Here is a 452,972-nt window from a genome sequence, read left to right as displayed (position 1 = left end):
CGTTCGGACTGCACGTGCGGGACCAGGCTCTTGAGGCCGATGTCCAGTCGGGCCTGGCCGCTGTCGAGGCAGGGCTGCTCGAAGCCACCAAGAGCGATGTCCCCTTCATCACGGACGCCGCCCAGCACCTGGTGCGCGCGGGGGGCAAGAGGTTCCGTCCCTTGCTGGTCATGCTCGCGTCACAGTTCGGGGATCCCGACGCGCCGGGAGTCGTCCCCTCGGCCGTCGTCGTCGAGCTGACCCATCTGGCCACGCTCTACCACGACGACGTGATGGACGAGGCCGACGTCCGGCGCGGGGTGCCCAGCGCGAACACCCGCTGGGGCAACTCGGTCGCCGTCCTCACCGGCGACTTCCTCTTCGCCCGCGCCTCCCACATCCTGGCCGACCTCGGCCCCGAGGCCGTCCGCATCCAGGCCGAGGCCTTCGAGCGCCTCGTCACCGGACAGATCCTGGAGACCGCGGGCCCGCGGGACGGCCGCGACCCGGTCGACCACTACCTGGACGTGCTCAGCGGCAAGACCGGTTCGCTGGTCGCCGTCTCCGGCCGGTTCGGGGCGATGATGTCCGGCGCCGACGAGCGGACCGTGGACGTCCTCACCCAGTACGGGGAACGGCTCGGCATCGCCTTCCAGCTCGCCGACGACGTCCTCGACATCGCCTCCGACTCCCACGAGTCCGGCAAGACCCCCGGCACCGACCTGCGCGAGGGCATCCCCACGCTCCCGGTCCTGCGGCTGCGCGCCCAGGCGGCCGCCTACGGCAAGCCCGACGACCTGGAGCTCGTCGAACTGCTCGACGGTGACCTGAGCGGCGACGACGCCCTGGCCGAGGTGCTGCGCCGGCTGCGCGCCCACCCGGCGCTGGAGCAGGCCCGCCAGGACACCGTGCGCTACGCCCAGGAGGCGCGTGCCACGCTCGCCCCGCTGCCCGAGGGGTACGCGAAGGCCGCGCTGGAGGAGCTGTGCGACGCGGTGGTGCACCGCGCGGGCTGAGGCCTAGGGGGTGTCCGCCGCCGCTCGACGCGGTGTCACCGGGGGCCCCACCACGTGGTTTCACGGGGCGGCCCACCCCTACGGGATGGCGTACACGCCCCCTTCGGTTGTCATACCGGAGCAGTAGGCGGAGTTGATTCCCCGGGCTGACGCTTCGAACCGCCCGATTTGGTCAGATGGTTATCAACGGAAGCCGCCGACCACGGAGGTAGGGCACACCATGGCACCGAACGACAGCGCAGAGACCATCGGAGAGGCCACGAGCACTGTCGTGGGCCGCCGGAAGACGGCGCGCTACATCGTCCCCGTCGCGGTCGCGGGGGTGGCGGCCGCGACCATCGGACTCGTCCCGGCGCTCGCGAGCTCGGGCGACCCGGACCTGCCGAAGATCAGCGCACAGGAACTCATCGAGAAGATCGCCGCTTCCGATGAGGAGCAGCTCTCCGGCACGTTCAAGATCAGCACCGACCTGGGCCTGCCCCTGGACGGCCTCGCGGGCTCGCTCGTACCGGGCGGCGAGGGCAAGGACGGCGGCGCGGCGGCCCCGCAGGACAAGCTCATGGAGCTGACGTCCGGCACGCACACGCTGCGGGTGGCCGCCGACGGACCGGAGCGGCAGAAGCTCTCCGTCCTCGGGGACGCGTCCGAGTACAGCGTCATCCACAACCAGGGCGAGGTCTGGGCGTACGACAGCGCGTCCGACGAGGTCTACCACGCCGAGGCACCCGAGGGCCGGGATGCCGGGAAGCACGCGGAGAAGGCCCCGAAGGGGCCCGAGGGCGCTCCGGCCACCCCGAAGGACTTCGCCGAGCAGGCGCTCGCGGCGGCCGGGGACACCACCTCGGTGACCGTGGACGGCACGGCGCAGGTCGCCGGGCGCGACGCGTACCAGCTGCTGATCAAGCCGAAGCAGTCCGGCTCGACGATCGGCTCGGTCCGGATCGCCGTGGACGCCGAGAACGGCGTACCGCTGAAGTTCACCCTGTCCGCGGCGAGCGGCGGCAAGGCCGTCGTCGACGCCGGGTTCACCAAGGTCGACTTCTCCAAGCCCGCCGCGTCCACGTTCGCCTTCACGCCGCCCAAGGGCGCCAAGGTGACCGAGGCCGACGAGCTGGAGACCGGCAAGGACGAGCGCGGCGCGGCCCAGAAGGCGCTGCCCGGACAGCTGGCCGAGCTGGACGGCCTCGCGGGCGAGGGCGGCTTCAACGTCATCGGAGAGGGCTGGACCTCGATCGCCGAGATCAAGTCCCCCGGCGGCAAGGGCCTCCCCGAGGCGGGCTCGGACGACATGCCGGCCGAGGCGCAGGGCTTCCTCGACGCGCTCGGCGACAAGGTCACCGGGAAGTTCGGCTCGGGCACGGTCTTCAAGACGCGCCTGGTCAACGCCCTGCTGACGGACGACGGCTCGGTGTACGTCGGAGCGGTGACGAAGGACGCGCTGGTGCGTGCGGCCGACGCCGCCGCGAAGTAGAACCTTCCCAGGGGCACCTGGACACCCGGCCGCCGTGACCTCCGCGCACCCGCGTGGAGGTCACGGCGGCTCCGCGCTCGACGACCCCGTGCTCACGGAGAGGTGCGACCGCCATGACGGACACAGCGGCTGAGGCCAGGGACTCCGCGCCGGACGCGGCCGCCGGCGCCCCCGTCATCCGCACCCGTGGCCTGACCAAGCGTTACCGGGGCGGTCAGCTCGCCGTGGACGGCCTCGACCTGACCGTGCCCGCCGGCAGCGTCTTCGGCTTCCTCGGCCCCAACGGCTCCGGGAAGACCACCACGATCCGGATGCTGATGGGCCTCATCGACCCGACGTCCGGCACCGCCGAGGTGCTCGGCCGCCCGATGCCGGAGGCCGCCCGTACGGTGCTGCCGGAAGTCGGCGCGCTGATCGAGGGGCCCGCGCTGTACGGCTTCCTGAACGGCCGGGACAACCTCCTGCGGTACGACCGGGCCGACCCCACCGCCGACCCGCGCACCCGCCGGGCCCGCGTCGGTACGGCCCTGGAACGGGTCGGGCTCGCCGCCGCCTCCGGGAAGAAGGCCAAGGCGTACTCGCTCGGCATGAAGCAGCGCCTCGGCCTCGCCGCCGCCCTGCTCCGGCCGCGCCGGCTGCTGGTCCTGGACGAGCCGACCAACGGCCTCGACCCGCAGGGCATGCGCGAGATCCGGCTCCTGGTCCGGGAGCTGGCGGCCGAGGGCACCACGGTGTTCCTCTCCTCCCACCTGCTGGACGAGATCGAGCAGGTCTGCACGCACGCGGCGGTGATGGCCCGGGGCCGGCTGATCGTCCAGGGCCCGGTCGCCGACCTCGCCGCGCGCGCCCGGGGCCGGCTCGCCGTCACCACCCCCGACCCCGGGGAAGCCGCCCGCATCCTCAGGGAGCACGGGATCACCGGCCTGAGCACCGACGGCGACCGGCTGACCGCCGACGCCCCGCCCGCCGCCGTGGACCTCGCCGACCTCAACGCGGCGCTGGTGGGCGGCGGGGTGCGGGTGCGGTCCTTCGGCGTCGAGCGGGGTTCGCTGGAGGACGCCTTCGTCGCACTCACGGGAGAGGGATTCGATGTCGCAGGCTGAGAAGTCGCAGGCTGAACGGGCGCGTCTCAGCGATCCGCAGGGCTCTCGTCATCCGCTGTGGACCCTGGGTCTCCTCCGCTCCGAGATCACCACGCTGCTGCGCCGCCACCGCACCTACGCCCTGCTCGGCGTCCTCGCCGCCGTCCCCGTCCTCATCGGGATCGCGGTCCGGATCGAGACGGGCGGAGGCGGTGGTGGCGGGGAGGGCGGCCCGGACGGCGGGGCGGGCCCGGCCTTCCTCGCCCAGGTCACCAACAACGGCTATTTCCTGGTCTTCGCCGCCCTCGCCGCGACGCTGCCGGTGTTCCTGCCGATGGCCGTCGGTGTCGTCGCGGGCGACGCGGTCGCGGGCGAGGCGAACAGCGGCACCCTGCGCTATCTGCTGGTCGCCCCGGCGGGCCGCACCCGGCTGCTGCTCGTGAAGTACGCCTCCGTCCTCGTCTTCTGCCTGATCGCGACCCTGGTCGTGGCGGTGTCGGCGCTGGCGGCGGGCGCGCTGCTGTTCCCGGTGGGTGATGTCACCACGATCTCGGGGACCCGGATCGGCTTCGGTGAGGGGGTGGTGCGGGCGGCGCTGACCGCGCTGGTCGTCGCGGTGTCGCTGACCGGGTTCGCCGCGATCGGGCTGTTCGTCTCGACGCTGACCGGCAGTGGGATCGGGGCGATGGCGGCCACGGTCGGACTGCTGATCACGGTGCAGATCCTGGACAGCATTCCGCAGCTGAGCGGCGTGCACCCGTATCTGTTCGCGCACTACTGGATGTCGTTCGCCGACGTCCTGCGCGAACCGGTCCACTGGGACGACCTGAGCAAGAACTTCCAGCTCCAGGGGCTGTACGTCGCGGTGTTCGGCTCGGCGGCCTGGGCCCGCTTCACGGCCAAGGACATCACGGCGTGAGGGCCGTTCCGCGTGAGCGCAAGGGGGTCTGGCCTGATCGGATCGGCGGGGTCCGCACGCACCGTCGGCCGGGCGAGCCGTCCCCCGATCGGCTCGTCGCGGCACGAACGGCACGAACGGTGCGGGCAACCGGAACGACACGACACGGTACGTTCCGTTTCCGCCTGGGTATTGTTCGGTCTTTGGCGACGAGATGTCAACAAGAGATTGGCTGGAACCCCCCTATGCTCACCGAATGATCACACCGCCGAGCAGTGTGCGACGCAGCGAACGATCACGCCGCGCGATCCTGCGGTCCGCCCTGGACCTCTGTACGGAGCGGGGGTACGGGCACGTCACGATAGAGGCCATCGCGGCCGACGCCGGGGTCAGCAAGAAGACGATCTACCGCTGGTGGCCGTCAAAAGGGGCGGTCCTGCTGGAGGCGTTCACGGACGCCCTGATCGACGCGACTCCGTTCGTGGACACCGGCGACATCGGCGCCGACCTGCGCTCCCACGTCGCCGGCGCGGTGAAACTGCTCTCGGTCCCGCCCTTCGGCCCCGCCTACGCGGGCATCCTCTCCGAGCTCCACCACGACGACCGCCTGGCCCAGCAACTGCGCGAACAGCTGGTCGACCCGCGCGTCGAGGAGGCGATCGGCCGCCTCCGCAGCGCCCAGGACCAGGGCCAGATCCCGCCCGGCGCGGACCTCCCGCTGGCGGTGGAGATGCTGTACGGCCCCGTCTACTACCGCCATGTGCTGCGCAAGCCCGTCCAGGACGAGAAGACCATCGCCGCACTGGTGGACCACGTCCTGCGGTCGCTGCGGGCGCCGGGGTACTGAGGCCGGTCCCTGCCGCTACAGGAAGCACTCCAGGATCAGCGGCAGGTCCTGCAGCCACTCCTGGAGGCGGGACTTCCGGCGGGCGGCGATGACGCACGGGTGGGCCGTGCCGTGGTGCGGGTGGACGACGACCTGGAGGTGCTTGGGGCCCTCGGCCGCGTACGTCACGGTGCGGATCTCGGCCCAGGCGTATGGCGTCTCCGCGCCCTCCGGGCCCAGCGTGATGCCTGTCGCGTCGATCAGGAGGGAGCTGCCCGGGCCGACCGCCACGAACGAGAGGTCGGCGTCGTCGTCCGGAGCGCCGCCCGCCCCCATGGACCAGGCCGTCGCCCGGTGCTGCGGCGCGAAGCTGTGGGCCGGGGTCGGGTACGGGTGCGGTGGCTGGAAGCCGTTGTACGGGGCGTACGGCGGTGGCGGCGGAACCGCCGCGACCGTGGGGGCGTACGCCGCGCCGGGCGGAGAAGGCGCCGCGTCCGGGACGAACAGGTCCAGCAGGGCCGCCGGTGCGGGCCGCTCCGCCGGGGTCTTGGCCAGGCACGCCGCGAGGACCGGCCGCAGCCCCTCCGGCACGGCGGCCAGGTCCGGCGGCTCGTGCACCGACCGGTACATCAGGCCCATCGGCGTACCCGCCCCGAACGCGCTGCCGCCCGCCGCGGCGACGAGCACCGCGCCCAGCGCGAACACGTCGGCGGCCCCGTCGACCTCCTGCCCCTGGGCCTGCTCCGGCGCCAGGAACCCCGGGGTGCCGAAGGCCGTACCGGTGGCCGTCAGCCGGGTCGACTCCAGCGCCCGCGCGATGCCGAAGTCCAGGACCCGGGGGCCGTCCGCCGCCATGATGATGTTGCCGGGCTTCAGATCGCGGTGCACCAGGCCGCAGCCGTGGATCGCCGCCAGCGCCTCGGCGAGCGCCGCGCCAAGACCCCGCAGCCGCACCTCGTCCATCGGCCCCTCGGCCGCCAGGAGAGCGGAGAGGGTCGGCCCGGGAATGTACGCGGTGGCCAGCCAGGGTGCCGCCGCGTCCGGGTCCGCGTCCACCACGGGGGCCGTGTGGAAGCCGCCCACGCTGCGGGCGGCGGCGACCTCGGCGCGGAACCGCTCCCGGAAGTGCGGATCGCCCGCGAGCTCCGGGCGGGCCACCTTCACGGCCACCGACCGCCCGCCACGGGAGCGCGCCAGATAGACGGTGCCCATGCCGCCGGCACCCAACTCCCGCTCCACGTTGTAGCCACCGATACGTTCCGGCAGATTCACGCCGCCCCCCTGTGCTCCGGCGGATCAGTATGACGCAGACCCGGGGAAGGCACCGGCGGGAGTCTTTGCCGAACGGTCGACCCACCGCCTCCCCGCCCCGGATAGCGTCCTCGCATCCCTTCGATTCCGAGGCGCGGGCTCCCCACGGCATGCCGTGAAGAGCCCGCCGAGAGGTGTGTGCGATGAGCGTGGTCACGGTGTCGGAAACGGCGTCCGCCCTTCCCCGGGCGTGGAGTTCGACGGTGCTCGCCCGGGTGGGGACGGCGTCGGTGCGGGTCCTGCGCATGGACGCGCTGCCGGTCGAGGAGGAGCGGCACAGCGAGGCCGAGGTCCTGCTGGTGCTCGACGGCCGCCTCGAACTGTCCGTGGAGGGGCGCGAGGTGACGGTGGGACCGGGCGGGATGTACGTGGTGGGCGCGGGTGCCGCCCACGCGGTACGGCCCGGCAGCCGGGGCACGCTGGTCATCGTGGACCGGGACTGACCCCCGCCGCCCCCGGCAGCCGTGCCGTCACACCCCTGCCGTCCACCGGTGGCCCGGGCCGGTGCGGCGGGTGATGCTGGTGCGGCGCGGGCCGGAACCGGTACTCCGGCGTGCCGGAGCCGGAGGGCGGGTGGATCCGTGGCGGACAGTGAGACCCCGGCCGGGCCGGGGCGGGCCGCGAGGCCGGACGGCGGCTTCGACGAGGCGCTTCTCGCGGTGCTGTTCACCCAGTCCGCCGTCGGCCTGCTCGTGCTCGACCCGCGGCTCAGGCTCGTACGCGCCAACTCCCTCGTCGAGGGCGTGGTGACCGGGGAGTACGCCGGCCGCCCGTTCGCCGAGGTCTTCCGGCTCGACGACCCGGACGGCTCCGAGCAGCTCATGAAGCGGGTGCTGGCCGGTGAGGGCCCGGTGCGCGACCACCTCGTGCGGGGGCGGCTGCGCCGGATCCCCGGCGACCGGCAGTTCCTGACCTCCCTGTACCGCCTGCACGGCTCCGGCGGCCCCGACGCCCCCGCCCGCGGCCTGGTGGTCGCGGTCGTCGACGTCACCGAGCGGGAACGGGGCCGGGCCAGGGAGGCCGCGCTCACCGCCGTGCGGGACGCGGTCGGCGGCTTCCTCGACGTCTCCACCACCTGCCGTGCCTTCGCCGACGCCCTGGCGCCCGGCTTCGCCGATCTCGCCGTCGTGGAGGTGGTGGACGACGTCCTGCGGGGCGCCGAGCCGCCGGTGGGCCCGATGCCGCCCGGAACCCCGCTGCGCCGCGCCGCGAGCGGCCGGTGCGACTCCGTGCGGGGCGCGGTGGAGAGCGGGAACGGGGCCCGGGGGCGGGCGCCGGGCACGACCCGCCACCTTCCCGCCCGTACGCCGTACGCGCTCGCCGCCGCCGACCTGCGGGCCCGGCTCGTCCCGCTCGGCCCGGACACCCCGTGGCCGGACACCGACCAGGACGGGGCGCGCGCCGTCGCGGAGACCGGCGCGCACTCCCTGATCGTCGTGCCCCTCACGCTGCGGGGCGCGGTCCTCGGACTGGTCAGCCTCTACCGTTGCGGGGACTCCGAACCCTTCGACGAGGACGACGTCTCGCTGGCCGTCACGGCGGCCACCCGCGCGTCCCTGGCCATCGACAACGCCCGCCGCTACGAGCGCGAGCACGTCATCGCCTCGACGGTCCAGCGGCGGCTGCTCCCGCAGGCCGAGCGGCAGCAGGCCGCCGTCGACACCGCGCACGTCCTGCTGCCCGGCCGGGACAGCGGCTGCTGGTTCGACACCATCGCCCTGTCCGGCGCCCGTACCGCACTCGTCGTCGGCGGCGTCGCGGGCGAGGGCCTCCAGTCGGCCATCGCCATGGGCCAGTTGCGTACGGTCATCCAGGCGCTGGCGGGCCTCGACCTGGAGCCGGAGGAAGTCCTCGCCCGGCTCAAGGACACCGCCGACCGCCTCGCCGACGAACGCGCCTCGCTGCCGCCCGCCGACGGCCTCCACGGCGAACCCCTGAGCGCGGGCTGCGTCTACGGCGTGTACGACCCGTTCACCCGCACCTGCACCGTTGCCCGCGCCGGGCACCCCGCGCCGCTGATCGTCGGCCCCGACGGACGGGCGGTCCCCCTCGACGTACCGGAGGGGCCCGGGCTCTTCTCCGCCGACAGCGCCCTCTTCGCCCCCGCCGCCGTCACCCTGGAGGTGGGCAGTCTCCTCGCGTTCTGCACGGCCGAACTGCTCTCCGGCGACCGCGCCGCCGAACGCGTCACCCGGGCCCTCGCCCGGCCGGGCCGCAGCCTCCAGCAGCTCGGCGACGACATCGTGTACGCGCTGCCGGACGACACCCGCGCCGCCGGCGCCGCCCTGCTCCTGGCCCGTACGGGTACGGTCTCCGACCACCTGGTCGCCACCTGGGACCTCGCCGACGAGGCCACGACGCCCGCCACCGCCCGGGTGCTCGTCCGCGACCGGCTCCAGGGCTGGGGCCTGGACGAGGACACCGTGGACGCGACCGAGCTGATCGTCAGCGAGCTCGTCACCAACGCGGTCCGCTACGGCACCCCGCCGCTGCGGCTGCGCCTCCTGCTGGACTCCACGCTCACCTGCGAGGTCCACGACGGCTCCACGGCCGCCCCGCACCTGCGGCACGCCCGGACCGTCGACGAGGGCGGCCGGGGGCTGTTCATCGTCTCCCGCCTCGCCTCCCACTGGGGAGCCCGCCACGGGCCGGACGGCAAGGTGCTGTGGACCGAGCAGGAACTGCCGGACGGCCCGCCCGACCCGGTGGGCTGAATCCCGCCCACCCTGGTCGCTGCCGCCTGCCGCCTGCCGCCTGCCGCCTGGCGCCTGCCGCCTGCCGCCTGCCGATCGCGCGGAGCGGCCCGTATCGCGCACAGTGGTCGGTATGACGACCCCCGCGGAACTGCTCCGCTCCTTCGCCCGCACCCGCGCCTCCCTCGACGGCGAGGAGGTCACGTACTGGTGGTCCGGAGACGTCTATTCCTGGGCCCCCGACGAGCCCTACCAGCGGATCTTCGGCTTCGAGGGGCTCAATGTCGCCCGCCTGGTCCAGGACGTGGAAGCCGGGCCCGACGCGTACCAACTGCTCACCCGTGAGGCCGCGTTCTACCTGGATCCCGTCAGCCGCGAGATCCTGGAGACCTGGCAGGACCTGCCGGTGGTGCACGTCTGGAACGACCCGGCCAACCAGAAGTGGCGTCCCTTCCCGATCCCGACGACCGACCTCGGGGACCAGGTCTGCTTCAGCCTGGAGATCCCGCTCGCCTACCCGTCGCCGCTGCCGGTCGCCCAGTACCCGGTGCACTCGGCGGGGGACACCTACAAGGCCCTGGAACTCTTCCAGTTCTTCGCGGACCGCGCCGGCCTGGCGGGCCAGGCCCCCAGCGTCCCGGCCACGATGTCGTGGAGCCGGATGTCCCCGTGGCTGCCGTGGATGGCCCGGGGGCAGCGGCCCGGCGGTCTCACCTTCCACTGCCGGGGCCGCAAACTCGGCGCGTACACCGAGGTCCCCGAGCGCACCCGGGCCTACATCGCCGACCACCACCCGGAGTTCGCGCACGCCCCGGAGCGGTGGAGCGAGCCGAACGAGACGAGCTGGACCTACTTCCGCAAGCTCAACCCACCCCAGGTGTAAGGGGGTTCAGGGGAGTGTGATGTTCCGGCCCGGGCCGCCCTCGACCGTGTCCTTCCCCGAGCCGCCGACGAGCACATCGTCGCCCGCCTCGCCGTGCAGCATGTCGTCGCCGGAGCCGCCGAAGAGGATGTCGTCGCCCTCCCCTCCCATGACGTGGTCGTCGCCCGGGCCCGCGTACACGACGTCCTTGCCGTCGTACGCCTCGATCATGTCGTCGCCCCGGCCGCCCCACAGGAACTGGTCGCCGTCGACGGCCATCAGGTGGTCCATGCCGTCGCCGCCGTCGAGGACGACGCGCCCCATGACCATGTCGTCGCCCGCGTCGCCCCGCACGGTGTGCGCGGTGTGGGCGTGCAGCATGTCGTCACCGGGGCCGCCGCTGACGGTGGCGACGCCCGGGTCGCTGGTGGCGATCTCGTCGTCGCCGTCGCCGAGGAAGACGTCGATCCGGTCCGGCCGGGCGCTGTCCGTGGGCAGTTCGCAGACGACGTACGTCTCGACGCCCGGCTCCAGGTACGTGCAGTGGTCGCCGGGCTGGAGCGGAACCGAGTCCCGGAAGCCGATCCGCCGGACCCCGTCGCCCTGGTCCATCGGGACCACGTGCAGGTCGTTGACCTGCCCCGGGGCGGCGGTGAAGGTGACCGACTGCTTCGCCCAGTCGGCGCCGACGCGGGCCTTGCCCTCGGCGGCGTTGGGGGCCGCGACGGCCGGGGACACGGCGAGGCCGGTGGCGAGCAGGGTCACGACGGCCGACATCCTCTTGCGCTTCACGACAACTCCTCGGTGGGTCCGTGGGGGCCCGCCCGCCTGCCGTTACGGAGCAGGTGAGGGCAGGGGCATGTCAAGCGCCGCGCGTGGCGGTGGGGTCGCCACGCGGGCGACCGCAGCCTACCCGTCTTGGTCTAGACCAAACTAGAGGCCGGGGCTCTGCCCGTCACGGCCCCCGGTGCCGAACAGCCGCTCCAGGACCACCGCGACGCCGTCCTCCGCGTTCGACAGGGTCACCTCGTCGGCCGCCGCGCGCAGCTCCGGGTGGGCGTTGCCCATGGCCACCCGGAGGCCCGAACCGGCGAACATCGGCAGGTCGTTGGGCATGTCGCCGAACGCGACGGTCCGCTCGGCCCCGATGCCCAGCAGCTCGGCGGCCGCCGCGAGACCCGTGCCCTTGTCCACCCCGCGCGGAGCCAGCTCCACCGTGCCGGGCCCCGCCATGGTCACCGTCGCCAGATCGCCCACGGCCCCGCGTGCGACGGCGGCCAGCGCGTCGTCGCCCAGCTCCGGGTGGCGCACCAGCACCTTGATGACGGGCCGCGCCCACAACGCCTCGCGGGAGCCGACGCGTTGGGCGGGCAGGGTCGGATTCGGCATCCGGTAGCCGGCCTCGATCAGGGTCACCCCGTCCACGCCGTCCTGGTCCACGGCGGCGAACACGGCCCCCACCTCCGCCTCGATCTTGCCGAGCGCGGTGTCGGCGGCCTCCCGGTCCAGGGCGACGGAGCGCAGCAGCCGCCCGGCGTCCGCGTCGTAGAGCTGGGTGCCCTGCCCGCAGACGACGAGCCCGGTGTACGCGAGGTCCGCGAGCAGCGACCGTATCCCCGGGACGGGCCGCCCGGTCACGATCAGATGCCGGGCGCCCGAGGCGGCGGCGAGACCGAGCGCGGCACGGGACCGGGCGCTGACGGTGTCGTCGGGGCGCAGCAGGGTGCCGTCCAGGTCCGTGGCGACGAGGGCATATGCGGGGGGCGTGGGCATGGCCCCAGCCTAGGTCGTGTCCGGGAAGCCCCCGAACGGCCGCTTGCCCGCGAGGGCTGGACCGGATACGGGGCTTTCAGGCGGCTGTCCCTCCCGCGTTACGCACCAGCTGCCGCAGCACCTTCACGGTGGTGACGTAGTCCGCGTCGGGGATCCCCGCGTGGAGCGCGGCGCGGATCGCGGGAGCGTTGCGCTTGAGGTCCAGGCGCGCCTGCTCCCCCTCCTCCGTGATCCACAGCCGGTCCTCCGCGTCCCGCCGCAGCCGGCCCTTCCGTACGAGCGCCTCGGCCTCGACCGCGAGGTCGTCCTCGGGCCGGATGTACGAGGCCATGGCCCGCTGAAGCTCGGGGAGGGTCATTCCCGCGCCGTCGGGTGAGATGTCGGCGGCCGACAGATTGCGCAGCAGCCAGAACTGGGGCTGGGTGTACCCCTTCTCGGCCTGCCGCTCCCGGGTGTACGCGATCAGCGCCTCGTGGGCGACCCCGGTCCAGTAGGCGGCGGGCTGTGCGGCGAGTTCGGCGTCGCTGAGCTGCTGATCGGGCATGGCGGATGCTCCCTCGATGGCGTGGTGGCCGGGCCGGTCGTACGGGCCTCACGGCGACCGTAGGACCTCAAGCGCGGTTGAGGGCAAGGGGGTGAGGCCACGCCGGGGCACGCTCCTGACCAGCGGCGACCACGCGCCCGGAGCCGTCGCTTACACGCTCCGACAGCAGCGCGAAAGACGCCGGGGCTAGCTTCTCGCTCAGTCGGCCGCGGAGTTCGATGCACGCGGCACACCACGACGAGACAGCGAGAGCGGTGCACACGTCACCGGTCTCCCACGGGGAGGAGTGCCCGCGGATGACAGCGACGAGACATGACGTCGCCCGGCGTCCGGATTCCGCCGCCGGGCCGCGCCGGACCACCGGTGTTCCGCGCAGGCGCCACAGCGTGACCGATGTGAAGGGAGCAGGTCGATGACTCAGGTCGACGGTGAGCGGCGGCTGCGGTTCGACGCGCCGTTGGAGCGGTCGCTGGTGCACCGGCACGCGGCCGACGAGGTCTTCGTCACCGACCATGTCGCGCTGGACGACGGCCGCTTCGCCGTCGCGGCGCGGCTGCCGTCCGCCCACCGCTACTTCAACGACGACCCGGTGCCCTCGGCGTACGTCGACCCGATGCTGCTCCTGGAGTGCTCGCGACAGGCCGGAACCCTGGTGGCCCACCGTCACCTCGGGGTGCCGTCGGACACGGCGTTCCTCATCGCGGAGTGGTCCATCGCGCTCGACGGCGAACCGGCGCACCCGCAGCCCGGGACCGGCTCCGACGAGCTGACGATGGTCATCGAGGTCCGGGACCCGAAGCGGCGTGGAGAGTCCCTGCTCGGCGCGACGCTGGTGACCGAGCTGTACCTCGCCGGGCGCCGAGCGGCGAGCAGCACGGTGGTCGCCGGGTATCCGTCACGGGCCGGCTACGAGAGCTTCCGGACCCGGCGCCGCAGCTCGGTGGCGCCGCTGTCCGACACCATGCCGCCGCGCGTGGGCGGCACCCCCGCGGACGGCCGCCGGGCGGGGCGGGCGCTGGAGGAGAACGTCGTCCTGTCGACGGTGCGCCGCGCCGGCGGACGGACCGTGGCGGACCTCGATGTACCGGTCGCGCACCCGGTGTTCTACGACCACCCGCTCGACCACGTACCGGCGACCGCGCTGCTGGAAGCCGCCCGGCAGGCCGCCCTGTCGGCGATCGCGCCGGAGACGGTGGAGGAGGCCGGCGGGATGACCGGGCCCTGGCGGGTGAGCGCGCTGAGTGCCCGGTTCGGACGCTTCGTCGAGCTGGACAGCCCGACGGAGGTGTCCGCGCGGGTGGAGCAGGCCGGCCACAGCCGCTCGGTGCGCGTGCTGTTCGAGCAGGACGGGGCGACCGCCTGCGACTGCGAGGTCACGGTCCTTGAGCCGTCGGCGGCTCCCGTTTCCGCGGCCCCTGCCGGTGTCCTTTGATGCGGCTGAGCGGAACCTACGGGCTCGTGTGCGCGGCCTGGTACCCGTCGGAGAGGCAGACCGTCGAGGAGGCCCTGGCCGCCGGGGACGTGGACCGGCGCACCGCGGCCGACCTGGGATACACGGCGCTGCCGGTCAGCGCGGAGACCGCGCCGCCGGACATGGCCGTGGCCGCCGGGCAGCGCGTGCTGGAGCGGGGCGACTGCCCGGCACGGACGCTGTCGATGGTGCTGCACGCGAGCGTGCACCATCAGGGGCACGACGCGTGGTCGGCGTCCCACTACATCGCCGACCGGCTGAGCGCGCACCACGCGGTGCCGATCGGACTGCTGCAGCAGTGCAACGGGGGAGCCATCGGCATCGAGCTGGCCGTCTCCCGGCTCCAGGGCGACCCGCAGGCCGGGCCGGCCCTGGTGACCACCGGCGACCGGTTCCTCATGCCGAGCTGGCACCGCTGGCGCACCGACTACGGCATGGCCGCGGGCGACGCTGGCACGGCGGTGCTGGTGCACCGCGGTGACGAGCTGCCTTCGGACCTCACCCTGCACGCCCTGGCGACCACGGTGGCCTCCGAGCTGGAGGTCATGCACCGCGGCGAGGACGAGCTGAACGCGGACCCGCTCGGACACGGCCCGATGATCGACGTCCGGCGTCCCAAGCGCCACTTCGTCCGGTCCATCGGCGTCGACCACTTCACCAAGCTCGCGCACGACCGCATCCGGGAAGCCGTCCGCGAGGCGCTCGCCTCCTGCGGCCTCGCACCGGACGATCCGCGACTGCGTCACGCCGTGCTGCCGCGGCTGGGCGCCAAGGCGATGGCGGAGGCGTACGTACCGCCATTGACGGAGTCCGTCGCGGCGCCGCTGCTGGACCTCGGGCGGGCCACCGGCCACCTGGGAGCCGGCGACCTGAACGCCTCGCTCGCCGACCTCGCCATCGGCGACCGGCTGGAGCCGGGACAGTACGCCCTCGTGCTGAACGGCGGTGGCGGATTCACCTTCACCGCGGCCGTGGTCAGCCGCCCCGAACCGAAGAGACCTCCCGGGCGGAGAACCGCCCGGACGACCGACCCATCGACAGGAGAACCGACATGAACGACGTCCAGGACCGCTTCTACTCCCTGCTCGGCGCCAAGATCGGCGTGGAGACCGAGTCCCTCACCGAGGGCACCACGCTCGAATCCCTCGACCTCGACTCGCTCCTGATCGTCGAGATCAGCGTCGCCGTGGAGAAGGAGTTCGGCGTGGTGCTCGACGAGCTCCAGCTCGCGCCCGAGCGCACCGTCGGCGAGGTTGTCGGCACCCTCGACGGCCGGCTCAAGGCGGCTTCGTGACCGCCGTACGCCGTCGCCGGTTCGACGTGGCCGTCACCGGACTGGGACTCATCACGCCGGCTGGGACCGGGGTGAAGGCCAACGTGGCCCGGATCTGGGACGGCCTATCCACCGCGAGCAGAAGTCCCGGGCTGGAGGGCATGGCCGTCGACTTCTCCTGCCGGGTCGAAGACTTCGACCCGGCGGCGGAACTCGGCCGACGCACGGCGCTGCGGATGGACCGGGTCAGCCAGCTCGGCGTCACCGCCGCACGGCTGGCCGTCTCGGACGCCGGCCTCGACCCGCAGGTCTGGGACGGCGCACGGGTCGCCGTGGTGATCGGCACCTCGTTCGGCGGCTCCGCCAGTTTCGAGCGCGAGCACGAGACCTACCTGAGCAGCGGACCGACGGTGGTCTCGCCGCAGCTCATGGTGACGGCGCCGGTGAACATGACGGCCGGTCACATCGCCATGGACTGCCAGGCGCTGGGGCCGAACCAGGTGGTGTCGACCGCGTGCGCCTCCGGCACCACCGCCATCGGTATCGGCCGGATGCTGCTGGAGGCCGGACTCTGCGACGTGGTGCTGGCCGGCGGCTCGGAGGCGGCGCTCACCCGCACCGGCATGGCCAGCCTGCACAAGATGGGCGCGCTCTCCCGGCGTGCCGAGGACCCGGCGGCCGCGTCCCGCCCGTTCGACGCGCACCGCGACGGCTTCGTCGCCGGTGAGGGCGCCGGCGTTCTGGTGCTCGAACGGGAGGCCGACGCGCACGCCCGAGGGGCCAGGGTCCGCGCCAGGATCAGCGGCTTCGGAGCGTCGGCGGACGGCTTCCACGCCTCCGCCCCGCATCCGACGGGCGACGGGGCGGAGCGGGCGATGCGCGCGGCGCTGGCCGACGCCTGCCTCGACCCGGCGGAGGTGGCGCACGTCAACGCGCACGGCACGTCGACGCCGAAGAACGATGTCACCGAGGCCGCCGTCATCCGCCGGGTCATCGGCGACCACCCCCTGGTCACCTCGACCAAGGGAGTGATCGGCCACCTGATCGGCGCGGCCGGCGCCGTCGAGGCCGCGTACACGGTACTGGCGGTCGAGCAGGGTTCCGTACCGCCGACCGCGAACCTGGAGCGCGTCGATCCCCAGGTGGAGATCGATGTCGTCGCCGGGGCGCCGCGCACGGCGACGATCGGCGCGGCGATGTCGAACTCCTTCGGGTTCGGCGGGCAGAACGCCGCCGTGGTGGTGACGGCGGCATGACGCGCACCGGCCGCTCCGTCCTGGTCACCGGAGGCAACCGCGGCATCGGCCTCGCCATCGCCCGGGACCTGGCCGCGCAGGGCGACCGGGTGGCGGTCACCCACCACAGCAGCGGGGCGCCGCCCGGCCTGTACGGGGTGGCCTGCGACATCACCGATCCCGAGGCGGTGTCGCGGCTGTTCGAGAAGGTGGCCGCCGAGCAGGGGCCGGTGGAGGTGCTGGTGGCCAACGCCGGCATCACCCGGGACGCGCTCCTGCTGTCGATGGCCGACGACGACGTGGACGCGGTGCTCGACACCAACCTCCGTGCGGTGATCCGGCTGGCCAAGCACGCGTCCCGGGGCATGCTCGCCGAGCGCTGGGGACGGCTGGTGCTGGTCTCCTCGTCGGCCGCCTTCACGGGGTCGCCGGGCCAGACGAACTACGCGGCCGCCAAGGCCGGACTGGTCGGCATGGCCCGCTCGCTGGCCTGGGAGCTGGGGTCGCGCGGCATCACCGTCAACGTGGTGGCGCCCGGGCTGATCGACACCGACATGACACGCGACCTCAGCGACACCCGGCGCGAGCAGTTCCTGAGCCGGACACCGCTGGGACGGCCCGGCCGGGCCGAGGAAGTGGCCGCCGCCGTCCGCTTCCTGGCGAGTGCCGAGGCCGGCTACGTGACCGGCGTAGTGCTGCCGGTCGGTGGCGGACTCGGCATGGGCATATGACCACCCGTCAGACAGCAGGAAGAAGAGGCTGAATCCATGGCAATCGGCGTGATATCAGTCGGCGCCCACCTTCCCGAACGCATCGTGGACAACCGGGAGATCGCCGCCTGGGCGGGCGTCACCGAGGAGTGGGTCGCCGAACGGACCGGCATCCTCCAGCGGCGTTACGCGGCGGCCGGCGAGGCGACGTCCGACCTGGCGCTGCCCGCCGCCCGCGCGGCACTCGACGAGGCCGGACCGGAGGCCGGGGAACGGCTCGCCGCCCTGATCGTCGCCACCTGCACCCCCGACCACCCGCAGCCGTCGACGGCGGCGATCGTGCAGGCGGGCCTCGGCCTGCCGGCCCTGCCCGCCTTCGACGTCAACGCGGTGTGCAGCGGCTTCCTCTACGCGCTCACCGTCGCCAAGGCGCTGCTCGACGGGCAGCCCGGTCAGTACGCCCTGGTGGTCGGGGCGGACCTGTTCTCCACGCTCATGGACCGCGGTGACCGCAAGACCGTCAGCCTCTTCGGCGACGGCGCGGGCGCGGTCGTGCTCGGCACGGTGCCGGAGGGCTACGGAATCCACGGCGGCACCCTGCTGGCCAACGGCGAACTGCACGACTACGTGAAGGTCGAGGCCGGCGGCACCCGGACCCCGCTGGACGAGCGGGCCCGCGCTGCGGGCGAGCACCTCTTCCGGATGGACGGCCGGGCCGTACGGGAGTACGCGATGACCACGCTGCACAAGGTGGTCGGCCAGACCCTCGCGGACTGCGGTGCCCGGATCGAGGACGTGGACCGCTTCGTCTTCCACCAGGCCAACACTCGGCTGCTGGAGTCCTTCGCGGCCGAGGCCGGCATCGACCCGGACAAGGTCGCCCTCACGGCGCCGAGCCTGGGCAACACCGCGGCCGCCTCCGTACCGCTGACGCTCCACCACACCCACCACGACCGCCCCCTGGAGCGCGGCGAGCGCGTCCTGCTGGCCTCCATCGGCGGTGGCATGACCGCCGCCGCCACGCTCATGACCTGGTACTGAGGACGGAAGAGCAACCCATGAGACTCGACGGAACATCCGCCATCATCACGGGCGGCACGCGCGGCCTCGGCCGCACCATCGCGGAGAGCTTCCTCACCGAAGGCGCGAACGTCGTCTGCGCCGCCCGTAACCCGTACGACGTGAAGGAACTCATCGACCGGTATCCCGGCCGGGCCCTTTACCAGCGCACCGACGTCACGGACGAGGACTCGGTGGCGGAGCTGATGGAGGCGGCGGTGGCCGCCTTCGGCCGGATCGACGTGTTGGTCAACAACGCCGGAGTCAGCCGCGACGGCACGATCAGCCGGCTCTCGACGGCGGACTGGAACACCACCGTCGCCACCAACCTCAACGGGGTCTTCCTGTGCACCCGGGCGGCCATCCGCCCGATGCAGGCGCAGGGCGGCGGCCGGATCATCAACCTCTCGTCCTGCGTGGCCAGCCGCGCGGTGGCCGGTGCGGCCGCCTACAGCGCCAGCAAGGCCGCCGTGGAGATGTTCACCCGGGCGTCCGCTCTCGAACTGGCGCACAAGGGCATCACGGTGAACTGCCTGTCGCCCGGCTACATCGACGAGGGCATGGGCAAGCAGGTCGCCGCGGACGACCGGGTCTGGGAGAGCTACCGCAAGCGGCTGCTCTCCGGACGGCTGGGACGGCCGGAGGAGGTGGGGGCGGCCGCCGTGTTCCTCGCCGCCTCGGACAGCTCCTACGTGAACGGTCACGTGCTGGAGGTCAACGGGGGGCTGCAGTGGGCGGCGTGACGCCGTCGCCGGTGGTGGCCTTCTTCGACATCGACGAGACGCTGGTCGCGATGAAGAGCCCGTTCGCGATGCTGCGCCACCGGCTGCGCGAACAGGGCGACCTGGACGGCTCGGCGTACCGGGCCATGGCCGATCCGCTCCGCAGGTTCGCCGCCGAGGGCGGCGCCCCCGCGGAGGTGAGCGCGATGTTCTACCGCGGCGTCGCCGGCGTCGCGTGGGACGAGCTGCTGCACCAGGGCCGCGACTGGTACGCGCGGCTGCGCGGCCGGGGGGTCCCGTTCGTCGACGCCACGCTGCGCGAGCTGCGGCACCACCAGCGCCAGGGCCACCTCACCGTGGCCGTGTCCGGAGCGTGGGCCGCGAGCCTGCGGCCGATGACCGAGGACCTGGGCATCGACCTGGTGCTGTGCACCGAGCCCGAGGTGGACGCGGCCGGGCTGCTGACGGGACGGATCGCGCGGGCGATGTTCGGCCCGGCGAAGGGGGCCGCCGTACGCGACGTCCTCGCGGCGCGGGGCGCGTCGGCGGGGGAGTGCTTCGCCTACGCCGACGACCCGAGCGATCTCGACATGCTCCGGCTGGTGGGCCGGCCCACGGTCGTCGGCGACCACCCGGTGCTCGCCGGGATGGCGGCCGAGCACGGCTGGCGTGTGCTGTCCAACGCGCTCGTGCCCGGCACCGAGCGCATCCCCGTCTGACCGGCCGTCCCGCCCGCAGGGCGGCACGGCCGGCATCAGCTCAGCCTTTTCACTCAAAGTAAAGCTCGCATGAGTGCCAGGGTACTGATATAAACTAGTGTCCTTACACAAGGATTCTCTGCACGTCATCCACGGAGGGATTGCAGCTCACATGAGCACAGTGACCTCGGACCGCGCCACGGCACGGCCCACGATCGTCCTCGCCGCGGTGTGCGTGGCCGTCCTGATCCTGCCCGCGTCACTGACCGGCAGCTCGGTGGCCCTGCCCGACATCGCCTCCAACCTGCACGCCGACATCGTCCCGCTGCAGTGGGTGGTCAACGCCTACAACCTCGCGTTCGCCTCGTTCATGCTCGCCTGCGGTTCACTGGCCGACATCGTCGGCCGCCGACGCCTGTTCGCCGTCGGAACGACCGTGTTCGTTCTCGCCTCGGTGGCCAGCGGCCTGGCCGGCAACGTGCTGCTGCTCGATGTGATGCGCGGTCTGGCCGGGCTCGGCGCCGCCGCCGTCATGACCAGCGGCAGCGCGATCCTGGCCACCACCTTCCAAGGAGCCGCGCTCGGAAGGGCGTTCGCCATCCTCGGCTCGTCGGCGGGCGCCGGCCTGGCCCTCGGCCCGTCCGTGTCCGGCTTCCTCGTCGGCACGCTGGGCTGGCGGTGGGTGTTCTTCGTGCACGCCCTCGTCGCCGCCGTCGCCCTGCTGGCGCTGCCCTCGATCCGCGAGTCCCGCAACAGCGAGGGCGCCAGGATCGACTGGTGGGGCACCGTCACCTTCACCAGCAGCCTCTTCCTGCTGATGCTGGCCGTGGTCCAGGGACCGCAGACCGGCTGGGGCAGCACCGAGGTGATCGGCATGTTCGCCGGTGCGGCGCTCCTGATCGCCCTGTTCCTCGTCGCCGAGAGCCGTCAGACGCACCCCATGTTCGACCTCGCGCTCTTCCGGCAGTCCCGCTTCCTGGCCGTCTGCCTGCTGCCCGTGGCCATCGCCTTCGGCTTCGTCTGCCTGCTGGTGCTGCTGCCCTCGTGGTTCAGCGCGGCCAACGGAGCCTCCGCCGACGCCGCCGGCGCGACCATGATGCTCCTCACCCTGCCGGTGCTGGTGGTGCCGCTCGGCGTCAGCCGGCTGGTGAAGCTGGGCGTGTCGACCCGTGTCGTCCTCAGCCTCAGCCTCCTGCTGGTGGCGGTCGGCGGTGCCTGGCTCACCGTCCTGCGCCCCGGCATCTCCACGCTGGAGCTGGCCGGTCCGCTCCTGCTGATCGGCGTCGGCATGGGCCTCTCCGCGGGGCTGATCGACGGCGTGGCGATCACCTCGGTCGCCCCGGAACGCGCCGGCATGGCCGCGGGCATGTTCAACACCATGCGGCTCGCCGGTGAAGCGGTCGCCATCACGGTGATGAGCACCGTCCTGGTCTCCCTCCTGCAGAACCGGGTGGCCGACGGCCTGAGCGGCTACGGACTCCCCGCCGGCGACGCGGCCGGCGTGGCCAACAGCGTCGCCAGCGGCGACCTGGAGCGCGCCGGGCGGAGCGTCGAGCCCGGACTGCGCGACCGCTTCGGCGACTTCCTCGCGGACAGCTACACCGGCGCCATGCACTCCGTGCTGTGGCTGCTGGCCGCGGTCTGCGCCGTCGCCACCGTCGTCGTCTACCTGATGCTGCGCGAGCGCGCGGAGCCGGCCACCGCCGCTCCGGCCGCCGAGGACGCCACGGCCCAGGAGGCCACCGCCCAGGAGGCCACCCGCGTATGACGACTCCGCAGCAGCGTCCCGTCCTGGTGGTCGGAGCCGGCCCGTCCGGCCTCACCGCCGCCGTGGAACTGACCCGGCGCGGCGTCCCGGTGCTCTGCGTGGACCGCGCCGAAGGCCCGAGCACGTCCACGAAGGCCCTCGGCGTCTGGCCCCGCACCCTGGAACTGCTGCGCCGGATGGGAGCCGACGAGGAGATACGGCGGCGCGTCCTGCCGCAGCGGGCCATGCGGTACTACTCCGAGGGCCGGGTCATCGCCGACCTGCGCTTCCGGGACCCGGACGTGCAACCGGTCTGCCTTCCGCAGCCGGACGTCGAGGCCATGCTCCGGGACGCGCTGGCCGAGGCCGGCGGGCGGATCGCGTGGGGCACCGAACTGGTCGGATTCCAGCAGGACGGTCCGGCGGTCGAGGCGGTGCTCCGCGGCCCCGACGGAACGGAGCGGACGGAGGAGTTCTCCTGGGTGGTGGGTGCCGACGGGGCGCGCAGCCGCGTCCGGGAGCACCTGGACATCGGTTTCGAGGGCGCCACGCACGAACTGTCCTTCGTGGTGGCCGACATCGAGCTCGACGGACCGCTGGAGCCGGACGTCACCCACTATTTCTGCTCACCGCGCGGCATCCTGGTGACGTGTGGACTGCCCTCCGGCCGCTTCCGGGTCTTCACCTCGGCGCCGCCCGGCCTGCGGCGCGACGACGTGGACCTGGCGGCCGTCCAGAAGCTGGTCGACGAGCGGGGTCCCGGCGGCATCACCCTGCGCGACCCGGACTGGATCAGCGTGTTCGCGGTGCACTCCCGGCACGCGGACCGCACCCGTGAGGGGCGGGTCTTCCTGCTGGGCGACGCCGCGCACATCCACAGTCCGGCCGGCGGCCAGGGGCTGAACATCGGCATGGCCGACGCCCACAACCTGGCGTGGAAACTGGCCCTGTGCTGGCACGGCCGCTCCGGCACGGCGCTGCTGGAGAGCTTCGAACGCGAGCGTGCCCAGACGGCCCGGGCCGCCATCCGGCAGGCGGACGCCCAGACCAGGATCTGGCTGCTGAACAAACCGCACCAGGTGGCCCTGCGCGACAACGCGCTCCGGGTCGCCTCCGCCCTGCGCCTCTTCCACCTCGACTACCTGCCCTGGCTGGCGGGCCAGCGCACCGTGTGTACGCGCAGCCCGGCTCCCGGCGGCGTCTCGCCCTGCCCGCCGGACGGCCGTGGCCGGGGTCCGGAGGGTTCACCGAGGGCGGCCTCGTCCCGCAGCGACGGATCTGGGACACCACGAGCGCCCGGCGGGCACCGCTGCGCTCGGCACTCTCCGACCTGCGTCACACGCTCCTCCTGGTGGGCGACCCGGCCCACGGCAGCCCGACCGCCCGGCTGGCCGCCTGGGCCGGCGACCGGTGCGCCGGGGCGGTCGAGGTTCAGGTCCTGCGGACCCGCGCCGGAACCCTGCTGCCGTGGACGGCCGAACGGTCCGGGGCGCGGAGCGGCCCGGACACCGCCCGGATCGTCCTGGTCCGCCCGGACGGGATCGCCGACCTGGTCTGTCCCGCGCGCGAATCCTGGCGCGTACGCCGGCGGCTCGAAGAGCTCTTCGCGCCGCTGCTCACGCCCGCCGACACCACCGGGAGCCGCGCCGAAACGCTCCCGCATCCCTACGAAGCCGCCTGACGTCCACCGGAGAACACCATGTCGATCATTCCCGAGAGCCACCGCGACCTGCTGGAGCGCCCCCTCTTCGCGCACCTGGCCACCATCAGGCCGGACAGTACGCCGCAGGTGAACCCCATGTGGTTCGGCTGGGACGGTGAGTACCTGTACTTCACCAACACCACGACCCGGTACAAGTACCGCAACGTGACGCAGCATCCGGTCGTCTCGGTGTCCATCAACGACCCCGAGCAGCCCTACCGCTACCTGGAGATCCGCGGCTCCGTCGAGCGCATCGACCCGGACCCCGAGGGGGCCTTCTTCCTCCGGCTCGCCGACCGCTACGACCTGGAGTTCGACGGCCCGCCCGCCGACGCCGAGCACCGGGTGGTGTACGTGATCCGTCCGACCGGAACCAGCAAGCAGTGAGGAGACGGAACAGGCCCGGCGCCCTGCCGCGCGGCAGGACACCGGGCCCCCTGAGCCCCCCTCCGGGGTCAGCCCCGCACGGCGCCGTCCTCCGCGAGGACGGGGCCGGTGTCCTCGGCGGCGGTGAGGTCCGCATCGGCCGTCCCCCGGAACCGGAGGAAGAACACCGTGCTCGTCGCACAGAGCAGCACGACGTACCAGGGGTACCAGGCGGAGTGACCGAGTCCGGCGAGGTACTCGTTGAGATAGGGCGCCGTGCCGCCGAACAGCGCCACCGTCAGCGCGTACGGCAGCCCCACGCCGGTGGAGCGCAGCGCGGTGGGGAACATCGACAACGTCGCCGCCGGCGCGGCCGTCGCGTAGCAGCCGAACAGCAGCAGCGCCGCGGTCATCACCGCGAACAGCCGCACGGCCGAACCCGACATGACCGCGAACAGCACCGGCGTCAGACAGACGAATCCGCCGCCGAACACCAGCAGCATGGGCCGTGGCCCGAAGCGGTCGGTGGCGATCCCGAGCAGGGGCAGCGCGGCCATGAACACCACCTGCGCGGCGACGGACGCCCACAGCGCGGCGTTCGCCGGTACCCCGCCGTGCACCTGCGCGTACAGCGGCAGGTAGGTGGCGAAGGTGTAGTAGACGACGGTCGCGCCCAGCGAGAAGCCGGCCACCCGGACGACGCGGCGCGGATGCGCGCGCAGCACCTGCCAGGCGGGACGGCGCGCGTGCTGGCGCACCGCGTCGAAGGCCGGTGTCTCGCGCACCCCGCGGCGCATCCACCAGCCGTACGAAGCGAACAGGGCGCCGAGCGCGAAGGGAACCCGCCACCCCCAGTCGGCCAACTGGTCCGGTGTGAGCGTGTTGCGCAGCAGGAGCGCGAGGAAGGTGGCCGTGAGCGTGCCCAGCGTGGTGCTGATGTAGATGGCGCTGGAGTACAGCCCGCGCCGGCGCCTCGGCGCCGTCTCGGTCACGTAGGTGCTCATCGCCGTGCTCTCGCCGCCCGCGGACAGCCCCTGCAGGGCCCGGGCCGCCACCAGCAGCGCCGGGGACAGCACGCCGGCGGTCCGATGAGCCGGGGCGAGCGCGATCAGCAGACTGCCGCCCGCCATCAGCAACAGCGACAGCCGCAGCCCCGCGGCACGGCCGCGACGGTCGCAGTAGGCGCCGATGAGCAGCCCGCCGACCGGCCGGAACAGGAAACCCACGGCGAACACGGACAGGGTTTCGAGGACGTTCGTCGCGCCGTCGCCGGACGGGAAGAACTGCGGGCCGAGCACTGCGGCGAACGTCACGTACACGGTCCAGTCGAACCACTCCGCGGCGTTGCCGAGGGAGGCGAGCAGGATCTGGCGCAGGCGTCCGCGTTCCGGCGCGGTGGGCACGACGGCCCGGGGAACGGCGGTCTTCACGATGCCGTCCTCTCCTGGCCCGACGACGCGTCCAGCCGTGCGGGCGGACCCGCGTCCGCGAGGACGCCGATCTCGGTGAAGGTCGCCCACGCGCTGCTCCGGAGGGCGTGGGCCCGTGCGTGGTCGCCGCCGGAAGCGGCCACGACGCCCAGGACCTCCTCGGCCCGGGCGATGTTCAGCCGTTGCGCTCCCGGCTGCGACAGGCGCAGCACCTGGCGCGCGCACTCCTCGGCCCGGTCCGGCGCGCTCAGCGCCAGGTGGAGCCGGGCCAGGTCGAGCAGGATCTTGCTGCGGGCCATCCGGTTCGTGCTGGAGTCGGCCAGCGAGCGGGCCGCCTCCGCGTGTTCGGCGGCGTCACGGCCGAGGAGCCCGTCAGCGACGGCGAGCCGTGCCAGTGCGTACGCCTCGCCGTCCACGTAGCCGATCTGCCGGGCCCCGTCGAGTGCCGCGGCCGCGTACCGCGCCGACCGCCGCGGTGAGCCCAGACTCCCGCTGATGGCCGACAACAGGCACAGCGTCTCGACCTCGTAGGTGCGGTCGCCGCACTCCTGGAAGGAGCTCAGCGCCCGCTGCGCCGCCTCGCTCGCGCTGTCGTAGTGGCCGGTGTCCAGGTCGACGAGCGCGAGGCCGTACAGCGAGACACTGCGGTCGTACGAGGAGTCGATGGCCTCGGAGACCTCCAACGCCCGGCTGAAGTAGGAGCGCGCCTGGCCGAGTTCTCCGGTCGCCTGGTGCACCAGGCCCAGGTTGCGCAGGCTGTACGAGCTGATGTGGTGCAGCCCGAGGGCGCCGGCGGTGGCCAGGGAGGCGGTGAGGAACTCGGTCGCCCCCTCGATGTCCCCGCGCGTCCAGTGGATGAAGCCGAGGACTCCCTTGGCGGTGGCCTCCAGGCGCGACGAGAGGATGGTGTGCGCGATGTCGAGCGCCCGCTGCGCGGCCTCCTGGGCCCGCCCTCCGCGGCCGAGGCTGAGGTGGGCGAGACTCATGTTGTTGAGCGTGGCCGCGGCCTCCTCGGCCATGCCCAGCCGGTCGTGCACCGCCAGGCTCTTCTCCTGGTGCACGAGGGCCCACTCGTAGTCGCCGAGCGTGTTGGCGAGGTTGGCGAGGCTGCGGTGCATCGCCGCGATGCCCCGGTCGTCGGCGTGCGCCTCGGCGGCGGCGAGGGCGGTGCGGGTCGTCTCCCGCCATTCGGTCCGGTACTTGCCCGTCCAGAAGAAGCCGCGCAGGGCATCGGCGATGTGCCAGGAGAGGTAGTGCGGCCCATGGGCGGCGAAGTAGCGCACGCATGCCATCAGGTTGCGCCGCTCGGCCAGCAGCCAGGCCATCGAGTGGCTCTCGTCGTGATGGCTCGGCGCGTCGAACACCCCCGGTGGTGAAGGCGGTTCGGCGAGCCGGACGAATTCCGAGTGGAGGACGTCGGCTGCGGCGCAGACACCCGCGAGGTACCACCGGCCGAGCCGCTCCACCGCCTCGGCCCGCTCCCGCTCGGGGTGTTCCTCGGCGGCGCGGTCCCGGGCGTAGTCGCGCAGCAGGTCGTGGAACTGGTAGCGGCCGGGGGCGGGTTGCTGCAGCAGGCTCGCCATCTCCAGGCGGCCGAGGCCCGCCCGCGCCTGCGCCTCGCTGATGTCGGCGAGCACGGAGACGGCGACGGGGGAGAAGTCGGAGCCAGGGAAGAGTCCGGCGAGCCGGTAGATGGCGCGGTCGCCCGGCGTGAGGGCGTCGTAGGACAGGGCGATGGCGGTCGAGACGGCGGACGTCGTGTCGCCGTCGACGGACAGCGCGGCGAGGCGGTTGCCGCGCCGCAGGCACTCCAGATACGCCTCGGTCTGCCCGCCCGGAGCACCGATGAGGTTGGCCGCGGCGATCCGCAGGGCCAGCGGCAGATACGAGCACAGCGCGGTGATCTCGCGCACCGTTTCCGGCTCGATCGTCATCGCCGCCTGGCGCATCATGCCCGCGACCAGCTCCGCCGACTCGGGTGGAGCGAGCGTGCCGACCTGGATCAACTGGGCTCCGTGCGTGACGACGAGGGACCGCAGTTGCCGTCGGCTGGTGATCAGCACGGAGCAGCCGCCGTCGCCGGGTATGAGCGGGACCACCTGGTCGGCGCCGGCGGCGTTGTCCAGCACCACCAGCACCTTCTTGCCGGTCAGCTTCGACCGGTACAGGTTCGCCTGTTCCACGAGGTCGACCGGGATCTGCTTCGCCGGCACCCCGAGCGCGCGCAGGAACTGCGGGAGCACCTGCTCGGCCGGCAACGGCTCACGGGCCGCTCCCTGGTCGTAGCCGCTCAGGTCCACGTACAACTGGCCGTCCGGAAAGGCCGGCCGCACGCGTCTGCCGACGCACACCGCCAGCGCCGTCTTGCCCACTCCGGGCGGTCCGGACAGCACGACGACCGGGACGCTGGTGCGCCCGGACGCCGGCGGGAGCGCTGCCGCGATCCGGTCCATCACGGCGGTGCGCCCCACGAAACCGGCGCCGAGCGGCGGGAGTTGGGCGGGCACCGGGCCGGTCTCGCCGATGCCGGGGCCCGGGCCGTCCGGAGCCGCCAGCGCCGGGTCCGACTCCAGGATCCCGGTGTGCAGGGCGCGCAGCCGCTCGCCCGGCTCGATGCCGAGCTGCTCGACCAGGTTGCGCCGCGCCTGCTGGTAGACGTCCAGGGCCTCCGCCTGCCGGCCGGAGCGGTAGAGGGCGAGCATCAGCATGCTCCAGAAGTTCTCCCGCAGCGGGTTGTCCATGGCCTCGGCGCGCACCTCCCGCACCAGCTGCGCGTGCCTGCCGAGTTGGAGGTCGGTCTCGAAGTACGCCTCCAGCGCGTCCAGTCGCTCGTCCTCCATGGACCGGCACTCTTCCTGGTGCGGCAGGCTCGCCGGAACATCCTCCAGCGCCGACCCCCGCCAGGTGGCGAGCGCCGAGGCGAGCAGGCGGGCCCGCTCCTCCAGCGCCTCGGCCCGCTGGGCGTCCCGGACCAGCCGGCGGAAGCGCTGGAGGTCCAGCTCGTCCGCCGGGACATCGATCCGGTAGCCGCCCGCTGCCGTCTCCAGCGGGAGTGCGTCGCCGAGCAGCATGCGCAGGCGCCGTACGTAGGTGTGCAGCGTTCCGCGCGGGTTGGACGGCTGCCGTTCGTCCCAAAGCCATTCGGCGAGACGTTCGTTGCTGACGACCGTTCCACTTCGCACCAGCAGCGCTGCCAGCAGAATACGAAGTTTTGCGGATTCCAATGCCAATTCTTTACCTTGGACCGTAACGGAAAGCGGTCCGAGAATCCCGAAGTTGTTTCCGTAGCCGGATGTATCGGCCTTGCCCACCGTGATCGTGGTCGTTCCTGTCACACAGCTCACCTTCCCCCGTCGGCCTGTGTTGACTTGCTCGTGCCCGTTTTTATCCGCGCGCAGGTGTGCGGCTTCCTTGCCGGAATTGCGCGTTCCATGAGGGGACTTCACTCATGTGGATGCCACACTAGTAGACGTCATGTTTTGGCCAAAGGATTTCCTGGGGCAGGACGCCGGGGTGACGTTTCTCACCGCCGCCGGAATTCCGCCGCAGATGTCCGACGATCAGTGCGCCGATCGTCGACGACCAGTGCGGAGGGAAAATGTGTCCCATCCCGGGGATCCGGCGGAGCCGCGCGTCCGGAATCGCCCGGCGCAGCGCCTCGCCGTGCTCCACGGGGAAGACCCGGTCCTGCTCGCCGTGCACCACCAGTGTCGGCACGCGGAGTGCCGTGATGCGGTCGGTGAGCGCGGGCGTGCGCGCCATCGCCGTCACGTGGCGGGCGGAGGTGTCGGGTTCGCTGCTGTGTTCCGCCACGCGGGCGACCAGGTCCGACCAGTAGGCGCGGTCGAACGGCACGGCGGCCCCCACCAGTCCGCGCCAGCCCTCGACCGCCATGGCCCGGCGCTCCTCGGGCCCGGCCGCGGGCGGGCGCGCCTCCGGCTCGGACGCGTCCGAAGGCCCGGTCCGCGACCGCCGCGCACCGGCGTCGGTGCCGGGCGAACTGGACAGCAGCACCAGGGAGCGGACCAGGCCGGGACGGGTGAGGGCGAGCAGCAGGGAGACCGTGCCGCCCGCCGACTGGCCGACCACGTGGGCCGGGCCCGCGCCGAGCCCGGCGATCACCGCCGCGGCGTCCGCGGCCATCGTCGAAAGGTCGTACGCGGCAGGGGACTTGCCCGATCTCCCGGTGTCGCGGTGGTCGTAGCGCACCACGTAGTACCCCGCGGATGCGAGCAGTCGGCACAGTTCGTCCGGCCACACGATGCCCGGCGCGGTGGCGCCCATGACCAGCAGCACCGCGGGATCACGACGGTCGCCGAACGTCTCGGCCCACAGGAGCAGGCCGTCGTCGGCCGCAATCGTCCTCTCCACTGACCCGGTTTTCTCCTTGCTAGTGTGCCGTGGACGCTGTTCATCTTTTTCCGGGGGAACACTTCATGACCCGCGCGCACACGGCACTTGTCCTGGTCGATCTGCAACGGTGGATCGTCGACAGGCCCTGGCAGCCGGTGAGCGGCGCCGCCGTGGCGGACGCCTGCGGCAGGCTGCGCGAGCACTTCGCGGCGGCGGAGTCCGCAGCCGTCGTGCTCGTCCGGTACGTCCGTGCCGACGGCGCGAACGGAGGGCTCGCCGCGGCCCCCAACCAGTTCGTTCCCGCGTGCGCGGCCCGTGCCGGAGAGCACGTGGTGACCAAGCACGGCCTCGACGCGTTCGAGGGCACGGACCTCCACGACCACCTGCGGCAGACGGGGGTGACGAAGCTCGTGCTGGCCGGCCTGACCACCGCGCACGGCGTCGCGTCCACGGCGGCGACGGCGCTGCGTCTCGGTTACGAGGTGACCGTCGTCTCCGACGCCACCGCCAGTGAGAGCGACGCCCAGCACCGAGAGGCGCTGGACCGCCTGACCGCCCTCGGCGCGCGCACGAGCCCGGCCGGCTCCCTGGTGGCCTCCGAGACCGCCGGAGGCTGACACGGCGCCGGCCGCGTACGGTCGGGAGGCCTCATCGCTCACGGCTCGGCGCCGCTGCCGACGGGGACGGGCAGCGCACGGAGGTCCGCGAAGTCCTCGTCGGTCAGCCGCACTTCCGCCGCGGCCAGGTTCTCCCGCAGGTAGCGGGGGTTGCTCGTGCCGGGGATCGGCACGACCTGTTCGCCCTGGGCGAGGATCCAGGCGATGGCGACCTGTGCGGGGGTGACCGACCGGCGGTCGGCCACCTCTCTGATCACGTCGACGATGGCCAGGTTCGCCTCCATCGCGGTGCGGTGGAAGCGGGGGTCGGAGGTCCGGAGGTCGCCGCTGCGGAGCCCGCCGGCCCGCAACGTGCCGGTGAGGAAGCCCCGTCCCAGGGGCGCGGAGGCGATGAAGCTCGCTCCCACGCTCTCGCACCAGCCGACCATGCCGTCCGGCCCGCCGTCCAGCGCGTCGCGCGTCCACAGCGAGAGTTCGGACCGCACCGCCGTCACCGGGTGGATCGCATGCGCCTCGCGGGCCTGCGCCACGGTCGCCCCGGGGAGCCCCAGCCAGCGGACCTTGCCCTGCTGGACGAGTTCGGCCAGGGCGCCCCAGGTCTCCGCCAACGGCACCGCGGGGTCGATGCGGTGGAGGTGGTAGAGGTCGATGACGTCGATGTCCAGGCGTCGCAGACTCGCCTCCGCGGCCTCGCGCAGCTGGGCCGGTGAGCCGTCCCGACGGACGGCCCGCGGGCGGGGACCGTCCAGGACGACCCCCGACGTCGTCGCGACGACGGCCTCCTCCCGGCGTCCCGCGATGGCCTTGCCGAGCAGGGTTTCGTGGTGAACGGCGTCGTGGAGGCCGGCGGTGTCGAGGAGGTTTCCGCCGAGGTCCAAGGCCTCGTTGACGACCCGGACGGACCGCCCGTCGTCACGGGCGGTCCCCTCGTGCGGCCGGCTCATGACCAGGCAGCCGAGGCCGATGGCGCCGACCTTGGTTCCCGTGTCGCCCAGACTTCGCAGGCGCACCCTTCCCCCTCTTCTCCGCTGCCGCGGTCAGTAGCGCGTGCCCACCGCGGCCGGAACGTCCCTCAGCGCCGCCAGCGCGGCGTCGTCGAGCTCCACGGCGGCCGCGCCGGCGTTCTCCTCCAGATAGCGCAGGTTCTTCGTGCCCGGGATCACCACGACGTTCTCGCCCTGCGCGAGCACCCAGGCCAGCGCCACCTGCGCCGGAGTGGCACCCAGCCGGTCCGCGACCTGCCGGACCCGGTCGACGATGCCGAGGTTCGCGGCCAGCGCCTCGGACTGGAAGCGGGGCAGCCGACGGCGGCCGTCCATGGCCGGGAGGTCGTCGGCGGAGCTGATCCGGCCGGAGAGGAAGCCCCGGCCGAGCGGCGAGAAGGCGATGAGGGCGATGCCCTCGTCGCGGCAGAATTCGAGGACTCCCGACTCGACCGTGTCCCGGCTCCACAAGGACAGTTCGCTCTGCACGGAGGCCACGGGGTGCACGGCCTGGGCCCGCCGGATGTCCTCGACCGACGCCTCCGAGAGGCCGATGGCACGCACCTTGCCCTCCCGCACCAGTTCCGCGAGGGCGCCCCAGCTCTCCTCCACGGGCACGTCCGGGTCCACCCGGTGGAGTTGGTAGAGGTCGACGTGGTCGACGTCCAGGCGCTTCAGGCTCGCTTCGAAGGCGGCGCGCAGGTGTTCCGGGCGTCCGTCGCGGTGGCTGGCGTAGGTCGTGGGATCGTCCACCACCAGACCGCCCTTGGTCGCCAGCACCACCTCGTCCCGCCGGCCGCGCAGCGCCCGGCCGACGAGCTCCTCGTTGGTGAACGGGCCGTACATGTCCGCGGTGTCGATCAGCGTGCAGCCCAGCTCCACGGCACGTTGGACGACCGCCACGGAGGCCGCGTCGTCCCTGCCCAGCTCGTCGTACGCCCAGGACATGCCCATGCAGCCCAGACCCACGACGCCGACCTCCGGGCCGGACGTCCCCAGTGCGGTACCGCGCATGGCGGCCTCCCTCTCCTCGACAGGGCTGTAACAGTACACTTACGTGATCTCTGTAGCTACCATAAGACAGAACACATACACTCATGCGAGCTCGTACGATCATGGAGAGTCGAATGACGCAGTCGGCGGCGAGTCTGGGGCCGGTGCCGGTCCTCCCCAACTACCTGGACGAACAGCTCGTGACCCGCATGGGGATCGAGATCCTCCGCTGCGAACCGGACCTCGTCGTGGGCACCATGCCGGTGCGCGGGAACCGGCAGCCGATCGGGATCATGCACGGCGGCGCCAACGCGGTCCTGGCGGAGACCCTCGGCTCGCTCGCCGCCTGGGTGCACGCCGGTCCGGACCGGATCATCGTCGGCCAGGAACTCTCCTGCACCCACCACCACGCGGTGCGCTCCGGCCTCGTGACGGGCGTCTGCCGCCCCCTGCACGTGGGGCGCGGAGTCGCCACGTACGAGATCGTCATCTCCGACGAGCGGGAACGCCGGGTCTGTACCGCCCGGCTCACCTGTGCGCTTCCCCAGCCCCGGCGGCAGACGCGTCCCGCAAAGGATTCGTAGGCTCATTCATGGGAGACTCCTGATATGGCGGAAACCAGAACGACGAAGCAGGCCCAGGACCCGCGCGCGGCCGTGACGGCGGCGGTCGGGGACCGGCTCGGGAACACCATCAAGCGGGCCGAGCAGGCGTTGATCGCGCGCAAGACCCAGGCGATGCGCCAGTTCGACCTGACCGTGCCCCAGTACTCCGTGCTGCTGCTGCTCTCGCTCTTCCCGGGCGGGATGTCGGCCGCGCAGCTCGCCCGGGAGAGCATGGTGACGCCGCAGACGATGTCGACGGTCCTCGCCAACCTGGAGAAGCACGGCCTGATGGAGCGGGAGCCCTCCCCGCTGCACCAGAAGGTCATCGTCAACAAGCTGACCAGGGCCGGACGCGCCGTGCTGAAGAAGGCGGACAAGGAGGCCGTGCGCGTCGAGGACGGGCTGCGGGCCGAGTTCACCCCGGAGGAGTTCGAGCAGTTCGAGAACTACCTGGAGCGGGCCATCAAGAAGCTGAACGAGACGCGGTGAACCGGGTGGCTCCCCGGCGGGCCACCCGGTTCCGGGCGCCCCGGCGCCCTGCGGTCAGACGGCGCTCACCAGCAGGCACGACCAGGTGAACCCGGCCCCCGCGCTCACCACCAGGGCGTACTCACCCGGGGACAGGACGCGGCCCGCCCACAGCTCGGCCAGGCTGGCCGCAGCGTCCCCCGCGCCCAGGTGCCCCGTGTCCCCGCCCATCGTCCGGATCTCGGCCGGCAGCATCTTGCGCAGGGCCGGCGCATAGGCGAGGTCGATGGTCTTCGCGCCCAGCCGCGGCGGAACGACACAGCGCAGCAGCGGACTGTCGGCCGCCAGCCCGCCCTCGGCGAGGCAGCGCTCCACGACCGCCGTCAGGCTCTCCGCGCTGGCCCGGGTGAACGCCTCCATGCCCTCCCGTTCGAGGAAGGCCTTCTTCGTGCGGCGCATGTCCACCCGGTCGCTCACGGAGCGCGGCATCGCGCCGAACGCGTCCCGCCCCCGGTGCATCCCCTCCAGTTGCGGTGCGGCGACGGTGGTGACCGCGTGCAGCAGCAGGTCCGGGGGGCGCACGTCGAGCGGGTGCAGCAGCAGCGCGGTGGCGCCGTCCCCGTAGGCGATCCCGTAATCCCCGCGCCAGCGGTCGAAGCCGGGTGCCGCGAACCGGTCCGCTGTCGTGACCAGCACAGGGCCGAGACCGGGGTCGGCCAGCAGCCGGGCCGCGCCGACCTCGACCGCCGCCGCTCCGCCGTTGCAGACCTGCTGGATGCCCAGCGGCTCGGCCCGCCGGGCGCCGAGCTGATCGGCGATGTAGTGCGGGGGCGACCAGAGGTCGTGCCCCTGGTAGTACATCCAGGCGTGCAGCACCATGCCCAGCCCGGTCGGCGCGGTCCCGGTGCTCCGCAGGGCCGCGCGCGCCGCCAGCACCGCCATCTCGGGAGGGGCCTTGTCTGCCACGGGCAGTGCCTCGTAACCGAGTTCTTCGGCCGTGTCCGCCTCCACCAGGCCTTGTTCGACGGCGCCACGGGCGGTCTGGCGTGCTTCGGGTATCCATGTGCTCAGGCCGGACAGGCCCAGCGGCCTCGGAAGTCGCACAACAATGCTCCGCTCGTCATCAGGGGCTTCATGATAAGCAGGTCCCTAAAGGAAGTCAGTAGTCTGTCATATGGAGGTAGCAGGCATGGCCGGCAGTGCGACGGGCATTGAGATACGGACCGAGGGCGCGGTGCGGACGATCACCTTCGCCCGTCCCGAGCGCCGCAACGGCATGGATCTGGCCATGTTCGGCGCCTACTACGACGCCCTGGCCGAGGCCGACGCCGACGACGAGGTCCGCGCCGTAGTCGTCACGGGCGCGCGCAGCAGCTTCTGCTCCGGGGCGACCCCCGACCTGCTGGCCCAGCTCTCCGAACCGCAGGACCCGCAGCAGGAGGATCCGGACGCGTTCCTCGGACACCCGGCGCATCTTCCGCTGACGATGAGGACCCCGCTGATCGCGGCGATCAACGGCAGCGCGGCGGGCCTCGGTCTCGTGCACGCCCTGTACGCCGACGTCCGGTTCATGGCGGACGAGGCGCAGGTCTCGGCCGTCTTCAGCCGGTTCGGCCTGATCGCCGAGTACGGTGCGGCCTGGCTGCTGCCACGCCTGGTGGGCGTCGGCAACGCCACCGACCTGCTGCTGTCCTCCCGGGCCGTCGGCGCGCAGGAAGCGCTGCGGATGGGGCTGGTGCAGCACACCGCGCCGCGCGACACCCTGCTGGCGGCCGCCCAGGAGTACGCCCGCGGGCTCGCCGAGACCTGCTCCCCGACGTCCATGGCCGTCATCAAGGGTCAGATCCTGGACGGCCTGCGCATGCCCGCGGCCGAGGCCGTGGCCGAGTCCGTCTCGCTCATGCGGGAGTCCTTCACCCGGCCCGACTTCCCCGAGGCCATGGCCGCCGTCCGGGAGCGCCGCAAGCCCGGCTTCGCGCCGCGGTGACGTACGGCCCCGGGCCGAACGGCGAAGCCCCGCCGCGCGGGTCGGGCGCGGCGGGGCTTCGTCGTACGCGGTACGGCTCGCGCGGCTCAGGCCGTGCCGAGGTCTCCGGCCCGGACGCCCGCGACGAAGGCGCTGAACGCGGCGGCGGGGACGGTGAGGGCCGGGCCGCTCACGTTCTTGGAGTCGCGGACGGGGACGATGCCGTGCGGGGCGCCCCCGGGCGTCGCTTGCGGCTACTTCGGCTCGGTCCGGCCGCTGCCCTGCTTCGACTCGACCCGTCCGAACGCGTCCGGGCCCGACGCGTGCGTCTCGACGGCCGTCCGCCACGCGGCGTCGTCGCCGTACAGCACGCCGCGCAGGTAGGCCGCGGTGAGGTGGGCGACCGCGGTGACGCGTGCGGGGTTCTCGTCGGTCGTCTCGGCGACGTCGTAGCCGGAGATCCCGCCCAGGCCGTGCTCCGCCGCGAAGAGGGTGAGCAGGGTCTTGGGACCGGGGGCGAGGACGTACGGGTCGGCGTGCCAGTCCGGGCCCATGACCGTCAGATGGGCGGACTCGTCCTTCTCGCCCCTGACCACGAGTGCGGGCGTCGTCATCCGGGAGAAGTCCGTGGTGGTGAGGAAGGGCAGCGCCTCCGCCATGGGCGGGGTGATCGCGTCGCCGCCCCGGCCGGGTCCGGCCAGCACCACGCCCGCCCTGATCCGGGGGTCGGCCAGGTCCACCTCCGTACCGTCGTCGGGATCGGTGAGGCTCGCGCCCAGCAGGAGGCCCGCCGTGTGGGCGCCCATCGAGTGCCCGACGACGGCGATCCGGTCCCGGTCCAGGCGGCCGACGAGTCCGGGGACGCCCGCCTCGATCTCGTCGAACCGGTCGATGAGACGCGACATGTCCTCGGCGCGGGAGCGCCAGTACATGGGTGCGCCCGGGGTTTCGGGCGGCAGGCTCAGCGTCGTCGAGCTGAGGTGGGTCGGCTGGATCACGGCGAACCCGTGCGCCGCCCAGTAGGCGACGAGGGGGGCGTAGCCGTTGAGGGAGGAGAGGTTGTTCGAGTGGCCCTGGCCGTGCGAGAGCAGGATGACCGGCAGCCGGTCACCGTCCCCGGGCGCCTCGGTGCCGGTCGGGGGCAGCGGCAGGGAGACGCGGAGCTCCAGGTCCACGGCCCGGTCGGGGGTGGGGAGCACCAGCGGGGCGACGGACAGGACGGGGGAGGGTGTACGCATGGGGAAGCCCTTCCGGGAGGCCCCTGCCGCGGATCCGATGGAGGGCAGGGCAGGGGAGTGGAAGCGTCCGGCTTCGGCTAAAGTGAAGCGGAGCGTTGTTCCATTTACGATACGGAGCGCTGTTCCGTTTTGTCAACGGCGATGCCCGGTGACGGATTCCGGCGATGGATTCCCGTTCCCGGGCGGGGTCCCGTGACGGCGGAGCAGGTGAGGAGAGGGGTGCGCGGTGGCTGCCGCCGATGAAGCCCGAGGGGCGTCCGCACGGCCGAAGCGGGCCGATGCGGTACGCAATCAGCAGACGCTGCTCGCTGCCGCCGCCGAGGTGTTCGTGACCTCGGGGGTCGACGCGCCGATCCGCGAGATCGCCAAGCGGGCCGGGGTCGGGATGGGCACGATCTACCGGCACTTCCCGACCCGGGCGGACCTGGTGGTGGCCGTCTACCGCCACCAGGTCGAGGCCTGCGCCGAGGCGGGGCCGGCCCTGCTGGCCGAGGAGGAGTCCCCGTTCACCGCGCTGGAGCGGTGGGTGGACCTCTTCGTCGACTTCCTGGTCACGAAGCACGGGCTCGCCGACGCGCTGCGCTCGGACAGCGGCGGCTTCGAGGCGCTGCACGCCTACTTCCTCGACCGCCTGGTGCCCGTCTGCGGGCAGTTGCTCGACGCGGCGGCCGGTGCGGGGGAGGCCCGGCCCGGCGTCGAGCCCTATGAGCTGATGCGCGGGGTCGGGAATCTGTGCGTGGGGCGGGACGACGATCCGCGTTACGATCCGCGGCGGCTGGTGGACCTGCTGCTGCGGGGTCTGCGGGAGGTGCGTCCGTCGTCCTGAGGTGAGGGCGGCCGGGCCCGGCGGGTGAGGCGCCCGACCCGGCCCGGGTGCCCGACCTGGCCGGACCGGTGCTCAGTTCAGGCAGAACTCATTGCCCTCGGGGTCGGTCATCACGATCCAGCTTCCGCCCTGTTCGTCGACCGCGCGCAGGGCCCGCGCGCCCAGCGCCGTCAGCCGTTCCGCCTCCGCGTCGCGCTGCCCCGGGGCGGAGTGCACGTCGATGTGGACGCGGTTCTTCACCGTCTTCGGCTCCGGTACCCGCTGGAACAGCAGCCGCCGCCCCTGCCCCGTACCGCTGACCTCGTCGTACGGGTCGTCCGGGTGCCGGGCCGCCGCCAGGTCGAGCCAGGCGCGGCGGCCGTGGGCGTGGGTCGTGATGGCCTCGGGCACGGCTCCGGCCGCGAGCAGCTGCTTGACCAGCGGGCTGTTGTCCTCGACGACGTAGCCCAGGGCCTCCGCCCAGAACCCGGCCTGTGCGTGCGGGTCGGCGCTGTCGATCACGAGCTTCCAGGACAGTGGCTGTGTCGGTGTCTCCGTCATGGAAACCGTTTATAGTGGTTACATGAGCGGAAGGGCAACCAACACGCCGGGGCTGGTCCTGCGGCACCCGGACGGCAGTTCGTTCCGGTTCGATCCGGGCGCACTGTGCCTGGAGCTGCTGCCGACCGGCGGACCCGGCCCGCTGTCGTACTTCGAGGTGCTGCACGAGCCGGCCGACCTGGTCCGCTGGGCGGAGGAGAGCCGGCTGCCGGGCGGGCTCGGTGCCGGATCCGGTTCGCGCCCGGGCGGAGGGCTCGCCGTGAGTGCGGCGGAGGTGGCGGACGCGCGGGCGCTGCGCGATGCGCTCTGGCGGATCACGGAGAGCCGGGTGCGGGAGGAGCCTCCGGCCCCGGACGACCTCGCCACCCTCAACGACGCGGCGGCCCGGCCGTCGTTGACGTCCCGGCTGACCGTGGGCGGTGAGCGGTCATGGACACCGGGCGGCACCGGGACCGGGCTGCTGTCCACCGTCGCCCGCGATGCGATCGACCTGTTCACCGGGGCGTACGCCCACCGCATCCGCACCTGCGGCGCGCACGACTGCCGACTGCTGTTCGTGGACACCTCCCGCCCCGGCAAGCGCCGCTGGTGCTCGATGGAGCGCTGCGGCAACCGGCACAAGGTCCGCGCCCACCGCGCCCGGCTCACCGCCCCCGACGGGGAAGTCCCGGGCTGCACCGACTGACCAGAACCGACAGACGAAGGGGTATCCGTCATGCCGACCGGACTCACGCAGGACGCAGGCTGGGAGATCGGCGTCTCCCGGACCATCCACCGACCGCTGACCGCCGTGTGGGACTTCGTCGCCGGCCCGGAGGGCGCCGCGCTCTGGCTCGGCCTCGACGGCCCGCTGCCCACCGAGAAGGGGGCTCCGTACCGCACGGCGGACGGCACCGAGGGCGAGATCCGCAGCTACCGCCCCGGCGACCGGGTCCGCCTCACCCACGGGACCTCCACCGTCCAGGTGGCCGTGACGCCCGGCAGCTCCGAGGACCGGACCGTGCTGCGCTTCCACCAGGAGCGCCTGGCGAGCGCCGAGGAGCGCGAGGAGCGCCGTACGCACTGGAAGGGCGTGATGGACCGGATCGGGGCCGAGCTGACCTGAGCTCGTACGCCTGTACGCCCTTATGCCTCTATGCCGGGTCCGGGGGAGGGGCAGGCGGGGCACGTGTGCCCGTCGATCGCGGCCAGCAGACGCGTCGCCGCCGTGCGCAGTGCCTGCGCGGGGGAGGGGCCCCCGGACTCGGGTGTGTCGGGCGGTCCGGACACACGGCGTGCCCCGCGCGCGTCCGGCACCGCGGCGGCCAGCCGGACGGCCGTGCCACGCCCCTCCGCCACCGCCTCGTGCGCGGCGCGGGTCCACGCCGGGTGCTCGGGGTTCCCGGCGGCCAGGATCGTGGCGAGCAGGTCCAGCACGCCCGCCCGGTCCCGGACCGTGTCCGTCGCCGCCAGCTCCCAGAGGAACGGCACCGTCGCCGCCGTCGAGTCGAAGACGGGCGGGGTGCCGATCCACCGCTCCAGATCGTTCAGCGCCTCGCCCGAGGACGGCGCGTCGCCCCAGGCGATCCGCGACAGCACCCCGGGAACCTGCGACGCGGAGCCGTAGGCATGCTGCAGCTCGTGCCACCGCACGTTCCTCATGGCCCCCAGGACAGTCCCCATCCGGGCACTCAATCAGCCTTTACCGGCGGCGTCCACCAATGCCGGAGAACCGTTCCGCGGACCGGGCCGCTCCGTGGAGCCGGTGCAGATACGCGTGTACGGAGCGGGTGTCGGCCGCCGGGGCGGACAGGCCCAGGTGGTGGTCGGGGCGGACGACCACGACGGTGCTCGTACCCGTACCCGTACCGTCGGAGGCTCCCCTCCCGTACGCGGCGGCGGCGTGGCCCTCGTCGTCGACGACCGCCTCTCCCGGGGCGGACGCCGCCCGGTCCTCGTGCGCCGCGTACACGCGGCAGATCCGCACCCCGGCGTCCCCGTACGCGGCCGCCACCTCGCGCAGGGCCGCCGCACTGCCCGGGCCGAAGCCGAGGACTGTGGTGCGGGGGCCCGCGAAGACGCGGTGGAGGCGGGTGCGGGCCCCGGTGACGGCGTCCACGCACGGGGCGTCGGGGGCCCGGTCACCGGGCCGCGGAACGGGCCGTTCGCCGTCCCGCGCCGTCCGGACCTCGGCGTCCGGGGCCTCCGGCGAGCCGTCCCCGGCCTTCGGGGCCGCGGCGTGCCCCCGGGCCAGGGAGCTCCAGCGGTAGCCGACGCCCAGGCCGGTCGTGTCCGGGGTGATCGCCGCGTCCAGGCCGCCGCCGGGCCGGCGGATCGCCTCCAGCGTGGCCCGCAGCCGCTCCGAGGTGAGGTCCAGGGTCCGGGCGGCCACCGGAAGCCGCTCCTCCTCGTACGTGTCCAGCAGCTCCGGGCCCGCGTGACCGGCGAGCGCCAGACCCAGCTTCCAGCCCAGGTTGAACGCGTCCTGGATACCCGTGTTCATGCCGAGGCCGCCCGCGACGGCGTGGACGTGCGCCGCGTCGCCCGCGAGGAAGACCCGCCCGGCGCGGAACCGGTCCGCCATCCGCACGTTGACCCGGTACGTCGACAGCAGCTCGGCCCGCGTCAGGGCCCGGCCGGGCAGCCCGGTGTGGCGGGCGAGCAGCCGCCGGAACCCGTCGGCGGTGGGTGCGAGCGGCCGGCCCCGCCCGTCCCGCTCCGGCCCCGCCTGGAACCACCAGCCCGTGCGCGTACCGGGGATCGGGCAGAGCATGACCGTGCCGTCCTCGTCGAACCACTGGTGCCAGCGGGTACGGTCCAGGGCGCCGTCGGCCAGGTCGACATCGCCGCAGACCATCACCTGGTCCTCGGCGGTGGTCCCCTCGAACCCGATCCCGAGCAGTTTCCGTACGGAGCTGTGGGCGCCGTCGCACCCGACGACGTACCGCGCGCGTTCCGTCCGGCCCTCCGCGAACGTCACGTCCACGTGCCGCCCGCCGGGCCCCTCCGCCAGCCCCGTGACCTCGCGGCCCAGCTCGACGCGGACGCCGTACCCGGCAAGCCGGTCGCGGAGGATCTCCTCCAGCCGCCACTGGGCGATCAGCCGGCCGCGGTCGTAGGGGGCGTCCGGGGACGGAGCGGAGTCCGCCCACGGATCGGTCTCCGCGACCGGGAGGCGGTCGCGGTACTTCAGCATCGGCAGCGGGGCCGAACCGGCGGCGAGCACCTCCTCGGCCACCCCGAGGTCGTCCAGGATCTCCAGGGACCGGGCGTTGGGGCCCTTGGCGCGCGAGGTGCGCGGCGGCACGGGGGACCGGTCCACAATCCGTACGGCGGCCCCGCGCCGGGCCAGATCGCAGGCCAGCACCAGCCCGGTGGGTCCCGCTCCCACGATGAGTACGTCGGTCATGCCCATGCCTCTCCCTCGGTCACGCTTCCGGTGGTCCGGGACCAGATAAACGTAACCGAGTAAGAAAAGCAACTAGGTAATCTTTTGTTCTGCCGCGTCCGGGGTGGCGGTCGCGGCGGCACCCGGGGCGGCCGCCGCCGTCGCCAGCAGCTCCGCCGCGAGCACCCGGTTGCGCCGCGCGGTGCGCAGCGCGTCCCAGGTCAGCAGCGACAGGGCGAGCCACACGAGGGCGAACCCGGCCCACCGCTCGGGCGGCATCGCCTCGTGGAAGTAGAGGACGCCCAGACCGAACTGGAAGACCGGGGCCAGATACTGGAGGAGTCCCAGCGTGGACAGCGGCACCCGGATCGCCGCCGCGCCGAAGCAGATCAGCGGGAGCGCGGTGACGATGCCCGTCGCGGCGAGCAGGAAGCCGTGCCCCGTGCCCCCGGCCGTGAACGTCGACTCGCCGGTGGCGGCCAGCCAGAGCAGGAAGCCGAGCGCGGGCACGAAGAGCACGGCGGTCTCGGCAGCCAGGGACTCCAGGCCGCCCATGTTCACCTTCTTCTTGATCAGGCCGTACGTGGCGAACGAGAACGCCAGCACCAGCGAGACCCAGGGCGGCTTGCCGTACCCGATCGCCAGAACAAGGACGGCGGCCACGCTGATGGCCACCGCGGCCCACTGGGCGGGGCGCAGCCGTTCGCCCAGCAGCAGGACACCCAGGGCGATGGTGACCAGCGGATTGATGAAGTAGCCGAGCGAGGCCTCGACGACGTGCCCGTTGTTCACGGCCCAGATGTAGAGGCCCCAGTTGACGGAGATCGTCGTCGCCGCCACCGATATCAGCCCCAGCTTGCGCCGGTCGCGGAGCAGTTCGCCGATCCAGGCCCAGCGGCGTACGAACAGCAGGGCGACGGCGACGACGCCCAGCGACCAGACCATCCGGTGGGCGAGGATCTCGATCGCCCCGGACGGTTCGAGCAGCGGCCAGAACAGCGGGACCAGGCCCCACATCCCGTACGCGCCGATTCCGTACAGCAGGCCCGCCCGCTGCTCGTTCTTGCCCTCCACGTGTGCCCTCCCGGCCTGCCCGCGCGCGACGGCCGTATCCGGCCGACGGCACGACGGTAGCGCCGGAAAGGCTTCGTGTCATAGCCGTCTCACGGAAACACTCATGACAGTGCCGTGCGGGTCGGTTCGCGGGGGGCGCCTCGTGGCTCAGCCGGGGATTTCGTGGGGTGTGCGTCGCGGCTCAGGCGGCGGACAGGGCGGCGCGCACGGTCTCGGCGAGGGGCGTCGTCGGGCGGCCGATGAGCCGCGCGAGGTCGCCGCTCGTCCCCGCGAGGCGGCCGCGCCCGATCGCCTCGTCCACGTCGACGAGGATCGCCGCGAAGCCCTCGGGCAGCCCCGCGCCGACCAGGATCTCCTGGTGCGTGGCGGCCGGGACGTTGTTGTACGCGATCGTCTCGCCGGTCAGCCCGGAGATCACCGCGGCGTACTCGGCCAGCGACCAGGCGGTGTCGCCGCTCAGCTCGTAGGTGGTGTTCAGGTGGCCGTCCCCGGTGAGCACGGCGGCCGCGGCGGCGGCGAAGTCGGCCCGGGAGGCGGAGGCGATACGGCCCTCGCCCGCGTTGGCGACGACCGCGCGGTGCTCCAGGACCGGGGCCAGGTTGGCGGTGTAGTTCTCCGTGTACCAGCCGTTGCGCAGGAAGGTGTACGGCAGCCCGGAGTCGAGGATCAGCTGCTCGGTGGCCTTGTGCTCGTCGGCCAGCGCGAAGTCCGCGTCCGGTCCGCCGAGGATGCCGGTGTACGCGAGCTGGGCGACGCCCGCCGCCTTGGCCGCGTCGATGACCGCGGCGTGCTGCGCCACCCGCCGGCCCACCTCGCTGCCGGAGATCAGCAGCACCCGGTCGCCGGACCGGAAGGCTCCGGCGAGGGTCTCGGGGGCGCTGTAGTCCGCGATGCGCAGTTCTACGCCCCGGGCGGCCAGAGCGGCGGCCTTCTCCTTGTCGCGCACGACCGCTACGACCTCGCCGGCCGGGACGGTGGCCAGCAGGGCGTCGACGACGAGGCGGCCGAGTGCGCCAGTGGCTCCGGTGACAACGATGCTCATGGGGGGCTCCGATTTCGATCAGCTGGTGCGTTTCCGCGTTTCCACGTCTCCGCGTTTCGTTCACCACCCTAGGGGAAGCGCTAACCCTGAGAAAGTACCCACTTTGAAGTAAGGTACTGGTATGGCAGTAAGTGACGTGCGTGCGGCGCGCGGGGTCGGGGCCATCAAGCAGCCCATGTGCCCGTCCCGGATGATCCTGGAACATGTGACGAGCCGCTGGGGCGTGCTCGTTCTGGTGGCGCTGCTGGAGCGCTCGTACCGCTTCAGCGAACTGCGCCGCGAGGTGGGCGGCGTCAGCGAGAAGATGCTGGCCCAGACCCTTCAGACGCTGGAGCGCGACGGTTTCGTCCACCGGGACGCGAAGCCGGTGATCCCGCCGCGGGTGGACTACTCGCTCACCCCCCTCGGTATCGGGGCCGCCGAGCAGGTGTCGGCGCTCGGCCGCTGGATCGAACGCCAGGTGGACGCGGTGCAGGCGGCTCGCGAGGCGTACGACGAGGCCCGGGCCTGATCCTGCGGAGATCGGGCCCGGGCCTCGGGTGCTGTGCTGGGTGTGCTGGTGGTCGTACGGGACTCGCTTCGGCTCAGCCGATGACCGTCCAGGTGTCGTTGCCCGCGAGGAGCGAGGCGAGGTCGCCCTTGCCGTCGCGCTCGACGGCGGCGTCCAGCTGGTCCGACATCAAGGTGTCGTAGACGGGCCGCTCCACACTGCGCAGCACCCCGATCGGGGTGTGGTGCAGGGTGTCCGCGTCGGCGAGCCGGGACAGCGCGAACGCGGTCGTGGGCGATTCCGCGTGGGCGTCGTGGACGAGGACCTGTGAGCGGTTCTCCTCCGTGACGGCCACGATCTGGAGATCGCCGGTGGCCGGATCGCGGACGACACCCTTGGGCTCCTGGGAACCGAAGAGGATCGGCTGCCCGTGTTCGAGGCGGATGACGGCTTCGGCGGCCTGTTCCTTGTCCTTCAGGACCTCGAAGGCGCCGTCGTTGAAGATGTTGCAGTTCTGGTAGATCTCCACCAGCGCCGTGCCCGAGTGCTCGGCGGCCGCGCGCAGCACGCTCGTGAGGTGCTTGCGGTCGGAGTCGACCGTCCGCGCCACGAACGTGGCCTCCGCGCCGATGGCCAGCGACACCGGGTTGAAGGGGGCGTCGAGCGACCCCATCGGCGTCGACTTGGTGACCTTGCCCAGCTCGGATGTGGGGCTGTACTGGCCCTTCGTCAGCCCGTAGATCCGGTTGTTGAACAGCAGGATCTTGAGGTTGACGTTGCGGCGCAGGGCGTGGATGAGGTGGTTGCCGCCGATGGAGAGCGCGTCGCCGTCACCCGTGACCACCCACACCGACAGATCGCGGCGGGAGGTGGCGAGCCCGGTCGCGATGGACGGGGCCCGGCCGTGGATGGAGTGCATCCCGTAGGTGTTCATGTAGTACGGGAAGCGGGAGGAGCAGCCGATGCCGGAGACGAAGGTGATGTTCTCCTTCGCCAGCCCCAGCTCCGGCATGAAGCCCTGGACGGCCGCGAGGACCGCGTAGTCGCCGCAGCCGGGGCACCAGCGCACTTCCTGGTCCGACTTGAAGTCCTTCATGGACTGCTTCGCCTCGGCCTTCGGCACCAGCTGCAGCAGTTCGTTGTGCCGCAGTTCGTCGGTGTCAGGCATCGATGGCCTCCTTGAGAGCCGTGGCGAGCTGCTCGGCCTTGAACGGCATTCCGTTGACCTGGTTGTAGCTGTGGGCGTCCACCAGATACTTCGCCCGCAGCAGCATCGCGAGCTGGCCGAGGTTCATCTCCGGCACGACGACCTTGTCGTAGCGCTTCAGTACCTCGCCGAGATTCTTCGGGAAGGGGTTGAGATGGCGCAGGTGGGCCTGGGCGATGGGAGCCCCCGCGGCGCGCAGACGGCGAACGGCGGCGGTGATCGGCCCGTACGTCGACCCCCAGCCGAGCACCAGCGTCGCCGCCCCGGCCGGGTCGTCGACCTCGACGTCGGGAACCTCGATGCCGTCGACCTTGGCCTGGCGGGTGCGGACCATGAAGTCGTGGTTGGCCGGGTCGTAGGAGATGTTTCCGGTGCCGTCCTGCTTCTCGATCCCGCCGATGCGGTGCTCCAGGCCGGCCGTCCCGGGGACCGCCCAGGGGCGGGCCAGGGTCTGCGGGTCGCGCTTGTAGGGCCAGAAGACCTCGGTGCCGTCGGCCAGGGTGTGGTTCGGCCCGGTGGCGAACGGCGTCTTGAGGTCGGGCAGCGAGTCCGTCTCCGGGATGCGCCAGGGCTCGGAGCCGTTGGCCAGATAGCCGTCGGAGAGCAGGAAGACCGGCGTCCGGTACGTCAGGGCGATCCGGGCCGCGTCGATCGCGGCGTCGAAGCAGTCCGCCGGGGTCTGCGGGGCCACGATCGGAACCGGAGCCTCACCGTTCCTGCCGTACATCGCCTGGAGCAGGTCTGCCTGCTCGGTCTTCGTCGGCAGCCCGGTCGACGGGCCACCGCGCTGGATGTCGATGATCAACAGCGGCAGCTCCAGGGAGACCGCGAGCCCGATCGTCTCCGACTTCAGCGCCACACCGGGGCCGGACGTCGTGGTCACACCCAGCGCCCCGCCGAACGCGGCACCCAGCGCCGCCCCGATCCCGGCGATCTCGTCCTCGGCCTGGAAGGTCCGCACACCGAAGTTCTTGTGCCGGGACAGCTCGTGGAGGATGTCCGAGGCCGGGGTAATCGGATACGAGCCCAGGTAGAGCGGCAGGTCCGCCAGCTGCCCGGCGGCGATCAGGCCGTAGGACAGGGCGAGGTTCCCCGAGATGTTGCGGTAGGTGCCGGTGGGGAAGGCCTGCGACGCCGGGGCGACCTCGTAGGAGACCGCGAAGTCCTCGGTCGTCTCGCCGAAATTCCACCCGGCCCGGAAGGCCGCCACATTCGCCTCGGCGATCTCGGGTTTCTTCGCGAATTTGGCCCGCAGGAACGCCTCGGTCCCCTCGGTCGGCCGGTGGTACATCCACGACAGCAGCCCGAGCGCGAACATGTTCTTGGACCGCTCGGCCTCTTTGCGGGGGAGCCCGAACTCCTTCAGCGCCTCCAGCGTCAGCGTCGTCAGCGGCACCGGGTGGACGTTGTAGGCCTCCAGCGAACCGTCCTCCAGCGGACTGGTCGCATACCCCACCTTCGCCATCGGCCGTTTCGTGAACTCGTCGGTGTTCACAATGATTTCCGCGCCGCGCGGTACGTCGTCGATGTTCGCCTTCAACGCGGCGGGGTTCATCGCGACCAGGACGTTGGGGGCGTCGCCCGGAGTCAGAATGTCATGATCGGCAAAGTGGAGCTGAAAGGAAGAGACCCCCGGCAGCGTGCCTGCGGGGGCGCGGATCTCCGCCGGGAAGTTCGGCAGGGTGGAGAGATCGTTGCCGAAGGAAGCGGTCTCCGAGGTGAACCGGTCACCCGTGAGCTGCATACCGTCACCCGAGTCGCCCGCGAAACGGATGATCACCCGGTCCAGGCGGCGGACTTCCTTCCCGTCGCCGCCGGTGGTTCCCGTCGTACCTGACAGGGGGGCTCGCTGGCCCCCGAGGACGGCGTCGTTGGCCTCATCGGCCTTCTCTGCCGCGCTACTGACCTGGCTCGTCACTGAACTGGACCTCCCTTGGGGCGGCGGTTCGGAACCGTCCGGCGGCCGGCGGATCCCGGAGGCCACCCTACGTCTGCGTAGGTTGCCCTCCAGGGACCGATCATATGGTGGACGCTGTTTTGAGACACCCTTTTAGTAAGGCTTGTCACGTTATGCCGACCCCCGATCATGGAAGGAAGATGCCCGCGCCCTGCGCCTTTGGTCCTAGGCCCCCCTCGGTCAGAGGTGCCCGTCAGGGGTCCGCCGGACACCCCGGATCGGGCAGCGCCCCGGGCTCCCCGGGTCGCCCTCGGGTGCTCCTTCTGGTGCTCGACATCCAGTGCTCAATATCTGACAGGGTGTCAGATTCTCAGGAGTTCAGGTAGGTCAGCACGGCGAGGACGCGCCGGTGGTCGCCGTCGCTGGGTGAGAGCCCCAGCTTCAGGAAGATGTTGCTGACGTGCTTCTCGACCGCGCCGTCGCTCACCACGAGCTGCCGGGCGATGGCGGAGTTCGTCCGGCCCTCCGCCATCAGACCGAGGACCTCCCGCTCGCGCGGCGTCAGCCCGGCCAGCACGTCCTGCTTGCGGCTGCGGCCCAGCAGCTGCGCCACCACTTCGGGGTCCAGCGCCGTCCCGCCCTGCGCCACCCGGACGACCGCGTCCACGAACTCGCGCACCTCGGCCACCCGGTCTTTCAGCAGATACCCCACTCCGCGGCTGCTGCCCGCCAGCAGCTCCGTGGCGTACTGCTCCTCCACGTACTGGGAGAGGACCAGCACCCCGATGCCCGGGTAGTCCTTCCGCAGCCGCACCGCCGCGCGCACTCCCTCGTCCGTGTGCGTCGGCGGCATCCGCACGTCGGCGACCACCACATCGGGAAGCGCCTGCTCGGCGTCGAGCTCCGCCACGGTCTTGAGCAGCGCCTCCGCGTCCCCGACCCCCGCGACCACGTCGTGGCCGAGATCGGTGAGCAGCCGGGTGAGACCCTCCCGGAGCAGGACCGAATCCTCGGCGATGACCACGCGCACCCTGTTCTCCACGTTCTCCACGACTGCGAGTCCCCCACTTTTCGAATATGCCGCGTTCCCCGCGACCCCGCACGCCCCACGCCCGACCCACCGCGCGCCACGCCCCGACCGTCCCAGCATCCCAGGACCCGGACTCGGATGGGGGACCTGTGGATAACTCACGCGGACCGGCGAGGGGAGGGAAGAGGAAGCAAGCGAAAGAGAAGCGAAAGAGACGGGGGAGGCGGAGGGGCAGGGGAGCAGCGGGAGAGGGACCGGCCCCGGTGGGGAGAGGGGGACCGGCCCCGGCAAGGAACGGGGGCGAGGTTCGGGCGGGGCGGCTCGTCCGGGGCAGCCGCGCCAGGGCGACGGGTCTGGCTGGGGCGCAGCCGCCTCGCCAGCCTGTCCGGGTCAGCCGCGCCAGGGCAGCTCGGCTGTGACCGTTGTCGGGCCTCCGGTCGGGGAGTCGACCACCAGGACCCCGTCCACGGCGTCCAGCCGCTCCGCCAGTCCGGCCAGGCCGCCGCCCGAGGCCGGCGACGCCCCACCCCTGCCGTTGTCCGTGACCTGGAGCATCAGCCGGTCGCCCGCCCGCCACACATCGACCGTCGCGCGGGTCGCGTGGGCGTGCTTGCTGATGTTCTGGAGCAGCTCCGAGACGGTGAAATACGCGATCCCCTCGATCGCCTGCGCCGGACGCGAGTCCAGGTCCACCTCGACGGTCACGGGCACGGTGCAGCGGGAGGCTATCGCGGAGAGCGCGGCGTCCAGGCCCCGGTCGGTGAGGACGGCGGGGTGGATGCCGCGGGCCAGGTCGCGCAGCTCCTGCAGGGCCACCTTCACTTCACCATGCGCTTCGTCGACCATGCGGGCCGCGGCCTCGGGGTCGTCGGTGAGCTTCTCCTTCGCCAGGCCCAGATCCATCGCGAGGGCGACCAGGCGGGCCTGGGCGCCGTCGTGCAGGTCGCGTTCGATCCGGCGGAGGTCGGCGGCGGCGGTGTCCACGACCACGCCCCGGTCCGACTCCAGCTCCGAGACCCGGGTGGCCAGCCGGGACGGCCCCAGCAGACCGGTGACCATCAGCCGGTCCACCGTCAGCAGACCCCGCACGACCCAGGGCGCCGCCATCACCAGCACCAGACCCACCGCCCCGGTCACCGCCAGCTCGGCGGGCGAGTTCAGATACTCCTCGTGGGTGCGGTCCCCGTACAACTGGATGCCGTCCTGCCCGGCGAACATCGGGAAGATCCAGAACCACAGCGGGTACGTCAGCGCCATCAGACCGTACGTCCAGAACGAGATCGCGACGACGAACGTGAATATCGCCCACGGGAAGTGCAGCAGCGTGTACAGCAGGTGCCGCCAGGACGCCCCGCTCTTGAGCACCGCCCCCATCCAGGACATCGGGCCGCCGGTCTTCCCCCGCACCCGCTCCGGATCCGCCACCTCCACCCGCAGCAGCGCCCGTGCCCGGTGCCGCTCCAGCGTCCCGAAGCCCCGGCACACGGCGAGGCCGACGGCGAGGACCGGTATCCCGATGAAGGTGACCATCAGACCCGCGCTCAACGACGTCATGGTGACCGCGAAGACGAACATCGCCGTGCTGAGCGGGAAGCTCAGCAGCGCGTAGAGCAGCTCGCGCCAGGCACGGGCCTCCAGCGGCGCACGCAGCGGCGCGGGGAGGAAATGCCTCGTCCGGGTCTTCACCCCGAAGCCGGGGGCGGAACCCTCGTGCTCCCGGTCCCGCGTGTCCGGTCCGTATGCCGTGGCCATGAGTCCCGTCCGTTCCGTCTCTGTCTCAGTCTCTCAATGGGCTGTCCGTGGGGTGTGCGCCGCCGTGGCGCCGGAGGCGGGCCCGTGACGACGGGCCGCTCCTCCGCCGTTCTCCCTCAAGGGTGCTGGCCGGCGGCCGTCCGCACCATGAGGTCCCTCTCCGTATCCGACCGGGGGTTTTCCCTACCCCCGGCCGTGTGGGAGGCCAGGCGGTCATGCGGTTATGCCGTGCGTGCGGACGCAACCGTCCGGTCGCGCCACGGCAGCTCGGCGGTGACGGTCGTCGGCCCGCCCTCCGGCGAGTCCACGACGAACACCCCGTCGACCGCGTCGAGCCGCTCGGCGAGCCCCGCCAGCCCCGAGCCGCCGTCCAGCCGGGCCCCGCCCCCGCCGTCGTCCGTGACCTGGAGCAGGAGCCGGTCCCCCGAACGCCACACCTCGACCGAGGCCGACCGCGCACCGCTGTGCTTGCTGACGTTCTGAAGGAGCTCCGAGACGGTGAAATACGCGATCCCCTCGATCGCCTCGGCCGGACGCCCCCGAAGCCCCACCGACACCTTGACCGGGACCGTGCAGCGGGAGGCGATGGCGGAGAGTGCGGCGTCCAGGCCCCGGTCGGTGAGGACGGCGGGGTGGATGCCGCGGGCCAGGTCGCGCAGCTCCTGCAGGGCCACCTTGATCTCGCCGTGGGCCTCGTCGACCATGCGGGCAGCGGCCTCGGGGTCGTCGGTGAGCTTCTCCTTCGCCAGGCCGAGCCCCATGGCGAGGGCGACCAGGCGGGCCTGGGCGCCGTCGTGCAGGTCGCGTTCGATCCGGCGGAGGTCGGCGGCGGCGGTGTCCACGACCACGCCCCGGTCCGACTCCAGCTCGGCGATGCGCCGCTCCAACTCGTCCGACGGAGACAGCAGCCCGCGCACCATCGCCCGGTCCACCGTCGTCAGCCCCCGCGCGATGAACGGCAGCACCGGCCACAGGACGAACAGACTCACCAGCGTCACCGCGAACGTCAGCACGCCCCACGGCAGTCGGATGAACCCGTACAACAACGCCCGCCAGCCCACCGGGTCCTTCAGCCCCGCCCAGAGCCGGACGAAGAATCCCTGGTCCCGGTGGCCGCGCCCCAGCGGACTCGGCTCCTCCACCCGCACGCCGAGCATCCACCGCGCCCGCCGCCGCTCCAGCCCGCCCAGCAGCCGAGCGCCCTGGAGCCCGCCGACCAGCAGCGGCAGACCGATCACGGTGACGGACAGTCCGGCGCCCACACCGATCACCGCAACCGTGTAGACGAACCCGACGACGGCCACCGGCAGATTGGCGAGCAGATACGCGATCTCCCGCCAGGTCCACCGGTCGAGGGCGAAGCGGGCGGGCGGCAGCCGGTCGGGGTCCGGCAGGGAGGGGCTCATGGTCATACCCCCAGCCTGCCGGTCCGCACCCACGCACACCATGGGGCTCGTGGGTGGGGGTGAAGTAGGGATAACCCCACCCGATGTCCGACGCGGCTGCTTACGCTCCGTTTAGCAGGCCCTAGACTCCCGTGCGTACAGAACCCGTGTGTACACAACGGGCACGCGGGACAGAAGCGGGCGACGAGGGAGCGAGGGGCGGACGTGGCCGACGTTACGGACGTGACCGGCGTGGCGGACGCGGCGGGCATGACCGGGGTGTCCGGCGTTCCGGTGGACGGAGCCACCGCACTCGCCTCCGAGTACTTCCAGAGCTATTCGGTCATCGGCCTGCTCGCCCTGGTCGGCGTCCTGTTCGTCGCCGTGGCCTTCGGGGCCGGGCGACTGTTGCGCCCGATCGTGCCCACTCCGGAGAAGCTGCTCACCTACGAATGCGGCGTCGACCCGGTCGGCGAGGGCTGGGCGCACACCCAGGTGCGCTACTACGTCTACGCCTTCCTGTACGTGATCTTCGCGGTCGACTCCATCTTCCTGTTCCCGTGGGCCACGGTGTTCGCGGCGCCGGGATACGGCGCGACGACCCTCGTCGAAATGTTCATCTTCCTCGGCTTCCTGGCCGTGGGACTGCTCTACGCATGGAAGAAGGGCGTCCTCGCATGGGCCTGACGAGCCGGCCGAACCCCGCGTCGCAGCAGCCCGCATCCCCGCCCCCAGCCCCTGCCGATCCGGTCCTTCTCCCCGAGCCCAAGCGCCTCGGCGTGCTCTCCCGGCTGGCACCGGAGCCGATGAAGGTCGTCCTCAACTGGGGCCGCCGCTACAGCCTCTGGGTCTTCAACTTCGGACTCGCCTGCTGCGCCATCGAGTTCATCGCCGCGTCGATGGCCCGCCACGACTTCATCCGGCTCGGCGTGATCCCGTTCGCCCCCGGACCCCGACAGGCCGACCTCATGATCGTGTCCGGCACGGTGACGGACAAGATGGCCCCGGCCGTGAAGCGGCTGTACGAGCAGATGCCCGAACCGAAGTACGTCATCTCCTTCGGCGCCTGCTCCAACTGCGGCGGCCCCTACTGGGACTCGTACTCCGTGACCAAGGGCGTCGACCAGATCATCCCCGTCGATGTGTACGTACCCGGCTGCCCGCCCAGGCCCGAGGCACTGCTCCAGGGCATCCTCAAGCTCCAGGAGAAGATCGCGCGCGAATCCCTCGCCGAGCGGTACGCCTCCGTGGGCACGGGCGGCGGACCGTCCACCGAAGCTCTGCGCAGCGGCCTCGTCACCCCGCCGGCAGCGGCTCCGCCAGCGGCTTCGGAACCGGACGAGGAGGGGCGGCGATGAGTGGTCGCGACCAGCATGCGGAGTCCGCTGCCGGGGCCGGGGCCTACGACCGGCTGCCGGACGCGGTCACCGACGTGTTCGGCGCCGAAGCCACGGCGGAGTCGGCGTACGACCTGCTGACCGTCGACGTCCCCGCCGCCGACTGGCTCACCGCGCTGCGGACCGCCCGCGACGAACTCGGGTGCACCTACTTCGACTGGCTCAGCGCCGTGGACGAACCGGGCGTCGGCTTCCGCGTCTGCGCCCACGTCGCGTCCCTCGGCACGGGAACGGTGCGGCGGCTGATGGTCCGCACGACCGTGCCGCACGACGCGGCGGTGCTCCCCAGCGCCATCGACGTGTACGCGGGCGCGGCCTGGCACGAGCGCGAGACGCACGAGATGTTCGGCGTCGCGTTCGACGGCCACCCCCATCTCGTACCGCTGCTCCTGCCGGAAGGCTTCGAAGGCCATCCGCTGCGCAAGGACTTCGTCCTGGCCGCGCGCGTCGCGAAGGCCTGGCCCGGGGCGAAGGAGCCGGGGGAGCCGGCGGAGGGCCACACCGGTCCCAAGCGACGCGCGATGCTTCCGCCCGGGGTCCCCGACCCGAACGAATGGGGCCCGCTGAAGGGCCAACTCCCCCCGGCCGCCGCCCGCCCGACCCGGGCCGCCCGCCCTGCGGCCGACCGCCCGCCCCGCCGCACCCGCACGGCGGGCGCGGGCTCGGCGGCACAACGCGCCACGCCCCCCGGCCCGGAGACCACCACGCCACCTGGCCCGGAGGCCGTCACGCCCCCCGGCACGGCTGCCCCTGGGACGTCGGGCACGCAGGCGCCCAGGGCCACCGGCCCGGAGGCCCCCACGGCGGCCGATGAGCAGGCTGCCACCCCCGCGACACCGGAGACGCCTGCGGCGACCCGCCCGCGCCGTTCCCGCTCGGCGTCGGAGGGTTCTGCGAGTCAGCAGCCACCCGCCGATGGTCCTGCGGAGACCCCGCCCGCTCCGGCTCGCCGTTCCCGCTCGGCGTCTCAGGGTTCGGCCAGTCAGCAGCCGCCCGCCGACACCCCCGCAGAGACCCCATCCGCTCCGGCTCGCCGTTCCCGCTCGGCGTCTCAGGGTTCGGCCAGTCAGCGCCCGGAGCCGGACGAGCTGGAGGCCACCCCTGCCCGGCCCGCCCGCCGTGCCCGGTCGGCGTCCGACGGCTTGGCCAGTCAGCGTCCCGAGCCGGGCGCGTCGCCCGCGGCCGGTCCGCGCCGTTCCCGCTCCGCTTCGGAAGGCTCGGCCGGCCAGCGCTCGGCGTCGGACGCGCCCGAGGGCCCGCCGTCGCGTCCGCCCCGGGTGCGCAGCACGGATGCCCCGTGGCACGACGCGCAGCCGGCCTTCGACGAACCGGAGGGCCCGGAGGCCGAGTCTCCGGACGCGCCTTCCCAGCCCCTCCGGCGTTTGAGGAGCGGGGGCACGGGGGCGGAGCCCCCGGTTCGGGAAGGGGCGGGCAGGGGAGAAGCCCCGCGCAGCGGCCCCACCCCCGCGCCCAGCGACACCCCGGACCCCGGCAGCACCTCGGACCCGAGCGACACCTCGGACCCGAGCGACACCCCGGACCCCGGCGACAAGCCCACCCCCGACCAGCAACCCCCCGCCCCAGACAGCCCAGCTACAGATCACCCCGCCGGAGGCGATCCCGAGTGAACGACGTTCTCGACGTCGCCCTCCGTCTGGCCGTCGTCTTCGTCGTGTTCCTGGTCGCCCCCCTCCTCGTGGGCCAGACGGAACACAAGGTGATGGCCCACATGCAGGGCCGCCTGGGCCCCATGTACGCGGGTGGTTTCCACGGCTGGGCCCAGCTCGTCGCGGACGGCGTGAAGTTCGCGCAGAAGGAGGACGTGGTCCCGGCCGCCGCCGACCGCCGCGTCTTCCAGCTCGCCCCCGCCGTCGCCCTCCTCCCGTACCTCCTCGTCCTCGCCGTCATCCCCCTCGGCCCCGGCGACGGCGCGGTCGGCCAGGTCGTCGACGCGGGCATCTTCTTCGTGCTCGCCGTCATGGGCATCGGCGTCCTCGGCTCGCTCATGGCGGGCTGGGCGTCCGCCAACAAGTTCTCCCTGCTCGGCGGCCTCCGCACCGCCGCGCAACTCCTCTCCTACGAGCTGCCGATGCTCCTGGCCGCCGCCTCCGTGGCCATGGCGGCCGGTACGGTCTCGCTCACCGGCATCCTCGACGCCTTCGCGTGGTGGTGGCTGCCCTGGCAGATCGTCGGCGCCCTGGTCTTCTTCGTGGCCGGTCTCGCCGAACTCCAGCGACCGCCGTTCGACATGCCGGTGGCCGACTCCGAGATCATCTTCGGCGCGTACACCGAGTACACCGGTCTGCGCTTCGCCCTGTTCCTCCTCGCGGAGTACGCGGGCATCGTCATCCTGTGCGCCCTGACCACCGTCCTCTTCCTCGGCGGTTGGCACGGCCCGTTCGGCGCCGACGGACTCGGCTGGCTCTGGACCCTCCTCAAGACCGCCCTCCTCGCGTTCGTCGTCATCTGGCTGCGCGTCAGCTACCCGCGCCTGCGTGAGGACCAGTTGCAGAAGCTCGCCTGGACCACCCTCGTCCCGCTCGCCCTCGCGCAGATCGCGCTCACCGGCATCGTGAAGGTGGCGATCAACTGATGCCCCCGACCCCCGGATCCGGCCTGGCCAAAGGCCTTGCCGTCACCCTGCGCACGATGACGAAGAAGACCGTCACCGCGCAGTACCCGGACACCCAGCCCGAGCTCCCGCCCCGCTCCCGGGGGGTCATCGGGCTGTTCGAGGAGAACTGCACGGTCTGCATGCTCTGCGCCCGTGAGTGCCCCGACTGGTGCATCTACATCGACTCCCACAAGGAGACGTCGCCGCCCGCCGCCCCCGGCGGCCGTGAGCGCAGCCGGAACGTCCTCGACCGCTTCGCCATCGACTTCTCCCTCTGCATGTACTGCGGTATCTGCATCGAGGTGTGCCCCTTCGACGCGCTGTTCTGGTCACCCGAGTTCGAGTACGCGGAGACGGACATCCACGAACTCACCCACGAGCGGGACAAGCTCCGCGAGTGGATGTGGACCGTGCCGGAGCCGCCCGCCCTCGACCCCGGCGCGGAGGAGCCGAAGGAGATCGCCGCCGCCCGCAAGGCCGCCGACAAGCTCGCTGCCCAACGCGCACAGGAACAGCAGGAGCAGCAAGAGCCCCGGCAACAGCAGGACGAGAAGGGAGGAACCCCGTGATGCTGCACACCGCACCCCCTCTGCTCACCACTGCCGCAGGCGACCACCCCGGCTTCCTCTCCCCGTCCGGCGTCGAGATCGCGTTCCTCCTCGTCGGCCTCGTCACCCTCGGCGCTGCCGTCATCACCGTCACCACCAGGCAACTGGTGCACGCCGCGCTCTGGCTCGTCGTCGCGCTCGGCGGACTGGCCGTCGAGTACCTCCTGCTCACCGCGGAGTTCATCGCCTGGGTCCAGGTACTGATCTACGTCGGTTCCATCGTCGTCCTCCTCCTCTTCGGCCTGATGCTCACCCGGGCCCCCATCGGCCGCTCCCCGGACGCCGACTCGGGCAACCGGTGGGTGGCCCTCGGTGTGGCCCTCGCCTCGGCCGCCGCGCTCGTCTGGGTCGTCGTGGACGCCTTCCGTACGACCTGGATCGACCTCGACGGGCCGGCCCAGGGCTCCACCGCCGTCACCGGAGCCTTCCTCTTCCGGAACTGGGTCCTGCCCTTCGAGGCGCTCTCCGTCCTCCTCCTCGCCGCGCTCGTCGGCGCGATCGTCCTGTCCCGCAAACGCGACACAGACACGAGCACGGGCAGGGACACGAGCACGGGCAGGGACACGAGTACGAGCACGCGCACGGGCGCCACGCGCCGCTCCGGCCCGACCGGTACACCCGGCAAGGAGGAGCAGCGCTGATGCACCTCGCCTATCCCGCCGTCCTCGCCGCCCTCCTCTTTTGCGTCGGCCTCTACGGTGTCCTCGCCCGCCGCAACGCGATCCTGGTCCTGATGTCCGTCGAGCTGATGCTCAACGCCGTCAACCTCAACCTCGTCGCCTTCGACGTCTGGCTCCGCGACACCCTCCACTCCGGCCAGGCCCTCACGCTCTTCACCATCGCCATCGCCGCCGCCGAGATCGGCATCGGCCTCGCGATCGTCCTGGCCGTCTACCGCAACCGGGGCACCTCCGACATCGACCGGCTCCGCGACACCGCCGAGACGGACGAGGCCGAAACGCTCCCCGACGACGCAGAGACGGCCCCCGGCCAGGCGGACGGGCAAACAGGAAAGACCAAGAAGGCAGAGGCCACCACGTGACCACCACGACCCTCGCCGCCCTCGTCCCCCTCCTCCCGTTCCTCGGCGCCCTCGGCGGGCTCGCCGTCGGCCGTACCGCCCCCGGCTTCGTCCGCCCGCTGGCGATCCTCCCGACCCTCACCGCGGCCGTCCTCGCCGTGCTGGTCGCCGTCCGCCAGGGCGGCGGCCGGGCCATCGACGCCGCGACCCAGCTCACGCCCACCGGCTCGGTCCCGATCGACCTGGCGCTGCACCTCGACGGCTTCGCCGTGCTGGTCGCCGTCCTCGTCACGGTCGTCGCCACCTGCGTCCAGCTCTACTCCACGGCCTACCTCCGCGACGACGCCCGCTATCCCTCCTACGCGGCCCTCGTCTCCCTCTTCACCTCCGCGATGCTCCTGGTCGTCTACTCGGGCGATCTGATGGTGCTCCTGGTCGGCTGGGAGATCATGGGCATCTGCTCGTACTTCCTCGTCGGCCACTACTGGGAGACGCCCGAGGCCCGGGCCGCCTCTCTCAAGGCCTTCCTGGTCACCAAGCTCGGCGATGTCCCCTTCCTGATCGGCCTGTTCGCGCTCGCCGCCGACACCGGCAGCTTCCGGATCACCAAGATCCTCGCCGCCGTCGCCAACGGCGGTCTTGAACACCCCACGCTCATCGCCCTGCTGCTCCTCGCGGGCGTCGCGGGCAAGTCGGCGCAGTTCCCCCTGCACACCTGGCTGCCCGACGCGATGGCCGGCCCCACCCCCGTCTCCGCGCTCATCCACGCCGCGACGATGGTCGCCGCCGGCATCTACTTCGTGGCCCGCCTGCTGCCCGTCTTCGCGGCCTCCGGCGCAGCGCTCGTCGTCCTCGCCGTGATGGCCGCCGTCACGATGGTCGGGTCCGGGCTCGCCGCCCTCGCCCAGGACGACATCAAACGCGTCCTCGCCTACTCGACGATCGGTCAGCTCGGCTACATGTCGGGCGCCCTCGCTGTCGGCGACCGGGGCGCGGCCGTCTTCCACCTCATCTCGCACGGTGCGTTCAAAGCCGTCCTCTTCCTCGCCGCGGGCGTCGTCATCCACGCCGCGGGCACCAACTCGCTCGCCGCCATGTCCCGGATGAGCGGCCTCGCACGCCGTATCCCGGACGCCTACTGGACGATGACCGTCGCGCTCCTCGCGCTGGCCGCCATCCCGCCGTTCGCCGGCTTCTTCTCCAAGGAAGCCGTCCTCGTCGCCGCCGAGCACACCGCGCTGGGGGACCGGACCGCCGCCCCGGCCGCCGCGGGCTGGACGATCCTGATCGCCGGGCTCCTCGCCGCCGTCCTGACCGCCTCCTACGCCGTACGCCTCTGGCTCCTCGCCTTCCGCGGCCGCGGGGCCGAAGTCCCCGACCACGGCAGGCAGCCCCTCGCCATGACCTCCGTCCTGTGGATCCTGGCCGTCCCCACCATCGGCTTCGGCCTCACCGCCGGCATCCTCGGCGACTGGTTCGACGGGCACGCCCTCACGCCGTCCCTCACCACCGCCGTCCTCTCCACCGGCGTCACGCTCGTCGGCGGCCTCGTCACCTACGGCGCCTGGCGGCACACCACAGCCCTCGCCGCCCGCACCCCCATCGGAGCCGTGGCCGCCCACCCGGGCGCCGAACCCGCTCTCGTCGAAGCCGAGGCCATGACGTCCCACACCGCCGCCTACGGCACCATCGCGGACGCCCCCGACCCGGCCGACCCCGGCAGGCTCCTCCTGGGCCCGCTGCACCGCCACGCGGTCACCGGCTTCCACCTCGACGCCCTGTACACGGCGCTGTTCGTCCGGCCCGTCCGGGCAGCAGCCCGCCTCGTCCGCTTCCTGGACCGCGAGGTCGTCGACACCTACGTCAACGGAACGGGCGCCGTCACCCGCCTCCTCGGCACCGCTGTCCGCCGGGCCCAGACCGGCAACGTGCAGACCTACGTCAGCGCCCTGCTCGCCGGGTCCCTCGCCCTGGCGATCGCCGCCGTCGTCTTCGCCAACGTCAACGCGGGGTCGTGACCGTGATCGATATCAGCCCGTCCGTGATGCAGTTCCTTCTGGCGTTCATCGTCGTCGCCCCGCTCCTCGGCGCCCTCGCGGCCCTGCTCCCCGCCCCGCCCGGGCTCAAGGGGAAGAACCCCGACCAGGCCGTGCTCCGCCACGGCGTGACCGTCACCGGCGCCGTCCTCGTCGCCGCGATCGTCCTGGCCGCCGGCTTCGACCACGACCACCCCGCCACGATGCAGGCGACCACCGACATCAGCTGGATCCCGGCGCTCGACGTGCGCATCCACCTCGGCATCGACGGCATCTCGCTCCCCCTCCTGGTCCTGACCGCGCTGCTGACCTTCCTCTGCGCGCTGTACAGCTACTTCAAGCTGCCCGCGGGCCCCTCACCGAAGGCGTTGGTCGCCCTCGTCCTCGTCCTGGAATCCGGCACCCTGGCCACCTTCGCCGTCCTCGACCTGCTGCTCTTCTTCCTCGCCTTCGAGATGGTCCTCATCCCGATGTACTTCCTCATCGCTCGCTGGGGCGGCGACCAACGGCAGGCGGCCGCCTGGAAGTTCATCCTCTACACGCTGCTCGGCTCGGTCGTCATGCTGCTCGGCCTCCTCCTCATCGGGCTGAAGAGCGGCACATTCGACATGGTGGCACTCGCCACTGACAACGGCCGCGGCCTCACCACATCCGTGCAGGTCATCGCCGTACTCGCGATCGGTCTCGGGCTCGCCGTGAAGACCCCGATGTGGCCCCTGCACAGCTGGCTGCCCGACGCCCACACCGCCGCCCCGACCGTCGGATCCGTCCTCCTCGCGGGCGTCCTGCTGAAGATGGGGACGTACGGATTCGTCCGGATCCTGCTCCCCGTCGCGCCGGACGGCATGCGCACCTTCGCGCCCTACCTCGCCGCGTTCGCCGTCGTCGGCATCGTCTACGGGTCCCTCGCCTGCCTGGCCCTGGCCCGTACCGGCGCCAAGGGCGACCTCAAGCGGCTCATCGCGTACTCGTCCGTCGGCCACATGGGCTTCGTCCTGCTCGGCATCGCCACCATGACCCCCACCGGGGTCAACGGCGCGCTCTTCGCCAACATCGCCCACGGCCTCATCACCGGCCTGCTGTTCTTCCTGGTCGGCGCGATCAAGGACCGCTACGGCACCGCCGACCTCGACACCCTCGCCGGAGCGACCGGAGCCGCCCTCTACGGCCGGGCCCCCCGCCTCGGCGCGCTGCTCGCCTTCGCCGCCGTCGCCTCGCTCGGCCTGCCCGGACTCGCCGGATTCTGGGGCGAGATGCTCACCCTGTTCGGCGCCTACAGCCCGGCCGAAGGCCTCAGCCGCCCCGCGTTCCGCACCTTCATGGCCATCGGGGCGTTCGGCACCCTGCTCACCGCCGCGTACATGCTCATCGTCGTCCGCCGCGTCTGCATGGGCGAGCACGCGCCCCACTCCCGGCTGTCGCCCGAAGAGCAGGCCCCGCAGACGCCCGACGGTTCGGAGCCGTCCGGAGCCGCCGGTTCCCGGCCGTCCGGGAGCGCCGGCTCCCGTACGGCCACCACCCCGCAGCTCGCCGACATCCACCCGTACGAAGCCGCCGCCTGGACCCCGCTCGCCGCGCTCACCGTCGTCGCCGGCCTCTGGCCCGCCGTCCTCCTCGGCCTCACCGACCCCGCCGTGCAGCAGCTTCTCGCAGGAGGCAAGTCGTGAACGCGGACCTCAGCCCCACCGCCACAAGCCCCCTCGCGCACGCCCCGGCCACGACGGCACCCGGCACCGGCGACGCCGCCGGAAGCCTCCTCGCGGCCGACGCCCCCAGCGTCGTCCAGTCCATCGACTGGCTTGCCATCGCGCCCCCCACCCTCACCGCGCTGGCCGCCCTGGCCGTCCTCGTCGCCGACCTGTTCCTGCCCGCCCACCGCAAACGGCTCCTCGGGTACGCCACCCTCACCGCGCTCGCCGCCGCCCTGGCGTTCCTGATCCCCCTGCGCTCCGGTGACCGGTCCACCTTCTGCGTCACCTCCGGCGCCCAGGCGTGCAGCTACACCGCCGACCACTTCACCGTCGTCATCCAGGCACTCGTCCTCGGCGGCGCGTTCCTCACCGTCCTGCTCTCGCTCGACGACACCCGCGAGCTGCCGGCGGGGGAGTACTGGTTCCTGCTCCTGGCCTCCGCCTCGGGAGCGGCCTTGCTGCCCGCCTCCCGTGACCTCGCCACGCTCGTCGTCGCCCTCGAAGTCGCCTCCCTGCCCGCGTTCGCCCTCGTCGGCATCAAGCGCGGCGACCGGCGCTCCTCCGAGGCCGCGCTGAAGTTCTTCCTCTCCTCCGTCGTCGCCACCGCCGTCATGCTGCTCGGCGTCAGCTTCGTGTACGCGGCCACCGGCACCCTGCACCTCACCGAGATCGCCGACCGTCTCGACGACGTCTCCCCGGTCCTCGACACCCTCGCCAAGACCGGGGTGGCCCTGACGCTCGTCGGCTTCGCCTTCAAGACGGCCGCCGCGCCCTTCCACTTCTGGGTCCCCGACACCTATGTCGGCGCGCCCCTCCCGATCGCCGCGTATCTCTCCGTGGTGGGGAAGGCCGTAGGGTTTTCGGGCCTCATTCTGGTGACCGTCATCGCGTTCCCCTCCTATGCGGACGTCTGGGGGCCCGCCCTCGCCGTCCTCGCCGCGCTCACCATGACCGTCGGCAACGTCGCGGCCCTCCGCCAGAACGCCACCCGCGCCCGCAGCGCCGTCCGCCTCCTGGCCTGGTCCTCGGTCGCCCAGGCCGGCTACCTCCTGGTCCCGATCGCCGCCGCCGCGTACTCCAGCGACGAGCAGATCGGCTCCACGGTGGCGTACGCCCTCATGTACGCCGTCGTGAACCTGGGCGCGTTCGCGGTCGCCGCCCTCGTCGCCCGTACCCACCCCGGCAACCGGATCGCCGACTACCGGGGCCTGTACGCCACCCGTCCCCTGGCCGCCCTGGCCCTCGGGTTCTTCCTGCTCTGCCTGGCCGGACTGCCGCCCGGCATCATCGGGCTCTTCGCGAAGGTCACCGTCTTCTCCGCGGCGGTCGACGCGGGCCTCGGCTGGCTCGCCGTCGTGATGGCCGTCAACGTGGTGATCGCCCTCTACTACTACCTTCAGTGGACAGCGATCCTCTTCCGCACGCCGGACGGAGCCCCGGAGAAGACCGGGGCGGCCACCGGAGCCCCGGCCTCCGCCGCACCGCCCCGATTCCGGGCCCCCACCCCGCTCACCACGGCGATCGTCCTCACATCCGCCGCCGGAATCCTGCTTTCCGGAGTCCCGCAGGCCGTCCTGCGCTTCGCCGCCGTCAGCCTCTTCTGAGGGTTCCCGACCCCGCAAGATCGGTTTGCCCGCGGCCTTCGCCGCAGGGCATGGTCTTGGCTGTATACGTCACGTATTCGGCGTGGACACGTCGGGAAAACGAGGAGAGAGAGCAGTGCTGAACGGGTTCAAGGACTTCATCCTGCGCGGGAACGTCATCTCGATGGCGATCGGTCTCGCCATCGGTGCCGCCTTCACCGCGGTCGTCACCGGCTTCAGCAACGCCTTCATCACCCCGCTGATCGGCCTCGCCACCCGCGGCACCGGCGACTTCAGCAAGGCCCACTACACGGTCGACGGGGTCGACTTCCCCTACGGCCTCTTCGTCAGCGCCGCCATCGCCTTCATCATCACCGCCGCGGTCCTCTACTTCTGCGTCGTGGTCCCCATGGCCAAGGTCCAGAACCGCTTCGCGAAGGAAGAGGCCGTCGACATCAAGGCCGCCCTCCGCGACTGCCCGCGCTGCTTCAGCGAGATCCCCGCCGTCGCCTCCCGCTGCGGCCACTGCACCAGCGAGGTCGAGCCCGACGCCGAGGCCCTCTCCCTCGCCAAGCTCCCGGCACAGCAGCACTGACCCAGCACGGCAGTACCGCCCCACCGAGTCACCCCGCACCATCAGGACGGCCTGCCGCCACCCGTACGGCCCAGCGTCACTCCGTACGGGGCCGGGGGCCCGACCGGCGCGAACACGCGGCACAGCCCCCGCCCTCCAGCCGCACGCACAAGGGAACTAGCTCCTCTCGCCTGGCGTTGACCAGTACAGGAGGCTCCACTGGGGAGTGGAGCACCACCATGCAAAGGGTTCCCCTGCTGCACCACTTGGAGGGCGTACCGTGCACCGCCGGCACAACGGGCTCAAGACCGCCGTACTCCTCGGGGGACTGTCCGCACTCATCATCGTCATCGGCAGCTTCTTCGGACGTACGGGACTGATCGTCGCGCTCCTGGTCGCCGTCGGCACCAACGCGTACGCGTACTGGAACAGCGACAAACTGGCCCTGCGGGCCATGCGCGCCCGGCCCGTCAGCGAGTTCGAGGCGCCGCAGCTCTACCGCATCGTGCGCGAGCTCTCCACGGCCGCCCGTCAGCCCATGCCGCGCCTCTACATCTCCCCGACCCAGGCGCCCAACGCCTTCGCCACCGGGCGCAACCCGCGCAACGCCGCCGTCTGCTGCACCGAGGGCATCCTCCAGATCCTCGACGAACGCGAGCTGCGCGGCGTCCTCGGCCATGAGCTCAGCCATGTCTACAACCGTGACATCCTCATCTCGTCCGTCGCCGGAGCCCTCGCCTCCGTCGTGATGTTCCTGGTCAACTTCGCCTGGCTCATCCCGGTGGGCCGCTCCAACGATGACGAGGGGCCCGGCCTCCTCGGCATGCTCCTGATCATGATCCTGGGGCCGCTCGCCGCCTCCGTCATCCAGCTCGCCGTCAGCCGCTCCCGGGAGTACGAGGCCGACGCCTCCGGGGCCCAGCTCACCGGTGACCCACTGGCGCTCGCCAGCGCCCTGCGCAAGCTCGACGCCGGGACGAAACAGCTCCCGCTGCCGCCCGAGCCCAGGATCGAGACCGCGAGCCACATGATGATCGCGAACCCCTTCCGCCCCGGTCAGGGGATGGCGAAAATGTTCTCGACGCACCCGCCGATGGCGGAGCGCATCGCCCGACTCGAACAGATGGCAGGTCATCGCCCGTGAAAACCATCCTGAACATCATCTGGCTGATTCTCTGCGGATTCTGGATGTTCCTCGGCTACCTGCTCGCGGGCGTCCTGCTCTGCATCACCATCATCGGCATCCCCTTCGGTGTGGCCGCCTTCCGGATCGGCGTCTACGCCCTCTGGCCGTTCGGCTACACCGTCGTCGACCGCCGGGACGCGGGCTCGCCCTCCTGCGTGGGCAACGTCCTCTGGCTGGTCCTCGCCGGCTGGTGGCTCGCCCTCGGCCACATCACCACTGGCATCGCGCTGTGCATCACGATCATCGGGATCCCGCTGGGCATCGCCAACTTCAAGCTGATCCCTGTCTCCCTCATGCCCTTCGGCAAGGAGATCGTCCCCTCGGACCAGCCCTTCGCCACCCGCTGACCGGCCGAGTCCGGCGACCCCCGAGCAACCGAACACCTGCCCGCCGCGTCTGTGATTTCAAGACGAAGCAAGGGGTAGGGGCAGCGACATGGGCATCATCAGTTGGATCATTCTCGGCCTGCTCGCCGGACTCATAGCCAAGATCCTCCTCCCGGGACGCGACCCGGGCGGCATCATCGGCACCACCCTCATCGGCATCGCCGGGGCCTTCGTCGGCGGCTGGCTCTCCAGCCAGTTCCTCGACCGCCCCATCAGCAACGACTTCTACGACACCACGACCTGGATCGCCGCCATCGCCGGCTCCCTGGTCCTGCTGATCGCCTACCGGCTGCTGTTCGGCCACTCCCGCGACCGCCGCTGACCGCCGCCGACCGGGGGCGGGCCACGCTGTCCTACGCGTCCCCCGATGCCATCCCGGTCTCCCGCAACGTCAGATTCAACCGGCCGGCCCGCAGCCCCGCTGCCGGGTCGGCCGTTCCCGTGTACACCTTCGGGACGCCGTGGAACGCGAACCGCGACGGTCCGCCGAAGACGAACAGATCCCCGGACGCCAACTCCACATCCGTGTACGGCTGCCCGCGTCCCTCCGTGTTCCCGAAGCGGAACACACACCTCGCTCCGATGCTCAACGACACCACAGGAGCGTCCGACCGCTCCTCCTTGTCCTGGTGCATCCCCATCCGCGCGGCGTCGTCATAGAAGTTGATCAGTGCGGTGTCCGGCGCGAACGCCTGTGCCGCGTCCTCGTTCCCGTACGCCTCGGCCACCGCCGCCCGCCCCAGGTCGCCCAGCCAGTCCGGGAAAGCGGCCACCCGGGCGCCGTTCACATCGTCGGCCGTACGCGCGTACCGGTACGGCTGCCAGTGCCACCCCAGGCACACCGTCCGCACCGACATCACACCGCCGCCCGGCAGCAGGGTGTGCCGGAACGGGACCGGCCCCCGCGCCCACTGACGGCACGCCACCACCAACTCCGCCCGCTGCTCCGCCGAAAGCCACTCCGGCACATGGACGGCCCCCGGCGCCACGACCGTACGCGGCCGCCGGAACAGACCGTCGGAGGAGAAACCGTCGGAGGAAAGGCCGCCGGAGGAAGGGCCGTCGGAGGGCGGCGGGGGCGCGGGCGTCACGACTCCGACCGCCCCGCCCCACCCTCGATCCCCAGCAGCAGCTTCTTCCGCTCCAGCCCGCCCGCGTACCCCCGCAGCGCCCCGTCCGCCCCGATCACCCGGTGGCACGGCCGCACGACCAGCAGCGGATTGCGCCCGATCGCCGTGCCCACGGCCCGCACCCCCGCGCCCGAGGCGCCGACCCGCGCCGCGACCTCCCCGTACGACACCGTGCTGCCGTACGGAATCGACTCCAGCACCGCCCAGACCCGCCGCTGGAACTCCGTGCCCACACCCTCGGCCAGCGGCACGTCGAACCGCGTCGAACGACCCGCGAAGTACGCCTCCAACTGCCGCACTACGTCCGTGAACGCCTCGGGGGCGTACCGCCAGCCGTCCTGGACGGCCACGCCGCCCTTCTGGCCGGGCACGGACAGCGAACGCAGCCGGACACCACAGGACCCGCCCGCCGTCGCCTCGCCGACCAGCAGCAACTCGCCCAGCGGGCTCTCCACCCGCGCGTACACCGTCGTCGTCATGCCTTCTCACTTCCCCGGTCCGTACGGTCAGTCTGCGCCCGTCCGCCCCACCGTCACCGGCGGTATCCGGACATCGCATCCGCGCGCTTTGTACGTCCCGCACGGGCCGGAAACACGGAGAGGCACGCCGTCGAGGTCGGCCCCGGCGGTGTGCCCCCGCTGTGTACGGCAGTTGCCGTGACTACCGGTAGTTCACGAACTGGATCGCGAACTCGAAGTCCTTGCCCTTCAGCAGCGCCTGAACGGCCTGGAGGTCGTCCCGGCTCTTCGAGCTGACGCGCAGCTCGTCGCCCTGGACCTGCGCCTTGACGCCCTTCGGGCCCTCGTCGCGGATCGTCTTCGCCACCTTCTTGGCGTTCTCCTGGGAGATGCCTTCCTCGATCGTGGCGAAGATCTTGTACTCCTTGCCGGAGAGCTGCGGCTCACCGGCGTCCAGCGACTTCAGCGAGATGCCGCGCTTGATCAGCTTGGACTGGAAGATGTCGAGGATGGCCTTGACCCGCTCCTCGCCGTTCGCCTCCATCAGGATCTTCTCGCCCGACCACGAGATCGAGGCGCCCGTGCCCTTGAAGTCGTAACGCTGGGAGATCTCCTTGGCGGCCTGGTTGAGGGCGTTGTCGACCTCCTGCCGCTCGACCTTCGAGACGATGTCGAAACTGGAGTCGGCCATGACGTGTGGCTCCTTGCGTCGAATGTGCGTGGGGATACAGGCCAAAGCCTAGCCACCGCCGCACCCTCCGGGCGCTGATCAATGAGGTGGCGGAGCACCCCTGGCCATCGGGTATTGTTTACGTCGTCGCCAAGGAGCTCACCACGAGATCCAACGCGTCGTTCGAGGCGGTGTGGCTCAGCCTACCCAGGTTCGAACCCTGGCGCCGCCACGCGAACGAAGCCCCCGACCGGTTATCCGGTCGGGGGCTTCCTCGTTGTCCGGAGCATCCGGCGCAGCTGTCCGGAGCCCGTCGCGGGCGACCGGTCCGGCCGCCCGCGAGGCCTCAGTTGCCCGCGACGTCCTTCACGGCCACCGTCACCGGCACGTTCCCGGAGATCGCCTCCAGGGTGAGGCCCGCCGTCGCCGGGGTGTCCAGCAGTTCCAGCAGCGTGGCCGCCACGTCGTCGCGGGGGATCGGGCCACGGCCCGTCGATGCGGCCAGGAGGACCTGGCCGGTGCCCGCGTCATTCGTCAGCATGCCGGGGCGCAGGATCGTCCAGTCCAGCGCGGTACGGGAGCGTACGGCCGCGTCCGCGGCGCCCTTGGCCCGCAGATACACGTCGAAGACCTCGTCGCCGGGGTGGTCGGGGTCGGCGCCCATCGAGGAGACGACGAGGTAGCGGCGCACGCCCGCCGCCTCGGCCGCGTCGGCGAACAGCACGGCCGCGTCGCGGTCGACGGTGTCCTTGCGGGCGGTGCCGCTGTTCGGCCCGGCGCCCGCCGCGAAGACGGCCGCGTCCGCGCCGCGCAGCACCTGTGCGGTCTCCTCCACGGTGGCCGATTCGAGGTCCAGCACGACGGGTTCGGCGCCGGCGTCGGTGAGGTCCTGACTCTGTTGGGGGTTGCGGATGATCCCTACGGCTTCATCCCCGCGTGCGGCGAGCAGCCGCTCCAGCCGCAGTGCGATCTGTCCGTGTCCACCTGCGATGACAATGCGCATACCCCCGACCGTACGCCCGGGGACCGGGTCGCGCTCAGTTCCTCGGCCCGGCGCCGGGGTCGGGCCGGCCCTGGCGCGGCAGTCCGCCGAGGCCCGCGGCGGGGTCGGCGTCGGAGTCGCAGTACTCGCGTACGGCGCTGGTACGGGCCACGATCCGGCCGCGGTGGATGACGATGCGGCTGTACGCGAGGGAGAGCGCCGCGGAGAGCCGTTCGCCGCGTACGGCGAGGAGTTCGGCCGGGAAGCCCGCCTCGACGCGTACGTCGGGCAGGCCGAGTGCCGCACGGGCGCTCGTGGAGACCAGGGCGTACGCCTGCTCGGCGCGCAGCCCCGCCTGCGAGGCGAGGAGGTAGGCGGCTTCGAGCGGATCGCCGCGGCCGACCGGGTTGGCCGTGTCCCGCAGCGCGCCGCTGCCCGCCGTGACGTGCACGCCGGCGGAGCGCAGAAGGCGTACGGGGGCGGTCGTACGGCGCTCGGAACCGGCGCAGCCGCCCTGGGGCAGGCAGACCACGGTGATCCCGGCGGCGGCGAGCCGGTCGGCGGCGCGGGCCGCGGCGTCCAGGGGCAGGTGGGCCAGACCCGCGCAGGGGCCGAGGGCGACACCCGGGCGCAGCCCCGCGGCCATCGCGGCGAGCCGGGCCAGGCGGGCGGGGTCGTCGGCGTCGGTGTGCAGGTCCACGGGGCAGCCGTGCTCGGCGGCGATCTCCAGGACGGCTTCGGTGTAGCCCGTGGGGTCGGGGTCGAGGTCGGGGCAGCCGCCGACGACGGCCGCGCCCATCTTCACCGCGTCCCTGAGCATCGCGAGGCTGTCCGCTCCGGCGATGCCGGTGAGGAGCCGGGGGACCGCGACGGGCATCACATCGGCGAGGCCGCGCAGGGCGCGCCGGGTCTGCAGGACGGCTTCGAGCGGGGCGAGGCCCTGGACGTCGCCGACGCGGACGTGGGTGCGCAGGGCGGTGGCGCCGTGGCCGAGCTGGAGGAGGGCCGCCTCCGTGGCGCGGCGCTGGATGTCCTCGGCGCGGTGGGACGCGGGGCCCGGGCTGTCGGGGCCCAGGCTGTCCGCGGTGAGGGCGGTGTCGCTGTGGGCGTGGGGCTCGGCCGGGGCGGGGAGCAGCAGATAGCCGCGGAGGTCGATCCGGGGGCCGCGGGCGGTGAGGCTGCCCGCGGTGCCGACGGCCTCGATCCGGCTGCCGCTCAGGCGTACGTCCACGGCCCGGCCGTCGGCGAGGCGGGCGCCGCCGAGGACGAGGGCGGGGGTGTCGGCGGTGGTGGCTGCGTCTGCGCTGTCGGGCGCGTTGTCGTCGGGCCGCCGTGGCTGGCTGTCAGGCATCGCGCTCCTGGGAGGGGTGCAAGATCACACGGAGTGACCACACCCTAGGGGCGTGCGGGGGCGGCTTCCGGGAGGAGCGGAATAGTCGTACCGGTGCGCCTGCGCCGACCCCGGAGCGGGCCGGGTCCGCGGTCGGACGCGTCCTGGATCAAGGCCTGATCAGGGGGTGTGGGAGGCCCCGGACAGGGGGCCGGAGGGTGCGGCACAAACGGATTTGGGCAACCGGCCGAGGACCGTGTAATGTCTTCATCGCTCGCCCCAATAGCTCAGTCGGTAGAGCGTCTCCATGGTAAGGAGAAGGTCTGCGGTTCGATTCCGCATTGGGGCTCTGGTGATCGGGAAACCCCGCTTCGGCGGGGGGACTCATCATCAAAGCGGTGTAGCTCAGTCGGTAGAGCAAGCGGCTCATAATCGCTGTGTCACCGGTTCAAGTCCGGTCACCGCTACTAACGGTAGCCGATTGTTGGGTCGGTCCTTCGATCGGCTACCCTTTTATGCGTTCATCCGTCCAACGTCCGTCCAAGGAGCACTCACGTGGCTGCCACCGACGTCCGCCCGAAGATCACGCTGGCCTGCGTGGAGTGCAAGGAGCGGAACTACATCACCAAGAAGAACCGGCGTAACAACCCGGACCGTCTTGAGATGAAGAAGCACTGCCCGCGCTGCAACTCGCACACCGCGCACCGCGAAACGCGCTGAATCAGGCTCGTACACGAGGCCGTCCCCTCTGGGGGCGGCCTCGTGTCGTTGTATGAGGTCGCTCCCCGCACGGGGGCGGGCCCTTGTTCGTCTTTCACCAGGTTTCTCAGGAGGTAGCGAGCTCATGGCGCTCGACCAGTCCTTCGTGGGGCGGACCTATCCGCCCACTCCGGCGTACGAGGTCGGCCGGGAGAAGATCCGCGAGTTCGCCGAGGCGGTGGGTGACACCCACCCGGCGTACGTCGACCGGGAGGCCGCCCGTGCGCTCGGTCACGCCGATGTGATCGCGCCGCCCACGTTCGTCTTCTCGATCACCTACCGGGCCGCCGGAGTGGTGGTGCAGGACCCGCAGCTGGGCCTGGACTACAGCCGCGTGGTCCACGGGGACCAGAAGTTCCGTTACGTGCGCCCGGTGCGGGCGGGGGACCGGCTGACGGTCACGTCGACGATCGAGAGCATCAAGTCCCTGGCGGGCAACGACGTTCTCGACATTCGCGGGGATGTGCACGACGAGGCCGGCGAGCTGGTGGTCACGGCGGTCACGAAGCTGGTGGCGCGCGCCGCCGAGGAGGCGTGATGACGGCGAAGGTCTCTTACGGGTCGGTCGAGGTCGGCACGGAGCTGCCGGCGCAGTCGTTCCCGGTGACGCGGGCCACGCTCGTGCAGTACGCGGGCGCCTCGGGCGACTTCAACCCGATCCACTGGAACGAGAAGTTCGCGCGCGAGGTCGGACTGCCGGACGTGATCGCGCACGGCATGTTCACGATGGCCGAGGCGGTCCGGGTCGTCACGGACTGGGCCGGCGACCCGGGCGCGGTCGTCGACTACGGGGTGCGGTTCACCAAGCCGGTCGTCGTGCCCAACGACGACAAGGGTGCGCTGATCGAGGTCAGCGGCAAGGTCGCGGCGAAGCTGGACGACAACCTGGTCCGGGTGGACCTGGTCGCGATGTGCGACGGCAAGAAGGTGCTGGGGATGTCCCGGGCCGTGGTCCGGCTCGCCTGAGACGCGGCCGTCCGAGCCGCCGGACCCCGGCGTACGGTCCGTGGCCCCGCACGAGCGGCGGGGGCGCGGACCGTACTCTTGTCCCCGTGCAGGAACTCCACGACGCTCCCCTCGCCCCCCTGACCACCTTCCGGCTCGGCGGCCCCGCCGCCCGGCTGCTGACCGCCACGACCGACGCCGAGGTGATCGCGGCCGTCCGCGAGGCCGACGCGAGCGGCACCCCGCTGCTGATCGTCGGCGGCGGCTCCAACCTGGTCATCGGGGACAAGGGCTTCGACGGCACGGCGCTGCGCATCGCCACGAAGGGCTTCGAGCTCTCCGGTACGTCACTGGAGCTGGCGGCCGGAGAAGTGTGGACCGACGCCGTCGCCCGGACCGTCGAGGCGGGCCTCGCGGGCATCGAGTGCCTGGCTGGCATCCCCGGATCGGCGGGCGCGACACCCATTCAGAACGTCGGCGCGTACGGACAGGAGGTGTCCTCCACCATCACGGAGGTCGTCGCCTACGACCGGAGCACCCAGGAGACCGTGACGATTCCGAACACGGAGTGCGCGTTCTCGTACCGTCACAGCCGCTTCAAGGCCGAACCCGACCGCTTCGTGGTGCTGCGTGTCCGATTCGAGCTGGAAGAGGCGAACGGGCTTTCCGCGCCCCTGAAGTACCCCGAAACGGCCAGGGCCATGGGCGTCGAGCAGGGCGACCGCGTCCCGCTGCCGGACGCCCGTGAGACCGTCCTGCGGCTGCGTGCGGGCAAGGGCATGGTGCTGGACGCGGAGGATCACGACACCTGGTCCGCGGGGTCCTTCTTCACCAACCCGATCCTCGAACCGGCCGCGTTCCAGGAGTTCCTCGGCCGGGTCCATGACCGCCTCGGGCCGGACGTGACGCCCCCGGCGTTCCCCGCTGAGGACGGCCGTACCAAGACCTCGGCGGCCTGGCTGATCGACCGGGCCGGATTCACCAAGGGGTACGGCAGCGGCCCCGCCCGGATCTCCACCAAGCACACCCTCGCCCTCACCAACCGGGGCGCGGCCACCACCGAGGACCTGCTCGCCCTGGCCCGCGAGGTCGTCGCGGGGGTGCACGCGGCCTTCGGCGTCACCCTGGTCAACGAGCCGGTGACGGTCGGCGTCAGCCTCTAGGGGCGCGCGGGGCGTACGCGCTCAGTACGCGATGCCCACGCCCTGCTTCACGGCCGCCGGGTCGTCGATCAGCGCGAGCATCGCGTGCGCCACGTCGGCCCGGGAGACGGTCCGGCTGCTGCGCGGCGTGCCGCCCACGGCCTTCCGGTAGACACCCGTGCGCGGCCCGTCCGTCAGCCTCGGCGGGCGCACCGCGGTCCAGTCCGTCGCGCCGGCGGCAGCACCGCCTCCATCCGGGCGAGATCGGCGTACAGCTCCGCCAGAACCGCGCCGACCGCCTTGCGGGAGAGCCGGTCGATCAGCGGATCGCCCGGCGCCTGGGGGCCCACCGGAACCGCGCTCACCACCACCAGCCGCCGGGTGCCCTCGGCCTCCATCGCCGCCACGATCCGCCGGGTCAGCCGCTCGGCGACCCCGTTTGCCTTCCGGCCCGGGGATCCTCATAGCGCGCTCCGGGGTGGGTGAGTATTTACTAACCTCTAGAGTGGGTCCCCCCGCCCGGTCGTCAAGATCTCCGGGTCACGGCCTGTTGGAGTACGTATGGACCAGAAGCCCACCCGCGTCCGGATCGTCGACGCGGCGCACGAGCTGATGCTCTCCATCGGCCTCGCCCGGACCACCACCAAGGAGATCGCCAAGGCGGCCGGCTGCTCGGAGGCGGCGCTCTACAAATACTTCTCCGGCAAGGAGGACCTGTTCGTCACCGTCCTCGCGGAGCGGCTGCCCCGGCTCGGGGGTCTCCTCACCGAACTGACCGCCGGGCAGGGCGCCGTCGAGGGGAACCTGACCGAGATCGCCCGACAGGCCGCCCTGTTCTACGAGCAGACCTTCCCGATGGCCGCCTCCCTGTACGCCGAACCCCAGCTCAAGCGCCGCCATGAGCAGGGCGTAGGAGGGCTGGAAGCCGGGCCCCACCTGCCGATCCAGCAGCTCGACGCCTATCTGCGCGCCGAACAGGGCGCGGGCCGCGTCCGGGCCGACGCCGACACCTACGCGGCCGCCTCCCTGCTGCTGGGCGCCTGCGCCCAGCGGGCCTTCGCCTACGCGGCGCTTCCCGGCGGCGAACCCCCGCAGTCCCTGGACGACTTCGCCGCATCCCTCGCCCGCACCCTGCTGGGCGGAATCAGTTAGCCAGCCAGTCGTCGATCCCGGACAGCAGCTTCGCCTGTACGTCCACGGGGGCCGCCGATCCGCGCACCGACTGGCGGGCCAGCTCGGCCAGTTCCTCGTCGGTGAAGCCGTGGTGGCGGCGCACCAGCTCGTACTGGGCGGCGAGCCGCGAACCGAACAGCAGCGGATCGTCCGCTCCCAGCGCCATCGGCACGCCCGCGTCGAACAGAGTGCGCAAGGGGACATCGGCGGGCTTCTCGTAGACGCCGAGCGCCACATTGGACGACGGGCACACCTCGCAGGTGATCTGCCGCTCGGCGAGCCTGCGCAGCAGCCGGGGGTCCTCGGCGGCCCGCACACCGTGGCCGATCCGCGAGGCGTCCAGGTCGTCGAGGCAGTCGCGCACGCTGGAGGGCCCCGACAGCTCCCCGCCGTGCGGAGCGGCCAGCAGACCGCCGTCCCGGGCGATGGCGAAGGCCCGGTCGAAGTCGCGGGCCATCCCGCGCCGCTCGTCGTTGGAGAGCCCGAAGCCGACGACGCCCCGGTCGGCGTACCGCACGGCGAGCCGGGCCAGCGTGCGGGCGTCCAGCGGGTGCTTCATCCGGTTGGCGGCGATCACCACGCGCATGTCCAGGCCGGTGTCCCGGGAGGCGCTGTCCACGGCGTCCAGGATGATCTCGATGGCCGGGATGAGCCCGCCGAGCAGCGGGGCGTACGAGGTGGGGTCGACCTGGATCTCCAGCCAGCCGGAGCCGTCCGCGACGTCCTCCTGGGCGCTCTCGCGCACCAGGCGCTGGATGTCCTCGGGGGACCGCAGGCAGGACCGGGCGATGTCGTAGAGCCGCTGGAAACGGAACCAGCCGCGCTCGTCGGTCGCCCGCAGTTTCGGCGGCTCGCCGCCGGTCAGGGCGTCGGGGAGATGGACCCCGTACTTGTCGGCGAGTTCGAGCAGGGTGGTGGGCCGCATCGACCCGGTGAAGTGCAGGTGCAGGTGGGCCTTGGGCAACAGACGTACATCACGCTCCATCGGAAGATCCTGCCGCACGGGCGGGCCGGAGCGGTAGCCGCTTTCCCCTTCCGGGGGCTGCTCGAACAAAAAAAGCGCCCCCGGCCGGAGGGAATTCCACCGGCCGGGGGCACTGACGCGCGGGCTTCTCAGGCCTTGGCCTCGCCCAGCAGCTTCTGGATCCGCGAGACGCCCTCGATCAGGTCGTTGTCGCCCAGCGCGTAGGAAAGGCGCAGGTAGCCGGGGGTGCCGAAGGCCTCTCCGGGCACGACGGCGACCTCCGCCTCGTCCAGGATCAGAGCGGCCAGCTCGACCGTGGTGGCCGGGCGCTTGCCGCGGATCTCCTTGCCGAGCAGGTCCTTCACCGTCGGGTAGGCGTAGAACGCGCCCTCGGGCTCCGGGCAGAACACGCCGTCGATCTCGTTCAGCATCCGCACGATGAGGTTGCGGCGGCGGTCGAAGGCGGTACGCATCTCGGCGACGGCGTCCAGCGGGCCGGAGACGGCCGCGAGCGCGGCGACCTGGGCCACGTTGGAGACGTTGGAGGTGGCGTGCGACTGGAGGTTGGTCGCGGCCTTGACGACGTCCTTGGGGCCGATGATCCAGCCCACCCGCCAGCCGGTCATCGCGTACGTCTTGGCGACGCCGTTGACGACGATGCACTTGTCCCGCAGCTCCGGGACGATCGCCGGGAGCGAGGTGAAGGTCGCGTCGCCGTAGACGAGGTGCTCGTAGATCTCGTCGGTCAGGACCCACAGGCCGTGCTCGACGGCCCAGCGGCCGATCGCCTCGGCGTCGGCCTCGCTGTAGACCGCGCCGGTCGGGTTGGACGGCGAGACGAACAGGACGACCTTGGTCTTCTCGGTGCGCGCGGCCTCCAGCTGCTCGACGGAGACCCGGTAGCCGGTGGTCTCGTCCGCGACGACCTCGACCGGGACACCGCCGGCGAGCCGGATCGACTCGGGGTAGGTGGTCCAGTACGGGGCGGGGACGATGACCTCGTCGCCCGGGTCGAGGATCGCGGCGAAGGCCTCGTAGATGGCCTGCTTGCCGCCGTTGGTCACCAGGATCTGGCTGGCGTCGACCTCGTAGCCGGAGTCGCGCAGCGTCTTCTCCGCGATGGCGGCCTTGAGCTCGGGGAGCCCGCCCGCGGGGGTGTAGCGGTGGTACTTCGGGTTGCGGCAGGCCTCGACCGCGGCGTCGACGATGTAGTCGGGCGTCGGGAAGTCGGGTTCGCCGGCCCCGAAGCCGATCACCGGACGCCCGGCGGCCTTGAGGGCCTTGGCCTTGGCGTCGACGGCGAGGGTCGCGGACTCGGAGATCGCACCGATGCGGGCGGAAACCCGGCGCTCGGACGGTGAAGTTGCAGCGCTCATGGCCCCATGCTCGCAGACCGCGAAAGCCGTCGGCGCAGGGGTTTCAGGGACCGGACAGGACCTGGACAGCATCCGGACAGGACCGGTCGGTTGTTGTCTGTTCGACGCGGCGGCCCTGAGCACGTACACTCACCTGTCGTTGGCCTTCACCAGCCGCACCGTTCCTGCACCCGGTCACCGGGGAAGATGCGGTAGGTTGGTGGAAACCACCAAGGGTCGTAGCTCAATTGGTAGAGCACTGGTCTCCAAAACCAGCGGTTGGGGGTTCAAGTCCCTCCGGCCCTGCTACACACTCCTTCGCCAGGATGTGTGCGCATGTACGTACTTCATTGCACAGCCGTGCGGCTCCACCGGGCGCGGCACGGCCACGACCCGGAATCAGGTGAGTAGCGTGACGGACGCCGTGGGCTCCATCGACATGCCTGATGCCGATGATGAAGCTCCCGAGTCGAAGAAGAAGACTCGGAAGGGCGGCAAGCGCGGCAAGAAGGGCCCTCTGGGTCGGCTCGCGCTGTTCTACCGCCAGATCGTCGCCGAACTCCGTAAGGTTGTCTGGCCGACGCGTAGCCAGCTCACGACGTACACCTCCGTGGTGATCGTGTTCGTCGTCGTCATGATCGGTCTTGTTACCGTTCTCGACATGGGCTTCGCCCGGGTCGTCAAGTACGTCTTCGGCTGATCACGCGGAAGGCGTCGGACCCCGGCGCCCTTTTCGCACGTTCCACCCTTTGTATCCAGGAAGAAGCAGCCATCGTGTCTGACCCGAACCTGAACGACGCCGTCGAGCCCGAGGCCGGCGCCTCGGAGTCCGCCAAGGACGAGCTCGACATCGTTGAGGCTGCTGACTCCGTGGACCCGGACCAGGCCGAAGCCGCCGAGGGCGAGGACACGGCAGCCGAAGAGGCCGCCGAGGTCGTCGAGACCGCCGAGAACGTCGAGGAAGAGGCCGCCGACGAGGAGGAGGCCGAGCCGGCCGCCCCCGTCGACCCCATCGCCGCCCTGCGCGACGAGCTCCGCACCCTCCCCGGCGAGTGGTACGTCATCCACACGTACGCCGGTTACGAGAAGCGCGTGAAGGCCAACCTGGAGCAGCGCGCCGTCTCGCTGAACGTGGAGGAGTTCATCTATCAGGCCGAGGTGCCTGAAGAGGAAATCGTCCAGATCAAGAACGGCGAGCGCAAGAACGTCCGGCAGAACAAGCTCCCCGGCTACGTGCTGGTGCGCATGGACCTGACGAACGAGTCCTGGGGCGTCGTGCGCAACACGCCGGGCGTCACCGGCTTCGTGGGCAACGCCTACGACCCGTACCCGCTGACCCTGGACGAGATCGTCAAGATGCTCGCCCCGGAGGCCGAGGAGAAGGCCGCCCGCGAGGCCGCCGAGGCCGAGGGCAAGCCGGCTCCGGCCCGCAAGGTCGAGGTCCAGGTGCTGGACTTCGAGGTCGGCGACTCGGTCACCGTCACCGACGGCCCGTTCGCCACGCTGCAGGCCACGATCAACGAGATCAACGCCGACTCGAAGAAGGTCAAGGGCCTCGTCGAGATCTTCGGCCGCGAGACTCCGGTCGAGCTCAGTTTCGACCAGATCCAGAAGAACTAGGCGCTTCCCGCCGCTTTCTGGACACATGCCTACCCAGCAGGTCAGAGGGGCTCCACAGCCGCTCTGACCTGCTGGGTTTTTGGTCGCACAGCTATACCCGTTATCGTTGTGCGGTATGCCTCCATCCGGATGACCGGAATGGCGGCGAAACACTCTCACTAGGACCCGGAGAGAGCAATGCCTCCCAAGAAGAAGAAGGTCACGGGGCTTATCAAGCTCCAGATCAACGCCGGTGCGGCGAACCCGGCCCCGCCGGTCGGCCCCGCGCTCGGTCAGCACGGCGTCAACATCATGGAGTTCTGCAAGGCCTACAACGCCGCGACCGAGTCGCAGCGTGGCATGGTCGTGCCGGTGGAGATCACGGTCTACGAGGACCGCTCCTTCACCTTCATCACCAAGACTCCGCCGGCCGCCAAGCTGATCCTCAAGGCCGCGGGTGTGGACAAGGGCTCCGGCGAGCCGCACAAGACCAAGGTCGCCAAGCTGACGGCTGCCCAGGTCCGCGAGATCGCCACGACGAAGCTCCCCGACCTGAACGCCAATGACCTCGACGCCGCGTCGAAGATCATCGCCGGCACCGCCCGTTCCATGGGCATCACGGTCGAAGGCTGATTCAGCCCCGTAACCCCCAGTGGTAGGGCCAAGCGCTGGTCCGCACCACGACTCCACACTCTGAAACCACAGGAGCAGAAGTGAAGCGCAGCAAGAACCTCCGCGCTGCGGACGCCAAGATCGACCGGGAGCGCGTGTACGCCCCGCTCGAGGCCGTCCGTATCGCCAAGGACACCGCCACCACGAAGTTCGACGGCACCGTCGAGGTCGCCTTCCGCCTGGGTGTCGACCCGCGCAAGGCCGACCAGATGGTCCGCGGCACCGTGAACCTCCCGCACGGCACCGGCAAGACCGCCCGGGTCCTGGTCTTCGCGACCGGTGACCGTGCTGCGGCCGCGGAAGCCGCCGGAGCCGACATCGTCGGCGCCGACGAGCTCATCGACGAGGTGGCGAAGGGCCGTCTGGACTTCGACGCCGTCGTCGCCACCCCGGACCTCATGGGCAAGGTCGGCCGCCTGGGCCGCGTGCTCGGTCCGCGTGGTCTGATGCCGAACCCGAAGACCGGCACTGTCACCCCCGATGTCGTCAAGGCTGTCAACGACATCAAGGGCGGAAAGATCGAGTTCCGCGTCGACAAGCACTCCAACCTGCACTTCATCATCGGCAAGGTCTCGTTCGACGAGACCAAGCTGGTGGAGAACTACGCAGCAGCGCTGGAGGAAGTCCTCCGTCTGAAGCCGTCCGCCGCCAAGGGCCGCTACATCAAGAAGGCCGCTCTGACGACCACGATGGGCCCCGGCATCCCGCTGGACGCCAACCGCACCCGCAACCTCCTCGTCGAGGAGGACCCGGCCGCCGTCTGAGCCCTCGCGCTCACCCGGTAGCCGCGTCGTACGCGTGCACTGTGTGAACGGGCCCCGCAACCTTTCGAGGTGCGGGGCCCGTCCTCGTATCCGTAAGGCCCCACGCCTGTCAGTGCCCTGTGCCACTGTGGGCTGCTGGGGACGACGGACGATACGAGGGGTGGACCGACACCATGAGGACGAGCACGGCACGACGCATGGGTACGGCTCTCGCCGTCGCGGCGGCACTGACGTCGATGGCGGCCTGCAGTGGATCCGACGGCGCCGGCGGCTCCGGGAAGGGCAAGGCGGACGCCGTCGCCAAGGCGAGCCCCGTGGCCGCGCTGAAGCAGGTGCAGCAGAAGACCGGCGGCGCCCGGTCCGCGAAGGTCGAGGGCACCACCGAGATGGGCAGCGCGGTGTCCATGAAGCAGTCCGGGGCCATCGGCTGGGCCGACGGACTCTCGGGCGCGCTCACCATCACGTACACCGGCGGCACCATGGGCGAAGCCCTGAAGAAGGCCGGCGGCGACGGATCGGTCGAGGCGCGCTACTTCAAGGACGAGTACTACGCCAACCTGGGTGCCGGCATGGCGGCCAACACCGGCGGCAAGAACTGGATCCGGTACTCCTACAAGGACCTCGCCGAGCTGGGCGGTGCCTCCGGCGACGTCATGAAGGACCAGATCCAGAACAGCACGCCCGACCAGGGCGTGAAGGCGCTCCTGGCCTCCGGCGACGTCAAGAAGGTCGGCCAGGAGGACGTCCGCGGGGTCGCCGCGACGCACTACTCCGGCACGATCGACGTGGCCGAGCTGACCGCGAAGAACAGCGACCTGGACGCGCAGCAGCTGGCCGCGTTCAAGGAGCAGCTGGCGCTGGCCGGGGTGACCACCCAGACCGTCGACATCTGGGTCGACGAGAACGACCTGCTGGTGAAGAAGACCGAGCGCGGCGAGATGAAGACCGGCACGTTCAACTCCACGCTCTTCTACAGCGACTACGGCACCGAGGTCCCCTCGGACCGGCCGGAGGCCTCGGACACCGTGGACTTCAAGGAGCTGCTGAAGCAGGGCGGTACCCCGGGCGGCGCCTCCTGACACCTTCTCCACGGGGCGAACAGGGACGGATTTGCCCGTCGCCCGTCCGGTCGCGTACTCTCACCAGGAAGCCAAAGACCGCTGGTCGTCGCTGTGTCTCGAAAGAGGACGGTGACCGAAGGTTCCGCTAGATCGGACGACCTGCGCAGGTGACTGTGGAATCGCTCCCGGACTCTGTTCGGTCGAGCTGCGCCCTGGCACTTGTGCTGGGGCGTTTCGTCTTTCCCGGCCCCTTCTGAGCGGTCCTCATCACCCGGAAGGAGGCCGACGCTCATGGCAAGGCCCGACAAGGCTGCCGCGGTAGCCGAGCTCGCGGACCAGTTCCGCAGCTCGAATGCCGCCGTGCTGACCGAGTACCGGGGTCTCACCGTGGCGCAGCTCAAGACGCTGCGTCGTTCGCTCGGTGAGAACGCCCAGTACGCCGTGGTGAAGAACACGCTGACCAAGATTGCGGCCAACGAGGCCGGGATCGACGCGCTGGACGACCTGTTCTCGGGTCCGACGGCGGTTGCCTTCGTCACCGGTGACCCGGTGGAGTCGGCGAAGGGTCTTCGTGACTTCGCCAAGGACAACCCCAACCTCATCATCAAGGGCGGTGTCCTTGACGGTAAGGCGCTGTCCGCCGATGAGATCAAGAAGCTCGCGGACCTCGAGTCCCGCGAGGTTCTGCTCTCCAAGCTGGCCGGTGCTTTCAAGGGCAAGCAGACGCAGGCGGCGCAGGTCTTCCAGGCCCTGCCCTCCAAGTTCGTCCGCACCGCGGAAGCTCTTCGCGCCAAGAAGGAAGAGCAGGGCGGTGCCGGTACTCCGGCTCCCGCCGAGGCCGCCGAGTAATCACGCTCAGCGGTCCAGCGGGCTCCACGTACGCCCGCCGACATATACATCCGGCACCTGCCGAATAGTGGAAGGACGCCTGTCATGGCGAAGCTGTCCCAGGACGACCTGCTCGCGCAGTTCGAAGAGATGACCCTCATCGAGCTCTCCGAGTTCGTGAAGGCCTTCGAGGAGAAGTTCGACGTCACCGCCGCCGCGGCCGTCGCCGTCGCCGGTCCGGCCGGCCCGGGCGCCGTTGCCGAGGCCGCTGAGGAGCAGGACGAGTTCGACGTCATCCTCACCGGCGCCGGCGAGAAGAAGATCCAGGTCATCAAGGTCGTGCGTGAGCTGACCTCGCTGGGTCTGAAGGAGGCCAAGGACCTCGTCGACGGCACCCCGAAGCCGGTCCTCGAGAAGGTCGCCAAGGAGGCCGCCGAGAAGGCTGCCGAGTCCCTCAAGGCCGCCGGCGCTTCCGTCGAGGTCAAGTAACACCTCGGGAGTCCTCGGGACTCCCTGGGCACGTCACGTGCCCGCGCCAAGGGCGATCACCCATCCGGGTGGTCGCCCTTCGGCGTGCCCGGGGCGGGTGCCTTGCTCTTCCGCCGGTGACGAGTAGGGTGATCTTCGCCGTGCGCCTCCCGCGGGCCTCTCAGGGCGCCGCGCGAGGTTCCCGGGGGTGGCCGGTGAAGGCTCCTGGCGGGTCCGATCGGACCGGCGGGCCTTGACGAACCGGACGCGGCGCGCAATTCTCAGGACGCGTCATCACTTCGATCCGTATCCGAGGCATGGATCGAGAGTGAAGCGGGAAGTAAAGAAGCGCGCACCCCGCGCGAGGGCAAGACATAGGTGTTGAGAACAGCTGTTGAGAGCAACGTGGGTCTCTGAGAACCCCGACTGGACATCAGTGTGCCGCTTGGCTACACTGACCCTTTGCGCTGCCTGTTAGCTGCCTCCTGCCCGTCACCAGGGGCATGCCCACGCTGAAGCACCGATGACCGACCCCCTCCGACCTGGTCGTTTACGACCGATTCGGAACGGCCTGTCTTTGTGTCCAGGGTGGGACCGGTACGCGCGTAGTGAGTCCGAGCCCTCGGAAGGACCCCCTCTTGGCCGCCTCGCGCAACGCCTCGACCGCGAATACGAACAACGGTGCCAGCACCGCCCCGCTGCGCATCTCTTTTGCAAAGATCAAGGAGCCCCTCGAGGTTCCGAACCTCCTCGCGCTGCAGACCGAGAGCTTTGACTGGCTCCTCGGCAACGCCGCCTGGAAGGCTCGCGTCGAGGCTGCTCTGGACAGTGGACAAGACGTCCCCACCAAGTCCGGCCTGGAGGAGATCTTCGAGGAGATCTCACCGATCGAGGACTTCTCCGGGTCGATGTCGCTCACGTTCCGCGACCACCGTTTCGAGCCCCCGAAGAACTCGATCGACGAGTGCAAGGAGCGCGACTTCACGTTCGCCGCGCCGCTCTTCGTCACGGCCGAGTTCACCAACAACGAGACCGGCGAGATCAAGTCCCAGACGGTCTTCATGGGCGACTTCCCGCTCATGACCAACAAGGGCACCTTCGTCATCAACGGCACCGAGCGTGTCGTCGTGTCGCAGCTGGTCCGCTCGCCGGGTGTCTACTTCGACTCCTCCATCGACAAGACGTCCGACAAGGACATCTTCTCCGCCAAGATCATCCCCTCCCGGGGTGCCTGGCTGGAGATGGAGATCGACAAGCGCGACATGGTCGGTGTCCGCATCGACCGCAAGCGCAAGCAGTCCGTCACCGTCCTCCTGAAGGCTCTCGGCTGGACCACCGAGCAGATCCTGGAGGAGTTCGGCGAGTACGAGTCCATGCGCGCCACCCTGGAGAAGGACCACACCCAGGGCCAGGACGACGCACTGCTCGACATCTACCGCAAGCTGCGTCCGGGCGAGCCGCCGACCCGCGAGGCCGCTCAGACGCTGCTCGAGAACCTCTACTTCAACCCGAAGCGCTACGACCTCGCGAAGGTCGGCCGCTACAAGGTGAACAAGAAGCTCGGCGCCGATGAGCCGCTGGACGCCGGGGTGCTCACCACCGACGACGTCATCGCGACCATCAAGTACCTGGTCAAGCTGCACGCCGGCGAGACCGAGACGATCGGCGAGTCCGGCCGGGAGATCGTCGTCGAGACCGACGACATCGACCACTTCGGCAACCGTCGTCTGCGCAACGTCGGCGAGCTCATCCAGAACCAGGTCCGTACGGGCCTGGCGCGGATGGAGCGCGTCGTGCGCGAGCGCATGACCACCCAGGACGTCGAGGCGATCACGCCGCAGACCCTGATCAACATCCGGCCGGTCGTCGCCTCCATCAAGGAGTTCTTCGGCACCAGCCAGCTGTCGCAGTTCATGGACCAGAACAACCCGCTGTCGGGTCTCACCCACAAGCGCCGTCTGTCGGCTCTTGGCCCGGGTGGTCTCTCCCGTGAGCGGGCCGGCTTCGAGGTCCGAGACGTGCACCCGTCCCACTACGGACGCATGTGCCCGATCGAGACCCCCGAAGGCCCGAACATCGGTCTGATCGGTTCGCTCGCCTCGTACGGCCGCGTCAACGCGTTCGGCTTCATCGAGACGCCGTACCGCAAGGTCGTCGACGGCCAGGTCACCGACGACGTCGACTACATCACCGCCGACGAGGAGGACCGCTTCGTCATCGCCCAGGCGAACGCGACGCTCTCCGACGAGCTGCGCTTCACCGAGCCGCGCGTCCTGGTCCGCCGTCGTGGCGGAGAGGTCGACTACGTGCCCGGCACGGACGTCGACTACATGGACGTCTCGCCGCGCCAGATGGTGTCCGTCGCCACCGCGATGATCCCCTTCCTGGAGCACGACGACGCCAACCGTGCCCTCATGGGCGCGAACATGATGCGTCAGGCGGTGCCGCTGATTAAGTCGGAGGCCCCGCTCGTCGGCACTGGCATGGAGTACCGCTGCGCCACCGACGCCGGCGACGTCCTCAAGGCCGAGAAGGACGGTGTGGTCCAGGAGGTCTCCGCGGACTACATCACCGTCACGAACGACGACGGCACGTACACCACGTACCGCATCGCCAAGTTCATGCGCTCCAACCAGGGCACCTCGGTCAACCAGAAGGTCGTCGTCTCCGAGGGCGACCGGATCATCGCCGACCAGGTGCTCGCCGACGGACCGGCCACCGAGAACGGTGAGATGGCCCTCGGCAAGAACCTGCTCGTGGCGTTCATGCCGTGGGAGGGTCACAACTACGAGGACGCGATCATCCTGTCGCAGCGCCTCGTGCAGGACGACGTCCTCTCCTCGATCCACATCGAGGAGCACGAGGTCGACGCCCGTGACACCAAGCTCGGCCCGGAGGAGATCACCCGGGACATCCCGAACGTCTCCGAGGAGGTCCTCGCCGACCTCGACGAGCGCGGCATCATCCGTATCGGTGCCGAGGTCGTCGCCGGTGACATCCTCGTCGGCAAGGTCACGCCCAAGGGTGAGACCGAGCTGACCCCCGAGGAGCGCCTGCTCCGCGCGATCTTCGGTGAGAAGGCGCGCGAGGTGCGCGACACCTCGCTGAAGGTGCCGCACGGTGAGATCGGCAAGGTCATCGGCGTCCGCGTCTTCGACCGCGAAGAGGGCGACGAGCTGCCGCCGGGCGTGAACCAGCTGGTCCGCGTCTACGTCGCGCAGAAGCGCAAGATCACCGATGGTGACAAGCTCGCCGGCCGTCACGGCAACAAGGGCGTCATCTCCAAGATCCTGCCGATCGAGGACATGCCGTTCCTGGAGGACGGCACCCCGGTCGACATCATCCTCAACCCGCTGGGTGTCCCGTCCCGAATGAACCCGGGACAGGTCCTGGAGATCCACCTCGGCTGGCTCGCCAGCCGCGGCTGGGACGTCTCCGGCCTCGGTGACGAGTGGGCCCAGCGCCTGCAGGCCATCGGCGCCGACCAGGTCGCCCCCGGCACCAACGTCGCCACGCCCGTCTTCGACGGTGCGCGCGAGGACGAGATCTCCGGTCTCTTCGAGGCCACGATCCCCAACCGCGACGGCGACCGCCTGGTCCAGCCCTCCGGCAAGGCCCAGCTGTTCGACGGCCGCTCCGGCGAGCCGTTCCCGGACCCGGTCTCGGTCGGGTTCATGTACATCCTCAAGCTGCACCACCTGGTCGACGACAAGCTCCACGCGCGTTCGACCGGCCCGTACTCCATGATCACGCAGCAGCCGCTGGGTGGTAAGGCGCAGTTCGGTGGTCAGCGCTTCGGTGAGATGGAGGTGTGGGCCCTTGAGGCTTACGGCGCCGCGTACGCCCTCCAGGAGCTCCTGACGATCAAGTCCGACGACGTGACCGGCCGCGTGAAGGTCTACGAGGCCATCGTCAAGGGCGAGAACATCCCCGAGCCCGGCATTCCCGAGTCCTTCAAGGTGCTCATCAAGGAAATGCAGTCGCTCTGCCTCAACGTGGAGGTGCTGTCCTCGGACGGCATGTCCATCGAGATGCGCGACACGGACGAGGACGTCTTCCGCGCGGCGGAGGAACTCGGTATCGACCTGTCCCGGCGCGAGCCGAGCAGCGTCGAAGAGGTCTGACGGGCCGGCCGGCCGCCTCATCCCGAGGCGGCCGGCCCTCCCCGGACCCGTTCAGACCATTGATTGAGACGAGACCCCGAAAGAGGGATTGACGACAAGTGCTCGACGTCAACTTCTTCGACGAGCTGCGGATCGGCCTTGCCACCGCGGACGACATCCGGACCTGGTCGCACGGCGAAGTCAAGAAGCCGGAGACCATCAACTACCGCACGCTCAAGCCCGAAAAGGACGGACTCTTCTGCGAGAAGATCTTCGGTCCGACCCGGGACTGGGAGTGCTACTGCGGCAAGTACAAGCGTGTCCGCTTCAAGGGCATCATCTGCGAGCGCTGCGGCGTCGAGGTCACTCGCGCCAAGGTGCGTCGTGAGCGGATGGGCCACATCGAGCTTGCCGCTCCCGTCACCCACATCTGGTACTTCAAGGGCGTTCCCTCGCGCCTCGGATACCTGCTGGACCTCGCGCCGAAGGACCTGGAAAAGGTCATCTACTTCGCCGCGTACATGATCACGTTCGTGGACGAGGAGCGTCGTACCCGCGACCTGCCGTCCCTGGAGGCCCACGTCTCCGTCGAGCGTCAGCAGACCGAGAACCGCCGCGACGCCGACCTGGAGGCCCGGGCCAAGAAGCTCGAGACCGACCTGGCCGAGCTGGAGGCCGAGGGCGCCAAGGCCGACGTGCGCCGCAAGGTGCGCGAAGGCGCCGAGCGTGAGATGAAGCAGCTGCGCGACCGTGCGCAGCGCGAGATCGACCGCCTCGACGAGGTGTGGAGCCGCTTCAAGAACCTCAAGGTCCAGGACCTGGAGGGCGACGAGCTGCTCTACCGCGAGCTGCGTGACCGCTTCGGCACGTACTTCGACGGCTGCATGGGCGCCGCCGCGCTGCAGAAGCGCCTGGAGTCCTTCGACCTCGACGAGGAGGCCGAGCGCCTCCGCGAGATCATCCGTACCGGCAAGGGCCAGAAGAAGACCCGTGCGCTCAAGCGCCTCAAGGTCGTCTCCGCGTTCCTGCAGACCAGCAACAAGCCCAAGGGCATGGTGCTCGACTGCGTGCCGGTCATCCCGCCGGACCTGCGTCCGATGGTGCAGCTGGACGGTGGCCGCTTCGCGACCTCCGACCTGAACGACCTGTACCGCCGTGTGATCAACCGCAACAACCGCCTCAAGCGTCTCCTTGACCTCGGTGCCCCCGAGATCATCGTGAACAACGAGAAGCGGATGCTGCAGGAGGCCGTCGACACGCTGTTCGACAACGGCCGCCGCGGTCGCCCGGTCACCGGTCCCGGTAACCGCCCCCTGAAGTCCCTGAGCGACATGCTCAAGGGCAAGCAGGGCCGTTTCCGTCAGAACCTCCTCGGCAAGCGCGTGGACTACTCCGCGCGTTCCGTGATCGTCGTCGGTCCGCAGCTCAAGCTGCACCAGTGCGGTCTGCCGAAGGCGATGGCGCTGGAGCTCTTCAAGCCGTTCGTGATGAAGCGCCTGGTGGACCTGAACCACGCGCAGAACATCAAGTCGGCCAAGCGCATGGTCGAGCGTGGCCGCACCGTCGTGTACGACGTCCTCGAAGAGGTCATCGCCGAGCACCCGGTGCTGCTGAACCGTGCGCCCACCCTGCACCGCCTCGGCATCCAGGCCTTCGAGCCGCAGCTGGTCGAGGGCAAGGCCATCCAGATCCACCCGCTCGTCTGTACCGCGTTCAACGCGGACTTCGACGGTGACCAGATGGCCGTGCACCTGCCGCTCTCCGCGGAGGCGCAGGCCGAGGCCCGCATCCTGATGCTGTCCTCGAACAACATCCTGAAGCCGGCCGACGGTCGTCCCGTCACCATGCCGACCCAGGACATGGTGCTGGGCCTCTTCTTCCTCACCACGGACGACGAGGGCCGGAACGTCAAGGGCGCGGACCGCGCGTTCGGCTCCACGGCCGAGGCCACCATGGCCTTCGACGCCCGCGAGCTGTCGCTCCAGGCGAAGGTCGACATCCGCTTCCCGGTCGGCACCATGCCGCCGCGTGGCTGGGTGCCGCCGGTCGCCGAGGAGGGCGAGCCGGAGTACCAGCCCGGTGACACCTTCCGGCTGCGGACCACCCTGGGCCGTGCGCTCTTCAACGAGCTGCTGCCCGAGGACTACCCGTTCGTCGACTACTCGGTGGGCAAGAAGCAGCTCTCCGAGATCGTCAACGACCTGGCCGAGCGCTACCCCAAGGTCATCGTGGCGGCGACGCTCGACAACCTGAAGGCGGCGGGCTTCCACTGGGCGACCCGTTCGGGCGTCACCGTGGCCATCTCCGACGTCGTCGTGCCCGAGGCCAAGAAGGCCATCGTCAAGGGCTACGAGGAGCAGGACGAGAAGGTCCAGAAGCAGTACGAGCGCGGTCTGATCACCAAGGACGAGCGCACGCAGGAGCTCATCGCGATCTGGACCAAGGCGACCAACGAGGTTGCCGAGGCGATGAACGCGAACTTCCCGAAGACGAACCCCATCTTCATGATGGTCGACTCGGGTGCCCGAGGAAACATGATGCAGATGCGTCAGATCGCGGGTATGCGTGGTCTGGTGTCGAACGCCAAGAACGAGACGATTCCCCGTCCCATCAAGGCGTCCTTCCGCGAGGGCCTCACCGTTCTGGAGTACTTCATCTCCACGCACGGTGCCCGTAAGGGTCTGGCGGACACCGCCCTGCGTACCGCCGACTCGGGTTACCTGACCCGTCGTCTGGTGGACGTCTCGCAGGACGTGATCATCCGCGAGGAGGACTGCGGCACCGACCGCGGCCTGAAGCTGAAGATCGCGGTCAAGGGCGCCGACGGCGTGCTCCGCAAGACGGACGACGTCGAGACCTCGGTCTACGCCCGCATGCTCGCCGAGGACGTCGTGGTGGACGGCAAGGTCATCGCGCCTGCCAACGTCGACCTCGGTGACGTCCTGATCGACGCCCTGGTGGGCGCCGGCGTCGAGGAGGTCAAGACCCGCTCGGTCCTGACCTGTGAGTCCGCGGTCGGCACCTGTGCCTTCTGCTACGGACGCTCGCTCGCCACCGGCAAGCTGGTCGACATCGGTGAGGCGGTCGGCATCATCGCCGCCCAGTCCATCGGTGAGCCCGGTACCCAGCTGACGATGCGTACCTTCCACACCGGTGGTGTGGCCGGTGACGACATCACCCAGGGTCTGCCCCGTGTCGTCGAGCTCTTCGAGGCCCGTACGCCGAAGGGTGTCGCCCCGATCTCCGAGGCCAAGGGCCGCGTGCGGATCGAGGAGACCGAGAAGACCAAGAAGCTCGTCGTCACCCCGGACGACGGCAGCGACGAGACGGCGTTCCCGATCTCGAAGCGTGCCCGTCTCCTGGTGGGCGAGGGCGACGCGGTCGAGGTGGGCCAGAAGCTCACCGTCGGTGCGACCAACCCGCACGACGTGCTGCGCATCCTCGGCCAGCGTGCGGTCCAGGTCCACCTGGTCGGCGAAGTCCAGAAGGTCTACAACTCGCAGGGCGTGTCGATCCACGACAAGCACATCGAGATCATCATCCGGCAGATGCTCCGCCGCGTGACGATCATCGAGTCCGGCGACGCGGAGCTGCTTCCGGGCGAGCTGGTCGAGCGGTCGAAGTTCGAGACCGAGAACCGTCGTGTGGTCACCGAGGGCGGTCACCCCGCCTCCGGCCGTCCGCAGCTGATGGGTATCACCAAGGCCTCGCTCGCCACCGAGTCGTGGCTGTCGGCGGCGTCCTTCCAGGAGACGACCAGGGTCCTCACCGACGCGGCGATCAACGCCAAGTCGGACTCCCTGATCGGCCTCAAGGAGAACGTCATCATCGGTAAGCTCATCCCGGCCGGTACGGGCCTGTCCCGCTACCGCAACATCCGGGTCGAGCCGACCGAGGAGGCCAAGGCCGCGATGTACTCGGCCGTCGGCTACGACGACATCGACTACTCGCCGTTCGGCACGGGCTCCGGCCAGGCCGTTCCGCTGGAGGACTACGACTACGGTCCGTACAACCAGTAAGCGAGCTGTCGCTTGAACGCCTGAGGGCGGTCACCCCTGTACGTCAGGGGGTGGCCGCCCTTCGGCGTGTGCGGGCCGCTGGCCGCGGCCGGTTCCCGTATCGAGTTGCGAAGTCGGCCTCCATGGATCACAGTTGGGGCAGCGGCAGAGCTGCGCCCGGAACACCCGGGCGGCGGACCTGCCGCTCTGTGTTTTCCGCAGCACCGCGGCACAGGCCCCCTGAAGGGAGTGTCCATGTGAGTCCCCTCGCCTTTCCGGACGCGGAACGGCTCGTCGTCGATCACCTCAAGAACCGGCCGGAACTGGCCGGGGCGGTGGTCGACAACAGGCCCCCGCCCGGCTTCGACGGCACCCAGAAGGCCGTCCTCGTCTCCCGCGTCGGCGGTGCGTGGGTGGACGATCTCCACCTCGACCAGCCGCTGATCGACCTTGAGGTCTACGGGCCGGACAAGACGGCGGCGCACACCGTCGCGCTGGCGGCCCGTGCGGCTGTCCTGACCCTTTCCGGCACCACGTACGGCGGGGCAGCGGTCACCGATGTCGCCGAGGCGGACGGGCCGCGCTGGCTGCCTGACTACCACCGCCCCGCCGGCAACCGGTATCTCTCCACGGTCCGGGTCTCCGTACGGCCCGCCTGACCGCTTCACCGCTTCACCGAGCGTTTCTTTCTTGCAGGCCCCGCCACCGGCGGGGCCTTCGTCGTTTCCGCACACCGGCGCGGGCCGATCGCGGCCCCGCACCGCACTCTCACCGAGGAGCAGACATGGCAGGCAACAACGGCAGTCAGATCCGTGTGGCCGGCAGCGGCCGCATCCTGGTCGCCAAGGCCGGCGCGACCGGCCCGGCGTCGCCGGCCCACACCGGCGACACGTGGGCCGACGGCTGGACCGAGCTGGGCTACACCACCACCGACGGCATCAAGTTCAACAAGAAGGACAAGATCGACCCGGTCGACACCTGGCAGTCGGTGAGCCCGGCGCGGTTCATCTACTCCGACCGCGACCTAACGGTGAAGTTCCAGCTCCTCCAGCTGAACAAGGACACGCTGTCGTTCTTCATGGGCGGCGACACCGTCACGTCCGTGACCGGAACCGGCGTGAGCGACACCTACCAATACAAGCTGGCGTCCGAGCCGAAGCAGGACGAGCGTCAGCTCGGCATCGAGTTCAAGGACGGCGCCGACGTCACGTACCGCTTCATCATCCCGCGGGGCCAGGTCACCGAGACCGAGGAGATCGCGCTGACCCGTACGGGTTCGCTGAAGCTCGGGGTCACCTTCACCGCGCTGGCCGCGGAGAACAGCCCGACCCTGGCCACGTGGATCATGAAGGACAAGGCCTTCGGCGCCGCGTAGGCGCTCCGGTGGCGGTGGCGGGTCCCCGGTTCGACCGGGGTCCCGCCACCGCCGTTCCGCCGTACGCCCTCCCTTTCCCCCGCACTTTCGCCCTTCGTAGAGGAGCCCTTGTATGTCCGGCTTCAACGTCAACGCCGCCCGCGCCCAGCGCCTCGAAGCGCTCGGCCGCGCCTGGACCTTCGAACTCGACGGTGACGTCTTCGAGTTGCCGACCGAACTGACCCGGGCGACCGCCCGCAAGCTGCGCGACCTGGACGACAACGACGTCGACGGTCTGCTGCGGCTGCTGCTCGGTGAGAAGCAGTACGCGCGGTTCGACCAGCGCGAGATCACCATGCAGGACATCGCCGCGATCCTGGAGGCGTACGGCAAGGAGACCGGGCTCGGCCTGGGGGAAGACTGAGCCTCGGCGCGTTCGTCGACGAACACGCCGAGGCCCTTGAGGCGGACCTCCTCCGCCATTACGGCCTCGATCTGCTCGACTGGCACCGCGGCGAGCTGTCGTCCCGGCGGCTCTCGGTGCTGCTCCGGCATCTTCCCCGGGACAGCGCGGTGGCCCGTGAACTGCACGGGGAGGCGGCGGAGTGGTCGGTCTCCGACTATCTGCTGGCCACTGCGGTGGACCAACTCGCCGAAGCCAACTGGATGTTCGCCACGGTGAACCAGGACGAGGACGCGGAGGCGCTGGAGTATCCGGTACCCGTGTCCCGGCCGGGCGCGGAGCCCGCGGCTGATGAGTCGGCGGCGGAGCCGCAGCCGGCGGGACCCGGCCCTGCGCAGTTGGCATCGTTCTTCGGGTGACAGTGGCTCATCCGGTCACCCCCTCAGGTCCCGGGCGTCGTGAACTCCTCAGGGGCCGCGTGCTCAACCGATGCCCCTCGCGCCGGCCAGGAACACACAGAGTGCCTGAGCGACTGCCCAGGTGCCGGTACTGACCGGAGACCAGGGCAGCAGGCGCCGCAATTCGGTCTGCGTACGGGACACGCGCGGGAACGCGGGGTCGAAGACGACCGGGAGGGTCTCTCCCTCGTCCGCTGTCAGCCCGAAGTCATCCGACTTCGCTCTGCGGAAGTGCAGACCGCCCTTGTGGTCCTCGTACGAGTAGTGAAGGACAAAAGAACCTTTCGCAAAGTACGAGGAACGGCATGTCCCTGCCGCTTTGGTTCCTTTCGTCTTCAGGCGTAGGTGCGCGTAGAGGCGTGGCACGGCAATGGGCAATATAACCGCCGTCGGGGCGACGAGTATCACGTAGGAAACCCAGGTCGGAAAATCGAGATGTGTCATGCGAACCCCGGTGGTCATCGTCATGTCATGAGGAAAGGGAGGATTGGTGGCTACTCCGGCACCGACACCTGAGGCCAAGGAAGAGGCGTGGATTCGCCCCTTCTGGATCAACAAGAAGGACATCGAACACCAGAAGGAACTGTACCGCGACCTTCAGCACTCGGTCACGCTCATCAAGTACGAACTCGGCGGCCTTGCACTGGGATTGACGCTCGTCAAGGCGGACTTCACGATCCTCAAGGCGGACGAGAAGGGCATCACGCTGCGTGGTCGTCAGCTCGTCACCTTCCCTTGGGCGGATCCGAAGAAGTCCCTGCAGGAACGCATCGACCGGTTGCAGGCCAAGGTCCAGGAGGATCAGCAGTCCATAAACAACAAGGTCAGTCGTCTGGAAACGATGAAAAAGGACGCCGAAGGGGGGAGGGACAAGGCGCGTGATTTGCGGGAGGGGACCGGCTCGGGTGGCCGGGCGGACGCCGCACGGAAAGTGATGCAAATTCGCTTCGATATCGCCAATGACGTGCACCGTGCGACGGCCCTCGAGAAGAAGGTCGACCGGCAGGTGACGAAGATCGAAACGCGGGTACAGGCGCTCTCGAAACTCGATGCCCGCATGGAATTGATCAAGAAAAAGGAAGAGGAACTCAAAAAGGCCGGGGCCGAGGCGAACAAGAATGCCCAAGCCGCACAGACTTCCGTCAAGCAGCTCGGCACCAACCTGCGGGCCACACAGAGGCAGGTCGTGGACGTGTCCAGGGCGCTCAGCGGCTGATGGGAAACGTGTCCGGGTTCCGGACCTCCGAGGTCCGGAGAACTAGGGAAAGGCAGGAGAGGGTATGTCACTCGCCGGAAGTCTGAGAACAGCGGGCTCCGCCATGCAGGGCTTCAACCGGATCGTGGCCGGTGGAACGACGCCTCTGGCCCGTTTCAAGTCGGCGGCAGGCCAGGGAAACTCCGCCCTCAACACCATCCGCGGCGGCGCGGACCGGGCGGGCGCCGCCATCGGAAAGCTGCGCACCGCCACCACGCAGGGCGACACCGCGATCGGCAAGCTGCGTACGGGGCTGCGTACCGCCAACACCTCGTTGGGCACGGCCAAGGGCGGTACCGACAAGCTCAGGGGCGCGCTCGACAAGCTCAAGGGCTCCGCGGACAAGGCCAGGACCGCTCTGCGCGGGGTCAAGCAGCAGTCCGACGCGGTGGAGAAGTCCGTCGGGAAGGCCGGCAAGAACGCCGACAAGGCCGGCAAGACGATGGGCGGCGGGCTCACCAAGGGGCTCAAGGGGGCGAGCCTGGCGCAGAAGGGGCTCAACCTCGCCATGGCGGCCAGCCCGTTCGGGTTGATCATGACGCTGCTCGCGCCGCTCATCCTGCAGTTCGTGAAGGTCGACAAGATCGTCGCCGTCGTGCAGAAGGGGTTCAAGATCGGGATGGCCGCCATCCGGTCCGCGACCTCCTCCGCGATGAAGGCGATCGGCCCCGTCCTGCGGGGCATCGGCAACCTCCTGCTCGCCCCGTTCCGCGGCTTCGCCACCGCCGTCAACGTCGTCATCGGCGCCCTGAACAGGTTCAAGGTGAGCATCCCGGGCTGGGTGCCCAAGTTCGGCGGCCGGTCGTTCTCGATCAGCCTCCCGACCATCCCGGTCCCGCACCTCGCCAAGGGCGGTCTCGTGCCGGCCCGCAACGGCGGAACCCTGGCGCTGATCGGCGAGGCGGGTGAGTCCGAGGCCGTCATTCCCCTGAGCAAGCTCGACCGGATGATGAGCCCGGGCGCCGGCCGGGCCCAGATCGCCCGGCTCGCCGCCGCCGTCGAACGGCTGGCCGAGCGCCCCGTCCACGTACAGGTGGACTCCCAGACCATCGCCCGCGCCGTCCTCGTCGGGCAGCGCCAGCTCGCCCGGAGGTAGGCAGACATGGCAAGGAACCTCTGGATCGGCAAGCCCGGTCTGCTGCGGGAGACCTCGCAGGCGGCCAAGAGCTGGGACCGCAGCCCGGACCTCAACGTGAGCGAGTTCCGGTCGCTGGAGAGCCAGGTGACGCTGGTCGCCCCGCCCCGGTCCACCCGCCGGATGAAGCTCTCCTTCGAGTGGCTGGAGCCCGAGGACGCCCAGCACCTGGTGCGCCTCGCGCGCCGGATCAGCGGGCCGGGCATGCTCGGGCGCAATGTGTACGCCGGCGGCTCGGTCGTCGTCATCGACCCCGTCTCCGTCAACCTGCTCGACCCGCTCCAGGCGGCGGGGCAGAGCCGGCACGCGCGAGGCGGTGACCACTGGTTCACCGTCGTCGGCGACATCACGCTCCGGCCGTCCGTCGGTGACGTGTTCACCGGTGACTGCAAGGACGCGGCCAGCGCCGTCGGATGGGTGCACGGCACCTGGACCGGCTGGCCCGTGGCACCGGGCATGAACGTGTCCTGGATGGTCCCGCCGGGGTGGGACCCGGCGGTGTGCACCGCCCAGCTCGACTGGAAGGCCCTGGACGGCTCGTACCTCTCGACCACCTCGGTCACCGGAGCCGTCGTCTCCGGTACCGCCCCGGCGGAGGCCGCCTTCGTCACCCCGGTGGGACGGCCCGGCACGACCGGTGCGATCGCGCTGGCCGGGGCGTGCCTGACCATCGGGGAGACCCCGGTCGCGTACGCGCTCGGCGACGGCTGCCCGCCGATGGCGGTCACCGGCCTGACCGACGCCCCCGCGCCCCGCCTGCCCTACCGGAACATCGGAATCGACCTTGTGGAGGTGCGTGGTGCAGTCAACTGACGAGAACCTGGACGCCGCGCTCGCCGCCCCGGAACGGGTGCCCGTGCACGCGACCCGGCTCGGCGGCACGGAGCTCGGCGAGCAGGTGCAGTCCTGGAAGGTGGAGCGCGCGTACAACACCGACCTGCCGGAGGCGGTGCGGGCGGTGTCCGGCAGTTCGTCGGCCCAGCTGGAACTCCAGCTCGGCGGGGCCGGCGGCGAACACGCGCCGCGCCTCTACTCGGCGTGGGCCGACCGGTCCACCGGCGACGCGGTGCGCCCCGGCCAGTCCGTGGTCCACGCCGCCGGGGTGGCCGGCCGGACCCTGCCCGCCTTCCGGGGCACGGTCCGCTCCCGCTCGGCGGCCTCGGGCAGCGACACGGTCACCGTCCAGGCACTGGACGGCGCGGAGCGGCTGCGCGGTCCGGCCTCCCTGCCGCGTCCGTACCACGGCTTCTACTACGGCCGCCCGGTCGCCACCGCCACCTGGTGCGTGGACGAACTCCTGCGCCAGGGCGGCATCCACACCTGCCCGCCGCCGCGCGCCCCGCTCGCCGACACGGAGGACCTGGCGCCGTTCACGGTGCTGTACGCCTCCCTGCACGGCGGGTTCAACGCGACGTACGGGCAGCCGGAGGTGCTGCCCAGCAGTTCGTCGTACCGCTGGATCCGGGACGGCGCGCCGTTCGAGATGGCGCTGATGCCCGAACAGCCGGGGCTGCGCGCGTCCTGGATGCCGCGCTCGCGGTTCGCGCTGCCGGGCAAGGTCTTCCAGGTCGAGGCTTGGGTCAACACGGCGCTGGCGAAGGGCAGTACGGTCGAGATGAAGACCGTCTTCGACCGCAGCGGCGGCGCCGCCGGCTATCTGAGCGCGAAGTTCGACATCTCGACGGGGACCGTCCAGATCGCGTCGGGGACGGTCGACGGCGGCTACTGGTACTTCACCTGGACGTTCTCCAAGCTGGCCGCCCTGCGCGGCAGCTGGCACCTGGGGTTCATGGTCGACACCCGGAGCAACGGCACCACCGTGCTGCCGGTGGTCCAGCCCCGCCTCACCGCGCCGGACGGTTCGTACCACGTCGGGGGCATGGGGACCTACGTCGAGTCGGTGGCCGCCCATCCGCGCTCCGAGCTCCAGCAGATCGACCTGGTCACCGACATGGCCGTGGAGTGCCTCCAGGTCACCGACCGGGTATGGGCGGACACCGCGACCTATCCGCGTGAGGAGTGGGAGCAGAAGGACCTGTGGCGCAAGGGCGCGGAGCTGGACGAGGCGGCACTGCCGCTGTTCGACATCCCCGCCGTCTCCGGATCCCAGTGGGACGCCATCACGGAGATCGCCCGTGCGTCGATGTCCACGGCCGAATTCGACGAGCAGGGCGTCTTCCGCTGGCGCGGCCCGTCACGGTTCAGCCGGATGCCTGCCGCCCCGGACGCCACCGTCACCACGGTCCGGGACATCTCCGCCCTCACCGTCAGCGAGGAGATCGACGCCTGCCGCAACCACTGCGAGCAGCCCTACCAGGACTGGACGGGCATCACCCTGCTGCATGGCGAGCCGCAGGTGGACACCCGGATCAGGGAGCTCAAGCCCGGGATACCCCAGGAGGTCTCGTACGCGATCGCCGACGACGAGAGCGACATCGGCCCGCTGGTGATCGTGGACGACACCCCTGCCTCGACCGCCGGTCACCGGGTACGGTTCGGCAGTGCGGCGACGGGCGGTACGGCGGTGAAGGGCCAGGTCACCGTGAGTTCCCGGCGCGAGGGACCGGCCTACATCGTCCGGTTCACCAACACCGGGACGACGAGCGTGTGGACGGTCACCAAGGACGGCAAGCCCTCGGTGCAGATCTACCCGCTCAAACGGTCGGCCGACCCGAAGCAGCGCGTCTGGGCGCGCTGGAGCCCGGCGAGCCAGGAGTTCTACGGCAAGCAGCAGTACCTTGCGCCCGCCTCGGACTGGGTGCAGTCCGCGAGCGAGGCGTACACCCTGGCCCAGACCATGCTCGACGCGGGGCGGTATCCCGTGCCGGTGCTCGGTGAGGTCGAGGTGCTGCACGACCCCCGGCTCCAACTGGGCGATGTCGTCCGGGTGATGGACACGGCCGGGGCGAAGCTGGACACCCTCGCGTGGATCGTCGGCATGCGCACCACCTGCGCCGCGGGGGCCGCCCCCCAGCAGGTCCTCGTCCTGCGCGGGACCGGCTACAACGGTGTGCCGGCCGACGCGGGACTGATGCCGGACGCGCCGCTGGACCCGGGATACGGGCGGCTCCGTACGTACCAGATGGTGACGGCGCAGTACGGGCAGTTCGCCGACCTGACGGCGGAGCAGCTCACGTACCGGACGCTCGTGGAGACGCTGGGAGGTGTGGCATGAGTGCGGACCACCCGGTCGAAGCGGGCGCGGAACACCCGGCGGACGCAGACGCCGGCGCGGCGCTCGGTGCCGGCGGCCCGACCGCGGCGGACGGGGCCGGCGCGGGGGCGGACCTGCCCGCGGGCGCCCCCTGGGAGCCGCCGCCGGACGCCCCGGCGCCCGTTCCGGTGCCGATCGATGACCCGGCCACGCGGGAGGGGGACGGCGGAATGCCGCCGGACACTCTGCCCCCGCCCATCGGCGGCTGACCGCCGCACCCTTGTGACAGCAGGCCGGCGCCCCTCGGGGGGCGCCGGCCTTCTCCGTACCCGCCTTCCAGGAGGGCTCTCCCATGGTCCAGCTCACCCCGCTCAGCAACCTCCCCTACCCGCAGCCCACCGACGCCGCGAACGTGCCGCTGCACGTCCAGTCCCTCGCCCAGGCCCTCGACGGCCGGACGGTGCTGCGGCTGGCCACCACGGTCGCGCTCAACTCCGTGGCCTCGCCGGTGACGGGCATGCTCGCCTGGGTCACCAACCCCGGCCGGTACTACTTCTACACGGGTAGTTACTGGCACCCGGTGCTGCCCAGTCCGGTCCTGAAGCTGAACGCCGTCGCCGGTACGACGACGTCGGCCACGTACGCCGAGGCTCTGACGGGCTCCACGGGCGACACGATGGTCGCCGCGTTCACCGCGCCCCCGTCCGGCACGGTGATCATCACCGTCGGCGCGCGGGTCAGCTCCAGCGTCGCCACCGCGAGCGGCCTGATGTCGGTCGCGGTCAAGCAGGGCACGACGGTCACCTCGGCCACGGCCGACACCCGCGCCGCCATCTCCGTCGGGACCGCGCAGAACTCCGTGTCGACCGTGTTCCAGATCAGCGGTCTGACCGGTGGGGTCGCCTACACCGCCACCCCGGCCTACCGGTCCTCGGCGACCACCAGCACCGCGACGTTCGCCAATCGGTTCCTGCGGGTCGACCCGGTGCACTGAACCGGCGCGCTGAACCGGCACGCCGAACCGGCGCCGAACCGCCGGATGCCCGCCCGCCCGCTCCGGCTCCGGTTCCGTCCTGCCCGGTCCCGTTCCGTACCGCCCGGTCCCGCCCCGCCCCGGCCCGTCGTTCTCCGCGACGGGCCGGGGCGGTCGCGGTCGTACCGGCTCCGGACGCCGCCGGCGGATGCCGGACGTTCGACTCCGATTCCGGGCGATCGACGCCAATTCCGCGCCCCCCGGTCCGTGCCGACACCGGCCGGACCTGATCCGAAGAGGAGACCACCCATGGCGTCACCCCTGACCGCCGACGCCTTCGCCCGCGCCCTCCGCGCCGAAGGGGTCCGTATCACCGAACACGCCGGCTGGCACGGCCACAACCGCAACCACAAGGGCGCCTGGGGGCCGGTCCACGGTGTGATGCTCCATCACACGGCCGGCTCCAGCAGCGTCGGCTACTGCCGCCGGGGCGCGCCCGAGCTCCCCGGACCGCTGTGCGTCGGCGTCGTCACCAAGGACGGTGTGGTGCACCTGGTCGGCTACGGCCGCACCAACCACGCCGGCAGCGGCAGCTCTGCGGTCCTGGCCGCCGTACGCGAGGAGCTGCCGCTGCCCGCGCCCGGCCCGGACGCCGTCGACGGCAACGCCCGTTTCTACGGGTTCGAGATCGAGAACCTCGGCACCGGCCGCGACCCCTACCCGGCAGCCCAGCTCGACGCCGTGGAGCGGCTCTCGGCCGCGCTGTGCCGGGTGCACGGCTGGTCGGCGGCGAGCGTCATCGGCCACAAGGAGTGGACCCGGCGCAAGATCGACCCGTCGTTCTCCATGGCCGGGATGCGGAGCCGGATCGCCGGGCGGCTCGGCGGGCACCCCGTCACGGGCCCGCCTCCCGCGCCGGTGTACGCACCGTTCCCCGGCGGATCCTTCTTCGTCCCCGGCCACCGGGACCCGCTCTTCACCGCCGTGGGCAGACGACTCGTGGCGGAAGGCTGCGGCCGGTACTCCGTCGGTCCGGGCCCGGTCTGGGGCGCCGCCGACCGCAACTCCTACGCGGCCTGGCAGCGCAAGCTCGGCTACCGCGGTACGGACGCGGACGGCACGCCGGGGCGGGAAAGCTGGCAGCGGCTCCGCGTCCCCCGGTCCTGAAAGGGAGACCCAGGCACAGACGGAGGCTCAGATCCAGCCAGAGATGCCGACGGACATTCCGATAGAAATGCCAACAGAAATGCCAACAGAAATGCCAACAGAAATGCCAACAGAAATGCGGACAGAGATTCCGACCAAGATTCCGGCAGGGATTCCGGCAGGGACGAACAGGGGATGACCGATCCGACCCGCCGTGCGCTGCGCACGTTCGCCCAGGTCTGCTGCGCGCTGCTCGCGGTGGCTCCGCTGCTGGCCGGGGAACCGGCCGTACGGGACCTTCCCGTCCTTGCGGGTGCCGCCGCGCTCGCGGCCGCTCTCAGCCGTGCCATGTCGGCGCCGGCCGTGCAGCGGCTGCTGCCGCCGTGGCTGCGCCTGCCCGCCGGGCAGGCGCCGACGCCGGGGAGGCCGGCCGAGGAAGAGGGGGTCCACCCGTGATGCGGGAGCACGAGGAGAGGGGCGTGGCGGTGGAACTCGAGCGGCTGCGGCGCTCGGTGGACGTCGGGTTCGCCACCACGCGAGGCGATCTGGCGCTGCTGTTGCAGCGCGCGGACCAGACGGACAAGGTGCTCGGCGAGCACGAGGAGCGGCTGGACGCGCTGGAGCGCACCCGCTGGCCTCTGCCGTCGCTGGCCGCGCTCACCTCGTGCGTGGCACTGGTCCTGGCCTTGTGGCAGGCGGGTGCTCGCTGACCGCGGCGAGGACCCGAGCAGGCGATCGCGCGAGCACGCAACCAATATGGCGACATCCGGTGCTCGGGGCGCGTGGGGCTTGTGAGGCTCCGCGCTCTCCGGCGCCGCTGCGCTACGCTGCGATTTATCGAACGCATATTCGATGACGTGGCGGTTCTGGAGCGTGGACGCCTGACGGACGAAGGGGAGGTGCGATGGTCAGCGGTACGGGAGACCGGCTTACCGATGTGGTGGCCGCGGTCGTCGAGGTGGCGGCGGAGGCGGGGGAGGCGGGGACGTACACCGTGGAGATGGCCCGGGCGATGGCGGCGGTACTGAACAAGGTCGCTGTACGGGTGGTCATCGACGCGGAGGTGCGCGGCTTCTCCAGCGGCTGGCGCGAGGCCATGGAGCTGGTGACCGGCGACGGCACCGGTGCGGCCCCCGCGGCCCGGCTCCCCGGACCCGACGGCGACCTCGGCCCACGCCCCGGTCCGGGGGGCCGCTGAGCACCGCCCGGTACCGCCCGGAACGGCCACCCCCGCCGCCCCGGTCGCGTCGGCCCGTCGACACCGGCAGCGCCTGTACGCCCATCGATCCGCCCCGAGCCCCCTCGCGCCGACCTGGGTCCCGCACGCCGACCGCGGACGGACACCGGTCTGTCGCACCGACCGTGTACGAACGAGGCGGCCGCACCCTCCACGGGTGCGGCCGCCTCGTTTTCGTGCGTTCAGGGGCGCTCGCGCACGTCGCCCGTGCGCTCGGGGCGCCCCCGCGCACCGCGCTCGGCGGCGAAGACGTCCTCCAGCCGGAAGAGCTGGGCCCGGCCCTGCCGGCCGGCGGGCGTGAGACGGCCCAACTGGACCCACTTGCGGATTGTCGCCGGTGCCACGGCCGCCTCCTGGGCGGCGAGGGCGCCGGTGATCAGCGGACGCGTTCCCGTGCCGGTGCTCATCGGGCCCGGCCTTCCGGCGTGGTGGGCGCGCTCTCGTCGAGCGCCGCCCCGATCTCGCCGGGGTCGGCGCCGCCCGCACCGGCCAGCGCGGTCCAGGTGCCCTCGTACCAGACGTGCCGGAAGGCCGGATCCGTACGGCAGTCGCACTCCGCGGCCGTGCAGCGGCACCCCGGGTTGACGCACAGCACGGCCCGCCGGGCAGGGAAGGCGCGCAGCGATACGGAGTCGCACCAGGGGCACCGGCCGCTCACCCGGGCCATCGGCTCGGTGTCGCCGAGGGCGCGCCCGCAGCGCCGCGCCATCCGTCGCAGTTCGTCCCTGACATGGGCGGCGAGCAGGGGCTCCGCGGCGATCGGGCCGAGGAGCCGGCGGATACGGAGGAGGCGTTGCGGCACGGTCGCGCGGCGCGGCCGCCCCAGCCCCAGCTTGTCGTGGACGGCTTCGTCGAGCTCCAGGACGCCGTCGCCGATGTCGCGCAGCGCGTCGGAGACGTGCAGGCGCAGGGGCGCGGCCGTGTGGCCGGGAGCGGTGAGGCCGTGCGCCTGTTCGACGGCGAGCGCCTCGCGGCGCTCCTCGCGGATACGGGCGTCGCGGGCGGCCAGGTGGGCGGGGGTGGGCTCGGGCCGGTCGGCCGGGCGGCCGCGGGTGCCGGGGGCCAGCTCGACCAGGAGCTCCGGGAGCTGGCGGACCAGCAGGTCGAGCCAGAGGACGGTGTCGTCGGCCGGTGCGGACGTGGTGGGTGGCATCAGCGTTCCCCTCGGTGCTGGGCGGTGTGCGCGGCGCGGGTGGTGACAGGGCGTCCGTTGCGCCAGAGTCGGCCGGCGCTCACGCCGTCGAACCAGCTGTCGGCGGGCGCCACGGTCTCCTCGCAGCGGCGCAGAACAGGACAGCGTGCACAGGCGCGCAGCGCGGGCGCGGCGTCCCTCTCCCGGCGGGCGAAGACGATCTGCGGCGGCATTCCCGAGCAGGCGGCGGCCGAGCGCCACCACGAGGAGTCCGGCCCGTCCTCGTCGTCGGACTGCGGGGTTAATGAGGTCATGACGGCACCCTGGCATGTTGCGAGCGAGCGCGCAACGTACATTCCTGTCCACGGGTGGGTGGTGACGGCCGGGGTGATGGCCATGGCTGATGGCCGGTGGTGATGGCCGGAATGGCGGCCCGGATCCGAACAGAACCCACACATGGAGTTGCTTACGCGCACGTAATTCTGTGCGCGCAAGCGCGCTACGCTGTGGCTGCTTCGGAGGGAGGCGACGTCATGACGATGAGTGAGCTGGAGCGGTTCGCGCGCTGGGTCGAGGACCTGATCCGGCAGCGCGGCTACGACATCGACAGCCCGCGCGGCGGGGGCAAGTCGCGGCTCGCCGACGAGGCGGGCGTGCACCGCGCGGCCATCACCCGGTTGCTCCAGGGCCAGAGCATGCCGGACCTGGAGACGACCCGGCGGCTCGCGCACGTCCTGCGCGTCCCGGTGCGCGACATGCTGATCCGCTCGGGCCGGCTCTCCGAGGAGGACCTGCCGCTGCCGGACCTCGGGGGCGGCGGGCTCGACGCCGTCGCCCCGCCCCGTCGGCTGACCCTGGAGGAGGCCGCCGCGGGGCTCGGCGTCCCGCGCGAGCAGTGGGACATGTTCATCCGGGTCGCGGGACAGTTCCTGCCGGCGGACCCGGACTCCGCGCGGGGTGCGGCCGAGCACGGTTCGGCCGCCGCGGTGAAGGGCGCCGGCAAGGGCTGACGGAGGCGGAACCGGAACTCCCGGGGCCGGGGCCGCTCCCGCGTGCCGGTCCGCCAGGCGTCGGCCGGTCCGCCGGTCGTCGGCCGCACCGCGTTGCCCGGCAGTGGGGGAGGCGGCGGCGGTCCGCGGGTTCGCTGGGTCCGTGCCGCTCGACTGCTGGGTTCCGGCAACGGCCCGGGGCGTCGGCCGCCAGGCGTCGCGCCCCGTCCGCCGACCCCCGGCCCCGGTGCGCCGGGGGTGGACATCATTTGTTTTGACCCACGTCCGTGAGGTAGGTACGCTCAAGCCTTGTGCCTGGGGTGTGCCTGGGCTCGTGTGCGTGTCCTCAGCCGCAGCGCGAGTCCGTCAGTGGCCACCGCAATCTGCGCCCCTTCCGCCCCCAGGGCGGGAGTCCGCAGTATTCGACACACCCGACCGCGTGGGTCGGCGATGTTCCAGGTTAGTTTCACGAACGGCACACAGAAACCGGAGAAGTAGTGCCTACGATCCAGCAGCTGGTCCGGAAGGGCCGGCAGGACAAGGTCGAGAAGAACAAGACGCCCGCGCTCGAGGGTTCGCCCCAGCGTCGCGGTGTCTGCACGCGTGTGTTCACGACCACCCCGAAGAAGCCGAACTCGGCCCTCCGTAAGGTCGCGCGTGTGCGTCTGACCTCCGGCATCGAGGTCACGGCCTACATCCCGGGTGAGGGACATAACCTGCAGGAGCACTCCATCGTGCTCGTGCGTGGTGGCCGTGTGAAGGACCTGCCGGGTGTTCGTTACAAGATCATCCGCGGCTCCCTTGACACCCAGGGTGTCAAGAACCGCAAGCAGGCCCGCAGCCGCTACGGCGCCAAGAAGGAGAAGTAAGAATGCCTCGTAAGGGCCCCGCCCCGAAGCGCCCGGTCATCATCGACCCGGTCTACAGCTCTCCTCTTGTCACCTCGCTGATCAACAAGATCCTGCTCGACGGCAAGCGTTCCACCGCCGAGCGGATCGTGTACGGCGCCATGGAAGGCCTCCGCGAGAAGACCGGCAACGACCCGGTCATCACGCTGAAGCGCGCGCTTGAGAACGTCAAGCCCTCGCTCGAGGTCAAGTCCCGCCGTGTCGGTGGCGCCACCTACCAGGTGCCGATCGAGGTCAAGCCCGGTCGCGCCTCCACCCTCGCTCTGCGCTGGCTCGTCGGTTACTCCCGCGCCCGCCGCGAGAAGACCATGACCGAGCGCCTCATGAACGAACTGCTCGACGCCTCCAACGGCCTCGGCGCTTCGGTCAAGAAGCGTGAGGACACCCACAAGATGGCCGAGTCCAACAAGGCCTTCGCGCACTACCGCTGGTAGTCGCTACCCCCATCGAGACCGAGAGAAGACTGAGCCTTATGGCCACCACTTCGCTTGACCTGGCCAAGGTCCGCAACATTGGGATCATGGCCCACATCGACGCGGGCAAGACGACCACCACTGAGCGGATCCTCTTCTACACCGGTGTGAGCTACAAGATCGGTGAAGTCCACGACGGCGCTGCCACGATGGACTGGATGGAGCAGGAGCAGGAGCGCGGCATCACGATCACGTCCGCCGCGACGACCTGCCACTGGCCGCTCAACAATGTTGACCACACCATCAACATCATCGACACCCCGGGTCACGTCGACTTCACCGTCGAGGTGGAGCGTTCGCTCCGCGTCCTCGACGGCGCCGTCACCGTGTTCGACGGTGTCGCGGGCGTCGAGCCGCAGTCCGAGACTGTCTGGCGTCAGGCGGACCGCTACGGCGTGCCGCGTATCTGCTTCGTCAACAAGCTCGACCGCACCGGTGCGGACTTCTTCCGCTGCGTCGAGATGATCGTGGACCGCCTCGGCGCGACCCCGATCGTCATGCAGCTCCCCATCGGCGCCGAAGCGGACTTCACGGGCGTTGTCGACCTCGTGTCGATGAAGGCCTTCGTGTACCCCGAAGAGGCCGCCAAGGGCGAGATGTACAACGTCGTCGACATCCCGGACAACCTCCAGGAGTCCGCCGCCGAGTGGCGCGGCAAGCTCCTCGAGGCCGTGGCCGAGAACGACGACGCCATGATGGAGCTGTACCTGGAGGGCAACGAGCCCACCCAGGAGCAGCTGCACGAGGCCATCCGCCGCATCACGCTGGCGTCGAAGGGCAGTGCCGACTCCGTCACCGTCACCCCGGTGTTCTGTGGCACCGCGTTCAAGAACAAGGGCGTCCAGCCCCTGCTCGACGCGGTCGTGCGCTACCTGCCTTCCCCCCTGGACGTCGAGGCCATCGAGGGCCACGACGTCAAGGACCCGGAGAAGGTCATCGCGCGCAAGCCCTCGGACGACGAGCCGTTCTCCGGCCTGGCGTTCAAGATCGCGAGCGACCCGCACCTCGGCAAGCTCACCTTCGTCCGGATCTACTCCGGTCGCCTGGAGGCCGGCACCGCGGTGCTGAACTCCGTCAAGGGCAAGAAGGAGCGCATCGGCAAGATCTACCGCATGCACGCGAACAAGCGTGAGGAGATCGCATCGGTGGGCGCCGGCGACATCATCGCCGTCATGGGTCTGAAGCAGACCACCACCGGTGAGACGCTGTGCGACGACAAGAACCCGGTCATCCTGGAGTCCATGGACTTCCCGGCGCCGGTCATTCAGGTCGCCATCGAGCCCAAGTCCAAGGGTGACCAGGAGAAGCTGGGTGTCGCCATCCAGCGCCTCTCGGAGGAGGACCCCTCCTTCCAGGTGCACTCCGACGAGGAGACCGGCCAGACCATCATCGGTGGTATGGGCGAGCTTCACCTCGAGGTGCTCGTCGACCGCATGAAGCGCGAGTTCCGCGTCGAGGCGAACGTCGGCAAGCCCCAGGTCGCGTACCGCGAGACGATCCGCAAGGCCGTCGAGCGCATCGACTACACGCACAAGAAGCAGACTGGTGGTACCGGCCAGTTCGCGAAGGTGCAGATCGCCATCGAGCCCATCGAGGGCGGCGACGCGTCGTACGAGTTCGTCAACAAGGTCACCGGTGGCCGCATCCCCCGTGAGTACATTCCCTCGGTGGACGCGGGCGCTCAGGAAGCCATGCAGTTCGGCATCCTGGCCGGTTACGAGATGGTCGGCGTCCGCGTCACCCTTCTCGACGGTGGTTACCACGAGGTCGACTCCTCGGAGCTCGCCTTCAAGATCGCCGGTTCGCAGGCGTTCAAGGAGGGTGCCCGCAAGGCCTCTCCCGTGCTCCTCGAGCCGATGATGGCCGTCGAGGTCACCACGCCCGAGGACTACATGGGCGATGTCATCGGCGACCTCAACTCCCGCCGTGGCCAGATCCAGGCCATGGAGGAGCGCAGCGGCGCTCGCGTCGTGAAGGGCCTCGTGCCCCTCTCGGAGATGTTCGGCTACGTCGGAGACCTCCGCAGCAAGACCTCGGGTCGCGCAAGCTACTCGATGCAGTTCGACTCCTACGCCGAGGTTCCGCGGAACGTCGCCGAGGAGATCATCGCGAAGGCCAAGGGCGAGTAACTCTCCCGAGCTCACGCTTTAGGCTTGTCACCGGAGCCCGGTGGGCATGCGGCACAGCGCGTCAGCACTGTGCCGTATGCCCCCGGCGCCGGCACCCCAGCAAAGATCACCTGGCGCCGATGAAGCAAGGCGTACAGAACCACTCAGGAGGACCCCAGTGGCGAAGGCAAAGTTCGAGCGGACTAAGCCCCACGTCAACATCGGCACCATCGGTCACATCGACCACGGTAAGACGACCCTCACGGCCGCCATTACCAAGGTGCTGCACGACGCGTACCCCGACCTGAACGAGGCCTCGGCCTTCGACCAGATCGACAAGGCTCCCGAAGAGCGCCAGCGCGGTATCACCATCTCCATCGCGCACGTCGAGTACCAGACGGAGTCGCGTCACTACGCGCACGTCGACTGCCCGGGTCACGCGGACTACATCAAGAACATGATCACGGGTGCCGCGCAGATGGACGGCGCCATCCTCGTGGTCGCCGCCACCGACGGCCCGATGCCGCAGACCAAGGAGCACGTGCTCCTGGCCCGCCAGGTCGGCGTCCCCTACATCGTCGTCGCCCTGAACAAGGCCGACATGGTGGACGACGAGGAGATCCTGGAGCTCGTCGAGCTCGAGGTCCGTGAGCTCCTCTCCGAGTACGAGTTCCCGGGCGACGACGTTCCGGTCGTCAAGGTCTCGGCGCTCAAGGCGCTCGAGGGCGACAAGGAGTGGGGTGAGTCCGTCCTCAACCTGATGAAGGCTGTCGACGAGTCCATCCCGCAGCCCGAGCGTGACGTCGAGAAGCCGTTCCTCATGCCGATCGAGGACGTCTTCACGATCACCGGTCGCGGTACGGTCGTCACCGGCCGCATCGAGCGTGGTGTCCTGAAGGTCAACGAGACCGTCGACATCGTCGGTATCAAGACCGAGAAGACCACCACCACGGTCACCGGCATCGAGATGTTCCGCAAGCTGCTCGACGAGGGCCAGGCCGGTGAGAACGTCGGTCTGCTCCTCCGTGGCATCAAGCGCGAGGACGTCGAGCGCGGCCAGGTCATCATCAAGCCCGGCTCGGTCACCCCGCACACCGAGTTCCAGGCGCAGTCCTACATCCTGTCGAAGGACGAGGGTGGCCGTCACACCCCCTTCTTCAACAACTACCGCCCGCAGTTCTACTTCCGTACCACGGACGTGACGGGCGTTGTGACCCTTCCCGAGGGCACCGAGATGGTCATGCCGGGTGACAACACCCTCATGGACGTCGCGCTGATCCAGCCGGTCGCCATGGAAGAGGGCCTGAAGTTCGCCATCCGTGAGGGTGGCCGGACCGTGGGCGCCGGCCAGGTCACCAAGATCATCAAGTAGTTTCTGCTTGGTCCTTGGACCTGGTGGCTCACTGAGCTGCAAGAAGGGCCCCGCACCTCGGAAGAGGTGCGGGGCCCTTCGGCGTACGACGGGCTCCTCGGCGGGGCATGGCTGTAGGGCCCCGGTACCTCGGGCGGTGAGGTACGGGGGCCCTACGGTTCAGGGGGACGGCGGACCGGTCAGGTGCCCGCCGTCCCGGGTGGGGCGTCCGGTCAGACGCCCGCGATCGACTGGATCCAGGACCGGTACGCGGTGACGTTCGTGTACGCGGTCGTGGTCTGGCGGTCGCTGGTGGAGGCGACGCCGACCTGGATGCCGTTCGCCGTCATCGGGCCGCCGGAGTCGCCGCCGGCGGTGATGCCGTTGCCGCGGCGGGCGCAGATCGCCGAGCCGCCGTACGCGTCACCGCAGCCGCCGGTGACCGTCACGTTGGCGACCTTCAGGTAGCGCGACTGGCAGTTCGCCTCCGAGCCGCACTGCGAGGTCGCGCCCCAGCCCCAGACCTGGACGCTCTGGCCGACGCTCACCGAGCCGGGCGAGCCGAGGCGTGAGTAGGTCGCCTGCACGGAACGGTCGAGACGCACCAGCGCCAGGTCCGAGCTGTGGGTGTAGGTCTGGGCGCCGTTCGCGACGACACCGCCGCTGTGCTGGTCGAGGCTGCCGATGCGGAACGACAGGCCGCCGCCGGTGACGCAGTGCTTGGCGGTGAGGATCCAGGTCGGGGCGATGATCGTCGCCGAACAGGTCTCTCTGCCGTTCGAGAAGAGCCGGGCGGCCCAGGGGGCGTTGGTCGCCTGGCCGCCGCCGATGATCTGGGTGCTCGGCGGCGGGGCGTCCTGGAGCGGCGGCGCGGGTGCGGCCGTCGCGGACGGTGCGAAGAGCGAGAGGACGCAGGCCGCTGCTGCGGCGACAGCGGGCATGAGCCGGGATATGCGCATGATGCCTCGTTTCGCGCGACACGCTGGGTAGGCGTGTCCGTGGGGGATGGTGGGCAACAGGGTGCCGGAGCGCGACGAGGGCGGGGTACTAACGTTTGGCCATAACGCGGCGTTATGGGGCCGGAGTTGGGGTGCGCGGCCCCTTCTACGGGCGCCAGAGCCAGGGTGCCGCGTCCGGGCCGAACCCCACGACGACGGGCTGGCCGTCCGCCGCGCCCAGGTGGAGGGCGGCGCCGTCCAGGGCGACGGGGCCCCGGGACCGTACGGCCGTGGCCTCTGCGGTACGTATCTGTATCCGGCCCTCCGCGGACCGGCCGAGCAGGACCGGGCCGGCCGGTGACGCGGCGGCGGTCACCGGACCGTACCCCCCGAAGCGGGGTGCGGGCGCGGCTCCGGCGCGCACGGCGACGAGCCGCTCGCGCGCCGCGGGGCGGTAGTACAGCTCCACGGAACCGTCGGGCGCGGGGAATGCGCCGGGCGCGTGCGCGGGGACGGGGGAGCCGGTGAGCTGGGTGCGGGCGGTGACGTCGGTGTCCGGGGCGTCCTGGGTCCAGTGGTGCACGGCATGGTGCCCGGCCGCGTACACATGGACGCGCCCCGCCGTGTCCACGACCGTGGTCACCCCGTCCTGGATCTCGCCGCCGCCCATGTCCCGCCAGCCGCTCCAGCGGCCGGTGACCGCGTCACGCACCCGGGTGCTGAGCCCCTTCTCCGCGTTCCGTACGAAGAGGTGGACGCGGCCGTCCGGGGCGGTGACGGCGACCGGGGTTCCGATGCGGCGGCCGTGGTCGGGGCCCGTGGCGGGGTTGCCGAGACCCTGCCAGGCGAGGAACGGGCCGCCGGGGGAGCGTTGCTCCAGGAGCACGATCTCGCGTTCGTTGTCCGCGCCGTGCCCGCCGAGCGCCGCGAACCGCAGCCCGAACAGCAACTGCCGCCCGTCCGCCGTCGTCGCGGCGCCCAGCACGGGGGCGAGCGGGCCGCCGCCGAGGTCGTCCGGCGCGTCCCAGACACCGCTGCCGGGCGCGCTCTCACGCCACCGGACGGCACGCAGCCCGAGCACCCCGTAGGCGGTGAGCCGGCCGTCCGCCCCGGTGGCGACCTGGGCCCGGGGGCCGGGGTAGCGGTGGTGGGTGGAGCGCACCCAGCCCTTGCGGTTGGTGAGCGGCCGGTCGCCGCCCACGTTGTAGTCGCCGCAGCCGGAGGGGTTGCCGCACTCCCAGTCGGGGCCGCCGCCGTACGGGACGAGGTGGGCGGCCTTGCGCTCCAGCACCGCGGGCGGCAGGTTCTTGGGCCAGTGCCGGTTGTAGTACCCCCGGAACGAGGCGACGACGAACCCGGGCACCGGCTCCCCGCGCCCCGTCGCCCGCGCCACCCAGCGGATCAGGGCGGCCCAGGCGAAGCACCCGGCCGCGGTGTGGTCGGCGTGGTCGGAGTACCCGCGCTGCTCGCTGTCCCGGCGGCGTTCGTACTCGCTGCTGAACTGGAGGTCCGGGTCCGGGTCGAGGGTGTGCACGACGGTCGGCCGGTACTCCTCCAGCAGCCCGGTGAGGACGTCGATCAGCGACTCGTACGTGTACGAACCTGCGCGCTCCAGCGGGGAGTTGTCCGCGACGACGGTACGCAGCACGAGGCGGCGGTCCCGCCAGAGGCTGGGCAGCCCGGGGCGGCCGCGCCCGGTGTGCATCGCGGTGTTGAGGAAGACCAGCTCGACCCGGCGGACGCCGTCGGTCAGGACGTTCACCTCGGCCCGGTGGCCGCCGTGCAGGGCCGCGACCGATTTCTGCCAGGGCGTGAACCGGTCGAGCCCGAGCAGCTCGGCGTACGCCTGGCGCAGGCCCTGATGGCGGGAGGAGGAGTACGCGGCACGGTCGGGTGCCGGGCGGGGCGCGCCGGGGATCTTGTTGACGCCGTCCGCCTCGCCCGCGGTGAGATACACGCAGACCAGCGGGGTCCCGGCGTCCAGGGCCTCACGGGTGTCCGGGTTCATGAAGTACAGGTCGTCGTCCGGGTGGGCCAGCAGTTGCAGGACCAGGGCCCGACGGGTGCTCGCTATGGCCAGACCGGGCGCCGGGTCCGCCACCGGCCCGCGCCGCCGGGGAGCCGGCACGGCGCATCCGGCGGTGGCGGCAGCGCCGGCCGCTCCGGCCGCGAGGAGCAGGGTGCGCCGGGGCATCCGTATCCGGGACAGGACAGATCGATCCACCACGCCGCGCACCCCGTCCGCTCCCGCTTCCCCCGCAGCGGGCGAACGGCCGCCCTGTCCTGCGTCACTCCTGGCTCTCCACGCAGGTCAGCGGCGGTCGAGCCGCGCCTGCGGGGGAGTAGACGGACGGAGGGGCGGGCGGGTTGCCCGGTCAGGGTGTGGGTTTGCGCACCAGGAAGACGTCGACGGCGACCGACGGCGTCCGCCCGCTCCAGCGTGAATCCGTGCCGCTCGTAGAGCCGCCGGGCGGGGCTGCCCTGGAGCACGTCCAGGCGTACGGGAATCCGCTCGGCATCCGCGCGGTCCAGGACGCCCCGCAGGACGGCCGAGCCGATGCCGCACCCGGTGCTCGTCGTAGCGGCCCGCGCGGGGGAGCCCGGGGGCCCGCGACGGTTCCGGTGCCGCCGGATGCGCGCCCGCGTTTGATCACACGCTCGCTCGGGGTAGGATTCCCGACTCGATTGGCCAGGCCCGCGCCCCGTATGGCACACTGACCAGGTTGCTCGGTTGAGTGTCAATGCTGCGCGCCTCCCGCCGGGAGGACCGGAAGCGAGTCCCACAGTACTCGTCGGCCCTGTAGGGCCGGACGTACGGGAATCTTCCGGGAAGCAATGCAGGGCGTCGGCCAGGCACCCGGTGGGTGTTCCGCCCCCGGTTCCGCGGTCCTCGGGCCCGCACCCCCTTGGTTGGGATCTCTTTCGGGAGATTTTCGTAGAGGGGATGCGACACGCCCGACCGCGTGGGTCGGAGGGGGAGTCCAGAGAACCCCCGGGTTCCAGAGCGTTAAACAGAGAGACAGGACTACTAGTAGCCATGGCGGGACAGAAGATCCGCATCCGGCTCAAGGCCTACGACCACGAGGTCATCGACTCCTCGGCGAAGAAGATCGTCGAGACGGTGACCCGCACTGGTGCGTCGGTCGCGGGCCCGGTGCCGCTGCCCACTGAGAAGAACGTGTACTGCGTCATCAAGTCGCCGCACAAGTACAAGGACTCTCGCGAGCACTTCGAGATGCGCACCCACAAGCGCCTCATCGACATCCTCGACCCCACGCCGAAGACGGTTGACTCGCTGATGCGTCTCGACCTGCCGGCCGGCGTCGACATCGAGATCAAGCTCTGAGGGGACGGGCCGAGATGAGCAAGAACATCAAGGGCGTCCTGGGCGAGAAGCTCGGCATGACCCAGGTCTGGGACGAGAACAACCGGGTTGTCCCGGTGACCGTCGTCAAGGCCGGTCCGTGCGTCGTGACGCAGGTTCGCACCAACGACAGCGACGGCTACGAAGCGGTCCAGATCGCCTTCGGCGAGATCGACCCGCGCAAGGTGAACAAGCCCCTCAAGGGTCACTTCGCCAAGGCCGACGTCACCCCGCGCCGCCACCTGGTCGAGCTCCGCACCCCTGACGCCAGCGAGTACACGCTGGGCCAGGAGGTCACCGCCGCTGTGTTCGAGTCCGGCGTCAAGGTTGACGTCACGGGCAAGAGCAAGGGCAAGGGCTTCGCCGGTGTCATGAAGCGTCACAACTTCAAGGGCCTCGGCGCCGGGCACGGCACCCAGCGCAAGCACCGTTCCCCCGGTTCCATCGGTGGCTGCGCCACCCCTGGGCGTGTCTTCAAGGGCATGCGCATGGCGGGCCGCATGGGTAACGAGCGCGTCACCACCCAGAACCTGACCATCCACGCGGTTGACGCGGAGAAGGGTCTGCTCCTCATCAAGGGCGCGGTCCCCGGTCCGAACGGCGGCCTCGTCCTGGTCCGTACCGCGGCCAAGGGGGCTTGAGGTAATGAGCACCATTGACATCCTTTCGCCGGCAGGCGACAAGGCCGGTACCGTCGAGCTCCCCGCGGAGATCTTCGACGCGAAGACCAGCGTTCCGCTGATCCACCAGGTCGTTGTCGCTCAGCTGGCGGCTGCCCGTCAGGGCACGCACAAGACCAAGCGCCGCGGTGAAGTCCGCGGTGGTGGTAAGAAGCCTTACCGTCAGAAGGGCACCGGCCGCGCCCGTCAGGGTTCGACCCGCGCCCCGCAGTTCGCCGGTGGTGGCGTCGTCCACGGCCCGCAGCCGCGTGACTACTCGCAGCGGACCCCGAAGAAGATGAAGGCCGCCGCCCTGCGCGGTGCCCTCTCGGACCGGGCCCGTCACTCCCGTATCCACGTCGTCACCGGCGTGGTCGAGGGTGCCGCCTCCACGAAGGCCGCCAAGACGCTGCTCGGCAAGATCTCGGAGCGCCAGAACCTGCTCCTGGTCGTCGACCGCGCCGACGAGGCCGCGTGGCTGTCCGCGCGCAACCTGCCCCAGGTGCACATCCTGGAGCCGGGCCAGCTCAACACGTACGACGTGATCGTCTCTGACGACGTGGTCTTCACCCAGGCCGCTTTCGAGTCCTTCGTGTCTGGCCCCCAGACCGCTGAGACCGAAGGGAGCGCCGCCTGATGAGCGAGGCGACCGTTACCAGCAAGACGTACTCGGACCCGCGTGACGTTCTCGTCAAGCCCGTGGTCTCCGAGAAGAGCTACGCGCTGCTCGACGAGAACAAGTACACGTTCATCGTCGCGCCCGGCTCCAACAAGACCCAGATCAAGCAGGCCGTCGAGGCGGTCTTCTCGGTCAAGGTCACCGGGGTCAACACGATCAACCGGCAGGGCAAGCGCAAGCGCACCCGCACCGGTTTCGGCAAGCGCGCCGACACGAAGCGCGCCATCGTGACCCTCGCCGAGGGCGACCGTATCGACATCTTCGGCGGCCCGACCTCCTAACGGAGTTCGAGTCGTCCGGAATCGGACGAGGACTGAGAAATGGGTATCCGCAAGTACAAGCCGACGACCCCGGGCCGTCGTGGCTCCAGCGTCGCCGACTTTGTCGAGATCACGCGGTCCACGCCGGAGAAGTCGCTGGTCCGCCCCCTGCACAGCAAGGGCGGCCGTAACAACGCCGGTCGTGTGACCGTTCGCCACCAGGGTGGTGGCCACAAGCGCGCCTACCGCGTGATCGACTTCCGTCGTCACGACAAGGACGGCGTGCCGGCCAAGGTCGCGCACATCGAGTACGACCCGAACCGCACCGCGCGCATCGCGCTGCTGCACTACGCGGACGGCGAGAAGCGTTACATCGTCGCTCCCCGTGGCCTGTCGCAGGGTGACCGTGTCGAGAACGGTCCGACCGCCGACATCAAGCCCGGTAACAACCTGGCGCTGCGCAACATCCCGGTCGGTACGACCATCCACGCCATCGAGCTGCGGCCCGGCGGCGGCGCGAAGTTCGCCCGTTCCGCGGGTGCCTCCGTGCAGCTGCTGGCGAAGGAGGGCACCATGGCCCACCTTCGTATGCCGTCGGGTGAGATCCGCCTGGTCGACGCGCGCTGCCGCGCGACGATCGGTGAGGTCGGCAACGCCGAGCAGTCGAACATCAACTGGGGCAAGGCCGGCCGCATGCGCTGGAAGGGCGTCCGCCCGACCGTCCGCGGTGTCGCGATGAACCCGGTTGACCACCCGCACGGTGGTGGTGAAGGCAAGACCTCCGGTGGTCGTCACCCGGTCTCGCCGTGGGGTCAGAAGGAGGGTCGTACTCGTTCTCCCAAGAAGGCGAGCAACAAGTACATCGTCCGCCGCCGCAAGACGAACAAGAAGCGCTAGGAGCGGGTTTAGATGCCGCGCAGTCTCAAGAAGGGGCCCTTCGTCGACGGACACCTCATCAAGAAGGTGGACGTACAGAACGAGGCAGGCACCAAGAACGTCATCAAGACCTGGTCCCGTCGCTCGATGATCGTCCCGGCCATGCTGGGTCACACCATCGCGGTGCACAACGGCAAGATCCACGTCCCGGTGTTCGTCACCGAGTCGATGGTCGGCCACAAGCTCGGCGAGTTCTCGCCGACTCGCACCTTCCGCGGCCACGTCAAGGACGACCGGAAGTCGAAGCGCCGCTAAGCGCGGGGTGGAAACGACTATGACTTACACCGAAGGGACAACCATGGAAGCCAGGGCCCAGGCGCGGTACATCCGCGTCACGCCCATGAAGGCCCGCCGCGTGGTGGACCTCATCCGTGGCATGGATGCCACGGAGGCTCAGGCGGTCCTGCGTTTCGCCCCGCAGGCCGCGAGCGTGCCGGTTGGCAAGGTGCTGGACAGCGCCATCGCCAACGCTGCACACAACTACGACCACACCGACGCCTCTTCGCTGGTCATCAGCGAGGCGTACGTGGACGAGGGCCCGACCCTGAAGCGGTTCCGTCCGCGTGCTCAGGGCCGTGCCTACCGGATCCGTAAGCGGACCAGCCACATCACCGTGGTCGTCAGCAGCAAGGAAGGAACCCGGTAATGGGCCAGAAGGTAAACCCGCACGGGTTCCGGCTCGGCATCACCACGGACTTCAAGTCCCGCTGGTACGCCGACAAGCTGTACAAGGACTACGTCAAGGAAGACGTCGCCATTCGTCGCATGATGACGAAGGGCATGGAGCGGGCCGGCATCTCGAAGGTCGAGATCGAGCGCACCCGCGACCGCGTCCGCGTTGACATCCACACCGCCCGCCCGGGCATCGTCATCGGTCGCCGTGGCGCCGAGGCCGATCGCATCCGCGGCGAGCTGGAGAAGCTGACCGGCAAGCAGGTCCAGCTGAACATCCTCGAGGTCAAGAACCCCGAGGTGGACGCTCAGCTGGTGGCCCAGGCCGTCGCCGAGCAGCTCTCCTCCCGCGTCTCCTTCCGTCGGGCCATGCGTAAGAGCATGCAGTCCTCGATGAAGGCCGGCGCCAAGGGCATCAAGATCCAGTGCGGCGGTCGCCTCGGCGGCGCCGAGATGTCCCGCTCGGAGTTCTACCGCGAGGGCCGTGTGCCCCTGCACACGCTCCGTGCGAACGTCGACTACGGCTTCTTCGAGGCCAAGACGACCTTCGGCCGTATCGGCGTGAAGGTCTGGATCTACAAGGGCGACGTCAAGAACATCGCCGAGGTTCGCGCCGAGAACGCCGCGGCCCGCGCCGGCAACCGTCCGGCTCGTGGCGGCGCTGACCGCCCGGCCGGCCGCGGTGGCCGTGGTGGCGAGCGTGGCGGTCGCGGCCGTAAGCCGCAGCAGTCGCCGGCAGCCGAGGCCCCCAAGGCCGACGCTCCCGCCGCCGCTGCTCCGGCTGCTGAGAGCACCGGAACGGAGGCCTGACCGAAATGCTGATCCCCCGTAGGGTCAAGCACCGCAAGCAGCACCACCCGAAGCGCAGCGGTATGTCCAAGGGTGGCACGCAGGTTGCGTTCGGCGAGTACGGCATCCAGGCGCTGACCCCGGCGTACGTGACGAACCGTCAGATCGAGTCCGCTCGTATCGCGATGACCCGTCACATCAAGCGTGGCGGCAAGGTCTGGATCAACATCTACCCGGACCGTCCCCTGACGAAGAAGCCTGCCGAGACCCGCATGGGTTCCGGTAAGGGTTCTCCCGAGTGGTGGATCGCGAACGTCAAGCCCGGTCGGGTGATGTTCGAGCTGTCCTACCCGAACGAGAAGATTGCTCGTGAGGCGCTCACCCGCGCTGCTCACAAGCTTCCGATGAAGTGCCGGATCGTTCGGCGCGAGGCAGGTGAGTCGTGATGTCGGCCGGTACCAAGGCGTCCGAGCTGCGCGAGCTGGGCGACGAGGAGCTCCTCAACAAGCTCCGCGAAGCCAAGGAAGAGCTGTTCAACCTCCGCTTCCAGGCGGCGACGGGCCAGCTCGAGAACCACGGCCGGCTCAAGTCCGTCCGTAAGGACATCGCCCGGATCTACACCCTGATGCGTGAGCGCGAGCTGGGCATCGAGACGGTGGAGAGCGCCTGATGAGCGAGAAGACTGTGACTGAGACGAACACCGACCGCGGTTTCCGCAAGACCCGTGAGGGTCTGGTCGTCAGCGACAAGATGGACAAGACCGTCGTCGTCGCTGTCGAGGACCGTGTCAAGCACGCGCTGTACGGCAAGGTCATCCGCCGTACGAACAAGCTCAAGGCCCACGACGAGCAGAACTCCGCCGGCGTCGGCGACCGCGTCCTCATCATGGAGACGCGTCCGCTGTCCGCCTCGAAGCGCTGGCGCATCGTCGAGATCCTCGAGAAGGCCAAGTAATTCCTGAGGGGTTTCCCTCAGGTCAGTTCCGCCAGGCTCGGTGAGGGAGCCACGTAAGTCACTTACGTGGCTCCCCGCCGGGAACCGGCAGACGATCAGGAGATAGACGTGATCCAGCAGGAGTCGCGACTGCGCGTCGCCGACAACACGGGTGCGAAGGAAATTCTCACCATTCGTGTTCTCGGTGGCTCGGGTCGCCGCTACGCGGGTATCGGTGACGTCATCGTCGCCACCGTCAAGGACGCGATCCCCGGTGGCAACGTGAAGAAGGGTGACGTCGTCAAGGCCGTCATCGTTCGCACCGTCAAGGAGCGTCGTCGTCAGGATGGCTCGTACATCCGCTTCGACGAGAACGCCGCCGTCATTCTGAAGAACGACGGCGACCCCCGCGGCACCCGCATCTTCGGCCCCGTGGGCCGGGAGCTGCGCGAGAAGAAGTTCATGAAGATCATCTCGCTCGCGCCGGAGGTGCTGTAAGCATGAAGATCAAGAAGGGCGACCTGGTCCAGGTCATCACCGGTAAGGACAAGGGCAAGCAGGGCAAGGTCATCGTGGCCTACCCCGCTCAGGACCGCGTCCTCGTCGAGGGTGTCAACCGGGTCAAGAAGCACACCAAGGCCGGTCAGACGGCTCGCGGTTCGCAGACGGGTGGCATTGTGACCACCGAGGCCCCGATCCACGTCAGCAACGTTCAGCTGGTCGTGGAGAAGGACGGCAACAAGGTTGTCACTCGCGTCGGCTACCGCTTTGACGACGAGGGCAACAAGATCCGCGTTGCCAAGCGGACCGGTGAGGACATCTGATGACTGCCACCACTGCGCCGCGTCTCAAGACGCGCTACCGCGAGGAAATCGCCGGCAAGCTGCGTGAGGAGTTCTCGTACGAGAACGTCATGCAGGTTCCCGGTCTGGTCAAGATCGTGGTCAACATGGGTGTGGGCGACGCCGCCCGCGACTCCAAGCTGATCGACGGGGCCGTTCGCGACCTCACCACGATCACCGGCCAGAAGCCGGCCGTCACGAAGGCCCGCAAGTCCATCGCGCAGTTCAAGCTGCGCGAGGGCCAGCCGATCGGCTGCCACGTCACCCTCCGCGGTGACCGGATGTGGGAGTTCCTGGACCGTACGCTGTCGCTCGCGCTTCCGCGTATCCGTGACTTCCGTGGCCTGTCGCCGAAGCAGTTCGACGGCCGTGGCAACTACACCTTCGGTCTCACGGAGCAGGTCATGTTCCACGAGATCGACCAGGACAAGATCGACCGGGTCCGGGGCATGGACATCACCGTGGTCACCACGGCGACCAACGACGACGAGGGTCGTGCCCTGCTTCGTCACCTCGGCTTCCCGTTCAAGGAGAACTGACCGTGGCGAAGAAGGCTCTGATCGCTAAGGCCGCCCGTAAGCCGAAGTTCGGCGTTCGCGGGTACACCCGCTGCCAGCGCTGCGGCCGGCCCCACTCCGTCTACCGCAAGTTCGGCCTGTGCCGCGTGTGCCTTCGTGAGATGGCTCACCGTGGCGAGCTGCCGGGCGTGACCAAGAGCTCCTGGTAACTCTCCTTCGCCCCCTGGGCGTTGGAAGTTCCCGGAGACTCTCGGTAAGCATCTGGTCGGCAGGAGCCCCGCCTTTCATGCCGTAGGCTTGAAGGGTTGGGCGCCTGCCGCCCAAGACCGACTTACTACGCCGTAGGTCCCCGCACCGCACCCGTCCCGCCAGTGAGTGGGGAGAGGGATGGCGCATACAGGAAACCCCGGCGAGAGAGGCCGAAGGCCAATTCATGACCATGACTGATCCCATCGCAGACATGCTCACGCGTCTGCGTAACGCGAACTCGGCGTACCACGACTCCGTCGTGATGCCGCACAGCAAGATCAAGTCGCACATCGCGGAGATCCTCCAGCAGGAGGGCTTCATCACCGGCTGGAAGGTCGAGGACGCCGAGGTCGGCAAGAACCTCGTCCTGGAGCTGAAGTTCGGCCCGAACCGCGAGCGTTCGATCGCCGGCATCAAGCGCATCTCGAAGCCGGGTCTGCGTGTGTACGCAAAGTCCACCAACCTGCCGAAGGTCCTCGGCGGCCTGGGCGTGGCGATCATCTCCACGTCCCACGGTCTCCTGACCGGCCAGCAGGCAGGCAAGAAGGGCGTAGGTGGGGAAGTCCTCGCCTACGTCTGGTAGTCGGGAAAGGAAGGAAAGCTCATGTCGCGAATCGGCAAGCTCCCCATCCAGGTTCCCGCCGGTGTGGACGTCACCATCGATGGCCGTACGGTCGCGGTGAAGGGCCCCAAGGGTTCCCTCACGCACACCGTCGCCGCGCCGATCGAGGTCTCCAAGGGTGAGGACGGCGTTCTCAACGTCACCCGCCCGAACGACGAGCGTCAGAACAAGGCCCTCCACGGCCTGTCCCGCACGCTGGTGGCGAACATGATCACCGGCGTGACCGCGGGTTACTCCAAGGCGCTCGAGATCAGCGGTGTCGGTTACCGCGTCCAGGCGAAGGGCTCCAACCTGGAGTTCGCCCTGGGCTACAGCCACCCGATCCTCATCGAGGCACCGGAAGGCATCACCTTCAAGGTCGAGTCGCCCACGAAGCTCAGCGTCGAGGGCATCGACAAGCAGAAGGTCGGCGAAGTGGCCGCCAACATCCGCAAGCTGCGGAAGCCCGACCCGTACAAGGCCAAGGGCGTCAAGTACGCGGGCGAGGTCATCCGCCGCAAGGTCGGAAAGGCTGGTAAGTAGCCATGGCATACGGTGTGAAGATCGCCAAGGGCGACGCGTACAAGCGCGCTGCCCGCAAGCGGCGCCACATCCGCGTCCGCAAGCACATCTCCGGTTCGCCGGAGCGTCCCCGCTTGGTCGTGACGCGTTCCAACCGCCACATCGTGGCCCAGATCATCGACGACATCGCGGGCCACACGCTCGCGTCGGCGTCGACCCTGGACACCTCGATCCGTGGTGGCGAGGGCGACAAGAGCGCCCAGGCCAAGCAGGTCGGCGCCCTGGTCGCCGAGCGTGCCAAGGCTGCAGGCGTCGAGGCCGTCGTGTTTGACCGCGGTGGTAACCAGTACGCCGGGCGGATTGCCGCTCTGGCTGACGCCGCCCGTGAAGCCGGGCTGAAGTTCTAAGCCCCGGTTCCTACGCACAGCGGACGTAACAGAGAGAGGTAATTCCCATGGCTGGACCCCAGCGCCGCGGCAGCGGTGCCGGTGGCGGCGAGCGGCGGGACCGGAAGGGCCGTGACGGTGGCGCCAGCGCCGCCGAGAAGACCGCGTACGTCGAGCGCGTCGTCGCGATCAACCGCGTCGCCAAGGTTGTGAAGGGTGGTCGTCGCTTCAGCTTTACCGCGCTGGTCGTGGTGGGCGACGGTGACGGCACGGTCGGTGTCGGATACGGCAAGGCCAAGGAAGTTCCCGCGGCCATCGCCAAGGGTGTCGAAGAGGCCAAGAAGAACTTCTTCAAGGTCCCCCGCATCCAGGGCACCATCCCTCACCCGATCACGGGCGAGAAGGCAGCGGGCGTCGTCCTGCTCAAGCCGGCTTCCCCCGGTACCGGTGTTATCGCCGGTGGCCCGGTGCGTGCCGTGCTCGAGTGCGCCGGCGTTCACGACATCCTGTCGAAGTCGCTTGGCTCGTCCAACGCGATCAACATCGTGCACGCGACCGTGGAGGCCCTGAAGGGCCTGCAGCGTCCCGAGGAGATCGCGGCCCGCCGCGGTCTGCCCCTCGAGGACGTCGCCCCCGCGGCTCTGCTTCGTGCGCGTGCGGGAGCGGGTGCGTAATGGCTCGCCTCAAGATCACGCAGACGAAGTCGTACATCGGCAGCAAGCAGAACCACCGCGACACCCTGCGTTCGCTCGGGCTCAAGCGCCTGAACGACTCGGTTGTCAAGGAGGACCGCCCCGAGTTCCGCGGAATGGTGCAGACCGTCCGCCACCTCGTGACGGTTGAGGAGGTTGACTGACATGGCGGAGAACAGCCCGCTGAAGGCCCACAACCTCCGGCCTGCCCCGGGCGCCAAGACCGCCAAGACCCGTGTGGGTCGTGGTGAGGCGTCCAAGGGTAAGACCGCAGGCCGTGGTACCAAGGGTACGAAGGCTCGTTACCAGGTTCCGGAGCGCTTCGAGGGTGGCCAGATGCCCCTCCACATGCGTCTCCCGAAGCTCAAGGGCTTCAAGAACCCGTTCCGCACGGAGTACCAGGTCGTGAACCTGGACAAGCTCGCGACGCTCTACCCCGAGGGTGGAGAGGTCACGGTGGCCGACCTGGTCGCCAAGGGTGCCGTGCGCAACAACCACCTCGTCAAGGTCCTCGGACAGGGCGAGATCTCCGTGGCACTGCAGGTTTCGGTTGACGCCGTCTCCGGCTCCGCCAAGGAGAAGATCACCGCCGCCGGCGGTACGGTCACCGAGCTCGTCTGAGCCCCGGGACAGAACTGAGCCCGGCCGGCTGCCTCTTCGGAGGTGGCCGGCCGGGCTTTTTTCGTGCCCGGAACCATTTCGGTGCGATATACGGGAACCGTAAAGGCTCGGGAAAGGTTGAACGGGTGTCCACCGCACCGGCGGTGGGGGAGCGCAGGGACGTTCACGTCCCAAATGGTGTGGCTTGGCCGGTCTTTCGCGACGCGGGCCGGGAGGCGGGCCGTGCACCGGTGTGCGGTGCGTGTTTCCTGCTCAGTCCCGAGCCGGGTAGGGTAGCGCCGTTAATCTTTTGTGGCCTCCTTACGATGTAGGGCTGCCCTGTATCCGATCCCATCCAGACCCGTCGCCTCTGACGCACAGCGCGGGGGTCGCAGGAGGCACCGTGTTCACCGCGTTCGCCCGAGCGTTCAAGACGCCCGACCTGCGCAAGAAGCTGCTCTTCACGCTCGCCATGATCGTGATCTACCGGCTCGGGGCGCACATCCCGGCTCCCGGCGTCGACTACACGAAGGTGCAGCAGTGCATCGACCAGGCGGACTCGGGTGGTCTCCTCGGTCTGATGCAGATGTTCAGCGGTGGCGCCCTGCTGCAGATCACCATCTTCGCGCTCGGCATCATGCCGTACATCACGGCGAGCATCATTCTGCAGCTGCTGACCGTCGTGATCCCGCGCCTGGAAGCCCTGAAGAAGGAGGGGCAGTCCGGCACGGCGAAGATCACGCAGTACACGCGTTATCTGACGGTCGCGCTGGCCGTCCTCCAGGGCACCGGCCTCGTCGCCACCGCCCGCAGCGGTGCGCTCTTCCAGAACTGTTCCGTGGGCGACCAGATCGTCGCGGACAAGTCGGTCTTCACCACGGTCATCATGGTCATCACGATGACCGCCGGTACGGCCGCCGTCATGTGGCTCGGTGAGCTGATCACCGACCGCGGCATCGGCAACGGCATGTCGATCCTGATGTTCATCTCGATCGCCGCCACGTTCCCCGGCGCCCTGTGGTCCATCAAGGAGAGCGGCAAGCTGGCCGACGGCTGGATCGAGTTCGCTACCGTCATCCTCATCGGCTTCGTGATGGTCGGCCTCGTCGTCTTCGTCGAGCAGGCCCAGCGCCGCATCCCGGTGCAGTACGCGAAGCGCATGATCGGTCGCCGTTCCTACGGCGGTACGTCCACGTACATCCCGCTCAAGGTGAACCAGGCGGGTGTGATTCCCGTCATCTTCGCCTCGTCGCTGCTCTACATCCCGGCGCTGATCGTCCAGTTCTCCGGCTCCAACGCGGGCTGGGCGACCTGGATCACGGACAACTTCGTGCAGCAGAACGAGCCGTTCTACATGGTGGCGTACTTCCTGCTGATCGTCTTCTTCGCCTTCTTCTATGTGGCCATCTCGTTCAACCCCGACGAGGTCGCCGACAACATGAAGAAGTATGGTGGCTTCATCCCGGGTATCCGCGCAGGTCGTCCTACTGCCGAATACCTGAGCTACGTGCTCAACCGGATCACTTGGCCAGGCTCGCTGTACCTGGCCCTGATCGCTCTTGTGCCGACGATGGCGTTGGCGGGCTTCGGCGGTGCGAACGCGAACTTCCCGTTCGGCGGGACGAGCATCCTCATCATCGTGGGTGTGGGTCTGGAAACCGTGAAGCAGATCGAGAGTCAGCTCCAGCAGCGCAATTACGAAGGGTTCCTCCGCTGATGCGCATCGTCCTCGTCGGGCCTCCGGGTGCCGGCAAGGGAACGCAGGCTGCGTACCTTGCCCAAAACCTGTCGATTCCGCACATCTCCACGGGTGACCTCTTCCGCGCCAACATGAGCCAGGGCACCGACCTTGGCAAGCAGGCCCGCGCCTACATCGACGCGGGGCAGCTGGTGCCGGACGAAGTCACCATCGGGATGGCCAAGGACCGCATGTCCCAGTCGGACGCCGTGAACGGCTTCCTGCTGGACGGCTTCCCGCGGAACGTGGGCCAGGCCGAAGCCCTTGACGTGATGCTCAAGGACGAGGGCGTGAAGCTCGACGCGGTTCTCGACCTGGAGGTCCCCGAGGACGAGGTCGTGAAGCGGATCGCGGGCCGCCGCGTCTGCCGCAAGGACAGCGCGCACGTCTTCCACCTGTCATACAGCCCGCCGAAGACCGAGGGCGTCTGCGACGTCTGCGGCGGCGAGCTGTATCAGCGCCACGACGACAGCGAGGAGACGGTCCGTACCCGGCTGGAGGTCTACCACACGCAGACCGAGCCGATCATCGACTACTACCGGGCCCAGGGCCTGGTGGTGACCATCTCCGCGCTCGGCGAGGTCGCGGACGTGACCACCCGCGCCATGGACGCGCTGAAGCCCTCCGACGAGAGCTGAGCGTCACCCCGTACCACCCGCTGTGCAAGCCGGCCGCGGCGCCTCTGGGCGCCGCGGCCGACTGCTTGCCCCCGTATCGTTGAACACGCCGAGCCGTACCCGTCACCGTCGATGCAGAGAGGCGCCGAGCAATGGTGCAGATCAAGACCCCCGAGCAGATCGCGAAGATGCGCGAGGCGGGCCTGGTGGTCGCTGCCATTCACGCCGCCACCCGTGAGGCGGCCGTGCCCGGGGCCACCACGCACGACCTGGACCAGGTCGCTCGCAAGGTGATCGCCGACCACGGCGCGAAGTCGAACTTCCTCGGGTACGGCGGGTTCCCCGCGACCATCTGCACCTCGGTCAACGAGGTCGTCGTCCACGGCATCCCGGACGAGAAGACGGTCCTGAAGGACGGCGACATCATCTCGATCGACGCCGGCGCGATCGTGGACGGCTGGCACGGTGACGCGGCCTACACCGCCTTCGTGGGCACCGGTCACGCTCCGGAGCTGGTCGAGCTCTCCCGGGTGACCGAGGAGTCGATGTGGGCCGGGATCGCCGCGATGAAGGTGAACAACCGCCTCGTCGACGTCTCCCGGGCCATCGAGACCTACATCCGCCGGCAGCCCCGCCCGGCGACCGGGAAGTACGGGATCATCGAGGACTTCGGCGGCCACGGCATCGGCACCGAGATGCACATGGACCCGCATCTGCTGAACTACGTCTCCCGCAAGCGCGGGAAGGGCATCAAGCTGGTCCCCGGCGTCTGCCTGGCGATCGAGCCCATGGTCTCGCTGGGCACGGCGCGGACGGAGACCCTCGCCGACGACTGGACGGTCATCACGACGGACGGCACCTGGTCCTCGCACTGGGAGCACTCCATCGCGCTGACCGAGCAGGGCCCGCTGGTCCTGACCGCGCCGGACTGCGGGAAGGCGAAGCTCGCGGAGTACGGGATCGAGGCCGCGCCCGACCCTCTCGGGTGATGCGACCCTTCGGGTAGGTCTAAGGATCACCCCGGCTGGGCAAACTTGACGGATTCGTCTTTTGGAGTCCGCTGACGTAGACTGACTCGTCGGCTCTGGTGCATCCGTGTGTCCACATGCAATCGCATGACAGGCACGGGATCGCGGGAGCCGATCAAGGTAGCCGATTCGAAAGGCGAAGCGTGGCCAAGAAGCAAGGTGCCATCGAGATTGAGGGCACCGTGATCGAGTCCCTCCCGAACGCAATGTTCAAGGTGGAGCTCCAGAACGGTCACAAGGTCCTGGCGCACATCAGCGGCAAGATGCGGATGCACTACATCCGCATCCTCCCCGATGACCGGGTTGTGGTGGAGCTCTCTCCGTACGACCTGACGCGTGGCCGGATCGTCTACCGCTACAAGTAGATCTTGCCGGCACCCCGTTTCGGCGGGTGATGGCACTGACCCGGAGAACCTGACATCCCATGAAGGTCAAGCCGAGCGTCAAGAAGATCTGCGACAAGTGCAAGGTGATCCGCCGTCACGGTCGGGTCATGGTCATCTGCGACAACCTGCGCCACAAGCAGCGCCAGGGCTGACGCACGACCGCCTGCATCTCGCAGTTCTTCGCGCGACGCACGTAATACGTACATACGCAGTACCCGTCCAAGCCACGGCTGACGACACCTCCGGCGGGGGCCGGGGACCCGGACGTACCACTGCTCCTCGTGAGCGGTCGGCGGTCGGGAGTGGCACTGCGGAAGACCCCCGATCTAACAACTGGAGCCATTGAATGGCACGCGTTTCAGGTGTTGACATCCCGCGCGAAAAGCGCGTGGAGGTTGCCCTCACCTACGTCTTCGGTATCGGGCGCACCCGGTCCAAGGAGATCCTCGCCTCCACCGGCGTGAACCCGAACACCCGCGTTCGCGACCTGGCCGAGGAAGACCTCGTCAAGATCCGCGAGCACGTGGACGCCAACCTCCGCACCGAGGGTGACCTCCGCCGCGAGGTCCAGGCGAACATCCGCCGCAAGGTCGAGATCGGCTGCTACCAGGGCATCCGCCACCGTCGTGGCCTGCCCGTCCACGGTCAGCGCACCAGCACGAACGCGCGTACCCGCAAGGGCCCGCGTCGCGCCATCGCCGGTAAGAAGAAGCCGGGCAAGAAGTAGTCCTCAGCGGACGCACTGCGGACCTCCGGTTCTCCCGGGACCCGCAGCAACCAGCGGTCTTCGCTGTAGGACCGATCACCTCCCCTCTCCATCTGGAGTCAAGACATGCCCCCCAAGGGTCGTCAGGGCGCAGCCAAGAAGGTGCGTCGCAAGGAAAAGAAGAACGTCGCTCACGGCCACGCGCACATCAAGAGCACGTTCAACAACACCATCGTGTCGATCACGGACCCCTCGGGCAACGTGATCTCCTGGGCCTCCGCCGGCCACGTCGGCTTCAAGGGCTCGCGCAAGTCCACCCCCTTCGCCGCGCAGATGGCCGCCGAGTCGGCCGCCCGCCGCGCGCAGGAGCACGGCATGCGCAAGGTCGACGTCTTCGTCAAGGGTCCCGGCTCCGGCCGTGAGACCGCGATCCGTTCGCTCCAGGCCACCGGCCTGGAGGTCGGTTCGATCCAGGACGTCACCCCGACGCCGCACAACGGCTGCCGTCCGCCGAAGCGTCGTCGCGTCTGACCCGCTACGGCCGGTGACGGCCGTGCGTCAGTAGCGCCGGGTCCGGGCGGTACACCTCTTACGGGGCGTACCGCCCGTACCCTTGTTACATCTGTCGGGCATCAAATAGTGGGTGCCCACGACTGAAGGATCACCGCATGCTTATCGCTCAGCGTCCGTCGCTGACCGAAGAGGTCGTCGACGAGTTCCGCTCCCGGTTCGTGATCGAGCCGCTGGAGCCGGGCTTCGGTTACACCCTCGGCAACTCCCTCCGCCGTACGCTCCTCTCCTCGATCCCCGGTGCCGCTGTCACCAGCATCCGGATCGACGGTGTCCTGCACGAGTTCACCACCGTGCCGGGCGTCAAGGAGGACGTCACCGACCTCATCCTCAACATCAAGCAGCTGGTCGTCTCCTCGGAGCACGACGAGCCGGTCGTGATGTACCTGCGCAAGCAGGGCCCGGGTCTGGTCACCGCCGCCGACATCGCGCCCCCGGCCGGTGTCGAGGTGCACAACCCCGACCTCGTTCTCGCCACGCTCAACGGCAAGGGCAAGCTGGAGATGGAGCTGACCGTCGAGCGCGGTCGCGGCTACGTCTCCGCCGTCCAGAACAAGCAGGTCGGCCAGGAGATCGGCCGTATCCCGGTCGACTCCATCTACTCGCCGGTGCTCAAGGTCACGTACAAGGTCGAGGCGACCCGTGTCGAGCAGCGCACCGACTTCGACAAGCTGATCGTCGACGTCGAGACCAAGCAGGCCATGCGTCCCCGTGACGCCATGGCGTCGGCCGGTAAGACCCTGGTCGAGCTGTTCGGTCTGGCGCGCGAGCTCAACATCGACGCCGAGGGCATCGACATGGGCCCGTCCCCGACGGACGCCGCTCTCGCCGCCGATCTGGCTCTGCCGATCGAGGAGCTGGAGCTCACGGTCCGTTCGTACAACTGCCTCAAGCGCGAGGGCATCCACTCCGTGGGTGAGCTCGTGGCCCGTTCCGAGGCGGACCTGCTCGACATCCGCAACTTCGGTGCGAAGTCGATCGACGAGGTCAAGGCGAAGCTGGCCGGTATGGGCCTCGCGCTGAAGGACTCGCCTCCCGGCTTCGACCCGACGGCTGCGGCGGACGCCTTTGGCGCCGACGACGACGCGGATGCGGGTTTCGTGGAGACCGAGCAGTACTGATCGCCTCCCGGCTGGGGGTGCCCGGTTTTCAGGGTGCCCCCGTGCCGGGGCTGAGGCTTTGTCCTCAATCGCCGGACGGGCTGAATTTGGCCGATGTCCGGCGCGAAGGTCGGGCGGGCTTGAACGCCGTCCGGCAGCTATGACTTCCGTGAGGCGACCGCCTCGCGGGAACTGACACCGGTACCTGATACGGCCGGTGCAGCACACAAGGAGAATCACCATGCCGCGTCCCGCCAAGGGTGCCCGTCTGGGCGGCAGCGCCGCGCACGAGCGTCTGCTCCTCGCCAACCTGGCGAAGTCGCTGTTCGAGCACGGCCGCATCACGACGACCGAGGCCAAGGCTCGCCGCCTGCGCCCCGTCGCCGAGCGCCTCGTCACCAAGGCGAAGAAGGGCGACATCCACAACCGTCGCCTGGTGCTCCAGACGATCACGGACAAGAGCGTCGTCCACACGCTCTTCACCGAGATCGCTCCCCGGTACGAGAACCGCCCCGGTGGTTACACCCGTATCACCAAGATCGGCAACCGTCGTGGCGACAACGCCCCGATGGCGGTCATCGAGCTGGTCGAGGCGCTGACCGTGGCCCAGCAGGCCACCGGTGAGGCCGAGGCCGCCACGAAGCGCGCGGTCAAGGAAGACGCGGCCAAGAAGGACGAGGCCCCCGCGGCCGAGTCCGTCGAGGACGCCAAGCCGGCCGACGACGCCGAGTCGAAGGACGCCTGAGCGTTCTAGCGACCACGGGACGGGCCCGCATCACCCTTCGGGGCGGTGCGGGCCCGTTTCGCTGACCAGGGTGTGGAGAGGGAGACGCGGTGAGTGACCAGGCCGAGCCCGGTTTCGTACGGGTACGACTGGACCTGTCCTACGACGGCAGGGACTTCTCCGGCTGGGCGAAGCAGACCAGCCGGCGCACGGTGCAGGGCGAGATCGAGGACGCGCTGCGGACCGTGACCCGCTCGTCGGTGACGTACGACCTGACGGTGGCGGGCCGCACGGACGCCGGCGTGCACGCGCGCGGCCAGGTGGCCCATGTGGATCTGCCGGAGGCGGTCTGGGGCGAGCATGAAGAGAAGCTGCTGCGGCGGCTCGCGGGGCGGCTGCCGCTCGACGTGCGTATCTGGCGTGCGGCCCCCGCCCCGGCAGGGTTCAACGCCCGCTTCTCCGCGCTGTGGCGGCGGTACGCCTACCGCGTCGGCGACCGGCCCGGCGGGGTCGATCCGCTGACGCGTGGTCATGTGCTGTGGCACGACCGGCCGTTGGACCTGGACGCGATGAACGAGGCGGCCGCGCTGATGGTCGGCGAGCACGACTTCGCCGCGTACTGCAAGAAGCGCGAGGGGGCGACGACCATCCGTACGCTCCAGAAGCTGAGTTGGGTACGGGATGAGGAGTCCGGGGTCCTCACCGCGACCGTGCAGGCGGACGCGTTCTGCCACAACATGGTGCGGGCGCTGATCGGGGCGGCGCTGTTCGTCGGCGACGGGCGGCGGCCCGCCTCCTGGCCCGCCGAGGTACTGGCCGCGAAGGTGCGCGACCCCGGGGTGCACGTGGTGCGCCCGCACGGGCTGACGCTGGAGGAAGTGGCCTACCCGGCGGACGACTTGCTGGCGGCGCGGGCCGAAGAGGCCCGGAACGTACGGACGTTGCCGGGGGCGGGCTGCTGCTGATCCCCGCCCCCCCCGGGCGTCGGTCAGCCGTTGGGGTCGGCCACGGCCTGCGAGGCCTGGATCTGGCCCCGGCGGTGGATCTGACGGAAGGTGAAGTTGGTCAGGTCCTTGTTGACCGCGTAGACGTTCTCGTCGGCGGTGGTGACCCGCTTGCCGTTGAGGAAGCCGCCGATGGTGAAGTAGGCGTAACGGCCGTAGGAGTTGGACGTGCGCAGGCAGACCGTGCCGCCTCGGCAGAAGGTGTTGACGCCCCCGCCGCTGAGCGAGGCGAGACCGCCCGAGGCCTGGTCGACGGCCTTCTTCGCGCGGGCCTCCGTGTCGAAGACGGCGACGCCGACCGTGACGGCCACCCCGTCCTTGCGGTAGGTGGCCCGGATGAGCTGCTTGCAGCCGTTGTTCGTGAGGACGGAGCCGAGGGCGCCCTGGGTGCCCGTGGCGCACTTCGCGGAGCTGCTCGTCGCGCCCTTGAGGTGGACGCGGTCGCCCATCGTGAGCTTCTTGCCGGGGAAGAACCCGTCGACGGTGACCGGCGCCTTGTCCTTGTCGGCGCTGGATATGAAGTCCTTGGGGTCCGGCGGGGGCGGCGGTGCGACCGACGAGAACGAGGGCTGGGGCGCCGAGGTGTCCTCGGGGAGGTCGGCGGGGGCGGGGAGTTGGCTGGCGTTCTTGTCGCCCTTGCCGGTGCCGCCGCCGTTCGATGTGACCACGGCGGTGGTCACGATCGCGCCGATCGCGACGGTGGCCAGCGCCCCGCCGCCGATCATCAGCAGTCTCCTGCGGCGGGCCCGCGCCGCGGACTGATCCGCCAGCGCCGCCCAGTCCGGTGTCCCGTCGCCCCCGGGCCCCCAGGAGGCCCCCCCTTGCCCAAAGCTCATGCGCGCAGTTTAGGGGGTGAGGTAAACCGGTTGGGCCTGGAGTTCGCGGACCGTGACAATGCTCGGTATGGGACATCTCGAAGCGGGCCACCTTGAGTACTACCTTCCGGACGGGCGGGTGCTGCTCGGCGACGCCTCGTTCCGGGTGGCCGACGGAGCCGTCGTCGCGCTCGTCGGGGCGAACGGGGCGGGCAAGACGACCTTGCTGCGCCTCCTCGCCGGTGAGCTCCAGCCGCACGGCGGCACGGTCTCGGTGAGCGGCGGGCTCGGCGTGATGCCGCAGTTCGTGGGCTCGGTGCGGGACGAGCGGACCGTACGGGACCTGCTGGTGTCGGTGTCGCAGCCGAGGATCCGGGAGGCGGCGAAGGCGGTCGACGCGGCCGAGGAACGCATCCTCACCGTCGACGACGAGGCCGCGCAGATGGCGTACGCGCAGGCGCTGAGCGACTGGGCGGAGGCGCGCGGGTACGAGGCCGAGACGGTCTGGGACATGTGCACGACGGCCGCGCTGGGCGTTCCGTACGAGAAGGCGCAGTGGCGCGAGGTGCGCACGCTCAGCGGCGGTGAGCAGAAGCGGCTGGTGCTGGAGGCGCTGCTGCGCGGGCCCGACGAGGTCCTGCTGCTGGACGAGCCGGACAACTATCTGGACGTGCCGGGGAAGCGATGGCTGGAGGAGAAGCTGAAGGAGACCCGTAAGACGGTCCTCTTCGTCTCCCACGACCGGGAGCTGCTGTCCCGGGCCGCCGAGAAGATCGTCAGTGTCGAGCCGAGCCCGGCGGGCAGCGATGTATGGGTGCACGGTGGCGGCTTCGCCACGTACCACGACGCGCGCAAGGAGCGGTTCGCCCGCTTCGAGGAGCTGCTGCGGCGCTGGCAGGAGGAGCACGCCCGGCTGAAGGCGCTCGTCCTGCGGATGCGGCAGCAGGCGGCGAACAGCCCGGACATGGCGAACCGTTACCACGCGATGCAGACCCGCTTCAAGAAGTTCGAGGAGGCGGGACCGCCGCCGGAGCCGCCGCGCGAGCAGGACATCAAGATGCGGCTGCGCGGCGGGCGGACCGGGGTGCGGGCGGTCACCTGCAAGGGGCTGGAGCTGACCGGGTTGATGAAGCCGTTCGACCTGGAGATCTTCTACGGGGAGCGGGTCGCGGTCCTCGGCTCCAACGGGTCCGGCAAGTCGCACTTCCTGCGGCTGCTGGCGGGGGAGCCGGTGGCGCACACGGGGGAGTGGAAGCTCGGGGCGCGGGTGGTGCCCGGGCACTTCGCGCAGACGCACGCGCATCCGGAGCTGCTGGGGAAGACGCTGGTGGACATCCTCTGGTCCGAGCACGCCAAGGACCGGGGCGGGGCGATGGGGGTGCTGCGGCGGTACGAGCTGGAGCGGCAGGGGGACCAGGACTTCGAGCGGCTTTCGGGTGGGCAGCAGGCGCGGTTCCAGATCCTGCTGCTGGAGCTGGCGGGGACCACCGCGCTGCTGCTGGACGAGCCGACGGACAACCTGGACCTGGAGTCGGCGGAGGCGCTGCAGGACGGGCTCGAGGTGTACGACGGGACGGTGATGGCCGTGACGCACGACCGGTGGTTCGCGAAGTCCTTCGACCGGTATCTGGTGTTCGGGGCGGATGGGGTGGTGCGGGAGACGGCGGAGCCGGTGTGGGACGAGCGGAGGGTTGAGCGGTCGCGGTGAGGTGCCGTGCGGCGCCGTTGCGGGGGCGCTGCCCCCGGGCCCCCGCGCCCCAAACGCCGGCGGGGCTGGAAGGATCGCCTCAAGCGCCGGCGGGGCTGGAAAGGTTGCCTCGCGGGGGATGGGTGCCGCTGGGCCGGATGGGTGCCACGGGGGCGTTTTGACCCCCGTGGGGGGTCGACGGTAGGCTTCCCCTTTGTTATGCGTATCGGCCGCGCCCCCGTGGCGCTCAGGGCCCCTACGTAGGTTCTCTGGAGCAGTTACCAGTGGCTCGCATACGGGCATCGTCCCGGCACTGTGAGCCCCAGCTGCATGATCGCTTCAGGGGTGCCATGTGTTGTCTGGACCTCATCCACTAAGAAGCGAAGGCTACGAAGTGCGTACGTACAGCCCCAAGCCCGGCGATGTCACTCGCCAGTGGCACATCATCGACGCTCAGGACATCGTCCTGGGCCGTCTCGCCACCACGGCTGCGAACCTCCTCCGGGGTAAGCACAAGGCGATCTACGCCCCCCACATGGACATGGGCGACTTCGTCATCATCATCAACGCCGACAAGGTGCACCTGTCCGGCAACAAGAAGACCCAGAAGATGGCGTACCGCCACTCGGGCTTCCCGGGCGGTCTCCGTTCGGTGCGCTACGACGAGCTGCTGGCGAAGAACCCCGAGAAGGCCGTCGAGAAGGCCATCAAGGGCATGATCCCCAAGAACACCCTGGGCCGTCAGGTGCTCTCGAAGCTCAAGGTCTACGCGGGCGACCAGCACCCGCACGCTGCTCAGCAGCCGGTCCCGTTCGAGATCACCCAGGTCGCGCAGTAGTTCCGGCCACCCCCTAAGACGTACAGAAAGATCTGAGGAGAATCGTGGCCGAGACCACTGTTGAGAACCCCGTCGAGGGCACCGAGGGCGAGGAGACCTTCGCCGAGGTGACCACCTTCGAGTCCGAGGTTCCCGTCGAGGGCGAGTACACCAGCGAGTCCCTCGCGGGCCGCTTCGGTGACCCGCAGCCCGCCGCCGGCCTGGGCCGTCGCAAGAACGCCATCGCCCGCGTCCGGATCGTTCCGGGCACCGGCAAGTGGAAGATCAACGGTCGCACCCTTGAGGACTACTTCCCCAACAAGGTGCACCAGCAGGAAGTCAACGAGCCCTTCAAGGTGCTCGAGCTCGACGGCCGCTACGACGTCATCGCCCGCATCTCGGGTGGCGGCGTCTCCGGTCAGGCCGGCGCCCTGCGCCTCGGCGTGGCCCGCGCGCTGAACGAGGCGGACGTGGACAACAACCGCGCCACGCTGAAGAAGGCCGGCTTCCTCTCCCGCGACGACCGTGCGGTCGAGCGCAAGAAGGCCGGTCTCAAGAAGGCCCGTAAGGCCCCGCAGTACAGCAAGCGCTAAATATCGCCTGCTCGACTGTCACGTTCGCCCCGGCGGCACACTCCGTGCTTGCCGGGGCGTTCGTTTATCGACGCTCGCGGGCGTATAACGGCATGAGACGTTCATCGGCCCGGACGCACCAGGCCTGAGCGATGCCACCCGACGTGCCCTTTTGTGGTTTTTCGTCGCTTTCATCGTTTGTTTTTCTCAGTTTCGTTTGCTGTGCAGTAGTGGTTTGTGATTTCGGAGCACTTCGGAGGACACCAGTGGGACGACTCTTCGGTACGGATGGAGTACGGGGTGTCGCCAACGCCGACCTGACGGCTGAGCTGGCGCTCGGTCTCTCGGTCGCGGCGGCGCACGTACTCGCCGAGGCAGGCACCTTCGCGGGCCATCGCCCGACCGCCGTGGTCGGACGTGATCCGCGGGCATCCGGAGAGTTCCTGGAGGCCGCCGTCGTGGCGGGCCTGGCCAGCGCCGGGGTGGACGTGCTGCGCGTCGGCGTGCTGCCGACGCCCGCGGTCGCACACCTCACCGGCGTGCTCGACGCCGACCTCGGTGTGATGCTCTCCGCCAGCCACAACGCGATGCCCGACAACGGCATCAAGTTCTTCGCGCGCGGCGGCCACAAGCTCGCCGACGAGCTGGAGGACCGGATCGAGACGGTCTACGAGCAGCACCGCACCGGTGAGCCGTGGGACCGCCCGACCGGCGCGGGTGTCGGCCGGGTCAGCGATTACGCGGAGGGCTTCGACCGGTACGTCGCCCACCTCATCGGTGTCCTCCCCAACCGGCTCGACGGCCTGAAGGTCGTCCTGGACGAGGCGCACGGCGCCGCCGCCCGGGTCTCGCCCGCCGCGTTCGCCCGGGCCGGCGCCGAGGTCGTCACCATCGGGGCCGACCCGGACGGCCTGAACATCAACGACGGCTGCGGCTCCACCCATCTGGAGCTGCTGCGCGCCGCCGTCGTCGAGCACGGGGCCGACCTCGGCATCGCGCACGACGGTGACGCCGACCGCTGCCTGGCCGTGGACGGGGCGGGCGAGGAGGTCGACGGCGACCAGATCCTCGCCGTGCTGGCCCTCGCCATGCGGGAGGCCGGGCAGCTGCGCAAGGACACCGTGGTCGGCACGGTGATGTCGAACCTCGGCTTCAAGCTGGCCATGGAGCGCGAGGGCATCCAGCTCGTCCAGACGGCGGTCGGCGACCGGTACGTCCTGGAGTCGATGAAGGCCGAGGGCTTCGCGCTGGGCGGCGAGCAGTCCGGGCACGTCATCGTCCTGGACCACGCCACGACCGGCGACGGCACGCTGACCGGCCTGATGCTGGCGGCCCGCGTCGCCGCCACCGGCCGGAGCCTCACCGAGCTGGCCGGGGTCATGCAGCGCCTGCCCCAGGTCCTCGTCAACGTCCCCGACGTCGACAAGACCCGGGTGAACACCTCGGCCGAGCTGGCCGCCGCGGTCGTCGAGGCGGAGGCCGAGCTCGGCGAGAGCGGACGCGTGCTGCTGCGCCAGTCGGGTACGGAGCCGCTGGTGCGGGTCATGGTCGAGGCCGCCGACATCGAGCAGGCGCGCGCCGTCGCGGGCCGGCTGGCCGATGTGGTGAAGTCCGCGCTGGGGTGAAGCCCCGGCCCCGAGCCGTATGCGTACCGGCTTGAGCAGCCGTGCGCGTACGGCGGGCACGGCCCCGGGGCAGAGCCGTTGGCTCACGCTCGCGGCAGGGCGGGACGTTCCACGGCGACCATGGCGGCGTCGTCGTTCAGCCGTCCGCCGACGTAGTGCAGCAGGTCGCTCCGGAGGCGCTGGAGGAAGGCGTCGGGATCGCGCTCGCTCCATCCCGTGACGCGATCGGTGAGCGGGTAGAAGGCGCCGGTGGCGTCACGCGCCTCGGTGACCCCGTCCGTGTACAGCAGCAGAAGGTCCCCCGGTTCGAACGGGAAGCTGTCGACCTCGTAGCGGGGGTGTGCCAGGTCGCCCAGGCCCAGCGGAGGCGCCGGGTGCCCGACGTGCATCGTCGTCGGGCGGCCGTCGCGCAGGACGACGGGCGGCGGGTGTCCGCAGGAGATCATCCGGACCGGGCCGTTCTGGTCGGGGATGTCCATGATGGTGGCCGTGATGAACGTTTCTCCGAGGCGGCTCGTCTCGCCCGGTTCCATCAGGTCCCAGCACACGCTGCGGTCGAGGTAGGCGACCAGTTCGCCCAGGCCCGCCTCGCGGTGGGCGGCGACACGAAAGGCTCCGAGCAGCAGGGCGGCGTCGTTGACCGCGGTCAGCCCCTTGCCCCGGACGTCGCCGACGATCAGCCGGGTGCCGGAGGCGGTGCGTGCCGCCGCGTACAGGTCCCCGCCGATCCGGGCCTCGGCCTCCGCGGCGAGGTAGCGAGCGGAGGCCCGCAGGGGCCCGAGCCTCCCGGGCAGCGGGGGCAGGACCACGCGCTGGGCGGCTTCGGACACATGGCGGACCTGCGACAGCTCCTTCGCGCGGCGCTCCCGCACCACGCAGAAGACCACCAGACTCACGCCGACCAGCAGCAGGGCGATGATCTGCGCCTCGTGGTTGGCCGAGAGCAGGTCATCGGGGTCGCGGATGACTCCGATGAGGGTCTGCGCGGCCACCGCCAGTGCGGCCACCACGCCCACGGTCCTCGGTCCGCCGAACGACGGCGTGATCGCCGGGGCCGCGACGAGCAGCGGACCGAGGTGGATGTCCGGCGGCGCGAGCACGTCGACCACGGTCACCGCGACGATCCACAGGATCGGGATGGCGATCAGCCCCCGCCGAGGGCCGGGTCCTTCGGGGCGCTGCGGCATGTCTCCTCTCTACACCGCCCGCACCCGCTTCGCACCGGCTGCCCGGCGCCGCCCGATGCCATGGCCGTCACCGAGGCGCCCGGTCCGTCACGCCCCCACCGAAGCCCCCGGCGTGCTCGCCGGGGGCTTCTGCGTACGCCGGATCTTCCACAGGCCCTTCTGGAGCAGCAGCGTCAGCGTGCCCGCCAGGACGATCCCGCCGAGGTTGGCGAGGAGCTGCTGGCCCGAGCCGATCGTCTGCTGGTAGTCGGAGTAGCTGAACGCGACGGCCGCGTTGGCGGCGGCCGGGACCGTCGTCACGGAGATCGCCACGCCGATCAGGGCTCCGGACTTCGCCGAGGTGAGGGAGAGCGTCCCGGCGATGCCGGCCAGGAACGCCACGACGAACGACATCCAGTCCGGGTGCCAGATGAAGCCGGTGTTCGGCCGGGGCTTGTCGATCATGTCGTGGGTGAACAGGCCGAACGCGTCCATCAGCCAGGCGAACCCGGCCGTGATGATCATCGCGAGCGCGAAGCCGCCGATCAGCGCCCACAGCGAGCGGACCACCAGGCGCGGGGCGCGCTGCACGATGGCCGTGGAGATCCCGGCCAGCGGGCCGAACTCCGGCCCGACGGCCATCGCGCCCACGATCAGCACCGCGTTGTCGAGCATCACGCCGCAGGCGGCGAGCATCGTGGCGAGGGCGAGGAAGGAGACGTAGGTGACGGAGAAGGTCGACTCCTCGTGCGTCGCCTCCGTCAGCTCCTCCCACAGCACCGCGTCGGCGCCGTCGCCCGGGGCTTCGTCCTCCGCCCGGTCCGCATGGTCGGACAGGGTCAGCTCCATGTTCTCCATGGTGATCGACCCGGACTTCTCCAGACCGAGGCCCCGCAGATCCCGGATCAGTTCGTCGCCGGCCTCGCGCGCCACGTCGCACATCACCACGTCGCCCGCGGGGGAGCGGGCGGCGCCCGGCAGGACCACGAGGTGGGCGGTGCCGACGGTGGTCTCCAGCAGTGCGACCACCTCGTCGGTGGTGTCGGTGGGCACGATCAGTCGCAGGTGCAGCACGCGGCGGGCCCTCCCGGGCTGAGGGGTCAGAGCTTGCGCAGGGACAGCTTCTGGACCTTGTGGTCCGGGCCCTTGCGGAGCACCAGGGTGGCACGGCCGCGCGTCGGGGCCACGTTCTCCAGCAGATTCGGTTTGTTGATGGTCCGCCACATGGTGCGCGCGTAGTCCAGCGCCTCCTCCTCGGAGACCTGGGTGTACTTGCGGAAGTACGAGGACGGGTCCTGGAACGCCGTGGCGCGCAGCTTGCGGAAACGGTTCAGGTACCAGGTCTCGATGTCCTCGGCGCGCGCGTCGACGTACACGCTGAAGTCGAAGTAGTCGGCGAGCCCGACCCTCGTCCGGCCGTCGCTGCCGGGCAGGGCGGGCTGGAGGACGTTGAGGCCCTCGACGATGAGGATGTCGGGGCGGCGCACGGTGAGCCGTTCGCCGGGGACGATGTCGTAGATCAGGTGCGAGTAGACGGGTGCGGTCACCTCGTCCTTGCCCGCCTTGATGTCCGCGACGAACCGGGTCAGCGCCCGCCGGTCGTACGACTCCGGGAACCCTTTGCGCGAGGTCAGCCCGCGCGCCCGCAGCTCCTTCATCGGCAGCAGGAACCCGTCCGTGGTCACCAGCTCGACCCTCGGGTGCTCGGGCCAGCGGGCCAGGAGCGCCTGGAGGATACGGGCGCTGGTGGACTTGCCGACGGCGACACTGCCCGCGACCCCTATGACGAACGGGGTCCCGCGCTGCGCCCCGTGCCCGTTCCCGGCGTCCCCGAGGAAGGTGTTCAGCGCGCCCCGCAGCCCGGAGGTGGCCTGGACGTACAGGTTGAGCAGCCGGGAGAGCGGCAGATAGACGTCCCGCACCTCGTCCAGGTCGATGACGTCCCCGAGCCCCCGCAGCCGCTCCACCTCGTCGGCGGTCAGCGGCAGCGGCGTCTTGTCCCGCAGAGCGCTCCACTCGTCGCGCGAGAGGTCGACGTACGGGGTCGGCGCATGCTCGGTGCGGCGCTGGGGGCTCCGTGCGGGCGAAGTGATCACCCTTCATTGTTGCGGGAGTTTTAACGGAGTGGGGGGTGGGGTCGGTCACGTGGGTGGCGGGGTCGCCCGGCGGCCGCTGATGGCCGGAACGGGCGTGGGCCCGGTGTCCGCTCCCCTGTGGCGGAGACCGCGCCCACGCCCGAGCTCTGCGCGAGCCGTACGGTCAGGGCTTCTGGCCCTTGGCGTCGACCACGGCCGCCCTGGTCCTCGCGATATCGCTCAGGATGTCGCCGGGCTTGAGCACCGTCCGGTCGGGGCCGTCACTGTCGTCGGGGCCGTAGACGACGTGGGTCCTGATGACGACCTCCCGCCGGCCCGCGTAGCTGTAGTCGACGGGGTCCAGGAGGATCTCACGCTGGGTGTTCTGGTCATGCGCACGCGTGACGGCCATGACCTGGCGGCCGAACGCGTCCCGGACCAGGTGGTCCGTCACGCCGATGCCCTTGATCGTGGCCATCGCCCGGTACATCCGGGCCAGGGCGTCCGGCGGCAGCGGGTAGGACTCCAGCAGGGTGGTCAGGGCGCGGAAGCTGTGGGCGTCCTTGGTCTCCGGGACACTTTCGGGGCCGGTACCGGAGGGAAAGACCTTCCGCAGTTCCGCGAGGAGCGCCTCCGGGTCCTCCGGTAGTCCGGCGGCGATCCGGTAGGACTCGCGGGCGGTCCGGTAGTCGGTGTCGGAGGTGTCGTTCTCCGCGGCCTTGTCGTCGTACGGGACCCAGGAGGCGGGGCTGTAGGACCACCGCGTCCGATCCCGGATCTCGGCGGGGAGTTCCTTCCAGTACCTCTCCTGCTCGGGGCTCCCTTGCCGGAGGTAGATCCACTGGTCCGCCCGCGGCTCCGGAGGGACCTCCTGCCGCTCCAGGAAGTCGGCGGCCTGCCCCAGGGCGGCGGCCGGGCCGGACAGGTCGAGGTCGCCCGCCACCGTCGCCGGACCCGACTGCCGGGGGTCCGAGGTGTCGACGATCTGGGTGACGAAGAGCGCGGCCGCGGTGATCGCCACCACCGCGCCGAGCGAGGCGATCCGCCAGTCGGCCCGCAGCCGGAACGTGCGGCGGCTCCTGCCCTCGATGGCGTCGGTCAGCCGCCGGCGGCCGGGGGCCAGGTCGGCGCGGTCGGGCACGGGGGCGTCGGCGCGCAGCTCCCGTAGCCGGGTCATTTCGTCCATGACGGGCTCAGCTCCTGTCCGGCCGTGGCGGGCGATGCGTCGAGCGCGGAGGCGAACGCGGGGTCGGTGCTCAGCGCCTCGCGGACCTTGCGGCGGGCCCGGTTCAGCCGGGACCTCACCGTGCCCAGCGGGATCCGCAGCGCCTCGGCCACCTCCTGGTAGCCGAGGTCCGCCCAGGCGACCAGCAGCAGGACGTGCCGGTCACCGGGCGACAGCGTGGCCAGCGCCCCCGCCAGGGGTGCCTGGACGGCGATCCGGTCGTCGGAGCGGTCGCTCCACGACGCGGCGACCGGGTCGTGCCCGGTCCGGGCCAGCGCCTTCAGCGCGCGGACCTCGGTACGGCGGTGCTTGCCGATCAGGTTGGCCGCGATGCCGTACAGCCAGGGCCGGGCCAGCCGGTGGGCCGTGTCGTAGCGGGCCCGGGTGCGGAACGCGATGAGGAACGTCTCCGCCGTGATGTCGTCCGCCGCGCCCTCCCCGAGGCGGCGGGCGACGTAGCGGTGGATGTCCGGGGCGTGCCGGTCGTAGAGCCCGGCGAACAGTTCGGGCTCGTCGAGCGACTGGGCGATGACGTCGGCGTCGTCCCTGCCGTCGTCGTGTCTGCCGTCGCCCGCGATGCCGGGGCGGGCCGGAGGTGGTCCGGTCACTGCGCCTCCAGGGTGCGTCGGTCGGTGTGTCGGTCACCCCCTGTTGTCCGCGGCGGCCGGAAAGGTTCACGGGTTGCCCGTGGAGCGAGAGGGCCGGGCCCGCAGCGGGCTGCGGGCCCGGCTCCTCCCCGCCTCACGCGTCCTGGGGATACCAGCGCAGCTCGACCGTGTTGCCGTCCGGGTCGAGTACGTAGACGGAGGTGGCCGATCCCCGGGCCCCGAAGCGGGGTACCGGCCCCTCCTTCACCGTGAACACCCCGGAGTCGATGACCTGCTGCCAGTCGAGCGGGTCGACGACGAGGCAGATGTGGTCCACGTTCGACTCGCCGCGCGGACGGTCCAGCAGGTCGATGATCGTCGTCGGGCTGACCCGGACCGAGGGGAACGGGACCTTGCCCGCCCGCCACTCCTCGACGCGGACCGGCTCCAGGCCGAGTGGCCCGCAGTAGAACGCGAGGGCCTTTTCGACGTCTCCGACGTTGAGGACGAGGTGGTCGAAGTCCTTGATGCGGACGACCGGCGGTACGGACATGGCTCAGGCCTCCGACGCGTACGTGACGAAGTCCGCCCAGGCGGCCGAGGTGAAGCCGAGGTGGGGGCCGCCGGTGGGGAGTTGCTTCGAGTCGCGTACGTGGACGGTGGCGGGGGCGGTGGCGACCTCGACGCAGTCCGGACCGTCGTTGGTGCTGTAGCTGCTCTTGAACCACGTCAGCTCGGGGGTGCTCATGTCTCTCCCAGCAGTTTCTCGATGAATTCCCGCGACAGCCGGGGCGTGAGGGCCTGTGACCGGAGCAGGTTGTAGCGCATGTCCAGGATCTGCACCTGCCTCGGATCGGTGATCAGCCCGCTGATGAGCTGAACCTCGTTGTGCCCGGCGGTCTTTCCGTCCTTGAGCTTAAGGATGCGGTGCGAGCCGCCCAGCCCCGCGTGCTCCTCCGCCTCCGTCGGCATGACCTGGATCTCGACATGCCGCAACTGGCTCAGCTCAAGCAGATGTTCGAGCTGTCGTTGCTCCGCATCGAGGTCTCCGATGCACGGGGCGAGCGGCTGCCGGTCGTGGGGCAGCCGTCTCCCACGGCCGAGGGCGGGCGCGGGGTGCTGCTCGTCGAGGCGCTGTCGGTGCGGTGGGGTACGGAGCACGGTCCGTTCGCGCGCAAGACGGTCCGGGCCGAGGTCGCGCTCACCGGGTCGTGACAGCCGCGATCCGGTGGGGCGGGAGAGGTCACCGGGAGCGTGGGTCACCGGGTCGCGGTCCACCGCGACGTGGTGACCCACGACGCAAAAGCTTTTAAGTACCTGTCTTTGATCACGGGAGAAATGACCCAACCCAACCCCCCGAGTGGACCTCTGCGGGTCCCGGTCAGCTCGGGGGAGGCGCGATCACTCGCATGGGTGAAGTGTGCCAACCGGGCTGGATTTATGACCTGTTGGCGGGCATATGCTCACGCTGACCACCACACCAGACATGAGACGGCCCCCGGCCGGGACTGGCATCCCGACCGAAGGCCTGACCACCGAGGAAGTAGGAGCTTCCCGATGGATACCCAGCAGGTTAGCGCGCCCCCGCGCCCCGTCCGCCGGTGTCGTACACATCAACGTACGGCTCACGGACGGCTACACGATCATCTCCAACCGGCTCTCCCAGCACCGAGGTCTGTCCCTGTTGGCGATCGGCCTCGGCACCCACATCCAGTCGTTGCCCGACGGGTGGCGCGTCGGCATCACGGCGCTCGCCGCGATCTTCCCGGAGAGTGAGGCCCGTATCGCCACCGCGCTGCGGGAGTTGGAGCAGCACGGATTCCTGCGCCGCACCCGGGAGCGGGTCGGGGGCGGGAAGCTGGCCACGCGTACGGAGTCGTGCAACCACCCGGAGGCGGCGGCCCGGAGGCGGGCGCGGGTGGCTGCGGCTGCGCCTCTGCCTGCGACTGCTCATGTGGGTGCCCCGGTGGTTGCGGCTGCTGCCGCTGAGCCTGTTCGCGTACCTGCGCCGGAGCCTGAGCCCGTACGCGCCCTCGTGCTGGAACCTGAGTCCGTACGCGTCCCCGTGCCGGAGCCGGTGCCCGCGCCCACCCCCGTACCGGTCGAGCCCGTGCCCGGGCGTACGCCGACGAGCCCTGCCTGATCGGCGCGTGAGGCGGCCGGTCAGTGCTCCTGGCCCTCGCAGAGCTGCGCCGTCAAGGACGTGCAGGCCCATGCCTCCCAGGCGTCCGGGGACCAGCCCCGGTCGCGGGTGAAGGTCAGGTACAGCTCGGGGCTGAGCAGCCCGTACAGCAGGTCGGCGGCGCGGGCGGTGTCGACGTCGGGGCGGGCGTCGGGCTTGGAGGTCAGTACCTCCGCCGCGGCGTGCTGAACGGTGTAGCGCGGGTCGGGGCCGGCGGGCCACTGGGCGGCGATCTCCGGGTCCGTGGCGGCCGCGGCCGCGATCAGCGGGATGACCGGGGCGACCCGGCCGAGGATGTCGCGCACGCCCCGGACGTGGGCGCGCAGTTGTCCGGCCGCGGTCGGCTCCGCGCACGCCGCGCGGAACCACTCGCGGTCCATCGTGGCGACCGGTTCGACGTCGCCCGCGATGGCCGTGTCGACGACGTCCTTGAACAGCGTGCGCTTGTTCCGGAACACGAAGTACACGGTCTGGACGGCCACGCCCGCGCGATCCGCGACCTCCTGAAGGCTCGTCGCCCCGTACCCCTGCGCGACGAACAGTTCCAGCGCCGCCGCGACGATCTTCTCGCGGGTACGCCGCGAGCGCTCGTCCCTCTTGCCGGGGCGTTTGGCGTGCTGTCCGTCGGAACCCTTGACCGCGTCCATTGCAGGAGCTTATCTCTAGAGTCAAACACTAGAGTTGAACTCTAATCTTCTGGAGGGTCGCGATGAGTGAGCACGGGACTGCTGCCGAGATCGAGCAAGAGGCTTTCGTCCGAGGCGTGTTGGAGGGCTTCTACCGGGACGGCGAGCCGCCGTGGGACAGCGGCGTCACGCCGCCCGAGCTGGTGGCCCTGGTGGAGGGGCCCGGCTCGCTGACGCCGGGGCGGGCCTTCGAACTCGGCTGCGGCACCGGGACCAACGCGGTGTACCTGGCCCGGCACGGCTGGCGGGTGGCGGCCGTCGACCTGGTCGAGCTCGCGGTCCGGCAGGCCCGGGAGAAGGCCGACGCGGCCGGAGCGGACGTCACGGTGCTGTGCGGGGACGCCACCCGCCTCGACGAGGTGGGCGTGCCCGGCCCGTACGACCTGTTCTTCGACCTGAGCTGCTACTGCGGGATCCCGCCGCACCGCCGTGACGCCTACGCGGCCGGCCTCACCCGGCGTGCCGCGCCCGGTGCGCGCTTGCTGATGTTCGGGTACGGGCCCGGGGCGTTCGACGACTCGTGGTCCGGCGTGACGGCGGACGAACTCCGTGCCAGGTTCACCGGGTGGGAACTGGCCGACGTGACACCGGGGACGAATCCGGTCCCCACCTTCTGGTTCACGCTGCTGCGCGACTCCGCTCCTGCGTGACCTCGGGCTCACTGGGTCCGGGACACCGGCCCCGGCGCCGGTCAGCCCTGCTCGGCGCGGTGGTGGTCCACGAGGCGGGTCAGCAGGTCCGCCAGGGTCCGACGGTCGGCCGCGCCCAGCGGGGCGAGGAAGTCCTCCTGCGCGACGGCGAGCAGCCCGTCGAGGTGGGTGAGCTCCCGGCGGCCCGCCGCGGTGATGCTGATGATGTTGCGGCGGCGGTCCTCCGGGTCGGGGGCCCGGTCGAGAAGCCGCCGCTCGGCCAGGTCGTTGACGGTCGCCACCATGTCGCTGCGGTCGATGCCGGTACGGCGGCCCAGCGCGGCCTGACTGGACGGGCCGTACTCCTCCGACGCGGCGAGCAGCGCGTAGTGGTAGCGCCGGACGCCGGCCTCGGCGAGCGCCCGGTCCACGATCCGGTTGGCGGCCAGGGCCGCCTGGTTGGTCAGCCTGCTCGGCAGTGCGCGCAGCCGCTGCGGCGGCGTCCCCTCTTCGATGTCCACGGAACGCAATCTAGCAAGTCGTTGGCCGCACCCACGATCAGGAGTATGGTGGGCCGGGCCAACGTTGGCGTCACCAACGACAGGGAAGGCCGCCACCATGATCAAGCCGTTCCGCATCGACATCCCCCAGGCCGACCTCGACGACCTGAACGACCGGCTCTCCCGCACCCGCTGGCCCGACGAGATCGCCGGCGCCGGGTGGGACTACGGCTTCCCGCTCGCCCGGCTGAAGGAGCTGGCCGACCGCTGGCGCACCGGATACGACTGGCGGAGGCACGAGGCCGAGCTCAACGAACTGGCCCACTTCACCACCGAGATCGACGGCCAGAACGTGCACTTCGTCCATGTCCGCTCGCCGAAGCCGGACGCGCTCGCGCTGATCCTCACCCACGGCTGGCCCGGGTCCTTCCTGGAGTTCCTCGACGTGATCGAGCCGCTGGCCCGCGACTTCCACCTGGTGATCCCGTCCATCCCGGGCTACGGCTTCTCCGGGCCGACCCACGAGCGCGGCTGGGACGTCGGCCGGGTCGCGCGGGCCTGGGCCGAGCTGATGCGCCGTCTCGGGTACGAGCGGTACGGCGCGCAGGGCGGCGACTTCGGCTCGGGCATCTCGACGGCGCTCGGCGCGGTGGCCCCGGAACGGGTGGTCGGGGTGCACGTCAACTACCTGCCGACCCGGCCTGACCCGGACGCCGGGGTCGACCTGTCCGAGGAGGACCGGGCCCGGCTGGACACGGTCAGGCGGCTGATGGCGAACCGGCCGCCGTACCAGGCCCTGCAGGCCACCACCCCGCAGACCCTCGGCTACGCGCTGACGGACTCGCCCGTCGGCCAACTGGCCTGGATCGCCGAGCGTTTCGCCCAGTGGACGGATCCGCGTACGCCGGTCGGCGACGAACGCCTGCTCACCGACGTATCGCTGTACTGGCTGACCGCCACCGCGGCCTCCTCGGCGCGGCTGCACCGGGAGTCGACGCGGCGGAGCGAGCCGTGTCCCGTGCCGCTCGGCGTGGCGGTGTTCGCCCACGACATCACGCGGTCGGTGCGGCCGCTGGCCGAGCGGCTGTACGACATCAGGCACTGGTCGGAGTTCGACCGGGGCGGTCACTTCGCCGCGATGGAGGTGCCGGAGCTGCTCGCCGAGGACGTCCGGGACTTCTTCCTCAAGCTTCCCGGCGCTGTTGCCTAGGGGGCCCTGGGGGCGGGCGCGGCCGGATGGGGCGTCGTCAGCGGAAGGGGCGTCGTAAAAAAGATGCGGGCGGTGTGTCGATGGGGCCCGGTCCCGTTCGTCGTCATGGTGTAAGCCAGCCCCGAGGGCTGGGACCACGGGACCGGACCAGAGTCCCGACAGGCGACAGGAGCCGATCATGAAGTACATGCTGCTGATCCACAGCGGGGCCGTCGACGAGCGGGGCGGCGCGCCCGAATGCACCGTCGAGGACTGGATGGCCTACGACAAGGCCGTACGCGACGCCGGAATCCACGTCTCCGGGGAGTCGCTGGCCGACCTGGTGACCGCGACCACCGTGCGGGTCTCGCCCACGGGGGAGCGGACCGTGACGGACGGGCCGTTCGCCGAGACGCGGGAGCTGCTGGGCGGGTTCCTCGTGATCGACGTGCCCGACCTCGACGCCGCCCTCGACTGGGCCGCGCGCTGTCCCGGCTCGCGCGACGGCGGTGCGGTCGTCGTCCGGCCGGTCGCGGACTTCGGGGCCTGAGAGCGGTGGCGGGCGAGGACGCCTCGGCGGAGGAGGACCTTCCGGCGGCCGGCGGGGGCGCCTCGGCGGAGGACGCCCGGGCCGCCGGAGCCTTCGGGGCGGGGCCGCCCGGGGAGGGGTGCGGGGCCGCCGAAGCCGTCGAGGCGGTGTTCCGGGAGGAGCGCGGGCTGCTGCTGGCCTCCCTCACCCGCCGGTTCGGGGACCTCGACCTGGCCGAGGAGGTGACGTCCGAGGCGATCGAGGCGGCCCTGCGGCACTGGCCCGCCGAGGGTGTCCCCGCCCGCCCGGGGGCCTGGCTGCTGACGACCGCGCGGCGCAAGGCCGTGGACCGGCTGCGGCGCGACCGGGCGTACGCGGCCCGGCTCGCCGTCCTCCAGGCCGACGCGGAACGGGACGACGCCGTCGCGCCCGCTGCCGACGTCGCCGGGGTCGGTGAACTGCCGGACGAACGGCTCCAGTTGTTCTTCACCTGCACCCACCCGGCCCTCGCTGCCGAGGACCGTACCGCCCTCACCCTGCGCTGCCTCGCCGGCCTCACCACACCGGAGGTGGCCCGAGCCTTCCTCGTACCGACGGCGACCATGGCCCAGCGCATCGTGCGGGCTAAGAAGAAGATCCGCGAGGCCCGGATCCCGTTCCGGGTGCCCGGACCCGACGAACTGCCGGAGCGGCTGCCAGGGGTGCTCCAGGTCGTGTACTCGGTGTTCACGGAGGGGTACGCGGCCAGCTCCGGCCCCCGTCTCCAGCGGCTCGACCTGGCGGAGGAGGCGGTCCGCCTCGCCCGGATACTGCACCGCCTGCTGCCCGCCGAACGGGAGACCGCCGGGCTCCTCGCGCTGCTGCTCCTCGTCCACGCCCGGCGCGACGCGCGGACGGGCCCGGAGGGCGAGCCGGTGCTCCTGGAGGAGCAGGACCGGGGGCGCTGGGACCGGGCGATGATCGAGGAGGGCCGTGATCTGGTGGTCCGGGCGCTGACCGGCGGACCGGCCGGGCCCTACGGGGTGCAGGCGGCCATCGCCGCCCTGCACGACGAGGCGGCGGGCGTGGAGTCCACGGACTGGGCGCAGATCGTGGCCCTGTACGACGTGCTGCTCGCCCTCACGCCGTCCCCCGTGGTGGCGGTGAACCGCGCCGTGGCGGTGGCGATGCGGGACGGGCCGGGGGCCGGGCTCGCGCTGCTGGACGCGCTGGCGGGGGAGCCGAGGCTGCGCGCGTACCCGCCGTACGCGGTCGCCCGGGGCGATCTGCTGACCCGGCTGGGGCGGGAGGGGGAGGCGGCGGTGGCGTACCGGGAGGCGCTGGAGGCGGCGGGCACCGAGCCGGAGCGGGCGGCGCTGCGGCGGAAGCTGGGGGAGTAGGCGGGGCGGGCACGGAATCCCCGCCTCCCGGTCTCCCCGCGCCATTTTCCTGTCATTTCCCCTTCGGCCAAAAGGGGCGCGATGGCTGGAACCCTATTCTTGACCGGCTCATGACATGGATCCATCCTGTGCCCGTCGCACAGCTCCACCCCCCACCCCGACGGACCCAGGAGACGCCAGCATGCGACTTGTCACCCCACGGACCTCCCGGCCGAGAACCCGGCCGGCGAGGAACCGCCGCAACGCCGCCCTAGCCGTTCTGCTCGCCCTCGGCCTCGCGGCCCCCGCGACCGCCGTCGCCACGGCCGAGCCCTCCGCCCCGAACGCGGCCCTCGCCGCCGATGAGCGGGTGCTCCAGTACGAGATCACCGGGCGCACCACCCCCGCCGCCCGCACGGACATCGCCCGCGCGGGCGTCTCGATCGACGAGGTGCACGACCACGGCATCGTGATCACAGCGGACGCCGCCCAGGCCAAGAAGCTCCGGGCGCGTGGCCACACCCTGGAGGCCCTGCCCGCGCCCGACGCCCACGCGCATGACCATGCGGCGGACGGGGTCGGCGTGCAGGACTTCCCGCCCGCCGACTCCCGCTACCACAACTACGCCGAGATGACGGCGGCGATCGACGCCCGCATCGCCGCGAACCCCTCGATCATGAGCAAGCGGGTCATCGGCAAGACGTATCAGGGCCGGGACATCATCGCGGTCAAGGTCAGCGACAACGTGGGCACCGACGAGGCCGAACCCGAGGTCCTGTTCACCGCCCACCAGCACGCCCGTGAGCACCTCACCGTCGAGATGTCGCTCTACCTGCTCCGCGAGTTGACCGCCGGTTACGGCTCCGACTCCCGGATCACGCAGGCGGTCAACGGCCGTGAGCTGTGGATCGTGCCGGACATGAACCCGGACGGCGGCGAGTACGACATCGCCTCCGGCTCGTACCGCAGCTGGCGCAAGAACCGGCAGCCCAACTCCGGCTCCAGCGCGATCGGCACCGACCTCAACCGCAACTGGGCCTACAAGTGGGGCTGCTGCGGCGGCTCCTCCTCCAGCCCGTCGTCGGACACCTACCGCGGCCGGGCCGCCGAGTCCGCGCCCGAGACGAAGGTCGTGGCGGACTTCGTGCGCAGCAGGGTGGTCGGCGGGAAGCAGCAGATCACGGCGGCCATCGACTTCCACACGTACAGCGAACTGGTGCTGTGGCCCTTCGGCTACACGTACAACGACACCGCCCCCGGCATGACCGCAGACGACCGAAACGCGTTCGCGGCCGTCGGCCAGAAGATGGCGGCGAGCAACGGCTACACCGCCGAGCAGTCCAGCGACCTGTACATCACCGACGGATCGATCGACGACTGGCTGTGGGGCTCGCAGAAGATCTTCGGCTACACCTTCGAGATGTACCCGCGCTCGGCCTCCGGCGGCGGCTTCTACCCGCCCGACGAGGTCATCGAGCGCGAGACCTCCCGCAACCGGGACGCGGTGCTGCAGCTGATCGAGAACGCGGACTGCATGTACCGGTCGATCGGCAAGGAGGCGCAGTACTGCTCCTGACGGGGTGAGAACGGATCCACTCCGGTGCGGGATCCCCTGCGGTCCCGCACCGGAGCCTCAGGCCACGTCGTGGACGCTGTGTTCGCCCAGATCCGGGGCGTGCCGGGCGACCGTGCGGTAGTCAAGGTCGTCGTGAAGGACCGTCAGCCCGTGGTGGGCCGCTGTGGCGGCGATGATCAGGTCCACAGCGGAGGCGCTGCGGTGCTGTCCGGCGCGTGCCATGCGGTGCTGGACCGAGGTGATCCAGCGTCCCGCGCTCTTCGGCACGGAAACGTCCGGGTAGAGGTCGGTGAACATCTCCACGATCTCGTCGTACTCGCGCGCGTTCCGCGCGCCGTACAGGAACTCCACCCGCTGCGGATAGCAGGAAGCGACCGTTCCGGCCTCGATCGCATCCGACCACGCCGCTTGGAGGGCGGCGTCGGAGAGCAGTCGTACGAGGCCCGACGTGTCGAGCAGGTAGATCACTGCCCGTCCTTCTCCGCCCGGTGCCGCCGCTCGGCGTCCTCCACCGCACCCCACGTCCGCGCGCGATCGAAGTGTCGGCTGATGCGCGCCGCCCGCTCCTGCTGCTCGGCGTAGAAACGCAGGGCGATGTTGACGGTCTCCTTCTTCGTGCGGGCCTTGGACAGGGCCATCGCCCGCTCCAGAGCTTCATCGTCTATGTCGATCTGGGTCACTGACATGTCCGGTCCTCCCGTCGCGCGTCCTGCGCCGCCATGTGGAGCATGTACAAAGAATTGTATGTGACCAACATTCCTCCCGCGAGCCGCCTCCGGCCTTATGGTGCCGCTATGTGCGGAATCGTGGGTTATGTCGGTATGCAGTCGGCGCAGGACGTCGTCGTCGCGGGACTCAAGCGCCTCGAATACCGGGGCTACGACTCGGCGGGCGTCGCCGTTCTCGCGGACGGCGGGCTCGCCGCCGCGAAGAAGGCGGGCAAGCTCGTCAATCTGGAGAAGGAGCTGGGGCAGCGGCCGCTGCCGGCCGGGCGGACCGGGATCGGGCACACCCGGTGGGCGACGCACGGGGCGCCGACCGACGTCAACGCCCATCCGCATCTGGACAACGCGGGCCGGGTCGCCGTCGTGCACAACGGGATCATCGAGAACTTCGCGGCCCTGCGACGGGAGCTGACCGGGCGCGGGCACGCCCTGGAGTCGGAGACGGACACCGAGGTCGTAGGGCATCTGCTGGCCGAGGCGTTCTCGGCGGGCGGGGACCTCGCGGACGCCATGCGGGAGGTGTGCCGGCGGCTGGAGGGGGCCTTCACCCTCGTCGCCGTCCACGCGGACCAGCCGGACGTCGTCGTCGGCGCGCGGCGCAACTCGCCGCTCGTCGTGGGCGTCGGCCAGGACGAGTGGTTCCTCGCCTCCGACGTCGCCGCCTTCATCGCCCACACCCGCTCCGCGATCGAGCTGGGCCAGGACCAGGTCGTCGAGCTGAGCCCCGAGGGCGTCACCGTCACCGGGTTCGACGGGGAGGCGGCGGACGTGCGGGAGTACCACGTCGACTGGGACGCCTCCGCCGCCGAGAAGGGCGGCTACGCATCCTTCATGCTCAAGGAGATCGCCGACCAGCCCCAGGCCGTCGCCGACACCCTCCTCGGCCGGGTCGACGGCGAGGGATCGCTGACCCTGGACGAGGTGCGCATCCCCGACGCCGAACTCCGCGAGGTCGACAAGGTCGTCATCGTCGCCTGCGGGACCGCGTTCCACGCCGGGATGATCGCCAAGTACGCCATCGAGCACTGGACCCGGCTGCCCTGCGAGACCGAGCTGGCCAGCGAGTTCCGCTACCGGGACCCGATCCTCGACCAGCGCACCCTCGTCGTCGCCATCTCCCAGTCCGGCGAGACCATGGACACCCTGATGGCCCTGCGGCACGCCCGTGAACAGGGCGCGAAGGTGCTCGCCATCTGTAATACGAATGGGTCGACGATCCCGCGCGAATCCGATGCCGTGCTCTACACGCACGCCGGACCCGAGGTCGCCGTCGCCTCCACCAAGGCCTTCCTCACCCAGCTCGTCGCCTGCTACCTCGTCGCCCTGTACCTGGGCCAGGTGCGCGGCACGAAATGGGGCGACGAGATCCGTACGGTGGTGCGCCAGCTCTCCGCGATCTCCGCCGAGGTCGAGAGCGTCCTGTCGACCATGGAGCCCGTCCGCGAGCTGGCCCGCTCCCTCGCCCACCACGACACCGTCCTCTTCGTCGGCCGGCACGTCGGCTACCCGGTCGCCCTCGAAGGCGCGCTCAAGCTCAAGGAACTCGCCTACATGCACGCCGAGGGGTTCGCGGCGGGCGAGCTCAAGCACGGGCCCATCGCGCTCATCGAGGAGGGCCTCCCGGTCGTCGTCATCGTCCCCTCACCGCGCGGGCGTTCCGTCCTCCACGACAAGATCGTCTCCAACATCCAGGAGATCCGGGCCCGGGGCGCGCTCACGATCGTCGTCGCCGAGGAGGGCGACGACGCCGTCCTCCCGTACGCCGACCACCTCATCACCGTCCCCGCAACGCCTACGCTGCTTCAGCCGCTGGTCGCCACCGTGCCGCTCCAGGTCTTCGCCTGCGAGCTCGCGACGGCCCGCGGCAACGAAGTGGACCAGCCGCGCAATCTGGCGAAGTCCGTGACCGTGGAGTGAGCGAGTGACCAAGTGAGCGAACGAGGGTGGGGGCCGTGATCATTGGGGTCGGCATCGACGTGGCCGAGATCGAGCGCTTCGGCGCGGCGCTGGAGCGTACGCCCCAGCTGGCCGAACGGCTCTTCGTCGAGAGCGAGCTGACACTGCCGAGCGGCGAGCGGCGCGGGATCGCCTCGCTCGCCGCCCGGTTCGCCGCGAAGGAGGCCCTGGCCAAGGCGCTCGGCGCACCGGGCGGGCTGCTCTGGAGCGACGCGGAGGTCTGGGTCGAGGAGAGCGGGCAGCCCCGGCTGCGGGTCAGCGGCACGGTGGCGGCCCGCGCCGCCGAACTGGGCGTACGGGGCTGGCACGTCTCGCTCAGCCATGACGCGGGGGTGGCGTCGGCGGTGGTCATCGCGGAGGGGTGAGCGTTCGCCCGGGCGAACCCGCCACGGTGTGCGGCGCGGCGCGGATTCGGTGCCGTCGCCGAGTGGAGCCGCCACGGCCGTCGCCCTCGCCGACGGGTGAGCGCCCGCACCGATGAACCCCGCCACGCCCCACGGCGCTGGCGTCCGGCCCCGTGATCGCGGAGGGTTGGACCCATGCGACGTGCCTACAGCGTGGAGACCGTACGGGCCGCCGAGGCCGCCCTCATGCAACGCCTGCCCGAGGGCGCCCTGATGCAGCGCGCCGCCGCCGGGCTCGCCGCCGCCTGCGGCGATCTGCTGCGGCGCAACGGGCGGGTGTACGGGTCCCGGGTCCTGCTCCTCGTCGGCAGCGGCGACAACGGCGGCGACGCGCTGTACGCGGGTGCCCGCCTCGCCCGCCGGGGCGCGGGCGTTCGCGCCCTGCTGCTCGCCCCCGACCGGGCCCACCCCGGCGGGCTGGCCGCGTTCCGCGCCGCCGGGGGACAGGTCGTCGACGGGCCGGACGGGCTCGGCGTGCTCGATCTCGTCGTGGACGGCATCACCGGGATCGGCGGGCGCGGCGGACTGCGCGAGGACGCCACCGAGCTGGTGCACACCGTTACCCGCGACCGTACGCCGGTGATCTCCGTCGACCTGCCGAGCGGCGTGGAGGCCGACACCGGGGAGGTGCACGGCGAGGCCGTCCGGGCGGACGCCACCGTCACCCTCGGGACGTACAAGCCGGGCCTCCTGATCGACCCGGCCGCCGAACACGCGGGCGCCCTGCGGCTGGTGGACATCGGGCTCGGCCCGGAACTGCCCGAGCCGCCGGACCTGGAGGCGCTCCAGTACGCGGACGTGGCCGCGCTGCTGCCGGTGCCGGGCGCGGAGAGCGACAAGTACCGGCGCGGCGTCGTCGGCGTCGTCGCCGGGTCCGAGCGCTACCCGGGCGCCGCCGTCCTCGCCGTCGCGGGCGCGCTGCGCGGCGGGGCCGGGGCCGTGCGGTACGTCGGACCGGGCGCGGACGCGGTGATCGCCCGGTTCCCCGAGGCGCTGGTGCACGCCGGGCCGCCGTCGAAGGCCGGGCGGGTGCAGGCCTGGGTGGTCGGGCCGGGGCTGGGGGACGGGCGGCAGGCCGAGGCGGCCGTCGCCGATGTGCTCGCCGCCGACGTGCCCGTGCTCGTGGACGCGGACGGGCTGCGGCTGCTGGACGCCGAGACCGTACGGACCAGGACCGCCCCGACCGTCCTCACCCCGCACGCGGGGGAGGCCGCCGCGCTGCTCGGCACGGCCCGCGAGGAGGTCGAGTCCGGGCGGCTCACCGCCGTGCGCGAACTGGCCGCCCGCTACCGCGCCACCGTGCTCCTCAAGGGCTCCACCACCCTGATCGCGGAGGCCCGCGACACCCCTGTCCGGGTCAACCCGACCGGCACGGCCTACCTCGCCACGGCAGGCAGCGGCGACGTCCTCTCCGGCCTGACCGGGGCCCTGCTCGCGGCCGGGCTCGCCCCGCGTGACGCCGCGTCCGTGGGCGCCTATCTGCACGGGCTCGCCGCCCGGCACGCCTCCGACGGGGCACCGGTCTCCGCGCAGGACGTCGCCGACGGCATCCCGGCGGCCTGGCGCGACGTGCGGGCGGAATGAGCCGGGGCGATGGTGGGAGCGTGAGTGAACCCGTACGCGTGCGCAGGGCCTACGACCCGGTCGAGGACGGCGACGGCACCCGGGTGCTGGTCGACCGGCTCTGGCCCCGGGGCGTCTCCAAGGAGCGGGCCGCCGTCGACGTATGGCTCAAGGACCTCACGCCCTCGAACGAGCTGCGCTCCTGGTACCACCACGACCGCACCGGCCGGCACGAGGAGTTCGTGGAGCGCTACCGCGCCGAGCTGGACGACACCGCGCACACGGAGGCGGTCGAACGGCTGGTGGGGCTGGTACGGGACGGCGGGCCCGTCACCCTGGTCACCGCCGCCAAGGACGTCGCCGACAGCCATGTCCCGGTGCTGGTCGACCACCTCAAGCATGTGATGAAACGTACATAAGTCTGGATACCGGCGTGCGCTGCCGGGGACGCGGCCGACGCCTCTGAGACACTGGGCGCGATGAACGAGACAGCGTCCCTGAGAGCCCGTGCCGAGATCGACCTCGCCGCGCTGCGCGCCAATGTGCGCGTCCTGCGCGAGCGGGCGGCCGGTGCGCAGCTCATGGCCGTCGTGAAGTCCGACGGGTACGGGCACGGCGCGGTGCCCTGCGCGCGGGCCGCGCGGGCGGCCGGGGCGACCTGGCTCGGCACCGCCACCCCGCACGAGGCGCTCGCGCTGCGGGCGGCCGGACTCGACGGCCGGATCATGTGCTGGCTGTGGACGCCCGGCGGGCCCTGGCGCGAGGCGATCGAGGCCGACATCGACGTATCGGCCGGCGGCCTGTGGGCGCTGCGCGAGATCATCGCCGCCGCCGAGGCCGCCGGCCGCCCGGCCCGCGTCCAGCTCAAGGCCGACACCGGCCTCGGCCGGGGCGGCTGCCAGCCCGCCGACTGGCCCGAACTGGTCGGCGCGGCCCGCGATGCCGAACGGGCCGGACACCTCCGGATCACCGGACTCTGGTCCCACTTCGCCTGCGCCGACGAGCCCGGCCACCCCTCGATCGCCGCCCAGCTCGCCGTCTACCGCGACCTGGTGGCGTACGCCGAGAAGGAGGGCGTGGAGCCCGAGGTGCGGCACCTGGCCAACTCCCCGGCCACGCTGACGATCCCCGAGGCGCACTTCGACCTCGTGCGGACCGGCATCGCGATGTACGGCATCTCGCCCGCCCCCGAGCTGGGCACGTCCGCCGAGCTCGGGCTGCGCCCGGTGATGACGCTTGCCGCGGCCGTCGCCCTGGTCAAGGACGCCCCGGCCGGACACGGCGTCAGCTACGGCCACCACTACACGACTCCCGCCGACACGACCCTCGGCCTGATCCCCGTCGGCTACGCGGACGGCGTCCCGCGCCACGCCTCGGGCAGCGGGCCCGTCCTGGTCGGCGGGAAGGTGCGCACGGTCGCGGGCCGCGTCGCCATGGACCAGTTCGTCGTCGACCTGGAAGGCGACCGGCCCGAGGCGGGCGCGGAGGCGGTGCTGTTCGGGCCGGGCGACCGGGGCGAGCCGACCGCGCAGGACTGGGCGGAGGCCGCCGGCACCATCGCGTACGAGATCGTCACCCGCATCGGCGCGCGCGTGCCCCGGGTGTACGTGAACGAGACGGCCGACGAGGCGACCGGAGGCGTGCCGCGGTGAGCGAGAGCAGCGCGGAGGCCGTGGTGGCCGCGACCGCGAACGTGGCAGGAGCGGCCGGTGCGGCGAACTGGCGGCGGGCCGGGATCGCCGGCGCCGCGATAGGGGTGCTCGCCGCCGGTGCGGCGGCCGGGGTCGCCGTGGAGCGGCTCACCGTCGGGCGCGGCATGCGCAAGAAGGCCCGCCTCGCGCTGGACGCGACCGGGCCCTACGGCTCGCTCCGCGGCACCCCGGGCCGGGCCGTCGCCGACGACGGGACCGAGCTGTACTACGAGATCGACGAGGTGGAGGTGGCGCCGACGACCGCCGACGAGGGCGCGTCCGGCTCCCGCCGCCGCCGGCTCTTCGGGCGCAAGGCCCCCGCCCCGGTCACCGTCGTCTTCAGCCACGGCTACTGCCTCGGCCAGGACTCCTGGCACTTCCAGCGGGCCGCCCTGCGCGGCCTCGTCCGCGCCGTCTACTGGGACCAGCGCAGCCACGGCCGCTCCGGGCGCGGGCGGTCCCAGGCGGACGGGGTGCCGGTCGGCATCGACCAGCTCGGCCGCGATCTGAAGGCGGTCATCGACGCGGCAGCCCCCGAGGGCCCGGTGGTGCTGGCCGGGCACTCCATGGGCGGCATGACGATGATGGCGCTGGCCGACCAGTACCCGGCGCTGATCCGGGACCGGGTCGCCGCCGTCGCCCTGATCGGCACCTCCAGCGGCAAGCTCGGCGAGGTCAACTTCGGGCTGCCGGTGGCGGGCGTGAACGCGGTGCGCCGGGTGCTGCCGGGCGTGCTGAAGGCGCTCGGCTCGCAGGCGGAGCTGGTGGAGAAGGGGCGGCGGGCCACCGCGGACCTCTTCGCCGGGCTGATCAAGCGGTATTCGTTCGGCTCGAAGGACGTGGACCCGGCGGTCGCCCGGTTCGCGGAACGGCTGATCGAGGCCACCCCGATCGATGTGGTCGCCGAGTTCTACCCGGCGTTCACCGAGCACGACAAGAGCGGCGCGCTGCCCGGGTTCCGGGACGTGCCGGTGCTGATCCTGGCCGGGGACAAGGACCTGGTGACGCCCAGCTCGCACAGCGAGGCCATCGCGGACGTCCTGCCCGACGCCGAGCTGGTGATCGTGCCGGACGCCGGGCACCTGGTGATGCTGGAGCACCCGGAGACCGTCACGGACCGGCTGGCCGACCTGCTCGTCCGCAGCGGCACGGTGCCGGCCGCTAACGTTGGCGGACATGGAAGCACCGCACAACAGCCCGGCCGCTGAGACCGTTCCCGAGCCCGCCGGGGCGGCCGATACCGACCCCGTGGGGGCCGTGCCCGAGGCCGTCACCGTGACGCTCACCGTCACCTCCCCCGAACAGATGCAGGACCTGGGCCGCCGCCTCGCCCGGGTGCTGGCCCCCGGCGACCTCGTGATGCTCACGGGCGAGCTGGGCGCCGGGAAGACCACCCTGACCCGGGGCCTCGGTGAAGGCCTCGGCGTGCGCGGCGCAGTCACCTCGCCCACCTTCGTCATCGCCCGCGTCCACCCCTCGCTGGTCCAGGGCCCCGCCCTGGTCCACGTCGACGCGTACCGCCTGGGCGGCGGGCTCGACGAGATGGAGGACCTGGACCTGGACGTGTCGCTGCCCGAGTCGGTGGTGGTCGTGGAGTGGGGCGACGGCAAGGTCGAGGAGCTCTCGGAGGACCGGCTGCGGGTCCTCATCGACCGCGCTACCGGCGACACCGACGACGAGCGGCGCGAAGTAACCCTGGTGGGCATCGGGGCGCGCTGGGCGGGGCTGCGGGAGGCGCTGGCGTAACGCCCGGGGGTGGCCTTCCCGACAGGGCGTCGGTAAATTGTTGCGCGGGAGACCGTGGTCATGGTCACATGGGTACGAGGTGTGGTTAGGCTTACCTAACCGCGCCCTCCACCGGAGCCCCCAGGAGGCATCCATGCCGACGCCCGAGCGCGCAGCGCGACCGACTCCGTCCGCCCTGTCGATGAAAGACCTGCTGGCCTCGTGCGCCGCGGCCACCGCGGTCTCCACCCCGCCGAGCGACACCCCGGAGGCCTGCGAAGCCTCCGGCGCGGCGGACCGGGACGGGGGCGGCGGCCACACGGACGCCGTCCGGCGCCACGCGGCCTAGAGGGCGCCCGGCGGCTACGGGACGACGACGACCTTCGCGCCGACCGTCGCGAAGGTCCACACCGCGTTGCCGTCCGCGCGCTTCATCCGCACGCCGCCGGTCTTCGACGTCGGGTCCGGGCTGGCCATCGAGCCGTCCTGCGCGGCGCTGAAGCCGATCGCCACCTCGTCCACGTTCGCGAAGCGGACCACGTGCTCGATCGGGACGCCGTCCGAGCCCTGGACCGTGCCGGAGCGCGAGGTGACCTTGTGGACCCCGGGCGGCGGGCTGATCGGGCTCGGCATGACCGTGAAGGTCCGGATCGACTTCCCGTCCTCGTTGACCAGCCACACCCGGCGGTCCTTCAGCGCGTACACCACGCGCTCACCCGTGCCGGACGCCGCCGGGATCGCCAGCGGGTCGGCCGGCTTCGGCTTGGCGGAGGGCTTGGCCGGGGCCGTGGCGGAGGCCTTGGGACCGGGGGAGGAGGCCACCGAGCCGGGGGCGTTCGCCGAGGCCTGGTAAGCGAGGAAGGCGACCCCGGCGACCGCCGCGGCGGTGAGCCCGGCCACGATTCCCGAGCTGCTCCTTGCCACCTGAACTCCCCTTTCGGCGGCCGTCTGCCGCATGTCGTACAAGCGTTTACGTCGTACCCCCCGGATACCCGGTGACGGTAGCAGCAGCACGGGTGCGGGCCGGGACGCCGTACGGGCGCCGTAACGCCGTCGGCGGAGCCGTAGGCTATTTGCTGTGCTCTTGCTCGCCATGGATACCGCCACCCCCGCCGTCACCGTCGCCCTGCACGACGGCACGTCCGTCATCGCCTCCTCCGGACAGGTCGACGCCCGCAGGCACGGGGAGCTGTTGCTCCCCGCCGTCGACCGGGTCCTCGCCGAGGCCGGGACGAAGCTCGACGCCGTGACGGGCGTGGTCGTCGGTGTCGGCCCCGGCCCGTACACCGGTCTGCGCGTCGGCCTTGTCACCGCCGCCACCTTCGGCTCCGCCCTCTCCGTACCGGTCCACGGTGTGTGCACCCTGGACGGGATCGCGTACGCCGCGGGGCAGGACGGCCTGGAGGGCCCCTTCGTCGTGGCGACGGACGCCCGCCGCAAGGAGGTGTACTGGGCGCGGTACGAGAACGCCCGCACCCGTACGGGCGAACCCGCCGTCGACCGGCCCGCCGACATCGCCGAAGCCGTCGCGGGGCTCCCCGTCGTCGGCGCGGGCGCGGTGCTCTACCCGGAGTCCTTCCCGGACCGGCGCGGCCCCGAGCACGTGGCCGCCGGGGCGCTCGCCGCGCTCGCCGCCGAGCGTCTCGCCGCCGGGCAGGAGCTGCCGGCGCCGCAGCCGCTCTATCTGCGCCGGCCCGACGCCCAGGTCCCGAAGAACTACAAGGTGGTCACCCCCAAGTGAGCGCCGCCGCCACCGCCGTCCTGCGCGAGATGCGCTGGTGGGACATCGAACCGGTGCTGGAGCTCGAACACGCGCTGTTCCCGGACGACGCCTGGTCGCCCGGCATGTTCTGGTCCGAGCTGGCCCACGCCCGCGGCCCCGGCGCCACCCGCCACTACGTCGTCGCCGAGGAGCCCGCCACCGGGCGTATCGTCGGATACGCGGGGCTCGCCGCCCTCGGCGACCTCTCCGACGTCCAGACCATCGCGGTCAGCCGCGAGGCCTGGGGCACCGGACTCGGCTCCGAACTCCTCAGCGACCTGCTGAAGGCCGCGACCGCCTTCGAATGCGCCACCGTGCTGCTGGAGGTCCGGGTCGACAACACCCGCGCGCAGAAGCTGTACGAGCGCTTCGGCTTCGAGCCCATCGGCTTCCGGCGCGGCTACTACCAGCCGGGGAACATCGACGCCCTGGTCATGCGCCTCACCCTGCACGAACACGCGACGGACAACGCACCAGAGACCGGGACTGAATGATGGCTGCCGACGAACCCCTCGTACTCGGCATCGAGACCTCCTGCGACGAGACCGGCGTCGGCATCGTGCGCGGCACGACCCTGCTCGCCGACGCCGTCGCCTCCAGCGTCGACACCCACGCCCGCTTCGGCGGCGTCGTCCCGGAGATCGCCTCCCGCGCCCACCTGGAGGCGATGGTCCCCACCATCGAGCGCGCCCTGAAGGAGGCGGGCGTCAGCGCCCGCGACCTCGACGGCATCGCCGTCACCTCAGGACCCGGGCTCGCCGGAGCCCTGCTCGTCGGCGTCTCGGCCGCCAAGGCGTACGCGTACGCCCTCGGCAAGCCGCTCTACGGCGTCAACCACCTCGCCTCGCACATCTGCGTCGACCAGCTGGAGCACGGGCCGCTGCCCGAGCCGACGATGGCCCTGCTGGTCAGCGGCGGCCACTCGTCCCTGCTCCTGGCCCCCGACATCACCGCCGACGTCCGCCCGCTGGGCGCGACGATCGACGACGCGGCGGGCGAGGCGTTCGACAAGATCGCCCGGGTGCTGAATCTGGGCTTCCCCGGCGGGCCCGTGATCGACCGGCTCGCGAAGGAGGGCGACCCGAAGGCCATCGCGTTCCCGCGCGGTCTGACCGGCCCGCGCGACGCCCCGTACGACTTCTCCTTCTCCGGGCTGAAGACGTCGGTCGCACGCTGGATCGAGGCGAAGCGCGCGGCGGGCGAGGAGGTGCCCGTACGGGATGTGGCGGCGTCCTTCCAGGAGGCCGTGGTGGACGTGCTCACCCGAAAGGCCGTGCGGGCCTGCAAGGACGAGGGCGTCGACCACCTGATGATCGGCGGCGGTGTCGCGGCCAACTCCCGGCTGCGCGCCCTGGCCCAGGAGCGGTGCGAACGGGCCGGGATCCGGCTGCGGGTGCCCCGCCCGAAGCTCTGCACCGACAACGGCGCGATGGTCGCGGCGCTCGGCGCGGAGATGGTCGCCCGCAACCGGCTCCCCTCCGACCTGGAGCTGTCGGCCGACTCCTCGCTGCCGGTCACGGAGCCGCACGTGCCGGGGACCGCGCACGCCCACGCGCACTCCCACGACCACGATCACGTGCACGAGATCAGCAAGGACAACCTGTACTCATGAGCGGCGACGCGACCATCGTCCTGATGTGGGAGGCCCGGGCCGTGGAGGGCCGGGGCGGCGAGCTTCTGGAGTGGGCCCGCGCCCGGTCCGCCGAGCTGTCCCGTGAGCCCGCCCGCCGCGAACTGCTGCGCGCTCCGCAGGACCGGGTGCTCGTGATGACCTGGTGGCCGGACGCCTCGTACGGGGACGACCTCCCCGAACTCCCCGAGCCCGACGCCGCCCTGATCACCCGGGCCGTGCACCGGTGGCGGTTCGAAGCAGTGGGGTGAGGCGCGGGGGTCCCGTCGCGTGTCCGATGAGTTCCGGCGGCGGCCCCGGTCTACCTTCCACGACGTCCGGACCGCCCGGCCCGGAGGTGTGGACGGCCCGAAGAGGTGAAGGTCATGCAGAAGATCACCCCGTGTCTCTGGTTCGACGGTCAGGCCGAGGAGGCGGCCGAGCACTACGTCGCGATCTTCGGCGGTGACTCCCGGATCGGGGACATCACCTACTACGGCGACGAGGCCCCCGGCCGGAAGGGCTCGGTGCTCACCGTCGGCTTCCGGCTCGCCGGGCAGGACTACATGGGGCTCAACGGCGGCCCGCAGTTCCCCTTCACCGAGGCGATCTCGCTCTCCGTCGACTGCGCCGACCAGGCCGAGGTGGACCGGTTCTGGGCCGCGCTCTCCGAGGGCGGCGAGGAGGGCCAGTGCGGCTGGCTCAAGGACAAGTTCGGGGTGTCCTGGCAGATCGTGCCCAACGAGCTGCCGCGCCTGCTGGCCGACCCGGACCCGGCGAAGGCGGGCCGGGCGATGAAGGCGATGCTCGGCATGGGCAAGCTGAACCTCCAGGCCCTGCGCGACGCCTGACCGGCAGTCCGGCCCCTGCGACCGGATCGGTAGTGTTCTGCGCATGCCACGCCGTGCCCCGCTGCCTCCCCCTCCGCCGCCCGTCGAGATCCGGTCCTGGCCCGACCGCGAGGCGATGCTCGCCGACCGGGCCGTGGTCCTGGGCGAGCTGGTGAAGATGCACGTGGGGCCGGGGCGGCTCGGGCTGCTGTGGATGTGGGCGGCGCTCGCCGCGACCGGCTGGAGCGTGGTGGGCTCGGGGCTCGTCTTCATCGAGCAGGGGTCCGACTTCTTCAGCGGCATCGCCGGAGTCTTCAGTCTGGTCGTCGGCGCGGCGGCCCTGATTCCGGCCGTCGTCTTCGCCTGCCTGGGCATCTCCCGGGACCGCGAGGTCCGTTCGCTGCTCGACGCGTGGGGCGCGCTGGACCGCGACCCGGAGCGCGACCGGCGGCTGCGGATGCCCGGGATGAGCCTCACCTGGCTGCTGCTGTCGTTCGTCCTGGGCGCGGTGGGGCTCGCCCTCTGCGTCATCGGACCGGCGAGCGCACGGCCGGGCCGTGAGACCTACGGGCTGGTCGCCCTGGTGATGGGCGTCGGCATGGTCGCCTGGCTGACCGCGCTGGTCGGCGGGGTGACGGCCCTGGCCCACCGCCGCTGGGTGGTGCGCGTGCTGAGGGGGAGCGGCGGTACGGGCGCCGGGGCCGTCCCGGTCAGCCCAGCGGATGGCCGATCAGCATCGTCGGGGCCCCCGCCACCCGGGTCAGGAACACGGTCGCCGAGCCCGGACCGCTCAGCTTCATCCGGCGCCGCAGCTCCTCCGGTTCGACCGCCGAACCCCGCTTCTTGACGGTCAGCACGCCGATCTGACGCTCCCGCAGCAGCGCCTTCAGCCGCTTCATGCTGAACGGCAGCTCGTCGGTGATCTCGTACCCGGCGACGTACGGCGAGGAGTACGGCTCGTCGCTCGTGATGTACGCGATCGTCTCGTCCACCAGCCGCCCGCCGCACCGCTCCACGAGGTCCGCCACCAGATGGGCCCGGATCACCGCGCCGTCCGGCTCGTACAGATAGCGCCCGACCGGGCCCACCGGCGGGGCCGGCAGCGGGGCCGGGGCGCTCAGGGTCGCCCCGGACGGCAGCAGCGTGGCCCGGAACGCGCCGGGCGCGAAGCCCTCCCCGTACCAGAGCACCGCCTCCTTCACGTCCCCGCCGTCCGAGATCCACTCGGCCTCCGCCTCCCGGCCGATCGCCTCGTGCGGGATGCCCGGGGCGATCTTCAGCGCCGCCCTGGGGGCCTTCAGCGCGGCGGCCGTGGCCCAGGAGAGCGGCGGTGAGTAGGCCTCCGGGTCGAAGATCCTGCCGCGTCCGCCGCGCCGGGCCGGGTCGACGAAGACCGCGTCGTACGGGGCGGTGTCGATCTCCGTGACGTCGGCGCACCGCACCTCGATCAGGTCCGCGAGCCCCAGCGCCTCGGCGTTGGCGCGGGCCACCTCGGCCGTCAGCGGGTCGCGGTCCACGGCGAGCACGGAGATCCCGGCGCGGGCCAGGGCGATGGCGTCGCCGCCGATGCCGCAGCACAGGTCGGCCACGCTCCGCACGCCGAGCCCGGCGAACCGGGCGGCGCGGTGGGCGGCGACCGAGGTGCGGGTGGCCTGCTCGACCCCGTTGGGCGTGAAGTACATCCGGTAGGCGTCCTCGGCCCCGAACTTGACGGCCGCCCGCTGCCGCAGCCGGGCCTGGCCCAGGGCCGCCGACACCAGCTCCGCCGGGTGCGCGCGGCGCAGCCGGGTCGCGGTGGCCAGCTCGTCGGCGGGGTCGTGGTCGCGCAGCTCGGCCAGCAGCTGCGCGCCCTCGGGAGTCCGCAGCGCGGCGAAGGCGGCACGGGCGGGGTCGTCGGCCGAGGAGGCGGAGGGGGTCGTTGCGTTCACCCGGTCCATTGTGACCGGTGCGCCGGTGGAGGTCCCTGTGGGCCGCCCGGGGGACGGCGCCGGTCCGCTCGCGGTGTCGGAAAGGGCGCACGGGGTGGCGGCTGGCAGGATGCGGCGCCATGCAGCTAGTACGACAAAACGAAAAGTCAGGCGGAAAGCGGTACGGGTCGGGCGTCGTCGTGCTGGCGGCCCTGCTGGCCGCCGCCGTCGCCTCCGGATGCGCGGCGGAGACGGGTGGCGGTGGCACGGGGGCTCCCGGCGCGCCCGCGAAGCCCACCGTCGGCCGGTCGGGCGACGCGGCCCCGCAGGCCGGGCCCGCCCGGGCCCAGGACACGTACGCCGAGACGGTCAGGAAGAAGCAGGCCGTGCGGGCCGTCGCCGCGAAGAAGTGGGGGCTCGCCAAGGTCCCGCTCGCTGCCCCCGAGCCGCCGAAGGTGAAGCCGCGCATCACCACCCGCAAGGGGTTCGAGGTCCGGAACGACAAGGGGCTGCCGCCGGTCTTCACCACCGTCCCGACCAAGGAGAGGATCGTCTTCCTGACGATGGACGACGGGGCCGAGAAGGACCCCGAACTGCTGCGGATGATGACCGAGTTGGACATCCCCTACAGCGCGTTCGTCAGCGACTACGTCATCAACGACGACTACGGCTACTTCAAGAAGATGCAGCAGCGCGGGGTGACCATCAGCAACCACACCCTCAACCACCGCTATCTGCCCGGCCTCTCCCACGCCGAGCAGAAGCGGGAGATCTGCGGCCAGCAGGAGAAGATCCTCAAGCACTACGGCAAGCGCCCCACGCTCTTCCGCCCGCCCTACGGCAACTACAACCGCGACACCCTCGTCGTCGCCAAGTCCTGCGGGATCACCGCCGTACCGCTGTGGTCGTCCGAGGCCTTCCCCGACCGCATGGAATGGCGCGAGTGGGACCAGGACCTGCACCCCGGCGACATCGTGCTCACCCACTTCCGGGGCAAGGAGGACTGGAAGGGCTCGATGCCCGACATGGTCCGCCGCGTCATGAAGACCATCACGGACAAGGGATACGCGGTGGCGAAGCTGGAGGACTACGTCTGACCCGTCCCCCCCCCCGTAACCGGCCCCGAGTGCGCGCTCAGCCCCCGCTGCGCGCGCACTCGTCACTGTCGCCCCCGCTGAGGCAGGGCGGGGAGTTCCAGGTGGGGGCCGGGTCCGGGGGTTCCTGACCGCCGCCCTCGACCAGGAAGGACAGGACGCCTACGCCCAGGGTCAATGCGACCACCACCTGCATCCCGCCGGACCAGTACCAGCCGCCGCGCAGCAGCCCCAGGGCGACGCAGGCGACCAGGAGGGCGAGGGCGGCGGCCACGACGACCGGCGTCCAGTCCGTGCCCGGGTCCGCGGGCGGAGGTGCGGACACCTTCCCCTCGGTCGCCTCACGCGACCGCGTCAGGCCCCGCACCGCCAGCCACAGCACCAGCAGTGCCCCGCCCGCCGCCTCCGCGACCACCAGCAGCACGCCCATCAGCGGGTCCGCGCAGCCGCCGGGGCTCGACGACGGCTGCCGCGATACGGCTCTCTCGTCCGGTCGTCCCGGCAGGCGGCTCCCCGAGTGCGTCATCTCCGTACCGTCCTACGGAACGTGAAGCTCCGCCCCCGCGTTGTCCGGACGGTGATCCGACGGAGCCCCGATCGAGACGGCGCGCGGGTGGTGAATTGGCACTCCGCTTGACCGAGTGCTAATCACGGTCATAGTCTCGGGTCTGGCACTCCCCCCTGGAGAGTGCCAGCACCACTCTGCGCGACAGGGCAGGTCCGGCACCCGCGACGACGGATCGGTCCGATCGCCACCCACAGACTGTTAAACCCCGTGAGATCTCCGAAGGGGGAGACCGGATCGTGTCGACCACCAGCTCCAAGGTTGCGATCAAGCCGCTCGAGGACCGCATTGTGGTCCAGCCGCTCGACGCCGAGCAGACCACGGCTTCCGGCCTGGTCATTCCGGACACCGCGAAGGAGAAGCCCCAGGAGGGCGTCGTCCTCGCCGTGGGCCCGGGCCGCTTCGAGAACGGCGAGCGGCTTCCGCTCGACGTCAAGACCGGCGACGTCGTCCTGTACAGCAAGTACGGCGGCACCGAGGTGAAGTACAACGGCGAGGAGTACCTCGTCCTCTCGGCCCGCGACGTCCTCGCGATCGTCGAGAAGTAATTCACCCACGTTTGCTTGTGTTCTGCGCCCCTGGCCCCCTGCGTAACAACTAGCCGGGCGGCGAGGGGCGCAGTTCATTTTGAGAGGGATACAGCCCATGGCGAAGATTCTGAAGTTCGACGAGGACGCCCGTCGCGCCCTTGAGCGCGGCGTCAACAAGCTTGCCGACACGGTCAAGGTGACGATCGGCCCCAAGGGCCGCAACGTCGTCATCGACAAGAAGTTCGGCGCTCCCACCATCACCAACGACGGTGTCACCATCGCGCGCGAGGTCGAGCTCGACGACCCGTACGAGAACCTGGGTGCCCAGCTCGTCAAGGAGGTGGCGACCAAGACCAACGACGTAGCGGGTGACGGCACCACCACCGCGACCGTCCTGGCCCAGGCGCTCGTCCGCGAGGGTCTGCGCAACGTCGCCGCCGGCGCCTCCCCGGCCGCCCTGAAGAAGGGCATCGACGCCGCCGTCAAGGCCGTCTCCGAGGAGCTCCTCGCGACCGCCCGCCCGATCGACGACAAGGCCGACATCGCCGCCGTCGCCGCGCTCTCCGCGCAGGACCCGCAGGTCGGCGAGCTCATCGCGGACGCGATGGACAAGGTCGGCAAGGACGGTGTCATCACCGTCGAGGAGTCCAACACCTTCGGTCTGGACCTGGAGTTCACCGAGGGCATGGCCTTCGACAAGGGCTACCTGTCCCCGTACATGGTGACCGACCAGGAGCGTATGGAGGCCGTCCTCGACGACCCGTACATCCTGATCCACCAGGGCAAGATCGGCTCCATCCAGGAGCTGCTCCCGCTCCTGGAGAAGGTCATCCAGTCCGGTGGCTCCAAGCCGCTCCTGATCATCGCCGAGGACGTCGAGGGCGAGGCGCTCTCCACCCTCGTCGTCAACAAGATCCGCGGCACGTTCAACGCCGTCGCGGTGAAGGCCCCGGGCTTCGGCGACCGCCGCAAGGCCATGCTCGGCGACATCGCCACCCTCACCGGTGCGACCGTCATCGCCGAGGAGGTCGGCCTCAAGCTCGACCAGGCCGGTCTGGACGTGCTGGGCACCGCCCGCCGCGTCACCGTCTCCAAGGACGACACGACCATCGTCGACGGCGGTGGCAACACCGAGGACGTCAAGGGCCGCGTCAACCAGATCAAGGCCGAGATCGAGTCCACGGACTCCGACTGGGACCGCGAGAAGCTCCAGGAGCGCCTCGCGAAGCTGGCCGGCGGCGTGTGTGTCATCCGTGTCGGCGCCGCCACCGAGGTGGAGCTGAAGGAGAAGAAGCACCGCCTCGAGGACGCCATCTCCGCCACCCGCGCCGCGGTCGAGGAGGGCATCGTCTCCGGCGGTGGCTCCTCCCTCGTCCACGCCGTGAAGGTCCTGGAGGGCAACCTCGGCAAGACCGGCGACGAGGCCACCGGTGTCGCGGTCGTCCGCCGCGCCGCCGTCGAGCCGCTGCGCTGGATCGCCGAGAACGCCGGCCTGGAGGGTTACGTCATCACCTCCAAGGTCGCCGACCTCGACAAGGGCCAGGGCTTCAACGCCGCCACCGGCGAGTACGGCGACCTGGTCAAGGCCGGCGTCATCGACCCGGTCAAGGTCACCCGCTCCGCCCTGGAGAACGCCGCGTCCATCGCGTCGCTGCTGCTCACGACCGAGACCCTGGTCGTCGAGAAGCCGGCCGAGGAAGAGGCCGACGCCGGTCACGGCGGCCACGGCCACTCCCACTAGTACCTGCCGGTACGCCATCGAGGCCCGGTGCCCCCGTCGCGGGGGCACCGGGCCTCGGTGCGTTCTTCAGGCCATGCGCGTCAGGTCGTCCGGGGTGACCGGGTCGGCGAACGGCAACCCCTGTGCGTAACGCGCGATCTCCTCCAGCGCGAAGTCCGCCAGGCGGTGGATCTCGTCGCCCAGTGAACCCGCCACATGCGGGGTCAGCAGCACGTTCGGCAGGTCGTACAGCGGCGATCCGGCGGACGGGACCTCCGGCTCCGTCACGTCCAGCACCGCGTTCAGCCGCCCCGACACCAGCTCCGGCAGCAGCGCGTCGCCGTCGATCAGCGACCCCCGCGAGGTGTTGATCAGCGTCGCGCCGTCCGCCATCGCCGCGAGCTGGGCTGCGCCGATCAGATGCCGGGTCGCGGGCAGTTCCGGCGCGTGGACGGAGACGACCCGGCTGCGGACGCACAGCTCATCGAGCCCCACCTTCTCCGCGCCCAGCCGCGCCGCCGCCCCCGCGTCCACGTACGGGTCGAAGAGCAGCACGTCCAGATCGAACGGGCGCAGCAGCTCGATCACCCGGCGGCCGATCCGCGAGGCGCCCACGATGCCCACGCACCGCCGGTAGTTGCCGTGCCCCGTCAGCTCGGCGCGCCAGTCGTGCGGGACGCGCAGCTCCCGGTAACGGCGGGCGGCGGGCAGCACGTTCTTCCCCGCGAACAGGATCGCGGCCAGCGTGTACTCCGCGACCGGCAGCGCGTTCGCCCCGGCCGCCGAGGTGACCTGGAGGCCGCGCTCCCAACAGGCCGGGGTGATGTGGTGCTTGACGCTCCCGGCCGCGTGCACCACGGCCCGCAGCCGGGGCGCGGCGGCGAGGACGTCGGCGGTGAGCGGGGGCGCGCCCCAGCAGGTGATGAGCAGCTCGGCCCCGGCGAGCGCCCGGGCCACCTCGGGCGTCGGGCCGGTCAGCCGGTGGGCGACCAGGGCGGGGTCGGTGTCGACGAGCGCGGTGAGGCGTGCCCGTTGTACGGGGGTGAAGAGGCGGTCCGCGATGCCGGGGCCCATGGCGAGGAGGGCGGTGGGGGTGGGTGTCATTTGACGCTTCCTGCGGTGAGGCCGGCCTTCCAGTGCCGCTGGAGGGTGACGAAGGCGATGATCAGCGGGGTGACGGCGAGGAGGGAGCCGGTGACGACCATCGGGTAGAAGGACGGGTCGGCGTTGGCGTTGCTGTGCCAGTTGTACAGACCGAGGCTGAGCGGATAGAGGTCCTTGTCCGAGAGCATGACCAGGGGCAGGAAGAAGTTGTTCCAGATCGCGGTGAACTGGAACAGGAACACCGTCACGAACCCCGGCATGACCATCCGCAGCCCGACCGACCAGAAGGTCCGCAGCTCACCGGCCCCGTCGATCCGGGCGGCCTCCAGGACCTCGTCGGGGATGTAGCCCGCGCTGAAGATCCGGGAGAGGTACACGCCGAACGGGTTGACCAGCGCCGGGATCAGCACCGCCCAGTAGGTGTTGACGGTGCCGGTCTCGACCGCCAGCAGGTACAGCGGCAGGGAGAGGGCGGTGGAGGGCAGCAGGACGCCCAGCAGCACCAGGGCGAACAGCTTCTCCTTGCCCCGGAAGCGGTACTTGTCGAAGGCGTACCCGGCGGCGACGCTGACCAGCGAGCAGCCGAGCGCCCCGGCCCCCGCGTACAGCAGCGAGTTGCCGTACCAGCGGAAGTAGATGCCGTCCTGGTAGGCCGTCAGCTCGGAGAGGTTGTGCGCGAGGTCGAAGCCCTGGAGGGAGAAGACGTCGCCGCCCAGCAGGTTGCCCGCGTCCTTGGTGGCCGCCGAGACCAGCCAGATCAGCGGGAAGAGCGTGTAGACGGCGGCGATCAGCAGGACGACGTTGACCGCGGACTTCGAGAGCCATCGGTTGCCGGAGATCACGGGCGGGCCTCCTTCCGGCGGTTGGTGAAGCGTGTGACGACGAACGAGAGCGCGGCGGCGGCCAGGGCGATCAGGACGGACGCGGCGGCGGCGAGACCGTAGTCGTTGCGTTCGAAGGCGGCGCTGTAGGCGTACATGTTGGGGGTCCAGGTGCTGGTCACCGCCGAGCCCGAGCCACGGCTGAGGATCAGGGGTTCGGTGAACAGCTGGAGCGACCCGATGACCGTGAAGAGCAGCACCATCACCAGGGACGAGCGGATCAGGGGGAGCTTGACGGAGAACGCGATCCGCCAGTTCCCCGCCCCGTCGACGGTCGCCGCCTCCAGCAGCGAGCGGTCCACGGCCTGGAGGGCGGCGTAGAAGATCACCACGTTGTAGCCGAGCCACTGCCACAGCGCGATGTTCACGATGGAGGGCAGGGTGCCCTCGGACGAGAAGAAGTCGAAGCCGATACCACCGGCCTCCATGGCGGCGACGACCGGGCTGAGCTGCGGTGTGTAGAGGTAGATCCAGATCAGTGCGGCGATCAGACCCGGGATGGCGTGCGGCAGGAACAGGGCCAGCTGGAAGAAGCGGCGGGCCCGGGCCAGCGCGGTGTCCAGCAGCAGCGCCAGCACGATCGCGCCGCCGATCATCAGCGGGAGGTAGAGCGCACAGTAGCCGAGCAGCACCCAGAAGCCGTCGCGGAACGCCTGGTCGCCCAGGGCCGTCGCGTAGTTGCCGAGCCCGTCGAAGACCGTACGGGGGCCGTCGAAGCCGAGACCGGACTGCTTCTCGGTGAAGAGGCTCAGCCAGAGCGCGTAGCCGACCGGGACGATCATCGCCACGGTGAACAGGACGAAGAAGGGGGTGAGGAGGGTGCCCGCCGCCAGCCGGGTGCGGGTGCGGGAGCTGAGGGCCGTGGAGCGGCGCGGGGCGCGGCCTCTGCCGAGGGTGCTCATGACCGCTCCTCCACCTTCAGGCCCCGCTTCCGCAGGTCGGCGACGGTGGCCTCGTGGGCCTTCCTGAGCGCGCGCGGCAGCGTCGAGCCGCCGCCGACGACCTCGCCCAGCTCGTCGCCCAGCGCGGCGTTGGTCGCGCCGGGGCTCGGGCCCCACACCCACTGGGGTCCGATGGACCGGCCCGCCTCCTCGAACAGCCCGTACAGGTCCTGGCCGCCGTAGAAGCCCGTGTCGAACGCCCGCTTCGCGATCGGCACCATGGCGGGCGACGCGGGCAGGGCGCTCGACGTGCTCGCCCCGATCCGGGCCTTGATCGCGTCCTCGTGCGTGGCCATCCACAGCGCGAACTCGACGGCGGCCGCGGTCCTGGTGCTGCCCTTGCTGACGGCGAACGTGGAGCCGCCGAGCATCCCGCTGGCCGGCCGGTCCGCCTCCTGGCTCGGCAGCCGCACCGCCGCCCACTTGCCCTTCTGCTCGGGCACGATGCCCGCGAGGACGCCCGCGCCCCAGGACGCGCCGAGATAGCCGACGGTGGTGCCCTGCTTGAGGGAGCCGGTCCACTCGGGGCTGAACGAGGAGGCGGTGGAGACGAGCCGGTCGTCGATCAGGCCCTGCCAGTAGGCGGCCGTACGCTCCGAGGCAGGGTCCGTGGTGTCGATCCACCACGCGTCCGTCCCGGCCCGGAACCACTGCGCGCCCGCCTGCCACGCCATGGCCTGGAAGAACGTCGGGTCATCGGGGAAGAACGTGGCGATCCGGGTCCTGGGGGCGGCCTTCCGCACCCGCTCCGCCGCGTCCCGGAACTCGCCCCAGGTGGCGGGCGGTTCGATGGAGTGCTCGGCGAAGAAGTCCTTGCGGTAGTAGAAGACCTGGGGCGCGGCGTCGAAGGGGACGGCCCAGTTCCGGCCGCCGAGCGTCGTCATCTCGATCGTCTGCGGCAGGAACTTCTTCTTGATGTCCTCGGTCAGATAGGGGCTGATGTCCTGGAGCGACCCCTGGCTGACGAACGCGGACAGCTGCGGATACTCGATGGAGAGCAGATCGGGGGCGATGCCCGCCTTCACCGCGTTGGCGATCTTGGGGTAGCCGCCGAGACCGCCCGAGGGTATCTCCTCGAACGTCACCTGGATCGTGTCGTGGGTCGCGTTGAACGCGTCCACGACCTCCTGGGACCCCTTCGTCCATGCCCAGAAGGACACGGTCACCGGGTCGTCGGCGGTACCTCGGGCGCGGGAGTCGTCGGCGCCGCCGCACGCCGTGACGACGGCGAGAGCGGTGGCGGCGCCGACCAGCGCTTGGACGGAACGGGACCAACTGCGGCTCACGGCATGGCTCCTGTACGAGCGGGGCGGCCGGGGTTCCGGCCGGTGCCGCGATATTTCGATTCCTCCTGAGCGAAGTCAAGAGCGAAAGATTGAATGATCGAATAATGATCGATTCAGGGAGGGGGGAAGGGGTCAGACCGTCGCAAAGCGTTCGGCGTCGTCCGCCCCCGGCCGCCCGCAGGACTCCCGCACACGCAACGTCGGCAGCAGCGCCACATGCCGCCGGGGCGGCCGCCCGTCCCCGCCCGGATACCGGGGCCCCGACAGCCGCTCCACCAGCAGCTCCGCCGCACCGCGCCCCACGTCCCGCTTGGGCGGGGCCACCGCGCTCAGCGGGGTGTCGGCGAGCGCCGCCACCTCGTCGTCGTACGTGATCAGCGCCAGGTCCTCCGGGACCCGCACGCCCAGCTCCGCCAGCCGGCGCACCAGCCGGATGGCGTCCTCGTCGTTGTGAACGAGCACCGAACTCGCCCGCCCCTCGCGCACCGCGTCACGCACCGCCAGCGCCGACCGTTCGAAGAGGGCCGGATCGCGGTCGGCGGAGAGCGTCGCGACCAGCGGCTCCGTCCCGGCCAGCCCCAGCACGTCCAGCGCCCGCGTGAACCCGGCGCGCACCGCCTGCGCCGTCGGGCTGTCCGAGCGGGCCACTAGCATCGGCGTCCCGTGGCCCAGCCGCACCAGATGCCGTACGGCGAGGAGCACCCCGTGCGCGTGGTCGGAGACCACCCGGTCCAGGCCCTCCAGCGGACCGCCCGGCACCCCCTCGCGCTCCACCAACACCTTCTCGCCGGGCAGCCGCGCTATCCACTCGCCGTACCGCTCGGGGTGGTCCGGCGCCGTCCAGCTCGGCGCCAGCAGCAGCCCCTGCGCCCCGGCCGCCAGCAGCCCGGCCGCGTGCGCCGCGTCGTCCTCGGGGCGGTAGTCGGTGACCCGCAGGATCAGCCGCGCGCCGAGCCGGGCGGCCGCCTCGTGGGCACCCCGGATCACCTCGGCGAAGTAGTAGGCGGCGGCCGGGGCCAGCATCCCGATCACGGGGCCGCCGCCCACCGGCGTACCGGCCGGGCCCCGTTCGGCGGGCCAGGACACCGAACCGTGCGCCCGCTCCAGCAGCCCCCGGGAGGCCAGCGCCTCGACGTCGCGCCGGGCGGTGACGGTGGCGACGCCGAGCCGGTCCGCCAGGTCGGAGACCCGTACGGTGCCCCGCTCGCGCACCAGGTTCAGCAACCGGTCATGACGTTCAGCAGCACCTTCGCGCATGGAGGCAGCCCCCTGGAGCAGAAATGATCGAACCCTGAGCAACGGGCGATCATTCGATCACAGGGCGGCCGGACGCGGGAGGGGTCGGGACCCGCCCGTACGGCGTACCGGGGCGGCCGGACGCGGGAGGGCCGAGCACCTCCCGTACGGCTCCCGGTACCGCGCACCGAGGCGGACAGGCCGCCTACTGCGGACCGTACTTGCGTCCCGTCCGCGAGGTGACCCCGCCGAGCAGCCCCCGGGGCGCGACCTTGACCAACCCCATCAGCGCCTTGTAGCGCGGGTCCGGGATCGACACCGTCTTCCCCCGGGTCAGATCCGTCAGCGCGGACGCCACCAGCTTGTCCGCGTCGAGCCACATCCAGTTCGGGATGTTGTCCGTACCCATCCCGGCCCGCTCGTGGAACTCCGTGCGCACGAACCCGGGGCACAGCGCCATCAGCCGCACCCCCGACCCGGCCAGGTCCCGCGCCGCACCCTGGGTGAACTGCACGACCCAGGACTTCGACGCCCCGTACGTACCGCGCGGCACGAACGCCGCGACGGACGCCACGTTGACGACTCCGCCCCGGCCGCGCTCCTTCATCCCGGGGACGGCCGCCGAGGTCAGCCGCAGGACCGCCTCGCAGTGCACCTTCAGCATCGTCAGCTCATCGGCCATGGACACCTCCAGGAATCGCCCCTTGTTGCCGAACCCGGCGTTGTTGACCAGCAGGTCGATCGGGTGCCTGCGGTCCGCGAGCCGCTTCTCGACCGCCTCGATACCGCCGTCCGTGGACAGATCGGCGCTCAGCACCTCGGCCTCGATGCCGTGCCGGTCGTGCAGTTCCGTGGCCTGTTCGCGCAGCCGCGCGGTGTCCCGCGCCACCAGCACCAGATTGTGCCCCTGGGCCGCGAGCCGCCGCGCGAAGGCGGCCCCGATACCCGCCGTCGCGCCTGTGATCAGTGCAGTCGTCATACGCGGCACGTTAGTGCCCCGCATGGTCCGGGACCTCACCCGCCCGCTGCCCCTTCTCCACCACCACGAACCGGCCCATCATCCCGTCGTCCTCGTGGGACAGCAGATGACGGGTCAGGGCGAGGCGGCGAAGGACAGCATGCGGGCCTCGCGGACGGGCTTGTGGTTCTCGTCCCCGCTCACGCTCGTCGGAGTCAGGACGAGCCGTCCGTCGACGTAGGCCGTGTGCCCCGAGAACATCTCGTACTCCCACGGGGCGGTCGCCGCCGGGTGCTTCACGACCTCGGTCTCCGTGCCGGCGCCGCGCGGGCCCATGAGGAAGGTCCGGCCCGGGGTGCTCGGGCCGGCGGCCTCGTAGATGCGCATCGATGTGCCGGCCTCCGCGCGCAGGGCATAGAGCGTCCGGAGCCGGTTGTCCTTGATCCCCCACAGGAACTTCCCGGTCTTCACGTCGTACGCGCCGGCCCGGTCCTGGCCGCCCAGCATGATGAGGCCCTGGTCGACCGAGGCGCCCCGGCAGGGCTGGATGTCCCCGCCGGCCCCGGTTCCGGCGCACTGCTCGAACCCCTTGTCCCGGGCGTCGAAGGTGACGCGGTGCTTGCCCTTGGGGTCCAGGACCGTGATCCGCCAGTCGGACACGATGTCCTTGTCGTTGTAGATGGTGAAGACGACCGGGTCCATGGAGATCAGACCGCCGAATATCCAGCCGGTCTTCATCCGGTAACGCCACAGCACCTTGCCGGTGCGCGGGTCGAGTTCGCGCACCTGGCCGTAGTTCTTGCCCCGCTCGACGGCGACCATGCACTCGGAGCTCACCAGGAGCCGGGAGGCGCCGCCCGCCACATCGTCGGGGACGCACTTCCCCTTGTTCTCCCGGGGGATCTCGTACAGCTTGCTCCCGTCGCTCATCCGGTAGGTGATGGCCACCATGCCCCGGGCGACGGAGAGGACGTCGCCGCTGATGGCGCTGTAGACGATGAACGTGCTGTCGTCACCGGGCTCGTCGAGCTTCTTGTGCCAGCCCTGCTTCCCGGTCTTCAGATCGATCATCTGCATCTGGTTGCACAGATTGTTCCGCTCGTTGTCGGGCCTCTCGTTGCGGAAGACCACGACCTTGCCGTCGGGTGTCGGGTTGGCCGGTGTCTCGCACACGGCGGAGGGGAGCGTCACGCTCCAGACCTCGGCGCCGTCCGAGAGCCGGTAGGCCGTGACCTTCCGGTACAGCGCCTGGACGGCGGTGTCGCCGACGATCCACAGGTCATGGACCTTGTTGCTCTGCTTGGGTATATCGGTCGTGTCGTCGGCGATCCACGCCGACGCCTCGCCCGGCTTCCGCGCGGCCGCGACCTCTTTCGTCGTCGGAATGTGACTCAGCTTCGGGGCGCCGGCCGCGGGCGTACCGGACGGGGACGCCGAACCGGAAGGGCCGGGCGACTTCTTCGCCACGGGCTTCGTGGGCTCGTCCCGTCCCCAGTCGGTGAGGCCGTACACCCCGCCCGCCACGATGACGAGCACCAGCGCGACGACCGCGGCGACGACCGGCCCCCGGCCGAAGCGGCGGCGCGGGGCCGGAGGCGGGGGCGTCGGCGGCCCGAACCCGGGTGTCCCGAAGCCCTGTTGCGCGCCGCCCCCGGAGGCGTACGGGTTACCGGGAACGGGCTGCTGCGGCGGGCCCGGGGTGTACCAGGGCTGCTGCGGATCGGGCATGGTCTTCCCCTCAAGACGTGCCAGTCGGCGCGAAGCCCGATTCCCGGGCGCAGGTCACTGGTGGTGGACGCGTCGCCGGACGATCCAGTTCCCGCTGATGGCCCCCGATCCGGGGGTGGGTGACGCCGTGTCACCCATCGCCCCTCCGAAGGCGTCCCGCCCGGTCCTCAGCCCTGCTGTGCCGCGTACTCCCGGGCCTTGCGCAGCGCCTCGGAGTGCAGCGCCTCCCCGGCGGCCAGCAGCGAGGGCAGCAGGGTGCGTTCGGTCGTCGACGCCCGGAACTGCAGGGCGGCGGTGATCTCGTGGTCCGGCCGGTGCACGATCTCGACGGGGTCCCCGGCGCGGACCGCGCCCGGTTCGATCACCCGCAGATACGCGCCGGTCACGCCCCGCTGGGTGAAGCGCCTGACCCACCCCTTCTCCTGGACGTGCTCGGCGAAGGTCCGGCACGGGATCCGCCCCGAGGTCACCTCCAGCACCAGGTCCGCCCCCACCCGCCAGCGCTCGCCGATCAGCGCACCGCTGACGTCGAGACCCAGGGTCGTGAAGTTCTCGCCGAACACCCCGTTGGCCAGCTTCCGGCCGCCCAGCTCCCGCTCCCAGTCGTCCAGATCCTCGCGGGCGAAGGCGTACACCGCCTGGTCGCTGCCGCCGTGGTGGCGCAGATCGCCCACCGCGTCCCCGGAAAGACCGCTGCCGCCGACGCCCTTGGGGCCCGGGTCGCGCACCTCCACGAGGCCCTCCACCGGGCGCTTGTCGATCCCGGAGAGGCCGTTGGGGCCGTCCGTCCGGGCGTTGGGGCGGAGGCGGCCGATGTTCACGGTGAGCAGCTTCATGCAGGTACGCTAACCGCCTCTGACCCAAAGAAGCACATCATTAATTCGCCTCCCCTCCAAGAATTTCTTATGATGGAGGGGTGATCGAAGCTCGCCACCTCCGTGTCCTGCGCGCCGTGTCCACCACCGGCTCGTTCTCCGCCGCCGCCCGCGAACTGGGCTGCACCCAGCCCGCCGTCAGCCAGCAGATGAAGGCCCTGGAGGCCTCCGCCGGCACCACGCTGCTGATCCGCACCGGACGCGAGATGCGCCTCACCCAGGCCGGCGAGGCGCTGGTGCGGCACGCCTCCGGCATCCTCGCGGGGCTGACCGCCGCCGAGGAGGAGGTCGCCGCCATCGCCGGACTGCGGGCCGGCCGGGTCCGGCTGGTCTCCTTCCCCAGCGGCAGCTCCACCCTGGTCCCGGGGGCGCTGGCCGCCCTGCGCGCCGACCACCCCGGCACCCGCGTCTCGCTCGTCGAGGCCGAGCCGCCGCGCTCGGTGGACCTGCTGCGCGAGGGCGACTGCGACATCGCGCTGGCGTTCCGTTACGGGGCGACCGGCGGCGAATGGGACGACCTGGTGGTCCGGCCGCTGCTCACCGACCGGCTGATCGGCCTCCTCCCGGAGGGGCACCGGCTGGCGGAGGCGCCGAGCGTGTCCATCGGCGAGCTGGCCGACGAGTCCTGGATCGCGGGCTGCCCGCGCTGCCGCCGCCAGCTGGTCGAGGTCTGCGAGGAGGCCGGCTTCGCCCCGCGCATCGACTTCGCCACCGACGACTACCCGGCGGTGATGGGCCTCGTCGGAGCCGGGCTCGGTGTGGCGGTGCTGCCGGAGCTGGCCGTCGAGTCGGTACGCCCCAAGGGGGCCAGGGCCGTGCCGGTCGAGCCCGCGATCGAGCGGGAGATCGTCGCGCTGACCCTGCCGGATCTGGCCCGGGTCCCGGCGGTGGCGGCCACCCTGGACCAGCTGGCGCGGACCGCCGCCCGCTGAGACCGCGCGGGGCGCGACGCGCACGTCCTGCGGGGCGCGCGACGCGCACGAGCACGCCCGTCGCGGCCGGTCGCGGGCCGGATGGCTGAAGGTGTCGAAGAAACGTTTCTGCGCCGCGTTGGGGCGTACGGGTGTCAGGTGGTGCCGGAGCCCGGTCCCGCGGCGGGGACCCCGGGGGGCGCCGCGCTGATCAGCCGGGTTCTGGCCCGGCCCATCAGCTCCTCGCGCTCGTCCTCCGTCAGGCCGCCCCACACGCCGTAGGGCTCCCGAACGGCCAGGGCGTGCGCCGCGCACTCGGCCCGTACCGGGCAGCGCATGCACACCTCCTTCGCGGAGGTCTCGCGGGCGCTCCGCGCCGCGCCGCGCTCACCCTCCGGGTGGAAGAACAGGGAACTGTCCACGCCTCGGCAGGCGGCGAGCAGCTGCCAGTCCCACAGGTCTGCGTTGGGTCCGGGAAGGCGGGAGAAATCTGCCATTGCTTGTCCCCTCGGAGCTGTGCTGCGTCGGAAGCGGCATCCTCGACCGTCTGTGATCGACGGCCTGCTGTGTTCGGACCGTCTCTGATCGGTGTGACCGAAGTCTCGACCGTACATCTACGGTGCTAGTAGATGTAAATATGACTGATTGCGAATCTAGACACAGACACCCTCGAAAGGGAAGAAAAGCTGCCAAATAGGGCATGCCAGAGAGTGAAGATTCGGTTGACGGGTGAATCAACCGCGCCGTTCTCCTCCGTATTCGGGCGTTCACGTAGAGTGCCGAACCCGGTCGCGCGACCCGTAACTCTTTCGAGTGACCGTCGTTAAGGGAACGGATGCGGTTGACGGATATCCGGCTCGGGCACATGTCCGAGGGGGTCAACCGCACAGGTGACGACTTGTATCAGCCTGGAGGCTCAAGGTGACGCGCATCAGCTGCGGAGGACGGTCATGACATCCGTCCTCGTCTGCGACGACTCCCCGCTTGCCCGAGAAGCGCTCCGTCGCGCGGTGGCCACCGTGCCCGGCGTCGAGCGCGTGACGACCGCGGCCAACGGCGAGGAAGTCCTCCGCCGCTGGGGTGCCGATCGTTCGGATCTGATTCTGATGGACGTACGCATGCCCGGTCTGGGAGGTGTGGAGACCGTCCGTCGACTGCTCTCCGCCGACCCCGGCGCCCGGATCATCATGCTGACCGTCGCCGAGGACCTGGACGGTGTCGCGCTCGCGGTCGCCGCCGGGGCCCGCGGCTATCTGCACAAGGACGCCTCGCGCGCCGAGCTGCGGGCCACCGTCACCCAGGCGCTGGCCGACCCGACGTGGCGGCTCGCCCCGCGCCGGCTGCGGTCCGCCGAGATGGGGGCGGCCCCCACGCTCACCGCGCGGGAGATCCAGGTGCTCGAAGGCATGAGCCACGGCCGCTCCAACGCGGAGATCGGCCGGGAGCTGTTCCTCTCCGAGGACACGGTCAAGACCCACGCCCGCCGCCTGTTCAAGAAGCTCGGGGCCTCGGACCGCGCCCACGCGGTGGCCCTCGGATTCCGCTGGGGCCTGGTCCGCTGAGGACGCGGCCCGGACCGCGCCCCGTCCGCGAACCGGCGGACGGGGGACGGAGCGGGCCACCGGCTCCACACCCCGTAACCGGGCGCCCGCCCAGCGGTGCCATGTGACGCTTCCCGGCCGATGACGCATCCTTGAGTCGTGGAGTTCCTCAGGAACGATTCGGTCGAGCGGAAGGGGAGGGCGCAGGACATGACATCCGGCGCACCCGCTCATAACGCTTCGGTGCACAACTCCGGAGGCGGTGCAGCGGACCGAGTGGCATCAGGGCACCATGGTCCGATGCGCGATGACGAAACCACGGTGATCGGTGCCCTGGTGCATCGCGCCGTCGACGGAGACGCGCAGGCCACCCATGATCTGCTGGCCCACGTCCACCCCCTCGCCCTGCGCTACTGCCGCTCCCGGCTGAACCGTCTCCCCGGTGATGCTCGCCACTTCGTGGAGGACCTCGCGCAGGAGGTCTGCGTCGCGGTGCTGATGGCGCTGCCGCGCTACAAGGACACCGGCAGGCCCTTCGAAGCCTTCGTCTTCGCCATCGCCGGACACAAGGTCGCCGACCTCCAGCGCGCCGCGATGCGTCACCCGGGGTCGACCGCCGTCCCCTCCGACGAGATGCCGGAGCGCCCCGACGACTCCCTCGGCCCGGAGGAGCGCGCCCTGCTCAGCAGCGACGCCGCCTGGGCGAAGAAGCTCCTCGCCAACCTCCCGGAGAGCCAGCGCGAGCTGCTGGTCCTGCGGGTCGCGGTGGGGCTGACCGCCGAGGAGACCGGACGGATGCTCGGGATGTCACCGGGTGCGGTCCGGGTCGCCCAGCACCGCGCGCTCAGCAGGCTCCGGGCCCTCGCCGAGCAGTAACGGCACGGCGGGGCCCGCCGCCGACCGCTTCGTGCGAAGCTCCAGAACTGCCCAGTGATCTTGATCGTGGAATGAGACACCTCCCGGGGCCGTTAGCATGGACATCCGCACCGATCAAGGCCATTTGGGGAAGGTGTCATGACTGCAAACGTCGACGGAGTGCCCGAGAAATTCGCGACGCTCGGGTTGACCTACGACGACGTGCTGCTGTTGCCCGGCGCGTCCGAAGTCCTGCCCAACGCGGTCGACACCTCGACCCTCATCTCGCGCAACGTACGGGTGAACATCCCCCTGCTGTCGGCCGCCATGGACAAGGTGACCGAGGCGCGCATGGCCATCGCCATGGCCCGTCAGGGCGGCGTCGGCGTGCTGCACCGCAACCTCTCCATCGAGGACCAGGTGAACCAGGTCGACCTGGTCAAGCGGTCCGAGTCCGGCATGGTCACCGACCCGATCACCGTGCACCCCGACGCCACGCTCGGCGAGGCGGACGCGCTCTGCGCGAAGTTCCGCATCAGCGGTGTGCCGGTCACCGACGGCGCGGGCAAGCTGCTCGGCATCGTCACCAACCGCGACATGGCCTTCGAGTCGGACCGTACGCGCCAGGTGCGCGAGGTCATGACGCCGATGCCGCTCGTCACCGGCAAGGTCGGCATCTCCGGCGTCGAGGCCATGGAGCTGCTGCGCCGCCACAAGATCGAGAAGCTGCCGCTGGTCGACGAGGCGGGTCTCCTCAAGGGCCTCATCACGGTCAAGGACTTCAAGAAGGCCGAGCAGTACCCGAACGCCGCCAAGGACGCCGAGGGCCGCCTGCTGGTCGGCGCGGCCGTCGGCGCCAGCCCCGAGGCGCTGGAGCGCGCGCAGGCCCTCGCCTCCGCCGGAGCCGACTTCCTCATCGTCGACACCTCGCACGGCCACAACAGCAACGCCCTCGCCTGGATGGCGAAGATCAAGTCGAGCGTCGGCGTCGACGTCATCGGCGGCAACGTCGCCACCCGCGACGGCGCCCAGGCCCTGATCGACGCCGGTGTCGACGGCGTCAAGGTCGGCGTCGGACCCGGCTCGATCTGTACGACCCGTGTGGTCGCCGGTATCGGCGTCCCGCAGGTCACCGCGATCTACGAGGCGGCGCTCGCCGCCCGTGCCGCGGGTGTCCCGGTGATCGGCGACGGCGGCCTCCAGTACAGCGGCGACATCGGCAAGGCGCTCGCCGCGGGCGCGGACAGCGTGATGCTGGGCAGCCTGCTCGCGGGCTGCGAGGAGTCGCCGGGCGAGCTGATGTTCATCAACGGCAAGCAGTTCAAGTCGTACCGCGGCATGGGCTCGCTGGGCGCGATGCAGTCCCGCGGCCAGGGCCGGTCCTACTCCAAGGACCGCTACTTCCAGGCCGAGGTCTCCTCGGACGACAAGCTCGTCCCCGAGGGCATCGAGGGCCAGGTGCCCTACCGCGGCCCGCTGGCCAACGTCCTCCACCAGCTCGTCGGCGGCCTCCGCCAGACCATGGGCTACGTCGGCGCCGCGTCCGTCGACCAGATGGAGAGCAAGGGCCGCTTCGTCCGGATCACCTCGGCGGGCCTCAAGGAGAGCCACCCGCACGACATCCAGATGACGGTGGAAGCGCCGAACTACAGCAGGAAGTAACGCATCACCGCAGGTGAGGGGCGGACCGGAGTTCCCGGTACCGCCCCTCAGGCACGTGTCGGGGATACTGGTCAGCGCAGACGTAGAGGGAAAGGCCACACATCGTGACTGAGATCGAGATCGGGCGCGGCAAGCGCGGCCGCCGGGCTTACGCATTCGACGACATCGCTGTCGTTCCGAGCCGCCGCACCCGGGACCCGAAGGAGGTCTCGATCGCCTGGCAGATCGACGCCTACCGCTTCGAGCTGCCGTTCCTGGCCGCTCCTATGGACTCCGTGGTCTCCCCGCAGACCGCCATCCGCATCGGCGAGATGGGCGGCCTGGGCGTCCTCAACCTGGAAGGGCTCTGGACCCGGCACGCCGACCCGCAGCCGCTGCTCGACGAGATCGCCGAGATGCCGGTCGAGTCCGCGACCCGCAGGCTCCAGGAGATCTACTCCGCGCCGATCCAGGAAGAGCTGATCGGGCAGCGCATCAAGGAGGTGCGCGACTCCGGTGTCGTCACCGCCGCCGCGCTCTCCCCGCAGCGCACCGCCCAGTTCTCCAAGGCGGTCGTCGACGCGGGCGTCGACATCTTCGTCATCCGCGGTACGACGGTCTCCGCCGAGCACGTCTCCGGCGCCGCCGAGCCGCTCAACCTGAAGCAGTTCATCTACGAGCTGGACGTCCCGGTCATCGTCGGCGGCTGCGCCACGTACACCGCCGCCCTGCACCTGATGCGGACCGGCGCGGCCGGTGTCCTCGTCGGCTTCGGCGGCGGCGCCGCGCACACCACGCGCAACGTCTTCGGCATCCAGGTCCCGATGGCCACCGCCGTCGCGGACGTCGCCGGCGCCCGCCGCGACTACATGGACGAGTCCGGCGGCCGGTACGTGCACGTCATCGCCGACGGCGGTGTCGGCTGGTCCGGCGACCTGCCGAAGGCCATCGCCTGCGGTGCGGACGCCGTGATGATGGGCTCCCCGCTGGCCCGCGCCACCGACGCCCCGGGCCGTGGCCGCCACTGGGGCATGGAGGCCGTCCACGAGGACGTGCCGCGCGGCAAGCTGGTCGACCTCGGCTCGGTCGGGACGACGGAGGAGGTCCTCACCGGCCCCTCGCACACCCCGGACGGTTCGATGAACATCTTCGGCGCCCTGCGCCGAGCGATGGCCACCACCGGCTACAGCGACCTCAAGGAGTTCCAGCGCGTCGAGGTGACGGTGGCGGACTCGCAGCACCGCCGCTGACACCCCCGTACCGGAAGGGCCCGGACCGCTCAGCGGTCCGGGCCCTTCCGTATGTCCCGCTGGGTGTCAGCCGGCCTTCTTCGCACCACCGACGGCGGCGACCGCGCCGAGACCGAGGAAGAGGTACGTCATGAAGTCGGCCTCTTCCGACCATGCCTTGGTCACCGTGTCGAAGTGGTCGCCGACGACCTCGGAGAACGGGATCTGCGCCAGGTCGGCGAGGATCATCGAGATGCCGATGAGCTGGCCGACGTAGACGGCGCCGATCGAGAAGACGGCCGAGGCGGCGATGACCGCCGGGTTGGAGCCGCCGACCTTGCTCGCCGCGAAGCCGACCAGGAAGCCGACGCCGACCGCCGCGTAGCCGACCTCGCGCTCGATGGAGCCCGCGATCACGCCGTAGAGGATGCCCGCGACGATCGCCGCGCCGAGCGCGACGGCCACGCCGAGCAGGACGTTGTTCCGTGCCGGGGGAGCCGGGGTGAACGGCGCGCCGCCGCCGAACGGGGCGCCCTGGCCCGGCTGCTGGCCCGCGAACGGGTTGCCGGTCGGGGCCGGGGGCTGCTGGCCGTACGGGTTGCCGGTGGGAGCGGCGGGGGCGCCCTGGCCCGGCCCGCCCGCGTACGGGTTGCCGTCGACGGGCTGACCGCCGAAGGGCTGCTGGGGCTGGTTCGGCGGCTGCACGGGCTGACTCACGGTGGGACTCCCCCTGGGGCGGCTGCGCACTGCTGCGCGGAATACGCACGTGTGTGCGCTCTGTGACGCCGCAGAGTAGCAGCACCCCTTGCTTTCGGTCACTGACTATCTTTCGACGGTCCGTCACCTGGTGAGCGTCCGCGTTCAGAGCCGGTGTGCGGCCCCCGCCGGAGTGGCCCCCCGGGTGTCCAGGAGCAGTTGGGCCTTGACCGCGAGGCCCTGGAGGTCGTAGGTGCGGTGCTGCTGGAGCAGTACGGTCAGGTCGGCGGCGGCCGCCGCCTCGTACAGCGAGTCGGCGCGTGGGACGGGGCGTTCGCGGACCCGCCAGTCCAGGACGTGCGGGTCGTGGTAGCCGATCTGGGCGCCCATGTCCATCAGCCGGGTGGCGATCTCCCGGGCGGGCGCGGCCTCCTGGTCCGCGGTGTCCGGTTTGTAGGTGACGCCGAGCAGCAGGACGCGGGCGCCCCGGACGGACTTGCCGTGCTCGTTCAGGAGGGTGGCGCAGCGCTGGATGACGTAGCTCGGCATCCGGTCGTTGATCTCCTGTGCCAGCGAGACCATCCGCAGCGGGTGTCCCGAGGCGCGGCCGCCGTGGGGCGGGCAGCCCGGGTCGACCGGGACGCCGTGCCCGCCGACGCCGGGGCCCGGGCGGAAGGGCTGGAAGCCGAACGGCTTGGTCTCGGCGCATCTGATGACGTCCCAGAAGTCGACGCCGAGATCGTGGCAGAGCACCGCCATCTCGTTGACCAGCGCGATGTTGACGTGCCGGAAGTTGGTCTCCAGGACCTTCGTCATCTCCGCCTCGCGCGGTCCGCGGGCCCGTACGACCTTGTCGGTGAGCCGTCCGTAGAAGGCGGCTGCCGACTCGGTGCAGGCGGGGGTGAGGCCGCCGATGACCTTCGGTGTGTTGCCCAGGGTGCGGGTGCGGTTGCCGGGGTCGAGCCGGCCGGGGGAGCAGGCGAGGTGGAAGTCCCGTCCGGCGACGAGCCCGGAGCCCTCTTCGAGCAGGGGGCGCAGGAAGGTCTCGGTGGTGCCCGGCGGCACGGCGGACTCCAGCAGCACGGTGGTGTGCGGGCGCAGCCGGGAGGCCAGGGCGCGGGCGGCGTCGCCGAGCGCGGTCAGGTCGACGGTGCGGTCGGGGCCGAGCGGGGTGGGGGAGCAGATCACGGCGGTACGGACCCGGCCCAGCTCGGCGGCGTCGGTGGTGGGCCGGAAGCCGCCCGAGAGCATACGGCGGACCTCGGAGGCGGTGAGAGCGCCCTCGACGGGGCTCCGGCCGGCTCTCAGCTCCGCGTACGGGCGGGGATCGGGGTCGTAGCCGACGGTGTCGATTCCGGCGGTGACGGCGGCCTGGGCGAGCGGCAGGCCGAGGTGACCGAGTCCGATGACGGCGAGGTCTGCGGGCATACAGGAAGACCCCCTAAGTGCGGAGAGCGAAGATCGCAACTGCTGTGGACAGCGCAATGTCAGACTAGGCGTAAATATGACCTATATGTAGCATTGTGCCGCTCCGGTCACCGGGGTGTTGTCCACAGGCGGTGGCTGAACTCGGGGAGCGCGGACAGAATCGAGAGGTGGACACGGGCGGCCGGCCCCTCGGCCGGGTGGCACTCCCGTGTCCGACCACCCCGATCCACCGGGAGGCAGCAGTGAGGACAGCGACACTGGGACCCGCCGAGCGCACCCTCGCGCTCGCCGCCATGGCCGAGCGCGAACTGGACGTGCTGGTCGTGGGGGCGGGCGTGGTCGGTGCGGGCACGGCGCTGGACGCCGCCACCAGAGGCCTGACGACCGGCCTGGTCGAGGCGCGCGACTGGGCGTCCGGCACATCGAGCAGGTCGAGCAAGCTGATCCACGGCGGCCTGCGCTATCTGGAGATGCTGGACTTCGCCCTGGTCCGGGAGGCGCTCAAGGAGCGCGGGCTGCTCCTGGAGCGGCTCGCCCCGCATCTGGTGAAGCCCGTGCCCTTCCTCTACCCCTTGCAGCACAAGGGGTGGGAGCGCCTCTACGCCGGCTCCGGCGTCGCGCTGTACGACGCGATGTCGGTCTCCTCCGGCCACGGACGCGGCCTCCCCGTCCACCGCCACCTCTCCCGCAAGCACGCCCTGCGGGTCGCCCCCGCGCTGAAGAAGGACGCCCTGGTCGGCGCCCTCCAGTACTACGACGCCCAGATGGACGACGCCCGCTTCGTCACCGAGCTGGTGCGCACCGCCGCGTCCTACGGCGCCCACGTGGCCAACCAGGCCCGGGTCGTCGGCTTCCTCCGCGAGGGCGAGCGGGTCGTCGGCGCGCTCGTCAAGGACGTCGAGAGCGGCACGGAGTACGAGATCCGGGCCAAGCAGGTGGTCAACGCCACCGGTGTGTGGACCGACGACACCCAGGGGCTCATCGGCGAGCGCGGACAGTTCCACGTCCGGGCCTCCAAGGGCATTCACCTGGTCGTCCCCAAGGACCGCATCCACTCCTCCACCGGCCTCATCCTGCGCACGGAGAAGTCCGTCCTCTTCGTCATCCCCTGGGGCCGGCACTGGATCATCGGGACCACGGACACCGACTGGGACCTGGACAAGGCCCACCCGGCCGCCTCCAGCGCCGATATCGACTATCTCCTCCAGCACGTCAACTCCGTCCTGAACACCCCGCTGACCAGGGACGACGTCCAGGGCGTCTACGCCGGGCTGCGCCCGCTGCTGGCCGGCGAGTCGGACGCCACCAGCAAGCTGTCGCGCGAGCACACGGTGGCCCACCCCGCCCCCGGCCTGGTCGTCGTGGCGGGCGGCAAGTACACGACGTACCGGGTCATGGCCAAGGACGCGGTGGACGAGGCGGTGCACGGGCTCGACCAGCGGGTCGCGGCCTGCGTCACCGAGGACACCCCGCTGCTGGGGGCCGAGGGGTACAAGGCCCTGTGGAACGCGCGCGCCCGGATCGCGGCCCGGACCGGACTCCATGTCGCCCGGGTGGAGCATCTGCTCAACCGGTACGGCTCAATGACCGAGGAAATTCTGGAACTGATCCTCGCCGACCCCACCCTGGGCGAACCGCTGCCCGCCGCCGACGACTATCTGCGCGCCGAGATCGTCTACGCGGCCTCCCACGAGGGCGCCCGCCATCTGGACGACGTGCTGACCCGGCGCACCCGGATCTCCATCGAGACCTTCGACCGGGGCACCCGCAGCGCCCGGCTCTGCGCGGAGCTGATCGCGCCGGTGCTGGGCTGGGACCAGGGCCGGATCGACCGGGAGGTCGAGCACTACGAGAAGCGGGTGGAGGCCGAGCGGGAGTCCCAGCGGCAGCCCGACGACCTCACGGCCGACGCGGCCCGGCTCGGCGCACCGGACATCGTGTCCACCTGAGGAAGGTCCCGCGGAGCCCCGGACGGCGGCCACCGCCTGTTGCCTCCGGGGCAGTTGGGGCCCGTCAGCCTCGTGGGGCGGGGAGGCGGGCCGGACCGGCCTGGACGGGGAGGCCCGGTTGGTAGGAGGCTGTGGGAGATTCCCTCCGTGGGCCGCGGTGCGGCGGACCCGGACCCGGCACCAGGACCGGTCCCGGGGTGAGGGACAATGAACGCTCTGCCAGGGCGGGTTGATCGCAGAGGGGACGCATGTCGGAGGCGGAGCAGGCACGGGAGCCCCAACGGGACAAGAACGGTCGTCTCCTCGCGGGGCGCTACCGGCTCGGTGAGGTGCTCGGCCGGGGCGGCATGGGTACGGTCTGGCGCGCCGACGACGAGACGCTCGGCCGCACGGTCGCCGTGAAGGAACTGCGGTTCCCCTCGGCGATCGACGAGGACGAGAAGCGCCGGCTGATCACGCGCACCCTGCGCGAGGCCAAGGCGATCGCACGGATCCGCAACAACAGCGCGGTGACCGTCTACGACGTGGTCGACGAGGACGACCGCCCGTGGATCGTCATGGAGCTGATCGAGGGCAAGTCGCTCGCCGAGGCGATCCGCGAGGACGGCACGCTGACGCCGAAGCGGGCCGCCGAGGTCGGGCTCGCCATCCTCGACGTCCTGCGCTCGGCGCACCGCGAGGGCATCCTGCACCGAGATGTGAAGCCGTCCAACGTGCTGATCGCCGAGGACGGGCGCGTCGTGCTCACCGACTTCGGCATCGCCCAGGTCGAGGGCGACCCCTCGGTCACCTCCACCGGGATGCTCGTCGGCGCCCCTTCGTACATCTCGCCGGAGCGGGCCCGCGGCCACAAGCCCGGTCCGCCCGCCGACCTGTGGTCGCTCGGCGGACTGCTGTACGCGAGCGTCGAGGGCTGCCCGCCGTACGACAAGGGCTCGGCCATCGCCACGCTCACGGCCGTGATGACCGAACCGCTCGACCCGCCGAAGAACGCCGGTCCGCTCACCGAGGTCATCTACGGGCTGCTCGCCCGCGACCCCGAACAGCGTCTCGACGACGCCGGGGCACGGGCGTTGCTCAACGACGTCATCAACGCCCCCGACGTCCCCGCGCCCGCCCCCGCGGACTCCACCCAGATCATGGCGCTGCCGCCGACGCCCGCCGCCGACCCCCTCGTCAAGCGGACACCCAAGCAGCCCAAGGCCCCGAAGCCGCCGAAGCAGTCCACCGGAACGGGCGAGTCCGGCGAAGGCGCCCGCGACCGGCTGCGCGGAGCCCTGCGGTCCGTGCGCAACGCCAAGACCCCGGCGGTGGCCGCCGGGGCCGCCGCGGGCGCGGCAGCGTCGACAGGCTCTCCCGCCGCCGCGGCCACCGGCTCGCCCGTCGCCCCGCCCAAGCCCCCGTCCCCGCCCGGGACTCCCGCCCCGGCCACGAAGGCCGGAGCGGCGGCCGGATCCGCCTCCACCGGAGCGCAGGGAGCCGTCACCGCACCCGCCGCCCCGAAGTCCGCGGTGACGGCGAACGCTTCCGTGCCCGGACAGCGCCCGCCGTCCTCGGCCGCCTCCACGCGTGCCTCGATCACCGACGTGGTGCCCCGCCGCACCCTCGCGGTCATCGCTGCCGTCGTCGCGCTGGCCATCCTCGGCACGGTCCTCGCGCTCGCCCTCGGCGGCGACGACGGGGACAAGAGCGGCAAGGGCGACACCGCCGCGTCGGCCGGGGCCGCGACCGGTGGCGCCGACGACAAGGGCGATGACACGGGCGGCGGTTCGTCCGGCGGTAAGGGCGATGGCCAGAAGGAGGGCCAGGGAACGGACGACGGCCGGGCCTCCGAGGACCCGTCCGGCGAGGGCTCCGACGCCCCGAAGACCGACGACCCCAAGGGTGACGAGGGCGACGGCGGCGACAAGCCGGCGGGCGACTCCCTGCCCGCCGGGTACAAGGAGGTCTCCGACACCCGGTTCCACTTCACCATGGGGATGCCCGAGGGCTTCCGGCGCACCGCCATCGCGGGCACCAACTCCGGAGGCATCTACAACGCCGGGCAGGGCAGCTTCCCCCGGGTCCAGGTCGACTTCAACAGCTCGCCCAAGGACGACGCCGCGGCGGCCTGGCGCGGGGCCGTCGCCAGCGCCAAGGTCCTCAGCGACGGCTACCAGCACGGCAGCATAAAGAAGGTCGAGTACAACGGATATCCGACCGTCGCCGACTGGACGTTCGAGCGCAGCCACAACGGCGTCCGGGTCAAGGTGCTCAACCGCGGCTTCAAGGTGGACGCCAAGCGTGGCTACTCCATCATGATCAGCTGCAAGGCGGACGAGTGGGACGGCGCCGAGTGCCGGACGCTGCGCGAGACGGCGTTCGCCACCTTCACGCCCACGAAGTGACCGCCGGGCGCGCCCGATCCGGGCCGGTGTGAAACGTTTGTGCGGGCCGGGTTGGCACGACCCGGCCCGTCGGCCCGCGTTGCCACGTATCGTAAGAGGCCGGAGACCGTACGCAGCCGGAACGGCGGGTCAATTGCCCGTCGGACGACCGTAACTGACGGACTCGTGCAGCTCTGATGGCCGGGGGAACAGCGCGCTCTGGGGAGGCGTCGTGGACGACTACGCGGGTCGGGTGCTTGCCGACCGCTACCGCCTTCCGCTGCCCCCGTCCGACGGGTACGAACTGGCCGAGACCCGGGCGTTCGACACCTACAGCGGCCAGGAAGTCCTGGTCCGCCAGGTGCCGTTGCCGGAGATCGTGGACGCTGAGGTGCTCGACGCCGACGGGCGGCCCCCGATGTCCGGGCGGTCCGGCGGGCGGGCGGTCCGCCGCAGTACGGACCCCGCGGTCCGACGGGCGATCGAGGCCGCGCAGGCCGCCGCCCAGGTGCCCGACCACCCCCGCCTCGACCAGGTCTTCGACGTCTTCGCCGAAGCGGATTCGCTCTGGATAGTCAGCGAGCTCGTCGCGGCCCGGCCGCTCGCCGCGCTCCTCGCCGAGCGCCCCCTCACCCCCTACCGGGCCGCCGAGATCGGCTCCGACGTGCTCACCGCCCTGCGGGTGCTGCACGCCCACGGCTGGACCCACCGCAACATCACCGTGCGCACGGTCCTGGTCTGCGACGACGGCCGCGTCATGCTCACCGGCCTCGCGGCGGGCGCCGCCGAGGAGGCCCTCTGCGGGTACGCCCCCGAACCGCTGCCCGACGCCGATCCGGTGGCCGGTCCGGCGGCGTCCGGTCCGACGACGTACGGCATCCCGGCCCCCGATCCCGCCCCGCCGAGGGAGCTCGGCGGCGGCGCCTATGCGCTCCCGGCGGCCAGGAGCGACGCGGATGTCCAGGAGTACGCCGACGTTCAGGATCACGCGAACGAGTACGCCGATTACGGCAGCCGCGAGGGCCGGGAGCTGCCCGTTCCGCCGCTGCCGCAGGGGTACGCGCCGCGCCGGGACGACGACGGTTACGCCCCGTACGACCTGCCGCCGGGCCGCGAGGCCGACCCCGTCCCGGAGCAGCGGGCCGACGGGCAGGAGATCGTTCCGCGACCCGCCGCCCCCGCCGTTCCCTACACCGCCGTACCGCCTCCCGCCGAGCCGGGCGCCGCGAGCGCCGCCCAGTTGCGGGCCGCCCGGGCCGGGGCGATCGCCGCGTACCGTGCGGGCGCGCGGGCCGCCGCCCGGGTCACCGAGGACCGCCAGCAGGCCGACCGCGCCCCGGCCGACCTCACGAAGCCGCAGGACGGACGCGAAGCGGCCCCGGACGCCGGAACCGCAGGTACCGCCGAAGCCGCCGGTGACGCCACGGACCCAGGTACCCCCGGCGCTTCCGGAACCCCCGGTTCCGGCACCGGAGCCCCCGGCACCCCCGTCGCCCCCCGGCTGACCGCCCCCTGGGGCACCCCCGGCGAAGACCCCTACGACGACGAGGACGACGAGGACGACGAAGAGGGCCCCCGGCCGCCGGGCCGCCGCGTCCATCTCGCCGGGACCTGGGACGACGGGCCCGGCGCCGGGCGGTCCGTCCCCGCTGGCGGATCGGGCGCGGACGCCCTGCGCGCCGACTCCCGGCGGCCGGGCGTATCCGGCGTACCGGGCTCCGCCGCGAGGGAGCCGGCCCGCACCGCGCCGCTCCCGGCCGCGCGGACCACCACCCGGGCCTGGGAGGACGCCGTCGCGGGCGGCGGTGAACCGGCCGTCTACCGCGGTCCCGCCACCCCGCTCGCCGCCGAACGCGCCCGCCAGGCACGGATCGCCGTCGTCGGAGCCGTCACCGAGCGCTGGGCCCCCGAGCAGGCGGGCCCGGTCCACGAGAACTGGCAGCTCGCGCCGCCGATCGGCCCCTCCACCGACCTGTGGGCGCTCGGTGCGCTGCTCTACCGCGCCGTCCAGGGCCACGCCCCCTACCCCGAGGAGAACGCCGCCGAGCTCGTCCAGATGGTGTGCGGCGAGCCGCCCGCCTTCGCGGAGGAGTGCGGTCCGCTGCGGCCCGTCGTCGAGTCGCTGCTGCGCCAGGACCCCACCGAGCGGCCGGACTTCGAGGAGCTGCGCGGCTGGCTGCGCTCGCTGGTGCGCTCCGCGCCGGAGCCCGAGGCGGGCACGGACGTCGTACCGCTGCCCGCGCCCGACGCCACCCGGCTCCCCGTCGTACGCCGCCGGGGTGAGCTGGTCCGGCGGCGCCGGGGCCGGCTCGGTGGCGCCGGGGCCGGCAGGCACCGGCAGGGGAAGCGTCAGCAGCCGCCGAAGCAGCGCGGCAAGCAGCACGACCGCCATGAGTCGCTGCTGCCGCCCGACCGTTCCGTGCGCAGGCCCGTGGAGACCTGGGAGGACGAGCGCCCGGCCCGCGCGCCGCGTGCCCCCAAGGGCCCCCGGGTGCTGCGGGAACCCCCGCGCCGGGGCGAGGGATCCCCGCGCAAACTGGGCCGGCTGCTGCTCGTCCTGATCCTCCTGCTGATGGCCGCCGCCATCGCGTACGCCGTGATGTTCATGCCGAAGACGGACCCGGGCCAGGACAACGGGGCGCCCGCGCCCACCGGTTCCGCCGCCCCGCCCGCCGCTTCCTCAGAGCCCGAGCCCTCCGGTTCGGCGGACGGATCCGGCGAGCCCGGCTCCCAGCAGCCGCAGACCAGCCGGTCCGCCGCCGCCCTCGCCCCCGGCTACACGCTCCGCGAGGACGCGGAGGGCTTCGAGGTCGGCGTACCGAAGGACTGGCAGCGCAGCCCCGCCAACGCGGACCGTCAGATCCGTTACGGGAGCGACGGGTTCACCCTGCTCGTGGTGCCCGGCCGGGACACCGTGAAGTCGGGCGGCAGCGATCCGCTGGACTACCAGCGGGACAAGGAGCCCGAACTCCAGCCGTTCCGGGACTCCAGCTGGTCCTCCTCGTCCGGACTCCGCCGGGTCGACGTCGGCCGGCAGGCCATGGCCGAGGGGCAGTTCACCTGGCAGGAGAGCGGAGGGCGCGAGGTGTTCGTCCGTAACCTCGCCATGATCGTCGACGGCCGGTACCACGTCATCCAGGTCATCGGCCCCGAGAGCGACCGGGACAGGGTCACCGAGATCTACGAGCAGGCCATCGCCTCGTACCGGGTCGCCGGCTGACCCCACGTCATCGGCACCGGCTCACCGCGGGCGTTGTGCGGTGCCGACAACCATCACAGTGCGGTCTCGTGGGCGATCCCCCGTATCCCCGCCGCGCCCCGCCTCCGTAATCTGGCCATCCGAGGAACGGGGCGGGGACTTCACGTGGATCGATCACAGGGCACGGACGCGGGACTGGTGCTGGCGGGGCGCTACCGGCTGGGCGACGTCCTCGGCCGGGGCGGCATGGGCAAGGTCTGGCGCGCCCACGACGAGGTGCTGCACCGCACGGTCGCCGTCAAGGAGTTGACCGCCGGGCTGTACGTCGCCGAGGCCGACCGGCTCGTCCTGCACGCCCGGACGCAGAAGGAGGCCCGGGCGGCGGCGCGCATCACGCATCCCGGCGTCGTCACCGTCCACGACGTGATCGAGTACGACAACCGCCCCTGGATCGTCATGCAGTACGTCGACGGGCCCTCGCTCGCCGACCAGGCGAAGGAGAGCGGCGAGGTCGCCCCGCGCGAGGCGGCCCGGATCGGGCTGCACGTGCTGAGCGCCCTGCGCGCCGCCCACGGCGCCGGGGTCCTCCACCGGGACGTCAAGCCCGGCAACGTCCTGCTGGCCCGCGACGGGCAGGTGCTCCTGACCGACTTCGGGATCGCCGCGATCGAGGGCGACTCCACCATCACCCGCACTGGCGAACTGGTCGGCTCCATCGACTACCTGGCCCCCGAACGGGTACGCGGCGGCGACCCGGGACCCGCCTCCGACCTCTGGTCGCTGGGGGCGACGCTGTACACGGCGGTCGAGGGGACCTCCCCGTTCCGCCGTACGTCCCCGATCTCCACCATGCAGGCCGTCGTCACCGAGGAGCCGCCCGCCCCGGTCAACGCCGGTCCGCTCGGGGCCGTCATCACCGCGCTGCTCCGCAAGGACCCGGCCGAGCGGCCCACGGCCGCGCAGACCGAGCAGATGCTGCTGGACGCCATGGAGGGCCGCGAACCCCGGGCCGCCCAGGCGCATGTGCCGACCCAGCGCTTCCCCGAGGAGTCCCGCTACGGCTACGGGGACGGCAGCGGCTCCGGCACTCCGGCCGGTCCGCCCCGCTCCGACGGCGCCACCGCCCGGCTGCCCGGAGCGACCATCCCCTCCGCCTCGACCGCCTCGGACCGTCCCGCCCCGGACCCCGGGCCCGCCTCCGCCCCGGTGACCCGGCGCGCCCGATCCCGGTGGCGCACGGTGCTCGTCGTGGTCGTCGCCGCGGCCGTCCTCGGCGGCGCGGCCGGACTGATCGCGATGAAGTACGGGGAGGGCTCGGGCACCCCGCCCGGCGCGAGCGGCGGTACGGCCGCCGGAAGCACGCCGTCCGCGCCCGGGACCACCCCGGAGCCCACCATCCCCGCATCGGAGGTACCCGACGGCTGGCACCGGGTCGACGACCCGGCCGGCTTCAGCCTCGTCGTGCCCAAGGGCTGGGAGCGCCAGGTGAACGAGGGCCAGATCGACTACACCCCGGACGACGGGGCCCACCGGATACGCATCAGCGTCGACCCCGACCCGGACTTCGACCATCCGTATCTGCACATGGAGAACATGGAGGAGCAGCTCTCCACGCGGCTGCCGGGCTACCAGCGGATCGGGATGGAGAAGAACACCTTCCGCGACCGGCCGGGAGCCCTCTGGGAGTTCACCTGGAACGAGACCAAGGATCACGCGGGACCCCGGCACGGGATCGACCAGATGTACTACGGCGGTCCCGGCGGCCCCGAGTACGCGCTATATCTGACCGCCCCGCAGGAGGGCTGGGAGGCCAGCCGGGAGAAGTTCGACATCATGCTCCGCAGCTGGCGCGCCCCGCAGCCGCAGCAGTGAGGACGGGCGTCCCGACAGGCCCGTGCCCCGCGCGGGTTGCTGTACGGTCACGGCTCCGTACCCGGTGACCTACCCCGGTGGTGCCGCGCCCCGGACGTGAACCAGGATGGTGCGCATGACAGATCACGGGGGACGGGCCGACGAGCCCACCAGCTACGGACTCCAGCCACCGCACGCTCCGGGCGGCTTCGGCGCACCGCACCCCGCGCCCCCGGCGCACATCCCCTCCCCGGCCCCTCCGGCGACCGCGCCGGACCAGGCGGCGAACCGGCTGATCGGCGGGCGCTACCGGCTGATCGCGCGGCTCGGGCACGGCGGGATGGGCACGGTGTGGCGGGCCCGTGACGAGGTCGTCGACCGCGAGGTGGCCGTCAAGGAGCCGCGCGTACCGGACCATCTCGGCGAGCGTGAACACACCACCGTGCACCAGCGCATGCAGCGCGAGGCACGGGCCGCCGCACGGATCGACCACCCCTCCGTCGTCACCGTCCACGACGTGGTGATCGAGGACGGCAAGCCGTGGATCGTCATGGAGCTGGTGCGCGGCCCGTCGCTCGGCGACCGCCTCCAGGAAGGCACCCTCGACCCGCGCGAGGCGGCCAGGATCGGCCTCGCGGTCCTCGACGCGCTCAACGCCGCCCACGCGATCGGCATCCTGCACCGGGACGTCAAGCCGGACAACGTCATGCTCGGCACCGGCGACCGGGTCGTCCTCACGGACTTCGGGATCGCGCAGATCGAGGGCGAGCAGCGGCTCACCGAGACCGGCGCGTTCATCGGCTCACCGGAGTACATCGCGCCGGAGCGGGTCCTCGGACAGCGCCCCGGACCGGAGTCGGACCTGTGGTCGCTGGGCGTCGTGCTGTACGCGGCGGTCGAGGGGATGTCCCCGTACCGCCGTTCGCACACCCCGGCCACCCTCCAGGCCGTGCTGTCCGCCGAACCGCAGACGCCCGCCCGGGGCACCGGCGCGTTCGGCACGCTCGTCATGCAGTTGCTCCGCAAGGACCCCGCCGCGCGCCCGCCGGCCGCCGAGGTCCGCCGGACGCTCCAGCAACTGGCCGTTCCGGCCCCGGCCCCGGCGACCTCCCCGTACGGCGCGTTCGCCACGGGCAGCGGCGGCGGCAGCAAGTGGGTGCCGCCGGTGCTGCACCGCAACCGGGCCGCCCAGTTCGCCCTCGGCGGCGGGGCGCTGGCGGTGGTGGTCGCGCTCGTGCTGGTGCTGCTGAACCCGTTCGCGGGCGACGGACCGCCGGAGAACTGGCAGATCCGGCCCGAGAACGAGGTCCTGTCGGCGGACGTGGCGGTGCCCGAGGAGTACAAGCGGGTCCAGGACGACGACGGCGAACTGGTCTGGTACGCCGACCCCAGCGGTGTCTTCGAGATCGACTTCTGGCACCGCGCCCCGAAGAGCGACGCCGACTCCATGGACGACAACCCGGGCGCCGACCCGGAGGCCCGCAAGGCGTACTACGAGAAGGGCGGGACGAGCGGCACCCAGATGGAGGAGGCCTCCGTCACGTACAAGGACACCACCCACCAGGGGCGCAAGGCGATCGAGATGACCACCGAGTACATCCCCTACGCCTCGTCCGACGACGATCCGGTGCGCCTGCGCTTCCGGGAGCTGCTGATCCCCGGCGAGAAGAAGAGCGACCCCTACTGGCATGTGCGGGTGAGGACGCCCGCGAAGGGGGAGGCGGCGAAGGACGGGGATGCGATCTTCGCCGAGGTGACCGAGGGGCTGAAAATTCACGCTTCCTGAGGGTCGCGGGCCGACCGCCGTCGGTCGGTCGGCCGCAACGCCACTGATCAGCGGTTATGTCGCCAGCGATCACTGGCTCGTTCGAGGGTGGTGCCGCACAGGGGTGGCGGGTCCTGTGAAAAACTGTTACCGACGGGTACCCAAAGGCTCCGGCTGGACATACTCTCGGCCCCATGACGGACTCGCAGGCCCCTGACGCCCCTCTCGGTACGAACCCCGTGGCGGTCGCCCCCGCCGGGGTGCGCACGGCCGCCGACGTGGTCACCCCCGAGGTGATCGCCCAGCTGATCCGCGGGGTCGTCGGGTCGGGCCGAACGGCCAACCACACCCCCTTCACCGGGGAGAAGCTGGCCGACCTGCCCGAGTCCACCCCCGAGGACGTGGCCACCGCCTTCGACCGGGCCCGCGCCGCCCAGCCCGTCTGGGCCGCCGTCCCCGTACGGCAGCGGGCCGCCGTCCTGCTGCGCTTCCACGACCTCGTCCTGAGCCGCCAGTCCGAGGTCCTCGACCTCATCCAGCTGGAGACCGGCAAGGCCCGGCTGCACGCCCACGAGGAGGTGCAGGCCGTCGCCGTCGCCGCCCGCCACTACGGGCGCAAGGCCGCCTCCTACCTCAAGCCCCGCCGCCACACCGGCGTCGTCCCGACCCTCACCAAGGTCACCGAACTGCGCCAGCCGCGCGGCGTCGTCGGCCAGATCGCCCCCTGGAACTACCCGCTCGAACTCTCCGTGGGCGACGCGCTGCCCGCGTTCGTCTCCGGCAACGCCGTCGTGATGAAGCCCGACACCGAGACCGCGCTCACCGCCCTGTGGGCCCGCGACCTGCTGATCGAGGCCGGACTGCCCGCCGAGGTCTTCCAGGTCGTCCTCGGCGAGGGCCCGGTCGTCGGCCCCGAGGTCGTCAGCCGGGCCGACTACGTCTCCTTCACCGGCTCCACCCGCACCGGCCGCGAGGTCGCCGTCGGCGCCGCCTCCCGCCTGGTCGGCGTCTCGCTGGAGCTCGGCGGCAAGAACGCGATGCTCGTCCTCAAGGACGCCGACGTCGAGAAGGCCGCCGCCGGAGCCGTCCGCGCCTGCTTCTCCTCCGCCGGACAGCTCTGCATCTCCATCGAGCGGCTGTACGTCCACGAGTCGATCGCCGACGACTTCGTACAGCGCTTCGCCACCCGGACGAAGGCCATGCGGCTCGGCAGTTCCCTCGCGTACGGGGCCGACATGGGCTCCCTCGTCGGCGAACGCCAGCTGGAGACCGTCGCGCGCCATGTCGAGGAGGCCGTCGAGAAGGGCGCGACCCTCGTCGCCGGCGGCGTCGCCCGCCCCGACATCGGCCCGCTGTTCTACGAGCCGACCATCCTCGACGGTGTGGAGGCCCCCATGGCCGTCTGCGGCGAGGAGACGTTCGGGCCGGTCGTCGCGATCTACCGCTTCAGCGACGAGGACGAGGTGATCGCGCTGGCCAACGCCACCCCGTACGGTCTCAACTCCAGCGTCTGGACCACCGACTCCAAGCGCGGTCACGAGGTCGCCGCCCGGCTGCGCACCGGCACCGTCAACATCAACGAGGGGTACGCCCCCGCCTACGGCAGCGTCCAGTCCCCGATGGGCGGCATGAAGGACTCCGGCCTCGGCCGGCGGCACGGCTCCGAGGGCATCCTCAAGTACACCGAGGCCCAGACCGTGGCCCAGCAGCGGCTGATCCCGCTCGCGCCCGCCTTCGGGATGGACGACGAGAAGTACGCCGCGTTCATGACGAGCAGCCTCAAGGTGATGAAGGCGTTCCGGCTGCGCTGAGCCACCGCAGCACGCCCCTTTCGTACCGATTCCGTTCCGAGGAGTGCCATGTCCCAGGACAGCCCTGCCCAGAAACAGGCCGTGAGCCATGTCCCGGCCGAGGACGACGCCGCGTACGACTACGACGTCCTGGTCGTCGGCTCGGGCTTCGGGGGCGCGGTGTCGGCGCTCCGCCTCTCCGAGAAGGGCTACCGCGTCGGTGTCCTGGAGGCGGGCCGCCGCTTCACCCCCGGCACGCTCCCCAAGACCTCCTGGGACCTGAAGAACTACCTCTGGGCCCCGGCCCTCGGCCTCTTCGGCCTCCAGCGCATCCACCTCCTCGGCAACGTCATGGTGCTCGCCGGGGCCGGAGTCGGCGGCGGGTCGCTCAACTACGCCAACACCCTGTACGTGCCGCCCGCCCCGTTCTTCGAGGACCGCCAGTGGGCCTCGATCACCGACTGGCAGGACGAGCTGAAGCCGTACTACGACCAGGCGCGCCGGATGCTCGGGGTCCGCCTCAACCCGACCATGACCCCGTCCGACATCCACCTCAAGGCCGTCGCCCAGACCATGGGCGTCGGCGACACCTTCCACATGACCCCGGTCGGCGTCTTCTTCGGCGACGGCAAGGACGCCGACGGCACCGCGCGGGCCAAGCCCGGCGGCACCGTCCCCGACCCGTACTTCGGCGGCGCGGGCCCCGACCGCAAGGCCTGCACCGAGTGCGGCGAGTGCATGACGGGCTGCCGCCACGGGGCGAAGAACACCCTCAACGAGAACTACCTCTACCTGGCCGAGCAGGCCGGGGCGGTCATCCACCCGATGACCTCCGTCGTCGCCGTCACCGAGGACCCCGAGGGCGGCCACCGGGTCCTGACCGTCCCCACCGACCGCCGCCGCCGGGCGAAGCCCACGAAGCTGCGCGCCCGCAAGGTCGTCATCGCCGCCGGGACGTACGGCACCCAGACCCTCCTGCACACCATGAGGGACCGGGGGCTGCTGCCCCGGCTCTCCGCGAAGCTCGGCGAGCTGACCCGGACCAACTCCGAGGGTCTGGTGGGCGCCCAGACCAGCGACCGCCGCTACCGCAGGAAGCACGGCACCGCCAAGGCCGACTTCACCCGGGGCGTCGCGATCACCTCGTCGATCCACCCCGACGACAACACCCACATCGAGCCCGTCCGCTACGGCCGGGGCTCCAACGCCATGGGCGCGATGACGATCCTCCAGGTCCCCTACGGGGCCCACCGGGTGCGCGGCTGGATCGCCAACATGATCAAGCACCCCATGCTCGCCGCCCGTTCGCTCTCCAACCGCCGCTGGTCCGAGCGCACCATCATCGGCCTGGTGATGCAGTCGCTGGACAACTCCCTGACCACGTACCGCAAACCGGGCGGCGTCGGGAAGGGCCTGCTCACCGCCCGCCAGGGCCACGGCGCACCCAACCCGACGCAGATCCCGGAGGCGACTCTCGGTGCCACCCTGCTCGCCGAGGAGATCAACGGCTTCGCCGGGTCCAACGTCGGCGAGCTGATGGGCACGCCGCTCACCGCCCACTTCCTCGGCGGCTGCCCGATCGGCGCGAGCGCCGAGGAAGGCGTCATCGACCCGTACCACCGCCTCTACGGCCACCCCGGCATCAGCGTCGTCGACGGCTCCGCCGTCTCCGCCAACCTCGGCGTCAACCCGTCGCTGACCATCACCGCCCAGGCCGAGCGCGCGATGTCGCTCTGGCCCAACAAGGGCGAGGCGGACCCGCGCCCGGAGCAGGAAGCGGCCTACGAGCGGCTCGCCCCGGTCGCACCGCGCACGCCCGCCGTGCCCAAGGAGGCGTTCGGCGCGCTGAAGCTGCCGTTCCTGGGGATCCCCGTGGTGCCGCCGAAGGACACGGCGGAGGCCGGCGCGGACGTGAAGGGCGTCGGGAACACCCCCGTACCCAATCCGTGATCTTGGGGAGGGCAACTGTTCGGGGAACTGTGCGGTCCAACCCGTACCGCGTCACCTGCCACAGCAGCCCCACAGCTCCCGCCGACTCTCCGAGGTCCCCGATGACACGCTGTTCCCCGAGAACCGTGCTGCACCGCGCAGCCGGCTCGCTCGCCGCCGCAGGCCTGCTGGCCGCGGCCTCGCTCGCCGGGGCGGCCGCCCCGGCGCAGGCCGTGGACACGCCGGTGTTCACGTTCGGCGGCCCGGCCGAGACGGCCCTGCACCCGTACCCGGAGAGCGGTAAGCCGAAGTCCTCCAGGGTCGGGATCACCCTGGACAACCCGTCCGAGGACGAGGAGAACGGCGGCTTCGACGGCGACTTCACCCTCACCTTCGACCTCAGCGGCGTCGCGGGCGTCGCCGACGTGAAGATCGACGGTGAGGCGAGCCCGGACTGCGAGATCACCGGCACCAAGGCCGTCTGCGAGGACTGGGGCATCCGGCCCGGCTCCCAGTCGGCCGCCGACTTCGTCGTCACCGCCGCCGACGGCAGCGAGAACGGCGACACCGGCACGATCACGGTGACCGGCCGGGCGGACGGCGCCACCTTCACGCCGTTCACCACCCGGCTCACGGTCGGCGGCCCCGACCTGGTGATGGAGCGGCTGCCGTTCAGGACGGAGCTGACCCCGGGGGAGAAGCAGCAGGCCCCGATCACCTTCGCCAACCGCGGCACCCGGGACGCCGACGGCGTCCTGCTCACCCTGCGGTACTCGCGCGGCCTGGACATCCCGCAGCGGTACTCCAACTGCGAGTACAGCGTGGACGACCCGGACCTGCCCGACTTCGGCTGGACCACGGCGCTCTGCTCCGTCGAGGGAGCCTTCGAGGCGGGTGCGACGTACACGCTGGCGACCCCGCTGACGCTGGAGGCCACCGAGCGCGCCTACTACGACACCTTCCTCTACGGCATCCACGAGAACAGCGCCGCCCAGCGCACCGCCCTGCGTGCGGGCGCCCCCTCCGAGCGGGGCAGCGGCGGCGTGCTGAAGGCGGTCCCGGCGAAGAAGGGCGCCGCGGCGAGGAGCACGGACCTCACCCCGGGCGACAACCAGCAGGAGGCCGACTTCCGTACGGAGAACACGGCCGACTTCGTGGCGTACGGCGACGATGTGGCCGGACCCGAGGGCTCCACCGTCAAGGCCGACATCGGCTTCCGCAACGAGGGCCCGGCGTGGATCGGCCACATCCGCTCCGGCGAGGACGTCGCCACCGTCGACTTCACCGTCCCCCAGGGCGCGTCGGTCACGTCGAAGCCGGAGCGCTGCCGCGCGGTGACGGCCGACGGAAAGTACCGCGAGGACCAGAAGAGCCCCGCGCCGCGCTACTTCTGCAACACCTCGATGACCGTGCGGGACGGGGCGGGCCTCGACCTGCCCTTCGAGCTGCGGGTGGACAAGGCCATGGTCGGCGCGAGCGGCGCGGTGACCGTACGCGGCACCTTCCTGAAGAACCCGAAGCTGCCGTTCGACCCGGAGCCGGCCAACAACACGGCGTACCTGATCCTGAACGGTGAGGGCGACGGCTCCGACTCCGGCGGTGCGACGGAGGGCGGCGACGGCGGCTCCGGCGAGCCGTCCACCCCGCCGACCTCGGCCCCGGACCCGGAGGAGAGCCCGTCCGGCACCTCCGGCTCCAGCAGCTCCGGCGGCTCCTCGGCGGGCACGGCCGGAGGCTCCGGCGGCGGACTCGCCTCGACGGGCTCGGTCGCCCTGATCGCCTCGGGCACGGCGGCCGCGGCGCTGGCGGCGGGCCTGGTGCTGTTCACGGCGGCACGGCGACGGGCCGCGCGCCACAGCTGAGAAGCAGAGAGCGGCGGAGGAGGGAGCGGGCCTCCGCCAGGAGGCGTATCCGATGCGGCCGACCCGGGCGTCCCCGGGATCGGCCGCATATGGGGTGACCGGGCTGCTGTCCCCTGCGGACCGGTCACATACGCCGGGTCGTGGTCCCACGACGCACCTGCAGTACGTCACACTCCCCGGCGGAGCCACGCGTGGTTTCCTACCGATGCCGCCCCTGGTTGGCACGGACATCAGGACCAACGAAGGCACCGCGCTCCTGGTCACGCGCCGTACGGGTGAGACGGGCCCCGAACGCAGATACGGCCCGTGCGGCGCGGGCGGAGAACCGTTCCGTCCGCGCGTTGCCCGCCGGACCTCAGACCCGCCCGCGGCACAGCTCCAGGAGCGTCATCGCCAGCGCGGTGCCCGGCTTGCCCAGCGCGTCCCTGTAGTGGCCGAGCACGGCCGTCTCACGGGAGAGGTTGACCCGGCGGCCGCCCGAGGTGATCCGGGCCTCCTGGATCACCGCCGAGACGGCCATCCGTTCCTGGACGAGGCCGATGATCCGGTCGTCGAGGGCGTCGATACGCTCCCGGGCCCCGCCGATCAGGGCGGCGGCCTCGTCGGTGTGGGCGCCGGTGGCCGTGGTGGTGTCCGTGGTGCTGATGCTGCTCATGGTGGTGACTCCTGATGATCGGAGGCCACCCGGGGCGAACGGGCCCGGATACGCAGAACGCCCCGGGCCTGCTGGCCCGGGGCGCCTGGAACGTTGCTTGTCAGTAGCTCAAGCAGCACGACCATGGCAGCCGGCGGGCCGGATGCCATAGGTAAAGACGAAGGTCGTGTGCTGACGCATGGCGGACAGTATGGCCCTGATTCCGCCGCCCCGACAAAACGGGGCCCGGATCGTGAGACGCGACAGGGCGCGACCGGTGGCGGGGGCACCCCGCCACCGGCCCGGCGGAGGGTCCGCGCACGGCCGGTAGAATCGGAAGAACCGACCCTCATCACCACCGCCGGAAGGCCGCCCCGTGCCAGCAGCACCCCCCGCCGCCCCCGACGCCACGGCCGACGTGGTCCTCGTCGTCGACTTCGGCGCGCAGTACGCCCAGCTCATCGCCCGCCGCGTCCGTGAGGCCCGGGTCTACAGCGAGATCGTCCCGTCCACCATGCCGGTGGCCGAGATGCTGGCCAAGAACCCCCGCGCGATCATCCTCTCCGGCGGTCCTTCGTCGGTGTACGCGGAGGGCGCTCCGTCCCTGGACCGCTCGCTGTTCGAGGCCGGGGTGCCGGTCTTCGGCATGTGCTACGGCTTCCAGCTGATGGCGACGACGCTCGGTGGCACGGTCGACGACAACGGGGCCCGTGAGTACGGCCGTACCCCGCTGCACGTCACGAAGGCGGGCTCGACGCTCTTCGAGGGCACGCCCACCGAGCAGCCGGTGTGGATGTCGCACGGCGACGCCTGCTCGGCCGCCCCCGAGGGCTTCACGGTCACCGCCTCCACCGACGTGGTCCCGGTCGCCGCCTTCGAGAACGACGAGAAGAAGCTCTACGGCGTCCAGTACCACCCCGAGGTCCTGCACTCCACCCACGGCCAGCAGGTCCTGGAGCACTTCCTCTACCGCGGTGCGGGCATCGAGCCGAACTGGACCACCACCAACGTGGTCGAGGAGCAGGTCGCCCTCATCCGCGAGCAGGTCGGCGACAAGCGCGCCATCTGCGGTCTCTCCGGCGGTGTCGACTCCGCCGTCGCCGCCGCGCTCGTCCAGAAGGCCATCGGCTCCCAGCTCACCTGCGTCTACGTCGACCACGGCCTGATGCGCAAGGGCGAGACCGAGCAGGTCGAGAAGGACTTCGTCGCCGCGACCGGCGCGAAGCTGAAGGTCGTCGACGCGGAGAAGCGCTTCCTCGACGCCCTCGCCGGGGTCTCCGACCCCGAGGAGAAGCGGAAGATCATCGGCCGCGAGTTCATCCGCGTCTTCGAGCAGGCCCAGCTGGAGATCCTCCAGGAGGAGGGCCCCGAGGTCGCCTTCCTCGTCCAGGGCACGCTCTACCCGGACGTCGTGGAGTCCGGCGGCGGCACCGGCACCGCCAACATCAAGTCCCACCACAACGTCGGCGGTCTCCCCGACGACATCGAGTTCCAGCTCGTCGAGCCGCTGCGCCAGCTGTTCAAGGACGAGGTCCGCATGGTCGGCCAGGAGCTCGGCCTCCCCGAGGAGATCGTCCAGCGCCAGCCGTTCCCCGGCCCCGGCCTCGGCATCCGCATCGTCGGCGAGGTCACCAAGCACCGCCTGGACCTGCTCCGCGAGGCCGACGCCATCGCCCGCGAGGAGCTGACGGCGGCCGGCCTGGACCGTGACATCTGGCAGTGCCCGGTGGTCCTCCTCGCCGACGTCCGCTCGGTCGGCGTCCAGGGCGACGGCCGCACCTACGGCCACCCGATCGTGCTGCGCCCGGTCTCCTCCGAGGACGCCATGACGGCCGACTGGTCGCGCCTGCCGTACGACACGCTGGCGAAGATCTCCACCCGCATCACCAACGAGGTCGCCGACGTCAACCGCGTCGTCCTCGACGTGACGAGCAAGCCGCCGGGGACCATCGAGTGGGAGTGACCCCTCCCGGGCTCGGCTGAGCCCCCAGGTCAACGCCGATGCCGTCGCTCATTCGTTTGGGCGGCGGCATTGTCGTATCGGATGGGTACGCTGAGTGAAGAGACGAGACTTCGGCGTATGGGAGCAACTATGAGCGCCGCACCCGAGGACAGGCTTGAGCAGGAGCCGAACCGGTGGCCGGTCCCGCCGGAGGGCGGCTGGACGGCGGACGACCTCGACCGGATTCCGGGCCTCCCGCCCCACACCGAGCTGATCGACGGGAGTCTCGTCTTCATGAGTCCGCAGCGGAAGTTCCACACACGAGCCATGTGGCTGCTGGAATCCGCCCTTCTCGCCCACGTCCCCGCGGATCTGGACGTCGACCGGGAGATGACCATCAGGCTGGACACCAGCAACCGCCCGGAGCCCGACCTGCTGGTGTACCGCGCGGAGGCGGACACCGGGCCGGACCAGACCTGGTACGCACCGGAGGACGTCGTCCTCGCCGTTGAGGTCGTGTCCCCCGATTCTCTGGAGCGGGACCGAGGAGTCAAACCGCGCAAGTACGCCGAGGCCGGGGTCAAGCACTTCTGGCGGGTCGAGCAGGGCGACGACGATCTGCCCGTCGTCTACGTCTACGAGCTCGACCCGGCGACCCACACCTACACGCCCACCGGAATCCACCACCAGAAGATGAACCTGTCCGTTCCCTTCCCGATCGACGTGGACCTCAGCGAGATCCACCGCCGGGGCCGCCGGTAATTCCCTGGCACGGGCCTCCCCGCCCGTGCCAGGCTCCTCCACCATGTCCGCCGAAGAAGTCCGCGCCATCGTCGCCGCCCCCGGGAACGACCGCCTCATCTGGAACACCCCGCTCTCCGAGGAACACGCGGCCCGGCTGATCGCGGCCTGCGACCCCGCCCCCGGCGCGCGGATCGCGGACCTCGGCTCCGGCTGGGGCGAACTGCTCATGCGGCTCGTGGAGTCCGCGCCCGGGGCCACCGGGGACGGCGTCGAGACCGACCCGGACGCCGTGGCGCGCGGGCGGAAGCTCGCCGGGGAGCGGGGGCTCGCGGACCGGGTGCGGTTCCACCCGACGCCCGCCGCCGAGTGGACCGAGGCAGGCTACGACCTCGCCGTCTCCATCGGCTCCTCGCACGCCTGGCCCGGCGCCACCGCCCGGGAGTCGACCGTGAACGCGCTCACCGCCCTCGCCGCCGCCGTACGCCCCGGCGGACGGGTGCTGTTCGGCGAGGGGATCTGGCAGCGGGAGCCCACGCCCGCCGCGCTGGAGGGCATCGGCGCCGAGCCCGGGGACTTCGGCTCGCTGCTGGAGCTGATCCGGCTGGCGGAGTCCGTCGGGCTGCGCGCCCTCCAGGTCACCGTCGCCGACGAGCGCGAATGGGACCTCTTCGAGTCCGAGGGCCCGATCGGCCGCGGGCAGCGCTGGGCCCTGGCCAACCCGGACCATCCGCTGCACGCCGAGGTGACGGCCGAGATCGACGCCCGCCGCACCGGCTACTACGGCGGCTACCGCTCCTCGTTCACCCTCGCCTATCTGGTGCTCGGCACCTGACCCGGGCCCACCCCTTCTCACCGACCCCACCCGGCGGTAACTTCCGGTCCTGTACGCCTCTGGGAACGTGAGGAGCCGCCATGTCCGAGCAGATCGCCGTGTCCGACCCCGCCCCGATCCCCGTCGAGCAGCTCCAGTTCGCGATGCCGCCCGTGCACGCCTCACCGGCCGAGGAACGCACGTACCGCAGGGAACGGCTGGCGGGCGCGCTGCGGCTGTTCGGGCAGCTCGGGTACGAGGACGGGGTCTCCGGGCACATCACCGTGCGCGACCCCGAGCTGGCGGACTGCTTCTGGGTCAACCCGTTCGGCGCGCCCTTCGCCGACATCGCCCCCGGCGACCTGATCCTCGTCAACGGCGACGGCCAGGTCGTCCAGGGCCGCTTCCACGTCAACCAGGCCGCGTTCGCCGTGCACGCGGCGGTGCACCGGGCCCGCCCCGACACCGTGGCCGTCGCGCACACCCACTCCACGCACGGGCGGGCGCTCGCCGCGCTCGGGGAGCCGATCGAGCCGATCACCCAGGAGTCCTGCGCCTTCTACGAGGACCACGCGCTGTACGACCACTACTCCGGGGTCGTCGTGGACGAGGACGAGGGCCGGCGGATCGCCGCAGCCCTCGGGCCGCACAAGGCGTTGATCCTGCGCAACCACGGGCTGCTGACCGTGGGCGACTCGGTGGACGCGGCGGCCTGGTGGTTCCTCACGCTGGAACGCGCCTGCCAGGTGCAGCTGCTGGCGCGGGCCGCCGGGAAGCCCGTGCTCATCTCGCACCGGGACGCCCTCACCACCCGCGACCACCTCGGCAGCGACCTGGTGGCCTGGATCAACTACCAGCCGCTGTGGCAGCGGATCGGTCGAACGTTCTGACGACACCCGCCCCCGGCCCGCCCCGATGCGGGACCCGGCCGTTCGGTACGGCACAATTCGCTGATATCGCAAGTGAGTTGGCTGTACCGGGGCGGGAAAGGGCGTAATCCTCCGTGGCGTTGGACGAAACCAGGACGAGCGGCACGCACAGCGGCGGCTGTACCTGCGGCGACTGCCCGCACGGAGCGCGCCGCGGACACCGGAACGCGGTCGCCGCGTTCCTCGCCAAACGCGACGAACTCGCGGCGGGCAACGGGCTGCCCGCCGGGGTCGCCCAGTCTCCCTCCGCCTCCCGGCAGTGGGTCTCCGACGAGCTGACCGGGTCCGCCCGCGCCGTCGCCGAACGGGCCCGGGAGGCCGGGGACGTCTGGCCGCACCAGGTCTGGCGGTCCACCCTGTTCACCGTCTGGGGTGCGGCCGGGGCGCTCCTCGTCGGGGTCTGCGTCACCGCGATCGGGGCCGGCTGGTCCACCGCCCGCACCGCCGCCCTGCTCGCCGCCCTCGTCACCGCCGGGCTGCTCACCGTCGCTGCTCGCTTCCACCGTGCCCGGGGCGGCCTCCTCGCCCCGCTGATCGGTGAGGACAACCGGCTCTCCACCTCCCGGACGGTCGCCGCCTCCTGGGTCCTGCTCGCCGTCTTCGCCGTCCTCGTCCTCGCGCTGCAACTGGCCGGGGCCTCCGACCCGGACGACCGGGACGCGCTGATCGAGGGGCTCGACCTCGTGCGCTCCGCCGGGGTCGTGGCCGTGCTGGCCCTGGTCTGCGCGGTCGCCGTCGTCGTGCGCCGCGTCGTGACCGTACGGGTGCTGGGCCGGCGGCTCCAGAAGCTCCGCGCGGACCGGCCGCGCGCCGCCGACCTGCTCACCGACGACTCCGGGCGCGGGTCGTTCACCGATGTGCAGTACGTGCTGGTCAGCGCCGTCGCCGTGCTGTTCGCCGCGGTCCGCCTCGCCCGCCGCCCCGAGCAGCTGCCCGACCTGCCGTGGGGGCTCGCGCTGCTGGTGGCCGTCTCGGCGGCGACCTACTTCGCCGGGAAGTACGCGGAGGGCGGCCGGCCCGTCGTGCTGTCCGTCGTCAGGGCCCGGGAGGCCGGAGACCTGGACGCCCCGATCCGGACCGGCGACGACATCGAGATCCGGGGCGCGGGCTTCGTACCGCCCGGCGCGGGCACCCCCGACCGGCTGGCCCGGCTCGTCGTGCGGATAGGGACCGTCCACGTCCACGTCCCGCTGGTCCCGGTCGCCGGGGGCTTCGCCAACCCCACCGACACCGTTCTCACCGTGCCCGTCCCGGTCGAGGTCGAGCCGGGGACCGTGGACGTCCAGGTCGTCACCGCCGCCGGGGTGGAGACCGACCGGGTCCCGATCGACGTCACCGACTGACCGCCGCCCGCTTTCACCGATCTGCCCCGCAACCCTGGTGAGCGGCGCGCCGAAGGCGTACGTATGGTCGAAGTGACGGGACATCGGGAAGTGGGGCAGCGGTCATGAACGGTTACGGCGAGCGGGGTTCGTACGGACTGGGCGAGCGCAGGACACTGAAGGAACAGGCGGGCGTCTACGCCCTGCTGCCGCTGCGGATCTTCCTCGGCGTCACCTTCGTCTACGCGGGCCTCGACAAACTCACCGACAGCGCGTTCCTGTCCGCGACCGGCAACGGGTCCATCGGCGAGATGATGCGCGGCGTGCGCGACTCCTCCGCGATCCCCGCCCTCGTCGACCTGGCCCTGAAGAGCCCCGAGGGCTTCGGTTACGCCATCGCGATCGGCGAACTCCTCGTCGGCCTCGGCACCCTCGTCGGCCTCTGGGCCCGGCTCGCGGCGCTCGGCGGCGCGCTGATCTCGCTGAGCCTCTGGCTGACCGTGAGCTGGCAGGCCACCCCCTACTACTACGGCAACGACCTGCCCTACCTGATGGCGTGGCTGCCGCTGGTGCTCGCGGGCGCCCCGCTGTTCTCCGCCGACGCCTTCCTCGCCGCGCGCCGCCGCCGCAGCATGTAGGCAGCCCAGGTCACCGTCGCGGCCAGCCACAGCCCGCCGAAGAACAGCGGCAGGAAGAACGTCCACGGGACCTCCCAGGCCCCGGCCGCGTCCGCCGCGTACCCGGCGGCCAGGCCCAGCATCACCAGACCGGCCACGGCCCTGCCGGGCCGGAATTCATGACGCAGCACGGGTGACCTCCACCTGTCCGATGCCGACTTCCACATCCAGTTCGACCGTCCCGGCGGGCTTCGTGCCCTTCGGAGGCGGCAGCGTGCGCTCGGTCGACTCGCCGTTGTTGATCCGGACCTGGACCCGCTGCCCCTCCTCCAGACGGACCTCCCCGAGACCCGCCTCGGCGCGCACCTTCACTGTCACGTCCGCCGGGACGACCACGGCCGCCCGCCCCGCCGCCACGTCGACCTCCGTGCGCACGGTCTCGCCCTGGGGGACCTTCAGGCCGGACAGGTCCAGCCGGGCGTCGCCCGTGCTCAGTTCGTAGCGCGGCTGGACGGCGGTCACCGTCGCGGGCCGCCACTCCTGGCGGGCCCACGAGGTGTCGATGTCCTTCGGCAGCACCGCCGCGCCCGCCAGCAGGCCAGCCGTGACCATCGCCATGAAGACCGTGCCGAAGCCGGTCCGCCCCAGCAGCGACGCGATCAGCAGGCCGAGCCCGAAGACGGCGAGAGCCGCGACCAGACCGATCTGCAGGGCGGTCCCCAGCGGCTGGTGCTCCCAGCTCAGCCCGGTGCCCAGACCGCCCGCCACCAGCGCCGTCAGGAAGACCGGGCCGCCGATCGAGCGCGGTCCGCGCGGCTCGGGCGAGGGCTGCGGTGTCCGGAACGGGGCGTCCGGAGTGGGCCGCCGGGCCTTCGCCCCGGCCCGCGCCGCCTCCGCGTCGGTGTCCGGCGGTCCCCACAGATAGCCGGAGCCGACCGGCCCGGTGGTGCCGTCCTTGACGATCGGGTCCCGCCACCACGACGGGCTGCCCGGCTTCGGCGGGGCCTTCACCTCCGGCGGCGGCGTGCCGAGCCCGCCGGTGTGCGCGGGTCCCGGAGGAGCGGCCGGTGCGCCGGGCGGGGCCGCCGGCGCCTCCGGGTCCGCCGTCCGCCGGGACTGCGTCCACACGGCGAAGCCGACGACGGCCACCGTCAGCAGCGCGGCGAACGACAGCATGCCCCGGTTGTGCAGCATCGACAGGAAGAGACCGCAGCCGATCAGCGCCAGCAGCAGCGCCACCAGGGACGCCCCGTCGACCCGGCCCGAGAGCAGCTTGCGCGCCTCGTTCTCGTCCTCGCCCTCGGCGGGCAGCAGCAGCCAGGCGAAGCCGTAGAAGATCAGCCCGATGCCCCCGGTCACCGACAGCACGCCGACCACGATCCGGAAGATCACCGGGTCCACGTCGCAGTACCGGCCGAGCCCGCCGCACACCCCGGCGATGACCTTCTGCCGTGGGGTGCGCCGCAGCGTCGGCTTCGGCGCTTCGGGGGGCGCGACGCCGGGAGCGGTGTTGGAGGGAGCGGTCATGCCTCCATGGTGACGGGCCGGACCGCCCGCCGGGACCCGCCCCGACCCTGGACGGTCCCTGATATTGCCCGCGTACGCCCCTGAAGGGCGCGGCAGGGGAGAGATGCCGGCACCAGGCGTGGCCGGGAAGGGGCGCCGGCACCAGGCGTGGCCGGGGAGAGGGGCCGGCACCAGACCGCACCCGGGGGACAGCATCAGGGTCAGTTCGGGGGCTGACCCTGATGCCGCCCCGCGCCCGCGCGTGTGACGATCGGGGTATGCCCGCCGCCACCGCCCGAGCCGCCAGCTCCCTCTCCGCCGACCCGGAGGAGCCGCCGCTGCGCAAGCTCTACCGCAGCGCCGACGGCCGGCTGCTCGGCGGCGTCGCGCGCGGGCTCGCCGGACACCTCGGACTGCCGGTCGCCTGGGTGCGGCTCGTCTTCCTCGGACTGTTCGTCACCGACGGCCTCGGCGCCCTGCTCTACGCGGTGTTCTGGATCGTCGTCCCGCTCGGCGTCGGCGGCGTCGAGCCCTCCCGCTCCGTCTTCGAGACCGTCGCGGACGGCCGCCGCAGGCTCCGCAAGCCGGACAAGGGCCAGGTCTTCGCCCTGGTCGCCCTGACGATCGGGGCCGTCGCGTATTTCGTCAACGTCGACATGGGCGGTGAGACCGGCCGCTACATCTGGCCCACCCTCCTCATCGGCGCCGGCTCCGTCCTGGTCTGGCGGCAGGCGGACAACGCCCGGCGGGCCCGCTGGATGGAGGTCAGCCGCAACCGCAGGCTGCTCCACGTGGCCCGCGGCCTCGCCGGGGTCGCCCTGGTCGGCCTGGGCCTCGCCGTCTTCCTCGTCGTCCGTGGCTCCGCCGCCCAGCTCGGCAATCTGCTGACCGCCGTCATCGCCGTGCTGACCGGCATCTTCCTGCTCGCCGGCCCCTACCTCGTGCGGCTGACCCAGGACCTCTCCGAGGAGCGCCTGATGCGCATCCGCGCCCAGGAGCGGGCCGAGGTCGCCGCCCACGTCCACGACTCCGTGCTGCACACCCTCACCCTGATCCAGCGCAACGCGGACGACGCGGGCGAGGTCAGACGCCTCGCCCGCGCCCAGGAACGCGAGCTGCGCAACTGGCTCTACAACCCCGAGGGCACCGGCAAGGACGAGGACGACGAACCGGAGACCCTGGCCGAGGCGGTCAAACGGGCCGCCGCCGAGGTGGAGGACAAGCACGGCGTGCCCCTGGAGGTCGTCGTGGTCGGCGACTGCCCCCTCGACGAGAAGCTGTCCGCGCAGATGCAGGCCGCGCGCGAGGCGATGGTCAACGCCGCCAAGTACGGTGGCGAGGGCGGGGCGGTCCAGGTCTTCGCGGAGGTCGAGGGCCGCACGGTCTTCGTGTCCGTACGGGACCGGGGGCCGGGTTTCGACCTGGACGAGGTTCCCGGGGACCGCATGGGCGTACGAGAATCAATCATCGGCCGGATGCAGCGCAACGGCGGGAGTGCCCGGCTGCGTTCGGTGCCCGGCGGGGGCACCGAGGTCGAGCTGGAGATGGAGAGGGCGAGCGAATGACCGAGAACACCGAAGCCACCGGGGGCCCGGAGCGACGGGTACGGGTCGTGCTCGTCGACGACCACCGGATGTTCCGCACCGGGGTGCAGGCCGAGATCGGCCGCACCGAGGAGACCGGCGTCGAGGTGGTCGGCGAGGCCGCCGACGTCGACCAGGCGGTCACCGTCATCACCGCGACCCGTCCCGAGGTCGTCCTCCTCGACGTCCACCTCCCGGGCGGCGGCGGCGTCGAGGTGCTGCGCCGCTGCGCCCCCCTGATGGGCGCGGTGGAGAACCCGGTCCGCTTCCTCGCGCTGTCCGTGTCGGACGCCGCGGAGGACGTCATCGGCGTGATCCGGGGCGGTGCCCGCGGCTACGTCACCAAGACGATCACCGGCACCGACCTCGTCGACTCGATCTTCCGGGTCCAGGAGGGCGACGCGGTCTTCTCGCCCCGCCTGGCCGGCTTCGTCCTCGACGCCTTCGCCTCCACGGACGCCCCGCCGGTCGACGAGGACCTGGACCGCCTCACCCAGCGCGAGCGCGAGGTCCTGCGGCTGATCGCCCGCGGCTATGCCTACAAGGAGATCGCCAAGCAGCTGTTCATCTCGGTGAAGACGGTCGAGTCGCACGTCTCGGCGGTGCTCAGGAAGCTCCAGCTCTCCAACCGGCATGAACTGACCCGCTGGGCGACGGCGCGACGGCTGGTCTGAGGCCGGGGCGCGCTGACCGGACCTACGCCACCCGGGTCGCGCCCGCGAACGGCATCTGGTCGATCGGCGCGATGCGCACCGGTGCTCCCGGCCGCGGGGCGTGGATCATCTGGCCGCCGCCGATGTAGAGGCCGACGTGGCTGATCCCGGAGTAGAAGAACACCAGGTCGCCGGGGGCCAGTTGCGAGCGCGGGATGCGCTGTCCGGCGTTGATCTGGGTGTAGGTGGTGCGGGGCAGGCTCACGCCCGCCGCCTTCCAGGCCGCCTGGGTGAGACCGGAGCAGTCGAAGGCGTTCGGGCCGGTCGCGCCCCAGACGTACGGCTTGCCGATCGCGCCGTGGGCGAAGGCGATGGCCTGCCCGGCGCGGGAGTCGGGCGCCGACACCGGGGTACTGCGGGAGGTGGAGCGGTCGGCGTGGGCCGAGCCGCCGCCGTGCCGGGCGTCGGCGGAGCGTTCGAAGTCGGCGCGCTCGTCGGCCGTCAGGGTGTCCAGCAGTTTCCGGGCGTCGGCCAGCTTCGCGCGGATCGCGGTGCGGTGCTCGCGCAGTTCGGTGCGGCGGGCGGCGAGGCGTTCGGTCTCCTCGTCGGCGCGGGCCTTGACCTGGGCGATCCGGGAGACCTGCCGCTTGATGTTCCGCAGCAGCCCGGTCTGCCGGTCGCCCGCCCGGTCGAGGTACGAGGCGCGTTCCAGATAGGCGTCGGGGTCGGAGGAGAGCGCCAGTTGCAGGGCCGGGTCCAGGGTGCCGGAACGGTACTGCGCGGTGGCCAGCGAACCGAGCGCGTGCCGGGCGGTGTTGAGGCGGTCGGTGCGGCGGGCGGCCTCGTCGGTCAGGGCGTCGACGGTGCGGGTGGCGGCATCCGCCTTCTCCTTCGCCCCGTTGTACTTCTCGGTGGCGACCTCGGCGTCGTGGTACAGCCGGTCGACCTTCGCCTTGACCTGCGCCGCGGTGGGGGCCGGTTCGGCGGGAGCCGCGCCCGCCCCGGTGACCGAGCCGGCGGTGGCGGCCCCGGCGAGCGCCAGGGTGGCGGCGGTGCGGGCAGCAGGGCCGGTGAGCGGGCGCTGCTTGGGTTTTCGATGAGCTGACCTGCGGTGCGCTGCCACGGGGGCGGCATCCTTCCTCTCGGCTGTCCGCCGGGATGGCGGCGGGTCCGGGATGGACGCTAATCCCGGCGCGGAGAAAAGAGTCGCCATGACAGCTATTGCCCTGATGTGACGTTTCGCCGGTCACGGATGATCGAAGCGATCGAGGAAGGCTTGCCTCACTGAAAGGTAAAACGTTGGCCATGGCTAGGCTCCCGAGCCATGGACGTACTCATCAATGTCTTCGTCGCCCTGCACATCATCGGCATCGCCTCCCTGCTGGGCGGCTTCCTGACGCAGATGAAGGCCATGGGGGCGGGCACCGCCCGGTTCACCCCCGCGATGCTGCACGGCGCGCTGACCATGCTGGTCACCGGCGTGGCCCTGGTCGGCCTCAACCAGGCCGACGACCAGACCGTGAACAACGTCAAGATCGGCATCAAGCTGGCCCTGCTGGTCGTGATCCTCGCCCTGGTCTACGTCAAGCGCGACGAGGAGAAGGTCGACAAGGGTGCGTTCATCGCGGTCGGCGCTCTGACGACCGTCAACATCTTCATCGCCACGGTCTGGACCTGAGGCCGGACCTGCACTCTTCGGGGGCGGCCGCTCACCGGCCGCCCCCGCCGCCGTGTCACGCCGGGCGTACGCTCCCGTAGATCGGCATGTAGTAGATCGACTCCTCGCGCACGTTCGCACCCGGCTTCGGGGCGTGGATCATCATCCCGTCGCCCTTGTAGATACCGACGTGGCTGATGTCGTCGTAGAAGAAGACCAGGTCCCCGGGCTGGAGGTCGGACGTGGCGACCCGCGTGCCGACCTTCACCTGGTCCCAGGTGGTCCGGGGCAGGGTCACGCCCGCCTCCCGCCAGGCCGCCTGGGTCAGCCCCGAGCAGTCGTAACTGGAGGGGCCCGTCGCCCCCCACACGTACGGCTTCCCGATCTGGGCGCGGGCGAAGGCCAGCACCTTCTCCGCCTTGGCGGCGTAACCGCTGCCCGTGCCGGAGCCGGACCCCGGACCCGTGCCCGTACCGGCGCCCGATCCGGATCCCGAACCGCCGCCGGACTCCTTCGCGGCCTCCTCGCGGGCCTTCTCCTCGGCCTCGGCCTTCTCCTTCGCCTCGGCGGCCTGGCGGGCGGCCAGCTTCGCCGCCTTCTCCTTCGCCTCGGCCTCCTTCTTGCGTTCCAGCTCCGCCAGCCGCGCCTTCTCCTCGGCGGTCAGCCGGGACAGCAGCCCGCGCGCCTCGGTCAGCTTGGTCTGCACGTCCTTCTTGCTGGAGGCGAGTGTGGCCTGCGTCCCGGTCAGGGTCTCCAGGCTCTTCACGGCCTCCGCGCGCTTCTTCGCCGCCGACGCCTGCTGCGAACGGAAGTCGCTCACGGCCTTCTGCTGCCGCTCCGTCGCCCGGTCCATCAGCCGGCTCTGGTCGAAGTACCCCTGCGGATCGTCCGCGAGGAAGAACGTCGCCGTGGGCGCGATGCCGCCGTCGCGGTACTGGGCCGCCGCGTAGGAGCCCAGCGCCCGGCGCGCCTCGTTGATCCTCTCGGTCCGCTTCGCCACGTCCGCGAGCAGCGTGTCGACCTTCTTCTGCTGCGAGGAGGAGGCGGCCTTGGCCCGGTTGTACTCCTGGGTCGCCGAGCCCGCCTGCCGGTACAGGGCGTCGACCTTCTTCTGCACGTCCTCGATCGCGGGCTTCGGCTCCGCGGGCGCCGCCGTGGCGCTCTGCGTGGAGAGCAACGTCACCGAGGCCAGCGCGGCCGTCGTCAGCCCGACGGCGGGGGTGGTGGTGCGCACCTTCGTGCGCGGCTTGCGATGCGATGCCAAGACCGGCATCTCCTTCCGTGGACCGCCTACCGGGTTAGCTGTCGGGTTCGGACGGAACGGAAGGCTGTCCTACGGTCCGCATGCGAGGGCACGGACCGATTCACCCCGGTTCTGCGTGTGGGTCCCCGGTTCCGAACTGCCTGGAGGGCAGGACGAATTCGGCAGAGGTGTCCGTTAGGCGCGGTTCGCCTCAGGGAGGTACGGATCACCTGACCGAGCACGCTAGCCAAAGCGCCCCACCGCTGGGAAGGACGATGAGCGATATGCCCGATACATTTTCGTGACCTTTCCGGATCGGGGCTCCGACACCCCCTCCGACCGGGTGCTCCTTCACGGAACGTGGACGTCCGTTCTCCCTGCGTACGGGTGAGGGGCGGGCGATTCCCCGGTTCCGGCGGCCGCTTCCGACCGCTTCCCGGCTTCGGCCGAACGTTGTCAGTCCGGCCGCCTAGACTCGGGAGGCGATGAGCAGCCTCTTTGACGACAGTTTCCTGACCGGCCTCCAGCCCGCGGAGGACGGTCCCCCGCCGCCCCCCGAGGACCACGCGCCCGAAGCGGTGCCGGAGGGACTCTTCGAGGGCGTCTACGACGCGCCCCCGCCGCCCCGGGACGGGTACTACCGGGACGGCCACCCGCGCCCGGCGATCGACTCCGCCGCGCTGCTCGACGGGCTCAACACCGAGCAGCGCGCCGCCGTGGTGCACGCCGGGTCCCCGCTGCTCATCGTCGCCGGGGCCGGCTCCGGCAAGACCCGGGTGCTCACCCACCGCATCGCCCACCTGCTGGCCGAGCGCGGCACGCACCCCGGGCAGATCCTCGCGATCACCTTCACCAACAAGGCCGCGGGCGAGATGAAGGAGCGCGTCGAGCAGCTCGTGGGCCCGCGCGCCAACGCCATGTGGGTCATGACCTTCCACAGCGCGTGCGTCCGCATCCTGCGCCGCGAGTCGAAGAAGCTCGGCTTCACCTCGTCGTTCTCGATCTACGACGCCGCCGACTCCAAGCGCCTGATGGCCCTGGTCTGCCGCGATCTCGACCTCGACCCCAAGCGCTACCCGCCGAAGTCCTTCACCGCCAAGGTCTCCAACCTCAAGAACGAGCTCATCGACGAGGAGACCTTCGCCGGACAGGCCGCCGACGGCTTCGAGAAGACCCTGGCCCAGGCGTACGCGCTCTACCAGGCCCGCCTGCGCGAGGCCAACGCCCTGGACTTCGACGACATCATCATGACGACGGTCCACCTCCTCCAGGCCTTCCCGGACGTCGCCGAGCACTACCGCCGCCGCTTCCGCCACGTCCTCGTCGACGAGTACCAGGACACCAACCACGCCCAGTACACGCTGGTACGTGAGCTGGTCGGCCCGGTCGGGGAGAGCGACGCCCCCGCCGAGCTGTGCGTGGTCGGTGACGCGGACCAGTCGATCTACGCCTTCCGGGGCGCGACCATCCGCAACATCCTCCAGTTCGAGGAGGACTACCCGAGCGCGACGACGATCCTGCTGGAGCAGAACTACCGCTCCACGCAGACGATCCTCTCCGCGGCCAACGCCGTCATCGAGCGCAACGAGAGCCGCCGCCCGAAGAACCTCTGGACCAACGCCGGCTCCGGCGCCCGCATCACCGGCTATGTCGCCGACACCGAGCACGACGAGGCGCAGTTCGTCGCCGACGAGATCGACCGGCTCACCGACGCGGGCGACGCCAAGGCCGGCGACGTCGCCGTCTTCTACCGGACCAACGCCCAGTCCCGTGTCTTCGAAGAGATCTTCATCCGCGTCGGCCTGCCCTACAAGGTCGTCGGCGGCGTGCGCTTCTACGAGCGCAAGGAGGTCCGGGACGTCCTGGCGTACCTTCGCGTCCTCGCCAACCCCGAGGACACCGTCCCGCTGCGCCGCATCCTCAACGTCCCCAAGCGCGGCATCGGCGACCGCGCCGAAGCCATGATCGACGCCCTGTCGCTGCGCGAGAAGATCTCCTTCCCGCAGGCGCTGCGCCGCGTCGACGAGGCCTACGGCATGGCCGCCCGCTCCTCCAACGCCGTCAAGCGCTTCAACACGCTGATGGAGGAGCTCCGCACGATCGTCGAGTCCGGCGCCGGACCCGCCGTCGTGCTGGAAGCCGTCCTGGAGCGCACGGGCTATCTCGCCGAGCTCCAGGCCTCCACCGACCCGCAGGACGAGACCCGCATCGAGAACCTCCAGGAACTCGCCGCCGTCGCCCTCGAATTCGAGCAGGAGCGCGGCGAGGAGGAGGGCGCGGGCACGCTCGCGGAGTTCCTGGAGAAGGTCGCGCTGGTCGCCGACTCCGACCAGATCCCCGACGAGGACGAGGACGGCTCCGGCGTCATCACGCTGATGACCCTGCACACGGCGAAGGGCCTGGAGTTCCCCGTCGTCTTCCTCACCGGCCTGGAGGACGGCGTCTTCCCGCACATGCGGGCCCTCGGCCAGACCAAGGAGCTGGAGGAGGAGCGCCGCCTCGCGTACGTCGGCATCACCCGCGCCCGCGAACGGCTCTACCTCACCCGGGCGGCGATGCGCAGCGCCTGGGGCCAGCCCTCGTACAACCCGCCCTCGCGCTTCCTGGAGGAGATCCCGGAAGCGCACCTGGAGTGGAAGCGCAAGGGCCCGATGGCCGCCCCCGCCGGGCCCACCTCCGGGATCACGTCCTCGCTGTCCTCCTCCCGCTCCCGCTCCGGCCCCTCGGGCTTCGCGACCCGGCGCTCCTCGGACAAGCCGACGGTCTCCCTGGCCGTTGGGGACCGGGTCACGCACGACCAGTTCGGCCTGGGCACGGTGACGGCCGTCGAGGGCCACGGCGACCAGGCCAAGGCGACGGTCGACTTCGGCGACGAGCGCCCGAAGAAGCTGCTCCTGCGGTACGCGCCGGTCGAGAAGCTGTAGGACATGAGTGAGGGGGAAGGGCCTCGGCCCTTCCCCCTCACTCCCGTGCTCGCTCTTCCGCCGTTCGGTCAGGCCGGGTTGAGACCCTTGCTGCGCAGCCACACCAGCGGGTCGATCGCCGCGCCGCCGCCGGGCCGGACCTCGAAGTGCAGGTGCGGGCCGGTGGAGTTGCCCGAGTTCCCGGAGTACGCGATGACGTCACCGGCCTTCACCGGGCCCGAGCGGATCTTGGTGCTGCTGAGGTGGCAGTACCAGGTCTCGGTGCCGTCCGCGGCGGTCACGATCGCCATGACGCCGTAGGCGCTGTTCAGCTGGGTGCGTACGGTGCCGTCGGTCGCGGCCATCACCGGAGTGCCGTACGAGACGGGGAAGTCGATGCCCGAGTGCACGGACATCCAGTTGACGCCCGCCTGGCCGTAGTAGGCGGAGAGCCCGTGCTGCTTGACCGGCAGGACGAACTTGGGGCGCAGCGCCTCACGGCGTGCGGCCTCCTCCTCGCGCTTCTTCTTCTCCGCCGCCTGCCGCTCCCGCAGGTCGATGCGCTCCTGGGTGCGGCTCGCCCGCTCGCGGAAGTCGTCGCTGCCCTCGGAGAGCTGCGCCAGCTGGCTGTCCAGCCGGTTGTTCGCGGCGACCGGCTTGACCGTGCTGGGGTCGGCGACCGCCAGGGACGTGGTCGTCTCCTCCGGCTTCTCCTCGCCGCCGGGCATTCCGCCGACCGAGGCGGCCGCGATGCCCGCGACGCTCATCACGCAGGCGGAGGGCACCGCGACGGTCAGCAGGGCGGAGCGCTTGGCGGGGGTGCGGCGGCGGGCCCGGTTGCGCGGGGCGGGGGGACGGGCCGCGGTGCGGTTCACGGAGTACGGGTCGGGGAAGCCGTCCCCGGCGTCCTGCTCCGGCGTGACGTCCGGCGCGGCGTCCGGTGCGAAGTCGTGGGAGAGGGCGTCGAACTGAGCGGTGGCGGACGCGTCGGCCACCGTTTCACCGGCCGTGCCGTCCGCCTCGGCCGGCCTCTCGGGTGCCGTCATGTCGGCCTGCTGCTGTTCGTACAGCGAGTGCGACGTCTGTTCGGGTTCGTACGCGGCGTCCCCGGGCGTGGCGCCGGAGTTCCAGGCGGTCGCGTCGTAGGCGCCGGTGTCGTACGCGACCGCGCCGTACACGCCGGTCTCGTAGACCCCGGTGTCGTAGGCGTCGGCGGTGAAGGCGGTGGTGGCGTACGCCCCGGTCTCGTAGGCGTCAGCCCCGTAGGCGCCGCCGGTTCCGTACGCGGTGTCCGCCGGGTACGTACCGGTCTCGTACGCGGCCGTCCCGTACGCCCCGGTGCCGTACGTCCCGGTCTCGTACGCCTCCGCCCCGTACGCGGCGTCGGTGCCGTACGGGGCGGAGGGGAAGCCGGTGGTGGGGAAGGCGCCGGTGTCGGCGGTCGCCCACTGGCCGGTCAGGTCCTGGTCGTCGACCTGCTGCCAGGCCCCGGAGGTGTCCCACTGCTGCGTGGCGTGGGCCTGCTGGGTGTGGTCCTGCAGGTGCTCCTGGACAGCGTAACCGTCGTGGGCCGGCGTCTGCTGGGCGCCGGTGCTCCACGCGGAGGCGTCGTACTGGCCGCTGTGGTCCGGCTGTCCGGTCGCGTACGCGGTGGCGAATCCGGCGCCGTAGGTGTCCGGGGCGTACGTGGTGTCGCCGTATCCGGCGGCGGGGTGACCGACGTCGTAGCCGGTGTCGTGGCCGCCGGGGAGCGAGCCGAAGAGCGGGTCGGTGTCGAAGCTGCCGGTCGGTCGGTCGTCGTACCCGACGTGCCCGGCGTGGGGGTGCTGGTCGTTCACCAACGTCTCTCTCGCCTCGGCAGCAGGACTGTTCTGGGTCCCGGTCAGGGGTGTCCCAGGGGGAAGCAGTGGCCGCGACTGTACCCGGCGGTATGTGAGGACGACAATCTTCGACGGGTTTTGAGTCCGCAGGAAACGGGCAATCGAGCGTCTTTCGGCGGGCGGCAGACGCAGCCTTGGCCCTACGTTCGAGTGATGTTCTATTTTCAGGCCGCGGACGTCGCCCCGGCGGCGGTGGCGTCGTCCTCTCCGGCCTCCGGCGCTTCAAGAGCCTCACGGACCGCGGCGGCCACCGTGGGGTGCACGGGCAGCGCGAGGTGTCCGATGCCGGTGACGCGTACGTTCACCGCGTCGAGATCCGGGTGGTCGACGCACGCCGTCTCGACGGGGACCATCACCTGGTCCAGCTCGCTCCAGAAGCTCACGAACCGGGTCCGGCAGCCGGGGGCGGGACCGCGCAGCTCCTCGATCACCGAGGAACCGCCGCGCATCTGCCGCACGATGGGGTGAACGCCCGCCCCGGGGGCGACGGCGGTGCCGCCGTGCGGGGTCCCGAGCGTCACCAGGGTCCGCACACGCCGGTCACCGCCGAGCCGCTGTACGTAATAGCGGGCGATCAGGCCGCCGAGGCTGTGCCCGACGATGTCGACCCGGCCGTGCCCGGTGCGTGCGCAGACCTCCTCCACATGCCGGCCGAGCAGCTCGGCGGCGGTGCGGACGTCGCGCGTCAGCGGCGAGTAGTTGAGGGATGCCAGGTGGCGGCCGTGCCGGGTCAGCGCGCGGCGCAGGACGACGAACGCGGAGCGGTTGTCGATGAAGCCGTGCAGCAGGACGACGGGCGGCGTCGCGGCGGGCGTGGCCGGCAGGGCGGCGGTCACGGTCGTGGCCGTGGTCGGCGGATCGGTCGCGGCCGGAGGCCCGGTCCCGGCGGGCCCGGCCCCGCCCCGCTCGGGGGTGAGCCCGAAGGGGTAGACGATCAGGCGCCCGGTGAGGACGAACAGCTCCAGCGCGGTGGCGCCGAGCAGCGCGGACGACAGCCGGGGCCCCGGTAGCCGGGGGAGAGCCGGGAGGCGGCTGAGATGGGTGAAGCAGGTCAGCGGGGAGAGGGGTGGGGGGAGCTTCACGGCCTGCCTCCTGCACCGGCGTACGGAGGAGGCGGCCCCGTCCCCGTACGTTGTGGGTGGCGGGACGAGGAGTGCTGCTGGCCGGGCGGCCGGGGTCGTGGAGCCGTACCACCGTGCCGTGCGGCTGGCGGCGCGGTGGTACGGCGACCTCGTAGCGGCTCTCCTAGGGGGTGTCTTGCCGGTCAGGCCGGGCTCGGCCTGACCGGCAAGACACCCCCAGGCGCCGGGCCCCGCGCGGTCGGAACTCCGCGTGTTGCCGGGGACGACGCCTGGCGAACATGTCCCACGTGTGATTTCCCCCTCCCCGGCTGCCGCGAAACTGTGGCTTGCGGGATGCTGTGGATAACGTTCGTTCACATCCCCGTCCCTTCAGACGCGGGAGACCAGGTGGAGGCAGTGATGGGTGTGACCGGTCCGATCCGTGTGGTGGTGGCCAAGCCGGGCCTCGACGGCCACGACCGCGGGGCCAAAGTCATCGCGCGGGCGTTGCGGGACGCCGGTATGGAGGTGATCTACACCGGGCTCCACCAGACGCCCGAGCAGATCGTCGACACGGCGATCCAGGAGGACGCCGACGCCATCGGCCTCTCGATCCTCTCCGGGGCGCACAACACGCTGTTCGCCAAGGTGATCGAGCTGCTGAAGGCCCGCGAGGCGGAGGACATCAAGGTGTTCGGCGGCGGGATCATTCCCGAGGACGACATCGCCCCGCTGAAGAAGCTGGGCGTCGCGGAGCTGTTCACCCCGGGGGCGACGACGACCGAGATCGTCACGTGGGTCAACGCCAACGTCCGCCAGGCCGCCCAGACCTGAACGCCGGACCCGGGCCTGGGTGCCGTACCCAGGCCTGAACGCCGTACTCAGGCCTCGACGCCGTACCCGGGACGGGCCCGCCGTGCACGGGCCCGTCTCCGCCTCGGGACGTCCGCGCCTCCTTCGTCGCCGTCAGGCCATCAGCTCCGCCTCCATCGCGGCGCGCAGCCGCAGGGTGGAGACCAGGCGCTGGAAGGCCTCGGACCAGTAGCCGCCGGCACCCGGTGACGCGTCCTCCTGTTCGTCCTGCGCGGCCGTCAGGACCTCCAGCCGGTCGGCCTCGGCCGGATCCAGACAGCGTTCCGCGAGACCCATCACCCCGCTGAAGCTCCACGGATAGCTCCCGCCGTCCCGCGCGATGTCGAGTGCGTCGACCACCGCACGCCCGAGCGGCCCGGCCCAGGGGACCGTGCACACCCCGAGCAGCTGGAACGCCTCCGACAGGCCGTGCGCCGCGATGAACTCGGCGACCCAGGAGGCACGTTCTCCCTCGTCCAGAATGGCCAGGAGCTTCGAGCGCTCGGCGATCGAGGCCGTCCCGGGGCCGCTCGCCACCGGCTCCGACGGACGCCCGAGCAGGGCCCGGGACCACCGAGGATTCCGCTGCCGGACCGCCGCCCGGCACCAGGCGGTGTGCAGTTCGTCGGCCCAGTCGTCGGCGACGGGCAGGGCCACGATCTCGTCGGCCGCACGCCCGCCGAACCGCTCCTCCCAGACGCCGAGCGGGGTGGCCTCCACCAACTGCCCCAGCCACCACGACCGTTCGCCCCGGCCCGTCGGCGGGACCGCCGTGACGCCGTCGCGCTGCATGTCCGCGTCGCATTCGTGCGGTGCCTCCACGGCGATGGAGGTGACGGCCCCCGTACGGTCCGGATGCACACAGGAGAGCGCGCGGGCCGCCATCCGTCCGGCGAGTGCCGACTCGGGCAGGGCGGAGAGCAGTTCGGCGGCGGTGGCGCGGACATTGCGGCTGCGGTCGGACAGGGCCTGCTCCAGGAACGGCTCGTCGGCGCCGCTCAGCCCCGACCGCAGGGAGTCCAGGAACATCAGCCGGTCCTCGGCCCGTTCGGTCGGCCAGGTGGTGGCGAGCAGGGTGAGCGCGGCGGGCGGATCCTGTGCCCGTACGGCGTCGAGCAGCGCGACCCGCTCCGCGAACAGCCCCTCCTCCCACAGCCGGGCCACCGCGTCCGGGTCCGTGAGGCCGGGCTGCGGCGTACCGCTCGCGGAGCCCCGCAGGGCGAACTTCCAGTCGGGGTTCAGTCCGGCCAGCCACATCCCGCGCGGCCCGGCGAACGCGAGCGCCTGCGGGCGCAGGTCCGTCCGCGCGCGGGCGGCGTCCAGCAGCGCGGGCAGCAGGGCCGCCGGGGCACGGAAGCCCCGCCGGTTGGCGATGGCCAGCCACTGCGGGATGAGCTCGGTGAGGTCGGGCGCGGTCCCGCGCCGCCCGCCGCCCGAGGGGGCGGAGCGGTCGGCCAGCAGATGGGCGAGCCGGTGCCGGGCGGCCTCGGGGAGCGCCGGGCGCGGATCCGGGGCGGCGGGCTCGGGCCGGGCCTCCGGCACGGCGGGCAGCAGCCCGGCCCGCCGCCGCACGGTGTGCAGCGCGGCGGCGTCCAGCAGGGCCGCGGGGGCATCGGCCGGGACAGGGCCGCCGCGTGGTGCCGGCGGACGGCGGTCGGTGCCGAGGAGAGCGGAGGTGACCAGCTCCTCCCAGGGGAGGGAGCCGACAGATGCGGAAGTGGATGCGGTTGTCGTGGTGCCGGTGGTGGTTGCTGTGGAGCTGGTCGTGTGAGGCATCTGTTTCCCCTCCCGTGGCAGGGATGCGCGGATGTCGGACAGGAGCAGCGGACAGGGCGGTGCTGCGTGCGGGGCGGGGCGTGGGCCCGGTCCGTCGGCCGGCCCACTGGCCCGGGTCAGACCAGTTGGACGACCGGCCCGCCCGTGGTGCCTGCGCCTTCCTCCTCCTCGCCCGGGTCCCAGGCCGCGAAGGGTTCGAAGCCGCGGTGGCCGATCTCGCCGAACACGGTGACCGGGCCGCCGCCGGACAGGGCGACGAGCTTCCACAGGCCCGGCCGGGACAGCGCGGCCGGGGCGATCGGCAGCGCGGATCCGGTGCGGGTGCCTCCGTGGGTCTCGGCATGGGCGTCGGTACGGGCGACCGCGTGGGCGTCGGCCAGCTGCCAGCCGTCCTTGGACGGCACGGGTATGACATCGCGCAGGGTGGCCGGCCAGGCGTCCAGCCAGGGGTCGTCCCGCAGGGCGTTCCCGTAGACGGCCGGTGCGGCCGCCGCGGCGATCCCGGGCGGGGGACCGGCCGAGGTCGTGGCCCCGAACTGCTCGCCCAGCTCCGCCCGGAGCTGCCCGCCGCCCGGATACGGCGTCAGCTCGGCGTCGATGGTTGCCCCGACCGGCAGTGCCTGCGCCGGGGACCGGCCCGCCGCACCGAACGAGAGCAGCAGAGCGGTGCGGCCCGACCCCCGCCCGTACAGCCAGATCCGGCGGGCGACGATCTTGCCGTCGGGTGTGTCGTACTGCGCGAGGACCAGCCACTGGTCGCGGACCGGGGGGCCTTCGGCGGACACGGGCAGCCCCACTCTCGTCCGTACGGTCGCGGCCAGTGGATCCGGCAGCCGGTCCCGGCCGAGCCAGGCCGTGTCCAGCAGATGGAGCAGGCCGCACTCCTCCAGCAACCGGACCGGCCAGCCCGGTCCGGACCCGGTGATCGCGCCCAACTCCCGCACCCGGGCGGCGAGGCCGGGGGCCTGGGCGTCGACCATGCGGGCCGCGGTCTCCTCCCACAGGCCGTACCCCGAGCGGTCGGTCGCGGCCAGTCCGCCGCGCAGCAGGTCGGCCAGGCGCTGTTCCAGCTCCTGGGCACCGCCCGTGACCCGCTCCGCCCGGCGCTCCGCCCGCCTTCTGGCGGCGGCCGGGTCGGCGGGGCCCCGCGCGCTGTCGCCGCCCGCCGCAGGACCGCTCTCCCGCGCCGCGCGTGCGCGTCGGCCCGCGAGCCACTCCTCGGCCCAGTCGGCGGGCTCGGCGGGCCGGAACGCGCCGTCGTCCGACGCCCTGAGCAGCAACAGCCCCAGCGCGTGCTTGCACGGGAACTTCCGGCTCGGGCAACTGCACGCGTAGGCAGGCCCCGTGGTGTCGACCACCGTGCGATACGGCGTGCTTCCGCTTCCCTTGCACAGGCCCCACACCGCCCCCGACGCGTCGGACCCCGTGCCGGACCACGGACCCGCCGCGCCGAGGCGCGTGCCCGCCTTGCGTGATGCCGCGTCAGGAGCCAGGGCCAGCACCTGTTCCACCGACCAGCGCGCCACCGGGGCACCGGTGGGCGAGGACTCTCCCCCGTGAGATAGCTGCATGTCTCCGACGGTAGGGGGCGCCACTGACAATCCCCTCCGACCTGCTCCGATCCTGCTCCGACCTGCGAAGCCGCGGTCCGAGGAGAGATTTGACTTTGCCCTGCCTTTGCGTTTCTCTGCGGTCTCCGCGTACGGAACGGATCCGTGCCCGGGCCGATCCAGGGGGGATCCCAGATGAACCGCACCACCCGCACCACCCGCGCCCTCGCGGTGGCCGTCCTCGTGCTCGGACTCGGGGCCTGCTCGGCCGAGTCCGTGGACGAGGCGGTCGGCAAGGCGGTCGACAAGACCGTGGACGAGACCTACGAGGTCACGTACGAGGTCACCGGCACGGGCGTCGACGAGATCACGTACCACGGGGGTGGCGGCGAGGCGATGGAGCCCAAGCTGGAGACCGTCACCAAGCCGGCCCTGCCGTGGAAGAAGACGGTCGAACTGCGCGGCATCATGCCGCCCGCCGTCTCGCCGATCGCCCTGGACGCGGGCGGCGCCGACGTCACCTGCTCCATCACCTACAAGGGCAAGGTCATCAAGGAGGCGAAGGGCGAGGGCATGCTCACGGCAGGCGGCTGCGTCGCCGTGTCGCCGATCGTGGGCTGACCGGGCCGATCCGCCCTGGTCGGCCGACCCGGCCGACGGGCCTCCGGGGGAGGGGGCGACCGCTCGCCAACGGGCTCTGACCTGCGGTCAGGGCCCGTTGTCAGTGGCATGGTGCACGGTGGTAACCAGATCAGGTCGACCGATCTGGAGGGGGAGCCATGACCGTGTCCAACACCACCGATGCCGTCGAGCCGGAGGCCGGCGCCCAGGTGCTGCGCCCGCACGCGGAGGACGCGTTCGCCGACGAGCTGAAGGCGCTCGCGGCCGCCGACGACCGTCCCAGGCCCGCCCGTTGGCGGCTGTCGCCGTGGGCCGTCGCCACCTATCTGCAGGGCGGGACCCTGCCGGACGGGACGGTGATCACCCCGAAGTACGTGGGCCCGCGCCGCCTGGTCGAGGTGGCCGTGACCACGCTCGCCACCGACCGGGCGCTGCTCCTGCTCGGCGTCCCCGGCACGGCCAAGACCTGGGTGTCCGAGCACCTCGCCGCCGCCGTCAGCGGTGACTCGACGCTGCTCGTGCAGGGCACCGCGGGCACGCCCGAGGAAGCCGTCCGCTACGGGTGGAACTACGCGCAGCTGCTGGCCCACGGCCCCAGCCGCGACGCCCTGGTGCCCAGCCCGCTGATGCGGGCCATGTCCGAGGGCATGACCGCCCGGGTCGAGGAGCTGACCCGTATCCCCGCCGATGTGCAGGACTCGCTCATCACGATCCTGTCCGAGAAGACGCTCCCCGTCCCCGAGCTGGGGCAGGAGGTCCAGGCCGTCCGCGGGTTCAACCTCATCGCCACGGCCAACGACCGGGACCGCGGCGTCAACGAGCTGTCCAGCGCCCTGCGCCGCCGGTTCAACACCGTGGTGCTGCCCCTGCCCGAGACCCCGGAAGCCGAGGTCGACATCGTGTCCCGGCGCGTCGACCAGATCGGCCGCTCGCTCGACCTGCCCGCCGCCCCGGAAGGCCTGACCGAGATCCGGCGTGTGGTGACGGTCTTCCGCGAACTGCGCGACGGGGTGACCACCGACGGGCGCACCAAGCTCAAGTCGCCCTCCGGCACGCTCTCCACCGCCGAGGCGATCTCCGTCGTCACGAACGGCCTCGCGCTCGCCGCCCACTTCGGCGACGGCGTCCTGCGCCCCGGCGACGTCGCGGCCGGCATCCTCGGCGCGGTCGTCCGTGACCCCGCGGCGGACCGGGTGGTCTGGCAGGAGTATCTGGAGACCGTGGTCCGCGAGCGGGACGGCTGGAAGGACTTCTACCGCGCCTGCCGCGAGGTGTCCGCATGAGCGGCGCGGCGATGGCCGCCGCCGCGCCGCAGGACCGCACCGCGACCGGACCGGCCGCCGGGCCTTGGCTCCTGGGGGTGCGGCATCACGGCCCCGGGTCGGCCCGTGCGGTCCTCGCCGCGCTCCGGTCGGCCCGCCCGGCCGCCGTCCTCATCGAGGGGCCGCCCGAGGGCGACGCGCTGCTGCCCCTCGCCGCCGACCCGCACATGCGTCCGCCCGTCGCGCTGCTCGCGCACGCCGTGGACGATCCGGGGCGGGCCTCGTTCTGGCCGATGGCCGCGTTCTCGCCCGAGTGGGTGGCCATCCGCTGGGCCCTCGACCACGACGTCCCGGTCCGCTTCATCGACCTGCCCGCCGCCCACTCCCTCGCGCTCAAGGAAACCGCGCCCGAGGAGCCGGTGGAGGGACCGGAGCGCGCAGCGGAAGAGGAGGAGATCACGCCGGTCGTCGACCCGATCCGGGTGCTCGCCGAGACCGCCGGATACGACGACCCCGAGCGCTGGTGGGAGGACGTCGTCGAACACCGCTCGCCCACCGGAGAGGCCAGCGGCGGTGCAACACCCTCCGAGGGCGCGCCCGGCGACGCCCTCGCCCCGTTCGGCGCGCTGGCGGAGGCCATGGGCGCGCTCCGCGAGGCGTACGGCGACGGCGGGCAGCCGCGTGACGCGGTGCGCGAGGCGTACATGCGGATCCAGCTGCGTACCGCGCGCAAGGAGTTCGGGGACGGCGTCGCCGTCGTCTGCGGCGCCTGGCACGTTCCCGCTCTCTCCGCGCGCACCACCCTCGCCGCCGACCGTGCCCTGCTCAAGGGCCTGCCGAAGGTCAAAACGGATCTGACCTGGGTGCCGTGGACCCACCGCCGCCTCGCCCGGCGGAGCGGATACGGGGCCGGGATCGACTCGCCCGGCTGGTACGGGCACCTCTTCGAGGCGGCCGACCGGCCGATCGAGCGCTGGATGACCAAGGTCGCCGGACTGCTGCGCGGCGAGGACCGGTTCGTCTCGACCGCCCATGTCATCGAGGCCGTCCGGCTCGCCGAGACCCTCGCCGCCCTCCGGGGCCGCCCGCTGGCCGGCCTGGGCGAGACGACCGACGCCGTGCGGGCCGTCATGTGCGAGGGGTCCGACGTCCCGCTCGCCCTCGTCCGGGACCGGCTGATCGTCGGCGAGAGCCTCGGTGAGGTGCCGGACACCGCCCCGGCCGTCCCGCTGCAACGGGACCTGACCCGCAGCCAGCGCACCCTGCGGCTCAAGCCGGAGGCGTCGGAACGTGAGCTGGACCTCGACCTGCGCAAGGAGACCGACGCCGCCCGCAGCCGCCTCCTGCACCGGCTGCGCCTCCTCGACGTCGGCTGGGGCGACCCGGTCGCGGGGCGGGGCAGCACCGGCACCTTCCGGGAGAGCTGGCGGCTTCGCTGGGAACCGGAACTGCACGTCCGGGTCGCGGAGGCAGGCGTATGGGGCACGACCGTGCTCACCGCCGCCACCGCGAAGGCCGCGTCGCAGGCCGTGGCGGCGACCGCCCTGGCCGAAGCCACGGCACTCGCCGAGCACTGCCTCCTGGCCGAACTGCCCGACGCGCTGCCCGTCGTGATGAAGGCCCTCGCCGACCGGGCCGCACTCGACGCCGACGTCGGCCACCTCGCGGACGCGCTGCCCGCCCTGGCCCGCTCCCTGCGGTACGGGGACGTGCGCTCCACGGACACGGCGGCGCTCGCGGAGGTCGCCGCCGGACTCGCCGAGCGGATCTGCGTCGGCCTGCCGCCCGCCTGCACCGGCCTCGACCCGGACGGCGCCGAGGCGCTGCGCGGTCAGGTGGAGGCGGTGCACGGGGCGATCGGCCTGCTGGACACGGGGGCGGAGCCGGGCACGGGGCTGCGGGAGCGCTGGGACGCCGTCCTGCACAAGCTGGCGGCCCGGGACGCGGTCGCCGGAGCCATCAGAGGCCGGGCCACCCGGCTGCTCCTGGACGAAGGGCGGTTGGCGGAGGACGAGGCGGCCCGGCTGATGGGTCTCGCGCTCTCGCCCGGAACCCCGCCCGCCGACGCCGCCGCCTGGATCGAGGGGTTCGTCGGCGGCGCGTCGGGCGGCGGCATGCTGCTCGTCCACGACGAGCGGCTGCTCGGCCTCGTCGACGCCTGGCTGACCGGTGTCCCCGCCGACCAGTTCACGGATGTGCTGCCGCTGCTGCGCCGCACGTTCTCCGCGTACGAACCGGGCGTGCGGCGCACCCTCGGCGAGCTGGTCCGGCGCGGCCCCGTTCCCGAGGGCGCCCGCCGCGACGATGCCACCCCGGCGACCGGAGGCTTCGGCCCCGGTCTCGACCGGGCCCGGGCCGACGCGGTCGAACCGGTGCTGCGCCTGCTGCTCGGCCACCCGCCCGAGCCCGTGGAGGCGGCCGTATGACGACGACCAGGACGACCACGAGGACGGACCCGATGAGCCAGACGGCGGGGGAGACCGCGGAGCGGACGACGGAACGGACGGCCACGGCCTCGGACACCCCGCCCGACGCCGAACGGCTGCGGCGCTGGCGGATGGTGCTCGGGGCCGACAGCGCCGACAGCACGGGACGCACCCTCACCGGCCAGGACGCGGCGATGGACGGTGCGTTGGACGCGCTGTACGGCGGGGGCGCCGGGAAGAAGCCCAACGGCCGCGGCACCGGCGGCCGTTCGGCGGGGCTCGGCGCGTCGGCGCCCTCCGTCGCCCGCTGGCTCGGCGACATCCGGACCTACTTCCCCAGCTCCGTGGTCCAGGTCATGCAGCGCGACGCGATCGACCGGCTCGGCCTGTCGGCCCTGCTGCTGGAGCCGGAGATGCTGGAGGCGGTCGAGCCGGACGTCCATCTCGTCGGCACCCTGCTCTCCCTCAACAAGGCGATGCCCGAGACGACGAAGGAGACCGCACGCGCCGTCGTCCGCAAGGTCGTCGAGGACCTGGAGAGGAGGCTGGAGAGCCGCACCAGAGCCACCCTGACCGGGGCCCTGGACCGCTCGGCGCGGATCAGCCGGCCCCGCCACCGGGACATCGACTGGGACCGCACCATCCGGGCCAACCTCAAGAACTACCTGACGCTCCCGGCACCGGACGCCGCGACGACGGCCGGGGAGACAGGGGCGACGCCTACGGGCACGGTCGTGCCGGAGCGCCTCATCGGCTACGGCCGCTCCTCCCGGTCCGCCAAGAAGGACATCGTTCTGTGCGTCGACCAGTCGGGCTCGATGGCCGCGTCCGTCGTTTACGCCTCGGTCTTCGGGGCGGTGCTCGCCTCCATGCGCACGCTCTCGACCCGGCTCGTCGTCTTCGACACGGCGGTCGTCGACCTCACGGACCAGCTCGACGACCCGGTCGACGTCCTCTTCGGTACCCAGCTCGGCGGCGGCACCGACATCAACCGGGCGCTCGCCTACTGCCAGTCGAGGATCACCCGCCCCGCGGACACCGTCGTCGTCCTCATCAGCGACCTCTACGAGGGCGGCATACGCGACGAGATGCTCAAGCGGGTCGCCGCGATGAAGGAGTCCGGCGTGCAGTTCGTGACGCTGCTCGCCCTTTCCGACGAGGGAGCACCGGCGTACGACCACGAGCACGCGGCGGCGCTCGGCGCGCTGGGCGCACCCGCGTTCGCCTGTACGCCGGATCTCTTCCCGGACGTCATGGCGGCGGCGATCGAGAAGAGACCACTGCCCATACCGGACAAGGAGTACCAACCGTAGCCAGGGACTTGCGTGACCCCCACGGGCTCGTGCAAGCATCGACACCGTCGTTCGCGGAGGGGCGCATTCCGCCGCCCTCCGCCTCCACCCGCCTGCGTACCAGGAGCCCACCCGAGGTGACCGCAACCGCCGCTGCCCGCGCAGCCGTCGATCCGCGCCCGGCGCGCGGCACGGCGGGGCGTCGCGCGGTACAGGTGGTGCTGTTCCTCGGCGGGCTGCTGGCCCTGGGGCTTCTCGCGGGCGGCCGCGCGGAGGCCCAGGAGCGTCCGGAACCGGGCGGGCTCACCGCCTCCGTGGCGGACGTCGTGCCGAAGGACGCGGTTCGGGAGAGTGCGGTTCGAGAGGGCGCGGTTCCCGAGGACCTCGACCGCACGGCAGTCGAGCCCCCGGTCCGCCGGGTCGCCGACAAGGGTGTGGACCCGGTCGCGGACGAAGCGGACCAGGTCGTGGACAGAGCCGACCAGGTCGTGGACAAGAGTGTGGACTCGGTCGCCGATCAGGTCGTCGAGCAGGTGGCCGACCGGGCCGCGCAGCACCGGCCCGTACAGGACGGGCCGACGCAGCACCGCCCCGCGCAGCCCGAGACCGTACGGAAGGCGAGCGTGGCCCTTTCCGCGGAACCGGCCACGGAACCCGTCGACTCCGTAGCCCCCGTGGTCGGGGGAGCGGGCGACGCCGTCGACCGGATCGCCGAGGAGGTGCGGCCGCTGGTGGCGTCCCTGCCGGGGCTCCCTCCGCTCCTCTCCGCGCTGCCGGAGCTGACCGTGCCCGGCGGTGACCCGGACGCACCGGGTGCGCCGGCACCGTCCGTTCCGGGCGCCGGCCGTGATGCCGAGGGCTCCACCACACCGGGCGACACCGGCGCGGACGCCTCGGCCGAGCACTTGGCCGGCCAGGACCCGAGCGCCGGGGCACCGAGCCTCGCCCCGGCCGTGCCGGACCGGTCCGGCACGCTGGACGCCGGGCACGCGCAGCTCTCCGCGCCCACGCCGACGCTCCCGCCCACGCGGGACCGTGCGCCGTTCGCCCCCTGCGGCGACCTCGTGCGCACGGTTGTGGCCGATGCGCAGGGGCCGCGCGGCGGCGACCTGCACGCGGCCCCCGTCCCGGGCGGCCCGTACGCCGCGCTCGTCCGGGGAGCCGGGCTCCCCGCGACCGCCGCCCCGATCACCGACAGATCCGGCGAGATCCTCGAATTCCCCGGCTAGGGCAGGCCGTTCCCCCGCCTCGACCTGCCGCGCGGGGGCGGAACAGGTCTGCCCGCGTCCGGATGAATCCTCCGGACAGCCGAACATCTTCGAAGGATCTGACACACCCATGCACAAGAACATGCGCCGATCCATAGCCGTCGCCGCCACCGCCACCGGTATGTGGGCGCTCGGCACCGCCGCGGCGAGCGCGGCCGAGCTGCCCGTGTCCGTACCGCTGTCCACCCCGGACCTGGGGGCCGAGACCCCCGACGCGACGGACGTCGTCGAGGACGTCACCGACGCCGAGGTGGTCAAGGAAGCCAAGGCCGTCACCGACGCGAAGGCCGTCGACCGTGCCGGCGACGTCAAGGACACCCTGACGAAGGCCGGGAACAAGGCGACCGAGGCGGTCGAGGGCGCCGGTGCGGCCGACGTGCGGGACAGCCTCCCGTCGCAGGTGCGCGCGCCGCAGGCCCCGGGGTTCCCGCAGACCGCCGAGGTCCCGGAGCTCGGTGACGTACAGCAGGTGCCCGGAGCAGGTCACCTCCCCGACGCGCAGCTCCCGGACACGCAGATCCCCGACGCTCAGTTCCCCGACGCGGGCATTCCCGACGCCCGGTTCCCCGACGTGCGGGTCCCGGCGGCACCGGTCGACGAGATCGACTACCTCTTCGGGCCGATCGAGCAGATCCCCGGCTACGCGCAGAGCCAGGTGCCGACCGCCGTCCAGGGTGCGCTGGCCGAGGCCGGGCCCGTCGTCGAGCAGACGTCCGACTCCGTGCTGCCGCCGCTCGCCGCAGGTGCGGTCGGTGTCGCCGTCCCGGTCGTCGGGCAGGCGGTCGGCGACGTCGGCGCGCTCGGGCAGGGCGTCGTCGGCGAGGTCGGGCCGTTCGCCCAGGGAGTCGTCGGCGACGCCGCGGCCCCCTTCGTGCAGGGCGTCACGACCGAGGTCCAGCCGCTGGCGTACGGCGTCACCGGTGCGGCCGTGCCGTTCGCCGAGGGCGTCGCGTCCGAGGTGCAGCCGCTCGCCCAGGGGCTGACCGGCGACGCGGTCGCGCCGTTCGCCCAGGGGGTCACCACCCGGGTGCAGCCGCTGGCCGAGGGCGTTGGGGCGCAGGCCCGGCCGTTCGCAGGCGGTCTGACGGACACGGTCCGCGAGGACGCCCGTCCCGCCGTCGCCGACGCGGCCACCGGCGCCCAGGGCCTCACCTCGGTCACCCCGTCCTTCGTCACGGACGTGGCGCCCGGGCGGTAACCGGACGAGCGGGGCGCTCACGGCGCACGCGCCGTAGCGATTCACTGCACCGGAGTACACCGGCCCCAGGGGACCCGGGCCGGGTGCTCCGGTGCCCCGACAGCCCTTCCCGACCTCCGGCGAGCCCCGTCCGGGGCCGGGAAGGGCCACCCTCTGTGACCGTTATCACCGCTCAGGTGTGATCTGCGATTTAGGGTCACGCGGAGCGCGGGGATAACCTGCCGGATGGACATGCCGCGTACGCGGACACCGTGTATGCCTCCCTAGTGACAGCGCAGTCACGTTGCCCTTCGCGGCACGCCCACGCAGAAGAACGAACCGCGAGACCACTAAAAGGGACGGACGCGCGTGGACCTGTTCGAGTACCAGGCGAGGGACCTCTTCGCCAAGCACGGTGTACCGGTGCTGGCCGGTGAAGTCATCGACACGCCTGAGGCAGCCCGCGAGGCGACCGAAAAGCTGGGCGGCAAGTCTGTCGTCAAGGCGCAGGTGAAGGTCGGCGGCCGCGGCAAGGCCGGCGGCGTCAAGCTGGCCGGCGACGCCGACGAGGCCGTCGCCCGGGCGACGGACATTCTCGGTATGGACATCAAGGGCCACACGGTCCACAAGGTGATGATCGCCGAGCTGTCCCCGGAGATCGAGGCGGAGTACTACGTCTCGTACCTCCTCGACCGCACCAACCGCACCTTCCTGGCCATGGCCTCGGTGCAGGGCGGCATGGACATCGAGGAGGTCGCGGAGAAGACCCCCGAGGCCCTCGCGAAGGTCCCGGTCGACTCCAACTCCGGCGTGGACATCGTCAAGGCCCGCGAGATCGTGGCCCAGGCGAAGTTCCCGGCCGACGTGGCCGAGGGTGTCGCCGAGGCCCTGGTGACCCTGTGGGAGACCTTCGTCGCCGAGGACGCGCTCCTCGTCGAGGTCAACCCGCTGGTGAAGACCAAGGACGGCCGCATCCTGGCGCTGGACGGCAAGGTCTCGCTCGACGAGAACGCCGACTTCCGCCAGCCGGAGCACGAGGCTCTGGAGGACAAGGACGCAGCCAACCCGCTCGAGGCTGCCGCCAAGGCCAAGAACCTCAACTACGTCAAGCTCGACGGCGAGGTCGGCATCATCGGCAACGGCGCCGGCCTGGTCATGTCGACCCTGGACGTCGTCGCGTACGCCGGTGAGAACCACGGCAGCGTGAAGCCCGCCAACTTCCTCGACATCGGTGGCGGCGCCTCCGCCGAGGTCATGGCGAACGGCCTGGAGATCATCCTCGGCGACCCGGACGTCAAGTCCGTCTTCGTCAACGTCTTCGGTGGCATCACCGCCTGCGACGAGGTCGCCAACGGCATCGTGCAGGCGCTCGCGCTGCTCGAGTCCAAGGGCGAGAAGGTCGAGAAGCCGCTGGTCGTGCGTCTCGACGGCAACAACGCGGAGCTGGGTCGCAAGATCCTCTCCGACGCCAACCACCCGCTCGTGCAGCGCGTGGACACCATGGACGGCGCGGCCGACAAGGCCGCCGAGCTCGCCGCGGCTGCGAAGTAAGGGACGAGGGACTCCAACACCATGGCTATCTTCCTCACCAAGGACAGCAAGGTCATCGTCCAGGGGATGACCGGCGCCACGGGCATGAAGCACACCAAGCTCATGCTCGGTGACGGCACCAACATCGTCGGTGGCGTCAACCCGCGCAAGGCCGGTACGTCCGTCGACTTCGACGGCACCGAGGTCCCGGTCTTCGGCTCCGTCAAGGAAGCGATGGAGAAGACCGGCGCGAACGTGTCCGTCCTCTTCGTCCCGCCGGCCTTCTCCAAGGCCGCCGTCGTCGAGGCGATCGACGCCGAGATCCCGCTCGCGGTCGTCATCACCGAGGGCATCGCCGTTCACGACTCCGCCGCCTTCTGGGCGTACGCGAACGAGAAGGGCAACAAGACCCGGATCATCGGCCCGAACTGCCCCGGTCTCATCACCCCGGGCCAGTCCAACGCCGGCATCATCCCGGGCGACATCACCAAGCCCGGCCGCATCGGTCTCGTGTCCAAGTCCGGCACGCTGACCTACCAGATGATGTACGAGCTCCGTGACATCGGCTTCTCGTCCGCCGTCGGCATCGGTGGCGACCCGGTCATCGGTACGACGCACATCGACGCCCTCGCGGCGTTCGAGGCCGACCCCGACACCGACCTCATCGTGATGATCGGCGAGATCGGCGGCGACGCCGAGGAGCGTGCCGCCGACTTCATCAAGGCGAACGTCACCAAGCCGGTCGTCGGCTACGTCGCGGGCTTCACCGCCCCGGAGGGCAAGACCATGGGCCACGCCGGCGCCATCGTCTCCGGCTCCTCGGGCACTGCCCAGGCGAAGAAGGAGGCCCTGGAGGCCGCCGGCGTCAAGGTCGGCAAGACGCCGACCGAGACCGCCAAGCTGGCGCGCGAGATCCTCGGCGCCTGACGCAGGCCGCAGGGACACGCGTACACGGCGCGGGCCCGCACCCCCTTTCGATCAGGGGTGCGGGCCCGCGCCGTTCGTGTACGTACCGGCCGTCCGGCTCACTCCAGCCGCGGGACCAGCCGTTCCGGGCCGTGCGCCAGTTGCTCGCTCAGCGACTTCTGCAGCTTCAGATCCTGCGCGGTGAGCTTCTGCGGACCACCGCGCGGCGGTACGCCCCCGACCCGTTCGGGCGGCGAGATCGGCTGCTCGTAGTGGGTGGGCGCGGTGTGCAGGGTCAGCCCGGTCACGGCGATGAGCAGCGCGACGCCCGCGACGGCGGCCCGGGTCCACAGCCTGGCCTTGTTCTCGCTGCCGGTGCGCACGGCACGGGCCGGCCGCGGTACGGGGACGTGCTCGGCGCGGGCCAGGCCGCCGATCCGGTCGTGCAGCAGCGCCGACTGCTCGGCGGGCGCGGCGTCCGCCAGCTCGGGGAGCCGCTCGGCGACGGCGGCCCGGGCGGTCATCAGCCGGCCCGCCGCCGCCGGGGTGCTGGCCTCCGTCTCGGCCGCGGTCTCCGGAAGGTCCAGGCCGACCCCGTCGTACAGGAGCAGCGTGCGCCGGTAGGCCGGGGGCAGGTCGAGCAGCGCGTCGAACAGCGCCCGCTTGCCCGGCTCCGTGGGCGGCGCGTCGGGCTGCCGGTGTGTGCGGCGGAGCCGGTGCCAGGGCGACATCGCGTACTCGTACGCCGCCGCGCGCACCCAGCCGGCCGGGTCCCGGTCGACGGCCACCTCGGGCCAGCGCTGCCAGGCCAGTTCGAAGGCGCGCTCGACGGACTCGCGGGCCAGGGCGCGGCGGCCGGTCAGCAGATAGGTCTGCCGGACGAGGCCGGGGGCGGTGCGGGCGTACAACTCGTCGAACGCCTCGGCGGGGGAGACGCGCCGCTCGGCGGGCGCCTCCGCGCCGGAGCGCGTGTCCGAATTCGGTGCCGGTGCCGGGGCCGGGGGCGGATCGGCGGGTGGCGCTGCGGGCGGGGCCTCGGGCACGGGCGGGGCAACCGGCAGGTCGGGCGCCGCCGGGACCGCCGCCTCCGGGACGGCTGCCGCTGCCGCTTCCGGGGTCACAGCCGGAGGCTTCGCCACCGAGGGCTTCACCGCCGGTTCGGGGGCGATGAGCTTGGCGTACAGCGCGCGCTTGCGGCCGCGCGGGCTCGTGCGCCCCGTCTCCCAGGAGCGCACGGTGGCGCGCGTGACGCCGACGGCCGCCGCCACCTCCTCCTCGCTCAACGATTTCGCCTCGCGCAGTCTGCGGCGCTCCTTGGGGGAGGGCAGCGGCGGCACGGCGGCCTCGTCGGTCGTGCTCCGGGTCATGGACGACCCCCGGCAGCACCGCGCTGGGTGAAAAAGTACATAAACGTATATTGAGCGACACGGCGGCTGTTCGCGCGTTACGCGAAATAAGCGCGTGTCGTTGGCAGCATGGGCCGCGTGACCCAAATGACGCAACGCACCCCGAAGGTGACGGTGCGACGGAACCGCACCCTCGCCCTGGTCTCCGCCCTGGTGAAGGGCGTCGTCGCCGCCGGGCTCGGCCTCGGGTCGCTGACGGTGCTGGTCATGGTGGTGTGGATCAGCTCCCCCTACCCGGACAGCGGACCGGGCGGAGCGCTGCGCGCGGCGGCCGGCGTCTGGCTGCTCGCGCACGGCGCCGGGCTCGTGCGGCCCGACACCCTGAGCGGTGTCCCCGCGCCCGTCGGCATGGTCCCGTTGCTGCTCGTGCTGGGCCCGGTCTGGCTGGCGCACCGAGCGGCCCGCGATGCGGCGGAGTCGCAGGAAGAGCCGCGGGAGGGAGTGCACGAGGGGGCGCGGGACGGGTCGGCCGGGCCTTCGCGGGCGGGCGCGTTCTGCGCGGTGACGGCGGGATACCTGCTGGTCGTCGCGGGCGCGGCGGCCTACGCGCGGGGCGGCCCGCTGTACGCGGACCCGGACACCCTGGCGTTCCCCGTGGCGCTGGTGGTGGCCGGTGCGGCGGCCGCCGGGGTGTGGACGGCGGCCGGGCGGCCGTTCGGGCCCGCGCCGTCCTGGTCGCCCCTGGCGGTGCAGGAAGCCGTCGCGCGAACGCTCTTCCGCCGTAGGGCCGAGGCGGCTTTCCGGTCGGCGGCGGCGGGCCTGACGGTGCTGCTCGGGGGCGGTGCGTTGCTGGTCGCGGTGGCCCTCGGCCGGAACGCGGGGGCCACCCAGGACGCGTTCCTCGGGCTCGCGGGCGACTGGTCGGGGCGGATCGCCGTCCTCCTGCTGGCCGCCGCGCTCGTGCCGAACGCCGCGCTGTGGGGAGCGGCGTACGGGCTCGGCCCCGGCTTCTCGCTCGGTACGGGAGCCACCGCCACCCCGCTGGGCCTCGACGGAACCCCCGCGCTGCCCCGCTTCCCCCTGCTGGCGGCGGTACCGAACCAGGGGCCGGGCGCCCTGCCGAACTGGGCGGCCCTCGCGGTGCCGGTGGCGGCGGCGCTGGCGGTCGCCTGGTTCGCCGTACGCAGGGCCGCGCCCGCCGACGCGCCCCGCGCCCGGGCCTGGAGCCCGCGCGAGACGGTGCTGGTGACGCTGCTCGCCGCGCTCGCGTGCGGTGCGGGGACGGCGCTGCTCACGGCGGTGGCCGGCGGGCCGATCGGCAGTGGGGCGCTGAGCGCGTTCGGCCCGGTGTGGTGGCTGACCGGCCCGGCGGCGCTGGTGTGGACGGCCGTCATCGGTGTACCGGCGGCCCTCCTGATGCGCCTGTGGCGGCTGCGTACCCCGGGCTGGGCCTGGCGCAGGGACGTAACGGAGGCGGACGAGGCCCCGCCGGCCGAGGTGGACGTGGAAGAAGAGGGGGAGGGCGAGGAGGAGGGCGACGACGCCGGGCGTCCGCGCCGGTGGTGGGCGCCCTGGCGGGGGCGGCGCGCGGCGGGCGAGGACGGCGAAGCGGGGCCGGGCGGTCCGGCGTCACCGGCCGCCTCCTCCGTACCGTCCCCGGGACCGGCCCCCGAAGCGGCCTCCGGCTTCGAGCCGTACGACTTCCTGCCGACCGACCCGTGGCACGAGAAGGGCGGCCCCTGGCACGGGAAAGAGACCAGGGAGGCCCGTTGGGCCTCCCTGAAGCAGGGCTCCGGCGGCCTGATGGCCGACTTCCCCGCCGAGCGCACGGCCGACCGCGCAGGTCCGACCGACCGAGCGGATCGCGCCGATCCCGTCCCGGACCGCCGTGCGGCGGATCCGGACGGGCCGGGAGCTACTCCTTGACGCCGAAGAACGGCTCCAGCGGCTTCGGCAGCTTGTCGTTGCAGGCCACCGAGGCGGACTTGGTCAGGGCGTCGTCCACGCACGTGTAGTAGTCGCGGTAGACCAGCTGCACGGTGTACGACGTCGCCACGATGAGCAGCGCCAGCAGCGCGGTCACCAGGCCGCCGACCGCCGCCGTGGTCTGCTGCCTGCTGCTGACGTTCGACGGCGGGGCGGGGGCGGCGGGGTTCGCGGATGCGCCGGGCGCGGCCGGGTTCGCGGGCGTACCCGCCGAGCCGCCGTCCACCGCCGTACGGTCCGTGGCGGAGGCGTTCTTCAGCGGGGTGCGGAGCGCGCTGATCGCCCAGTACGTCGCGAGCGCGCCCAGCAGCAGGGCGATCTCCGGGAAGTCGAAGAGGGCGAAGAAGAAGGCCCACATACCGCCGAGCACCGCGTAACGGGCGCGCCGCTGGGCGGGGTCGGTGGGGTCCCAGCGCAGTCCGCCCGGGCCGCGGTCGTTGCCGCCCTTGCCTCCCGGGCCGCCCGCTCCGTTCCCGCCGGGGCGGCCTCCGAAGCCGCCGCTGCCCCGGCCGGGCTGCCGGTCGCTCCACTGGCTGCCCCAGGCCGGGCGGTCCCCGCCGGAGCCGGAGCCGTTGTCGTCCTGCTCGTCCGAACCCTGGCCCTGGGACCCGGAGGGACGGCGCGGCTGCCACGGCTGGTCCGGCCGGTCGGCGGGCGGCGCGGCGAAGGGGTTCTCCTCCTCCTGCGGTTTCCCGGCGGACCCGGAGTCCGGCGACTTTCCGGCGGACCCGGAGTCCGGCGACGAGGACTGGCGTTCCCGCATCAGCAGAGCGGACCGCTCCGGACGGGGGAAGCGGAAGGCGGTGCGACGGCGTCGGTCCGGCATGTGGTGAACGTCTTCCCCATCTCGTCATGTCCGCCCGAAGGACGGTTCGTCCGCCCGGTGGACGGCTCGCTGTCCCCTGACGCTACCTCCCGGTCACGCCCCCGTCCCGTGGGGGCCGTCGGGTGTGCCGGTATCGTTGCTGACGGTCGGCCCGTTCGTAGGGTTCCCCGTATCGGGCGAGGCGATTCATTCGTACGACCCTACAAAGAGCATGCCGCACCTGCGTCATCACGCGGTCATCACGTGAGAAAGGGCCCCGACGTGGCCTCCCCGCCCACCCCCGCCTCTCCCGCCCGGCTGGTCGTGCTGGTCTCCGGATCCGGTACGAATCTCCAGGCGCTCCTCGACGCCATCGGCGACGACCCCGAGGGGTACGGGGCGCGGATCGTCGCGGTCGGCGCGGACCGCTTCGGGACCGGAGGGCTGGAGCGTGCGGAGCGGGCCGGAATCCCCACGTTCGTGTGCCGGGTCAAGGACCACGCGAGCCGCGCCGAGTGGGACGAGGCTCTCGCCGCACAGGTCGCCGCGCACCGTCCCGACCTCGTCGTCTCCGCCGGTTTCATGAAGATCGTCGGCCCGGCGTTCCTCGCCGCCTTCGGCGGCCGGACCGTCAACACCCACCCCGCCCTGCTGCCCAGCTTCCCCGGCGCCCACGGAGTGCGTGACGCACTCGCGTACGGCGTCAAGGTCACGGGCTGCACCGTCCACTTCGTCGACGACGGTGTCGACACCGGTCCGATCATCGCGCAGGGCGTGGTCGAGGTGACCGAGGAGGACACCCCGGAGGGCGAAGCCGCCCTCCACGAACGCATCAAGGAAGTCGAGCGCTCGCTGCTCGTCGAGGCCGTGGGGCGGATCGCCCGTGACGGCCATCGCATTGAGGGACGAAAGGTTCATCTCGGTCATGTCGGTGAATAAGCCCATCCGTCGCGCCCTGGTCAGTGTCTACGACAAGACGGGGCTCGAAGACCTCGCCCGCGGTCTGCACGAGGCGGGCGTCGAGCTCGTCTCCACCGGCTCCACCGCCGGGAAGATCGCCGCCGCCGGAGTCCCGGTCACCAAGGTCGAGGAGCTCACCGGCTTCCCCGAGTGCCTGGACGGCCGCGTCAAGACGCTGCACCCCCGCGTCCACGCCGGCATCCTCGCCGACCTGCGCCTCGACGCCCACCGCGAGCAGCTCGCCGAGCTGGGTGTCGAGCCCTTCGACCTGGTCGTGGTGAACCTCTACCCGTTCAAGGCGACGGTCGCCTCGGGCGCCTCCGACGACGAGTGCGTCGAGCAGATCGACATCGGCGGCCCCTCGATGGTCCGCGCCGCCGCCAAGAACCACCCCTCCGTGGCCGTGGTCACGAGCCCCGAGCGGTACGCGGACGTCCTCGCGGCCGTCAAGGCGGGCGGCTTCGACCTGACCGCCCGCAAGCGGCTGGCCGCCGAGGCGTTCCAGCACACCGCCGCCTACGACGTGGCCGTCGCCTCCTGGTTCGCGGACGACTACGCGGCCGCCGACGACTCGGGCCTCCCGGAGTTCCTGGGCGACACCTTCGCCCGCAAGAACGTCCTGCGCTACGGCGAGAACCCGCACCAGCCCGCCGCGCTCTACACCTCCGGCGCCGGCGGCCTCGCCGAGGCCGAGCAGCTGCACGGCAAGGAGATGTCCTACAACAACTACACGGACACCGACGCCGCCCGCCGCGCCGCGTACGACCACGCCGAGCCCTGCGTCGCGATCATCAAGCACGCCAACCCGTGTGGCATCGCGGTCGGCGCCGACGTCGCCGAGGCGCACCGCAAGGCGCACGCCTGCGACCCGCTCTCCGCGTTCGGCGGCGTCATCGCCGTCAACCGCCCGGTGACGGTCGAGCTGGCCGAGCAGGTCGCGGAGATCTTCACCGAGGTCATCGTCGCCCCGGCCTACGAGGACGGCGCCGTGGAGGTGCTGGCCCGCAAGAAGAACATCCGCGTGCTGCGTGCCCCCGAGGCCCCCACCGCCGCGTTCGAGGTCAAGCCGATCGACGGCGGGGCGCTGCTCCAGGTCGCCGACCGCCTCCAGGCCGACGGCGACGACCCGGCCAACTGGACGCTCGCCACCGGCGAGGCGCTGACCGAGGCCGAGCTGAAGGAGCTGGCCTTCGCCTGGAAGGCGTCCCGCGCGGTCAAGTCCAACGCGATCCTGCTCGCCAAGGACGGCGCGTCGGTCGGCGTCGGCATGGGCCAGGTCAACCGGGTCGACTCCGCCAAGCTCGCCGTCGAGCGGGCGGGCGCCGAGCGGGCCGCCGGTTCGTACGCCGCCTCCGACGCGTTCTTCCCCTTCCCCGACGGCCTGGAGATCCTCACGGCCGCCGGGATCAAGGCCGTCGTCCAGCCCGGCGGATCCGTCCGCGACGAGCTGGTGATCGAGGCCGCGCAGAAGGCGGGCGTGACCATGTACTTCACGGGCACGCGCCACTTCTTCCACTGATCGCTCCAGCGTCCGACGGCGGCCGCGCCCCTTCCCGGGGGTGCGGCCGCCGCCGTGTCCGCCATACGGAATCCGCTCGCCGCTCTGTTCTAATGACACGGCCGTAGCAATCCCCAGCAGGGACAGTCACCGTGCTTGAGCTGAACAAGAGTGGAACGGACCGGTCGGAGCCGGGACGCCTGCCCGCCCAGGACCCGGGGCCCGACGCCGCCCCGGACACCCGCCCGGCAGGCGACTCCCCGAGCTCGGGCCCGGACGCGGCCGCCGATCGCGTACCCCTGCGCCCGTACCTCATCGCCGGCGCGATCCTGTGCGCGCTCTACTTCCTCTACTCCTACTTCCAGTACGCCCGCTTCGGCTCGCCCTCCTGGGACCTGGGGATCTTCGAGCAGGAGGTCCGGGCGTACGCCGGGTTCGACGCGCCGGTCGTCGACATCAAGGGCCCCGGCTATCTGATCCTCGGCGACCACTTCTCCCCGATCGTGGCGCTGCTCGCCCCGCTGTACTGGATCTGGCCGTCCGCCGAGTCCCTGCTGTTCGCCCAGGCCGCGCTGTTCGCCCTGGGCGCGGTCATCGTCGGCCGCACCACCCAGCAGATCCTCGGCGGGCGCTCCGGGCTCTGCGTCACCGTCGCCTACGGACTCTCCTGGGGCATCCAGGAGGCGGTGAAGGCCGACTTCCACGAGATCGCGTTCGCCGTACCGCTGCTGGCCCTCGTCTGCCGGGCCCTGCTCCTCAAGCGGTACACGGCCGCCCTGCTCTGGTCGCTCCCGCTCGTCCTGGTCAAGGAGGACCTCGGCGCGACCGTCGCCGTCGTCGGCTTCCTGCTCTTCGTGTACGGCCGCCGCCTCCAGGGCGCGCTGCTCGCCGCGTTCGGGGTCGCCGCCTTCGTCGTCACGCTCGTCGTCCTCATCCCGGCGGCCAGCAGCGCCGGCCGCTACGACTACTGGACGAAGATCGACAAGAACGGTGAGCAGGACGTCTCGATGCTGGACTCCGTCCTCGGCGTCCTCGACTCCTCCGTCAAGATCGAGATGCTGGTCTTCCTGATCGGCATCACCGCGTTCATGGCGCTGCGCTCACCGCTGACGCTGCTGATCCTCCCGACGCTCGGCTGGCGGCTGCTCTCCCAGGACAGCAACCACTGGGGGATGGTCTGGCACTACAGCGCGATCCTCATGCCGGTGCTCTTCCTCGCACTGGCCGACGGCGTCCGCCGCAGCCGCGGATCGCACCGCCCCTGGCTCGCCTCGTACGCGAAGGTCGCCGTGCCCGTCGCCGCCGCGATCGCCGTCGCGATGACCCAGCACCTGCCGCTGCGCGATCTGCTGCGCCCGGACACCTACCGGACCGACGACGCCCGCAGCCAGGCGGCCCGGGCGGCGCTGGCCGCCATCCCGGCCGGGTCGCGGGTCGAGACGGACATCACGCTGATGGCCCACCTCACCTCCGACCGCACCGTCTACTGGGTCGGCGGAGCCCCGGGCACCGCACCCGACATCGTCGCCATCAACCTGGACTTCGGCTGGTCCCGCCCGATCCAGGACCCGGTGGCGTACGCCGAGCAGCTGCACCCCGAGGCGCGCTACCGGCTCAAGCACCGGGGCGGCAGCTTCGTGGTGATGGAGCGCACGACACCGGAGCCGGCGACGATCCCGGGCGTACGGGGCGACTGACCGGGCTGCCGTCGCCCGACATGCCGCGAGGGCCGCACCCCGTGATCGGGTGCGGCCCTCGCGGTAGGTCCGGAAGGGTCCGGGAAGGAGCGTCAGTTGGCCTTGACGACCACGGACGAGCAGACCTTGTCCGCGAACGTCTGCTTCTTCTCGTCCCACAGCGGCCACAGCCAGCCGATGTAGCAGGCGAGGCTGTCCAGGAAGTGGGCCAGGCGGCGGACGAAGGCCATGCCGAAGCCGAGCGGACGGCCGTCGGCCTCGCGCAGCAGGCGGATGCCCACGGCCTTCTTGCCGATCGTCTGACCGGTGGTGCCCTCCTGGTACAGCTGCCAGATGGCGAGACCGATCAGCGCCACGAAGCCGAGCAGGGCGAAGATCGCACCCCCGGAGTCGCCCATGGCCCCGCCGATGCCGCCGAGGATGAGGTAGGGGACACCGACGACGAGGCCGTCGATGATCATCCCGCCCACGCGCAGACCCCAGTGGGCCAGCTCCGGCATGCCGCCGCCGTAACCGGGCTGCTGGCCGCCGTAACCCGGCTGCTGCGGGTAGGCCCCGTACGGCTGGCCGGGCTGCTGCTGCGGATAACCGGGCTGCTGCTGCGGGTAGCCGTAGCCCTGCTGCGGGACGCCCTGCGGAGCCTGCTGCGGGTAGCCGTAACCGGGCTGTCCCTGCGGCGGGCCCTGGGGAGGCTGGCCGGGCTGCTGCCCGTACGGGTTGTTCGGGTCGCCGAAGCTCATAAGGGGTGTTCCTTCAACAGACGTGTGGGGACGAGATGGCCACACGGAGGAAGGACATCGATCAGCGGCCCGCCCCCCGTACAACCGCGGCCTTCATCGTTATAAGCGGGAGCCTTGTTTGTCCAGTCCGGGGCCCGGGACGTTGTGCAAGTGCAATGTCCCGTACGGGCGTGGCACCGGCAATTGGTATGCGGGCGGGGTCATCCGCGAGGATGGGCCCATGACTGCCCAGATTCTCGATGGCAAGGCCACCGCTGCCGCGATCAAATCCGATCTGACCGTCCGTGTGGCGGCCCTCAAGGCCCAGGGGATCACTCCCGGCCTCGGAACCCTGCTCGTCGGGGACGACCCGGGCAGCCGGTGGTACGTCAACGGCAAGCACCGTGACTGCGCCCAGGTCGGCATCGGCTCCATCCAGCGCGAACTCCCCGATACCGCCACCCAGGAGGAGATCGAGGACGTCGTCCGGGAGCTGAACGCCAACCCGGAGTGCACCGGCTACATCGTCCAGCTGCCGCTGCCCAAGGGCATCGACACCAACCGGGTCCTGGAGCTGATGGACCCGGCGAAGGACGCCGACGGGCTGCACCCGATGAGCCTCGGCCGCCTCGTCCTCAACGAGACCGGCCCGCTGCCCTGCACACCGCAGGGCGTCGTCCAGCTGCTGCGCGCGCACGGTGTCGAGATCAACGGGGCGCACGTCGTGGTCGTCGGACGCGGCGTCACCATCGGCCGGTCGATCCCGCTGCTGCTGACCCGTAAGTCGGAGAACGCCACGGTGACCCAGTGCCACACCGGCACCCGGGACCTCTCCTCCCACCTGCGCCAGGCCGACATCATCGTCGCCGCCGCCGGGGTGCAGCACCTGATCAGGCCCGAGGACGTGAAGCCGGGCGCGGCCGTGCTCGACGTCGGCGTCAGCCGGGACGCGGACGGCAAGATCGTCGGCGATGTGCACCCGGGGGTCCGCGAGGTGGCCGCCTGGGTCGCCCCGAACCCCGGAGGCGTCGGCCCGATGACCCGTGCGCAGTTGCTGGTCAACGTGGTCGAGGCGGCCGAGCGGGCCGCCGCCGAGGCCGCCGACGCCGCCGCCGCGGGCTGACGGCCGGATCCGGAGGGAGCCCCCATGGGTGCTGGTAGGAGTCCGGCCGACCCCGCCCCGGCGGGCGAGACCGACGGGCAGAGCGGCCGCGACGAGGGCGCTTCCGAAGCCCCTGCTTCCGGCGAGGCCGCCGACGGGCAGGGCGGTTCGGGCGATTCCGGTGGCTCGGGCGGATCCGGTGGCTCAGCCGGGCAGGGCGACGCCGCGCCGGCGGATGGCCCTGCGCCGGCCGATGGCCCCGCGTCGACCGGGCGGCCCCGCAGGTCGCGGCGGTTCCCCCGGTTCACCCGGGACACCGCCCGGCCCGAGGGCGGCGGCCGGGCGGCGTCCGGCGACGCGCCCGCCCCGGCCCGGCAGTGGCCGCTGCTCACCGTGCTCTGCGCGGCGGGCCTCGGCCTGCTGATCGTGGTCCTGGACCCGTTCGACCAGGCGTTCCGCATCGGCACCATCCTGATCGGCTGCGCGCTGATCACCGGTGCCGTGCTGCGCTGGGTGGTGCCCTCGGTCGGGATGCTGGCGGTACGGTCCCGCTTCACCGACCTCGTCACGTACGGGGTGATGGGCACACTGATCGTGCTCCTCGCCCTGGTCGCCCAGCCCCAGCCGTGGCTCGACGTCCCGATCCTGGAAGACGCGGTCCGCTTCACGATCCGCTAGCCCTCCAGGGCGTGCCCGTGGTGGCCGTCCCCACCCCCGAGGGGGGACGGACACCACGGCGGAACGGGGCCCACCGGGCAACAAGCCCCGGTATGCGGCGAGATGGGCGGCCTTGCCCCGTCCCGACTCCAGCGTCATGGACATGAAAGACGGGAACAAGCGCTCACTGTGGCCTGTGGCACGGAAGTGACCATTCCGGCACGCTGTGATCGCCGCGCAACGATGGCAGACTGTCACGGCACACCGAGCGGCACGGAGCGGCAGAGCAGCGGCCGGGCAAGGACCGGCGCAGTGTTCGAGGCGCGTGAAGATGCGTACCCCGTCCCGAATGCTCCCGTGCGCCCCCTCGTCAGGAACTGACACCCTGGATTCGCGCATCCTCGTGGGTAGTCCGGTTGACGGTCCGGAAGGGAACGGACCGACGGCGGACGGACCGGGGGATGCGCGGGGCCGGAGGACCGGTCGCAGCGGGGTACAGCAAGCACGTCCGGGGGACATGAGGGGGGAAGGGAAACGCCATGCCTCGTTGGAAGGCACTGCCCGAAGAGCTCGACCCGCAGATCAGGGAGTTCGCCAGCCAGTTGCGCCGGCTCGTCGACCGCAGCGGACTGAACATCAACGCCGTGGCCGACCGCACGGGTTACAGCAAGACGTCCTGGGAGCGGTATCTGAACGGGCGGCTGCTCGCCCCGCGCGGGGCCGTCGTGGCGCTCGCCGAGGTGACGGGCACCCCGCAGCACCACCTCACGACGATGTGGGAACTGGCGGAACGGGCCTGGAGCCGGGCCGAGATGCGCCATGACATGACGATGGAGGCCATCCGCATCACGCAGGCCCGTGCCGCGCTCGGCGAACTCGGCACGACGGCCCCCGGCGCTCCGGCGGCCGGCCGGTCCTCCCCCGGCTCCGGCGGCGGCCGGCGTGGCACGTCCGGTTCCGGCGCGCCCGGTTCCGGTGCGCGGGTCCCCACAGCCGCGGGTCCGGCCGGCACGGACGCCCCGCCCCGCGACGCCCAGGGCCATGGCCCGTACGGCGGCGGGGCCTACGAGCCCGGCGACGACGACACGCGCCAGCTCATCGTCCCCGCCCAGCGCGGCACCGCACCGGCCCCCTCCCACCACCAGGACCGGCCGTACGACGGCGTGCCGCACCAGGGCGGGCGGCGACCGGAGCCGAACACGGCGGAGAACGCCGACGGCGGCTCCGGCCCCGGCCGCAACGCGGGCGCTACCGGACCGGGCAAGGCCCCCGGAGGCCGCCAGAAGGGCCTCATGCTCGCCGTCGGGGCCGTCGGCGCGCTGATCGTCGTGGTCGGAGCCGTGCTGCTCGCGCCGGGCGGCGACGACGCGGCCAAGGCGACCCCGCCCCCGTCGGCGGCCCCCACCACGAAGGCTCCCGAGCTGCCCGTGGGCGTCGAGTGCAGCGGTGCGGACTGCGCCGGACAGGACCCCGAGGCGATGGGCTGCGGCGGCGAGTTCGCCCGTACGGTCGCCAGCGCCGTGGTCGGCGGCAGCAAGGTCGAGGTCCGCTACAGCAAGGTCTGCTCCGCCGCCTGGGCCCGCCTCACCGAGGCGGCGATCGGCGACACCGTGCAGATCACCGGCGGCGCCGACCCCCAGAACGGCGAGGTCATGGGGGACACCGACGCGTACACCCCGATGGTCGCGGTGAAGAAGGCCTCCGACGCGAAGGCCTGCGCCACCCTCACCTCGGGCATGAAGGGCTGCACCGACCCGGGCGCGTGACACCGGTGCGGCGGGGCCGGGACGCCCCGCCGCACGCGCGAGCACGTACGCACCACACGTACGCACCGCGCGCGTGCGGTGCGTGACCGGTTGTGTGCGGTGCCACAGGGGGGCGGGCGGTCCGGCCCGGCCGGGTCCGATAGCCTGACCGCTGGAAATCTCTTCACGTCAAGATTGGTCGTCAGGCCGGGCCGGGCGGAGGAGATCTCCAGCACCAGGGTCCGGCACCAGGGACGACAGGCCCTGCGGGCCGGGACCCCCACCGCCAGCTGTCTAACGGAGACCGCCATGACCCGCACTCCCGTGAATGTCACCGTGACCGGCGCAGCCGGCCAGATCGGCTACGCGCTGCTCTTCCGCATCGCCTCCGGCCACCTGCTCGGCCCGGACGTGCCGGTCAACCTGCGCCTCCTGGAGATCCCGCAGGGCCTCAAGGCCGCCGAGGGCACCGCCATGGAGCTCGACGACTGCGCCTTCCCGCTGCTGCGCGGCATCGAGATCACCGACGACCCGAACGTCGGCTTCGCCGGTGCGAACGTCGCCCTGCTCGTCGGCGCCCGCCCGCGCACCAAGGGCATGGAGCGCGGCGACCTGCTCGCCGCCAACGGCGGCATCTTCAAGCCGCAGGGCAAGGCCATCAACGACCACGCCGCGGACGACATCAAGGTCCTCGTCGTCGGCAACCCGGCCAACACCAACGCGCTCATCGCGCAGGCCGCCGCCCCGGACGTACCGGCCGAGCGCTTCACCGCGATGACCCGCCTGGACCACAACCGCGCGATCTCGCAGCTGGCCGCCAAGACCGGCGCCGCCGTCTCCGACATCAAGAAGCTGACGATCTGGGGCAACCACTCGGCCACCCAGTACCCGGACATCTTCCACGCGGAGATCGCCGGCAAGAACGCCGCCGAGGTCGTCAACGACGAGGTGTGGCTGGCCGACACCTTCATCCCGACCGTCGCCAAGCGCGGCGCCGCGATCATCGAGGCCCGGGGCGCGTCCTCCGCCGCCTCGGCCGCCAACGCCGCCATCGACCACGTCCACACCTGGGTCAACGGCACCGCCGAGGGCGACTGGACCTCGATGGGCATCCCGTCGGACGGCTCCTACGGCGTCCCCGAGGGCATCATCTCCTCCTTCCCGGTCACCACGAAGGACGGGAAGTACGAGATCGTCCAGGGCCTGGACATCAACGAGTTCTCCCGCAAGCGCATCGACGCCTCCGTCCAGGAGCTCACCGAGGAGCGCGACGCGGTCCGCGAGCTCGGCCTCATCTGAGCCGCACCCGCACCCGTAGTACGCCGAGCGCCCCCGGCAGCAGCCGCTGCCGGGGGCGCTCGCGCGTGGGAGTTGGCCGACAATCGCCTCGCCTGTGGGCTCCCTCCTCACTTACATTGGCCCCTTTCGATCTTCAGGGGGATGAGGAGCCGGTGACCGACAGCGCCGTGCCGCGGCCGTCGCAGGCCCAGGACGATCTGCTCGGGAAGCCGCCCGTGCACCCCGCCGCGAGCGAGGCGAGCCGACTGCTGTGCGCCGGGGCCCATCTGCACGACGGCTACCGGGACGCGGTGATCGAGCAGCTGTACGTCCAGGAGCAGCGCATCGTCGCCCCGTCGGCGGGCTTCGACGCCGCCCGGGTCCTCGCCCACGCCCTGCGCGCCCGCCGTGCCCAGCTGGGGTGGGCCGCGGGCATCCTGGCGGCCTGGCTGCTCGGCGCCGTCCTCTCCCGGGGCATCGTCGCCACCCTGTTCTTCCCCGGGGTGCTGCTGGCCCTGGCACCCTGGGTCCGGGGCCCGTCGGGCGAACCCCCGGTCTACCGGCGGGTGCTCGCCTACCTGATGCGCTGGTACGGGCGGATCTCGCTGGTCCTCATCGGGCTGCTGGTGCTCGGCAGCGCGGTTTTCGGCCTGTTCGAGGACGATCCCGAACCGGACGGCTACTCCGGCGGCTCCACGTCGTACGACCCCTACGGCACCGGGTCCTCCGGTTCCGACGGGTTCGGCGACAGCCTGCCGGACGCCTCCGACGTGGGTGTCTCGCTGCTCACGGGCAGTGTCTCCGACGGGTCCGGCGCGGGCTCCGCCTGGGTGGCGCTCTTCTTCCTCGCCGTCATCGCGAGCCTGGTCGGGCTCCAGCGGGGGCAGTTCGCCCGGCTGATGACCCAGGAGCTGTCCCGGAAGAGCTTCCCCGACCTCGCGGCCGACCCGGCCGAACGCGGTCCGGGCGAGCGCTTCCGGCGGCTCCAGCGGCGCATCCGGCTGGAGCAGCACGCCCCGCTCATCATGTACGCGGAGGAGAACCCGTTCTGCGGCGCGGGTACGCCCTACCGCCCCTGGAACCTCGCCGTGGAGCTCCGGCCCCGCGAGGGAGCCCCCACCGAGCCGCTCGACAACGCCCGGATCCTGCGCCGGATCGTGCCCCTGCTGGAGGCGCTGCGGGTGCCTTCCCCGCACGGCTCCCCCGAGGGAGCGGCCGCCGTCCGGGACCGGCTGCGCGAGCTGGTGGTCGACGAGTGCGTCTTCCTGCCGGCGGCGGGCCTGCCCCGGCGGTCGGACGCCCCCTACGGCCCCGACGCGTTCGCGCAGCACCGGGGCCGCGCCGTCGAGGAGGGCGGCGAGGGCCGACGGCACTTCCTGCGCATCCGGGTCGGCGGCTGGAGCGAGCAGGTCGTCGTCACCGTCTTCGTCCGGGTGCACACCCAAGGCGGGATGCTGATGCTGGAGGTCGCCCCGCACGTCCTGAAGCCGGTGCACACGCTGTTCCGTGACGCCGACCGGGCCGCCCACCGGCACCGCAACAACAACGCGTTCGGCAAGGCGGTCTGGGCGCTGACCCGCACCCCCGCCTCGGCCGTCCACGCGCTGGTCGTCCTGGGCCGGGGCGCGGCGAGCGCCTGGAAGCTGCTCACGGCCGGGAACGCCGGTGCCCTGGCCGAGGGTCCCGCGTTCTCCGTCCGGGAACTGGGGGCCGACGACGAGGCGTCGCTCTTCCAGGACATGGACGTCGACCGGTATCTCAAGAGCATCGAGGACCGGGTGAACGGCGGCGTCCAGCTCGCCCTGCGCGAAGCCGGCTACGAGACCGACGAGTTCGAGCAGAAGATCGTCCACATCGGTGCGGGCGGTGTGTTCATCGAGTCCGCGAAGGACAGCGCGATCGGCATCGGCGACCACAACGACATCCGGCGCTCCGGTCCGGCCGCACCTGCCGGTCCCGGTACGGGGAACAGCCCCGGCTCGGGGCGGAGTCCGGGCGCAGCCCCGGAGCGGAAGCCGAGAACAGGAGAGAAATGACCCCCGGACCCACCCCGGCCCCCACCCCCGGTCCGGCCCCCGACGAGCGGCCCGGGCCCACTGTGCACATCGGCTCGGTGACCGGCAGCGCCTTCGCCGTCGGCGACCACAACACCGTCACCCAGCACCAGCACGCCGGGCCCGCCGACGAGACCCAGGCCGAACTGCTGCGGGCCGTGCGGGAACTGCGCGCCGACCTCGCCCGGTTCGTGACCACCGACACCACGGAGGTCCTGGACGCGGAGCTGGTCTCGGTGGCGGACGAGATCGAGACGGCGGGTGCCGCGGAGCCGGGCCGCCTGGGCCGCCTCCAGCGGGCGCTCGACGCCGCCGGTGCCCTCACCGGAACTCTGGCGTCCGGCGTCGCCGTGGCCGAGGCACTGTCCGCACTGCTGGGAGGCTGACCGATGGCCGGGGGAGGGGTGCGCTGGAACGACGAGTCCCAGAGCTGGGAGACGGACGAGCCGCGCGCCTACGGACCGCCGCCGCCCGGCACCGCTCCGGTGGTGCCGCCCGTGCCCTCGGTGCCGCCGACGGACCCGGTGCCGCCGGGGGCCCGGGACCCGTACACGAAGAACACCGCCCCCGGCCCGTACACGGAGAACACCGCCACCGGCCCGAACCCGGACCTGTACGCGCAGAGCGGCGCCGACGCCCCGGGCCCGTACAACAACCTCACCGGCGTCCACGGGCCCCCGCCCGCCGCCCGGACGCCGCGGCAGCGGCTCGTCCCGGTGGCCGCCGGGCTCGCGGTGGCCGTGCTCGCCGCCGGTGCGGCGGCGCTGTGGTCCACCCTGGCGGACGGGGACGACGGTGGCCGGGACGGCGCACAGGGGCAGTCGGCGAGTGCTCCGGCCGACGAGGTCACGGACCCGGCGGCTCCGGAGCCGGGCACCGAAGGCGCCGACGTCTCCGACGCCACCGCTGAAGCCCCGTCCGGCGAAGCCGCCACCCCGGACGGCTCACCGCCCCCCGGGTACGTCGCCCTGGACGACGCGGAGGGCTTCCGGATCGCGGTCCCCGAGGAGTGGGGAGAGCGCTCGGCGGAGACCGGCGGGGTGTTCTACCGGACCACCGGCGGCGCCGAGCTGATCCAGGTGTTCCGGGTGGCCGAGCCCGGAGCCACCGCTCTGGGCTCGGTCCGCCGGGCCTCCGAAGAGCGCAGCGGCGCCGCCGGTTTCGAGGAGGTAGCCGTCGGACCCGTCGACAACCCCCTGGGCGGCGAGGCGGCCGAGCTGGTGTACGCGTACGACCACGAGGAGTCCGGCGGCCGCCGCCGGGTCGTCGAGCGGGTCTTCACCGCGTCGGACGACCGCCTCTACGCGGTGCTGGTCGCCGCCCCCGAGAGCCAGTGGCCGCGCCACGAGGAGATCCTCGACGTCGCCGTGACGCACTTCGAGCCGTACGACAGCCCGTTCTGACGGCCGTCCGGCCGCCCCGTGGTCAGCTCTTGAAGTCGCCCGGCGTGTAGTGGCCGGGGGTCAGCCGGCCGGTGACGCCGAAGCGGTTCCAGGCGTTGATCACGGTGATCGCCGCGATCAGCTGGGCCAGCTCGGTCTCCTCGAAGTGCCGGGACGCCTCCGCGTACACCTCGTCCGGGACGAAGCCGTCGGTGAGCACGGTGACCGCCTCGGTCAGCGCGAGCGCCGCCAGCTCCTTCTCCGTGTAGTAGTGCCGCGACTCCCGCCAGGCGCTGAGCTGGATGATCCGCTCGGCGGACTCGCCCGCCGCGAGCGCGTCCTTGCTGTGCATGTCCAGGCAGAACGCGCACTGGTTGAGCTGCGAGGCGCGGATCTTCACCAGCTCGACCAGGACGGGGTCCAGGCCCTGGCGGGCGGCGATGTCGAGCCGGACCATCGCCTTGTAGACGTCCGGGAGCAGCTGGGAGACGGAGATCCGCTGCGGCTCCTCGGGGGCGAGGTCGGCGGGGGCGTGGTGGTGTGCGTGCGTGGTGGTCATGAGGACGACGTTACGTTCCCGATGGCCCCCCGGTATGGTCCATTGGTATGACGGATTCCTGGGCCACTTTCGGCGCGGACCTGCATCTGGAGCCGGTCGGCCAGGGGCTGCGCAGCGGGCTGATGGAGGCGCTGCGGGATGCGGTGCGCACCGGCCGCCTCGCCCCCGGCACCCGGCTGCCGTCCTCCCGGGCGCTCGCCGCCGACCTGGGTGTCGCCCGCAACACGGTCGCCGACGCCTACGCCGAACTGGTCGCCGAGGGCTGGCTCACCGCCCGCCAGGGCTCGGGGACCCGGGTCGCCCAGCGGTCCGCGCCGCGCCGCACGGACCCGGCGGCGGCCCCCGCCCGGCCGGCCAGGACCGGCGCCGGGTACGACCTGAAGCCCGGCACGCCCGACCTGTCCGGCTTCCCGCGCACCGCCTGGCTCAAGGCCGCCCGCAAGGCGCTCACCGCCGCACCCGACGAGGTCTTCGGCTACGGCGACCCGCAGGGCCGCGCCGAACTGCGCACCGTGCTCGCCGAGTACCTGGCGCGGGCCCGCGGCGTGTACGCCGACCCGGAGCGCATCGTGATCTGCGCCGGCTTCGCCCACGGTGTCGCGCTGCTGGGCCGGGTGCTGCGCCGCCGCCGGGTCCGGGAGGTCGCCGTCGAGTCGTACGGCCTCGACCTCCACACGAACCTCCTCACCGACGCCGGGCTGCGCATCCCGTGCCTGCCCCTGGACGAGCACGGCTCCCGGACCGGCGACCTGGCCGGGCTGCGCGGGGCCGGGGCGGTCCTGCTGACCCCGGCGCACCAGTTCCCCACCGGCGTACCCCTGCACCCCGACCGGCGGGCCGCCGCCGTCGACTGGGCCCGGTCCACCGGCGGGCTGATCCTGGAGGACGACTACGACGGGGAGTTCCGGTACGACCGGCAGCCGGTGGGCGCGCTCCAGGGCCTCGACCCGGAAAGGGTGGTCTACCTCGGCACCGCCAGCAAGTCGCTGGCCCCGGGGCTGCGCCTGGGCTGGATGGTGCTGCCCCGGCACCTGGTCGGCGAGGTGATGGCGGCGAAGGGCATGGCCGACCGGGTCTCCGGCTCGCCCGACCAGCTGACCCTCGCGGAGTTCATCGCCTCGGGGGCGTACGACCGGCACGTGCGCTCCATGCGGCTGCGCTACCGCCGCCGCCGCGACCAGCTCGTCGCGGCGCTCGCGGACCGCGCGCCGGGCATCGAGGTCAGCGGGATCGCGGCCGGGCTGCACGCGGTCCTCGAACTCCCCGCGGGCGCCGAGCGCTCCGTGATCCAGGCGGCGGCCTTCCAGGGCCTGGCGCTGGAGGGCCTGTCCCGCTACCGCCACCCGGACGCCCCGGCCACCCGCGACGCCCTGGTGATCGGCTACGGCTCGCCCTCCGAGAGCGCCTGGGCGGGTGCCCTGGACGCCCTGTGCCGGGTGCTGCCGTAGGGCCGTGGCGAACCCTTGACGAAACGCAGGTTTCGAATCGGCCATCCGTCGAACTAGTCTGACAAGAGGTCCGGTTGCGCTGATGCGGCCGGGACCGGAGCACGCATCACGGGGGAGAACCGAACATGGCCGGACGAAGGCTGAGGTCGAGCACGGTCGTGCTCGGCGGCATGGGGCTGCTCGCCCTGACCATCACATCCTGCGGCTCGGAGCCGGACAAGCGCTGCGCCGACCGCACGACCCAGAAGACCCTGCCCAGCTCCGAGTGCCGCAGCGGCGGCAGCGGCTCGTACTACTACGGCGGCAAGAGCGACAGCGGCAAGGTGCAGGGCGGCAGCTTCGACAAGTCCGCGGTCGACCGCGGCGGTTTCGGCTGCTCCGGCTCCGGCGGCGGCTGACCGCCGTGGAACGCCGCACGATCGAGCCGCGCCCCGGCTGGCAGGAGACCGTCGAGGCGCAGGGCGTCGTCTACCCGCTCACCCGCTACCCCGACGGTTCGCTGCGCCCGTACTGGGACGAGAGCGCCTACTACGTCTTCTCGCTGCCCGAGGTCGAGGCGCTGGAGGAGGTCGTCGAGGAACTGCACACGATGAGCCTGGCCGCCGCCGCGCACATCGTCGAGCACGACCGGTTCGCCGACCTCGGCATCACCGACCCGCGGCTGGCCGGGCTCGTCGCCGAGTCCTGGCGCCGCCGTGCCGAACTGCCCTCCGTGTACGGGCGGTTCGACCTGCGCTACGACGGGAGCGGTCCGGCGAAGCTGCTGGAGTACAACGCCGACACCCCGACCTCGCTGGTGGAGGCGGCGAGCGCGCAGTGGTTCTGGATGGAGGACCGGTTCCCCGGGGCCGACCAGTGGAACTCCCTGCACGAGCGGCTCGTCGACGCCTGGAAGCGGCAGGCGCCCCTGCTGCCGCCGGGTCCTCTGCACTTCGTCCACTCGGACGGCGACGAGATCGGCGAGGACCTGATGACGGTCGCGTATCTGCGCGAGACCGCCGACCAGGCCGGTCTGGAGACGCACGCGCTGTCCGTCGAGGAGATCGGCTGGGACCGGCTGTCGGGCCGGTTCGTCGACGACCGGCTGCGCTTCATCCGCAGCTGTTTCAAGCTCTACCCCTGGGAGTGGCTGGCCACGGACCGCTTCGGCCCGCAGGTGCTGGACACCCTCGACAACGGGGGCGGCTCCGGCACCACCTGCTGGATCGAGCCCGCCTGGAAGATGCTCCTCTCCAACAAGGCGCTGCTGGCGATCCTCTGGGAGCTGTACCCCGGCCACCCGAACCTGCTGCCCGCCTATCTCGACGGACCGCGCGAGCTGGCCGGACCCGGCGGGGCGGGGTACGTCTCCAAGCCGCTGCTCGGCCGCGAGGGCGCCGGGGTCGACCTCCACGGCCCCGGCTCCCCGCCGGTCCTGCGCGACGAGCTGTGCTGCTACCAGGAGCTGGCCCAGCTGCCCGAGATCGACGGCAACCGGGTGGTGCTCGGCGCGTGGACCGTCGAGGGCGCGGCGGCGGGGCTCGGCATCCGGGAGTCGGCGGGGCCGGTCACGGACGAGTACGCCCGCTTCCTGCCCCACGTCATCCTCTGAACCCTCTGGTGGGACCCGCGTCCTACCGGGCGCTCAGCACCGTACGCAGCCGGTCCAGGCCCCAGTCCAGGTCCTCCTTGGAGATCACCAGCGGCGGGGCGATCCGGATCGTCGAGCCGTGGGTGTCCTTCACCAGCACCCCCTCCTCCATCAGCTTCTCGGAGATCTCCCGGCCGGTGCCCAACGCCGGAGCGATGTCCACACCCGCCCACAGCCCCCGGCCGCGCACCGCCTCCACCGCGCCGCCGCCCGTCAACAGGCCCAGCTCCCGGTGCAGATGATCGCCCAGCTCGGCCGCCCGCTGTTGGTACTCGCCGGTCCGCAGCATCGCGACCACCTCCAGCGCCACCGCGCACGCCAGCGGGTTCCCGCCGAACGTGGAGCCGTGCTCGCCGGGCCGGAACACCCCCAGCACGTCCGCCGACGAGACCACCGCGGAGACCGGCACGACCCCGCCGCCCAGCGCCTTGCCGAGCACGTACATGTCCGGCACCACCCCCTCGTGGTCCAGCGCGAACGTCTTCCCGGTCCGGCCCAGGCCCGACTGGATCTCGTCCGCGATGAACAGCACGTTCCGCTCGCGGGTCAGCTCCCGTACGCCGGGGAGATAGCCGGCCGGCGGCACCAGCACCCCCGCCTCGCCCTGGATCGGCTCGATCAGCACCGCCACGGTGTTCTCGGTCATCGCCTCCCGCATCGCGGTGAGATCCCCGTACGGCACGATCTCGAAGCCCGGGGTGTACGGGCCGAAGTCGGCGCGCGCCTCCGGGTCGGTGGAGAAACTGACGATCGTCGTCGTACGGCCGTGGAAGTTGTCCGAGGCCACGATGATCTTTGCCATGCCGTCCGGCACGCCCTTGACCCGGTAGCCCCACTTGCGGGCGGTCTTCACCGCGGTCTCCACGGCCTCCGCCCCGGTGTTCATCGGCAGCACCGTCTCCATGCCGCAGAGCGCCGCCAGCTCCGTACAGAACTCGGCGAACCGGTCGTGGTAGAAGGCCCGGGACGTCAGCGTGACGCGGTCCAGCTGGGCCTTGGCCGCGTCGATGAGACGGCGGTTGCCATGGCCGAAATTGAGCGCCGAGTATCCGGCGAGCATGTCGAGGTACCGGCGGCCCTCGACATCGGTCATCCAGGCGCCCTCGGCCGAGGCCACGACGACCGGCAGCGGGTGGTAGTTGTGCGCGCTGTGCGCCTCGGCGGAGGCGATGGCGGTTTCCGTGGTCGACACGGGATCTCCGTTCGTCGTGCGGCTGGGCGGAGGGTGGTGCCCACTTTGTATCGTCGGCCGGGACCCGCGCCGGGAAACCTTCCTCCGGCGGCGCGCCCGCCGCCGTACGCGGGGCGCGCCGGAATGTGGGGTTCGTCTCAGCCGTGCGCTCCCGTGCTCCGGGACCGTGCGGTGACGCGCCCTTCCCGCCCCGCACCGGCTGCCGGAGATGCCCCGGGTACCTGAGACAATGGGGCCATGGCCTCTGATCGCCCTTCGCTCCCCACCGACCAGCCGCAGACGGGCCGCACCGGTGCGGCCGCCCGTCCGCGCGTGCTCTCCGGGATCCAGCCCACCGCAGGCTCGTTCCACCTCGGCAACTACCTGGGCGCGGTGCGCCAGTGGGTGGCGCTGCAGGAGAGCCACGACGCCTTCTACATGGTCGTCGACCTCCACGCGATCACGGTCCCGCAGGACCCCGCCGAGCTGCGGGCCAACACCCGGCTCGCGGTGGCCCAGCTGCTGGCGGCCGGCCTGGACCCGGAGCGCTGCACGCTCTTCGTCCAGAGCCATGTGCCCGAGCACGCCCAGCTCGGCTGGGTGATGAACTGCCTCACCGGCTTCGGCGAGGCCTCCCGTATGACGCAGTTCAAGGACAAGTCCGCCAAGCAGGGCGCCGACCGCGCCACCGTCGGCCTCTTCACCTACCCGGTGCTCCAGGTCGCCGACATCCTGCTCTACCAGGCGAACCAGGTCCCGGTGGGCGAGGACCAGCGCCAGCACATCGAGCTGACCCGCGACCTCGCCGAGCGGTTCAACGGCCGGTACGGACAGACGTTCACCGTCCCCGCGCCGTACATCCTCAAGGAGACGGCGAAGATCTTCGACCTCCAGGACCCGGCGGTGAAGATGAGCAAGTCGGCCTCCACGCCGAAGGGCCTCGTCAACCTGCTCGACGACCCGAAGGTCACCGCGAAGAAGGTGAAGAGCGCGGTCACCGACACCGACACGGTGATCCGCTTCGACGAGGAGAAGAAGCCGGGCGTCAGCAACCTGCTCACGATCCTCTCCACCCTCTCGGGCAGCTCGGTGGACGATCTGGAACGCAGTTACGAGGGCAAGGGCTACGGCGCGCTGAAGACCGACCTGGCCGAAGCCATGGTGGAATTCGTCACTCCCTTCCGGGCCCGCACCCAGGAATATCTGGACGACCCGGAGACGCTGGACTCCATCCTGGCCAAGGGAGCGGAGAAGGCCAGGGCCGTCGCCGCGGAGACGCTGGCGCAGACGTACGACCGGATGGGCTTCCTGCCCGCGAAGCACTGAGTCCAAGGACCCTGGCGAGATCATGGCCGCAGGGGTCACACTTGCGGCGGAACGCGCGGGCCGGACACCCGGCCCGCGCGGCATGACCGAAAACCGACCACCGACGACGGAGGAGAACGACGTGGGGACCGTAACGCTCGGCGTTTCGATCGCGGTCCCGGAGCCCTACGGCAGCCTGCTCCAGGAACGCCGCGCGAGCTTCGGGGACCCTGCCGCCTTCGGCATTCCCACCCACGTCACCCTGCTCCCGCCGACGGAGGCGGACGCGGCGGACCTGCCCGCGATCGAGGCGCATCTGGAGACGATCGCCACGGCCGGCCGCCCGTTCCCGATGCGGCTCTCCGGCACCGGCACCTTCCGGCCGCTCTCCCCGGTCGTCTTCGTCCAGGTCGTCGCGGGCGCCTCGGCCTGCTCCTGGCTCCAGAAGCGGGTCCGGGACGCCTCCGGGCCCCTGGTCCGCGAGCTCCAGTTCCCGTACCACCCGCACGTCACCGTGGCCCACGGCATCTCCGAGGAGGCCATGGACCGGGCCTACGCGGAGCTCGCCGACTACGAGGCCGCCTGGACCTGCGGTTCCTTCGCGCTGTACGAGCAGGGCCCGGACGCCGTCTGGCGCAAGCTCCGCGACTTCCCCTTCGGCGGAGGCGGCGGCGCGCCCGCCGTCCCCGCCCAGGGCGGCTACACCATCGAAGCCTCTTCGTCGGCCCCGTCGCTGCGGCCCTGAGCGGTCCGGCGTAGCCCGAGGGACCGGATCTGGCGGCTCAGACCGGCAGCCGTCGGAACAGCGGGCGCGGCACATGCCGCAGCGCCGCCATCACCACCCGCAGCGAACCGGGCACCCACACGGTCTCCGAGCGCCGCCGCAGCCCCGTGACGATCGCCTCCGCGACCTCCTCGGGCCCGGTCGCGAGCGGCTGCTCCGGCAGCCCCGCCGTGGCCCGCGTCCGGACGAACCCCGGCCGGACCACCATCACCTGCACCCCGGTCCCCTGGAGCGCGTCGCCGAGCCCCTGGGCGAACGCGTCGAGCCCCGCCTTGCTGGAGCCGTAGATGAAGTCCGCGCGCCGGGCGCGCTCCCCGGCCACCGAGGACAGCACCACCAGGGAACCGTGCCCCTGCGCCTGCAGTGCGCCGGCGCACACCAGCCCGGCGGAGACCGCCCCCGTGTAGTTGGTCTGGGCGACCCGGACCGCGGCCATCGGCTCCTCCTCGTCCCGCGCCTGATCGCCGAGGACCCCGAACGCCATCAGCACCACGTCGATGTCGCCCTCCGCGAAGACCTTGCCGAGGGTGACCTCGTGGGAGGCGGAGTCCAGCGCGTCGAAGTCGACGGTACGGACGTCGGCCCCGCGCCCCCGCAGTTCGGCGGCGGCCGCGTCCAGAGCGGGGGAGGGGCGCCCGGCCAGCCAGACGCGGCGGGTGCGCAGGGCGATCAGCCGGCGCGCGGTGGCCAGGGCGATCTCGGATGTGCCGCCGAGGACGAGCAGGGACTGCGGGGCGCCGAAGGCATCCTTCACGGAAAGCTCCTGGTCAGGTGGGGTGGGATTCTTTGGGGCTGATCAGAGTCCGAGCCGGCGCGACAGGTCCGAGCGGAACGCTCCCGCCGGGTCGAGACGGGCCCGCAGCTCCCGGAACTCCGCCAGCCGCGGGTACATCGCGGCCGCCGTCTCCGGCCGCATCCGGGAGTCCTGCGCCAGGCAGACCCGGCCCCCGGCGGCGGCCACCTCCTCGTCGACCCCGTCGAGGAAGCGGCCCAGGCCGGGCAGGGCCGCGGGCAGATCCAGCTCCAGGGACCAGCCGGGCGCGGCGAACGACAGCAGGCCGGGGTCCGCCGCCCCGAACCGCTGGAGGACGGCCCGCACGGCCGGGCTCCGGCGCGCCGCGATCCGGCGCACCACCCGGTGCAGGGTCTCCTCCTGGCCGTATCCGACGGTGAACCGGTAGCGCACCAGACCGCCCCGGCCGTGCAGCGGGCGTACGTCGGGGAGGGAGTCCGACGCGTGGAAGAAGGCGGGGACCGGGCGCAGCTCACCGGTCCGCGCGCGGGGTGAGCTGCGGTAGCGGACCTCGTTGCACAGGGCGGCGGCCGCCGGGCCCAGCAGCCCGCCCGGCAGGGGCGGGAGACCGGGGAAGGGGGATCTCCCCGGTGCCGCTCCGGAGCGCGGGAAGAGTCGAGTGCGCCCCGCGTGCGCCGGGCGCATGTCCGGGGTCGCGTGCTCCCCCCGGGTGAGGATCCCGCGCCCGGTCGCCCGGCCCCGGGCCGTCAGGTCGACCCAGGCGGAGGCGTACGGCAGCCGGTCGCCGCCCGCGGTGAAGCGGGCCAGCAGATCGTCCAGGTCCCCGGCGCGCTCGGTGGAGACCGCCATCAGCCCCGTGCTGACGCGCCGGAGGCGGAGCGTGGCGCCCAGGACCACCCCGGTCAGCCCGAGGCCCCCGGCGGTCGCGTCGAAGAGGGCGGTGCCCGGCAGCACCGTACGCACCTCGCCGTCGGCGGTGAGCAGCTCCAGGGCGCTCACGTGCCGGGCGAAGGAACCCGCCCGCCGGTGGTCGAGCCCGGGCAGATCGGAGCCGATCGCCCCGCCGACCGTCACCCTGCCGGTCCCGGGCAGGACCGGAGGCAGCCAGCCCAGCGGCAGCAGGACCCGCAGCAGCCGCTCCAGGCTCACCCCGGCGTCGCAGCGCACCACCCCGGCGGCGGCGTCCACCCCGCCGATCCGGGCCAGGCCCGACAGGTCGAGCACCGATCCGCCCGCGTTCTGCGCCGCGTCCCCGGGCGACCGCCCCAGTCCGCGCGCGATGACGCCCCGGGGCCCGCGCCCCCGGACGACGGCGGCCGCCTCCTCGTAACCACGGGGGCGGAACCGCACGGCGGTCGTCGGGGCGGTGCGGCCCCAGCCGGTCAAGGACACGGTGTCGACGGACATGAGGGTGACCGTATCGTCCGGGAAATACCCTTTGCGGCATTGGTGAATTCGCTCACCGGAACGGGTGATGGAGTGAGTGTCAGCGCATGGTGACGGAGATCCGCCGGGCGTGTCCGGGAGAGTCCGGGGCGGGCCGCTGGTGTTCCGGGCTCAGGAGGGTACGCGTGACGTCATGGACTGGCTCAAGAAACTCCCGGTGATCGGGCCCCTGGTCGCCCGGCTGATGGAGACGCACGCCTGGCGTTCCTACGAGCGGCTGGACCGGGTCCACTGGGCCAGGCTCGCGGCGGCGATCACCTTCATCAGCTTTCTCGCCCTCTTCCCGCTGATCGCGGTCGGCGCGGCGGTTGCCGCCGCCCTGCTGAGCGACAAGCAGCTCGACACGATCAAGGACAAGCTCGCCGACCAGGTGCCCGGCATCTCCGACCAGCTCGGCATCGACGGTCTGGTCGCCAACGCGGGCACGGTCGGCCTGGTCGCCGGTGCGCTGCTGCTGTTCACCGGCGTCGGCTGGGTCGGCTCGCTGCGCGAGTGCCTGCGCGCGGTCTGGGACCTGGACGACGTCCAGGAGGCCAACCCCGTCGTCGCCAAGGTGAAGGACGCCGTGCTGCTGGTCGGCCTCGGCGGCGCGGCGCTCGCGACCCTGGCGGTCTCCACCGTCGGTTCGACGGCGGTCGGCTGGACGGCCGACCAGATCGGTATCCCCGAGAACGGGGCCGGCGGCATCCTGCTCCGGGTGGCCGCGCTGGCGGTCGCGGTCGTCGCCGACTTCCTGCTGCTGCTCTATCTGCTGTCCCTGCTGCCCGGTGTGGAGCCGCCCCGGCGGCGGCTGGTGGTCGCGGCGCTGCTCGGGGCGGTCGGCTTCGAACTGCTCAAGCTGCTGCTCGGCAGCTATATGAGGGACGTGGCGGGCAAGAGCATGTACGGCGCGTTCGGCGTCCCGATCGCCCTGCTCCTGTGGATCAACTTCACCGCGAAGCTGCTGCTGTTCTGCGCCGCCTGGACGGCGACCGGGAGCAAGGAGGAGGAGGGCGTGGGACAGCCGGAGGAGGAGTCCGGGGCGGGGAAGGAAGCTGGGGCGGAGACGGAAGGCGGGACGGAACAGAAGGCCGCCGGGGCCGAGGCGCCCGGCGGCTCGACCCGCGCCTAGGCCTTGTCGGCGGGCCCGTCGGCGGGCTTCGCGGCGGAGGCGACCGGTTCGGCCGTCTCCGCTGCCTCCGAGGCCTTCGTCCCGTCCGCGTCCTTCGTCTCGGGTGCGTCCGGTGCGTCCGGTGCGTCCGTCGCCGGCGCGGTGCGGCCGCCCAGGCCCGGCAGCGGCCAGCGGCGGTTCACGAGGTACGCCGCGGCGGCCACGACCACCAGCAGGCCGCCGATGATCGCCAGGGCGACCGCGACCCCGCTGGAACCCTTCGCCGCAGAGGCGTGCGTGGCCTCCTCCTGGCCCCCCGTGCCCTGGTCCGCGCCGGCGGCGGGCGTCGACCCCTTGCCGCCGGTGGTGGTTCCGGTGTCGATGGACTTCGGCGGCACCAGCTGGCCGACCGGGGTCACCTTGCCGCTCGCGGCGAAGCCCCAGTCGAGCAGGTGGGCGGCCTCCTTGTAGACGGCGTGGCTCTCCTCCGCCGACGGGTTCATCACCGTGACCAGGAGGACCTTGCCGTTGCGTTCGGCGACGCCGGTGAAGGTGTTGCCCGCGTGGGTGGTGTAGCCGTTCTTGACGCCCGCGATGCCCTTGTACGGGTCCACGCCGATGTCCCCGGTGATCAGCCGGTTGGTGTTCGAGATCTCGAACGACTCGCGCTTCTTCCCCTTCTTCTTCTCGCCGGGGAAGTCGGCCGACGCGGTCGCCGCGTACTCGCGGAAGTCCTTCTTCTGCATCCCGCTGCGGGCGATCAGCGTCAGGTCGTAGGCGCTGGAGACCTGGCGCGGCGCGTCGTACCCGTCGGGCGAGACCACCACGGTGTCCAGGGCCTGGAGCTCCTCCGCGTGCTTCTGCATCGCGGCCACCGTCTGCGGGACACCGCCGTACATCTCGGAGAGGACGTGCACCGCGTCGTTGCCCGACCGCAGGAACACCCCGAGCCACAGGTCGTGGACCGTGTAGGTGTGGTCCTCCTTGATCCCGACCAGGCTGCTGCCCTCGCCGACCCCCGCCAGCTCGCTCTCCGACACCTTGTGGGTCTGCGTGGGCTGGAGCGCGGGCAGCACCGTGTCCGCGAAGAGCATCTTCAGGGTGGAGGCGGGCGGCAGCCGCCAGTGCGCGTTGTGCGCCGCCAGGACGTCCCCGCTCTCCGCGTCCGCGACGATCCACGACCGGCCCGACAGCTTCTTCGGCAGCACCGGCGCCCCCGCGCCCAGGTTGACCTGGGTGCCGGCCTTGCCGAGCTGCTCCCCGCCGAGGCTGGACATCGTGCTCGGCGGCTTCGGCTGTTTGTCGTCGCTCTTGTCCTTGTCGGCCGCCACGGCCGGACTGAGGACGAAACCGGACAACAAGGCGGCGGATGTGACCGTGAGGGCGATCTTTTTCAGAGCAGGCACGGTCGGAAACGTACAGGGCGAAGTTGGGGATGCGGACCCGGACCGGCTGACCCGCCGCAGGGAACGCCAGGACGGCCCCGTTCGGACGCCACCCCGGAGGAGGACGCCACCCCGGAGGAGGGGGCCCGGGGACGACGGCGATACTGGACCCATGAAGCTCAGCCGCCGCGTGTCCTGGTTCCTGCTCGCGTTCGGGGTGTGGAGCTGGTTCATCTGGATCACTTTCGTCAAGAACCTGTGGCAGGACGGCAGCGGGCTCGCCTTCGACGACGCGGGCGAACCGACCGGGTACTTCTGGGTGCACCTGCTGCTCGCCATCACGTCCTTTCTTCTGGGGACGGCGGTCGGCGTGATCGGGTTGCGCGGAGTCCGGGCTTCGCGCGACACACGCGCATGACGACGGGAACATGGGGAAGCTCGGATGGCTGCAGTGATCTTCGCCCTGGTGGGGCTCGTGGTGCTGGCGCTGCTCGGCGCCGTGCACCGGTATGTGTGGCGGCGCTTCGTCGGTGACACGACGGCGCCCGGCAGCCGGCTGCGCCGGGCGGGCACCGTCGCCGCCTTCGTCCTGCCCCTGCTGAGCGTCGGCGCCATGACGTCCGGCCGGGTGGGCGCCCCCTTCTGGCTCCAGCAGGTGCTGGCCTGGCCGGGCTTCCTGTGGCTGGCCTGCCTGCTCTACCTGACGCTGGCGCTGCTCGTGGGCGAGGGCGTACGCCCGGTGCTCCTGCGGGTCCTCGCCCGGCGCGACGCGGCGCGGACCGGGGCGGAAAGCGGAACGGCTTCCGGAACCCCCGCGGAGACTTCCGGAACCCCCACAGACGTCCCGGACGAGACCCGTCCCCGTACCGAAGAGCTGGTGACATCCGGTTCCGCCGGGGTCTCCGCCTCCTCGGAAGCGATGGCGCGTACGGCATCCGAGGGTTCCGGCCCCGTGGCGGAACCGGAAACGGAACCCGCAGCAAGCACCTCCGCGCCCGCCCTCGCCCCCCACCCCTCCCGCCGGCTCTTCGTCTCCCGGGTCGTCGGCGGCGCCGCGGCCGCCGCCGGGCTCGCGACCGTCGGGTACGGCACGTACGGCGTGCTGCGCGGGCCCAGCGTCCAGCGGATCACCGTCCCGCTGGCCAAACTGCCCCGCGCCGCCCACGGCTTCCGGATCGCCGTGGTCAGCGACATCCACATCGGCCCGATCCTCGGCCGCGCCCACACCCGCCGGATCGTCGACACGATCAACGCGACCTCGCCCGACCTGGTCGCCGTCGTCGGCGACCTCGTCGACGGGTCCGTCGCGGACCTCGGCTCCGCCGCCGAACCGCTGGCCGCCCTGCGCGCCCGGCACGGCAGCTACTTCGTCACCGGCAACCACGAGTACTTCTCCGGCGCCGAGCAGTGGGTCGATCACGTCCGCGAACTCGGTCTCGTCCCGCTGGAGAACGCCCGGGTCGAGATCGAGGGCTTCGACCTCGCCGGCGTCAACGACATCGCGGGCGAGACCGAGGGGCAGGGGCCCGACTTCGGCCGCGCGCTGGGCGACCGGGACCGGGGCCGCGCCGCGGTCCTGATGGCGCACCAGCCGGTCGTCATCCACGACGCCGTCGAGCACGGAGTCGACCTGCAGCTCTCCGGCCACACCCACGGCGGTCAGCTCTGGCCCGGGAACTACCTCGCCGAGCTGGCCAACCCCACGGTCGCCGGCCTCGAACGCTACGGCGACACCCAGCTCTTCGTCTCGCGCGGCGCGGGCGCCTGGGGCCCGCCCGTCCGGGTGGGCGCCCCGTCCGACATCACGGTCGTGGAGCTGGCCTCCCGTCAGGCGTAGCCCCGTTGCGGGTGCGACGGTCCGGAACGCTCCGGCCCGCCATCATGAAATCCACACCGAAGCGTCACCGTCAGCTACGGAAACCCGCAGGTGGAAGGCAGGAAACAGCCTTTTCGGACAGGGGTTCCCGCACGTGTCCAATAAAAGGCTGTGAGTGCCCCATTTACTCTTCCAGATGTGAAAATCGTGTGATTGGGTAAGCGCGAACATGCGGCGACGTACGCGTCACAAACGCGACCGCCGAGGTGGGGCTGGTAAGGGAGAGCACGGCAATGCGGTCGGTCCGGGTACGGATTCTCGCGATTCTCGCGGTATTGGTCATAGCGGGCGTCGGTGCCTGGCAACTGCTCCCGTCGGGGGAGGCGAAGACCGACGCGATCACGGTCGGGACGTCGGACGTCGTCACCTCGCTCGACCCGGCCGGCGCCTACGACGCCGGCTCCTGGGCGATCTACAGCAACATCTACCAGTCGCTGCTGACGTTCAAGCCGAACGCCGTCACACCGGAACCGGACGCCGCCGAGAGCTGCGGGTTCGTCGGGCAGAAGCTCCAGACGTACCAGTGCAAGCTCCGTGACGACCTGACCTTCTCCAACGGCCGCAAGATCACCGCCGAGGACGTCAAGCACTCCTTCGACCGGATCTTCCGCATCAAGTCGGAGGTCGGCCCCGCGGGTCTCTTCCCGACCCTCAAGTCGGTGAAGACCGAGGGCCGCACGATCACGTTCAACCTGTCCGGCCGGGACGCGACCTTCCCGCAGAAGATCGCGACCGGAGCCGGGGCGATCGTCGACCCCACCAAGTACCCCGGGGACAAGCTCCGTGTGGGCAACCAGGTCGACGGCTCCGGCCCGTACGTCCTCAAGGTGTACGAGCCCGGGAAGAGCGCCGAGCTGGTGCCGAACCTGAAGTACCGGGGTGCGCTCAAGAAGACCGGCGAAGCGGTCAACATCCGCTACTTCAAGACCTCCGAGGAACTGCAGACGTCCTGGGACAACGACGAGGTGGACATCGCCCACCGCCAGCTGCCGTCCGAGACGCTCGCCGACCTCAACGTCAACGACCCGGACGTGCGGGTGACCGAGGCGGCCAGCGCCGAGATCCGCAACATCATCTTCAACTCCCGCGAGAACTCGCCGTTCGGGCAGAAGAAGGTCCGCCAGGCCGTCGCCGCGCTCCTCGACCGGGGCCCGCTGGTCCGGAAGGTCTACCAGGGCACCGTCGACCCGCTGTACTCGCTGATCCCCACCGGCTACATCGGGCACAGCACCCCGTTCTTCGACGCCTACCCCTCCTCCGACCCGGCGCGCGCCAAGCAGCTGCTGGAGCAGGCCGGGGCGCAGACGCCGGTCGCCGTCAACTTCGCGTACCGCGAGGGCGACATGTACACCAAGGAGACCGCCGAGCTGCGCCGTCAGCTGGAGAAGGACGGGCTGTTCAAGGTCTCGGTCCAGGCCGTGGAGTGGACGAAGTACCAGAAGGAGTACGCGGCCGGTAAGTACGACATGTACACCGTCGGCTGGTTCCCCGACTTCCCGGACCCCGACACCTTCAGCCAGCCGCTCGTCGGCACCGGCAACGTCCTGCACAGCGGCTACTCCAGCAAGAAGATGGACCAGCTGATCGCCGCCACGCAGCAGTTCAGCGACCGCAGCCGCACCTCGGGCGACTTCAAGGAGATGCAGGCGCTGGTCGGCGAGGACGTCCCGCTGCTGCCGCTGTGGCAGAAGAAGGACTACGTCGTCGCCAAGTCCGAGGTCGCGGGATCCCAGTACCTCTCCGACGGCACCGGCACCTGGCGCCTGTGGGAACTGGCCTGGATCTGACGGGTCCGCCCCCGGCCGCCGGCCGGGGGGCGCCGCTTCCGCCGGACTCCGGTCCGGCGTCAGTCCGACGGCCGGGGCCCCGCCCCGGCCGTCGTCGTACCCGCGTCGGCACCCGGCAGGAACTCCACCAGCAGCCCGTGGATCTGCCGCACCAGCGGGCGCAGCACCCGGAACCGGGAGAGCGCGATGGCCCGGGCGGCGATCGGCGCGGTGCGTTCGACGAGCCGGCGGCTGCGTTCGGCGCCCTCGCTGCGGTCGTACACCCAGAAGAGCACCAGACCCATCTGCATCAGCCACATCAACTGCGGCAGCAGCGGGGCCAGTTCCGGGTCGCTCTTGACGTCCGCCCCGGCGATGCAGCGCTCGTGGATGGAGATCGCCGCGTCGCGGGCGGCCACCGAGTCCTCCGAGAACGGGGAGAGCGGGCTGTCCGGATCGGCCGCGTTCTTGAAGAACTGGGCGGCGAAGCGGTGGTACGGCTCCGCCACGTCCAGCCAGCCGAGCAGCACGCCCCTGATGCGTACGGTCAGATCCCGGTCGCCCTCCAGCACCGGCCGGACCGCCGTCGCGTGTTCGTCGGCGATCCGGTCGTAGAAGCCCTGGACCAGGTGCTCCTTCGAGGAGAAGTAGTAGTAGGCGTTCCCGACCGAGACGCCCGCCTCCTGGGCGATGGCCCGCATGGTCGTCCGGTCGTAGCCCCGCTCCGCGAAGAGCCGGAGCGCCGTCTCGAGAATCAGCGTGCGGGTCTGCTCGCTCTTCGCGGCCTTGGCCGGCCTTTTCTCCTGCACGTTCTTCTCTTCCTTCACCACGGGCCCAAGGTTATCGGGGACCCCACCCGCCACCGGGCGGGGCGGCGCACTCTCGGGCCCCGGGCGCGCAGGGCGGGACCGCCATCGAGCGGTAGCGGGCGGCCGCCAGCACGGTGCCCCGCGCGAAGGGCCGCCCGGCCGGGGTGGTCAGCCAGTGCGCGCGGGAGCGGTACTTGGCCAGCGCCCACAGGCAGACGATCCAGGCGGCCGTCTCCCGGTAGACCTGCCCCAGGTCGCCGACCACGGTGATCTCCTGGAGCGTCGCCGCATGGTCCAGCTCCGGGAACCGCCGCCGCGCCTCGGCCGATCCGGCCGGGACGAGATCCAGCGGCACGAACTGCCGCTGCCGCTCCAGCCAGCCCCGCAGATGGACGCAGAGCGGGCACCCGGCGTCGTACAGCACGGTCAGCCGCCGTACGGGACCGGGCCAGGCGACGGCGTGGGGCGCGGGCCCGGGCCCGGGCGAGGCCGTGGGCCCGGGCGCCCGGCCCGATGGCTCGGTGGGCACCGCCTCGGCCACCGGGCTCACCGGCCGGCCGCGGGGGCGGTCCACGGGCCCTGGGCCGCCGGCGGGGTCCAGCTCTGCGGCGGGACCGGCGGGGTCTGCTCGCGCTCCAGGGCGCTGCGGCGGCGGATCCGGCTGAGCACCCACACATTGCCCAGGTGCATCACGCCGAGCACCAGCAGGACGACGCCGACCTTCACCGAGAGGGCCTCGAACAGCTCGCGGGCGTCGGCCACCCCGTCGGCGTTCTTCAGGTACAGCGTGACGAACCCGAGGTTCACCAGATAGAAGCCGACCACCAGCAGGTGGTTGACGGCGTCGGCGAGCTTCTCGTTCCCGTGCAGCACATCGGCGAGGAAGATCCGCCCGTTGCGGCTGAGCGTGCGGGCGACCCAGACGGTGAGCGCCACGCTGATCAGCAGGTAGATGACGTACGCGACAACAGTGAGGTCCATGCCCCACCCTCCCTTGAACGCGTTCAAAATTGCTCTTGGGCGTGACTGTAGCCCCCTTCTTGAACATGTTCAAGAAGGGAGCTACAGGGGTGGGATCAGAGGGCGGCGGACCCGTCCGGATCCGTCAGCGCGTCCGCGATCTCCGCGCGCAACGCCTCGCCGTGCAACGGCGTCAGCTCCGCGAGCGCCCTGTTCCACTCCGCGGCCGCGCTCTCCGCCGCCTCCCGCAGGCCCCGCTCCAGCGGGCCCCGGGCGAAGAACAGGACCACCGCGCCCACCGGCCGTAGCAGCCACCGCCCGCGCACGCTCAGCGCGACGGTGATCCGCCAGGAACCGTCCTCGGCCGGGCGCGGGGTGAGGGTGAGACGGGCCTTGGCCAGCCGGTGCACGGCCCGTCCGGAGGCCGGGGGCCGGGCGGCCGGGGGAGCGGTGGGAAGCCGGTCCACGGCCGCCCACCAGGCCGCCAGATCGGCCTTGCCGCGCCCCGAGAAGCGGTACAGCGAGCCGCCCCCGGGCTGATGCCCCGCCAGGGAGAGCTCCACCGCCCGGGGCCTGCGGGGCTCGCTCAGCCGCAGCCCCGCCTTCAGGGACATGCCGTCCTCCACGACGAGGCTCTCCGCCTCGACGGAGTGCGACGGCCGCCAGGCGCGCAGGACGACGGACGAGGGCGTCACGGGGGAGTCACCCGCCCCGGACACGAGCGCCGCCGGGCCGTCGGCCGCCTCCGCGGCCGTACCGGCCTTCCCGGCCCCCTCGCGGGCCGCCGGGACCTCCCCGTACCGCGCCCCCGGCCGCAGATGACGCCCCTTCAGCAGCCGCAGGCCCTCCACCGCCCGCCCGTCGGCCAGCACGACCGTTCCGCCCGGGCCCTCCCGGGAGGCGTCGAGGAGGTCCACCAGCGCGCCGGCGGCCTCCTCGAACCAGCCCCGGTCCAGGGCCGCGACGGCGACCGTGTGCGCGAAACGGGCCATGAGCGGGACCCGTGGCTCAGATGCTCATGGAGCGGGCCTGGTTGAGCTGGCCCATGATCGCCGGGAAGGTGTGCGGGCCCATCGCCGGGATCATCGTCGAGTGGTGCCGGCCGCCGCTGGTGACCGTGACCTGTACGAAGCCGGTGGTCCGCTTCTCCTTCATCAGCAGGAACAGCAGCCCGATCAGGCAGAAGAGCGCGAAGATGATCGCCAGCACGATCGCGTGCGCCGGGATCTTCTCCTCCGTACGCGACATGTCCGTCGCCGTCCAGACCGCGCCCTTGAGCGGCATCGACCCGGACGGGGTGACGATCGCGTCGTTCATCACGGTGATGTCGCCGATCGACAGCACCGGCACCCCGCCCTGGCCCGGCGCGCCCTGCGGCACCGGGAGGTACTGGCCGGGCATCGTCGGCTGACCGTGCTGCGGGTACCCGTAACCCGGCCCCGGCTGGGTCGCGGACTCCGGCAGCGGCTGCGGATAGCCGTACGCCGGAGCGCCGCCCGGGTTCGGATAGCCGTACGCCTGGCCGTCCGCGACGGTGGGCTGGTGGCCCGGCTGCTGGGGCGGGCCCCACTTGTACGCGTCGTCCGCGTACGGATTCGGCTCGCTCACGACGATCCCCGTTCCTTCTCGGTCTTCAGCTCCGCTGAACCGTACCGCCCGCACGGGCACCCGTGCAGCAACAGGCCCCGCCCCCGGCAGCGGTGAGGCTGCGGGGACGGGGCCCGTCGGCGTAACCGGAGTTACGGGAAGGTCAGAAGCGACGCGTGATGAGCGCGCGCTTCACCTCCTGGATCGCCTTGGTGACCTCGATGCCACGCGGGCAGGCGTCCGTGCAGTTGAACGTGGTGCGGCAACGCCACACGCCGTCACGGTCGTTGAGGATCTCCAGACGCTGCTCGCCGGCCTCGTCGCGCGAGTCGAAGATGAAGCGGTGCGCGTTGACGATCGCCGCCGGGCCGAAGTACTGGCCGTCGTTCCAGAACACCGGGCACGAGGACGTGCACGCGGCGCACAGGATGCACTTGGTGGTGTCGTCGAACCGCTCGCGGTCCTCGGGGGACTGCAGACGCTCGCGGGTCGGCTCGTTCCCCTTGGTGATGAGGAAGGGCATGACGTCGTGGTACGCCTGGAAGAACGGGTCCATGTCGACCACGAGGTCCTTGAGGACCGTGAGGCCCTTGATGGCCTCCACCGTGATCGGCTTGTCCGGGTTGATGTCCTTGATCAGCGTCTTGCAGGCGAGCCTGTTCTTGCCGTTGATCCGCATCGCGTCGGAGCCGCAGATCCCGTGGGCGCAGGAACGGCGGAACGTCAGGGTTCCGTCGATCTCCCACTTGATCTTGTGAAGGGCGTCGAGGACACGCTCCTTCGGGTCGATCTCGATCTGGAAGTCCTGCCACTGGACCTCGTCCGACACCTCGGGGTTGAAGCGGCGGATCCGGAACGTGGCCGTGATGAACGGCGAGTCGGCGAAGCCGGCCTCGGCGTTGTCGGTCTTGTCCAGGGTCGGGGTAGCCATCAGTACTTACGCTCCATCGGCTGGTAGCGGGTCGTCACGACCGGCTTGTAGTCGAGCCGGATCGACTCGGCGCCGTCGGCGGCCACCTCGCGGTACGCCATGGTGTGGCGCATGAAGTTGACGTCGTCGCGGTTGGGGTAGTCCTCGCGGTAGTGACCGCCGCGGGACTCCTTGCGGGCGAGCGCGGAGGTCGCCATGACCTCGGCCAGGTCGAGCAGGTTGCCCAGCTCGATGGCCTCCAGCAGGTCGGTGTTGAACCGCTTGCCCTTGTCCTGGATGGACACGTTCAGGTAGCGCTCGCGCAGCTCGGCGATCTTGGCGACCGCCGTCTTGATGGTCTGCTCGGTGCGGAACACCATCACGTTGGCGTCCATGCACTCCTGCAGCTCCGTGCGCAGGTCGGCGACCCGCTCGGTGCCCGTCGAGTTGCGCAGCCGCTCGACCTGGTCCTGGACCAGCTGGGCCGGGTTCTCGGGAAGCTCGACGAAGTCGCTCTTCGCCGCGTACTCGGCGGCCGCGATGCCGGAGCGCTTGCCGAAGACGTTGATGTCGAGCAGCGAGTTGGTGCCGAGGCGGTTGGCGCCGTGCACGGAGACACAGGCGACCTCGCCGGCGGCGTACAGGCCCGGGACGACGGTGGTGTTGTCGGCCAGCACCTCGCCCTCGACGTTGGTCGGGATGCCGCCCATGGCGTAGTGCGCGGTCGGCTGGATCGGGATCGGGTCCGTGTAGGGCTCGATGCCGAGGTACGTCCGCGCGAACTCCGTGATGTCCGGGAGCTTGGCGTCCAGCTGCTCCGGCGGCAGGTGCGTCAGGTCCAGGTACACGTGGTCACCGGCGGGACCGCAGCCGCGGCCCTCACGGATCTCCGTGTAGATGGAGCGCGAGACGACGTCACGGGACGCGAGGTCCTTCATGACCGGCGCGTACTTCTCCATGAAGCGCTCGCCGTCCTTGTTGCGGAGGATGCCGCCCTCACCGCGGGCGCCCTCCGTCAGCAGGATGCCCATGCGCCAGATGCCCGTCGGGTGGAACTGGAAGAACTCCATGTCCTCCAGCGGCAGACCGCGCCGGTAGCAGGCGGCCTGGCCGTCACCGGTCAGGGTGTGGGCGTTGGACGTCACCTTGAAGAACTTGCCGGTGCCGCCGGAGGCGTAGATGACCGACTTCGCCTGGAAGACGTGGATCTCGCCGGTCGCCAGCTCGTACGCGACGACGCCGGCGGACTTCTTGACCCCGTCGACCTCGGTGATCAGCTGGTCCAGGACGTAGAACTCGTTGAAGAACTCCACGCCCTCCTTGACGCAGTTCTGGTACAGCGTCTGGAGGATCATGTGGCCGGTGCGGTCGCCCGAGTAGCAGGCACGACGGACCGGGGCCTCGCCGTGGCTGCGGGTGTGACCACCGAAGCGGCGCTGGTCGATCCTGCCCTCGGGCGTGCGGCCGAACGGCAGGCCCATCTTCTCCAGGTCGAGGACGGCGTCGATGGCCTCCTTCGCCAGGATCTCGGCGGCGTCCTGGTCGACCAGGTAGTCACCGCCCTTGATCGTGTCGAAGGTGTGCCACTCCCAGTTGTCCTCCTCCACGTTGGCCAGCGCGGCGGCCATGCCGCCCTGCGCGGCGCCCGTGTGGGAGCGGGTGGGGTAGAGCTTCGTGAGCACGGCGGTACGGCTGCGCTTGGTGGCCTCGATGGCCGCGCGCATGCCGGCGCCGCCGGCGCCGACGATGACGGTGTCGTACTTGTGGATCTGCATGGTTTTCCTCTGGTCCCTCTGTCCCGGCGCCTAGCGGATGTTCGGGTCGAAGGTGAAGATCACCAGCGTGCCCAGCAGGACGGTGAACACCGTGGCGGTGTACAGGAGCATCTTCAGCCAGAAGCGGGTGTTGTCCCGTTCGGCGTAGTCGTTGATGACCGTGCGCAGGCCGTTGCCGCCGTGGAGCATGGCGAGCCACAGCATGATCAGGTCCCAGGCCTGCCAGAACGGCGAGGCCCAGCGGCCCGCCACGAAGGCGAAGCCGATCTTGGAGACGCCGCCGTCGAGCACCAGCTGGATCAGCAGGTGGCCGATGACGAGGACGGTCAGGAGGATGCCCGACAGGCGCATGAAGAGCCAGGCGTACATCTCGAAGTTGCCGCGCGAAGCCTTGGGCGTCTTGGCCGTCCGCTTGCGCGGGGGCTCGATCACGGGCGCCGGGTTGTCGACGTCGTAGAGGCTCACGCCCTCGACATCGCCGATCGCGGCCGCGGAAGAAGTCTCGCTGGACATGGGCCTCAGCTCCCGAAGACGTCGCGTACGGCGTGACCGAGGACGGGGTACAGGGCCCCGACCATCAGCACGATCCAGATGCCCAGCACGGTCCAGAGCATCTGCTTCTGGAAGCGCGGGCCCTTGGCCCAGAAGTCCACGGCGATGATCCGGAGACCGTTCAGCGCGTGGAAGAGAATCGCGGCCACCAGGCCGTATTCGAGGAGCGCGACGATCGGCGTCTTGTACGTGGCCACGACGTCGTCGTAGGCCTCGGGGGAGACGCGGACGAGAGCGGTGTCCAGGACATGTACGAACAGGAAGAAGAAAATGAGGACACCGGTGACTCGATGAGCCACCCACGACCACATGCCTTCCCGGCCGCGGTACAGCGTTCCAGCCGGCACGGAAGAACCCTCCGGGAGCGGGGATTGGGGTCGGCCGGCTTGACTGTCGGTCTGACCCGGCCGGGTACGGTCCACCGGCCCCGGCCATCGTAGCGACGCTTTGTCGGTTCGTTCGCGCCGGGGCCTCTGGTGTGATCAAAGTGGCAATCAAACAGGCACGTACGGGCTAGAGCGCACCTTCTCGGTCAGGCCCCGGAGGGAGCGCTCGCCCTTACTGCCCGGGGCCCGCGGTCATCAGCTCGACGATCCGGCTCCGGGCGAGTCGGCGCAGCTCCTCGGCGGTGACCGCCCGCTCCTCGTCCACCTCGTGCTCCATCCGGACCCGGATCCCGGCCAGCACCTGGTCCACGTGCTGGGCGGGCGTGTAGGCGTCCAGGCAGATCACGAAGGCGTGGCCGAACCGGCTCTCGTACGCCGCGTGCGCCGCCCGCAGCGCCAGATGGGCCGCGCGGGGCGCGTCGTGGTGCAGGCAGGGGGCCGGTTCCGCGGCCAGGGCCTCGGCGATGTCACTGGGCGCGAGGTCGTAGCCCGCCTCGTCGGAGGCGGCCAGTAGAGCGCCGAGATCGGGGTAGGGGCGGTGGGCGGCCATCCGGTGGGCCCAGCGCAGACTGCCGCAGCACTCCAGGAAGGCCGCCTCGGCGGCGGCGAAGGGGAGGCTGTTGAAGTGGGCCAGGCCGACGGCATGATCGGCCGGCGACCCGTCGGCGGGCGGCACCGCCGGGGCTTCGGCCGGGTCCGGGTGGCGCGGCTGCACGGGCACGGCCGACCGGCCGGCCGGGGGCGCTGATCGCTTCGGCAGGCCGGCGGGGGATTCGCTGGACCTGGACAGCGTGGACTCCTCGTATCAATGACAGCGGTGACCCGGTGGGGCCCTGTGATCCCGCGAGGGCCCGCAGGGGTACGCGAAGGTCTTCCGTCCCTGAAAGACAGGCGGGAGCGCAAGGAGGTTGCGCGAGGTGGGAGTGAAGAGGGAGACGAATGTGCCGCAACGCTAACGAGACCGGTCGGCGGCCGTCCGACGGACCGCAGAAGAATCACCCGAACGGGAGAGTTTCGGAACGTGTGATGGACGTCTGACCTGCGTCGGCCGGGGTTCCGTCCGGTCGCCCGCCCTCCTCGATGGGCGAGGCCGTGGCAAAAATGCCAGCCTTGCACCCTATTCACTCGTTTCACTCGTCCTTGACCCCTCAACGGAGGAATCTGCCCGATGTCGCCCTCGCGTGGTGCCCTTGTCACCGGCGCGGCTGTCACGGCCGCAGCCGCCGTCGCCCTCACCGTCGTCGTCTGGCCGGACGGATCCGGCAGCGGATCGTCCGGTGACACGGCGTCGCCCTCCGGAACCTCCGCCGAGGCCGCCGCCCCGTCGCCCTCCCGCAGCTACCCGATGTCCAGCACCCCGAGCACGATCCCCGCGGTGCGCGAGCACACCGCGGCCCGGGGGCCCGGCTGGCAGCCGGGCGAGGACAGCACCGTCGTCATCGCCAAGGGCAGCCAGGTGCTCGCCGACGAGGCGCAGCTGATCGCCAAGGAGCTGAAGATCCGCTACCGGGGCGCCGAGCCGGCCCGTACGGGAGACGTCGAGCTGGCGCTCGGCGCCAAGGACTCGGGCCCCGCCGAGTCGTACACGCTCACCGTGCGCGACCGGAAGGTGAAGATCACCGGCCCCGACGAGTCGGGCGTCTTCTACGGCACCCGGACGCTCAAGCAGTCGCTCACGGCGGACGGCACGGTCCCCGAGGGCGTCGTCAACGACCGGCCGGACCGGCCGCAGCGCGGGCTCAACCTCGACATCGCGCGCAAGCACTACAGCGCGGAGTGGATAGAGGACCGCATACGCGAGATGGGCGACCTCAAGCTCAACCAGCTCGGCCTGCACTTCTCCGACGACCAGGCCTTCCGGATCGAGTCGAAGTCCCACCCCGAGGTGGTCTCCGACGAGGCCCTCACCCAGGACGAGGTCCGCCGCATCGTCGGCCTCGCCAACAGCCGGCACATCGAGGTCGTCCCCGAGATCGACTCGCCCGGACACCTCGGCGCGGTGCTGGCCGCCCACCCCGACCTCCAGCTGCGCAACACCGCGGGCGTCGAGTCGAAGGGCTCCATCGACATCTCCAAGCCGGCCGCGGCCAAGCTCATCGACGAACTCCTGGAGGAGTACACCGAGCTGTTCCCGGGCCGCTTCTGGCACCTCGGCGCGGACGAGTACCAGGCGCTGACCGTCCAGAACCCCGCCGCCTCCTACCCCCAGCTCCAGCGGGCCGCCGAGGAGAAGCACGGCGCCGACGCCACCATCGAGGATCTGGCCACCAGCTGGCTGAACGACCGCGCGGACGTCGTCGTGCCCAAGGGCCGGACCGCGAAGGCCTGGAACGACGGGCTCTTCCGGGGCACGAAGGTCAAGGCCGACGAGAACATCGAGATCGAGTACTGGACCGGCAAGGAGATCGGCGCCCGCCCGCCGCAGGAGTACCTCGCCGAGGGCTACAAGATGCTGAACCTCAACGACGAGTTCCTGTACTACGTGCTCGGCGAGCCCAACGAGTTCGTCTACCCGACCGGCGAGCGGATCTACGAGCAGTGGACCCCGCTGGTCCTGCGCGGCACCGAACCCGTGGCCGAGCGCTACTCGAAGCAGATCCTCGGCGGCCGGTTCGCCGTCTGGGGCGACCTGCCGAACGCGCAGACCACCGAGCAGGTGGCCGACGGCATCAGGATGCCGCTCGTGGCGACCTCGCAGAAGCTGTGGGACCCGCGGAAGCCCGCGCTCAGCTGGGCGCAGTTCCAGGAGCTGGCGAAGCGGACCGGCAGCGCGGGGTGAGGGCGAGGGTGAGCGCGGGCCGCCGCTGAAAGGGCTGTCCCTCCCCGCCCCCACCTGCGAAGATGCGGGACGGACAGCCCGGCAGCCGCCGGCCTGCGCAGCGTCGGCCGCGCGCTCCTGGGGAGGGACGCGCGGCCGTGCACCCACATCGCGTCCCGGGGGGACTTCTCCGTGCTCTGCACCCGTTGCCGTATCAGAACGGCCGTCACCGACGACGGCCTGTGCACCTTCTGCTCGGGCACCCGGCCCCCGCTGCCCGGCGGTCTGATGACCCCGGTCCCCGGGCCCGGGGGCTGGGGCGTGGCCACCTGGCCGCGTTCGCCCGTCGGCCTCGCCCGGGCGGTGACGGCCCTGCTCGGCGTGGTGATCGCCGCCGATCTGTTCGCCATCGCCACGGGCCTGCATCTGCGCGGCCTCTGGCAGCAGGTGGAGGCGGACGGCGCCCTGAACGTCTACGTCGGGGACGGCCGCACGGCCGAGACGCTGTACGGCATCGCGGCCCTCTCCCAGGGTGTGGCGCTGCTGGCCACCGGTGTCGTCTTCATCATCTGGTTCCACCGGACCCGCCGGAACGCCGAGGTCTTCGACCCGTCCGTGCAGCGCATGGGCCCGGGCTGGGCGGTGGGAGGCTGGTTCGTCCCGATCGCCAACTTCTGGTTCCCCTACCGCGTCGCGAGCGGGGTGTGGGAGGCGAGCGCGCATACCCGCCCGGACGGGGGCCGGCGCACGGTTCCCCGGACCCCGCTCAACCTCTGGTGGGGCGCGTGGGTCGTGAGCCTCCTCTTCACCCGGGTGACCGAGCGTCTGTGGGACCGGGCCGTGGACGCGGAGGAGGTCGTGCGGGCCGCGGGCCTGGTGGCGGCCTCCGACGCGGTGGACATCGTCGCCGCCGTCCTCGCCGTCCTCTATGTCCGCGCCGTGACCGGGATGCAGGTCGAACGGGCCCTGCACGGGCGGGCGCCTGACGGCCCGGCACCGGCCCCGGTTCCGGGAGCACACAGGTGACACCGGCTCCAAAGTGACGATTTTCGGCCATTCGGCGCAGTATCCGGTAGACCGAGGGAGACGTCGATGAGTCTGCTGGAACTGATCGGACGGGCCGACGAGCGCACGCTGGCCGCCGGTGCCGTGGCCTGCCTGGAACGCTGCCTGCCGCTGCTCGCGGGGCCGGAGGCGGAGCCCTTGCGCCCGCTCTGGGCGAGCTGCGAGAACGGACAGGATTGGGCCATCCGGCTCGCGGCGGTGCGTACGGAGATGGAACAGGCGTCGGTCTCCGACGGCCCGGCCGCGCTCGTCCGGGCCATGCTCGGCGCGGCCCCCTCCGACTTCGCCGCCGTACCGCTGCGGGAGTGGGCCGACGCCTGCTCGCTGGTCGCGCTCCGGGTCCACGGCCGGTTCGACGCCCCGGACGGGGAGGTGCCGGCGGACGAGGAGGACCTGCTCAAGGCGGCCCGCAGCGGTGAGCCCGCCGCCGTGGGCCCGCTGGTCGCGGGGGAGCTGGAACGGCAGGTCCGGATCCTGGAGATCCTCGCGGAGACCACCGGCACGGCGGGCAGCGGCGCCGGCCTCCGCAAGGCGCTGGACCTGTCCACGGAGGGCCGCCGGGTCCTGCGCGCGGTGATGTCACGGCGGGCCAGGGGCCGGGGCTGAGGGGCACGGCAGGGTCTTTACGCCCTGGTGCGCGGACAGTGAGCAGGTCACCCTGACGGTCCGGGACACGGGAGATCACCTGCGAAGGCCGAAAGACACCCGGTCACCGTTTACGCGCCCTGGGCAGGTGCGACAGGGACCAGGGGGCGTTGTGCAGCGCGGCGAGTTCGGCTTCGAGGGGGTTCGGGGGGACCGCGAGCACGGGGCAGTGGGCGTGGGCCAGGCAGTAGCGGGTCACCGAAGGTCTCAGCCGGGGGAGCCGTCGGCCGCGGGGGCCCGAGCCGACGACCAGGAGGTCGGCGGCCGAACCGGCCGCCTCGACCAGCACCGCCCCGGGCTCGCCGCGCACGGTCAGCCCGGACAGGGGGACGCCCGGCCGCTCCACGGCGAACGCGCTGTCGAGGATGGTGCGGAGGTCGTCGACGGCGGCTTCCCGGCACTCCCGGAGCACGGCCGGGCCGTAGGTGGTCCGGCCGCCCAGTCCGCCGCCGGGCAGCTGCCAGGCCAGCACGACGTGCAGGTCCGCATGGCGTTCCCGCGCCTCGGTGGCGGCCCGGTGCAGGGCTGCCAGGCTCCCCGGGGAGCCGTCCACGCCGACCACGATTCTCTGCCGCACTGCCTGGGCCTCCCGCCTCGTCCTGTTCCGGAATCCCCCATCAGTTCCGTTCCGGAATGCCATTGAAGGGCGGGCGGGGAGGGGATGGGCGTCAGCGATCCGTATGGACTGGGCGGTGGCTGTCAAAGTCGCGTCAGGCGGCAGGGCCGGGCGGTCCGGGGCGGGCATAGCTTCGACGTCACGCGGCCCGGCGAGGGCCGGTCGCGACCGACCCGGAGGAATCCCATGTGTCTCTTCTCGTACGCCGAGGACCCCGACCCCGATGAACAGGCCCCGGCCGGGCTGCTGTTCGTGCCCGTCCGGCCGGAAGCGGCGGGCCCCGTGCTGCGGGTGTTCCGTACGCCGCTGGGGGAGCGCACCGCTGTCGGCTTCAGCCGCCGGGATCTGCTGACCGCGACGCTGGGCGCCGGTCAGCCCGCGATCCCGCTCGCCGAACCGGCTCTGCGCGCGCTCACGGAACCCCTCGGCATCGACCGGCTCGTCGTCGACCCGGTCCTGACGGCCCCGGCCGTCATCACGAAGCCGGTGTACGCGGCCGACGTGCCCGCCCGCGCGCTGTGACCGCGCTCCTTGCCCACGCCTCCCGAGGAGACGCCCCCATGTCCGCACCCCTGCTCACCGAACTGCCCGCCGGGCCGGACGACCTGACGGTATGGCCGGCTTCCACCGCCCGTCTGCCGCAGGGACATCTGAGCGTCGGCGGAGTCTCCCTCGCCGAGCTGGCCGACCGCTTCGGCACCCCCGCCTACGTCCTGGACGAGGACGAGATACGCGCCCGGTGCCGGACGTACCGGGCGGCCTTCCCGCAGGCCGACGTGGTCTACGCGGCCAAGGCGTTCCTGTCCCGGGCGATGGTGCGGTGGATCGAGGAGGAGGGGCTCGGGCTGGACGTCTGCTCCGCCGGGGAACTCGAACTCGCCCACGCCGCCGGGTTCCCGCCGGAGCGGATGGTGCTGCACGGCAACGCGAAGTCCCCGCGCGACATCGAACTGGCCCTGCGGGTCGGAGTCGGGCGGATCGTCGTCGACAGCCCCTCGGAGATCGCCCGGATCGCCGCGCTGACCGGCCCGGCCGGCCGGCAGAAGGTCATGGTGCGGGTCGTGCCCGGGGTGTCGGCCGGGGGCCACGAGAAGATCCGTACCGGCACGGACGGCCAGAAGTTCGGCCTGTCCCTCACCGACGGGTCCGCCCAGCACGCCATCGCCCGGGTGCTCGGCCAGCCGCAGCTCGAACTGACCGGACTGCACTGCCACATCGGCTCCCAGATCACCGACGTCAAGCCGTACCTGGTGGCCGTACGGCGCATGGTCGGACTGATGGCCCGGATCAAGGAGAGCCACGGCGTCACCCTCCCCGAACTCGACCTCGGCGGCGGGCACGGCGTCGCCTACCGGCCGGGGGAGCCCGCGCTCGACCTGACCGCTCTCGCCCGCCGCCTGACCGCGGAACTCACCGTGAGCTGCGCGGCCGCGAGACTGCCCGTGCCGAGGCTGGCCATCGAACCCGGGCGGGCGATCGCGGCTCCGGCGGGAGTGGCGCTGTACCGGGTCCTCGCCGTCAAGCACTCCGGCCCGACGCTGTTCGTCGCCGTCGACGGCGGCATGAGCGACAACCCCCGGCCCGCCCTGTACGGGGCCCGGTACGCACCCCGCCCGATCGGCCGCGCCAGCACGGCCGGACCGGTCCCGGCCTCGGTGGTGGGCCGGCACTGCGAGGCCGGAGACGTCATCGCGAGCGATGTCCTCCTGCCCGCTGACGTACGCCCGGGCGACCTCATCGCGGTGCCGGTGGCGGGCGCGTACCAGGCGTCCATGGCCTCCGCCTACAACCTCGTCGGCAGGCCGCCGGTCATCGCGGTGCACCGCGGCACGGCACGGCTGCTGATCCGACGCGAGACGCAGGAGGACCTCAGCCGGCGGGACGTCGGCGCGTAGGGGGCTCCGGGGCTCCGGGGACCCAGGGCCCCAGAAGCCCCGGATCCCCGGGGTCCGGAAGTCGAGACGGGCGGTGCCTTCGGCCCGGTCGACGTGCTGCCCGCCGTCCTGTGTATCGGCTGTATCGGCGTCTTCCGCTCGACGGCGGTCGATCCCGGACTCGACGCGGTGATGCACCGCTCCGCCCTCGTCGTCGCGTGGTTCCAGGACACCGCGTCGTGCCGTCGGGCGAGGACGCCGACCCCGCGCTGCGCGGGATCGACTGGGACGCGCTGGCCCTGGACCACGAGCTGTAGCGACACGGCCGCCCGCCCGGCGGCGTAAGGCGCGCGTCAAGCGGACGTCAGACAGTCGTCAAGGGCGGCGCCGCATTCATATGGACCCCGTCAAGGCGGCTTATCCCCGGGGTGAAGTCGAGGTTTGCTCGTATCGGCCGAACGGCTGATTCTCTTCCTCGCATCCTCAGGAGTCCACGATGGCCGACCTGGCCTTCGTCGCCACCACGATCGCGGTATTCGCGCTGGTGGCTCTCATCGCCCGGGCGGTGACCAGACCATGACCGCCGAAAACATCGTCGGCCTTGTCGTGGCCGTGTCCCTGCTCGGATATCTCGTCCTGGCTCTCCTGTATCCGGAGAGGTTCTGAGCACCGACATGAGCCCCCAGGCCGCTGGACTTCTCCAGCTCACAGCTCTGATAGCCGCCCTCGCCCTGGCCTACCGCCCGCTGGGCGACTACATGGCCAAGGTCTACTCCTCCGAGAAGAACTACGCACCGGAGAAGTGGATATACAAGGTCATCGGCGCCAATCCGGCCGCCGAAATGCGCTGGCCCGCCTATCTGCGCGCCGTGCTCGCCTTTTCGGCGGTGAGCGTTCTCTTTCTCTATCTGCTGCAACGGATACAGGGTTCGCTGCCCGGTTCGCTCGGCTTTTCCTCGATCGACCCGGACCAGGCGTTCAACACCGCCGCTTCCTTCGTCGCCAATACCAACTGGCAGTCGTACTACGGCGAACAGGCCATGGGCCACGTCGTACAGACCGGCGGCCTCGCGGTCCAGAACTTCCTGTCCGCGGCGGTCGGCATGGCCGTGGCGGTGGCCCTCGTACGGGGCTTCGCCCGCTCCCGTACCGGTGAACTCGGCAACTTCTGGGCCGACCTCGTCCGCGGCACCGTCCGTATCCTCGTCCCGATCTCGGTGATCGGCGCGATCGTCCTGGTCGCCTGCGGGGCGATCCAGAACTTCTCGGGCATCCACCAGGTCGGCCAGTTCATGGGCGGCACGCAGGAGTGGAACGGCGGCGCGGTCGCCTCCCAGGAGGCCATCAAGGAGCTGGGCACCAACGGCGGCGGCTACTTCAACGCCAACTCCGCCCACCCCTTCGAGAACCCGAACCCCCTTTCCAACCTCTTCGAGATCTTCCTCATCCTGCTGATCCCGTTCGCGCTGACGCGGACCTTCGGCCGCATGGTCGGCTCGCTGCGGCAGGGGTACGCGATCCTCGGCGCGATGGCCGTCATCTGGATCGGCTTCACCGCTCTGATGATGTGGACCGAGTTCGCCCACCGGGGCCCGGCGTTCGAGATCGCGGGCGGGGCCATGGAGGGCAAGGAGACGCGCTTCGGCATCGCCGGCTCGTCGATCTTCGCGGTCGCCACGACGCTGACCTCGACCGGCGCGGTGAACTCCTTCCACTCCTCGTACACCGGCTTCGGCGGCGGCATCACGATGCTCGGCATGCAGCTCGGCGAGATCGCGCCAGGCGGCGTCGGCTCCGGCCTGTACGGCATGCTGATCATGGCGGTCATCGCGGTGTTCCTCGCCGGGCTGATGGTCGGACGCACCCCGGAGTACCTCGGCAAGAAGATCGGCACCCGCCAGATCAAGCTCGCCGCCTGCTACATCCTCGTCACCCCGGCGCTCGTGCTCGGCTTCACCGCGGTCGCGCTGGCCCTGCCGACCCCCGCCGACTCGATGACCAACTCCGGCGCGCACGGCTTCTCCGAGATCCTGTACGCCTACACCTCCGGCGCCAACAACAACGGCTCCGCCTTCGCCGGGCTCAACGCCGACACCCAGTGGTTCAACACGACCATCGGCATCGCGATGCTGCTCGGCCGGTTCGTGCCGATGGTGTTCGTCCTCGCCCTGGCCGGTTCGCTCGCCGAGCAGAAGCCCGTACCGGAGACCGCGGGCACGCTGCGCACCGACAAACCCCTCTACGCGGGGCTGCTCGTCGGCACGATCCTCATCATCACCGGACTCACCTACTTCCCGGCCCTGGCGCTGGGTCCGCTCGCCGAAGGGCTCGCCTCATGAGCACCGTCACCCCCACCCCCACGCGCGCTCCGCACGGAGACCTGCCGCCGGCCGGCGGCCAGGCGACCGGCAACCGGGTCGGCAGCGGGCTCTTCGACCCGCAGCAGCTCCTGAAGTCGTTCCCGGACGCGCTGCGCAAGCTCGACCCGCGCGTGATGGTGAAGTCCCCGGTGATGTTCGTCGTGCTGGTCGGCTCGGTGGTCACCACCGCGCTCGCGCTCACCGACCCGACCGACTGGTTCGGCTGGGCGATCACTGCCTGGCTCTGGCTGACCACCATCTTCGCCAACCTCGCCGAGGCGGTCGCCGAGGGCCGGGGCAAGGCGCAGGCCGACACCTTGCGCAAGGCCAAGACCGACACCGTCGCCCGCCGCCTCGTCGGAGGAAAGCTCGCCGGAGGCCAGGAGGAACGGGTCGCCGGAACGGACCTGCGTATCGGCGACCTGGTGGTCTGCGAGGCCGGTGACGTCGTCCCCGGCGACGGGGACGTGGTCGAAGGCGTCGCCTCGGTCGACGAGTCCGCGATCACCGGCGAATCGGCGCCGGTCATCCGGGAGTCCGGCGGCGACCGCTCGGCCGTCACCGGCGGTACGAAGGTGCTGTCCGACCGCGTCGTCATCAGGATCACCACCAAGCCGGGCGAGACCTTCATCGACCGGATGATCGGCCTGGTCGAGGGTGCCGCCCGGCAGAAGACGCCCAACGAGATCGCCCTGAACATCCTGCTGGCGTCCCTCACGATCGTCTTCCTGCTGGCCGTGGTCACCCTGAAGCCGTTCGCGATCTACGCGGGCGCCGACGACCAGACCTCACTGATCGTGCTGGCTGCCCTGCTCGTCTGCCTGATCCCCACCACGATCGGGGCGCTGCTGTCCGCGATCGGGATCGCCGGGATGGACCGGCTCGTCCAGCGCAACGTCCTGGCCATGTCGGGCCGCGCGGTCGAGGCGGCGGGCGACGTCTCCACCCTGCTGCTCGACAAGACCGGCACGATCACCCTCGGCAACCGCCAGGCGGCCGCGTTCGTCCCGGTCGAGGGCGTGACGGAAGCGGACCTCGCCGACGCCGCCCAGCTCTCCTCGCTCGCCGACGAGACCCCGGAGGGCCGGTCGATCGTGGTGCTCGCCAAGGAGACGTACGGGCTGCGGGAGCGGAACCAGGGCGAGCTGACGGGCGCCGCGTGGGTGGAGTTCACCGCGCAGACCCGGATGTCGGGCGTCGACCTGGACGGCCGGAAGGTCCGCAAGGGCGCGACCGGTTCGGTCCTCGCCTGGGTGAAGGAGCGGGGCGGCCGGGTCCCCGAGGACGCGGCGGCGCTCACGGACGGGATCGCCCAGGCCGGCGGCACACCGCTGCTGGTGGCCGCGGAGGACACGGCCGGCGCCCGGGTCCTCGGAGTCATCCACCTCAAGGACGTGGTGAAGGAGGGCATGCGGGAGCGGTTCGAGGAACTGCGCCGGATGGGCATCCGTACGGTCATGATCACGGGCGACAACCCGCTGACCGCGAAGGCGATCGCCGAGGAGGCGGGGGTCGACGACTTCCTGGCCGAGGCGACGCCCGAGGACAAGATGGCCCTCATCAAGCGGGAACAGGCCGGCGGCAAGCTCGTCGCGATGACCGGCGACGGCACGAACGACGCCCCCGCCCTGGCCCAGGCCGACGTCGGCGTCGCGATGAACACCGGAACCTCGGCCGCCAAGGAGGCCGGGAACATGGTGGACCTCGACTCCAACCCCACCAAACTCATCGAGATCGTCGAGATCGGGAAACAGCTCCTCATCACCCGGGGAGCCCTCACCACCTTCTCCATCGCCAACGACGTCGCGAAGTACTTCGCGATCATCCCCGCCATGTTCGCCGTGGCGTACCCGTCGCTGGACAAGCTGAACATCATGGGCCTGACCTCGCCCGAGTCCGCGATCCTCTCCGCCGTCATCTTCAACGCGCTGATCATCGTCGCCCTGGTACCGCTCGCCCTCAAGGGCGTGCGCTACCGCCCCGCGAGCGCCGACCGGATGCTGCGCCGCAACCTCGGCCTGTACGGACTCGGCGGCCTCGTCGCCCCGTTCATCGGCATCAAGCTCATCGACCTGCTCCTGACCCTCATCCCCGGAATCGGCTGATCCGCCATGACCAACAACACCGTCAGCAGCACCGCCCGCGTCCTCGGCGCAGGCCTGCGAGCCCTGCTCGTCCTCACCCTGGTGTGCGGGGTCATCTACCCCCTGGCCGTCACCGGCGCCGCCCAGGCCCTGTTCAGCGACCAGGCCAACGGCTCCGAGACCAAGGACGTGAATGGGCAGGTCGTGGGCTCCTCACTGATCGGCCAGCGGTACGACCTCCCGCCGAAGAAGGGCGAAACGTCACCGACCCCCGACCTGAGGTGGTTCCAGCCCCGCCCCTCCAACGGCCTCGGCACCAACAGCGTCAACACCCAGTACTCCCTGCTCCTCTCCGGCGCCACCAACCGCTCCGGCGACAACGAGGAACTGGTCCAGTGGGTGAAGGACGCCAAGGCAGCCGTGGTGAAGGACAACTCGACCGCGACGCACAAGGTGAACCCCGCCGACGTCCCGCCCGACGCCGTCACCTCCTCCGGCTCCGGCCTGGACCCGCACATCTCACCGGCGTACGCCGAACTCCAGGCCCACCGGGTCGCCGAGAAGAACGGCCTCGACGTGAAGAAGGTCGAGAGCCTGGTCGCGGACCACACGACGGACCGGCTGCTCGGCTTCATGGGCGAGCCCCGGGTGAACGTCCTGGAGCTGAACACGGCGCTCAGGGATCTGACCCGCTAGGGGATCCGGGCCGGGGGCGGACTCGGGAGTGACTCACATCACCGTTCACTGTCGCGAGGCCTGTGCCTGCCGCACAGGCGCAGTGCCTGGCCGGAACGGCTGTGAAGAGGAGCGACGACCGGGGCCGCCACCCCCCACAGGAGAGGCCCCGGCCGTCTTCCACGGGGTCGCAGCACGACCCCGTACTCATCTCAGCGCCATGACTGCGTTTTCTGTCACACCGGAAGCACGGCCGTCGAATTGTTGCGAGTTGTACAAGTCATGGACGTGGCCCCCACCGAGCACGTAGCGTGCTGGTTCGCGCAGGGTTGCGCAGCAGTTGACCAGCTGCGATTCAGGACGGCAGGGCGGGTTGAGGGAGTGCTGGGGGACGACGCGGAGCTGACTGCCGCGGTGCTCGCGGCACAGGACGGGGACGAGGACGCCTTCCGTGCTGTGTACCGCGCGGTGCACCCACGGTTGTTGGGCTACATACGGACGCTGGTCGGAGAGCCGGACGCCGAGGACGTGGCGTCCGAGGCGTGGCTCCAGATAGCGCGCGACCTCGACCGGTTCAGCGGTGACGCCGACCGGTTCCGGGGGTGGGCCGCGCGGATCGCGCGCAACCGCTCTCTGGACCATCTGCGGATGCGCAGCCGCCGTCCCGCCATCGGCGGCGACGAGACCGAGCTGACCACGCGCGCCGCCGAGTCCGACACCGCGGGCGACGCCATCGAGGCCCTGGACACCGACCGCACCATGTCCCTCATCGCCCAGCTGCCGCAGGACCAGGCCGAGGCCGTCGTGCTGCGGGTGGTCGTCGGGCTCGACGCGAAGAGCGCGGCGCAGACCCTGGGCAAGCGGCCCGGCGCCGTCCGTACCGCCGCGCACCGCGGCCTCAAGCGACTGGCCGAACTCCTCGGCGCCGACGGGCAGCTCCCGGCGCCCCGGGCCGACGGGGACGGAGCGTTCGACCCGGACGGCACCGCGGACCGGCCCCCGGCCCAGGACGGCGGGAACGATGCGGGTGGCGGCACCGGGCTCGGGGCCGTGCCCTCCCAGCGGCCCGGACGAGGCGGTCCGGCGGCACCCGCCGTGGTCACTCCCGGTGTGACGCATTCGCGACCGTGGACGCAGAAGGACATGTGATGGCCGACGAGCACTACGAGTGGCTTGACAAGGACGCGGCGGAGAGACTTCTCCGCGGCGAACCTGTCGTCCCCGTCGGCGACAAGGCCCGGACCGACGCCCTCCGCCTCGCCGAAGCGCTCGGCGCGGCGCGCGAGGGGCTGCGGTCCCCGGCAGGCGAACTCCCCGGCGAGGACGCCGTCCTCGCCGCGTTCCGGCAGGCCCGCCACGGCAGCGGCGTGGACCGGCTCGCCGGCCGTGCCGCCGGTGCCGCCGTTCCCGGCCGCCCCGGCCAGCTGCACGCCGTCCAGCTCGGCTCCGCCCCCGACACCCCGGCCCGCCGCCCGCGCTGGAGCCGGCCGGTCCGCTTCGGCCTGGTCGCCTCGCTCGCGGGCTGCGCGCTCGGCGGGGTGGCGGTCGCCGCCGGTACGGGCGTGTTCACCGGAACCTTCGGCGGGCAGGGCTCGCCCGCGCCGGCCAGCTCCGTATCGGCCGCCGTGACCCCGGGCCCGTTGATGTCCAGCGGCTCCGTCGACGACCCGTCGGCCCCGGCGGACCCGTCCTCGCCCGCCGAGCCGGAGTCCGCCTCCTCGCCCACGGCCCGCGAGTCCGGCGGGCCCGAGGAGCCCGACGGCGCGCGGACCGGCGACACCGGCCGGGAGTCCGGCACGGGCCGCCCGGACACCCCGGACCGGCCCGGCGGCAACGGCCGGGAGGAGCCCACCGGGGGCGGCACCGGGCAGGACGACCGGCCCGGCGGTCCCGGCGGTGACACGGGCTCGGGGAACTGGTACGAGAAGTCCGTCAAGGCCTGCAAGGCCTTCCGCGCGGGCACGCTGGACGAGCGCAGCCGACGCCAGCTGATCGAGTTCGCCAAGGGCGAGAAGAACCTGGAGCGCTTCTGCGACCGCCTCCTCGACGGGAACGGCGGGAACGGCGGCAGCGGCGGGAACGGCGGCTCCGGTGGTTCCGGCGGCGGGGACGGCGACGACGATGACGACGGCGGTCAGAACGGTCCGGGTGGCGGCGGCTCGCTGCCGCCCGTCTCCTTCCACCCCGTACCGCGTTCCGCCGCGGCCCCGGAGGCCGGCGCCGGCGCAGGGGCGGACGCCGAGGTCCCGCCCCTCCCGAAGAGCAGCGGTGCGGCCACCGTACAGACCCGCTGACCTGCGCTTTCCGATCCCGTCCGACAGCCCGCGCGACCAGGTGTGACGTTTTTGGAGGGCCGGGCGCAGTACAGAGTGAGCCGACTGGTCATCGGCCGCGCGACGAGCCGGGGTTCCCCCCGTACCTTCGGCTCTGCGCATCGGCGCGGGCGGGACACGTTCCCCCGGTCCCGCCCGCGCCCTCTCCCTTCGTCCGTACCGGCCGAGCAGCTGGTCACCAGTAGACGACGACCTTGTCGCCGGTCCTCACCTGGTCGAACAGCGCCGCGACCTTCTTCTTGTCCCGTACGTTGACGCAGCCGTGCGAGGCGCCGCCGTAGCCGTTGGCCGCGAAGTCCGCGGAGTAGTGCACCGCCTGGCCGCCGCTGAAGAACAGGGCGTACGGCATCGGGGTGTCGTACAGCGTCGACACATGGTCCCGGGACTTCCAGAACACCTCGAACACGCCCTCGCGGGTGGGCGTGTACTCCGAGCCGAAGCGCACGTCCATCGCCGAGACGACCTTGCCGTCGATCATCCATGCCAGGGTCCGGCTGTTCTTGCTGATGCACAGGACCCGGCCCTTCAGGCACCGTTCGTCCGGCGCGGCCACCGGCCGCTCGGTCGGCGGCCGCAGTTCGGCGGCCTTCGGCACCCGGGTCATCGCCAGCAGCCGCTGCCACGTCACCTCGTCGGTGGAGCCCGTGACCGGCAGGCTCCGCTTGGCCTGGAACGACCGTACGGCGTCGGCGGTGACGGAGCCGTAGTAGCCGGTGGGGTTGCGCCCGAAGTGGCCGATCTGGCGCAGCCGGGCCTGGAGTTCACGCACCCGGTCGCTCTCGGACCCGGTCCGCATCAGGACGCGCGGCGGCGGTGCGGTGCTCGGTTCCGGGGCCGGGCGGGCGGTCGTCGGGGCCGGGGCGGGGGCAGGCGGGGCGGTGGACGCCGAGGGGCTGGGCGGTGGTGGTGCGGTACGCGGTTTCGCGTCGTCGGTCACGGGGGCGGTGCGGGTGGGGGAGGGGGCGGCGGCCTGCGTGGGCCGCACCGGAGGCGACGCGTCCTGCGCCCCCGTGGCCGTACCCGGTCCGCACCCCGTCGCGAGGGCGGCCAGTGCGACGAGGGACACTGCGGCGGCGCGACGGCCCGGTAGGGCGGTGCGACGGTCCGGGGCGGCGACTCGGCTGTCCGGTAGGGCGACTCGGCGGTCCGGGACGGCGACTCGGAGGTTCGGTATCGCGTCGGCCGCCTGCGCGCCGCGCGTGTCCCGCGCCCCGCGTTGGCCTCTCCCGCCCCGGCCGTCCCACCCGCTGTCCGTGTCCACCATGTTCGATCCCCCTGGGTCACCTGTCGGCCCGGTGCCTCCTGCATGGATGCTGTACGGATTCCCGTCCGGCCCGGTCAGCGAATCCTCCGCCGGACGGCGGCCGCGCGTCCAGACCCCCCGGGGTGCCGCCCGGTCGATCATGGCCGGTCCGGGCCGTCGGGACCGGCCCTCTTCCGCGCGGCCGCCGACGGCCCATATCGCCAGGTGAAACCCCCTGGACGGCGACCCGTACCGGCGTGCGACACTCCGTTCATGCTGGGTGTCACCGATCTTCCGACCTATCTCGCCGGCCTGGCGCTGATCGTCCTTCTGCCGGGTCCGAACTCGCTCTACGTGCTCTCCGTCGCCGCCCGACGCGGCGTACGCACCGGGTACAAAGCCGCCGCGGGCGTCTGGACCGGGGACACCGTCCTGATGACGCTCGCCGCACTGGGCGCCGCGTCCCTGCTGACGACCACGCCCCTGCTCTTCGCGATCGTCAAGTACGCGGGTGCGGCCTATCTGACCTGGATGGCCATCGGGATGCTGCGGGCCGCTGTGGCCCTGTGGCGCGAGCGGCACCGGCGTACCGCCGAACTCGTCGAGACGGTCGAGGCGGAGGGGGCCGCCGAGGCTTCCGGAGCGGCGGCGGGGCCCGTGGAGCGGCCCTACCGCCGGGCGCTCGTGGTCAGCCTGATCAACCCGAAGGCGATCCTGTTCCTGATCTCCTTCTTCGTCCAGTTCGTCGACCCCGGCTACGCCTACCCGGCGCTGTCGTTCCTGGTGCTGGGCACCCTGCTCCAGCTCGCCAGCTTCGCCTACCTCTCGGTGCTGATCTTCGGCGGCACCCGGCTGGCCGCCGTCTTCCGCCGGCGCAAGCGGCTGTCGGCGGGAGCCACTTCGGCGGCCGGTGTGCTGTTCCTCGGGTTCGCCGCGAAGCTCTCGCTCAGCAGCGTGTAGCCCGGGGGCCGCCCGCCTCAGTGGTGCCAGGCCTTCCCCCCGACGTTGTGGATCATCCGCTGCAGCACCTTCAGCGCGGCGACGAACTCCGCCTCGGGGATGCCCTCGTGGATCTCCGCGCTCGCCCGGGTCACCCGGGCGAGCGCCTTCTCGCGCAGCTCCCGTCCTTCGGGGGTCAGCCGCAGCCGGGACCCCGAGTCCTCGGTGGCCAGCCTCCGCTCCAGTACGGCGTCCACGGCCTCCTCCATGCCGTCGGTCCCGGTGTCGAGATAGCCGCTGAGCATGGTGACCAGCTCGGCCCGGTCCCGTCCCGCCTCGCCCGCCTCCTCCAGTTGGTTGAGCACCCACCAAGGGGGCTGGGTGAGTCCGTGCTCGGCCAGCGCGGAGCGGATGTGGGTGACCGTTGCCTCGTGGGCGGCCCAGCTCCAGTAGCCGATCGGCTGGCGGGCGAGTCCTGCGTCGTCGTGTGAGTAGTCCATGCCTCGAAACGTAGGACCGCAAGCGAAGTTGAGGTCAAGCCCTTGCGCGATGTTCCCCGTTTCCCGTCCCCCGATGCGTGCCCGGCCATCGGGCGGACGCGCAGAGTTCACCCGCTGTCGTGGCGGGTGTCACCCGATCCTTCCGCGGTCTCACTACGTTGTCGGGACCATGATCGAAGGTGAGGGCGCGCGTGCCGAAACTGTCCGTTGTCGTACCGCTCCACAATGTCGCGGCCTACGCCCCGACCACGCTGGGGAGTCTGGCCCGCAACGCGGACCCGGACATCGAGTTCCTGCTGGTCGATGACGCGTCCGGCGACGGCACGCAGGACATCGTCGACCACTGGGCCGAGCGGCTGCCGCGCGCCCGGGTGATCAGACACGGTACGAACGTCGGCATCGCGGCCGCCCGCAACAGCGGCATCGACGCCGCCGAGGGTGACTACCTCACCTTCCTCGACGGCGACGACTGGTACGCCCCCGGCCACCTGGGCCGGCTGCTGCGCGCCGCCCAGGACCTCGACTGCGACTTCGCCCGCACCGACCACGTCCAGTCCACCGGCACCACCCGCGTCGTGCGGCGTGCCCCCGCCCCGCTGCGGGACACCCTGCTCGACCCCCGCGACGGCATCGGGGTGCCCGAGCGCGAGACCATGGTCGACTACCCGTTCGTCTGGGCCGGGATCTACCACCGGCGGCTCTTCGCGGACGGCGCCCAGCGCTTCGCCACCGAACTGCGCACCGCCGAGGACCGGCTGTGGATCTGGCAGCTCCATCTGCGCGCCCGCACCTACGCCGCGCTCGGTCTGTACGGCATCTTCTACCGGCGCGGGGTCACCACCTCCCTGACCCAGATCAAGGACGCCCGCCAGCTCGACTTCTTCGCCTCCTACGACACGCTGCTCGACCAGCTGCGCGCCGACCGGGACGCGGACACCCTGCTGCCGAAGGCCGTCCGTACCTACTGCGCGATGATCGCCTTCCACAACGAGAAGGCCGACGACTACGAGCCCGCCACCGCCCGGAAGCTGCGCGCCGAGTCCACCGCCGCGCTGGGCCGGATGCCGCAGGACGTGCTCGACCGCACCCTGACGATGATCGACGACAAGCGCGGCACGCTGCTCAGCCGTCTGCGCACCAAGCAGAAGGCCGCCTGACCCGATGACCGCCACCCCCGCAGCCACGCCCGTACGTACGCCCCCGCGCACCCAGATCTTCCAGGTCTCCACCCTGTACGGCGCGGCCACCCTCGCCGCCGCGCTCGACGCCGGACAGTTCGGCCGCGCCCTCGACAGCCACCGCATCCTGCTGGTCTCCAACAACGCGGCCGTCCCCGAAACCGCCCTGCGCCTGGAGGAGATGCGCGGTTACGGCTCCCTCGCCGCCCGCTTCGACGCCGTCGTCGACTGGAACGAGGCCATCAGCCCGCACCACCCCAGCGGCTGGGGCCCCCGCTCCGAGGAGACCGTCCTGTGGCAGCGGGCCTTCCGCCTCGCCTGGGACATCGACCCCGACGCCCCCGTCGACCTCGCCGTCGAGTCCATCCAGGTCAACCCGGCCCGCGCGCTCGCCGCGATCTTCTCCGAGAGCGCCGTCCACGTCTACGCCGACGGCCTGATGAGCTACGGCCCCACCCGCAACCGGATGCCCCAGTCCATCGCCTGCCGTATCCGGCGCGTCCTCCACCTCGACCTGGTCACCGGGCTGCGCCCGCTCCTCCTCGCCGAGGCCGGCGTCGACCCCGAACTCGTCCCCGACGACGCCTTCCGCGCGGTCCTCTCCGAGATCGCCGCGGCGGCCGAGGGGGACCAGGGGCTCGCCGCCGCCGAGGCCGCCGCCCCCACCGCGATGCTGCTGGGCCAGTACCTCGCCGCCCTCACCATCCTCACCCCGGAGGAGGAAGAGGAGCTGCACATCCGGATGCTGCGCGGAGCCGCCCGCGCCGGGCACACCTCCATCCTCTTCAAGCCGCACCCCACCGCCCCGGCCCGCTACTCCCGCGCCCTGGACGAGGCCGCCGCCGAACTCGGCGTACGGCTCACCACGCTGGACAGCCCGCTGCTCGCCGAGACGCTGTACGAGCGGTGCGCGCCGACCCTCGTCGTCGGCTGCTTCTCCACCGCGATGTTCACGGCCGCCGCCTACTACGGCATCCCCGTCGCCCGCGTCGGCACCCGGCTGGTCCTCGACCGGATCACCCCGTACGAGAACAGCAACCGCATCCCGCTGACGATCACCGACCACCTCGTGCCCGACCTGGACGCGCAGGGCCCCGAAGCCGTTCCCCCGCTGCCGCGCACCGCGCCGGACACCCTCGCCCCGCTGGTGCGGACCGTCGGCTACTGCATGCAGGCCAAGCTCAACCCCGGGCTGCGCCCCGAGGCCGAGGCCTGGCTGCGGGAGCACCTCGACCCCACCACCCAGCACTACTTCAAGCGCCGCCGCCTCCAGAGCCTCACCCTGCCCGGCGGCGGCCCCCGGGGCGCGGCGGTCCGGCTGCGCCGCACCGTACGGCGCACCCGCAGCACCCTGGGCCTCTGACCCGGGGCCGGGACCGGGGCCCGAACCCGGTGCCGGCGTCCGACTCACAGAACGGCGGAACGAGCATGGGCCAGACCCTCACCGGGCTGCTCACGTCAGTACGTGCGATAGCGGGACGGCCGGGAACGCCGCCCCGGGCCCGCCCCGGCGGCGGACCGGACCCGGAACTCCTGGCCGCCCTGCGGCACTGCGGCGACCACCTCGCCGCCCTCGCCGCCTCCGGCCCCCTCACCGACGCCCGCCGCACCCGGCTCATCGCGTCGATCGGGGCCCTGACCACCGCGTGCTCCACCCCGGGCGCCGACGCGTTCGACGCGCTGCTGAGGACCGGGCAGCAGGCCCTGGACAGCGGCGGCGACGCCGGGGCCCGCCTCGCCCTGGCCCTCGCCGACGAGGCGACCGTACTGCGCGCCCGCTCCAAGGGCGCCTGGCGGCTGCGCGGCAACGCCCTGGACGCCCTCGGCCGGAGCGAGGAGGCGATCACCGCGTACGAACGCCACCTCGCGCTCCAGCAGAACGCCGCGGCCTCGCGTGACGTCGAACGCCGGATCGCCACCCTCCGCGCGGCTGGCGACCGCATCGACGAGGCGCTGGCGCTGGTCGGGGGCGGGAGCGATGGCGGGGAAGGAGCCACCGGTGCCGGAGTCGGTGCCGGTGCTGTCCGTCTCTCCCGCCACCTGCCCGCCGCCGACGCCCTCGCCGCCTTCACCGAACTCGTCCGGCTCCGCACCGCCGAACGCGGCGCCGCCGACCCCGCCGTACGGCGTCTCGCCGCGCTCTACGCCGAGCACCGCCGGCTCGCGGACCGCGACCCGATGGCCGACCCGCTGCTCGGCGGCGCCGAACCCATCGGCGTCCCCGGTCTGCGCCGGTTCCTCGCGGGCCGGACGGTGTGCCTGGTCGCCGACACCCCGCACACCGCCGAGCAGGAGCAGCGGCCCGGCAGTTCGCTGGCCGCGCTGATCGGCGGTTACGACCTCGTCGTGCGCTGCGACGCCGTACGCCACGCCGCCCCCACCGCCCGAACCGATCTGCACGCCGTCACCCTGCGCGGCGACTCCCCGTGGAAGGGCCCCCGGTGGGACCGCCGGGCCACCGCCCGGCTGGTCTTCGGGGACCCGCTCCCGCACTGGCGGCTCGCCCTGCGCAGCCGGCTCGTCCCCGGCGCCCAGGACCGCATCGGCGACGCGACGCTGCGCCGCCCGCTGCACGATCCGGCGCTGCTCGCCGAGGCGGCGGCGGACGCGGACGAACCCGCGAGCACCGCGTTCACCGTGCTGCGGCTCCTCGACTTCCTGGGCACCCCCGCCCGGGTGGACCTCATCGGGTTCGAAGGACCGGCGGCCCTGCCCCCGCGCGAGCGGGAGTGGATCGGGGCGCGGACCGGGAGAACGGACGACACCGCAGTGAGGATCACGCTCAGATGACGACGCACGACTCCACCCCCGTGACCGGGTCCGCATCCGACGCCGCAGCCGACACCGCGTTCGCCTCCGCCTCCGCCGACGACCGTCGCGCCGTCACCGGGAAGCGTCGGATCGCCTTCGCCGTGTACGTCGCCGACGTGAGCCGACTGCCCGGACTCCAGGCCCTCCTGCGCAGCCTCGCGCTGACCAACCCCGCTCTCTGCGAGGACGTCGTCGTCCTGCACCCCGGCCTCCCGGACGCCGCCTTCGACGCCGCCCACCGGCTGCACCCCCGGCTGATCCCGCGCACGGCCGCCGGACGCCACGACGTGTTCCGCCTCGACGACTACGACACCGTCATCGCGCTCACCCCCGCCTCGGTCGTCCTCGGCAGGATCGACGACCTGCTGCGCCTCCGTACGGGCGTGGCCGCCGTGCCGTGCCCCGGCCCGGACGGCGTCCCCGACGACGGGCTGCTGGTGATCCAGCGCCAGGACCTCGGCCATCCCGTACCGCACGCCGCCGCGCCGGACATCCCGGAGAGCCTCCTCGTACCCCTGGACTCCCGGTACGACTTCCGTGCCCTGCGGCTCGGCGATGACTTGGCGGTCCCCGACGGCGTCGTAGTCCTGAACTTCGCGGGTACGCAGACCACTTGTACCGGTCCCGCCCACGAAGTCCGGGCGCGCCACGACCTGGACGACGAGGCGTTCCGCGCCGCCTACCTCGCCCTCCCCGGCGCGAAACACCCCGACCTGCTGCTCCACCTCGCGCTCCCGTTCCCCGACGGATCCCGGCCGCCGATCGACCTGGTCCGGCAGCTCGCCGAGATCCACCGGGGGCGCGGACACCACGACCTGGCCGTCGCCCTGCTGGGCGAGGCCGTCGCGGGACGCCCCGATCTGCCGCGCTGCCACGAGACGCTCGGGGTCTGCCTGATGGCGCTGTCCCGGTACGAGGAGGCCGAGACGCACCTCCTCCTGGCGACGGCTTCCCCGGACTTCGCCCCACGCGTGTACGGCCAACTCGCCCGGCTGGCCTGGCTGCTGAGTCGCACCGAGGACGCCCGGGGATATGCGCTCGCCGGTCTGGAGTCCGACCCCACCGACGCCAACTGCCGTGCCTGGTACGCCCGTACGTCCGAGATGGCCGCGGCCGGTGCCACCGCTCCGGACACCTCGCCCGGCGAACAGCTCGCCCATGTCGCCCTGTTCGCCGACGGCGACGAGAACGCGGGCGACAAGGTGCTGCCCGAAGCGGTCCGCAGCTGCTTCACCGCCGACACCGGGCCCGGCCGCTGGCACCGGCAGCACGCGCACCTGCTGGTCGACGAGGACGGCCTCGAACGCCTCAACGCCCGACGGGCCGTAATCGTCGGCGGTGGCGGGCTCTTCCTCCCCGACACCGCGCCCAACGGCAACAGCGGCTGGCAGTGGAACATCCCCGACGACGTGCTCGCCCGGATCACCGCCCCCCTGGCGGTCTTCGCCGTCGGCTACAACGTCTTCGACGGCCAGCGCTACCGGCGCGAGCGGTTCGCGGCCTCCCTGCGGGCCCTGGTCGAGCGGTCCGCGTTCTTCGGGCTGCGCAACCACGGCTCCGTCGCCCGGGTCCGGGAGCTGCTACCCGCCTCCCTCGGCGAGAAGGTGCGCTACCAGCCCTGCCCCACCACGGTCGCCCGCCACCTCGACGCCCGCCTCGCCGAACCGGCCGTACGCGAGGACACCGTCCTCATCAACTGCGCCTACGACCGGGCCGGGCTCCGCTTCGGCCACGACTACGGGCACTTCCTCGCGGAGATGGCCGCAGCGATCCGGGCCATGTCCGGTGCTGCGGAGGTCCGTTACGCCGCGCACATGCCCGCCGACGAACGCTTCGTCGACGACCTGCGCCGCGAACACGGCCTCACCCTCCCCGTGGAGCCGCTGTACCTGCTCTCCAACGACGCGATCCGCGACCTCTACCGGCGCACCCGGCTGGTGATCGGGATGCGCGGGCACGCCGGGATGATCCCCTTCGGCTGCGGCACCCCGGTCATCAGCCTGGTCTCGCACCCCAAACTGGCCTACTTCCTGGCCGACATCGACCGGCCCGACTGGGGCGTCTCCGTCCACGAGCGGGCCCTCGGCGCCCGGCTCGCGGAGCGGGCCCTCGCCGTGCTGGCCGACCATCCGGCGGCGGTGGCCGACGTCCACGACCGGCAGCGGGCGTTGTGGTCGGTGACCCGGGAGAACCTCGCGCTGCTGCGTGAACTCACCCGTCTGCCCGACCCGTTCGGCAATCCGGGCCCGGGCGCCGGCCCCGTGGTCCCCGCGCCCCGGTCCGCCACCGACGAGGACCGCGCCGCCCCCTCCCTCCGCACTGCCCCGCCCACCCCCTGAGGACCATGTCCACCACACCCCCCGCCTCGGCCCCCGCCCCCGCTCCCGCCACGAAGGCCCCGGAGACGCCGCGCCCCGGCCGGGCCGGGCACCGCTACGACATCGACCTCATCCGGCTGCTCTGCTCCATCGCCGTCATCGGCCTCCACACCGGCTCGGCGTTCGTGAACACCGTGGGCCGTACGGCGGCGGAGGGGCCCGGCGCCTACTGGGCCGGGCTGACCGCCGACTCCGCCGGGCGCTTCGCCGTACCGCTCTTCTTCGCCATCGCCGGCTGGGTGGTCCTGGTCGGGGCCCCGCCCAAGGACGGTGCCCGGCTGCGGCGGCGCATCGTGCGGATCGTCGTGCCGCTCGCCGTCTGGACCGCGCTCTACCTCGCCTGGGGAAAGCTGCGCGACACCAACGACGGCCCGGTCCGCCAACTCGCCCTGGACTCCGCGTTCGCCTCGGTCCGCCCCGCCTACCACCTCTGGTACCTGTACGCCTACCTCCCCGTGATCATGGTCCTGGGGCTGGTCGTCCTCGTCCGGGCGGGCAAGCGGCCATGGGGCCTCGGCGCGGTCCTGCTCGTCCTGGCGTCCGCCCCGTCGCTCCTCGGCGACCTGGCCGAGGTGACCGGCCGCGAACTGCCGCGCTTCGGCTGGGCGTTCGCCCCGTACCAGCTGATCTACGCGGTGCTCGGGGCGCTGCTGCTCGCCGCCCCGGCCGGGGCGTTCGGCAGGCGGCGGTGGCCCTGGCTGCTGCTCGCGGCGGCCGGACTCGCCGGGGTGATCGCGTACCAGCACGAGGTGCACTACGCGATCCCGTACGCGCACGTCCTGGTGGCCCTGTTCAGCTGCGGGGTCCTGGTGTCCCTGCACGGCGTACGGGTCCCGGAGCGGATGCGCCCCACGCTGGCCCGGCTGTCCGAGGCGTCGTTCGGGGCCTACCTGGTGCACGTCCTCGTGCTCGGCGTCCTCACCGACGCCTTCGTGGGGGCGGACCTGGGCGGCCCGGCCGCCGTGGCGCTCGTGGCCGGGATCACGGTGGCCACGACGGCCCTGTCGTTCGGTGCGGCCCTGCTGTGGGGGCGGGCGGGGGCGAGCAAGGTGCTGGGCTGAGCGCCCCGGGAGGGTCCTGGGGCCTCAGCCCCTCCCGCCCCGCAGCGCCCGCGCCCGCCGGACCACCCGGCGCAGCGCCGGGTTCGAGCGCAGGAACGCCAGCCGGGCCGGGACCACGCCGGGCAGCGCGAGCGACGCCAGGCGGCGGCGCTTGAAATAGCGCCAGGTGCGGCCGTCCAGGTGCGCGGCGAGGTAGCGCTCGGCGGCCGGGCGCAGATCGGGACGCACCTTCGGCCGCATCGCGAAGGCGACGGCGGCCAGCAGACCGTCCAGCTCCGCAGCCGACCCCACCCCCGACTCCGCCCTCGACACCGCCTCCGTGTCACCCAGCCCCGGCAGCACCGCGTCCGCGAGCGTCGCAGCCGTCCGCTCGGGGTTCTCGTACGGGGTCAGGCGCTCCAGCAGCAGCCCCGTGCCGACGGCCGCCACCGGCAGACCGTGGAACCGGGCCGCCCCGAACAGCGCCGCCGAGGTGCAGCCCACCACCAGGGCGGGCCGCAGCCGCTGCATCAGCACGTCGGCCGGAACCGGCAACGGGCTGTCCAGAACGGTCAGTTCGACGCCCAGCCGGTCCGCCTCCGCGCGCAGTGGGGCCGGGTTCTCCCACGGGGCGTACGGATCCGGCGCGTACACCAGCCGGGTGTGACCGAGCGCCGCCGCCCCGCGCACCATCTCCAGGCGGATCCCCGCCTCATCGGCCGCCGGGATCAGCCCGGACCCCGCGAGATCCTGCCCGAGCAGCAACGCCGGCTCCTCGACGGCGGGCAACGCCACCTCTCCGTCCGCCAGTTCGGCGACGACCTTGGTGATCGCCTCCGCCGGAACGGTCCGCGGCTCCACTCCGTACTCGCCGAGCAGCAGCGGGCGCACCCCGGCGACCAGGTCCGGGTGGAGCAGCCGCCGCACCCGGGCCCCGGTCAGCGGCGGGATCTTCTCCCCGGTCGGGCCGTACGCGCCGGGCCCCGCCGCGTACACATCGACCGGGGTGCCCGCGAACACCTGGGTCAGCGCCCGGGCCGGGCCGGCGTGCGGGGAGTCCACGACGAGCTCCAGCTCCTCCTCGCCGAGACCCCAAGCCCGCCGGAAGTGGCGTTCCCACAAAGGGGCGTCGTCCGCCCGGGGGTGCCAGCCGTCCGGGTGGAAGGGGGCGATCGCGTCGTTCCACGAGAGCACCGCGTCGAACCGGGTGCGCAGCCGCTCGAACCCGACGCTCGTAGAGACGTCGGCGACGGTCTCCGGGGCAGGACCCGTCCGGGACAGCAGCAGGATCCGGCGGTCGGGCTCGGTGAAGCAGCCCGCGTCGATGGCCGCGGCGAGCAGCACCGCCGCCCCGGGCGAGGAGGCGTGGAAGATCCGGATGGTCATGCGGCCGAGGCCCCCTTCGTGGCGGCCGGACGGCGGCGCAGCCTGCGCACCCGGGTCGCCCGTGTCACGTCCATGGCGTCGAGCGCCTCGTCCAGCAGCCGCTGCGGCAGGCGTCCCAGGGCCGCTGCGCCGCGCGACTTCAGTTCACGGGCCACGGCCGGTTCGAATTTGTCCAGGTCACCCAGATGGTGGGCGATGATCGCGCAGTACGTGCGTACGGCCTTCGGCAGAAAGACCTCCGCCTCGCGGTCGGCGGCGGTCTCCGCGATCACCTGGTCGAATGCGCGCAGGAAATCGAGCTGGCGCACATCGCCGATCTGCGTCAAAGACGTTGCCACCCCGCGCCGGTAGAAGTGGCTGAGCAGGCCCAGGGCGGCGAAGGATTCCGCCTCCCGGTGCAGTCGCCAGATCCACGGCCGGTCCTCCGCCGTGCGCAGCCCGTCGGTGAAGTGCAGCAGCCCCCGGTCCAGCAGCCGCCGGTGGTACAGGCCCGCCCAGGCGAACGCGTAGTCCACCGACGTGGTCCGGTGGGCGGGCAGGATCGCGGCCCGGGGATCGCTCACCACACCGTGCGGCCCGTGCGGAACCCGGCGCACGGTGCGGGTCTTGCCGTTCACCTGGACGTGGTCCGTGCGCACGAAGTCGCAGCCCAGCGCCTCGGTCCCGGCCACCAGCCGCTCGTAGTGGCCGGGGGCCAGCCAGTCGTCGCCGTCCAGGAAGGCGATGTACTCGCCGCGGGCGGCGTCCAGGCCGGTGTTGCGCGCGGTCGCCAGACCGCCGTTCACCTCGTGCCGCAGCAGGACGGCCCCGGGGATCTCGTCCGCGGCCCGGCGCAGCAGCGGAAGCGTTCCGTCGGTCGAACAGTCGTCGACGAGAAGGAACTCGAAGTCCTCGCGGGCGTTGGCCCGCAGGCTTCTCAGGGTGTCGGGCGCGTAGGTCTGCACGTTGAAGAACGGCACGATGACGGAGAGCTTAACCACGCGCATCACGTTAGGTGCGGCTCTGGCCCTTTCCTTTTCCGCAATGCGCCCAGCAGGTGAACAACGACCGACGCTCAGGTGAATCGCCTTTTCCGGAACGGGAATTGGGGGCCTATTCGGGGCGGTCACCCAATCGTCGGCTCGCTGTTAACCATCTGTTGCCATCGCGTTGGGCCGCTCATCGAAATGCCTTCCTAACTTCTTGGACGTGCCCCCACGTACCAGCCATGAGGCCGAACCGGCCGAGATCCCCGCCGCCCGACCGGCGCTCCGGGTCGCCGTCCTCGCCGACTCCGACACCCGGTGGAAATGGGGCGCGCTCACCGCGCGCCGCCTGACCGCCGAGGCCGCCGGGGACGGACAGGACGCGCGCCCCGTCGAGATCAGCGGGCTGCTGCTGCGCGGCCGGGCCACCCCGACGCCCCGCCAGCTCGCGGAGGTCGGCGAGGTCGGCATCGACGCCGAGCGGGTCCGCGAGGTCACCGCCGTCGAGTTCCTGCACACCGTGCGCGACGAAGGCTTCGACCTCGTCGTCCTCGCCCTCGTCGGCGGTGGCGTCCAGGCCATGCTGCACGGCATCGCCGCCCTCGGCCTGCCGCGCCGGCCCGTCGTCGTCACCGGATACGTCGGCGTCGTCTACGAGAAGCTCGCCGACGGCCTGCTGCTACGCCACGGGGCCGACGTCGTCCTCGCCAACTCGGCGCACGACGCGGAACGCTTCCGCGCGGTGTACGAGGGAGTGGGCGCCGACGCGTCGGCCGTCACCGAGGCCGCTCTGCCCTTCCTGGGCGGAGCCCCGTACCGGCCCGAAGAGGGCCGCGACACCGTGGTGTTCGCCGCCCAGCCCTCCGTACCGGCCACCCGCGCCGACCGCACCTACCTGCTCCGCCGGCTCGTCGAGCACGCCCGGCTGCACCCGCGCCGCGAGGTCCTGCTGAAGCTGCGCTCCAAGCCCGGCGAGCACACCACCCACATCGAGGAACTGCCCTACCAGAAGCTCGCGCAGAAGCTGCCCGGCGGTCTGCCGCCCAACTTCCGCCTGGTGTACGGGCACATGGGCGAGGTCCTGGACCGCACCGACCTCCTGGTCACCGTCTCCTCGACCGCAGCGCTGGAGTCCCTGCACCGCCGCATCCCGACCGCGATCCTCACCGACCTCGGCGTCCGCGAGATGCTCGGCAACCACCACTTCGTCGGCTCCGGGCTCCTCACCTCCTGGGACCGGCTCGACGGCGGAACCCGGCCCCGGCCGGACGCGGAGTGGGTGGCAGGGCAGGGCGTCGCCGCCGACGGCTCGTACGGCACCGCCTACGACACCGCCCGCGCCAAGGTCACCGCCCTCCTCGATGCCGGTCAACTCCCGCCGCTCGCGCCCTACTACACACCCGCCAGCGCCCCCGGCTACCTCCCGGGCATCCTCGGCCGCCACCACCTGGCCCCCGACGGCACGCCTCTGTCCGGCGCGGCCGCGCCGCAGGAGCCCGGCCGGGTCCGGGGTGCCGTCCGCGAGACCGTCCGCAACGCGGCCCGCGGCGCCTACCGCCACGGCGTCCAGCGCGTCGCGCCGGTGATCCGCCGGATGGGGGAGCTGTGACCACTACTTCAGGAGCTTCGATGACCCCGACCGTCCTCGCCGTGATCCCCGCCCGCGGCGGATCCAAGGGCGTCCCCGCGAAGAACCTCGCCGAGGTCGGCGGCATCCCGCTGGTCGCCCGTGCCGTCCGCGCCGCGCTCGGCGCCCCCGAGGTCACCGACGTCGTCGTCACCACCGACGACGGGGCGATCGCCGAGGCCGCCCGCACTGCCGCCGCCGACCTGCGCGCCGCCCACCGGCTGCACTGCGTGGAGCGCCCCGCCGCCATCGCGGGCGACACCGCGACCAGCGAAGCGGCCGTGCTGCACGCCCTGGACGTCTACGAGGCCGAGCGGGCCCGCACCGTCGACGTGGTCCTCCTCGTCCAGTGCACCAGCCCGTTCGTCTCCCGCGAGGACATCGACGGCGTGGCCAGGGCGGTGGCCCACGAGGGCGCGGACACGGCCGTCACGGTCGCCCCGTTCCACGGCTTCGTCTGGCGCGACGGGCACGCGGTCGAGGAGAGCACGTACGGCGTCAACCACGACAAGTCCGTACGCCCCCGCCGCCAGGACCGCCCCCAGGACTATCTGGAGACCGGCGCCGCCTACGCCATGGACGCGGCGGGCTTCCGTACCCACCGCCACCGCTTCTTCGGCCACACCGCCCTGGTCCCCACCGACCCGGCGCGGGTGCTGGAGATCGACGACCCGCACGACCTGGCCCGCGCCCGGGTGCTCGCCCCGCTCCTGGACCCCTCCCCGCTGCCCTCCCTCGCGGACGTGGACGCGGTCGTCCTGGACTTCGACGGCACCCAGACCGACGACCGGGTCATGGTCGACTCCGAGGGCCGCGAGACCGTCGCCGTCCACCGGGGCGACGGACTCGGGATCGCCGCGCTGCGCAAGGCGGGCGTCCCCCTGCTGATCCTCTCCACCGAGCAGAACCCGGTCGTCGCGGCCCGGGCCCGGAAGCTGCAGATCCCCGTCCTGCACGGCATCGACCGCAAGGACGAGGCGCTGAAGCGCTGGTGCGACGAGCACTCCATCGCCCCCGACCGGGTGCTCTACGTCGGCAACGACGTCAACGACCTCCCCTGCTTCTCCCTCGCCGGCTGGCCCGTCGCGGTCGCCAGCGCCCATGACTCGGTACGCGCCGCGGCGCGCGCCGTCACGACCACCCCCGGGGGCTACGGCGCCATCCGCGAGATCGCGGCCTGGCTGCTGGGCCCCACGTTGACCACCACCCCTGCCCCCACTGTCCCCACCACGTAAGGAAGCACCACCATGACCAGCACCTCCCGCCTGCGCACCTTCGGCACCCGCACCGCCGGCCCCGGCAACCCCGTCTACATCACGGGTGAGATCGGCATCAACCACAACGGCGACCTCGACAACGCCATCGCGCTGATCGACGCCGCCGCCGAAGCCGGCTGCGACGCCGTCAAGTTCCAGAAGCGCACCCCGGAGATCTGCACCCCGCGCGACCAGTGGGACATCGAGCGCGACACCCCCTGGGGCCGGATGACGTACATCGACTACCGCCACCGCGTCGAGTTCGGCGAGGCCGAGTACACCGCCATCGCCGAGCACTGCGCCAAGCGCGGCATCGACTGGTTCGCCTCCCCGTGGGACACCGAGGCCGTCGCCTTCCTGGAGAAGTTCGACGTCCCCGCCCACAAGGTGGCCTCCGCCTCGCTCACCGACGACGAGCTGCTGCGCGCCCTGCGCGCCACCGGCCGCACGATCATCCTCTCCACGGGCATGTCCACCCCGAAGCAGATCCGCCACGCGGTCGAGGTCCTCGGCTCGGACAACATCCTGCTCTGCCACGCCACGTCGACGTACCCGGCGAAGGCCGAGGAGCTGAACCTCCGGGTCATCAACACCCTCCAGCAGGAGTACCCGAACGTCCCGATCGGCTACTCCGGCCACGAGACCGGCCTGCAGACCACGCTGGCCGCCGTCGCGCTCGGCGCCACGTTCGTCGAGCGCCACATCACCCTCGACCGCGCCATGTGGGGCTCCGACCAGGCCGCCTCCGTCGAGCCGCAGGGCCTGACCCGCCTGGTCCGTGACATCCGCACCATCGAGCAGTCGCTCGGCGACGGCGTCAAGAAGGTGTACGAGTCCGAGCTCGGCCCGATGAAGAAGCTCCGCCGCGTCGCGGGCGTCGTCGCCGAGACCGAGAACGCGCCGGCCCCCGAGCCGGTCGCGGTCTGAGCGCCGACCGGTGAACCTCGCCTTCGTCGAGAGCCCGGTCCAGCTCCTGAACGTCCTGGAGTGGGTTCACACCCAGGGGGGAGACGATCCGGCCGCCACCACGGTCGTCGTCCTCCCCCCGGTCGACCCGATGTCGCGCGGTCAGCTGCGCCGGATGGCGGAGCTGGCCCGCGACGAGGGCATCGCGGTCCGCTGGCAGGAGGCGCGCGGCGAGTCCGGCGCGCCCCTGAAGGCCCTGCGCGCGCTGGCCGGCCTGGTCCGGCGCGCGGACCACATAGTGATCGGCGACCCGTTCTCGCGCTATGTCCAGCTCCTGCTGACCCTGGTCCGCGCCGACCGCCTCACGGTGGTCGACGACGGCACGGCCACCATGGAGTTCGTGGCCCAGCTGGCCCGGGGCGAGCGCCTGACCCGCTGGCACCGCCGGGGCCGTACGGGACCACGCGAACTGGTCCTGGCCCCGGTCACCGCCACGGCCCGCCGCCGCTTCACCCCGACGGCACGCCACACGGTCGAGGTGTTCACCGCGATGCCGGTCGAGGCTCCGCCCGGCGTCACGGTCACCCCGAACACCTTCGCCTGGACCCGGGCCCGCTTCGGCCCGCCCAGCATCGGCAAGGGCGCCGACCTCGTCGGCACCTCCCTGGTCGAGACGGGCGTCGTCGACCCCGTCCCGTACCAGGAGGCGGTGGCCTCCCTGGCCCGCACCCACGGCGCCACCCGCTACTTCGCCCACCGCCGCGAGTCCGCCGAGAAACTCCACGCCCTGGAAGCCGCCACCGGCCTGGAGATCGTCCGCCCGGACCTCCCCCTGGAACTGATCGCCCGCCGCGGCCCCATCGGCCGCACGATCGTCAGCTTCCCCTCCACGGTCGTCCACACCCTCCCGTTGGCCCTGGCCGGCACGGGCGTGAACGTCGCGGTCTGCGACATCGCCCCGGAATGGCTCCGCGCCACGGCCTCACCGCGCGCCCAGGGCTTCCTGAGCGGGGTCACGGAGACGGCGCGGGGGGTGCAGCGGCTGACCTCGACGGCTCACGCGTAGGGGTGCGGCCCCGCCCCGAGAAGGGGTTCCGGTATACCCGCAACCACCCTGCGTCACACGTCCTCACCCGAACTTTGTTCGCCTGCACGGCTGAAATTTCCTAGATCCATGGCCAGTTGAGGGGGCAAGGGGCCTACGCTTCATAAGGTGAACCAGTTGAAGTCCCGCGCCTCCCGCCCCGACAGCCTGGCCGACCAGCCCGGGGGAGGTGCGCTGCCCGGCCGGCTCGGTGAGGAACTCCGTGCCGAGCTGATCGCCTTCCGCCGGGATCTGCACATGCACCCCGAGCTCGGCAACCAGGAGTTCCGGACCACGGCCGCCATCAAGGACCGGCTGGAGAAGGCCGGGCTGAAGCCACAGGTCCTGGCCGTCGGGACCGGGCTCATGTGTGACGTGGGGGAGTGGGACGGGGTCACGCCCATGCTGGCGTTGCGGGCGGACATCGACGCGCTGCCGATCCCGGACACCAAGGCCGGCGTGCCCTACCGGTCCACCGTTCCCGACCGGGCGCACGCCTGCGGGCACGACGTGCACACCACCACCGTCCTGGGCGCGGGCCTCGTCCTCGCCGATCTCGACCGGCAGGGGCTGCTGCCCAACGCCGTGCGGCTGATCTTCCAGCCCGCCGAGGAGGTCCTGCCCGGCGGCGCGGTCGACGCGATCGAGTCCGGGGTGCTGGAGGGCGTCGGCCGGATCATCGGCGTCCACTGCGACCCGAAGGTGGACGTCGGGCGGATCGGGCTGCGGATCGGGGCCATCACCTCGGCCTGCGACCGGCTGGAGATCACCCTCGACGGGCCCGGCGGCCACACCGCCCGCCCCCACCTGACCACTGACCTGGTCACCGCCGCCGCCCGGATCGCCGTCGACGTGCCCGCGCTGCTCGCCCGCCGCGTCGACGCCCGCGCCGGGCTCGCGCTGACCTGGGGCCGCCTGGAGACCGGGCACGCCCCCAACGTCATCCCGCAGCACGCCGAGCTGTCCGGCACCGTCCGCTGCCTGAATCTGGACGCCTGGCGCGACGCCCCCGACCTGGTCCACGCAGCCGTCGACGAGGTGGCCGGAATGCATCGGGCCAAGACCGTCATCAACTACGTGCGCGGCGTGCCGCCCGTCGTGAACGACGCCGAGTCCATCGGCCTGCTGGACGCCGCGATGACCGAGCGCCGCGGATCGTATGCGATCGAGGACACCGAGCAGAGCCTCGGCGGCGAGGACTTCTCCTGGTATCTGGAGCAGGTGCCCGGCGCGATGGCCCGCCTCGGCGTCCGGACCCCGGGCGACACGCGCGGCCTCGACCTGCACCGCGGCAACTTCGACGTGGACGAAGAGGCCATCACCGTGGGGGTCGAGCTGTTCACGGCCGCCGCCCTGCTCGACGGCGGCCGTTCGTGAAGCGTTGACACAGTCTTCGTAGGCCGTTCGTGGACTCCTGTCCCGCCGTGTGGGTGGGTTCTGTTCGCGACGATCCGATAACGGCTTCCGTACGTGCTCTTATCTGACATCTACGCGCGTTACGATCGCGGCGAAACCAGCGCCGGAAGAGGCGCTTCGGTCAGGTTTGAAGGAGCCTCCCCTTGCGCCGGATCACCAGGATCACCACCGTGGGCATCGCGTCCGCGGCACTCGCACTCAGCGTCACCGCGTGTGGCGGAAACTCGTCGGACGCCGGTTCCGGCTCCGACGGCGACAAGGCCGCCATCGCGTACGACATCGGCGGCCGCGGCGACCAGTCGTTCAACGACGCCGCCTACGCCGGACTCGCCAAGGCCGAGAAGGACCTCGACATCCAGGGCTCCGAGGCCGAGCCCTCCGACGGCGAGGGAGACGCGGACAAGGTCCAGCGCCTCACCGAGCTGGCCCGCTCCGGCAACAACCCGGTGATCGGCGTCGGCTTCGCCTACGCGCCCGCCATCAAGAAGGTCGCGCCGAAGTTCCCGAAGACCACCTTCGGCATCATCGACGACGCCTCGGTGACCGGCGAGAACATCGCCAACATCGTCTTCAACGAGGAGCAGGGCTCCTACCTCGCCGGCGTCGCCGCCGCCAAGGTCAGCAAGTCGAAGACGGTCGGCTTCATCGGCGGTGTCGAGACCCCGCTGATCAAGAAGTTCGAGGCGGGCTTCGTCCAGGGCGTCAAGGACACCGACGCCTCGGTCAACGTGCTGCCGCAGTACCTGACGCAGCCGCCGGACTTCGGTGGCTTCTCCAAGCCCGACCTCGGCAAGGCCGCCGCCCAGGGCCAGCTCGACAAGAAGGCCGACGTGATCTACTCGGCCGCCGGTCTGGCCGGCTCCGGTGCCATCGAGGCCGTCTCCAAGGCGGGCAAGTGGAACATCGGCGTCGACTCCGACCAGTACCAGCAGAAGGGGCTCGCGCCCTACAAGGCGTCCATCCTGACCTCGGTCACGAAGGACATCGAGGACGCGGTGTTCAACCTGATCAAGTCGGTCAAGGACGGCAAGCCGGAGACCGGTGAGATCCGCTACGGCCTGGACAAGAACGGTGTCGCCCTGTCGATGTCCAACCCGGCCTTCGCCGACATGAAGGACGTCATCGCGGCCGTCGACAAGGCCAAGCAGGAGATCATCGACGGCAAGATCACCGTCAAGACCGCTCCGTAAGGACGGTCCTGAGTCCGACGGCCCCTCCCGGGCCGTCGGGCCCCGACGGCCCCCGTGCCGTCGGCCCGGCTGGTTTCCCAGGCCCTGTCCGTACGCCGCGCGGCTCCCGCCGCCGGTGACGGGCAGGGCCGCGGGCCAGCCGACCGCCCGAGCCGTACAGGAGCTTCACCGAAGACCCGTACACGGGCTTCACCGAAGACCCGCGGCACCCGCGGCACCCGCAGTCCGCAACCCTCCGTACGACCGAAGAAGATCCGCCTCCCGCAGTGCTCTCCCGCCCACCCTGGACCCGCGTCCGGGGTGTGACGTGCACCCCGTGTTTCACGATTCGGCAGCGCTACGCGTGTAGACAGCCCTCCGGCGCGATAACTTCACCCCCGCCCCCCAGGGCCCCCGAGCCCCCCGAGCCCCTCCGCCCCCGCTCCTGTCCGGCCAAGGAGAGTGCGTCATCAACGCGTCCAGCAGCCCCCCTGCCGTAGAACTGCACGGCATCACCAAGCGCTTCCCCGGCGTCGTCGCCAACCACGACATCGACATCACCATCGGCAAGGGCACCGTGCACGCCCTCGTCGGGGAGAACGGCGCCGGCAAGTCCACCCTGATGAAGATCCTCTACGGCATGCAGAAGCCGGACGAGGGCACCATCGCGATCAACGGCGAGCAGGTCTCGTTCTCCAACCCGGGTGACGCCATCGAGCGCGGCATCGGCATGGTGCACCAGCACTTCATGCTCGCCGACAACTTCACCGTCCTGGAGAACGTCGTCCTCGGCGGCGAGAAGCTGTACGGCATCGGCTCCGGCGCCCGGAAGAAGATCAAGGAGATCTCCGACGCGTACGGCCTGGGCATCCGGCCCGACGCGCTCGTGGAGGACCTCGGGGTCGCCGACCGGCAGCGCGTGGAGATCCTCAAGGTCCTCTACCGGGGCGCCCGCATCCTCATCCTGGACGAGCCGACCGCGGTCCTCGTGCCGCAGGAGGTCGACGCGCTCTTCGCCAACCTGCGCGAGCTCAAGGCCGAGGGCCTGACCGTCATCTTCATCTCGCACAAGCTGGGCGAGGTGCTCTCGGTCGCCGACGACATCACCGTCATCCGCCGCGGCACGACCGTGGGCACCGCCGACCCGGCCTCCACCACGACCAAGCAGCTCGCCGAGCTGATGGTCGGCAGCGAGCTGCCCTCGCCGGAGACCCGCGAGTCCACCGTCACCGACGTACCGATGCTGCGGGTCCAGGATCTGAAGCTCACCGTCACCGACCCCGACGGCACCGTCCGCGACGTGCTCGCCGGCATCGACTTCACCATCCACCAGGGCGAGGTCCTGGGGATCGCGGGCGTCGAGGGCAACGGCCAGACCGAGCTCATCGAGGCCCTCATGGGCATGCGCGACCCGGACGCCGGGGTCATCACCCTCGGCACCGACGACATCTCGCACGCCCCGACCCGCAAGCGCCGCGAGTCCGGCATCGGCTACATCCCCGAGGACCGCCACCGCCACGGCGTCCTGCTGAACGCCCCGCTGTGGGAGAACCGCATCCTCGGCCACGTCACCGAGAAGCCCAACAGCCGCGGCTGGCTGCTGGACAACAAGGCGGCCCGGACCGACACCGAGCGCATCGTGCGCGAGTACGACGTCCGCACCCCCGGTATCGACGTCACCGCGGCCTCCCTCTCCGGCGGCAACCAGCAGAAGCTGATCGTCGGCCGCGAGATGAGCCACGCGCCCAAGTTCCTGATCGCCGCCCACCCCACCCGCGGGGTGGACGTCGGCGCGCAGGCCCAGATCTGGGACCAGATCCGCGAGGCCCGCCGCGAAGGGCTCGCCGTGCTGCTGATCTCGGCCGACCTGGACGAGCTGATCGGGCTCTCCGACACGCTGCGCGTCATGTACCGCGGCCGGCTGGTCGCCGACGCCGACCCGGCCACCATCACCCCGGAGGAACTGGGCTCGGCCATGACCGGCGCCGCCACCGGTCACCTCGAAGGCTCGGAGGACGAGGCCCGATGAAGAAATTCGACAAGGACCGGCTGATCCTGGGCTTCGCCGGCCCGGTGCTCGCCCTGGTCGTCGCCCTCGCGCTGACGACCGTGGTGCTGCTCGCCTCCGGGCAGAACCCCTTCGAGCCGTACCGGATCATGTTCGACTCGGCCTCCTACGCCGACGTGCAGGTCCTGATCATCAACCAGGCCGGTACGTACTACCTCGCCGCGCTCGCGGTGGCCGTCGGCTTCCGGATGAACCTCTTCAACATCGGGGTCGACGGGCAGTACCGCCTCGCCGCGATGATGGCCGCGCTGGTCGGCGCGAGCGTCGAGCTGCCGGGGCCGCTGCACATCGCGCTCATCGTGATCGTCGCGATGCTCGTGGGCGCGTTCTGGTCCGGTATCGCGGGCTTCCTCAAGACCACCCGCGGGGTGAGCGAGGTCGTCTCGACGATCATGCTCAACTCGATCGCCACCGCGCTCGTCGCCTGGCTGATCCTGCCGAAGAACTTCGGTGAGCAGCCCGCCGGCTCCAACAACCTGACCACCGGCGAGATCGCGGAGTCCGGCTGGTTCCCGGGGCTGCCGATGGCGGACGGGGCCGGGGAGATCTACGGCTTCACCTTCGTCGCCGCGGGCTGCGGCGTCCTCTACTGGTTCGCCCTCAACCGCACCCGGTTCGGCTTCGACCTGCGCGCCACCGGCGCCAGTGAGAGCGCCGCCCAGGCCTCCGGTGTGGACGCCAAGAAGATGGTCCTCACCTCGATGCTGATCTCCGGCGCGGTCGCGGGCCTCGCCGGCATGCCGACCCTGCTCGGCGACACGCACACCTACAGCCTCGACTTCCCCACGGGCATCGGCTTCACCGGCATCACCATCGCGCTGCTGGGCCGGAACAACCCGCTCGGCATCGCCCTCAGCGCCCTGCTGATCGCGTTCCTGGACAAGTCCTCGGCCTCGCTCGACCAGTACGGGTACGAGAAGGAGATCGCCACGATCATGCAGGGCCTGATCGTGATCTCGGTCGTCGTCTCCTACGAGCTGGTCCGCCGTTACGGCATCCGCCGCCAGCAGCAGAAGGTCGGCGAGGAGCTCGCCGCCGGACACGCCCTCACGACCGAGAAGGAGGCGGCCCTGTGAGCACCAGCAAAACCACCGCCGCACGCCCCGCCCCCCAGAAGGGCAACGGCCGCCGCAAGCTCACCCTGCCCGTCGTCCTGCTGATCGTCGCGGGCGGACTCGCCCTGATCTCGCTGGTCCGCCTCATCAGCGGCGCCGAGGACATCACCTCGGTCGGCCAGGTCGCCGGCGCCCTGGAACTCGCCGTGCCGATCGGCCTCGCCGGACTCGGCGGTCTGTGGGCCGAGCGCGCGGGCGTCATCAACATCGGCCTCGAAGGCATGATGATCCTCGGCACCTGGTTCGGCGCCTGGGCCGGGTTCCAGTGGGGCCCGTGGATGGGTGTCCTCTTCGGGATCCTCGGCGGCTGCATCGGCGGTCTGCTGCACGCGGTCATCACCGTCACCTTCGGCGTGAACCACATCGTCTCCGGTGTGGCCATCAACATCCTCGCCGTCGGCGTCACCCGCTACCTGTCCAACTTCGCCTTCGACGGCATCCAGGGCGGCTCCTCCAAGCAGTCCCCGCGCATCGACCCGATCGACAAGATCACCATTCCGGGGCTCTCGGACTGGCTCGCGGACCTCCAGCAGCACCACTGGTTCCTGATCTCCGACATCGCGGGCATCATCGGCGGCCTCATCACCGGCCTGTCCCTGCTCACCGTCGTCGCCCTGCTGCTGATCCCCGCCACCTGGTGGATCCTGTGGCGCACCCCGTTCGGGCTGCGGCTGCGCTCCTGCGGCGAGTCCCCGGTGGCCGCCGAGACCCTCGGCGTGAACGTGTACAAGTACAAGTACATCGCCGTCACGGTCTCCGGCGGTCTGGCGGGCCTCGGCGGCGCGTTCCTCGCGATCGTCGCCACCGGCATCTACCAGGAGGGCCAGACCGGCGGCCGCGGCTACATCGGTCTCGCCGCGATGATCTTCGGCAACTGGATGCCGGGCGGTATGGCGCTGGGCGCGGGCCTCTTCGGCTTCACCGACAGCCTCAAGCTGCGCGGCGGCGCCGAGAACGTCCACGCGATGCTGCTCCTGCTGGCGATCCTGCTGGTCATCGCGGTGTTCTGGCAGCTGTACAAGAAGAAGTACGTCTCCGCCGCGGTCGCCGCGGTCGTCTCCGCGCTGCTGTTCACCTGGTACTTCCTGACCGACCAGGTGCCGAGCCAGTTCGTCGACGCCGCGCCGTACGTCACCACGCTGCTGGTCCTCTCACTCTCCGCGCAACGCCTGCGGATGCCGAAGGCCAACGGTGTGCCGTACCGCAAGGGCGAGGGCAAGTGACACCCCCGCCCGCCCCGGCCTTCGGCGAGGCCGACTGGGACGCCCTGCGGGAGGCCGCCCGGGACGCCATGTCCCGGGCGTACGCCCCCTACTCGGGCTTCCCGGTCGGTGTCGCCGCCCGGGTGGACGACGGCCGCACCATCACCGGCTGCAACGTGGAGAACGCCAGCTACGGCCTCTCGCTCTGCGCCGAGTGCGGTCTGGTCTCCACGCTCCACGCCACCGGCGGCGGCCGGCTGACCCACTTCAGCTGCGTGGACGGCACCGGGGCGATCCTGGTGCCGTGCGGCCGGTGCCGGCAGCTCCTGTACGAGTTCGGCGGCCCGGAGCTCCTCCTGGAAACGCCGGACGGCATCCGTACGCTCGACGAGATGCTGCCGCAGTCGTTCGGCCCGCAGCACCTCGGCTGAGGCCGGCAGTACCTCGGCTGAACCCCGTATCTCCCGGCGGTGGCCCTTCCCTTCCCGGAAGGGCCACCGCTCTTCCCCCTCTCTATGCGCGTAGAGTCAACGAGGACTCTTACGCACGCACCGGCCGGAAGGACTCCCATGGACGCCATCTCCGTCATCCGCACCAAGCGGGACCGAGGCGAGCTGACCCCCGAGCAGATCGACTGGGTCATCGACGCCTACACCCGCGGCGAGGTCGCCGACGAGCAGATGTCCGCCCTCGCCATGGCGATCCTGCTCAACGGCATGAACCGGACCGAGATCGCCCGCTGGACCGCCGCGATGATCGCCTCGGGCGAGCGGATGAACTTCGACGCGCTCTCCCGCCCCACCACCGACAAGCACTCCACCGGTGGCGTCGGCGACAAGATCACCCTGCCGCTCGCCCCGCTGGTCGCCGCCTGCGGCGCGGCCGTGCCGCAGCTCAGCGGCCGGGGCCTCGGCCACACCGGCGGCACCCTGGACAAGCTGGAGTCCATCCCCGGCTGGCGGGCGCACCTCTCCAACGCGGAGATGCTGAACGTCCTCGACACCACCGGCGCGGTCATCTGCGCCGCCGGTGACGGCCTCGCCCCCGCCGACAAGAAGCTGTACGCGCTGCGCGATGTCACCGGCACCGTCGAGGCCATCCCGCTGATCGCCAGCTCGATCATGTCCAAGAAGATCGCCGAGGGCACCGGCGCGCTCGTCCTGGACGTCAAGGTCGGCTCCGGCGCCTTCATGAAGACCATCGAGGACGCCCGCGAACTGGCCTCCACCATGGTCGCGCTCGGCACCGACAGCGGCGTGCGCACGGTCGCCCTGCTCACCGACATGTCGACCCCGCTCGGCCTCACCGCGGGCAACGCCCTGGAGGTCCGCGAGTCCGTCGAGGTCCTCGCCGGCGGCGGCCCCCAGGACGTCATCGACCTGACCCTCGCCCTCGCCCGCGAGATGCTGGACGCGGCGGGCCTCAAGGACGCCGACCCCGAGAAGGCCCTGGCCGACGGCTCCGCGATGGACGTCTGGCGCCGCATGATCTCCGCCCAGGGCGGCGACCCGGACGCCACGCTCCCCACCGCCCGCGAACAGCACGTGATCACCGCCCCCGCCTCCGGCGTCCTCACCCGCCTGGACGCCTACGACGTCGGCGTCGCCGCCTGGCGCCTCGGCGCGGGCCGCGCCCGCAAGGAGGACCCGGTGCAGGCGGGCGCGGGCGTCGAACTGCACGCCAAGCCCGGCGACACGGTCACCGAGGGCCAGCCGCTGATGACGCTGCACACGGACACCCCGGAGAAGTTCGACTACGCGCTGAAGGCCCTGCCGGAGTCGTACGACATCGCCCCGGCCGGCACGTCGTTCTCTCCGCTGCCGGTGGTGCGGGAACGTATCGCCTGACGGCTCAGGACACACAGGCGGCCCGCCGCACGGATGCTCTCCGTGCGGCGGGCCGCCGTCGTGCGTGGGGTGAACTACCCGCGAGCGCCCGTCACTTGCCCAGGTAAGCGCTGTAGATCTTCACCGACGAGGTGTTGCCCTTCTTGTCGGTGACCTTGGCGGCGAAGGAGATCGCCTTGTTCTTCGCCGGGTTCTTGACGGTGATCTTCCCCTTCTTCACCGTGACCTTCTTCCAGGTCTTGCCGCCGTTGTAACTGACGTACGTCTTCAGCGACTTCAGGTTCTTGCCCGCGGCCGCGCCGTGCACCTTCACCGGCACCGAGACGGTCTTGCCCGCCTTGGCCCGGCCGTCGGTGCCGATGGCCGGGGTGAACCGGACCGTGGAGACCGGGAGCATCGTGAACTCGGCCTTCTTCGACGAGAACGTCCAGGACGCGTCCACCCGGGTGGAGAGCGGGCTGATCTTCGCGCTGTGCTTGACCGAGGTCGACAGCTTGTAGGCCGCGGATCCGGCCGGGACCTTGAAGCCCTCGCCGCCGCTCAGCGGGTCGTTGTTCTGGCCGAACTTCTTGCCGTTGCGGTACAGGACCGTCTTGGCCGACGAGAGCTCCATGGAGCCCGCGTTGCCCTGGCCGTCCGCCAGGAGCGGGAGGTAACCCCTGATCTCGTTGCCCTCACGGGTGACGCCGAAGTCGTCGTTCACCAGCGGCTGGAACACCCCGGTGTTCACGGACTTGCTGTAGGACTTGCCCGCCTTGTACGCCGCTTCGGGGCCGACGAAGTAGTTCGCCTCGTACGTCGGGAAGCCGTCCGCGTCGACCGGGCCCATCTGGCTGAAGTCGAAGGACCAGGTCACCTTGTCGGCGGTGGAGAGGTACAGCGTCCGGGTGCCGGGCAGCTTCTGCTCGATCGAGGCGGCCACGCCGCCGTTCGCCGAGGGCAGGAAGCCCCAGGCGGCGAGCGCGCCCTTCTTCTTCGGGGCGGCCGCGCCCATCGTGAACTTCACCTTGGCCAGCTGGCCGGTGGTGAACTTCCGGTCGTAGCCGGTCGCGAGCTGCTTGACCTTGCCGCCGACCGCGATGTCGTACTCGGTCGACGCACCCTTGGTCCACATGCCCGACCAGTGCTGGGCGAGCGAGCCGTCCGTGATCTGCGGACCCACGTGGAGCGTGCGGAAGTAGGCCGGGGAGTCCATCATCCAGCCGAAGGAGACCGCGTCGCTCTTCGATTCCACCGAGTAGTCCGGCGCGAACAGCTGGCCCTTCGCCTTGGCGTCCGGCAGCGTGATCTTCACCGGCTTCGCCTTGCGGGCGTCGAACGTCAGCGAGATGTTCTTGGTGACCGCGACCTTCGGCTGGGCGATCCAGTCGGCGCCCTTGGTGAAGTCCTCCGGGTCGCCGTAGACCGTGGAGTTGACCACGTACGTGCCCTTCGGCACCCGGATCTTCGCCGTCCCGTTCACGACCTGCGGGCTCAGGAACGAGCCGCCGACCTTGTCGTTGAAGCCGTAGAGCGTGCTGTCCGCGTAGGCCGCCGGGAGGCCCTTCCGGTCCAGGTGCTTGACGGTGAGGTCGTAGCTCTCGACCTCCCGCTCGACGGCTGCTGCCGTGCGCACGGTCTGTCCGCCGCCCGTCGCCACCACGTACGCGGAGTAGGTGCCGTCCGCCGTGCCGCCGATGCGGGTGTCGGCGGTCAGCGTCGCCTCGGCGGTGCCGCCCGCGGGAACGGTGATCTTGTCCGCGCCGAGCGTGAAGAAGCCCGCCGGGGCCGGCTTGCCCGCCGGGCCCGTGCCGGTCACCTTCAGGTCGAGGGTGACATCGGTCGTACCGAGGTTGCGGTACGTCACCTTCTTGCCGACCGGTACGTCATCGGTGTGCGGCCACTGCTGCACGCCGAAGCTCACCGAGACCGGCTCCGCCACGACGCTCTGGGCGATCGCGCGGTCCACCTGGATCCGGCCGGAGCCCTGCTGGAACGGGTTGTACGCCCCGGGCTTCGTGGACGCGGTCAGCGCGCCCTTCAGCTCGCCGTACTTCCAGTCGGGGTGCTGCTGCTTGAGCAGCGCGGCCGCGCCCGCGACATGCGGGGTGGCCATCGACGTACCCGAGATGGTGGCGTAACCGGCGGGCTTCTCGCCCACCTCCTGGGCGATCAGCGAACCGGGCGGGATGGCCGCCGTGGTGTCCACGCCGGGAGCCGTCACATCCGGCTTGATCGCACCGTCGCCGATCCGCGGGCCGCGGCTGGAGAAGTCCGCCAGCAGGTCCTTGTCGTCGACCGCGCCCACGGTCAGCGCAGCGTCCGCGCTGCCCGGCGAACCGACCGTGCCCGCGTCGTCGCCCTCGTTGCCCGCGGCGATCGCGAACAGCACGCCCTTGTCGGCCGACAGCTTGTCGACCGCCGCCTCCAGCGGGTCCACCTCGGGGCTGTCGGGCCCGCCGAGGCTCAGGTTGACGATGTCGGCGCCCTGGGCGACCGCCCACTCCATACCGGCCAGGATGCCGGAGTCATCGCCGTAGCCCTCGTCGTCCAGCACCTTGCCCGAGAGCAGCTTGGCGTCCGGGGCCACGCCCTTGAGCTTGCCGCCCGACTTCGCACCGGTGCCCGCCGCGATCGAGGCGACGTGCGTCCCGTGGCCGACCCGGTCCTTCGTGTCCTTCGCGGCGCTGAAGTTCTTCTCCGCGAGGATCTGGCCCTTGAGGTCGGGGTGGGTGGAGTCCGTCCCGGTGTCCAGGACCGCGATCTTGACGCCCTTGCCGGTGAACCCGGCCTTCCAGGCCGCCGGGGCGCCGATCTGCGGGACGCTCTTGTCGAGGCTCGCCTTCCGTACGCCGTCCAGCCAGACCCGGTCGATACCGGCGGCGGTGGTCACCCGGTCGCCCCCGGCGCGACGCTCGGTGAGCGCCTTCCAGATCTCCGGTGCGTCGGTCGTCGGCGTCGTCACCGACTCGGCGTTCAGCGACCTCAGGCTCCGGCCGACCTCGGTGCCGCCCGCGTCGCGGACCTGCGCCTTCGCGGTGGCGGCCTGCTTGCCCCGGTAGCCGACGATCAGCTTCAGACCGTCCCGCTGGGCCCGGAGGTTCTCCGGCCGGCTCAGTTCGGTGACGTCGAACAGCCGCCGGTCGAGCTTGCCGGAGACGATCAGCCGGTGGGCGTCGGCCGGAATGACGAGGGTGTGCCCCTGGTCGCTCATCCGCTGGACCGGGATGTGCTCCCGGCCCTTCGCGGGCCGGAAGGCGACCGGCTTGCCCTGGGCGTCCACGGTGACCCGGTCACCGGTGACGAGGGTCAGCTGACGCGTCTCCCGGTCCTGCGCCTGCGCCCGGGTGCCGGCCGCCCCCTTCGGGTCCGGCTGGGCGACGGCGGGGCTGACCATGCCGGCCGCCAGCGCCACTGCGGCCGCTGTGGCGACCGCGGGTATGCACGCGTTTCTCACGTGTCTGCGCAACTCTCCCCCTGGAGAACTCGATGGTTCCTCAACCCGTCGGCCCGCAGATACGCAGAAGAGACGGCTGCGGCCGTCGGTTCACCCGACTAGAGGGGACACCGGGGAGATTGGTTCACAGGAGGGACACAAGAAGTCATGGGTTGACGCGAAAAGGCTCCTCCGCGGCGCGATGACACCCAGGGGGCCGATGAATTTCGCCCGCCGGTCCGGTCTGCCTGGTGTGGATGCCGAAAATCCGATCACCCTGACCGTGACCGGCCGGGTCAGCCGTGCCGTCGTCCCCGACCTCTGCGCCGAGCTGGAGCGCGCCCTCGCCGGTCCCCGCGGCGCCGCCCTCACCCCGGGCGCGGCGGTGGACTGCGATGTGGGCGGCATGATCCGGCCGGATCTGACCGCCGTCGAGGCGGTGGCCCGGCTGGGCCTCGTCGCCCGCCGGGCCGGACACACCCTGCGGCTGCGGCGGGTGCCCCCCGAACTCCGGGCGCTGCTGGACCTGGTGGGGCTGGCCGATGTGGTGACCCTGGAAGAGGGCCCGGAGGAACGCGTGCCGGGGCTGTACTGACGGACGCGGGGTGGGTCTGACGTACGCGGGTGGGGAGGCAGGCGCCGTACGCGTCTGCCTCCCCACCCGTCCGTCTACGCCCCTACGCGTCCGCCGGGAGCCGGTCCGGCAGCCCGAACAGCGGGAACCAGCGCGGGACATCCAGGAAGCAGTGCATCCCGGTGATCGCCCCGTCCTGGACGTCGATGACCTGGACCGCCCACGGCACGAACCCGGACCCGTCCTCGGCGGGCTTGTAGTGCGCGAAGGCGGGGGAGCCGTTGGCCGACACGGGCACCAGCTTGGAGCCCGCGCAGGCCGCGCCGATGGAGGTCATGAAGCCCGTGATGTCCCCGGTGCCCTGGAGCCACAGGTCGAACGGCGGCATCGTCATCACCGCGTCCTCGTGGAGCAGCGCGGTCAGGGCGGCCATGTCGTATCCCTCGAACGCCTTCACATAGCGCTCCAGGAGCTTCTGCTGCTCCTCGTCGAGCGGGTCCGCCGCATCGCCCGCCAGGCCCTCCGTCTCGGTCAGCGTGGCGCGGGCCCGCTGCAGGGCGCTGTTGACCGAGGCCACGGAGGTCTCCAGCAGCTCGGCGACCTCGGCGGCCTTCCAGGCGAGGACCTCGCGCAGGATCAGCACGGCCCGCTGCTTCGGCGGCAGGTGCTGGAGGGCGGCGACGAACGCCAGGCGCACCGACTCGCGCGCCACGGCCGCCTCCGCCGGGTCCTGGACCGACGGCAGGATCCGGCCGTCGGGCATCGGCTCCAGCCAGACGTTCTCCGGGCGGGGGCTCAGCGCGGCCTGGGCGAGCGGGGTCGGGCCGGTCAGATCGACCGGGCGGGCCCGCTTGTTGCCCGCGTTCAGCATGTCCAGGCAGACGTTGGTGGCGATCCGGTAGAGCCAGGAGCGCAGCGAGGAGCGGCCCTCGAACTTGTCGAAGTTGCGCCAGGCCCGGACCAGGGTGTCCTGCACCGCGTCCTCGGCCTCGAAGGCGGATCCGAGCATCCGGTAGCAGTACCCCGTCAGCTCGACCCGGTGCCCTTCCAGACGGCTGTCGATCCCGGCGGCATCCGGCTTCCCGGCGTCCGCCGCCGCTCCCGCGGCCGTCGTCGTGGTCAGATCGCTCATCGCTCCACCCCTGTCGCGCGCCCTCGCGCTGTGGCATCCGTCACCCGGTACGTCGGAAGCTACCGCAGGCCACTGACAGTCGGGGCCGGAAAACGAACAAGGGGTACCGGAGGCCGTGGCTCCGGCCACGATCCGTCCGGCACCCCTCAGGAGATCCGTCCGGCACCCCTCAAGGATGCGCCCAGCGCCTCGCTCAGGTCCCGGGCTTGCGCCCGTACACGTACACGTCGTCGCCGTTCTTCAGCAGTTTCCAGTATGCCTTCGCGTCGGCGGGCCGCATGTTGACGCAGCCGCCGGAGCCCGGCGGGTTGTACATGGACTTGGTGACCGAGTGGAACGCCTGGCCGCCGTCGAAGAACTGGGAGTACGGCATCCACACCTTGTAGATCGTCGACCAGTGCTTGATGCTCCGCCAGTAGACCTTCTTGGCCCCGGTCCGGGTCTCCGCGCCGTCCCGGCCGGTCCGCACCGGCACCGGACCGTACTTCAGCTTCTTGCCGTCCTGGATCCAGCTCAGTTGCCGGGTCAGGTCGACACAGGCGATGCGCCCCTTGTTGGTGGGGCACTTCCCCGCCTTGTTGGGGTTCTTCCCGGCCGCCTTCTGGGCGAGCATCGTGTTCATCGTGCGCCAGGTCAGCGGACCGGCGTAGCCGATGGTGGGGGTGATGCCGTGGGCCTTCTGGAACTTCTGGATCGCCTTGCAGTCGGCCGTCGACTGCTTGCCGTCCACGGGCCGCTTGAGGAACTTCTCGACCTGCTTCTGGTGGGGCCCCACCGACTTCGTGCAGGACGCCGCGTGGGCGGCGGTGCCGCTGCCCAGGACCAGGGCCGGAGCGGCCACCAGCCCGGCGACGGACAGCGCCACCCCGCGTCGCAGCCGTCTGCCGGATGTCTTCGCCATGTCTCCCATGCGGCAACTCCCCTTCGCCCACAGTGGTTTTGTGGTTACGCCTGGTAGACGTGCGAGGGGGAGCGGTGGTTGCGCGCGGGTATGTCTCGGTTGCGTCCCGGTCCGGCATAGCCGGGATGACGGCCTCCGGTCCTGCGGATGCGCCCGGGGCCGCTCAGCGGGTCGCCGGAACCAGCGCCCGCCGCTCCGCCCGCGCCACCCGGGTCCCGTACAGGGTGATCGAGACGACGCCGAGGACCGCGAGCAGGCCCAGTGCCACCGTCGCCGCCCAGCCCCCGGCGTGGAAGGCGACCGCGCCCAGCGTGCCGCCCGCGCTGGAGCCCAGGTAGTACGCCGACTGGTAGAGCGCCGACGCCTGCGCCCGGCCCTCCGTCGCCGTCCGGCTCACCGAGGACGAGGCGACCGCGTGCCCGGCGAAGAAGCCGGCCGTGATCAGCACCAGGCCCAGCAGCACGGCGGCCAGCTGGTCCGCGAGCGACAGCAGCAGCCCGGCGGCCGTGGTGGACACCGCCAGGTAGAGCGCGCCCCGGCGGCCGAGACGGGCCACCAGACGTCCGGCGGCGGCGGAGGAGACCGTCCCCACCAGGTAGACGAGGAAGATCGAGCCGATGACGCCCTGCGGCAGGCTGAACGGCTCCTCGACCAGCCGGTAGCCGATCACCGTGTAGACCGCGCCGAACACCGTCATGAACAGCGCGCCGATCGCGTACAGCCGGACCAGCAGCGGGTTGCCCAGGTGGGTGACGACGGTCTTCGCCAGGGCCTTCGGGTTCAGCGAACCGGGGCGGAAGTTCTTCGCCTTCGGGATGAGGAAGTGGAAGGCGACGGCGCACGCCAGCGCGAGCAGGCCGACCGCCGCGAGCGCGGCGCGCCAGCCCCAGGCCTGGGCGACCCAGCCGGTGAGGATGCGGCCGCTCATCCCGCCGATGCTGTTGCCCGCCACGAACAGCCCGATCGCCGCGATCAGCGCCTTGGGCCGCACCTCCTCCGCGAGGTACGCCATCGCGGATGCCGGAAGTCCGGCCAGCGCCGCACCCTGGACGGCGCGCAGCGCGATCAGCGCGCCCATCGACGGGGCGAACGGCACCAGCAGCCCGACCAGGACCGCGACGGCCAGCGACGCCGTCATCATCTGCCGCCGCCCGAACCGCTCGGAGAGCGCGCTCAGCGGCAGCACGAACAGGGCCAGCGCCCCGGTCGCCGCCGAGACCGTCCAGCTCGCCTGTCCGGCGGTGGCGTCGAACGACGCGGAGACGGCGGGCAGCAGGGCCTGGGTGGAGTAGAGGAGGGCGAACGCCGCGACACCGGCGGCGAAGAGGGCGAAGCTCATCCGGCGGTAGCCGGGGCGGCCGGGCTCCAGGCGCTCATGGGTGGAGGCCGGTGCGGCGGTGGTGGTGACGGGGGACGACGGGGCAGAGGCACCCACCACGACGGTGGATGCCCCGGTATCGGCGGGAGGCATACGTCGAAAGTAGACCCGCAGGTTTCATGCGTCCAATGCACGAAACTGCCATAATCAATCCCATGGTGCATGAACCCAGCTCAGGGCCTCGGCTGTCACCAAGCAGTTACGAAGAAGACATCCGGGCCGTGCTCGCGCCCCGCCTCGCGTACTTCGAGGCGGTCGCCCGCCACGAGCATGTGACCCGCGCCGCACACGAGCTGGGCGTGCCGCAGTCCACGCTCTCGCGGGCCATGGTCCGCCTCGAAGCGGACCTGGGCGTCGCCCTGTTCGCCCGCAAGGGCCGCACGGTCTCGCTCACCCCGGCGGGCCGCACCTTCCTCGGCTCGGCCGAACGCGCCCTGGCCGAGGTGGAGAAGGCCGCCGACTCGGTCCGGGCGGACGCCGACCCGACGGCGGGCCGGGTCTCCTTCGGCTTCCTGCACACCATGGGCTCCGAGACCGTGCCCGCCCTGATCCGCGCCTTCCGGGTCGACCACCCGAAGGTCCGCTTCCAGCTCGTGCAGAACTACGGCGAGGCCATGATCGAACGGCTCCGCGCGGGCGGCCTCGACCTCTGCCTCACCTCGCCCGTGCCCGACGCCCCCGACCTGGTCACCCGCCGCCTCGACGAACAGCGGCTGCGCCTGGTGGTCCCCGACGACCACCGCCTCGCCTCCCGCCGCCGGATCCGCCTCGCGGAGGCCGCCGACGAGACGTTCGTGACGCTGGAGCCGGGGTACGGGCTCCGCCGGATCACCGACGACCTGTGCGCCGAGGCGGGCTTCACCCCGCGCGTCGCCTTCGAGGGCGAGGAGGCGGAGACCCTGCGCGGGCTGGTCGCGGCCGGTCTCGGGGTGGCGCTGCTGCCGCCGCCCGCCGTCGCCCGCCCCGGGGTCGTCGAACTGACGGTGACGGCCCCGCGCGCGGCCCGCGAGATCGGCGTCGCCTGGCTGGACGGACACCCCGACACCCCGCCGGTCGCCGCCTTCAAACGCTTCCTGCTCTCGCGGCGGGGGAACCTGCTGCCGGACTGAGGGGGAAGGGCGAGGCCGAGGGGAACGGGTGCCGGAAGCGGATGAGGGGAACGGGCGAGCGAGAATGGCCCGGTGCACCAGTCCCCCTCTCCCTGGCCTCAGCAGCAGCCGCCCGGGCTCCCGAGTCTCAAGGGCGTCATCTTCGCGTCCGTCGTCGGCTCGGTGCTGGTGCTCGCCGCCGCCGTCCTGTTCGCGCTGCTGCCCGGGGCGCTCTCCGAGGCCGCCGACTTCCGGGCCGCGCGACCGTGCTCGGAGGTCTCCGCGCCCGAGAACGGCGACTGCCTCTCCGAGTGGCCCGCCACCGTCGTCTCCACCGGGACCGGCCGGTCGAACAAGGCCGTCACCCACTGGGTCACGGTCGATCTCAGCCCCGAGGAACCGTCGTTCCGGATGCGGATGCGGGGCGACGGTCCGGTGTGGAGGGAACTCGCGCCCGGCGACCGGGTCACCGTGTTCGCCTGGCGCGACCTGGTGTGGCAGCTGGGCAGCGGCGAGCTGCGCCAGGACACCACCCGGACGCCGGACCGCGAGCCCACCGTCCTACTGGCCGTGGGGCTCACCCTGTTGGTGGTCGGGGCCGTCTTCCTGCGGGGAGCGGGGTGGCTGCACCGTCGCCGCGCGACGCGCGCCACGGACACCCCCACGGCACAGGTCGTCGTGGTGATGGCGGCGACCCTGGTGGCGGCCGCCGGCGCCGCCATCGCCGCCACCGTCACGGACACCGTGTGGCTCGTCCTGCTGCTGGCCGCCGCTGGATGCGCGGCTGTGTGGGCGGCCACCGTGTTGCTGCTCCGGGTGCTCACACGGCGGCGGATGGCCTGACGCCAGCTCCGGCCTGGCGCTCGCCTCAGTGCCGCAACGACCGCCCGAACCCGGCGGCCAGCGGCATCCGCAGCCCCAGCGGCGGCGGTGCGGCGAGCGCGTCCGCGACCGGGCGGGCGTAGGACCGGGCGAAGAGCGAGCCGCGGACGAAGTCGGCGGACAGCGCGACCACTTCGGAGCGGTGCTGGCGCAACGCGTGCCCGTCGGAGTGGACTTCGAAGCGGCAGGTGTCCCGGTTGGCCTTCTTCGCCCGCTCGGCCAGCCGGTAGGACAGCTCCGGGTCGGTGCGCTCGTCGTTGGTGCCGTGCACGATCAGCACCCGCCGCCCCATCAACTGCTTCACCGGCTCCGGTTCGGCCGCCGTCCGCTCCGGCAGCCAGGGGGCCATCGCCAGGACGGAGGTGACCGCACCGTGTCCGGCGGCCCGCAACGCGGCCCGCCCGCCCACCCCGTGGCCGACCAGGCATACCGGGACGTCGCCGTAGAGCCGCTGGACCTCGTCGGCCGCCCACGCGGCGTCCTCGGCGGGATGCGCGTCGTCCGCGTTCCAGCCCCGGCAGCGGTAGCGCAGCACGTGCACCGCGAGCCCGTCGCCCTCCCCGGCGCGGGCCAGGGCGCGGGCGAACGGCAGTTGTATCGCGTACGAGAGGGCGGAGGGACGGCGGTGCGAGTCGGCCTCGCCGTCCGGGAGCAGCAGAACCACGCCGCTGACCTCGTCGGTTGCTCCGGCCGTCCGAACGGCCCGTCCCAGCCTGGCTGCGGGCAGGGGGAGTGCGCGCTGTCCCATGACAGAACAGTCTCAGAAGAGCAGGTGTACTCCACCCGACTTTCCGGTCACTGTTACGCATCGACAACCGGCGCTCTACGCGCGTAGGCGCTAGAGTGCGAAGATGACGAGCCAGACCCCGAATGTCCCTGATTCCGACCAGATCCGGCGCGCCCCCAAGGTGCTGCTCCACGACCACCTCGACGGCGGCCTGCGGCCGGGCACCATCGTCGAGCTGGCCCGCGCGCAGGGTTACGACTCCCTCCCCGAGACCGAGCCCGACAAGCTCGGCATCTGGTTCCGCGAGGCCGCCGACTCCGGCTCGCTGCCCCGGTATCTGGAGACCTTCGCCCACACCTGCGCCGTCATGCAGACCCGTGACGCGCTGTTCCGGGTGGCCGCCGAGTGCGCCGAGGACCTCGCCGAGGACGGTGTCGTCTACGCCGAGATCCGCTACGCCCCCGAGCAGCACCTGGAGGGCGGTCTGACCCTCGAAGAGGTCGTCGAGGCCGTCAACGAGGGCTTCCGCGAGGGTGAGCGCATCGCCCGCTCCAACGGCCACCGCATCCGCGTCGGCGCCCTCCTGACCGCGATGCGGCACGCCGCCCGCGCCCTGGAGATCGCCGAGCTGGCCAACAGCTACCGCGACCAGGGCGTCGTCGGCTTCGACATCGCGGGCGCCGAGGCCGGCTTCCCGCCCACCCGCCACCTCGACGCGTTCGAGTACCTCAAGCGCGAGAACAACCACTTCACGATCCACGCGGGCGAGGCCTTCGGCCTGCCGTCGATCTGGCAGGCCCTCCAGTGGTGCGGCGCCGACCGGCTCGGCCACGGGGTGCGGATCATCGACGACATCGAGGTCGCCGAGGACGGCTCGGTCTCCCTCGGCCGCCTCGCCTCCTACGTGCGGGACAAGCGCATCCCGCTGGAGATGTGCCCGACCTCCAACCTCCAGACCGGCGCCGCCGACTCGTACGCCGGGCACCCCATCGGACTGCTGCGCAAGCTGCACTTCCGCATCACGGTGAACACGGACAACCGGCTGATGAGCGGGACCAGCATGAGCCAGGAATTCGAGCATCTGACCGAGACCTTCGGATACACGCTCGACGACATGCAGTGGTTCACAGTCAATGCGATGAAATCAGCTTTCATTCCTTTCGACGAACGTCTCGCGATGATCAGTGACGTCATCAAGCCCGGATACGCCGAGCTGAAGTCGGAGTGGCTTTTCCGTCAGACCGCTGTGACCAGCAGTTCTATGGTCTCCGGGAGCTGAGGGGCGCATCAGGTGAAAGGGTCGGGAAGCAGCTTCCCGGCCCTTTTTCCGCGTGTCGGGATGTTTGCGGATCGGGCGGCGGGCTGGCTAGTTTGCAGAGCCGCTCACATCCCCTTCCCCAAGGATGAATTCTCCATGAAGAAGTCTGCCAAGACTCTCGGTGTCGCCGCTCTCGGTGCCGCTTTCGCCGCTGCTGCCGCCGGCAGCGCCTCCGCCGCTCCCGCGCTGCCGCTGGACGCCGCGGCCGGGGCGCTCCCCGTCTCGACGATGGCGCTGGACACCGTCGCGCAGTCGGTCCAGAACGCGCCGGTCCAGGACACCGTCGGCAAGGTCCTCGGCGGCCAGGCCACCGACGCGGCCGCCCCGGTCACCGGTCTGCTCGGCGGACTGCCCACCCAGGGCCTCACCGCCAACGGGATCCCGCTCGGCGGCTGATTCCCACCCGCGCGCCGGGATCCGGCGCGCACCCGCACATGCCGGTGGGGCGCACACCCTGGTCCAGGGTGTGCGCCCCACGGCGCGTTCTCGTCCGGCTTCTCGCTCCCCGTGGTCCGGCGCGTCACCAGGCCGTCGCGGAAGAGGCGGACTTCTCCGAGGGCAGCAGCGCCCACAGCGCCAGGTAGAGCAGGAACTGCGGACCGGGCAGCAGGCAGGACACGACGAAGATCACGCGCATCGTGCTCGCCGACGTACCGAAGCGCCGGGCGAGGCCCGCGCACACTCCGCCGATCATGCGGCCTTCGCGGGGGCGGACAAGTGCGGCCATGGTGGGCTCCTTCGCGAACCGTAGCGGGAGGAGCAGCTTTCTCTGCTCCCCGATGTATCCATGGTGCCGCCGCGAAGGGGGACAAAGCATCGCTCTACGGGGCGAGACCGACCCCGGTAATCGTCGGGGTCGATCCCTGAGGGGCCTCGTCCCTGAGTCGGGCCTCGTGGCGGTGGCGGGGCAGGTCCCGCACCCCCGGCAGCCCCCGGCGGCGCAGCCGCGCCCGGCAGACCGGCACGACCAGCAGATGGGCCAGGACCACCCCGGTGGTGTTCAGCAGCAGCGAGTCGATGTCGACGACCTGCCCCGGCACCCCGGTCTGCCCCAGCTCGATGGCCAGCGAGATCAGCGCCCCGGCGGCGACGGTACGCAGCAGCGAGACCCAGGGGGAGACGAAGATCCGGCCCCCGGCCATCGGCAGCAGCACCCCGAGCGGGGCCAGCAGCACCAGCGCCCCGCCGATCCGGCGGGCCGCCTCGGCCGGTCCCAGCGCGAGGTCCGCCCTGATCCCGGCGAGCGGCTCGAAATTCGCCGCAGTGATCCAGGGGACGTCCAGCGGGCGCAGCGTCAGCCACCCGACGAACAGGAGATGTGCGATCAGGAGGGTGATGCCCGCCGCGCGGAAGTGGATGACGGTCTGGCCGTCCGAACTGTGACGCACGCCCACCAAGACGCCACGACCGGCAGGATCGGTTCCGTACGGTCGAGGCCGGCTGCGGACGGACGCTCACCGCCCCGCCCGGCGGGACCCGCGTCAGTCCAGCCGGAGCGCGTCCGGCGTGGCCAGATCCCCCGGCCGGGACTTCGTCTGCGAGGTGCACAGGTAGCCGCGCGGCGGGTAGTCCCCGGGCCCGCCCAGTACCACCGAACCGTCCCGGACCAGCGACTCGCTCTCCGCGTACGTGCACACCAGCTGGGCCAGCGCCTCCTCCGACAGGTCCTCCGGCTGGCTGCTCAGCCGCAGGGTGCCCGCCGGATCGCCGCTCCGGGACGGATCCACCCGCAGCCCCGCCGGAACCGCCGTGGTGAACCCGGCCCTCCGCTCGCCCGCGGACGGCGCCTGCTGGATCTCGTTCAGCAGAGCGCGGGCCACCTCCACCGGCTCGGCGCCGACCGCGTCCGCCGGCATCGGGCGGTCCACGGTGACCAGCTGCGAGGCGCACACCAGATACACCTCGGCGCTCACACTGTCCTGCGACCGGGTGGCCATGTCGGAGGCGGAGAGCCGGCACGGCACCCGGGAGGGCGCGGCCCCCGCGTCCACCGGCACCGACGTCGTCCGGATCCCGCACCCGGAGACCAGCGCCGCGACCGCCAGCAGGCCCGCCAGGGAGACCGCCGAACGCCCCCGCAGCGCGCTCCGCCTCCGGTACGTGACATCGCCGCGCTTCACGTCGCCCCGTCCTCGCCCGGTGCGCCCGCGCCCGGTTCGTCGTTCCGTACGATCCTCTCGGCGTCACGCGGCAGCCGCAGCGTGAACACGGCGCCGCCGTCCGGGGAGTTCGCCGCCGAGATGTCACCGCCGTGGATGTGCGCGTTCTCCATGGCGATGGAGAGGCCGAGCCCGCTGCCCTCCGACCGCGGGCGGGAGGCGCTCGCCTTGTAGAACCGGTCGAAGACATGCGGCAGCACGTCCTCGGGGATGCCCGGACCGTGGTCCCGTACCTCGATGACCAGCTCCTCGCCCTCGGTCCGCACCCGTACGCCCACCGGCGAACCGCCGTGCTTGAGGGCGTTGCCGATCAGGTTGGCCAGGATCACGTCCAGCCGGCGCGGATCGAGCCGGGCCATCATGCCGCGCTCCGCGTCCAGGTGCACCGCGTCCAGCCACGCCCGCGCGTCGATGCACGCGGTCACCTGGTCGGCCACGTCGACGTCGTCCAGGACGAGCCGGGCCGTGCCCGCGTCGAAGCGGGTCACCTCCATCAGGTTCTCCACCAGGTCGTTGAGCCGCCGGGTCTCGCTGACCACCAGATGCACGGCGGGCGCGATCATCGGATCGAGGGTGTCCGCCTCGTCCTCCAGCACTTCGGCCACCGCGGTGATCGCGGTCAGCGGCGTGCGCAGCTCGTGCGACATGTCGGCGACGAACCGGCGGCTCGCCTCCTCCCGCGCGCTCATGTCCGCGACCTTCTTCTCCAGCGAGCTCGCCGTCCGGTTGAACGTACGGGAGAGATCGGCCAGTTCGTCCGTGCCGGAGACCACGAGCCGGGTGTCGAGCTTGCCCTCGCCGAGCTTGCGGGCCGCGTCACCGAGCCGCTGCACCGGGCGCAGCACCGTCGTCGCGGCCGCCTGTGCGAGCAGCGCCGAGCCGACCAGCGCGAGGGCGGTGGCGATCCCCAGCGACCAGGCCAGCGAGTTGAGGTCCTGCCGCTCCTGGTCGAGGGACTTGAGCATGTAACCGGTCGGGCCGCCGCCGATGATCCGCGTACCGGCGACGAGATACGGGGTCCCCGCGATGCTCGTACGCTGCCAGAACAGGTGGTACTCGTGCTCGTTGCTCGACGTCAGCGGCTGCTTGCGGGCCACCTGCTGCTGCAGCGAGTCCGGCACGTGGGCGCGGGTGAAGGTGTCCAGGTCGGAGTAGCCCACGATCGGCTTGCCGCGCTCGCGCTCGGCCTCCAGCAGCACGCTGTAGCCCGGGCTGCTGGACGCCATCTCCCCGGCCGCCCGCTGGAGGTCGTCCTTGGTGGGCCGCGTCGGCAGCGCCGCCGCCGTCTCCTGCATCTGCCGCCGGAAGTCGTCGAGCGCGGTGTCCTGCGTACGGGTCAGCACGGCCTCGCGGTTGAGCCAGTACGCGATGCCCGAGGCGGACGCCGCGGCCACCAGCGCCACCAGCGCGAACACCACGACGAGCCGCATGCGCAGACTGGTCCAGCGCAGCCCCGCACGCAGGGACCGCTTGGCGGTCTCGGTCACTGAGGCGAGTCCAGCCGGTAGCCCACGCCCCGCACCGTACGGATCAGGGTCGGCGAGGACGGCACGTCCTCCACCTTCGCGCGCAGCCGCTGCACACAGGCGTCCACCAGACGGGAGTCGCCCAGGTAGTCGTGCTCCCACACCAGCCGCAGCAACTGCTGCCGGGACAGAGCCTGTCCGGGCCGGCGGCTCAGCTCCAGCAGGAGCCGCAGCTCGGTCGGCGTGAGCTGCAGATCCTCCCCGTCCTTGGTGACGGTCATGGCGGAGCGGTCGATCACCACGTTGCCGAAGGTCGCCGAGTCGGTCGACTCGCGTTCCCCGCGGCGCAGCACCGCCCGGATCCGGGCGTCCAGCACCCGGCCCTGGACGGGTTTCACCACATAGTCGTCCGCGCCGGACTCCAGTCCCACCACGACGTCGATGTCGTCGCTGCGCGCGGTCAGCAGAATGATCGGCAGCTGGTCGGTGCGGCGGATCCGCCGGCACACCTCGAAACCGTCGATCCCGGGCAGCATCACATCCAGCACGACCAGGTCGGGCCGCTGCTCGCGCAGCAGCTCCAGGCCGTCCTCTCCCGTCGCCGCGGTGGCCACACGGTGGCCCTGGCGTGACAGCGAGAGTTCGAGGGCCGTGCGGATGGCGTCGTCGTCCTCGATCAGCAACAGGAAAGGCACGAGCGTCATTCTGGCCCATGGTGGCGCTTCAGTTCGACCTGTGGTCCCGTCCGATTGTCCGGGCACGGCCGCAACTGCCCCTGTGACAGGCCTGTGACAGTCGGGGGACAGCGCCATGAAACTGCCCCGGCAAGCTCTTGGGCAGCAAGGAACGAACGGACTCCACCGATAGGGGGCGCGAGATGAACGCACTGCACAGCACCAGCTCAAGCGCAGTTGTCACGCGCCTCCACGACATCGGCCGGGGCAGCGAGAAGTCCGGTGTGACGAACGTACGGGGGTGTGTTCGGAGCGCCGGGCGTCAGCATCTGCCGTCGCAGTCGACCGCGGAGCAGCCGCGTTCGATGTACATGACGGTGGTTGACGCACCCACGGGGGATGTGGGGGGCAACGGGGGAAGCGCGTACGGGAAGGCCACGGGGGATCGCACCACGGGGGCGGAGAACGCGGACGCCGAAGCGGCGTTCACGGCCTACGTCCAGGAGCGACGGGCCTCCCTGTACGCGACCGCCTACCACCTGACCGGTGACCGGTTCGAGGCCGAGGACCTGCTGCAGAGCGCCCTCTTCTCGACGTACCGGGCCTGGGACCGGATCAGCGACAAGGCGGCCGTCGGCGGCTATCTGCGCCGCACCATGACCAACCTGCACATCAGCGCCTGGCGCAGGCGCAAGCTCAACGAATACCCGACCGAGGAGCTGCCGGAGACGGTGGGCGACACGGACGCGATGCGCGGCACGGAGCTGCGAGCGGTGCTGTGGCAGGCGCTCGCCCGGCTGCCCGAGCTCCAGCGCACGATGCTGGTCCTGCGGTACTACGAGGGCCGCACCGACCCGGAGATCGCGTCCATCCTCGACATCAGTGTCGGCACGGTGAAGTCGAGCATCTGGCGCTCCCTGCGCCGGCTGCGCGAGGACGAGGTCCTCAGCTTCGGACGTGACGAGCAGGAGTCCTTCGGCGAGCTGGTGGCCTGAGGCAGGGCCCTCCGCTTCGGGGGAGGCGGGGGCCACGGGGGTACGGGGGAACACGGGGGAGCAGGAAAACGGGGACCGAGGGGACCCGGGGGAGTACGGGGAAAGGCCCATCGCTTCGGGGGAGGCGCGGGCCACGGGGGAAACGGGAAAAGCAGCGGGGTCGTACGGGCCGGGGGGTCCTGTACGGCCCCGCTGTCATGCCGGGCTGCGCTTTCAGCCCCTCATTCAGCCCCTCCGGCGTTGAGGAGCGGGGTCCGGGGCGGAGCCCCGGCCTACACCGTCCGCCCCGCCGGCGCACCCCGGTGGCACCGCCCCGCCGCCGCGGCGGCGAACCGCCCCAGCGCCTCCTCCTTGCCGCACGGATACGCCCCCAGCGCCGTCTGACGGGCCACGATGCGCCGCTCGGCCCGCATCAGCCGCCAGCCGCGCCGCAGCAGGAACGGGACCGACTTGCGGCCCTCGCGCAGGTCCCGCAGCAGGCGGCGGCGGAAGGTCGTGGTCGGGCGGCCGCGCAGGCAGAGCGCGTCCGCGAGCAGGCCTGTTTCCTGGCAGCGTTCCACGATGTCCGCCGCGAAGATGCCCTCCGCCACGAACAGCGGCGAGCGCTCGATGTGGAAGGTCTCGTGTCCCGTACGGGAGCTGGTCGCGATGTCGTACACCGGAACGTCCGTACGGCCTCGCCGGCACAGCTCGGCGATCGCGGCCACCGCCGCGTCCGCGTCCCAGGACCCGGCGGAGTCCCAGTCGATGTCCGTCGAGCCGGGGACCCGGGGCAGCGTCGGGTCGTCGTACTCCTTGTAGAAGTCGTCGAGGCGCAGCACCGGAAGGCCGGTGCGGGCGGCGAGGACGGACTTGCCGGAGCCGGAGGGGCCCGCGAGCAGCACGACGCGGGTCGGGATCGGTTGGGAACTCACAGAACAGAAGTGTGAGGCATTGACCCGCGCAGGGGACCCCTCGGGCCTCCTGTTGGTATCCAGCATCACACCTCAACTACTCTGCGCGTACGGACGATTACCCGACCAGGCTCGATCAGGTGGAAAAACATGGCACTTCATGCACGTAAGCCCGAACGTCGCGTCCTGCTGCGCGCCGGTCTGACCTTCACCGCGCTGGGGGCCGCGCTGGGGGCCGGTGCGGGCTCCGCACAGGCCGCCCCCCAGCTGCCTCCGGTCGCGGAGATCCCCGAGCAGGGCGTCGCCGCCGTCGAGGCGGTCACCGAGACGGCCGGACCTGCGGTGACCAGCGCGCTCGGCACCTCGGTGGCCAGCAGCCTGGCCCCGATCACCGACCTTCAGCTGCACCCGCTGGCCAACACCGGCGTGGACCCGCTGGACAACGCCGTGGGCACCCAGATCGCCGACTTCAAGCCGGTGACCACCGCCATCGTCACCGACCCGATCACCAGCGGCGGTTCGCTGAGCGACCTGCCCGTGGTGGGTTCGGTGACCAAGCTCGTCACCGGCTGACGCACGCGGACACGGACACGGCGAACGGGGCCGCCCCGGGGTGGGAGGGCGGCCCCGTTCGGGTACCTGGCGGGCGGTCCCTGCTCAGTACGAGGAGCCCGCGGCTCCCAGTGCGCCCGTCGGGTGCCAGACCGTCTTGGTCTCCAGGAACGCCGTCAGGCGGTGCGTGCCGGGGGAGGCCGACCAGTCCTCGGAGTCCGATGCGCCGTCCGCGTCCACAGGAGACGAAGCTGTGGCGCTCTGCGCCTCGTTTGAGGGGCGGCGGCGGGTGACGGGTGGGCGGAGGACGCGCTTCAGGTTGTCCGCCGCCGCGATCTCCAGCTCCTTCGCCAGCGCGGCGTCCGCGCCGGTCAGGTCGATCGCGTTGACGTCCTGGTGGGCGGCGAGCGGCGCGGCGATCTCCGCCGTGGCGCCCGACAGGATGTTGACCACGCCGCCGGGGACGTCCGAGGTGGCCAGCACCTCGCCCAGCGACAGCGCGGGCAGCGGGGCGTCCGCCGAGGCGACGACGACCGCCGTGTTGCCGGTCGCGATCACCGGGGCGATCACCGAGACCAGCCCGAGGAACGACGACTTCTGCGGTGCCAGGACCGCGACGACGCCCGTCGGCTCCGGGGTGGAGAGGTTGAGATACGGCCCCGCGACCGGGTTGGCCCCGCCCGCGATCTGGCCGATCTTGTCGGTCCAGCCCGCGTACCAGACCCAGCGGTCGATCGCCGCGTCCACCGCGGCCGCCGCCTTGGACTTCGACAGCCCCTCGGATGCGGCCACCTCGCGGACGAACTGCTCCTTGCGGCCCTCCAGCATCTCCGCGACGCGGTAGAGGACCTGGCCCCTGTTGTACGCGGTCGCGCCCGACCAGCCGCCGAACGCCTTGCGCGCGGCCACGACCGCGTCGCGCGCGTCCTTGCGGGAGGACTGCGGCGCGTTGGCGAGCCACTGGCCCTTGGAGTCCGTCACCTCGTACACCCGGCCGCTCTCGGAGCGGGGGAACTTGCCCCCGACGTACAGCTTGTAGGTCTTGAAGACGCCAAGACGGTTCTGATCAGACATCGAGGTACGCCTCCAGGCCGTGGCGGCCGCCCTCGCGGCCGAAGCCCGACTCCTTGTAGCCGCCGAACGGCGACGTCGGGTCGAACTTGTTGAACGTGTTGGCCCAGACGACGCCCGCGCGGAGCTTGTCGGCCACCGCGAGGATGCGGGAGCCCTTCTCCGTCCAGATGCCGGCCGAGAGGCCGTACTGACTGTTGTTGGCCTTGGCGACCGCCTCGTCCGGGGTGCGGAACGAGAGCACGGAGAGGACCGGGCCGAAGATCTCGTCCCGGGCCACCGTGTGCGCCTGGGTGACGTTCGTGAAGAGCGTCGGGGCGAACCAGTAACCGGAGGAGGGCAGTTCGCAGGGGGCGCTCCAGCGCTCCGCGCCCTCCGCCTCGCCCGTCTCGACCAGGGAGGTGATCCGGGCGAGCTGCTCGGCGGAGTTGATCGCGCCGATGTCGGTGTTCTTGTCCAGCGGGTCGCCGAGGCGGAGGGTCGAGAGACGGCGCTTGAGCGCGTCCAGCACCTCGTCCTGGACCGACTCCTGGACCAGCAGCCGGGAGCCCGCGCAGCAGACCTGGCCCTGGTTGAAGAAGATCCCGGTGACGATGCCCTCGACGGCCTGGTCGATCGGGGCGTCGTCGAACACGATGTTCGCGCCCTTGCCGCCCAGCTCCAGGGTGACCTTCTTGTCCGTGCCCGCGACCGAGCGCGCGATGGCCTTGCCGACGGCCGTCGAACCGGTGAAGGCGACCTTGTTCACGTCCGGGTGCGTGACGAGCGCCTCGCCCGCGTCCCCGTAGCCGGTGAGGATGTTGACGACGCCCTTGGGGAGTCCCGCCTGGCGGCAGATGTCCGCGAAGAACAGCGCGCTCAGCGGGGTCGTCTCGGCGGGCTTCAGGACCACCGTGTTGCCCGTGGCCAGCGCCGGGGCGATCTTCCACGCGAGCATCAGCAGCGGGAAGTTCCACGGGATGACCTGACCGGCCACACCCAGCGGCCGGGGGTTCGCCCCGTACCCCGCGTGGTCCAGCTTGTCGGCCCAGCCCGCGTAGTAGAAGAAGTGCGCGGCGACCAGCGGGAGGTCCGCGTCGCGGGTCTCCTTGATCGGCTTGCCGTTGTCGAGCGTCTCCAGGACGGCCAGCTCGCGGCTGCGCTCCTGGATGATCCGGGCGATCCGGAACAGGTACTTGGCGCGCTCGGAGCCGGGCAGCGCCGACCACTTCTCGAACGCCTTGCGTGCCGCCTTCACGGCCCGGTCCACGTCCGCCGCGCCCGCCTGCGCGACCTCGGAGAGGACCTCCTCGCTGCTCGGCGAGACGGTCTTGAAGACCTTGCCGTCGGCGGCCTCGGTGAACTCGCCGTCGATGAACAGCCCGTACGACGGGGCGATGTCGACGACGGAACGGGACTCCGGCGCCGGTGCGTACTCGAATGCGGATGCCATGGCTATCAGTCCACCGTCACGTAATCGGGGCCGGAGTAACGGCCGGTGCTGAGCTTCTGGCGCTGCATCAGCAGGTCGTTGAGCAGGCTGGACGCGCCGAACCGGAACCAGTGCGGGTCCAGCCAGTCCTCGCCCGCGGTCTCGTTCACCAGGACCAGGAACTTCACCGCGTCCTTGGTCGTGCGGATGCCGCCGGCCGGCTTCACACCGATCTGCACGCCGGTGGCCGCCCGGAAGTCGCGCACCGCCTCCAGCATGAGGAGGGTGTTCGCGGGGGTGGCGTTGGTGGCCACCTTGCCGGTCGAGGTCTTGATGAAGTCCGCGCCCGCCAGCATCCCGATCCAGGAGGCCCGGCGGATGTTGTCGTACGTGGACAGCTCGCCGGTCTCGAAGATCACCTTGAGGCGGGCGGGGCCGCACTCCGCCTTCACGGCGAGGATCTCCTCGTACACCTTCAGGAACCGGCCGGAGAGGAACGCCCCCCGGTCGATCACCATGTCGATCTCGTCGGCCCCGGCCGCCACGGCGTCGCGGACGTCCGCGAGCTTGACGTCCAGCGCGGCACGGCCCGCCGGGAAGGCGGTCGCCACGGACGCCACCTTCACCCCGGAACCGGCCAGCGCGGCGGCGGCGGTGGAGGCCATGTCGGGGTAGACGCAGACGGCCGCGGTGCGCGGGGTCGTGCGGTCGGTCGGGTCGGGGTTGACGGCCTTGGCGGCGAGAGCCCGGACCTTGCCCGGGGTGTCCGCGCCTTCCAGCGTCGTCAGGTCGATCATCGAGATGGCGAGATCGATGGCGTACGCCTTGGCCGTCGTCTTGATCGAACGGGTTCCGAGGGAGGCGGCGCGCGCTTCGAGGCCGACGGCGTCGACGCCGGGCAACCCGAAGAGGAAGCGGCGCAGTGCACTGTCGGACGCCGTCGCGTCGGCAAATGCGGGAGCAGTGGTGGGCATGGTCACCAGGTGAGCATATCTACGCGCGTAGCGACCTGTACAGGGGGCCGGGCGATCCGTGCGTTCCTGCCCGGGGGCGCGAGCGCGGGCGGGCGCTCCGCCGGGCCGGACGCCCATCGGGCAGAATCGGCCCCATGACGAGCCCCACACCTCCCGCAGAGCCGCCCCACGCCGACCGGACCTACCGTTCCGTGGCCGCGCTGGTCTGCGGGTCGCTGCTGCTCCTGCTGATCGCCTGGATGGCCGGGGACGCCATGATCCGGGGCGAGGGGCGGACGCCGTGGCTCGCGCTGGCCGCGCTGCTCCTCGTGGTGCCGCTGGTCGTGGCGTTCACCCTGCGGCCCGCCGTCTTCGCGAACGACGAGCGCATCCGGGTCCGCAACCCGTTCCGGACGATCCTGCTGCCCTGGACCGAAGTCGCCGACGTGCGGGCCTCGTACTCCTCCGAGCTGCTCGCCCAGGACGGCACGAAGTACCAGCTGTGGGCGATCCCCGTCTCCCTGCGCGCCCGCAAGCGCGCGGCGCGCAGCGCGGCCCGGGCGGCGCACGACGACCCCTACGGCCGTACGTCGGTCAGCGCCGACGTCCGCGACTCCGCCGGGCGCACGGGCTCGGCCGACCAGACCGTCCGCGATCTGCGGGACATCGCCGAGCGGGCCGGTGACACGACCCCGGAGGGCGCGGACCGGGGCTCGGTGCGCTGGGCGTACGAGGTGATCGCCCCGGCCGTCGCGGGGGCCGTCGTGCTGGTGGTGCTGGTGGCGGTGGGCTGAGGCCGACGCGATGGAACGCCGAAGGGCCGGTACCCGGGTGGGTGCCGGCCCTTCGGCGTGTGGGGAAGTGGTCCGTCAGATGCCTGCCGCCGTCGCCAGGTCCCGCTTGATCCCGGCGAGCAGTTCGGCTCCCCGGGCCCGCGCGGCGGGCAGCCCGGCCGCGTCCGCCACCGGGACGACGACCTCCAGGTAGCACTTCAGCTTCGGTTCGGTGCCGCTCGGGCGGACGATCACCCGGGCCCCCTCCAGCTGGTAGCGCAGCCCGTCGGTGGGCGGCAGCCGGTCCGTGCCTCGCGACAGGTCCTCGGCCGAGGTGACCGCGAGGCCGGCCAGGGCGGTCGGGGGCTGCTCGCGGAGCCGGGCCATGGCGTCCGCGATGACCGACAGGTCCTCCACCCGCACCGAGAGCTGGTCGGTGGCGTGCAGGCCGTGCGCGAGCGCCAGGTCGTCCAGCAGGTCCAGCAGCGTACGGCCCTGCTCCTTGAGTACGGAGGCGAGCTCGGCGACGAGCAGGGCGGCGGTGATGCCGTCCTTGTCGCGGACGCCCTCGGGGTCGACGCAGTAGCCGAGCGCCTCCTCGTAGCCGTACCGCAGGCCGTCCACCCGGGCGATCCACTTGAAGCCCGTCAGCGTCTCCTCGTACCCGAGGCCCGCCTTCTCGGCGATCCGGCCGAGCAGCGACGACGACACGATCGACTCGGCGAAGACGCCGGTGGCGCCCCGCTCCACCAGGTGTGCGGCGAGCAGCGCGCCCACCTCGTCGCCGCGCAGCATCCGCCAGCCGCCCTCGACGGAGGTGTCGGGCACGGCGACGGCGCAACGGTCCGCGTCCGGGTCGTTGGCGATGATCAGGTCCGGGGCCGCCCGGCGTGCGGTGGCGAACGCGAGATCCATCGCGCCGGGCTCTTCCGGGTTGGGGAAGGCGACGGTGGGGAACGCGGGGTCGGGCTCGGCCTGCTCGGTGACGAGGACCGGCTCCGGGAACCCGGCGCGGGCGAACGCCGCCGTCAGCACGGAGGTGCCGACGCCGTGCATCGCTGTGTAGACCGTGCGCGCGGTACGGGGGCTGTCGGCGCCCAGGACCGCGTCCGTACGGGCGAGGTAGGCGTCCAGGACCTCGTCGCCGAGGGTCTCCCAGCCGTCCTCGGGGCGTACGACGCCCGCCAGCGGGCCGACCGCGGCGATGGCGGCCGCGATCTCGCCGTCGGCGGGAGGCACGATCTGCGAGCCGTCGCCGAGGTAGACCTTGTAGCCGTTGTCGCGGGGCGGGTTGTGGCTGGCGGTGACCTCGACGCCGGCGACGGCGCCCAGGTGCCTTATGGCGTACGCCAGTACGGGGGTGGGGAGCGGGCGGGGCAGCACGGCGGCGCGGAGTCCGGCGCCGGTCATCACGGCGGCGGTGTCGCGCGCGAAGTCCGCCGACTTGTAGCGGGCGTCGTAGCCGATGACGACGAGCCCGCCCTCCTGCCCCTGGGCCTTCAGGTAGGCGGCGAGGCCCGCCGCCGCCCGGATCACCACGGACCGGTTCATCCGCATCGGGCCGGCCCCGAGCTCGCCGCGCAGTCCGGCGGTGCCGAACTGGAGCGTGCCGGCGAAACGGGCGGCGAGCTCGTCGGTGTCGCCCGCATCGATGAGGGCGGCGAGCTCGTCGCGGGTCTCGGGGTCGGGGTCCTCGGCCAGCCAGGTCCTGGCCTGCGCGATGAGGTCGTGCTGCACGGGGGCCGCCTTTCGGGGGTGTGCGGGGTGGTGGTGGGGCGGTGCGGGTGGGTGGACGCCGGGGCTCCGCCCCGGACCCCGCTCCTCGAACGCCGGAGGGGCTGGATATGGGCCCGGTCCTCCCGTGCGGGGAGGGGCGGAAGCGGCCGGGTCCTCCCGCGGGAGGGCGGGAGGTGCGGGAGGTGCCAGGCCGACTGGAACGGCCCGCTCCTCAAACGCCGGAGAGGCGGCAAAGGCGGCCCGGAAAGCCGGGCTCGGCCCTAGATGCGCTCCAGCACCCTGGCCAGCAGCGCGCCCATCCGGGTCGCCGAGTCGCGGCCGGCCTGGAGGACCTCCTCGTGGTTGAGGGGTTCTCCGGACAGGCCCGCCGCCAGGTTGGTCACCAGGGAGAGGCCGAGCACCTCGGCGCCCGCCTCGCGGGCCGCGATGGCCTCCAGGACCGTGGACATGCCGACCAGGTCGCCGCCCATGACCCGGACCATGTTGATCTCGGCCGGGGTCTCGTAGTGCGGGCCGGGGAACTGGACGTACACGCCCTCTTCGAGGGTGTCGTCGATCTCCTTGCACAGCGCGCGCAGCCGCGGGGAGTACAGGTCGGTCAGGTCGACGAAGTTGGCGCCGATGATCGGGGAGGCGGCCGTCAGGTTGATGTGGTCGCTGATCAGGACCGGCTGGCCCGGGCGCATGCCCTCGCGCAGACCGCCGCAGCCGTTCGTCAGGACGACGGTCTTGCAGCCCGCGGCCACTGCCGTACGGACCCCGTGGGCGACGGCGGCGACGCCCCGGCCCTCGTAGAAGTGCGTGCGGCCGAGGAAGACCAGGGCACGCTTCTCGCCGATCTTGTACGAGCGGACCGTGCCGCCGTGGCCCTCGACGGCGGGCGCCGGGAAGCCGGGCAGCTCGGTCACGGGGAACTCGGCCTCCGGGACGCCGAGTGCTTCGCCCGCGGGCGCCCAGCCGGAGCCCATGACCAGGGCGACGTCATGGGTCTCGGCGCCGGTCAGCTCGCGCAGGCGGGCGGCGGCCCCGGCGGCGGCTGCCTGCGGGTCGCCCTGGATGTTGTCCGGAATAACAGATGCGTTCACGCCGACGAGCGTAACCGCTGAATCCCTACGCGCGTAGATGCACTGGCGCAAAGACGCGCACGAGGCGTTCGTGCTTTTGTACGAAGAGGGGCCGGGCGGGGCGTCGTCCGCCCTGGTCAGCAGGGGCGCTTGCGCAGTTCCATCACATAGTCGTGCGGGGCGCCCGCGGACTCGGCCGCGTCGGCGATCTCGCCCAGATAGCGCGCCGAGGGCAGCCCGCCCTCGTACCCGTTGAGCACATAGATCCAGGCCGGCTCCTCGCCGTCCAGGGTGTGCACCCGGATGCGCATCCGGCGGTAGATGTCGAGGCCGACACCCTCCCAGCGGTCCATGGAGTCCTCGTCCATGGGCGCCAGGTCGTACAGCGCGACGAAGACCTGGGAGCGTGGCGCCTCCACCACGGTGGCCAGCGCCCCCTCCCAGCCCATCTGCTCCCCGCCGAAGGTCAGCCGCCAGCCGTTGAGCCAGCCGGTGCTGCGCATCGGGGAATGCGGGGCGCGGCGGGTCATCAGCCGCGCGTCGAGGTTGCCGGCGTACGCGGCGTAGAGCGACATGGGTCCGAGGGTACGGGAGGTGGCGGCGGGAGCGGCGGTTCCTGTGACGAAGGCCCCGGTCGGGGGAGCGGGGGCGGGGCGTGAGGGGTGGAGCGGTGGGGGGAGCCAGGGGTGGGCGTGGCGCCCCGTCCCGGGGGCTCGTTCCCGTATGGAGGGCCCCGGGGCGAAGCACCTTGGCGCGTGCGGGACAATGGAGTACGTACTGCATTCCCCCGGGGCGATCCCCCGGACCCCCGGCCGGGGCGGCAGGCGGCCGCGGGTTACACAACGCGAGGCGGACTTTTCGTGACCCGGATCGTGATCATCGGCGGCGGCCCCGGCGGCTACGAGGCGGCCCTGGTGGGCGCCCAGCTCGGCGCGGAGGTGACCGTCGTCGACTGCGACGGTCTCGGCGGGGCCTCGGTCCTCACCGACTGCGTGCCCTCGAAGACCCTGATCGCGACGGCCGAGGTGATGACCACCTTCGACTCCTCGTACGAGGAACTGGGCATCATCGTCGCCGACGACACCCCGCACCACGAGCAGGCCGCCCGGGTCGTCGGCGTGGACCTCGGCAAGGTCAACCGCCGGGTCAAGCGCCTCGCGCTCGCGCAGTCCCACGACATCACCGCCTCCGTGACCCGGGCCGGCGCCCGCGTGATGCGCGGCCGGGGCCGGCTCGACGGGCTCCAGGCCGCCGACGGCTCCCGGCAGGTCGTCGTCACCGCCGCCGACGGCACCGAGGAGCGGCTGACCGCCGACGCGGTGCTGATCGCGACCGGCGGTCACCCCCGGGAGATCCCGGACGCGCAGCCCGACGGCGAACGCATCCTGAACTGGACCCAGGTCTACGACCTCGACGAGCTGCCCGAGGAGCTCATCGTCGTCGGATCCGGTGTCACCGGCGCCGAGTTCGCCGGGGCGTACCAGGCGCTCGGCTCCCGCGTCACCCTCGTCTCCTCCCGTGACCGGGTGCTGCCGGGCGAGGACCCGGACGCCGCCGCCGTCCTGGAGGACGTCTTCCGCCGCCGCGGGATGAACGTCATGGCCCGCTCCCGCGCCCAGTCCGCCAAGCGGGTCGGCGACCGGGTCGAGGTGACGCTCGCCGACGGCCGGGTCATCACCGGATCGCACTGCCTGATGGCGGTCGGCGCGATCCCGAACACCGCGAACATGGGCCTGGAGGAGGCCGGCGTACGGCTCAAGGAGTCCGGGCACATCCTCACCGACCGGGTCTCGCGTACGAGTGCCCCCGGCGTCTACGCGGCCGGTGACGTCACCGGCATCTTCGCGCTGGCCTCGGTCGCCGCGATGCAGGGCCGGATCGCGATGTACCACTTCCTCGGTGACGCGGTCGCCCCGCTGAACCTCAAGGCCGTCTCCGCCAACGTCTTCACCGACCCGGAGATCGCCACCGTCGGCTACAGCCAGGCCGACGTCGACGCGGGCAAGATCGAGGCCCGGGTCGTCAAGCTGCCGCTGCTGCGCAACCCGCGCGCGAAGATGCAGGGCATCCGCGACGGCTTCGTCAAGATCTTCTGCCGTCCCGGTACGGGCATCGTGGTCGGTGGCTGCGTGGTCGCGCCGCGTGCCAGCGAGCTGATCCACCCGATCTCGATCGCGGTCGACAACAACCTGACGGTGGAGCAGATCGCAAACGCTTTCACCGTGTACCCGTCCCTGTCCGGATCGATCGCCGAAGTGGCCCGGCAGTTGCACACCCGCAAGCTCACCGGCGAGGGCTGAGGGCCCGGAAAGCCGGGCAAATCCCGCCAGACGCCTGCAGGTCGGGCGGTGCCGTGACCGCTTCGCGATCAACCCCGAACAACGAAGGGGCCTCCTATACCACTTGGAGGCCCCTTTGAAGTACAACTTCTGTTATTCGGCGCAAACTGCTGAAAACTCACCGGCGGCCAGGTTACTGTCAGTTTCGTGTTCGCTGCAGAACGTCGTCAATTGATCCTCGAAATGGTGCGCGCCAACGGGGCGGTATCGCTCCGTGAGCTCGCCCGCGTCGTCCAGACCTCCGAAGTGACCGTACGGCGGGACGTGCGGGCACTGGAGGCAGAAGGACTCCTCGACCGCCGGCACGGCGGTGCGGTCTTGCCGGGCGGTTTTACGCGGGAGTCCGGCTTTCCGCAGAAATCCCATCTCTCCACCGCGGAGAAGACCGCGATCGCCGACCTGGCCGCCGGCCTCGTCGGCGAGGGCGAGGCCATCGTGGTCGGCGCCGGAACGACCACGCAGGAGCTGGCCCGCCGGCTCGCGCGGGTCCCCGGTCTGACCGTCGTCACCAACTCCCTGCTGGTGGCGCAGGCGTTGGCCCATGCCAACCGGGTCGAAGTCGTCATGACCGGCGGCACCCTGCGCGGGAGCAACTACGCGCTGGTGGGCAGCGGGGCCGAGCAGTCCCTCCAGGGGCTGCGGGTCTCCCGGGCCTTCCTCTCCGGGAGCGGCCTCACGGCGGAGCGTGGCCTGTCCACCTCCAACATGCTCTCGGCCAGCGTCGACCGCGCTCTCGTGCACGCCGCCGCGGAGGTGGTCGTCCTGGCGGACCACACCAAGCTCGGCTCGGACACCATGTTCCAGACGGTGCCCACCGAACTGATCACCCGCCTGGTGACCGACGAGCCCCCGCTCCACGACGAGCGGGCCGCCGCCGAGCTCCAGTCCCTGGCCGACCAGGGCGTGGAGGTCACGGTGACCGGTCCGGACGCGGACGCGCCGGGCGGGGACGCTCCCCCTCCGGGGAGCCGGCCCCGGAGGGACATGCCCCTGCCCGGCCAGCGGCGCACGCAGAACGGCGGCCTCGGGCCGCAATTGCGCAGCGCCTCCGCCCTGGCGGACGTGCCGGCTGAGCGGGGAGCGCGCGTGGCGGATCTGCGGCGGCGGTAGGGGCGGTTCGGGGGCGCTGCCCCCGAACCCCCGCTCCGGCGTTCGCATTTCAGCCCCTCCGGCGATTGAGGAGCGGGGTCCGGGGCGGAGCCCCGGAAGGCACGGTTACTTCAGCCCGCGCAGCGTCAGTCGCAGCAGCCGGTCCGCCAACTCCGGATCGTCCGGCGACTGTTCGGCCGCCAGCGCGATCGCGTTCGTCAGCTGGAGCAGGTCGTCGATGGAGACGTCGTCCCGTACGGACCCGCTCTCCTGGGCCCGCCGCAGCAGCCCCGCGCCCGCTTCCCGGAGCGGCAGATGGCACTGCACCAGGGCCGACGTCTCGTCGCGCGAGGCGGACATCAGGGAGTGGGCCAGGCCGCGGTACTCACCCGCATGAGTGATGATCGCGCCCAGCCAGTCCACCAGCGCCCGGCACGGGGCCTCCGCCGCCGCCAGTTCCCGGGAGCGGTCCAGGAGTGAGCACAGGGCGTCCTGGAAGACCGCGTTCATCAGGGCGTCCCGGTTCGGGAAGTGCCGGTAGAGGGTGCCGATGCCCACGCCCGCCCGCCGGGCGATGTCCTCCAGCGAGGCGTCCGTACCGTGCTCGGCGAAGGACCTGCGCGCCTCGCCCACCAGCCGGTCGTGGTTCCGGCGCGCGTCCGCGCGCATCGGCCGGGCCTGCGGCTGTGCCGTGCTCGCGTCCATCGGGATCGCCCCTGCCATGGCTTTCGCCCCTCCCTCGGTCCTCGGGACCTTCGTGGGTTCCAGGATGCCACTGCGACGAAGGGGCCCGGTCCCCGTCTTCACGACGTGGACCGGGCCCCTTCGGAGCGTGCGGGCGGTCAGTCCTTGATCTCGCAGATCAGGGCGCCGGAGGAGATGGAGGCACCGACCTCGGCGGTGAGGCCCTTGATGGTGCCGGAGCGGTGCGCGTTCAGCGGCTGCTCCATCTTCATGGCCTCCAGGACGACGACGAGGTCGCCCTCCTTGACCTCCTGGCCCTCCTCCACCGCGATCTTGACGATGGTGCCCTGCATGGGCGAGGCGAGGGAGTCGCCGGAGGCGGCGGAGCCGGCCTTCTTGGCCGCGCGGCGCTTCGGCTTGGCGCCGGCCGCGAGGCCCGTACGCGCCAGGCTCATGCCCAGCGAGGACGGCAGCGAGACCTCCAGGCGCTTGCCGCCGACCTCGACGACGACGGTCTCGCGACCGGCCTCGTCCTCCGCGTCCGCGTCGGCGGGCGCGGCGAAGGGCTTGATCTCGTTGACGAACTCGGTCTCGATCCACCGGGTGTGCACGGTGAAGGGGTCCGCGGTGAAGGCGGGGTCGGTGACGACGGCCCGGTGGAACGGGATCGCCGTGGCCATGCCCTCGACCTGGAACTCCGCCAGCGCGCGGGCGGCCCGCTGGAGCGCCTGCTCGCGGGTGGCGCCGGTGATGACCAGCTTGGCCAGGAGCGAGTCCCACGCCGGGCCGATGACCGAGCCGGACTCGACGCCCGCGTCCAGGCGGACACCGGGGCCGGTCGGCGGGGCGAACAGCGTCACCGTGCCGGGGGCGGGGAGGAAGTTGCGGCCCGGGTCCTCGCCGTTGATCCGGAACTCGAAGGAGTGGCCGCGCACCGCCGGGTCGCCGTAGCCGAGCTCCTCGCCGTCGGCGATGCGGAACATCTCGCGTACGAGGTCGATGCCGGTGACCTCTTCGGTGACCGGGTGCTCGACCTGGAGGCGGGTGTTGACCTCCAGGAAGGAGATCGTGCCGTCGACGCCGACGAGGAACTCGACCGTGCCCGCGCCGACGTAGCCGGCTTCCTTCAGGATCGCCTTGGACGCCGCGTACAGCTCGTCGTTCTGCGCCTGGGTCAGGAACGGGGCCGGGGCCTCCTCCACCAGCTTCTGGTGGCGGCGCTGCAGCGAGCAGTCACGGGTGGAGACGACGACCACGTTGCCGTGCTGGTCGGCCAGGCACTGGGTCTCCACGTGGCGCGGCTTGTCGAGGTAGCGCTCGACGAAGCATTCGCCCCGGCCGAACGCCGCGACGGCCTCGCGGACCGCGGAGTCGTACAGCTCCGGGATCTCCTCCAGCGTGCGGGCCACCTTCAGGCCGCGCCCGCCACCGCCGAAGGCAGCCTTGATCGCGATCGGGAGGCCGTTCTGCTCGGCGAACGCGACGACCTCGTCGGAGCCGGAGACCGGGTCCGGGGTGCCCGCCACGAGCGGGGCGCCCGCGCGCTGCGCGATGTGCCGGGCGGCGACCTTGTCGCCGAGGTCGCGGATGGCGGCCGGCGGCGGGCCGATCCAGGTCAGCCCGGCGTCCAGGACGGCCTGGGCGAACTCCGCGTTCTCCGACAGGAATCCGTACCCCGGGTGGATCGCGTCCGCCCCGGAGTCCGTGGCGGCCTGCAGCACCTTGGCCATGTCCAGATAGCTGGCGGCCGGGGTGTCACCGCCCAGGGCGAACGCCTCGTCAGCGGCCCGGACATGCAACGCGTCCCGGTCCGGCTCGGCGTAGACCGCGACACTCGCGATCCCCGCGTCCCGGCACGCCCGAGCAACGCGGACAGCGATTTCGCCACGGTTGGCGATGAGCACCTTGCGCACGATGACTCCCTCCTCGAAACAAGCTGAGTTTAGGGACTACCGACACGGCCGTACGACCTGTCCCCAATGGTGAGCTTGCCCACACGGAGTGTGATCCGAGGCTTGCCCCAGTAGTGAAATCCCTTGTGGCACCACGGTACGCCGGGATCCTCAACCGCACAGTAACCAGCCGGTGTGGTCCAGGTCTCTGTCATGGCAGTCAAGTCCGTACGGCGTTTCTTTGTGGACTCCCTACGAACGGTCGGTGGATTCTTTGCCCGGCGCCCGGGCCCGTCCGACCCCTTGTCCGGAGGAATACCCGCGAGTAGCGTCCGCGCTACGCACGTACCAGAGGTAACAGGGGTGGGACGCTGATGCGCAGACCGGTGGCGATCGTGACCGCGCTCGTGCTGTTCGGGGAGGCGGTGGGCATCGTGCTCATCAACGCCGTCCTGGCCACGGTCGCCGAAAACCAGAACATGTCGCTCGCCGGCCTGGACCCGGACGCCATGTCCGCCGGGACCTGGGTGATGGGCGGCGTTTCCGGGCTGCTGCTCGTCCTGTGCGGGCTGACAGCCCTGATCACCGGGATACGCGACCGCGCCCCCGGCCGCGTCGGACGGATCGTCCTGATCGGCTGCGCGGTCGTGCACGGCGTCCTCGGCGCGGTCACCGTGGGCCTGGTGGGCTGGGCCGCCTTCGCGTTCATGATGGTCGTGCTGGCCCTGCTGGTGCTCACCCTGCTGTCGTACGGGCCCGAGACCCGGCCTCAGGCCCAGCGCCCCGAGCTCACGCCCACAGCTCCGTGACCGACACGTCCAGCTCGCCCAGCAGCCGGCGCAGCAGCGGCAGCGAGAGGCCGATGACATTGCCGTGGTCGCCCTCGATCGAGTCGACGAACGGGGCCGACCTGCCGTCCAGCGTGAACGCCCCCGCCACGTGCAGCGGCTCGCCCGTCGCCACGTAGGCGGCGACCTCGGCGTCGCTCGGCTCGCCGAACCGTACGACCGTGGACGCCGTCGCCGACGCCGTACGGCCGGAGGCGGTGTCGATCACGCTGTGCCCGGTCTGCAGGACGCCCGCCCGGCCGCGCATCGCCTTCCAGCGGGCGGTGGCCTCCTCGGCGTCGGCGGGCTTGCCGAGCGCCTCGCCGTCCAGCTCCAGCACCGAGTCGCAGCCGATGACCAGGGCACCCGCAGCCTCGGGACGCTCCGCGACCGCCGCCGCCTTGGCCCGGGCCAGGACGAGCGCCAGCTCGGCGGGGGTCGGGGCGCTCAGCGCGTCCTCGTCCACCCCGCTGACGATCACCTCGGGGGCGAAACCGGCCTGGCGCAGCAGACCGAGACGGGCGGGAGAGGCGGAGGCGAGCACAAGACGGCGCTGATCAGTCATGCACGCCATCGTAGAAGGGCCACCGGGCCCCACGGCAGCGGATGCCGGGGGCGGGGATCCCAGGGCGCCGGATCAGCGGATGCCGAGCACGAACATCGCCACCAGCATCGCCAGCGCCAGCAGCACGCCGGCTCTGCGCATCATCGCCTGGGCGTCGCGCAGTTCCTTCGGCGGCTTGTTCTCGGGATCGGACCACAGCATGGTTCCGATCCTGCTGCCCCGGGCGCCGCCGCGCCTGAGTACGGGTACTCAAGAGGCGGCGACGCCCGGTTCCGGCTCAGGCCGGCCAGTACGTCCGGGCCCAGGCCCGGGGCCCCGGCTGCGGGCGGCCGGTGCGGGCGATACGGCCGGGGTCGGACCACTGCTCGGGCGGCAGCGGGGCGCCGGACGACACGGCGGACGCGGCGGCGGCACGCGCCTGGACCACCGCCACGGCGGCGGCCAGCTCCTCCGGGGTGGGGTTGCCCCGTACGACCTTGATCATGGGCAGACCTCTCTGTGAACGGGTGAGCGGGTGGGCCGACGGCTACAGCGGGATGTTGCCGTGCTTCTTCGGGGGAAGGGATTCCCGCTTCGTACGGAGTTGACGCAGGCCCTTGACGACGTGGGCCCGGGTGTCGGACGGCATGATCACCGCGTCGACGTAACCGCGCTCGGCCGCCACGTACGGGTTGAGCAGCGCGTCCTCGTAGTCCGCCATCAGCTCGGCGCGGGTCGCGTCCGGGTCCTCGGCGGCGGCGATGGTCCGGCGGTGCAGGATGTTCACCGCGCCCTGCGCGCCCATGACGGCGACCTGCGCGGTCGGCCAGGCGAGGTTGAGGTCGGCCCCCAGGTGCTTGGAGCCCATCACGTCGTACGCGCCGCCGAAGGCCTTGCGGGTGATGACGGTGATCAGCGGGACCGTCGCCTCCGCGTAGGCGTAGATCAGCTTCGCGCCGCGCCGGATGATGCCGCCGTACTCCTGGTCCACGCCCGGCAGGAAGCCCGGCACGTCCACGAAGGTGATGACGGGGACGTTGAACGCGTCGCAGGTGCGGACGAAGCGGGCCGCCTTCTCGCTCGCGTTGATGTCCAGGCAACCGGCGAACTGCATCGGCTGGTTGGCGACGATCCCGACCGGGTGGCCCTCGACCCGGCCGAAGCCGGTGATGATGTTCGGCGCGAACAGGGCCTGGGTCTCCAGGAATTCGGCGTCGTCCAGGACGTGCTCGATCGCGGTGTGCATGTCGTACGGCTGGTTCGCCGAGTCCGGGATCAGCGTGTCCAGCTCGCGGTCCTCGTCCGTGGTGGCGAGGTCCGCCTCCTCCGGGAAGGCCGGGGCCTCGGAGAGGTTGTTCGACGGCAGGTACGACAGCAGGGACTTGACGTATTCGATGGCGTCCTTCTCGTCGCCCGCCATGTGGTGCGCCACCCCGGAGGTGGTGTTGTGCGTACGGGCGCCGCCCAGCTCCTCGAAGCCGACGTCCTCACCGGTGACCGTCTTGATGACGTCGGGCCCGGTGATGAACATGTGCGAGGTCTGGTCGACCATCACCGTGAAGTCGGTGATCGCGGGGGAGTAGACCGCACCGCCCGCGCAGGGGCCGACGATCAGCGAGATCTGCGGGATCACGCCGGAGGCGTGCACGTTGCGGCGGAAGATCTCGGCGAAGAGACCGAGGGCCACGACGCCTTCCTGGATGCGCGCGCCGCCGCCGTCGTTGATGCCGATGACCGGGCAGCCGGTCTTCAGCGCGAAGTCCATGACCTTGACGATCTTCTCGCCGTAGACCTCGCCGAGCGAGCCGCCGAAGATCGTGAAGTCCTGCGAGTAGACGCAGACCGGGCGGCCGTCGACCGTGCCGTAACCGGTGACGACCCCGTCCCCGTACGGGCGGTTCTTCTCGATGCCGAAGTTGGTGGAACGGTGCCGGGCGAACTCGTCGAGCTCCACGAAGGAGCCCTCGTCCAGGAGCAGCTCGACCCGCTCACGGGCCGTCAGCTTGCCCTTGGCGTGCTGCTTCTCGACCGCGCGGGCCGACCCGGCGTGCGTCGCTTCGTCGATGCGGCGCGTCAGGTCCGCGAGCTTGCCGGCGGTGGTGTGGATGTCGCTTTGCGGCTCGGACATCGGGGGAGGCTCCCTGCCTGGTCACGGGGACGGCGACCGGATGGTGGTCACGGGGGGACGGGCGGTCGTCCGTCCGGCTCTGCGGCTACTGACTCGTCACGCGGATTCCGGGATCCGCGCTGGTGCTGTGTACGGGCTCTGCTCTGGCGCTCTGTTCGTAACTCTGCGGTTACTGCCTCGTAGGGTATCGGCGCGCCTCCGGAAAGGCAGTGCGTCCTTTGCCACACCTAGGCTGGGTTGCATGACACCACCGGATGCGTCACACAACCGCTGGTCGGACCTCGACCGGCCCCCTCTCAACGCCACCGCGCTGCGCCGCGGGCTGCTGCGGCCGGACGCGCTGTGGACGTCGCTGGAGGTCGTGGAGTCCACCGGGTCCACCAACACCGACCTCGCCGAGCGGGCCCGCGCCGGGGCGGCGGCCGAGGGCACGGTGCTGGTCGCCGAGGAGCAGACCGCGGGGCGCGGGCGGCTGGAGCGGAGCTGGACCGCACCGCCCCGCTCCGGTCTCTTCTTCTCGGTCTACCTGGAGCCGGGCGACATCCCGGTGGAGCGGTGGGGGTGGGTGCCGCTGCTGGCCGGGGTCGCCGCCGCGACCGGGCTCGCCAAGTCGGCCGGTGTCGACATGTCGCTGAAGTGGCCCAACGACCTTCTCGTCTCGGTGGAGGGCGAGGAGCGCAAGACCGGCGGCATCCTCGGGGAGTTCGCCGGCGACGGCATCGTCGTCGGCCTCGGCATCAACGTCTCCCTGCGCGCCGAGGAACTGCCCGCCCCCACCGCGGGCTCCCTCGCCCTCGCCGGGGCGGTCTCCACCGACCGGGAGACCCTGCTGCGGGCCGTCCTGCGCTCGGTGGAGCACTGGTACGGCGCATGGAAGGCGGCCGACGGCGACGCGGCCGCGAGCGGGCTCCAGGCCGCCTACGCGGCGGGCTGCGCGACGCTCGACCGGAGGGTGCGGGCCGAACTGCCGGGGGGTGCGTCCCTGGTCGGCGAGGCGGTCGCGATCGACGGGGACGGCCGGCTGGTCCTCTCCACCGAGGACGGGCTCCAGCAGCCGGTGTCGGCCGGGGACATCGTCCACCTGCGCGGCGCGGCGGGCGGCCTGACCTGAGGCGGCCCTCGGCCCTCGACGGCGTACGGACCCGAGGTGGCCGCCCCCTCCGACGGCGTACGGACCCCAGGTGGCCGCCGCCCCGACGGCGTACGGACGTGAGAGCGCTTCCCCCGCAGTTGTCACGCGCGACGCACCCAGAACGGGCGACCAAGGACGTGAGCCAGAGCACACCTGCCGTATTGTTGAGGCGATCCAGCGACAGATCACTGTTGGGGCGATCAGCGACAGATCGGCAGGCAGTGCGCAGGGAACGGGCAGGAGGCGGCTGGTGACCGTCGGCGACACGTCGTCCGGCGCGGGTGAGGAGCCCGGGGCGGACTCCTCGGTCCACGCCACACCCCACCACGAGGTCGACCACACGGTGGAACCGACCGACGACCCCCTCGCCATCCGCCTCGAAGCGCTGATCCTGGGCGCCGACCGGCGCTACACGCCCTTCCAGGCGGCCCGGACCGCCGGGGTCTCGATGGATCTGGCCTCCCGGTTCTGGCGGGCCATGGGCTTCGCCGACATCGGCCAGGCCAAGGCGCTCACCGAGGCCGACGTGCTCGCCCTGCGGCGGCTCGCCGGTCTCGTCGAGGCGGGGCTGCTCAGCGAGCCGATGGCGATCCAGGTCGCCCGCTCCACCGGGCAGACCACCGCCCGGCTGGCCGAATGGCAGATCGACTCGTTCCTGGAGGGCCTGACCGAGCCGCCCGAGCCCGGCATGACCCGCACCGAGGTCACCTATCCGCTGGTCGAGCTGTTGCTCCCGGAGCTCCAGGAGTTCCTCGTCTACGTGTGGCGGCGCCAGCTGGCCGCCGCCACCGGCCGGGTCGTGCAGGCGGCGGACGACGAGGAGATGGTCGACCGGCGGCTCGCGGTCGGCTTCGCGGACCTCGTCGGCTTCACCCGGCTGACCCGGCGCCTGGAGGAGGAGGAGCTCGGCGAGCTGGTCGAGTCCTTCGAGACGACCGCGGCCGACCTGGTCGCCGCGCACGGCGGCCGGCTCATCAAGACCCTCGGCGACGAGGTCCTGTTCGCCGCCGACGACGCGGGCACGGCCGCCGAGATAGCGCTCCGGCTGATCGAGGCGATGTCCCAGGACGAGACGATGCCCGCCCTGCGCGTCGGCATCGCCTTCGGCACGGTCACCACCCGGATGGGCGATGTCTTCGGCACCACGGTGAACCTCGCCAGCCGGCTCACCTCGATAGCTCCGAAGGACGCCGTCCTGGTCGACGGGGCGTTCGCCAAGGAGCTCGTCCGCCACGGCGACGCCCCGGAGTCCGAGGCGCAGGCCGCCGAGGCCGTCGCGGCCGCCGCCGAGCGGGCCCGGCTCGCCGAGAAGGAGGGCCGCGAGCCCGACGACGAGCCGCCGCTGCCGACGTACCGCTTCGGGCTCCAGCCGATGTGGCAGCGCCCGGTGCGCGGGCTCGGCGTGGTGGAGCCGTGGCTGCTGGCCCGGCGCGGTAAGACCGGCTCCTGAGCCGTTACGGCTTCGCCCTGTCGGCGGTCCGGTGGTCCTGCATAGGATTCCTGCCGGGTAACGCTCGTTAACGGGCGCAGTCGACCGACAGGGGTGCAGCCATGACCGTCACGTCCGAGCAGCGGTTCGGGGAGTTCGTCGTCGTACGGCGGCACGAGGGGCAGGACCATGTCGCCGAGCTGGTCCTCGACCGCCCCAAGGCCATGAACGCCGTCTCCACCGACATGGCCCGCTCGATCGCCGCCGCCTGCGACGCGCTCGGCGCCGACCGGGACGTCCGGGCCACCGTCCTGACCTCCAGCCATGAGCGGGCCTTCTGCGTGGGCGCGGACCTGAAGGAGCGCAACTCCTTCTCCGACGCCGACCTCGTCCGCCAGCGGCCCACCGCTCGCGCCGCCTACACCGGGGTCCTGGAGCTGCCGATGCCGGTGATCGCCGCCGTGCACGGCTTCGCCCTCGGCGGCGGCTTCGAACTCGCCCTCGCCTGCGATGTGATCGTCGCCGACGCCACCGCCGTGGTCGGGCTGCCCGAGGTGTCCGTGGGCGTCATCCCGGGCGGCGGCGGTACGCAGTTGCTGCCGCGCCGGGTGGGTGCGGCCCGCGCCGCCGAGCTGGTGTTCAGCGCCCGCCGCGTCGAGGCCGCCGAGGCGCGCGAACTGGGGCTGGTGGACGAGCTGGTCGAGGCGGGCCGGGACCGCGAGGAGGCCCTCGCGCTGGGCGCCCGGATCGCCGCCAACTCGCCGGTCGGGCTGCGGGCGGCCAAGAAGGCGCTCCGGCTGGGACAGGGGCTCGATCTCCGGGCGGGCCTGGAGGTCGAGGACGCGGCCTGGCGGTCGGTGGCCTTCTCCGGCGACCGGGCGGAGGGCGTGGCCGCGTTCAACGAGAAGCGGCGCCCGGACTGGCCCGGCGAGTGACGACGCGCGTGCGTGACGCAGGGTGACGCACCGGTCGGAAATAGTTGAAATTAGTTACGCACCAAACTGATCAAAAGGGGACAAATCTACATAGGCTGTAGAAATGGGTGGTGACGACGAACGGCTCCGGGCCGTGGTTTCGCTGGCGCAGACCATGGCCGCGGCCTACACGCCGCGCGAATCGTGGCGGGCGGCGGCGCTGGGCGCCTGCGAGGCGTTGAGCGGGAGCTTCGCCGCGCTCTCCGTGTGGGAGCGGGACCGGGGCAGGCTGCGGGTGCTGGTGAACGCGGGGCAACGGGCCGAGGGGGAGGAGGAGTTCCCCGAGGAGGAGGCCTACCCGGTCCATGAGTTCCCGGAGATCACCGAGTTCCTGCACGAGCGCTGGGCCGGCGGCGGCGAACCCGACGCCTGGGTGGAGACCGCCGACGGGCTGGCCGGAGCCGGCGGTCCGGCGCGCGGCGCCCGCCCGTACTGCCACCAGCGGGTCGCCGCGCTGCGGCGGCGCGGCCGGGGCTGCTGCGTGGTCGCGCCGATCGTGCTGCACGGCCGGGCGTGGGGCGAGCTGTATGTGGCGCGGCCGGCCGGGCAGCCCGTCTTCGACCGGGCCGACGCCGACTTCGCGACCGTGCTCGCCGCCGTCGTGGCCTCCGGGATCGCCCAGACCGAACGCCTGGAGGAGGTCCGCAAGCTGGCCTTCACCGACCCGCTGACCGGCCTCGCCAACCGCCGCGCGGTCGACATCCAGCTCGACGAGGCCGTCGAGCGGCACCGGGTCGACGACACGGTCGTGAGCCTCGTCGTCTGCGACCTGAACGGCCTCAAGGCGGTGAACGACACCCACGGCCACGCCGTCGGCGACCGTCTGCTGGAACGTTTCGGCTCGGTGCTTTCGCTGTGCGGGGCGATGCTGCCGGAAGCGCTGGCCGCCCGGCTCGGCGGCGATGAGTTCTGCCTGCTCGCGGCGGGCCCGCCGGCCGACGCGGTGGTCGGGGTCGCCACCGAGCTCTGCGACCGGGCGGCGGTGATCGAGCTGGGCGACGGGGTCGCCTGCGGGGTCGCGTCGACCGGTGACCCGATCGGTCCTGTGCGCTCGGCGCGGCGGCTGTTCCGGCTCGCGGACGCCGCCCAGTACCGGGCCAAGGCCGCCCGCTCCAAGGGGCCTGTGGTGGCCGGGCGGGACGGCGAGGTCATCCGGCTCGCGGACTCCCCGCCGAAGTCCCCGCACGACCGGCGCAGGCTGCGCGGCAACCGGCCGTGAGCCCGCCGGTGCCGTAAGGGGCCCTGTACGGCAGCACTAGTGACATGGAGGGTTTCAGTCCGTACGCTGCTGAATATGGATATGCACACTGTCGTGGTGGGGACGTCCGGAACCACCGCCGAGGACGTCGTCGCCGTGGCCCGCCACGGCGCCCGGGTCGAGCTCTCCGCCGCCGCCGTGGACGCGCTCGCCGCCGCCCGTCTCATCGTGGACGCGCTCGCCGCCAAGCCCGAGCCGGTCTACGGCGTCTCCACCGGCTTCGGCGCCCTCGCCAGCCGTCACATCAGCCACGAGCTGAGGGCCCAGCTCCAGCGCAACATCGTCCGCTCGCACGCGGCCGGCATGGGCCCGCGCGTCGAGCGCGAGGTCGTCCGCGCGCTGATGTTCCTCCGGCTCAAGACGGTCGCCTCCGGCCACACCGGCGTACGCCCCGAGGTCGCGCAGACCATGGCGGACCTGCTGAACGCGGGCATCACGCCCGTCGTCCACGAGTACGGCTCGCTCGGCTGCTCCGGCGACCTCGCGCCCCTCTCGCACTGCGCGCTCACCCTGATGGGCGAGGGCGACGCGGAGGGCCCCGACGGCACGGTCCGCCCGGCCGGCGAACTGCTCGCCGCCCACGGCATCGCCCCGGTGGAGCTGGCCGAGAAGGAGGGCCTCGCCCTCCTCAACGGCACCGACGGCATGCTCGGCATGCTGGTCATGGCCCTCGCCGACCTGAAGAACCTCTACACCTCCGCCGACATCACCGCCGCCCTCTCCCTGGAGGCGCTGCTCGGCACGGACAAGGTCCTCGCCCCTGAGCTGCACGCCATCCGCCCGCACCCCGGTCAGGGCGTCAGCGCGGACAACATGCTGCGGGTGCTGGCCGGTTCGGGCCTGACGGGCCATCACCAGGACGACGCGCCCCGGGTCCAGGACGCCTACTCCGTACGCTGCGCCCCCCAGGTCAACGGCGCGGGCCGCGACACCCTCGACTACGCGGCCGTCGTCGCGGGCCGCGAACTGGCCTCCTCCGTCGACAACCCGGTGGTGCTCCCCGACGGCCGGGTCGAGTCCAACGGCAACTTCCACGGGGCGCCCGTCGCGTACGTCCTGGACTTCCTCGCGATCGTCGCCGCCGACCTCGGCTCCATCTGCGAACGCCGCACCGACCGGCTGCTCGACAAGAACCGCTCGCACGGCCTGCCGCCGTTCCTCGCGGACGACGCCGGGGTCGACTCGGGCCTGATGATCGCGCAGTACACCCAGGCCGCCCTGGTCAGCGAGATGAAGCGGCTCGCGGTCCCCGCGTCCGCCGACTCCATCCCGTCCTCCGCGATGCAGGAGGACCACGTCTCCATGGGCTGGTCCGCCGCGCGCAAGCTCCGTACCGCCGTGGACAACCTGGCCCGGATCGTCGCCGTCGAACTGTACGCGGCGACCCGCGCCGTCGAACTGCGCGCCGCCGAGGGCCTCGTCCCCGCCCCCGCCTCGCAGGCCGCCGTGGCCGCGCTGCGGGCCGCCGGAGCCGAGGGCCCGGGCCCGGACCGCTTCCTCGCGCCGGACCTGGCCGCCGCCGACACGTTCGTACGGGAAGGACGCCTGGTAGCGGCCGTGGAGCCGGTCACCGGGCCGCTGGCCTGATCCGGGTCCCGTACGCGTACGGAGGAGGGTCCCCGCGCCGGGGGGTGCGGGGACCCTCCTCGTATGCCTGCGCGTACCGGGTCAGTAGGCCGAGCGCGTCCCGGAGTGGCGCACCGAGTACGTGACGAAGCCCGCGCCGATGCCCAACAGGGCGGTACCGCCGATGAGATACGGGGTGGTGTCCAGACCCGGACCGGTGTCGGCGAGGCGCGCCCCGGAGGCGTCGTCGGCCTTCCCGGCGGTCCGGTCGGATGTGGCGGCCGGGCCGCCCTGCTGCTCGGCGTTCTCACCGGTCGCGTTGGCCGACGGGACGAACCAGAGAGCGGCCAGCAGTGTGCCTGCGGCGGTGGCGGTCAGCAGTGTGCGACGAGCGACGGACACAGATTCGATCCCCTTGCGACAACCATGAGTTAGCCCCGTGGGCCGATGCTAAGCAAAGCAGCGGGTCGGTGGAAAGTCGTGGCCCCGCCGGGCCGTACGCTCCGGCCATGAGCACAGATGAGACATCCAGGTTTGTTCGACTTCGGGTCGAGATGGTGCTGGAGGTCACCGACCTCGACGCCCTGACCGGTACCGCCCTCGAATCGATCGCCGCCGAGTACGGGGAGCCCGTCGCCGGCGTCGGCGGGAGCGAGTCCGCCGAGGAGCGGATGCATGCCGAGGCCACGGTCCGGGCAGACGGTGCAGAGGCCCTCGCTTCACTGGTCGACCCCTTCGACCTGGTCAGCGAGGTGCCGGGGGTCGAGCTCGCGCAGGCCTCCTGGAGCAGCGAGTCCATCGAGTACGACCCCGACGCGGAGGGCTGGGACGACGCGGACGACGGCGAGGAGGGTCTCTTCCTGCCGCGGGACGCGGACGACGAGGAGGGGTACGGCGACACGGTCGCGCACAATGGGAAGAACGACGGCGAGGACGGTGACCCCGCGCAGCGGGTGTGACGTGTGAGAACACCGGCCCCGGCCCCGCTCTGCTGCGGACCGGGGCCGCGCCGTGCGGCGGAGGAAACCGGGGCCCTGCAACGGGAACCATGACCGCCGGGGCGGCGTCGATGAGTGGTGTTCCCCACATCTGTCGAGGATGCGGAACGGACCGCCCTTTCCGGGTGTTCTTGGAACATTGACGGGGAATGCCGCCTGGCGGTCCCGTCCGGGGATTTTGGGGAAATCGGCAACGATGGAGAAGCGTGTGATGACGGACAGCAAGCGGCGCAAGGGCCTCGTGGCCGTGTCCGCACTGCTCGGCGGCGTGCTGGTGCTTTCGGCCTGTACCGACGACGGCGACAAGGGTGGCAAGGCGAACACCGGCACCTCGGAGTCCTCGCAGCAGGACGTCGACAAGGCGGCAGCCGCGGACGCCTCCGAGGCGCAGATAGCGATCAAGCCGAAGAACGGCGCCACCAACGCCAGCATCAACAACGCGGCCCAGGTCACCGTCACCAAGGGCAAGCTGACCAAGGTCGTCATGACGACGCAGGACGGCGCCCCGGTCGAGGGCACGCTGGCGGCCGACGGCTCCAGCTGGAAGCCCACGGACCAGCTGGAGCGCTCCACCACGTACAAGATCGACGCGACGGCGGCCGACTCGAAGGGCCGCGAGGCCCACGAGAACAGCTCCTTCACCACCGTCTCGCCCGACAACAGCTTCATCGGGAACTTCACCCCCGAGGACGGCTCCACGGTCGGCGTCGGGATGCCCGTCTCGATCAACTTCAACAAGGCGATCACGGACAAGAAGGCCGTCCAGGACGGCATCACCGTGACCTCCAGCAGCGGCCAGGAGGTCGTGGGCCACTGGTTCAACGGCCAGCGCCTGGACTTCCGCCCGCAGGACTACTGGCAGGGCGGCTCCACCGTCACCCTGAAGCTGGCGCTCGACGGCGTCGAGGGCGCGGACGGCGTCTTCGGCGTCCAGCAGAAGACCGTCACCTTCAAGATCGGCCGCAACCAGGTCTCCACCGTCGACGCGAAGACCAAGCAGATGACGGTCACCCGCGACGGCAAGACGATCAAGACGATCCCGATCTCCGCGGGCTCCCCCGACAACCCCACGTACAACGGTCAGATGGTGATCTCCGAGAAGCACAAGGAGACCCGGATGAACGGCGCCACCGTCGGCTTCACCGATGACGACGGCAAGGGCGAGTACGACATCAAGGACGTGCCGCACGCCATGCGCCTGTCCACGTCGGGGACCTTCATCCACGGCAACTACTGGGGCAAGGGCATCTTCGGCAACGCCAACACCAGCCACGGCTGCGTGGGCCTCGCCGACGTGAAGGGCGCGAACGACCCCAACGCCCCCGGCGCCTGGTTCTACGACAACTCGATGGTCGGCGACGTGGTCATCGTCAAGAACTCCCCGGACAAGACGATCACCCCGGACAACGGCCTCAACGGCTGGAACATGAGCTGGGCGGAGTGGACGGCCGGCTCCCAGGCCTGATCCACCCCACCGGCTCCCCTCCCGGTCCGCCGGTCCCCCTTCTCCGCACCACCCCGTCCCCGCCCGAAGGCGGCGGCCCCGGAAACCCCGGGACCGCCGCCTTCGGCGTGTCCGGGCCCGGCCGGGCCCGTCGCGCATGACCTCCGCATGACCTCCGAGGTAATCGACGGTCTCCGCCCCGCCCGGCAGCATCGAGGGTGTCCAGGGGAGCCACCCCGACCATCCTTCCGGAGGGCCCGATCATGACCGCGTACGCCATCGTTCACCTGCACCCCGCCGACGGCCCCGTCGAGGACGAGGTGCTGAACTACATCGAGCGGGTCCAGGCCACCTTCGAGCCCTACGGAGGCCGCTTCCTGGTGCACGGCGCCGAGGTGGAGGTGGTGGAGGGGGCCTGGCCGGGCGCGGTGGTCATGGTGGGCTTTCCCGGGGTGGCGGAGGCCCGCGCCTGGTACGCGTCCCCGGCCTACCAGGAGATCCTGCCGCTGCGCACCCGGCATCTGGCCGGTGACATGGTGATCGTTCCCGGCGTCGGCCCGGAGTACGACGCGCCGGCCACGGCGGCGGCGATGCGGGCGGCGCGGGACCGTACGGCGCAGGGGGTCTGAGACCAGGATCGGCCCGCGGCTCCCGCTCCTGGGCTGCCCACCCAGGTCGCGAGGGGGACAATGGAGCAGCCGGGAGACCGGTGTCGGCACATGGTCCGCACCGGCGGACGACAGCCGGAACGGGGGGCTGGGAGGAGCCTGGGCCATGGGTGCCACCGAGCGTTTCCCGGGCGATCCCGGCTCTTCGGCCGTGGCGCCGTCGGACCCCGGTGGTCTGCTGGATGTGCTGAACGTGGCCGCTGTCCTCCTGAACGCCGAAGGCAGGATCGACCTCTGGAGCCCCCAGGCCGAGATCCTTTTCGGCTACAGCGCCGAGGAGGCCCTGGGCAAGTACGCGGGCCATCTGCTGATCGACAAGGAACACCTCGACACGGTGCTGGCGCTGTTCTCCCAGGTCATGGACGACGGCGAGAGCTGGGCGGGCGTCTTTCCCGTCCGGCGCAAGGACGGCAGCACGCGGGTGGTCGAGTTCCGCAACATGCGGCTGCAGGACGACCAGCGCGAATACTGGGCCCTGGGTCTTGCCACCGACCGGACGACGCTGCGGCGGGTGGAGCGAAACCTGGCCCTGTCCGCCCAGCTGGTGTCCCAGGCACCGATCGGGCTGGCCATGCTGGACACCGACCTCCGGTACATCTCCGTCAACCCCGCGGAGGAACGGATGAACGGTGTGCCTGCCGCCGAGCACGTCGGCCGGCACGTCCGTGAGGTGCTGCCCTTCCTCGACGCGGCCTTCGAAGGTGCCATGCGCGAGGTCCTGGCCACCGGGACACCGATCGTGGACCAGTACACCGTGGGCCGTACGCCGGCCGACCCGGACCATGACCACGCCTGGTCGATCTCGTTCTACCGGCTCGAATCCTCCGACGGGAGAGTCCTCGGGGTCGCCACCTCCAGCGTCGATGTCACCGATCGGCATCACGCCGTGGAGGAACAGCGCCAAACCGCCCTCACCCTCCAGCGCAGCCTGCTGCCCCACCCGCCCGCACAGCGGCCGGGGCTGGAGGTCGCCTTCCGCTACCGCCCCGCCCAGGCGACGATCGAGATCGGCGGGGACTGGTTCGACGTCATTCCCCTGGCCGGCGACAAGACCGCCCTCGTCGTCGGCGACGTCATGGGCAGCGGTGTGACAGCCGCCGCCACCATGGGACAGCTGCGCACCGCCACGAGAACCCTGGCCGATCTCGATCTGCCCCCGGCCCGGGTCCTGCACCACCTCGACCACATCACGGACGGCCTCGACACCATCGCGACCTGCGTCTACGCCGTCTTCGATCCCCGCACCGAGCGATGCGACCTGTCCGTTGCCGGGCACCTGCCGCCCGTCCTCCTGCGCCCGGACGGCAGACGCGAGCTGCTCGACCTGCCCACCGGCGCGCCCTTGGGAGGCTGCGGCGTCTCCTTCGAATCCACCTCCATCGATTTCGAGCGGGGAGACCAGCTCGTCCTCTACACCGACGGCCTCGTCGAGACGCGCGACCAGCCGATCGACGCACGCCTGAACGCTCTCCTCGACGTTCTCGACGACCCCCACCGTTCGCTGGACGCCACCTGCGACCTGCTTCTGCACACCCTGCGGCACAGCGGAGAGCGCGACGACGTGGCTCTGCTCATCGCCCGGGCCGGTCCCGGCCGCGCAGGGCGAGGCGAGGGGCAGGATCAGTCCGTACGCCCCCGCACCGCCGCCCGGTAGGACCGCAGATCGCTGCGTCGCACCTGGCGTACCCCCGCGAGGTCCTCGTACGGCTCCACAGGGCGTCCCGCGGGGCGCTCGGGGCCGCCGCCGGCCGCCGCCGGGCCGCGGAGCCGGCGCCAGGGCTGGAGCGGCAGCCAGAAGAGCCCGTACAGCCAGCGCAGCACCAGCCTGCGGAAGCCCGGCCGGCCCGCGTCGGGCAGCCGGATCACCCGGACGCCCATGATCAGTTTTCCGGCGCTCGCCCGGACGGCCATGGTCAGCAGCACCTGGTTGGCGAACGACAACACGATCAGCTGGACGACCAGCAGGGCGATCGCGCGCCCCGTCCCGCCGGAGGCCAGGCAGGACCGCACGAGCAGCCCGACAGCCAGCAGGCACAGATAGGCGTCGAGCCCGACCGCCAGGTACCGGCGCATGTCCGCCGTGCCCTTGGGCAGGCGCGGCTGCCTGCGGGGCCCCGGGGCGGGATGGGAGGAGGGGCGGGCGTAGGCCGGATACGCCGCTCGCGCGGGCGCCTGCACGGGGGGCGGCGGGGGAGGCGCCGGACGGGACCTCGGCGGGCCGTTCCCGGCCCGGTGCGCCCCGCGCGACGCCCGTAACTCGTCAGGAGGCTGCCCTCTCCGACGCCCCCGTGGCTTGGTCATGGGGGCATCATGACTGATCGTCAGGCGGGGTGTCCCCGTTCCTGACGGGTAACAAGCACGCCGGCCCCTGGTTTCACCGGACCCCCACGGTCCACTCGACGGGGCCTCGCCGCGGTTACGGGTCCGGAAGCGGGGGAAACGCCTGATCATGGCCACTATGTGGATGGCCCTCGAAGATCATCGGACAGCGTTGGACAATCGGACCGGTGGCGCCCTCCGGGACGGGGGCGCCGACGCGCACGAGCCGACCACGGAAGGTCTTGATCAGATGCCGGTCATCCCCGACTCGCCCGACTCCGCCCGCACGCAGGACGCCGCAGCCCGTGTCATCGAGCCGCTCTACGCGGAGATCCTCCGCCGCAACCAGGGTGAGCAGGAGTTCCACCAGGCGGTCCGAGAAGTCCTGGAGACGCTCGGTCCGGTGCTGACGCAGCGCCCCGAGTTCGTCGACGCCCGCATCATCGAGCGCATATGCGAGCCGGAGCGCCAGCTGATCTTCCGGGTGCCGTGGTCGGACGACTCCGGCGACATCCACGTCAACCGCGGCTTCCGGGTGGAGTTCTCCAGCTCGCTCGGCCCCTACAAGGGCGGCCTGCGCTTCCACCCCTCGGTCAACCTCGGCATCGTGAAGTTCCTCGGCTTCGAGCAGATCTTCAAGAACGCCCTCACCGGCATGCCCATCGGCGGCGGCAAGGGCGGCGCGGACTTCGACCCCAAGGGCCGGTCCGACGCCGAGATCATGCGGTTCTGTCAGTCCTTCATGACCGAACTCCACCGCCACCTGGGCGAGTACACGGACGTGCCCGCCGGCGACATCGGCGTCGGCGGCCGGGAGATCGGCTACCTCTTCGGCCAGTACAAGCGCATCACCAACCGCTACGAGTCCGGCGTCCTCACCGGCAAGGGCCTCGGCTGGGGCGGCGCCCAGGCCCGTACGGAGGCCACCGGCTACGGCACGGTCCTGTTCACCGCCGAGATGCTGCGCAGCCGGGGCGAGTCCCTGGAGGGCCAGACCGTCGCGGTCTCCGGCTCGGGCAACGTGGCCATCTACGCCGTCGAGAAGGCCCAGCAGCTCGGCGCGACCGTCATCACCTGCTCGGACTCCGGCGGTTACGTCGTCGACGAGAAGGGCATCGACCTCGCCCTCCTCAAGGAGATCAAGGAGGCCGGCCGGGGCCGGGTCTCCGAGTACGCCGAACGGCGCGGCTCCCACGCCCGGTTCGTGCCCGGTACGGGCGTGTGGTCGGTCCCCGTGGACGTGGCCCTGCCCTGCGCCACGCAGAACGAACTCCACGAGGCCGACGCGCTGAACCTCGTACGCAACGGGGTCAAGGCGGTCGCGGAGGGCGCCAACATGCCCACCACGCCGGAGGCGGTCCGCATCCTCCAGGAAGCGGGCGTCGCCTTCGCCCCGGGCAAGGCGGCCAACGCGGGCGGGGTCGCGACGAGCGCGCTGGAGATGCAGCAGAACGCGTCGCGCGACTCGTGGACCTTCGCCCACACCGAGGAGCGCCTCGCCGAGATCATGCGGCACATCCACGACTCCTGCTACACGACGGCGGAGCGCTACGGCAGCCCCGGCAACTACGTGGTCGGCGCGAACATCGCCGGCTTCGAGCTGGTCGCGGACGCGATGCTGGCCCAGGGGCTGATCTGACGGACGCGGGGGGCGATGCGGGCCGGGGAGGGGCCGGCGCCTCCCCTGTCCGCCCGCTCCTCGGACACAGCCGCCTGTCACGGAACTTCGCCGACAGCAGATCCGCCCGCAGCGCAACGCCCGCCCCGTGCCGAGGGGGCGCCGCGCTCCTAATCTGGGACGGTGACCATCCGAGCGACGAACCAGGCCGACGTGATCCCCCTGCGCCCGCTCCCGACGGCGGCGGACCCGGCACCCCAGGCCCCGCCCCGGGAGCCGCTCTGGCGCGACCTCGTCGGGGAGGTGCTGCGCCGCGAACGCCGGGCGCAGGGAAGGACGTTGAAGGACGTGTCCGAGGCGTCCCGGATCTCCATGGCGTACCTCTCCGAGGTGGAGCGCGGCCGCAAGGAGGCCTCCTCGGAGGTACTGGCCGCCGCCGCCCAGGCGCTGGCCGGTGAGCGGCTGGTGAGCCTTACGGCGGCCCGCACCCGGAGCCGGTCCCGGGCGCTGGGGACCGCGGGCAGTCACCGGTCGGTACGGACGACAGGACCGGTCGGCGCGACCGGCCCTGCGGGTCCGATGGGCGGCGTGCTGCTGGCGGCCTGAGCGACGGGCGGCGGCGTGCTGTCGGCTGCCGCCGGGACGCGAGGCCCTGGCTCAGCCCTCGGCCGGGGCCACGCCGATCGGGCAGGAGACGCCCGTGCCGCCGATGCCGCAGTAGCCGCCCGGGTTCTTGTCCAGGTACTGCTGGTGGTACGCCTCCGCCGGCCAGAACGGGCGGCCCTCGGCCGGGAGGATCTCCGTGGTGATCTCCTTGTGGCCCGAGGCCGTCAGGACCTTCTGGTACGCCTCACGGGAGGCGTCGGCCGCCGCTGCCTGGGCGGGGGAGTGGGTGTAGACCGCGGAGCGGTACTGGGTGCCCACGTCGTTGCCCTGGCGGAAGCCCTGGGTCGGGTTGTGCGACTCCCAGAACAGCTTCAGCAGCTCTTCGTACGACACGACGGCCGGGTCGAAGACGACGCGTACCGCCTCCGTGTGCCCGGTCAGGCCCGAGCAGGCCTCCTCGTAGGTGGGGTTCTCCGTGTAGCCGCCCTGGTAGCCGACCAGCGTCGTCCACACGCCCTCCGTCTGCCAGAACTTCCGCTCCGCGCCCCAGAAACAGCCCAGCGCGAAGTCCGCCACCTCCAGGCCCTCCGGATACGGGCCCACCAGCGGGTTGCCGAGGACCGTGTGGCGGGAGGGGACGGTGAATTCGGGGACGGGGCGGCCGCGCAGGGCCTGCTCCGGGGTGGGGAGCACGGGGGTGCGGCGGTTCAGGAACATGCGGGGCTCCTCCGGGGGGTCGGTGTTCGGTACGTACAACAAGGGAGCAGCCGCCGGGATTCCGGGGCCCGCCACTCAACCAGTGGCCTCGGCGACGTCTGCCAGGGCCCGGGCGAAGCCCCGCGTCCGGGCCGTCTCGTGGTTCCGGTGCCACACCAGCGCGAGGGAGGACTCCGGGAGGCCGGTCACCGGGACGAAGGTCACCGCGTGGCTGCCGTAGTAGTCGGCCGTCGGGTCGCACAGCAGCATCCCGCCCCGGCCCGCCCGCACCAGGGCGAGACCCTCCTGCAGGCTTCCCACCGCCGGCCCCGCCGGGATCGCGCGGCCACCGGGCGTGACGACCGGCGCCTGGGCCAGCCGCCAGTACTCCGGGGCCGCCCCGGAGACGCCGATGAGCGGGCAGCCCGCCAGGTCCTCGGCGTCGATGCCGGGGCGGCGCGCGTACGGATGCCGGTCGGAGACGGCCAGGGCCAGCGGCCGGGCGGAGAATACCGGGCCGAGCACCAGCGCGTCGTCCCGGACCGGCATCAGCACCACCGCCGCGTCCACCTCGCCCCGGTGCACCGCGCCGAACGGATCGGAGAGAGGTATCTCCACGATCTCGGCGGCGCAGTCGGGATGCCCGCCCCGGAACGCCGTGACCGCCCGCATGAACGGGTCGTTCGCCGTCCCCTGGAAGCCGATGCGGAACACCCCGCCCACGCCGCGCGCCGCCTCCCGGACCTCCTCGATCGTCTCCACGATCGCGTCGAAAGCCGGCCGCACCCCCGCGTGCAGCCGCTCGCCGAGCGGGGTGAGCCGGACCCGACGGCTCGTGCGGTCGACCAGCCGTCCGCCGATCCTGCTCTCCAGCGCCCGCAGCAGCTGGCTGATCCGGCTCTGCGAGAGATAGAGGCGCTCCCCGGCCCGGCCGAAGTGGAGCTCGTCGGCCAACGCCAGGAAGGCCTCCAGCTCCCGGATCTCCGGATTGCTCATCCGTTCCCCGCCTCCCTGGTCCGGATCGATGAGTCCAGCTCATAGAAGGATGAGCAGTCGGCCGTTGTTCCCGGTCTCCGGCCCCGATTGGCTGGGGACATGACGCAGGTTCAGGAATCCTCAGGCGGCCGGGCCGCCCGCCCGGCACCCCGGCGCGACGGCTGGCCCGGTGTGGCCGCCCTCGCGCTCGGCACGTTCACCGTGGTCACCTCCGAGATGCTGCCCGTCGGGCTGCTCACACCGATGGGCCGCTCGCTAGGCGTCCCCGAGGGCGTGGCCGGACTGACGCTGACCATCACGGGCCTCGTCGCGGCGCTCTCGGCTCCCGCCCTCGTCCCGCTGCTCGGCCGCGCCGACCGGCGTACGGCTCTGTGCGTGCTGGTCGCCGTACTGGTCGTCGGGAACCTCGGTGCGGCCTGGGCGCCCGACTTCGCGACCATGGTCGTCGCCCGTGTCCTGGTCGGCGTCGGCATGGGCGGCGTCTGGGCCGTCGCGGCCGGACTCGCGGTCCGCCTGGTCCCGGCGAAGTCCGCGGGCACGGCCACGTCCCTCGTCTTCAGCGGTATCGCCGTCGCGTCCGTGCTCGGCGTTCCGGCCGGAACGTACCTCGGGGACCTCGCCGGCTGGCGGGCCGCGTTCCTGGCGGCCGCCGGTCTCGGGGCCGTGGTGCTGGTCGCCGCGGCGCTCCTGCTGCCCCGGCTGCCCGCGGAGCGCACCGTCCCCTTCGGGGGTGCGCTGTGGTTGGCCCGCGACCCCCGGCTGCGTACGGGACTCCTCGTCGTCGGCTTCCTCGTCACCGGGCACTTCGCGGCGTACACGTACATCAGGCCGGTCCTGGAGGACGTCTCGGGCGTCGGCGCGGGCACGATCGGTGTCCTGCTCCTGGTGTACGGGATCGCCGGCGTGGCCGGGAACTTCCTCGCCGGGGCCGGGGCGGCCCGCTCCCCGCGCACCACGCTGCTGGTGATCGGCACGGTCCTGGCGCTCACCGTGGCCGCGCTGCCGTGGCTGGGCGGTTCCCCCGCCCTCGCGGCCGTCCTGATGGTGCTCTGGGGCCTGGGCTACGGCGGTGTCTCGGTGAGCACGCAGACCTGGGTGCTGCTCGCCGCCCCCGACGCCCGCGAGGCCGCCTCCTCGCTGTTCGTCGGGGTGTTCAACGCGGCCATCGCGCTCGGGGCGCTGGCCGGCGGGCTGGTGGCGGACGGCGTCGGCGTCACGGCGGTCACGGTGACGGGCGCGGCGCTCGTGGCGGGTGCGCTGGTGACCACGGCGGCGGGCCGGGCCCCCGTGCCCGAGGCGCCCGCCGTACCCGGGAAGGCCTGACCCCGCCGCGACGGCCCCGGCCCCGCCCCCGCCAGGCCATGAAGCCGTACGGAGATCAGTGCGGCAGCGTCGCCGGGCTGCCGCCGTTCGCCTCGTACCCCGCGACCGCCAGCGCCCGGTAGACCGTGTACTGCGCGGCCGGGTCCGGCTCCGCCGTCCACGGCAGGGCGCCCACGTGGCCGTCGATCCGGATCAGCTGGTGCATCGCCTCCGACCAGCGCTCCATGTGCACCAGGAACAGCACCAGGAGGTGGCGGACATGGGCCAGCATCGGGTCGTCCTGGCGTGCCGCGTGCACCGCGAACATCGCGCCCTCGACCGCCTTCGTCACCACCTGGCTGCGGTAGAAGCCCTGCACCAGGTTGACCTCCGGCAGGTGCTCGTACACCGCGAACAGCGGCAGCGCCGCCAGCAGCGAACCCTGCGGGGCGCGGGCGGCGGCGGCCGTGGCGAAGGCCTCGGCGTCCTTGCGCGAACCGTGCCACCGCTCGGAGTGGAAGTGCAGCGCCGCGATGTGCGCGCCCATGTGCGCCGGGGCCCGGTCGATGATCTTCGCCCACAGTTGGTCGAACTGCTCGGGGGTGTAGCCCAGGCCCCGGGCCACCGCCAGCTCCACGATGTACGGCACGGGGTCGCCCGGCGCGAGCAGCGCCGCCTCGCCGCAGACCGTACGGGCCTCCTCCAGGATGATCCGGAAGTCGTCGCTGCCCGCGGCCGATGACCGCCACGCCTGCTGCACCAGGAACTCCGCGTGCACCGCCGCGCCGCCCGCGTCCTTCGGCGACTCCGCGCGCCAGGCCCGCAGCCACGAGCCGCCCTTGCCCGGCTGCTGCGCCAGCTCCAGCGAGGCCGCGCCCGCGAAGGCCTGGATCCGCTGCCAGCGCACCTCGCCCTCCTTCGGCGTCCCGGCCAGCAGTTGGGAGGCCGCCTGCCACTGCTGGGTGCCCTGGACGACGTCGAGCACGTCCAGGAGGTCCTGGTCGGGGCCCGGCATCCGGACGTCCAGCTCCTCCTGGCGGGCGAAGCCGTACGTGTCCGGGTCGGCGGCGTCCGGCGAACCGGGGGCGACCTGGCGGATACCGCCCCGGCGGCGCATCAGCCAGGGGCCGATGACCGCCGCGAGCATGCACATCGCGAGCAGGAACAACAGAATCTCCATGGCTCCATTGTCACCGGAGCGGCGAGTGGCCGGTAAGGGCCTCCGCCAGGAACTACGCTCGGGCCTCATGAGCGACCAGCACAGCTTCGAAACCCTCGCCATCCACGCGGGGAACACCGCCGACCCCCTCACCGGCGCGGTGGTTCCGCCGATCTACCAGGTCTCCACGTACAAGCAGGACGGCGTGGGCGGACTGCGCGGCGGATACGAGTACAGCCGCAGCGCCAACCCGACCCGTACGGCCCTGGAGGAGAACCTCGCGGCCCTCGAAGGCGGCCGCCGCGGTCTCGCCTTCGCCTCCGGTCTCGCCGCCGAGGACTGCCTCCTGCGTACGCTGCTGACCCCCGGCGACCACGTGGTCATCCCGAACGACGCCTACGGCGGCACGTTCCGGCTGTTCGCGAAGGTCGCCGCGCGGTGGGGCGTGGAGTTCTCGGTGGCCGACACCTCGGACGTGGCCGCCGTACGGGCCGCGATCACCCCGCGCACCAAGGCGGTCTGGGTGGAGACCCCGTCCAACCCGCTGCTCGGCATCACCGACATCGCCGCCGTCGCCCAGGTCGCGCACCAGGCCGGGGCGCGCCTCGTCGTCGACAACACCTTCGCCTCGCCGTACCTCCAGCAGCCGCTGGCGCTCGGCGCGGACGTCATCGTGCACTCCACGACCAAGTACATGGGCGGCCACTCCGACGTCGTCGGCGGCGCGCTCGTCGTCAGCGACCCGGAGCTCGCCGAGGAACTGGCCTTCCACCAGAACGCCATGGGCGCGGTCGCCGGTCCCTTCGACGCCTGGCTCGTGCTGCGCGGCATCAAGACGCTCGCCGTCCGCATGGACCGGCACACCGAGAACGCCACGAAGGTCGCCGACCTGCTGACCCGGCACCCCAAGGTCTCCCAGGTCCTCTACCCGGGCCTGCCCGAGCACCCCGGGCACGAGGTCGCCGCCAAGCAGATGAAGGCCTTCGGCGGCATGGTGTCCTTCCGTGTCGCGGCCGGTGAGGAGGCGGCGGTCGAGGTCTGCAACCGCGCGAAGCTCTTCACGCTCGGCGAGTCCCTCGGCGGCGTGGAGTCGCTGATCGAGCACCCGGGCCGGATGACGCACGCCTCCGTCGCGGGCTCCCTGCTGGAGGTCCCGGCCGACCTGGTCCGGATCTCCGTCGGCATCGAGAACGGCGACGACCTGCTCGCCGACCTCACGCAGGCACTGGGCTGATCCAGCACCCGTCATCACAGGGGCGCCCGCCGGTGACGGTGGGCGCCCCTGTCGTTCCGGTGTTCAGGCGCTCACCTTCTCGTCCGCGTCCTCCAGCATGCCCCTGATCTGCTCGCGCAGTTCGGGGGTGTTCTCGTGTCCGTGGACCGACGCCGCGTGCTCGCTCGCGGCCCGGACGACCTCGTCCTCCTCACCGGTGAGGGTGAGGGTGCAGTTCGTCTCGCTCGGATACTTGCGGCAGTCCGCGGTCTTCCTCGTCATCACGACCTCCTCGGCTCGTACGACAGCCGGTTTCTCCAGCGTAGGCCTTTCCCACCGGGACCCCAACGGCTCACCAGCCCTCCAACGGCGGAGTGACCTGGGCGGGCTCGGTCGCCCACGGCTGCTCGACGCCGATCCAGATCAGGAACGCCACGAGCACCAGGGCCAGCAGCCAGCCCGCCGTCCGCTGCACCGCCCGGCGCAGCCGCAGGCGGCGTCCGCCGTGCCGGACCGCCTGCGCGGCCAGATCGGGCGGCAGGACGGGATGCGGGCCGTCCAGCATCCGCCGGACCTGCTCCTCGCGCGGGTCCCGCCGGTCCGCGCTCACGGCGTCCTCCGGGGGGCCGGGGCCGCCCCGGTCCCGCGTCCGGCCACCCCGCGTCGGGGCCCGGCCGCCCGCAGCGTCGCCACCGCCCGCGCGCACACCGCGCGGATCCGGTCGGCCGGCAGCCCGAGCAGCGCCGCCGTCTGTTCCTCGCCGACCTCCTCGTACGTCCGCAGGACCAGGACCAGCCGCTCGATCGGGGTCAGCCGGTCCAGCACACCGCCGCGCGGCCGCTGATGGCGCCGGGCCTCCCGGGCGAAGCGGAGGGCCAGCTCCCGGCGGGCCCGGTCGTACGGGTCGCCGCCGTGCAGCCGGTCCCAGTCGGCGTACGTCCGGGCGAGCGCCGCGCGCAGCAGCGCCTCGGCCCGGTCGTACGCGCCCGGCGGCTGGGACGGTTCGCCGGTGAGCAGGGTCGCGGTGTGCAGCAGGCGTCCGCCCGCGCCCGCCACGAAGGCCTCGAACTCCAGGGCGCGGAGCCGGTCCCGGTGGGTCGCCCGCTCTGCCATGCACCACATACGAGCCCCGCGGCCCGGGTGCGGTCAAGGGTGTGGGCACGGTGGGATCGGCTGGTGCGTCGCTATGCCGAGTGCCGGTCCTCGTGCAGATGCAGCGCGAGGAGCGCGATGTCGTCCTCCTTGCCCTCACCGAACGTGTCCAGGAGGTGGTCGCAGAGGGGTTCGAGCTCGCGCGGGCCGGCCGCCGCCGCGTCGAGGAACGCGCCCAGGCTGTGGTCGAGGTCCTGGTTGCGGACCTCGACCAGGCCGTCGGTGATCAGCAGCAGTCGGGATCCCGGTGCGGTGGTACGGACATGGGCGGGAGGGTGGGGAAGCCGCAGGCCCAGCAGCGGACCGTGCTCGGACAGATAGGCCGCGCCGCCGTCAGGGGCGAGGAGCAGCGGCGGTATGTGGCCGGCGTTGGCTATGTGGATTCGGCTGCCGTCCGGCTCGACCAAGACCAGGCAGAGCGTCACGGTGAGACCGGGCCGGGTATGGGAGAGGAGGGCGTCGAGCCGCTCCAGAACGTGGTGGGGCGGGTGGCCTTCCAGGGCGTAGGCGCGCAGTGCGTGCCTGATCTCGCCCATGACGGTCGCCGCGACGAGCGAGTGTCCGGCCACGTCGCCGATGGCCAGGAGCAACCCGGCCGGGGTCTGGAGCGCCTCGTAGAAGTCGCCGCCGATCTCGGCGTGGTCGGAGGCCGGGCGGTAGCGCACGGCAAGACTCGTGCCGGGAGTGTCCGGGAGCCGGTCCGGCAGAAAGGTGCGCTGGAGGGCCAGCGCCAGGGAGTGCTCCTCGTTGAAGGTGCGCAGGGCCTCCAGCGCCAAGGCGCTGGCGTTCACCAGCTGCTGGAGGAGCTCGCGCTCGTCGGTGGTGCGGGCCGCGGCGGCCGGGACGGCGATGGCGACGGGCGGCCGGTTGCGTTTGGTGCGCGCCACGACGAGCGACACGTCGCCCTCGATCGGGTCGAGCGGCAGCAGCGCTTTCCACCGGCTCCTGGGAATCGTCACGACCTCGATGCCGGTGCCGCCTCCCAGGACCGGGGAGGCCAGCCCGTCGAGCAGCTCGGCCATCGCGGGCAGGGTGACCGGAGCGGCGTCCGGACCAGTCGCATGGCTGTGCACGGTCAAGCCCTGCGGACTGAGGAAGATCGAGGTGGCGGGGCCGGACATGAGGGAGGCCGCACCACGGGTCGCCGCCGCGCTGAAGGCGGGAAAACCTACCGTCCGGTACACGTCCAGCGTGGCCCGGTTCAGCGCGGCCAGCCGCAGTGTCAGGTGCTCCGCGCGCCGCCGGGCCCGAGCGTAGCGGAGGGCCGCCGTCACGGTGGCCAGGAACTCGTTCGGATCGATCGGCTGGTCGAGATAGGCGTCCGCGCCCCGGCTGAGTCCCTCGGTGTGGTCCTCCGTGTTGACGGCGACCGCTGACACGTGGACGACCGGCAGAGATCCGGTGCGCGGATCGGCCTTGATCCGCTCGCACACCTCGAAGCCGCTCATGTCCGGGAGCTGTACGTCGATGACGGCCACCTCGGGCAGAGCGTCGCCCGTCTCGGCCAGCAGGTGGAGGCCCGCCGTCCCGTCGGCCGCGCCGAGCACCGTGTGCCCGGCGCGGGTGAGCCAGCTGGTGAGGATGTAGCGGTTGGTCTCGTCGTCGTCTATCACCAGGACGGTTCCTGGGGCGGCGTCGCGCCGCGCGGTCTCGGTCACGGGATGTTCTCCGGGGAGGGTGCGGGCGTCGGGGGCGCGGGCGTGAAAGGCAGCTCGACCTCCGCCCGGGTGCCCGCTCCGGGGGTGCTCGACAAGCGCAGTGTTCCGCCGAGGAGCTCGGTGAGGGTTCGGGCGTAGGGGAGACCGAGTCCGGTACCCCGGTGGACCCGCTGGAGGGGGCCGCGTACCTGGTAGAACTCCTCGAACACGCGGGACAGCTCGGCCTCCGGGATGCCCACCCCGGTGTCCGTGACCGTGAAGAACATCCGCGGCGGTTCCACCCGGACGTCCAGCCTCACCTCGCCCCTCTCGGTGAACTTCAGGGCGTTGGACAACAGGTTGCGCAGGATGCGTGTGAGCAGGGCCTCATCGGTCACCGACACGGGCAGCTCCGAGGACGGCGGCATCAGCAGCGTCACGTCGGACGGGCCGGTGTTCCGCATCACCGCGCCCAACTGCGCCAGCAGCGCCCGCAGATCGGTCGGCGCCGCGTTGACCTCCAGCTGGCCCGCCTCGGCCTTGGCCACGTCCAGCAGATCGCCCACCAGCGCGAGCAGCGACTGCCCCGAGGCGTCGATCAAGGAGACCTGTCGGCGCTGCTCGTCGGTGAGCGGGGAGGAGCCGGGGGCCAGCAGCAGCCGGGTCAGCGCCACCACCGCGTTCACCGGGGTGCGGAGCTCATGGCTGATGTTGCGCCAGAACCTCGTCTTGGCCTCGCTCGTCTCGCGCAGCCGAGCGGACTTCTCCTCCAGTTCGGCGTGGAGGGCCACGACCCCGCTGTTCGTCTCCTCCAGTTCCTGCGACAGCTCGGTGTAGAGGGCGAGTACCCCGCGGTTGGTCTCCTCCAGCTCCTCGTTGAGCCGCCGCATCTCCTCTCGTTGCGCCCGGGTCTCCTCCAGAGCGGAAATCAGGTCGCGGGTCTGGGCCCGCAGGTCGTCGGCGAGGGACGGGGTCGCGTGGCGCCGGAGAGCCGCGACGACGGCGCTCCGGGCATCCGGGCTGTCCGTCCAGCTCGCCGGAAGGAGATGCTCCGCGACGATCCGGTGCCGGGCGGCGCCGGCTTCGTGGCGGACCCGGTTCAGCAGCCGGGAGGCCGGTTCCAGGTCGGGGCCCGCCTTCGTGCCGCCCGCCCACGCGAAGACGACGGTGAGCACCCGCTCCGCGTCCACCGGGAGCGCGAAGGTCACGGTCAGTTCCTCGCAGCCCAGGCGGTCGCGACCGAGCTCGCTCAGTGCGGTGGCGAAGCGCACCTGGTCCTGACGGTCCATGCCGAGCGCCTCCGCAGCGCTCTGCCCGGTGCGCCGCAGGGCGAACACGTCCTGCGGCGTCCTGAGGCTGTACGAGGCGAGGACGTCCGGGTCCGGTGCGCCGCCCGTCACCAGGCCCCCTTGACGACCACGATCCCCGCGTCGTCGTGGCGGACGCCTGCTTCGCGCAGCAGCTGCCCCGCCATCACGGCCGGGGTGTGCCGGAGGAGGCCGGGCAACTCGTCGGCCTTCCAGCGGTCGGTCAGCCCGTCGGAGTGCATGACCAGGGCCCCGCCCGGCGGCAGCGGCAGCTCGAACGTCCGCAGGCCGCGCATCTGCTGCCCGACGATGCCCGGGGCCGAGAGCAGGCCCTTGCGGGAGTCCGGGCCCAGCAGGACCCCGTTCACGTTGCCGATGCCGCAGTAGAGCACCCGTTCCCGGGCCGGCTCGATCCTGGCCACGGCGACCGCGCCACCCCGCGTGCCCCGCAGCGCCACGTGGATGCGGCGCAGCAGACCTTCAGGGTGCCGGTCCGTACTCCGCCGGAACTCCGTCACCGCCGCGCCGGCGGCGCGTGCGGCGAGCGGCCCGTGGCCCAGCCCGTCGCAGAGCATGACCAGCACCGCGGGCTCCGACGCGGGGACGGAGCGGCCGAAGGCGGAACGCGGTCCGATCGCGTCCTCCGTCCCCCCGCCTTCGTCGACCCTCACGGCCCAGGCGTCACCGCAGCTGGTCTCCCCGCTGATGGGCCGCGTCAGCCCCGAGGAGACCGACGCCATCCCGCCGGTGGGCCCGCTCCCGGCCGGGCGGTCCCAGAACTGCGCGGCCAGGACGGTGCCCCGGCCCGGCAGGGAATGGACGTCGAACGCGTCTGCGAGCCGGACCACCGCTCCCAGCCCGATCCCGAGGGTGCCGCCGGAGGACGTTCCGTCCGCCAGCGCCGCCTCGACGTCGGCCATGCCGGGGCCGGTGTCCACGGTGAGGAACTCGACCCCCGCCCGGTCCGACGTGCGCAGGACCCGCAGCAGCAGAGCGCCGTCGCGCGCGTGCCGCTGGAGGTTGGTCGCGGCCTCAGTGACCGCGAGGGCGACCTCGGAGGCCCGGTAGCCGTCGAGCCCGATGCGCCGCGCAAGCGTGGCGGCAGCACCCCGGGCGGCCGAGGGCATCTCGGCGGCGTCGCGAAACCATTCCACGTCCTCGCAGTCGAGCACGGCCGGGCCGGTCATCGGGCCCACTTGACGATGGTGACGGTGGTGCCGCGGTCCACCTCGGTGTCCAGGAAGAACTCGTCGACGAGCCGCCGGGCCCCGCTGAGGCCGAGGCCCAGCCCGCCACCGGAGGTCCAGCCGTCCGTGAGGGCCAGTTCGATGTCGGGGATGCCAGGGCCCGAGTCCTCGAAGACCGCCGCGACGCCGCGCCGGCCCTGCCGCTCCACCAGCCCGGCCCGCATCGCCCCGCCCCCGCCGTAGACCAGGGTATTGCGGGCGAGCTCGCTGGCGGCCGTGATGAACTTCGTCTGGTCGACCAGGGACAGTTTGCACTGCTGCGCGAACGCGCGGACATGCTGGCGGGAGCGGACGACGTCGTCGTTCCCGATGATCGGCTGTGTCTGCGGCGGGGCTTCGGAAGCCCACGGGACGGTCATGGCAGTTCCGCGCCGGTCGCAGACCGGCGCAGCAGCGCGAGTCCCTTCTCCAGGTCGAGTGCCGTACGCACGCCGCCCAGGGAGAGGCCCAGTTCGACCAGGGTGATGGCCACGGCCGGACGCATGCCCACGACCACGGTCTCGGCGTCCAGCAGCCGGGATATGGAGGCGATCGTGGCCAGCATGCGGCCGACGAAGGAGTCGACGATCTCGACCGCCGTGATGTCGATGACGACCCCTCGGGCCGCCCGGGCGACGATCTGCTCGGCCAGATCCTCCTGGAGGTCCAGAACCGTCTGGTCCTCCAGGTCGACCTGGATGGAGACCAGCAGGATGTCACCGATCCGCAGGACCGGAACGCGTTCGGTCATCGCCGTGCGTCCTGGTGCGTGACGAGGTCGACGCCGGACTTGCGCAGCGCGTGCTGGAGGGCGTCGGCAAGGGTGGCCTTGGTGACGATGTCGCCGAACTCGATGCCGAGGGCCACGATGGTCTGCGCGATCTGCGGGCGGATCCCCGAGACCGTGCACTCAGCGCCCATCAGCCGGGCCGCCACCACCGTCTTGAGCAGGTGCTGGGCGACCTGCGTGTCGACCGCGGGGACTCCGGTGATGTCGATGATGGCCTGCTCGGAGCCGGTGTCGACCAGGGCCTGGAGCAGCTTCTCCATCACCACCTGGGTGCGCGCCGAGTCCAGGGTGCCCACGAGGGGTACGGCGATCACCCCTTCCCACAGCTTGACCACGGGGGTCGACAGCTCCATGAGCTGCGCGGCCTGCGAGCTGATGATCTCCTCCCGGGTACGGGTGTACACCTCGACGGTGTAGAGGGCCAGATCGTCCAGGGCGCGCCCCAGCCGGAGGTACGCGGTGGTCTCTTCGGCGGAGTCGTTGCGCAGCACGGGCTCCAGGGCCTGCTTGAGCGCCAATACGCTGATTGCCGTCTCGCTCGGGGTGAACCCCTGCCGGGCCCGGTTGCGCGACAGCTCGGTCAGCAGAGCCCGCACCTCGGAGAAGCCATCCCCGCGGGTTTCCTCGCCACCCGCCCGCAGGCCCTGCACGAGAGCCTCGTACAGTTCCCGGAGCTCCCGGTCGACCTCGGCCTTGCTGATGCGGCCCTGGAGCGAGCTGGTGACCCCGTCGATCCACTCGGAAGTGATCTTCTCGCGGTCGGTGGAGAGCAGCTCCACCGGACCTCTCGGGCTTTCCTGCTTTGCCACGTCCCGCCCCTTTACTTCTAAAAAGTATCCTTCGGGAAACTCTTCAGGAAGCGTACGGCAGGGCGCCGCCGCTCGGGGCAGGGGCCTTCACGGGTGCGGCGCGGGGCGGGCGGCACGGAGAGGGAGGCGGGACCGGGAGAAGCGGGTCAGTCCGGCTGCGGCGGCTGGTACGCGGCCTGCCGGGCGGCCAGCGAGCCGTTGAAACGGGTGAGCAGGGCGCAGAACGTGTCCCGCTCCTCCTCCGTCCACCCGTCCGTCACCTGCGACATCAGCTCACGCCGCGAGGCGCGGACCTCCTCCAGGCGGGCCTGACCGCGCGGGGAGAGCTGGAGCACCACGGCCCGGCCGTCCTCCGGGTGCGAGGTGCGCTTGACCAGACCGGTGTCGACGAGCGGCGCGACCTGCCGCGTCACCGTCGACGAGTCGATCCCCATCCCGGCCGCCAGCGCCTTGACGCCCATCGGGCCTTCCTTGTCCAGACGGTTGAGCAGCAGGTACGCAGCCCGGTCCATCGAGTTGCGGACCTGGCCGACACCGCCGAGGCGGGTCTGCTCGGCACGGCGGGCGAAGACCGCCACCTGGTGCTGGAGCGAGTCCAGCAGGCGGTCGGGGCCCGGGTGTTCGGGGGCGGCGCCCCCGGAAGGAGACGCAGCAGTCGTCATGTCCTGTGGGGGCATGGCCGGGGACTCTCTTCGTGCGGTGTCGGATGAGTGGGGGACAGAGTACGCGGCCCCGGGGCAACGTGTACCAGTGCCGCACAAACCTGCGGACACCACCGCAGGCCGCCATGGACAAGTCTGCCGCGCCCCGTCCGAGCTGCAAGACTTGCGGGCATGAACTTCCGCGCGACCGCCCACCACCCCGCCCTGATCCTCGACGACGTCCGGGGCGCGCAGAAAATGCTGGACGGGGTGGCCCGGGTGACCGCACTGGAGGGAAGCCGCCATCTGACCGAGCTGGTCGGCGCCCCGGTCCACCTCAAGTGCGAGAACCTCCAGCGCACCGGCTCCTTCAAACTGCGCGGCGCCTACGTCCGGATCTCCGGCCTCACCCCGGTGGAGCGGGCGGCCGGGGTGGTCGCCGCCAGCGCCGGGAACCACGCCCAGGGCGTCGCGCTCGCCTCGTCCCTCCTCGGCGTACGCTCCACGGTCTTCATGCCCGTCGGGGCGCCCCTGCCCAAGGTCGCCGCGACCCGCGAGTACGGGGCCGAGGTGCGGCTGCACGGCCAGGTCGTCGACGAGACCCTCGCCGCCGCCCAGCGGTACGCGGAGGAGACCGGCGCGGTCTTCATCCACCCCTTCGACCACCCCGACATCATCGCGGGCCAGGGCACCGTCGGACTGGAGATCCTGGAGCAGTGCCCGGAGGTCCGCACGATCGTCCTCGGCATCGGCGGCGGCGGGTTCGCCGCGGGCGTCGCCGTCGCGGTGAAGGCCCTGCGCCCCGACGTCCGGATCGTCGGAGTCCAGGCCGAGGGCGCCGCCTGCTACCCGCCCTCCCTCGCCGCCGGGTACCCCGTCTCGCTGGACGCCCCGGCCACGATGGCCGACGGCATCAAGGTGGGCCGCCCCGGCGACGTACCGTTCGCCCTGGTCGAGGAGCTGGTCGACGAGGTCCGCACGGTCACCGAGGACGAGCTGTCCAGTGCGCTGCTGCTCTGCCTGGAGCGGGCCAAGCTGGTCGTCGAGCCCGCCGGGGCCAGCCCGGTGGCCGCGCTGCTCAGCGACCCGAAGGCGTTCCGCGGGCCGGTGGTGGCCGTGCTGTCCGGCGGCAACGTCGACCCGCTCCTGATGCAGCGCATCCTGCGGCACGGGATGTCCGCCGCGGGCCGCTACCTCAGCCTCCGGCTGCGGCTCACCGACCGCCCGGGAGCGCTCGCCGCCCTGCTGGCCACGCTGACCGTGGCCGACGCCAACGTCCTCGACATCAGCCATGTGCGGACCGACCCGCGCCTCGGGCTGACCGAGGCGGAGGTCGACCTGTATCTGGAGACGAAGGGCCCGCAGCACTGCGCGGACGTCGAGGAGACACTGCGCGCGGAGGGCTACCGGGTCATAGGCTGACCGTCCACTTCCCGCCGACTGGCCGGATCTTGCCATTCAGCGCGCGGCGCCGCCCCGAGAATCCTAGGATCGCCGAATAAGCGCCGAGTGAGCCGTGTACGGGTGCAGTCATCCAAAAGTGACGGGGGAGTCTCTCCATGCCAGGTGCGATCCACGCCGAGGGTCTGGTGAAGACCTTCGGTGACGTCCGAGCCCTGGGCGGCGTCGATCTCGACGTCCCCGAGGGCACCGTCCTCGGACTGCTCGGGCCCAACGGCGCGGGCAAGACCACCGCCGTACGGGTGCTGACCACGCTGCTGCGCCCGGACAGCGGCACGGCGACCGTGGCCGGGATCGACGTACTGAAGAAGCCCAACGAGGTACGCCGCTCGATCGGACTCTCCGGGCAGTTCGCCGCCGTCGACGAGTATCTGACCGGCCGGGAGAACCTCCAGATGGTCGGGCAGCTCTACCAGCTGAGCGCCCGGGACGCGAAGGCCCGCGCGGGCGTCCTGCTCGACCGGTTCAACCTCGGCGACGCCGCCGACCGCACCGCCAAGACGTACTCCGGCGGTATGCGCCGACGCCTCGACCTCGCGGCGGCACTCGTCGTGTCGCCGCCCGTGATGTTCATGGACGAACCGACGACCGGCCTCGACCCGCGCAACCGGCAGCAGCTCTGGGACGTGATCGAGGACCTGGTGGCGGGCGGTACGACCCTGCTGCTGACCACGCAGTACCTGGAGGAGGCCGACCGCCTCGCGAACGACATCTGCGTCATCGACCACGGCAAGGTCATCGCCCGCGGCACCTCCGACGAGCTCAAGGCCCGCACCGGCGGCGAGCGCGTCGAGGTCGTCGTGCACCGCCCCGACGAGATCGAGCGCGCCCGTTCCGTCCTGACTTCCCTCGGCAAGGGCGAGGTCACCGTCGTCCAGCTCTCCCGCAAGCTGACCGCGCCGGTCAGCGGCGGGGCCAAGCTGCTGGCCGAGATCATCCGCGACCTGGACGCCCAGGGCGTGGAGATCGACGACATCGCCCTGCGCAGGCCCACGCTCGACGACGTCTTCCTCTCCCTCACCGGCCACGCGGCGGAGGCCAACCAGAACGAGGACAACGAGGACAAGAAGGAGGACGCCCGGTGAGCGCGATCGCCAAGGACGCCCCCACGCCGGCACCCCGCCCCTCCGGGGGCGTCACGCAGTCCGTGAAGGACTCCCTCGTCGTCGCGAAGCGGAACCTGATCCGGATGACCCGGATCCCCGAGATGGTGATCTTCGGACTGATCCAGCCGATCATGTTCGTGGTGCTGTTCACCTACGTCTTCGGCGGCTCGATCAGCATCGGCGGCTCCACCGACCCGCAGCTGTACAAGGAGTTCCTGATGGCGGGCATCTTCGCCCAGACCGTCACCTTCGCCACCGCGGGCGCCGGCGCGGGCATCGCCGACGACATGCACAAGGGACTCATCGACCGCTTCCGGTCGCTGCCCATGGCCCGGGGCGCGGTCCTCACCGGACGGACCCTCGCCGACCTCGTCCAGACCACCCTCACCCTCGTCGTCCTGGCGGGGGTCGCCCTGCTGGTGGGCTGGCGCACCCACGAGAACATCGGCAAGGTGATCTGCGGCTTCCTCCTGCTGCTCCTGCTCGGCTACGCGTTCTCCTGGATCGGCGCGCTGATCGGCCTGTCCGTGCGCACCCCGGAGGCGGCCACCTCCGGCGGGCTGATCTGGCTGTTCCCGCTGACGTTCATCTCGAACGCCTTCGTCCCGGTCACGGGCATGCCGACGTTCCTCCAGCACGTCGCCGAGTGGAATCCGTTCAGCGCCACGGTGGCGGGGGCCCGCGAACTGTTCGGCAACACGATGCCGGGCGTGCCGAAGTCCGTGACCGGGGCCTGGCCGATGGAGCACCCGATCATCGCCTCGATCATCTGGTCGGTGCTGATCATCGTGGTCTTCCGCACCCTCGCGGTCCGCAAGTACCGCTCGGCCGCCACCTGAGCCATCGAGGACCGACCGACGACGCGGGAGCCCCGGCCTTCATCAAGAAGGCCGGGGCTCCCGCGTCGTATGCGTCGTGGTGGGCCGGACGGTCAGCCCGTGTACGGCTTCGCCGCCAGGATCTTCACCGAGGCGGTCCTGCCGTTCGGCAGCTCGTAGTCCGCGTCGTCGCCGGTCCGCTTGCCGTTCACACCGAGGCCGAGCGGGGACTGCGGGGAGTACGTCTCGATCTCCGTGCTGGCGTACTCACGGGAGGCGAGCAGGAAGGTCAGCGTGTCGTCCTCGTCGCCGTCGAAGGCGATCGTGACGACCATGCCGGGCTCGACCACGCCGTCGTCGGCCGGCGCCTCGCCGACCTTCGCGTGCTCCAGGAGCTGGGTCAGCTGGCGCACCCGCAGCTCCATCTTGCCCTGCTCCTCCTTGGCCGCGTGGTACCCGCCGTTCTCCCGGAGGTCACCCTCCTCACGGGCCGCCGCGATCTTGACGGCGATCTCCGTGCGCGCGGGACCAGACAGGTACTCCAGCTCGGCCTTGAGCTGGTTGTACGCCTCCTGCGTGAGCCAGGTGACGTTCTCGCTGGTCTGGGTCACAGGTGCTCCTCGTCGGTACTGGGAAGTGCTGGGAATGCTGGGAAGGGTTGGGAATACAAAGCATCGCCCTACCCAGAAGCATGTGCCTCTGCGGGTGGGCGAAACCACGAGCCTAACAATTCCGCAGGAAAAGGGGGAGAAGGTAAACCGTCACACGCCAGGACCGGCCGTCACACCGCGTGTCGTCGCAGGTCAGGGCGGTGTGCCGGATCAGCCGCGCGGGCCGTCGTCGGCCGTGCAGCCCATCGGCTCGACCGCGGTCGCCCGGGACCGGGTCACCACGGTCACGACCTCGTCGATCCGGTCCTCGGCCCGGTCGAACCGGACCTCCTTGCGGCCCACCTCGGAGCCGTCCTCGCTGAGCGCGCGCACCACGCAGTAGCCGTGGCCCTCACGGTCCTTGCGGACCTCCAGGTGGACGTCGGCCCGGGTGTCGGAGACGACCTTGAACTTGATCATCTCGCCGCTGATGCCCTGGTTGCCCACGTAGTCGTAGCCGATCCACCCGATCACACCGAGCAGGGCGACGCCCAGGACCGACCCGACGATCTTCAGCTTGCGGTCCGCACGCTGGTCCTCGGTCCGGCCGTACCGCCCCTCGGGCGCAGCCTCGCGAACCGTCGTCATGATCGTTCCCTCCGGACCGGGCAGGGAGGAATTTTCCGGCCCCTCGTTCAGTCACTATAGAAGCCGCACCCCCGTCACCCGATCGCGCCCCACGCCGACCGGATGGACCCCAGCGACCGATGATCGACCAGAGCGACCAATGACTGAGGATCGAGCTTTGACTGAGCAGCTGCGACTGATGGCCGTTCACGCCCACCCCGACGACGAGTCGAGCAAGGGCGCGGCCACCATGGCCAAGTACGTGTCCGAGGGGGTGGACGTGCTGGTCGTGACCTGCACGGGGGGCGAGCGCGGCTCCATCCTCAACCCGAAGCTCCAGGGCGACGTGTACATCGAGAAGAACATCCACGAGGTCCGCAAGAAGGAGATGGACGAGGCCCGGGAGATCCTGGGCGTCCAGCAGGAGTGGCTCGGCTTCGTCGACTCGGGGCTGCCCGAGGGTGACCCGCTCCCGCCGCTGCCCGAGGGCTGCTTCGCCCTGGAGGACCCCGAGCTCGCCGCGGGGCGCCTGGTGGCGAAGATCCGCGCGTTCCGGCCGCAGGTCATCACCACGTACGACGAGAACGGCGGCTACCCGCACCCCGACCACATCATGACGCACACGATCTCGATGATCGCGTTCGACGGTGCGGCCGACGCGGAGCGCTTCCCCGAGGATGAGTTCGGCCCGGTCTGGACGCCGCGGAAGCTCTACTACAACCAGGGCTTCAACCGGCCGCGCACCGTCGCCCTGCACGAGGCGCTCCTCGCCCGGGGCCTGGAGTCGCCGTACGGGGAGTGGCTGCAGCGGTGGAAGGAGTTCGAGCGCGTCGAACGCACCCTGACCACGCACATCCCCTGCGACGACTTCTTCGAGATCCGCGACAAGGCGCTGATCGCGCACGCCACGCAGATCGACCCCGAGGGCGGCTGGTTCCGCGTCCCGATGGACATCCAGCGCGAGGTCTGGCCGACCGAGGAGTACGAGCTGGCGAAGTCTCTGGTCGATACCTCCCTCCCCGAGAGCGACCTCTTCGCGGGCATCCGCGACAATGCCTGATATGTACGCGACCCAGGCACTGACGCACCTCGTCCCGCTCGCAGCCGAAGAGCTCGACAAGAACAAGGTCACCCCCGGCGTCCTCGGCTTCCTCGTCTTCGCCGCGCTCGCCGTCGGCGTGTGGGCCCTGATGAAGTCGATGAACCGCCACATGGGCCGGGTGAACTTCGAGGAGGCCCCCGACCCGGACGCGGTGGCGGCCGAGCCGGCCGGCGACAAGGGCAAGGCGGCCTCGCCCGGCAAGTAGCGCGCCGACTTCGCGCGTACGGAGCCGACTTCGCGCGTACGGACACGGGAAGGGCGTCCGGCCGGGTGGCCGGACGCCTCGTTCGGCGTTTTCCCGTCCCGTGCGGTCGTGCTCCCCGCTCGTACGGTCGTGGGCGCGCGGCCCGGGGCTCCCGGTGCCGCGCGGGGTCACGGACGGGGCGCGTTCCGTGGCGTGTGCGGCCGGTCCGGCGCCCGCGCCGGGGCGTAACCGGTCGAGGGCACCCGCCGCTCATCCCGTCACGGCCTCGCCGGCTCCACCGCCACGCCCATGATCTGGCCGGCGCCGCGGCCCGGGGTCAGCCCCAGCCGCCACGCCTGCCAGCCGTCCTCCAGGTCGACGCCCCGCTCCAGCGCCATCGCGAACGCCGCCGCCGACTGCTCCAGCTTGGCGTCCCTGGCCGGATGCCGGGCCTCGATCAGCTCGGCCAGCTCCTGCTGGGCGACCACCGTGCCCACCTCGCTGCCCCCGGGCGAGGCGTAAGGCAGCAGCGTGCAGCGCAGGAACCGGGCCCAGTCGCCGCCCCGCGCGTCCCCGTACGAGGCGAACAGCTCCGCCGCCTCCCCGCACAGTTCCAGCGCCTGCGGGGCCCGCCCGTTGCCCGCGTCGATCAACGCCAGCTCCACGCAGGCCCACGCCTCGCCGTACGGCACCTTGATCCGCCGGAAATCGGCCCGGGCGTCCATCAGCAGCTGCCGGGCGAACCCCGAATTGCGGAGGTTGCCCGTCTGCGCGGCCCGCTGGTCCCGGGTCACCCGGCCCGAGTGGTGCCGGGCGCAGGCCAGCCCGTACACGTCCCGCATCCGGGAGAACATCGTGCGGGCCCGCTCCAGCTCCCGTACGGCCTGATCGGTGTCCCCGTCCTCCTCCAGCGCCTGGCCCAGGTAGTACAGGGTCCACGCCTCGCCGCGCGCGTCCTCGTTGTCCCGGTGACGGGCCAGGGCGTCCCGCAGCTGCTCCAGCGCGGCGGCCGGGTCCTCGTCGAGCAGCCGGGCCCGGGCCAGCTGGGTGATCGCCCACGCCTCACCGCGCCCGTCGCGGGTGCGCCCGTACAGCTCCAGGGCGCTGCTCAGGGCCTCCTCGGCGGCCGCCACCTCGCCCGTGCGGAGCCGGACCTGGCCCAGCTGGAACTGCGTCCACGCCTCGCCGTGCAGCGACTCGCCCTCCCGGTGCAGCCGCAGCGCGTCGGCCAGCAGCGCCAGCGCCTTCGGTAGGTCGCCCCGGTCGCGCTCCACGGCCGCCAGCGCGTGCAGGGTCCAGGCCCGGTCCTCGGCCTGCGCCTCGGACGACTGGAGGGCCAGCGCCTCGCCGAGCCGGGCGGCCGCCTCGGTCAGATTGCCCTGGTGGTGCAGGGTGATGCCGAGCGAGCAGAGGGCCAGCGCCTCGCCCGCGTCGTTCTGCGCCTGGTGGTAGAGGCCGACGACGGAGGACAGGGTGGTGCGGGCCTTGTCCAGCTCGCCGAGCTGCCGGGCCGCGATGCCCGTACGCCACTGCACCGAGCGCTCCAGCAGCCCCTGGTCCACGGCCTGGGTCAGCTCGCTGATCTCGCCCAGCCGGTACAGGTCGCCGCGCAGCAGGCAGTAGTCGCACAGGGCGCCCAGCAGATGCAGCACCGTGCCCTGGTCGACGCCCTCCGCGTGCCGCAGCGCGGAGGTGATGAAGCTCGACTCGTCGTCCAGCCAGCGCAGCGCCGAGTCCAGCGAACCGAAGCCGTGCGAGCCGAACTGCCCGGCGCGGGTCGACATCTTCCCGTCGACCATCCGGATCACCGCGTCGGCCAGCTCCGCGTAGTTCGTCAGCAGCCGCTCCTGGGCGGCCGTCCGCTCGGCCGGCTCCTCCTCGTCCAGCAGCCGGGCCAGCGCGAAGGCCCGCACCAGGTCGTGCAGCCGGTAGCGCGATCCCCGTACGCGGGTGAGCAGCCCGGCCCGCGCCAGCACGGTGAGCAGCCGGTCCGCCTCCTGCTCGTCCGCCGCCAGCAGCGAGGCGGCGGCCGCCGCGCCGAGGCTCGCGCGGCCGGCCAGCGCGAGGCGCCGCAGCAGTCGGCGGGCCTGGTCGCCCTGGTCGGTGTAGCGCAGCCACAGCGCCCGCTCGACCGGGTCCACCGGCCCGTACGCCCCCAGGTCCTCCGCCAGTGTGTGCCGACTGCGCGCCCCGAGCGCGGAACCGGCCACCCGCAGTGCCAGCGGCAGCCCGCCGCACAGCTCCACGATCGCGTCCGTGGACGGGTAGTCGTACGGCCCGGTCTCGTCCTCCTCGGCGACCTCCCGCAGCAGCTCCTCCGCGCCCGCCGCGTCCAGCGCGCCGACCGGCAGGTGGTGCACCCAGGCCGCCAGGTCCTCGGGCAGCTCCAGCGGCTCCCGGGCGGTGACGATCACCAGGCTGTCCGAGCGCTCCGGCACCAGGGTGCGCACCTGACCGGCGTCCGTCGCGTCGTCGAGCACGATGGTGACCGGCGTCCCCGTGAGGTGCTGGTGGTACAGCTCGGAGAGCCGCCGCACCTGCTGCTCCGCCGACGAGCCCTCCCGGAACAGCAGTTGCTCGCGCGGCGCGCCCAGCCGGTTCAGCAGATGGAGCAGGGCGTCCCGGGTCGGCAGCGGGTTCTCCCCGGCGACCTGGCCGCGCAGATCGACCACGCACGCGCCCCGGAACTGGTCCTTGAGCGTGTGGGCCGCCCGCACCGCCAGCGCGGTCCGCCCCGACCCCGGGGCGCCGTGCAGCACGACGACGGTCGGCCGGGTCTGGGTGGAGGCGCGGGCCGCGTGCACCCACCGGGCGATCTGCGCCAGCTCGGTCCGCCGCCCGCTGAACGGCCCCTCCGCCTGCGGGAGATGGCCGAACGACTGCTCCAGCACCACCCGGGTACGGGCCGCCGCGCTGCGGTCGCCGCCGCGCAACTGCTTGACCACCGGGGTGGTCTGCTTTTTCGGGGTGCGCTTGGCGGGGTTGAGCATCCGCTGCTGGTCCAGATACGGGCGGATGCCCCGTACCTCCAGGGCGGTCAGCCACTGGAGCCGCAACTGCTCGGCCCCGCCCGGCTGTCCGGCCGCCGCGGCCCGGCGGTGGGCGGCGGGCCAGTGCGAGGCGGTCACCTTCGCCACGGTCGTCGCCGTGCCGGCCACCGCCACGGCCGCGCCCGCGCCGAACGCCAGACCGGTGTTCGCACCGAGCGCCAGATCCGCGCCGAACGCGGCGGCCGCCGCAACTCCCGTCACCAGCAGGGGCGTTCCGAGCGTCGCTCTGCTAAAGCGCTCCGCGAGCGGCCGGTCACCCGCCGCCGCCGAGTCCAGCGCCTGCGTGTACGCGGAGTACTCCTCGCCCGCGCTGGCGGCCATGGTGTCCAGCGCGGCCCGCGCCCGCGACATCAGCGCCCCCGCATCGGTCCGCCCACCGCTGCGCCGCGCCTCTTCCTCCACGGCCCGCACCAACAGCCTCTCGGCTTCCGCCCGATGGCTGTCCCGCATATGTGTCCCCCTCCGAGAGCTGCGTTCCGGATCCCGGGTTCCGGAGCGTCAGATGTCAAGCGTCAGATACCAAGCGTCGGGGTCAAGTGTCCTGCGTGGGGCGCTCCGGCGCGAGGGGCGCAGGGCAAGGGAGGGTCAAGGAGCGGACGACCTGGGTCGGTTGGCCGAGGCTGATCCCGGGGCGGGGGCTCTTTCCTCAGTCGACGGTGCCGAGGTCGAACTCCTCGTAGAGGGCGTCGAGAGTAGCTCTGTTGCGGAGCTTGCAGGCCGTGTTCTGATTCGCGAACAGGCCGGGCTTCTTGAATGCTTCGCTGCGGACGCGCGTGCTCAGCCATTTGATGGGGACGACGTATTCGACGGCGTCCGGGTCGGTGTCGTCGTCGGAGTGGCGATAGGTTCCCTCCAGGTCAAGCCCGGAGAGCGGCTGATCGATTCCGTCGAAGGTGATGCGCGCATCCGTGAACGGAGCCCCGGGACCGGCGACTTCGCCGACTCCGACATACCCCTCGCCCGGGATGTATGCGAACACGCGGGCCCCCACGGGAACACTGCGCAGGGTGCGGGTGAACCAGTTCTTGCCCCCGGCGGAGGTGAAGCCGTAAGTCCTTGCGTCGTCCCAGGAACGGACGACGTCGTCGGCGCCGAAGGAGACGTACCAGTCGCGCCCGTTCCACGGCTCACGGGAGACGGCCTTCCCTGTGGCCGCGGCGGCGGTGTGGGCTTCGTCGAGGAGCCAGCTGCGTGCCAGGTACCGAGCGTCGCCGTCGGCGTAGTACCGGAAGAGGACGGCGTTCGCGGGCACCCCGAAGCCATTGATGTATTCGATGATCCGCTCTGTCGCGGCATCGAGTTCGGCCGCGACGATGGTGAGTCGGTGGCCTGTGTTCAAAGCCTCGGGAGCTGGTATGCCGAACCGGTCCTCGAACGCGGCCTCGAAGCCGAGGCCCCGGTCGGATCGGTAGTCGGCGTAGAGGTCGAGGATCGCGGTGTGGGAGAGCGTCTGAACCCAGGAACCGTAGTCGAGAGCCTGGGCGAGGACTTCGCGCGGGGTGCGGTGCTTCTTCAGCTCCAGCACGCGGATGATGCCCTCGGCGTCGATGGCGAGCAGATCGATCCTGCCACCGTTCGCCGTGTGCACCTGGCGGCCGATCATGAGCAGCGTCTCGCCGAGAATGTCAGGGTCTGACTCGATCATGTCCTCGAGGCTGTTCTCGGACGGCATCACCGCCGCCCCAAGAGGCTGAGCCTTCCCATCCTCTTCAATCCGCCAGAGGGCGACCTCTGTGGGCATGCGTCCTCCTCTGGCTGACCGGGCCACTGCGCAGCTGGACGATAGCAAGCGGGATGACGCGGCCGGTCCTGGCCTCTCCGAGGGGCCGTGTTCCTGGGGCCGGTCCACTGTCCGCCGATGCCGCGCCGCCCGGCATCCGCAGCGCCCACCCGTCCCACCTGCCCCTTCCCACCCCGCCCCGTGGCGCAGCCGCGTCGTGGCGGCGGGTGCGCGAGGATTGGGGCATGGCCAACCGACTTGCGCAGACCACCTCCCCGTACCTCCTCCAGCATGCCGACAATCCCGTCGACTGGTGGCCCTGGTCGCCCGAGGCGTTTGAAGAGGCCCGGAAGCGGGACGTGCCCGTGCTGCTCAGCGTCGGGTACGCCAGCTGCCACTGGTGCCACGTCATGGCGCACGAGTCCTTCGAGGACGACGAGACCGCCGCCTACCTCAACGCGCACTTCGTGCCCGTCAAGGTCGACCGGGAGGAGCGGCCCGACGTCGACGCCGTGTACATGGAGGCCGTTCAGGCCGCCACCGGGCACGGCGGGTGGCCGATGACCGTCTTCCTCACGCCGGATGCCGAACCCTTCTACTTCGGGACCTACTTCCCGCCCGAGCCCCGGCACGGCTCGCCCTCCTTCCAGCAGGTTCTGGAAGGGGTCACGACCGCCTGGACCGACCGGCGGGAAGAGGTCGCCGAGGTGGCCGGGCGGATCGTGGCCGATCTGGCGGGGCGGTCGCTGGTCCACGGTGGGGACGGGGTGCCGGGGGAGTCCGAGGTGGCTCAGGCCCTGCTCGGGCTGACCCGGGAGTACGACGATCAGCACGGCGGGTTCGGGGGCGCGCCCAAGTTCCCGCCGGCCATGGCCGTGGAATTTCTGCTGCGGCATTATGCGCGGACCGGGGCCGAAGGGGCTCTTCAGATGGCCGCCGACACCTGCGCGGCGATGGCCCGCGGCGGGATCTACGACCAGCTCGGCGGCGGGTTCGCGCGCTACTCCGTGGACCGGGAGTGGATCGTCCCGCACTTCGAGAAGATGCTCTACGACAACGCCCTGCTCTGCCGGGTGTACGCCCATCTCTGGCGGGCCACCGGGTCGGACGAGGCCCGCCGGATCGCCCTGGAGACCGCCGACTTCATGGTGCGCGAGCTGCGGACCGCCGAGGGCGGCTTCGCCTCCGCGCTCGATGCCGACAGCGAGGACGCCGAGGGTAGGCACGTCGAAGGGGCGTTCTACGTGTGGACGCCCGAGCAGTTGCGTGAGGTGCTGGGGGAGGACGATGCCGCCTTCGCCGCGGCTTATTTCGGGGTGACCGAGGAAGGGACCTTCGAGGAAGGCGCCTCCGTGCTGCGGCTGCCGGGAGACACCGGGCCCGTGGACGCCGCCCGCGTCGCCGGCGTACGGGCCCGGCTGCTGGCCGCCCGTGACGAGCGGCCGCACCCGGGGCGGGACGACAAGGTCGTCGCCGCCTGGAACGGGCTGGCCATCGCCGCCCTCGCCGAGACCGGCGCCTACTTCGACCGGCCCGACCTCGTGGAGCGGGCCACCGAGGCCGCCGACCTGCTGGTGCGGGTGCATCTGGGCGAGGTGGCCCGGCTGACCCGTACCTCCAAGGACGGGCGCGCCGGGGACAACGCCGGGGTGCTGGAGGACTACGGCGATGTCGCGGAGGGGTTCCTCGCGCTGGCGGCGGTGACGGGGGAGGGCGCCTGGCTGGAGTTCGCCGGGTTCCTGCTGGACATCGTGCTGGAGCAGTTCACGGGGGAGGGCGGTCAGCTGTACGACACCGCCCATGACGCCGAGCAGCTCATCCGGCGGCCCCAGGACCCCACCGACAGCGCCACCCCGTCGGGGTGGACGGCCGCGGCTGGGGCGCTGCTCTCGTACGCCGCGTACACCGGGTCCGAGGCCCACCGCACCGCCGCCGAGGGCGCGCTCGGCGTGGTGAAGGCGCTGGGGCCGCGCGTCCCCCGGTTCGTCGGTTGGGGGCTCGCCGTGGCCGAGGCGCTGCTCGACGGGCCCCGGGAGGTCGCCGTTGCGGGACCGGTCGGCGGTGAGCTGCACCGTACGGCGTTGCTGGGGCGGGCCCCGGGCGCGGTGGTCGCGGCCGGCGAAGGGGCCGGGGCCGAGTTCCCGCTGCTGGTGGACCGGCCGCTGGTGGGCGGCGAGCCGACCGCGTACGTCTGCCGCCACTTCGTCTGCGACGCGCCGACGACGGATGCGGGGGAGCTGGCGGGCAAGCTGGGCGGCTGAGAGACCCTCAGTACGAGTGAGGGGCCGGTCGCTTCGTGCGATCGGCCCCTCTTCCGTAACCCGAAGGCGCCTACCCGTGCTGGTACGCCACCAGCGAGATGCCCACGTAGTGCGCGATGAACGCCGCCAGCGTCAGCGAGTGGAAGACCTCGTGGAAGCCGAACCAGCGCGGCGACGGGTTCGGCTTCTTGATGCCGTAGATCACGCCGCCCGCGCTGTAGAGCACCCCGCCGACGATCACCAGGACCAGGACCGCGATACCGCCCGTCCGCATGAAGTCCGGCAGGAAGAAGACCGCCGCCCAGCCCATCGCGATGTAGCACGGTGTGTAGAGCCAGCGCGGTGCGCCGACCCAGAAGACGCGGAAGGCGATGCCTGCCGCCGCAGCCGCCCAGACCGCCCACAGCAGCGGCCGGGCCGTCGACTCGGGGAGCAGGAGCAGGGTCAGCGGGGTGTAGGTGCCCGCGATGATCAGGAAGATGTTCGCGTGGTCCAGGCGGCGCAGCACCGCCTCGCCGCGCGGCCCCCAGGTGCCGCGGTGGTAGACCGCGCTCACGCCGAACAGCAGGCAGGCGCTGAGGATGTAGACGGTGCAGGCGATCCGGCCCGTCGTGCTGTCGGTCAGAGCGATCAGCGTGATGCCGGCGATCAGGACCGCCGGGAACATTCCGGCGTGCAGCCAGCCGCGCATCCGGGGTTTCACGGGGGTGGGGTCGAGTACGACAGGGCCCGGGGTCGCGGCGCCAGTGGCAGCGTCAGTCATATCCGCATGCTACCTACGCCACCGTAGGTAGCGGATATGGGGCGCAAATGAGTGGCGATGCTCACGTGTGAGGCCCCCTGGACATATGGGCAGATCGGTCGGATGATCAAATGAGTGCAGTCGGCACCGGATGAGCGCCAGGGGAATTCGAAGGGTACGAAGCATCCGGGTCGCAGCCCCCACGGGGCCTACAGACAACTGACACCCTCAACGTAGGAGCGATCGTGGCGCGCGACATCGCGGCTCCCCTCACTGTCCCCACCACCCACCAGGAGCTCATCTCCTGGGTCGACGAGATCGCAGCCATCACCCAGCCGGACCGGGTGGTCTGGTGCGACGGCTCCGAGGCCGAGTACGAGCGCCTGTGCGGGGAGCTCGTCGCCAAGGGCACGTTCACCAAGCTGGACGAGATCAAGCGTCCCAACTCGTACTACGCCGCCTCCGACCCCACCGACGTCGCCCGCGTCGAGGACCGTACGTTCATCTGCTCCAAGGAGGAGAGGGACGCGGGGCCGACCAACCACTGGAAGGACCCCGCCGAGATGCGGGAGATCTTCACCGGTGCCGATGGTGTCTTCCGTGGGTCCATGCGCGGGCGCACCCTGTACGTCGTCCCCTTCTGCATGGGGCCCGTCGGCTCGCCGCTCTCCGCGATCGGCGTCGAGATCACCGACTCCGCGTACGTCGCCGTCGCCATGCGCACCATGACCCGCATGGGCCAGGCCGTCCTGGACGAACTGGGCACCGACGGCTTCTTCGTGAAGGCCGTCCACACCCTCGGCGCCCCCCTGGCCGAGGGCGAGCAGGACGTCCCCTGGCCCTGCAACTCCACCAAGTACATCTCGCACTTCCCCGAGGACCGCGAGATCTGGTCGTACGGCTCCGGCTACGGCGGCAACGCCCTGCTCGGCAAGAAGTGCTACGCCCTGCGCATCGCCTCCGTCATGGCCCGCGACGAGGGCTGGCTCGCCGAGCACATGCTCATCCTGAAGCTCACGCCGCCGCGTGGGGAGAGCAAGTACGTTGCCGCCGCCTTCCCGTCGGCCTGCGGCAAGACCAACCTCGCCATGCTGGAGCCGACCATCCCCGGCTGGACCGTGGAGACCATCGGCGACGACATCGCCTGGATGCGGTTCGGTGAGGACGGCCGCCTCTACGCGATCAACCCCGAGGCCGGCTTCTTCGGCGTCGCGCCCGGCACCGGCGAGCACACCAACGCCAACGCCATGAAGACCATGTGGGGCAACTCCGTCTTCACCAATGTCGCGCTGACGGATGACGGCGACGTGTGGTGGGAGGGCATGACCGAGGAGGCGCCCGCGCACCTCACCGACTGGAAGGGCAACGACTGGACCCCCGAGTCCGGCACGCCCGCCGCCCACCCCAACGCCCGCTTCACCGTCCCCGCCGGACAGTGCCCGATCATCGCGCCCGAGTGGGAGGACCCCAAGGGCGTGCCGATCTCCGCGATCCTCTTCGGCGGGCGCCGCGCCTCCGCCGTCCCGCTGGTCACCGAGTCCTTCGACTGGCAGCACGGCGTCTTCCTCGGGGCCAACGTCGCCTCCGAGAAGACCGCCGCCGCCGAGGGCAAGGTCGGCGAGCTGCGCCGCGACCCGTTCGCCATGCTGCCGTTCTGCGGCTACAACATGGGCGACTACATGAACCACTGGGTCAAGGTCGGCGCCGACAAGGACCAGGCCAAGCTGCCGAAGATCTACTACGTGAACTGGTTCCGCAAGAACGACGCGGGCAAGTTCGTGTGGCCCGGCTTCGGCGAGAACAGCCGCGTCCTGAAGTGGATCGTGGAGCGGCTGGAGGGCACGGCCGAGGGCGTCGAGTCCCCGATCGGCATCCTGCCGGCCAAGGGCTCGATCGACACCGACGGTCTGGACCTCGCCGAGGCCGACCTCGACTTCCTGCTCACCGTCGACAAGAAGGTCTGGCGCGAGGAGGCCTCCCTGGTCCCCGAGCACCTCAACACCTTCGGCGACCACACGCCCAAGGAGCTGTGGGACGAGTACCACGCGCTCGTCGAGCGCCTGGGCTGATCCCGGCACCCCTCAAGGACCCCGCGGCCGGTCCATCGGACATCCGCCCTGACCTGTGGGGCCGAACGACCCGCCGCGGTACGGGGCCTGTCGGCGACGACAGCCCCGGAGGGCCTGTCCCCGACCAAGGACGCCCCTCCCGGCCCCCGGAACCCCCTCACGGTTCCGGGGGCCGCCCCGTTTTCGTGACGTTCCGGGGGGTGTCGCGTGACGCGTGAGAGCCGTGGCACCCGGTCCGCACGCCTCCGAGGCGCGCGGACCGGGGCCGTCAGTGGGCGCCGACCAGCTGCCCGGAGGGGGCGGCGTCGGCGGCGGCGAGGGCGGCGGTGTGGGCGTCCATCCGCTCGGCGGAGAGGATGGCGGCGGTCGTGTCGGCGCGGGAGGCGGCCACCAGCAGGGCGCGGCCCGCGAGGGCGTGGGCGCGGCGGTGGAGGTCCGCCGGGGCGGCGGCGGTCAGGCCCGCGTGCCGTGCGGGCGGGGCGCCGCGCAGCCGGGCCACCTGCTCGGCGATACGGTCGCCCGCCGTGCCCAGGCCCAGCTCGTCAGTGACCGCGAGGAGGGCGGCCAGATGCCCGGCGAGCTGGATGTCCAGCTCCTCCTCGCGGCTGCGGTGCGGAAAGTCCGCGTCGTCGGCCGGGGTGTGGACCGAGGGGCTGCGGATCGGCTCGTACATGGATGGCCTCCCGAGGGTGCGTGCCACCATCCTACATTGGAACCAGTCTAAAGTTGTCTGCGATCCGGAAGTGTGATCGGTGCACGGCTGTCCGTGACCGCCCACAGCACGTTGACCGCCCACAGCGCCCTGACCGCGCACGGCGCGCCGACCGGCTGCGGCTGCCCGTACCGCCCCCGGCCCGCCGGCCCGGCTACGGCTGTCCGTAACCGTCCAGGAAGCTGCCGATCCGGGTCACCGCGTCGGTCAGGTCCTCGACCGTCGGCAGCGTGACGATCCGGAAGTGGTCGGGCTCGGGCCAGTTGAACCCGGTGCCCTGCACGACCATGATCTTCTCGGCCCGCAGCAGGTCCAGCACCATCTGCCGGTCGTCCTTGATCTTGTAGACCTTGGGGTCGAGCCGGGGGAAGAGGTACAGCGCCCCCTTCGGCTTCACGCAGGTCACCCCGGGGATCGAGGTCAGCAGGTCGTACGCCGTGTTCCGCTGCTCCAGGATCCGGCCGCCCGGCAGCACCAGGTCCTCGATCGACTGCCGCCCGCCGAGCGCGGTGGCCACCGCGTGCTGCGAGGGCATGTTGGCGCAGAGCCGCATGTTGGCGAGGATCGTCAGCCCCTCGATGTACGAGGTGGCGTGCGCCTTCGGGCCGCAGACGGCCATCCAGCCGGAGCGGTAGCCGGCCACCCGGTAGTTCTTGGAGAGCCCGTTGAAGGTCAGCACCATGAGGTCCGGGGCCAGGGCCGCCGTCGGGGTGTGGGTCGCGCCGTCGTACAGGATCCGGTCGTAGATCTCGTCGGAGCAGACGATCAGGTTGTGCCGGCGGGCGATCTCGGTGAGACCGCGCAGCATCTCGTCGTCGTACACCGCACCGGTCGGGTTGTTCGGGTTGATGATCACCAGGGCCTTGGTGCGGTCGGTGATCTTCCGCTCGATGTCCGCGAGGTCCGGCATCCAGTCGGCCTGCTCGTCGCACCGGTAGTGCACGGCCGTCCCGCCCGCCAGCGAGACCGACGCGGTCCACAGCGGATAGTCGGGAGCCGGTACGAGCACCTCGTCGCCGTCGTCCAGCAGCGCCTGCATCGACATCTGGATCAGCTCGGAGACGCCGTTGCCCAGGTAGATGTCCTCGACGTCGAGCTCGATGCCCTTGGTCTGGTAGTGCTGCATCACCGCGCGGCGCGCGGACAGCAGGCCCTTCGCGTCGCCGTAGCCGTGCGCGCCCGCGACGTTGCGCAGAATGTCTTCGAGGATCTCCGGCGGGCACTCGAACCCGAACGCGGCCGGGTTGCCCGTGTTCAGCTTGAGGATGCGCTGACCGGCCGCTTCCAGCCGCATCGCCTCCTCCAGCACGGGGCCCCGGATCTCGTAACAGACGTTGGCGAGCTTCGTCGACTGGATGACCTGCATGTCCGCGAGCTTACGGCGGCGTTTCGCGGGGTGCGCGGGGATTGCTCCCGGCGTACTCCCTCCGGGGGCCGCCCTCGGCCCGCCCCGTCTTCCAACGCCATGCCCGCCGCCGCCCCGGACCGTGGGATCTCCCGGTCGGGGCGGCGTCGCGGCTTGGAAAGGCGGCGTGGGCGGCCGGGGTGGGTGAGATGCGCCACGCGGGGGGCCGCCCCGCCGTCGGGCGGCGGTGCGGGCGGGGCCCGCCCGGGGCGCCGAGGGCCGTGCGGGCGGGACCGTTCAGCCTCCGGGGCGGGTGCGGCCCCGGCCACCGAGGCCGTCACTCCGGCAGCCTCGTGCCCTCCGGGAGCCGGATGCCGAAGTCGTCCGCCAGGACCCGCAGCGCCTCGTCGCCGTCCTTCAGCCGCCGCTCCTTCACCGTGCCGTCGTCGGCGGTCTCCACCAGGTCCAGCCCGGCCAGCGACAGGTGCGAGCCGATCCGGGTGCGCTGCGCGTACACCGCCTGCCGGAACGGCGAGCTCGGGTACGTCGCGACGTGCCAGTTCATCATCTCGTAGTCCGGCGCCTCGAACGGTTCCAGGGTGAACGTGTGCTGCGGCTCCCACGAGCCGCCCTTGTCCGCCTGCAGCTCCCACGTCGGCAGCGGGCCGTCGTGGGCGATGTGGACGAGCCGGTGGTGGCGCGGGGCGTCGAACAGCTCGGCGCCCTCGACCAGCTCGATCGGCTCCAGTAGAGCGCCGGTCGCCCCGAAGCCGACGTCCGCCAGATACGGGTGCGGCTCACCCTCCACGTCCACTTGCAGCAGCATGTGCGAACGCGGCCGGATGTCGCCCGGCGCCGCGCCCAGCATCACGCGGGCCGTCACCGGCGTCACGGAGAAGCCGATCTGCCGCAGGACGGCGGCGAAGAGCGTGCCGTGCTCGAAGCAGTACCCGCCGCGCTCGCTGCGTACGAGTTTCTCCTCCAGGTCGTCGAGCGCCAGGGACGGGGCGGAGCCGAGAACGGCGTCCAGGTTCTCGAACGGGATGCCGGACAAGTGGGCCCGGTGCAGGGACCGCAGCACCTCCAAGGTGGGGCGGGGCTCCCCGGTCCAGCCGATGCGGGCGAAGTAGGCGTCGAGGTCGAGTGTCATACCTCGAACGTACGCAGCCGGGGCGCGGGTATGCCTCCGGCTGCGGACCGAAGTGCGGGACCGGAGGGCCTCGGTCGCTGGACCGAGGCCGCCGACCGGGGCCGCTGATGTACGCGTTCACCCGGACCCGGCGGCTCAGATCATGCTCAACTCCGGTGAGAGCCGGGCCGGCCCGGGTAGCAGTGGATCATGAGCCTGTTCCGGAAGCCCCAGCCCCTCGCCGTCCTCGTCGTCCGCGACGCCCCCGATGTCGTCGCCGCCCTGCGGAGTGCGCTGGAGGCCGCCCCGGACGCCGAGCGCCCCGGACTGGAGCATGCTCTCGCGCTGGCCGAGGAATCCGCCGCCCGCCCGGACGCCGAGCTGCGCGGCCGGTGGGTGCGCCAGCGGCTCGACGCCGCCGGGCATCAGGGTCCGGCGGACTCCGTGGAGGCCATCAAGATCCTGCGGCAGGCCGAGCCCGGACTGACGCTGCTCCAGGCCGTGACGTACGCCAAGGAGGCCGCGGCGGCGGAAGCCTGACTTGGACGGGCGCGAGGCAGAAGGACGTGCCGGGGCGTCGCGTGCCCCGATCCGGCCCGGCACGCGACGCGGAGCGTCACACGCCGTTCATCGCGCCCGCCGACGCGAGGAGCAGGGCCGTGCCGACACCCTGCTCCTCGGCCGTGCGGAGCAGCGCCGCGTCCCCCGCCTCCGCCACGGCCGCGCTGGTCGGGTCGTCGGGCGCGGGCCCGCCCGCGTACGCCGCCGTCGCCGGGGCCATCGCCGTGAGCCAGTCCGCGACCAGGGTGCCGAACTGCTTCTGGTCGATCCCGGAGTCCGCCACCAGCGCGGCCGCGTGCCGGGCCCCGGCGAACATGGCGGTCATCGCGCTGAGCAGCGCCACGTCGTGGAGTGCGGCGAAACCGGGGTCGGCGCCGACGTACCGGGTGGCGACGGGCACGGCCAGCGTCGCGCGGTGGGCGTCGAAGACCTCGCGGGAGCCGCTGTAGAAGACGTATCCCCCGGTCTCCGGAACCCCGATCATCGGCGGCACGGCCATGATCCCGCCGTCCAGGAAGCGGGCCCCGCGCTCGTTCGCCCAGGCCGCGCGGGTCCGCGACTCGGCCGGGGTGGAGGTGGTGAGGTCGACCAGGTCCTTGCCGGTGAGGTCGGCCTCCGCCAGCGCCGCGCGGACCGACGCGTCGTCCAGCAGGCAGGTCACGACGAGCGGGCTCGCGGCGACCGCCTCGGCCGCCGTCGCGGCCACCCGCGCTCCGGCGGCCGCGAGTTCGGCGGTTCTGCCGGGGCTGCGGTTCCAGATGGTCAGGGGGTGCCCGGCGGCGAGCCAGGTGCGGGCGAGGGCGGCGCCCATCGAACCGAGGCCGAGCAGGGTGAGAGGGGCGGGCGAGGCGGAAGCAACGGTGTTGTCGGACATGCCGATTAGGCTGGTCGAAGGCTGCGAAGGCAACAAGTACGCACTATGGAGTGGGTGGTTACCTCGTGGATAGCGAGCAGGCGGAGAGGGGCGGACGGGCGGTGACACGGATCGTACGGAGGCCGGGGGCGTTCGTCTGCGGGATCGACGCGGCGATGGATGTGATCGGCGGCAAGTGGAAGGTGCTCATCCTGTGGGCGCTGAACGAGAAGACCTGCCGCTTCGGTGAGCTGCGGCGGGCCGTGCCCGGGGTGACCGAGAAGGTGCTCAGCTCCCATCTCAGGGAGCTGGAGGACGACGGCATCGTGCACCGCGAGGTGTACGCCGAGGTGCCGCCGCGTGTGGAGTATTCGCTCACCCCGCTGGGCCTCTCGCTGAACGCGGCGCTGGAGCCGCTGGGGGCGTGGGGACGCGACCACATCTACCGGGGGGCGGAGGAGTCCGGTGCGGAGGGGGCCGGCGCGGAGGCCGCTGCCGAGCCCGTGGCGGGGCTGGGGAAGCGGTAGCCGTAGCCGCGGCCGGAATTGACCCCTTGTGATGGCCTGACATCTGCGCAAACATGCGCATGTCAAAAGCCGGAAGATCTCCGGCCCTTGGCATCACTGGAGGTACCCCCCACATGAACAAGCCTCTCGTCGGTGCGTTTCTTGCTGCCCTGCTCCTGGGAGCCGGTGCCGCGCCCGTCGTCGCAGCCGAACCCGCACAGCAGGCCCAGGCGCAGGAGACCGCACCCAAGGCCGACCCCGAGGCGAAGGCCGTGACCTTCGCCGGGACCGTCGCCCTCAGCAACTGTTCGGGCTCCGTGGTCCGTTCGCCCGACTCCGCCCCCACCGACCCCGCCCTCGTGCTCTCCAACGGGCACTGCCTGGAGTCCGGCTTCCCGGGCCCCGGCGAGGTCGTCGTCGACCAGCCGTCCTCCCGGACGTTCACCCTGCTCAACGCCTCGGGCGACGGCGTCGGCACGCTGAAGGCGAGCAAGATCGCGTACGGCACGATGACCGACACCGATCTCTCGCTCTACGAAACGACCTCCACCTACCAGCAGATCGAGGACAGCTACGGCATCCAGGCGCTGGAGCTGGAGACCGCCCACCCGACGGCGGGCACCGCCATCACGGTCGCCTCCGGCTACTGGAAGCGCACCTACAGCTGCGACATCGACGGCTTCGTCCACCAGCTCAAGGAGGGCCGGTGGACCTGGAAGGACTCGGTCCGCTACACCCCCGAGTGCCAGACCATCGGCGGTACGTCCGGCTCGCCGGTGATCGACGACGCCACCGGCAAGGTGGTCGCCGTCAACAACACCGGCAACGAGAGCGGCCAGGAGTGCACGGACAACAACCCGTGCGAGGTCGACGAGAACGGCGAGGTCACCGTCCGCGAGGGCATCAACTACGCCCAGCAGACGTACAACATGGTCCCGTGCATCGGGGCCGGCAGCAAGATCGACCTCAACCGTGAGGGCTGCGGGCTCCCCAAGCCGTAGTCACTCCGTCGCACAAGCCCGTCGGCCGGACCCGGCCCCGGTCAGGTCCGGCCGACGCGCGCCGCCTCGATCCCGTCCAGCAGCACCCCGAGCCCCACCCGGAACGTCTCGCGCGCCTCCCGCTCCGGATACGGCACCGGCTCGGCGCCCTCGGTCCCTTCGCCCGGATACGGCTCCGCCGGCCCCTCCGCCTCCAGGCCGCTCACCGCCGGGAAGCGCTCCGCGAAGTCGGGAACCAGCTCCAGCAGGGCCGCCGAGCGCGCCGCCCACCACTCCTCGTCGGAGCTCCCGGTCGCCGCGGCGGCCAGCCTCGCGTCGGCCACCGCCTGCGCCGAGCCCCGGACGAACGGGAACAGGGTCCCCACCAGCCGCCGCAGCACCCCCGCTTCGAGCCCGGTCGCCCGCAGCAGGGTGACCAGCGTGTCCAGGCCCGCGTACTCGTGCGGACCCAGCACCGGCCGCGCCTGCGAGACCTGGAGCACCCAGGGGTGGCGGACGTAGAACTCCAGGACCTCCCCGGCCCAGGCGGTGAGCGCCGCCCGCCAGTCACCCGAGTCCGGTTCGTGGCCGGGGAGTTCGGCGTGGACGGCGTCGTACATCAGGTCCAGCAGCTCGCTCTTGCCGGGGACGTAGGTGTAGAGCGCCATCGCCGTGCGCCCGAGCCGGTCGCCGACCGCGCGCATCGACAGGGACCCCATCCCCTCCTCGTCCGCGAGCGCCACGGCCGCCGCCACGATCGCGTCCACGCTCAGCCGGGGCCTGGGCCCCGGGCCGCCGCGCGTCGGCGGCGGGGCGTCCGCGCGCCACAGGAGGGAGAGGGAACGGCGCGGGTCGCCCTGCCCGGCGAAGACCACCACTTGCGACTCCTTACGGCGTAAAGTAACGTCCGGCGGGTAATTCATTACGCCGTAAGGTATCAAGCTCCACGGGAGAGGGGTCGGGTCGCGATGGGTCAGGCGCTACCGGTCACGTACGTACGGGTCGTGGACGTCGAGCGGGTCACCCCCGGGACGGCGAGGATCGGCTTCACCGCCGACGAGCTGCCCGGGCTCCTGGAGGACCGCCCGGACCAGCAGATGAAGCTCTGCCTGCCGCGCGCCGGACAGGCCGTGCCCCGGCTGCCGGAGCGGGACGCCGACGACCCGTACGGCATGCGCTGGTACGAGGCGTACCTCGCGGTCCCGGAGGCGGAACGGCCCTGGATGCGCGGCTTCACCGTCCGCTCGTACGACCGCGAACGCAACGTGATGGCCGTGGACTTCGTGCTGCACGGCGAGGGCGGGCCCGCCGCGCGCTGGGGTGCGAGCGCCCGGGTGGGCGACGTCCTCGGCATGGTCGGCCCGTCCTCCCTCTACGCCCGCCCGCTGCCCGCCGCCCGGCGGATGCTCCTCGCCGGGGACGAGACCGCGCTCCCGGCCATCGCCACGGTGCTGGAGGCGTTGCCCGCCGGGACCTCGGCCGTGGTGTACGCCGAGGTCGCGGGCGCGGCGGAGGAACGGGAGCTGCCGCCCGCGGCCGGGGGCGCCGAGGTCCGCTGGGTGCACCGCGACCGGGGCGGCTCGCTGGTGGATGCCGTACGGGGCGCCGGAGCGGACCTCGACGGGGTGGACGCGGCCTGGGTGGCGGGCGAGGCGTCCGCCGTACGGGCGCTGCGCCGCCACCTGGTCGAGGACCGGGAACTGCCCAAGGCGGCCGTCGAGTTCAGCGGCTACTGGCGGCGCGCGCTCACCCAGGACGACGCCCCCACCGAGGAGGACCTCGCCTGGGCGGCCGAGCGCGCGGCGGACGCTTCGTAGCGCCTTCGCGCGGCGGCGGACGGCTCACCCCAGAGCTCAGGCGGCTGTCGCCCCGGCTCCCCTGACCGCCCTGCCCGCCAGCACCGACGTCCGCTTGCCGTCCTCGATGACGAACCGGCCGTCGATCAGGACGTGCGGGATGCCCACCGGCAGCGTGCGCGGCTCGTCGAAGGTGGAGCCCGCCGCCACCGTCTCCGGGTCGAACAGCACCAGGTCCGCGCGGTAGCCCTCGCGCACCAGGCCCCGGTCCGCGAGCCGCAGCCGGGCGGCCGGGCGCGAGGTCAGATGGGCGACGCACTCCTCCAGCGAGAGGATCCCCAACTCCCGTGCGTACCGCCCGAGATACTGCGGGAACGTGCCGTACGCCCGGGGGTGCGGCTTGTCGCCCTGGAGGATGCCGTCGCTGCCGCCGGTGTGCACCGGGTGGCGCATGATCTGCTGGACGTTCTCCTCGTGGCCCACATGCTGGAGGATCGTCGTCCCGAGCCGGTCCTCGGTGAGCAGCCGCCGCGCGGTCACCCAGGGCTCCTCGCCCCGGCGCCGGGCCGACTCCTCGACCGTACGGCCCACGTACTCACCCAGCTGCGGTGCGCTCACGCCGGAGATCTCGATGGTGTCCCACTCGATCGGCACCCCGTGGCACCCGTCCGAGCCCAGCACCTCCAGATGGTGCCGGATCTTCTCCGCGCTCACCGGGTCCGCGAGCCGGGTCAGGACCGACTCCGGTCCGCCCTCGCTCGCCCAACTCGGCAGCATGGCAACGAGCGTGGTGCAGCCGGGGGTGTACGGGTAGGTGTCGAGCGAGATGTCGGCCCCGGCGGTCAGCGCGCCGTCGAGGAGGGCCAGGAGGTCGGGCGCCTTGCCCTTGTTCACGCCGAAGTTCATGGTGGCGTGGGCGAGATGGAGGGCGCAGCCGGCGTTGTGCGTCAGCTGCACCATCTCCTCGTACGCTGCGAGCGCACCCGCTCCGTAACTGCGGTGGTGTGGGCAGTAGTAGCCGCCGTGCCGGGCCACCACCCGGCAGAGCTCGGTGAGTTCGGCGTCGTCCGCGTACATTCCGGGGGTGTAGGTCAGCCCGGACGACATGCCGACCGCGCCCTCGCGCATGCCCTGGTCCACCAGCTCCCGCATCCGGGCCAGTTCGGCGTCGGTGGCGGGCCGGTCGTCCCAGCCGACCGCGTACATCCGGACCGTGCCCTGCGGGATGAGGTAGGCGGCGTTGACCGCGATGCCCTGGCCGCCGAAGTTCCGGTCCAGGCGGTCCAGATAGCCGCCGACCGTGCGCCAGTCGAAGTCGATGTCGCTCCCGTCGCCGTTCCAGCCGGTGATGGAGCGGCGGACCTCGGCGAGCGTACGGTCGTCGACGGGCGCGTACGACATGCCGTCCTGGCCCAGCACTTCGAGGGTGACGCCCTGCGCCGCCTTCGCGCTGTGGTCCGGGTCGCGCAGCAGCGCCAGATCGCTGTGGGCGTGCATGTCGATGAAGCCGGGGGCGAGCGCGAGGCCGTCCGCGTCCACGGTCCGGGCGGCGGTGGGGCGGGGGCCGGGGGAGCCCTCGGGGTGGATCTCGGCTATGCGGCCGCCGTCGAGGGCCACATCGGCGCGGTAGGAGGGCTCGCCGGTGCCGTCGACGACGAGCGCGTCACGCAGGACCAGGTCCATGAGTGGCCTTTCGGGGCGGGAGGGCGGAAGGTCAGGGAAGGGGCGGCTGCTCAGAAGAACGTGCGGATGTAGTCCGTGACCGTGCCGTCCGCCTCGACCAGCGGGATCAGCTGCCACTTGTCGAAGCTGGTGCAGGGGTGCGAGAGGCCCATGCCGACCCAGTCACCCACCTCCAGCTCGGCCCCGCCCTCCGTCCGCACCCAGGTGTGCTGGTCGGAGAGGCCGGTGACCGTGACCCCGGTGGCGGGCCGCACCGAGCCGTCCCGGCCGGAGCGGACCACCTGCGCCTCGGGCAGGTCGAGGTCGTACGCCGCGTCCCGCTTGCCCGCGTTCAGGAACGCCTGCTCGCCGGTCGGGCGGGAGACGACCTGCGCCCAGAGCCGGAAGGCGGGCTCCAGGGCCCCCTCTTCGGGGACGCGGTTGAAGGGGGTCAGGTGCTTGTAGTGGCCGTCGTCGTGCGAGACGTACGCACCGGAGCGCAGCAACTTCAGCACGGGAAGGCCCAGTTCGGGGATCTCGGCGAAGACGTCCGCCACCGCGTCGAACCAGGCGCTGCCTCCCGCGCTGATCACGATCTCCTCGGCCCCGGCGAACCGCTTCTCGCCGTCGAAGGAGGCCGCCAGCGCGACGAGTCGCCGCAGCCACGCTCGTACCCGCTCGGGGTCCGCGTCCGGCACCTCGCCCTCGTATCCGGCGACGCCCACCAGGCGCAGCGACCCGGCCGCCGCCACCGCGTCGGCGACCGCGACGCAGTCGGCCTCGGTGCGGGCCCCGGTGCGCGCGCCCTCGCCCGCGCCCAGCTCGACGACCACGTCGACCGGGCGGGTGGCGCCGGCGGCGCTCAGGGCCTCGTCCATCAGCTCGACGCCGCGCACGGAGTCGGCGTAACAGACGAAGCGGAACGACGGGTCGGCCGTCATCTCGCCGGCCAGCCAGCGCAGGGCGACCGGGTCGACCAGTTCGTTGGCGAGGAAGATCCGGCCGATCCCGTACGCCCGGTAGACCCGCGCCTGGTGCGGTACGGCGGCCGTGATGCCCCACGCGCCGCGCTCCAGCTGGTCCACGAAGAGCTGCGGCGACATGGACGTCTTGCCGTGCGGGGCGAACGCGAGGCCGTGGCGCTCGGCGTACGTCTCCAGGAGGTCGAGGTTGTGGGCCACCGACTCGGCGGAGAGTGCGAGGACGGGGGTGGTGAACCCGCCGGTGAAGAGGTTGCGGCGCTCGGCGGCCAGCGCCCCGACGGTCAGGCCCTCCGCGTCCGGCGGCAGAGCTTTGAACCGGTGGTCGACGCGCTCGTCGGCGAGGGAGGCCGTGAGGGATGCCGCGGAGGGTGCGGAGGGCGCGGTGCGGTCGGTGGGGCTTTCGGCTGCCAAGGGGAGCTCCTCGAAGTTCGTTGCAACATATGCAACACCCATTGCGTATATCGCTCAACGCTGTCTAACATCCGAGCCGATGCCCGGTCAATGGTGACCACCGGCCCGCACGCCGATCAGCGAGGAGCCCTCAGTGTCCGGACCCGCAGCAGGGACGGCCGTCGCCGCCACGACCACCGATGTCGTCTGTCTCGGTGAGTCCATGGTGACGTTCCTGCCCTCGCAGCCCGGTCGCCTCGCCGACGTGCCCTCCTTCGGGCGCGGGATCGGCGGGGCCGAGTCCAACGTGGCCTGCGCGCTCGCCGCCGCCGGGCACCGGGCGGCCTGGGTCGGCCGGGTCGGCGCGGACGGGTTCGGCGACCACCTCGTCGAGACGATCGCGTCGTACGGGGTCGACACGTCGGCGGTCCGCCGCGATCCTTTCCGCCCGACCGGCATCTACTTCCGTACGGCCACGGACCGGGGGACCGACACGCACGAGGTCGCGTACTACCGGGCCGGGTCGGCCGCCTCGGCGATGTCGCCGGCGAACGTGCCGTACGAGGAGTTGTTCGCCGGCCGCATCCTGCATCTGTCGGGGATCACGGCGGCGCTGTCGGACGACTGCCTGGCGCTGCTGCGGGAGCTGACGGCCGCGCGGCCGGGGCGCCCGTTGGTGTCGTTCGACGTGAACCACCGGCCGCATCTGTGGCGGGGCGGGGATGCTTCCGTGCTGCTGGAACTGGCGCGGCGGGCCGATCTGGTGTTCGTCGGGGAGGACGAGGCGGAGGAGGCGTGGGGGATCGTCGGCGCGGAGGCGATCCGGGCGGCGGTTCCGGAGCCGTCCGTGCTCGTGGTCAAGCGGGGGAGCGCGGGCGCGACGGTGTTCGCCTCGGGGCTCCGCCCCGGACCCCGCTCCTCAAACGCCGGAGGGGCTGAATGCGGAGGGGCTGAAGATGCCGCCGACGCGACAGGTCCTGACACCGTCACCCACGTCCCCGCCCTCCTCGTCGACGTCGTCGCCGCCGTCGGGGCCGGAGACGCCTTCGCCGCCGGGTTCCTCTCCGCCACCCTGCGCGGGCTGCCCGTCCGCGACCGGGTCCGGCACGGGCACCTGATGGCCGCCGCCGTCCTCACCGTCCCCGGTGACCTCACCGAGCCGCCCGCCCGCGACCACGCCGACCGGCTCGTCGCCCTCGGCGACGACGCCTGGGGGACACTTCGTCTCGGCCCCGGCTGGACCGCAGCCGACCGGGCCTCCGAGGAGGTACGCACACCATGAGCCAGACCGTCGACCGGGCGTTGAGCATCCTGCCGCTGCTCGCCCAGGGACCCGCCGACCTCGGGCAGGTCGCCGAGCGGCTCGGCGTCCACAAGTCCACGGCGCTGCGGCTGCTGCGTACGCTCCACGAGCACGGCCTCGTCTACCGCCAGGAGGACCAGCGCTACCGCCTCGGCGCCCGGCTGTTCGCCCTCGCGCAGGAGGCCGTCGAGAACCTCGACGTACGCGAGATCGCCCACCCCCACCTGGTCGCCCTGAACGACCGGTGCGGGCACACCGTCCACCTCGCCGTGTACGAGGAGCAGGAAGTCCTCTACATCGACAAGGTCGAGAGCCGCTACCCGGTCCGGATGTACTCCCGGATCGGGAAGCCCGTCGCGATCACCGTCGCGGCCGTCGCCAAGCTCCTGCTGGCCGACCTCACCGAGCCCGAGCGGCGCACGATCGCCGAGAAGCTCGACTACCCCATGTACACGTCCCGTTCGACGCCCGACGCGGCCGCCTTCCTCAAGGAGCTGGCCGTCGTCCGCGAACAGGGCTGGGCCACCGACCTCGGTGGCCACGAGGAGTCCATCAACTGCATCGGCGCCCCCATCCGCGGCGCGGACGGGCGGGTCCTCGCGGCCATGTCGGTGTCCGCACCCAATGTGGTCGTCACGGCCGAGGAACTCCTCACCCTGCTCCCGCTGGTCCGGCGCACCGCCGAGACCATCAGCCGGGAGTACTCCGGCACCAACCGACCCAAGAAAGTCTGATCAGCCATGACCGAGAAGACCGCCCTCACCCCCTCCACCCACACCACGCCGCCCGCGAAGTTCTCGCACGGCGTGAAGAAGGGGAACATCCTCCAGGTCGCCGGCCAGGTCGGCTTCCTCCCCGCCGTCGAGGGCCAGGCCCCGACCCCGGCCGGCCCCACCCTGCGCGAGCAGACCCTCCAGACCTTCGCCAACGTCAAGGCGATCCTGGAGGAGGGCGGCGCGAGCTGGGACGACGTGATGATGATGCGCGTCTACCTCACCGACGTGGACCACTTCGCGGAGATGAACGAGATCTACAACGCGTACTTCGCCGAGCAGAACCTCAAGGAGGCCCCCTCCGCGCGGACGACCGTCTACGTGGGGCTGCCCAAGGGCCTGCTCATCGAGATCGACGCGCTCGCGGTGCTGAGCTGACGGTTCCCGTATCCCCCAGGACCGTCCGGCTCTCTCCCCTCTGAATCCTTTGCTCCACACGCAGAACCACTCCCGCAGTACGCCGTACGGCACGGCGCCCCGCTCCCCGGGGGCGCCGTGCCGCGCTCCCCCCTGCCCTCCAGCACCATCGGAGTCCCCATGCTGCTCGCCGCAACCCCCGCGCCGGCCGAGGCCCCACCGCACACCGGTGGACTGCTCCTCCTGATCGACGGGACCGCCGGTCTGCTGACCGTCGCCGCCCTCGGGATCACCCTCCTGCTCTTCCTGATCATCAAGGTCAGGCTCCAGCCGTTCGTCGCCCTGCTCGCGGTCTCCATAGCCGTCGGCCTCGGCGCCGGGCTCTCGGTCACCGAACTCTTCGGCACCGTGCAGAAATCCGCCGCCGTCTCGGTCATCGAATCCGGCATGGGCGGCATCCTCGGCCATGTCGCGATCATCATCGGACTCGGCACCATGCTCGGCGCGATCCTCGAAGTCTCCGGCGGGGCCGAGGTGTTGAGCGCCCGGCTGCTGAACCTCTTCGGTGAGAAGCGCGCCCCGCTCGCGATGGGGATGACCGGCCTCGTCTTCGGCATCCCGGTCTTCTTCGACGTCGGCATCTTCGTCCTCGCACCGATCGTGTACGCGGCCGCCAAGCGCTCCGGAAAATCGATCCTGCTCTACGCCATGCCACTGCTGGCGGGCCTGTCGATGACCCACGCGTTCCTGCCGCCGCACCCCGGCCCGGTGGCCGCCGCCGGACTCTTCAACGTGTCGCTGGGCTGGGTCATCCTGATGGGTGTCGTCGTCGGCATCCCGTCCGTCATCGCCGCCTGGGGCTACTCCGCCTGGATAGGCAAGCGGGTCTTCGTCGACGTACCGCAGGACATGGTGGAGGCCGCCGAGGAGGCCAAGGCCGCCGTCGCCGCCGAGCAGCGCGCCGCGGGCGTCACCCCGCACGAGAAGCCGGTCCCGCTCCTCACGGTCCTCGCGATCATCGGCACCCCGCTGGTCCTGATCCTCGCCGCGACGTTCTCCTCGATCGCCCTGGACCCGTCCACGCCGCGCTCGGTGATCGAGTTCTTCGGCAACCCGTTCGTCGCCCTGACGATCGCCCTGTTCCTCGCGTACTACCTGCTGGGCATCCGGCGCGGCTGGTCCCGCAAGTCCCTGGAGTCCGTCTCCACGTCCTCGCTCAAGCCCGTCGGCAACATCCTGCTGGTGGTCGGCGCGGGCGGCATCTTCGGCGCGGTCCTCAAGGGCAGCGGTATCGCGGACGCGCTCGCCGACACCTTCAACGACGTCGGCCTGCCCGTCATCCTGCTCGCCTGGCTGATCTCGGTCGTCCTGCGCGTCGCCCAGGGCTCCGCCACCGTCGCGATCGTCACCACGGCCGGGATCGTGGTCCCGCTCGTCGAGGGCCAGGACCTCTCCCAGGCCCACCTCGCGCTGATCATCATGGCGATCTCGGCGGGCTCGATCTTCGCCTCGCACGTGAACGACGGCGGCTTCTGGATGGTGTCGAAGTACTTCGGCATCAGCGAGCGCGACACCCTGAAGTCCTGGACGGTCCTGGAGACGGTGCTCTCGGTCGCGGGCTTCGTGGTCGCGGCGCTGCTGAGCCTGGTCATCTAGGTCCTTTCGTTACGAGAGGCCCTGGCTGCCTGGTCATCCAGCGAACCGGCACACACCGGGACGTCCCGCGCCCCTGTCCCACCCGATCCCCGCACACCCCCTTGTGCCGCCGCGCCGATTGCGCTTCCTTGATCGGCATGGCGGAGACAAGCGCAACCACAGAGACAGGGGAGCCGGCCTCCCGACCACGTAAGTCCAGCTGGAAGTACATCGGCCCCGGCATCGTCGTCGCGGCGACGGGGGTCGGGGCCGGCGACCTGGTCGCGACCCTGATCGCGGGCAGCAAGTTCGGCTACACCCTGATGTGGGCGGCGGTGATCGGCTGCGTCGTCAAGATCTCGCTCGCCGAGGCCGCCGGCCGCTGGCACCTGGCGACCGGCCGCACGCTCTTCGACGGCTGGCGCAGCCTGGGCCCCTGGACCACGGTCTACTTCGCGATCTACGTCGTGGTCTGGGGCTTCATCTACGGGGCGACGGCCATGTCCTCCAGCGCCCTGCCCATCGTGGCGCTGTTCCCCGACGGTCCTGGGCTGAAGTTCTGGGCGATCGTGACCGGGCTGATCGGTCTCGTCTTCGTCTGGTTCAACCGGTACGCCGTCTTCGAGAAGGTCATGACGGTCCTGATCGGCATCATGTTCGTGGTGGTCATGTATGTGGCCATCCGGGTCGTCCCGGACGTCGGGGCCTCGTTCGCCGGACTGCTGCCCGTGCTCCCGGACGGCTCGCTCCTCTACACCCTCGGGCTGATCGGTGGCGTCGGCGGCACGATCACCATGGCCGCCTACGGATACTGGGTCAACGCCAAGGGCTGGAGCAACTCCTCCTGGATGAAGGTGATGCGGCTCGACAACCGGGTCGCCTACATCACCACCGGGCTCTTCGTCGTCGCGATGCTCGTCGTCGGCGCCGAGCTGCTGCACGCCTCGCAGATCGCCCTCACCTCCGGCGACCGCGGGCTGATCGACCTGGGCAAGGTGCTGGAGGACCGCTTCGGCGCGGGCACCGCCAAGCTCTTCCTCATCGGCTTCTTCGCCACGTCGTTCTCGTCGCTGATCGGCGTCTGGCACGGGGTGAGCCTGATGTTCGCCGACTTCGTGGAGCGGTTCCGGGCCCCGGCGGCTGGTGCGGCGAAGACCGAGGAGCACGAGGGGGCGGACGTCGCCGAGCGCCGGCAGCGGTCGCTGCCCTTCCGCGCGTACCTCCTCTGGCTGACCTTCCCGCCGATGACGCTGCTCTGGCTGGACGAGCCCTTCGGCCTGGTCATCGCGTACGGGGTGCTCGGCGCGTTCTTCATGCCGTTCCTCGCCCTGACCCTGCTCTGGCTGCTCAACTCCTCCCGTACGCCACGGGAATGGCGTAACGGATGGGTCAGCAACGGGATGCTCGCCCTCTCCGGGCTGCTGTTCATCGTGCTGTGCGTCCAGCAGGTGCGCGATCTGCCCTGGTGACGGGCGCGTGCCCACGTAACGCCGCAGCGCCGCCGGGGGAGCGGCGGCGCTGCAGGTTCTGAGGATGCGTCGGTGTTACGGGATACGGGTTACGGCAGGCTGCGGACGTGCGGGCCGACCGCCTTCGACCAGGCGAACCCGGCCGTCGCGTCCCAGTTCGTCGACCAGGTCATCGCGCCGCGCAGCGACGGGTAGGTCTTCGACGGCTTGAACGAACCGCAGTTGGTGCCCTTGGTCAGGCAGTCCAGCGCCGCGTTGACGATGGACGGGCTGACGTAGCCGCTGCCCGCGCCGCGGGTGGAGGCGGGGACGCCGATGCCGACCTGGGACGGGTCGAGGCCGCCCTCCAGCTGGATGCAGGCGAGCGCGGTGAGGAAGTCCACCGAACCCTGCGAGTAGACCTTGCCGTCACAGCCGAGCATCGAACCGCTGTTGTAGTACTGCATGTTGACGACGGTCAGGATGTCCTTGATGTTGAGCGCCGTCTTGAAGTACTCGCCCGACGTCGACTGCATGTCGATCGTCTGCGGAGCCATCGTGATGACCAGTCCGCTGCCCGCCTTCGCCGACAGCTGGCGCAGCGCCTTCGTCATGTAGGTGGCGTTGAGACCGTTCTCCAGGTCGATGTCGACCCCGTTGAAGCCGTAGTCCTGCATCAGTGCGTACACCGAGTTGGCGAACGCGGTGGCGGAGGCGTCGTTGTCGACCCGGACCGTGCCCAGCTCGCCGCCGATCGAGATGATGACGTTCTTGCCCTGGGCCTGCTTGGTCTTGATGTCCGCCCGGAACTGGGCGTCGGTGTAGCCGTTCAGCCCGGCCGTGTCCAGGTTGAACGTGACCTGGCCCGGCGTCGGCGTGGCGTCCGCGAAGGAGACCGCGATGATGTCGTAGTCGGCCGGCACGTCGGTGAGCTTCTGGACGGCCGCGCCGTTGTTGAAGTTCTGCCAGTAGCCGGTGACCGCGTGCTTGGGCACGGAGGTGCCGGGGCCCGTGCCCTCCTTCGCCGTACGGGCGCTGATGGCCGCCGACTTGACCGACTCGCCGGCCGCGTTGGTGGCGCTCACCGAGAACTGGTAGGCGGTGTCCGCGGTCAGGCCCGTGACGGTCGCCGAGGTCCCGGTGGAGGTGGTCGCCTGCACGCCGTTCCGGTAGACCTTGTAGCCCGTGGCGCCGGAGACGGCGTTCCAGGACAGGGCGACGGAGGACGTGGTGGTGGCGCCCGCCGTGAGGCCGGCCGGGGCCGCCGGGATGACCGGTCCGGGCTCCTCGCCGCCCCCGCCGTCGGGCCCGGTCACCTCGATGTCGTCGGCGAAGTAGGCGGCCTGTCCGTACCAGCCGTGGGTGTAGACGGTCACCGATGTGGTGTTCGCGCCGGTCTTGAAGCTGGTGGACAGCTTGGTCCAGGAGGAGGAGCCCGGCGTCCAGGTGGAGACGTCCGTGGTTCCCGTGCCGCTCACACCGAGGTAGGCGTAACCGCCCTGCACCCAGGAGCTGAGCGCGTACGTCGAGTTGGGCTTCACCTTGACCGACTGCGAACACTTGGCATTGTCCTGGCCGGCCGGGGTGGCCTTCAGCGCGGACGTACCGCTGCGCACGGGGGAGGAGACGGCGGCGCCACTGCCCCCGGAACAGGTCCAGTTGGCGAGGCCCGACTCGAAGCCCGCGTTCTTGGCGTTGTTGATGTCGGCGGCCTGGGCGGTGCTGACGAGCCCGGTGACGGTCAGGGCGGCGGCCGTGGCGACGGCGAGGGTGCCACCGAGCAGGGGCCGGGAGCGGCGGCGTCTTCTGCGACTGCGGCCTGCTGAGCGTTCCACTGGTGCCTCCGGGGGGAGTTGGGGGGTGCCGGGGATGGGCGGTGCGGTGCAGTGCGCATAAACTGGTCCAGACCAATCAAGTTGTCAAGACCTCTGGCAGCGAAAGGCCGTCCGCCGAGGCGGGCGCGAGGGGGAGCGGTCACCCCCGTACGGGGGTGCCGGGCGGCGGATTCCCGGTACGGGGGCGACGCCGCGAGCGCTCTCCGCCCCCCGCACGAGTGATCTTGCGGAAGATCTCCGGACGGTCACGGAAACGCCCTTACGAAAAGGGAGTCCGTCGCCCCGAAAACCAGGATGACGTGCGCGAATGAATACATGATCGAAAAGCGGACGCGGGATTCGGTGACGCTCCGCAGTGGCAGCCGAGTTGAGCGAAATCGATTTCATCCCGTTTAGCACCCGGCTCCCGTTGGAACGGTGTTCGCATGGTGTCGTACAGGTCTCCGATAACTGTTCTCTGCCTGGTGAGACGTGGCTAAAGTGCTGGGGCAGGAGCACGGAGCAGGAGCGATTGCGGTCGGCGTCCCCACGTCGACCGGAGCCGAAACGGGGAGAGCGTGCCGACCGCGATAGCAGTGACGAGCGCAGACCTGGTGCTGCCGCCGACCGACCAGCAGACACCGACCGCCGCTCTGCTCCAGGCCCCCGAGGCCCAGGTGCTGGAGCTGGCGATCGGCGACATGCACCTGCTGCTGGAACAGCACGGGTATGTGATCGCCCTCTACCCCTCGGGCATCCGGCCCGAGCACGAACGCCGCCTCCACTCCATCCGCTCGGTGCTGGAGAGCGACCGGATCGCCCTGGTCAAGGTGGACCTCCCGCCCCTCGGGGTCGCCGTACTGGTGCGCCAGCTCCGGCAGTTGTCCATCTGCGACTTCAGTCCCGGGGTGGTCGCCTCCGCCGCCCGGCTGCTGTCGCACTACATCTACGCGGGCGCCCTCCTCAACTCCGTCGCCCGGCTCGACCGGGTCCCGGTCAGCCTCAAGAGCCACGCCAAGTCCTGGGTCCCCGGATCCCAGTTCGCCGTGCTCGCGGGCCCCGAGCCGCAGCTGGTGAAAGTGGGTCCCGCCGCCGAACCGCTCGCGGGTCCGGATTTCGGGACGCATCTTCTGGTGGCCAAAGGGAATCTGCAGTCGGAGTGGGTACAGGAGACCCTTGCGCCCGCCTGGAAGGTCCAGGCCATTCACGACACCTCGGTCCCGGCCGACTCACCCCGCTGGTGGGGGACGGGAAAGCTGGTGGAGTTCGCCGCCCATCTCCCGGACCTCTCCGTGCTCTACCAGCTGGTCTCCTCCGTACGCCGGGAAAAGTGTCACTGGTGCGCCATGGAACTCATCGGCGACCGCTGTGCATTCTGTTCCGCGCCTCTTCCGGTTTCGGAGAACCGCGCGCTGCCCGCCGGTGTCCCACACCATGGGGCCGACGAATCACCGGGCCCCTGACGCGACCGCTCCCCGCCACCCGTCCCCGCCCAGCGCCTCCACCCCGCCGCCTCCTCCCGGCCGCGGTGGACGTAGCCGTAGATGTAAGCGCGTAACCGCTCCACCGCACGTCACCGATCCACCGCACGTACCCGATCCACCGCACGTGCCCGTTCCGCAGCACCGCTCACTCTGTCCGCTGTCCGCTCCACGCATCCGATTCGAACGAGGTTGTCCGGACCATGAACTCCCGCCAGCGCCGCGGCGTGATACTCCTGCTCCTGTCGGTCCTGTGCGCCTTCGCGGCCTTCGCCGGCGTGCTCTCGGTGATCAGCGACGTCAACTCGAAGGTCGGGCCCGAGGTGACGGCGTACCAGCTGAAGACCAACGTGGCGCCGTACACCGCCCTGAACAGCGGCCAGTTCGAGAAGATCAAGATGCCCAAACGGTGGCTCTCGGAGAACGCCGTGACCGACCTGCGGGAAGTCGAGTCGAAGATCGCGGTGACCGAACTCCGCCAAGGCTCGCTGCTCCAGTCGGACATGATGGTCCGCAAGCCCGAACTCCGTGCCGGTGAGCAGGAGATCGCCATCATGATCGACGCCTCGACCGGTGTCGCGGGCAAGATCACACCGGGCGCCACGGTCAACATCTACGCCACCTTCGCCGGCGAACAGCAGGGCGACCCGGCCCAGTCCAAGGTCATCGTCGCCAACGCCAAGGTGCTGGACGTCGGCGAGCTCACCGCCCTGGACCCGAGCGCGGACGACCGGGGCACCCGGGCCACCGAGGCCGTGCCGATCACCTTCGCCCTGAACACGCTGGACACCCAGCGCGTCGCCTACGCCGAGTCGTTCGCCGAGCATGTGCGCCTGGCGCTCGTCGCCCCCGGCAGCGACGGCACCATCCGCCCGGGGGACCGCACCTACACGCTCGACAAGGACAAGTGAGGATGGGATGACCACCAGAATCCTCCCGGCCGTCGGCGACATCGACGCGGCCCGCTCCGTCACCACCCTGCTCAGCCAGCTGCCCGACGCCGAACCGGCGACCCCGGTCGGCGACTCCACGCAGCTCATCGACACCCTGGCCCGCCTCGCGGGTGAGGCGCTCGACGAACTGCCCGAGGTGGTGCTGGTCCACGAGCGGATCGGCCCGGTGCCGGCCCTGGAGCTGATCCGGGAGGTGTCGCTGCGGTTCCCGTCCGTCGGCGTCGTCCTGATCACCGCGGACGCCAGCCCGAACCTCTTCGCCAACGCGATGGACTCCGGCGCCCGCGGCCTGGTCACCCTCCCGCTGAGCTACGAGGAACTCGCCAACCGCGTCCAGGCGGCCGCCCAGTGGTCCGCCGGGGTGCGCCGCCACCTCACCTCCGGCAACGACGTCTTCACCGGCCCCGGCGGCACGGTGGTCACGGTCACCGGCGCCAAGGGCGGCGTCGGCGCGACCGTCACCGCCATCCAACTCGCCCTGGCCGCCCAGGCGTCCGGCAACACGGTGGCGCTGGTGGACATGGACCTCCAGACCGGGGACATCGCCTCGTTCCTCGACGTCCAGTTCCGCCGCTCGCTGGTCGACCTCGCCCTGATCACCGACATATCGCCCCGGGTGCTGTCCGACGCGGTGTTCTCCCACTCCACCGGCCTCGCCCTGCTCCTCGCCCCCGGCGAGGGCGAACGCGGCGAGGAGGTCAGCGACCGGTCGGCCCGCCAGATCGTCAGCGCCCTGCGCACCCGCTACGAGATCGTCGTCATCGACTGCGGCGGCCAGATGAACGGGGCCAACGCCGCCGCCGTCGAGATGGCGGACGTGGCCCTTCTGGTCACCACCCCCGACGTGGTCGCGGTGCGCGGCGCGAAACGCGTCGTACGGATGTGGGAACGGCTCCAGATCCGCAAGGCCGAGGAGACGATCACCCTCGTCAACCGCTTCACCCGCAACACCGAGATCCAGCCGCCGCTGATCCAGAAGATCACCGGCACCCGGGTCGCCTCGGCGGCGGTCCCCGCGAACTTCAAGGAGCTCCAGGCGTCCATCGACTCCGGACGCCTGCACGAACTGGACGCCAAGAGCACGGTCAAACAGGCGCTCTGGGGCCTGGCCGGAGAGCTGGGCATCGTGAAGGAGAGCGCGACAGGCAAGAAGAGCGGCGGTGCCCTGGTCAAACGGAACAGCGGCGCCTTCAAGAACGACCGGGGCTCGATCGGACGCCCGCGCCGCCGGCGCGACGGCTCCGGCCACCGACCCGGGGACTCCGAGGGGACACGTTGAGCGATGACCACCACAAGAACAGCTCGCAGCGGCATACGGGGGCGGATCACCGCCCTACGTGACCGCGGGGGCCGGGACCGGGGCCAGACGGCCGTCGAGTTCCTGGGCATGACCCCCTTCATCATCCTGATCATGCTCGTGCTCTGGGAGTGCGCCCTGATCGGCTACACGTTCAGCCTCGCGGGCAACGCGGCGGACGTCGGCGCGCGCAAGGGCAGCGGGGCGGAGTTCGCGCCCGGGACGGCATGCCGGCAGGGCGCGATGAAGGACCTGCCCGACGCGTGGTCGAAGAACGCCGTCGTCACATGCGGCGGGACCAACAACCGTCTCTACGAGGCCACGGTGAAGCTGAAGGTCCCGGTGCTGGTGCCGGGCCTGTTCGACCTCGACACCGAGATCAAGGGCACGGCCGGATCGCCGAGGGAGGAGCAGTCATGGTGGTGACGACACAGCCGCACCGGGAGAACGACCGCGACCGGGGCCAGGTCGCCATGGAGTACCTCGGCTTCCTCCCCCTGCTGCTCCTCGTAGCAGTGGCGGCCATCCAGCTCGGCGTCGCCGCGTACGCCGCCAGCCAGGCGGGCACGGCCGCCCGCGCCGGAGCCCGTACGGAAGCCAGCGTGGACGCCCGGGGCAGCGGCGAGAGCAACGCCCGCGACGCGGTGAGCGACTGGGTGGAGGACGGCGGGTTCGAGTACCGCAGGACCGGCGGCCGGGACATCACGGTCACCGTCGAGGTGAAGGTGCCCTCCATCGTGCCGGGACTGGACGACTGGACGGCCAAGCGGAGCGCGACGATGCCCAACGAGCACGTCGGCTCCGGCTTCTGAGCCCAGCCCGCCCGGACAACCGACCGCGACGACCCGACCACTCGACGAGGAGAGTTACGCAGATGAGCCTGCGGGCACGCATGACCGCTCCGGAGGAGCAGGGCGGGGCACGGGAGGACGGCCACATGGTGGCCACCTACCGGGCCAAGCTGCTGGAGGAGATCGACCTCGCGGAGATGTCCTCGCTGGCCGCCGCCGACCGGCGGGCCCGGCTGGAACGCGTCCTCGGCCACATCATCAGCCGCGAGGGCCCGGTCCTCTCCACGGTCGAGCGCTCGCAGCTCATCCGCCGCGTCGTCGACGAGGCGCTGGGCCTCGGCATCCTGGAACCGCTCCTGGAGGACGCGTCCATCACCGAGATCATGGTCAACGGCCCCGACCAGATCTTCGTCGAGCGCAACGGCAGGGTCGAGCAGCTCCCGATGCGCTTCGGCTCCCACGAGCAGCTGATGCAGACCATCGAGCGGATCGTGTCGACCGTCAACCGCCGTGTCGACGAGTCCAACCCGATGGTCGACGCCCGCCTCCCCAGCGGCGAACGTGTCAACGTGATCATCCCGCCGCTGTCGCTGACCGGCGCGACGCTCACCATCCGCCGCTTCCCGCGCTCCTTCACCCTCCAGGAGATGATCGGCTTCGGCTCGCTGGACGAACAGATGCTGGTGCTGCTCGCCGGGCTCGTCCAGGCCAAGCTCAACATCATCGTCTCGGGGGCCACCGGCACCGGCAAGACGACCCTCCTCAACGCGCTCTCCGGGCTGATCCCGAACACCGAGCGCATCGTCACCATCGAGGACTCCGCCGAACTCCAGCTCCAGCAGAGCCATGTGATCCGGCTGGAGTCCCGCCCGGCCAACGTCGAGGGCAAGGGCCAGATCACCATCCGCGACCTGGTCCGCAACTCCCTGCGTATGCGCCCCGACCGGATCGTCGTCGGTGAGGTCCGAGGCGGCGAGTCGCTCGACATGCTCCAGGCGATGTCCACCGGTCACGACGGCTCGCTGGCCACCGTCCACGCCAACAGCGCCGAGGACGCGCTGATGAGGCTCCAGACCCTCGCCTCGATGTCGGAGGTCGAGATCCCCTTCGAGGCGCTGCACGACCAGATCAACAGCGCCGTCGACGTGATCGTCCAGCTCACCCGGCACGCCGACGGCGCCAGGAAGGTCACCGAGATCGCCGTCCTGGACAGCCACGGCCGCGACCCGTACCGCATCGTCACGGTCGCCCGCTTCAACGCCCAGCCCATGGCATCCGACGGCCGGATCTACGGCGACTTCCAGTACCTCCCGCTGCCCCGGAGGCTCGCCGAGCGCCTCTACCTGGCCAGTCAGCCCATCCCGCAGGCGTTCGGCGTCGCCCAGTCCGCCGAACAGCTCGCCACCCGAGAGGCCAACTAGGTACCGAGCCATGGACAACGTCAACCTCCCCCTGATCACCGTCGGCGTCACGCTGCTGTGCTGCGTGCTCGGCGTGATGGGCCTGTACGCCTACTCCGGCGGCAAGGCCGACCGCGACGCCCTCGTCGAGCGGCTCTCGCACGTCGGGCAGATCCCCGAGACGGGGCGCGTCCGCCGCTTCAAGGGGCTCGACCGCAGGCTGCGCGGCACCGCGCTGGGCCGGAAGCTGGAGCTGAAGCTCGCCGCGACGGGCCTGGACATCACGCCCGGCGAGTTCCTCGTCTACGCGGTCGTCGCGATGGCGGGGCTCTGGATGATCGCCTCCTCCATGCTCGCCGCGTTCTTCGGCCCGGTCGCCGCGCTGATCGGTCTCTGGGGCACCAACGCGTTCCTCAACTGGCAGCGGATCAAGCGCACCGAGCGCTTCATCAACCAGCTCCCCGAGCTCTCCCGCATCCTCGCCAACGCCACCCAGGCGGGCCTGGCCCTGCGCACCTCGCTGTCCATGGCCGCCGAGGAGCTGGAGAACCCGGCCGGCGAGGAACTGGCCCGGGTGGCACGCCGCTTGGCCGTCGGCGAGCCCCTGGAGGACGCGCTGAGCGAGTTGACCGACCGCCTCCCCTCCCGCGAACTGGTCGTCCTGGTGACGACGTTGGTCCTCTCCAACCGGGCCGGCGGTACGGTCGTCAGCTCGCTGCGCAACCTCACCGAGACCCTGGAGGAGCGCAAGGAGACCCGCCGCGAGGTCAAGACCCAGCTCTCCCAGGTCACCGTCACCGCCTACGCCGTCCCCATCTTCGGCGTCGGCGCGATGCTCCTGATGAACGCGGTCATGCCCGGTGCGCTGGACCGGATGACGGGAGCCTTCATCGGCCAGGCGGCGGTGGTCGTGGCGATCGTCCTGTACGCGATCGGGTTCGTCGTGATCCGCCGCCTGTCCCGTATCGACGTCTGACGAGCTGACGAGCTGAGGGGAAGAAACCACCATGGACCTGCTGCTAGCTCTCGTCGTCGGACTCGCCGTGTACGGGGCCATCCACGGCATCCGGATGTACCGGGCCGACGCCAAACTCCCCGGCGACCTGGCCGTCGCCCTCGAATCCGGGTCCACCCGCACGAGCGCGGTCGGCTCCGGCATCGACCGCCTCGGCATCCGGTGGGCCCCCGCGGTCCTGCGGATGATGGGCCCCAAGGCCGTCAACAAGAAGCGCCGCCAGATCGACCTGGCGGGCAACCCCGGCGGCCTCACCATCGACCGTTACGCCGCCCGCCGCGCGGTCTACGGCGCGCTGGGAATCCTGGGCGCGTTCTCCATGCTCCTGCGCGGCCAGCTCTTCCTGGCCCTCCTGATGGTCGCCTTCGGCCTGTTCTGGGTGGAGGCCGGTATCTGGTCGGCGATCCGGGTACGCCGCGAGCACATCGAACGCACCCTGCCGGACTTCCTCGACGTCCTGGCCGTCGTCGTCTCCGCCGGACTCGGCTTCCGGCAGGCGCTGGACCGGGTCGCGGAGAAGTACGAGGGCCCGTGGTCCGACGAACTGCGCATCACGCTCCGCCAGATGGACATGGGCGTCAGCCGCCGCCAGGCCTTCGAGGAACTGCGCAGACGCAACGACTCCGAACAGGTCGCCATGTTCGTCACGACGCTCCAGCAGGGCGAGGAGCTGGGCGCCCCGATCGTCGAGACGCTGATCCAGATCGCCAACGACATGCGCCGCACCGACGCCCAGAACGCCCGCCGCAAGGCGGCCAAGGCGGTCCCGAAGGCGACGTTCGCGGTGACCACGTTCCTCCTGCCCGGCACGCTCCTGCTGCTCACGGTCGGATTCGTGTACGGAGCCGACGTCGACTTCGGGGCACTCACGGGCGGGTGACATGAACGACGGCCGGGATGGGGACGGAGACCCGGGAGCAGCTTTACGGGGACACGAGACGGAGGTGACAGGCACATGGCATACCAGCTCGGCAGCGCGCAGCCCGGACTGACCGCGGAACTGACCCGCGCCCACACCGGCACCCCGGCCCGCCCCGCGTTCGCCATCCAGGTCAACGCGCTCCAGGCGATGTGCCGCCAGGTCTTCGGCTTCCGGCTGGCGATGATCGCGATAGCGACTCCGTACGCCATCAGCCACACCGCCCCCGGCCTGCCCACCTGGTTCATCGGCTCGGCGATCCTGGTCACCTTCATGGGCTCGTACGTCCTGTTCCGGGACTGGGAGCGCTTCGGCCCGATCCTGCTGCGCCACCCCTGGCTCCTGGCCATCGATGCGCTCTTCGGAGCCCTGCTCCTGATCACGGCGACCCCCGAGTCGACCCTCGCCTACGTCACCGTCTGCACCCCGCTGCTGGCGGGCCTGATCCACGGCTGGCGCGGCGCGGCGGTCTTCGCGGCACTCCAGGTGACCATCGTCGTCGGCGTGTACGCGAGCGTCCCGAAACTGGAGAGCAGCGGCCCGACGGCTCTCCTCCTCCCCGGCTTCTGCGTGATCGCGGGCGCGGTCGGGGTCACCCTGCGCAACCTGCTCCTGCGCTTCGGGACGGCCACCCAGGCGCTGACCGAGACCCGGGCGAGGCTGGCGGTGAACGAGGCGGTGGAGGGCGAACGCACCCGCCTGGCACGGGAGATGCACGACTCGGTCGCCAAGACCCTGCACGGCCTGGCGCTGGCCGCCGACGGCCTCGCGGGCTCGGCGGACCGCATGGACCCGCCCACGGTGAAACTCCAGGCGGAACTGGTCGCCCGGGCCGCCCGCCGAGCCGCCGCCGAGTCCCGGGAACTGCTCACGGACCTGCGCCGCGAACAGGGCCTGGAGGGCGGCGTCGACCTGGTCGCCGAACTGGCCGCCCAGGCCCAGGACTTCACCGCCCGCCATCCGATCACGGCCACTTTCCGCCGCCTCTCCGAGGAGACCCCGGTCCCCCCGGTCCCGCAGGCGGTGGCCCGCCAACTCCTCACCGTCGCCTCGGAGGCCATGGAGAACGCGCACCGCCACGCGTCCCCGACGTACCTGATCGTCCTCGCGGGCGTGAAGGGCGACATGCTCCGCGTCACCGTGTACGACGACGGCCGCGGCCTGCCCGCCGGAACCACCCTGGCAGCGCTGCGCCGGGCGGGCCACTTCGGCCTGGTCGGCATGGTGGAGCGGGCCGCGTCGATCGGGGCCCGGATCAGGATCGGCCGGGGGAAGGCGGAGAAGGGGACGGAGGTACGGGTGGAGCTCCCGCTGGCGGCGCTGGCGGGCGGGCCCGTGGAGAACCCGCCGCCGGCTCCTCGGCCCGCTGCCGCCCCCGTACCCGCGTCCGCTCCTGCCGCACCCGCACCCGCACCCGCTTCCGCGTCCGTACCGACTTCCCCGTCCGTGCCTGCTTCCGCACCGGCACCAGCGCGGGCGCCGACGCCCGAGAAGACCACGACTTCTGCCCTCCCCACCCATCACCCTCGACCCTGAGAGGAGGTCGCAGCATGCCGGACGATGTCTCCCCTGCGCCGAACCACTACGGGGCGGCGGCTCACCGCCCCGCCCCCCAGCACCCGTCGCCGTCCATCCCGCTCACCCCGGCCCCCGATCCCCGACCCCCTGCGATCCCGTCCCCGTCCCCCTTCTCCCCGGGGCCCGCCGCCCCGGCCGCCGAACGCCTCCGGGTGGTGGTCGCGGACGACAACCCGGTGGTCCGGGCCGGCCTGGGCGTACTGCTGTCCGGCCGCGCGGACATCCAGGTGGTCGCGGAAGCGGCGGACGGCCGGGAAGCGTACGAGAGGACCCTCGAACACCGGCCCGACGTCGTCCTGTTGGACGTCCGTATGCCGGGCGTGGACGGCATCTCGGCCCTGCCGCACCTGGTCGGCATCGCACCCGTGCTGATGCTGACGTACAGCCGCGAGAGCGAGATCGTCCACGAGGCGCTGCGGCTGGGCGCGGGCGGCTACTTGGTGCACGGTGAGTTCACGGCGAACCAGCTGGTCCAGGCGGTACGCGACACGAAGGACGGCCGCGCCAACTTCACCGTCACCGCCGCGGACGCCCTCCTGGCCCATATGCGCCACGGCACGCCGCCCCAGCGGGGCCCGCTCCCCGAGGGCCTGGGCTCGGCACTGGCGACGGCACCGGCCCCACCGCCCGCGCACACCGCCGAACCTTCGGAAGGCCTTTCGCAACTGCAACCAGTTGTGGGACAGTCTTCTGTATCCGGGGGGTCGGTATCCACCCCCAACAGGCAGCAGTACGGGCTGAGTTCGAGGGAGGTGGAGGTCATGGACCTGATTGCGTCCGGAATGAGTAATCAGCAGATCGCCGCCACCTGCTTCATCAGTGAGAAGACGGTCAAGAACCACATCAACCGCATCTTCACGAAGCTCCACAGCGCCACCCGCAGCGAGGCCATCGCCCACTGGCTCGGCACCGCGCCCCGGACCCCCGGGCGGCAGCCGTGACCATGACCGAGCGATTCCGCAACGGGTGGACCCAGAAGGCGCTTTGGGCCCGGGAATGGGCCCACGGGCCCTCTCTGGGAGTGCGGGTTCCCCCTTATGTTTCTCATGTCGCCAGCGGCACCGGCCAGGAGGAAGCCGGTAACGGGGGCGGCACCGCAGAAACGTGCGAGTCGGCCGGCAACCGGTCGGCCGAACCCGGAGGGGAACACCATGTCGGACATCACCGTGAAGACCGCCGTCCGCGTCAACGGCTGGGCCAACACCGCCGTCAGCGCCATCCAGAAGCGGTACGCGGCGAAGGACCGGGGGCAGACGGCGTTCGAGTACCTGGGGATCATTCTGGTGGTCGTGGCGATCATCGGGGCGATCGCGGCCTCCGGGATCGGCGGGAACATCTCCAGCCGCATCGACGGACTGGTGACCTCCATCGTCTCGGGCTGATGCGCAAGCGCCAACACGGCGACGCAGGGCAGGCCTTCCCCATCTACGTGATGATGGTGGCGGGCCTGCTCTTCCTTGCGTTGGCCTTCTTCGCTGTCGGTAAGGCCTCGGCTCTGCGCAACGGTTCCCAGGGCGCGGCCGACGCCGCCGCCCTGGCCGCCGCCCAGCAGGCGCGCGACGACTTCGGGACGGGCTTCTACGCCTCGCTCCCCACCAATGTGTTGGACCTGTTCCTCAACACACCTTTTGCCGCGCCCTGCTACGAGGCAGATCGGCTAGCTGCGGCCAACGACGCCAAGAAGACTTCGTGCTATCCGACGCCCGGATATCTGCGCGACCGAATCACGGTCGAGGTCGAGGGCCTCAAGCCGGTGGACTCACCGGTGCTGCCCGGGTCGGAGAACAAGAAGGCCAAGGCCAAGGCAACCGCGCTCATCGAGTTCCGCTGCCCCAACCCGATTGCTGTGGACACCACCGGCGACGGAATCATCGACCTCTTCACCTTCACGTGCCGGAACGGCAAGATCCTCGAGATCGTGCCCGCCAGCCCCCCACCGTGGGAGAGCGTGAGCAGAACTCTCTTTGACGTGCGGTTGGTCGACCAGTGACAGCGAAGCGAACGACGAGTAGAGGAATCGGACCATGAGCATGCGGCGGACCACGACGACCAGAAGGGCCATGGCGGCTGTCAGCATGACCGCCGCTCTGGCCTTGGCTCTCGCCGGCTGCGGCGACGACGGAGGCGAGAAGCCCGGCAACGAGGGCTCCAGCGCGCCGTCCGCCCCGGCCAGCCCCTCCGCGGAGGACAAGGGCGAGTCGCAGCAGGAGGACACGGCTGCGGGCGAGAACGTGGACCCGGATGTGAAACTCGCGGAGACACGCGGGCAGGGCGGTCTGGTTCTGGTCGTCAATGAGGTCAAGCGGGACTCCGGCGGATTCCTCACCGTGCAGGGCGCGATCACCAACGAGGGCGACCAGGCGCGAACCACTTCGGGCTGGGCCGGCTCGGAGGTGAACATCGTGAACAAGAACCCCAACTCGGTCGCCGGTGCGACGCTGGTCGACAAGGCGGGGAAGAAGCGTTACTACGTGCTGCGGGACACGGATTCCCGCTGCCTGTGCACCACGGCGATCACGTCCCTCGCACCGGGCAAGTCGGCACCGATCTTCATGCAGTTCCCCGCCCCGCCGCAGGGCACGACCGAGGTCGACTTCAACCTTCCGACCTTCGCCACCACCTCGCTGAAGATTTCTGGGTGAACGCGGCCATGAAGACCACCCAGCGCCCCCGGGCGGCGCGCAACCTGGGACAAGCCGTCGCAGTCGCCGTGCTGATCGCCGGCACGACACTGCTCGGCGCGTCACCTTCGTACGCCGACGACGGCCCGAGCGTCCCGCCCGGTACGGAGGCGACGTCGGAGCCGCCCGTCCCCGTCGACCCGAACGACCCCGACCTCAAGATGCCCGAGGGCGGCACCCTCGCCCCCGGCCGCGTCCTCGACATCGTCCAGGTAGTCGAAGACCTGGGCGGCGAGGAGCGCCGCGAGGACAGCAACGCCGACATCAAGTTCGCGCTCCAGGCCGAAGTCCTCTTCGGCAAGGACAGCGCCAAGCTCAGCTCGGCGGCCAACGCCCGTATCGCCGCCATCGCCGAGGAGATCAAGAAGCAGAACGCGACCAAGGTCCGCGTCTTCGGCTTCACCGACAACCTCGGTTCCTCGGCCCACGGAGACGTCCTGTCCAAGAAGCGGGCCGACGCCGTGCACGGGGTCCTGTCGAAGCAGCTCGGCCCCACGGTCACGTACGAGATCCGGGGCTACGGCGAGCAGTACCCGATCGCCAGCAACAGCAACGAAGAGGGCCGGAAGAAGAACCGCCGCGTGGAGGTCTCCTTCCCGCGCGGAGAGGGGTCCTGACCCCTTCCCGACCCCGGTGCCCGCGCCCCGATACCCGCGCCCGCCGTCGTTCTCCTCACGACGGCGGGCGCGGGCGCGTCTGCCCAGGCCACACCGCCAGGGCAGGAATCCGGCCAGATGCTCGCCCAGCCCGTCACCCGAACGGCGGACCCTCGTTGGTGGTGTGGGCCGGAATCCGGACTGCCCGGCGTAGCAGACTGTGACACGCCGCGCGCCGCTGACACCTGCACAGGACAGGTAAGTGCCGCGGTGCGCATACGAACAGTCGTCGAGGAAGGTGTGATGGGTGTGGAGGCCCACGCGACGAACGAACGCGTGACGGGACGCCGGTGGACGGTGCGGCTGGACCCGGTCGGCCGTGGCCGTGCGGACGTACGCGTCTCGTGCAGCCGCCCGGCCTGCGCCGCGCAGGTGCTGCCCTCCGCCGCCGCCGGCCGTACGGCGGCGATCGCGCACCTCAAGGCCCACCTGCGCGCCGGCCCCGCCCCCCGCCCCTCCGTGCACTGCGCCTGTCGGGCCGAGGAGTGCCATACGCACATCCGCCCCGCCGGACCGCGTGAACGCCCCGTGCCCTGGCGGTGCGGGGGAGCGGTCGTCCTGGCCGTCATCACGGACCGGGAAGGACGCTGGTGGCAGGTCCTGGAGTGCTGCTCGCGCTGCGCCGCCGCCCACCCCACGGCGAAGGTCGTCGCCACCGCTCCGGCCGCCGAGACACCGGCACGGGCCGACGGGTTCCGGGCCGACGCCCCAGCTCCCGCGACCCCCGGCGGTCCCGCAGCCACCACGCCGTCCTTCTCGGCGATCAGCCCGCACTTCTCGCACAGCGCCACCGCCGCCGCCACCGGCACCGCCGTCCCCCAACAGGCGTCGGGGCCCCGGTCGTCCTCTGCTCCCCGCTCCGTGCGGCCGACGCGGAAGCGCCCCCCGCGCGGAAGGATCGCTCAGCGCCTCGTCCCCCACGACCTGCGGCCCGTCGCGCTCCGGGACGAACTCACCGAGCTTGGCGAGCTCTTCCGCGCCTACCAGGCCCGCACCGAACCCGACCTCGCGGTGCTCGCCGACCTCCACGCCCGTAAGGCGGAGGCCTTCAACGCCTGGGCCGAGGTCACCGCCGACACCGGGCTGCGCCTCGACGCCCGGCGGGCCGAACAGGCCGCCGCCACCGCCCGCCTCCAGCATCTGCACCGCATCGGCCAGGCCCCGGACGGCGAAGGGCCCGCTGTCGTACGGCTGCTGACCGCCCCCGCGCAGTGGAACCACGCCCGAGCCGTCCTGGCGCACGTGGCCGAGAACGCCCCCCTGCCGGGAGCCGAGGCACGCCTGCTGGTGCTGATGGTGACGCTGCGCACCGCGCAGTCCGGGGTCGGCAACCTGGTCGGGCAGGACATCAAGGGGCTGCCCCTGCAGGATCCCGAGCATCTGGTGGGGCAGTTGGTGGAGTCCGGCTGGCTCGGCATCTCCGGGACCGTCGAGGAACTGATCGCCTCCCGCCCGGAGAGCCCCACCCGGATCAGCGTGCCGTCCCTCACGCCCGACGAGGACGACCCGGGTCCGTTCACGTTCGGCAGGAAGCTGCGCCCCAAGCTCAGCGGCTGGGCCCAGCGGGTCGTCGGGGAGAAGAAGCTCCGCAAGGGCAAGACCGGGGCCGACGTACGGCTCCTCGCCCTGGCCCTGGCCACCGGGGCCGACGGCGAAGGGCGGCTGGGGCCCGGAGGGGAGGGCGTCGGCCTGGACGGCCTGTCCTCCTGGTGCTCCGTCAGCCCCGCTGACCTGCCGGACCTCGTGGACCGGCTGACCGCCGCGGACTGGCTGGCGGAGGCCGGCGTCACCGGCACCCTCCTCACCGGCCGGCTGACCGAACGCGTCCTCCCGCTCGGTTGCCCGATGACCTGAGGAGCACAACGTGTCCCGCGGCCTCAGGACACCCCGAGCTGACCCGCCAGATCCGCCAGGTCCTCCGCGTACAGGTCGAAGCGGTCCGACGCCGTGGGCGGGTCGCCGACCGGGCGGGCCACATACGCCGTGCGCAGACCCAGCGCCTGCGCGCCGCGCAGGTCCCAGGCGTGGGCGGCGACCATCAGCAGGCGCTCCGGCGGCAGCCCGGCGACGGTGACGGCGAGCCGGTAGACCGCCGGATCCGGCTTGTACGTACGGGCGTCCTCCGCGGACAGGGCCTGGTGCCAGCGCAGCCCGGCGTGGGCGTTCAGCTCCAGCAGTGCCGTCCGGCTCGCGTTGGACAGGCCGATCAGCGGGAAGCGCCCGGCGAGGCGGGCGAGCCCCGCCACGGTGTCGGGCCACGGAGGGAGGCGGCGGGCCGCCCGGGCCAGCGACTCCACGGCGTCCGGGGCCGCCACCGCCCCCGGATCCTCCGCCCCGGCCGCCCGTGCGACGACCTCGGCCGCCTCCCGGTCCAGGGCGTCGCTCGGGAGATAGGGCCGGTCGCCGTCGACGACGCGGCGTTGCTCGCGCTCGATGTGCCGCTGCCACAGCAGCAGAAGCCGTTCGGCCCCGGGGGCGTCCAGGGCCGGGGACGGGGTGAGCGCGCCGATGCCCGCGCGCAGTCCGGCGGGTTCGTCGACGAGCGTGCCCAGCACATCGAACACGACGGCGTCGATCGTCAGCTCTGCCATGGCGAGGTCTCCTCAAGAAGGTGGCCCAGAAGGCGGCTCAGAAGGTGGTCGGCACAAGGGACAACATCCCAACCGCTCCTCCCCATCCCTTACTTGACCTACTTCACCGTGATCGACCCCACGAACGCGTCCAGGTCCTCCGCGTTCACCGCATCCTTCACCGCGTTCAGACGCACCACGAACGGAACGCCCTTCGCGTCCACCCCCGCGACCAGGACCCCGGTCATCGGTGTCCCCCTGTTCGGGGTGTCCTCCTGGCCGTCCGCCGTGAAGTCGTAGTCGATCCGGCGTGCTTCGCGGGCTTCGCCGGCGTCCTCCGGGCCCGCGAGGCGTACGTCGTCCGTCGCCTTACGGGTGGAGTTGAGGCCGATGCCCGCGCCCGCCGCTGCCGCCGCCCCGGCCGCGTCGTGCACGCCCGTGGCGAAGTCCAGCTGGACCGAGACCATGCCGGTCCGGATGCCGTCCTCCTCCTTGAGCGCGACGGCCGCGTTGGCCTTGGCCCGCTCGCCCGCAGGCTGTTCCGCGTACCCCTCGCTCTTCGGGTAGCCGACGCTCAGGCTGTCGGTCTCCAACGTGCCCCAGCCCTCGGGCACGGACGCCTTGTCCGCGTCGCCGCCGCATCCGGTCAGCAGTACGGCCGCCGCCGCGACGGCCGCGGCGACAGCCGTCATCCGCCCCGGAGCATTCCGCGTGTTCCGCGTCCTGGTCCTCATCGACGTACTCATCGACGTACTCATCGACGTACTCATCGTCAGACTCATCGACTCCGTCACCGCCGTTCAGTTCGCGCAGTAGCTGTACGGAAGATACGTGCGCGCGTCGCCCCGCGGCGCCCCGAGGAACTGTGCGTCCGTCAGCGTCTCCTTCTTCTCCTCCGTGGAGAGCGAGAACCCGAGGCTCATCCCGAGCGAGATCTCGAAGCCGAACTCCTGCGCGTCGCTCTCGCCCGTGTACCGCATGGTGCTGGACAGCCCGTCCTCGAACATCAGCTGCTGGAACGGGTCGTTGCCGTCCGGGCGGTTCTCCATGCCGTTGTCGCCGAAGAGGTACTCGAAGGGGGCCGTGTTGTTGCCGGAGCCGTCCAGCCACTGTTCCGCGATGCCCCGCTTGGCCTCGGTCGCCGCGTCCGTGTCCTTGCCGAAGACGATCGAGTTCGTCACGACGTCGATGCCCGTCTCGCCCGAGGAGTCCGACGCGCTGCCCTTGCCGCCCCGCTTGTCCTGGCCGTTCTCGCCGTTGTCGCCGCCGACCTCGACCTTGGCGGACGTCGAACCGCTCTCCACCGTCTGCGTCATGTCGATCCGGACGATCTTCCCGGTCTTCTGGTCGCGGGTGACGGTGATGGCGCCGGTACGGTTCTGCTTGCCGCCCACCGTGCCCTTGACCGGGCCCACGTTCCCGCCTGCCTTGCCCTCCAGTTCGAGCTTCGCGGTGTACGTCGACGACTCATTGCCGTTCACATCGTCCTTGGTGATCGTCACCTCGGGCGAGAACGTCGCCTTGCCGCCCAGCTTCGCGCCCAGCTCGTCCTCGTCGCCGCCCTTGACGGAGAGGCCGCCGTCCGCGTAGGCGTTGAGGCCGACGGTCGAGTAGGAGATCTTCTTGTCGCCGATCTTCTTCTCGATGTCCTCCTTCTTCTCCGCCCACTTCATCGCGGAGTACCAGCCGCCGCCGTAGCCGCCGCTGTGCTTGGTGGAGGTCTCCCACATCTTCATCTCCTCGATGTCGTCCCGCATCTGCTGAGCCTCCTCCTCGCTCGCGAAGATCCAGGTGTCACCGTTGGTGATCTTGATGCCGCCGCCGATGTCGACATCCGCCTTGCCCAGGCTGCCGAGCTTGACGCCCGGGGTGCTGGCGGTGGCCCCGGCGGACGCGGCGTCGGTGAACGTCATCGAGACGACCTTGTCCTTCCCGTCGACCGTGCCGTCGCCGTTCACATCGGTGCTGGCCTGGGAGACCTTCTGCTGGAAGCCGTACTCCTCGCCCCACTCGAACCAGCCGATCTTGACCTTCCCGCCCGCCGTGTCCGAGATGCTGGAGACCTGGCACATCTTGGGTTCGTAGTCCGCGTCCGTCTTCGGCTTCGCCTCGGGGTCCTGGCCGCCGGACGCACAGGAGCCGCCGCCACCGGCCATCGAGCTGATCGCGCACCGCAGCCGCTCCCCGATCTTGCCGCCGACACCCGCCATCGCCATCGCGCCGATCAGCATCGTGACGAGGACGACGAGCCCCAGGTACTCCATCGCCGTCGCGCCGCTGTCCCGCCAGTTGTACGCGTACCGGGGCGGCTCCGGGGTGCGCGTGGCGCGCTCCTCCAGCAGCCGGTCGACGGCCACCCCCGACGCCGCGCCCGCCGCCAGTGACACGGCGGGCATGAGCACGCCCTCGATCCCGACGACGTCCCCCGCGACGGCGAAGCCGTACAGCAGCCCGGCCAGCGGTACGGGCAGGGCCGCGAGCAGATACACCGTGCGGGAGGACTCGCGGTGCTCCTCGGGGAGGACGCGGGTCGCCGCCAGGACCGTCAGCAGCGTCACGACGAGGGCGGGCAGGTGGAGCAGGGCCAGCCGCCAGCCGAACGTCTCCAGCCGCTCCTCGGTGGCCAGCAGGTCGACCAGGACCCGGCTCATAACGAACCCGAGGGCGAGGTAGACCAGGCCGCCGATCACCCAGCTCCGGGTCAACGCGAAGAATCGGCTGCCCTGTTGGGGTCGGTACGGGACACCGGAGCCGGCGATGCCGTGGCGTCCCAGCGGTGTGTGCCCCGCGCTCCGGTCTCCCCGGGCCCGGCCCCGGTCTGCGCCCCCGTCACTGCTCACGGTGCACCCTCTCCTCGACCCGCGCGTGTTGCCGACGGCCGAGAGCGTACGGCCGGAAAGCTGCCGTGGCCCGGGCCCCCGGTCCCAAAGCCGGGCCCAAGTCCGGTGCACGTCAAGCGTGTTGCACCGGGGCGCGGTGGCCGTTCCGCTTGGGGTCGGCCGTGGGTCCGTGGGCCCACGCAGCCCCGGCCGCCGCTCAGTACGCTCGGGGGTGCCGGGGGTCGCCGACCACGACGCCGCGCGACGTAGCGAGAGCGATCGCGAAGAAAGAGAGCGACCGCGAGGAGCGAGAGCGATGGGGGTGGGCGTCGGTGGGTGCCGGATTCTTCTACTCGTACCACCTCGGCTGGACCCGGCTGGACGCCCGAACCCTGCTGGGCGACCTGGAGGCCGAGGGGCTCCGTCCGGAGCACCCGGTGACCGGCCGCACGGTGCTCGTCAATCTCGACTCCGCGTCCCTCGGGGCCCGTTCGCCCGTCACCCGCGAGCAGTTGCTGTCCCTCGCCGGCCTCCAGCGGCTGCACGAGGTCGGGTTCCGGTTGTGGACCGACGGGGGTCTCGACCTCCTGGTGCGCATCCGGCGGGCCCGGTCCGGTGTCGTCGCCGTCGAGTTCTCCGTGGGGGAGCTGCCCGAGCCGGAGCGGGAGCATGCGGTGGGCGCCATCCGGCGGACCGTCGGACGGGCCTCGGTGCTGTGCATCGGCTTCGTCGTCGACCGGGCCGGCGCGACGGCCGCCACCGACTGGGACGGCGTCGTCATCGAGGGCGCCGCGCACCTGGAGGCCTGGCCGGACGCCGTCGCCGTACGGGACGAGACCGCGGCCCGGCACCCGCAGCTGGCGGTGACGGAAGCGGTGGAGATGTCGCCGTGGAAGGTGTTCGGGAACGAGGTGCTGGGCGGCGTCTGAGAGCCGGGCGGCCCCGGCCCCCCGTACGGGGGGCCGGGGCCGCCCGCACCGCTGTCGGCCACCGGCCGGTCCGGGGCAGGCCCTGGGCCGCCCGGACCCCTGCCGGGAAGCCCGGCCCCGCGCTGCCCGTGGCACGGCGTACGCGTCGCCGACGTCATAATCGGCCGTATGTCCGATCACCAGCTCCGCACCCGGACGCCCGCCGGCCCGGCACCCCGCACTCCCGGCGGGTCCCGGGTCGCCGCCGCGTTCCGGGCCGCCGCGCCCGCGCTCGCGGTCTACGCCGCCGCCCGGGCCGTGGGGCTCCTGGCCTTCTGGGCGGCCGCCTCCGCCGCCGGGAAGGACCCCCTGGGGCCGCTCAGCGGACGCTGGGACTCCGTCTGGTATCAGCGCATCGCCGAGCACGGCTACCGCTACACCGTCACCCTCCCGGACGGCTCGGTCCACTCCGATCTGGCGTTCTTCCCGCTGCTCCCGGCCCTGGAACGCGCCGTCTCCGCCGTGACTCCGCTCACCCTCGGCGGCGCCGGGCTCCTGGTCGCCTGGACCGCCGGGCTGCTCGCCGCCTGGGGCGTCTTCGCCGTCGGCTCCCAGCTGCGCGGACGGCGTACGGGGGTGGTGCTGGCCGCGCTGTGGGGCGTCTACCCGACGGCGTTCGTCCAGTCGATGGCGTACACCGAGACCCTGTTCACCGCGCTCGCCGCCTGGGCGCTGTACGCCGTCCTCAAGGGCCGCTGGATCGTTGCGGGCGCGCTCTGCGTCCTCGCGGGGCTCACCCGGCCCTCGGCGGCCGCCCTCATCGCGGCCCTGGCGATCACCGCCGCCGTCACCCTCGTACGCGAGTACCGCGACGAGCGCCGCGCCGGCCCGGTGCTCCGCCGCAACGCCCGGATGATCGCGGGCGTGGCGCTCGCCCCGCTGGGCTGGCTTGCGTACGTGGTGTTCGTCGCCGTACGCGAGGGCAGCCCCGTCGCCTACTTCGACGTTCAGGCGCAGTGGGGCAACAACATCGACGGCGGCCGCGCGCTCGCCGCCTTCATCGCCGGGCTGCCCTGGCCCGCCGCCCTCGGACTGTGCGCGGCGCTCGGGCTGCTGGGGTGGCTGGTGGTCCTCTGCGTACGGCAGCGGCAACCGCTCCCCGTGCTCGTCTACGCCATCACGATCGTCGTCATCTCGCTGATCGGCGCGGGGTACTTCGGCTCCCGGCCGCGGCTGATGATGCCCGCCTTCCCGCTGCTGCTCCCGCCCGCCGTGGCCCTGCTGCGGCTGCGCACCACGGGCCGCACGGCCGCCGTGCTCGCCGCCCTCGCCTGCGCGTCAGCGGCCTACGGCGCCTGGACCCTGCTGGGCGCGGGCCCGCCGTAGCCACCTAGACGGCTTCCGGCGCGGCGGCCGGTGCCGCCTTCAGCTCCAGCCGTACGCCCGGCCGTACCCCCCACCGCTCCATCGCCCCGGCCTCCGCCTCCACCACGTGCCGGGCCCGCAGCCGGGGCAGCCCGAGGCGGCCGGGCTTCATCGTGGTGACCGCCAGGACCGTGAACTTCCGGTCCAGGTACGCCACATCGATGGGGAACCGCATCCGGAAGGTGTGCACGCTCCCGCACGGGGTGAGCATCATCGCCCCCTCGATCCCGTCCCGCCCGAGCAGCCCCTTGGTACGGGCCCGGTACGAGGCGGCTATCCGCAGCGGCACCGCCTGCCCCCCTGCCCCGGCCCCCGGGTCCGTGCCGACCGTCAGCGTCCCGTCGCCATCGCGCCATGTCCTCATGGGCACCGACCGTAGCCCCCGGCGGACGCGCCCGGACCCGGAACCGCGACGCTTGGGTCCCGGTCGGCCGCTCTGGGCCCCCGGACCCAAGACCCCGGGTCCCGAGGCCCGTTAGGGTCACCCCGTGGACGCCGTGCTGCTCGCCCTCGCCGCGGTCTGGGGTGCCGCCACCGGACTGCTGATCCCGCGTGCCGCCTACCGGTTCGCCGTCGAGCCGGAGGAGCCCTGGCGCACGGCGTGCCCCGCAGGCCACCCGCTCACCGGCCCGGCCCGCGGCTGGCTCGGCCCGGCCCGGTGCGCACCTTGTGCCGTCCCGGCCGCCCGGGTCCCGGAAACCCCGGCTTCGGAAGCGCCCGCCCCGGGTGCCCCGGGAGCCCCGGCTTCGGAAGCGCCCGCCCCGGAACCGCGGACCACGGACACCCCCACACCCCCCGCCTACGCCCCCACCACCCTCGCCCCCCTCGCCACCGTCCTCGTCTGTGTCGCGCTCGCCGCCGCCACCGGGGCCCGGCCCGAGCTCGTCGGGTGGCTGGCGCTGGCCCCCGTCGCCGTGCTTCTCGCCGTCGTCGACCGGCGGGTCCACCGGCTGCCCGACCCGCTGACCCTGCCCCTCGCGGCCGCGGCCGTCCTGCTGCTCGGCGGGGCGGCCCTGCTCCCCGGGCACGCCGGGTCCTGGACCTCCGGGCTGCTGGGCGGCCTGGCCCTCGGCGGCTTCTACCTCCTGCTCTTCCTGATCAACCCGAACGGCATGGGTTTCGGCGATGTGAAGCTCGCCCTCGCCCTGGGCGTCGCCCTCGGCTGGTACGGCTGGACCGTGCTGTTCGTGGGCGGGTTCGCCGGATTCCTGTTCGGGGCGGCGTACGGACTCGCCCTCGTCCTCCTGCGCCGGGCGGGGCGCAGGACCGGCATCCCGTTCGGCCCGTTCATGATCGCCGGTGCGCTGACCGGAGTGCTGCTGGGGGCCCTGGCCGGCTGAGCGAGGGCGAGCCCCCGGGTCACGGCGGAATCCGTTCGCGTCCTCCGGGCCTGTTTGACACGATTCCGGTATGCCCGAACCCGCCACCCCCGACTCCGCCCCCACGTTCGACTCCACGGCCTCCCGCGACCGGTTCGAGGCCCTCGTGGCCGAGGCCGACGCCGTGTCCGTGGACGGGTGGGACTTCTCCTGGCTCGACGGCCGTGCCACCGAGGAACGTCCCTCCTGGGGGTACGCCCGCGCCATGGCCGACCGGCTCGGCCGGGCCCACGCCGCGCTCGACCTCCAGACCGGGGGCGGCGAGGTGCTGGCCTCGGCGCCGAAGCTGCCGCCGGTGACCGTGGCCACGGAGGCCTGGCCGCCCAACATCGCCCGCGCCACCGCCCTGCTGCACCCGCTCGGGGCGGTCGTCGTCGCCGACGAGGACGAGCCGCCGCTGCCCTTCGGGGACGCCGCCTTCGACCTCGTGGTCAGCCGCCATCCGGTCACCACGTGGTGGGAGGAGATCGCGCGCGTGCTCACCCCCGGCGGTACGTACTTCTCCCAGCAGGTCGGACCGGCCAGCGTCTTCGAACTCGTGGAGTTCTTCCTCGGCCCGCAGCCGCCCGAGGTCCGTCGCGCCCGGCACCCCGAGGACGCGCGGGCCGCCGCGACGGCGGCCGGTCTGGAGGTGGTCGACCTGCGCTCGGAGAGCCTGCGCACCGAGTTCCGCGACATCGGCGCGGTGGTCTACTTCCTGCGCAAGGTGATCTGGATGGTGCCCGGCTTCACCGTCGAGCAGTACCGCCCCCAACTGGCCGCGCTGCACCGGAAGATCGAGACGGAGGGGCCGTTCCCCGCCCGCACCGCCCGCTTCCTGATCGAAGCCCGCAAGCCCCGGTGACGTTGGCCGAATCCCGCACCACCGGTCAACCCGCTTACTCCGTACGTCAGTTCAGCCGTGTCCCGGAGGCAACGGGATCGTGTGGGCCGCCGTCCTACCCTGCGAGGGCAGGCACAGTGAAGGAGTGGGAGCGGGCATGACCGTGGAGAGGGAAGACTGTGCGGGGCCCGCCGGGCGCGCGCGGCACGGCAACGCCGACTGGCTCACGGGGGCCAGGATCACCGCCGTCCTCGGCGTCTACTACCGGCCCGAGGGGCGGGCCGGCGCGCCCGAAGCCGTCGAGTTCGTCCTCGCGGAGGACCAGTCCGTCCTGCTGACCTGCGCCTCCGACCGGACGCTGCACGTCACTCCGGGCAGTTGGCCGCGGTTACCCGACTGGTGCGTACCGGCGAGCCAGTGGCACCACGCGCCGCCCGCGCTCCTGCCGCCGGTGCCGTACGGGGGAGCGTGGACGGTCGTCGGCACCCAGGAGGTCAGGGACGACGGCGGTGAGGTGCTCCAGGCCGTCATCCGGTGCGAGGAAGGGGACTTCGTGGTGATCGCCGGAGACACGATGGCGATCCGCTTCGACCCGCGCCCCTGAGACGTACAGGCGGAGCCTCCGCCTGCGCGCCCGCCGTCGCCCGCGCACCCGCCTCCGCCTGCGCGAACCCGCCTCACCCCGCCCCGCGCCACACCCCCGTACGCACCCCCCGCCCCTAGGCGTGCGGCCCCACCGTCACCGGGCCGACCGTCAGCTCCGCCGTCCCCTCCATGATCGCGGCGACCCGCTCCACCTGCTCCTCCAGGTCCCGCAGCCGCGCCCCGGACAGCGGCTCCAGCGGTTCCACCGTCACCGCGATCCGGCGGCCCGAGCGGCGCTGGTGCCAGACGCCCGCCACCACGCCGTCCACCAGCAGCACCGGGAAGTTCCCCGCCTGCCCGCCGCCGAGAGCCCGCTCCCACGCCGCGCCCGGGAACAGCCGCTCGCGGGGGCCCGAGGCGATGGTGAACGCGTCGAAGTAGGGGAGCAGGCGCACACCCCGCACCGGCGCGTCCGGGAAGTCCGTGTCACCCGCGACCACCCACGCCGGCCCGTCCTCCCCGAACGTCACCTCCTCGATCGCCCCCGAGGCCGCCAGCGCGGCGAACCGCTCGGCCGCCCAGCGCTTCGGCGCCGCGAGCCACCGGGCGACGTGCGCGGGGGTCGCCGGTCCGTAGGCGTACAGGTACCGCTCGATCAGGGCCGGCAACGCCGCGACGGCCGGCAGCGGGGTGCATCCGGGGTTCGTGTACGTCGCCTTCCGGCCCCGGTTCGGGGCGTAGGCGAGGGCACCCCGGTGCCCCGCCAGATGCAGGACCTGCCGCCAGCGCGGCCACATCGCCTGGAACCCGGGCATCACCAGGTCCCCGGCCCACGGCCCGGTCCGCGCGACGACCTCGTCGGAGAGCTCGTCGATCGTGAGCTCCGCCCCGGTCAGCGCGTCCCCGACCGCCGCGACGACCGCCTCCACCTGGTCCGGGGTCATCCGGGCGTTCTTGGGGAAGGGGTTCGGGCCCGTCGGTACGGCGGAGAGGGCCCCGGTCCACCGGGGCAGGTCCGCCGCGGGCAGGAGATGGACCGTGCCGCGCGGCCCGAACGTCTTGACCAGGGTCCGGTCGGTCCACAGCGCCGTACGGACGTCCGTGCGGGTCAGCCCGGCCCCGCGCAGCCCCACGGACAGCTCGGCCGCCGACAGCACCTGGGCGTGCGCGCCGAGCATGGAGGCCACCGCGTCGCCCGGCTCGGCGAAGGGCGATGCGACGGCGGCGGCATCCGGGTGGAGATGCTGCCGGGCCAGCCGCCGGGCGTTCGCCCCGGCCCAGGTCACGGTCACAGTCGCGGGCCCGGCCGCAGGGGATCGTGTCGTCATGCCCCGAACCTAGAGGCCCTTGAGGTCAGCTCCTGTCCTCTTCTTCGCCCCCGGCGTGTGCGCTCCGGCCGCGTCAAGGCGGCGGCGCCCGGCGACCCCTCGATACGGAGGCCGATAACGGGCCGGGAACAGGCCCCTGAGCGGGCGCCGACGTGGGGCGGGGCCTGCCCGCAGCGGAGTCTGGCATATGCGGAGAGTAATGGTGGAGTGGCGTGGCACGCGCCGGCACTTACGAAGGGTTATGGTGGAAACCCCCCCTCGGGCCGGTCCGTATCCCCCCCCACGGACCGGCCCGTTTTTCATGGGCCGGCAACGGCGCCGCCGGGTGGTCGGGCACCGGCACTGCCGCGCGGCCCGGGTGCGGCCCCCGGCCGCCCCCTCCCTTCCCTCCGCGCAGGCCCCGTTGAGCCGACGTCAGCCGCGACCGGCCCAGATGTTGGTGCCCGCCGTGTCCACGGCGAAGGTGTCGATCTCCTTCAGCTCGTCGGCGGTGAGCGCCGGACCCGCGAGGGCCGCCACGTTCTCCTCCAGCTGCTTCACGCTCGACGCGCCGATCAGCGCCGAGGTCATCCGGCTGTCGCGGAGCACCCAGGCGATGGCGAGCTGGGCGAGCGACTGGCCGCGGCCCTGCGCGATGCCGTTCAGGCCGCGCAGCCGGCGCAGGACCTCGTCCGAGAGCAGGCCCGGGTCCAGCGACTTGCCCTGGGTGGCGCGCGAGCCCTCCGGGATGCCCTGCAGATACTTGTTCGTGAGCAGGCCCTGGGCGAGCGGCACGAAGGAGATGCAGCCCATTCCGGCCGCCTCCAGGGTGTCCAGCAGCCCGTCGTCCTCGATCCAGCGGTTGATCATGGAGTAGGACGGCTGGTGGATCAGGGCCGGGACGCCCATCTCCTTGAGCAGCCCGGCCGCCTCGGCGGTCTGCTCCGCGTTGTACGAGGAGACGCCCACGTACAGCGCCTTGCCCTGCTGGACGGCGGACGCCAGGGCGCCCATCGTCTCCTCCAGCGGGGTGTCCGGGTCGAAGCGGTGCGAGTAGAAGATGTCGACGTGGTCCACGCCCATCCGCTTCAGGGACGCGTCGAGCGAGGACAGCAGGTACTTCCGGGAGCCCCACTCACCGTACGGGCCGGGGTGCATCAGGTAGCCGGCCTTGGTGGAAATGACCAGTTCGTCACGGTACGGAGCGAAATCCTGGGCGAAGAGCTTGCCGAAGTTCAGCTCGGCCGAGCCGGGCGGCGGGCCGTAGTTGTTGGCCAGGTCGAAGTGGGTCACCCCGAGGTCGAAGGCGCGGCGCAGGATCGCCCGCTGGGAGTCCAGCGCCCGGTCGTCGCCGAAGTTGTGCCACAGGCCGAGCGACAGGGCGGGCAGCTTGAGGCCGCTGCGCCCGGTCCGGCGGTACTCCATGGAGTCGTAGCGCGAAGGAGCGGCACGGTAGTACAGGTCGGGGGAGAGGTAATCAGTCACGTTTCTCTGCTTATCACGGAGTTGTGACAGACCGGGTTGGGCCCTGGTGACCCGCTCGCAGTAATGTGGCCGCTTCGGGGAATGCCGATGTGCGGCGCGGCGAAGGCCCGCGCGGCCCGTGCCGGTGGTAGAGGCGCGGACCGCCCAGGGAGCGTGCGAGCGGCGCAGGTCGTGCGGCGAGCCCCTGCGGGGGACGTCCCCTGTTACCCCCGGCGACGGGGAGGGCGGGCCCCGGCCCGTACGGAACCGAGAGGGTGAACGCAGTGAACTTCCGCGACCTGGTGTACAGGCTCTACGCGCGCCGGGTGGAAGGCCGCCTGGACCACGACCAGGTGCCGAAGCACATCGGGGTCATCCTCGACGGCAACCGGCGGTGGGCCAAGGCGTCCGGCGGCTCCGCCGTGCAGGGCCACCAGGCCGGTGCGGACAAGATCTCCGAACTGCTCGGCTGGTGCGACGAGACCGATGTGGAGGTCGTCACCCTCTGGATGCTCTCCACGGACAACTTCGACCGGCCCGAGCACGAGCTGAAGCCGCTGCTCGGCATCATCGAGAACACCGTGCGCAACCTCGCCGCGGACGGGCGCTGGCGCGTCCACCACGTCGGCACGCTCGACCTGCTCCCGCCGGAGACCCAGAAGGTCCTGAAAGAGGCCCAGGAGTCGACGTCCCACATCGATGGGATAATCGTCAACGTCGCCGTCGGCTACGGCGGCCGTCAGGAGATCGCGGACGCGGTGCGCTCGCTGCTCCTGGAGCACGCGGAGAAGGGCACCAGCTTCGAGGAACTGGCCGAGATCGTCTCCACCGACCTGATCTCCGAGCACCTCTACACCCGCGGCCAGCCCGATCCCGACCTGGTGATCCGGACGAGCGGCGAGCAGCGGCTCTCCGGCTTCATGCTCTGGCAGAGCGCCCATTCGGAGTACTACTTCTGCGAAGTCTTCTGGCCGGCCTTCCGCAAGGTCGACTTCCTGCGGGCACTGCGCGACTACGCGGCCCGGCACCGGCGTTACGGGGCCTGAACCACCAGGGCGTCACCAGGCGGCCACCGGGACTTCTCCACACCGTGTCATATGCAGCGGCATGGCTTCGGTTCGAAAAGGGAATACCCCTGACAGGTCGACATCCGGTCATCAACCAGGCGGATGTCGTCACCAAGTGAGCGGCACCCAGTCCGCTCGCCCGGGAGGCCCTTTGCACACGAAGGACCGTACGCAGCGTGCGGCCGACGCGGTGGCCGTGGTCAGGCCCGCGCACGAGGGCCCGATCCCGGTCCGTCCTCTCCCTTCGGGAAGCTCCGCGACCGTCCGTCGCACTCCCCGACCTCGTCCGAGGGGGTACGTCCTTCCGTGGTGAACAGCATCAAGCGCCGCACGCCCGACCGGCGCACATACGTTCTCGACACCAGCGTCCTGCTGGCCGACCCCGGCGCCATGGCCCGCTTCGACGAGCACGAAGTCGTGCTGCCGATCGTGGTGGTCACGGAGCTGGAGGCCAAACGGCACCATCCCGAGCTCGGCTACTTCGCCCGCCAGGCCCTGCGCCTGCTGGACGACTTCCGGGTCCGGTACGGCCGGCTGGACGCCCCGATCCCGCTCGGGGACCTGGGCGGGTCGCTCCGTGTCGAACTCAACCACTCCGATCCCGGCGTCCTGCCCGCCGGCTACCGGTTGGGGGACAACGACTCACGGATCCTCGCGGTCGCACGCAACCTCCAGGCCGAGGGGTACGACGTCACGGTCGTCTCCAAGGACCTGCCCCTCCGTATCAAGGCGTCCTCCGTCGGCCTCCTCGCCGAGGAGTACCGCGCCGAGCTCGCCATCACGGACTCCGGCTGGACCGGTATGAGCGAACTGTCCCTCGCCGGGGAACAGATCGACCTGCTGTTCAGCGAGGAGACGCTGTACGTCCCCGAGGCCGCCGAGCTGCCCGTCCACACCGGCCTGGTCCTCCAGTCCGAGCGCGGCAAGGCCCTCGGCCGCGTGACGGCCGAGGGCAATGTCCGCCTCGTGCGGGGCGACCGGGAGGCCTTCGGCATCCACGGGCGCAGCGCCGAGCAGCGGATCGCCCTCGACCTCCTCCTCGACAGCGACGTCGGCATCGTGTCGCTCGGGGGACGCGCGGGCACCGGCAAGTCCGCGCTGGCCCTCTGCGCGGGCCTGGAGGCCGTGCTGGAGCGGCAGCAGCACAAGAAGGTGATGGTCTTCCGCCCGCTGTACGCGGTGGGCGGGCAGGAGCTCGGCTATCTCCCCGGCAGCGAGGCCGAGAAGATGAGCCCCTGGGCGCAGGCGGTCTTCGACACGCTCTCGGCGGTCGCCGGGCGCGAGGTCATCGAGGAGGTGCTCGGGCGCGGGATGCTGGAGGTCCTGCCGCTCACCCACATCCGCGGCCGCTCGCTGCACGACGCGTTCGTGATCGTCGACGAGGCGCAGTCGCTCGAACGGAACGTCCTGCTGACCGTGTTGTCCCGAATCGGGGCGAATTCACGTGTCGTGCTCACCCACGACGTGGCGCAGCGGGACAACCTCCGGGTCGGCCGGTACGACGGAGTCGTCGCCGTCGTCGAGAAGCTGAAGGGTCATCCGCTGTTCGCGCACGTCACGCTCACGCGGTCGGAGCGTTCGCAGATCGCCGCACTGGTGACCGAAATGCTGGAGGAGGGCCACATCTGACCCGCATGTCCCATTGGTGCCGCCCGGCGAGCCAAGGAGCTTAGCCGGGCGGCATTGTGCTGCGCCGTCATTTCCGCAAAACCGATCGGCCAAACGGGGTGTGACGTTTCCCACGCAACACAGAATTGCCTCCACGCGTCCCCGTCCGGCAGAGTCTTGCTTCCGTCAGGCCCCGCATACGGCACTTGGGCACCTCCAGAGGCGCCACGCACCACACAACTCAACACAAGACGCCCGTATGCCGCCCGCGAGCACCACGCGGCAGCCTCCTCACCGGGGTTGCCCATCGGGCCCGTGCCTCCCGTGACCCACGCAGTAGGGAGGCCAGTGCCAGGGGCACGAACGCGCCCGCGAGGTCACCTAAGCGGGCGATGCTGGAAGGACACCATGTGAGCCGGATCTCGGTCCGGGGGTTCGCCGTGGCATCCGCCACCGCGGTCACCACCGTAGGCGCCGTCGTAGGCGTTGCTGCGGGCGGCACACCTGCCGCCGACGACAACAACTTCGAGGCGGCCGCAGCCGACACCACGCTGCTCGCAGACATCCCCGCGGGCCAGCAGGCCCAGGTCCAGACCGCTTCGCTGACGCAGCAGGCCGACGCCCAGGCGTCCGCGGCCGACGCCGCAGCGAAGAAGTCGGCCGAGGAATCCGCCCGCCTCCAGGCAGCCAAGGACGCCAAGTCCAAGAAGCAGGCGGCCGAGGACCGGATCGAGGCCGAGCGCAAGGCCGAGGCGGAGAAGAAGGAAAAGGAAGAGTCCGAGCGCGCCAGCCGTTCTTCCGTCCGCGACGCCTCCTCGTTCGCGGCCCAGGGCTCGTACTCCGTGGCCGAGGTCCAGGCGATGGCCCGTCAGATGGTCCCCGCCGACCAGTTCCAGTGCTTCAGCAACATCGTGAACCACGAGTCGACCTGGAACTACCGCGCGACCAACCCGTCCTCCGGGGCGTACGGTCTGATGCAGGCGCTTCCGGGCTCCAAGATGTCGTCCGCCGGCGCCGACTGGCAGACCAACCCGGCCACCCAGATCAAGTGGGGCCTCAGCTACATGGACGGCCGTTACGGCTCCCCGTGCGGCGCCTGGTCCTTCTGGCAGGCCAACAACTGGTATTAGGGGAAGCGGGCGGAAGTTAACCGGCCGCCCTCTCAACCCCGCGAGGCCCCTCACCGTCCAGACGGTGAGGGGCCTCGCGCGTTGTACGGTCACTTCCTGGTGAACCCGGAGCGCTGGGAAGCCCAGATGGGGGAAGGAAAGAGAGCATGTCAAAACTGCCGGGCTGGCTGGGCCGCTTCGGGTCCGAACTGACGGAGCTGGGCGCACGCCTGGACGAGCGTCGGGCGAGGGCCGCCGCCGACGATGAACCGTTCACGGCGAAGGGGGCCGTCCCCGACGCCGACGACGAACCGGGGCAGGTGCCCGCGCCCCCCAGCTACGCCCCCTCGGTCGCCGCCAAGCCGGATCCGGTGGCGGCGATCCCGTGGGGGATGCGGGTCGCCGCGGAGGCCGGCTGGCGCCTCCTCGTCCTCGCCGGGACCCTCTGGGTGCTGATGCGGGTGATCACCGCTGTGGAGCTGGTGGTGCTCGCCTTCTCGGCCGCGCTGCTCATCACCGCGATGCTCCAGCCCACGGTGGTCCGGCTCAAGCGGTTCGGGCTGCCGCACGGGCTCGCCACCGCCGTGACCGCCGTCCTCGGGTTCGTCATCATCGGCCTGGTCGGCTGGTTCGTGGTGTGGCAGGTGATGGAGAACCTCGACACGCTCTCCGACCGGGTCCGGGACGGGATCGACGAGCTGAAGCGCTGGGCGCTCGACAGCCCGTTCCACGTCACCGAGTCGCAGATCAACGACATCGCCAAGAACCTCAGCGACACCATCAGCACCAACACCGAGGAGATCACCTCCGCCGGGCTCCAGGGCGTCACGGTGATGGTGGAGTTCCTCACCGGGCTGCTGCTGGCGATGTTCTCCACACTGTTCCTGCTCTACGACGGCAGGCGCATCTGGGAGTGGTCGCTCAAGCTGGTGCCCGCCGCCGCCCGTCCGGGCGTCGCCGGGGCCGGACCGCGCGCCTGGCGCACCCTGACCGCCTATGTGCGCGGCACGGTGCTCGTCGCCCTGATCGACGCCATCTTCATCGGCCTCGGCCTCTACGTGCTGAACGTGCCGCTCGCGGTGCCGCTGGCCGTCTTCATCTTCCTGTTCGCCTTCATCCCGCTCGTCGGCGCCGTGGTCTCCGGAGCGCTCGCCGTGGTCGTCGCCCTGGTCACCGAAGGCGTGTGGACGGCGCTGTGGGCACTGGTGGTGGTCCTGGCGGTGCAGCAGATCGAGGGCCACATCCTGCAGCCGTTCATCCTCGGCCGCGCCGTCCGCGTCCACCCGCTCGCGGTGGTCCTCGCGGTGGCGACGGGCGGCCTGGTCGCGGGCATCGGCGGCGCGGTGGTGGCCGTACCGCTGGTCGCGGTGACCAACACGGTCGTGGGCTACCTGCGTTCGTACGCGACGCCGGGGCCCCCGGGCGAGAGCGGCGGGCGGACCGGCTCCACGGCTCTCTCGATGAACCCGGTGCCCGCCGGGGCCCCGCCCGCGCCACCCGGTCCGGGCCCGCAGGACGCCCCCGCCGAACGCCCGAAGGAGAACCCGCCGCCGCAGGAGTAGCGGGGCGGACGGAAACGCGAAGAAGAGCCCCGGGGACGGTCGGTCGTCCCCGGGGCTCTTCCCGTACCCAGGTGGGTCAGGGGTGGTGCGGTGTCACTACTCGGCGAGTACGGCCTCGGCGTCGAGGGTCACACCGACCGCCTGGATCACCGAAGCGATCTTGACGGCTTCCTGGATGGTCTCGCGGTCCACGCCGGCCTTGCGGAGCACCTGCTCGTGCGAGTCCAGGCACTGGCCGCAGCCGTTGATCGCGGAGACGGCGAGCGACCACAGCTCGAAGTCGATCTTCTCCACGCCCGGGTTGCCGATGACGTTCATCCGCAGGCCCGCACGGAGCGTGCCGTACTCCGGGTCGGACAGCAGGTGCCGGGTCCGGTAGAAGACGTTGTTCATCGCCATGACCGCGGCAGCCGACTTCGCCGCGGTGTACGCCTCGGCGGAGAGGTTGGCCTTCGCCTCGGGCTCCAGCTCGCGCAGCACCTTCGGCGAGCGCGAGGCGATCGCACAGGCCAGCACGGTGCCCCACAGCTGCTGCTTGGGGAGGTCGCTGTTGCCGATGACCGAACCGAGGTTCAGCTTCAGGTCCTTGGCGAAGTCCGGTACGGCGGACTTCAGTTCGTCGAGAGCCATGTCGGTATCAGCTCACTCGCCCGAGAGGAGCGCGACCGGGTCGAGGGTGTTCTCGCCCTTGGTCCAGTTGCACGGGCACAGCTCGTCGGTCTGCAGGGCGTCGAGGACCCGCAGGACCTCCTTGGGGTTACGGCCCACGGAACCGGCGGTCACCATCGTGAACTGGATCTCGTTGTTCTGGTCGACGATGAAGACGGCGCGCTGGGCGAAGCCGTCCTCGCCCTCGATGCCGAGGTCACGCATGAGCTCGTGCTTCGAGTCGGCCAGCATCGGGAAGGGCAGGTCGGTCAGGTCCGGGTGGTCCTTGCGCCAGGCGTGGTGCACGAACTCGGAGTCACCGGAGAAGCCGAGGATCTGCGCGTCGCGGTCGGCGAACTCCTCGTTCAGCTTGCCGAAGGCGGCGATCTCCGTCGGGCACACGAAGGTGAAGTCCTTCGGCCACGCGAAGACGATCTTCCACTTGCCCTCGTAGGTCTTGTGGTTGATCTGCTCGAACTCCTTGCCGCTCTCCAGCGAGACACAAGCAGTCAGGTCGAACTCGGGGAACTTGTCACCGACAGTGAGCACGCGCTCTCCTTGCAACGTCTGGAATTCCCTTTTTGGGGGTCTTCCTGAGGGTTGGACGGCTCCCACCCTGGCACAGAGTGCATTGATCACGGAAATAGCTACACTCGGTCCGGATGATCGGAGGTACCTATCAGTGACCCAGGTGAATCAGGGCGTACGCCCCAAGCAGTCCGGTAAGTCGCCCGTCAAGCAGCCCAGCCTGTCCCAGCTGCGGGCCTTCACGGCCGTGGCGGAACATCTGCACTTCCGGGACGCGGCGGCAGCAATCGGGATGAGTCAGCCGGCACTCTCCGGAGCGGTGTCCACCCTGGAGGAGGCACTGGGTGTCCAGCTCATCGAGCGTACGACGCGCAAGGTGCTGCTCTCACCCGCGGGGGAGCGGCTCGCGGTGCGGGCCGGGGCGGTCCTGGAGGCCGTCGCCGCGCTGATGGAGGAGGCGGAGGCGGTCCGGGCCCCGTTCACCGGAGTCCTCCGGCTCGGCGTGATCCCGACCGTCGCCCCGTATCTCCTGCCCACCGTGCTCCGCCTCGTCCACGAGCGCTACCCGGACCTCGACCTCCAGGTCCACGAGGAGCAGACCTCCTCGCTGCTCGAAGGGCTCGCGGCCGGGCGGCTCGACCTGCTGCTGCTCGCCGTGCCGCTCGGGGTGCCGGGCGTCACCGAGATCCCGCTCTTCGACGAGGACTTCGTGCTGGTCATGGAGCAGGACCACTGGCTCGGCGGCCGCGCGGACATCCCCCGGGACGCACTGCGCGAACTGCCGCTGCTGCTCCTGGACGAGGGGCACTGCCTGCGCGACCAGGCCCTGGACATCTGCCGCGAGGCCGGCCGCACCCAGGGCGCGCCGGTCACCACCACCGCCGCCGGGCTCTCCACCCTCGTGCAACTGGTCGCCGGCGGGCTCGGCGTGACGCTGCTGCCGCGCACCGCGGTGACGGTGGAGACCGGCCGTAACGACGCGCTCGCCACCGGGTACTTCGCCCACCCGGCGCCCACCCGGCGGGTGGCGCTGGCGATGCGGACCGGGTCGGCGCGCGGCGGCGAGTTCGAGGAGTTCGCGGCCGCCCTGCGCGAGGCGATGAAGCCCCTGCCGGTGCGGCCGGTGGACCGCCCCGACCAGGAGTGAGGCGCGTACGGCCGGCGCTCCCGCTCCCGGGAGCCCCGGCCGTACGCCGATCAGGCGGAGGTCACTCGGTGCGCAGCCCCTCCGGGCGCATCAGGCGCCACAGCGGAGGCAGCGACAGCAGCGTCACCAGCGCGATCAGCGCACCCCCGGCGCCCACCATCGGCCAGAACAGCCACCAGTCGGCGACCTGCTTCTCGATCAGCCAGGCGAGCGCCGCGCCGAGCCCCAGGCCGCCCGCGACCGCCACCGCCAGGCCGAGCACCACCGGCACGGCGGTCTGCCACAGCACCGACCAGCCGAGCGTGGAGCGCCGGGTGCCGAAGGCGACCAGCACCGACAGCAGCCGCCTGCGCTCACGCAACTGCTCCAGCTGGGAGACCAGCATCGACGCGGCGATCAGCAGCAGCACCGCGGTGGCCCCTACCTGGAGACCGGTCTGGATGCTGGCGTACTGGCGGTCGCGCTCCACCGAGTCGAGCGTGACGAAGCGCATCCCGGGGTCGACCTTCGCCGCCGTGTTGCGCACGTACTCGGCGACGTCCGGCACGCTCCGGTCGACCCGGATCTGGACGCTGATCGTCGCGCCGGGCAGCTTGCCCGCGTCGACCGCGCCGGTGGTGGCCATGATCCCGTAGTGGGTCTCGCCCATCGGGTCCTTGCGGCCCTGCACGGTCGGGGAGTCCGCGGGCAGCGTCCACCGCATCGGCTTGCCCCCGGAGCCGATCTCGACCACCTTGCCCTTGCGGGCGGTCTCGTCGACCCAGGCGGTCATGTCCTTGTCGCCCGGCGGGTGGACGACGAACGTGTCGCCGTCCTCGCAGGCGTCGATCCGGGCCAGCTCGCGCAGGGTGGCGCAGGTGCCGACGGTCAGCGAGGTGGTGGGCTGCACGTCCTCGTCGGCGTAGTCGCCGGGCTTGGACGCGTACGCCTCCACCGATCCGATGACCACGTCCACACCCTTGGTGGCGCGGAACCGCTCGATGGCGGACGTGGCCGCCTCGCCGGTGACGTCCTCGGAGTACCCGGCGAACTGGGCCCGCGTGGGGTCCTGACCGGTCATCCGGTTGAAGTCGGCGTTCATCGCGGCGAACATCATCTGCAGCGCGATCGCGCCCGCCACCGCCACCGTGACCCCGCTGACCGCGCGGGACGCGGCCCCGCTGCTCAACTGGAGCCTGCGGGTGGCGAGCTGCCAGGGCACCGGGCCGCCGCGCAGCCGGTTCACGCACGCCTCGACCAGCCAGGGCAGCAGCAGAGCGAGCCCGACCAGCACCAGCACGGTGCCGGCCGCGATCCCGAACGGCTTCTCGGGCGCGTACTCGTACGCACTGATCCTGCCCGTGAATCCGAACACCGCCAGACCCGCGAGCGGCATCAGCAGCCGCCACCAGAGCCGGCGTCCCCGCTCGCGCCCCCGGCGTACGACGCCGAGCGGCTCGATCACCACGGACCGCATCGCCACCAGCGTGACGAGGACGGCGGTCAGCGGCACCGCCACCACGATGAGGAGGGCGAGCCGGGGGTCGGGCACCAGGTCTGCGGGGAACGCGCTGACGTCCCAGATCTCCACCGAGCCGACGAACAGCCGGCCCACCAGGAAGAACACCAGACCGATCAGTAGCCCGAGCAGCGCGCCGAACATCGCCTCCCCGGCGGCGATCCGCCGGGTCGTCCGGATGTCCGCACCGACCAGGCGCAGCGCGGCCAGCCGGCGGTCGCGGCGGTCGCCGCCGAAGCGCACGGCGGTGGCGATGAAGATCGCCACCGGCACCAGCAGCACGACGCAGACCAGGACGGTGAGCACGATCAGCAGCGGCGGCAGGGGGTCGCCCTCGCGGGAGTCCCCGTACCCGTCGATGCGGTGACCGCCCTTCGCGGGCGTCAGGGTGTCGCTGCCCGCGTAGTAGAGGAGTTCGCCCGGGGAGCGCAGCCCGGCGTCCCCGATCGTGCCGGTGATCCCGTACGGCAGCCGCTCGCGCAGCAGTTCGTTGCCCGGCTCGGCGAGCAGCTGCCGCAGGGCGGGGGAGACGACCATCTCGTCCGCACCGGGGAAGCCGGTGACCCCCGGCGGCAGGACGGGCGTCGAGCCGTCCGGGCGCATCAGATATCCCGCGACGGTCCGGTCGTGGTACTCGGTGGTCGTGTTGATCCGCAGCACCGAGCTGTCCGACTTCGGGGCGTTCGTGTCGGGTGAATCGGAGATCTGCGTCTCGCTGCGGGCCTGTTCGCGCGCGTTCCGCTCGTCGAGCAGATGCGGTACGGAGGAGGCGAGCAGCAGCAGCGCCACACCGAGGCCGACGCCGACGGCGGTCAGCAGCGTACGGATCCAGCCCTCGCGGCCACCGGCGGCGGCGAACCGGACGCCGAGGCCGAGGTCGCGGAGGACCGCCGCGCCGCGCGCGGGCGGCTTCGGGCTCTCCGGTGCGGCGGGCGGTGCCGTACGGGAGTCGAGCAGCGTCATACCGCGTGCTCCAGATCCCGGGCCCGGCCGTCGCGCACGGTGACGTCACGGTCGGAGTAGGCGGCGACCCGGGCCTCGTGGGTCACCAGGACCACGGCCACGTTGGCGGACCGGGCGGCCTCGGTGAGCAGCTCCATCACCCGCTCGCCGTTGAGTGAGTCCAGGGCGCCGGTCGGCTCGTCCGCGAAGATCACCTTCGGCGACGCGGCCAGCGCGCGGGCCACGGCGACCCGCTGGCCCTGCCCGCCGGAGACCTCGCCGGGGCGCTGGGGCCCGAGGTCGTCGACCTCCAGGCGCTCCATCCACTCCAGCGCGGTGCGCTCGGCGGCCTTGCGCTTCACACCGTTGAGCCGCAGCGGCAGGGCGACGTTCTCCACACAGGTCAGCTCGGGGACGAGCTGGCCGAACTGGAAGACGAAGCCGAAGTCGCTGCGGCGCAGGGCGCTGCGCTCGGCGTCGGACATCGCGGACAGCTCGCGGCCCGCGTAGGTGATGGTGCCGGAGTCGGGCGTGATGATCCCGGCCAGGCAGTGCAGCAGGGTCGACTTGCCGGAGCCGGAGGGGCCCATCACGGCGACGACCTCGCCGGGGTGCACGGAGAACGACGCGCCGTCCAGGGCGGGCGTCGAACCGTAGGTCTTGCGTAGATCGTGCGCGGCGAGCAGGGAGCCTTCGGGAATCACGGAGCCACCACCTTGGCGAGCTGGTCGAGACGGGCGGCGGTCAGTTCCAGCCAGCGCAGATCGGCTTCGAGGTGGAACAGGGCGTGGTCGCAGATCAACTGGTCGGCGAGGTCGCCCTGGCGCTTGCGGTCGGTGAGGATGCGCATCATCCGCAGATGCGCCGAGCGCTGGGTGTCCAGCAGGCCGGCGGCGCTGCGGTCGGTCAGCAGCGCGAGGACGACCTTGGTGTAGAGCGTCGACTGGAGGTAGGGCTCCGGCTTCTCGGGCTGCGCGAGCCACTGCGAGACATCGGTGATCCCGGCGTCGGTGATGGCGTACCGCTTGCGCTCGGGGCCTCCTTCGCTCTCGACGCCGTCGACCTCGACGAGCCCGTTCTTCAGGAGCCGGGACATCGTCGAGTAGACCTGGCCGTAGTGCAGCGGGCGGTCCTGGCCGAACTTCTCGTCGAAGGTCCGCTTCAGGTCGTAGCCGTGTCGGGGGCCGGACTCCAGGAGCCCGAGGAGGGTGTGACCGATAGACATGAGGAGCACTGTACACGGGGTGTATACCCCCGATGTATACGCGTCCGAAAGGCGACCCCGGCCCATGGGGCGGGCCGGGGTCGCTGTGTCGGTACGTGGCGGGGGTGCGGTGCTACGGGGCGTCCTGGCCGCCTGTCCCGGGCGGGGTCTCCGGCTCCTCCGGCGGCTGACCGGGCGGCTGGTTGGGCGGCCGCCCCCGCCGGGGGATCGGCCGCGCCGCCCCGGGCAGCCGGCCCGCCTCCGCGAGCGCCCGCCGCAGCAGGAACTCGATCTGCGCGTTGGCGCTGCGCAGTTCGTCGGAGGCCCAGCGGGCGAGTGCGTCGTGCACCGCGGGGTCCAGCCGCAGCAGCATCTGCTTGCGCTGCTGCGACCGGGACGCCGACGTCCGCCGGGGAGGCGTCTGGTCGGTCACTGGTAGAGGGTGCCCGTGTTGAGGACCGGCTGGGCGCTGCGGTCACCGCACAGCACCACCATCAGATTGCTGACCATGGCGGCCTTCCGCTCGGAGTCCAGCTCCACGATGTCCTGCTCGGCGATCCGGTGCAGGGCCATCTCGACCATGCCCACCGCGCCCTCGACGATCTGCTTGCGGGCGGCGACGACCGCGCCGGCCTGCTGGCGCTGGAGCATGGCGGAGGCGATCTCGGGGGCGTACGCGAGGTGGCTGAAGCGCGACTCGATGATCAGCACGCCCGCGGCCTGCACCCGGGCGGTCAGCTCGGCGGCCAGCTTCTCGGTGATCTCCTCCGCGTTGCCGCGCAGCGAGAGGCCGTCCTCCTCGTGGGCGTCGTACGGGTACTCGATGGCGATGTGCCGGACGGCCGCCTCGGTCTGGGTGGAGACGAACTCCAGGAAGTCGTCGACCTCGAAGAGTGCCTGGGCGGTGTCCTCGACCTTCCAGACGACGATCGCGGCCAGCTCGATCGGGTTGCCGTAGGCGTCGTTGACCTTGAGGACGGCGGTCTCGTGGTTGCGGACGCGGGTGGAGATCTTGCGGCTGGAGGTCAGCGGGTTGATCCAGCGGAGCCCGTCGGCGCGGATGGTGCCGACGTACCGGCCGAAGAGCTGGATCACCCGGGCCTCGCCCGGAGCGACCATCTTCACACCGCTCATGCAGAAGAACGAGGTGAGTACCAGGAGCACCCCGAAGATGAGGAGCGGGATGCCGACCGCCTTGTTGTCGTTGGCGCCCAGTACCCCGCCGAAGATGCCCAGCCCGATCCCGCCGAAGACGCCGAGCACGGTCAGCAGCAGCCCGAGGCCGCCCGGGATGGAGTGCGCGACGACCTCCCTGACCTGCGGTTCGGGCATGTCGGGAGCGTCGATGGAGAGGTCCGGCGCCGGGGCGTCCGGGTGGTGGTTCTCGTGCTGTCCGGTCATGGGATCCCCCGTTCGGCGCGGTATCGCACCGCGCTAGCAATGTGATTACACATTATCGGTTCTCGCAACCTTGTCCACCCCTGAGGAGTCGGTTCCTGTAGAGGCGGGTGCTGATTCTCACGTCCGTAAAAGGCCGGATCGCTTGTCTTTTGTCCCTGCTGTCGGTGTTAGCTGGCAGGTCTGAGCGAACTGAGGAAACCGAGCGAACCGGCCGAGCAGAGAAGCGGGAGCAACACACCAATGGGTCGAGCGGATGCGCGACGAGCCCAGGCGCAGGAGTCGCGCCGGGCCGCGAAGAGCGGCGGCATACGCAGACTCTTCACGTGGAAGAAGCTGCTGGGCACGTTCTTCGGGATCGTCCTGCTGGGCATGGGGGCCTTCGGTGCCCTCTACCTGTACGTCGACGTCCCCGCCGCCAACGCCATGGCGGAGCGGCAGAGCAACGTCTACAAGTACAGCGACGGCACGGTCCTCGCCCGGACCGGCAAGGGCGTCAACCGCCAGATCGTCGACCTGGACGAGGTGCCGAAGAAGGTCCAGCACGCCTTCGTCGCCGCCGAGAACAAGACCTTCTACAAGGACCAGGGCGTCGACCTGAAGGGCACGACCCGCGCTCTCCTCAGCACGGTCAGCGGCAAGGGCAAGCAGGGTGGCTCGACCATCACCCAGCAGTACGTGAAGAACTACTACCTGACGCAGGACCCCACCGTGAGCCGCAAGCTCAAGGAGCTGGTGATCTCGCTCAAGATCGACCAGCAGAAGTCCAAGGACGAGATCCTCGCCGGGTACATCAACACCGCCTACTACGGACGCGGCGCCAGCGGTATCCAGGCCGCCGCCCAGGCCTACTACGGCGTCGACGCCAAGGACCTGAACGTCTCCCAGGGCGCGTACCTCGCCTCCCTCCTCCAGGCCCCCAGCCAGTACGACTGGAACTCCGCCACCCCCACCGGCAAGAAGCTGGTCAAGGAGCGCTGGGCCTACACCCTGCGCAACATGGTCGAGATGGACTGGCTGACCGAGTCCGAGAAGGCGAAGCTGAAGTTCGCCTACCCGCAGAAGCCGAAGCCGGCCGCGGGCATGGAGGGCCAGACCGGCTATCTCGTCGAGGCGGCCAACAAGGAGCTGGAGAAGCAGGGCGTCACCGAGGAGGACCGCGAGGCCGGCGGCTGGACCTTCACCCTCACCGTCGACAAGAAGCGCCAGCAGGCGCTGGAGAAGGCGGTCGACGACCAGCTGGAGTCCAAGCTCGACCGCGAGGGCAGCAAGGTCGACGCGACCGTCCAGGCCGGCGCCACCTCCGTCGACCCGAAGACCGGCAAGGTCGTCGCGCTGTACGGCGGCGAGGACTACATCAAGCACTACATCAGCAACGCCACCCGCCAGGACTACCAGCCCGCCTCCACCTTCAAGCCCCTGGTGCTCGCCTCCGCCCTGGAGAACGAGTCGACGACCCAGGACGGCAGCCTCATCGGGCTGAACACGGTCTACGACGGCACCAGCAAGCGGCCCGTCGTCGGCAGCGACACCCCGTTCAGCCCGCAGAACGAGGACGACCGCAGCTACGGTCCGATCTCCGTCCAGAAGGCGATGAACAGCTCGGTCAACTCCGTCTTCGCGCAGATGATCGTGGACGTGACGCCCTCCGCCGCGAAGCAGACGGCGCTCGACCTCGGCGTACCGGACAAGAACTTCCCCGAACGCCCCGCGGTCTCGCTCGGCACGATGAACGCCTCGACCTGGGACATGGCCGGCGCGTACGCCACGCTCGACAACCACGGCCGGAAGGTCACCCCGCACATCCTCCAGTCCGCCGAGCACCGCGACCGTACGGTCAACCCCGAGAAGCCCAAGCGGGAGCAGGCCATCAGCCGCGCCTCCGCCGACACCGTGACCAAGGCGCTCACCGGGGTGGTCGACGCCGGATCCGGCAGCGCGGCCAACACCTCCGCCTACGACGCGGCGGGCAAGACCGGCACCTCTGAGGACAACAAGTCCGCCTGGTTCGCCGGGTACACCCCGGAACTGACCACGGTCGTCGCCCTCTTCGGCGAGGGCGACGGCGGCCGCAAGCAGGTCTCCCTGACCGGTACGGCCAACTCCGGCCGTGCCAACGGCGGCGGCTTCCCGGCCCGGATCTGGGCCGACTACACCCTCGGCGCCCTCGGCGGCGGGTCCGGCAAGACGTTCGACCTCCAGGACGTGGAGCGCGGCGAGGTGCCCGCCCCGCCGACCCCGTCGGACACGCCCTCCGAGGAGCCCACCGAGTCCGAGGAGCCGACCCCGTCGGACACGCCCTCCGAGACGCCGAGCGAGACGCCCAGCGAGAGCCCGTCCTCGTCGGCCCCGCCGACGGACAGCCCGACCGTCACCCCGCCTCCCACCAGCCCGGAGCTGCCGCCCCAGCCCGGCGAGGACGACGGGCAGCCGGGCGAACGGCCCGGCGGCAACGGTCTGCTCGGGCAGTGAGGGCCTGACAGCACCGCGGACACGGCTCTACGGACATGAGGGAGGGGCGGACCGATCGGTCCGCCCCTCCCTCATGTCCTTCCCACCGCCCGCTACTGCGCCCGGGCCGCCATCTCGAACCAGACGACCTTGCCGGTCGACAGCCGGGTCGCACCCCACCGCCGGGCCAGCCGGTTGACCAGGAACAGCCCGCGGCCGCCCTCGTCCGTCTCGCGCGCCCGGCGCTGCCGGGGCAGCTGCGGGGAATCGTCCCCGACCTCGCAGCGCAGCACATCGGTCCGCAGCAGCCGCAGCGTCACCGGCCGCTCCGCATAGCGCACCGCGTTGGTGACGACCTCGCTGACCAGCAGCTCCACCTCGTCGGCCAGATCGTCCAGACCCCAGCGGCTCAGCGCCCGCCGGGCCAGCCTCCGGGCCCGGCCCGGAGCCGCGTCCTCCGGCTCCAGATACCAGTACGCCACATCGCTCGGCGCGATCCCGTCGAAGCGGGCGGCCAGCAGCGCGATGTCGTCGTCCCGGTCGCCCGGGCCGAGCATGTCCAGCACGTCGTCGCAGAGCGCTTCCAGCGGCGGCGAGTGGTCGGGGCCGGTGAGCTGCGCGGTCGCCGCCAGGCGCTCCCTCAGCTGCTCGATGCCCGTCCACACGTCCCGCAGCCGCGACTCCACCAGACCGTCGGTGTACAGCAGGAGCGTCGCCCCGGCGGGCGCGTCCAGCTCGACGGCCTCGAAGTCGACCCCGCCCACCCCGATCGGGGCGCCCGGCGGCACCCGCAGCACCTCGGCCCGCCCGCCCAGATGCAGCAGCACGGGCGGCGGGTGCCCGGCGTTGGCGATGGTGATCCGGTGCGCGACCGGGTCGTACACCGCGTACAGGCAGGTCGCCATCCGGTCGCTGCCGAGCCGCTGCGCCTGCTCGTCCAGGTGGTGCAGCACCTCCTGCGGCGGCAGATCGAGCTGCGCCAGGGTCTGCGCCGTCGTCCGGAGCTGGCCCATGATCGCCGCCGAGGTCATGGAATGGCCCATCACGTCGCCGACGACCAGCGCGACCCGGCTGCCGGGCAGCGGGATCGCGTCGTACCAGTCGCCGCCGACCCGGGCGGTCTCGGCCGCCGGGAGGTAGCGCGAGGCGAGCCGGACGCCGGTGGGCTGGGGGAGCGAGTCGGGCAGCATCGTGCGCTGCAGCTCGTCGGCGATGTAGGCCTCGCGCCCGTACAGTACGGCCTTGTCGATGCCGAGCGCGGTGTGCGTCGCCAGCTGCGCCGCGACCAGCAGGTCACTGGCCTCGAACGGGGTGCGCTCGGTGCCGCGCACGAAGACCGCCGCCCCGATGACCCGCCGCCGGCCGCGCAGCGGGGCCAGGATCGCCCGGTGCCCGGTGGGCACGGACCGGCCGGGGCCGAGCAGCTCCGGCAGCGCGGCCCGCGCCGCCGCGGAGTCGCCGAACACCGGCCGCACCCCGCGCAGCACCTCGGCCAGCGCCCCGCCCGCCCGCACTTCGCACAGCTCGGCGGCGGGCATCAGGTCGGCCTGCGGGTCCAGGATCAGCGGCCGCAGCCGCTCCGTCTCGGAACCGGTCGCCTCGGCGCCCTCCTCGTCGCTGACGCGCAGCCGGTCGCTGCGCCGCAGCCGCAGGACGAACGGGCTCACCGGCCGCTCGTCGCCCACCGGCAGCGGATCGCGGAGGTAGACCAGGATCGCGTCGGAGAACGTCGGCACACTGGCCCGGCACAGCCCGAGGACGATCTCGTCCAGGTCTATGCCCCGGGCGATCCGCCGGGTCGCCGCGCCGACGAACCGCAGCCGGTCGCCCTCGCGGCGGGTGGCCGCCTGCGCGTCGGCGACGGCGGCCGGTCCGGGACCCGGGTTCGGCGCGGCGGCCGGAGCCGGCACCGAGGCGGCGGCAGCCGCGGCCGCGGCGTCCTGCTGCCGGGGCCGGGTGCGCTCCTGAGGCCGGGCAGCCAGCGGCTGCCGGCCTTCGTGGGAGGTGGGGTGCTCCGTCACGCGTGGGATTCCGTCCGTCCGGGCCGGTTGGATGAGGCAGTCGCCTCGTGGGGCGTCACTGTGCCCCGGCAAGCGCGGGAAGAACAACGGCTGTCACCGGATGCCCCCGATGAAGGGGCCGAAACCGAGCGCCGCGGAGATGGCCGACAGGCGACCCCTCCGGCAGCGGACGCGGCGAGCGGGCAGCGGACGGCGTGCATGTCTCCACCCCCTCGTAGTGGTTCCCGCGACCGCGCGGAACGTCCGGGTCCGTGGCCCGTCGCTCCGTACGACCGGTGTGGTGACTTGTGGTCAGTTCCGGTGTGGTGCCCGCTGGTTGCGGCGATCGGCCCTCCGTACGACCGGACCTGCCGACCGGGCCGCCCGAAGGGTTCTTCCAGGGTCTCACGACGGCAGACGGGCAGGGGTGCGGTCCCAGTCATCCGGCAGCGGCGGCACCTGCCACCCCGGATCGGGCCGCCAGTGCTCCCAGCCGTCCCGGAACGGCGACCCCCAGCCGGTGATCACCTCGACCGCCGCCAGGCCCGCCTCCCGGACCCGCCGGGCCGTTCCCCGGTCCATCAGGCCGACCTGCTGAGCCTGCGCGAACTCGTCCTCGTCGAGCCACTTCCAGCTCCGGTCGGGGTTCACGGAGATGTCGAGAAAGTGATCCTCGGAATCCACTCCTCCGGACCACCGGGTGCGGGGCTCCTCCAGATTCACGTACCAGTTGCGGAACATCCAGCCGCGGTCCCAGAACAGCCACACCGACCACGGGTCGCCCGGCCGGGCCAGCTTCAGCACCCCGGAGCCGAACCACGTCGAGCGGGCCGTGGTGCGCGGCGCGGTGTAGCGGGTGGCCAGCGGTTCGGCGTGCACCTGGGTGCCGTTCGCCAGGACCGGCCGCACGCACTCGGTGCCCGGCGCCATCCAGACGGCGAGCAGCTCGTCGGTGTCCTGCA

At 71.7% G+C, this 452,972-nt stretch carries 436 protein-coding genes, 3 tRNA genes, 4 pseudogenes and 1 riboswitch (2 of these 444 cut by a window edge); of the genes and pseudogenes, 281 read left to right on the top strand and 162 right to left on the bottom strand.

Annotated features, from left to right (window positions below):
• The 5 genes from IE134_RS02695 to IE134_RS02675 all read left to right on the top strand — a co-directional run.
• Positions 1-995 carry the 3' portion of a polyprenyl synthetase family protein gene (locus IE134_RS02695; RefSeq protein ID WP_030709332.1) on the top strand. 16 nt of this gene lie to the left of the window's left edge, so 995 of the gene's 1,011 nt are visible here — the last part of the coding sequence; its start codon lies off the left edge, out of view; its stop codon occupies positions 993-995.
• A 220-nt stretch (positions 996-1,215) separates the two neighbouring features.
• A complete protein-coding gene (locus IE134_RS02690; protein ID WP_098016409.1) occupies positions 1,216-2,466 on the top strand; it encodes a LolA family protein in 1,251 nt (416 codons plus the stop codon).
• A gap of 113 nt (positions 2,467-2,579) precedes the next feature.
• A complete protein-coding gene (locus IE134_RS02685) occupies positions 2,580-3,569 on the top strand; it encodes an ABC transporter ATP-binding protein (RefSeq protein ID WP_098894347.1) in 990 nt (329 codons plus the stop codon).
• Positions 3,556-4,467 (top strand): ABC transporter permease, encoded by a 912-nt coding sequence (locus IE134_RS02680; protein WP_030709326.1) that lies wholly within the window; start codon positions 3,556-3,558, stop codon positions 4,465-4,467. Before IE134_RS02685 ends, IE134_RS02680 begins: the two co-directional genes overlap by 14 nt.
• Before the next feature lie 235 nt (positions 4,468-4,702).
• Positions 4,703-5,293, top strand: coding sequence for a TetR/AcrR family transcriptional regulator (locus IE134_RS02675; RefSeq protein ID WP_097970497.1), 591 nt, complete (start codon positions 4,703-4,705; stop codon positions 5,291-5,293).
• A gap of 15 nt (positions 5,294-5,308) precedes the next feature.
• Here IE134_RS02675 and IE134_RS02670 read toward each other — a convergent pair whose 3' ends face one another.
• A complete protein-coding gene (locus IE134_RS02670) occupies positions 5,309-6,484 on the bottom strand; it encodes a serine/threonine-protein kinase (RefSeq protein ID WP_229823378.1) in 1,176 nt (391 codons plus the stop codon).
• Between the two features lie 242 nt (positions 6,485-6,726).
• On the opposite strand from IE134_RS02670, the gene IE134_RS02665 reads away from it, so the two are divergent.
• The 3 genes from IE134_RS02665 to IE134_RS02655 all read left to right on the top strand — a co-directional run bounded on the left by IE134_RS02665 (position 6,727) and on the right by IE134_RS02655 (position 10,159).
• Entirely contained in the window at positions 6,727-7,026 is a 300-nt protein-coding gene (locus tag IE134_RS02665; protein ID WP_098016410.1) for a cupin domain-containing protein, read from the top strand.
• 138 nt (positions 7,027-7,164) lie between these two features.
• Positions 7,165-9,297, top strand: a complete 2,133-nt coding sequence (locus IE134_RS02660) for an ATP-binding SpoIIE family protein phosphatase (RefSeq protein WP_126930937.1) — start codon at positions 7,165-7,167, stop codon at positions 9,295-9,297.
• A 112-nt stretch (positions 9,298-9,409) separates the two neighbouring features.
• Positions 9,410-10,159 carry a DUF1838 family protein gene (locus IE134_RS02655; RefSeq protein WP_030709313.1) on the top strand — a complete coding sequence of 250 codons (750 nt, stop codon included), beginning with the start codon at positions 9,410-9,412 and terminating at the stop codon, positions 10,157-10,159.
• Between the two features lie 6 nt (positions 10,160-10,165).
• On the opposite strand, the gene IE134_RS02650 is transcribed toward IE134_RS02655, so the two are convergent.
• The 3 genes from IE134_RS02650 to IE134_RS02640 all read right to left on the bottom strand — a co-directional run bounded on the left by IE134_RS02650 (position 10,166) and on the right by IE134_RS02640 (position 12,455).
• On the bottom strand, positions 10,166-10,915 hold the full coding sequence (locus IE134_RS02650) for a calcium-binding protein (protein ID WP_098894362.1): 750 nt from the start codon (positions 10,913-10,915) through the stop codon (positions 10,166-10,168).
• Between the two features lie 156 nt (positions 10,916-11,071).
• Complete coding sequence (locus IE134_RS02645) at positions 11,072-11,911, bottom strand: HAD family hydrolase (RefSeq protein WP_030709309.1); 840 nt, start codon at positions 11,909-11,911, stop codon at positions 11,072-11,074.
• 76 nt (positions 11,912-11,987) lie between these two features.
• Positions 11,988-12,455, bottom strand: coding sequence for a winged helix DNA-binding protein (locus IE134_RS02640; protein WP_030709307.1), 468 nt, complete (start codon positions 12,453-12,455; stop codon positions 11,988-11,990).
• 412 nt (positions 12,456-12,867) lie between these two features.
• Between IE134_RS02640 and IE134_RS02635 the strand changes: the two genes are divergently transcribed.
• The 11 genes from IE134_RS02635 to IE134_RS02585 all read left to right on the top strand — a co-directional run bounded on the left by IE134_RS02635 (position 12,868) and on the right by IE134_RS02585 (position 23,459).
• The gene (locus IE134_RS02635; RefSeq protein WP_189429471.1) at positions 12,868-13,887 is read left to right on the top strand and encodes a ScbA/BarX family gamma-butyrolactone biosynthesis protein; all 1,020 of its coding nucleotides are present in this window, start codon (positions 12,868-12,870) and stop codon (positions 13,885-13,887) included.
• Positions 13,887-14,981, top strand: a complete 1,095-nt coding sequence (locus IE134_RS02630) for a ketoacyl-ACP synthase III family protein (RefSeq protein WP_050513589.1) — start codon at positions 13,887-13,889, stop codon at positions 14,979-14,981. The genes IE134_RS02635 and IE134_RS02630 overlap by 1 nt, the downstream gene beginning before the upstream one ends.
• Positions 14,978-15,220, top strand: coding sequence for a phosphopantetheine-binding protein (locus IE134_RS02625; RefSeq protein ID WP_030709301.1), 243 nt, complete (start codon positions 14,978-14,980; stop codon positions 15,218-15,220). The genes IE134_RS02630 and IE134_RS02625 overlap by 4 nt, the downstream gene beginning before the upstream one ends.
• Complete coding sequence (locus IE134_RS02620) at positions 15,217-16,455, top strand: beta-ketoacyl-[acyl-carrier-protein] synthase family protein (RefSeq protein ID WP_229823271.1); 1,239 nt, start codon at positions 15,217-15,219, stop codon at positions 16,453-16,455. The genes IE134_RS02625 and IE134_RS02620 overlap by 4 nt, the downstream gene beginning before the upstream one ends.
• The gene (gene fabG, locus IE134_RS02615) at positions 16,452-17,165 is read left to right on the top strand and encodes a 3-oxoacyl-ACP reductase FabG (RefSeq protein WP_098016413.1); all 714 of its coding nucleotides are present in this window, start codon (positions 16,452-16,454) and stop codon (positions 17,163-17,165) included. Before IE134_RS02620 ends, fabG begins: the two co-directional genes overlap by 4 nt.
• Positions 17,166-17,201: 36 nt before the next feature.
• Complete coding sequence (locus IE134_RS02610) at positions 17,202-18,185, top strand: 3-oxoacyl-ACP synthase III family protein (protein WP_030709296.1); 984 nt, start codon at positions 17,202-17,204, stop codon at positions 18,183-18,185.
• Between the two features lie 17 nt (positions 18,186-18,202).
• Complete coding sequence (locus IE134_RS02605; RefSeq protein ID WP_126930936.1) at positions 18,203-18,946, top strand: SDR family NAD(P)-dependent oxidoreductase; 744 nt, start codon at positions 18,203-18,205, stop codon at positions 18,944-18,946.
• The gene (locus IE134_RS02600; protein ID WP_126930935.1) at positions 18,943-19,644 is read left to right on the top strand and encodes an HAD family hydrolase; all 702 of its coding nucleotides are present in this window, start codon (positions 18,943-18,945) and stop codon (positions 19,642-19,644) included. Before IE134_RS02605 ends, IE134_RS02600 begins: the two co-directional genes overlap by 4 nt.
• 151 nt (positions 19,645-19,795) lie before the next feature.
• Positions 19,796-21,391, top strand: a complete 1,596-nt coding sequence (locus IE134_RS02595; RefSeq protein ID WP_078614331.1) for an MFS transporter — start codon at positions 19,796-19,798, stop codon at positions 21,389-21,391.
• Positions 21,388-23,163, top strand: a complete 1,776-nt coding sequence (locus tag IE134_RS02590) for an FAD-dependent oxidoreductase (RefSeq protein WP_189429469.1) — start codon at positions 21,388-21,390, stop codon at positions 23,161-23,163. The genes IE134_RS02595 and IE134_RS02590 overlap by 4 nt, the downstream gene beginning before the upstream one ends.
• Entirely contained in the window at positions 23,070-23,459 is a 390-nt protein-coding gene (locus tag IE134_RS02585; protein WP_030709285.1) for a PPOX class F420-dependent oxidoreductase, read from the top strand. Before IE134_RS02590 ends, IE134_RS02585 begins: the two co-directional genes overlap by 94 nt.
• A gap of 68 nt (positions 23,460-23,527) precedes the next feature.
• Here the strand turns inward: IE134_RS02585 and IE134_RS02580 are convergent, their stop codons facing one another.
• From IE134_RS02580 to IE134_RS02570, 3 genes are all read right to left on the bottom strand, one after another.
• Positions 23,528-24,868 carry an MFS transporter gene (locus tag IE134_RS02580; RefSeq protein WP_179887966.1) on the bottom strand — a complete coding sequence of 447 codons (1,341 nt, stop codon included), beginning with the start codon at positions 24,866-24,868 and terminating at the stop codon, positions 23,528-23,530.
• Entirely contained in the window at positions 24,865-28,092 is a 3,228-nt protein-coding gene (locus IE134_RS02575) for an AfsR/SARP family transcriptional regulator (protein WP_189845916.1), read from the bottom strand. The genes IE134_RS02580 and IE134_RS02575 overlap by 4 nt, the downstream gene beginning before the upstream one ends.
• A 238-nt stretch (positions 28,093-28,330) precedes the next feature.
• Positions 28,331-29,239 (bottom strand): alpha/beta fold hydrolase, encoded by a 909-nt coding sequence (locus tag IE134_RS02570; RefSeq protein WP_189429468.1) that lies wholly within the window; start codon positions 29,237-29,239, stop codon positions 28,331-28,333.
• A 65-nt stretch (positions 29,240-29,304) separates the two neighbouring features.
• Here IE134_RS02570 and IE134_RS02565 point away from each other — a divergent pair, with 65 nt between their 5' ends.
• Positions 29,305-29,838: a cysteine hydrolase family protein gene (locus IE134_RS02565; protein ID WP_189429466.1), complete on the top strand. Its 534-nt coding sequence runs from the start codon at positions 29,305-29,307 to the stop codon at positions 29,836-29,838.
• Positions 29,839-29,876: 38 nt separating this feature from the next.
• Here the strand turns inward: IE134_RS02565 and IE134_RS02560 are convergent, their stop codons facing one another.
• Entirely contained in the window at positions 29,877-30,848 is a 972-nt protein-coding gene (locus IE134_RS02560; RefSeq protein WP_229823270.1) for an aldo/keto reductase, read from the bottom strand.
• Positions 30,849-30,875: 27 nt separating this feature from the next.
• The gene (locus IE134_RS02555) at positions 30,876-31,835 is read right to left on the bottom strand and encodes an aldo/keto reductase (RefSeq protein ID WP_189429464.1); all 960 of its coding nucleotides are present in this window, start codon (positions 31,833-31,835) and stop codon (positions 30,876-30,878) included.
• 113 nt (positions 31,836-31,948) lie between these two features.
• On the opposite strand from IE134_RS02555, the gene IE134_RS02550 reads away from it, so the two are divergent.
• Complete coding sequence (locus tag IE134_RS02550; protein WP_030709270.1) at positions 31,949-32,398, top strand: hotdog fold thioesterase; 450 nt, start codon at positions 31,949-31,951, stop codon at positions 32,396-32,398.
• A 24-nt stretch (positions 32,399-32,422) separates the two neighbouring features.
• Positions 32,423-32,908: a MarR family winged helix-turn-helix transcriptional regulator gene (locus tag IE134_RS02545; protein ID WP_078614328.1), complete on the top strand. Its 486-nt coding sequence runs from the start codon at positions 32,423-32,425 to the stop codon at positions 32,906-32,908.
• A 54-nt stretch (positions 32,909-32,962) separates the two neighbouring features.
• Here the strand turns inward: IE134_RS02545 and IE134_RS34415 are convergent, their stop codons facing one another.
• Positions 32,963-33,991 carry a 3-oxoacyl-[acyl-carrier-protein] synthase III C-terminal domain-containing protein gene (locus tag IE134_RS34415; protein ID WP_107047122.1) on the bottom strand — a complete coding sequence of 343 codons (1,029 nt, stop codon included), beginning with the start codon at positions 33,989-33,991 and terminating at the stop codon, positions 32,963-32,965.
• A gap of 85 nt (positions 33,992-34,076) precedes the next feature.
• Between IE134_RS34415 and IE134_RS02535 the strand changes: the two genes are divergently transcribed.
• Positions 34,077-34,874 (top strand): enoyl-CoA hydratase-related protein, encoded by a 798-nt coding sequence (locus tag IE134_RS02535; protein WP_218924107.1) that lies wholly within the window; start codon positions 34,077-34,079, stop codon positions 34,872-34,874.
• Between the two features lie 86 nt (positions 34,875-34,960).
• Here IE134_RS02535 and IE134_RS02530 read toward each other — a convergent pair.
• Together IE134_RS02530 and IE134_RS02525 are read right to left on the bottom strand one after the other, a co-directional pair.
• Positions 34,961-35,101: pseudogene (locus IE134_RS02530) on the bottom strand (DUF397 domain-containing protein); the annotation flags it as partial.
• Between the two features lie 6 nt (positions 35,102-35,107).
• A complete protein-coding gene (locus IE134_RS02525) occupies positions 35,108-36,091 on the bottom strand; it encodes an alpha/beta hydrolase family protein (RefSeq protein WP_030709261.1) in 984 nt (327 codons plus the stop codon).
• A 226-nt stretch (positions 36,092-36,317) separates the two neighbouring features.
• Here IE134_RS02525 and IE134_RS02520 point away from each other — a divergent pair, with 226 nt between their 5' ends.
• A complete protein-coding gene (locus tag IE134_RS02520) occupies positions 36,318-36,917 on the top strand; it encodes a TetR/AcrR family transcriptional regulator (RefSeq protein ID WP_098016418.1) in 600 nt (199 codons plus the stop codon).
• 72 nt (positions 36,918-36,989) lie between these two features.
• Here the strand turns inward: IE134_RS02520 and IE134_RS02515 are convergent, their stop codons facing one another.
• Entirely contained in the window at positions 36,990-37,457 is a 468-nt protein-coding gene (locus tag IE134_RS02515; protein WP_189429462.1) for a VOC family protein, read from the bottom strand.
• Between the two features lie 22 nt (positions 37,458-37,479).
• On the opposite strand from IE134_RS02515, the gene IE134_RS02510 reads away from it, so the two are divergent.
• The gene (locus IE134_RS02510; protein WP_098016419.1) at positions 37,480-38,142 is read left to right on the top strand and encodes a CGNR zinc finger domain-containing protein; all 663 of its coding nucleotides are present in this window, start codon (positions 37,480-37,482) and stop codon (positions 38,140-38,142) included.
• Between the two features lie 30 nt (positions 38,143-38,172).
• Positions 38,173-38,562 carry an SRPBCC family protein gene (locus IE134_RS02505; RefSeq protein WP_189429460.1) on the top strand — a complete coding sequence of 130 codons (390 nt, stop codon included), beginning with the start codon at positions 38,173-38,175 and terminating at the stop codon, positions 38,560-38,562.
• Between the two features lie 20 nt (positions 38,563-38,582).
• On the opposite strand, the gene IE134_RS02500 is transcribed toward IE134_RS02505, so the two are convergent.
• From IE134_RS02500 to IE134_RS02485, 4 genes are all read right to left on the bottom strand, one after another.
• Positions 38,583-39,119 (bottom strand): hypothetical protein, encoded by a 537-nt coding sequence (locus tag IE134_RS02500; RefSeq protein WP_032767958.1) that lies wholly within the window; start codon positions 39,117-39,119, stop codon positions 38,583-38,585.
• Positions 39,120-39,138: 19 nt separating this feature from the next.
• A complete protein-coding gene (locus IE134_RS02495; RefSeq protein ID WP_189429458.1) occupies positions 39,139-40,851 on the bottom strand; it encodes an FAD-dependent monooxygenase in 1,713 nt (570 codons plus the stop codon).
• Positions 40,852-40,917: 66 nt separating this feature from the next.
• Entirely contained in the window at positions 40,918-41,898 is a 981-nt protein-coding gene (gene rarD, locus IE134_RS02490; RefSeq protein ID WP_030709248.1) for an EamA family transporter RarD, read from the bottom strand.
• A 181-nt stretch (positions 41,899-42,079) separates the two neighbouring features.
• Positions 42,080-42,940 (bottom strand): SDR family oxidoreductase, encoded by an 861-nt coding sequence (locus IE134_RS02485; RefSeq protein WP_126930930.1) that lies wholly within the window; start codon positions 42,938-42,940, stop codon positions 42,080-42,082.
• 121 nt (positions 42,941-43,061) lie between these two features.
• Here IE134_RS02485 and IE134_RS02480 point away from each other — a divergent pair, with 121 nt between their 5' ends.
• On the top strand, positions 43,062-43,451 hold the full coding sequence (locus IE134_RS02480) for a winged helix-turn-helix transcriptional regulator (RefSeq protein ID WP_030709244.1): 390 nt from the start codon (positions 43,062-43,064) through the stop codon (positions 43,449-43,451).
• Between the two features lie 73 nt (positions 43,452-43,524).
• Here the strand turns inward: IE134_RS02480 and IE134_RS02475 are convergent, their stop codons facing one another.
• The 5 genes from IE134_RS02475 to IE134_RS02455 all read right to left on the bottom strand — a co-directional run bounded on the left by IE134_RS02475 (position 43,525) and on the right by IE134_RS02455 (position 50,728).
• Complete coding sequence (locus tag IE134_RS02475) at positions 43,525-44,598, bottom strand: 2-oxoacid:ferredoxin oxidoreductase subunit beta (RefSeq protein ID WP_030709242.1); 1,074 nt, start codon at positions 44,596-44,598, stop codon at positions 43,525-43,527.
• Positions 44,591-46,555: a 2-oxoacid:acceptor oxidoreductase subunit alpha gene (locus IE134_RS02470; RefSeq protein ID WP_089116253.1), complete on the bottom strand. Its 1,965-nt coding sequence runs from the start codon at positions 46,553-46,555 to the stop codon at positions 44,591-44,593. Before IE134_RS02470 ends, IE134_RS02475 begins: the two co-directional genes overlap by 8 nt.
• 349 nt (positions 46,556-46,904) lie before the next feature.
• Positions 46,905-47,564, bottom strand: coding sequence for a response regulator transcription factor (locus tag IE134_RS02465; protein ID WP_010060860.1), 660 nt, complete (start codon positions 47,562-47,564; stop codon positions 46,905-46,907).
• Positions 47,565-47,954: 390 nt separating this feature from the next.
• The gene (locus IE134_RS02460; RefSeq protein WP_098016423.1) at positions 47,955-49,316 is read right to left on the bottom strand and encodes a sensor histidine kinase; all 1,362 of its coding nucleotides are present in this window, start codon (positions 49,314-49,316) and stop codon (positions 47,955-47,957) included.
• Positions 49,317-49,537: 221 nt separating this feature from the next.
• Positions 49,538-50,728, bottom strand: coding sequence for a sensor histidine kinase (locus IE134_RS02455; protein ID WP_098016424.1), 1,191 nt, complete (start codon positions 50,726-50,728; stop codon positions 49,538-49,540).
• Between the two features lie 243 nt (positions 50,729-50,971).
• Between IE134_RS02455 and IE134_RS02450 the strand changes: the two genes are divergently transcribed.
• From IE134_RS02450 to IE134_RS02385, 14 genes are all read left to right on the top strand, one after another.
• Entirely contained in the window at positions 50,972-51,388 is a 417-nt protein-coding gene (locus IE134_RS02450) for an NADH-quinone oxidoreductase subunit A (RefSeq protein ID WP_179255836.1), read from the top strand.
• Positions 51,379-52,059, top strand: coding sequence for an NADH-quinone oxidoreductase subunit B (locus IE134_RS02445; RefSeq protein WP_030709231.1), 681 nt, complete (start codon positions 51,379-51,381; stop codon positions 52,057-52,059). The genes IE134_RS02450 and IE134_RS02445 overlap by 10 nt, the downstream gene beginning before the upstream one ends.
• The gene (locus IE134_RS02440; RefSeq protein ID WP_189429456.1) at positions 52,056-53,726 is read left to right on the top strand and encodes an NADH-quinone oxidoreductase subunit C; all 1,671 of its coding nucleotides are present in this window, start codon (positions 52,056-52,058) and stop codon (positions 53,724-53,726) included. The genes IE134_RS02445 and IE134_RS02440 overlap by 4 nt, the downstream gene beginning before the upstream one ends.
• On the top strand, positions 53,723-54,691 hold the full coding sequence (locus tag IE134_RS02435; RefSeq protein WP_032782804.1) for a complex I subunit 1/NuoH family protein: 969 nt from the start codon (positions 53,723-53,725) through the stop codon (positions 54,689-54,691). The genes IE134_RS02440 and IE134_RS02435 overlap by 4 nt, the downstream gene beginning before the upstream one ends.
• Positions 54,691-55,281 (top strand): NuoI/complex I 23 kDa subunit family protein, encoded by a 591-nt coding sequence (locus IE134_RS02430; RefSeq protein ID WP_189429454.1) that lies wholly within the window; start codon positions 54,691-54,693, stop codon positions 55,279-55,281. The genes IE134_RS02435 and IE134_RS02430 overlap by 1 nt, the downstream gene beginning before the upstream one ends.
• On the top strand, positions 55,281-55,961 hold the full coding sequence (locus IE134_RS02425; protein ID WP_098895067.1) for an NADH-quinone oxidoreductase subunit J family protein: 681 nt from the start codon (positions 55,281-55,283) through the stop codon (positions 55,959-55,961). The genes IE134_RS02430 and IE134_RS02425 overlap by 1 nt, the downstream gene beginning before the upstream one ends.
• The gene (nuoK, locus tag IE134_RS02420; protein WP_030709220.1) at positions 55,961-56,362 is read left to right on the top strand and encodes an NADH-quinone oxidoreductase subunit NuoK; all 402 of its coding nucleotides are present in this window, start codon (positions 55,961-55,963) and stop codon (positions 56,360-56,362) included. Before IE134_RS02425 ends, nuoK begins: the two co-directional genes overlap by 1 nt.
• On the top strand, positions 56,359-58,359 hold the full coding sequence (locus IE134_RS02415) for an NADH-quinone oxidoreductase subunit 5 family protein (protein ID WP_098895066.1): 2,001 nt from the start codon (positions 56,359-56,361) through the stop codon (positions 58,357-58,359). The genes nuoK and IE134_RS02415 overlap by 4 nt, the downstream gene beginning before the upstream one ends.
• The gene (locus IE134_RS02410; RefSeq protein ID WP_179888147.1) at positions 58,356-60,044 is read left to right on the top strand and encodes an NADH-quinone oxidoreductase subunit M; all 1,689 of its coding nucleotides are present in this window, start codon (positions 58,356-58,358) and stop codon (positions 60,042-60,044) included. Before IE134_RS02415 ends, IE134_RS02410 begins: the two co-directional genes overlap by 4 nt.
• The gene (locus IE134_RS02405) at positions 60,041-61,672 is read left to right on the top strand and encodes an NADH-quinone oxidoreductase subunit N (RefSeq protein ID WP_098895065.1); all 1,632 of its coding nucleotides are present in this window, start codon (positions 60,041-60,043) and stop codon (positions 61,670-61,672) included. The genes IE134_RS02410 and IE134_RS02405 overlap by 4 nt, the downstream gene beginning before the upstream one ends.
• 115 nt (positions 61,673-61,787) lie before the next feature.
• Positions 61,788-62,246: a large conductance mechanosensitive channel protein MscL gene (gene mscL, locus IE134_RS02400; protein WP_030709212.1), complete on the top strand. Its 459-nt coding sequence runs from the start codon at positions 61,788-61,790 to the stop codon at positions 62,244-62,246.
• A 259-nt stretch (positions 62,247-62,505) separates the two neighbouring features.
• Positions 62,506-63,369, top strand: a complete 864-nt coding sequence (gene htpX / locus IE134_RS02395) for a zinc metalloprotease HtpX (RefSeq protein WP_003967017.1) — start codon at positions 62,506-62,508, stop codon at positions 63,367-63,369.
• The gene (locus IE134_RS02390; RefSeq protein ID WP_030709210.1) at positions 63,366-63,758 is read left to right on the top strand and encodes a YccF domain-containing protein; all 393 of its coding nucleotides are present in this window, start codon (positions 63,366-63,368) and stop codon (positions 63,756-63,758) included. The genes htpX and IE134_RS02390 overlap by 4 nt, the downstream gene beginning before the upstream one ends.
• A gap of 88 nt (positions 63,759-63,846) precedes the next feature.
• On the top strand, positions 63,847-64,119 hold the full coding sequence (locus tag IE134_RS02385; protein WP_030709208.1) for a GlsB/YeaQ/YmgE family stress response membrane protein: 273 nt from the start codon (positions 63,847-63,849) through the stop codon (positions 64,117-64,119).
• A gap of 31 nt (positions 64,120-64,150) precedes the next feature.
• On the opposite strand, the gene IE134_RS02380 is transcribed toward IE134_RS02385, so the two are convergent.
• The 5 genes from IE134_RS02380 to IE134_RS02360 all read right to left on the bottom strand — a co-directional run bounded on the left by IE134_RS02380 (position 64,151) and on the right by IE134_RS02360 (position 68,388).
• Positions 64,151-64,810, bottom strand: coding sequence for an alpha-ketoglutarate-dependent dioxygenase AlkB family protein (locus tag IE134_RS02380; protein WP_030709206.1), 660 nt, complete (start codon positions 64,808-64,810; stop codon positions 64,151-64,153).
• Positions 64,811-64,884: 74 nt separating this feature from the next.
• Positions 64,885-65,406: a methylated-DNA--[protein]-cysteine S-methyltransferase gene (locus IE134_RS02375; RefSeq protein ID WP_030709205.1), complete on the bottom strand. Its 522-nt coding sequence runs from the start codon at positions 65,404-65,406 to the stop codon at positions 64,885-64,887.
• A 181-nt stretch (positions 65,407-65,587) separates the two neighbouring features.
• On the bottom strand, positions 65,588-66,076 hold the full coding sequence (locus IE134_RS02370; RefSeq protein ID WP_010056669.1) for a YajQ family cyclic di-GMP-binding protein: 489 nt from the start codon (positions 66,074-66,076) through the stop codon (positions 65,588-65,590).
• Positions 66,077-66,401: 325 nt separating this feature from the next.
• Complete coding sequence (locus IE134_RS02365) at positions 66,402-67,058, bottom strand: SDR family oxidoreductase (protein WP_030709204.1); 657 nt, start codon at positions 67,056-67,058, stop codon at positions 66,402-66,404.
• Between the two features lie 34 nt (positions 67,059-67,092).
• Entirely contained in the window at positions 67,093-68,388 is a 1,296-nt protein-coding gene (locus IE134_RS02360) for an amidohydrolase family protein (RefSeq protein ID WP_097880416.1), read from the bottom strand.
• Positions 68,389-68,643: 255 nt separating this feature from the next.
• On the opposite strand from IE134_RS02360, the gene IE134_RS02355 reads away from it, so the two are divergent.
• The 6 genes from IE134_RS02355 to IE134_RS02330 all read left to right on the top strand — a co-directional run bounded on the left by IE134_RS02355 (position 68,644) and on the right by IE134_RS02330 (position 71,234).
• Positions 68,644-68,716, top strand: a tRNA-Thr gene (locus IE134_RS02355).
• Positions 68,717-68,761: 45 nt separating this feature from the next.
• Positions 68,762-68,834 (top strand) — tRNA-Met (locus IE134_RS02350).
• A gap of 88 nt (positions 68,835-68,922) precedes the next feature.
• The gene (gene rpmG / locus IE134_RS02345; RefSeq protein ID WP_003956487.1) at positions 68,923-69,087 is read left to right on the top strand and encodes a 50S ribosomal protein L33; all 165 of its coding nucleotides are present in this window, start codon (positions 68,923-68,925) and stop codon (positions 69,085-69,087) included.
• Positions 69,088-69,211: 124 nt separating this feature from the next.
• Positions 69,212-69,664: a MaoC family dehydratase N-terminal domain-containing protein gene (locus IE134_RS02340; protein ID WP_010058828.1), complete on the top strand. Its 453-nt coding sequence runs from the start codon at positions 69,212-69,214 to the stop codon at positions 69,662-69,664.
• Positions 69,664-70,092, top strand: coding sequence for a MaoC family dehydratase (locus IE134_RS02335; RefSeq protein ID WP_006126862.1), 429 nt, complete (start codon positions 69,664-69,666; stop codon positions 70,090-70,092). The genes IE134_RS02340 and IE134_RS02335 overlap by 1 nt, the downstream gene beginning before the upstream one ends.
• Before the next feature lie 86 nt (positions 70,093-70,178).
• A complete protein-coding gene (locus IE134_RS02330) occupies positions 70,179-71,234 on the top strand; it encodes a UDP-N-acetylmuramate dehydrogenase (protein ID WP_030709200.1) in 1,056 nt (351 codons plus the stop codon).
• A gap of 21 nt (positions 71,235-71,255) precedes the next feature.
• Here the strand turns inward: IE134_RS02330 and IE134_RS02325 are convergent.
• Positions 71,256-71,674, bottom strand: a pseudogene (locus IE134_RS02325) (NAD(P)-dependent oxidoreductase); the annotation flags it as partial.
• Positions 71,675-71,774: 100 nt separating this feature from the next.
• Here IE134_RS02325 and IE134_RS02320 point away from each other — a divergent pair.
• Positions 71,775-72,365: a TetR/AcrR family transcriptional regulator gene (locus IE134_RS02320; protein ID WP_098016907.1), complete on the top strand. Its 591-nt coding sequence runs from the start codon at positions 71,775-71,777 to the stop codon at positions 72,363-72,365.
• Here IE134_RS02320 and IE134_RS02315 read toward each other — a convergent pair.
• Together IE134_RS02315 and IE134_RS02310 are read right to left on the bottom strand one after the other, a co-directional pair.
• Positions 72,358-73,371, bottom strand: coding sequence for an adenosine deaminase (locus IE134_RS02315; RefSeq protein WP_097880422.1), 1,014 nt, complete (start codon positions 73,369-73,371; stop codon positions 72,358-72,360). The two genes, IE134_RS02320 and IE134_RS02315, sit on opposite strands and share 8 nt — an antisense overlap.
• A 128-nt stretch (positions 73,372-73,499) precedes the next feature.
• The gene (locus tag IE134_RS02310) at positions 73,500-74,726 is read right to left on the bottom strand and encodes a pyridoxal phosphate-dependent aminotransferase (RefSeq protein WP_030709194.1); all 1,227 of its coding nucleotides are present in this window, start codon (positions 74,724-74,726) and stop codon (positions 73,500-73,502) included.
• Positions 74,727-74,938: 212 nt separating this feature from the next.
• On the opposite strand from IE134_RS02310, the gene IE134_RS02305 reads away from it, so the two are divergent.
• From IE134_RS02305 to IE134_RS02240, 14 genes are all read left to right on the top strand, one after another.
• A tRNA-Trp gene (locus IE134_RS02305) sits at positions 74,939-75,011 on the top strand.
• Positions 75,012-75,117: 106 nt separating this feature from the next.
• Entirely contained in the window at positions 75,118-75,405 is a 288-nt protein-coding gene (gene secE / locus IE134_RS02300) for a preprotein translocase subunit SecE (protein ID WP_010071801.1), read from the top strand.
• A 74-nt stretch (positions 75,406-75,479) separates the two neighbouring features.
• Complete coding sequence (gene nusG, locus IE134_RS02295) at positions 75,480-76,325, top strand: transcription termination/antitermination protein NusG (RefSeq protein ID WP_097880424.1); 846 nt, start codon at positions 75,480-75,482, stop codon at positions 76,323-76,325.
• 177 nt (positions 76,326-76,502) lie between these two features.
• Positions 76,503-76,937: a 50S ribosomal protein L11 gene (gene rplK / locus IE134_RS02290; RefSeq protein WP_010058817.1), complete on the top strand. Its 435-nt coding sequence runs from the start codon at positions 76,503-76,505 to the stop codon at positions 76,935-76,937.
• An 80-nt stretch (positions 76,938-77,017) separates the two neighbouring features.
• Positions 77,018-77,740 (top strand): 50S ribosomal protein L1, encoded by a 723-nt coding sequence (gene rplA / locus IE134_RS02285; RefSeq protein WP_010058815.1) that lies wholly within the window; start codon positions 77,018-77,020, stop codon positions 77,738-77,740.
• A gap of 173 nt (positions 77,741-77,913) precedes the next feature.
• Positions 77,914-78,819: an SCO4651 family lipoprotein gene (locus IE134_RS02280; protein WP_030709190.1), complete on the top strand. Its 906-nt coding sequence runs from the start codon at positions 77,914-77,916 to the stop codon at positions 78,817-78,819.
• 273 nt (positions 78,820-79,092) lie between these two features.
• Positions 79,093-79,650: a 50S ribosomal protein L10 gene (gene rplJ, locus IE134_RS02275; protein ID WP_018490790.1), complete on the top strand. Its 558-nt coding sequence runs from the start codon at positions 79,093-79,095 to the stop codon at positions 79,648-79,650.
• An 84-nt stretch (positions 79,651-79,734) separates the two neighbouring features.
• Complete coding sequence (gene rplL, locus IE134_RS02270) at positions 79,735-80,118, top strand: 50S ribosomal protein L7/L12 (RefSeq protein ID WP_010058811.1); 384 nt, start codon at positions 79,735-79,737, stop codon at positions 80,116-80,118.
• Between the two features lie 617 nt (positions 80,119-80,735).
• Complete coding sequence (gene rpoB / locus IE134_RS02265; RefSeq protein ID WP_030709188.1) at positions 80,736-84,221, top strand: DNA-directed RNA polymerase subunit beta; 3,486 nt, start codon at positions 80,736-80,738, stop codon at positions 84,219-84,221.
• Positions 84,222-84,319: 98 nt separating this feature from the next.
• Positions 84,320-88,219 carry a DNA-directed RNA polymerase subunit beta' gene (locus IE134_RS02260; RefSeq protein WP_189429452.1) on the top strand — a complete coding sequence of 1,300 codons (3,900 nt, stop codon included), beginning with the start codon at positions 84,320-84,322 and terminating at the stop codon, positions 88,217-88,219.
• Between the two features lie 236 nt (positions 88,220-88,455).
• Positions 88,456-88,857 carry a hypothetical protein gene (locus tag IE134_RS02255; RefSeq protein ID WP_098016908.1) on the top strand — a complete coding sequence of 134 codons (402 nt, stop codon included), beginning with the start codon at positions 88,456-88,458 and terminating at the stop codon, positions 88,855-88,857.
• Positions 88,858-88,982: 125 nt separating this feature from the next.
• Entirely contained in the window at positions 88,983-89,573 is a 591-nt protein-coding gene (locus IE134_RS02250) for a phage tail tube protein (RefSeq protein ID WP_098016909.1), read from the top strand.
• Positions 89,574-89,685: 112 nt separating this feature from the next.
• Entirely contained in the window at positions 89,686-89,976 is a 291-nt protein-coding gene (locus IE134_RS02245; protein WP_098016910.1) for a hypothetical protein, read from the top strand.
• A 71-nt stretch (positions 89,977-90,047) separates the two neighbouring features.
• Positions 90,048-90,374, top strand: a complete 327-nt coding sequence (locus IE134_RS02240) for a hypothetical protein (protein ID WP_098016911.1) — start codon at positions 90,048-90,050, stop codon at positions 90,372-90,374.
• Positions 90,375-90,437: 63 nt separating this feature from the next.
• On the opposite strand, the gene IE134_RS02235 is transcribed toward IE134_RS02240, so the two are convergent.
• On the bottom strand, positions 90,438-90,881 hold the full coding sequence (locus tag IE134_RS02235; RefSeq protein WP_098016912.1) for a hypothetical protein: 444 nt from the start codon (positions 90,879-90,881) through the stop codon (positions 90,438-90,440).
• A 22-nt stretch (positions 90,882-90,903) separates the two neighbouring features.
• On the opposite strand from IE134_RS02235, the gene IE134_RS02230 reads away from it, so the two are divergent.
• The 10 genes from IE134_RS02230 to IE134_RS02185 all read left to right on the top strand — a co-directional run bounded on the left by IE134_RS02230 (position 90,904) and on the right by IE134_RS02185 (position 99,274).
• Positions 90,904-91,629, top strand: coding sequence for a hypothetical protein (locus IE134_RS02230; protein ID WP_098895061.1), 726 nt, complete (start codon positions 90,904-90,906; stop codon positions 91,627-91,629).
• A gap of 64 nt (positions 91,630-91,693) precedes the next feature.
• A complete protein-coding gene (locus IE134_RS02225; protein ID WP_098895060.1) occupies positions 91,694-92,764 on the top strand; it encodes a hypothetical protein in 1,071 nt (356 codons plus the stop codon).
• 6 nt (positions 92,765-92,770) lie between these two features.
• Complete coding sequence (locus IE134_RS02220; protein ID WP_189429450.1) at positions 92,771-93,616, top strand: hypothetical protein; 846 nt, start codon at positions 92,771-92,773, stop codon at positions 93,614-93,616.
• Positions 93,600-95,978 carry a hypothetical protein gene (locus tag IE134_RS02215; protein ID WP_098895059.1) on the top strand — a complete coding sequence of 793 codons (2,379 nt, stop codon included), beginning with the start codon at positions 93,600-93,602 and terminating at the stop codon, positions 95,976-95,978. The genes IE134_RS02220 and IE134_RS02215 overlap by 17 nt, the downstream gene beginning before the upstream one ends.
• A complete protein-coding gene (locus IE134_RS02210; protein ID WP_098016917.1) occupies positions 95,975-96,226 on the top strand; it encodes a hypothetical protein in 252 nt (83 codons plus the stop codon). Before IE134_RS02215 ends, IE134_RS02210 begins: the two co-directional genes overlap by 4 nt.
• 83 nt (positions 96,227-96,309) lie before the next feature.
• Positions 96,310-96,951, top strand: coding sequence for a hypothetical protein (locus IE134_RS02205; RefSeq protein WP_098016918.1), 642 nt, complete (start codon positions 96,310-96,312; stop codon positions 96,949-96,951).
• A 288-nt stretch (positions 96,952-97,239) separates the two neighbouring features.
• Positions 97,240-98,097 (top strand): peptidoglycan-binding protein, encoded by an 858-nt coding sequence (locus IE134_RS02200; RefSeq protein ID WP_098016919.1) that lies wholly within the window; start codon positions 97,240-97,242, stop codon positions 98,095-98,097.
• 174 nt (positions 98,098-98,271) lie between these two features.
• On the top strand, positions 98,272-98,532 hold the full coding sequence (locus IE134_RS02195) for a hypothetical protein (RefSeq protein WP_098016920.1): 261 nt from the start codon (positions 98,272-98,274) through the stop codon (positions 98,530-98,532).
• The gene (locus IE134_RS02190; RefSeq protein WP_098016948.1) at positions 98,532-98,786 is read left to right on the top strand and encodes a hypothetical protein; all 255 of its coding nucleotides are present in this window, start codon (positions 98,532-98,534) and stop codon (positions 98,784-98,786) included. Before IE134_RS02195 ends, IE134_RS02190 begins: the two co-directional genes overlap by 1 nt.
• A gap of 194 nt (positions 98,787-98,980) precedes the next feature.
• The gene (locus tag IE134_RS02185; protein WP_229823267.1) at positions 98,981-99,274 is read left to right on the top strand and encodes a hypothetical protein; all 294 of its coding nucleotides are present in this window, start codon (positions 98,981-98,983) and stop codon (positions 99,272-99,274) included.
• 221 nt (positions 99,275-99,495) lie between these two features.
• Here the strand turns inward: IE134_RS02185 and IE134_RS02180 are convergent, their stop codons facing one another.
• Genes IE134_RS02180 through IE134_RS02170 form a run of 3 tightly spaced genes read right to left on the bottom strand, consistent with a single transcriptional unit; the run spans position 99,496 to position 100,759 of the window.
• On the bottom strand, positions 99,496-99,720 hold the full coding sequence (locus tag IE134_RS02180; protein WP_098016921.1) for a hypothetical protein: 225 nt from the start codon (positions 99,718-99,720) through the stop codon (positions 99,496-99,498).
• A complete protein-coding gene (locus IE134_RS02175) occupies positions 99,717-100,466 on the bottom strand; it encodes a hypothetical protein (RefSeq protein WP_098016922.1) in 750 nt (249 codons plus the stop codon). The genes IE134_RS02180 and IE134_RS02175 overlap by 4 nt, the downstream gene beginning before the upstream one ends.
• Positions 100,466-100,759: a WhiB family transcriptional regulator gene (locus IE134_RS02170; RefSeq protein ID WP_098016923.1), complete on the bottom strand. Its 294-nt coding sequence runs from the start codon at positions 100,757-100,759 to the stop codon at positions 100,466-100,468. Before IE134_RS02170 ends, IE134_RS02175 begins: the two co-directional genes overlap by 1 nt.
• 219 nt (positions 100,760-100,978) lie before the next feature.
• Between IE134_RS02170 and IE134_RS02165 the strand changes: the two genes are divergently transcribed.
• The 5 genes from IE134_RS02165 (at position 100,979) to tuf (ending at position 106,295) form a co-directional block, all read left to right on the top strand.
• On the top strand, positions 100,979-101,455 hold the full coding sequence (locus tag IE134_RS02165) for a helix-turn-helix transcriptional regulator (RefSeq protein WP_098016924.1): 477 nt from the start codon (positions 100,979-100,981) through the stop codon (positions 101,453-101,455).
• A gap of 476 nt (positions 101,456-101,931) precedes the next feature.
• Complete coding sequence (rpsL, locus tag IE134_RS02160) at positions 101,932-102,303, top strand: 30S ribosomal protein S12 (protein ID WP_003948652.1); 372 nt, start codon at positions 101,932-101,934, stop codon at positions 102,301-102,303.
• Between the two features lie 2 nt (positions 102,304-102,305).
• Entirely contained in the window at positions 102,306-102,776 is a 471-nt protein-coding gene (gene rpsG, locus IE134_RS02155; protein WP_003966970.1) for a 30S ribosomal protein S7, read from the top strand.
• Between the two features lie 38 nt (positions 102,777-102,814).
• Positions 102,815-104,944, top strand: a complete 2,130-nt coding sequence (gene fusA / locus IE134_RS02150) for an elongation factor G (protein WP_030709172.1) — start codon at positions 102,815-102,817, stop codon at positions 104,942-104,944.
• Positions 104,945-105,101: 157 nt separating this feature from the next.
• Positions 105,102-106,295 carry an elongation factor Tu gene (tuf, locus tag IE134_RS02145; RefSeq protein WP_010058805.1) on the top strand — a complete coding sequence of 398 codons (1,194 nt, stop codon included), beginning with the start codon at positions 105,102-105,104 and terminating at the stop codon, positions 106,293-106,295.
• A 212-nt stretch (positions 106,296-106,507) separates the two neighbouring features.
• Here the strand turns inward: tuf and IE134_RS02140 are convergent, their stop codons facing one another.
• The 3 genes and pseudogenes from IE134_RS02140 to IE134_RS33990 all read right to left on the bottom strand — a co-directional run.
• On the bottom strand, positions 106,508-107,233 hold the full coding sequence (locus tag IE134_RS02140; RefSeq protein ID WP_010058803.1) for a S1 family peptidase: 726 nt from the start codon (positions 107,231-107,233) through the stop codon (positions 106,508-106,510).
• A gap of 145 nt (positions 107,234-107,378) precedes the next feature.
• The gene (locus tag IE134_RS02135) at positions 107,379-109,406 is read right to left on the bottom strand and encodes a PIG-L family deacetylase (protein WP_189429917.1); all 2,028 of its coding nucleotides are present in this window, start codon (positions 109,404-109,406) and stop codon (positions 107,379-107,381) included.
• A gap of 181 nt (positions 109,407-109,587) precedes the next feature.
• Positions 109,588-109,780 (bottom strand): annotated as a pseudogene (locus IE134_RS33990) (N-acetyltransferase); the annotation flags it as partial.
• Positions 109,781-110,249: 469 nt separating this feature from the next.
• On the opposite strand from IE134_RS33990, the gene rpsJ reads away from it, so the two are divergent.
• From rpsJ to truA, 31 genes are all read left to right on the top strand, one after another.
• Positions 110,250-110,558, top strand: a complete 309-nt coding sequence (rpsJ, locus tag IE134_RS02130) for a 30S ribosomal protein S10 (protein ID WP_003948644.1) — start codon at positions 110,250-110,252, stop codon at positions 110,556-110,558.
• Positions 110,559-110,572: 14 nt separating this feature from the next.
• Positions 110,573-111,217, top strand: coding sequence for a 50S ribosomal protein L3 (rplC, locus tag IE134_RS02125; RefSeq protein ID WP_006126884.1), 645 nt, complete (start codon positions 110,573-110,575; stop codon positions 111,215-111,217).
• 4 nt (positions 111,218-111,221) lie between these two features.
• The gene (gene rplD, locus IE134_RS02120) at positions 111,222-111,872 is read left to right on the top strand and encodes a 50S ribosomal protein L4 (protein ID WP_010058800.1); all 651 of its coding nucleotides are present in this window, start codon (positions 111,222-111,224) and stop codon (positions 111,870-111,872) included.
• Positions 111,872-112,195, top strand: a complete 324-nt coding sequence (rplW, locus tag IE134_RS02115; RefSeq protein ID WP_003966958.1) for a 50S ribosomal protein L23 — start codon at positions 111,872-111,874, stop codon at positions 112,193-112,195. Before rplD ends, rplW begins: the two co-directional genes overlap by 1 nt.
• Before the next feature lie 39 nt (positions 112,196-112,234).
• Positions 112,235-113,071 (top strand): 50S ribosomal protein L2, encoded by an 837-nt coding sequence (rplB, locus tag IE134_RS02110; RefSeq protein WP_003966957.1) that lies wholly within the window; start codon positions 112,235-112,237, stop codon positions 113,069-113,071.
• 12 nt (positions 113,072-113,083) lie between these two features.
• A complete protein-coding gene (gene rpsS, locus IE134_RS02105; protein WP_003966956.1) occupies positions 113,084-113,365 on the top strand; it encodes a 30S ribosomal protein S19 in 282 nt (93 codons plus the stop codon).
• A 43-nt stretch (positions 113,366-113,408) separates the two neighbouring features.
• Positions 113,409-113,756, top strand: a complete 348-nt coding sequence (gene rplV / locus IE134_RS02100) for a 50S ribosomal protein L22 (protein ID WP_004571827.1) — start codon at positions 113,409-113,411, stop codon at positions 113,754-113,756.
• A complete protein-coding gene (gene rpsC / locus IE134_RS02095) occupies positions 113,756-114,592 on the top strand; it encodes a 30S ribosomal protein S3 (protein ID WP_007446736.1) in 837 nt (278 codons plus the stop codon). The genes rplV and rpsC overlap by 1 nt, the downstream gene beginning before the upstream one ends.
• 5 nt (positions 114,593-114,597) lie before the next feature.
• Positions 114,598-115,017, top strand: a complete 420-nt coding sequence (gene rplP, locus IE134_RS02090) for a 50S ribosomal protein L16 (protein ID WP_003966953.1) — start codon at positions 114,598-114,600, stop codon at positions 115,015-115,017.
• Entirely contained in the window at positions 115,017-115,241 is a 225-nt protein-coding gene (rpmC, locus tag IE134_RS02085) for a 50S ribosomal protein L29 (RefSeq protein WP_003966952.1), read from the top strand. Before rplP ends, rpmC begins: the two co-directional genes overlap by 1 nt.
• Positions 115,241-115,525: a 30S ribosomal protein S17 gene (gene rpsQ, locus IE134_RS02080; RefSeq protein WP_003966951.1), complete on the top strand. Its 285-nt coding sequence runs from the start codon at positions 115,241-115,243 to the stop codon at positions 115,523-115,525. The genes rpmC and rpsQ overlap by 1 nt, the downstream gene beginning before the upstream one ends.
• 108 nt (positions 115,526-115,633) lie before the next feature.
• Positions 115,634-116,002: a 50S ribosomal protein L14 gene (rplN, locus tag IE134_RS02075; RefSeq protein ID WP_003966950.1), complete on the top strand. Its 369-nt coding sequence runs from the start codon at positions 115,634-115,636 to the stop codon at positions 116,000-116,002.
• A 2-nt stretch (positions 116,003-116,004) separates the two neighbouring features.
• On the top strand, positions 116,005-116,328 hold the full coding sequence (rplX, locus tag IE134_RS02070) for a 50S ribosomal protein L24 (protein ID WP_003966949.1): 324 nt from the start codon (positions 116,005-116,007) through the stop codon (positions 116,326-116,328).
• Complete coding sequence (gene rplE / locus IE134_RS02065; RefSeq protein ID WP_006126888.1) at positions 116,328-116,885, top strand: 50S ribosomal protein L5; 558 nt, start codon at positions 116,328-116,330, stop codon at positions 116,883-116,885. The genes rplX and rplE overlap by 1 nt, the downstream gene beginning before the upstream one ends.
• 2 nt (positions 116,886-116,887) lie before the next feature.
• Positions 116,888-117,073, top strand: a complete 186-nt coding sequence (locus IE134_RS02060; protein ID WP_003948630.1) for a type Z 30S ribosomal protein S14 — start codon at positions 116,888-116,890, stop codon at positions 117,071-117,073.
• A 224-nt stretch (positions 117,074-117,297) separates the two neighbouring features.
• Positions 117,298-117,696, top strand: coding sequence for a 30S ribosomal protein S8 (gene rpsH, locus IE134_RS02055; protein ID WP_003966947.1), 399 nt, complete (start codon positions 117,298-117,300; stop codon positions 117,694-117,696).
• A gap of 21 nt (positions 117,697-117,717) precedes the next feature.
• Complete coding sequence (rplF, locus tag IE134_RS02050) at positions 117,718-118,257, top strand: 50S ribosomal protein L6 (RefSeq protein WP_003966946.1); 540 nt, start codon at positions 117,718-117,720, stop codon at positions 118,255-118,257.
• Between the two features lie 2 nt (positions 118,258-118,259).
• Positions 118,260-118,643, top strand: coding sequence for a 50S ribosomal protein L18 (rplR, locus tag IE134_RS02045; protein ID WP_006126890.1), 384 nt, complete (start codon positions 118,260-118,262; stop codon positions 118,641-118,643).
• 47 nt (positions 118,644-118,690) lie between these two features.
• The gene (gene rpsE / locus IE134_RS02040) at positions 118,691-119,296 is read left to right on the top strand and encodes a 30S ribosomal protein S5 (protein ID WP_010058791.1); all 606 of its coding nucleotides are present in this window, start codon (positions 118,691-118,693) and stop codon (positions 119,294-119,296) included.
• Positions 119,296-119,478 carry a 50S ribosomal protein L30 gene (gene rpmD / locus IE134_RS02035; RefSeq protein WP_006126892.1) on the top strand — a complete coding sequence of 61 codons (183 nt, stop codon included), beginning with the start codon at positions 119,296-119,298 and terminating at the stop codon, positions 119,476-119,478. The genes rpsE and rpmD overlap by 1 nt, the downstream gene beginning before the upstream one ends.
• A gap of 1 nt (position 119,479) precedes the next feature.
• Positions 119,480-119,935: a 50S ribosomal protein L15 gene (gene rplO, locus IE134_RS02030; protein ID WP_003966942.1), complete on the top strand. Its 456-nt coding sequence runs from the start codon at positions 119,480-119,482 to the stop codon at positions 119,933-119,935.
• Positions 119,936-120,317: 382 nt separating this feature from the next.
• Positions 120,318-121,631: a preprotein translocase subunit SecY gene (secY, locus tag IE134_RS02025; RefSeq protein WP_030709163.1), complete on the top strand. Its 1,314-nt coding sequence runs from the start codon at positions 120,318-120,320 to the stop codon at positions 121,629-121,631.
• Positions 121,631-122,290: an adenylate kinase gene (locus tag IE134_RS02020; RefSeq protein ID WP_030709161.1), complete on the top strand. Its 660-nt coding sequence runs from the start codon at positions 121,631-121,633 to the stop codon at positions 122,288-122,290. Before secY ends, IE134_RS02020 begins: the two co-directional genes overlap by 1 nt.
• 131 nt (positions 122,291-122,421) lie before the next feature.
• On the top strand, positions 122,422-123,258 hold the full coding sequence (gene map, locus IE134_RS02015) for a type I methionyl aminopeptidase (RefSeq protein ID WP_030709160.1): 837 nt from the start codon (positions 122,422-122,424) through the stop codon (positions 123,256-123,258).
• Between the two features lie 182 nt (positions 123,259-123,440).
• Positions 123,441-123,662: a translation initiation factor IF-1 gene (gene infA / locus IE134_RS02010; RefSeq protein WP_003956442.1), complete on the top strand. Its 222-nt coding sequence runs from the start codon at positions 123,441-123,443 to the stop codon at positions 123,660-123,662.
• Positions 123,663-123,721: 59 nt separating this feature from the next.
• Positions 123,722-123,835, top strand: coding sequence for a 50S ribosomal protein L36 (rpmJ, locus tag IE134_RS02005; protein WP_003956441.1), 114 nt, complete (start codon positions 123,722-123,724; stop codon positions 123,833-123,835).
• A gap of 194 nt (positions 123,836-124,029) precedes the next feature.
• A complete protein-coding gene (gene rpsM, locus IE134_RS02000) occupies positions 124,030-124,410 on the top strand; it encodes a 30S ribosomal protein S13 (RefSeq protein WP_003966938.1) in 381 nt (126 codons plus the stop codon).
• Between the two features lie 105 nt (positions 124,411-124,515).
• Complete coding sequence (gene rpsK / locus IE134_RS01995; protein WP_003956432.1) at positions 124,516-124,920, top strand: 30S ribosomal protein S11; 405 nt, start codon at positions 124,516-124,518, stop codon at positions 124,918-124,920.
• A 137-nt stretch (positions 124,921-125,057) separates the two neighbouring features.
• The gene (locus IE134_RS01990) at positions 125,058-126,080 is read left to right on the top strand and encodes a DNA-directed RNA polymerase subunit alpha (protein ID WP_003966937.1); all 1,023 of its coding nucleotides are present in this window, start codon (positions 125,058-125,060) and stop codon (positions 126,078-126,080) included.
• 220 nt (positions 126,081-126,300) lie between these two features.
• The gene (rplQ, locus tag IE134_RS01985; protein ID WP_010058774.1) at positions 126,301-126,804 is read left to right on the top strand and encodes a 50S ribosomal protein L17; all 504 of its coding nucleotides are present in this window, start codon (positions 126,301-126,303) and stop codon (positions 126,802-126,804) included.
• Positions 126,805-126,893: 89 nt separating this feature from the next.
• On the top strand, positions 126,894-127,748 hold the full coding sequence (truA, locus tag IE134_RS01980) for a tRNA pseudouridine(38-40) synthase TruA (protein ID WP_030709159.1): 855 nt from the start codon (positions 126,894-126,896) through the stop codon (positions 127,746-127,748).
• 23 nt (positions 127,749-127,771) lie between these two features.
• Here truA and IE134_RS01975 read toward each other — a convergent pair whose 3' ends face one another.
• The gene (locus IE134_RS01975; RefSeq protein WP_030709158.1) at positions 127,772-128,623 is read right to left on the bottom strand and encodes a hypothetical protein; all 852 of its coding nucleotides are present in this window, start codon (positions 128,621-128,623) and stop codon (positions 127,772-127,774) included.
• A 67-nt stretch (positions 128,624-128,690) separates the two neighbouring features.
• Here IE134_RS01975 and IE134_RS01970 point away from each other — a divergent pair, with 67 nt between their 5' ends.
• The 4 genes from IE134_RS01970 to glmM all read left to right on the top strand — a co-directional run bounded on the left by IE134_RS01970 (position 128,691) and on the right by glmM (position 133,303).
• The gene (locus tag IE134_RS01970; protein WP_030709157.1) at positions 128,691-130,310 is read left to right on the top strand and encodes an ABC-F family ATP-binding cassette domain-containing protein; all 1,620 of its coding nucleotides are present in this window, start codon (positions 128,691-128,693) and stop codon (positions 130,308-130,310) included.
• A gap of 373 nt (positions 130,311-130,683) precedes the next feature.
• Positions 130,684-131,127 carry a 50S ribosomal protein L13 gene (gene rplM / locus IE134_RS01965; protein ID WP_006126902.1) on the top strand — a complete coding sequence of 148 codons (444 nt, stop codon included), beginning with the start codon at positions 130,684-130,686 and terminating at the stop codon, positions 131,125-131,127.
• A gap of 44 nt (positions 131,128-131,171) precedes the next feature.
• Positions 131,172-131,699, top strand: a complete 528-nt coding sequence (rpsI, locus tag IE134_RS01960; protein WP_010058767.1) for a 30S ribosomal protein S9 — start codon at positions 131,172-131,174, stop codon at positions 131,697-131,699.
• A gap of 245 nt (positions 131,700-131,944) precedes the next feature.
• On the top strand, positions 131,945-133,303 hold the full coding sequence (glmM, locus tag IE134_RS01955; protein ID WP_098016928.1) for a phosphoglucosamine mutase: 1,359 nt from the start codon (positions 131,945-131,947) through the stop codon (positions 133,301-133,303).
• Positions 133,304-133,386: 83 nt separating this feature from the next.
• Here the strand turns inward: glmM and IE134_RS01950 are convergent, their stop codons facing one another.
• The 8 genes and pseudogenes from IE134_RS01950 to IE134_RS01915 all read right to left on the bottom strand — a co-directional run.
• Entirely contained in the window at positions 133,387-134,490 is a 1,104-nt protein-coding gene (locus tag IE134_RS01950) for a PP2C family protein-serine/threonine phosphatase (RefSeq protein ID WP_030709155.1), read from the bottom strand.
• A gap of 87 nt (positions 134,491-134,577) precedes the next feature.
• On the bottom strand, positions 134,578-135,543 hold the full coding sequence (locus IE134_RS01945) for a DUF389 domain-containing protein (RefSeq protein WP_030709154.1): 966 nt from the start codon (positions 135,541-135,543) through the stop codon (positions 134,578-134,580).
• A gap of 26 nt (positions 135,544-135,569) precedes the next feature.
• Complete coding sequence (gene coaA, locus IE134_RS01940; protein ID WP_030084349.1) at positions 135,570-136,565, bottom strand: type I pantothenate kinase; 996 nt, start codon at positions 136,563-136,565, stop codon at positions 135,570-135,572.
• A gap of 163 nt (positions 136,566-136,728) precedes the next feature.
• Positions 136,729-137,730, bottom strand: a complete 1,002-nt coding sequence (locus IE134_RS01935; RefSeq protein ID WP_189429447.1) for a CU044_5270 family protein — start codon at positions 137,728-137,730, stop codon at positions 136,729-136,731.
• A complete protein-coding gene (locus tag IE134_RS01930; protein ID WP_030709151.1) occupies positions 137,718-138,377 on the bottom strand; it encodes an RNA polymerase sigma factor in 660 nt (219 codons plus the stop codon). The genes IE134_RS01935 and IE134_RS01930 overlap by 13 nt, the downstream gene beginning before the upstream one ends.
• A gap of 133 nt (positions 138,378-138,510) precedes the next feature.
• Entirely contained in the window at positions 138,511-138,909 is a 399-nt protein-coding gene (locus IE134_RS01925) for a VOC family protein (protein WP_030709149.1), read from the bottom strand.
• A 3-nt stretch (positions 138,910-138,912) separates the two neighbouring features.
• On the bottom strand, positions 138,913-139,104 hold the full coding sequence (locus IE134_RS01920) for a DUF397 domain-containing protein (protein ID WP_098016931.1): 192 nt from the start codon (positions 139,102-139,104) through the stop codon (positions 138,913-138,915).
• Positions 139,101-139,388 (bottom strand): annotated as a pseudogene (locus IE134_RS01915) (Scr1 family TA system antitoxin-like transcriptional regulator); the annotation flags it as partial. The pseudogene IE134_RS01915 and the gene IE134_RS01920, both read right to left, overlap by 4 nt.
• On the opposite strand from IE134_RS01915, the gene IE134_RS01910 reads away from it, so the two are divergent.
• The gene (locus tag IE134_RS01910) at positions 139,344-139,571 is read left to right on the top strand and encodes an ATP-binding protein (protein ID WP_189429915.1); all 228 of its coding nucleotides are present in this window, start codon (positions 139,344-139,346) and stop codon (positions 139,569-139,571) included. The pseudogene IE134_RS01915 and the gene IE134_RS01910 sit on opposite strands and share 45 nt — an antisense overlap.
• A 469-nt stretch (positions 139,572-140,040) precedes the next feature.
• Entirely contained in the window at positions 140,041-140,499 is a 459-nt protein-coding gene (locus tag IE134_RS01905; RefSeq protein ID WP_308431862.1) for a hypothetical protein, read from the top strand.
• 20 nt (positions 140,500-140,519) lie between these two features.
• Here IE134_RS01905 and IE134_RS01900 read toward each other — a convergent pair whose 3' ends face one another.
• Positions 140,520-141,185 (bottom strand): TetR/AcrR family transcriptional regulator, encoded by a 666-nt coding sequence (locus IE134_RS01900; RefSeq protein ID WP_189429445.1) that lies wholly within the window; start codon positions 141,183-141,185, stop codon positions 140,520-140,522.
• Positions 141,186-141,247: 62 nt separating this feature from the next.
• Here IE134_RS01900 and IE134_RS01895 point away from each other — a divergent pair, with 62 nt between their 5' ends.
• Positions 141,248-141,874, top strand: a complete 627-nt coding sequence (locus IE134_RS01895; RefSeq protein ID WP_189429444.1) for a class I SAM-dependent methyltransferase — start codon at positions 141,248-141,250, stop codon at positions 141,872-141,874.
• Positions 141,875-141,915: 41 nt separating this feature from the next.
• On the opposite strand, the gene IE134_RS01890 is transcribed toward IE134_RS01895, so the two are convergent.
• On the bottom strand, positions 141,916-142,374 hold the full coding sequence (locus tag IE134_RS01890) for a MarR family winged helix-turn-helix transcriptional regulator (RefSeq protein ID WP_189429443.1): 459 nt from the start codon (positions 142,372-142,374) through the stop codon (positions 141,916-141,918).
• A 97-nt stretch (positions 142,375-142,471) separates the two neighbouring features.
• Here IE134_RS01890 and IE134_RS01885 point away from each other — a divergent pair, with 97 nt between their 5' ends.
• The 4 genes from IE134_RS01885 to IE134_RS01870 all read left to right on the top strand — a co-directional run bounded on the left by IE134_RS01885 (position 142,472) and on the right by IE134_RS01870 (position 147,005).
• Positions 142,472-143,563 carry an epoxide hydrolase family protein gene (locus tag IE134_RS01885; protein WP_030709131.1) on the top strand — a complete coding sequence of 364 codons (1,092 nt, stop codon included), beginning with the start codon at positions 142,472-142,474 and terminating at the stop codon, positions 143,561-143,563.
• A 178-nt stretch (positions 143,564-143,741) separates the two neighbouring features.
• Positions 143,742-144,092, top strand: a complete 351-nt coding sequence (locus tag IE134_RS01880) for a YciI family protein (RefSeq protein WP_030709130.1) — start codon at positions 143,742-143,744, stop codon at positions 144,090-144,092.
• Positions 144,093-144,238: 146 nt separating this feature from the next.
• The gene (locus IE134_RS01875; RefSeq protein WP_189429913.1) at positions 144,239-145,450 is read left to right on the top strand and encodes an RNA polymerase sigma factor; all 1,212 of its coding nucleotides are present in this window, start codon (positions 144,239-144,241) and stop codon (positions 145,448-145,450) included.
• 181 nt (positions 145,451-145,631) lie between these two features.
• Positions 145,632-147,005 (top strand): M14 family metallopeptidase, encoded by a 1,374-nt coding sequence (locus IE134_RS01870; RefSeq protein ID WP_189429442.1) that lies wholly within the window; start codon positions 145,632-145,634, stop codon positions 147,003-147,005.
• Positions 147,006-147,062: 57 nt separating this feature from the next.
• Here the strand turns inward: IE134_RS01870 and IE134_RS01865 are convergent, their stop codons facing one another.
• Positions 147,063-147,473 (bottom strand): PIN domain-containing protein, encoded by a 411-nt coding sequence (locus tag IE134_RS01865; RefSeq protein ID WP_098016936.1) that lies wholly within the window; start codon positions 147,471-147,473, stop codon positions 147,063-147,065.
• The gene (locus IE134_RS01860) at positions 147,470-147,691 is read right to left on the bottom strand and encodes a type II toxin-antitoxin system VapB family antitoxin (RefSeq protein ID WP_010058745.1); all 222 of its coding nucleotides are present in this window, start codon (positions 147,689-147,691) and stop codon (positions 147,470-147,472) included. The genes IE134_RS01865 and IE134_RS01860 overlap by 4 nt, the downstream gene beginning before the upstream one ends.
• A gap of 108 nt (positions 147,692-147,799) precedes the next feature.
• Between IE134_RS01860 and glmS the strand changes: the two genes are divergently transcribed.
• The 8 genes from glmS (at position 147,800) to IE134_RS01820 (ending at position 155,418) form a co-directional block, all read left to right on the top strand.
• Positions 147,800-149,647 carry a glutamine--fructose-6-phosphate transaminase (isomerizing) gene (gene glmS, locus IE134_RS01855; protein ID WP_030709126.1) on the top strand — a complete coding sequence of 616 codons (1,848 nt, stop codon included), beginning with the start codon at positions 147,800-147,802 and terminating at the stop codon, positions 149,645-149,647.
• Between the two features lie 35 nt (positions 149,648-149,682).
• Positions 149,683-150,051, top strand: coding sequence for a holo-ACP synthase (locus tag IE134_RS01850; RefSeq protein WP_030709125.1), 369 nt, complete (start codon positions 149,683-149,685; stop codon positions 150,049-150,051).
• 174 nt (positions 150,052-150,225) lie between these two features.
• A complete protein-coding gene (locus IE134_RS01845; RefSeq protein WP_189429441.1) occupies positions 150,226-151,674 on the top strand; it encodes an NAD(P)H-hydrate dehydratase in 1,449 nt (482 codons plus the stop codon).
• On the top strand, positions 151,671-152,072 hold the full coding sequence (locus IE134_RS01840; RefSeq protein ID WP_030709123.1) for a DUF488 domain-containing protein: 402 nt from the start codon (positions 151,671-151,673) through the stop codon (positions 152,070-152,072). Before IE134_RS01845 ends, IE134_RS01840 begins: the two co-directional genes overlap by 4 nt.
• A gap of 60 nt (positions 152,073-152,132) precedes the next feature.
• Entirely contained in the window at positions 152,133-153,305 is a 1,173-nt protein-coding gene (alr, locus tag IE134_RS01835; RefSeq protein WP_097885290.1) for an alanine racemase, read from the top strand.
• The gene (locus tag IE134_RS01830; RefSeq protein ID WP_030709117.1) at positions 153,302-154,552 is read left to right on the top strand and encodes an alpha/beta fold hydrolase; all 1,251 of its coding nucleotides are present in this window, start codon (positions 153,302-153,304) and stop codon (positions 154,550-154,552) included. The genes alr and IE134_RS01830 overlap by 4 nt, the downstream gene beginning before the upstream one ends.
• A complete protein-coding gene (gene tsaE, locus IE134_RS01825) occupies positions 154,521-155,090 on the top strand; it encodes a tRNA (adenosine(37)-N6)-threonylcarbamoyltransferase complex ATPase subunit type 1 TsaE (RefSeq protein WP_030709115.1) in 570 nt (189 codons plus the stop codon). Before IE134_RS01830 ends, tsaE begins: the two co-directional genes overlap by 32 nt.
• 133 nt (positions 155,091-155,223) lie before the next feature.
• The gene (locus IE134_RS01820) at positions 155,224-155,418 is read left to right on the top strand and encodes a hypothetical protein (RefSeq protein WP_030709113.1); all 195 of its coding nucleotides are present in this window, start codon (positions 155,224-155,226) and stop codon (positions 155,416-155,418) included.
• A 14-nt stretch (positions 155,419-155,432) separates the two neighbouring features.
• Here IE134_RS01820 and IE134_RS01815 read toward each other — a convergent pair whose 3' ends face one another.
• Complete coding sequence (locus IE134_RS01815; protein ID WP_189429440.1) at positions 155,433-156,026, bottom strand: L,D-transpeptidase; 594 nt, start codon at positions 156,024-156,026, stop codon at positions 155,433-155,435.
• Positions 156,027-156,162: 136 nt separating this feature from the next.
• On the opposite strand from IE134_RS01815, the gene tsaB reads away from it, so the two are divergent.
• The 5 genes from tsaB to IE134_RS01790 all read left to right on the top strand — a co-directional run bounded on the left by tsaB (position 156,163) and on the right by IE134_RS01790 (position 159,291).
• A complete protein-coding gene (gene tsaB / locus IE134_RS01810) occupies positions 156,163-156,810 on the top strand; it encodes a tRNA (adenosine(37)-N6)-threonylcarbamoyltransferase complex dimerization subunit type 1 TsaB (RefSeq protein WP_030709109.1) in 648 nt (215 codons plus the stop codon).
• A 29-nt stretch (positions 156,811-156,839) separates the two neighbouring features.
• Positions 156,840-157,325, top strand: coding sequence for a ribosomal protein S18-alanine N-acetyltransferase (gene rimI, locus IE134_RS01805; RefSeq protein ID WP_073820905.1), 486 nt, complete (start codon positions 156,840-156,842; stop codon positions 157,323-157,325).
• Positions 157,325-158,443 (top strand): tRNA (adenosine(37)-N6)-threonylcarbamoyltransferase complex transferase subunit TsaD, encoded by a 1,119-nt coding sequence (gene tsaD / locus IE134_RS01800; protein WP_030709105.1) that lies wholly within the window; start codon positions 157,325-157,327, stop codon positions 158,441-158,443. Before rimI ends, tsaD begins: the two co-directional genes overlap by 1 nt.
• Positions 158,440-158,712: a hypothetical protein gene (locus tag IE134_RS01795; RefSeq protein ID WP_010058729.1), complete on the top strand. Its 273-nt coding sequence runs from the start codon at positions 158,440-158,442 to the stop codon at positions 158,710-158,712. The genes tsaD and IE134_RS01795 overlap by 4 nt, the downstream gene beginning before the upstream one ends.
• Before the next feature lie 114 nt (positions 158,713-158,826).
• Complete coding sequence (locus tag IE134_RS01790) at positions 158,827-159,291, top strand: VOC family protein (RefSeq protein WP_030709103.1); 465 nt, start codon at positions 158,827-158,829, stop codon at positions 159,289-159,291.
• A 689-nt stretch (positions 159,292-159,980) separates the two neighbouring features.
• Here IE134_RS01790 and IE134_RS01780 read toward each other — a convergent pair.
• The gene (locus IE134_RS01780) at positions 159,981-161,207 is read right to left on the bottom strand and encodes a THUMP-like domain-containing protein (protein WP_189429439.1); all 1,227 of its coding nucleotides are present in this window, start codon (positions 161,205-161,207) and stop codon (positions 159,981-159,983) included.
• A 110-nt stretch (positions 161,208-161,317) separates the two neighbouring features.
• On the opposite strand from IE134_RS01780, the gene IE134_RS01775 reads away from it, so the two are divergent.
• Entirely contained in the window at positions 161,318-162,274 is a 957-nt protein-coding gene (locus IE134_RS01775; RefSeq protein WP_189429438.1) for a polysaccharide deacetylase family protein, read from the top strand.
• Between the two features lie 37 nt (positions 162,275-162,311).
• Here the strand turns inward: IE134_RS01775 and IE134_RS01770 are convergent, their stop codons facing one another.
• The gene (locus IE134_RS01770; RefSeq protein WP_189429436.1) at positions 162,312-162,797 is read right to left on the bottom strand and encodes a DUF6234 family protein; all 486 of its coding nucleotides are present in this window, start codon (positions 162,795-162,797) and stop codon (positions 162,312-162,314) included.
• 278 nt (positions 162,798-163,075) lie between these two features.
• Between IE134_RS01770 and groES the strand changes: the two genes are divergently transcribed.
• Positions 163,076-163,384, top strand: coding sequence for a co-chaperone GroES (gene groES / locus IE134_RS01765; RefSeq protein WP_003966899.1), 309 nt, complete (start codon positions 163,076-163,078; stop codon positions 163,382-163,384).
• 97 nt (positions 163,385-163,481) lie between these two features.
• Positions 163,482-165,107, top strand: a complete 1,626-nt coding sequence (gene groL, locus IE134_RS01760) for a chaperonin GroEL (RefSeq protein WP_030709094.1) — start codon at positions 163,482-163,484, stop codon at positions 165,105-165,107.
• 66 nt (positions 165,108-165,173) lie between these two features.
• On the opposite strand, the gene IE134_RS01755 is transcribed toward groL, so the two are convergent.
• The 8 genes from IE134_RS01755 to IE134_RS01720 form a co-directional block, all read right to left on the bottom strand.
• Positions 165,174-166,190, bottom strand: coding sequence for a hydroxyacid dehydrogenase (locus tag IE134_RS01755; protein WP_189429434.1), 1,017 nt, complete (start codon positions 166,188-166,190; stop codon positions 165,174-165,176).
• Entirely contained in the window at positions 166,187-167,032 is an 846-nt protein-coding gene (locus IE134_RS01750; RefSeq protein ID WP_030709090.1) for a carbohydrate ABC transporter permease, read from the bottom strand. The genes IE134_RS01755 and IE134_RS01750 overlap by 4 nt, the downstream gene beginning before the upstream one ends.
• Positions 167,029-167,973, bottom strand: a complete 945-nt coding sequence (locus IE134_RS01745) for a carbohydrate ABC transporter permease (protein ID WP_098016943.1) — start codon at positions 167,971-167,973, stop codon at positions 167,029-167,031. Before IE134_RS01745 ends, IE134_RS01750 begins: the two co-directional genes overlap by 4 nt.
• Positions 167,970-169,298: an ABC transporter substrate-binding protein gene (locus IE134_RS01740; protein WP_098016944.1), complete on the bottom strand. Its 1,329-nt coding sequence runs from the start codon at positions 169,296-169,298 to the stop codon at positions 167,970-167,972. The genes IE134_RS01745 and IE134_RS01740 overlap by 4 nt, the downstream gene beginning before the upstream one ends.
• 132 nt (positions 169,299-169,430) lie before the next feature.
• Positions 169,431-170,555 carry a substrate-binding domain-containing protein gene (locus IE134_RS01735; protein WP_030709087.1) on the bottom strand — a complete coding sequence of 375 codons (1,125 nt, stop codon included), beginning with the start codon at positions 170,553-170,555 and terminating at the stop codon, positions 169,431-169,433.
• Positions 170,556-170,739: 184 nt separating this feature from the next.
• Positions 170,740-171,513: an SDR family NAD(P)-dependent oxidoreductase gene (locus IE134_RS01730; RefSeq protein WP_030709085.1), complete on the bottom strand. Its 774-nt coding sequence runs from the start codon at positions 171,511-171,513 to the stop codon at positions 170,740-170,742.
• A 114-nt stretch (positions 171,514-171,627) separates the two neighbouring features.
• On the bottom strand, positions 171,628-173,220 hold the full coding sequence (locus tag IE134_RS01725) for an outer membrane protein assembly factor BamB family protein (RefSeq protein ID WP_189429432.1): 1,593 nt from the start codon (positions 173,218-173,220) through the stop codon (positions 171,628-171,630).
• 167 nt (positions 173,221-173,387) lie between these two features.
• Positions 173,388-174,056, bottom strand: coding sequence for an MOSC domain-containing protein (locus IE134_RS01720; protein WP_030709082.1), 669 nt, complete (start codon positions 174,054-174,056; stop codon positions 173,388-173,390).
• Positions 174,057-174,136: 80 nt separating this feature from the next.
• Here IE134_RS01720 and IE134_RS01715 point away from each other — a divergent pair, with 80 nt between their 5' ends.
• On the top strand, positions 174,137-175,027 hold the full coding sequence (locus IE134_RS01715; RefSeq protein WP_030709080.1) for a LysR family transcriptional regulator: 891 nt from the start codon (positions 174,137-174,139) through the stop codon (positions 175,025-175,027).
• A gap of 134 nt (positions 175,028-175,161) precedes the next feature.
• Here the strand turns inward: IE134_RS01715 and IE134_RS01710 are convergent, their stop codons facing one another.
• Positions 175,162-175,503, bottom strand: a complete 342-nt coding sequence (locus IE134_RS01710) for a WhiB family transcriptional regulator (RefSeq protein ID WP_030709078.1) — start codon at positions 175,501-175,503, stop codon at positions 175,162-175,164.
• A 453-nt stretch (positions 175,504-175,956) separates the two neighbouring features.
• Here IE134_RS01710 and IE134_RS01705 point away from each other — a divergent pair, with 453 nt between their 5' ends.
• From IE134_RS01705 to IE134_RS01690, 4 genes are all read left to right on the top strand, one after another.
• On the top strand, positions 175,957-176,568 hold the full coding sequence (locus tag IE134_RS01705) for a response regulator transcription factor (RefSeq protein WP_003948568.1): 612 nt from the start codon (positions 175,957-175,959) through the stop codon (positions 176,566-176,568).
• Positions 176,569-176,847: 279 nt separating this feature from the next.
• Entirely contained in the window at positions 176,848-177,423 is a 576-nt protein-coding gene (locus IE134_RS01700; protein WP_006126954.1) for a sigma-70 family RNA polymerase sigma factor, read from the top strand.
• 138 nt (positions 177,424-177,561) lie between these two features.
• The gene (guaB, locus tag IE134_RS01695) at positions 177,562-179,064 is read left to right on the top strand and encodes an IMP dehydrogenase (RefSeq protein WP_030709076.1); all 1,503 of its coding nucleotides are present in this window, start codon (positions 177,562-177,564) and stop codon (positions 179,062-179,064) included.
• Between the two features lie 104 nt (positions 179,065-179,168).
• Positions 179,169-180,293 carry a GuaB3 family IMP dehydrogenase-related protein gene (locus tag IE134_RS01690; RefSeq protein WP_010058709.1) on the top strand — a complete coding sequence of 375 codons (1,125 nt, stop codon included), beginning with the start codon at positions 179,169-179,171 and terminating at the stop codon, positions 180,291-180,293.
• 66 nt (positions 180,294-180,359) lie between these two features.
• Here the strand turns inward: IE134_RS01690 and IE134_RS01685 are convergent, their stop codons facing one another.
• Complete coding sequence (locus tag IE134_RS01685) at positions 180,360-180,989, bottom strand: hypothetical protein (protein ID WP_225055539.1); 630 nt, start codon at positions 180,987-180,989, stop codon at positions 180,360-180,362.
• A 144-nt stretch (positions 180,990-181,133) separates the two neighbouring features.
• Positions 181,134-182,396, bottom strand: coding sequence for a nucleotide sugar dehydrogenase (locus tag IE134_RS01680; RefSeq protein ID WP_030709072.1), 1,263 nt, complete (start codon positions 182,394-182,396; stop codon positions 181,134-181,136).
• Positions 182,397-182,638: 242 nt separating this feature from the next.
• Between IE134_RS01680 and IE134_RS01675 the strand changes: the two genes are divergently transcribed.
• From IE134_RS01675 to IE134_RS01640, 8 genes are all read left to right on the top strand, one after another.
• Positions 182,639-184,345 carry a glycerol-3-phosphate dehydrogenase/oxidase gene (locus tag IE134_RS01675; RefSeq protein ID WP_030709070.1) on the top strand — a complete coding sequence of 569 codons (1,707 nt, stop codon included), beginning with the start codon at positions 182,639-182,641 and terminating at the stop codon, positions 184,343-184,345.
• Between the two features lie 248 nt (positions 184,346-184,593).
• A complete protein-coding gene (locus tag IE134_RS01670; RefSeq protein WP_189429430.1) occupies positions 184,594-186,732 on the top strand; it encodes a serine/threonine-protein kinase in 2,139 nt (712 codons plus the stop codon).
• Between the two features lie 211 nt (positions 186,733-186,943).
• Positions 186,944-189,931 carry a serine/threonine kinase C-terminal domain-containing protein gene (locus tag IE134_RS01665; protein WP_189429428.1) on the top strand — a complete coding sequence of 996 codons (2,988 nt, stop codon included), beginning with the start codon at positions 186,944-186,946 and terminating at the stop codon, positions 189,929-189,931.
• Between the two features lie 144 nt (positions 189,932-190,075).
• The gene (locus IE134_RS01660) at positions 190,076-191,782 is read left to right on the top strand and encodes a serine/threonine-protein kinase (RefSeq protein WP_189429426.1); all 1,707 of its coding nucleotides are present in this window, start codon (positions 190,076-190,078) and stop codon (positions 191,780-191,782) included.
• A 115-nt stretch (positions 191,783-191,897) separates the two neighbouring features.
• Positions 191,898-193,547: a serine/threonine-protein kinase gene (locus IE134_RS01655; protein ID WP_189429424.1), complete on the top strand. Its 1,650-nt coding sequence runs from the start codon at positions 191,898-191,900 to the stop codon at positions 193,545-193,547.
• A 173-nt stretch (positions 193,548-193,720) separates the two neighbouring features.
• A complete protein-coding gene (locus IE134_RS01650) occupies positions 193,721-195,337 on the top strand; it encodes a succinic semialdehyde dehydrogenase (protein WP_098020004.1) in 1,617 nt (538 codons plus the stop codon).
• 48 nt (positions 195,338-195,385) lie between these two features.
• Positions 195,386-197,266, top strand: a complete 1,881-nt coding sequence (locus IE134_RS01645) for a GMC oxidoreductase (RefSeq protein WP_030709057.1) — start codon at positions 195,386-195,388, stop codon at positions 197,264-197,266.
• 101 nt (positions 197,267-197,367) lie between these two features.
• Positions 197,368-199,107, top strand: coding sequence for a peptidase (locus IE134_RS01640; RefSeq protein ID WP_098895257.1), 1,740 nt, complete (start codon positions 197,368-197,370; stop codon positions 199,105-199,107).
• A gap of 355 nt (positions 199,108-199,462) precedes the next feature.
• Here IE134_RS01640 and IE134_RS01635 read toward each other — a convergent pair whose 3' ends face one another.
• The gene (locus tag IE134_RS01635) at positions 199,463-199,762 is read right to left on the bottom strand and encodes a chorismate mutase (protein WP_010058694.1); all 300 of its coding nucleotides are present in this window, start codon (positions 199,760-199,762) and stop codon (positions 199,463-199,465) included.
• A gap of 355 nt (positions 199,763-200,117) precedes the next feature.
• Between IE134_RS01635 and guaA the strand changes: the two genes are divergently transcribed.
• The 6 genes from guaA (at position 200,118) to IE134_RS01605 (ending at position 206,127) form a co-directional block, all read left to right on the top strand.
• A complete protein-coding gene (guaA, locus tag IE134_RS01630; RefSeq protein ID WP_098020007.1) occupies positions 200,118-201,704 on the top strand; it encodes a glutamine-hydrolyzing GMP synthase in 1,587 nt (528 codons plus the stop codon).
• Between the two features lie 129 nt (positions 201,705-201,833).
• Positions 201,834-202,445, top strand: a complete 612-nt coding sequence (locus IE134_RS01625) for a Uma2 family endonuclease (RefSeq protein ID WP_030709048.1) — start codon at positions 201,834-201,836, stop codon at positions 202,443-202,445.
• Positions 202,446-202,488: 43 nt separating this feature from the next.
• Positions 202,489-203,259: an SAM-dependent methyltransferase gene (locus IE134_RS01620; protein WP_030709046.1), complete on the top strand. Its 771-nt coding sequence runs from the start codon at positions 202,489-202,491 to the stop codon at positions 203,257-203,259.
• A gap of 80 nt (positions 203,260-203,339) precedes the next feature.
• Positions 203,340-204,128 (top strand): class II aldolase/adducin family protein, encoded by a 789-nt coding sequence (locus IE134_RS01615; RefSeq protein ID WP_189429422.1) that lies wholly within the window; start codon positions 203,340-203,342, stop codon positions 204,126-204,128.
• Between the two features lie 113 nt (positions 204,129-204,241).
• Positions 204,242-205,510, top strand: a complete 1,269-nt coding sequence (locus IE134_RS01610) for a hypothetical protein (protein WP_030709041.1) — start codon at positions 204,242-204,244, stop codon at positions 205,508-205,510.
• Positions 205,511-205,614: 104 nt separating this feature from the next.
• Positions 205,615-206,127: a DoxX family protein gene (locus IE134_RS01605; protein ID WP_089116305.1), complete on the top strand. Its 513-nt coding sequence runs from the start codon at positions 205,615-205,617 to the stop codon at positions 206,125-206,127.
• Here IE134_RS01605 and IE134_RS01600 read toward each other — a convergent pair.
• Both IE134_RS01600 and IE134_RS01595 read right to left on the bottom strand, forming a co-directional pair.
• The gene (locus IE134_RS01600) at positions 206,034-206,297 is read right to left on the bottom strand and encodes a hypothetical protein (protein WP_078614327.1); all 264 of its coding nucleotides are present in this window, start codon (positions 206,295-206,297) and stop codon (positions 206,034-206,036) included. The genes IE134_RS01605 and IE134_RS01600 overlap by 94 nt on opposite strands.
• Positions 206,284-207,633: a PspC domain-containing protein gene (locus IE134_RS01595; RefSeq protein ID WP_098895260.1), complete on the bottom strand. Its 1,350-nt coding sequence runs from the start codon at positions 207,631-207,633 to the stop codon at positions 206,284-206,286. Before IE134_RS01595 ends, IE134_RS01600 begins: the two co-directional genes overlap by 14 nt.
• 257 nt (positions 207,634-207,890) lie before the next feature.
• Between IE134_RS01595 and IE134_RS01590 the strand changes: the two genes are divergently transcribed.
• On the top strand, positions 207,891-209,177 hold the full coding sequence (locus IE134_RS01590; protein WP_030709033.1) for an ATP-binding protein: 1,287 nt from the start codon (positions 207,891-207,893) through the stop codon (positions 209,175-209,177).
• Positions 209,174-209,869, top strand: a complete 696-nt coding sequence (locus IE134_RS01585) for a LuxR C-terminal-related transcriptional regulator (RefSeq protein ID WP_010058682.1) — start codon at positions 209,174-209,176, stop codon at positions 209,867-209,869. The genes IE134_RS01590 and IE134_RS01585 overlap by 4 nt, the downstream gene beginning before the upstream one ends.
• Before the next feature lie 22 nt (positions 209,870-209,891).
• Here IE134_RS01585 and IE134_RS01580 read toward each other — a convergent pair whose 3' ends face one another.
• On the bottom strand, positions 209,892-210,971 hold the full coding sequence (locus IE134_RS01580; protein WP_189429419.1) for a C40 family peptidase: 1,080 nt from the start codon (positions 210,969-210,971) through the stop codon (positions 209,892-209,894).
• A gap of 201 nt (positions 210,972-211,172) precedes the next feature.
• Between IE134_RS01580 and IE134_RS01575 the strand changes: the two genes are divergently transcribed.
• Positions 211,173-211,526: a hypothetical protein gene (locus IE134_RS01575; protein ID WP_010058679.1), complete on the top strand. Its 354-nt coding sequence runs from the start codon at positions 211,173-211,175 to the stop codon at positions 211,524-211,526.
• A gap of 55 nt (positions 211,527-211,581) precedes the next feature.
• On the opposite strand, the gene IE134_RS01570 is transcribed toward IE134_RS01575, so the two are convergent.
• Entirely contained in the window at positions 211,582-212,778 is a 1,197-nt protein-coding gene (locus IE134_RS01570; RefSeq protein ID WP_189429417.1) for a C40 family peptidase, read from the bottom strand.
• Positions 212,777-212,943: riboswitch (cyclic di-AMP (ydaO/yuaA leader) on the bottom strand. It overlaps the preceding gene by 2 nt.
• Positions 212,944-213,233: 290 nt before the next feature.
• Here IE134_RS01570 and pcrA point away from each other — a divergent pair.
• Positions 213,234-215,672 (top strand): DNA helicase PcrA, encoded by a 2,439-nt coding sequence (pcrA, locus tag IE134_RS01565; protein WP_098020012.1) that lies wholly within the window; start codon positions 213,234-213,236, stop codon positions 215,670-215,672.
• A 68-nt stretch (positions 215,673-215,740) separates the two neighbouring features.
• Here pcrA and IE134_RS01560 read toward each other — a convergent pair whose 3' ends face one another.
• Both IE134_RS01560 and IE134_RS01555 read right to left on the bottom strand, forming a co-directional pair.
• Complete coding sequence (locus IE134_RS01560; RefSeq protein ID WP_030709025.1) at positions 215,741-217,489, bottom strand: M23 family metallopeptidase; 1,749 nt, start codon at positions 217,487-217,489, stop codon at positions 215,741-215,743.
• Positions 217,490-217,695: 206 nt separating this feature from the next.
• A complete protein-coding gene (locus IE134_RS01555; RefSeq protein WP_189429415.1) occupies positions 217,696-218,613 on the bottom strand; it encodes an esterase/lipase family protein in 918 nt (305 codons plus the stop codon).
• A gap of 399 nt (positions 218,614-219,012) precedes the next feature.
• On the opposite strand from IE134_RS01555, the gene icmB reads away from it, so the two are divergent.
• Entirely contained in the window at positions 219,013-219,426 is a 414-nt protein-coding gene (gene icmB, locus IE134_RS01550) for a coenzyme B12-dependent isobutyryl CoA mutase small subunit (protein ID WP_010058670.1), read from the top strand.
• A gap of 132 nt (positions 219,427-219,558) precedes the next feature.
• Here the strand turns inward: icmB and IE134_RS01545 are convergent, their stop codons facing one another.
• Both IE134_RS01545 and IE134_RS01540 read right to left on the bottom strand, forming a co-directional pair.
• Complete coding sequence (locus tag IE134_RS01545; protein ID WP_030709021.1) at positions 219,559-221,220, bottom strand: DUF5691 domain-containing protein; 1,662 nt, start codon at positions 221,218-221,220, stop codon at positions 219,559-219,561.
• Between the two features lie 116 nt (positions 221,221-221,336).
• Entirely contained in the window at positions 221,337-222,791 is a 1,455-nt protein-coding gene (locus IE134_RS01540) for an SWIM zinc finger family protein (protein ID WP_050513579.1), read from the bottom strand.
• A gap of 174 nt (positions 222,792-222,965) precedes the next feature.
• Here IE134_RS01540 and IE134_RS01535 point away from each other — a divergent pair, with 174 nt between their 5' ends.
• From IE134_RS01535 to sucD, 8 genes are all read left to right on the top strand, one after another.
• Positions 222,966-223,391, top strand: a complete 426-nt coding sequence (locus IE134_RS01535; protein ID WP_030709018.1) for a hypothetical protein — start codon at positions 222,966-222,968, stop codon at positions 223,389-223,391.
• A 158-nt stretch (positions 223,392-223,549) separates the two neighbouring features.
• Positions 223,550-224,674, top strand: coding sequence for an ATP-binding protein (locus IE134_RS01530; protein ID WP_030709016.1), 1,125 nt, complete (start codon positions 223,550-223,552; stop codon positions 224,672-224,674).
• Positions 224,671-227,079 (top strand): DUF5682 family protein, encoded by a 2,409-nt coding sequence (locus tag IE134_RS01525; protein WP_189429412.1) that lies wholly within the window; start codon positions 224,671-224,673, stop codon positions 227,077-227,079. The genes IE134_RS01530 and IE134_RS01525 overlap by 4 nt, the downstream gene beginning before the upstream one ends.
• A gap of 32 nt (positions 227,080-227,111) precedes the next feature.
• A complete protein-coding gene (locus tag IE134_RS01520) occupies positions 227,112-228,392 on the top strand; it encodes a VWA domain-containing protein (protein WP_030709011.1) in 1,281 nt (426 codons plus the stop codon).
• Positions 228,393-228,508: 116 nt separating this feature from the next.
• Positions 228,509-229,600, top strand: a complete 1,092-nt coding sequence (locus tag IE134_RS01515) for a hypothetical protein (protein WP_189429410.1) — start codon at positions 228,509-228,511, stop codon at positions 229,598-229,600.
• 109 nt (positions 229,601-229,709) lie between these two features.
• Positions 229,710-230,837 (top strand): hypothetical protein, encoded by a 1,128-nt coding sequence (locus tag IE134_RS01510; RefSeq protein ID WP_189429408.1) that lies wholly within the window; start codon positions 229,710-229,712, stop codon positions 230,835-230,837.
• Between the two features lie 348 nt (positions 230,838-231,185).
• A complete protein-coding gene (gene sucC / locus IE134_RS01505) occupies positions 231,186-232,367 on the top strand; it encodes an ADP-forming succinate--CoA ligase subunit beta (protein WP_030709007.1) in 1,182 nt (393 codons plus the stop codon).
• 21 nt (positions 232,368-232,388) lie between these two features.
• Positions 232,389-233,273, top strand: coding sequence for a succinate--CoA ligase subunit alpha (sucD, locus tag IE134_RS01500; RefSeq protein WP_006126995.1), 885 nt, complete (start codon positions 232,389-232,391; stop codon positions 233,271-233,273).
• A gap of 98 nt (positions 233,274-233,371) precedes the next feature.
• On the opposite strand, the gene IE134_RS01495 is transcribed toward sucD, so the two are convergent.
• The gene (locus tag IE134_RS01495; RefSeq protein ID WP_030709005.1) at positions 233,372-234,619 is read right to left on the bottom strand and encodes a helix-turn-helix domain-containing protein; all 1,248 of its coding nucleotides are present in this window, start codon (positions 234,617-234,619) and stop codon (positions 233,372-233,374) included.
• A gap of 126 nt (positions 234,620-234,745) precedes the next feature.
• On the opposite strand from IE134_RS01495, the gene IE134_RS01490 reads away from it, so the two are divergent.
• On the top strand, positions 234,746-236,524 hold the full coding sequence (locus IE134_RS01490) for a cell division protein PerM (protein ID WP_189429911.1): 1,779 nt from the start codon (positions 234,746-234,748) through the stop codon (positions 236,522-236,524).
• Here IE134_RS01490 and IE134_RS01485 read toward each other — a convergent pair.
• Positions 236,514-237,410: a hypothetical protein gene (locus IE134_RS01485; protein ID WP_030708999.1), complete on the bottom strand. Its 897-nt coding sequence runs from the start codon at positions 237,408-237,410 to the stop codon at positions 236,514-236,516. The two genes, IE134_RS01490 and IE134_RS01485, sit on opposite strands and share 11 nt — an antisense overlap.
• 261 nt (positions 237,411-237,671) lie before the next feature.
• On the opposite strand from IE134_RS01485, the gene purN reads away from it, so the two are divergent.
• The 3 genes from purN (at position 237,672) to IE134_RS01470 (ending at position 241,544) form a co-directional block, all read left to right on the top strand.
• Positions 237,672-238,328 carry a phosphoribosylglycinamide formyltransferase gene (gene purN / locus IE134_RS01480; RefSeq protein ID WP_030708998.1) on the top strand — a complete coding sequence of 219 codons (657 nt, stop codon included), beginning with the start codon at positions 237,672-237,674 and terminating at the stop codon, positions 238,326-238,328.
• Positions 238,315-239,868, top strand: a complete 1,554-nt coding sequence (purH, locus tag IE134_RS01475; protein WP_189429406.1) for a bifunctional phosphoribosylaminoimidazolecarboxamide formyltransferase/IMP cyclohydrolase — start codon at positions 238,315-238,317, stop codon at positions 239,866-239,868. The genes purN and purH overlap by 14 nt, the downstream gene beginning before the upstream one ends.
• Before the next feature lie 131 nt (positions 239,869-239,999).
• Entirely contained in the window at positions 240,000-241,544 is a 1,545-nt protein-coding gene (locus tag IE134_RS01470; protein WP_098020158.1) for a DUF2079 domain-containing protein, read from the top strand.
• 92 nt (positions 241,545-241,636) lie between these two features.
• On the opposite strand, the gene IE134_RS01465 is transcribed toward IE134_RS01470, so the two are convergent.
• Positions 241,637-242,284, bottom strand: coding sequence for an RDD family protein (locus IE134_RS01465; protein WP_098020159.1), 648 nt, complete (start codon positions 242,282-242,284; stop codon positions 241,637-241,639).
• Positions 242,285-242,504: 220 nt separating this feature from the next.
• On the opposite strand from IE134_RS01465, the gene IE134_RS01460 reads away from it, so the two are divergent.
• From IE134_RS01460 to IE134_RS01430, 7 genes are all read left to right on the top strand, one after another.
• Positions 242,505-243,386: a bifunctional methylenetetrahydrofolate dehydrogenase/methenyltetrahydrofolate cyclohydrolase gene (locus tag IE134_RS01460; protein ID WP_030708990.1), complete on the top strand. Its 882-nt coding sequence runs from the start codon at positions 242,505-242,507 to the stop codon at positions 243,384-243,386.
• 24 nt (positions 243,387-243,410) lie between these two features.
• A complete protein-coding gene (locus IE134_RS01455; RefSeq protein WP_189429403.1) occupies positions 243,411-244,043 on the top strand; it encodes a DUF3017 domain-containing protein in 633 nt (210 codons plus the stop codon).
• Between the two features lie 518 nt (positions 244,044-244,561).
• Positions 244,562-245,788: a helix-turn-helix domain-containing protein gene (locus IE134_RS01450; protein ID WP_189429401.1), complete on the top strand. Its 1,227-nt coding sequence runs from the start codon at positions 244,562-244,564 to the stop codon at positions 245,786-245,788.
• A 288-nt stretch (positions 245,789-246,076) separates the two neighbouring features.
• On the top strand, positions 246,077-247,066 hold the full coding sequence (locus tag IE134_RS01445) for a malate dehydrogenase (protein ID WP_010058642.1): 990 nt from the start codon (positions 246,077-246,079) through the stop codon (positions 247,064-247,066).
• A 152-nt stretch (positions 247,067-247,218) separates the two neighbouring features.
• Entirely contained in the window at positions 247,219-249,081 is a 1,863-nt protein-coding gene (locus IE134_RS01440; protein ID WP_189429399.1) for an AbeC-like domain-containing protein, read from the top strand.
• Entirely contained in the window at positions 249,078-249,485 is a 408-nt protein-coding gene (locus IE134_RS01435) for a hypothetical protein (RefSeq protein WP_093812512.1), read from the top strand. The genes IE134_RS01440 and IE134_RS01435 overlap by 4 nt, the downstream gene beginning before the upstream one ends.
• Before the next feature lie 3 nt (positions 249,486-249,488).
• Positions 249,489-250,502 (top strand): serine/threonine kinase C-terminal domain-containing protein, encoded by a 1,014-nt coding sequence (locus tag IE134_RS01430; protein ID WP_189429398.1) that lies wholly within the window; start codon positions 249,489-249,491, stop codon positions 250,500-250,502.
• Between the two features lie 22 nt (positions 250,503-250,524).
• Here the strand turns inward: IE134_RS01430 and IE134_RS01425 are convergent, their stop codons facing one another.
• Positions 250,525-251,040: a carboxymuconolactone decarboxylase family protein gene (locus IE134_RS01425; RefSeq protein ID WP_030708974.1), complete on the bottom strand. Its 516-nt coding sequence runs from the start codon at positions 251,038-251,040 to the stop codon at positions 250,525-250,527.
• 47 nt (positions 251,041-251,087) lie between these two features.
• On the opposite strand from IE134_RS01425, the gene pdxR reads away from it, so the two are divergent.
• The 3 genes from pdxR to IE134_RS01410 all read left to right on the top strand — a co-directional run bounded on the left by pdxR (position 251,088) and on the right by IE134_RS01410 (position 254,079).
• Positions 251,088-252,488 carry a MocR-like pyridoxine biosynthesis transcription factor PdxR gene (gene pdxR / locus IE134_RS01420; RefSeq protein ID WP_030708972.1) on the top strand — a complete coding sequence of 467 codons (1,401 nt, stop codon included), beginning with the start codon at positions 251,088-251,090 and terminating at the stop codon, positions 252,486-252,488.
• Between the two features lie 125 nt (positions 252,489-252,613).
• The gene (locus tag IE134_RS01415) at positions 252,614-252,886 is read left to right on the top strand and encodes a hypothetical protein (RefSeq protein ID WP_030708969.1); all 273 of its coding nucleotides are present in this window, start codon (positions 252,614-252,616) and stop codon (positions 252,884-252,886) included.
• 5 nt (positions 252,887-252,891) lie between these two features.
• A complete protein-coding gene (locus tag IE134_RS01410) occupies positions 252,892-254,079 on the top strand; it encodes a glutathionylspermidine synthase family protein (protein WP_189429396.1) in 1,188 nt (395 codons plus the stop codon).
• 22 nt (positions 254,080-254,101) lie between these two features.
• Here IE134_RS01410 and rocD read toward each other — a convergent pair whose 3' ends face one another.
• Positions 254,102-255,310, bottom strand: a complete 1,209-nt coding sequence (gene rocD / locus IE134_RS01405; RefSeq protein ID WP_030708966.1) for an ornithine--oxo-acid transaminase — start codon at positions 255,308-255,310, stop codon at positions 254,102-254,104.
• Positions 255,311-255,622: 312 nt separating this feature from the next.
• On the opposite strand from rocD, the gene trpS reads away from it, so the two are divergent.
• Both trpS and IE134_RS01395 read left to right on the top strand, forming a co-directional pair.
• Positions 255,623-256,615, top strand: a complete 993-nt coding sequence (gene trpS, locus IE134_RS01400) for a tryptophan--tRNA ligase (RefSeq protein WP_189429909.1) — start codon at positions 255,623-255,625, stop codon at positions 256,613-256,615.
• 121 nt (positions 256,616-256,736) lie between these two features.
• Positions 256,737-257,339, top strand: a complete 603-nt coding sequence (locus tag IE134_RS01395; RefSeq protein WP_010058631.1) for a 2'-5' RNA ligase family protein — start codon at positions 256,737-256,739, stop codon at positions 257,337-257,339.
• 37 nt (positions 257,340-257,376) lie between these two features.
• On the opposite strand, the gene dprE2 is transcribed toward IE134_RS01395, so the two are convergent.
• Both dprE2 and IE134_RS01385 read right to left on the bottom strand, forming a co-directional pair.
• Positions 257,377-258,132 carry a decaprenylphospho-beta-D-erythro-pentofuranosid-2-ulose 2-reductase gene (gene dprE2 / locus IE134_RS01390; RefSeq protein WP_030708958.1) on the bottom strand — a complete coding sequence of 252 codons (756 nt, stop codon included), beginning with the start codon at positions 258,130-258,132 and terminating at the stop codon, positions 257,377-257,379.
• A 42-nt stretch (positions 258,133-258,174) separates the two neighbouring features.
• The gene (locus IE134_RS01385; protein WP_189429394.1) at positions 258,175-259,539 is read right to left on the bottom strand and encodes an FAD-binding oxidoreductase; all 1,365 of its coding nucleotides are present in this window, start codon (positions 259,537-259,539) and stop codon (positions 258,175-258,177) included.
• A 172-nt stretch (positions 259,540-259,711) separates the two neighbouring features.
• Between IE134_RS01385 and IE134_RS01380 the strand changes: the two genes are divergently transcribed.
• Complete coding sequence (locus IE134_RS01380) at positions 259,712-260,689, top strand: YihY/virulence factor BrkB family protein (RefSeq protein WP_032767931.1); 978 nt, start codon at positions 259,712-259,714, stop codon at positions 260,687-260,689.
• Here the strand turns inward: IE134_RS01380 and IE134_RS01375 are convergent.
• Entirely contained in the window at positions 260,686-262,074 is a 1,389-nt protein-coding gene (locus IE134_RS01375; protein WP_030708953.1) for a D-alanyl-D-alanine carboxypeptidase family protein, read from the bottom strand. The two genes, IE134_RS01380 and IE134_RS01375, sit on opposite strands and share 4 nt — an antisense overlap.
• A gap of 151 nt (positions 262,075-262,225) precedes the next feature.
• Here IE134_RS01375 and IE134_RS33985 point away from each other — a divergent pair, with 151 nt between their 5' ends.
• The 3 genes from IE134_RS33985 (at position 262,226) to IE134_RS01365 (ending at position 265,716) form a co-directional block, all read left to right on the top strand.
• A complete protein-coding gene (locus tag IE134_RS33985; protein ID WP_030708951.1) occupies positions 262,226-262,471 on the top strand; it encodes an SCO4848 family membrane protein in 246 nt (81 codons plus the stop codon).
• Between the two features lie 33 nt (positions 262,472-262,504).
• Positions 262,505-263,890 carry a metallophosphoesterase gene (locus IE134_RS01370; protein ID WP_126931009.1) on the top strand — a complete coding sequence of 462 codons (1,386 nt, stop codon included), beginning with the start codon at positions 262,505-262,507 and terminating at the stop codon, positions 263,888-263,890.
• Between the two features lie 272 nt (positions 263,891-264,162).
• Positions 264,163-265,716 carry an ABC transporter substrate-binding protein gene (locus IE134_RS01365; protein WP_097986423.1) on the top strand — a complete coding sequence of 518 codons (1,554 nt, stop codon included), beginning with the start codon at positions 264,163-264,165 and terminating at the stop codon, positions 265,714-265,716.
• A 59-nt stretch (positions 265,717-265,775) separates the two neighbouring features.
• On the opposite strand, the gene IE134_RS01360 is transcribed toward IE134_RS01365, so the two are convergent.
• The 10 genes from IE134_RS01360 to IE134_RS01315 form a co-directional block, all read right to left on the bottom strand.
• Positions 265,776-266,525 carry a TetR/AcrR family transcriptional regulator gene (locus IE134_RS01360; RefSeq protein WP_098894987.1) on the bottom strand — a complete coding sequence of 250 codons (750 nt, stop codon included), beginning with the start codon at positions 266,523-266,525 and terminating at the stop codon, positions 265,776-265,778.
• 10 nt (positions 266,526-266,535) lie between these two features.
• Positions 266,536-267,078 carry a thiol-disulfide oxidoreductase DCC family protein gene (locus IE134_RS01355; RefSeq protein WP_373301881.1) on the bottom strand — a complete coding sequence of 181 codons (543 nt, stop codon included), beginning with the start codon at positions 267,076-267,078 and terminating at the stop codon, positions 266,536-266,538.
• Positions 267,051-267,485, bottom strand: coding sequence for a hypothetical protein (locus IE134_RS01350; RefSeq protein WP_189429392.1), 435 nt, complete (start codon positions 267,483-267,485; stop codon positions 267,051-267,053). The genes IE134_RS01355 and IE134_RS01350 overlap by 28 nt, the downstream gene beginning before the upstream one ends.
• 95 nt (positions 267,486-267,580) lie before the next feature.
• Positions 267,581-268,456, bottom strand: a complete 876-nt coding sequence (locus IE134_RS01345; RefSeq protein WP_030708944.1) for a hypothetical protein — start codon at positions 268,454-268,456, stop codon at positions 267,581-267,583.
• A 16-nt stretch (positions 268,457-268,472) separates the two neighbouring features.
• Positions 268,473-269,072, bottom strand: coding sequence for a hypothetical protein (locus IE134_RS01340; protein WP_030708942.1), 600 nt, complete (start codon positions 269,070-269,072; stop codon positions 268,473-268,475).
• Between the two features lie 142 nt (positions 269,073-269,214).
• Positions 269,215-269,982, bottom strand: coding sequence for a succinate dehydrogenase iron-sulfur subunit (locus tag IE134_RS01335; protein WP_003966818.1), 768 nt, complete (start codon positions 269,980-269,982; stop codon positions 269,215-269,217).
• Positions 269,982-271,736 (bottom strand): succinate dehydrogenase flavoprotein subunit, encoded by a 1,755-nt coding sequence (gene sdhA / locus IE134_RS01330; protein WP_030708940.1) that lies wholly within the window; start codon positions 271,734-271,736, stop codon positions 269,982-269,984. The genes IE134_RS01335 and sdhA overlap by 1 nt, the downstream gene beginning before the upstream one ends.
• Positions 271,737-271,766: 30 nt before the next feature.
• On the bottom strand, positions 271,767-272,249 hold the full coding sequence (locus IE134_RS01325) for a succinate dehydrogenase hydrophobic membrane anchor subunit (RefSeq protein WP_010058611.1): 483 nt from the start codon (positions 272,247-272,249) through the stop codon (positions 271,767-271,769).
• A gap of 5 nt (positions 272,250-272,254) precedes the next feature.
• Positions 272,255-272,635 carry a succinate dehydrogenase, cytochrome b556 subunit gene (sdhC, locus tag IE134_RS01320; RefSeq protein WP_010058610.1) on the bottom strand — a complete coding sequence of 127 codons (381 nt, stop codon included), beginning with the start codon at positions 272,633-272,635 and terminating at the stop codon, positions 272,255-272,257.
• A 211-nt stretch (positions 272,636-272,846) separates the two neighbouring features.
• Positions 272,847-273,395, bottom strand: a complete 549-nt coding sequence (locus IE134_RS01315; protein WP_373296726.1) for a 2-oxo-4-hydroxy-4-carboxy-5-ureidoimidazoline decarboxylase — start codon at positions 273,393-273,395, stop codon at positions 272,847-272,849.
• 447 nt (positions 273,396-273,842) lie between these two features.
• On the opposite strand from IE134_RS01315, the gene IE134_RS01310 reads away from it, so the two are divergent.
• The 3 genes from IE134_RS01310 (at position 273,843) to IE134_RS01300 (ending at position 277,103) form a co-directional block, all read left to right on the top strand.
• Positions 273,843-275,453, top strand: a complete 1,611-nt coding sequence (locus tag IE134_RS01310; RefSeq protein WP_189429390.1) for a beta-N-acetylhexosaminidase — start codon at positions 273,843-273,845, stop codon at positions 275,451-275,453.
• Positions 275,454-275,624: 171 nt separating this feature from the next.
• Positions 275,625-276,458 (top strand): DUF4328 domain-containing protein, encoded by an 834-nt coding sequence (locus tag IE134_RS01305; protein ID WP_126930890.1) that lies wholly within the window; start codon positions 275,625-275,627, stop codon positions 276,456-276,458.
• A 66-nt stretch (positions 276,459-276,524) separates the two neighbouring features.
• Positions 276,525-277,103: a hypothetical protein gene (locus IE134_RS01300; RefSeq protein ID WP_030708929.1), complete on the top strand. Its 579-nt coding sequence runs from the start codon at positions 276,525-276,527 to the stop codon at positions 277,101-277,103.
• A gap of 103 nt (positions 277,104-277,206) precedes the next feature.
• Here IE134_RS01300 and IE134_RS01295 read toward each other — a convergent pair whose 3' ends face one another.
• Positions 277,207-277,719: a universal stress protein gene (locus IE134_RS01295; RefSeq protein ID WP_098020057.1), complete on the bottom strand. Its 513-nt coding sequence runs from the start codon at positions 277,717-277,719 to the stop codon at positions 277,207-277,209.
• A 225-nt stretch (positions 277,720-277,944) separates the two neighbouring features.
• Here IE134_RS01295 and IE134_RS01290 point away from each other — a divergent pair, with 225 nt between their 5' ends.
• The 8 genes from IE134_RS01290 (at position 277,945) to IE134_RS01255 (ending at position 287,045) form a co-directional block, all read left to right on the top strand.
• Positions 277,945-278,280, top strand: a complete 336-nt coding sequence (locus IE134_RS01290; protein WP_097947441.1) for an SAV_915 family protein — start codon at positions 277,945-277,947, stop codon at positions 278,278-278,280.
• 38 nt (positions 278,281-278,318) lie between these two features.
• Complete coding sequence (gene lysA / locus IE134_RS01285; protein ID WP_098894989.1) at positions 278,319-279,653, top strand: diaminopimelate decarboxylase; 1,335 nt, start codon at positions 278,319-278,321, stop codon at positions 279,651-279,653.
• Positions 279,654-280,208: 555 nt separating this feature from the next.
• Complete coding sequence (gene kdpF, locus IE134_RS01280) at positions 280,209-280,298, top strand: K(+)-transporting ATPase subunit F (RefSeq protein ID WP_010058599.1); 90 nt, start codon at positions 280,209-280,211, stop codon at positions 280,296-280,298.
• A gap of 8 nt (positions 280,299-280,306) precedes the next feature.
• Complete coding sequence (gene kdpA, locus IE134_RS01275; protein ID WP_098020054.1) at positions 280,307-281,971, top strand: potassium-transporting ATPase subunit KdpA; 1,665 nt, start codon at positions 280,307-280,309, stop codon at positions 281,969-281,971.
• Positions 281,968-284,097 (top strand): potassium-transporting ATPase subunit KdpB, encoded by a 2,130-nt coding sequence (gene kdpB, locus IE134_RS01270; protein ID WP_098020053.1) that lies wholly within the window; start codon positions 281,968-281,970, stop codon positions 284,095-284,097. The genes kdpA and kdpB overlap by 4 nt, the downstream gene beginning before the upstream one ends.
• Positions 284,098-284,103: 6 nt before the next feature.
• Entirely contained in the window at positions 284,104-284,772 is a 669-nt protein-coding gene (locus tag IE134_RS01265) for a potassium-transporting ATPase subunit C (RefSeq protein ID WP_098894991.1), read from the top strand.
• Between the two features lie 360 nt (positions 284,773-285,132).
• Complete coding sequence (locus tag IE134_RS01260) at positions 285,133-285,900, top strand: RNA polymerase sigma factor (RefSeq protein ID WP_030722888.1); 768 nt, start codon at positions 285,133-285,135, stop codon at positions 285,898-285,900.
• On the top strand, positions 285,900-287,045 hold the full coding sequence (locus IE134_RS01255) for a hypothetical protein (protein ID WP_189429388.1): 1,146 nt from the start codon (positions 285,900-285,902) through the stop codon (positions 287,043-287,045). The genes IE134_RS01260 and IE134_RS01255 overlap by 1 nt, the downstream gene beginning before the upstream one ends.
• A gap of 214 nt (positions 287,046-287,259) precedes the next feature.
• Here IE134_RS01255 and IE134_RS01250 read toward each other — a convergent pair whose 3' ends face one another.
• Complete coding sequence (locus IE134_RS01250; RefSeq protein WP_189429387.1) at positions 287,260-288,348, bottom strand: L,D-transpeptidase family protein; 1,089 nt, start codon at positions 288,346-288,348, stop codon at positions 287,260-287,262.
• Between the two features lie 252 nt (positions 288,349-288,600).
• On the opposite strand from IE134_RS01250, the gene leuE reads away from it, so the two are divergent.
• Positions 288,601-289,287 carry a leucine efflux protein LeuE gene (gene leuE / locus IE134_RS01245; protein ID WP_030722897.1) on the top strand — a complete coding sequence of 229 codons (687 nt, stop codon included), beginning with the start codon at positions 288,601-288,603 and terminating at the stop codon, positions 289,285-289,287.
• A 17-nt stretch (positions 289,288-289,304) separates the two neighbouring features.
• On the opposite strand, the gene IE134_RS01240 is transcribed toward leuE, so the two are convergent.
• The gene (locus IE134_RS01240) at positions 289,305-289,766 is read right to left on the bottom strand and encodes a MarR family winged helix-turn-helix transcriptional regulator (protein ID WP_030722900.1); all 462 of its coding nucleotides are present in this window, start codon (positions 289,764-289,766) and stop codon (positions 289,305-289,307) included.
• A 191-nt stretch (positions 289,767-289,957) separates the two neighbouring features.
• Here IE134_RS01240 and IE134_RS01235 point away from each other — a divergent pair, with 191 nt between their 5' ends.
• The 5 genes from IE134_RS01235 to IE134_RS01215 all read left to right on the top strand — a co-directional run bounded on the left by IE134_RS01235 (position 289,958) and on the right by IE134_RS01215 (position 297,194).
• On the top strand, positions 289,958-290,923 hold the full coding sequence (locus IE134_RS01235) for a glycosyltransferase family 2 protein (protein ID WP_030722903.1): 966 nt from the start codon (positions 289,958-289,960) through the stop codon (positions 290,921-290,923).
• A 4-nt stretch (positions 290,924-290,927) separates the two neighbouring features.
• The gene (locus tag IE134_RS01230) at positions 290,928-292,307 is read left to right on the top strand and encodes a polysialyltransferase family glycosyltransferase (protein WP_030722906.1); all 1,380 of its coding nucleotides are present in this window, start codon (positions 290,928-290,930) and stop codon (positions 292,305-292,307) included.
• 65 nt (positions 292,308-292,372) lie between these two features.
• Positions 292,373-293,734 (top strand): tetratricopeptide repeat protein, encoded by a 1,362-nt coding sequence (locus IE134_RS01225; RefSeq protein WP_098894992.1) that lies wholly within the window; start codon positions 292,373-292,375, stop codon positions 293,732-293,734.
• The gene (locus tag IE134_RS01220; RefSeq protein WP_189429385.1) at positions 293,731-296,094 is read left to right on the top strand and encodes a tetratricopeptide repeat protein; all 2,364 of its coding nucleotides are present in this window, start codon (positions 293,731-293,733) and stop codon (positions 296,092-296,094) included. Before IE134_RS01225 ends, IE134_RS01220 begins: the two co-directional genes overlap by 4 nt.
• A 5-nt stretch (positions 296,095-296,099) precedes the next feature.
• Entirely contained in the window at positions 296,100-297,194 is a 1,095-nt protein-coding gene (locus IE134_RS01215; protein ID WP_189429383.1) for an acyltransferase, read from the top strand.
• Positions 297,195-297,218: 24 nt separating this feature from the next.
• Here the strand turns inward: IE134_RS01215 and IE134_RS01210 are convergent, their stop codons facing one another.
• Together IE134_RS01210 and IE134_RS01205 are read right to left on the bottom strand one after the other, a co-directional pair.
• Complete coding sequence (locus IE134_RS01210) at positions 297,219-298,559, bottom strand: polysialyltransferase family glycosyltransferase (protein ID WP_126930871.1); 1,341 nt, start codon at positions 298,557-298,559, stop codon at positions 297,219-297,221.
• Positions 298,556-299,539: a glycosyltransferase family 2 protein gene (locus tag IE134_RS01205; protein WP_030722920.1), complete on the bottom strand. Its 984-nt coding sequence runs from the start codon at positions 299,537-299,539 to the stop codon at positions 298,556-298,558. The genes IE134_RS01210 and IE134_RS01205 overlap by 4 nt, the downstream gene beginning before the upstream one ends.
• Before the next feature lie 208 nt (positions 299,540-299,747).
• Here IE134_RS01205 and IE134_RS01200 point away from each other — a divergent pair, with 208 nt between their 5' ends.
• The 11 genes from IE134_RS01200 to IE134_RS01150 all read left to right on the top strand — a co-directional run bounded on the left by IE134_RS01200 (position 299,748) and on the right by IE134_RS01150 (position 313,214).
• Complete coding sequence (locus IE134_RS01200) at positions 299,748-301,133, top strand: DUF6716 putative glycosyltransferase (protein ID WP_189429380.1); 1,386 nt, start codon at positions 299,748-299,750, stop codon at positions 301,131-301,133.
• 20 nt (positions 301,134-301,153) lie between these two features.
• On the top strand, positions 301,154-302,386 hold the full coding sequence (locus IE134_RS01195; protein ID WP_189429378.1) for an acylneuraminate cytidylyltransferase: 1,233 nt from the start codon (positions 301,154-301,156) through the stop codon (positions 302,384-302,386).
• A gap of 12 nt (positions 302,387-302,398) precedes the next feature.
• The gene (locus IE134_RS01190; protein WP_030722929.1) at positions 302,399-303,334 is read left to right on the top strand and encodes an N-acetylneuraminate synthase family protein; all 936 of its coding nucleotides are present in this window, start codon (positions 302,399-302,401) and stop codon (positions 303,332-303,334) included.
• Positions 303,335-303,344: 10 nt separating this feature from the next.
• Entirely contained in the window at positions 303,345-304,379 is a 1,035-nt protein-coding gene (locus tag IE134_RS01185; RefSeq protein ID WP_097887120.1) for a hypothetical protein, read from the top strand.
• Positions 304,380-304,535: 156 nt separating this feature from the next.
• Positions 304,536-305,774 (top strand): amidohydrolase, encoded by a 1,239-nt coding sequence (locus tag IE134_RS01180; RefSeq protein WP_032769723.1) that lies wholly within the window; start codon positions 304,536-304,538, stop codon positions 305,772-305,774.
• A gap of 182 nt (positions 305,775-305,956) precedes the next feature.
• Positions 305,957-307,003: a BMP family lipoprotein gene (locus tag IE134_RS01175; protein ID WP_098018261.1), complete on the top strand. Its 1,047-nt coding sequence runs from the start codon at positions 305,957-305,959 to the stop codon at positions 307,001-307,003.
• A gap of 424 nt (positions 307,004-307,427) precedes the next feature.
• The gene (locus IE134_RS01170) at positions 307,428-309,011 is read left to right on the top strand and encodes an ABC transporter ATP-binding protein (RefSeq protein WP_050513646.1); all 1,584 of its coding nucleotides are present in this window, start codon (positions 307,428-307,430) and stop codon (positions 309,009-309,011) included.
• On the top strand, positions 309,008-310,126 hold the full coding sequence (locus tag IE134_RS01165; RefSeq protein WP_030710972.1) for an ABC transporter permease: 1,119 nt from the start codon (positions 309,008-309,010) through the stop codon (positions 310,124-310,126). The genes IE134_RS01170 and IE134_RS01165 overlap by 4 nt, the downstream gene beginning before the upstream one ends.
• The gene (locus IE134_RS01160; RefSeq protein ID WP_030710975.1) at positions 310,123-311,388 is read left to right on the top strand and encodes an ABC transporter permease; all 1,266 of its coding nucleotides are present in this window, start codon (positions 310,123-310,125) and stop codon (positions 311,386-311,388) included. Before IE134_RS01165 ends, IE134_RS01160 begins: the two co-directional genes overlap by 4 nt.
• Complete coding sequence (locus IE134_RS01155; RefSeq protein WP_030710977.1) at positions 311,385-311,798, top strand: cytidine deaminase; 414 nt, start codon at positions 311,385-311,387, stop codon at positions 311,796-311,798. Before IE134_RS01160 ends, IE134_RS01155 begins: the two co-directional genes overlap by 4 nt.
• A 138-nt stretch (positions 311,799-311,936) precedes the next feature.
• Positions 311,937-313,214 (top strand): thymidine phosphorylase, encoded by a 1,278-nt coding sequence (locus tag IE134_RS01150; protein WP_030711377.1) that lies wholly within the window; start codon positions 311,937-311,939, stop codon positions 313,212-313,214.
• Between the two features lie 91 nt (positions 313,215-313,305).
• Here the strand turns inward: IE134_RS01150 and IE134_RS01145 are convergent, their stop codons facing one another.
• Positions 313,306-316,608 carry a S8 family peptidase gene (locus IE134_RS01145; protein WP_098895080.1) on the bottom strand — a complete coding sequence of 1,101 codons (3,303 nt, stop codon included), beginning with the start codon at positions 316,606-316,608 and terminating at the stop codon, positions 313,306-313,308.
• A gap of 241 nt (positions 316,609-316,849) precedes the next feature.
• Between IE134_RS01145 and IE134_RS01140 the strand changes: the two genes are divergently transcribed.
• Positions 316,850-317,224, top strand: a complete 375-nt coding sequence (locus tag IE134_RS01140) for an STAS domain-containing protein (protein ID WP_030710981.1) — start codon at positions 316,850-316,852, stop codon at positions 317,222-317,224.
• A gap of 82 nt (positions 317,225-317,306) precedes the next feature.
• Here the strand turns inward: IE134_RS01140 and IE134_RS01135 are convergent, their stop codons facing one another.
• The 3 genes from IE134_RS01135 to IE134_RS01125 all read right to left on the bottom strand — a co-directional run bounded on the left by IE134_RS01135 (position 317,307) and on the right by IE134_RS01125 (position 320,707).
• Complete coding sequence (locus tag IE134_RS01135) at positions 317,307-318,335, bottom strand: sigma-70 family RNA polymerase sigma factor (protein ID WP_098018267.1); 1,029 nt, start codon at positions 318,333-318,335, stop codon at positions 317,307-317,309.
• A 193-nt stretch (positions 318,336-318,528) separates the two neighbouring features.
• Positions 318,529-319,245, bottom strand: a complete 717-nt coding sequence (locus IE134_RS01130) for a L,D-transpeptidase family protein (protein ID WP_030710985.1) — start codon at positions 319,243-319,245, stop codon at positions 318,529-318,531.
• A gap of 154 nt (positions 319,246-319,399) precedes the next feature.
• Complete coding sequence (locus tag IE134_RS01125; RefSeq protein ID WP_189429375.1) at positions 319,400-320,707, bottom strand: MFS transporter; 1,308 nt, start codon at positions 320,705-320,707, stop codon at positions 319,400-319,402.
• Positions 320,708-320,769: 62 nt separating this feature from the next.
• Here IE134_RS01125 and IE134_RS01120 point away from each other — a divergent pair, with 62 nt between their 5' ends.
• Positions 320,770-321,723 (top strand): LysR family transcriptional regulator, encoded by a 954-nt coding sequence (locus IE134_RS01120; protein WP_097882449.1) that lies wholly within the window; start codon positions 320,770-320,772, stop codon positions 321,721-321,723.
• A 72-nt stretch (positions 321,724-321,795) separates the two neighbouring features.
• Positions 321,796-322,545 (top strand): hypothetical protein, encoded by a 750-nt coding sequence (locus IE134_RS01115; RefSeq protein WP_030710991.1) that lies wholly within the window; start codon positions 321,796-321,798, stop codon positions 322,543-322,545.
• 25 nt (positions 322,546-322,570) lie between these two features.
• On the opposite strand, the gene IE134_RS01110 is transcribed toward IE134_RS01115, so the two are convergent.
• A complete protein-coding gene (locus tag IE134_RS01110) occupies positions 322,571-323,332 on the bottom strand; it encodes an alpha/beta fold hydrolase (RefSeq protein ID WP_078614365.1) in 762 nt (253 codons plus the stop codon).
• A gap of 103 nt (positions 323,333-323,435) precedes the next feature.
• Here IE134_RS01110 and IE134_RS01105 point away from each other — a divergent pair, with 103 nt between their 5' ends.
• Together IE134_RS01105 and IE134_RS01100 are read left to right on the top strand one after the other, a co-directional pair.
• Entirely contained in the window at positions 323,436-324,590 is a 1,155-nt protein-coding gene (locus IE134_RS01105) for an adenosine deaminase (protein WP_032783042.1), read from the top strand.
• Between the two features lie 135 nt (positions 324,591-324,725).
• Positions 324,726-325,025, top strand: coding sequence for a hypothetical protein (locus tag IE134_RS01100; protein ID WP_010058552.1), 300 nt, complete (start codon positions 324,726-324,728; stop codon positions 325,023-325,025).
• A 124-nt stretch (positions 325,026-325,149) separates the two neighbouring features.
• Here IE134_RS01100 and IE134_RS01095 read toward each other — a convergent pair whose 3' ends face one another.
• The 5 genes from IE134_RS01095 to afsQ1 all read right to left on the bottom strand — a co-directional run bounded on the left by IE134_RS01095 (position 325,150) and on the right by afsQ1 (position 328,949).
• A complete protein-coding gene (locus IE134_RS01095; RefSeq protein WP_030576079.1) occupies positions 325,150-325,356 on the bottom strand; it encodes a PspC domain-containing protein in 207 nt (68 codons plus the stop codon).
• A 94-nt stretch (positions 325,357-325,450) separates the two neighbouring features.
• The gene (locus IE134_RS01090; protein WP_098018274.1) at positions 325,451-326,023 is read right to left on the bottom strand and encodes a VanZ family protein; all 573 of its coding nucleotides are present in this window, start codon (positions 326,021-326,023) and stop codon (positions 325,451-325,453) included.
• An 87-nt stretch (positions 326,024-326,110) separates the two neighbouring features.
• A complete protein-coding gene (locus tag IE134_RS01085) occupies positions 326,111-326,749 on the bottom strand; it encodes a GerMN domain-containing protein (RefSeq protein WP_189429373.1) in 639 nt (212 codons plus the stop codon).
• Positions 326,746-328,275 (bottom strand): ATP-binding protein, encoded by a 1,530-nt coding sequence (locus IE134_RS01080; protein WP_030711001.1) that lies wholly within the window; start codon positions 328,273-328,275, stop codon positions 326,746-326,748. The genes IE134_RS01085 and IE134_RS01080 overlap by 4 nt, the downstream gene beginning before the upstream one ends.
• A complete protein-coding gene (gene afsQ1, locus IE134_RS01075; protein ID WP_006127084.1) occupies positions 328,272-328,949 on the bottom strand; it encodes a two-component system response regulator AfsQ1 in 678 nt (225 codons plus the stop codon). Before afsQ1 ends, IE134_RS01080 begins: the two co-directional genes overlap by 4 nt.
• 182 nt (positions 328,950-329,131) lie before the next feature.
• On the opposite strand from afsQ1, the gene IE134_RS01070 reads away from it, so the two are divergent.
• Complete coding sequence (locus IE134_RS01070) at positions 329,132-329,923, top strand: SigE family RNA polymerase sigma factor (RefSeq protein WP_075264576.1); 792 nt, start codon at positions 329,132-329,134, stop codon at positions 329,921-329,923.
• Between the two features lie 272 nt (positions 329,924-330,195).
• Here the strand turns inward: IE134_RS01070 and IE134_RS01065 are convergent, their stop codons facing one another.
• On the bottom strand, positions 330,196-330,903 hold the full coding sequence (locus IE134_RS01065) for a hypothetical protein (protein WP_030711005.1): 708 nt from the start codon (positions 330,901-330,903) through the stop codon (positions 330,196-330,198).
• 63 nt (positions 330,904-330,966) lie between these two features.
• On the opposite strand from IE134_RS01065, the gene IE134_RS01060 reads away from it, so the two are divergent.
• A complete protein-coding gene (locus IE134_RS01060) occupies positions 330,967-331,389 on the top strand; it encodes a hypothetical protein (RefSeq protein ID WP_030711008.1) in 423 nt (140 codons plus the stop codon).
• Between the two features lie 84 nt (positions 331,390-331,473).
• Here the strand turns inward: IE134_RS01060 and IE134_RS01055 are convergent, their stop codons facing one another.
• Genes IE134_RS01055 through deoC form a run of 3 tightly spaced genes read right to left on the bottom strand, consistent with a single transcriptional unit; the run spans position 331,474 to position 334,824 of the window.
• Entirely contained in the window at positions 331,474-332,442 is a 969-nt protein-coding gene (locus IE134_RS01055; RefSeq protein WP_030711009.1) for an aldehyde dehydrogenase family protein, read from the bottom strand.
• Positions 332,435-333,871: an aldehyde dehydrogenase family protein gene (locus IE134_RS01050; RefSeq protein ID WP_030711010.1), complete on the bottom strand. Its 1,437-nt coding sequence runs from the start codon at positions 333,869-333,871 to the stop codon at positions 332,435-332,437. The genes IE134_RS01055 and IE134_RS01050 overlap by 8 nt, the downstream gene beginning before the upstream one ends.
• 5 nt (positions 333,872-333,876) lie before the next feature.
• Positions 333,877-334,824 (bottom strand): deoxyribose-phosphate aldolase, encoded by a 948-nt coding sequence (deoC, locus tag IE134_RS01045; protein WP_006127095.1) that lies wholly within the window; start codon positions 334,822-334,824, stop codon positions 333,877-333,879.
• 134 nt (positions 334,825-334,958) lie between these two features.
• On the opposite strand from deoC, the gene IE134_RS01040 reads away from it, so the two are divergent.
• Entirely contained in the window at positions 334,959-335,597 is a 639-nt protein-coding gene (locus IE134_RS01040; RefSeq protein WP_030711011.1) for a PH domain-containing protein, read from the top strand.
• A gap of 75 nt (positions 335,598-335,672) precedes the next feature.
• Here the strand turns inward: IE134_RS01040 and IE134_RS01035 are convergent, their stop codons facing one another.
• From IE134_RS01035 to IE134_RS01025, 3 genes are all read right to left on the bottom strand, one after another.
• Complete coding sequence (locus IE134_RS01035) at positions 335,673-337,313, bottom strand: phospho-sugar mutase (RefSeq protein ID WP_030711013.1); 1,641 nt, start codon at positions 337,311-337,313, stop codon at positions 335,673-335,675.
• Positions 337,314-337,573: 260 nt separating this feature from the next.
• Entirely contained in the window at positions 337,574-338,398 is an 825-nt protein-coding gene (locus tag IE134_RS01030) for a purine-nucleoside phosphorylase (protein ID WP_010058533.1), read from the bottom strand.
• Between the two features lie 116 nt (positions 338,399-338,514).
• Positions 338,515-338,952, bottom strand: coding sequence for a gamma-glutamylcyclotransferase family protein (locus IE134_RS01025; protein ID WP_006127099.1), 438 nt, complete (start codon positions 338,950-338,952; stop codon positions 338,515-338,517).
• Between the two features lie 285 nt (positions 338,953-339,237).
• On the opposite strand from IE134_RS01025, the gene IE134_RS01020 reads away from it, so the two are divergent.
• Positions 339,238-340,677: an NAD(P)H-quinone dehydrogenase gene (locus IE134_RS01020; RefSeq protein ID WP_030711016.1), complete on the top strand. Its 1,440-nt coding sequence runs from the start codon at positions 339,238-339,240 to the stop codon at positions 340,675-340,677.
• 186 nt (positions 340,678-340,863) lie between these two features.
• Positions 340,864-341,826 (top strand): DeoR/GlpR family DNA-binding transcription regulator, encoded by a 963-nt coding sequence (locus tag IE134_RS01015; protein ID WP_078614366.1) that lies wholly within the window; start codon positions 340,864-340,866, stop codon positions 341,824-341,826.
• A gap of 105 nt (positions 341,827-341,931) precedes the next feature.
• Here the strand turns inward: IE134_RS01015 and IE134_RS01010 are convergent, their stop codons facing one another.
• Together IE134_RS01010 and IE134_RS01005 are read right to left on the bottom strand one after the other, a co-directional pair.
• On the bottom strand, positions 341,932-342,474 hold the full coding sequence (locus tag IE134_RS01010; protein WP_441349757.1) for a TetR/AcrR family transcriptional regulator: 543 nt from the start codon (positions 342,472-342,474) through the stop codon (positions 341,932-341,934).
• 173 nt (positions 342,475-342,647) lie between these two features.
• The gene (locus tag IE134_RS01005) at positions 342,648-344,402 is read right to left on the bottom strand and encodes an acetyl/propionyl/methylcrotonyl-CoA carboxylase subunit alpha (protein ID WP_098018279.1); all 1,755 of its coding nucleotides are present in this window, start codon (positions 344,400-344,402) and stop codon (positions 342,648-342,650) included.
• A gap of 353 nt (positions 344,403-344,755) precedes the next feature.
• On the opposite strand from IE134_RS01005, the gene IE134_RS01000 reads away from it, so the two are divergent.
• On the top strand, positions 344,756-345,190 hold the full coding sequence (locus IE134_RS01000) for a hypothetical protein (protein ID WP_098018281.1): 435 nt from the start codon (positions 344,756-344,758) through the stop codon (positions 345,188-345,190).
• On the opposite strand, the gene IE134_RS00995 is transcribed toward IE134_RS01000, so the two are convergent.
• The 4 genes from IE134_RS00995 to IE134_RS00985 all read right to left on the bottom strand — a co-directional run bounded on the left by IE134_RS00995 (position 345,171) and on the right by IE134_RS00985 (position 347,880).
• Positions 345,171-345,782: a nucleoside triphosphate pyrophosphatase gene (locus tag IE134_RS00995; RefSeq protein ID WP_098018283.1), complete on the bottom strand. Its 612-nt coding sequence runs from the start codon at positions 345,780-345,782 to the stop codon at positions 345,171-345,173. The genes IE134_RS01000 and IE134_RS00995 overlap by 20 nt on opposite strands.
• Positions 345,783-345,845: 63 nt before the next feature.
• A complete protein-coding gene (gene mmpB, locus IE134_RS34410; RefSeq protein ID WP_098018286.1) occupies positions 345,846-345,974 on the bottom strand; it encodes a morphogenic membrane protein MmpB in 129 nt (42 codons plus the stop codon).
• A 76-nt stretch (positions 345,975-346,050) separates the two neighbouring features.
• Positions 346,051-346,257: an acyl-CoA carboxylase epsilon subunit gene (locus IE134_RS00990; protein ID WP_010058521.1), complete on the bottom strand. Its 207-nt coding sequence runs from the start codon at positions 346,255-346,257 to the stop codon at positions 346,051-346,053.
• A gap of 42 nt (positions 346,258-346,299) precedes the next feature.
• Complete coding sequence (locus IE134_RS00985; protein ID WP_030711028.1) at positions 346,300-347,880, bottom strand: acyl-CoA carboxylase subunit beta; 1,581 nt, start codon at positions 347,878-347,880, stop codon at positions 346,300-346,302.
• Positions 347,881-348,121: 241 nt separating this feature from the next.
• Here IE134_RS00985 and IE134_RS00980 point away from each other — a divergent pair, with 241 nt between their 5' ends.
• The 5 genes from IE134_RS00980 (at position 348,122) to hutH (ending at position 354,260) form a co-directional block, all read left to right on the top strand.
• Positions 348,122-348,991 carry a biotin--[acetyl-CoA-carboxylase] ligase gene (locus IE134_RS00980; protein ID WP_030711030.1) on the top strand — a complete coding sequence of 290 codons (870 nt, stop codon included), beginning with the start codon at positions 348,122-348,124 and terminating at the stop codon, positions 348,989-348,991.
• Positions 348,992-349,262: 271 nt separating this feature from the next.
• Complete coding sequence (locus tag IE134_RS00975; RefSeq protein ID WP_006127111.1) at positions 349,263-350,462, top strand: adenylate/guanylate cyclase domain-containing protein; 1,200 nt, start codon at positions 349,263-349,265, stop codon at positions 350,460-350,462.
• Positions 350,463-350,563: 101 nt separating this feature from the next.
• Positions 350,564-351,376 (top strand): enoyl-CoA hydratase/isomerase family protein, encoded by an 813-nt coding sequence (locus IE134_RS00970; protein WP_010058513.1) that lies wholly within the window; start codon positions 350,564-350,566, stop codon positions 351,374-351,376.
• 103 nt (positions 351,377-351,479) lie between these two features.
• A complete protein-coding gene (locus tag IE134_RS00965; RefSeq protein ID WP_030711032.1) occupies positions 351,480-352,634 on the top strand; it encodes a GGDEF domain-containing protein in 1,155 nt (384 codons plus the stop codon).
• Between the two features lie 75 nt (positions 352,635-352,709).
• Positions 352,710-354,260: a histidine ammonia-lyase gene (gene hutH / locus IE134_RS00960; RefSeq protein ID WP_030711034.1), complete on the top strand. Its 1,551-nt coding sequence runs from the start codon at positions 352,710-352,712 to the stop codon at positions 354,258-354,260.
• Between the two features lie 81 nt (positions 354,261-354,341).
• Here hutH and IE134_RS00955 read toward each other — a convergent pair whose 3' ends face one another.
• A complete protein-coding gene (locus IE134_RS00955; protein ID WP_098018291.1) occupies positions 354,342-354,641 on the bottom strand; it encodes a hypothetical protein in 300 nt (99 codons plus the stop codon).
• Positions 354,642-354,748: 107 nt separating this feature from the next.
• On the opposite strand from IE134_RS00955, the gene IE134_RS00950 reads away from it, so the two are divergent.
• The 4 genes from IE134_RS00950 (at position 354,749) to IE134_RS00935 (ending at position 359,003) form a co-directional block, all read left to right on the top strand.
• Positions 354,749-355,198 (top strand): hypothetical protein, encoded by a 450-nt coding sequence (locus tag IE134_RS00950; RefSeq protein WP_229823266.1) that lies wholly within the window; start codon positions 354,749-354,751, stop codon positions 355,196-355,198.
• A 235-nt stretch (positions 355,199-355,433) separates the two neighbouring features.
• Positions 355,434-356,702, top strand: a complete 1,269-nt coding sequence (locus IE134_RS00945) for a L,D-transpeptidase (RefSeq protein ID WP_030711040.1) — start codon at positions 355,434-355,436, stop codon at positions 356,700-356,702.
• Positions 356,703-356,944: 242 nt separating this feature from the next.
• The gene (locus IE134_RS00940) at positions 356,945-357,310 is read left to right on the top strand and encodes a DUF1330 domain-containing protein (RefSeq protein ID WP_097882503.1); all 366 of its coding nucleotides are present in this window, start codon (positions 356,945-356,947) and stop codon (positions 357,308-357,310) included.
• A gap of 145 nt (positions 357,311-357,455) precedes the next feature.
• Positions 357,456-359,003 carry a SpoIIE family protein phosphatase gene (locus IE134_RS00935; protein ID WP_126930861.1) on the top strand — a complete coding sequence of 516 codons (1,548 nt, stop codon included), beginning with the start codon at positions 357,456-357,458 and terminating at the stop codon, positions 359,001-359,003.
• On the opposite strand, the gene IE134_RS00930 is transcribed toward IE134_RS00935, so the two are convergent.
• The gene (locus IE134_RS00930) at positions 358,970-359,422 is read right to left on the bottom strand and encodes an RDD family protein (protein WP_030711045.1); all 453 of its coding nucleotides are present in this window, start codon (positions 359,420-359,422) and stop codon (positions 358,970-358,972) included. The genes IE134_RS00935 and IE134_RS00930 overlap by 34 nt on opposite strands.
• Before the next feature lie 496 nt (positions 359,423-359,918).
• Here IE134_RS00930 and gdhA point away from each other — a divergent pair, with 496 nt between their 5' ends.
• Complete coding sequence (gene gdhA, locus IE134_RS00925) at positions 359,919-361,307, top strand: NADP-specific glutamate dehydrogenase (protein ID WP_030711047.1); 1,389 nt, start codon at positions 359,919-359,921, stop codon at positions 361,305-361,307.
• Positions 361,308-361,469: 162 nt separating this feature from the next.
• The gene (locus tag IE134_RS00920; RefSeq protein ID WP_189429371.1) at positions 361,470-361,892 is read left to right on the top strand and encodes a helix-turn-helix domain-containing protein; all 423 of its coding nucleotides are present in this window, start codon (positions 361,470-361,472) and stop codon (positions 361,890-361,892) included.
• A 51-nt stretch (positions 361,893-361,943) separates the two neighbouring features.
• Here the strand turns inward: IE134_RS00920 and msrA are convergent, their stop codons facing one another.
• Entirely contained in the window at positions 361,944-362,609 is a 666-nt protein-coding gene (msrA, locus tag IE134_RS00915) for a peptide-methionine (S)-S-oxide reductase MsrA (RefSeq protein WP_189429369.1), read from the bottom strand.
• Between the two features lie 75 nt (positions 362,610-362,684).
• Positions 362,685-363,584: a LysR family transcriptional regulator gene (locus tag IE134_RS00910; protein WP_098895974.1), complete on the bottom strand. Its 900-nt coding sequence runs from the start codon at positions 363,582-363,584 to the stop codon at positions 362,685-362,687.
• Between the two features lie 99 nt (positions 363,585-363,683).
• On the opposite strand from IE134_RS00910, the gene IE134_RS00905 reads away from it, so the two are divergent.
• A complete protein-coding gene (locus tag IE134_RS00905) occupies positions 363,684-364,907 on the top strand; it encodes an MFS transporter (protein WP_030711053.1) in 1,224 nt (407 codons plus the stop codon).
• 55 nt (positions 364,908-364,962) lie between these two features.
• On the opposite strand, the gene IE134_RS00900 is transcribed toward IE134_RS00905, so the two are convergent.
• Positions 364,963-366,066 carry a hypothetical protein gene (locus IE134_RS00900; protein ID WP_030711055.1) on the bottom strand — a complete coding sequence of 368 codons (1,104 nt, stop codon included), beginning with the start codon at positions 366,064-366,066 and terminating at the stop codon, positions 364,963-364,965.
• A gap of 67 nt (positions 366,067-366,133) precedes the next feature.
• Here IE134_RS00900 and IE134_RS00895 point away from each other — a divergent pair, with 67 nt between their 5' ends.
• Positions 366,134-367,279 carry a cystathionine gamma-synthase gene (locus IE134_RS00895; protein WP_010058492.1) on the top strand — a complete coding sequence of 382 codons (1,146 nt, stop codon included), beginning with the start codon at positions 366,134-366,136 and terminating at the stop codon, positions 367,277-367,279.
• A 63-nt stretch (positions 367,280-367,342) separates the two neighbouring features.
• Here the strand turns inward: IE134_RS00895 and IE134_RS00890 are convergent, their stop codons facing one another.
• The 10 genes from IE134_RS00890 to IE134_RS00845 form a co-directional block, all read right to left on the bottom strand.
• Positions 367,343-367,540 carry a DUF1059 domain-containing protein gene (locus IE134_RS00890; RefSeq protein ID WP_010058491.1) on the bottom strand — a complete coding sequence of 66 codons (198 nt, stop codon included), beginning with the start codon at positions 367,538-367,540 and terminating at the stop codon, positions 367,343-367,345.
• A 70-nt stretch (positions 367,541-367,610) separates the two neighbouring features.
• Positions 367,611-367,868 (bottom strand): hypothetical protein, encoded by a 258-nt coding sequence (locus tag IE134_RS00885; protein ID WP_189429367.1) that lies wholly within the window; start codon positions 367,866-367,868, stop codon positions 367,611-367,613.
• Positions 367,865-368,371: a sigma factor-like helix-turn-helix DNA-binding protein gene (locus IE134_RS00880; RefSeq protein WP_030711060.1), complete on the bottom strand. Its 507-nt coding sequence runs from the start codon at positions 368,369-368,371 to the stop codon at positions 367,865-367,867. Before IE134_RS00880 ends, IE134_RS00885 begins: the two co-directional genes overlap by 4 nt.
• Before the next feature lie 71 nt (positions 368,372-368,442).
• Complete coding sequence (locus tag IE134_RS00875) at positions 368,443-370,068, bottom strand: fused response regulator/phosphatase (protein WP_098895548.1); 1,626 nt, start codon at positions 370,066-370,068, stop codon at positions 368,443-368,445.
• On the bottom strand, positions 370,065-371,447 hold the full coding sequence (locus IE134_RS00870; protein WP_098020412.1) for an ATP-binding protein: 1,383 nt from the start codon (positions 371,445-371,447) through the stop codon (positions 370,065-370,067). Before IE134_RS00870 ends, IE134_RS00875 begins: the two co-directional genes overlap by 4 nt.
• Complete coding sequence (locus tag IE134_RS00865) at positions 371,444-372,550, bottom strand: ATP-binding protein (RefSeq protein WP_032768317.1); 1,107 nt, start codon at positions 372,548-372,550, stop codon at positions 371,444-371,446. The genes IE134_RS00870 and IE134_RS00865 overlap by 4 nt, the downstream gene beginning before the upstream one ends.
• Positions 372,538-372,960: an anti-sigma regulatory factor gene (locus tag IE134_RS00860; RefSeq protein WP_030711068.1), complete on the bottom strand. Its 423-nt coding sequence runs from the start codon at positions 372,958-372,960 to the stop codon at positions 372,538-372,540. Before IE134_RS00860 ends, IE134_RS00865 begins: the two co-directional genes overlap by 13 nt.
• The gene (locus tag IE134_RS00855; protein ID WP_030711069.1) at positions 372,957-373,331 is read right to left on the bottom strand and encodes an STAS domain-containing protein; all 375 of its coding nucleotides are present in this window, start codon (positions 373,329-373,331) and stop codon (positions 372,957-372,959) included. The genes IE134_RS00860 and IE134_RS00855 overlap by 4 nt, the downstream gene beginning before the upstream one ends.
• Positions 373,328-374,179, bottom strand: a complete 852-nt coding sequence (locus IE134_RS00850) for an STAS domain-containing protein (protein WP_030711071.1) — start codon at positions 374,177-374,179, stop codon at positions 373,328-373,330. Before IE134_RS00850 ends, IE134_RS00855 begins: the two co-directional genes overlap by 4 nt.
• Positions 374,180-374,325: 146 nt before the next feature.
• Positions 374,326-374,856 carry a MarR family winged helix-turn-helix transcriptional regulator gene (locus IE134_RS00845; protein ID WP_030711075.1) on the bottom strand — a complete coding sequence of 177 codons (531 nt, stop codon included), beginning with the start codon at positions 374,854-374,856 and terminating at the stop codon, positions 374,326-374,328.
• A gap of 156 nt (positions 374,857-375,012) precedes the next feature.
• Here IE134_RS00845 and ilvA point away from each other — a divergent pair, with 156 nt between their 5' ends.
• The 3 genes from ilvA to IE134_RS00830 all read left to right on the top strand — a co-directional run bounded on the left by ilvA (position 375,013) and on the right by IE134_RS00830 (position 378,226).
• Entirely contained in the window at positions 375,013-376,242 is a 1,230-nt protein-coding gene (ilvA, locus tag IE134_RS00840) for a threonine ammonia-lyase (protein WP_030711076.1), read from the top strand.
• Positions 376,243-376,379: 137 nt separating this feature from the next.
• On the top strand, positions 376,380-377,366 hold the full coding sequence (locus tag IE134_RS00835) for a daunorubicin resistance protein DrrA family ABC transporter ATP-binding protein (protein WP_030711078.1): 987 nt from the start codon (positions 376,380-376,382) through the stop codon (positions 377,364-377,366).
• Positions 377,363-378,226, top strand: coding sequence for an ABC transporter permease (locus IE134_RS00830; RefSeq protein ID WP_030711080.1), 864 nt, complete (start codon positions 377,363-377,365; stop codon positions 378,224-378,226). The genes IE134_RS00835 and IE134_RS00830 overlap by 4 nt, the downstream gene beginning before the upstream one ends.
• A 92-nt stretch (positions 378,227-378,318) precedes the next feature.
• Here IE134_RS00830 and greA read toward each other — a convergent pair whose 3' ends face one another.
• Both greA and IE134_RS00820 read right to left on the bottom strand, forming a co-directional pair.
• Positions 378,319-378,816 (bottom strand): transcription elongation factor GreA, encoded by a 498-nt coding sequence (greA, locus tag IE134_RS00825; protein ID WP_006127137.1) that lies wholly within the window; start codon positions 378,814-378,816, stop codon positions 378,319-378,321.
• Between the two features lie 210 nt (positions 378,817-379,026).
• Entirely contained in the window at positions 379,027-379,443 is a 417-nt protein-coding gene (locus tag IE134_RS00820) for a DUF4307 domain-containing protein (protein WP_029182089.1), read from the bottom strand.
• A 157-nt stretch (positions 379,444-379,600) separates the two neighbouring features.
• Here IE134_RS00820 and mca point away from each other — a divergent pair, with 157 nt between their 5' ends.
• A complete protein-coding gene (gene mca / locus IE134_RS00815) occupies positions 379,601-380,482 on the top strand; it encodes a mycothiol conjugate amidase Mca (protein WP_098895545.1) in 882 nt (293 codons plus the stop codon).
• Between the two features lies 1 nt (position 380,483).
• Entirely contained in the window at positions 380,484-380,729 is a 246-nt protein-coding gene (locus IE134_RS00810) for a hypothetical protein (RefSeq protein WP_030711084.1), read from the top strand.
• Between the two features lie 257 nt (positions 380,730-380,986).
• Here IE134_RS00810 and IE134_RS00805 read toward each other — a convergent pair whose 3' ends face one another.
• Both IE134_RS00805 and IE134_RS00800 read right to left on the bottom strand, forming a co-directional pair.
• Positions 380,987-384,208 carry a tetratricopeptide repeat protein gene (locus IE134_RS00805; RefSeq protein WP_098895544.1) on the bottom strand — a complete coding sequence of 1,074 codons (3,222 nt, stop codon included), beginning with the start codon at positions 384,206-384,208 and terminating at the stop codon, positions 380,987-380,989.
• A 196-nt stretch (positions 384,209-384,404) separates the two neighbouring features.
• Positions 384,405-385,499, bottom strand: a complete 1,095-nt coding sequence (locus IE134_RS00800; protein WP_189429365.1) for an endonuclease NucS domain-containing protein — start codon at positions 385,497-385,499, stop codon at positions 384,405-384,407.
• Between the two features lie 224 nt (positions 385,500-385,723).
• Here IE134_RS00800 and IE134_RS00795 point away from each other — a divergent pair, with 224 nt between their 5' ends.
• Positions 385,724-387,739, top strand: coding sequence for a thioredoxin domain-containing protein (locus IE134_RS00795; protein ID WP_098018236.1), 2,016 nt, complete (start codon positions 385,724-385,726; stop codon positions 387,737-387,739).
• A 70-nt stretch (positions 387,740-387,809) separates the two neighbouring features.
• Here IE134_RS00795 and trhA read toward each other — a convergent pair whose 3' ends face one another.
• Entirely contained in the window at positions 387,810-388,502 is a 693-nt protein-coding gene (gene trhA / locus IE134_RS00790; protein WP_030711091.1) for a PAQR family membrane homeostasis protein TrhA, read from the bottom strand.
• A gap of 224 nt (positions 388,503-388,726) precedes the next feature.
• Here trhA and IE134_RS00785 point away from each other — a divergent pair, with 224 nt between their 5' ends.
• Entirely contained in the window at positions 388,727-390,550 is a 1,824-nt protein-coding gene (locus IE134_RS00785) for a phosphoenolpyruvate carboxykinase (GTP) (protein ID WP_189429363.1), read from the top strand.
• Between the two features lie 268 nt (positions 390,551-390,818).
• Here the strand turns inward: IE134_RS00785 and IE134_RS00780 are convergent, their stop codons facing one another.
• From IE134_RS00780 to IE134_RS00770, 3 genes are all read right to left on the bottom strand, one after another.
• Positions 390,819-391,223, bottom strand: coding sequence for an SCO4983 family protein (locus IE134_RS00780; RefSeq protein ID WP_032783125.1), 405 nt, complete (start codon positions 391,221-391,223; stop codon positions 390,819-390,821).
• Positions 391,224-391,416: 193 nt separating this feature from the next.
• Positions 391,417-392,628 (bottom strand): pyridoxal phosphate-dependent aminotransferase, encoded by a 1,212-nt coding sequence (locus IE134_RS00775; RefSeq protein WP_032783126.1) that lies wholly within the window; start codon positions 392,626-392,628, stop codon positions 391,417-391,419.
• Positions 392,629-392,944: 316 nt separating this feature from the next.
• Positions 392,945-393,757 carry an arylamine N-acetyltransferase family protein gene (locus IE134_RS00770; protein WP_030711096.1) on the bottom strand — a complete coding sequence of 271 codons (813 nt, stop codon included), beginning with the start codon at positions 393,755-393,757 and terminating at the stop codon, positions 392,945-392,947.
• Between the two features lie 189 nt (positions 393,758-393,946).
• Here IE134_RS00770 and IE134_RS00765 point away from each other — a divergent pair, with 189 nt between their 5' ends.
• A complete protein-coding gene (locus IE134_RS00765; protein WP_030711098.1) occupies positions 393,947-394,276 on the top strand; it encodes a hypothetical protein in 330 nt (109 codons plus the stop codon).
• A 76-nt stretch (positions 394,277-394,352) separates the two neighbouring features.
• Here IE134_RS00765 and IE134_RS00760 read toward each other — a convergent pair whose 3' ends face one another.
• On the bottom strand, positions 394,353-395,171 hold the full coding sequence (locus tag IE134_RS00760; RefSeq protein WP_032768318.1) for an NAD(P)-dependent oxidoreductase: 819 nt from the start codon (positions 395,169-395,171) through the stop codon (positions 394,353-394,355).
• Between the two features lie 101 nt (positions 395,172-395,272).
• On the opposite strand from IE134_RS00760, the gene IE134_RS00755 reads away from it, so the two are divergent.
• Positions 395,273-395,677, top strand: coding sequence for a winged helix-turn-helix transcriptional regulator (locus IE134_RS00755; protein WP_030711101.1), 405 nt, complete (start codon positions 395,273-395,275; stop codon positions 395,675-395,677).
• A gap of 113 nt (positions 395,678-395,790) precedes the next feature.
• On the top strand, positions 395,791-396,657 hold the full coding sequence (locus IE134_RS00750) for a S1 family peptidase (protein WP_030711103.1): 867 nt from the start codon (positions 395,791-395,793) through the stop codon (positions 396,655-396,657).
• 41 nt (positions 396,658-396,698) lie between these two features.
• On the opposite strand, the gene IE134_RS00745 is transcribed toward IE134_RS00750, so the two are convergent.
• Complete coding sequence (locus IE134_RS00745) at positions 396,699-397,514, bottom strand: TetR/AcrR family transcriptional regulator C-terminal domain-containing protein (RefSeq protein ID WP_189429361.1); 816 nt, start codon at positions 397,512-397,514, stop codon at positions 396,699-396,701.
• Positions 397,515-397,604: 90 nt separating this feature from the next.
• Between IE134_RS00745 and IE134_RS00740 the strand changes: the two genes are divergently transcribed.
• Positions 397,605-398,453 carry a siderophore-interacting protein gene (locus tag IE134_RS00740; protein ID WP_030711107.1) on the top strand — a complete coding sequence of 283 codons (849 nt, stop codon included), beginning with the start codon at positions 397,605-397,607 and terminating at the stop codon, positions 398,451-398,453.
• A 36-nt stretch (positions 398,454-398,489) separates the two neighbouring features.
• Here IE134_RS00740 and IE134_RS00735 read toward each other — a convergent pair whose 3' ends face one another.
• A complete protein-coding gene (locus tag IE134_RS00735; RefSeq protein ID WP_030711109.1) occupies positions 398,490-400,115 on the bottom strand; it encodes an N-acyl-D-amino-acid deacylase family protein in 1,626 nt (541 codons plus the stop codon).
• Positions 400,116-400,165: 50 nt separating this feature from the next.
• Positions 400,166-401,488: a type III PLP-dependent enzyme domain-containing protein gene (locus IE134_RS00730; RefSeq protein WP_098895330.1), complete on the bottom strand. Its 1,323-nt coding sequence runs from the start codon at positions 401,486-401,488 to the stop codon at positions 400,166-400,168.
• 133 nt (positions 401,489-401,621) lie between these two features.
• Here IE134_RS00730 and IE134_RS00725 point away from each other — a divergent pair, with 133 nt between their 5' ends.
• From IE134_RS00725 to IE134_RS00705, 5 genes are all read left to right on the top strand, one after another.
• Positions 401,622-402,749 (top strand): sugar kinase, encoded by a 1,128-nt coding sequence (locus IE134_RS00725; protein ID WP_098018224.1) that lies wholly within the window; start codon positions 401,622-401,624, stop codon positions 402,747-402,749.
• The gene (locus IE134_RS00720; protein WP_098018221.1) at positions 402,746-403,504 is read left to right on the top strand and encodes an IclR family transcriptional regulator; all 759 of its coding nucleotides are present in this window, start codon (positions 402,746-402,748) and stop codon (positions 403,502-403,504) included. The genes IE134_RS00725 and IE134_RS00720 overlap by 4 nt, the downstream gene beginning before the upstream one ends.
• A gap of 6 nt (positions 403,505-403,510) precedes the next feature.
• On the top strand, positions 403,511-403,921 hold the full coding sequence (locus IE134_RS00715; protein ID WP_006127176.1) for a RidA family protein: 411 nt from the start codon (positions 403,511-403,513) through the stop codon (positions 403,919-403,921).
• A 159-nt stretch (positions 403,922-404,080) separates the two neighbouring features.
• A complete protein-coding gene (locus IE134_RS00710) occupies positions 404,081-405,556 on the top strand; it encodes a GntP family permease (RefSeq protein WP_189429359.1) in 1,476 nt (491 codons plus the stop codon).
• 137 nt (positions 405,557-405,693) lie between these two features.
• Positions 405,694-407,004 (top strand): Nramp family divalent metal transporter, encoded by a 1,311-nt coding sequence (locus tag IE134_RS00705; RefSeq protein WP_030711118.1) that lies wholly within the window; start codon positions 405,694-405,696, stop codon positions 407,002-407,004.
• 89 nt (positions 407,005-407,093) lie between these two features.
• On the opposite strand, the gene IE134_RS00700 is transcribed toward IE134_RS00705, so the two are convergent.
• Positions 407,094-408,818: a chitinase gene (locus tag IE134_RS00700; protein ID WP_030711120.1), complete on the bottom strand. Its 1,725-nt coding sequence runs from the start codon at positions 408,816-408,818 to the stop codon at positions 407,094-407,096.
• Positions 408,819-409,393: 575 nt separating this feature from the next.
• Here IE134_RS00700 and IE134_RS00695 point away from each other — a divergent pair.
• From IE134_RS00695 to IE134_RS00625, 15 genes are all read left to right on the top strand, one after another.
• The gene (locus tag IE134_RS00695) at positions 409,394-410,260 is read left to right on the top strand and encodes a hypothetical protein (RefSeq protein WP_030711127.1); all 867 of its coding nucleotides are present in this window, start codon (positions 409,394-409,396) and stop codon (positions 410,258-410,260) included.
• Between the two features lie 221 nt (positions 410,261-410,481).
• Positions 410,482-411,189 (top strand): Flp pilus assembly protein CpaB, encoded by a 708-nt coding sequence (gene cpaB, locus IE134_RS00690; RefSeq protein WP_010058440.1) that lies wholly within the window; start codon positions 410,482-410,484, stop codon positions 411,187-411,189.
• Positions 411,190-411,196: 7 nt separating this feature from the next.
• Positions 411,197-412,510 (top strand): CpaE/TadZ family protein, encoded by a 1,314-nt coding sequence (locus IE134_RS00685; protein WP_030711132.1) that lies wholly within the window; start codon positions 411,197-411,199, stop codon positions 412,508-412,510.
• A 3-nt stretch (positions 412,511-412,513) separates the two neighbouring features.
• A complete protein-coding gene (locus tag IE134_RS00680) occupies positions 412,514-412,954 on the top strand; it encodes a TadE family protein (RefSeq protein WP_098895331.1) in 441 nt (146 codons plus the stop codon).
• Positions 412,945-413,340: a TadE/TadG family type IV pilus assembly protein gene (locus tag IE134_RS00675; protein WP_126930851.1), complete on the top strand. Its 396-nt coding sequence runs from the start codon at positions 412,945-412,947 to the stop codon at positions 413,338-413,340. The genes IE134_RS00680 and IE134_RS00675 overlap by 10 nt, the downstream gene beginning before the upstream one ends.
• A 62-nt stretch (positions 413,341-413,402) precedes the next feature.
• Positions 413,403-414,740, top strand: coding sequence for a TadA family conjugal transfer-associated ATPase (locus tag IE134_RS00670; RefSeq protein ID WP_030711137.1), 1,338 nt, complete (start codon positions 413,403-413,405; stop codon positions 414,738-414,740).
• Between the two features lie 10 nt (positions 414,741-414,750).
• Complete coding sequence (locus IE134_RS00665; protein ID WP_030711139.1) at positions 414,751-415,695, top strand: type II secretion system F family protein; 945 nt, start codon at positions 414,751-414,753, stop codon at positions 415,693-415,695.
• A gap of 31 nt (positions 415,696-415,726) precedes the next feature.
• On the top strand, positions 415,727-416,614 hold the full coding sequence (locus IE134_RS00660) for a DUF5936 domain-containing protein (RefSeq protein ID WP_030711141.1): 888 nt from the start codon (positions 415,727-415,729) through the stop codon (positions 416,612-416,614).
• A gap of 75 nt (positions 416,615-416,689) precedes the next feature.
• The gene (locus IE134_RS00655; protein WP_098895332.1) at positions 416,690-418,189 is read left to right on the top strand and encodes a sensor histidine kinase; all 1,500 of its coding nucleotides are present in this window, start codon (positions 416,690-416,692) and stop codon (positions 418,187-418,189) included.
• Between the two features lie 14 nt (positions 418,190-418,203).
• Entirely contained in the window at positions 418,204-419,172 is a 969-nt protein-coding gene (locus IE134_RS00650; protein WP_030711145.1) for a response regulator transcription factor, read from the top strand.
• Between the two features lie 210 nt (positions 419,173-419,382).
• Entirely contained in the window at positions 419,383-419,613 is a 231-nt protein-coding gene (locus tag IE134_RS00645; RefSeq protein ID WP_010058428.1) for a hypothetical protein, read from the top strand.
• On the top strand, positions 419,613-420,221 hold the full coding sequence (locus tag IE134_RS00640; RefSeq protein ID WP_030711147.1) for a pilus assembly protein TadG-related protein: 609 nt from the start codon (positions 419,613-419,615) through the stop codon (positions 420,219-420,221). The genes IE134_RS00645 and IE134_RS00640 overlap by 1 nt, the downstream gene beginning before the upstream one ends.
• A gap of 34 nt (positions 420,222-420,255) precedes the next feature.
• Entirely contained in the window at positions 420,256-420,873 is a 618-nt protein-coding gene (locus IE134_RS00635; protein ID WP_030711149.1) for a hypothetical protein, read from the top strand.
• 8 nt (positions 420,874-420,881) lie between these two features.
• The gene (locus IE134_RS00630) at positions 420,882-421,529 is read left to right on the top strand and encodes an OmpA family protein (RefSeq protein ID WP_030711150.1); all 648 of its coding nucleotides are present in this window, start codon (positions 420,882-420,884) and stop codon (positions 421,527-421,529) included.
• 282 nt (positions 421,530-421,811) lie between these two features.
• Positions 421,812-423,422 carry a hypothetical protein gene (locus tag IE134_RS00625; protein ID WP_189429907.1) on the top strand — a complete coding sequence of 537 codons (1,611 nt, stop codon included), beginning with the start codon at positions 421,812-421,814 and terminating at the stop codon, positions 423,420-423,422.
• A 23-nt stretch (positions 423,423-423,445) separates the two neighbouring features.
• On the opposite strand, the gene IE134_RS00620 is transcribed toward IE134_RS00625, so the two are convergent.
• The 3 genes from IE134_RS00620 to IE134_RS00610 form a co-directional block, all read right to left on the bottom strand.
• Entirely contained in the window at positions 423,446-424,159 is a 714-nt protein-coding gene (locus tag IE134_RS00620; RefSeq protein ID WP_098018205.1) for a haloacid dehalogenase type II, read from the bottom strand.
• A 98-nt stretch (positions 424,160-424,257) separates the two neighbouring features.
• The gene (locus tag IE134_RS00615; RefSeq protein WP_030711157.1) at positions 424,258-424,830 is read right to left on the bottom strand and encodes a hypothetical protein; all 573 of its coding nucleotides are present in this window, start codon (positions 424,828-424,830) and stop codon (positions 424,258-424,260) included.
• A 108-nt stretch (positions 424,831-424,938) separates the two neighbouring features.
• Positions 424,939-426,978 carry a hypothetical protein gene (locus IE134_RS00610; RefSeq protein ID WP_189429357.1) on the bottom strand — a complete coding sequence of 680 codons (2,040 nt, stop codon included), beginning with the start codon at positions 426,976-426,978 and terminating at the stop codon, positions 424,939-424,941.
• Between the two features lie 311 nt (positions 426,979-427,289).
• On the opposite strand from IE134_RS00610, the gene IE134_RS00605 reads away from it, so the two are divergent.
• Together IE134_RS00605 and IE134_RS00600 are read left to right on the top strand one after the other, a co-directional pair.
• Positions 427,290-427,886 (top strand): hypothetical protein, encoded by a 597-nt coding sequence (locus IE134_RS00605; protein ID WP_098018199.1) that lies wholly within the window; start codon positions 427,290-427,292, stop codon positions 427,884-427,886.
• A gap of 168 nt (positions 427,887-428,054) precedes the next feature.
• Positions 428,055-429,251 carry a putative hexosyltransferase gene (locus tag IE134_RS00600; protein ID WP_189429355.1) on the top strand — a complete coding sequence of 399 codons (1,197 nt, stop codon included), beginning with the start codon at positions 428,055-428,057 and terminating at the stop codon, positions 429,249-429,251.
• 4 nt (positions 429,252-429,255) lie between these two features.
• Here the strand turns inward: IE134_RS00600 and IE134_RS00595 are convergent, their stop codons facing one another.
• Positions 429,256-429,654 (bottom strand): DUF192 domain-containing protein, encoded by a 399-nt coding sequence (locus IE134_RS00595; RefSeq protein WP_032768326.1) that lies wholly within the window; start codon positions 429,652-429,654, stop codon positions 429,256-429,258.
• Positions 429,655-429,778: 124 nt separating this feature from the next.
• Here IE134_RS00595 and IE134_RS00590 point away from each other — a divergent pair, with 124 nt between their 5' ends.
• From IE134_RS00590 to IE134_RS00580, 3 genes are all read left to right on the top strand, one after another.
• Positions 429,779-430,630: a prepilin peptidase gene (locus IE134_RS00590; protein WP_030711166.1), complete on the top strand. Its 852-nt coding sequence runs from the start codon at positions 429,779-429,781 to the stop codon at positions 430,628-430,630.
• 70 nt (positions 430,631-430,700) lie between these two features.
• Entirely contained in the window at positions 430,701-431,513 is an 813-nt protein-coding gene (locus IE134_RS00585; protein WP_189429354.1) for a class I SAM-dependent methyltransferase, read from the top strand.
• A 136-nt stretch (positions 431,514-431,649) separates the two neighbouring features.
• Complete coding sequence (locus IE134_RS00580; RefSeq protein WP_030711169.1) at positions 431,650-432,096, top strand: hypothetical protein; 447 nt, start codon at positions 431,650-431,652, stop codon at positions 432,094-432,096.
• A gap of 115 nt (positions 432,097-432,211) precedes the next feature.
• On the opposite strand, the gene IE134_RS00575 is transcribed toward IE134_RS00580, so the two are convergent.
• The gene (locus tag IE134_RS00575; RefSeq protein ID WP_189429352.1) at positions 432,212-433,405 is read right to left on the bottom strand and encodes a winged helix DNA-binding domain-containing protein; all 1,194 of its coding nucleotides are present in this window, start codon (positions 433,403-433,405) and stop codon (positions 432,212-432,214) included.
• Between the two features lie 414 nt (positions 433,406-433,819).
• Complete coding sequence (gene mgrA / locus IE134_RS00570) at positions 433,820-434,869, bottom strand: L-glyceraldehyde 3-phosphate reductase (RefSeq protein ID WP_189429350.1); 1,050 nt, start codon at positions 434,867-434,869, stop codon at positions 433,820-433,822.
• Between the two features lie 263 nt (positions 434,870-435,132).
• Here mgrA and IE134_RS00565 point away from each other — a divergent pair, with 263 nt between their 5' ends.
• The 4 genes from IE134_RS00565 (at position 435,133) to IE134_RS00550 (ending at position 440,194) form a co-directional block, all read left to right on the top strand.
• On the top strand, positions 435,133-435,894 hold the full coding sequence (locus IE134_RS00565) for an isoprenyl transferase (RefSeq protein WP_189429905.1): 762 nt from the start codon (positions 435,133-435,135) through the stop codon (positions 435,892-435,894).
• A gap of 327 nt (positions 435,895-436,221) precedes the next feature.
• A complete protein-coding gene (gene phoH2 / locus IE134_RS00560; RefSeq protein ID WP_030711176.1) occupies positions 436,222-437,544 on the top strand; it encodes an RNA 5'-3' helicase PhoH2 in 1,323 nt (440 codons plus the stop codon).
• Positions 437,545-437,933: 389 nt separating this feature from the next.
• Complete coding sequence (locus IE134_RS00555) at positions 437,934-438,653, top strand: aggregation-promoting factor C-terminal-like domain-containing protein (protein WP_030711177.1); 720 nt, start codon at positions 437,934-437,936, stop codon at positions 438,651-438,653.
• A 146-nt stretch (positions 438,654-438,799) separates the two neighbouring features.
• The gene (locus IE134_RS00550) at positions 438,800-440,194 is read left to right on the top strand and encodes an AI-2E family transporter (RefSeq protein WP_030711178.1); all 1,395 of its coding nucleotides are present in this window, start codon (positions 438,800-438,802) and stop codon (positions 440,192-440,194) included.
• A gap of 96 nt (positions 440,195-440,290) precedes the next feature.
• Here IE134_RS00550 and IE134_RS00545 read toward each other — a convergent pair whose 3' ends face one another.
• Positions 440,291-440,824, bottom strand: coding sequence for an alkyl hydroperoxide reductase (locus IE134_RS00545; protein WP_030711180.1), 534 nt, complete (start codon positions 440,822-440,824; stop codon positions 440,291-440,293).
• A gap of 12 nt (positions 440,825-440,836) precedes the next feature.
• Positions 440,837-441,391 carry a peroxiredoxin gene (locus tag IE134_RS00540; protein ID WP_003966619.1) on the bottom strand — a complete coding sequence of 185 codons (555 nt, stop codon included), beginning with the start codon at positions 441,389-441,391 and terminating at the stop codon, positions 440,837-440,839.
• Between the two features lie 133 nt (positions 441,392-441,524).
• Between IE134_RS00540 and IE134_RS00535 the strand changes: the two genes are divergently transcribed.
• The gene (locus IE134_RS00535; protein WP_078614367.1) at positions 441,525-442,517 is read left to right on the top strand and encodes a hydrogen peroxide-inducible genes activator; all 993 of its coding nucleotides are present in this window, start codon (positions 441,525-441,527) and stop codon (positions 442,515-442,517) included.
• 61 nt (positions 442,518-442,578) lie between these two features.
• Here the strand turns inward: IE134_RS00535 and IE134_RS00530 are convergent, their stop codons facing one another.
• From IE134_RS00530 to IE134_RS00510, 5 genes are all read right to left on the bottom strand, one after another.
• The gene (locus tag IE134_RS00530; protein WP_189429348.1) at positions 442,579-444,978 is read right to left on the bottom strand and encodes an FtsX-like permease family protein; all 2,400 of its coding nucleotides are present in this window, start codon (positions 444,976-444,978) and stop codon (positions 442,579-442,581) included.
• Entirely contained in the window at positions 444,975-445,661 is a 687-nt protein-coding gene (locus IE134_RS00525; RefSeq protein WP_030711186.1) for an ABC transporter ATP-binding protein, read from the bottom strand. The genes IE134_RS00530 and IE134_RS00525 overlap by 4 nt, the downstream gene beginning before the upstream one ends.
• Entirely contained in the window at positions 445,658-446,182 is a 525-nt protein-coding gene (locus IE134_RS00520) for a PadR family transcriptional regulator (RefSeq protein WP_030711188.1), read from the bottom strand. The genes IE134_RS00525 and IE134_RS00520 overlap by 4 nt, the downstream gene beginning before the upstream one ends.
• Before the next feature lie 112 nt (positions 446,183-446,294).
• A complete protein-coding gene (locus IE134_RS00515) occupies positions 446,295-446,594 on the bottom strand; it encodes a type II toxin-antitoxin system antitoxin (RefSeq protein ID WP_098018174.1) in 300 nt (99 codons plus the stop codon).
• Positions 446,591-447,562, bottom strand: coding sequence for an SPFH domain-containing protein (locus IE134_RS00510; RefSeq protein ID WP_030711192.1), 972 nt, complete (start codon positions 447,560-447,562; stop codon positions 446,591-446,593). Before IE134_RS00510 ends, IE134_RS00515 begins: the two co-directional genes overlap by 4 nt.
• A 240-nt stretch (positions 447,563-447,802) precedes the next feature.
• Between IE134_RS00510 and IE134_RS00505 the strand changes: the two genes are divergently transcribed.
• A complete protein-coding gene (locus IE134_RS00505) occupies positions 447,803-450,031 on the top strand; it encodes a transglycosylase domain-containing protein (protein ID WP_030711194.1) in 2,229 nt (742 codons plus the stop codon).
• A 92-nt stretch (positions 450,032-450,123) separates the two neighbouring features.
• On the opposite strand, the gene IE134_RS00500 is transcribed toward IE134_RS00505, so the two are convergent.
• Entirely contained in the window at positions 450,124-452,031 is a 1,908-nt protein-coding gene (locus tag IE134_RS00500) for an ATP-binding SpoIIE family protein phosphatase (protein WP_030711196.1), read from the bottom strand.
• 384 nt (positions 452,032-452,415) lie between these two features.
• Positions 452,416-452,972, bottom strand: partial view of a cytidylyl-2-hydroxypropylphosphonate hydrolase gene (gene fomD / locus IE134_RS00495; RefSeq protein WP_030711198.1) — the 3' portion only. It continues 130 nt past the right edge of the window; only the last 557 of its 687 coding nucleotides appear in the window; its start codon lies off the right edge, out of view — the gene reads right to left on this strand; its stop codon occupies positions 452,416-452,418.

Origin of the sequence: Streptomyces rubiginosohelvolus (genome assembly GCF_014649875.1) — a bacterium.
GTDB classification, from domain to species: domain Bacteria; phylum Actinomycetota; class Actinomycetes; order Streptomycetales; family Streptomycetaceae; genus Streptomyces; species Streptomyces rubiginosohelvolus.
Note: the sequence above shows the minus strand (reverse complement) of the source record. Positions and strands in the feature narration are given on the sequence as shown.

Excerpts from the sequence above, each read along its gene's own strand:
- IE134_RS01435 (WP_093812512.1), top strand. The coding sequence starts at position 249,078 with ATGACCCCCGGACCCACCCCGGCCCCCACCCCCGGTCCGGCCCCCGAC.
- IE134_RS00680 (WP_098895331.1), top strand. The coding sequence starts at position 412,514 with ATGACCACCACAAGAACAGCTCGCAGCGGCATACGGGGGCGGATCACC.
- IE134_RS02515 (WP_189429462.1), bottom strand. The coding sequence starts at position 37,457 with ATGACGGAGACACCGACACAGCCACTGTCCTGGAAGCTCGTGATCGAC.
- rplC (WP_006126884.1), top strand. The coding sequence starts at position 110,573 with ATGAGCAAGAACATCAAGGGCGTCCTGGGCGAGAAGCTCGGCATGACC.
- IE134_RS01070 (WP_075264576.1), top strand. The coding sequence starts at position 329,132 with ATGAACGCACTGCACAGCACCAGCTCAAGCGCAGTTGTCACGCGCCTC.
- IE134_RS00900 (WP_030711055.1), bottom strand. The coding sequence starts at position 366,066 with ATGGAGATTCTGTTGTTCCTGCTCGCGATGTGCATGCTCGCGGCGGTC.
- IE134_RS01365 (WP_097986423.1), top strand. The coding sequence starts at position 264,163 with ATGCGGTCGGTCCGGGTACGGATTCTCGCGATTCTCGCGGTATTGGTC.
- IE134_RS01725 (WP_189429432.1), bottom strand. The coding sequence starts at position 173,220 with ATGCCCGATCCGCAGCAGCCCTGGTACACCCCGGGCCCGCCGCAGCAG.
- rpsQ (WP_003966951.1), top strand. The coding sequence starts at position 115,241 with ATGAGCGAGAAGACTGTGACTGAGACGAACACCGACCGCGGTTTCCGC.
- IE134_RS02505 (WP_189429460.1), top strand. The coding sequence starts at position 38,173 with ATGCCGACCGGACTCACGCAGGACGCAGGCTGGGAGATCGGCGTCTCC.
- IE134_RS00630 (WP_030711150.1), top strand. The coding sequence starts at position 420,882 with ATGAAGACCACCCAGCGCCCCCGGGCGGCGCGCAACCTGGGACAAGCC.
- IE134_RS02535 (WP_218924107.1), top strand. The coding sequence starts at position 34,077 with ATGGCCGGCAGTGCGACGGGCATTGAGATACGGACCGAGGGCGCGGTG.
- IE134_RS02555 (WP_189429464.1), bottom strand. The coding sequence starts at position 31,835 with ATGCGCGGTACCGCACTGGGGACGTCCGGCCCGGAGGTCGGCGTCGTG.
- IE134_RS01000 (WP_098018281.1), top strand. The coding sequence starts at position 344,756 with ATGCGCAGACCGGTGGCGATCGTGACCGCGCTCGTGCTGTTCGGGGAG.
- rpmD (WP_006126892.1), top strand. The coding sequence starts at position 119,296 with ATGGCTCGCCTCAAGATCACGCAGACGAAGTCGTACATCGGCAGCAAG.
- IE134_RS02690 (WP_098016409.1), top strand. The coding sequence starts at position 1,216 with ATGGCACCGAACGACAGCGCAGAGACCATCGGAGAGGCCACGAGCACT.
- IE134_RS02625 (WP_030709301.1), top strand. The coding sequence starts at position 14,978 with ATGAACGACGTCCAGGACCGCTTCTACTCCCTGCTCGGCGCCAAGATC.
- IE134_RS00705 (WP_030711118.1), top strand. The coding sequence starts at position 405,694 with ATGGCGGAGACAAGCGCAACCACAGAGACAGGGGAGCCGGCCTCCCGA.
- rplX (WP_003966949.1), top strand. The coding sequence starts at position 116,005 with ATGAAGATCAAGAAGGGCGACCTGGTCCAGGTCATCACCGGTAAGGAC.
- IE134_RS00625 (WP_189429907.1), top strand. The coding sequence starts at position 421,812 with ATGGGTGTGGAGGCCCACGCGACGAACGAACGCGTGACGGGACGCCGG.
- IE134_RS00995 (WP_098018283.1), bottom strand. The coding sequence starts at position 345,782 with ATGGCGTGCATGACTGATCAGCGCCGTCTTGTGCTCGCCTCCGCCTCT.
- rplK (WP_010058817.1), top strand. The coding sequence starts at position 76,503 with ATGCCTCCCAAGAAGAAGAAGGTCACGGGGCTTATCAAGCTCCAGATC.
- IE134_RS33985 (WP_030708951.1), top strand. The coding sequence starts at position 262,226 with ATGAAGCTCAGCCGCCGCGTGTCCTGGTTCCTGCTCGCGTTCGGGGTG.
- rpsC (WP_007446736.1), top strand. The coding sequence starts at position 113,756 with ATGGGCCAGAAGGTAAACCCGCACGGGTTCCGGCTCGGCATCACCACG.
- IE134_RS02605 (WP_126930936.1), top strand. The coding sequence starts at position 18,203 with ATGAGACTCGACGGAACATCCGCCATCATCACGGGCGGCACGCGCGGC.
- tsaD (WP_030709105.1), top strand. The coding sequence starts at position 157,325 with ATGGCTGCCGACGAACCCCTCGTACTCGGCATCGAGACCTCCTGCGAC.
- IE134_RS01060 (WP_030711008.1), top strand. The coding sequence starts at position 330,967 with ATGGCACTTCATGCACGTAAGCCCGAACGTCGCGTCCTGCTGCGCGCC.
- rpmJ (WP_003956441.1), top strand. The coding sequence starts at position 123,722 with ATGAAGGTCAAGCCGAGCGTCAAGAAGATCTGCGACAAGTGCAAGGTG.
- IE134_RS01225 (WP_098894992.1), top strand. The coding sequence starts at position 292,373 with ATGGGCCAGACCCTCACCGGGCTGCTCACGTCAGTACGTGCGATAGCG.
- IE134_RS02370 (WP_010056669.1), bottom strand. The coding sequence starts at position 66,076 with ATGGCCGACTCCAGTTTCGACATCGTCTCGAAGGTCGAGCGGCAGGAG.
- IE134_RS00905 (WP_030711053.1), top strand. The coding sequence starts at position 363,684 with ATGACGCAGGTTCAGGAATCCTCAGGCGGCCGGGCCGCCCGCCCGGCA.
- IE134_RS01325 (WP_010058611.1), bottom strand. The coding sequence starts at position 272,249 with ATGTCCAGCGAGACTTCTTCCGCGGCCGCGATCGGCGATGTCGAGGGC.
- IE134_RS01845 (WP_189429441.1), top strand. The coding sequence starts at position 150,226 with ATGCGACGTGCCTACAGCGTGGAGACCGTACGGGCCGCCGAGGCCGCC.
- kdpA (WP_098020054.1), top strand. The coding sequence starts at position 280,307 with ATGAGCCCCCAGGCCGCTGGACTTCTCCAGCTCACAGCTCTGATAGCC.
- IE134_RS02545 (WP_078614328.1), top strand. The coding sequence starts at position 32,423 with ATGGCGGAAACCAGAACGACGAAGCAGGCCCAGGACCCGCGCGCGGCC.
- IE134_RS00805 (WP_098895544.1), bottom strand. The coding sequence starts at position 384,208 with ATGCGGGACAGCCATCGGGCGGAAGCCGAGAGGCTGTTGGTGCGGGCC.
- IE134_RS01010 (WP_441349757.1), bottom strand. The coding sequence starts at position 342,474 with ATGCGCGCGGACGCGCGCCGGAACCACGACCGGCTGGTGGGCGAGGCG.
- IE134_RS01745 (WP_098016943.1), bottom strand. The coding sequence starts at position 167,973 with ATGAGCACCCTCGGCAGAGGCCGCGCCCCGCGCCGCTCCACGGCCCTC.
- IE134_RS00800 (WP_189429365.1), bottom strand. The coding sequence starts at position 385,499 with ATGCCCACAGAGGTCGCCCTCTGGCGGATTGAAGAGGATGGGAAGGCT.
- cpaB (WP_010058440.1), top strand. The coding sequence starts at position 410,482 with ATGAACTCCCGCCAGCGCCGCGGCGTGATACTCCTGCTCCTGTCGGTC.
- IE134_RS01720 (WP_030709082.1), bottom strand. The coding sequence starts at position 174,056 with ATGAAGCTGCTCACCGTGAACATCGGCCGCCTCCGCCCCAACGCCCGG.
- IE134_RS01730 (WP_030709085.1), bottom strand. The coding sequence starts at position 171,513 with ATGACGACTGCACTGATCACAGGCGCGACGGCGGGTATCGGGGCCGCC.
- IE134_RS02455 (WP_098016424.1), bottom strand. The coding sequence starts at position 50,728 with ATGACCATGAGCCCCTCCCTGCCGGACCCCGACCGGCTGCCGCCCGCC.
- IE134_RS01425 (WP_030708974.1), bottom strand. The coding sequence starts at position 251,040 with ATGACCACCACGCACGCACACCACCACGCCCCCGCCGACCTCGCCCCC.
- IE134_RS01230 (WP_030722906.1), top strand. The coding sequence starts at position 290,928 with ATGACCGCCACCCCCGCAGCCACGCCCGTACGTACGCCCCCGCGCACC.
- IE134_RS02430 (WP_189429454.1), top strand. The coding sequence starts at position 54,691 with ATGCCCCCGACCCCCGGATCCGGCCTGGCCAAAGGCCTTGCCGTCACC.
- IE134_RS00545 (WP_030711180.1), bottom strand. The coding sequence starts at position 440,824 with ATGGCTCTCGACGAACTGAAGTCCGCCGTACCGGACTTCGCCAAGGAC.
- alr (WP_097885290.1), top strand. The coding sequence starts at position 152,133 with ATGAACGAGACAGCGTCCCTGAGAGCCCGTGCCGAGATCGACCTCGCC.
- IE134_RS02200 (WP_098016919.1), top strand. The coding sequence starts at position 97,240 with ATGGCGTCACCCCTGACCGCCGACGCCTTCGCCCGCGCCCTCCGCGCC.
- IE134_RS02565 (WP_189429466.1), top strand. The coding sequence starts at position 29,305 with ATGACCCGCGCGCACACGGCACTTGTCCTGGTCGATCTGCAACGGTGG.
- IE134_RS01465 (WP_098020159.1), bottom strand. The coding sequence starts at position 242,284 with ATGAGCTTCGGCGACCCGAACAACCCGTACGGGCAGCAGCCCGGCCAG.
- IE134_RS02210 (WP_098016917.1), top strand. The coding sequence starts at position 95,975 with ATGAGTGCGGACCACCCGGTCGAAGCGGGCGCGGAACACCCGGCGGAC.
- IE134_RS00615 (WP_030711157.1), bottom strand. The coding sequence starts at position 424,830 with ATGACGGCTGTCGCCGCGGCCGTCGCGGCGGCGGCCGTACTGCTGACC.
- IE134_RS01880 (WP_030709130.1), top strand. The coding sequence starts at position 143,742 with ATGAAGTACATGCTGCTGATCCACAGCGGGGCCGTCGACGAGCGGGGC.
- IE134_RS02195 (WP_098016920.1), top strand. The coding sequence starts at position 98,272 with ATGACCGATCCGACCCGCCGTGCGCTGCGCACGTTCGCCCAGGTCTGC.
- IE134_RS01385 (WP_189429394.1), bottom strand. The coding sequence starts at position 259,539 with ATGTCCGTCGACACCGTGTCCTTGACCGGCTGGGGCCGCACCGCCCCG.
- map (WP_030709160.1), top strand. The coding sequence starts at position 122,422 with ATGGTGCAGATCAAGACCCCCGAGCAGATCGCGAAGATGCGCGAGGCG.
- rplP (WP_003966953.1), top strand. The coding sequence starts at position 114,598 with ATGCTGATCCCCCGTAGGGTCAAGCACCGCAAGCAGCACCACCCGAAG.
- IE134_RS00580 (WP_030711169.1), top strand. The coding sequence starts at position 431,650 with ATGACCGTGGAGAGGGAAGACTGTGCGGGGCCCGCCGGGCGCGCGCGG.
- glmS (WP_030709126.1), top strand. The coding sequence starts at position 147,800 with ATGTGCGGAATCGTGGGTTATGTCGGTATGCAGTCGGCGCAGGACGTC.
- IE134_RS00820 (WP_029182089.1), bottom strand. The coding sequence starts at position 379,443 with ATGACGACGGTTCGCGAGGCTGCGCCCGAGGGGCGGTACGGCCGGACC.
- IE134_RS02440 (WP_189429456.1), top strand. The coding sequence starts at position 52,056 with ATGAGTGGTCGCGACCAGCATGCGGAGTCCGCTGCCGGGGCCGGGGCC.
- IE134_RS01255 (WP_189429388.1), top strand. The coding sequence starts at position 285,900 with ATGGCCGACGAGCACTACGAGTGGCTTGACAAGGACGCGGCGGAGAGA.
- IE134_RS02665 (WP_098016410.1), top strand. The coding sequence starts at position 6,727 with ATGAGCGTGGTCACGGTGTCGGAAACGGCGTCCGCCCTTCCCCGGGCG.
- IE134_RS02670 (WP_229823378.1), bottom strand. The coding sequence starts at position 6,484 with ATGGGCACCGTCTATCTGGCGCGCTCCCGTGGCGGGCGGTCGGTGGCC.
- IE134_RS01485 (WP_030708999.1), bottom strand. The coding sequence starts at position 237,410 with ATGCCGGACCGACGCCGTCGCACCGCCTTCCGCTTCCCCCGTCCGGAG.
- IE134_RS00660 (WP_030711141.1), top strand. The coding sequence starts at position 415,727 with ATGGACCTGCTGCTAGCTCTCGTCGTCGGACTCGCCGTGTACGGGGCC.
- IE134_RS00760 (WP_032768318.1), bottom strand. The coding sequence starts at position 395,171 with ATGTCCGACAACACCGTTGCTTCCGCCTCGCCCGCCCCTCTCACCCTG.
- IE134_RS02645 (WP_030709309.1), bottom strand. The coding sequence starts at position 11,911 with ATGCCCACGCCCCCCGCATATGCCCTCGTCGCCACGGACCTGGACGGC.
- IE134_RS00970 (WP_010058513.1), top strand. The coding sequence starts at position 350,564 with ATGACCGTCACGTCCGAGCAGCGGTTCGGGGAGTTCGTCGTCGTACGG.
- IE134_RS01820 (WP_030709113.1), top strand. The coding sequence starts at position 155,224 with ATGCCGACGCCCGAGCGCGCAGCGCGACCGACTCCGTCCGCCCTGTCG.
- IE134_RS01135 (WP_098018267.1), bottom strand. The coding sequence starts at position 318,335 with ATGAGCGATCTGACCACGACGACGGCCGCGGGAGCGGCGGCGGACGCC.
- IE134_RS01545 (WP_030709021.1), bottom strand. The coding sequence starts at position 221,220 with ATGCCTCACACGACCAGCTCCACAGCAACCACCACCGGCACCACGACA.
- tsaE (WP_030709115.1), top strand. The coding sequence starts at position 154,521 with ATGGAAGCACCGCACAACAGCCCGGCCGCTGAGACCGTTCCCGAGCCC.
- ilvA (WP_030711076.1), top strand. The coding sequence starts at position 375,013 with ATGAACTTCCGCGCGACCGCCCACCACCCCGCCCTGATCCTCGACGAC.
- IE134_RS00505 (WP_030711194.1), top strand. The coding sequence starts at position 447,803 with ATGGGTCGAGCGGATGCGCGACGAGCCCAGGCGCAGGAGTCGCGCCGG.
- IE134_RS02140 (WP_010058803.1), bottom strand. The coding sequence starts at position 107,233 with ATGCGCATATCCCGGCTCATGCCCGCTGTCGCCGCAGCAGCGGCCTGC.
- IE134_RS01345 (WP_030708944.1), bottom strand. The coding sequence starts at position 268,456 with ATGGCCCGTTTCGCGCACACGGTCGCCGTCGCGGCCCTGGACCGGGGC.
- kdpB (WP_098020053.1), top strand. The coding sequence starts at position 281,968 with ATGAGCACCGTCACCCCCACCCCCACGCGCGCTCCGCACGGAGACCTG.
- IE134_RS02190 (WP_098016948.1), top strand. The coding sequence starts at position 98,532 with ATGCGGGAGCACGAGGAGAGGGGCGTGGCGGTGGAACTCGAGCGGCTG.
- rpmC (WP_003966952.1), top strand. The coding sequence starts at position 115,017 with ATGTCGGCCGGTACCAAGGCGTCCGAGCTGCGCGAGCTGGGCGACGAG.
- IE134_RS01415 (WP_030708969.1), top strand. The coding sequence starts at position 252,614 with ATGGCCGGACGAAGGCTGAGGTCGAGCACGGTCGTGCTCGGCGGCATG.
- IE134_RS00575 (WP_189429352.1), bottom strand. The coding sequence starts at position 433,405 with ATGACGACACGATCCCCTGCGGCCGGGCCCGCGACTGTGACCGTGACC.
- IE134_RS02360 (WP_097880416.1), bottom strand. The coding sequence starts at position 68,388 with ATGCCTGACAGCCAGCCACGGCGGCCCGACGACAACGCGCCCGACAGC.
- IE134_RS01450 (WP_189429401.1), top strand. The coding sequence starts at position 244,562 with ATGCCTCGTTGGAAGGCACTGCCCGAAGAGCTCGACCCGCAGATCAGG.
- mmpB (WP_098018286.1), bottom strand. The coding sequence starts at position 345,974 with ATGCTGTGGTCCGATCCCGAGAACAAGCCGCCGAAGGAACTGCGCGAC.
- IE134_RS02385 (WP_030709208.1), top strand. The coding sequence starts at position 63,847 with ATGGGCATCATCAGTTGGATCATTCTCGGCCTGCTCGCCGGACTCATA.
- IE134_RS01840 (WP_030709123.1), top strand. The coding sequence starts at position 151,671 with ATGAGCCGGGGCGATGGTGGGAGCGTGAGTGAACCCGTACGCGTGCGC.
- IE134_RS01540 (WP_050513579.1), bottom strand. The coding sequence starts at position 222,791 with ATGCAGCTATCTCACGGGGGAGAGTCCTCGCCCACCGGTGCCCCGGTG.
- IE134_RS00720 (WP_098018221.1), top strand. The coding sequence starts at position 402,746 with ATGAGCCAGACCGTCGACCGGGCGTTGAGCATCCTGCCGCTGCTCGCC.
- IE134_RS01770 (WP_189429436.1), bottom strand. The coding sequence starts at position 162,797 with ATGACGCACTCGGGGAGCCGCCTGCCGGGACGACCGGACGAGAGAGCC.
- rplE (WP_006126888.1), top strand. The coding sequence starts at position 116,328 with ATGACTGCCACCACTGCGCCGCGTCTCAAGACGCGCTACCGCGAGGAA.
- IE134_RS00685 (WP_030711132.1), top strand. The coding sequence starts at position 411,197 with ATGACCACCAGAATCCTCCCGGCCGTCGGCGACATCGACGCGGCCCGC.
- IE134_RS00715 (WP_006127176.1), top strand. The coding sequence starts at position 403,511 with ATGACCGAGAAGACCGCCCTCACCCCCTCCACCCACACCACGCCGCCC.
- IE134_RS01705 (WP_003948568.1), top strand. The coding sequence starts at position 175,957 with ATGACATCCGTCCTCGTCTGCGACGACTCCCCGCTTGCCCGAGAAGCG.
- IE134_RS01910 (WP_189429915.1), top strand. The coding sequence starts at position 139,344 with ATGCCGCAACTGGCTCAGCTCAAGCAGATGTTCGAGCTGTCGTTGCTC.
- IE134_RS01335 (WP_003966818.1), bottom strand. The coding sequence starts at position 269,982 with ATGGCTACCCCGACCCTGGACAAGACCGACAACGCCGAGGCCGGCTTC.
- IE134_RS01625 (WP_030709048.1), top strand. The coding sequence starts at position 201,834 with ATGAGCGCCGCACCCGAGGACAGGCTTGAGCAGGAGCCGAACCGGTGG.
- IE134_RS00910 (WP_098895974.1), bottom strand. The coding sequence starts at position 363,584 with ATGAGCAATCCGGAGATCCGGGAGCTGGAGGCCTTCCTGGCGTTGGCC.
- IE134_RS00880 (WP_030711060.1), bottom strand. The coding sequence starts at position 368,371 with ATGGCAGAGCGGGCGACCCACCGGGACCGGCTCCGCGCCCTGGAGTTC.
- rplW (WP_003966958.1), top strand. The coding sequence starts at position 111,872 with ATGAGCGAGGCGACCGTTACCAGCAAGACGTACTCGGACCCGCGTGAC.
- IE134_RS00550 (WP_030711178.1), top strand. The coding sequence starts at position 438,800 with ATGTCAAAACTGCCGGGCTGGCTGGGCCGCTTCGGGTCCGAACTGACG.
- IE134_RS00935 (WP_126930861.1), top strand. The coding sequence starts at position 357,456 with ATGGGTGCCACCGAGCGTTTCCCGGGCGATCCCGGCTCTTCGGCCGTG.
- IE134_RS00600 (WP_189429355.1), top strand. The coding sequence starts at position 428,055 with ATGTCCGATCACCAGCTCCGCACCCGGACGCCCGCCGGCCCGGCACCC.
- IE134_RS02685 (WP_098894347.1), top strand. The coding sequence starts at position 2,580 with ATGACGGACACAGCGGCTGAGGCCAGGGACTCCGCGCCGGACGCGGCC.
- rplB (WP_003966957.1), top strand. The coding sequence starts at position 112,235 with ATGGGTATCCGCAAGTACAAGCCGACGACCCCGGGCCGTCGTGGCTCC.
- IE134_RS00890 (WP_010058491.1), bottom strand. The coding sequence starts at position 367,540 with ATGACGAGGAAGACCGCGGACTGCCGCAAGTATCCGAGCGAGACGAAC.
- IE134_RS00640 (WP_030711147.1), top strand. The coding sequence starts at position 419,613 with ATGCGCAAGCGCCAACACGGCGACGCAGGGCAGGCCTTCCCCATCTAC.
- sucD (WP_006126995.1), top strand. The coding sequence starts at position 232,389 with ATGGCTATCTTCCTCACCAAGGACAGCAAGGTCATCGTCCAGGGGATG.
- IE134_RS00810 (WP_030711084.1), top strand. The coding sequence starts at position 380,484 with ATGTACGCGACCCAGGCACTGACGCACCTCGTCCCGCTCGCAGCCGAA.
- IE134_RS01645 (WP_030709057.1), top strand. The coding sequence starts at position 195,386 with ATGTCCCAGGACAGCCCTGCCCAGAAACAGGCCGTGAGCCATGTCCCG.
- IE134_RS01220 (WP_189429385.1), top strand. The coding sequence starts at position 293,731 with ATGACGACGCACGACTCCACCCCCGTGACCGGGTCCGCATCCGACGCC.
- rplR (WP_006126890.1), top strand. The coding sequence starts at position 118,260 with ATGGCATACGGTGTGAAGATCGCCAAGGGCGACGCGTACAAGCGCGCT.
- IE134_RS02655 (WP_030709313.1), top strand. The coding sequence starts at position 9,410 with ATGACGACCCCCGCGGAACTGCTCCGCTCCTTCGCCCGCACCCGCGCC.
- IE134_RS02245 (WP_098016910.1), top strand. The coding sequence starts at position 89,686 with ATGTCCGGCTTCAACGTCAACGCCGCCCGCGCCCAGCGCCTCGAAGCG.
- IE134_RS01095 (WP_030576079.1), bottom strand. The coding sequence starts at position 325,356 with ATGGCCGCACTTGTCCGCCCCCGCGAAGGCCGCATGATCGGCGGAGTG.
- kdpF (WP_010058599.1), top strand. The coding sequence starts at position 280,209 with ATGACCGCCGAAAACATCGTCGGCCTTGTCGTGGCCGTGTCCCTGCTC.
- rplO (WP_003966942.1), top strand. The coding sequence starts at position 119,480 with ATGGCGGAGAACAGCCCGCTGAAGGCCCACAACCTCCGGCCTGCCCCG.
- IE134_RS01735 (WP_030709087.1), bottom strand. The coding sequence starts at position 170,555 with ATGCGCGAAGGTGCTGCTGAACGTCATGACCGGTTGCTGAACCTGGTG.
- IE134_RS01590 (WP_030709033.1), top strand. The coding sequence starts at position 207,891 with ATGCCCGCCGCCACCGCCCGAGCCGCCAGCTCCCTCTCCGCCGACCCG.
- IE134_RS01575 (WP_010058679.1), top strand. The coding sequence starts at position 211,173 with ATGGACGTACTCATCAATGTCTTCGTCGCCCTGCACATCATCGGCATC.
- IE134_RS01455 (WP_189429403.1), top strand. The coding sequence starts at position 243,411 with ATGGGTGCTGGTAGGAGTCCGGCCGACCCCGCCCCGGCGGGCGAGACC.
- IE134_RS00765 (WP_030711098.1), top strand. The coding sequence starts at position 393,947 with ATGAGCCTGTTCCGGAAGCCCCAGCCCCTCGCCGTCCTCGTCGTCCGC.
- IE134_RS02475 (WP_030709242.1), bottom strand. The coding sequence starts at position 44,598 with ATGCCTGACACCGACGAACTGCGGCACAACGAACTGCTGCAGCTGGTG.
- rpsE (WP_010058791.1), top strand. The coding sequence starts at position 118,691 with ATGGCTGGACCCCAGCGCCGCGGCAGCGGTGCCGGTGGCGGCGAGCGG.
- IE134_RS02550 (WP_030709270.1), top strand. The coding sequence starts at position 31,949 with ATGACGCAGTCGGCGGCGAGTCTGGGGCCGGTGCCGGTCCTCCCCAAC.
- IE134_RS02500 (WP_032767958.1), bottom strand. The coding sequence starts at position 39,119 with ATGGGGACTGTCCTGGGGGCCATGAGGAACGTGCGGTGGCACGAGCTG.
- tsaB (WP_030709109.1), top strand. The coding sequence starts at position 156,163 with ATGGATACCGCCACCCCCGCCGTCACCGTCGCCCTGCACGACGGCACG.
- IE134_RS02250 (WP_098016909.1), top strand. The coding sequence starts at position 88,983 with ATGGCAGGCAACAACGGCAGTCAGATCCGTGTGGCCGGCAGCGGCCGC.
- IE134_RS01895 (WP_189429444.1), top strand. The coding sequence starts at position 141,248 with ATGAGTGAGCACGGGACTGCTGCCGAGATCGAGCAAGAGGCTTTCGTC.
- IE134_RS01520 (WP_030709011.1), top strand. The coding sequence starts at position 227,112 with ATGAGCCAGACGGCGGGGGAGACCGCGGAGCGGACGACGGAACGGACG.
- IE134_RS01920 (WP_098016931.1), bottom strand. The coding sequence starts at position 139,104 with ATGAGCACCCCCGAGCTGACGTGGTTCAAGAGCAGCTACAGCACCAAC.
- IE134_RS01240 (WP_030722900.1), bottom strand. The coding sequence starts at position 289,766 with ATGGACTACTCACACGACGACGCAGGACTCGCCCGCCAGCCGATCGGC.
- IE134_RS02675 (WP_097970497.1), top strand. The coding sequence starts at position 4,703 with ATGATCACACCGCCGAGCAGTGTGCGACGCAGCGAACGATCACGCCGC.
- IE134_RS01190 (WP_030722929.1), top strand. The coding sequence starts at position 302,399 with ATGACCAGCACCTCCCGCCTGCGCACCTTCGGCACCCGCACCGCCGGC.
- IE134_RS01210 (WP_126930871.1), bottom strand. The coding sequence starts at position 298,559 with ATGACCATCCGGATCTTCCACGCCTCCTCGCCCGGGGCGGCGGTGCTG.
- IE134_RS02280 (WP_030709190.1), top strand. The coding sequence starts at position 77,914 with ATGAGGACGAGCACGGCACGACGCATGGGTACGGCTCTCGCCGTCGCG.
- IE134_RS00670 (WP_030711137.1), top strand. The coding sequence starts at position 413,403 with ATGAGCCTGCGGGCACGCATGACCGCTCCGGAGGAGCAGGGCGGGGCA.
- IE134_RS00655 (WP_098895332.1), top strand. The coding sequence starts at position 416,690 with ATGGCATACCAGCTCGGCAGCGCGCAGCCCGGACTGACCGCGGAACTG.
- rpsH (WP_003966947.1), top strand. The coding sequence starts at position 117,298 with ATGACCATGACTGATCCCATCGCAGACATGCTCACGCGTCTGCGTAAC.
- sdhA (WP_030708940.1), bottom strand. The coding sequence starts at position 271,736 with ATGCAGATCCACAAGTACGACACCGTCATCGTCGGCGCCGGCGGCGCC.
- IE134_RS01635 (WP_010058694.1), bottom strand. The coding sequence starts at position 199,762 with ATGAGCAGCATCAGCACCACGGACACCACCACGGCCACCGGCGCCCAC.
- IE134_RS02185 (WP_229823267.1), top strand. The coding sequence starts at position 98,981 with ATGGTCAGCGGTACGGGAGACCGGCTTACCGATGTGGTGGCCGCGGTC.
- IE134_RS01710 (WP_030709078.1), bottom strand. The coding sequence starts at position 175,503 with ATGGCAGATTTCTCCCGCCTTCCCGGACCCAACGCAGACCTGTGGGAC.
- IE134_RS02375 (WP_030709205.1), bottom strand. The coding sequence starts at position 65,406 with ATGACGACGACGGTGTACGCGCGGGTGGAGAGCCCGCTGGGCGAGTTG.
- IE134_RS01125 (WP_189429375.1), bottom strand. The coding sequence starts at position 320,707 with ATGCCTCCCGCCGATACCGGGGCATCCACCGTCGTGGTGGGTGCCTCT.
- IE134_RS02225 (WP_098895060.1), top strand. The coding sequence starts at position 91,694 with ATGTCACTCGCCGGAAGTCTGAGAACAGCGGGCTCCGCCATGCAGGGC.
- IE134_RS00740 (WP_030711107.1), top strand. The coding sequence starts at position 397,605 with ATGGGTCAGGCGCTACCGGTCACGTACGTACGGGTCGTGGACGTCGAG.
- IE134_RS01140 (WP_030710981.1), top strand. The coding sequence starts at position 316,850 with ATGAATTTCGCCCGCCGGTCCGGTCTGCCTGGTGTGGATGCCGAAAAT.
- IE134_RS02585 (WP_030709285.1), top strand. The coding sequence starts at position 23,070 with ATGTCGATCATTCCCGAGAGCCACCGCGACCTGCTGGAGCGCCCCCTC.
- IE134_RS02525 (WP_030709261.1), bottom strand. The coding sequence starts at position 36,091 with ATGCGTACACCCTCCCCCGTCCTGTCCGTCGCCCCGCTGGTGCTCCCC.
- IE134_RS00855 (WP_030711069.1), bottom strand. The coding sequence starts at position 373,331 with ATGACCGAACGCGTTCCGGTCCTGCGGATCGGTGACATCCTGCTGGTC.
- IE134_RS00675 (WP_126930851.1), top strand. The coding sequence starts at position 412,945 with ATGGTGGTGACGACACAGCCGCACCGGGAGAACGACCGCGACCGGGGC.
- IE134_RS02590 (WP_189429469.1), top strand. The coding sequence starts at position 21,388 with ATGACGACTCCGCAGCAGCGTCCCGTCCTGGTGGTCGGAGCCGGCCCG.
- IE134_RS00510 (WP_030711192.1), bottom strand. The coding sequence starts at position 447,562 with ATGACCGGACAGCACGAGAACCACCACCCGGACGCCCCGGCGCCGGAC.
- IE134_RS01290 (WP_097947441.1), top strand. The coding sequence starts at position 277,945 with ATGTGTCTCTTCTCGTACGCCGAGGACCCCGACCCCGATGAACAGGCC.
- rpsJ (WP_003948644.1), top strand. The coding sequence starts at position 110,250 with ATGGCGGGACAGAAGATCCGCATCCGGCTCAAGGCCTACGACCACGAG.
- IE134_RS01755 (WP_189429434.1), bottom strand. The coding sequence starts at position 166,190 with ATGACACCCACCCCCACCGCCCTCCTCGCCATGGGCCCCGGCATCGCG.
- IE134_RS02340 (WP_010058828.1), top strand. The coding sequence starts at position 69,212 with ATGGCGCTCGACCAGTCCTTCGTGGGGCGGACCTATCCGCCCACTCCG.
- IE134_RS01815 (WP_189429440.1), bottom strand. The coding sequence starts at position 156,026 with ATGCGGCAGACGGCCGCCGAAAGGGGAGTTCAGGTGGCAAGGAGCAGC.
- rpsG (WP_003966970.1), top strand. The coding sequence starts at position 102,306 with ATGCCTCGTAAGGGCCCCGCCCCGAAGCGCCCGGTCATCATCGACCCG.
- IE134_RS00835 (WP_030711078.1), top strand. The coding sequence starts at position 376,380 with ATGCCAGGTGCGATCCACGCCGAGGGTCTGGTGAAGACCTTCGGTGAC.
- IE134_RS00645 (WP_010058428.1), top strand. The coding sequence starts at position 419,383 with ATGTCGGACATCACCGTGAAGACCGCCGTCCGCGTCAACGGCTGGGCC.
- IE134_RS02480 (WP_030709244.1), top strand. The coding sequence starts at position 43,062 with ATGGCAGTAAGTGACGTGCGTGCGGCGCGCGGGGTCGGGGCCATCAAG.
- IE134_RS00895 (WP_010058492.1), top strand. The coding sequence starts at position 366,134 with ATGAGCGACCAGCACAGCTTCGAAACCCTCGCCATCCACGCGGGGAAC.
- IE134_RS00595 (WP_032768326.1), bottom strand. The coding sequence starts at position 429,654 with ATGAGGACATGGCGCGATGGCGACGGGACGCTGACGGTCGGCACGGAC.
- IE134_RS00845 (WP_030711075.1), bottom strand. The coding sequence starts at position 374,856 with ATGCCCCCACAGGACATGACGACTGCTGCGTCTCCTTCCGGGGGCGCC.
- IE134_RS00710 (WP_189429359.1), top strand. The coding sequence starts at position 404,081 with ATGCTGCTCGCCGCAACCCCCGCGCCGGCCGAGGCCCCACCGCACACC.
- IE134_RS00530 (WP_189429348.1), bottom strand. The coding sequence starts at position 444,978 with ATGACGCTGCTCGACTCCCGTACGGCACCGCCCGCCGCACCGGAGAGC.
- nuoK (WP_030709220.1), top strand. The coding sequence starts at position 55,961 with ATGCACCTCGCCTATCCCGCCGTCCTCGCCGCCCTCCTCTTTTGCGTC.
- IE134_RS01380 (WP_032767931.1), top strand. The coding sequence starts at position 259,712 with ATGGACTGGCTCAAGAAACTCCCGGTGATCGGGCCCCTGGTCGCCCGG.
- IE134_RS01970 (WP_030709157.1), top strand. The coding sequence starts at position 128,691 with ATGGGACATCTCGAAGCGGGCCACCTTGAGTACTACCTTCCGGACGGG.
- IE134_RS02310 (WP_030709194.1), bottom strand. The coding sequence starts at position 74,726 with ATGAGCGCTGCAACTTCACCGTCCGAGCGCCGGGTTTCCGCCCGCATC.
- IE134_RS01350 (WP_189429392.1), bottom strand. The coding sequence starts at position 267,485 with ATGGACCTCACTGTTGTCGCGTACGTCATCTACCTGCTGATCAGCGTG.
- IE134_RS02510 (WP_098016419.1), top strand. The coding sequence starts at position 37,480 with ATGAGCGGAAGGGCAACCAACACGCCGGGGCTGGTCCTGCGGCACCCG.
- IE134_RS02450 (WP_179255836.1), top strand. The coding sequence starts at position 50,972 with ATGACCGGGGTGTCCGGCGTTCCGGTGGACGGAGCCACCGCACTCGCC.
- rplV (WP_004571827.1), top strand. The coding sequence starts at position 113,409 with ATGGAAGCCAGGGCCCAGGCGCGGTACATCCGCGTCACGCCCATGAAG.
- IE134_RS01265 (WP_098894991.1), top strand. The coding sequence starts at position 284,104 with ATGACCAACAACACCGTCAGCAGCACCGCCCGCGTCCTCGGCGCAGGC.
- IE134_RS00780 (WP_032783125.1), bottom strand. The coding sequence starts at position 391,223 with ATGTACGAGCCGATCCGCAGCCCCTCGGTCCACACCCCGGCCGACGAC.
- IE134_RS00860 (WP_030711068.1), bottom strand. The coding sequence starts at position 372,960 with ATGACCGTCCCGTGGGCTTCCGAAGCCCCGCCGCAGACACAGCCGATC.
- IE134_RS02680 (WP_030709326.1), top strand. The coding sequence starts at position 3,556 with ATGTCGCAGGCTGAGAAGTCGCAGGCTGAACGGGCGCGTCTCAGCGAT.
- leuE (WP_030722897.1), top strand. The coding sequence starts at position 288,601 with ATGCTGGGTGTCACCGATCTTCCGACCTATCTCGCCGGCCTGGCGCTG.
- IE134_RS00520 (WP_030711188.1), bottom strand. The coding sequence starts at position 446,182 with ATGTCTATCGGTCACACCCTCCTCGGGCTCCTGGAGTCCGGCCCCCGA.
- msrA (WP_189429369.1), bottom strand. The coding sequence starts at position 362,609 with ATGTTCCTGAACCGCCGCACCCCCGTGCTCCCCACCCCGGAGCAGGCC.
- IE134_RS00930 (WP_030711045.1), bottom strand. The coding sequence starts at position 359,422 with ATGCGCCGGTACCTGGCGGTCGGGCTCGACGCCTATCTGTGCCTGCTG.
- IE134_RS01595 (WP_098895260.1), bottom strand. The coding sequence starts at position 207,633 with ATGACCGCTCCCTCCAACACCGCTCCCGGCGTCGCGCCCCCCGAAGCG.
- IE134_RS01860 (WP_010058745.1), bottom strand. The coding sequence starts at position 147,691 with ATGTCAGTGACCCAGATCGACATAGACGATGAAGCTCTGGAGCGGGCG.
- rplJ (WP_018490790.1), top strand. The coding sequence starts at position 79,093 with ATGGCAAGGCCCGACAAGGCTGCCGCGGTAGCCGAGCTCGCGGACCAG.
- rplD (WP_010058800.1), top strand. The coding sequence starts at position 111,222 with ATGAGCACCATTGACATCCTTTCGCCGGCAGGCGACAAGGCCGGTACC.
- trhA (WP_030711091.1), bottom strand. The coding sequence starts at position 388,502 with ATGACTGACGCTGCCACTGGCGCCGCGACCCCGGGCCCTGTCGTACTC.
- IE134_RS00980 (WP_030711030.1), top strand. The coding sequence starts at position 348,122 with ATGACACCACCGGATGCGTCACACAACCGCTGGTCGGACCTCGACCGG.
- IE134_RS02235 (WP_098016912.1), bottom strand. The coding sequence starts at position 90,881 with ATGACGATGACCACCGGGGTTCGCATGACACATCTCGATTTTCCGACC.
- IE134_RS01605 (WP_089116305.1), top strand. The coding sequence starts at position 205,615 with ATGAACGGTTACGGCGAGCGGGGTTCGTACGGACTGGGCGAGCGCAGG.
- rpsS (WP_003966956.1), top strand. The coding sequence starts at position 113,084 with ATGCCGCGCAGTCTCAAGAAGGGGCCCTTCGTCGACGGACACCTCATC.
- IE134_RS01310 (WP_189429390.1), top strand. The coding sequence starts at position 273,843 with ATGTCGCCCTCGCGTGGTGCCCTTGTCACCGGCGCGGCTGTCACGGCC.
- IE134_RS01250 (WP_189429387.1), bottom strand. The coding sequence starts at position 288,348 with ATGGTGGACACGGACAGCGGGTGGGACGGCCGGGGCGGGAGAGGCCAA.
- icmB (WP_010058670.1), top strand. The coding sequence starts at position 219,013 with ATGGGTGTGACCGGTCCGATCCGTGTGGTGGTGGCCAAGCCGGGCCTC.
- IE134_RS01195 (WP_189429378.1), top strand. The coding sequence starts at position 301,154 with ATGACCCCGACCGTCCTCGCCGTGATCCCCGCCCGCGGCGGATCCAAG.
- pcrA (WP_098020012.1), top strand. The coding sequence starts at position 213,234 with ATGAGCAGCCTCTTTGACGACAGTTTCCTGACCGGCCTCCAGCCCGCG.
- rpsK (WP_003956432.1), top strand. The coding sequence starts at position 124,516 with ATGCCCCCCAAGGGTCGTCAGGGCGCAGCCAAGAAGGTGCGTCGCAAG.
- IE134_RS01535 (WP_030709018.1), top strand. The coding sequence starts at position 222,966 with ATGAACCGCACCACCCGCACCACCCGCGCCCTCGCGGTGGCCGTCCTC.
- IE134_RS01165 (WP_030710972.1), top strand. The coding sequence starts at position 309,008 with ATGAAGAAATTCGACAAGGACCGGCTGATCCTGGGCTTCGCCGGCCCG.
- IE134_RS01065 (WP_030711005.1), bottom strand. The coding sequence starts at position 330,903 with ATGCTGGATACCAACAGGAGGCCCGAGGGGTCCCCTGCGCGGGTCAAT.
- IE134_RS02220 (WP_189429450.1), top strand. The coding sequence starts at position 92,771 with ATGGCAAGGAACCTCTGGATCGGCAAGCCCGGTCTGCTGCGGGAGACC.
- IE134_RS00665 (WP_030711139.1), top strand. The coding sequence starts at position 414,751 with ATGGACAACGTCAACCTCCCCCTGATCACCGTCGGCGTCACGCTGCTG.
- IE134_RS01050 (WP_030711010.1), bottom strand. The coding sequence starts at position 333,871 with ATGGCATCCGCATTCGAGTACGCACCGGCGCCGGAGTCCCGTTCCGTC.
- IE134_RS02650 (WP_098894362.1), bottom strand. The coding sequence starts at position 10,915 with ATGTCGGCCGTCGTGACCCTGCTCGCCACCGGCCTCGCCGTGTCCCCG.
- IE134_RS02630 (WP_050513589.1), top strand. The coding sequence starts at position 13,887 with ATGCGGCTGAGCGGAACCTACGGGCTCGTGTGCGCGGCCTGGTACCCG.
- IE134_RS02635 (WP_189429471.1), top strand. The coding sequence starts at position 12,868 with ATGACTCAGGTCGACGGTGAGCGGCGGCTGCGGTTCGACGCGCCGTTG.
- IE134_RS00585 (WP_189429354.1), top strand. The coding sequence starts at position 430,701 with ATGCCCGAACCCGCCACCCCCGACTCCGCCCCCACGTTCGACTCCACG.
- IE134_RS01700 (WP_006126954.1), top strand. The coding sequence starts at position 176,848 with ATGCGCGATGACGAAACCACGGTGATCGGTGCCCTGGTGCATCGCGCC.
- IE134_RS02320 (WP_098016907.1), top strand. The coding sequence starts at position 71,775 with ATGGACCAGAAGCCCACCCGCGTCCGGATCGTCGACGCGGCGCACGAG.
- IE134_RS01150 (WP_030711377.1), top strand. The coding sequence starts at position 311,937 with ATGGACGCCATCTCCGTCATCCGCACCAAGCGGGACCGAGGCGAGCTG.
- IE134_RS00795 (WP_098018236.1), top strand. The coding sequence starts at position 385,724 with ATGGCCAACCGACTTGCGCAGACCACCTCCCCGTACCTCCTCCAGCAT.
- IE134_RS01790 (WP_030709103.1), top strand. The coding sequence starts at position 158,827 with ATGCAGAAGATCACCCCGTGTCTCTGGTTCGACGGTCAGGCCGAGGAG.
- lysA (WP_098894989.1), top strand. The coding sequence starts at position 278,319 with ATGTCCGCACCCCTGCTCACCGAACTGCCCGCCGGGCCGGACGACCTG.
- IE134_RS02335 (WP_006126862.1), top strand. The coding sequence starts at position 69,664 with ATGACGGCGAAGGTCTCTTACGGGTCGGTCGAGGTCGGCACGGAGCTG.
- IE134_RS02315 (WP_097880422.1), bottom strand. The coding sequence starts at position 73,371 with ATGGAGCGTGATGTACGTCTGTTGCCCAAGGCCCACCTGCACCTGCAC.
- IE134_RS00620 (WP_098018205.1), bottom strand. The coding sequence starts at position 424,159 with ATGGCAGAGCTGACGATCGACGCCGTCGTGTTCGATGTGCTGGGCACG.
- IE134_RS01885 (WP_030709131.1), top strand. The coding sequence starts at position 142,472 with ATGATCAAGCCGTTCCGCATCGACATCCCCCAGGCCGACCTCGACGAC.
- IE134_RS00635 (WP_030711149.1), top strand. The coding sequence starts at position 420,256 with ATGAGCATGCGGCGGACCACGACGACCAGAAGGGCCATGGCGGCTGTC.
- IE134_RS01110 (WP_078614365.1), bottom strand. The coding sequence starts at position 323,332 with ATGGGACAGCGCGCACTCCCCCTGCCCGCAGCCAGGCTGGGACGGGCC.
- IE134_RS01510 (WP_189429408.1), top strand. The coding sequence starts at position 229,710 with ATGCACAAGAACATGCGCCGATCCATAGCCGTCGCCGCCACCGCCACC.
- IE134_RS01780 (WP_189429439.1), bottom strand. The coding sequence starts at position 161,207 with ATGGACCGGGTGAACGCAACGACCCCCTCCGCCTCCTCGGCCGACGAC.
- IE134_RS00965 (WP_030711032.1), top strand. The coding sequence starts at position 351,480 with ATGGGTGGTGACGACGAACGGCTCCGGGCCGTGGTTTCGCTGGCGCAG.
- IE134_RS02165 (WP_098016924.1), top strand. The coding sequence starts at position 100,979 with ATGACGATGAGTGAGCTGGAGCGGTTCGCGCGCTGGGTCGAGGACCTG.
- IE134_RS01990 (WP_003966937.1), top strand. The coding sequence starts at position 125,058 with ATGCTTATCGCTCAGCGTCCGTCGCTGACCGAAGAGGTCGTCGACGAG.
- IE134_RS01215 (WP_189429383.1), top strand. The coding sequence starts at position 296,100 with ATGTCCACCACACCCCCCGCCTCGGCCCCCGCCCCCGCTCCCGCCACG.
- IE134_RS00650 (WP_030711145.1), top strand. The coding sequence starts at position 418,204 with ATGCCGGACGATGTCTCCCCTGCGCCGAACCACTACGGGGCGGCGGCT.
- IE134_RS01490 (WP_189429911.1), top strand. The coding sequence starts at position 234,746 with ATGACGCAACGCACCCCGAAGGTGACGGTGCGACGGAACCGCACCCTC.
- IE134_RS00750 (WP_030711103.1), top strand. The coding sequence starts at position 395,791 with ATGAACAAGCCTCTCGTCGGTGCGTTTCTTGCTGCCCTGCTCCTGGGA.
- IE134_RS01650 (WP_098020004.1), top strand. The coding sequence starts at position 193,721 with ATGACGGACTCGCAGGCCCCTGACGCCCCTCTCGGTACGAACCCCGTG.
- IE134_RS01300 (WP_030708929.1), top strand. The coding sequence starts at position 276,525 with ATGAGTCTGCTGGAACTGATCGGACGGGCCGACGAGCGCACGCTGGCC.
- IE134_RS02205 (WP_098016918.1), top strand. The coding sequence starts at position 96,310 with ATGGTCCAGCTCACCCCGCTCAGCAACCTCCCCTACCCGCAGCCCACC.
- IE134_RS02460 (WP_098016423.1), bottom strand. The coding sequence starts at position 49,316 with ATGGCCACGGCATACGGACCGGACACGCGGGACCGGGAGCACGAGGGT.
- IE134_RS02135 (WP_189429917.1), bottom strand. The coding sequence starts at position 109,406 with ATGCCCCGGCGCACCCTGCTCCTCGCGGCCGGAGCGGCCGGCGCTGCC.
- IE134_RS01055 (WP_030711009.1), bottom strand. The coding sequence starts at position 332,442 with ATGTCTGATCAGAACCGTCTTGGCGTCTTCAAGACCTACAAGCTGTAC.
- IE134_RS02445 (WP_030709231.1), top strand. The coding sequence starts at position 51,379 with ATGGGCCTGACGAGCCGGCCGAACCCCGCGTCGCAGCAGCCCGCATCC.
- IE134_RS01570 (WP_189429417.1), bottom strand. The coding sequence starts at position 212,778 with ATGCCGGTCTTGGCATCGCATCGCAAGCCGCGCACGAAGGTGCGCACC.
- fusA (WP_030709172.1), top strand. The coding sequence starts at position 102,815 with ATGGCCACCACTTCGCTTGACCTGGCCAAGGTCCGCAACATTGGGATC.
- IE134_RS01100 (WP_010058552.1), top strand. The coding sequence starts at position 324,726 with ATGAAGAAGTCTGCCAAGACTCTCGGTGTCGCCGCTCTCGGTGCCGCT.
- IE134_RS01105 (WP_032783042.1), top strand. The coding sequence starts at position 323,436 with ATGACGAGCCAGACCCCGAATGTCCCTGATTCCGACCAGATCCGGCGC.
- purH (WP_189429406.1), top strand. The coding sequence starts at position 238,315 with ATGTCGGTGAATAAGCCCATCCGTCGCGCCCTGGTCAGTGTCTACGAC.
- IE134_RS02595 (WP_078614331.1), top strand. The coding sequence starts at position 19,796 with ATGAGCACAGTGACCTCGGACCGCGCCACGGCACGGCCCACGATCGTC.
- IE134_RS02365 (WP_030709204.1), bottom strand. The coding sequence starts at position 67,058 with ATGCGCATTGTCATCGCAGGTGGACACGGACAGATCGCACTGCGGCTG.
- rplF (WP_003966946.1), top strand. The coding sequence starts at position 117,718 with ATGTCGCGAATCGGCAAGCTCCCCATCCAGGTTCCCGCCGGTGTGGAC.
- IE134_RS01445 (WP_010058642.1), top strand. The coding sequence starts at position 246,077 with ATGACCCGCACTCCCGTGAATGTCACCGTGACCGGCGCAGCCGGCCAG.
- pdxR (WP_030708972.1), top strand. The coding sequence starts at position 251,088 with ATGACGGATTCCTGGGCCACTTTCGGCGCGGACCTGCATCTGGAGCCG.
- IE134_RS01655 (WP_189429424.1), top strand. The coding sequence starts at position 191,898 with ATGACAGATCACGGGGGACGGGCCGACGAGCCCACCAGCTACGGACTC.
- guaB (WP_030709076.1), top strand. The coding sequence starts at position 177,562 with ATGACTGCAAACGTCGACGGAGTGCCCGAGAAATTCGCGACGCTCGGG.
- groL (WP_030709094.1), top strand. The coding sequence starts at position 163,482 with ATGGCGAAGATTCTGAAGTTCGACGAGGACGCCCGTCGCGCCCTTGAG.
- IE134_RS01775 (WP_189429438.1), top strand. The coding sequence starts at position 161,318 with ATGCAGCTAGTACGACAAAACGAAAAGTCAGGCGGAAAGCGGTACGGG.
- IE134_RS01495 (WP_030709005.1), bottom strand. The coding sequence starts at position 234,619 with ATGACCCGGAGCACGACCGACGAGGCCGCCGTGCCGCCGCTGCCCTCC.
- IE134_RS01900 (WP_189429445.1), bottom strand. The coding sequence starts at position 141,185 with ATGGACGCGGTCAAGGGTTCCGACGGACAGCACGCCAAACGCCCCGGC.
- IE134_RS01460 (WP_030708990.1), top strand. The coding sequence starts at position 242,505 with ATGACTGCCCAGATTCTCGATGGCAAGGCCACCGCTGCCGCGATCAAA.
- rimI (WP_073820905.1), top strand. The coding sequence starts at position 156,840 with ATGCGCTGGTGGGACATCGAACCGGTGCTGGAGCTCGAACACGCGCTG.
- IE134_RS01680 (WP_030709072.1), bottom strand. The coding sequence starts at position 182,396 with ATGCCCGCAGACCTCGCCGTCATCGGACTCGGTCACCTCGGCCTGCCG.
- IE134_RS00735 (WP_030711109.1), bottom strand. The coding sequence starts at position 400,115 with ATGGACCTGGTCCTGCGTGACGCGCTCGTCGTCGACGGCACCGGCGAG.
- IE134_RS02495 (WP_189429458.1), bottom strand. The coding sequence starts at position 40,851 with ATGGGCATGACCGACGTACTCATCGTGGGAGCGGGACCCACCGGGCTG.
- IE134_RS02640 (WP_030709307.1), bottom strand. The coding sequence starts at position 12,455 with ATGCCCGATCAGCAGCTCAGCGACGCCGAACTCGCCGCACAGCCCGCC.
- IE134_RS02610 (WP_030709296.1), top strand. The coding sequence starts at position 17,202 with ATGGCAATCGGCGTGATATCAGTCGGCGCCCACCTTCCCGAACGCATC.
- rplL (WP_010058811.1), top strand. The coding sequence starts at position 79,735 with ATGGCGAAGCTGTCCCAGGACGACCTGCTCGCGCAGTTCGAAGAGATG.
- IE134_RS02425 (WP_098895067.1), top strand. The coding sequence starts at position 55,281 with ATGCTGCACACCGCACCCCCTCTGCTCACCACTGCCGCAGGCGACCAC.
- IE134_RS01530 (WP_030709016.1), top strand. The coding sequence starts at position 223,550 with ATGACCGTGTCCAACACCACCGATGCCGTCGAGCCGGAGGCCGGCGCC.
- IE134_RS01620 (WP_030709046.1), top strand. The coding sequence starts at position 202,489 with ATGTCCGCCGAAGAAGTCCGCGCCATCGTCGCCGCCCCCGGGAACGAC.
- IE134_RS01120 (WP_097882449.1), top strand. The coding sequence starts at position 320,770 with ATGGTGCATGAACCCAGCTCAGGGCCTCGGCTGTCACCAAGCAGTTAC.
- IE134_RS01670 (WP_189429430.1), top strand. The coding sequence starts at position 184,594 with ATGTCGGAGGCGGAGCAGGCACGGGAGCCCCAACGGGACAAGAACGGT.
- IE134_RS01615 (WP_189429422.1), top strand. The coding sequence starts at position 203,340 with ATGTCCGAGCAGATCGCCGTGTCCGACCCCGCCCCGATCCCCGTCGAG.
- IE134_RS01640 (WP_098895257.1), top strand. The coding sequence starts at position 197,368 with ATGACACGCTGTTCCCCGAGAACCGTGCTGCACCGCGCAGCCGGCTCG.
- rplQ (WP_010058774.1), top strand. The coding sequence starts at position 126,301 with ATGCCGCGTCCCGCCAAGGGTGCCCGTCTGGGCGGCAGCGCCGCGCAC.
- IE134_RS00990 (WP_010058521.1), bottom strand. The coding sequence starts at position 346,257 with ATGATCAAGGTCGTACGGGGCAACCCCACCCCGGAGGAGCTGGCCGCC.
- IE134_RS01585 (WP_010058682.1), top strand. The coding sequence starts at position 209,174 with ATGACCGAGAACACCGAAGCCACCGGGGGCCCGGAGCGACGGGTACGG.
- IE134_RS02020 (WP_030709161.1), top strand. The coding sequence starts at position 121,631 with ATGCGCATCGTCCTCGTCGGGCCTCCGGGTGCCGGCAAGGGAACGCAG.
- IE134_RS02180 (WP_098016921.1), bottom strand. The coding sequence starts at position 99,720 with ATGAGCACCGGCACGGGAACGCGTCCGCTGATCACCGGCGCCCTCGCC.
- IE134_RS00985 (WP_030711028.1), bottom strand. The coding sequence starts at position 347,880 with ATGTCCGAGCCGCAAAGCGACATCCACACCACCGCCGGCAAGCTCGCG.
- gdhA (WP_030711047.1), top strand. The coding sequence starts at position 359,919 with ATGCCGGTCATCCCCGACTCGCCCGACTCCGCCCGCACGCAGGACGCC.
- IE134_RS00945 (WP_030711040.1), top strand. The coding sequence starts at position 355,434 with ATGGAGAAGCGTGTGATGACGGACAGCAAGCGGCGCAAGGGCCTCGTG.
- IE134_RS01130 (WP_030710985.1), bottom strand. The coding sequence starts at position 319,245 with ATGGGAGACATGGCGAAGACATCCGGCAGACGGCTGCGACGCGGGGTG.
- fabG (WP_098016413.1), top strand. The coding sequence starts at position 16,452 with ATGACGCGCACCGGCCGCTCCGTCCTGGTCACCGGAGGCAACCGCGGC.
- deoC (WP_006127095.1), bottom strand. The coding sequence starts at position 334,824 with ATGCCCACCACTGCTCCCGCATTTGCCGACGCGACGGCGTCCGACAGT.
- IE134_RS01525 (WP_189429412.1), top strand. The coding sequence starts at position 224,671 with ATGAGCGGCGCGGCGATGGCCGCCGCCGCGCCGCAGGACCGCACCGCG.
- IE134_RS01935 (WP_189429447.1), bottom strand. The coding sequence starts at position 137,730 with ATGGACGAAATGACCCGGCTACGGGAGCTGCGCGCCGACGCCCCCGTG.
- IE134_RS01870 (WP_189429442.1), top strand. The coding sequence starts at position 145,632 with ATGCGACTTGTCACCCCACGGACCTCCCGGCCGAGAACCCGGCCGGCG.
- rpsM (WP_003966938.1), top strand. The coding sequence starts at position 124,030 with ATGGCACGCGTTTCAGGTGTTGACATCCCGCGCGAAAAGCGCGTGGAG.
- IE134_RS02485 (WP_126930930.1), bottom strand. The coding sequence starts at position 42,940 with ATGAGCATCGTTGTCACCGGAGCCACTGGCGCACTCGGCCGCCTCGTC.
- IE134_RS01925 (WP_030709149.1), bottom strand. The coding sequence starts at position 138,909 with ATGTCCGTACCGCCGGTCGTCCGCATCAAGGACTTCGACCACCTCGTC.
- IE134_RS01795 (WP_010058729.1), top strand. The coding sequence starts at position 158,440 with ATGAGCGGCGACGCGACCATCGTCCTGATGTGGGAGGCCCGGGCCGTG.
- IE134_RS02175 (WP_098016922.1), bottom strand. The coding sequence starts at position 100,466 with ATGCCACCCACCACGTCCGCACCGGCCGACGACACCGTCCTCTGGCTC.
- IE134_RS02170 (WP_098016923.1), bottom strand. The coding sequence starts at position 100,759 with ATGACCTCATTAACCCCGCAGTCCGACGACGAGGACGGGCCGGACTCC.
- IE134_RS01025 (WP_006127099.1), bottom strand. The coding sequence starts at position 338,952 with ATGTCGCTCTACGCCGCGTACGCCGGCAACCTCGACGCGCGGCTGATG.
- IE134_RS01950 (WP_030709155.1), bottom strand. The coding sequence starts at position 134,490 with ATGCCGCAGCGCCCCGAAGGACCCGGCCCTCGGCGGGGGCTGATCGCC.
- IE134_RS01975 (WP_030709158.1), bottom strand. The coding sequence starts at position 128,623 with ATGAGCTTTGGGCAAGGGGGGGCCTCCTGGGGGCCCGGGGGCGACGGG.
- IE134_RS00940 (WP_097882503.1), top strand. The coding sequence starts at position 356,945 with ATGACCGCGTACGCCATCGTTCACCTGCACCCCGCCGACGGCCCCGTC.
- IE134_RS00950 (WP_229823266.1), top strand. The coding sequence starts at position 354,749 with ATGAGCACAGATGAGACATCCAGGTTTGTTCGACTTCGGGTCGAGATG.
- IE134_RS00775 (WP_032783126.1), bottom strand. The coding sequence starts at position 392,628 with ATGCAGGTCATCCAGTCGACGAAGCTCGCCAACGTCTGTTACGAGATC.
- IE134_RS01430 (WP_189429398.1), top strand. The coding sequence starts at position 249,489 with ATGGCCGGGGGAGGGGTGCGCTGGAACGACGAGTCCCAGAGCTGGGAG.
- IE134_RS00770 (WP_030711096.1), bottom strand. The coding sequence starts at position 393,757 with ATGACACTCGACCTCGACGCCTACTTCGCCCGCATCGGCTGGACCGGG.
- hutH (WP_030711034.1), top strand. The coding sequence starts at position 352,710 with ATGGATATGCACACTGTCGTGGTGGGGACGTCCGGAACCACCGCCGAG.
- IE134_RS01040 (WP_030711011.1), top strand. The coding sequence starts at position 334,959 with ATGACGAGCCCCACACCTCCCGCAGAGCCGCCCCACGCCGACCGGACC.